Source organism: Microbacterium sp. YJN-G (genome assembly GCF_015040615.1).
Taxonomy (GTDB): Bacteria; Actinomycetota; Actinomycetes; order Actinomycetales; family Microbacteriaceae; genus Microbacterium.
Window position 1 is genome coordinate 1544325 of record NZ_CP060402.1, and the last position, 450934, is coordinate 1995258.

The window sequence follows — 450934 nt, forward strand, 5'->3', positions numbered from 1 at the left end:
TTCACAGGGTTGTAGACGACGGCGGCGTGCCGTCGCCCGGCTGCCGTGTGGTCGTGCGTGCTCACTGCGGGGCTGCGGTGAAGTAGCGGCGCTGCTCGACCAGGGGGCAGGTGAACACGTCGCGCTCCCCGAGCCCGACACGGTTGATGTACCGCACGATGATCGCATAGGACGCCAGCAGCCCGGTCTGCACATAGGGCACATCATGGCTCCGGCAGTAGGCGGCGATGATGGGCGCTGCCTTGCGCAGGTGAGGGCGCGGCATGGACGGAAAGAGGTGATGCTCGATCTGATAATTCAACCCGCCCATCGCGGTGTCGAGCAGACGTCCGCCGCGGACGTTTCGGCTCATCATCGCCTGGCGGCGCAGGAAGTCGAAGCTCGCATCGCTCGGCACGATCGGCATCCCCTTGTGGTTCGGGGCGAACGAGACGCCCATGTAGAACCCGAAGAGCCCGAGCTGCACCGCGAGGAACACGAACGCGATGCCCGGCGACAGCACGAGGAAGACGAGCACCGGGAAACCGACCAGCCGGACCAAGAGGAACCCGATCTCGACCCATCGCCTGCTCAACGAACCGCGCGTGACCACCCGACGCACCCCGGACGCATGCAGCGAGACGCCCTCCAGGAGCAGGATCGGGAAGAAGGAGATCCCCTGATGCGAGCGCAACCACGACAGAACCCGCCCTCTCGGCGCGGCACGCTCCGGAGCCACGACGACCACCGGCAGCTCGATGTCTGGATCAGACCCCAGCTTGTTCGGATTCGCGTGGTGACGGGTGTGCTTGTGCTGCCACCATCCATAGCTCATCCCCACCAGCAGGTCGCCGAGCACGAGACTTGTCCAGTCATTCCACTTGCCCGAAACGAAGATCTGCCGGTGCGCCGAATCATGCCCGAGAAAGGCGATCTGCGTGAACACCACCGCCAGGAACACCGCCGTGAACAACTGCCACCACGTGTCACCGATCCACACGAACACCAACAGCCCGCCGGCGAGCACGAGCGGCAGACCGATCAGCTTCGACCAGTAATACCCATACCGGCGACGCAGCAACCCCCGATCCCGGATCGTCTTCGCCAGGGCCGTGAACTCACTCCCAGCCCTGCCGCTCCGCCGATCCACCGAGCGCGGTGTGGTCGAACGAAACCCACCCATGATGCGCCCCACATCCCACGGCCACGGACGCCATCAACGCCCGTGACCACCCTCGTCAGTCCAGTCGTCGATACGGGCACGATCGTCGGTCGCCGCGACACGCCGATCCGGCTCAGGCACTCGTGTCTCGGAGGTGCGGAACGTCACCGACTCCGCGAGAGCCGCGACAGAGGCCGCTCTGTCATGCTCACCTGCAGCCGCCTCGCGGAACCGGACCGCCGCCGCATCCTGCTTCGCACGGACACCCTCGCTGATCTCCGCCAGGCGGTCAGCGAGCACGCCGCCGAGACCGTCGCGCAACTCCTCAAGATTCGTGTTCGCGATCTCCAAGCGACGATCCGAGATCGTCACCTCGACAGTCGAGTACCCTGCCTTCGCGAGACGTTCGCGCGTCTCGCTCCCCAGGATCTCCGTGATCTCGTCCCGTTCGGGGCGGCGCGTGAACACCGCCTCCACCGTGTAACGATCCGGGGCCTCATCAGTCATCAGCGCCGCAGGCAACGAACCCACCAGCACCGATCCCAGGCCCAGCGTTGCGGTATCTGCACCGCTCGTTCGTGTCTGCGTATCCATAACCCGACGTTACGCCCCCAACATGTACGCCTCACAGGTTCAACCAAACCCGCGCGCGCCGCAGAAAACTCCAGGAAACAACCGACCCCAGCACAGCGGTCGCACTCGCACCGGGGCTCGACACCGTCACATGTCTACGCATGGCACCGTGACCTGCACCACGCGCAGGGGACGAGCCGATGAACCGCCCCTTCAACGCGCGAAGGACAAATCTCCACCTCAGCCCGAGGAAGCCCTGAATGTCACCGTCGTTGGCGTCTTACGATCCTTCCGGATCCGCGCTTAGCACTTTTTCTAGCACTTCCAACACGAATGGCCCCCGACCCGAGAGATAGAATCCCAGGTCAGGGGCCATTTCATTCGTGTGCGCGAGGGGGGACTTGAACCCCCACGCCCTATTCGGGCACTAGCACCTCAAGCTAGCGCGTCTACCTATTCCGCCACCCGCGCAGGTGATGAATGTCGTTGCCGACCGAAGAATGACTCTAGCACGGTCGGAACGGTGTCACGAACCGGGGCGACACCCGGGCGTGGCTCGTGGAGAGAGAGCCCGCACGGGCCTTCGATAGCCTGGGAGCATGTCCGAGTCGTCACTGCCCGAGGTCGTCGCGATCGCGCGGGATCTGATCCGCATCGACACCACGAACTTCGGAGGTGGACGAGCCAACGGCGAACGTGAGGCCGCCGAGTACGTCGGAGCCTTCCTGGAGTCCATCGGACTCGTGCCCGAGTACTACGAGCCCATCCCGCGCCGCACCAACGTGATGGCGCGCGTACCTGGTCGCAACCCCGATCGTTCGGCGCTGGTCGTGCACGGTCATCTCGACGTCGTCCCCGCCATGGCGGAGGACTGGAGCGTCGACCCGTTCGAGGGCCTCATCCGCGACGGGATGCTGTGGGGCCGCGGCGCGGTCGACATGAAGAACATGGATGCGATGATCCTCGCCTCCGTCGCCGAGATGCTACGGGCGGGGGAGCAGCCCGACCGCGACCTGATCCTCGCCTTCTTCGCCGACGAGGAGAACGGCGGCGTCGAGGGCTCCGCGCTGGTCGTGCGCGACCGCCCGGAGTGGTTCTCCGGAGCGACCGAGGCGATCAGCGAGGTCGGCGGGTACTCGATCACGGTCGACGACCGGCGCGCCTATCTGCTGCAGGTGGGGGAGAAGGCCCTGCTGTGGCTGCGACTGGTCGCCAAGGGCCGCGCCGGGCACGGCAGCCGCTTCCACGAGCAGAACGCCGTCACCCGTCTCGCTGAGGCGGTCGCGGCGATCGGGCGCACGCGCTGGCCGATCCGGCTCACCCCGACCACGAAGGCGCTGCTGGAAGGCCTCAGCGACCTCACCGGACGCCCGGTCGACGACCCCGACGCCCTGGCTGCGGCCGCGGGCCCCGCCGAGGCGTTCCTGCGCTCCACATTCCGGACGACGGCGAACCCGACCGTGCTCGAGGCCGGCTACAAGCACAACGTGATCCCCGAGACCGCCACCGCCCTCATCGATGTGCGCGTCATCCCCGGCACCGAGGACGACGTGCTCGCCGAGCTGCAGCGCATCGTGGGCGACGACATCGAGATCCAGACCGTCGTGCGCGACATCGGCATGGAGACGCCGTTCGAAGGCGATCTCGTCGACGCCATGGTCGCCGCCCTCGGCCGCCACGACCCCGGCGTGCCGGTGATCCCGTACCTGCTCGGAGCGGGCACCGACAACAAGTCGCTGGCCTCGATCGGCATCACCGGCTACGGGTTCGCGCCCCTGCGGCTGCCCGCCGATCTCGACTTCACAGGCATGTTCCACGGAGTCGACGAGCGCGTCCCCGTAGAATCGCTTGTCTTCGGTCAGCGGGTGCTGACCGACCTGCTGCGCTCGTGCTGACCGGCATCCGGTCCCGCGACGACGGCGCACGATCCTCAGAAAGCACCGCATGAATCTGCTCGAAGCCCTCTTCCTCGGCGTGCTCCAGGGACTCACCGAGTTCCTCCCGATCTCCTCTAGCGCGCACCTGCGCATCGCCGGCGCGCTGCTGCCGTCCGGCGAGGACCCGGGCGCGGCATTCACCGCGATCACCCAGATCGGCACCGAGGCCGCGGTCGTGGTGTTCTTCTGGCGCGACATCGTCCGGATCATCGGCCAGTGGTTCCGTTCGCTGAGCGGCAAGGTGCCGCGCTCCGACCCGGATGCTCGGATGGGATGGCTGATCATCCTCGGCAGCATCCCGATCGTCGTGCTGGGCCTGCTGTTCCAGGACGACATCGAGACCGTGCTGCGATCGCTCTGGGTCGTCGCGATCATGCTGATCGTCTTCGGCGTGCTGCTCGGCATCGCCGACTACGTGGGTGCGAAGAAGCGGCGCCTGAACGATCTGACCTACCCGCACGGCGTCGCCTACGGGTTCGCCCAGGCGCTTGCCCTCGTCCCCGGCGTATCGCGCTCGGGCGGAACCATCACGATGGGTCTGTTCCTGGGGTACGAGCGTGCGGCCGCGGCGCGGTACGCGTTCCTGCTCGCGATCCCCGCGGTCTTCGGCAGCGGCTTCTACCAGCTGTTCAAGCACGGCGGCGACGCGCAGCAGTACTTCACGCTCGGTGAGACCTTCGCCGCGACGGGCATCGCCTTCGTCGTCGCCCTCGGGGTGATCGCGTTCTTCATGAACTGGATCTCCCGCCGCAGCTTCCTGCCGTTCGTGATCTACCGCGTCCTGCTGGGCGTGGTGATCATCGTGCTGCTCACCACCGGGGTCATCCCGGCGCTCTGACGGCCGATCGCGCCCGCGGTGCGGGGCCGGCAGCCGATCAGCGCTTGTCGGGTCCGTCGCCGCGGCGGCGCAGGTAGCGCTCGAAGGCCTGGGCGATGGCATCCCCCGACGCATCAGGGGAGTCCCAGGTGTCCCGAGTGCGCTCGAGCTGGCGGATGTACTCCGTCATGTCCTCGTCATCCGCCGCAGCCGCATCGATCGACGCCTCCCAGGCGGCCGCCTCGGTGCGCAGATGCTCACGGGCGGGACCCACACCGGTGAGTTCCTCGAGGCGGTCGAGCAGCGCGAGCGTCGCCTTCGGGGAGGGCGCGGCGGATGCCACATAGTGCGGCACGCTCGCCCAGAGGCTCGCCGCCGGGATCTCGGCCCGCTCGGCGAAGTGCTCGAAGACGCTGAGGATGCCGACCGGGCCCTCGTAGGTCGACTTCTCGAGACCGTGCGCCTCTCGCACCCGCTCGTTCTGGCTGGCGGCGAAGACCGAGATCGGCCGCGTGTGCGGCACATCCGAGAGCATCGCCCCGAGGGTGATGAAACCGGTCACATCGTCACGCAGCGCCACGTCGATGAACTCCGTGGCGAACGCCTGCCAGGCGCGTGCAGGCTCGGAGCCCGTGAGCAGCCACAGTTCCGGGCCCGTCACCGGCGCCGCAGGCCGCCACAGCGTCGCCTCCGGCCACTGCAGCTCCCGCCGGCCTGTGAGGTCCATCCGGGTGGAGGGGCGTGTGTATTGGTAGTCGAAGTACAGCTCGGGGTCCACGGAATGCACCCGCTCGTAGTCGACGGCGCCGCGCAGCGCCGCGATGGCACCGCTGGCGGCTTCGCCGGCGTCGTTCCAGCCATCGAAGGCCGCGACGATGATGCGTGAGCCGAGAACGTCCACCGGACCCCTTCCTGTCCACCCCGAGGGGATCCCTCCAGGCTAGTCGTCCTCGGAGGAGACGGGGTGGCGGTCCCGGCTAGCATGGGTTCAGTGAGCAGCAAGCCCAGCGCGGTCCTGTGGGACATGGATGGAACACTCGTCGACACCGAGCCCTACTGGATGGACGCCGAGACGGCGCTCGTCCAGTCGTACGGCGGCACCTGGAGCCATGAGGACGCCCTTCAGCTCGTCGGCAGCGGCCTGATCGACAGCGCGCTGATCCTGCAGCGCTACGGCGTCGACATGGCGCCCGAGGCCATCGTCGACCACCTGACCGACGAGGTGGCCGCGCGGCTGCGTGCGGACGGGGTGCCGTTCCGGCCGGGCGCGCGTGAGCTGCTGGCCGACCTGCGTGAGCAGGGCATCCCCACGGCGCTGGTGACGATGTCCATGAAGCGGATGGCCCTCGACGTCGTCTCCCTCATCGACTTCACCGCGTTCGACCTGGTGCTCGGCGGCGACGAGGTCGCCCGCCCCAAGCCGTTCCCCGAGCCGTATCTGCACGCCGCCGAGCTGCTGGGCGTCGACATCCTCGACGCGGTCGTCATCGAGGACTCGCTGACCGGCGTCCGCGCCGGACGGGCATCCGGTGCCGTCACGCTCGGCGTGCCGCACATCATCTCCCTGGACGGTTCGGACGCGCACGAGCTGTGGCCGACCCTGGACGGCAGGCTCACCGACGACATCCGGGATCTGCACAGCCGCTTCGCGAAGGAGAGCACACGATGAACGCGAAACGACCCAGCGGTCCGTTCCGTGAGGGCGACCGGGTGCAGCTGACCGGCCCGAAGGGCCGCCTGCACACGATCACGCTCCGCGCCGACGGCGAGCTGCACACCCATCACGGCGTGCTCAGGCACAGCGACCTGATCGGCCAGCCCGACGGTTCGGTGGCCACCAACAGCTCCGGGCACGACTACCTCGCCCTGCGTCCCCTGCTGCGGGACTTCGCGATGTCGATGCCGCGCGGCGCGGCGATCGTGTACCCGAAGGACTCGGCTCAGATCGTCATGCAGGCCGACATCTTCCCGGGTGCGGTCGTCGTCGAGGCGGGCGTGGGCTCCGGGGCGCTGTCGCTCGCTTTGCTGCGCGCCATCGGCGCCGAGGGCCGGCTGACCTCGTTCGAGCGCCGTGACGACTTCGCCGAGGTGGCCAGGGCGAACGTCGAGACCTTCTTCGGCGAGTCGCCGGCGACCTGGGAGGTCGTGGTGGGAGACCTCGCCGAGGAGCTTCCCGCGCAGTTCCCGCAGGGCACCGTCGACCGGGTCGTGCTCGACATGCTGGCACCGTGGGAGTGCATCGACGTCGTCGCAGACGCTCTCACGCCCGGCGGCGTGGTGATCTGCTACATCGCCACCGCCACCCAGCTCTCCCGCGTCGCGGAATACATCCGCGGCACCGGGCTGTTCACCGAGCCGGACGCCTCCGAGACGATGGTGCGCGGCTGGCACGTCGAAGGGCTCGCCGTGCGCCCCGACCACCGGATGGTCGCCCACACCGGGTTCCTTCTCACCGCCCGCCGGCTCGCACCCGGCGCGATCCCGCCCGAGGTGCGGCGGCGCGCGTCGAAGTCGAGCTACGGCGACGAGGACGTCGAGCTGTGGACCCCCGGTGCGGTCGGAGACCGCGAGATCACCGACAAGAACCTGCGCAAGCGGGTGCGCGAGGCGCAGAAGGCGGCGGGCGGCGCGCGGGCCGCAGCGGCTTCGCGCGAGGGTGACACGGCTTCGGAATAGACTGGGGCGCGTGCGTAAGACGACCGCAGCCTTCTCGGCTCTCGCCCTGTCCGCCCTCGTTCTGACCGGATGCTCCACCGCATCCGGAACTGCGGAGGCGTGTGAGCGCGCCGACTCCGCCACGCTCGAAGACTCCCTGAAGGTCTCGGGTGAGATCGGCACGCCCGACGTGAGCGTCACCTCTCCGGTGGCCACGGGCAAGGCCGTGTACGACGACCTCGTCGTCGGCGACGGTCCCGTCGTGTCGGATGCCGACCAGAGCCTCATCATGACCCGGGTCGTGCTCAACGGTGCGACCGGCCAGCAGATCGATTCCGCGGTGGGTGTGTGGAGCCCCGAAACCGCCGCCGAGCAGGTACCGGGCAGCCAGGACGCGCTCGAGTGCGCCACCGAGGGCAGCCGCGTCGCCGTGGCGGTCCCGGCGACGGATCTCCCGGAGGGACTGGCCTCGCAGGTCGGTCTCGGCGAGAGGCAGAGCCTCGTCGTGGTCTACGACATCCAGTACGCGGCACTGGCGAAGGCCCAGGGTCGCGACGTCTTCAACGGCGCGAGCGGCCTGCCGAGTGTGGTGCGCGCATCCGACGGCCGGCCCGGCGTCATCATCCCGGACGGCGGCGTGCCCGCCGAGACCGTCGATCAGACCCTCATCGCGGGTGAGGGCCCGAAGGTGGGCGACGGGCGCGCGATGATCCACTACACGGCCGTGAAGTGGAGCGACCGCACGGTGACCAGCACGTCGTGGGACGGACCCGTGGTGTTCCAGGCCGACCCGCTGCCCGAGCCCGTGATGGCCGCGGTCGCCGATGCGACGGTCGGATCGCAGCTTATGGTCGTCGTTCCCGACGACTCCGGCGACGCGACCGCCTACGTCGTCGACGTGCTGGGGATCGTCCCTGCGGAGCTGATCAACGGATGACCCCATCGCAGATCCCCGCTGAGGAGCGCCTGACGAATCTCGTCGTGGCGCTCATGTCCACGGAGATCGGCCTGACCAAGCAGCAGATCCTGGAGAACGTCTCCGGGTACCGTCAGCGCATCGAGGCCGGTGTCAAGGCGGATGCGCTCGAGAAGATGTTCGAGCGTGACAAGGACGAGCTGCGGGCGCTGGGGATGCCCATCGAGACCATCGGCGACCCGACCGACCCGCAGGATCTGCGCGAGGCGCGGTACCGCATCCCGCAGGCCGACTACGACCTGCCCTCCGACATCGAGTTCACGGATGCCGAACTGGCGGTGCTGCGCCTGGCCGGCAGCGTCTGGAGCAGCGAGTCGGTGTCGTCCGACGCGCAGTCCGGGGTGCGCAAGATCCGCGCACTGGGCATCGACGGCGATGAGCCGATCATCGGCTTCGCGCCGCGCATCACCGTGCGCGACGCGGCGTTCCCGTCGCTGCAGGAGGGCATCGACCGCGGCCGTGTCGTCGTCTTCGACTATCTGAAGCCGGGGGAGAAGGAATGCACCCGGCGTCGGGTGCGTCCGCTGGCCCTGGTCGAGTACGAGGCGCGGTGGCACCTGTTCGGCATCGATGTGGATGCCGATGCTGAGCGCACCTTCCTGCTCAGCCGCATCGTCAGCGACGTGAAGGTCACCGGGCAGACGTTCGACGCCGCGCTGCGCGACGGCGCCACCGATCGTGCTCTGGCTGGTCTCGCCGCCGTCGCGCAGGCGCAGACCGCCCTGCTGGAGGTGACGCCCGGCACCGAGGCCGCGCTGCGCCTCGGGCGGCGCGCCACCCCGGCGACGCAGGGCATGCGCGTGCCGTATGTCGACCGGCACATCTTCGCCGACGAGCTCGCCACGTACGGACCTGAGGTGCGCGTCGTCGAGCCCGCGGATCTGCGCGACAGCGTGATCGAACGGCTGCAGGCGATCATCGCCGCGCACTCCGACGCCGGAGGTGCCCGATGACCGCGGCATCCGCTCCGCTCCTGGCCGCCGACCGCGTGCGGCTCTACCTCACCCTCGTGCCGTACCTGCTCGAGCGCGGCCAGGTCACTCTCGACGAAGCGGCTGCCGAGTTCGGGGTGACGCCGCGCCAGATGCGGACGATGGTCGAGAAGCTCACCGTCATCGGCCTGCCCGGTGACTCGGGGTACTGGCAGCTGCCGCAGGAGATGTTCGACATCGACTGGGACCTGCTCGACGAGCACGACATCATCGAGATCACCAACGACGTCGCCCTGCGACGGGTGCCGCGCTTCACCGCCCGCGAGGCGGCGGCGCTGCTCGCGGGGCTGCAGATGGTGCAGGCGGTGCCCGCCGTCGCCGACTCGGGACTGGTCGCCGGCCTGATCGCGAAGCTCTCGCGCGGCTCCGCCGACGCCCCGCCCGACCTCGTGGTCGCCCCGCTCGCCGTCACCGAGGTGCAGGACGTCGTCTCCCGCGCCCTGCACGACCGGGTCGCGGTGGCGTTCCGCTATCAGGCACCGGATGCCGAGCCCACGACACGCACCGTCGACCCCACGCAGATCCTCATCACCAACGGACAGTGGTACCTGCAGGGCTGGTGCCACCTGCGAAAGGCGATGCGCACCTTCCACCTCGACCGGGTCAGTGAGGCGCACCTCACCGACATCCCGATCACCCACGCGGATGCCGCGGTGCCCGCCGAGTTCGGCCAGGATGCCGCCGACGGCCACGTGACGGTCCGGCTGCCCGAACGGCTCATCCCGCTGCTGGGCGCCTTCCCGCACGAGGAGATCTCGCGCGAGGACGGCGAGGTCACGCTGCGGATCGGCATGGCCGACCCTCGCGGGATCAAGCGGATCGCGGGCCGTTTCGGAGGCGCGCTCGAGGTGCTCGACCCGCCGCTGGCGCGCTCCACGACGCGCAGCTGGGCGGCTGCAGGACTCGACCTCTACGACTTCCCCCGGTCCGGTTCGGCCCGGGTAGACTGAACCGAATCCCTCGACTTAGGAGTTCCGAATGTTCGCTGGTCTCAACGGATGGCACCTGGTTATCCTCCTCCTCGTCATCCTGCTGCTGTTCGGCGCGGCGAAGCTGCCTGCGCTGGCGAAGAGCATGGGACAGTCCGCCCGCGTCTTCAAGGGCGAGATGAAGGCCATGCGTGAAGAGGACCAGGCCGACGCTTCGAAGAACACCACTGTGTCCAACGAGGCGGACGGCTCACCCGACACCACCTCCGGTCCCGATCGCACAGTCTGAGTTCCGTGGTGGCGGTAGATTCCAGCGCCGCGAAAGGACGAGAATCTCGGACTGAGCGGCGGATGTCGCTCGGTGAGCACCTCCGGGAGTTTCGCAAGAGGCTGATGATCTCGGCAGCAGGGCTGCTCGCCGGGATGATCGTCGCGTTCATCGTCACCGACCCGATCATCGCGTTCATCACCGAGCCGATCAATCATGTCGCTGAGAACAGCGAGCAGTTGGTGGCGCTCACATTCGACTCGGTGACCTCGCCGTTCGACCTGCGCATGCGCATGGCGTTCTCGATCGGTGTGTTCCTGTCGGCGCCCGTCTGGATGTGGCAGATCTGGGCGTTCATCATGCCGGGGCTCACGCGCAAGGAGATCAAGTACACGCTCGGTTTCCTCGGGGCGGCGCTGCCGCTGTTCTTCGCAGGGTGCTACGTCGGCACGCTGATCGTGCCGCACATCATCGAGCTCATGGCGACGTTCACCCCCGAAGGGGCGACGAATCTCTACACCGCGAAGTATTACTACGACTTCGTATTCAAGATGATGATGGTCATCGGTGTCGCATTCGTCCTCCCGGTGCTGCTGGTCGCATTGAACTTCGCCGGGATCCTCTCCGGACAGGCGATCCTCAGGGGCTGGCGCGTCGCCGTGCTGATAGCGACGACGTTCGCGGCCCTGGCCACTCCGGCGGCTGACGTGGTCAGCATGCTGCTGCTGGCGGGCATGCTGGTCGTCCTCTACTTCGCCGCCGCAGGCCTGTCTCTGCTGCTCGACCGCCGCAAGCGCAAGAAGCAGGTCGCCGCCGGCCTCGATCCCGACCACCCGGTGGCATGAGCACCCCCGCTGAGCGCTACGCCGCAGCGCGCACGGCGGCGCAGCATCCTCAGACCCAGGCGTTCGCGGCACGGCAGAAGTTCGACCTGGATCCGTTCCAGATCGAGGCCTGCCAGTCGCTCGAGGACGGGCGCAGCGTCCTGGTGGCCGCACCGACCGGCGCGGGCAAGACCATCGTCGGCGAGTTCGCCATCCATCTCGCGATGCAGAGCGGCTCGGACAAGGCCTTCTACACGACGCCGATGAAGGCGCTGTCGAACCAGAAGTTCCGAGAACTGGTCGACGTGTACGGCCCGGACCAGGTCGGGCTGCTCACCGGCGACACCAACATCAACGGCAACGCACGCATCGTGGTGATGACCACCGAGGTGCTGCGCAACATGCTCTATGCCGACTCCGATGCTCTGCGGGGCCTGCGCTACGTTGTCATGGACGAGGTGCACTACCTCGCCGACCGCTTCCGCGGCCCGGTGTGGGAAGAGGTCATCCTGCATCTGCCACAGAACGTGCGTCTGATCTCGCTGAGCGCCACCGTGTCGAACGCCGAGGAGTTCGGCGACTGGCTCGACACCGTCCGCGGCGACACCGACGTCATCGTCTCGGAGACCCGCCCTGTGCCGCTGGAGCAGCACGTGCTGGTGCGCGACGACCTGCTGCCGCTGTTCGATGACCGCGCCGGCATCGCCACCGCCCAGGTCAACCAGGAGCTGTTCCGCATCCGCTCCTTCACCGGCTCCCGCTACGACGACAACCGTCGCGCGCAGGAGTACCGCAGTGAGCGGCACGCAGGCAGGCAGGCGCAGCGGCCCCCGCGCGGTGGCCGCCGACCGGTCCGGGCGGCGAACGCCCGCCGGGTCGAGCGGATGGACCGCCCCGACGTCGTGCAGCTGCTCGAACGCTCGAACCTGCTCCCGGCGATCTTCTTCATCTTCAGCCGGGTCGGCTGCGACGCCGCGGTGCAGCAGGTGCGCCGCTCCGGCATCCGCCTCACCTCCCCGCAGGAACGTGACGAGATCCGCGAGATCGTCACCGAGCGCACCCGATCCCTGCAGGACGAGGACCTCGACGTGCTCGGGTTCTGGGAGTGGCGCGACAACCTCGAACGCGGTGTGGCCTCGCACCACGCGGGGCTGTTGCCCGCGTTCAAGGAGGTCGTCGAGGAGCTCTTCCAGCGCAAGCTCGTCAAAGTCGTCTTCGCCACAGAGACCCTCGCCCTCGGCATCAACATGCCGGCCCGCACCGTCGTGCTCGAGAAGATGGAGAAGTTCAACGGCGAGGCACGCGTCGCGATCACCTCGGGCGAGTACACCCAGCTCACCGGGCGCGCCGGCCGGCGCGGCATCGACGTGGAGGGCCACGCCGTGGTGCAGTGGACGGAGGGGATGGATCCGCAGGCGGTAGCCGCACTGGCATCCCGTCGCACCTACCCGCTCAACTCCAGCTTCCGGCCGACCTACAACATGGCGGTGAACCTGCTCGACAGGTTCGGCCGCTCGCAGGCTCGCGAGATCCTCGAATCGTCCTTCGCCCAGTTCCAGGCCGACCGCGCCGTCGTCGGACTCGCCAAGAAGGTCAAGGATGCCGAGGAGTCGCTGGCCGGCTACCTCAAGTCGATGCAGTGCGAACACGGCGACTTCATGGACTACGCGGCGATCCGCCGCGAGCTCAGCGATCTGGAGAAGAAGAACCGGCGGGATGCCGGCGGCCCGCGCGCCGTGCGCGAGAAGCGGCTGCGCAAGATCCAGTCGCTGCGCAACCGCATGCAGCGGCACGGCTGCCACAACTGCCCCGACCGTGAGGCGCACGCGCGCTGGGCGGAGCGGTACTTCCGCCTCAAGCGCGACACCGATCGCCTTCGCAAGCAGATCGAGAACCGCACGGGCACGGTCGCGCGCATCTTCGACCGCGTCATCGACGTGCTGCAGGTCGTGGGCTACATCGAGGGGGAGGGCGACGATCTCGCCCTGACCGAAGCGGGCCGCACCATGCGCCGCATCTACGGTGAGCGCGACCTGCTCGTGGCGGAGTCGCTACGGCAGCACCTGTGGCGCAACCTCGACGCACCCTCGCTCGCAGCCATGGCCAGCTGCCTGGTGTACGAGCCCCGCCGTGACGAGCAGAACGCGGGGGAGCGGGGTCTGCCGCGCGGGGCGTTCCGGATCGCCTACGACGCCACCATCCGCCTGTGGGCCGAGTTGGACGAGATCGAGCACGAGTACTCCCTGCCGCGCACCGAGCCGCTCGCGCCCGGTCTGGCGGCGGCGATGCACTCCTGGGCTCGCGGGGCAGCACTGGATCGCGTGCTGATCGACGCCGACATGGCCGCCGGCGACTTCGTCCGCTGGGCCAAGCAGACGATCGACCTGCTCGATCAGCTCTCCATCGTCTCGGAGGACGACGAACTCGCCCGCACCGCTCGACGCGCACTGGACGGTGTGCGCCGGGGGATCGTCGCATACGCGGGCGTGTGACTGTGGCAGGTGAGATCACACCGGCTCCGGCGCGCCCGCTGGTGCCGCTGTGGATCGCGATCGGTCTGGCCGGCACGGCCGCGCTGTTCATGTACCTCGCCTTCCCCGCAGCGGCGGTGTGGATCCTCGCGCCCGTGGCGGTCGCCCTGCTGCTGGTCGCACTCGACGGACGCCGGCTCGGGTCGGCACTGCTGGTCGGCTCGGTCTACGGCCTGATCTTCTTCGCGCTGCTGGTGGCATGGACCGCCCGCTACCTCGGTCCGATCCCGTGGGCGGCGCTGACCGTGGTCGAGGGTGTGCTGACGGCCGTCGCATTTCTGCCCGTCGCGCTGGCGTACCGCTGGGTGCCCCGCGCGTGGCCGCGGGGCCGGCTGCTGGTGCTGCCCGTCGTCGTGGCGGCGCTGTGGACCGTTCACGAGCTGTTCCTCGGCAACTGGCCCTACGGCGGGTTCCCGTGGGCACGACTCGGCATGACCCAGGCGGAAGGACCGTTCGCACCGGTCGCATCGTGGGTCGGCGTGAGCGGCCTGAGCTTCTTCATGGTGCTCGCGGTCGCCCTGCTCATCGAGATCGTGAGGCTGCGGGCGTGGACCCGTCCGGTCACGCTGGCACCGTTCGCGGCTGTCATGCTCGCACTGCTCTTCGTCCCGCTGTTCCCGACGGCATCCGCCGGCACCATGCGCATCGCCGCGGTGCAGGGCAACGGGCCCACCGGATATTTCGACGAGCGCACCCCGTACGGTGTGATCAAGGCGCAGACGACGGCATCCGAGGCGATCGAGGGACAGGACGTCGACCTGATCGTCTGGCCCGAGGGCGGCGTCGACTACGACCCCTTCCAGGATCAGGCGACGGTGCGCCGGCTCACCCGCGTCGCGGCATCGCTGGACGCGCCGCTGCTCGCCAACACCGCGACTGAGCGCGGCGAGGACATCTTCAACACGTCGTTCCTCTGGACCGAGGACGGCTGGTCAGGGCAGCTGCACGACAAGCGGCATCCGGTGCCGTTCGGTGAGTACGTGCCCGACCGCGCGTTCTTCAACGCGCTGGTACCGGACCTGATCGGCCTGCTGCAGCGCGAGTACACGCCCGGGACGAATCCGCCGGTCGTCGACGTCGACGGCATCGGCGTCGGTCTGGCCATCTGCTTCGACGTGATCTACGACGAGGTGATCCGCGAAGGTGTGCAGGGCGGCGCGCAGGTGCTGGTCTTCCAGACGAACAACGCCGACTTCCGCGGCACCGACGAGAATCTGCAGCAGCTCGCGTTCGCGCGGATGCGGGCGATCGAGACGGGCCGCAGTGTGGTGAACGTGTCGACCGTCGGCACGAGCCAGATCATGCGCCCCGACGGTTCGACGATCTCGTCCCTGGACGCCGATGAGGCCGGGGCGCTGATCGAGGATGTCGAACTGCGCTCCGGCCTCACGGCGGGGGTGGTGCTGGGCCCGTGGGTGCAACTCGCGCTGCTGTTCGGGGGCCCGGCGGTGCTGATCGCCGCCGGCGTGGTCGCGCGGCGGCGGCGCTGATTCAGGCGCCGATGCGCTCGCGGGTGGGGTCGTCGCCTGCCCCGCGGCGCGCGCGGACGTAGGCGAGGCGCTCGGCGAGAAGCTCCTCGAGCTCCTCACGGGTACGACGCTCGAGCAGCATGTCCCAGTGGGTGCGTGCTGCCTTCTCGTCGGTGTTCTCGAGCTGAACCGGTGCACCGTCGACCTGCAGGCGTGCTTCGGCGCCGCAGTTGCGGCACTCCCACGTCTGCGGGGCCTCGGCATCGGCTGCGAACATCAGGGTCGTCTCGTGGCCGCACACGTCGCACGTGTAGCTCGTTGCGCGGCGTTCCATGAACACGACGCCCTCTTCGCTCTGAAGGCTCTGGGCACCCAGTCGGATGCCGCGAAGACTGCGGTCTGCCATTGTGTGGTCCTCTCGTCGCTGTCAGGTATAACGGTCGCGCCTGTGCGCTTCATCCACAGCGGCGAGTTCCCGCAGGAACTCACAGGGGAATCCCAGGGCTCCGTCACCCGCAGCGAGGCGTGCCCGGCGGTCAGACCGTCTTCAGCGCCAGATCGGCGCGATCGGTGACGATGCCGTCCACACCGGCGTCGAGCAGGCGGCGCATGTCGTCGACGTCGTTGATCGTCCAGACGTGCACCTCGACGCCGTGCCGGTGGGCGGCACGGATCAGGGCCGGCGTGACGATCGGGATGCCGGAGTGGCGCTCGGGGATCTGCACAGCGTCGATGGCCCTGAGTGCACGTGCGGGGGAGAGGCGCAGGGCGGACAGCGTGCGCAACGAGAGGATCGTGGAGCGTCCGCCCGATGTGGCGGGCCGGAGCGCCGCCCCGGCGCGCATGACGGACTCGAGTGCGGCCAGGCGGTTGGCGTCGGAGAAGCTGGTGATCAGGACACGGTGGGTGTGTTCGGCGATCAGCGCGCCGATCGGCTCAGCCGCAGTCATGGTCTTGACGTCGATGTTGAACCGCACGTCGGGGAAGGCATCGAGTGCCGCGGCGACCGTGAGCAGGCCGCCGTGATCGGCGAAGATGCTCTCGAGCTCGGCCGTACGCACCTGTGAGATCGCGCGCGGATCTCCGGTGAGGCGCTCCAGGGTGTCGTCGTGGAAGAGCACGACGTCACCGTCTGCCGTCACCTGGCAGTCGGTCTCGATGAACTCCGCGCCCGCTGCCTGCGCTGCCGCGAAGGCCCCTGCGGTGTTCTCCCACAGGGCCGGTTCGCCGGCTGCGGGCACCAGTCCGCGGTGGGCGAGTACGCGCGCATGGCGCGCGCCCTCGAAGTACGGGTGCGTCACGCGTCTCGGTCGGCGGATGCCGAACCCGGGCGGGGCGTGAACGCCGTGCCGATGCCCTTGAGCGCCTCGGTCAGCTCGCTCGGGATGATCCACAGCTTGCTGGACTGGCTCTCGCTGATCTTCGGCAGCATCTGCAGGTACTGGTAGGCGAGCAGCTTGTCATCCGGCTGGCCCTGGTGGATGGCACTGAACACGTTCTGGATGGCCTCGGCCTCACCCTGCGCCCGCAGCACGGCAGCCTGCTTGTCGCCCTCGGCCTTCAGGATGGCCGCCTGCCGCTGCCCCTCGGCCTCGAGGATCTGCGACTGCTTCGACCCCTCTGCCGTCAGGATCGCCGCGCGACGGTCGCGCTCGGCGCGCATCTGCTTCTCCATGGAGTCCTGGATGGACACGGGCGGGTCGATCGCCTTCAGCTCGACGCGCGAGACGCGGATGCCCCACTTGCCGGTCGCCTCGTCGAGGACGACGCGCAGCTGTCCATTGATCTCGTCGCGGCTGGTCAGCGCCTCTTCCAGGTTCAGGCCGCCGACGACGTTGCGGAGGGTGGTCGTGGTGAGCTGCTCGACCGCGCCGAGGTAGTTCGCGATCTCGTAGGTCGCGGCCCTGGCATCCGTCACCTGGAAGTACACCACCGTGTCGATCGAGACGACGAGGTTGTCCTCGGTGATCACGGGCTGCGGCGGGAACGATACGACCTGCTCGCGCATGTCGATCAGCGGGCGGAGCCGGTCGATGAACGGCACCAGGATGTTCAGGCCGGGGGCGAGGGTCTTGTGATACCGGCCCAGGCGCTCGACGATGCCGGCCGTCGCCTGCGGGATGATGCGGATCGAGCGTGCGATCGTGACGAGCACGAAGATGATGACGGCGATCGCCAGGATCCAGGCGATCGCGGTGGGAATGAACGAGGTGTCGTCCATCAGTGCTCCTGTTCGGTGACGGGGCGGACGATGGCGGTGGCGCCGTTGATCGCTGCGACGGCGACGCGGCTGCCCTGGATGATCGGGCTGCCGTCGGCGCTGCGCGCGGTCCAGGTGTCGCCGTTGCTGAGCTTGACCTGACCCGAGATCTGGGTGATGTCCTGCAGCGCGGTTCCGCGCAGGTCGATCAGCGCTTCGACGTTCGACTTCGTGGGATCCTCGCCGCGTCGCAGGCGATGCAGCAGCGGTGGTCGCAGGAAGAAGATGAACACGGTGGCCGCCGCGCCGGCGATGATCACCTGCGCCCACACCGGGAGCCCGAGCAGGTCGGTGACGAGTCCGATGGCACTGCCGAACGAGAGCATCAGGAAGGTGAAGTCGAGGGTGAGCATCTCGATGACGAGGAACACGGCGATCAGCACCAGCCAGCCGATCCACGCCCACTGCTCGACGCCGGTGAGGATTGCCTCGAAACCGTCCATGCGCCCTCCCTGCGGTCAACCTACCACGCGGCTGCGACGGGGGATCGGCGGTGCATGCGTTGTAGGGTTGGGAGGTCGCGTTCCCCGCGATCTTCCGCGCATCACGAGGAGTCAGGAATGACCCAGGTTCTCCCTGCCGGATCCCTCGACGGCAAGGTGGCGCTCGTCACCGGGTCGTCTCGAGGCATCGGCGCCGACACCGTCCGCTACTTCGCCGAGGCCGGCGCGGACGTCGTCATCAACTTCCGCAACAAGGCGCCCCGCGCCGAGAAGCTCGCGAACGAACTGCGCGGGCTGGGCCGCCGTGTGCTCGTCGTCGGTGCGGACCTCACGGACCCCGACTCGCTGGCCGCGATGTTCGACACCGTCCGCACCGAGTTCGGACGCCTCGACGTGCTCGTGCTCAATGCATCCGGCGGCATGGAGTCGGGCATGGAGGAGGACTACGCGCTCACCCTGAACCGCGATGCGCAGGTCGGCGCGCTCAAGGCCGCCGAGCCGCTCCTGGGCGAGGGGGCGCGCGTGGTGTTCGTCACGAGCCACCAGGCGCACTTCATCCGCACGACCCCGACGATGCCCGAGTACGAGCCGGTCGCGAAGTCCAAGCGCGCCGGTGAGGACGCCCTGCGCGAGCTGATCCCGGGCCTTGCGGCCAAGGGCATCGGCTTCACTGTCGTCTCCGGCGACATGATCGAGGGCACCATCACTGCCACGCTTCTCGAGCGCGCGAATCCCGGTGCGATCGCCGGACGTCGCGAGTCGGCCGGCAAGCTCTACAACGTGTCGGAGTTCGCCGCTGAGGTCGCCCAGGCAGCGGTCGACCCGGTGCCGGCCGACAACACCCGCCTGGTCGGCGACACCTCGGACTTCGCCACCGAGTGAGCATGTGAGACGGAAGGGGCGGCTCGTGGATGCCACGAGCCGCCCCTTCCGTCTCACATGACCTCAGTAGGCGTCGGCGGGGATATCGGATGCTGCGGCGACCGCATCCTGGCGCAGCGTGAGCGCGCGAACCAGCTGCAGCGCACCGAGGGCGACGAGCGCCACGCCGGTCAGCCACCAGAAGACGGCGACGTAGAACGGCGAGAACAGCAGCACGATCCCCGCGACGATGCCGAGGACCGCGTACGCCATCGTCCAGATCCTCGACTGCGAGTGCCGCAGCAGCGACAGCGCGACGACCCCCTCGATGATCCAGGTGATCCCGAGCATGATCCCGAAGAACAGCACGAGCGTCGCGGTGAACGCGAAGAGGTTCACGAACGCCAGCAGACCGCCGACGATGTAGACGACGCCCAGCAGCACGTGACCGGTGCGCGACCCTCCACCGCTGCTGCGGGAGAATACGCCCGCGCCGATGTAGGCCAGCCCCTGGATGACGAAGTAGGCGGCGATGATGCCCGCGAACAGCATCGCGGTCTTCGCCGGCCAGAGCAGGATGAATACGCCGAGCAGCAGCATGACCGCGCCCGACACGGCGAGCGTCGTGCGGGCTGCGGCGATGAAGGTCCGCATCGCAGGGGATCGATCGGTCATCGTGGGCTCCTTTCCGAGAGCACCGGGAGTCGTGGGTCAGCGTATCGGCTCCGAGCGCAGGCGGACAGGGTCGGCGCAGCGGTGCAGGGTCCGGCGGTCAGAGCCGCGCGGGGGTGGAGGGGCCGGCGCGGTCGTGCCACGATCGGAAGGTGACCCGTCCCGCCGATCATGAAGACCGACTGCGAGAGCTGACCGCTCTGCGCCGCGTGCGGGATCGCATCGACCGCGAGTACGCGCGACCGCTCGACGTCGAAGACCTGGCGCGCGGTGCTCACATGTCGGCCGGGCACCTGAGCCGCCGATTCCGGCAGGTCTACGGCGAGTCCCCGTACTCATATCTCATGACGCGCCGGATCGAACGCGCCATGGCTCTGCTGCGGCGCGGCGATCAGTCGGTCACCGACGTCTGCTTCGAGGTCGGGTTCTCTTCGCTGGGGACGTTCAGCACGCGCTTCACCGAGCTCGTGGGCGTGCCGCCGAGCCGGTACCGCCGCTCACACGGCCTGGGGCCCGGCATCCCGTCGTGGCTGGAGAAGCAGGCGACCCGACCGATCAGGAATCGAGAAGCGCACGTCGGCGGCGACCGGTAGCGTCGCCGGCATGGACATCACGATCAACGCGAGTTTCCTTCCCCACACCGATGCCGAGGCCTCGCTCGGCTTCTACCGCGACGTGCTCGGCTTCGAGGTCCGAAAGGATGTCGGTCACCAGCAGATGCGCTGGATCACCGTCGGCCCCGCCGGACAGCCCGACACCGCGATCGTGCTCACACCGCCGGCGGTGGATCCCGGCATCAATGACGCCGAGCGCTCGATGATCCTCGAGCTGATGGCGAAGGGCAGCTACGGCGGGATCGTGCTGTCGACGCCGGATGTCGATGCGGCCTTCGCCGAGATCGAGGCGAAGGGCGCCGACGTCGTCCAGGAGCCGATCGACCAGCCGTACGGCATCCGGGACTGCGCGTTCCGTGACCCGGCTGGCAATATGGTGCGTCTGCAGCAGTCCGCGTGAACGAGGGGAGCACGATGGCGCACGTCGCCGACAGCCACGACAGCATCCGGGTCGAGGGCGCCCGCGAGAACAACCTCAAGGACGTCAGCGTCGTGCTTCCCAAACGACGCCTCACGGTGTTCACCGGGGTCTCCGGGTCGGGAAAGAGCTCGCTGGTCTTCGACACGATCGCCGCGGAATCCCGGCGCATGATCGACGAGACCTACAGCGCTTTCGTGCAGGGGTTCATGCCGTCCGTCCCGCGCCCGGACGTCGACGTGCTCGAAGGCTTGACCACGGCGATCATCGTCGACCAGGAGCGTCTGGGCGCCAACCCGCGTTCGACGGTCGGCACGGTCACCGACGCGAACGCGATGCTGCGCATCCTGTTCTCCAAGCTCGGTCAGCCCTACATCGGCGGTCCGACCGCGTTCTCGTTCAACATCCCGACGCAGAAGGCCAGCGGCGTGATGACAGGGCCGGGCGGCGAGAAGAAGATCGTCAAGGATGCCATCTACCTGGGCGGCATGTGCCCGCGGTGCGAGGGCAGGGGAGCAGTGTCGGACATCGATCTCTCCCAGGTGGTCGACGAATCCAAGTCTCTGAACGAGGGCGCCATCATGGTGCCCGGATACACCGCTGACGGATGGATGGTGAAGGGGTTCTCCGCGTCGGGGTTCTATCCCGCCGACAAACCGATCTCGTCGTTCACCGAGAAGCAGCGCCACCTGTTCCTCTACGGCGAGGTGACCAAGGTCAAGATCTCCGGGATCAACATGACCTACGAGGGGCTGATCCCGAAGATCACCAAGTCGATGCTGTCGAAAGACCTCGACGCGCTGCAGCCCCACATCCGCCGGTTCGTCGAGCAGGTCGCGACGTTCGCCACGTGCCCGGAGTGCGACGGCACGCGACTGACGGAGGGCGCCCGCTCGTCGAAGATCGCAGGCATCAGCATCGCGGATGCCTGCCGGATGCAGGTCACCGACCTCGCCGAGTGGGTGCGCGGCCTCGACCTCGCCGGGGCTGGGCCGCTGCTGAAGGCACTCAGCGCCAACCTCGACTCGTTCGTCACCCTCGGCCTCGGGTATCTGAGCCTGGACCGGCCGTCGGGCACGCTGAGCGGGGGAGAGGCGCAGCGGATCAAGCTGCTGCGCCATCTCGGATCGTCGCTGACCGATGTGACGTATGTGTTCGATGAGCCGACGATCGGCCTGCATCCGCACGACATCCAGCGGATGAACGGCCTGCTGCGCGAGCTGCGCGACAAGGGCAACACAGTGCTCGTGGTCGAGCACAAGCCCGAGACCATCGCGATCGCCGATCACGTGGTCGACCTCGGGCCCGCTGCCGGCACCGGCGGCGGCGAGATCTGCTTCGAGGGGACGGTCGAGGGGCTGCGGGCGAGCGGCACGCTCACCGGTCGGCATCTCGACGACCGCGCGTCCCTGAAGCCGGCGGTGCGCACCGGTGAAGGTGAGATCCAGGTGCGGGGTGCGTCGGCGAACAACCTGCAGGATGTGGATGTCGACATCCCCAAGGGCGTGCTGACCGTGGTGACCGGTGTCGCCGGTTCGGGCAAGAGCTCGCTGATCCACGGATCGGTCTCACCGCTGGAAGGCGTCGTCTCGATCGACCAGAGCGCCATCAAGGGTTCCCGCCGCAGCAATCCCGCCACGTACACGGGGCTGCTCGAACCGATCCGCAAGGCGTTCGCGAAGGCCAACGGCGTGAAGCCGGCGCTGTTCAGCGCGAACTCCGAGGGCGCCTGCCCGACGTGCAAGGGCGCGGGCGTCATCATCACAGAGCTCGGTTTCATGGACACCATCGAGACGCCATGCGAGGACTGCGGGGGCAAGCGCTTCCAGGCCGGGGTGCTCGAGTACAAGCTCGGCGGTCTCGACATCACCGAGGTGCTGGATCTTCCCGTGTCGAGGGCGAGGGAGTTCTTCTCGGCGGGGGAGTCGAAGATCCCTGCCGCGGCGGCGATCCTCGGCCGCCTGGAGGATGTCGGATTGGGCTACCTGTCGCTCGGTCAGCCGCTGTCGACGCTGTCGGGTGGTGAGCGTCAGCGCGTCAAGCTCGCGATCCAGATGGGGGAGAAGGGCGACGTGTACGTCCTCGACGAGCCCACCACCGGTCTGCACCTGGCGGATGTGCGACAGATCCTCGGGCTGCTCGACCGCCTGGTCGACTCCGGCAAGACCGTCATCGTCATCGAGCACCACCAGGCCGTCATGGCGCACGCCGACTGGCTCATCGACATCGGCCCGGGAGCGGGCCACGACGGCGGTCGGGTGGTGTTCGAGGGCACCCCTGCCGAACTGGTCGAGCAACGCAAGACGCTCACCGGTCAGCACCTCGCCGAGTATGTGGACGCCTGACTCTTGACGGTCACGTTATCGTCGACGACATGACGGCCAGTCGCCAGCAGCAGATCGACGCGCGCATCCAGGCGTACTACGGCGAGGTGTTCGATGAGCATGTCCGGCTGACGACGCGCTCCGCCCAGGGGCCGCTGGAATTCCGGCGCACGCAGGAGATCATCCGAGCACACGTGCCGGTGGGTCGTGTGCTCGATGTCGGCGGGGGAGCCGGCAACCATGCCCGCGCGCTGATGGATGCCGGCTACGAGGTGGAACTGATCGATCCGGTTCCGCGGCACGTGAAGCAGGCGGGGGAGGCCGGCGTGCCTGCCGCCGTCGGAGATGCGCGTGACCTGCCGTTCGAGGATGACTCTTTCGACGCTGTGATCATGCTCGGCCCGCTGTACCATCTGGCCTCGCGCGACGACCGGTCACAGGCACTGGCAGAAGCACGCCGCGTGCTGCGCATCGGCGGTGTGTTGATCGCTGCGGGCTTATCGCGATATATCGCGTTCGGCAAGGCGTCGCTCGGCAGCCCGGTTCCGTCGCCGATTCCGGGGGACTGGCTCACGCTGATCGCCGACGGAGCCCCCGGCTCGGGAATGCGTTTCCCTGCGGGACATTTCCATACCGCCGAAGAGCTCGAGGCGGAAGTCACGGCGGCCGGGTTGACGGTCCGTGAGGTGCTCGGCGTGGAGGGTCCGGGTGGCCTGTTCCTCGAGACGGGCCCGGATGCTGGCGAGCAGGTCCGCGAAGCGGCGTTGGTGTTGGCTCGCGCAGCATCCGCCGTTCCCGGCATCCGTGACTTCAGCGCGCATCTCGTGGCCGTGGCGCACGTGCCGTGACTACGCTGAGATCGAAGCTGACGTCGACGTTGACGGGAGGATCCGGCCATGCATGATCAGAACGCTCAGGAGCACGCGCATCACGTACCCTCGCCTGGAGAACCCAGCGTTCCGCAGCTCGAGGATGATGAGACGATCGCACCGCGTCCCGAGGAGGATCTCGCCGACCTTCTCCGCGCAGTACCGGATGTGACGGACCACAGTCACCACGCCACGGGGACGACGCCGCGCGACGCCACATAGGCCGTACGGGTGTGCCCCTCTCATAGGTTCCGAGAGAACCGATAATGCACATTATGTCAGAATATTTGGTCGAGCCAGGGCCCACCACTCCCTCGACGCGCGACAGCCGCGGCCGTACGCTTCTGCGCAGGAGGTGAACGATGACGAAGTATCTGATCTCGTTCCCGAGTGGAGCGATGCACGTCTCCGACGCGGAGCTTCCCGCAGTCAGCGAGGCTGCGCACGAGGTTGTCCGCGAGGCGAAGGTGGCCGGTGTCTGGGTCTTCGGCGGCGGCATCGATGAGCGCGTCGCACCAGTGCTGGTGTCGGAGGATGGCACCTTCTCCCCCGGCACGTACCCGCAGACGAATCAGATCGAGGGCGGATACAGCATCCTCGAGCTGCCGACGTACGCGGATGCTGTCGACTGGGCCGCGAAGATCGCCCGGGCGTGTCGGTGCGCGCAGGAGGTGCGGGCGTTCCAGGACGACCCGGAGAGCTGACCCACTCACTCAGCGGTGACAACGGGTCAGGAGACGACAGCCGGTCTGCTGCGGGACCGCATCCTCCCCTGTCGCGCCGGACGCCACGCTCGGCGACGATCCCACCACGCGGGCCCGCGAATCTCGGGAACTCCGTGTCGCATGCGGATCTGCCATTCGGACAGATGCAGGGTGCGGTGATGATGCCAGCAGAGCGCGACGCCGTTGTCGGTGAGTTCCTAATATGACCGTTATGCATAAGCCTCATTCAGCAGCGATCTACGCGCGCATCTCCTCGGATCCGACCGGCCAAGCTCTCGGCGTGCAGCGCCAGCTTGAGGACTGCCGCAAGCTCGCCGCCGACCGAGGGTGGAACGTGGCCGCCGAGTACGTGGATAACGATGTGTCCGCCTACTCGGGAAAGCGTCGCCCCGAGTACGAGCGGATGATGGCGGACGTGCGGGACGGGCTGCGGGACGCGGTAGTCGTGTACAACATGGACCGGCTGACCCGGCGTCCGATCGAGCTCGAGGAGTTCGCGCAGGTTTGTGAAGCCGCGGGTGTGCGTCAGGTCGCCACTGTTACCGCTGATGTGGACTTGGGCAATGACGATGGGTTGTTCATGGCGCGTATCTTCGCCGCGTTTGCAGCCAAGGAGTCGGGGCGGAAGTCGGAGCGGCTGCGCAGGAAGGCCCGCCAGAACGCTGAGCAGGGCAGGCCCGGCGGCGGCGCTAATCGGCCGTTCGGATACGAGGCGGACAAGCTCACGGTCAACCCGGTTGAAGCGGTGATCGTGCGGGAGATGGCGCAGCGATACATCGCCGGAGAATCGGCGCGAGCGATCGCAGCAGACCTCGAGCAGCGCGAAGTACCTACCTCGAGCGGTGCGGCGTGGCGATCGACCACGGTGCGGAACCTGCTGCACAGCGCACGCATCGCCGGGCTGCGCTCCCACAACGGAGAGGTCGTCGGCCCGGCAATGTGGGATGGAATCATCACCCCTGCGGAGCGTGAGCAGATACTCGCCGTGGTCGCGACGAAGACCGCGACAGGTCGGCGCGCCCCGCGCCGGTATCTGCTGTCGGGGATGCTGCGGTGCGGGAAGTGCGGCGGGAAGCTGTTCTCCTCTGCCCGCGGTACCGAACGCCGGTACGTGTGCCTATCGGGTCCCGACCATCGCGGCTGCGGAGGGATCACCGTGACGGCCCCTCCGGTCGAGGAGTGGCTCAGCGCCGCGATCCTCTACCGGTTGGACACCCCGGACATGGAAGCGGTCCTCACCGGTCGATACGCGGACGACGCCCACCACACCGAGCAGATGAGCAAGCGCACCACGCTCGAGGCTCGAGCACGTGAGCTGGCAGAGATGTTCGCCGCGGGTGAGATCTCGCGACGAGAGTGGATACCAGCCCGCGACTCGATCGAGCATCAGCTCACAGCGATCGACAACGAACTTCAACGCCTCACCGGATCAAACACGCTCGAGCAGATCGCCGGACACGGAGCGGCATTACGCGAGGAGTGGCCAGGCATGACCCTAGAGAGGCAAGCGCTGATCGCGCGGGCCGTACTCGACTACGCCACGATCATGCCGGCGACGCGTGCGGGCCGTTTCGATCCCACCCGGATTGTTCCGGTGTGGGTGGTGTGAGCGCCGTCGGCCGGTGCGCGCCCCGCTGGGGCACCGCACCCGGCCGCCCGCCGCTCACCACCGCCCGCACTCGATCCAACACAGATGAGTCCGACACGTACACACCGATCCCCTGCGCTTCGCAAGACGCACGCACCCAGGCCGCCACAGCATCACGATCGAGTGCCATCACGCACCCCACTGCGCCCATACCGTCGGAGGTCCCTGCCACGCATCCGACTCCGACGAATCCCACACAGCCCGCGGACCATGCCCGAGGTGCGCCGACGCGAGGTCCAGCACCTCTCCCCTGCTACGCCCGGTGAAACGCAAACGCTCCGGTTGGAAGCCCTGCGCCACGTCGTAGCGGTGTGCACCCAGCTCACGCGCCCCGGAGTCGGAAAACGACTTCGACACATACTTCGCCAGGTAGGTACCCGCCAAGCGCGCCTCAGACAACGACGTCGACCCAACGGGCAGGTTGCTTAGCAGCTTGATCGACACGAAACCATGCGGCCAAGCCGATTCAATGAGAGCACGCTTGATGAACCGCCCCACCGCGAAGTGCGCGTGCAGTCCATGCCCAGACTTGTGCCGGTGGCGTCCCCTGGGGTGGTGTAGTTTCCGGTGCTGGGTGTCACGTCGTTGACGTGGTGAGCCATCGTGCGATGGTCAGTGAGAACCGACTAAAGCTACTCACAGAAAGACACGACGCACGATGGCTCTTGACCAGTCTGCCCTCCTCGAGCTCCTCGGGGAACTGAAACTCACCGACGTCACCGACCGGATCCGGGTCGCGACCGAAACGCTCTACCAGGAGTTGATCGACGCGGAAGCGGCCGCGTTCATCGGCGCCGCCCCGTTTGAACGCACCCCGGATCGCACCACGCAACGCAACGGCACCCGCCGGCGGACGCTGACCACGACCGCCGGGGAGCTGGATCTGCGGATCCCGAAACTGCGGCAGGGCTCGTTCTTCCCGTCGCTGTTGGAACGGCGCCGCCGGGTCGATCAGGCACTGTTCGCGGTCGTGATGGAGGCCTACGTCCACGGCGTCTCGACCCGGAAGGTCGACGACCTGGTCAAAGCGCTCGGCGCTGACACCGGGATCAGCAAGTCCGAGGTGTCTCGGATCTGCGCGAACCTCGATGAGGACGTCGCTGCGTTCCGCGACCGGCCCCTCGCGGACACCACCTACCCGTATGTGTTCCTCGACGCGACCTACTGCAAAGCACGGGTCGGCCGGCGGGTCGTCTCTCAGGCCGTGGTCGTCGCCGTGGGTATCGCGGCGGACGGGCGGCGGGAAGTGCTCGGGTTCGAGGTCGGGGAGACCGAGTCGCAGCCGTTCTGGACCACGTTCCTGCGGTCGTTGAAGGCCCGCGGGCTGGACGGGGTGAAGCTGGTCATCTCGGACGCGCACACCGGTCTGATCGCCGCGATCGACACCGTCTTCCAAGGCTCCAGTTGGCAGAGATGCCGAGTTCACTTCATGCGCAACGTGCTCACCTCGGTCCCGAAGACCGCGGGGCCGATGGTCGCGTCGATCATCCGCACGATCTTCGCTCAACCCGACACCGAGCACGTGTTCGCGCAGTTCCACGAGGTCGTGCGCATGCTGACACGGTCGCACCCGAAGATCGCGGACATGCTCGAGGACGCGAAGGACGACATCCTCGCGTTCTGCGGGTTCCCGCAGCAGCACTGGCGGCAGATCTGGTCCACGAATCCCCTGGAGCGGGTGAACAAGGAAATCAAACGGCGCACCGACGTCGTCGGCACCTTCCCCAACCCCGCCGCGTTGCTGCGCCTGGCCGGGCACGTCCTCATCGAGCAACACGACGAATGGGACGGCGCCGACCGACGCTACTTCAGCGAGCACTCCATGAAGCTCCTCAACACCACCGAGAAGGAGGTCGCGATCCCCGAACTCGCTGCAGCATAATCACAGAAGCTGATCTCGCACGGTGTTGAGAAACTCCACCACTCAGCGGGACGTCACCCTTGTGCCACTCGGGAACCCACGCATACGGCAACGGCTTCCCTCCCAGGCCATCGCGCAGAGCGCGGAAGAAGTCACCAAGGTGCTCACGGATCAGCGCCGAATCGTGATTACCTGCGCCCGCGTACGTCAACGTACCTAGACGATTGAGCACGTTCGCTGCGCAGTACCTGCGCAACGTCGATCGCGCACGCCGCCCCGCTTCAGCAGCAGCGCGATCTGGATCCGCGGCCTCGCCGCGCGCCACATAATCGGGCACCCGCCGCAACGACGACCGGAACGAACCGCCGCCCTCACCGGCGGCCGGGACAAGCGTGAACGACCAACCAGCATCGGGACGAGCCAAGGGGCGCACAGAAGACGGTGCAGTGACCATCGCAGAACCTCACACAGACAAGACGACAAGAACGCGAACGGTCAGTTCGATGTACTCGCCCCGCTGGTAGGGCTGCGTCTGTCGCGCTTGCTATGTCTGTGTCTGCGTAAAGGTGCGCTCGTGCTTTTGCTTCTGTGTGATTCCAGCTACCGTTCACCAGCAGTTCTAGCAGAGAATCACACTGCTGTCATTCCCAGCCCTGCGGATATCTTCACCGACGCCGCTACGCGGCGCGGCTGCCGCGGAATCGCTCCGCGATTCCTTGCCGCCCCTCGTCGCTGCAGTCCCCCGAGTTATGTTGCAGATTCAAGTCAAGGCGCGGCGCGCTTCGCGAGCCGCGCTAGGCGTTGGGCCAGGCCTGACAGGCCAACCCTGCCAACCTGTCGATACGTCGCTCGATCGCTCCGGCGTTCCATGCGTTTAGTCCGCTGAGCTGGCGCGTCATCGTGAACGCTGATTCTGCGTACACCTCTGACTTTTCAGGCGGAAGCTTCGACCCGAGCCCCTTATTGAGCCTTTTTTCCAGCAGCGTGAGGTTGCCGAGCGTGTCAACCAGCGTCGCCGCAGCCCCCTGGCCCAGCTGCCCAGGCAGCGACTTCGGATGGATGTGCTCAATGGTCACACCGCGCGATGACCAATCGAGAGCGGTCGTATCACGACCAGCTAGTTCGGACTCGACGCGTTCAATCATCCCCAGAATGTACTTGACTCGAGAGCCAGGCATCACGCCATATCGACTGAACGCCGCCCTGAACTGGTCATCGCTGGGGATCAGCTTGTCCAGTTCGGCACGAACATCAATCTGGTTGACTGCGGCGCCCGCCGAGATCGCGGCCGCGGTGCTACCGAAGGTGTCTTCAGCCAACTTCGCGCCAATGTTCCCCGCGAAGAGCGCTCGTACCGACCACATCAAGAGTTTGTTGAGGAGTCGACAGGCGTCATCGAAGTCCCACGTCGCGAATGCCGCGAGCACGACGGGGATGCTGCTCTCGAACTGGAACCTTCTGTACGCGAGCAGTGAATCCCGGACGTCAACTTTCTCGCTTTTCCAGTAGTCACTGTCGGGATCGCGCAGCGCGACGTAAGTATCTTTCGCCTTCACCAGTCGACTGAGGTAGGTATTCGCGCTGATCCCCGACTCCCCAATGTCCTCCTGAATCGCCCGGTAAAGCTTGCTCGTCCGAACCGGGCCCTTGCGTGAGATGAGCTCGAAGCGGATCAGGCGAACAAGGTCGTCCGGCTTCTCGAACGCCGACTCAAGCTGTACCCACTTGTGCTCGACGGTCGAGAGGTAAGCGCCCGAAGCGCTGAATAGGTAGTTCTTCAGAAGATCGGCAGTGGTGAGGTCTGCGCCGCGGTCGTTCAGGGTCTCAAAGATGACGTAGGCCTCTTGGATGCCAGTCGCAACCGCAACCAAGATCTGGACGCGCTTCTCTAGCTGGTTGACGATGTCCATGAGAGCGCTGTAGGAATCCGCGTCCGGCGCGAGTCCCGCAACGTGCTGCCTGCAAACACCGTAGGACGCCACGAGTGGATGGGTGTCTCGATCCGCCGAAGTCTCGCCGTTGAGCAGTCCGAGGTACGCCTCGCTGTCGTGCGGGCCGAGTGCAAGTCGCTCAAATACACCCTCTGCCTGAAGCTCGTAACCTCGCAGATATCTTTCCTCTACGCGCTTGGCCTGCTCGACTTTTCCCAGCTCGATAAGCCGATCCCTAATCGCAACGAGTAGCACAGATGTAGTGGCGAGCCGCTGCTGGCCGTCGACTACACGCCGACGAAAACTGTCTTCCTCTGGGAGCGTCAGCACAACAGTGCCGACGAAATAGTCGCGGTCTTTCGCACGCGCCTCGGCGAGGTCGCTGAGGTACTCGCGCACATTATCGATCGTCCACGCATAACGACGCTGAAAGCGTGGTACTTCGATCAAGTGATCAGCGAGCAAGTGGCCGACTTGGTCGTGGTCAAAGTCTGTTTCGCGAGCCATGATAACTCCCCTAAGTGCCAATGTGGTCAACCTACCAGGAGGTCAACGACGTGGAGCGAACGGTGGTATTGCTAACTTGCGCCGTTGTCGGTGTGGGTCTCACCGCCCAGCGCGTAGTCCCTGACGTGATGGAGTTCGCACCAGGTCGCCGGAATCGTGCAGCCCGGGATGATGCAGCCGCCATCTCGCGCGACGATGGCCCGTCGCTGCAGAGCGTTGAAGACGCGGGCCGACGTTCCGAGACCGACGATGCGGCCGTGCTCATCGAACAGCACGCGCTGGACGCCACCGGCACAGCCGACTTGGGCTGCCACTCGCATCGGCACCGGCACGTCGGTGCCGGAGACATCCGCCCAGCCCTCCCCCGACGCGTAGTCCTCCGCGTCGACCGTGACGACGAGGGTCGGGGCGGCTCCACCCAGATCCGGCAGCTCCCCGCCACGGGCCGCAGCCATGAGGATCGTTGCGAAGGCGTCGTGCTGCTTCTGCAGCCGACTCCGGTCGTCGAGCGGTACGAGCGGGTCCTCTGACGGATCCTGTTGCGAATCGACGAAGTGCACGCCCGGCGGAGCCGCGACCGGCTCCACGCGCGGATTGAGCAGACTGTCCCACATCAGGCTCAACTGTGCGGCGACCTCGGGCAGAAGGTAACCCCGGATCGGCACGCACCCGTCGCGCTTCGCACCCAGTCCCAACCCGCGCGTGCGCGAAGCGAGGTCATCTCGCGGTTCGGCCCCGTCGGGATCGAGATACGCGGCCAGCACATGTGCCAGCTGCCCCAGTTCGTCCGGCGTCGGTGCAGGTGCCCGCTCGCCCTCCGGAACAGGTCTGGCATCGGCGTCCGTCAGTATGCCACGGGCGAACGCGCCCAGCTGCCTGTCCGCGTCGATGCGCTGCTCCAGTACGAGCCGACCGCGGCTTGCCTCGATCGGCTCGACCGCGGCCAGGAATCCGGCCACGCCGATGACACCTTCGTGAAGCGCGCCTCGCAGGCTGTCGTACTGAGCCGGGAGGTACTCCCCCGCACTGATGCCACGGATGCGCGCGGTGAATCCCGCGACCTTGACCAGCCGGTTCGACGCCGTGCGGTCGATGCGCAGCGCCATCCGCAGCAGGTCGGCCGGCCGATCGCATCCATAGCTGCTGGTGAGCCGCTCGGCGCGCAGTCCCTCCGATCGTTCGCGGATGTGTACGGTCGTCTCGACCTGCACAGCCTCGGTGCCCCGCTGGATGCGCCCCGACACCTCCAGCAGTCGCACCTGGTCGGCATCGCTGAGGCCGGCGAACTCGTCGGATGAGAACGCCTCGGCGAGCATCGACGCATACCGCGCCTGCCACTGCTCCAACCGATCGACGATGTTCTCCATGGATTCCATTCAACCGGCGACCACCGACATTCGAACATCCTTACGCCGCAAACCTTAAACCCCAGGTTGAACCGATTTCCGCCACCCCGGCTCGCGCCGCTGATCCTGCGTTCACGGCAGGATGAAGGCATGCTGTCACCGCGGCACTGGACCGCGGCGGCACACCGCGGCCGCGGCCGGATGCCCACCGCCGTGCGGCTGGTCGCGGATTGGATGCTGACGGATCTGGACTTCGAGCGGATCGAGCTGCGGATCGCGCCCGGCAACCACGCCTCGAACCGGGTCGCTGAGAAGGCCGGGTTCCGGTTCGAGGGCGTCGCCCGCAACGCCGGGTTCACCGACGCGGGACGCACCGACCTCGCGGTGCACTCGCTGATCCGCGCGGATCTCGACGCCGGCTGACGACCGCGTCAGCGCCCCCCGCCTCTCAGATCCTCCCCCGCACCGGTGTGCGATCCACGGGGACGCCTCCCTCGGGCATCGCCATCTCGGCCCGCACCCCCAGCAGCCGCACCTCCCGCTCACCATCCAGTCCGGCGCTCAGAGCGAGCGCGGCAGCCACGAACTCCGAGGCGCTGCTGACCGGCGCCGGCAGCTTGTGGCCGAGCGTGCGCGTCTCGAACGGCGCGTACCGCACCTTCAGATGCACTCGCACAACCGGTCTCCCTTCGGCCGCGCAGTCCTCGAAGGCCGCCTGCGCCAGCTCGCGCAGGGCGCCGTCGATCTCGTCGCGCGTCGAGAGGTTCTGCGGGAACGTGGTCTCCCTGCTGTGGCTGCGGGCGACCCACGGCGTGTCGTCGACGACCGCCGGACCGCGGCCGAACCCGAGACCGTGATACCAGACGCCCATCGTCGGCCCGAACTCGGCCACGAGCTCCGCCTCATCGGCATCCGCCAGTTCGCGGACAGAGCGGATGCCGTGATCGGCCAGGCGACTCTGCACCCGAGCGCCGATGCCCCACAGCTCACGCGTCTCCCTCTCCCCCATCACGTCGAACCAATTCGCGTCCGTCAGGCGGAACACGCCCCTCGGCTTGCCGAATCCTGTCGCGATCTTGGCACGCACCTTGTTGTCGCCGATGCCGACCGTGCACTGCAGCGCGGTGGCGTCCAGCACGGCCTGCTGGGCGGCTCGCGCGAGCGACTCGGGGTCGTTGGTCGTCGCGCCGAGAAAGCACTCATCCCAACCGATGATCTCCACCACCACGTCCGGCAGAGTGCGCAGCGCCGCCATGACCTGCGCCGACACCTGCTCGTAGGCGGCATGGTCGACCGGCAGGAACACCGCGTCATCCGGCGCTCTGCGTAGCGCGATCTTCATCGGCATCCCCGATCCGATCCCGTACGCGCGGGCCTCGTACGACGCGGTGGACACCACCGCGCGCTCCCCCGGCGCGCCGGTGCCGCCGACGATCAAAGGACGCCCGGCCAGTTCGGGATGCCGCAGCACCTCCACCGCCGCGATGAACTGGTCCATGTCGACGTGCAGCACCCAGGGCACCGGAGTCATGAGTCGAGTCTGCGCTCCGGCGCAGGATCTGTCACGCCGCATCCGCGTGACGCTCACCGGCGCCGCCGAGCGCTAACCTGGGTCGAGTGACCGCCACTCCCCTCGCCCGCTCCACTCCCGGCTGGCGTGCCTGGCTGATCTGGTCCGTCGCCGTCGCCGCATACGTGCTGGCGATCACCAACCGCAGCTCGCTGAGCGCGGTCGGTGTCGACACGGCCGAACGGTTCCAGGCGGATGCCGCCACGCTCTCGCTCTTCGCTGTCGTGCAGCTCGCCGTCTACGGCGGAATGCAGATCCCGATCGGGGTGCTGCTGGACCGCTACGGCTCGCGTCCGATCATGGTGATCGGGATGCTGCTCATGGCCGCCGGGCAGTTCGTGATGGCGGTCTCCCCCAGCATCGGCGTCGCGATCGTCGCGCGTGTGCTGCTGGGCGCCGGCGATGCCGCCATCTTCCCCGCCGTGCTGCGACTGGTCGCCACGTGGTTCCCCGCACAGCGCGGGCCGCTGATGGTGCAGATGACCGGCATCTCGGGGCAGGCCGGTCAGCTGGTCGCCCTGCTGCCTCTGGCCGCGCTGCTGCACTCCACCAGCTGGACCATCACCTTCGGCAGCATCGCCGGACTCGGGGTGCTCTTCGCGATCCTCGTGTGGGCGATCGTGCGCAACCACCCGCCCGAGACATCCGCCGACGTCACGGTCAACACCGAGACCGGCCTCGTGCGGGTCGTCACCTCCACGGTCGACACCGGGGTCGGCATCCGCGCCGCGTGGGCACACCCGGGCACCCGGCTCGCCTTCTGGTCGCACTTCAGTACGCCGTTCGCCGGCACGGCCTTCCTGCTGCTGTGGGGCATGCCCTACCTCACCACCGGCGAGGGGCTTTCGGGGGCTGCGGCAGCCGGACTGCTCTCACTGAACGTCATCGTGGCGATGGTGCTCGGACCGATCCTCGGTGAGCTGTCACGCCGCATCCCGCTGCGGCGCTCCCTCGCGCTCGTGCTTCCCAGTGTGGGCGTGCAGGTGATCGCCTGGCTCGCGGTCGCGCTGTGGCCGGGACCGGCGCCGATCTGGCTGCTGATCGTGCTCCTCGTGTGCCTGGCGGCGGGCGGCCCCGCATCGATGATCGCGTTCGACCACGCGCGCACGCACAACCCGGTGCACCGCCTGAGCACCGCCACCGGGGTCACCAACTCCGGCGGGTTCCTCGCCGCACTGACGGCGATCTTCCTGATCGGCCTGACCCTGGACCTGCAGGGCGCCGGAACCCCGGACACCTACGCGCTGGAGCCGTTCCGCGTCGCCTTCCTCACCCAGGTGCCCCTCTGGGTGCTCGGAGCCACGATGATCATCATCGAGCGCAAGCGCACCCGCATCCGCATGGGAGTCGACCCTGAGCGCAGGCGACGGTCCTGACCCGTCCGTCGCCCTGAGTCTCAGCGGCAGAGCCTCAGCGCTCAGAGGCGCAGCGCGAGGAACGTCTCGAGGATCAGCTCGACGCTCACCCGGGCGGGCACCTCGCTGTCGCCGTCCTCGAACTCGGCGAGCTCGACGCCGCGCACCTGCTCCGGTGACAGCGCGGCGAAGATCCCTGCGATCCGGTGCGGCAGCAGCCCCTCCCCTACCCGATAGGCGGCCGGGATGTACCCCGGCTCGAGCACGTCCCAGTCGACATGGATCCACACGTCGCGCCCCGCGACGATCTCGGCGACCCGCGCAGGCGTGCTCTCGGCCGGTGCCAGCACCGTGATGCCGTGAAGGTCGAGCAGCTGGTACCCCGACTCAGTGGTCTGCGGAGTGTTGAAGTCGCCGTGCGCATCGATCCAGAGCACGACGGCGTCCGGGAATCGCTCGGCGACGGTCGGGAGCGTCCCGATGCTCGCCCCGCAGGCGTTGGTGGCAAGGACCGGCACGCGGCCGGCATCCAGGGCGTCACGCATCGTCTCGCATAGGGCGACGAGGGTGCCGGATGCCGCCGGCAGGCTCTGCGACCAGTCATCCGTCGCCGCCGCCGATGGCGTTCCGACGATGCGCGGATCGACGGACAGCAGCGATGCCAGCGCCTCACCGGTCCGCCGCGCGCCGGGCAGCGCGCCCGTGGTGCGGTCGCCCACACGTCCCTGCGAGATGATGACGTCGACGTCGCGTGCCATGGGTGTTCTCCTGCTCTGCTGATGTGATCGCGGCCGTGGGCGCGCGTGACTCGGACCGCTGCTCAGCGGCGCGGTGTCCAGCCGAACGGACGTGGTCCCCCGCGTCCGCCGCGTTCGGCATCCGCCCGCGCCGACCATCCCTGGGCGGCGTCGACCGCGTCGAATCCGCCGCGCGCGAGCCGCATCCCGACGTCGTCGTGATGCATCCGGGGTGCGCCGCCGCGGCGCGTGGATGCTCGCACGCTCCACGCCTCGTCGGCGAAGCCACCACCGCGGAAGACGCGGTAGTCGTCGTAGCGTTCGGGGTCGAGGAGGTCCCAGCACCACTCCCACACGTTGCCGAGCATGTCGAACAGTCCGTTGAGGTTCGGCAGGCGACCGCCGACATCCTGCGGCGAGGTGACGCCGTCGGCGGCCGTCCACGCCACCTCGTCGAGCGGGCCGTAGTGCGGCCCCGTGGAACCTGCCCGGCACGCGTGCTCCCCCTCGGCCTCGGTCGGCAGGCGGTAGCCGTCGCTGTCGACGTGCCAGGTGACGTCCTCGCCGTCGTAGCTGTACGCGGGATCCAGTCCCTCCCACTCCGAGGCGGCGTTGCAGAAGCGGATCGCACGCAGCCAGCTGAGGTCGCCTGCGGGGCGCCGCGGATGCTGCGACGGGACGCCCAGCAGCTCGGCGAAGAGCTCTTCGGTGACGGGGAACATGCCGATCTCGAACGACTCGAGCTCGACTGTTCTGTGCTCCTTGCGCCGCGCATCGTGCAGCGTGACCGTGCCGCCGGGGATGCGGCGCATCTCGGTGAGTTCCATCAGCCGCCCACCGGGTCGCCGCACAGCTCGTCGTCGGCCTCCGGCCGCCGATCGGCCGGCCCGTTCACTGATCGCGGCCGAACGCCGGCCTGCGGCGGACGCACCTCGAAGATGCGCATGAAGTACTGGCAGAGCGGGCCGATCAGCAGCGCGAAGGCGACCGTGCCGACACCGACGTTCCCGCCGAGCAGCCACCCGATCGCGACGACCGTGACCTCCAGCGCGGTCCGGACGACCCAGATCGGGAAGCCGAGCACACGATGAAGGCCCGTCATCAGCCCGTCCCGCGGGCCAGGGCCGAAATGGGCACCGATGTACAGGCCGGTGGCCGCTGCGAGCACGGTCAGCCCGACCGCGAAGTAGATGACGCGCAGCCAGAGCAGGTCGGTGATCGGGATGAGCAGGAACCCGGCATCGGCTGCAGGACCCACCAGGAGCGCGTTCAGGATCGTGCCGATACCCGGCTTCTGGCGGATCGGGATCCAGATCAGCAGCACGATGCCGCTGACGATGATCGTGATGGTGCCGAAGCTCAGCGGCACGTGCCGCGAGATGCCCTGGGTCAGCACGTCCCACGGCGCGGCACCGATCATGCCGCGGATGATGAAGGCGATGCCGATGCCGTAGAGGAACAGCCCGACCATCAGCTGCACGATGCGGCGGGGCAGCCGACGTCCCGCGAAGCGGCTCACTGCGGACCGGCTCACTGCGGACCGGCTCACTGCGGAACCCGTTCCGACCAGGCCGCGTACTTCGCGGTGCGTCCGTCGCCGGACGAGGTGCGCGTGACGCGGCGCCGGATCCACGGGCCGACGTGGTCACGGTAGTAGGCCAGCCCGCCGGGCCCGGCGACGGGATGCTCCGCGGGCGCCCACCAGTGCTCAGGCGGCTCGTAGCCGAGCGCGTGCAGCACGCGTGCGGCCACCCGGTGGTGCCCGTTGGCGTTCATGTGCAGCCGGTCATCCGACCAGTACTGCGGGCGCGACAGTTCGGCATCCGGCCAGTTCAGCGCACGGATGACGCCAGGTCGCTTCTCGATGCGCCGCAGCACGGCCGCGGACAGCTCGTCGCCGCGACGCTGCACCATACGCCCCATCGGCAGCCGCCCGCTCGGGTTGGCGCCCGACAGCACGATCAGCTGCACGCCCTCCTCATCGCAGCGCCGCATCACCCGCGAGAACGCGTCGGCGATGTGCTCGATGTCGGCGTTGGGCCGCAGCATGTCGTTGCCGCCGCCGTTGAACGACAGATGCGTGGGTCGCAGGGCGAGCGCAGGCTCGAGCTGCTGCTCGACGATCGGCCAGGCCAGACGCCCCCGGATCGCCAGATTCGCGTACTGGATCGGATGCCCGGCGGCGTCGGCCCAGCCCTGTGCCACGATGTCGGCCCAGCCGCGCACGCGGCCGTCGGGAAGCTCGTCTCCGACCCCCTCGGTGAAGGAGTCGCCGATCGCTGCGAAACGCACTGACACCATGCTCTCAGCCTATGGCCGCGGCGCACCCGCCGGGTTCGCCCGAACGGGCGGCGTCGGTCGTCTCAGCGCTCGTCAGTGCCGTCGCCTCAGCACACGTCGTTGACCGTGGCCTCAGCGCTCGTCGAGCGCCGCGCCCCGCCGGTCGATCAGGCCCCACGCCGCGACGGTCGCGACCGCGAAGAACGCCGAGAACACGACGAAGGCGAGTGGCGCCCCGCCCTGCGCCAGCAGCACGGGCACGAGCAGCGGCGCGATGATCGACGCGATCCGCCCGACACCCGCCGCCCAGCCGGCGCCGGTGGCACGCAGGGATGTCGGATAGATCTCCGGCGTCACTGCGTACAGCGCGCCCCAGGCGCCGAGGTTGAAGAACGACAGCGCCATCCCGGTGCCGATGATCATCCCCTCGCTGCCGGCGATGCCGAACAGGATGGCCGAGACGGCGGATCCGGCCAGGAATACCGAGAGGGTGAGCCGGCGCCCCCACACCTCGATCAGCCAGGCCGCCACCGCGTACCCGGGAAGCTGGGCGAGCGTGATGATGAGGGTGAACCCGAAGGACTTGACCAGGTCGTACCCGGCTTCGAACAGGATGCTCGGGATCCAGATGAACGCGCCGTAGTAGGCGAAGTTCACGCAGAACCACACCGTCCACACGCTCGCCGTGCGCAGCCGGAACTCCGGCGCCCACAGCATCCGTACCCGGCCCGACGACGTGACGGCGAGGCTCTCGCGCACGGGTTCCTTGCGCAACGACGGAGTGCGCTGCAGCGCCGCGTCGACCTCGAACGACGACACGATGCGGTCGGCCTTCGCGATCCGGCCGCGGGACGCGAGCCAGCGCGGCGACTCGGGCAGCCCCCAGCGCACGACCAGTGCGTAGGCGGCGGGGACGGCGCCGAGTGCGAACGCCCATCGCCAGCCGTTCTCGGATGCCGGGATGACGAAGTAGCCGATCAGTGCGGATGCCGTCCACCCGACCGCCCAGAAGGCCTCGAGGATGACGATGAGCCGGCCGCGGATCGCGGCGGGAGCGAACTCGCTCACGTAGGTCGACGCGACGGGCAGCTCGGCGCCGAGGCCGAGTCCGACGAAGAAGCGCAGCACGAGCAGCATGGCCACACCGCCGACGAGGGCGCTGGCACCGGTGGCGACGCCGTAGACGAGCAGCGTGATCGCGAACACCTGACGCCGGCCGAGCCGGTCGGCGAGCAGCCCGCCGACGCTCGCCCCCACGGCCATGCCGATGAAGCCCACCGAGGCGATCCACCCGGTCTCAGCCGGGGTCAGCGACCACTGCTGGGCGAGCACCGCGATGATGAACGAGATGAGCCCCACATCCATCGCGTCGAGGGCCCATCCGACCCCCGAGCCGGTCAGGACGCGCAGGTGCGAGCGCGTGAACGGCAGCGCATCGAGCCGTGCGGCTATCGTCGAGCGACTCGCGATCGAGGGTTCGGACATGTTCTCATCGTAGAACCGCAGCAGTCGCGTCGCCGGTGCGTGTCGCACCGACGACGCGACTGAGCGGCCGAGGGCCGGAAACAGCCGGGAAACCGAATCAGCCGAGGAACTGAATCAGCCGAGGAACACCGTGCGGAGGGTGTCGAGCCCGACGCCGCCGATGTCGAGGGCGCGCTTGTGGAACTCCTTGAACGAGAACGCCTCGCCCTCGCGCTCGCGCACGGCATCCCGCACCTGCTCCCAGATCCGCTGCCCGACCTTGTACGACGGCGCCTGACCGGGCCAGCCCAGGTACCGGTTCACCTCGAACCGGCGGAACTCGTCGGACATGTTCACGTTGCGGCGCATCATCTCCAGCGCGTAGTCGTGGTCCCAGACGCCGGATCCATCCAGGCGCTGCTTGCCCAGGTGCACGCCGATGTCGAGCACCACGCGCAGCGCGCGCAGACGCTGGCCGTCGAGCATGCCGAGGCGGTCGGCGGGGTCGTCGAGGTAGCCGAGCTGCTCCATCAGCCGCTCGGCGTACAGCGCCCACCCCTCGGCGTGACCGGAGGTGCCGGCGAGCACACGGCGCCACGTGTTCAGCTCGGCCCGGTTGTACGTCGCCTGCGCGATCTGCAGGTGGTGGCCGGGAACGCCCTCGTGGTACACCGTGGTCAGCTCGCGCCAGGTGTCGAACTCGGTCACGCCCTCGGGCACCGACCACCACATCCGTCCCGGGCGGGAGAAGTCGTCCGTCGGGCCGGTGTAGTAGATCCCGCCCTCCTGGGTGGGGGCGATCATGCACTCCAGCGCGCGGATCTTCTCCGGGATGTCGAAGTGGGTCGCGCCGAGCTCGGCGATGGCACGGTCGCTGGTCTCCTGCATCCAGCGCTGCAGTTCGTCGGTGCCGTGCAGCTTGCGGGCCGGATCCGCCTCGAGGTGGGCGACGGCCTCTTCGACGCTCGCGCCTGGCAGGATCTCGTTCGCGATAGCCTCCTGCTCCGCGATCATCCGGGCGAGCTCCTCGCGGCCCCAATCGTAGGTCTCGTCGAGGTCGATGGTCGCTCCGAGGAAGCGGCGCGAGTTCAGCGCGTACAGCTCGCGGCCCACGGCATCCTGTTCGGTGGCCGCCGGCGCGAGCTCATCGGTGAGGAACGTCCGCAGCTCGTCGTAGGCGACCCGTGCCGCACCGGAGCGGTCGGCGAGGTCCCGGGCGAGGGAAGCAGGCAGCTGGCCCTCCGCCGGGGCGGCGTTCGCCGCGAAGTCCGCGAAGAATCCGTCGCCGGCGGTGTAGCGGGCGATCTGGACGGCGACCTCGTCGACTTGCCTGCGGGCGGGGACGACACCCTGCTGGATGCCCTCGCGCAGCGTGTCGATGTAGCCCTTCAATGCGGCGGGCACCGCGGCGAGTCGCTCGGACACGACGGACCAGTCGTCGCTCGTCTCGGTCGGCATCAGGTCGAAGGCCTGACGGAACTCCTGCGGAGCGGAGGCGATGACGTTGAGGTCGCGCAGCTGCCACTGCGCCTCGTGCAGCTCGATCTGCAGCCGCAGCTCGGCGGAGAGGTCGGTCTTGGTGACCTCGTCGATCGGGTCGGCGGCCTCGAGTGCGTCCAGCTCGGCCAGCGCGCTGCGCGCGGCCGAGACCGAGCGCTCGTGGCCCTCGGGGCTGACGTCGTCGAGCCGGCCGTTCGCCTCATTGCGTCCGATGTACGTGGCGAGCACGGGTGAGAGCTCAGCCAGGGTGTCGACCCATCGTTCGGCGACCTGGTCGATCGCGGACGGGGTACGGGGTTCAGCAGTCATGCAGACGAGCCTAGCCCCGCGCCCCGGCCTGCCCCGGGAGCGGCGGGCGGACGCGGACCGAGCGTGCGGCCTCGTTGTACTGACCTAGTGCGCGGCCTCGTTCCAGTCGCCGCCGCGGCCGACCTGCACGTCCAGCGGCACGGACAGATCCGCGGCACCGGCCATCCGCTCGCGGACGATCCGCTCCGCGGCGTCCCACTCACCCCCGGCCACCTCGACCACGAGCTCGTCGTGGATCTGCAGCAGCACCCGCGAGCGCATGCCGGCGTCACGCAGGTCGGCGTGGATGCGGAACAGCGCGATCTTCATGATGTCGGCCGCGCTGCCCTGGATCGGTGCGTTGAGCGCTGCGCGCTCGGCATTCTCGCGCAGCACGCGGTTCGGGCTGCTGAGATCGGGGAACGGCCGGCGGCGGCCGAAGATGGTCTCGGTATAACCGTCTTCCTTCGCCCGCAGCACCGATGCGCGCAGGTAGTCGCGCACGGCGCCGAATCGCGCGAAGTACTCCATCATCAGCTGCTTGGCCTCGGACTGCTCGATGCGCAGCTGCTTGGACAGTCCGAAGGCGCTCAGCCCGTAGACGAGGCCGTACGACATGGCCTTGACCTTGGTGCGCATCGCCGGGGTCACGTCCTCGGGCTGCACCCCGAAGACCCGGGCGCCGACGAAGCGGTGCAGGTCCTCACCGGAGTTGAACGCCTCGATGAGGCCCGCATCGCCGGACAGGTGCGCCATGATGCGCATCTCGATCTGCGAGTAGTCGGCGGTGAGCAGGGTCTCGTAGCCCTCCCCCACCTGGAACGCGCTGCGGATGCGACGCGACTCCTCGGTGCGCACCGGGATGTTCTGCAGGTTCGGGTCGGTGCTCGAGAGCCGGCCGGTCTGGCTGCCGGTCTGCACGTAGGTGGTGTGCACGCGGGCGTCAGCGGCGATCGCGGTGTCGAGCGACTCGATGATCTGGCGCAGCTTGGTCGCCTCACGGTGCTGCAGCAGCAGGGCGAGGAAAGGATGCGGGTGGGTCTCCTGCAGATCGGCCAGCACCGCGGCATCCGTCGAGTAGCCGGTCTTGGTCTTGCGCGTCTTCGGCAGCTGCAGATCTTCGAACAGCACCTCCTGAAGCTGCTTGGGCGAGCCGAGGTTGAACTCCCGCCCGACCAGGGCGAACGCCTCGGCCGCGAGAACCTCGGAACGGGCCAGCAGCTCACCGGAGAAGCCCGAGAGCACCTCGTGCGAGACCGCGACGCCCGCGACCTCCATGTCGGCGAGGGCGATCAGGGTGGGCAGCTCGATGTCGACGAGCACGGATGCGACCGACTCGGGCATCGCCTCGCGGATGGCATCCGCGGTCCGCAGTGTGAACCACGCCTCCTGCGACGGCGTGGCGCCGTCGGTCTCGGGCACGAGCTGCGTCGGGTCCGCCTCGGGCAGCTTCTCGTCCAGGTATCGGCCGACCAGGTGACCGAGGGTCTTGTCGGGGAAGCTCGGACGCATCAGCCAGCCGGCCAGCAGCGTGTCGTAGGCGAGCCCGCCCAGGCGGATGCCGTCGGCCAGCAGTGCCTTCAGCTGCGGCTTGGCGTCGTTGAGCACCTTCGGTGCATCGGATTCGAGCCACTCCCGCAGTGCTGCCGCCGCCTCGTCGTCCCAGGCGCCCTCGCGCAGATCCGCGGCGTCGGCGAACCCGACGCGGGAGATCGCCCCGCCGGCGGTGACCAGGCTCACCGCGACCTCGCCGGAACGGGTGCGCAGCCACTCGGCCATGTCGCTCGCCGAGGACTCCACCGGGGTGGGGATCTCGACGGTGGGCGCGTCGTGCGTGGGCTCATCACCCGCTCCGACGGCCTCGAAGACGCGCGGCAGCAGGGTGCGGAACTCCAGCCGCGCGAAGATGTCGCGCACGGCCTGCGCGTCGATGGGGGCGACCGCGAGGTCGTCGGGCCCGACGGGCAGCTCGACGTCGTTCAGGAGCCGGTTCAGCTTGCGGTTGCGGCGCACGTCGTCGATGTGGTCGCGCAGGTTTCCGCCGACGACGCCCTTGATCTCGCCGGAGCGTTCGAGCAGCTCGTCGAGGCTGCCGAACTGCGTCAGCCACTTCACGGCGGTCTTCTCCCCCACCTTGGGCACACCCGGGAGATTGTCGCTGGTCTCGCCGACGAGGGCCGCGATGTCGGGGTACTGCTCGGGGCGCACCCCGTAGCGCTCCTGCACGGCGACCGGGTCGTAGCGCTTGAGCTGCGAGACGCCCTGCACCGACGGGTACAGCAGGGTGACCTCGTCGTTGACGAGCTGGATCGTGTCGCGGTCGCCGGAGACGACGAGGACGTCGTAGCCCTTCTCGGAGCCCTGCTTCGCCAGCGTCGCCAGGATGTCGTCGGCCTCGATGCCCTCCTGAGTGAGGACGCGGATCGACATCGCGGCCAAGCAGTCCTGCAGCAGCGGGATCTGCCCGCGGAACTCCTGCGGCGTCTCGGAGCGGGTCGCCTTGTACTCGGGGTACTCATCGGTGCGGAAGGAGTGCCGCGAGGTGTCGAAGGCGATGGCCATGTGGGTCGGCTTCTCGGCCTTGATGAGGTTCACCAGCATCGACAGGAAGCCGTAGATGGCGTTCGTGTGCTGGTTGTCCCTGGTCGTGAAGTTCTCGACCGGAAGGGCGAAGAACGCCCGGTACGCGAGCGAGTGGCCGTCGACGACCATGAGGGTAGGCTTTGCGGAGTCCGTCACTCTGCAAGCCTAACGAGAGCGACGGACACTCACCGAGGAGGATGCGTGGGACAGACCCGGACGAGCGGCCTGGAGTGGGCGACGGCGCGCGGCATGGGCGCGCTCGCGGAGAAGATGGGGATCGAGTTCACCGAGTTCTCCGTCGAGCGCAGCGTCGCCACGATGCCGGTCGAGGGCAACACGCAGCCGGTCGGGCTGCTGCACGGCGGGGCCTACGTCGTGCTCGGCGAATCGCTCGGCTCGATGTCGGCGAACCTCCACGCGGGTCCGGGACGGCTGGCCGTCGGCGTCGACATCAACGCCACCCACACGCGTGCCGCGACCTCGGGGATCGTGACCGGAGTGTGCACTCCGATCCATCTGGGCCGCAGCGTCACCGTGCACGAGATCGTCGTCACCGACGATCAGGGCCGGCGCTGCTCGACGATCCGCATCACGAACATGATCAAGGACGTGCCCGCCTGAGCGGGACACGTCCTTGATCGATCGGCTCGGGCCGTCAGGACTTCTTGGGAGCCAGCTGCTCGATGATCGCCTTGGCGACATCCTGCATGGTCAGTCGGCGGTCCATCGACGCCTTCTGGATCCAGCGGAACGCCTCGGGCTCGGACAGGCCCATCTTCTCGTTCAGCAGGCCCTTGGCACGGTCGACGAGCTTGCGGGTCTCGAAGCGCTCGACCATGTCGGCGACCTCGGCCTCAAGCGTGATGATCTGCTCGTGGCGGGCCAGGGCGATCTCGATCGCGGGGAGCAGGTCGTTGGGCGTGAACGGCTTGACGACGTACGCCAGGGCGCCGGCCTCGCTGGCGCGCTCGACGAGCTCCTTCTGGCTGAACGCGGTCAGCAGAACCACCGGAGCGATGTTCGCCTTGTGCAGTCGCTCGGCGGCACTGATGCCGTCCAGCTGCGGCATCTTCACGTCCATGACCACCAGGTCGGGACGCAGCTCGGTGGCCAGCTGCACCGCCGTCTCGCCGTCGCCGGCCTCGCCGACGACGTCGAAGCCGTTGTCGCGGAGGATCTCGACGATGTCGAGTCGGATCAGCGATTCGTCCTCGGCGACGACGACGCGTCGCGGTGCGGATGCCGTGGGCTGCTCAGCCGGTTCTGCCTGCTCTTGCTCGGTCACGCAACCAGTCTAGACGAGAGCGGCGCGCGACCCTGTGCAGGAACCCGCCGAACGCGCCGGACGGGGCGCGCTCCTGCGCTAAAGTCGTAGACGCACTACGCGCCGGCGTGGCGGAATGGCAGACGCGGAGCACTCAAAATGCTTTGTCCGTGAGGACGTGTGGGTTCGAGTCCCACCGCCGGCACCGTCTCTCGGCATCCCTCCGCGGTGCTACCGAGGTTTCCCTCCCCAGTGTGATGTCCCCGCGCCGTGGCATCCGTAACGTGCTCCTCGACCGATTGGCAGCACCGAGGAGAGCGACTGCGATGAACATTCCCCAGATCATGAAGCCGGCCCGGACCACGAAGCCGGGCCATACGCTGAAGCGGGGCCGGCCCATGAAGCCGGCCCAGACCCGCCTGGCAGGCCGGCCCCGAGCGCGAGCGGCCGTCCTGGTCGCCGGGTTCGCGATCGTGATGCTCGCGGCGAACTCGACCGCCGCGTCGCTCGAGAACCCGTTCGCGGCGCTGCTGATCGGACCGCTGCTGGCCGTGCTCGTGCTGTGGCTGTACCGTTTCGCGGTGCGGCGCCTCGAACACCGCGAGGTGGGAGAACTGGCTCCCCGCGGCGCGGCGCGCATGACGCTTGCCGGCTTCGGCGGCGGTCTGCTGCTGGCCGCCATCACCATCGCGGTGCTCGCGGCGTTCGGCGGCTATGAGATCACGGGCTGGGGATCGCTCAGTGGCGCGCTGAGCGTGATCGGGATGATGTGCACGATCGCCGTCGCGGAGGAGGTGCTGTTCCGCGGGGTGATCTTCCGGCTCGTGCAGGGGCGATGGGGCAGCTGGATGGCACTGGGCGTGTCGGCGGTGCTCTTCGGACTCGTGCACCTGGTGAACCCCGGTGCGACGGTCTGGGGCGCGATCGCCATCGCGATCGAGGCCGGACTCATGCTCGGCGCCGCCTACGCGGTGACCGGCAGCCTGTGGCTGCCGATCGGCCTGCACCTGGGCTGGAACATCGCCCTGGTCGGGATCTTCGGCACGGTCAGCTCGGGCAGCGAGGCGAGCGGCGCGCTTGTGAACGCGAGCACGTCGGGGCCCGCCTGGCTGAGCGGCGGATCCTTCGGGCCCGAGGCCAGCATCGTCGCCGTGATCGTGTGCTCGATCGCCACCGCAGCACTCCTGGTCATCGCCCGCCGCCGCGGACGCCTCGTCGGCTGCCCCTGAGCGGAACAGCGACACGCGGCCGCGACAGACGCGAAGAGAGGGCGAAGCCGAAGCTTCGCCCTCTCTTCGCGTGAGTCAGACGCCGGACTTGTAGACCGGTGCCGCCCCGCCCACGGCATCCCCGACCTTGTGGACGCGGATGTCGTTGGTGGAGCCGATGATCCCGGGAGGAGATCCGGAGATGACGACGACGCGGTCGCCCTCCTGCGCCAGGCCGGCGCTGAGAAGGTAGTCGTCCACCTGGTGGAACATCGCGTCGGTGTGCTGCACCATGTCGACCAGCGTCGACTGGATGCCCCAGGTCAGCGCCATGCGGCGGCGAATCCCGGGCAGCGGCGTGAACGCCAGCATCGGGATGCGCGAACGCAGCCGCGAGAGCCGGCGGGCGGAGTCACCGGACTGCGTGAACACGCAGAGGAACTTCGCCTCGACGAACTCGGCCACCTCGAGCGCGGCGAGCGTGATCGCCCCGCCCTGCGTGCGCGGCTTGGTGGTCAGCGGGTCGATCCGCTCCAGGCCGTGCTCCTCGGTCGACTCGATGATGCGCGCCATCGTCTCGACGACCACGATCGGGTACTCCCCCACGCTGGTCTCGCCCGAGAGCATCACCGCGTCGGCGCCGTCGAGCACCGCGTTGGCGACGTCCGAGGTCTCGGCGCGGGTCGGGACGGGGCTGGAGATCATCGACTCGAGCATCTGCGTGGCGACGATGACGGGCTTGGCGTTGCGGCGGGCAAGCTCGACGGCACGCTTCTGCACGATCGGCACGGCCTCGAGCGGCAGCTCGACGCCCAGGTCACCGCGGGCGACCATGATGCCGTCGAACGCGTCGACGATCTCCTCGAGGGCGTCGACGGCCTGCGGCTTCTCGATCTTCGCGATGACGGGGATGCGAACCCCCTCCTCGGTCATGATCTCGTGCACGCGGTCGACGTCGCTCGCGTTGCGCACGAACGACAGCGCGATGATGTCGGCGCCGGTGCGCAGACCCCAGCGCAGGTCGTCCTCGTCCTTCTCGCTCAGCGCGGGGACGTTGACGGCGACACCGGGCAGGTTGATGCCCTTGTTGTTCGAGACCGCTCCGGCCACGATGACGCGCGTGGTCACGACGGTGCCGTCGGTGTCGACGACCTCCACGCGCACCTTGCCGTCGTCGATCAGCAGGAAGTCACCGGGCTTGACGTCCTGGGGCAGGCCCTTGAACGTGGTGCCGCAGATCTCGCGGTTGCCGATGATGTCCTCGGTGGTGATCTTGAAGATGTCACCGACGGCCAGCTCGTACGGGCCGTCCTCGAAGCGACCCAGGCGGATCTTCGGACCCTGCAGGTCGACGAGCACTGCCACGGCACGGCCGGCATCCTCGGCGGCGCGGCGCACGTTGGCGTAGTTCGCCTCGTGCACCGAGTAGTCGCCGTGGCTCAGGTTGAGCCGGGCGACGTCGACACCGGCCTCGATCAGAGCACGGACCGTTTCATAGGTCGAGGTTGCAGGCCCGAGCGTGGCCACGATTTTCGCGCGTCTCAACGGCTTCTCCAGGGTAGGAAGGGAAAGGGGGATCTGGCGACGCTGCCGCGCTCAGCCTACGCGGGCTGAACGTTCAGCGCGACATCCGTTGCGGCGACCGGTGCGGGAAGCACCGTTGACCCCATCAGGTCACGGTCGATGGCGGATGCCGCCGCGCGGCCCTCTGCGATGGCCCACACGATCAGCGACTGCCCGCGGCCGGCGTCGCCGGCCACGTACACGCCATTCTCCGACGACACGTAGCGTGCATCGCGCTGGAACACGCCACGTTCGGTCACGGCAGGCACGTCGCGGTCGCCGAGCACCTCGGCTTCGGGGCCGGTGAAGCCCATGGCGATGAGCACGAGGTCGGCGGGGATCTCGCGTTCGGTGCCGCTGCGCGGCACCCGGCGTCCGTCCACGAACTCGGTCTCGGCCACCCGCACGGCGCGCACGGCCCCGGCCTCGTCCGAGAGGAACTCCACGGTCGACGCCAGGTAGGTGCGCTCCCCGCCCTCCTCGTGTGCGGACTGCACCTCGAACAGGGTGGGCATCGTGGGCCACGGCTGGTGCTCGGGGCGCTCGCTGGCGGGCTGACGCCCGATGGCCAGGTTGGTGACGCTCAGCGCGCCCTGGCGGTGCGCGGTGCCGATGCAGTCGGCGCCGGTGTCACCGCCGCCGATGACCACCACGTGCTTGCCCTTGGCGCTGATCTGGTTCGGCACGGCATCGCCCGCGACCGCACGGTTCGACTCGACGAGGTACTCCATCGCGAAATGCACGCCGGGCAGGTCTCGGCCCGGGATCGGCAGATCACGCGGCACCGTCGATCCGGTCGCGATCAGCACGGCGTCGTAGCGGGCGCGCAGGTCGCTCCACGAGATCTGCCTGCCGATCTCGACCCCGGCACGGAACCGGGTGCCCTCCTCCTGCATCTGACGCAGGCGGGCATCGAGGTGGCGCTTCTCCATCTTGAAGTCCGGGATGCCGTAGCGCAGCAGCCCGCCGATGCGGTCATCGCGCTCGTACACGACCACGGTGTGGCCGGCTCGGGTGAGCTGCTGTGCGGCGGCGAGACCCGCGGGTCCCGAGCCGATCACGGCGACGGTCTTGCCGGTCAGGCGCTGCGGCGGGCGGGGCTCCACCCAGCCGTGCGCCATGGCCTCGTCGATGATCGACACCTCGATCTGCTTGATGGTCACCGCGGGCTGGTTGATGCCCAGCACGCAGGCGCTCTCGCAGGGGGCCGGGCACAGCCGACCGGTGAACTCCGGGAAGTTGTTCGTGGAGTGCAGCCGGTCGATCGCCGCGCGGCCCTCGTCGCGCCAGGTGAGGTCGTTCCACTCCGGGATGAGGTTGCCCAGCGGGCAACCGGAGTGGCAGAACGGCACACCGCAGTCCATGCATCGTCCGGCCTGCCGGCGCAGCACGGCACGGTCGCCTGGTTCGTAGACCTCTTTCCAGTCCATGATGCGCACCGGCACCGGGCGGCGGGCCGGCAGCTCACGCTGTGTGGTCTTCAGAAAGCCTTTGGGGTCAGCCACCGGTCACCTCCAGGATCCGGGTCCAGATACTCTCATCGTCGGGGTCGACCCCGGCGATCTCCGCCTCCTGGCGGATCGACTGCACGGCCGCGAAGTCGCGCGGCAGCACCTTGACGAACGACGTGCGCACGGCATCCGCGTCCTGCAGCAGACCGGATGCCAGCGGCGATCCGGTGCGCTCGGCGTGCTCGGCGAGCAGACGCTGCACCACCTCGACGTCCAGGTCGTCGAGACCGCCGAGCGTCAACTCGCCGCCGGCCAGCGCCTCGGCGTTGACCTGCGCCTCGCGCAGGCCGTGCACGTAGGCGACGCCGCCGGACATCCCCGCTCCCAGGTTGCGCCCGGTGGTGCCGAGGATCACCGCCACGCCGCCGGTCATGTACTCCAGGGCGTGGTCGCCCACGCCCTCCACCACGGCGGTGGCGCCGGAGTTGCGGACGAGGAACCTCTCCCCCACCACACCGGAGATGAACATCGTGCCGCCCGTGGCGCCGTAGCCGATGACGTTGCCGGCGATCACGTTGTCCTGCGGGGCGAAGGACGCCTCGCGGGACGGGCGGATGACGATGTCGCCTCCGGACAGCCCCTTGCCGACGTAGTCGTTCGCGTCGCCCTCCAGCCGCAGCGTGATGCCCGAGGGCAGGAACGCGCCCAGCGACTGACCGGCGGTGCCGCGCAGTGTGACGTCGATCGTCTCGCGGGGCAGGCCCGCCGCCCCGTAGCGCGAGGTGACGTGATGGCCGAGCATCGTGCCGACCGCGCGTTCGGTGTTGCGGATGGGCAGGTCGATCCGCACCGGCTCGCCGTTGTCGAGGGCATCCCCCGACAGGGCGATCAGCGTGGTGTCGAAATGCTTGTCGAGCTCATGGTCCTGCGGCCTGGCGCTCTTGCGCGGCTCGCCGGCCGGGAACACCGGTCCCTCCAGGATCGGCGCGAGGTCGAGCCCTTCGGTCTTCCAGTGCCGGACGGCGGCGTCGGTGCGCAGCAGTTCGGTGCGTCCCACGATCTCGTCCAGTGACCGGAAGCCGAGGGCGGCGAGGTGCTCGCGCACCTCCTCGGCGATGAATTCCATGAAGTTCACGACGAACTCCGGCTTGCCGGTGAAGCGCTCGCGCAGCAGCGGGTTCTGCGTGGCCACGCCCACCGGGCACGTGTCGAGGTGGCAGACGCGCATCATGATGCAGCCGCTGACGACCAGCGGCGCGGTGGCGAAGCCGAACTCCTCAGCACCCAGCAGGGCGCCGATGATGACGTCGCGACCGGTCTTGAGCTGACCGTCGACCTGCACCACGACGCGGTCGCGCATCGCGTTGAGCATGAGCGTCTGCTGCGTCTCGGCCAGCCCCAGCTCCCACGGGGTGCCGGCGTGCTTGAGCGAATTCAGCGGGCTCGCGCCGGTGCCGCCGTCGTGACCGGAGACCAGCACGACGTCGCTGAGCGCCTTCGCGACGCCCGCCGCGACCGCGCCGATGCCCGACTGGCTGACCAGCTTCGTGTGGATGCGGGCCCTGGGGTTGGCGCGCTTGAGGTCGAAGATCAGCTGCTTGAGGTCTTCGATCGAGTAGATGTCGTGGTGCGGCGGCGGCGAGATCAGGCCGACGCCGGGCGTCGCGTGACGGGTGCGCGCCACCCACGGGTACACCTTCTGCGGGGGCAGCTGACCGCCCTCGCCGGGCTTGGCGCCCTGCGCGAGCTTGATCTGCAGGTCGTCCGCCTCGGTGAGGTACTGGCTGGTCACGCCGAACCGGCCCGAGGCCACCTGCTTGATGGCGCTGCGGCGTTCGGGGTCGACCAGGCGGTCGGGGTCCTCGCCGCCCTCGCCGGTGTTGGACTTGCCTCCGATGCGGTTCATCGCGATGGCGAGCGTCTCGTGCGCCTCCTTCGAGATGGAGCCGTAGCTCATCGCCCCGGTCGAGAAGCGCTTGACGATCGCGCTGACCGGCTCGACCTCGTCCAGCGGCACGGGCGGCCGCTCGCCGACACGCAACTCGAACAGCCCGCGCAGCGTCTTCAGCTCGCGTGCCTGGTCGTCGACGAGCTTCGTGTACTCGCGGAAGATGTCGTACCGGCGGGTGCGCGTGGAGTGCTGCAGCCGAAACACCGTGTCGGGGTTGAACAGGTGCGGGGAGCCGTCGCGCCGCCACTGGTACTCGCCACCGGTCCACAGGCGCTCGTGGGCGCGGACCGCCTCGTCCTCGGGGTAGGCGAAGTCGTGGCGGGCCTGGTTCTCGGCGAACACGTCCTCGATGCCGATGCCGCCGAGCTTCGTCTCGGTGCCCGTGAAGTAGGCGTCCACGAGTTCCTGACTCAGGCCGATGGCCTCGAACACCTGCGCGCCCGCGTACGACGACACGGTCGAGATGCCCATCTTCGACATGATCTTCAGCACGCCCTTGCCGAGCGCGTAGATCAGGTTGCGCACCGCCTTCTCGGGCGTGATCCCGGTGATGTAGCCGGTGCGCACCAGGTGCTCCACCGTCTCCATGGCCAGGTACGGGTTGACGGCCGAGGCGCCGTAGCCGATGAGCGTGGCGACGTGGTGCACCTCGCGCACGTCACCGGCCTCGACGACCAGGCCGACCTTCATGCGGTTCTCACGCCGGATGAGGTGGTGGTGCACGGCGGCGACCATCAGCAGCGACGGGATCGGAACGAGGTCCTTGTTCGAGTCGCGGTCGGAGAGGATGATCAGCTCGGCGCCGCGCTCGATGGCGGCATCCGCCTCGGCGCACATCTCGGCGAGCCGCTCCTGCAACGTGTGGGGACCGGCGTCGAAGTGATAGAGCCCGCGGATGGTGGCGCTCGATCGGCCGGGCAGGGCCCGGTCGATGTGGCGCAGCTTCGCCAGCTCGTCATTGTCGATGACCGGGAAGTCCAGGCTCACGGTCTGCGCGTGGTCCGCTCCCCAGCTCAGCAGGTTGCGCTCGGGGCCCAGCCCCAGGCGCAGGCTGGTGACGACCTCTTCGCGGATCGCGTCCAGCGGCGGGTTCGTCACCTGCGCGAACTGCTGCACGAAGTAGTCGAAAAGCAGGCGGGGGCGGTCGCTGAGCACCGCGATCGGTGCGTCGCTGCCCATGGCGCCGAGCGGTTCGACCCCGTTCTGCCCCATCGGGGTGAGCAGGATCCGCACCTCCTCCTCGGTGTAGCCGAAGGTCCGCTGCCGGCGGGTGATGGATGCCGCGGGGTGCACGATGTGCTCGCGCTCGGGCAGGTCCTCCAGGCGCACCGCGCCCTGGTCCAGCCATTCCTGCCACGGGTGCAGGGTCGCGAGGTCGTGCTTGATCTCCTCGTCCTCGACGATGCGGCCCTGTGCGGTGTCGACGAGGAACATGCGGCCGGGCTGCAGGCGTCCGCGGCGCTTGATGCGCGCGGGCTCGAACTCCAGCACTCCGGTCTCGCTGCCGATGACGACGAGCCCGTCGGTGGTCTCGGTCCAGCGTCCCGGGCGCAGCCCGTTGCGGTCGAGGGTCGCGCCGACCTGGGTGCCGTCGGTGAAGATCAGCGCGGCCGGGCCGTCCCACGGCTCCATCTGGTTGGAGTGGTACTCGTAGAAGGCGCGCAGCTCCGGGTCGAGGTCGGTCTGCTTCTCCCAGGCCTCGGGCACCATCATCATGATGGCGTGCGGCAGGCTGCGCCCGGTGAGGGTGAGCAGCTCGAGCACCTCGTCGAACGATGCCGAGTCACTGGCACCCTCGGTGCAGATCGGCAGCAGCGGGCGCATGTCGCCCAGCAGCTCGGACTCGAGCTGCGACTGGCGGGCCCGCATCCAGTTGCGGTTGCCGCCGACGGTGTTGATCTCGCCGTTGTGGGCGAGCATCCGCAGCGGCTGCGCGAGCGGCCACGACGGGAAGGTGTTGGTCGAGTAGCGCGAGTGCACGACGGCGAGCTCCGAGGCGAAGCGCTCATCCTGCAGGTCGGGGTAGAACGGCTCGAGCTGCAGGGTGGTGACCATGCCCTTGTACCCGAGCGTGCGGGCGGAGAGCGAGACGAAATAGGCACCGAGTTCGTGGCCGGCGCGCTTGCGCAGCCGGTAGGCGATCCGGTCGAGCGCCAGGCCCGATCCGGCGTCGCGGCCCGAGAGCCCCGGGCGGGAGACGAACAGCTGCTCGAAGGCGGGGCGGGCCTCGTCGGCGAGCTTGCCGAGGTGCTCGTTGGCGGTCGGGACGACGCGCCAGCCGAGGACGACGAGTCCTTCTTCAGCGGCGATGCGCTCGATGCCGGCCTTCTGCTCGCGGCGGGCGCTCGACTCCCGAGGGAGGAACGCGAGGCCTGCGGCGTACTCGCCGACCGGGGGGAGATCGAAATCAGTGACCGAACGGAGGAACGCGTCCGGCATCTGGGTCAGGATGCCGGCGCCATCGCCGGTGCCGGCGTCAGAGCCGATCGCACCGCGGTGTTCCAGGTTGCGCAGCGCTTCGAGCGCCAGCGCGATGATGTCATGGCCGGGTTCCCCGCGGAGCGTTGCGACCATGGCCAGGCCGCAGGCATCCTTCTCGTGGGCGGGGTTGTACATCCCCTGCTTCGGGGGGTAGGCGCCGGAGGCGCCGTAGGGAGGCTGGAAGTACACCAGTCACCGTCCTCAGTGTTGTAGGTGAAACCGGGGACAGCGTTGGCCCGCTCGTTCAGTGTGAAGGATCACACGCCGCGAGATGGACGTCTCGGGTGACGTGCTCGCGCTAGGGAGCGGTGCTTGTGGCGGGGGCTCCTGCGTCGATCGACGCGGCCGGAGGCTCACTCAGGTCCACGTAATCGTTCTGCGATTCTACATCCGCCTCGACGGGTTCACGACCAGAGACGTAAGGCGAGGGTTCGACGCCCGGGTGACGGCGCGTCTGCACGACGAGGATCACGATGCCGATGATGACACCGATGATCGCCGCCCACACGTTGCTGCGCAGGCCGAGCAGCACCTCGCTCGGGTCGATGCGGATCGACTCCCACACGATGCGGCCGGCGCTGTACCAGATCAGGTACGCGGCGAACAGCCGGCCCCACTGGAAGTACACCTTGCGGCCGAGCCACAGCAGCACGAGCACGCCCAGGCCGTTCCAGAGCACCTCGTACAGGAACGTCGGGTGGAAGAGCGTGCCCTCGGGCAGTCCCGCCGGGAACGCGGGGTTGGTCGACTCGATCTCCAGGCCCCAGGGCAGGTCGGTGGGCAGGCCGAACAGCTCGTGGTTGAACCAGTTGCCGAACCGGCCCATCGCCTGGGCGAGCAGCAGACCGGGTGCGATCGCGTCGGCGAAGGTCCAGAACCGGATGCCGGTCCAGCGGCATCCCAGCCAGGCGCCGACGGCGCCGCCGAGCAGGGCGCCGAAGATGGCGATGCCGCCCTCCCAGATCGCCCATACCGAGCCGGGCTCGAAGGGGTTCCAGGTGTTCTTGCCCGGGCCGAAGTAGAAGTCCGGGTGCGTGAGCACGTGGAAGATGCGCGCCCCGATGATCGCGATCGGCACCGCGAGGATCGCGATGTCGATGACGACCCAGTTCTCCGCCCCGCGCCGGGTGAGCCGGCGGTTCGAGATCAGCGTGGCCACGATGATCCCCGCGATGATGCACAGCGCGTAGTAGCGGATGGGCACCGGGCCGATGTTGAAGCCGCTGGACGGCGGGCTCGGGATGCTGGTGAGCACGCTCGTGAAAGTGCTGTGAAGCGCAGGAGACATGAGAGAGATCCTAGTTCGCTGACGTGAATCGCGACGACGGCGTGCCGCCTGCGAGTGCACGGGTGGTTTCCGCGAGACCGTCGAGGCCGCCGTCGCGCAGCGCCTTGACCAGTGCGGTGCCGACGATCGCGCCGTCGGCGTACTCGATGACGCCGGCGATCTGCTCGGCGTTCGAGATGCCGATGCCGACGCACGCCGAGGTCGCGCCCCGGGCGCGCATGCGCTCGACGAGGGTGCGTGCCGCGCGGTCCAGCGCTGCCCTCTCCCCCGTGATGCCCATGGTCGAGACGGTGTACACGAATCCGGTGGATGCCGAGATGACCAGGTCGAGGCGCTCGTCGGTCGAGGTGGGCGCGGCGAGGAAGACCCGGTCGAGCCCGGTGCGGGTGCTCGCGTCGATCCACTCCTGCGCGGACTCGGGCGTGATGTCGGGGGTGATCAATCCTGCTCCCCCGGCGGCGAGCAGGTCGTCGGCGTAGCGGTCGACGCCGTACTGCAGCACCGGGTTCCAGTACGTCATCACGACGACGGGCACGTCGGTCTGCGAGGTGATCGCCCGCAGGGCGGTGAACAGGTCACGGGTGCGGTAGCCGTTTGCCAGCGCCTGCTGGGTCGCCTGCTGGATCACCTCGCCGTCCATCACCGGATCGGAGTAGGGCGGGCCGAGCTCGATGACGTCGACGCCGTTGCGTGCGAGCGTGAGGGCCGCGTCGATGCTGGTCTGCAGGTCGGGGTAGCCGACGGGCAGGTAGCCGACGAAGGCCCCGCGACCTGCTTCGTGGGCGCGGCGGATGGCGTCCTCGACACGGCTCACGACGCGTCCTCCTCGTCGTAGAGGCCGAAGTAGCGGGCGGCCGTGTCCATGTCCTTGTCGCCGCGGCCCGACAGGCACACGGCGATCACGGCATCCGGACCGAGCTCCGCGCCGATCCGCAGCGCGCCGGCCAGCGCGTGCGCCGACTCGATCGCGGGGATGATGCCCTCGGTGCGGCTGAGCAGGCGCAGCGCCTGCATCGCCTCGTCGTCGGTCGCGGGGATGTAGTCCGCGCGACCGATGTCGGCGAGCCAGGCGTGCTCCGGCCCCACTCCGGGATAGTCCAGGCCGGCCGAGATCGAGTGCGACTCGACGGTCTGGCCGTCGTCGTCCTGCAGCAGGTAGGTCCGCGCTCCGTGCAGGATGCCGGGTCGGCCGCGTTCAATGGAGGCGGCGTGCCGCGGCGTGTCGACGCCGTCTCCGGCGGCCTCGACGCCGTACAGCCGCACGCCCTCGTCGTCCAGGAACGCGTCGAACATGCCGATGGCGTTGGAGCCGCCGCCGACGCAGGCGATGACCGCGTCGGGCAGCCGGCCCGCCTCGGCCTGCAGCTGCTCGCGCGCCTCTTCGCCGATGATCTTCTGGAAGTCGCGGACCATGGCCGGGAACGGATGCGGTCCCGCGGCGGTGCCGAAGATGTAGTTGGTGGTCTCGACGCTGGCGACCCAGTCGCGGTACGCGTCGTTGATCGCGTCCTTCAGGGTGCGCGAGCCGGTCTTCACGGCGACGACCTCGGCACCCAGCAGCCGCATGCGCGCGACGTTCAGCGCCTGGCGCTCGGTGTCGACCTCGCCCATGTAGATCGTGCAGTCCAGCCCGAACAGCGCCGCGGCGGTGGCGGTGGCGACGCCGTGCTGCCCGGCGCCGGTCTCCGCGATGACGCGGGTCTTGCCGAGCCGCTTGGTCAGCAGCGCCTGGCCGAGCACGTTGTTGATCTTGTGCGAGCCGGTGTGGTTGAGATCCTCGCGCTTGAGGAAGACCCGCGCTCCGCCGGCGTGCTCGGCGAACCGGGGCACCTCGGTGATCGGCGATGGCCGCCCCGCGTAGGAGTGCAGCAGGGCCGCGAGTTCGGAGCGGAACTCCGGGTCGGCGATGGCCTCTTCGTAGGCGGCGGCGAGCTCGTCGATCGCGGCGATCAGCGACTCCGGCATGTACCGCCCGCCGTACTCGCCGAAGAACGGGCCGTGCTGGTCGCGCAGGCTCACAGGGTCTCCTTCCGGGGACGGATCACCGACGAGCCCGCCTCCAGGAACGCTCCGAGCGTCGCCACGGGGTCACCCGTGACGAGTGCCTCGCCGATGAGCACGACGTCGGCACCGGCCTCGCGGTAGCGGCGCACGTCCTCTGGGGCGAGGACGGCCGACTCGGCGACGCGGATCGCGGTGTCGGGGATGCGGTCCGCAAGCCGCGCGAACAGGTCGCGGTCGAGCTCGAGGGTCTTCAGGTTGCGGGCGTTGATGCCGATCAGCGAGGCACCGAGATCGATGGCGACCTCCAGCTCCTCGGCGGAATGGGTCTCGACGAGCGGGGTCATGCCCAGCTCGAGGATGAGGGCGTGCAGCTGCGTGAGCACCTCGCGCTCGAGACCGGCGACGATGAGCAGGGCGAGATCGGCGCCGGCGGCGCGTGCCTCGAGCACCTGGTAGGGCGTCGCGATGAAGTCCTTGCGCAGCACGGGCAGCGACACGCGGCCGGTGACGGCCTCGAGGTCGGCGAGGCTGCCGCCGAAGCGGCGCTCCTCGGTCAGCACGCTGATCGCGGAGGCACCGCCCTGCTCGTAGAGCGAGGCCTGCAGTGCGGGATCGGGGATCTCGGCGAGGGCGCCGCGCGAGGGGCTCGCGCGCTTGACCTCGGCGATGATCTTCACGCGGTCGGCGGGGGCGAGCACCGCGAGGGCGTCACGAGCGGCGGGTCGTGCCAGGGCGGCGCGCTCGACCTCGGCCAGCGGCCTGGTCTGTGCACGGCGTTCGGCATCCTCGACAGCGCCGGCCGTCAGGTCGGCGAGGACCATCAGTGCGCCTTCGGCGTGTACTTCGGACCCTTCACACCCCAGCCCGCCTTCGCGAGCACCCAGCCGCTGATGGCGCCGAGGACGATGACAGCGACCGAGATCCAGACGCCGACCGCCATCTCGAGGCAGAAGAACACCGTGCCGACGGTGAAGCCGAGCAGCATGATCACAACGGCCGTCCAGGCTGCAGGCGAGTGTCCGTGGCCGGGGTCGGCGATCGGGTTGGTCATGTTCTCCTCCGGGAGGGTCGGCGATGCGGTCAAGTCTATCGGGAAGGGCCCGTCGGGTCGGTTCCATGGGACAGCTCGTCCCAGGAATCGATCGGGTCCAGTGGTCCAGTGGTGTGCTGGTGGGTCTCGTCGGCCTGGCGGTAGCGCCGGCCGCCGGCCTGCCAGGCGTGCGCGGTGGCGAGGATGAAGACGGATGCCGTCAGCAGCAGGATCCAGGCGCACAGGGCTGCGACCGGCCAGCCGGTCGGCTCGATCTCGGCGACGAGTGAGCGGAGCGTCTTCTCCCCCGCCAGGCCCGTCGCCTCGCTCAGCGCCGGTGCCGCGGCCGACAGCGGCGGCGCGATCACGAGCGCCGCCGTGCCGGCGATGAGCACGGCCGCCCCGCCGGCGGCGAGCACCGCGAAGACGTAGCGCAGCGCCCGGCCGGCGATCGACAGCGCTGCACCGAGGGCGAGCACCGCCAGCGAGAGCGGTGCGAGCAGCACGAGCGCATCGGCGCCGGCGATCTGCAGCGGCTCGGCGGCGTCGGTGCGGTGCACCGTGATCCACGTCTGGGTCGAGGAGATGATGCCCACGCCGCCCGGGATGAGGAAGCCGAGCACCGCGAGCATCCGCGCGCGCCGCAGCATGCTCACTCGCCTTCCGGGCTGCCGACGGTCAGCTCGCGTCCGTCGAAGCAGGTGTGCGTGCCCGTGTGGCATGCGGGCCCGTGCTGATCGACGGTGAGCAGGATCGTGTCGCCGTCGCAGTCCACCGACACGCCGTGCACCCGCTGGGTGTTGCCCGAGGTGTCGCCCTTGCGCCAGTACTCCTGCCGCGAGCGGGACCAGTACACGGCGCGGCCGCCGGTGAGCGTGCGGCGCAGCGCCTCGGCGTCCATCCACGCGAGCATGAGTACCTCGCGCGTGTCGTGCTGCTGCACGATCACGGGTGCGAGGCCGTCGGCGTTCCAGGTCACCCGGGCGATGTCGCCCTCGACGCCCGTCTCCTCGGGGGCGGTCATCGGACCACCACCCCGGCCTCGCGCAGCGCGCCCTTGACGTCTCCGACCGTGAGCTGACCGCTGTGGAACACGCTGGCGGCGAGCACGGCATCCGCTCCCGCCTCGATCGCCGGGGCGAAGTGCGAGACGTCGCCGGCGCCGCCGGAGGCGATCACCGGGACGGAGGACACCTCGCGCATGAGTCGCACGAGCTCGAGGTCGAAGCCGTCCTTCGTGCCGTCGGCGTCGATGGAGTTCACCAGCAGCTCACCGGCGCCGCGCTCGATCGCCTCGCGTGCCCAGTCCAGGGCGTCCAGCGTCGTCTCGGTGCGGCCGCCGTGCGTGGTGACGACGAACCCGGAGTGCGTGGCACCCGCGCGCTTGATGTCGAGCGAGAGCACAAGCACCTGGGCGCCGAAGCGGTCGGCGATCTCGTCGATCAGCTCGGGGCGGGCGATCGCGGCGGAGTTCACGCCGACCTTGTCGGCACCCACCGACAGCAGCCGGGCGACGTCGGTGACGCTGCGGACCCCGCCGCCGACGGTCAGCGGCACGAAGACCTGCTCGGCCGTGCGCTGCACCACGTCATGGGTCGTCGACCGGTCGTCCACCGTGGCGGTCACGTCGAGGAAGGTGATCTCATCGGCACCCTGCGCGGCGTAGTGCGCCGCGAGCTCGACGGGATCGCCCATGTCGCGGAGATCCTTGAAGTTCACGCCCTTGACCACGCGCCCGGCTGCGACGTCCAGGCAGGGGATGACGCGCGCTGCGAGGGTCATCAGAGCCTCGCAGCGTGGATCGCGGAGACGAGGATGGCGCGGGCGCCCAGCGCGTAGAGGTCGTCCATCACCTGGTTCATGCCCTTGCGCGGGATCATGACGCGCACGGCCACCCACTCGGGGTCGCGCAGCGGCGAGATCGTCGGGGACTCCCGGCCGCCGGCGATGGCGACGGCCTGGTCGACGAGCTTCGCCGGCAGGTCGTAGTCCAGCAGCACGTACTGCCTGGCGACCATGACGCCGCGCAGCCGGCGAAGCAGCCGGTCGGTACCGGGGACGTCGCCGGGGCGGCTGATGAGCACGGCCTCGGATTCGATGATGACGGGTCCGAAGATCTCCAGCCCTGCCTGCCGCAGGGTGGTCCCGGTCTCGACGACGTCGGCGATCACGTCGGCGACACCCAGCCGCACGGCCGACTCGACGGCGCCGTCCAGCGGCACCAGTTCGGCGCTGACGCCGTGCTGGCGCAGGAAGTCGTCGACCAGTCCCGGGTAGGCGGAGGCGACCCGCACGCCGTCGAGGTCCTTGATCGAGGCGTAGTAGCCGGGAGGCGCCGCGAAGCGGAACGTCGAGCGCGCGAAGCCCAGCTGCTCGATCTCACGGGCGTCCTCCTGGCGCACGTCGCGCAGCAGGTCGCGGCCGGTGATCCCGACGTCGAGCGCGCCGGATGCCACATAGGTGGCGATGTCGCGCGGGCGCAGGTAGAAGAACTCGACGCCGCTGTCGGCGTCGACCACGTGCAGGGTCTTGGGGTCGCGGCGGCCGGTGTATCCGGCCTCGGCGAGCATTTCGGCGGCGGTCTCGGAGAGCGAGCCCTTGTTGGGAACGGCGATGCGCAGCATGGAGGTCTTTCTGTTCGAACGGTCTGGTGGGGACGCGCTCACAGATGTCGGTAGACGTCGTGCAGGGTGATGCCCTTGGCGAGCATCATCACCTGCAGGTGGTACAGCAGCTGCGAGATCTCCTCGGCGGCGTTCTCGTTCGATTCGTACTCGGCCGCCATCCACACCTCGGCGGCCTCCTCGACGATCTTCTTGCCGATGGCGTGCACGCCGCGGTCCAGCTGCGCGACCGTGCCCGAGCCCTCCGGGCGGGTCGCGGCAGTGTTCTGCAGCTCGGCGAACAGTTCGTCGAAAGTCTTCACGATTCCAGGCTAGCCGCTCGTGCGAGGTCCCGGAGCCGGGTGACGGCCGCTTCGACGTCGTCCGCGCCGTACACGGCGGAGCCCGCGACGAACGTGTCGGCACCGGCCTCGGCCGCCTGGGCGATCGTCGAGTCGGAGATGCCGCCGTCCACCTGCAGCCACACGTCGGATCCGCGACGGCGGGCCTCGTCGCGCAGGGCGCGCAGCTTCGGCATGGTCTCGGGAATGAAGCCCTGCCCGCCGAACCCGGGTTCGACGGTCATCACGAGCACCTGGTCGAACTCGTCGAGGATGTCGTACAGCGCCTCCCCCGCGGTGCCCGGCTTGATCGCGACGCCGGCCCGTGCGCCGATGTCGCGCAGGCGCCGTGCCAGGGCGACCGGGTCGGCCGCGGCCTCGAGGTGGAAGGTCACGCTGGCCGCTCCCAGCTCGGCGTAGCCGGGCGCCCAGCGGTCGGGGTCGGTGATCATCAGGTGCACGTCCAGCGGGATGGGGCTGGTCGCCTGGATACGCTGCACCATCTGCGGCCCGAAGGTGAGGTTCGGCACGAAGTGGTTGTCCATGACGTCGACGTGCGCGAAGTCGGCCGAGGCGATGCGGGCGAGTTCCGCCTGCATGTTCGCGAAGTCGGCGGCGAGGATGCTGGGGTTGATGCGGGGTGCTTCGGGGAGGTGCACGGTCATCCTTCCTGGGGGGCGCGCTGCAGCAGCGCGAGGAACATGGCGTCGGTGCCGTGCCGGTGCGGCCACAGCTGTGCATGACGTGGTGAGCCGTCGGCCGCTGCGGCGAGGTCGATCGGAGACTCGGACACCGCGCTGATCACCGCCTGGGCATCGAGTTCGCGGACGTCGGTGCGGCGGCGCAGCACGTCGGAGACGACGCCGGTGGTCTCGGCGAGGTGGGGTGAGCAGGTGACGTAGGCGACGATGCCGCCGGGGGCGAGCGCGTCGATCGCGGCATCCAGCAGTTCGGTCTGCAGCGAGACGAGTTCGGCGACGTCGCCTGGGGCCTTCCGCCAGCGCGCCTCGGGGCGCCGGCGCAGCGCGCCGAGCCCGGTGCAGGGCGCGTCGACGAGGATGCGGTCGAAGGTGTCGGGATGCTGTGCGGCGAACACCCGTCCGTCCGCCTCATGCACGGGGACGTCGATGGGCAGGGGGCGCACGGCGCTGCGGACGAGCCCTGCGCGCACCGGCACCACTTCGTTGGCCTCGATCCGGGCGCCGTCGCGATGCGCGATCGCCGCCAGCAGCGCGGTCTTTCCGCCGGGGCCGGAGCACAGATCGAGCCATCGCTCTCCCGCTCGCACGGGCGCGGCGGCGGCGAGGGCGAGGGCGACCAGCTGGGAGCCCTCATCCTGCACGCGCACGGCTCCCGCGGCATCCGCGATGACCTCACGGGGATCGCCGCCGGGTGAGCCGAACGCGGTCGGGGCGTACGGGCGGGCGGGCTCCCCGCGCTCGGCGAGACCGGGCAGGGCGGCCAGCGTCACCTCGGGTGCGTCGTTGTCGGCCCGCAGCAGCGCGTCCAGTTCGTCCGCGCGTCCTTCGGCGGCCAGGGCGCGGCGCAGCGCGCGGATGACCCACACCGGGTGCGCGGTGCGCAGCGCGAGCCGCTCATCGTCCGAGCGTGCCCCGGCCTCGATGCGTTCCTGCCATGTCTCAGCGGTCTCTCGTCCGATGCGGCGCAGCACGGCGTTCGCGAATCCTGAGGCGCCGCGGCCTGCTTCGGCGGCGACCAGGTTGACGGCTTCGTTGACGGCGGCGTGCGGGGCGACCCGGGTGGCGAGCAGCTGATGTGCGCCCAGGCGCAGGGCGTCGAGCACCACCGGGTCGATGTCGGCGACGGGCCGGCCGGCGGCGTCGGCGATGATCGCGTCGTAGGTGCCGCGGCGCCGCAGCGTGCCGTAGGCGAGCTCGGTCGCGAGCGCCGCGTCCTGCGCGTTCAGGCCCGCCTCGACGATCAGCTTCGGCAGCAGCAGGTTGGCGTACGCGTCGGAGTCCGACACGGCACGCAGCACGTCGTAGGCGACCCAGCGTGCGGGCTGGATGCCGCGCTTGCCCTGTGCACTCCCGATCCGCGCGCTCACGATCCGACCTCGATCGTCGCATCGGTGCGCAGCCCGCGCCACCAGTCGGCGGCGTTCATCGGCCCCTTGCCGGCGGGCTGCAGGCGGGTGACCTCCAGCGCCCCGTCGGCGCAGCCGATGAGCACACCGGATCGGGTTCCCGTGGCCTCGCCCGGTGACGGTGCGGGGGCGTCAACGGCCGGGGCGGCCTCGAGGATCTTCAGGCGCGCACCCTCGACCGTGGTGTGCGCACCGGGTTCGGGGGTCACCCCGCGGTAGCGGGCGTACACCGCGGCCAGCGGCTGGCTCCAGTCGAGCAGTCCGTCCTCGAGGGAGAGCTTCGGGGCGAGGGTGGGCTCGCCGGTCTGCGGCGTCGCGACGGCGGTGCCGTCGGCGATGGCGGCCACGATGTCGCCGGTGAGGTCGGCGCCGTCGGCGGCCAGGATGCCGAGCGCCGTGTCGGCGGTCGCGTCGGCGGGGATGTGCACTGCCCGCATGCCGAAGACGTCGCCGGCGTCGAGGGCGGGCACGAGCTGGAACACGCTCACCCCGATCTCGGGGTCGCCGGCGATGAGGGCGCGCTGCACGGGAGCCGCACCCCGCCAGGCGGGCAGCAGCGAGAAGTGCAGGTTGATCCAGCCGTGGACAGGGGTCGAGAGCAGGGGTTCGCGGACGAGCCCGCCGTAGGCGACGATGACGCCGAGCTCGGCATCCAGATCCCGGATGCGGGCCGTGACCTCGTCGTCCAGGCGGGCCGCCTTGATCACCGGGATGCCGAGCTGCTCCGCGGCCGCGGCCACCGGCGACGGCGTCAGCACGCGCTTGCGTCCGAGCGGCGCGTCGGGCCGCGTGACGACGGCGGCGATCTCGTGCCGTTCGGCGAGGGCGAGCAGGGTCGGCACCGCCGGGGCGGGCGTGCCTGCGAAGACGAGGCGCATGAAGGTTCTCCGGTGGGTAGTCGTCGAGGGACGGTCAGATCTCAGGTTCGAGGATATCGAGGTGCACCGAGAGCGAGACCCGGGGACGCCCGCGCGGTCGCCGGCTCTGCGCAGCATCCGCGACGACGGCCGCGCGCAGCGTGGTGGCCACCTCTGCGCCCGCGCCGTACCCGAACCGCACGAGCGCCCGCACCTTGCCCGCCTCGCCACCTTCGCCCGCGACCGGCAAGGGCCCGAGCACGGCCTCGCCCGAGACGCCGATCTGCGCGAGTGCGTCGAGCGCCGTGCGTACCGAAGCAGACAGGCCTTCGATCTGGGCGACCCGGGCCGTGGGCGGCATGTGCAGGGGACGGCGCGCGTCGAGCTCGGTGCGGGCGTACGCGGCGGGCGACCACGTGGCGAGGGCACGGGCGACCGGGCCGTCGACGCCGACGAGGTGGATCGGCGCGCCTGGTGCGGCGAGGGCGGAAGCATTCATCCACCAGCGCAGGCACGACTCGGCGATCCGCAGCTCGGGCGCCTGCAGCATCCGTGCGCCGTCGAGCAGGATCACCGCTCGGTAGCCGCCCTCCGCCAGCGGTTCCGCACCGCGTGTCGCGACGACCAGTGCGGGGCGCGCGTCGACGTGCTGCACGGGGTGAGCGCCGTCCGAGACGATCACCCGCACGCCCGGGAAGGCGCGCCCCAGCTCATCGGCGGTCCGCTCGGTACCCGAGGATGCCAGGCGCACCTGCTCGGAGGAGCACTCGCCGCACCGCCACGCGTTGGCGGAGCGCCCGCACCAGCCGCAGACCGGCACGGCGCCGCGGCGCCGCGCGCCGAGCGGGCCGCCACAGTGCGTGCAGCGGGCCGGTGCGCGACAGCTCGCGCAGACCAGGGTCGGTGCGAAGCCGGGCCGGGCGACCTGCACGAGCACGGGACCCTCGGCGGTCGCCGCGCGTGCGGTGGCGAAGGCGCTGGAGGGCACCCGCTGGCCGGTCTGCTCCAGCTCCTGCGGGGTGCTCAGCCGCACCTGCGGGATGATCCGCCTGGCCGCGGTGACGTCCTGCAGCCAGCCGTGCGCGACCAGCCGCTCGGTGTCGGTGGTGCGGGTGTGCCCGACGATCAGCAGCGCACTGCCCTCCTCCTCCTGACGGATGAGGGCCGCATCACGGGCGTGCACGTAGGGCGCGAGCGGCTCGGAGAGCAGCGGATCGCCGTCGTCCCAGATCGCGACGAGACCGGCCTGCACGGGCGCATAGACCGCCGACCGGTTGCCGACCACCACGCAAGGCTGGTCGCCGAGGGTGCGCAGGAACGCGCGGTACCGGTCGGGATTGGGCTGCCTGGCGTCGTGGCGCACGACGGCCTCGTCGTCGATCAGCGCCGTCAGCGCCATGAGCAGCAGCTCCTGGTCGCGGTAGTCGGGCACCACGAGCACACTCGATCGTCCCTCGGCCAGCTGCACCGCGGCGGCCGAAGCCAGCAGCAGCGCCCAGCCGGGCAGGTCAGCGCGGCGGACCGGGATCGCCTCGACCGCTGCACGCCCGGATCCGGCGAGGACCTCGCCGAGTCCCTCGTACGCGGCGATCTCGTCCCGGGCGCGCTGCAGCGCGTCATCTCCGGGTGCCGGCGGGGCCGGGGGCTCCTGCCAGGACTTCTCCACCCGCACCTGACGCTTGGGGATGGCCAGGCGCAGGATGTCGGATGCCGACCCGGCGGCCCGGTCAGCGACCCGCCGGGCGAGCCGGTACAGCCTGTCGGGCAGCACGACCGTCGGCGAGACGACGCTTTCGATCTCGGACAGCGTGCGGGACGCATCCGGCTCTTCGCCGATCTCGACCACGTAGCCGTCGATCACCCGGCCCGCGGTGCGCAGCGGCGCCTTGACCCGCACTCCCGGCTCGACCGGGCCGAGTCCCTCAGGGAGTGCGTAGTCGAAGAGCCGATCCAGCTGCGGCAGCGGCGAGTCGATGAGCACGCGCGCGATGCGCCGCCCGGCGGTCATGCCGCCTCAGATGCCGGCGGCGCGACGCAGCTCGTCGGCGCGGTCGGTGCGCTCCCAGGTGAAATCGGGAAGCTCACGGCCGAAGTGGCCGTAGGCGGCCGTCTGCGCGTAGATCGGGCGCAGCAGGTCGAGCTCCTCGATGATCGCCTGCGGGCGCAGGTCGAACACCTGGTCGATGGCGGTGGTGATCGTCTCTTCCGACACCTTGCCGGTGCCGAATGTCTCGACGTACAGGCCCACCGGGCGGGCCACGCCGATCGCGTAGGCGACCTGCACCTCGGCGCGCTCGGCGAGACCTGCCGCGACGACGTTCTTGGCGACCCAGCGCATCGCGTAGGCGCCGGAGCGGTCGACCTTCGACGGGTCCTTGCCGCTGAACGCTCCGCCGCCGTGGCGGGCGGCGCCGCCGTACGTGTCGATGATGATCTTGCGGCCGGTCAGGCCGGCATCCCCCTTCGGGCCACCGGTGACGAACGGGCCGGCTGGGTTGATGTAGTACTTCAGGTCGTCGGCCAGGTCGAGGCCGGTCTGGGCAAGTACCGGGTCGATGACCTTCTCGCGGACGAGTGCCTTGAGCTCGTCCTGCGAGATGTCGGGGTGGTGCTGCGTGGAGAGCACGACCGCGTCGACGGTCTTCGGGGTGAAGCCGTCGTAGCCGAGGGTCACCTGGGTCTTGCCGTCGGGGCGCAGGAACGCCAGCTCGCCCGAGCGGCGCACCTCGGTGAGGCGCTCGGCGATGCGGTGCGCGGTCCAGGCCGCCATCGGCATCAGCTGCGGGGTCTCGTTGGTGGCGAAGCCGAACATGATCCCCTGATCGCCGGCGCCGAGCAGGTCGCGCGGGTCGGTCGAGCCGCCGTCGCGCTGCTCCTGCGCCTGGTCGACGCCGTGCGCGATGTCTCCGGACTGCTCGCCCACCGAGATGCTGACACCGCACGACGAACCGTCGAAGCCGGTGTCGCTGGAGGTGTAGCCGATGCCGTTGACGACGTCGCGCACGATCGTGGGGATGTCGACGTAGCCCGAGGTGCGGATCTCACCGGCCACGTGCACGAGGCCCGTGGTCACGAGCGTCTCGACGGCGACACGCGACTGCCGGTCGACCGTCAGCAGCCCGTCGAGGATGCTGTCGGAGATCTGGTCGCAGATCTTGTCGGGGTGCCCCTCCGTGACGGACTCGGACGTGAACAGGCGCAGCGCGCTCATCGATTCTCCAAAGCGGGAAGTTGGCATCGGACCGCGTTCGGCCCGACGCCGGTCTCAGTGACCGGGGTGTGATCCGCATTGTGCAGTGAGCCGCCGACATCCGGATGCGGACGTCGGCGGCTCACGATGCGGAAGGGGTCACTCAGCGTGACGGATGCGAAGCTTGTCTTCGTTGATCTCGTGCAGAGCGATGGTGAGCGGCTTGTCCTCGACGGACGAGTCGACGAGCGGGCCGACGTTGTCGAAGAGGTTGCCCTCGTGCAGGTCGGAGTAGTAGTCGTTGATCTGACGCGCGCGCTTGGCCGCGTAGATCACGAGCTCGTACTTGGACTCGACGCGCTCGAGCAGGTTGTCGATGGGCGGGTCGATGATGCCCTGGTTGGTTCCGGCCATGGTGGACCTCCTGGTCAGGCGACGATGCGGCGGATGACGACGTGTCGCGAAAGCGGTGGATGCGAGCGCGCGTCCTTCTCCCGTGGGGAGCGGTCAGCGCGCGGAGCCTGAGGACAAGTCTACGACCTCGCGCGCGGCGGTGGCGACGTCGGCGTTCACGATGAGGTAATCGAACTCGTTCTGGGCGGCCAGTTCGGCGCGCGCGGTGCGCAGCCGGCGGGTGCGCTCCTCGGCATCCTCGGTGCCCCGCCCGACGAGCCGATTGACCAGTTCGTCCCAGGACGGCGGCAGCAGGAACACCAGGGTCGCCGAGGGCTCGGCGGCACGCACCTGGCGCGCGCCCTGCAGGTCGATCTCGAGCAGCACGGTCTTCCCGTCCGCGAGTGCATCGTCCACCGGACCACGGGGGGTGCCGTAACGATGCCTGTTGTGCACAACCGCGTACTCGAGCAGCTGGTCCTGGTCGATCAGGCGATCGAACTCGGCGTCGTCGACGAAGTAGTAGTGCACGCCGTCGACCTCACCGGGCCGGGGAGCCCGGGTCGTCGCGGACACCGACAGGTGGATGTCGGGGTGCCGTTCGCGGATGTGCGAAGCGACCGTGCCCTTCCCGACGGCCGTGGGCCCTGCGAGCACCAGCAGCCGGCTACGGCCGGGGCGGGGCGTGTGCACGGGGAAGCGCTCGTCGAGCCACTCCGAGAGCGCGGAGAGCTGGCGCACGCCCAGTCCACCGAGCCGCTTGACCGGCGAGATCCGCAACTCGTCGAGGATGCGGTCGCGCTTGCCCGCGCCGATCGCGGGAAGCGCCATGAGGAAGTCGGTGATCCGCATGGTCGCCGCGTCGGAGTCGGCATCCTCCACCGCCTGACGCAGCACGTCCTGCGGGGCGAGGACGCGCGTGGTCAGGTCGCGCTTGAGAGCGGCCCTGGCACGGCGGCGCTCCAGCGCACGCCGGGATGCGGCCGCCCGGTCGACCTCGGGGACGACTCTGCGTTCAGCCATGGAGTACCTCCTGATAGCGTGCGGCGCGCTCGTCGATGGCGGCCGCGATGCCCTGCGGTCCCGCGCCGAGGATGCTGCGGCTCTCGCTGGCGAGCACCTGCGGCGCCACGGCGCCGAAGCGCGTGAGCAGATCGCCCGGTTCCGCACCCTGCGCGCCGAAACCCGGCGCCAGGATCGGTGCGCCGGCGAGCACCTCGTCGTCCAGTCCCAGCTCGACGCGGTCGACGGTCGCCCCGATCACCAGGCCGACGGGGCCGAGCCCGCCCTCGAACGCCGTGGAGCCGTTGGCCCAGCCCACGTCGCGCGCGACCCGGTGCGCCACGGTCTGGTCCTCCCCCGCCGCCACATCGACGGTGCGGGCGGTCTGCAGCGACGGCGCCTCGGGGTTGCTCGTGGCGGCCAGGACGAACACGCCCTTTCCGCCGCGCACCGCGGTCGTGATGGTCTCCCGCAGCGACTCCGGCCCGAGGTACGGACTGATCGTGACGGCATCCGACTCGAGCGGCGAACCGGCATCCAGCCAGGCCGCGGCGTACCCCGCCATGGTGGACCCGATGTCGCCGCGTTTCGCATCGGCGAGCACGATCAGGCCTGCCTGGCGTGCGGCGGACATGACATCCTCGAGGGCCGCGAAACCGCGCGAGCCGAAGCGCTCGAAGAACGCGATCTGCGGCTTCACGACGCCCACCCGGCCGGCCGCGGCCTCGACCACGGCGAGCCCGAACGAGCGCAGTCCGTCCGCGTCCTGCGGCAGACCCCACTGCTCCAGCAGCGCGGCGTGCGGGTCGATGCCCACACACAGCGGCCCATGGGCATCCATCGCGGCCCGCAGGCGGGTGCCGAAGGAGGTGATGCCGGAGGATGCCGGGCCGGAGGGGGTCGTCACGCCGAGACCCTCCGATCCTGCGCGTACTCCTGCAGGCTGCGCACCGCGAAGCCCTCGTTGGCAGCATCCATGCCGCTGACCGCGGCACCCAGCACGGCGATCGTCGTGAACAGCGCCTTGTCGGCGGCCACCGCGGCCGCACGGATCTCGTATCCGTCGGCGCGGGCGGCGCCGCCGCTCGGGGTGTTCACGATGATGTCGATCTCGCCGTCGTTGATCAGGTCGACGATGTTGCGCTCGCCGCTCTCGGCGGTGTCGCTGTACTTCGCCACCACCGAGACGCCGATGCCGTTGCGGCTGAGGATCTCGGCCGTGCCCTCGGTGGCGACCAGCGAGAACCCGAGCTGCTGCAGCCGGTGCGCGGGCAGGATCACGGCGCGCTTGTCGGCATCCGCCACCGAGATGAACACGGTGCCCGAGGTCGGCATGCCGCCGTAGGCGGCGGCCTGGCTCTTCGCGAACGCGGTCGGGAAGTCCTTGTCGATGCCCATCACCTCACCGGTGGAGCGCATCTCGGGCCCGAGCACCGAGTCGACGACCTTGCCGTCGTGCGTGCGGAACCGCTTGAAGGGCAGCACGGCCTCCTTCACCGCGATGGGCGCGCCCAGCGGAACCTGCGAGCCGTCCTGCGCGGGAAGCAGCCCCTCGGTCACCAGCTCGGCGACCGTGGCGCCGGCCATGATGCGGCTGGCGGCCTTGGCGAGCGGGATGCCGAGCGCCTTCGACACGAACGGCACCGTGCGGCTCGCCCGCGGATTCGCCTCGATGACGTAGAGCACGCCGGCGCTGATCGCGAACTGCACGTTCAGCAGGCCGCGCACACCGACGCCCTGCGCGATCGCGAGGGTCGCCTCGCGCACGCGGTCGACGTCGCTGCGGCCGAGCGAGATGGGCGGCAGGGTGCAGCTCGAGTCGCCGGAGTGGATGCCGGCCTCCTCGAGGTGCTCCATGACCCCGCCGATGTACAGGTCGGTACCGTCGTAGAGGGCGTCCACGTCGAGCTCGATCGCGTCGTCGAGGAAGCGGTCCACCAGCAGCGGCTTGCCCTCCTCGATGATGACCTGACCGGCGGTGCGCACGAAGTAGTCGCGCAGCGCCTCGGTGCTGTAGACGATCTCCATGCCGCGTCCGCCGAGCACGAAGCTGGGGCGTACGAGCACCGGGTAGCCGATCTCCTCGGCGATCCGCACGGCACCCTCGACGTCGATCGCGGTGCCGTTGCGCGGTGCGACCAGGCCGGCGTCATCGAGCAGGCGCGAGAACAGCTCGCGCTCCTCGGCCAGGTCGATCGCGGCGGGGCTGGTGCCGAGCACCGTGTAACCGGCCGCCTCGATGCCCTTCGCCAGACCCAGCGGCGTCTGGCCGCCGAGCTGGCAGACCACGCCCAGGATGCGGCCGCTGCGGGCCTCGGCATCCAGCACCTCGAGGACGTCCTCGAGGGTCAGCGGCTCGAAGTAGAGCCGGTCGGAGGTGTCGTAGTCGGTGGAGACCGTCTCGGGGTTGCAGTTGACCATGATCGTCTCGTAGCCGGCATCCGACAGTGCGAACGAGGCGTGCACGCACGAGTAGTCGAACTCGACGCCCTGGCCGATGCGGTTCGGACCCGAGCCGATGATGACGACCTTGGTGCGCTCGGACGGCGCGACCTCGGTCTCGAGGTCGTAGCTGGAGTAGTGGTACGGCGTCAGGGCCGGGAACTCCCCCGCACAGGTGTCGACGGTCTTGTAGACCGGGCGCACGCCGACGGCGTGCCTGGCGCTGCGCACCTCGACCTCGGAGAGCCCGCGCAGCTGCGCGATCTGCACGTCCGAGAAGCCGTGGTCCTTGGCGTGGCGCAGGGTCGCGGCATCCAGCTGCTCGGCGTTCGCGACGAAGTCCGCGACCTCGTTGATCAGCACGAGCTGGTCGAGGAACCAGGGGTCCATGGCGGTCGCGTCGAACGCCTGCTCGATCGTGGCGCCCTTGCGCAGCGCCTGCTGCAGCACGACGATCCGGCCGTCGGTCGGGGTCTTCGAGATCTCGAGCAGCTCGTCGACCGAACGCTCCTCGTCACCCCAGTGGAACGACGACCCGCGCTGCTCGAGCGAGCGCAGCGCCTTCTGCAGGGCGCTGGTGTAGTTGCGCCCGATCGCCATCGCCTCGCCCACCGACTTCATGGTGGTGGTCAGCGTGGCATCCGCGGCGGGGAACTTCTCGAACGCGAACCGCGGCACCTTCACGACGACGTAGTCCAGCGTCGGCTCGAAGCTGGCCGGGGTGACGCCGGTGATGTCGTTGGGGATCTCGTCGAGGCGGTAGCCGAGGGCGAGCTTGGCGGCGAGCTTCGCGATCGGGAAGCCGGTGGCCTTCGACGCGAGAGCCGACGAGCGCGAGACGCGCGGGTTCATCTCGATGACGATGATGCGCCCGTTCGCCGGGTCGACCGCGAACTGGATGTTGCAGCCGCCGGTGTCAACACCCACGGCGCGGATGATGTCGATCGCGATGTCGCGCATCTTCTGGTACTCGCGGTCGGTGAGGGTCAGCGCCGGGGCGACGGTGATCGAGTCGCCGGTGTGCACGCCGACCGGGTCGACGTTCTCGATCGAGCAGACCACGACCGTGTTGTCGGCCGTGTCGCGCATGAGCTCGAGCTCGTACTCCTTCCACCCGAGGATCGACTCCTCGAGCAGCACCTCGTGGGTGGGCGAGTCGTGCAGACCTGCGCCCGCGATGCGGCGCAGGTCCGCCTCGTCGTAGGCGAAGCCCGAGCCGAGTCCGCCCATCGTGAACGAGGGGCGCACGACCAGCGGGTAGCCGAGCTCGGCGGCGCCGGCGAGCACCTCGTCCATGGTGTGGCAGATGCGGGATGCCGCGACGTCGGCGCCGGCCTCGATCACCAGCTCCTTGAAGATCTGGCGGTCCTCTCCCTTGCGGATGGCGTCGACCTTGGCGCCGATGAGCTCGACGTCGTACTTCTCGAGGATGCCGCGCTCGTGCAGCGCCATGGCGGCGTTCAGCGCGGTCTGGCCGCCGAGGGTGGGCAGGATGGCATCCGGCTTCTCCTTGGCGATGATCGTCTCGATCACCTCGGGGGTGATCGGCTCAATGTAGGTCGCGTCCGCGAAGTCGGGGTCGGTCATGATGGTGGCCGGGTTGGAGTTGACCAGGATGACCCGGACGCCCTCCTCGCGCAGCACGCGGCACGCCTGGGTGCCGGAGTAGTCGAACTCGCAGGCCTGGCCGATGACGATCGGGCCGGACCCGATGACCAGGACGGACTGGATGTCGTCGCGCTTCGGCATTACTTGGAGTCTCCTTCTGCGATGGGTCCCTGAGCCTGCTGAAGGGTGGCGATGACCATCTCTGCGAATCGTGTGAACAGGTAGTGCGCGTCGTGCGGACCGGCGGCCGCCTCGGGGTGGTACTGCACCGAGAAGGCGGGGATGTCGTGGGCGCGCAGACCCTCGACCACCTGGTCGTTCAGCCCGATGTGGCTGACCTCGACCGTGCCGTAGCCGTTCGGGCTCTGGAAGGTGCCCTCCAGGGGCGCCTCGACGGCGAAGCCGTGGTTGTGGGCGGTGATCTCGACGCGGCCGGTGGCCCGGTCGAGCACCGGCTGGTTGATGCCGCGGTGGCCGAAGGTGAGCTTGTAGGTGCCCAGTCCCAGGGCGCGGCCGAAAAGCTGGTTGCCGAAGCAGATGCCGAAGTACGGCAGGCGGGCGTCGAGCACTTCGCGCAGCACCGCGACCTGTGCATCAGATGCCGAGGGGTCGCCGGGGCCGTTCGAGTAGAACACCGCGACGGGCTCGATGGCCTTGATGTCGGCGAAGGACGCCGACTGCGGCAGCACGTGCACGTCGAAGCCGATCGCGGAGAGGTTGTCGAGCGTGGACTGCTTGACGCCGAGGTCGAGCACGGCGAGGTTGCCGATGCGCTCACCTGTGGCGGGGATGACCCGTACCTCGGTGGCCGAGACGGCCGCCGACAGGTTCTGCCCGGCCATCTGCGGGGCTTCGGTGACGCGGCGCAGCTGCTCGTCGGCGTCGAGCGCCGCGGCCTCGCCGGAGAAGATGCCGCCGCGCATGGAACCGGTGTCGCGGATGCGGCGGGTCAGCGCGCGGGTGTCGATGCCGCTGATGCCGACGATGCCGTCGCGGACCAGGGCGTCGTCGAGCGACTCCTCGGCCCGCCAGTTCGACACGCGGCGGGCGGGGTCGCGCACGATGTAGCCGGCGACCCAGATGCGGGAGGACTCCTCGTCCTCGCCGTTCATGCCCGTGTTGCCGATGTGCGGTGCGGTCTGCAGCACGATCTGACCGGCGTAGGACGGGTCGGTGAGCGTCTCCTGGTAGCCGGACATGCCGGTGGCGAAGACGACCTCGCCCAGGGTGGTGCCGACCGCGCCGTAGGCGCGGCCCTCGTAGCGGGTGCCGTCCTCGAGGACGAGCACGGCGGAGTTCAGCGGGGACGCGGTCCCCGGCGCGGAAGTGGTCAAGACTGCTCTCCGTTCTCCGCAGCGGCGGCCAGGCGCTCGAGCTGCGGAAGGATCTGGTGCGGCTCGGCGGATGCGAGGCGCAGGTAGGAATCGACGAGGATGCCGTCGGCGACCCGCCACACGAGGCGGATAAGGCCGTTCGGCTCCACGGCGCGGTCGATGACGACCGACGCCCTGTCGGCGGCGGCGAGCCGCGACGAGGCGATGAACACGGTGGGCGCCCCGTCGAGGGTGAGCGCGAGTCCCCGGTCGGTGAGCACGAGCTCGCCGCGGGCGCGGTACAGCAGCGGCTGCACGGCGATCCGCTCGAGCGGCTCACCGTGCTTGGTGGTCGCGAGGTAGAGGATCTCGTGACGCGAGGTCACCTCGGCGTGCTCGGGAACGCCCAGCGGTGCGGTCAGCCCGGAATCGCGGCGGATGCGGCGGCGCCAGCCGAGGTACATGGCCAGCAGCACCAGCACCGCGACGGCGCCGATGATGAGGCCGGCGAGCTCCCTCGTCATCCGCGGACCTCCTCGGCGAGTGCGCCGTCGTCGACGGTCACCACTCCCCCGTGGATCGTCCACTGCACGCGTCCGGGCAGCTCGCGCCCCAGGTACGGGGAGTTGCTGCTGCGACCGTGCAGGTCGGCCTCGGTGAAGACGCCTGGCACGTTCGGGTCGTACAGCGTCACGTGCGCGGGGCGACCGGCTTCGAGCGAGCCGAAGCCCTCGAGCTGGCCGATGCGGGCTGGCGTGGTGCTGAGCACGCGGGCGACATCGGCCCAGTCGAGCTGGCCCGTGGCGACCATCGACTGGTGCACGACGCGCAGGGCGCTCTCCAGACCCACCATGCCGTTGGCGGCCGCCTGCCATTCGCACGCCTTGTTCTCGGCGGGGTGCGGGGCGTGGTCGGTGGCGACGATGTCGATCGTGCCGTCGGCGAGTCCCTCGCGGACGGCCAGGACGTCCTCCTGGGTGCGCAGCGGCGGGTTGACCTTGTAGCGCGCGTCGTAGTCGCGCACGAGCTCGTCGGTCAGCAGCAGGTGGTGCGGGGTGACTTCGGCGGTGACCCGGATGCCGCGCTTCTTGGCCCACCGGATGATGTCGACCGACCCGGCGGTGGAGAGGTGGCATACGTGCAGGCGGGAGCCGACGTGCTCGGCGAGCAGCACATCGCGGGCGATGATCGACTCCTCGGCGACGGCCGGCCAGCCGGCCAGTCCCAGCTCGGCCGATACCACGCCCTCGTTCATCTGCGCGCCCTCGGTGAGGCGCGGGTCCTGGGCGTGCTGGGCGATGACACCGTCGAACGACTTCACGTACTCCAGGGCACGGCGCATGATCAGCGGGTCCCAGACGCAGAAGCCGTCGTCGCTGAACACCCGCACGCGGGCGCGGGAGGCGGCCATCGCGCCGAGTTCGGCGAGGCGCTCGCCCTTCTGCCCGATCGTGACGGCGCCGATCGGCTGCACGGTGGCGTAGCCGGCGGCCTCGCCGAGGGCGAGTTCCTGCTCGACCACGCCGGCGGTGTCGGCGACGGGCTGCGTGTTGGGCATCGCGAACACGGCGGTGAACCCGCCGGCCGCGGCGGCCCTGGTGCCGCTGAGCACGGTCTCGGATGCTTCGAAGCCGGGTTCGCGCAGGTGCGTGTGCAGGTCGACAAGGCCCGGCAGCGCGACCAGGCCGGCGGCGTCGATCACGCGTGCTCCGGAGCGGCTGAGGCCCGTGCCGATCTCTGCGATGACACCGTCTTCGATCACGATGTCGGCGCTGTCGCGCCCGAGCAGCTGGACTCCTGCGATGACGAGGGTCTGGCTCACTTCACTTCCCCTCGTTCGTCGTTGCGCTCCCCGGCCAGCAGCAGGTAGAGCACGGCCATCCGCACCGAGACCCCGTTCGAGACCTGCTCCAGCACGGTGGAACGCGCGGAGTCTGCGGCTTCGGAGGAGATCTCCAGGCCGCGGTTCATCGGGCCCGGGTGCATCACAATGCTACTCGCGGGCAGCCCGGCCGCCCGCATTGCGTCGAGCCCCCACAGTCGCGAATACTCCCGTTCAGTGGGGAAATACGCGGCGTGCATGCGCTCGGCCTGGATGCGGAGCATCATCACGGCATCCGGTCCGGTGGCCAGGGCGGCGTCGAGGTCGTACATCACCCGCACCGGCCACTGCGACACGTTCTGCGGCACCAGCGTGGGCGGGGTGACGAGGGTGACCTCAGCGCCGAGCACCGACAGCAGCCACACGTTCGATCGGGCGACGCGCGAGTGCAGCACGTCGCCGACGATGACGACGCGCACGCCGGAGAGGTCCTGTCCGCGGCTGTCGCGGCCGAAGCGGCGCTTGCGGATCGTGAAGGCGTCGAGCAGCGCCTGCGTGGGGTGCTCGTGCGTGCCGTCGCCGGCGTTGACGACGCCGGCCGAGATCCAGCCGCTGGTCGCGAGGGTGCGCGGGGCGCCGGATGCCGAATGGCGCACCACCACAGCATCCGCCCCCATCGCCTCGAGCGTCTGGGCGGTGTCCTTCAGGCTCTCGCCCTTCGAGACGCTCGAGCCCTTGGCGGCGAAGTTGATGACGTCGGCCGAGAGGCGCTTCGCTGCGGCCTCGAACGAGATGCGGGTGCGGGTGGAGTCCTCGAAGAAGAGGTTGACGACCGTCTTGCCGAGCAGCGTGGGCAGCTTCTTGATCTCACGCGACTGGGTGTCGGCCATGTCCTCGGCGACGTCGAGGATGCGCAGTGCGTTCTCGCGGTCGAGGGTGCGGGTGTCGAGCAGGTGCCTCATGATTCGATCGTCACCGCGTCGGCGCCGTCGATCTCCTTCAGCCGCACGTTCACGCGTTCGGTCCGGGAGGAGGGGATGTTCTTGCCTACGAAGTCGGGGCGGATCGGCAGCTCGCGGTGTCCGCGGTCGACGAGGATCGCCAGTCGCACGACGGCCGGTCGGCCGATGGACTGGATCGCGTCGAGGGCGGCGCGGATGCTGCGGCCGGAGAAGAGCACGTCGTCGACGAGGATCACGGTCTTGCCGTCGATGCCACCCTCGGGGATCTCGGTGCGCTTGGGCGTGCGGGTGGGATGCTTCGACAGGTCATCGCGGAAGAGTGTGATGTCGAGAGACCCGACCGGGATGGGGATGCCGGCGATCTGCGAGATCACGGGTCCGAGCCGGTCTGCCAGGGTGACGCCCCTGGTCGGGATGCCGAGCAGGACGAGGCCTTCGGCGCCACGGTTGGATTCGAGGATCTCGTGGGCGATGCGCGTCAGAGCGCGCGCGATATCGGCTTCCTGCAGCACGGTGCGTGCAGACAATGGCCACTTCCCTTCTCCGCCTCACAGGACGGGTTTAAAGGATGGGTGATGGCTCGAGTCTATCGATTCGACGCTCCGAAAGGCGGTATACCAATGGGGGCGTGGCGGGCATCCTGTGCCTGACTACTGACGGCCGGACGGGGTTGTCGGCGTGTTGCCCGGCGACGCGCCGACAGGGCGCGTTGTCATCAGTGATCCGGCAAGGGCGCGCCCAGGTGCGACGCGAGCACCACGCGCGGGACAGTGCGCTTCGCGCGTAGCCTCAGATCGTGACTCCGCCGTCAATGCAGCCGCCCCGTCGGCGAATCACGTTCATCCGGCACGCGATGCCACAGGTGGAGCCTGCCATCTCCCCAGGCGCGTGGGCACTCAGCGATTCAGGGATCTCCGCTGCCACCGAGCATCCGCTTCAGATCACGGGCGCGACCGTCGTCTCGAGCCCGGAGCGCAAAGCCGTGCAGACGACCGCGCTCATGAGCGGGCGAGATGAGGATGCCGTCGGCGTGAATCCGCGGTTCCGAGAGGTGGATCGCGTCGAGCGCGTGCATCACGGATTCCGCGTCGCGCGTGCCGCGTGGATCGCGGGGCGGCTCGACGAACGCCACGAGGGCTGGGAGACACCGGATGCCGCCGCACGTCGCTTCCACGAAGGACTGCTCGCCCATCGAGCCGAGCACCTGATCGTCGGCACGCACGGGATGGTGCTCGTGGCCTGGATGGCTGCGCAGGGTCTGATCGTCTCCGGCGACGAGGCGGTGACGTTCTGGGAGGGCCTGCGGTTTCCCGACGTCATCGCGCTCAAGTCCGTGCTCCTGGTGCCTGATCACTGACGGCCGGGCCGGTCTGTCGGTGTGTCGCCGGGCGACACGCCGACAGGGCGCGTGGTCATCAGTGATCCGGCACGCGCGCGCCGATCAGCCGGCGCGCAGCGCGTCCTCGGTGACCGGGCAGCGCTCGGCGCGGATCGGGTGGCCGGCGGTGGTGAGGCACTTGCCGGTCTTCAGATCCCACTTCCAGTCGTGCATGCTGCAGGTGAGGATGCCGTCCTCATCGATCTTCCCGGTGCGGGTGAGGTCCGCGCGCAGGTGCGGGCAGCGGCGCTGCATGACCCAGTCGCCGATCTCGGCCTCTTCGGTCTGGTCGGTCTGCTCCTGGTACCAGTTCTCGACGTACTCGATGCGGTCCACCGAGAGGCACTTGAGGAACGTGGTGAGGAACTCGTTGAACTTGCCGCTGCGGCCCACCGAGAACTGCATCGACAGGAAGATCGAGTTCGACCAGTCGATCTCGTGGTCGCGGATGTTCGTCGAGACGAGGTCGGCGGGGATGGTGTACCAGTAGATGCACTCCTCCCCCGCGTACTCGCGCACCTTAGCCTTCGGGAAGTCGACGACCATGTCGAGCTCGCCGATCCGGAAGCGCACGTTGCCGCCGACACCGAGCCGGATCGTGCGGGACTTCTTCAGCAGCGGCTCCCACCGCTCCTTGATCGCCGCGAGCATCTCGGCGGGCGGGATGATCTCCGCCCGCGTGGCCTCCTCGTCGACGATCTCCTGCTGACGCGTGGCCTTCTGCTCGGCGAGGTACTCCCACTTCTCATCGAAGATGTGGTCGATCTCCTCCTGCGTGTACAGGCTCTGGGTGACGGTCAGCTCGCCGTGGTTCATCTCGACGACGGTGCCGGGCACGAACAGCCGGCCGTCGTACTGCGGCGCCTGCTCCTTCAGGTGCGCCAGGAACTCCTTCTGATCGGTGAAGATCGAGTCGTCGTCCTGTCCTGTGCCGTTGTAGCGGAAGAGCTCTTCGCGCAGGAACATCGGCGGCCCCGCCATCGGGAACACGTGCGGCGCGTCGACCTTCTCGATGTAGTACATCGCGCGCTTGTTCTGCGCCTCGCGCTTGAGGCGGGCGAAGTTCTGCTTGGCGTCCTGCGGCAGGTCGTAGACCATGGGCCACCAGATGGCCCCGGAGACCTGGGTGAAGTACGCCTCGGGCTTGCCGAACGAGAGCAGCGCCTCGAGGTCGAGGGGGTGCGAGTCGTTCTGGTTCAGGATCGACGCGGTGCCGTCGTCGACGCTCAGCGACGAGTCGCCGATCGGCCCGTCGCTCGGTGCGCGCAGCGGCGTGATCATGAGCTTCAGCTCGCCGCGCTCGATGATCTGGCCCGCCGGCGCATAGGTGATGTTCTCGTAGCCGAGCGCGCGGATGTCCTGTTCGAGATCGTCGGTCGGATACTCCGGCAGCAGCACCTCGATGTCCTTGCGGATGTACTTCTCCAGCAGCCTCGGGTCGAAATGGTCGCGATGCCGGTGCGAGATGTACAGGAAGTCGGCCTCACGTCCCAGACGCTCCCAGTCCAGGCCCCGGTTGTCGGGGAACGGGAACCACGATCCGAAGAAGGATGGTCCGAGCACCGGGTCGCAGATGATGTTCCCGCCGGTCGTCTCGATGAACATCCCGGCGTGGCCGAGTCCCGTGATCCGCATGTCTCTCCTCCTGCTTGGACAGCCTCGAGTCTAACGAGCCGACCCTGTGCACCGCTGGGGCGCCCGGGCGCGGCAGACTCAGGTCTCGAGCAGTCCGCGGATGTCGTCGGCGGTGAGCGCCTGCGAGAACAGCGCCTCGTCGTCCATCACCGCGGTGAACAGCCTGGCCTTGCGCTGCTGCAGCGCGAGCACCTTCTCCTCGATCGTGCCCGCGGCGATGAGCCGGTACACGAACACCCGGCTCGTCTGGCCGATGCGGTGCGTGCGGTCGATGGCCTGCGCCTCGGCCGCGGGGTTCCACCACGGGTCGAGCAGGAACACGTAGTCGGCCTCGGTCAGGGTGAGTCCGAAGCCACCCGCCTTCAGGCTGATGAGGAACACGGGCTGATCGCCCTGCCGGAACGACGCGATGACCTGCTCGCGGTCACGCGTCGAGCCGTCCAGATGGACATGCGCGATGCCATCGGCGGTGAGCCGCTCGGCCGCGAGATCGAGGAAGCTCGTGAACTGGCTGAACACCAGCGCGCGGTGCCCCTCCGCCTGCAGCTCGCGGACGTGCTCGAGCAGCACATCGAGTTTGCTGGAGGCGATCGCGGAATCGGCGGCATCGATGAGCCCGGGCGACAGCGCCAGCAGGCGCAGCATGGTCAGCGACCGGAACACCGTGAATCGGTTGCGGTCGAGATCGGTCAGCAGCCCGAGCAGCTTCTGTCGCTCGCGCTGCAGCACGGCGTCGTAGCGGGCGCGGTGCGCGGGTGACAGTTCGACCAGCACCTCCTGCACCTGCTTCTCGGGCAGCTCGGCGGCGACGAGCTCCTTGGTGCGCCGCAGCATGAGCGGACGGATGCGGCGCCGCAGCCGCTCCAGCCGCCGCCGGCGGTAGTCGCCGCCCTCCTCGTTCTCGGGCACTTTGCCCTGCTCGATCGGCTGCACGTACTCCTCGCGGAACCGCCGTGCCGACGGGAACAGCCCGGGAGCGGTGAGCGAGAACAGCGCCCACAGGTCGGTGAGGCTGTTCTCCAGCGGCGTGCCGGTGACGGCGATCTTCACGCGTGCCTTCAGCGCTGCGATGGCGCGGTGCGCCCTGGTCGCCGGGTTCTTCGCGAACTGCGCCTCATCGAGGATGACCCCGGCCCACTCGACATCGGCGTACTCGTCCTCGTCCAGGCGCAGCAAGGTGTACGAGGTGACGATGACGTCGGCATCTGCCACGGCATCCGCGATCCGCCCGTCGCGCCGCGCCGCGGTTCCCTCGATCACCCGCACCCGCAGTCCCGGTGTGAACCGGGCTGCCTCACCGCGCCAGGTGCCGAGCACCGAGGTCGGCGCGACGACGAGGAACGGCCGCGTCTCCCCTGTCTCCCGCGCGTGGGCGATGAGCGAGAGCAGCTGCAGCGTCTTGCCGAGGCCCATGTCATCGGCGAGGATGCCGCCCAGCCCGTGCTGCCAGAGGAACGCGAGCCAGTCGAAGCCGAGCTTCTGGTACGGACGCAGTGTGGCGTGAAGCCCGGTCGGCGCCGCACTCGCGGGCACCTGCTCCACGTCGCGCAGTCCCTCTGCCAGGGCCCGCCACGAGACCGCCGGCTCGGACTGGTCTGCGAGATCCTCGAAGTCTGCCCACAGCGCCGTCTGATGCCGGCTGATCCGTGGTCCCGTCTCCCATTCCGCGAGGTCCGCCGCCTCGTCGAGAAGGTCGCGGAGGGCCTGCAGAGCGGGATGCGCCAGCGAGAAGTAGCTGCCGTCGACGAGCACCATCTTGGTGCGCCGCATGCTCAGCGCCGTGAACAGCGGGGTGAACGGGATGGCGGTGCCGTCGATGGTGACGATGATGCCCAGGTCGAACCAGTCGGGGCTGGTGGACTCCACGGTCGAGACCGAGATCTCGGGCGTGCCGGAGAGCTCCCGGTACTTCTTCCGACGCCCCGTGATCACCACGCGCACGTCGCTGTCCTCGAAGACGGGCAGCACCGTGACAGCCCATTCTGCCGTCGCGACTCCCACCCGCACTCCGCGCGGCTCGAACGGGACATCGGTCGCGGAGGCCCAGAGCCTCTCCAGTTCGCGGCACTCGGCGCGCTCGGCATCCGGATCGCGGAACGGATGCCCCGCAGGCACCGGCGCGCCGTCCGCAAGCGGCACGCTGCCGTGACCGGCGTACTCCCACTCGAACCGGTGCTCGAGCCGGTCGGACGCGCCGAAGGTGACGCGCAGGACGGGTTCCGGCCGCACCGGGGCGGGCAGGCGAAGGCCGGATGCCGCGACAACGGTCGCCTGCCGGGCGATCACCGGATACGCCTCGGCGAGGAAGTCGTCGCGGTCGTCAGCAGGCACATCGATGACCTCGGCGGCCATGAGGGCGGCGCGCACCGGAGCCGGCAGCGTCACCGGAGCCAGCACCACGTCGATCTCGGTGCCGACGAGCTCCCAGCGGTAGATGCCGGTCGATCCGATCGGGCGCACGGATGCCGCGGGCACGGCGACGCCGTCGATGCTGACGTCGGCGCCGATCAGGAGCCCGCCGTCGTCTGCCGGCTCGATCCGCAGTCCTGCCGCGGCTTCCTCCGCCAGCCTCACGCGCGTGTGCTTCTGCGCGGCGACGATCGGGATTCCGGCGCCGGCCAGGGCGCGCAGCTGCCCCCACAGCAGGGGCGATTCGACCCGGTCGAGCGGGATCCACTCGGTCGCGGTTCCCGAGAGCAGGGAGTCACGCGCGATCGCGAGGAAATCGGTGAACCAGCGCACCTGCTCAGCGGCGAACCGCGGGCCGGGACGGCGGACGGCGTCCCAGCTCGCATCCCCCTGGATCCACTTCCCCGTCGAATCGCTGCGTATCAGCGGCCGCACCGCGAGCTGGACCTCACCGTGCGCCGCCGCGAGCTGCCGCGGGGTGACCGTGCGCGCCGGCGCCGCGCCCCAGCGGTCTTCGGCACGGCTGGGACGCACCCGCAGTTCGATGCCCAGGGCGAGGGATGCCGCGGGCCGGACCTGCGGCGCATCGGGGACGAGCCGCCGCCACGCGGCGCGCTGTGCGCTGCGGCGCTGAACGGCCTCGGCCTGCTCGGCCGCATCGCTGTGCGGGGCGATGAGCAGGGCGGCGACGACGTGCTTGCAGGCGCGCTGCATCGGGCAGCTGCATCCCGTGCCGGCGATCTCACGGCCGCGGAAGCGGATGCGGCAGCGGTACGGCGCCTGATCGCTGCCGAACACATCGGCCCTCAGCGTCTCGCTCTCGGCATCCCACGTCGTGCGCAGCACGCGTCCGCGTCGGGCGTAGTCCAGGCCGCGCTGGTAGCCGCCCTCCCCCGCCAGCGTACGCAGCTGCTGCACGCTGGGGCGGGGGATGCTCATTCGTCCATCCTGTCGCGGGCGTCCGACATCCCCTGCCGGCACGAGGCCGGTCAGGGGCGGATGCCGCTCACTTCGCGCGGTCGATGCGGGCGAGGACGCCGTGCACGAAGGCACCGGAGTCCTCGGTCGAGAGCTCCTTGGCGAGCTCGACGGCCTCGTCGATGGCGACTGCGGTCGGGACCTCGTCGTTGAACAGGATCTCCCACGTGCCGATGCGCAGCAGGGCGCGGTCGACGGCGGGCATCCGCTCGATCTTCCAGTCGCGACTGTGGGTCGTGATCTGCTCGTCGATCTCGGAGTTGTGGTCGATGATGCCGTCGACGATGTCGCGGGCGTACAGCCACGAGGCCTGGCGGGAGGGCTCGCTCGCGGCGCGCGCGGCGGCCGCCGCCAGTGCGACGGAGACCTCCTCTCCGCGCACATCGGCGGAGAAGAGGATGTCGAGGGCGCGCTTGCGCGCCTTGGTGCGGGCGCTCAACGGTCAGTCGTTGACGCGGCCGAGGTAGTCGCCCGTCCGGGTGTCGACCTTGACCTTCGTGCCCTGCTCGAGGAACAGCGGCACCTGGATCTCGTAGCCGGTCTCGAGGGTGGCGGGCTTGGTGCCGGCCGAGGAGCGGTCGCCCTGCAGGCCGGGCTCGGTGTAGGTGACCTCGAGCACGACCGAGGCGGGCAGCTCGATGTAGAGCGGGGTGCCGTTGTTCAGCGCGATCTGAACCTGCTGGTTCTCGAGCATGTAGTTCTTGGCGTCGCCCACGACGGTGTCCGACACGGTGAGCTGGTCGTAGTCCTCGACATCCATGAACACGTAGCTGTCACCATCGGTGTACAGGTAGGTGAAGTCGCGGCGGTCGACGTTCTCGATCTCGATCTTGGTTCCCGCGTTGTAGGTCTTGTCGACCGACTTGCCCGTCACGACGTTCTTGAGCTTGGTGCGCACGAACGCGCCACCCTTGCCCGGCTTGACGTGCTGGAACTCCACGACGCTCCAGAGCTGTCCGTCGATCTTGATGACGACGCCGTTCTTGATGTCTGCGGTGGATGCCATGCTGGTGCGGGTCCGTTCGTTTCGAAGGTTCGAGGCCGGGGCGCGGATGCGCGCGGAGAAGTGGCCGAGCATCGATTCTATCGGATGCCCCGGTTCGGCCGATTTCAAGGGTTCGACTGTTGCGGCGTTCGAAGCTTTGTTCTACACTGGACCTATGATCGTCGACGAGGAGACCGGTTCTGTCCTGCAGCCAGACGGCTTCCCGCAGACCGCTCGCCGCGATCTTCCCCTGCTGTGGCAGCGAGCCGAGGACGGCTTCGCGTCCGTGTACAGCGTGGGTGTCGTCGTCAGTGCGGCAGGGCCGCTCGCCTCCCCGGTGGATGCGCCGCAGGAGATCCGGGATGCCGAGGCCAGGGCGCTCGCGCAGCTGGACGAGGCCGCCCACGACTGGGTCCTCACCTGCTCGAGCGCTGTGCTGCGGCAGAAGGCGAAGAAGCTCGTCGACCGCATCACCGGCGACTCCGCGGCGCGCCGCCACACGCGTGCGATGGCAGATCGGAAGGTCGTCTGCTCCCCCGCGGGCGACGGGATGTCCTGGCTCGGCACGCTGATGCCCACGCACGAGGCGGTCGCGGCCATGCGCCGCCTGAGCGCGACGGCCAAGCACACCCCGTTTCGACTCTCTCGGCTCCGCCGATTTCGCTCAACGACCGGTTGCGCTCGCGCGCGGCGCGAGCGCTAAGAGGAGAAGAGCGCACCCGCGACCAGATCCGTGCGGATCTGTTCAGCGCCTGGCTGCGCGGAGTGGGAACCGAGACCGCAGTGCAGACCAAGGTGTTCGTCACCGTCCCTGTGCACCTGCTTGCAGGCGAACCGGTACCCGTCGAACAGGCCTCGATCGTCGGCGGTGACACAATCGACCCGTCTTCAAGCAGTGGCTGAGCGGGCGGCCGAAGCAGTGTGCGGGTCGGAGTCCGGTACCCAGGACGGGTCGAACGCCACGTACGGCAGCGCCTCTCCCCCGTGCGTCCAGTGCGAAGACCAGGATCCGGCATCCGCCCCGGCCCACACCACCGACGACGGTGCGACGGCGATGACCCCATCCACGGCGTATCTGCTGGCCGTGACCAGCACAGCCTCCGCGCCGAATGACGTGCCGAACAGCACGATCCGATCCGCCTCGCGACGCAGCACCTCGATCTGCTCGGCGAAGAGCTCGATCGGAACCTCGTGCGGGGATGGGCGCTGACCCGCACCGCCGAACCAGCGCATGGCGCGCACGCGTGCACCGGTCGTCGCCAGCAGTTCGGCACGCGCACTCTCAATCCGTCCGCTGGATCCGGCCAGCAGCAGTACTGCGGTGCCGTTCGACTCCGACGGTACGACGTCGAAGTGATCCGCCGATTCCGGCGTCGACGTCATCCGTCGAGCAGCGCGACCAGCTCCCGCACGGCATCGGCGTAGCCGTCGATGCCCTTGCCGACCACGCGCACCGCGGCGACGTCGTCGAGGTACGAGAAATGGCGGAACTTCTCGCGCGCGTAGACGTCCGAGATGTGCACCTCGGCGAACGGCATCCCGACACCGGTGAGCGCGTCGCGCAGCGCCACGGAGGTGTGCGTGAGCCCACCCGGGTTGATGATGATCCCGGCGCAGTCCTCTCGGGCGGCGTGCACCGCGTCGATGAGGACGCCCTCGTGGTTGCTCTGCAGCGCCCGCACCTCGTACCCGAGGGCCGCAGCCACCTCGGCGGTCAGCTTCTCGACGTCCGCGAGCGTCGCGGGGCCGTACACCGCCGGCTCCCGCGTACCGAGCAGGTTGAGGTTGGGGCCGTTCACGAGCAGGAGGCGACGAGGTTCAGACACGATTCGCACATTACCAGCGCCGCTCTCGCATGCTCAGCGAGAAGACGCCCGCTCAGCGCGAAGACGCCACCTCGGTGAACACGACGACCCCCGCGGCATCCGCCCCGCAGTACCCGCCGAACGACGCGAAGTACGAGTCGGGGTTCGAGCCACCCGGCAGATCCTCCAGCGCGACCACCGCGCCAGCCCCGCGCAGCGGCGATCCGTCGCCCACCCGCTCGCCACCGTCGAGCATCACCTGGCCGCCGTTCTCACCGTCGAGACTAGCGGATTCCGGCCAGACGATCCACGCGCCATCCGCCTGCTCCCCCGACCAGGTGAAGCAGCCGTTGTCCTGCACGCGCAGCTGCCCGTTCATCGGCTCAGGCGCCACTCCGGCGGATGCGAACACCTCGGCGCTGTCCTCGGCCGACAGCTCACCGAGACCGAACCCGCCCTCCGACGAGTCGAGCGACCCGGCGCACGCGGTCATCGCGAGCAGGGCGATCATCAGACCGCCCGCCGACCAGCCTCGTGCGCGCATGACCGGACCATATCAGTCCGGATCTCAGCCGGCCACCTCCTGATACGCCGCGAACAGCAGCGACTCATCGGGCGCCTGCAGCACCGTGGGCTTGGCGATGTCGTCGAGCACGATGAAGCGCAGCATCCCGCCGCGGGTCTTCTTGTCGCGCTGCATCGTCGCCAGCAGCGTGTTCCACGCCCCGGCGCGGTACGTGGTCGGCAGGCCGAGGCTCTCCAGCACCGTGCGGTGCCGCTCGGCCGCCTCGTCCGAGAGGCGTCCCGCCAGCCGTGACAGTTCGGCCGCGTACATCATCCCGATAGAGATCGCCGCCCCGTGCCGCCACTGGTAGCGCTCGGCATGCTCGATCGCGTGACCCAGCGTGTGACCGTAGTTGAGGATCTCGCGCTGGCCCGCCTCGCGGAAGTCGTCGGAGACGACCCGCGCCTTCATGTCGATCGCGAGCTCCACCGTGCGGCGGAACTCGTCGGTGGACGTGTCGACGGCGCGCTGCGGGTCGGCCTCGATGATGTCGAGGATCTCGGGCGCCCAGATGAAACCGGCCTTCACGACCTCGGCGTAGCCGGCGGTCGCCTCGTTGGCGCTCAGGCTGCCCAGCTCGTCCAGGTCGCCGATCACGGCGCGCGGTGCCCAGAAGGCGCCGACGAGGTTCTTGCCCTCGGCGGTGTTCACGCCGGTCTTCCCGCCGACGGCGGCATCGACCAGCCCCAGCACGGTGGTGGGCACCTGGACGACCTGCACGCCCCGCAGCCACGTGGCCGCGACGAAGCCTGCGACGTCGGTGACCGAACCGCCGCCGTAGCCGATCACGGCATCCGTGCGGGTGAAGTCCGCCTGCCCCATGACCTGCCAGCAGAACGCCGCGACCTCGATGCGCTTGCCCGCCTCGGCATCCGGGATCTCCGCCAGCAGCACCTCGAGACCGTCGCCGGCCATCAGGCGATCGCGCAGCTCGGCCGCGCGGATCGCCATCGTCGGCGGGTGGACGACGAGCACCTTGCGCACCGCCGGGTCGAGCGCCGCCACGACCTGGTCGAGGATGTCGCGCCCGATAGTGATGTCGTATGCGGCCTGTCCGGTGACGCTGATGGTCGTGGTGCTCATTGCTGTTCCTTCCTCCATGCGGCGATCTCCTCCGCCAGTGTCCGCATCGGCCGGCGCGACGTGTCGATCGTCAGATCGGCGACCTCTTCGTACCAGCCGCGGCGCTCGGCGAACAGCGTGCGCCAGCGGTCGATGGGATCGCCCTGACCCTCCAGCAGCGGCCGGCCGGCGCCGCTGATGCGGCGTGCCACGGCGGCTTCGCCGACCGTCAGGAAGACGACCGGATGCTGCGCGAGCAGCGCCCGCGTGCCGGCATCCGTCACCGCACCGCCGCCGAGCGAGACGACCCCGCCCTCGGCGACGGCCGTGGCGACCGCTTCTCGCTCCAGCTCACGGAATCGGGTCTCGCCGTGCTCGGCGAAGATCTGCGGGATCGGGCCATGGGCCGCGACGATCCGCTTGTCGGTGTCGATGAACGGCACCTCGAGCAGCCGCGCCACCTTCCGCCCGACACTGGTCTTGCCGGCGGCCATCGGGCCGACGAGGACGACGGTCAGCGGCCTGTCGGCCCGCTCAGGAGAGCTCATCATGGGCGAGCAGTGCCGCCTCCGAGGCGGGAGCCGTGCGCAGCGCCGCGGGGATCGCCGCCAGGTAGCCCTCGAGGTTGCGGCGGGTCTCGCGGATGCTGTCGCCGCCGAACTTCTCCAGCAGCGAGTTCGCCAGTTCGATGGCGACCATCGCCTCGGCGACCACGCCCGCGGCGGGCACGGCGCACACGTCGGAGCGCTGGTGGTGCGCGGTGGCTGCCTCGCCGGAGGAGACGTCGATCGTGCGCAGCGCACGCGGGACGGTCGCGATCGGCTTCATGCCTGCGCGGACGCGCAGCACGGTACCGGTGGTCATCCCGCCCTCGGTGCCGCCGGCGCGGTCGGACGAGCGGGTGATGCCGTCCCCGGCCGCGAAGAGCTCGTCGTGCGCGGCCGAGCCTCGGCGACGGGTGGTCTCGAAGCCGTCGCCGACCTCGACGCCCTTGATGGCCTGGATGCTCATGAGCGCCTGCGCAAGACGCCCGTCCAGACGCCGGTCCCAGTGCACGTGCGAGCCGACTCCGGGCGGCAGGCCGTAGGCGAGCACCTCGACGATGCCGCCGAGCGTGTCGCCGTCCTTGCGCGCGGAGTCGACCTCGTCGACCATCAGCGCGGAGGTGGCGGCATCGAAGCAGCGCAGCGGATCGGCATCCAGCGCGTCGACATCGTCGGGGGTCGGCAGCGGCGAGCCGTCCGGCACCCGCACAGGTCCGATGGAAAGCGTGTGGCTGACGAGGCGAATGCCGAGCTCGGAGAGGAAAGCGCGGGCGACGGCGCCCAGGGCCACACGTGCTGCCGTCTCACGAGCGCTGGCGCGCTCGAGGATCGGGCGGGCCTCGTCGAAGTCGTACTTCTGCATGCCGACCAGGTCGGCGTGTCCGGGGCGGGGGCGGGTGAGCGCCGCGCCGCGACCGCGCGACTTGTCGGTCAGCTCGGCAGGCGCGGGGTTCATGACCTCGGTCCACTTCGGCCACTCGGTGTTGCCGATGCGCAGGGCGATCGGGCTGCCCATGCTGAGTCCGTGGCGCACGCCGCCCGAGATGGTGAGCTCGTCCTGCTCGAACTTCATCCGGGAGCCGCGCCCATAGCCGAGCTTGCGTCGCTGCAGATCCGCCTGGATGGCCTCGGCGGTGACGGTGACACCGGAGGGAAGGCCCTCCATGACGGCGATGAGTTCGGGGCCGTGCGATTCGCCGGCCGTGAGCACGCGGAGCATTGCTCTAGTCTCCCATGGCCGCCGACCGCATGACGGACACGATGACGTCCTCGCGCGGAAGTGCCTGATCCTGCGAGCCGGTGAGGAAGATGCGCACCTGCCGCACGGCCTGGTGCAGCAGCATCTCGAACCCCGAGATCACGGGGTGCCCCGGCCACCCGGCAGCCAGCGCCGACGGCCACGGCGCGTACGCCGCCTCGAACAGGATGCCGCCGGATGCCGCCAGCGGCACCGCGAGCGCCGGATCGAGCACAGTGCCGGTCGGCAGCGTCGCGATGGTCGCGTCGACACCCGACGTGGGCTCGTCGAAGGCGGTCACCGTGAGCTCGGCACCCAGCTCACCGGCGATGCGCCGCAGGCGCTCCGCCGCCTCGGGGCGCCGGGCGCGCACCTCGACGCGCCGGGCGCCGAGATCGTGCGCGGCGACGAGAGCGGATGCCGCGGTCGCGCCGGCGCCCAGGATGCGGACCGACTCGAGGCGGCTGACGCCGACATCGGTGAACGCGTCGACGATGCCGCCGACGTCGGTGTTGAAGCCGCGCCTCCGATCTCCCAGCAGCAGCGTGTTGACCGCGCCGGTGAGCCGGGCGTGCGCATCGAGCTCGTCGGCGGCCGCGTGGGCGACCTCCTTCAGCGGCATCGTCAGCGACAGCCCACGCCAGCTCTCATCGAGCGTCCCGAGCGCCGTGGCGAACTCCCCCGCGTCGACCCTGCGGCGGTCGTACTGCCAGTCGAGCCCCAGCTCCCGGTACGCGGCCCGGTGCAGTGCAGGCGAGCGGCTGTGCCCGATCGGATCGCCCCAGACGGCCAGGTTCGTGCGGCCGGCCACCTCAGCAGCCCGTGCCGGGGTTCGCCCTGCACCACGCCTGCATCTTCTCGATGCCACGCTGGTGCTCGGCGTAGGTCTCGGAGAACTGCGTCTCGCCCGTGCTCATGTTGATCGTCACGAAGTACAGCCAGGGGCCGTCGGCGGGATGCATCGCAGCCTCGATGGCCGCGTCGCCCGCACTCGCGATCGGGGTGGCAGGGAGGCCGGTGATCACGTACGTGTTCCACGGGTTGTCGTCGTGCTGCGCTTCGGCCGACGTGCTGGCCTTGCCTGCGTGCAGCTCGCCGAAGCCGTACTGCGCGGTCGAGTCCATCTGCAGCATCATGCCGTCGTCCAGACGGTTCTGGATCACCCGCGAGACCTTCGAGAAGTCGGGCGTACGGGCTTCGCGCTCGATGATCGAGGCGATGGTGAGCACGCGCTGCGCCTCGGCATCCGGCACTCCGGCCTTGTCCAGCGACTCGCGGGTGCGCTCGACCATGCGCGTGATGACGTCCTGGGCGGTCGCCCCCGGGTCGAATGTGTAGACGGCCGGGAACAGCCAGCCCTCGAGGCTCTGCGCCTGCACCCCGTACACCGACGGGTCGGCGACGGCCGCCTGCAGGTCCTCCAGCGGGATGCCGACGCCGTCGACGATCCGCGGCAGCGACGATTCGACGGTGCCGCCCTCGGCGATGCGGACGGTGTTCTCCATCCGGTTCTCGGGGTTGTCCAGCGCCTCGAGCGCCGCGGCGGCGGTCATCTTCTTCTGCAGCTTGTACACGCCGGGATAGAACGTCGCGCTCGGGCTCTCCTTGAGCAGGTACTCGTAGAAGACCCGGTCGGTCTTGGTCACACCGGCCTCGAACAGCGCGGTGGAGACGGGCGATCCGGTGTCGCCCTGCTTGATGGTGATCAGGGCCTCGCCGGTCGCCTGGCCGGCCTCGTAGTCCTTCGGCTCACCCCAGCCCATGATCTCGTTGATCTTGTCGCCGTAGGTGTTCATCACCCAGGCGCCTCCGGCGGCGATTCCTCCCGCGACCACCAGGAGGATGATCAGGCCGACCAGGCAGCCGCGGCCGCGCTTCTTCTTCGGCACGTCGCGGTGCTTCTCGGGGGCGAAGAGCGCGTCGAGCGAGCCCGGGTCGTCTGCGGGCGCCTCCGGCGCGTCCTCCGCGGGCGGAGTCGCCGCGGCGGGCGTCACGCCCCTGGCCGGCGGCGCGCCGGCCGCCACGATGGGCGCGATCCGGGTCCGGACGTCCTCGCCGTCGTCGGCACGACCTGCATCGTCGTCGCCTGCGCGGGCGACGTCGCCTGCGCGTGCGACGTCGCCTGTCCGCGCGGAGTCGTCGCCTGCGCGTGCGACGTCGCCTGTCCGTGCGGAGGGATCGTCTGTCCGTGCGGAGACGGGGGCGAAGCCCGTGTCCGTCTCATCGGCGGCCACGGCGTCAGCATCCGCGTCACCGGGCGCCGCGGAACCGGGCACCGCGGAACCGGACTCGGCGGCGGCCCTGGCCTCTCGCATGGCACGCCGGGAGCCCGGCGCGGCCTCGGAGCGCTCCTCGCGCCCCGGCAGCGACGACGACGCCGTGGGGAGGTTGTCGAACAGGTCGCCGAGATCCGGCTGCTGCGGGGAATCGTCAGCGTCAGGCATCTCGGACGGGCTCCTCATCGAGATCGATCAATGCACCGGCAGGGCGCCCGGTGCTCTTCTCGGTGTCGACCGCGTGCTGCAGGAGCACGACCGCCGCCACCTGGTCGACAATGCTACGAGAATTCCTCTGGGATCTGCCCGAGGAGCGCAGCGCGGCATGCGCTGTCACCGTGCTGAGCCGCTCGTCCACCAGGCGCACGGGGATGCGCGTGCGCGCGGCGAGCTCCGCGGCGAAGTCACGCGCGTCGACGGTCGAGGGCGTCTCGTCGCCCCGCATGTTCACCGGCAGACCCACGACGAATTCGATCGGCTCCCACTCCTGCGCGAGCTCGGCGATCCGCTGGATCGACGATTCCGAACGCGGCACCGTCTCGACCGGTACGGCCAGCATCCCGTCGGGGTCGCAACGGGAGACCCCGACGCGCGCCTTGCCGACGTCGATGCCGAGACGGATGCCGCGACGGAAGCCCGTCACGCTGCCGAGAGCTCCGCCACGATGGCCGACAGTGCGGCATCCAGTGCCGAGGCGTCGGTGCCGCCGCCCTGCGCGACGTCGTCCTTGCCACCGCCGCCACCGCCGAGGATGCCGGCCGCGATGCGCACCAGCGCACCGGCCTTCGCTCCCGCGGCGCGCGCGGCGTCGTTGGTGGCCACGACCACGACCGGACGGCCGTTCGCGACGCCGCCGAGCGCGACGACGGCGTCGTCGGATCCGAGACGTTCACGCACGCTCAGCGCGAGTGGGCGGACGTCGTCGGCCGAGCCGATCTCGCCGAGCGAGGTCGCCACGACACGGTGCGAGCCGGCCTGCTGTGCGGCCTCGGCGAGGGCGGGGACCCGGCCCTCGCGCTCCTTGGCCTCGAACTGCGAGATGCGCTTCTCGGCGGCCTTGAGGTTCGCCTGAAGCTCGTCGATGCGGGCGGCGAGCTGATCGCGCGGCGCCTTCAGCGCGGCCGACAGCTGTGAGACGACGGTGCGCTCTGCGGCGAGCTCGCGGAAGGCGTCCTGGCCGACGAGTGCCTCGATGCGGCGGTTGGACGCACCGACGGACGACTCGCCGACGACGCTGACCAGCCCGATCTCGGAGCTGGTGGACACGTGCGTGCCCGCGCAGAGCTCGCGTGACCAGGGTCCGCCGATGTCGACCATGCGCACGACGTCGCCGTACTTCTCGCCGAACAGCGCCATGGCGCCGGCTTCCTTGGCCTCGTCCAGCGAGACGATGCGGGTCGTCACCTCGAGTGCCTCGGTGATGGCGCGGTTGGTGATGTCCTCGATCTCGCTGCGGGTCTCGGCCGACAGCGGCTGCGACCAGCTGAAGTCGAATCGCATGTAGCCGGCGCGGTTCAGCGACCCCGCCTGCGTGGCCGTCTTGCCGAGCGTGTCGCGCAGAGCGGCGTGCACGAGGTGCGTGGCCGAGTGGGCCTGGCGTGCGGCGCGGCGATTCGCGGCATCCACGACGGTGGTGGCACGGTCGTCGACCGACACGCTTCCCGATGCGACGTGCACGGTGTGACTGATGAGTCCGGGCACCGGGCGCTGCACGTCGAGCACGTCGAGCTCGAAGCCGGTGCCGACGATGGTGCCCTTGTCGGCGATCTGTCCGCCCGACTCGGCGTACAGCGTCGTCTCGGCGAGGATCACCTCGGCGACCTGGCCCTCGGATGCCGTCTGCGCCGGCACGCCGTCGACGATGAGGCCGAGCACGCGCGACTCGGTCTGCAGTTCGGTGTAGCCGGCGAAGCCGGTCTCGCCGAGTGCGCGGAACTGGCGGTAGACCGAGACGTCGGCGAGCTGGCGCTTGCGGTTGCGGGCGTCGGCCTTGGCGCGCTCGCGCTGCTGCTGCATCAGCGAGTCGAAGGCGGCGCGGTCGACGTCGAGCCCGGCTTCCTCGGCGACCTCGAGGGTGAGGTCGATCGGGAAGCCGTAGGTGTCGTGCAGCAGGAACGCCTCGGGGCCGCTGAGCGTGGACCCGCCCGACCTCCTGGTCTCATCCAGCGCGAGGTCGAGGATCGTCGATCCCTGTGCGAGCGTGCGGCGGAAGGTCTCCTCCTCCGCGAACGCGGCGGAGGACAACGTGCTCCACTCGGTCTCGAGCTCGGGGTACGACGCCTTCATCGCATCGCGCGAGGCGGCGAACAGCTCGGGGAAGACCGGCTCGTCGACGCCCAGCAGGCGCATGGCGCGCACGCTGCGGCGCATCAGGCGCCGCAGGATGTAGCCGCGGCCCTCGTTGGAGGGACGCACGCCGTCGGAGAGCAGCATGAGCGAGGAACGCACGTGGTCGGCGATCACGCGGAAGCGCACGTCGTCCTCGTGCACGGCGCCGTAGGGCCGGCCGGAGAGCTCGACGGCGCGGTCGAGCACGGGGCGCACCTGGTCGGTCTCGTACATGTTCTCGACGCCCTGCTTGAGGAAGGCGACGCGCTCGAGGCCCATGCCGGTGTCGATGTTCTTCATCGGCAGCTCGCCGATGATGTCGAACTCGGTCTTGCCGCGGATGTTCTCGATGAAGTCCTGCATGAACACGAGGTTCCAGATCTCCAGGAAGCGCGTGTCGTCGACGGCGGGTCCGCCGTCCTTTCCGTAGGCGGGACCGCGGTCGAAGAAGATCTCGGAGTCGGGTCCGCCGGGGCCGGGCTGACCGGTGTTCCAGTAGTTGTCGGCGCGTCCGAGGCGCTGGATGCGCTCGGGCTTGAGGCCGATGACGTCACGCCAGATGGCCTCGGCCTCGTCATCGGTCTCGTAGACCGTGACCCACAGGTCCTTCTCGTCGAAGCCGAGACCGCCGTCGGACTCGGAGGAGGTCAGCAGCTCCCACGCATAGCGGATCGCCCCCTCCTTGAAGTAGTCGCCGAACGACCAGTTGCCGAGCATCTGGAAGAACGTGCCGTGGCGGGCGGTGCGTCCGACCTCTTCGATGTCGTTGGTGCGGATGCACTTCTGCAGGTCGGCGATGCGGGGATGCGGCGCGGGGACCACACCCGTCAGGTACGGGATCATCGGCACCATGCCGGCCACGGTGAACAGCAGTGACGGGTCGTCACTGACCAGCGAGGCGGACGGGACGATGACGTGGTCGTTCTTCTCGAAGTAATCGAGGTAGCGCTGCGCGATCTCCGCAGTTCTCATAGTGCTCGTAGATGTCCTTGCTCAAGGGGCCGACCCCGCGGTCGCGGGGCGGCAGAGGGAGGGAAGTCGGTCAGTCGTCGGCGGGATCCGACAGCCGCGCCTCCTGCTGGCGGTAGGAGTCGCCGAGGATCGCGGTGAACTCGGAGATGCGCGCGTCGATGTCCGCGAGCACCTCCTGGCCGCGAGGGTCCTTGTTCATGAAGTGCGCAGCGACGAACCCGCCGATCACGCCGATCAGGAACCACAGCATGTTCTTCATGTCGTCATCCTCGTCTTTCCGCTGGACGCGGTCTTCCCATCGTATGCGGAAACACCGGGTGAGACGACGAGAGGCGCCGGGTGTTCCCCGACGCCTCCCGCCTTGGGCTCCTGAGAGCCCGGGATGCTGATATCAGCGAGCCGCGTAGTACTCGACGACCAGCTGCACCTCACAGGTCACGGGGACCTCGGCGCGCTTGGGACGACGGACCAGGCGGGCCTGCAGCTTGTCGAGCTCGACCTCGAGGTAGCCCGGGACCGGGGGCAGGACGTCGGCGTGACCGCCGGCGGCTGCGACCTGGAACGGCTCGAGAGCCTCGGACTTGGCCTTGACGTGGATGAGCTGACCCGGCTTCACGCGGAACGACGGGCGGTCGACGAGCTGACCGTCGACGAGGATGTGACGGTGCACGACCAGCTGGCGGGCCTGCGCTGTGGTGCGGGCGAAGCCTGCACGCAGCACGAGGGCGTCGAGACGCATCTCGAGCAGCTCGACGAGGTTCTCACCGGTCAGGCCGTCCTTGCGGCGGGCCTCGTTGAACGCGATGCGCAGCTGCTTCTCGCGGATGCCGTACTGCTCGCGCAGACGCTGCTTCTCGCGCAGACGGACGGCGTAGTCGCTGTCGGCCTTGCGCTTGGTGCGGCCGTGCTCACCCGGGGCGTAGGGACGCTTCTCGAGGTAGCGGGCGGCCTTCGGGGTGAGCGGGATACCCAGCGCGCGGCTGAGACGGACCTTGCGGCGGTCCTGGGACTTCGTGACCACGAAGTGTTCCTTCCATGACGTGGACGCGTCTTTCGCGCCTCACGGACGTATCGCCTCGCATCCGCCTTCCCGCAGCGCACGCCGGGGCGCGTCGGGAAGTGTTCCAGGAGCGGAGGGATGCCCGAAAACTCTGTTTCGAGCCGCTCAATGCTATCAGAGCCGCATGTGCGGAGCCGACGGGTGCTCAGCCCACCCGTGCGATCAGTCCACCGGGGTCAGCGCCGACACCACCTCGACCACGCCCTCGCCGTAGCGCTCATCCATCTCGGCCTGGAGCGCGCCGTCGTCGTGAACCACGTCGAGCACCACCGTCCCGCTCATCCCGTCGTTCACCACGCTCAGCATGCGGATGTCCTCAGTCCGCGGGAGGAGCTCGTCGACGATCCGCTGCAGCTCCGCCTCGGTGCGCTGGGCTGTGGTGACGCACAGCATCCCGCCCCAGATCTCTCGCAGACTCTCCTCCGCCGCGGCGCGGTCGCCGACGACGGTGACGTTGACGATCGTCAGTTCGGGCTGCACCGCCGTCGCCTCCAGCTGTTCTTCCGGCGATGCGCCCGGCCCCGATACCGGCACCCGGGCGCGATCCACCCACGACGCGGCGTAACCGTCCAGCTGTGCGGCGTGCTGGAACGCGCGGTCCATCGCCTCGATGGTGGTGCGTGCGGGGTCGAGCACCCGCCAGCCCCCTTCGGGGGCATCGCACGGGGTCGTGAAGTCCGGCAGCGACGGATCCTCCGGCTGCTGCGCCGTGCTCGCGTCCCACGGCTTCACCGTCGACGGCGTGAATGCGAAGACGGTGGCGTCGTATACGCCTGTGAGTACGAACTCTCCCCAGCGCACCCCGGCCACGTCCTCGTATGCACCGCTCCACTGCGACCAGTCCCAGCCCACCAGCTCGGGTCCTCCGCACTGCGGTGGCAGCGAGGTGGCGATCATCCCCAGGCACAGCTCCGCACCGTCTCCGGCGTCGAGCACGGTCGCCGTTCGGGTGTGCAGGAGCGAGGTGTGCACTGTCATGTCGGGCGTTGTCGCCGTCGGAGGGATGCCGGCACCACCCGGTGCGCCGGCACAGCCGCTCACGGCGGCGATCCCGGCGGCGAGCATCGCCGCCGCAGTCCATGAGCTCCATCGTGTTCCGGACATGCCCTGGCCGCTCCGGCGGCGACGTCGCCGCACCCTCGTTTTCACCGCACCCTCGTATTCAGAGTGTCCGTCACGGCCTGATCGTCTCAGCGCCCGTCGAGGATCCTGCGGATCCGCTCCAGCCGTGCGGACACGTCGCGCTCGGCGCCGAGCTCCTTCGGGTTGTAGTACCGCCTGCCCTCGAGTTCGTCGGGCAGATACTGCTGGGCCAGCACCCCGGCATCGGCATCGTGCGGGTAGCGATAGCCCTTGCCGTGGCCGAGGCGCTTCGCGCCGGCGTAGTGCGCGTCACGCAGATGGATCGGCACCCTCCCGAAGCCGCCGGAGCGCACATCGGCGATGGCCTGATTGATCGCGTTGTAGGCCGCATTCGACTTCGCTGTGGTCGCCAGGTAGATGGTCGCCTCCGCGAGCGGTATGCGCCCCTCGGGCATCCCGATGAAGGCCACCGCATCGGCCGCAGCGGTCGCGATCAGCAGCGCCTGCGGATCGGCGAGGCCGATGTCCTCCGCGGCCGAGATCACTAGGCGGCGGGCGATGAAGCGCGGGTCCTCCCCCGCCTCGATCATCCGCGCCAGGTAGTGCACGGCGGCATCCGGGTCGGAGCCGCGGATCGACTTGATGAACGCGCTGATGACGTCGTAGTGCTCGTCGCCCTGCCTGTCGTACCGCAGCAGTGCGCGGTCGACGGCCTGGGCGACATCCTCGTCCGTGACCTCGGGCGGCGCATCGCCGGGCTCAGCCTCATCGTCGGCGGCCTGCTCCTCGCCGCCCGCAGGGCGTTCGCCCTCCGCACGCGACAGCGCGACGGCGGCCGCGGCCTCCAGACCCGTCAGGGCGCGGCGTCCGTCGCCGGAGGCGAGCCGGATGAGCGCCGCGCGTGCGTCGTCGGCCACCGTCACGGCACCGCCGAGGCCGCGCGCGTCGGCGACGGCACGATCGAGGAGCACGCCGATGTCCTCGTCGGTGAGGGGTTTGAGCGTGAGCAGCAGCGACCGCGACACCAGCGGCGAGATGACCGAGAACGACGGGTTCTCGGTGGTCGCGGCGATGAGGATGACCCAGCCGTTCTCGACACCCGGCAGCAGTGCGTCCTGCTGGGCCTTGGTGAACCGGTGGATCTCGTCGAGGAAGAGGATCGTGGTCTGCCCGTACAGGTCGCGCTGGGTGATCGCCTCCTGCATGACCTCGCGCACGTCCTTCACCCCCGCGGTGATCGCCGAGAGCTCGACGAACCGGCGGCCGGACGACCGGGCGATCGCCTGCGCGAGGGTGGTCTTGCCGGTTCCAGGCGGACCCCACAGGATGATCGACACCGCCCCCGGCGACTTCGCATCCGGGTCCGCCAGCGCGACGATCGGCGACCCCGCGCGCAGCAGGTGCTGCTGCCCGGCCACCTCGTCGAGCGACACCGGCCGCATGCGCACGGCCAGCGGCGTCTGTCCCGAGAGCAGGGCGGCGGCGGAGGTCATCCTCCCAGGCTAGTGCGGACCGCCGACACCCCTCTCACGGACTGCCGCCCCTGCTCCCCCGGCATCGGGACGTCTCTCACAGTGCACCGGCGGCGACGTGAGATGTTCGTTCCACGGATGTAACGGCGCACGCGATCCCCCGAAACGCCGGGCCGCGACGCTGGACCTCAGTGAGCCCGCCGGGCTCCCGTCACTGGAGGTCCCGTGTCCTACGTCAAGCCCGCCGAACTCGTCAGCCGCATGCTCGACGCCGGCGCAAGCAAAATGCAGCTCTCCGCACGCGACACCGTCGTGCGCGCCTTCATGGGCGCCGCCCTGCTCACCATGGGCGCCGCCTTCGCCGTCACCGTCGCGACCCAGACCGGTCAGCCGCTGCTCGGCGCCGTGCTGTTCCCGGTCGGTTTCGTCATCCTCTACCTGTTCGGCTTCGACCTGCTCACCGGGGTGTTCACGCTCGGCCCGCTCGCGGTCATGGCGGGGCGGCCAGGAGCCACCGTCCGCGCCATGTTCCGCAACTGGGGCCTCGTGTTCCTGGGCAACCTGGGCGGGGCGATCCTCGTCGCGGTGCTCATGGCGGTCTACTTCACCTACGGCTTCTCGGCAGAGCCCAGCGCCGTCGGCCAGGCGATCGGTGAGATCGGTCACGGTCGCACGGTCGGCTACGCCGACCACGGCGCCGCGGGGATGCTGACCCTGTTCATCCGCGGGGTGCTGTGCAACTGGCTCGTCTCCACCGGAGTCGTCCTGGCGATGGCGTCCGACAGCATCGTGGGCAAGGTGCTGGCGATGTGGCTGCCCATCATGCTCTTCTTCTACATGGGCTTCGAGCACTCGATCGTCAACATGTTCCTGTTCCCCTCGGGGCTGCTGCTGGGCGCCGACTTCACCCTGTGGGACTACCTGATCTGGAACGAGATCCCCACCGTGGTCGGCAACCTGTTCGGCGGTCTGCTGTTCGTGGGGCTCCCCCTGTATCTCACCCACGGACGCACGAGGACCCAGGCGCCGAAGCCCAATGCAGCGATGATGAGCACCGCATCGGATGCCGTCCGCGTCGAGGCCGAGCGCCATCCGGCCGGCGTCTGACCGGATGCACACGAGAGGGACGCGGCCACCGGCCGCGTCCCTCTTCGCGTTTCAGGCCGCGTGGAACCGCTCGATGATCACCTCGGCGATGCGCGGGTCCGCCCCCAGCGGAGCGGAGACGATGTCGGCCCCCGCGCGATGCACGAGCCCGGCGAAGAAGCCGGGGGCGAGCACGTGGCTCGCGGCGATCACCCGTCCCGCGCCGCTGCGACGGGAACGGGCCACGGCATCCGCCACCCGCGGTTCGGTGGCCGAGGCGTAGCCGACGGCCACCGGGGCCGGGATCAGGGCGCGCAGGTGCTCGGCCGCCGCGCCGATGTCGGCGACCGCAGCCGGGTTGGTCGAACCGGCCGCCGCGAGCACGACCCGGTCGTCGGCGCGCCAGGCCCCCCGCGTCGCCGCACGCAGCCGCGTGGCGAGCACGTGTGCGATCAGCGGGTGCGTGCCCAGCGGTTCCGCCTGACGCGCTGCCTCGTGGGCGGCCACAGCCCGGGCGATGTCGACCGCGGTGTGGTGCCCGGCCGACAGCAGCAGCGGCACAACGACGACGTCATCACGACTGCTCTCCCGCGCCACGACATCCGCGATCGCGGGCCTCTCGACATCGACGAAGGCCTGCACGACCCGCACTCCGGGCAGACGGTCGCGCACCATCGCGACCAGACGCGCGATGGTGGTGCGCCCGGCGGCCGAGTCCGTGCCGTGCGAGCAGGCGATGAGAGTCGTCATGGGGTGTCCTCCACGGTCAGGCGGTAACCGCGCTTGATGACGGTCTTCACGGCATCCGGGTCTCCCAGCGCGTCGCGCAGCCGCGCGACGGCCATCTCGACGGCGTGCGTGCTCTGCCCGCCCCGGGGCAGCACGCGCCCCAGCTCTTCGCGTGACAGCACGCGTCCGCGGGCGTCGAACAGCGCGCCGAGGATGCTCGCCGAGACCGGTGAGAGCGGCACGAACCGCCCCTCCAGCAGCGCTCCCCCGCTGCGCACCTCGATCTCACCCGCCGCCGTCGCGGCATACGGCGATCCGCCGGACGCGAAATGGTCCACCACGCATCGCACCAGTGACCCGAGCCGTCCGCGGGCGGCGATCCGCACCGTCAGCCGGGCATCCTGCAGCGGCACGGCCGTGATCGGGCCGACGGCCGCCAGCAGCAGCCGGCCGCTCTCGGCGCGCTCCCTGAGCGCCGCCAGCGCGCCGTCAGCTTCGGCGACGCGGATCCACTCCGCAGCCCCGGGTGCCGAGGTGAACAGCACGGCGTCGACCGCACCGGCCGCAGCCTGCCGGACTGTGCGCTGCACGAGCGCAGGGTCCGGCGGCGGGCCCCACCGGTAGACGGTCAGGGGCACCACATCGGCGCCGTGACGCTCGAGCAGCCCGTCCAGGCCGTCCGAACCCGCGCCGTGGTGCTGCACGGCGATCCGCCGCCCGGCCACGCCTTCGGCGATCAGATGCTCGGCCACCTCGGCCGAGGTCTCGGACTCCGCCACCCAGTCCGCAGCGAATCCGGCCTGCTGGATCGCGCCGTGCGCCTTGGGCCCGCGGGCGATGAAGCGGGCATCCGAGAGCGCCCCGGCCAGCTGCTCGTGCAGTCCGGCCTCGTCCGCGGCATCCATCCACCCGCGCAGCCCGACGCCGGTGGTGACGACCACCGTGTCGGGCGCCCGCGTGATGAGTTCGCGGGTGCGGGCCAGCAGCTGCTCGTCGTCGACGGCGGGCAGGATGCTCAGGGCGGGCGCGCGGTGCACCGTGGCGCCCCGGCGCTCGAGCGCTGACGCGAGATCACCGGAGCGGCGATCGGCGGCGATGACGATCGTGCATCCGGTGAGGGCGGCGTCGGGCAGGCGCCCGGGCGTCACGCGTGCGCCGCCCCGGTCAGGAGTGGTTCGGCCGATGCGCTCGCCGGAGTTGCCGGCAGCAGCAGCTCCGCCCGTGCGACATCTCCGATCACGATCACCGCCGGGTTGCTCAGCCCGATCGCTCGCGCATCGTCCACAGCGTCTCCGAGGGTGGTGCGGGTGGCCCGCTGACGGGGCAGACTCCCGTTCTCGATGAACGCCATCGGTCGCTCCGGCGGGATGCCGTGGCGAAGGGCCGTATCCACCAGGCCGGGAAGTGCCGCCACGCCCATCAGCACGACGGTGGTGACCGTCGGGTCGGCCAGCGCCGCCAGCGTGGCGGGCTGCAGATCGCCCTGCCCGTTGACGACATGGAAGGCCGCGGCGGTGCCGCGGTGGGTGACCGGGATGCCGGCCGCCTGCGGCACCGCGATGGCGCTGGAGGGAGCGGGGGTCACCTCGACCGGCACGCCGACCTGCAGGCATGCCTGCATCTCCTCCCCTCCCCGGCCGAACACGAACGGGTCGCCTCCCTTCAGCCGCACCACGCGGCGTCCGGCGAGGGCGTGCTCGACGAGGAGGCGGTTGATCTCCTCCTGCGGCACGGGGTGCCGTCCTGGGCTCTTGCCGACATCGATCACCGGCACGTCCGGGTCGAGGTCGCGGACGACCTCCGCGGCCGGGCCGAGCCGGTCGGTCACGATGACGTCGGCCTCCGCGATGAGGCGGCGGGCGCGCACGGTCATGAGATCCGCGGGCCCCGGGCCCCCTCCGACCAGATCCACCCGACCGCTGCGGCCGTGCCGGCGGCGCCGCAGCGGGAGGCTTCCGGTCGCGATGAGGTCGCCGATGGCATCCCGGATCGCCATCGCGCGGCGGGGGTCGGCGCCGTGGGTGCTCGCCACCGCGACGGTGACGTCGCCGGCATCCAGCTGCGCGGTCATCCGGGCAGATCCGTGAGCACCTTCGCCGGCGTCCACGCACAGTACGCGCCGGCGCTCGCAGAGGGCGACGACGCGGCGGTCGGTGCGCGGGTCGCCGGTGGCGACGTGGGCCAACCACATCCCGGCCAGGTCCGCCGGCCGGAACGGGCGCTGCCGCCAGTCGAGACCGTTCTCGGTCACGAGTGCGGCGGTCTCGGGATGCAGCTGCGGTGCCACGATCCGGGCGGTGGCGCCCTCGTCCAGCAGCCGTCGCAGCCGCCGGGCTGTCACCGCGCCGCCGCCGACGAACAGCACCTGGCGTCCGGTCAGCGAGACGCCGAGCATGACCGTCATCGCAACCCCTCGAGGTCGATGTGCACGCCGCCGGAGTGGACGACGACCGGCCACACGCGCAGCGACGCCGGTGGACGGCCCTGCGTGGCGATGCACAGTCCAGTCCGCAGGTCGAACACCTGCTTGTGCATCGGCGAGGCGACCGTGGGCGCCTCGTCGCGCGTGCCCACGATGCCGCGCGACATCACCTGGGCGCCGCTGTACGGGTCGAGGTTCGACACGGCGTGCACCGTGCCGTCGGCCAGCAGGAACAGGGCGATCTGGGTGGTGCCGAGCAGCGCCGCCCTGCCGCGCTCCACCTCCAGATCGGCGACCGAACAGACTCGGAACAGGGTGTCGTTTGCGGCTGCGATGGTCATCTGCGCACCTCCAGGGTGGTTCCGGCGATGAGGACGCTCCCGGCCGACCGCTCATCGGCGGTGGCCGGACGCACCTGTCCGCGGACGGGCACGTAGGCGAGCGAGGGGTCGGGGGTGTCTGCGGCGTTGACGAACGACCCGAACCGCCGCAGCTTCTCGGGGTCGCGCAGCGTGGCGGCCCATTCGTCCTCGTAGCGCTCGACATGGCGGGCCATCGCCTCGTCGAGGTCGGCACAGACGCCGAGGCTGTCATCGAAGATGACGCTCCTGAGTCCGTCGAGGCCTTCCTCGAGGTCCTCGCACCACGACGCGGTGCGCTGCAGACGGTCGGCCGTGCGGATGTAGTACATGAAGAACCTGTCGATCGCGCGGATCAGCCCGTCGTCGTCCAGATCCGAGGCCAGCAGCTGCGCGTGACGGGGCGAGAAGCCGCCGTTGCCGCCGACGTACATGTTCCATCCGGTCTCGGTGGCGATCACCCCGACGTCCTTGCCGCGCGCCTCGGCGCACTCGCGGGCGCAGCCCGAGACGCCGACCTTGAGCTTGTGCGGGGCCCGCAGGCCGCGGTAGCGCAGCTCGAGCCGCACCGCCATGCCCACCGAATCGAGCACGCCGTACCGGCACCAGGTCGAGCCCACGCACGACTTCACGGTGCGCAGCGCCTTGCCGTACGCCTGACCGGACTCGAAGCCGGCGTCGACGAGACGCCCCCAGATCTCGGGCAGCTGCTCGAGGCGTGCACCGAACATGTCGATGCGCTGGCCTCCGGTGACCTTCGTGTACAGCCCGTAGTCGTCGGCGATCCGCCCGATCGCGATCAGCCCCGCCGGAGTGACCTCGCCGCCGGGCATGCGAGGCACGACCGAATAGGTGCCGTCCTTCTGCATGTTCGCCATGACGTGGTCGTTGGTGTCCTGCAGCGCCGCGTTCTCACCGTCCAGCACGTGGTCGCCGACGAGCACGGCCAGGATGCTGGCGAGAGCCGGCTTGCAGATGTCGCAGCCGCGCCCGCGGCCGAAACGGCCGATGATCGCGCTGAAGGTGGTCAGTCCCGAGACGCGGACGGCGTCGAAGAGCTGGCGGCGCGACATCTCGAAGTGCTCGCACAGGGCGGTGGATGCGGTGCGGCCGGTCTTGGCGAGCTCCTTGCCGACGATCTTCGACACCATGAACACGCACGACCCGCAGGTCGCCCCGGCGCGGGTGCAGCTCTTGACCGCGGCGGCATCGGTGCAGCCCTCCTCGTGCACCGCCTGGCGGATGCGGCCGGCGGTGACGTTCGAGCACGAGCAGACCACCGCCTCGTCGGGCAGGTCGCCGGTCGGCAGCTCGGCGCGCTCGGCCGGCATGAGGTACGCGGCGGGGTCGCCGCCCAGCGCGGCGCCGACCAGCGGGCGAAGCGCGCCGTACGCCGAGGCGTCGCCGACGAGGATGCCGCCCAGCAGCGTCTGCGCGTCATCGGAGAGCACCAGCTTCTTGTAGACGCCCGCGACGGGGTCGGCGTACACGACATCCAGCGCACCGGCGCTCTCGGCCATCGCGTCGCCGAAGCTGGCGACGTCGACGCCCGACAGCTTCAGCTTGGTCGAGTCGTCGTAGCCGGGGAAGGATGCCGTACCGCCGAGCAGTCCGGCCGCGGCCACCTCGGCCATGGCGTAACCGGGCGCGACCAGGCCGACCGAGCGGCCGTCGAAGCTCGCCACCTCGCCGATCGCGAGGATGTGCGGGTCGTCGGTGCGGCATCCCTCGTCGATGAGCACGCCGCCGTCGGGATGGATGCCCAGACCCGCCTCGCGGGCGAGCTCATCGCGGGGGCGCACCCCGACGGTGAAGACGACGACGTCGGCGGCCATGCGCCCGCCGTCCTGGAACTCCAGCCCCGCCACGTCACCCGATGCGCCGGCGTGCAGCCGAGACGTCCGGCTGCGGGTGCGCACGGCGATCCCGCGCGACTCGATGAGCCGCTGCAGCATCCGGCCGCCTGCGGTGTCGAGCTGCGCGGACATCAGCCGGTCGGACGACTGCACGACGGTGCAGTCCACATCCAGTCCCTGCAGGGCGCCGGCGGCCTCCAGGCCGAGCAGGCCGCCGCCGATCACGGCCCCGCGCAGCGGCCGGCCGAGCTGGGCGGTGCGGTGCGCGACGTACTCCTTCAGCGCGCTGACGTCGTCGAGCGTGCGGTAGACGAAGCATCCCGGCAGGTCGTTGCCCTCGACCGGGATGCGGGATGCCGTCGATCCCGTCGCCAGCACGAGCGCGTCGTAGCCGTGTTCGCGACCGGAGTGCGTGCGCACGGTGCGCGCGGTGCGATCGATGCCGACGACCCGGTCTCCTCTCAGGAACGTGACGCGCTCGTCACCGAGCACGCTGCCATCGAGCGACAGGTCCGCCGGGGTCGCACCGGCGAAGAACGAGGTGAGCCCCACCCGGTCGTACGGCGCGTACTGCTCTTCGCCGATGACGGTCACGGTGCATCCGTCCTCGGCTGCGCTGAGCAGGCTGTCGACGAACCGGTGCGCCACCATTCCCGCACCCACCACGAGCACGTGCCGTGCTCTCGTCTGCTGAACGGTCATCGCTCCCCCTTCCGATGCACCGAAGCTACGGGCGCCGTGTTTCGGGAACAGACGGCGCTGCGTTACGCGCGTCGAACAATCCGCTCACAAACGCATAACGATGATGTGAGCCGGGCCGACGGTAGGCTCGCAGGGGCGGCAGAGCCGCTCCACCGGTCAGGAAGGAACACGATGGCGGTACGCGGTTCGCGGGGTGCGCAGCGCACCAGGACGGATGCCGAACGCGCCCGGCTCTATGCCGCGCGGACGGCGTGGAATCGCAAGGAGAAGACGCGTCGTCGTCGCGACACGGTCATCGCCGCGGTCGCGGGCAGCCTCATCGTCATCGGTGCCGTCGTCAGCCAGACCGTGCACGCCCAGGTGACAGCGCCGGAGCCCGCGCCGTCGGCCCCTGCGCCGTCGCCGTCCGAGCCGGCGCCGACGCCACTGGTCACGCCGACGACCGGCGAGTCGCCCTCGCCCTCGCCCACGCAGACCCCTGACGAGTGAACTAGGCTGAGCAGAGTCCTTTTCCACTCCCGCGGGACGACCGCGCAAGGAGATCACACCGTGTCCGACGACAACGCACCCAAGCCCACCCCGCCGCTGCCCGCGCCGCCGCGCAAGCCCATGCCGCGCATCACCACGACTCCGGCTGCGGCCGCTCCCGCCCCCGTCGTCTCGGACGCGTCCGAGTGGGGTCGCGTCGCCGAGGACGGCACCGTCGAGGTGCGCGAGGGCGACGACTGGCGCCCGGTCGGTCAGTACCCCGACGGCACCGCCGACGAGGCTCTGGCGTACTACGCCCGCAAGTTCGATGACCTCGCCGTCAAGCTCGGCACGCTCGAGACCCGCGCCCAGGGCGGCGGCAGCTCGGCATCCGATCTCACCAAGCAGGCCACGCACCTGCTGGGCGAGGTGAACGGCGCGGCCGCCGTCGGCGACCTTGCCGGCCTCCGCACCCGCATCGAGACGCTCGTCGCGTCGCTCTCGGAGGCCACCGCGCAGGAGGCTCAGGCCGCGAAGGAGGCGCTGGACGCCGCCATCGCCGAGCGCACCGAGATCGCCGAGAAGGCGGAGGCGATCGCCGCCCGCGATCTCGCCAAGGTGCAGTGGAAGCAGGTCACTGCCGAGATGACCGAGCTGTTCGACGCCTGGCAGGCGCACCAGCAGAACGGTCCCCGCCTGCCCAAGGGCACCGCACAGCAGCTCTGGAAGCGATTCCGTGATGCGCGCTCGACTGTCGACAAGGCGCGACGCGCGTTCTTCTCCGACCTCGATGACACCCATCGCGCCGCGCGTGACGTGAAGTCCCGCCTCGTCGAGCGCGCCGAGGCCCTGGCCCCGCGTGGTGTCGACGGCATCCCGGCGTACCGCAACCTGCTCGACGAGTGGAAGGCCGCCGGCCGCGCCGGTCGCAAGGCGGATGACGCGCTCTGGGCGAAGTTCAAGGCCGCCGGCGACGCCCTCTACGCCGCACGCGCCGAGCAGGCCGCCGCTGAAGAGGCCGACTCGGCTCCGAAGATCGAGGCACGCGAGGCGCTGCTCGACGAGGCCAAGGCCGTCGCCGACGAGGCCGACCTCAAGCGCGCCCGCTCGCTGCTCACGCGCATCCAGCGTCAGTGGGACGAGGTGGGTCGCATCTTCCCGCGTGAGAAGGAGCGTGCGCTCGACGACCGCATGCGTGCGATCGAGCAGGGGCTGAAGTCTCGCGAGGACGTCGACTGGAAGCGCAACAACCCCGAGACCAAGGCGCGGGCGAACGACATGAGCTCGCAGCTGGTCGAGGCCATCGAGCGCCTCGAGGCAGAGCTCGCTGCTGCGGAGAAGTCCGGTGATGCCAGGGCCGTCAAGGAGGCGACCGAGGCTCTCAGCGCCCGTCGCGCCTGGCTCAGCGCCCTCGGCGGCTGATCCGTCCGGTTATCCACAGTGTGAGCCGCGCTCGCCCGTCACCGGGTGGCGCGGCTCACACTGTTAAGCGTGCATCCCGCGTTGTTCTACCGTCCCGGCGAGAGACTGTCCCTCGCCGAGCTCGGCGCCGCCCGGCTGGACGGACTGCTGATCGAGGTCGGCGACGGGTACATGCCCGTCGACACCGTGGAGGGCGCGGATGCCAGGGCCACCGGCGTGGCGCACCTCGTGCCCGCCCGGATGGCGGCGTGCGGTCCGACGGCCGCCTGGATCCATGGAGCGGGTGACGAGCGGCCGCATCTGCATCACGTGCGCCGGCTGAGTGCCACCAGGCAGCGGGTCAGGCTGGCCGAGGGAGTCGTGTACCACGAGCGCGCGGCGGAGCCTCGGGATGTCCAGGTCATCGCCGGGGTCAGCGTCATCGCCCCGCTGCCCACAGCAGTGGAGCTGCTGTTCGCCGCGACGCTGCCCGCACCGGGTGACGAGCGGCGGTGGCTGCAGGCTCTGCTGAGCGCCCGCCGGGAACTGATCCCGCCGTTGCAGGAAGCCCTCACGAGGATGCCACGGCGGCCAGGACGTCGCAGGGCGGAGCACATCCTCCAAGCCGTCATCGCAGCGGTGCCCGGCCAGCCGGGTGGCCGGGCCGATGGCCGGGCGGTTGGCTTGCCGGTCAGGAGGTCGTGACGCGGTACACGTCGTAGACGGCGTCGATGCGGCGCACCGCGTTGAGCACGCGGTCCAGGTGCACGGAGTCGCCCATCTCGAAGACGAAGCGGCTCAGTGCGAGGCGCTCATCCGTCGTCGACACGGTCGCCGAGAGGATGTTCACGTGATGCTCGCTGAGCACGCGGGTGACGTCCGACAGCAGTCCCGCCCGATCGAGGGCCTCCACCTGGATCTGCACGCGGAACACGCTCTTCGTGGTCGGTGCCCATTCCACCTCGACGAAGCGCTCGGAGTCGGTGCCGAGTGCCTTCACGTTCACGCAGTCCTGGCGGTGCACGGACACGCCGCTGCCGCGCGTGACGAAGCCGACAATCGGGTCGCCGGGGACCGGGGTGCAGCAGCGGGCCAGTTTGACGAGGATGTCGGAGGCACCGCGCACGAGGATGCCGGAATCGCCGCCGCGCGACTCACGCGGGGCGACGCGGCCGGGAAGCTGGATGGCGCCCGTGCTCGTGTCCGGTTCGACGGCGACGAGCGCGGTGACCTTCTCGAGCACCGACTGCGTGGAGACGTGCCCCTCGCCGACGGCGGCGTACAGGGCCGAGACGTCCTCGTAGCGCAGCTGACGGGCGACCTCGGCGAACGACTCCTGGCTCATCAGGCGCTGCAGCGGAAGGTTCTGCTTGCGCATCGCCCGGGCGATGGACTCCTTGCCCTGTTCGATGGCCTCTTCGCGGCGCTCCTTCGTGAACCAGCCGCGGATCTTGTTGCGCGCCCGGGTGCTCTTGACGAAGCTGAGCCAGTCCTGGCTGGGGCCGGCATCCGGATTCTTCGAGGTGAACACCTCGACGACGTCGCCGCTCTTCAGCTCCGACTCCAGCGGCACGAGGCGCCCGTTGACCTTGGCGCCCATGGTGCGGTGCCCGATCTCGGTGTGCACGGCGTACGCGAAGTCGACCGGCGTCGCCCCGGCGGGAAGGCCGACGACCCGCCCCTTCGGAGTGAAGACGTACACCTCCTTGGCACCGATCTCGAAGCGCAGCGAATCGAGGAACTCGCTGGGGTCGGCGGTCTCGGCCTGCCAGTCGGAGATGTGCGCGAGCCAGGCCATGTCGGCGTCGGTGCGCCGCGGGTCGACCTTGCCCCCGTTCATCCGCTCCTTGTACATCCAGTGCGCCGCCACACCGAACTCCGCCTGCTGGTGCATCTCGTGCGTGCGGATCTGGATCTCGACCGTGCGGCCGGACGGGCCGATGACGGTCGTGTGCAGCGACTGGTACAGGTTGAACTTCGGGGTCGCGATGTAGTCCTTGAAGCGGCCGGGCAGCGGGGTCCACCGTGCATGGATCGCACCGAGCACGGCATAGCAGTCGCGCACCGAGTTGACCAGGACGCGGATGCCGATCAGGTCGTAGATGTCGTCGAACTCGCGGCCGCGGATGACCATCTTCTGGTACACCGAGTACAGCTGCTTGGGCCGGCCGACGACCTTGCCGCGGATGCGCAGCTCGCGCAGGTCCTCATCGATCGCCTCGATGACCTGCTGCAGGTACTTCTCGCGCTGCGGGGTGCGCTGGGTGATGAGGCTGTTGATCTCGGCGTAGATCTTCGGGTGCAGCACCGCGAAGGAGAGGTCCTCGAGCTCGGACTTGATCGTCTGGATGCCGAGGCGGTTGGCCAGCGGCGCGTAGATCTCGAGGGTCTCCTTGGCCTTGCGCGACGCCTTCTCGGGCGGGACGAAGCCCCAGGTGCGGGCGTTGTGCAGCCGGTCGGCGAGCTTGATGAGCAGCACGCGGATGTCCTTCGACATCGCGACGATCATCTTGCGGACGGTCTCGGCCTGGGCGCTCTCGCCGTACTTGACCTTGTCGAGCTTGGTGACGCCGTCGACGAGCATGGCGACCTCGTCGCCGAACTCCTCGGTCAGCTCGGTGAGCGCGTACCCGGTGTCCTCGACGGTGTCGTGCAGGAGCGCAGCGGCGATGGCGCGAGGGCCGAGGCCGAGCTCGGCGAGGATCTGGGCGACCGCGAGCGGGTGAGTGATGTACGGCTCGCCGCTCTGGCGGGCCTGACCCTCGTGCTTCTCCCTGGCGACGCGGTACGCGCGCTCGATGATCGGGAGGTCACCGCGGGGGTGGTTGGCGCGGACGGTGCGGATGAGGTTGTCGAGGTCGTTGACGCGCGGGGCGCGCGAGAAGATGCGGGGCACCAGCCTGCGCAGGCTGGATCCCTGCGAAGTGACCTGCGATTCCGCCATCCCTGCTCCTGTCGCGCGATGTTGTTCATCCTACGCGGGGACCGGAGGACCCGGTCCTCGCGCAGGGTCAGGCCTTCGCGACAGCGCGCTCGCGCGTCTCGTAGACCTTCGCGTCGTGCGCGGCGAGTGCCGGCTCCTTCTCGCGGAACGCGGCGTACAGCGGGGCGGCGACGAAGAGCGTGGAGTAGGTGGCCACGATGATGCCCACGAAGATCGACAGCGAGATGTCGGTCAGAGTCTCGGCACCGAACCAGAACGCTCCGATGAACAGGATCGCGCCGACCGGAAGTGCCGCCACGACCGAGGTGTTGATGGAGCGCACCAGCGTCTGGTTGACCGCGAGGTTCACCGACTCGCCGAAGGTGCGCGTGGTCTGATTCGCATCCTCAGTGGTGTTCTCACGCACTTTGTCGAACACGACGGTCGTGTCGTACAGCGAATAGGCGAGGATCGTGAGGAACCCGATCACGGCGGCCGGCGAGATCTCGAAGCCCGCCAGTGAGTAGATGCCCACGGTGATCACCAGCACGTCCAGCAGACCGATGATCGCGGCGGCCGACATCTTCCAGGTGCGGAAGTAGATCGCCAGGATGAGGAAGGTCAGGGCGAGGAAGATCGCCAGGCCCCACAGCGACTGCCGGGTGACGTTCTCGCCCCATGCCGGGCCGATGAAGGAATCGGCGACCTCGGTCGGCTCGACGTCGTAGGCGGCGGCCAGCGCGGCCTTGACCTCCTGCGTCTCCTGGGTGCTCATCTGGTCGGCCTGGACGCGGACGTCCTTGCCGTTGACGACGACGACCTTCGTGGCGGCACCGGGGACCACCGAGCGGACGGCCTCGGTGGCCACATCCTGGTCTGTCGACGAGGGGTCGACGATCATGAACTGCGAGCCGCCGGTGAACTCGATCGAGAACTGGATCGGCCGGATGAACGGCACCAGTGCCGAGCCGAGGACCAGCAGCACCGCGATGATGAACCAGAGGCGGCGCTTGCCGACGAACGGGAAGGACGTCTTGCCCGAGTAGAGGTTGTTGCCGAACTCATTCATGGAGAACATCAGGCGTCGGAGTCCTTTCCGGCATCCTTGGATCCCTGAGCGGCGAGAGCCTCCGCGCGCTTGCGCTCGGCAATGGTCTGGCGCTTGGCGGCCTCACCGCGTGCGCCCTGGTTGCGGGCGGCGCGACCGGTGGAGGCAAGCGACACGTCGCGGTACTGGGCCCGGCCGCGATAGACGGCTCCGAGCGACTCCGGATCCAGACCCGAGAGCTTGTGACCGCCGCCGAAGAACCTCGTGCGGGCGAGCAGCTGCATCACCGGGTGCGTGAAGATCACGAAGATGAACACGTCGATCAGGGTCGTGAGACCCAGCGTGAAGGCGAAGCCCTTCACGGTCGCGTCGGCGAGGATGAAGAGCACGACCGCGGCGAGGATGTTGATCGACTTCGAGATATAGATCGTGCGCTTCGCACGGCCCCAGCCGTCCTCGACGGATGCCGTGATCGATTTGCCGTCTCGCAGTTCGTCACGGATGCGTTCGAAGTAGACGATGAACGAGTCCGCGGTGAATCCGATCGAGACGATCAGACCCGCGACACCGGCCAGCGACAGGCGGAAGCCCATCCGCCAGGCGAGGATCGCGATGATGATGTAGGTGAGCACGCCCATCACGGCGATCGAGGCGATGATCACCCAGCCGAGAGCGCGATAGCTCAGCAGCGAGTAGATCGCGACGAGCCCGAGGCCGATCAGGCCGGCGATCAGACCGTACTGCAGCTGCTGCGAGCCGAGCGTGGCCGAGATCGTGTCGGAGCTCTGCACCTCGAAGCTCAGCGGCAGTGCTCCGTACTTGAGCTGGTCGGCAAGCGCCTGGGCGCTGTCCTGCGTGAAGTTGCCCGAGATGCTGGGCTTGCCGTTGAGAATGGCCGCCTGCATGACCGGAGCCGAGATGACGGTGCCGTCGAGCACGAAGGCGAACTGGTCGCGCGGGCTCAGGCCGGCGATGCGGTTGGCGTTCAGGCGCTGGCTGATGTCGCCGAAGACCTGCGTGCCCTTGCCGTTCATGGTCAGGTTCACGGTCCAGGCACCGGACTGCTGGTCGCGACCGGCAGTGGCGTCGGTGATGACGGTGCCGTCGATCTCCATCGGGCCGAGCAGGTACTTCGCGGCGCCGTTCTCCTCGCAGGCGATCAGCGGCTGATCCTCTGGTGCGTTCGAGTCGCGCTCGGCCGAGCAGTCAAAGGCCAGCAGCTCGGCCTGCAGACGCTCGGTGATCCAGTTCGGATCGGAGGCGTCGGTCGGCTTGGCTGTCGGGGTCGCATTCAGCGTCTCGGCCGGCGTCGGGTACGGCGTAGCGTTCCCGTCGTCCCCGACGAACTCGTTCGACGGGGCGGTGGCCAGCAGCACCGGGCGGAACTCGAGCTTCGCGCTCGCCTGGATGCGGTCGCGGGTCTCCTGATCGGCCGGTCCCGGGATCTGGACGACGATGTTGCGGCCGCCCTCGGTGGTGATGTCGGCCTCGGCGACACCGGAGGCGTCAACACGCTGGCGGATGATCGTGGCGGCCTGGTTCAGCTGCTCCTGCGTGGGAGCGGATCCGTCGGGCGTGCTCGCGGCGAGGATGATCTGCGTGCCGCCCTGCAGGTCGAGGGCGAGTTCAGGGGCCCACGAGCTCGCGGGCTCTCCGGCATCCGTCTTGAAGACGTACACGCCGAGGGCGTTGATGCCGAAGAACACCGCCGTGACGATGAGCAGACCGAGGAGGACCCGCCAGGCATGGCGGGTCGGAGAATTGGATGCCACGAGGTTCCGTTTCCGCGAGAGGGTGACGCTGCGCGTCAGTTGTCGTTGTTGCGCTCGAGACGCGCCTTGGTCTCCTCCGGCGTCTCCACCTTGATCGACTCGATGCCGTCCTTCGCGCCGGTGGCCGGTGCGGTGTCGGCGTCACCGGTCTCCACCTCGGCAGCGGGCTCTTCGGCGACGACCTCGTCGTCGCTCTCGTCGTCGATCTCGTCCGTGACGTTCTCGGTGGGCTCGACGATGCGCAGGATCGCCTGGCTGTGCACCTCGATCACCATGCCGGGAGCGAGCTCGATCTGGGCCGGCTTGTCGAGGTCGACCGGGTCGTAGGAGACGACGGTGCCGTACAGGCCGCCCTGCAGCAGGACCTTCGCACCGGGGACCGTCTTGGCGGCCTTCTCCTCCTGCTGCTCCTTCATCTGCTTCTGACGCTTGCGGGTGTTCAGGAACATGAACACGAGCATCACGGCGAGCAGACCGAAGAGGATGATTTCCATAAGTGCGAGAGCCTTTCGAGGTGCACGCCGAACGCGGCAGTGCGTGGGGGAATCCGGACAGCCGGGAAGCCTTCAGCGATTATAGGTCATCGAACAAGGCGGCACCCTCGGGATGCGCGACGCCGAGATGCCGGTAGGCCTCGGGCATGGCGATGCGCCCGCGCGGTGTGCGGCCGAGGAAACCGATGCGCACGAGGTACGGCTCCACGACGCTCTCGACGGTCTCGCCCTCCTCGCCGACGGCCACGGCGAGGGTGCTCAGGCCGACCGGTCCGCCGCGGAATCGCCGCACGAGAGCGTCCAGCACGGCCCGGTCGAGGCGGTCCAGACCGATGGCGTCGACGTCGTAGAGCTCGAGCGCGGCCTGCACGTCGGCGAGCGACGCCTCCGACCCGCCCTGCTTCCCGTGCACGAGTGCGTAGTCGCGCACGCGGCGCAGCAGGCGGTTGGCGATGCGGGGCGTGCCGCGCGAGCGGCGTGCGATCTCGGCGAGCGAGTCGCCGGGCAGCGAGACGCCCAGCACACCGGCCGATCGGGCGATGACCCGCTCGAGGTCGCCCTCGTCGTAGAACTCGAGGTGGCCGGTGAACCCGAACCGGTCGCGCAGCGGGTTGGGCAGCAACCCCGAGCGCGTGGTCGCGCCGACCAGCGTGAACGGCGCGAGGTCGAGCGGGATGCTGGTGGCACCGGCACCCTTGCCGACCATGATGTCGATGCGGAAGTCCTCCATCGCGAGGTAGAGCATCTCCTCGGCCGAGCGCGCCATGCGGTGGATCTCGTCGATGAAGAGCACTTCGCCCGGAGTGAGGCTCGACAGCAGCGCCGCGAGGTCGCCGGCGTGCTGGATGGCGGGGCCGCTGGAGAGCCGCAGCGGCCGCTCGCTCTCATGGGCCACGATCATCGCGAGGGTCGTCTTGCCGAGGCCAGGAGGTCCGGCCAGCAGGATGTGGTCGGCGGGGCGGTCCTGGATGCGCGCCGCCTCGAGCAGCAGCTGCAGCTGGCCGCGCACCTTCGGCTGCCCGACGAACTCGCCGAGGCTCGTGGGGCGCAGCGCGCCCTCGATCGCGAGCTCGGTCTCGTCGATGGCCTCGGCGGCGTCGCGGGTGTTCTCAGCCACGCTTGGCTCCCTGGCCCGCGGTCGGCTGGCTCATGGCGGCGAGGGCGCGGCGCAGCAGCGCCTGCACGGACTCGCGCTCGGCATCCGTGGCATCCTCGGCCGCCTGGCCGGCGGCATCCGCGGCGATCTTCTCCGACCAGCCCAGGCCGACCAGCGCTGCGGTGACCTGCTCGGCCACGCCGCTGACGGCCGCGGCGGCCGGCGTGCTGACCACCCGCGGCTGCACCTTACCGGCCAGCTGCACCACGATGAGCTTCGCCGTCTTGGGGCCGATGCCCGAGACACGCCGGAACGGCGCGTCGTCTTCGGAGGTGACGGCCTCGGCGATCTGATCGACCGTGAGGTGCGAGAGCACGCCGAGCGCGGACTTGGGGCCGACACCGGTGACGCTCAGCAGCTGGCCGAAGATCTCGAGCTCGTCGCGATCGACGAAGCCGTACAGCGTGAGCGCGTCCTCACGGACGATGAGGCTGGTGTGCAGCTGCAGCTGCTCCCCCGTGATGGCGATGTGGGCGACGTCGGCCGGCACGAAGACCGAGAACCCGACGCCGCCGGTCTCGATGACGACGTGGTCGGATGCCGTGTGCAGCACCGTGCCGCGCAGGGAGGAGATCATGGCTCCACCTTATCGAGCAGGTCGTACATTCGTTCGAGCGACACGAGCCGGCCCGCGAGCGGTGCGCTCGGCCTCGGCCCAGGCGCGCTGGGCGGGCGTGAGGGATCCGGATGCCGAGGGCGCCGCCGAACCGCCCCGCCAGGCGTGGCACAGGGCGATCGCCAGGGCATCCGCGGCATCCGCCGGCTGGGGTGGTGCGTCCAGTCGCAGAATGCGTGCGATCATGGACTGCACCTGGCGCTTGTCGGCGGAACCGTACCCGGTGACCGCCGCCTTGACCTCGCTGGGGGTGTGGGTGGCCGCGGGCAGTCCCGCCTCGGCGGCGATCAGCAGCGCGACGCCGGACGCCTGCGCGGTGCCCATCACGGTCTGGACGTTGTGCTGCGCGAACACGCGCTCGACGGCCACGGCATCCGGTCGGTGCAGCTCGATGACCGAGCGGATGCCGGCGGCCACGGCCGCGAGCCGCTCGGGAAGGTCGGCGTCGAGCGGCGTCCGCACGACGCCCACGTGCACGAGCGAGGCGCGCCTGCTGCGGTCGACATCGACGATGCCGACGCCGCACCGGGTCAGGCCGGGATCGATCCCCAGCACGCGCAGTGAACTCACTCCCCCAGGCTACGAGTCGCCCCGGATCCTCCCCCGCAGGCGCGCCCTACCGGTCTGGGTCCCTGAGCCTGTCGAAGGGCCGGTGTGTCGTCAGGCTCAGCAACCCATCGAGCGGGACGCGAGGATCAGTCCTCGTCGTTCTCCAGCTCGGCCTGCACCTCGGCCGACAGGTCGAGGTTGCTGAAGACGTTCTGCACGTCGTCGCTGTCCTCGAGCGCGTCGATGAGGCGGAAGATCTTGCGCGCGGTGTCGGCGTCGATCTCGACCTTGAGGTTCGGCACGAATTCGACGTCGGCGGACTCGTAGTCGATGCCGGCTTCCTGCAGCGCCGAGCGCACGGCGACCAGGTCGGTCGCCTCGGTGATCACCTGGAAGCCGTCGGCGTGCGGCTCGATCTCCTCGGCGCCGGCCTCGAGGGCCGCCATCATGACGTCATCCTCGGTCGTGCCCTCGGAGCCGACGACGATGACGCCCTTGCGGCTGAAGTTGTACGCCACCGAGCCCGGGTCGGCCAGCGTGCCGCCGTTGCGGCTGAGCGCGGTGCGCACCTCGGCCGCCGCGCGGTTCTTGTTGTCGGTCAGACACTCAATCATGAGCGCGACGCCGTTGGGGCCGTAGCCCTCGTACATGATCGAGGCGTATTCGACCGACTCGCCGCCGATGCCGGCACCGCGCTTGACCGCACGGTCGATGTTGTCCTTGGGGACCGACATCTTCTTGGCCTTGAAGACGGCGTCGTAGAGCGTCGGGTTTCCCGCGAGATCGGGGCCGCCGAGCTTGGCTGCGACCTCGATGTTCTTGATGAGCTTCGCCCACGACTTGGCACGGCGCGCGTCGATGACGGCCTTCTTGTGCTTGGTCGTGGCCCATTTGGAATGCCCGGACATATGTCTCCGCTCGTGTGATCCGCCCCGAGGCGGCGCCCAGGGCGTCGTCCATTCTAACCATTCGAGGGCGTCCCGCCCTCTGGAGTGCACGCTGTACGGCCATTGTCCTGCCGATGACCGCGGTTCTACACTGCGAACTGTGCTCGTCTCGGTGGTGTTCGCCCTCCTCGGCGCGGCCTTCCATGTGGCCGCCTTCGCGATGGAGAGCCTGCTGTGGAGCAGGCCGGCCGTCCGCCGTCTGATGGTGGGCCGCGCCGACGTCGATGACGACGTGCGGCTGTGGGCGTTCAACCAGGGTTTCTACAACCTGTTCCTCGCCATCGGCGCCGTGGTCGGCGCCGTCGCGTGGCTGGCGGGAGCCGATGTCGTCGGCCGCACGCTGGTGATCTTCACCTGCACATCGATGGCTGCGGCGGGGCTGGTGCTGTTCGTGAGCGACCGACGCCTGTGGCGCGGTTCCCTCGGGCAGTCCGTGCCGCCGCTGATCGCCCTGGTCGCCGCGCTGGCTTCCTGATCCAGGCCGCCTGATCCTGGCCGCCTGATCTTGTCCGCCTGATCTTGTCCGGCGACCACGCCGGTGGGAGACTTTCGCCATGGATGACAGGGCTCGCGCCCTCGACGCAGCGCAGCGGAGCGCGACGGAGTTCCTGGGGACGCTCGATGCACGGCCGGTCTGGCCCCGTGCGGACCTGGATGAGATGATCGCGGCCTTCGGCGGTCCGGTGCCCGAGACCGGCGCCGATCCGGCGGATGTGATCGAGGAGCTGGCCCGTCTCGCCGATCCGGGCCTGGTCGCGATCCCCGGGGGCCGCTTCTTCGGATTCGTGATCGGCGCCACGCAACCTGCGGCTCTGGCGGCGGACTGGCTCGTCTCGGCCTGGGATCAGAACTCCGGCTCCTCGCTGCTGACCCCGGCGACGGTGGCCATCGAACGCGTCGCGGGGAAGTGGATGCTGGAGCTGCTGGATCTGCCCGCGGACGCGAGCGTCGGCTTCGTCACCGGCGGACAGATCGCCAACTTCTCGTGTCTGGCCGCCGCCCGCACCAAGGTGCTGGCGCGCGCCGGATGGAACCTCGCCGAGAACGGGATGCGCTCCGCTCCCCCGCTGCGGCTGGTGATCGGCGCGGATCGGCATGGTTCCATCGACCGGGCGGCGCGCTATCTCGGGATCGGACGCGCGCAGATGACGGTCGTCGACGCGGACGACCAGGGACGGATGCTGCCCGAGGCCCTCTCCGCCGCCCTCGAGGGTCAGGAGGGGCCGCTGATCGTGTGCCTGCAGGCGGGCGAGGTGCACACCGGCGCGTTCGACGACTTCGAGCGGCTGATCCCGATCGCGCGCAGCCACGGTGCGTGGGTGCACGTCGATGGGGCGTTCGGACTGTGGGCGGCAGCATCCGACGATCTGCGATCGCTGACGGCAGGCATGGCGGATGCCGATTCCTGGGCGACTGACGCGCACAAGACGCTGAACGTGCCCTACGACTGCGGCATGGCGATCGTGCGCGACCCCGCGCATTCGATCGCCGCGTTCCGCACCGGCGGCGACTACCTGATCTACTCGGGCCTGGACCCCTGGGACGTCACGCCCGAGCTGTCGCGACGGGCCCGGGGCGTGCCGGCGTGGGCGGCGATCCGCAGCCTGGGCAGGACCGGCGTCGCCCAGCTCGTGGATCGGCTGCATGCCCACGCGCTCACCATGGCCGAGGGGCTCGCGACGATCCCCGGTGTCGAGGTGCTCAACGATGTGGTCTACACGCAGGTGATGTTCCGCCTGGGCACCGATCAGGCCACCCGCGACCTCGGTGGGGCGATCCTCGCCGAGGGCACTTCTGCGATGACCGGTGCGGAGTGGCGCGGACGCGCCGTGCTGCGCTGCTCGATGTCGTCGTGGGCGACCACCGACGACGACATCGCCCGTGCCGTCGAGGCGATCCGCCGCCTCGTCGCCTGAGCGGTTCGGCTTCAGGCAGCCGGAGACTCGGTGCGCTCTGCGGATCCTCTGCGGGCGACGACGTGCGCGAGGAAGCGCTCGTGGAACCGCGATTCGCCGTCGAGCTCGGGATGGAAGCTGATGCCGATCAGGTTGCCCTGCTCGACCGCGACCACCCGGCCGTCCGCGAGCGAGGCCAGCGTCGTCGCATCCTCGCCGACCCGCTCGACCACGGGCCCGCGGATGAACGTCGCACGCACCGGCTCGGCACCGAGTTCGGGCACATCAAGCGACGCCTCGAACGATTCGACCTGCCGGCCGAAGGCGTTGCGGCGCACGACGACATCCAAGCCGCCGAACGTCTGCTGCCCCTCGATCGCGTCCTCGATGCGGTCGGCGAGCATGATCAGCCCCGCGCAGGTGCCGAGCATCGGCATCCCGTCGCGGATCGCATCCCGGATCGGATCCTGCAGTCCGAACAGCCGGGACAGCTTGTCGATCACGGTCGACTCGCCGCCGGGGATGACCAGTCCGTCGACCAACGCGAACTCCTCGGGACGCCGCACGCGCACGACGTCGGCACCGAGCCGCTCGAGCAGGGCGACGTGCTCGCGCACATCGCCCTGCAGCGCGAGCACGCCCACGCGATCTCGCGTCATGCGCGTGTCACCAGCCCCGCTCTGCCAGACGGTGAGGGGCAGGAAGGTCGGTGACGTTGATGCCGACCATCGCCTCGCCGAGGCCGCGCGAGACCTCGGCGATCACCTTCGCGTCGTCGTAGAACGTGGTGGCCTTCACGATCGCCTTCGCGCGCGCGGCCGGGTCGCCGGACTTGAAGATGCCCGAGCCGACGAACACACCATCGGCTCCGAGCTGCATCATCATCGCGGCGTCCGCGGGGGTTGCGACGCCACCGGCGACGAACAGCACCACGGGCAGCTTGCCGGTCTCGGCGATCTCGGCGACCAGCTCGTACGGCGCCTGCAGCTCCTTGGCCGCGACGTACAGCTCGTCCTTCGACAGCGCGCCGAGGGCGGCGATCTCACCGCGGATCTTGCGGATGTGCTTCATCGCCTCGGACACGTCGCCGGTGCCGGCCTCACCCTTCGAGCGGATCATCGCCGCGCCCTCGGTGATGCGACGCAGCGCCTCACCCAGGTGGGTCGCACCGCACACGAACGGCACCGTGAAGGGCCACTTGTCGATGTGGTTCACGTAGTCGGCGGGCGAGAGCACCTCGGACTCGTCGATGTAGTCGACGCCCAGCTCCTGCAGCACCTGCGCCTCGACGAAGTGGCCGATGCGCGCCTTGGCCATGACGGGGATCGAGACCGACGAGATGATGCTGTCGATCATGTCGGGGTCGCTCATGCGCGAGACGCCGCCCTGCGCACGGATGTCGGCCGGCACGCGCTCGAGCGCCATGACGGCGACAGCGCCGGCATCCTCGGCGATCTTCGCCTGGTCGGCGGTGACGACGTCCATGATGACGCCGCCCTTCAGCATCTCCGCCAGTCCGCGCTTGACGCGCTGCGATCCGGTGGTGGGGTTCTCGGTGGCTGCCATGGTCCGTCCTCCTGGAAATCAGTTGCACACAAAGATTTGTTTGGCCTATGTCAAAACATAGCACTCTAGAATCAAGACGATGAACGTCCAGATCACCGGGACCACCGCGGCCGAGATCGCGGACAGCGTGCGCGCGCTGCGGGAACGCGGGATGCTGCGCCCCGGCGACACCCTCCCGCCCGTACGGGAGCTGGCCGGCGTGCTCGGCGTCAACCGCAACACCGCCGTCGCCGCGTACCGGCAGCTCGCGCAGGCGGGACTCGTCGTCTCCCGCGGGCGCGGCGGCACCCTGATCGCCGGTGGCGAGCACGTCGCCCAGGAGGGGGTCGCCGCCGACACCGTGCTGCACGACATCGGATCGGGCAACCCCGATCCGCGGCTCATCCCCGACCCCACCCCGGCACTCAGCAGGATCGTCGGGCGCCCCGTGCTGTACGGAGAGCCGGTCATCGACCCGGGCCTGGAGGCGTGGGCACGCGAGTGGATCCTCGCCGACCTGCCACGTGACGATCTGCGCATCACCGTCACCAGCGGCGCGGTCGACGCGGTCGAGCGGCTGCTGGCGCAGGCGCTCACCCGCGACGACGCCGTCGCGCTGGAAGACCCGTGCTTCCTGGCCAGCATCCACACCGTCCGTCTCGGCGGCTACCGGGCGGTGCCGGTGCCCGTCGACGACGAGGGCATGACGGTCGAAGGTCTGCAGGCGGCTCTGGATGCCGGTGTCCGGGCCATCATCAGCACCCCGCGCGCCCAGAATCCGACCGGCGTGAGCCTCTCCCCCGCCCGCGCCGAGGCACTGCGCGAGGTGCTGCGCCCGCACCCGTACGTGCTCATCATCGAGGACGATCACTTCTCGATGCTCTCCGCGCATCGCTACGCGTCGCTGATCGGTCCCGAGCACCGCCGCTACGCGCTGCTGCGATCGGTGTCGAAGTTCCTCGGGCCCGACATGTGCCTCGCGCTCGCCGCGACCGACCCGACCACGGCCGAACGTCTGGCGATGCGGCTGAACCCGGGGACGACGTGGGTGAGTCACCTGCTGCAGCGCCTCGCTCATGCGCAGCTCGCCGACCCCGGCATCCGCTCCCGCATCGAAGAGGCGGCTGCACACTACGCCGCGCGCAACGCCGCCTTCACCCGAGCGCTCACCGAGCGCGGCATCGTCACGCACTCCTCCGACGGACTGAGCCTGTGGGTGCGGCTCGATGTTCCCGCCCGGGTCGCCGCCGAGCGCATGATGCGCCGCGGCTGGCTGGTGCGCACGGGCGACGAGTTCCGCATCGACGAGACCTCGCCGGCGTCCGAGCACCTGCGCCTGACGGTGCACGACCTGAGCGACGCCGACACGCAGCGGCTGCTCGATGACATCGAGGCGGCCACGCGCTGATCGGCATCCGGCCGGGTGAGAGGATGGCAGGATGAAGATCCTCTCGATCCAGTCGGCCGTCGCGCACGGCCACGTCGGCAACTCGGCCGCCGTCTTCCCGCTGCAGCGCATCGGCGTCGAGGTGCTGCCGGTCTACACGGTGAACTTCTCGAACCACACCGGCTACGGCGCCTGGCGCGGTCCGATGATCGATCCGAGCGACGTGCGAGAGGTCGTCACCGGCATCGAGGAGCGCGGCGTCTTCCCGCAGATCGACGCGGTGCTCAGCGGCTACCAGGGCGGCGAGGGCATCGCCGACGTCATCATCGACGCCGTCGCGCGGGTGAAGGCCGCCAACCCGGATGCCGTGTACGCGTGCGACCCGGTGATGGGCAACGCCAAGTCCGGATGCTTCGTGGCTCCCGCCATCCCGGTGCTGCTGCGCGACAAGGTCGTGCCCGTGGCCGACATCATCACGCCCAACCAGTTCGAACTCGGCTTCCTCACCGGCACCGAGCCGTCAGATCTCCAGTCCACGCTCGCCTCGGTCGACGCCGCACGCGCGATGGGCCCGTCGACCGTGCTGGTGACCTCCGTCGAGCGTCCCGACTGCGAGGAGGGCACGATCGAGATGCTCGCGGTCGACGACAAGGGCGCCTGGCTCGTGGCGACCCCGCAACTGCCGATGAAGGCGAACGGATCGGGCGATGTGACCGCGGCGCTGTTCACCGCGCACTACGTCTCCACCGGCGATGCGAAGGCGGCGCTCGAGCGCACCGTGTCGAGCGTGTTCGATCTGCTGCAGCGCACCCTGGACTCGGGAGACCGCGAGCTGCAGCTCATCGAGTCGCAGGAGTTCTACGCGCACCCGCGTCTGCAGTTCACGGCACGCCAGGTGCGCTGAACCACCAGGTGCGCTGACCTCGGAGCCCACCGAGGGACGTCAGCCCGGGTAGGCCGTCGTGAAGGCGGCCTGCCAGGCATCCGTGTCGGCCGGGCACAGGTACGACGCGCTGAAGACCGACATCGAGGCGATGTTGCGCTCGTACAGGGCGGCCCGCTCGGGCGACGCGTCCGCGGGGATCAGCTCTGCCGTCAGCGGCGACGACACGATCAGCCGCTTCAGCATGGGGGCATCGATCCTGTGCTGATTGAGGATGCCCGTCTCGCACGTGTCCGATCCCAGCGCGAGCAGGATCGATTCGGTCCGCTCATCCCAGACCTCGCCCTGCTGCTCGGTCCATTCCTTCTGCGCCTGCACCAGAGCCCTCTGAGCGTCGGTCTTCGCGGTGAGGGGCCGGCTGCCCTCGAAGCCCTGTTCGGCGAAGAACGCATCCCGCTCGGCGAAGGCATCCTCCATCTCCGGGTCTTCGAAGGCCGTCCCCGACGTGGGATCGGGTGACGGAGATGATGATGCCGCAGTCGCCGGCGGTGCGGACTCGTCAGCCGTGCCGGCGGTGCACCCCGCCAGGACGGCGATGGCGATCGCCGCCGTCGCGACGACTCCGGCGATCCGGGTGCCCGGTGATGGACGGCAGAATACAGCGACCATGGTTCCCCCCTGAGAATCTGTGCTCTCAGTCTGTCACCGGGAACGCTGCGGATTCAGTTGTCCACAGGCCACGCGTGCGCGACAGCCTGCCGCACCTCGCCGAGCAGCTGCGGCAGCGCCTTGGTCTTCGCGATGATCGGGAAGAAGTTCGCGTCCGACGTCCAACGAGGCACGATGTGCTGGTGCAGGTGCGAGTCCACACCGGCGCCGGCGATCGCTCCCTGGTTCATGCCGAGGTTGAACCCGTCGCACCGCGAGACCTCGCGCAGCACCCGCATCCCGGTCTGGGTGAGGGCGCCGATCTCGGCGACCTCCTCGTCCGTCGCCTGGTCGTAGGTCGCGATGTGGCGGTACGGGCACACCAGGAGATGTCCGGAGTTGTACGGGAACAGGTTCAGCAGCACGAAAGCCGTTTCGCCACGTGCGACGATCAGCCGCTCCGGGTCTGGATGCTTCGGCGCCTCGCAGAACGGGCACTGCTCGCGCAGCACCTCGGGGCCCGCCTGGATGTACGCCATCCGGTGCGGGGTCCACAGCCGCTGGAACTCGTCCGGCACGCCGGCCAGGTGCCCGCCGTCCTCGACGGGCCTCTCGTGCTCATCCATGGGCCGCCTCCCGAGCGGGCGCAGTCAGACGGAGCATCACGCCAGATCCTCGGAGGTCATCACCCGCGCATGGGCGGCGATGGCGGCGCGGATGCGGTCGACCGCGGCGGTGATCGGCACGCCGTTCTCCTGCGAACCGTCGCGGAAGCGGAACGAGACCGTGCCTGCGGCGCGATCCTGCTCCCCCGCGATGAGGATCAGCGGCACCTTGCCGGTGGTGTGGTTGCGGATCTTCTTCTGCATCCGGTCGTCGGAGTGGTCGACGTCGGCGCGGACGCCGGCGGCGCGCAGCTGGCCGATCACGTCGTCGAGATAATCGGCGTACTGGTCTGCCACCGGAACCCCGACGACCTGCACAGGGGCCAGCCACAGCGGGAAGTCGCCCGCGTAGTGCTCGAGCAGGATGGCGAAGAAGCGCTCCACCGAGCCCAGCAGGGCGCGGTGGATCATGACCGGCCGGTGCTTGGCGCCGTCGGAGCCGGTGTACTCCAGCTCGAAGCGCTCGGGCTGGTTGAAGTCGAGCTGGATGGTCGACATCTGCCAGGTGCGGCCGATGGCATCCCGTGCCTGCACCGAGATCTTCGGGCCGTAGAAGGCGGCGCCGCCCGGGTCGGCGACGAGCTCGAGGCCCGATTCGAGGGCGACCTCGCGCAGGGTCTCGATCGCGGTCGACCACTGCTCGGGCTCGCCGAGGAACTTCGGGTTGCCCTCCTCGTTGGTCGACAGCTCGAGGTAGAAGTCGTTCAGCCCGTAGTCGCGCAGCAGCTCGAGCACGAGATTGAGGTTGGTGGCGAGCTCCTCGCGCACCTGGTCCTGCGTGACGTAGATGTGGGCGTCGTCCTGGGTCAGGCCGCGCACGCGGGTGAGGCCCGAGAGGGTGCCGCTCTTCTCGTAGCGGTACACCGTGCCGAACTCGGCCAGACGCAGCGGCAGTTCGCGGTAGCTGCGTCCGCGGGCGCGGTAGATGAGGTTGTGGAACGGGCAGTTCATGGGCTTGAGGTAGTAGTCCTGGCCCTGGCGGGTGACGTTGCCCTCGTCGTCGACGACCTCATCGAGGTGCATCGGGGGGAACATGCCGTCGGCGTAGGTCTGCAGGTGGCCCGAGGTCTGGAACAGGTCCTTCTTGGTGATGTGCGGGCTGTTCACCACGTCGTAGCCGTTGCGCAGCAGATGACGGCGCAGGTTCTCCTCGATCTCGTAGCGGATGATGCCGCCCTTGGGGTGGAACACCGCCAGTCCCGAGCCGATCTCGTCGGGGAACGAGAAGAGGTCCATCTCGACGCCCAGCCTGCGGTGGTCGCGCCGCTCGGCCTCGGCGAGGCGCTCCTGGTAGGCGCGCAGTTCGTCCTTGCTGGGCCACGCGGTGCCGTAGATGCGCTGCAGCTGCGGGTTCTTCTCGCTGCCGCGCCAGTAGGCGGCGGCGACGCGGGTGAGGTCCCAGCCGTTGCCGAGCATGCGGGTGCTGGGCACGTGCGGGCCGCGGCAGAGGTCCTTCCAGGCGACCTCGCCGTCCTTGGTGACGTTGTCGTAGATGGTCAGCTCGCCGGCTCCGACCTCGACGGATGCCCCTTCGGCCGCATCCGCACCGGAACCGGGTCCCCCCGCGAGGTCGATCAGCTCGAGCTTGAACGGCTCGTTCGCGAGCTCGGCACGGGCCTCGTCCTCGGTGACGACGCGGCGGGTGAAGCGCTGGCCGTCGCGGACGATGCGCTGCATCTCCTTCGAGATGGCCTTGAGGTCCTCGGGGGTGAACGGCTCGTCGACGCCGAAGTCGTAGTAGAAGCCGTCGGTGATGAACGGGCCGATGCCGAGGTTCGCACTCGGGCGGATACGCTGCACCGCCTGCGCGAGCACGTGCGCCGTGGAGTGGCGCAGGATGTCGAGGCCGGCAGGGCTGTCGAGGCTGACCGGTTCGACCACGTCGGTCTCGGTGATGGTGGCCGCGAGGTCCTTGAGCACGCCGTTGACGCGCATGGCGATGACGGAACGATCGGTGAACAGGGCGAAGCCATCGCGCTTCTCGACGCGGGGCTGGGCGATGTCTGACACGGGGATTCTCCAGATTGACGATGGAATGAGGCGACTCAGCTGCGGGCGCGGCCGCGCCCTGCCCGCTCAGGCGCCCGTAGTTCGCGTGACGACGCCCGTGACAGAGGTCACGAGAGGGGTCGCCAGGGATTCCATGTCGCAAGTCTACGCCGACGCGCGTTCCCGGCCGCCACGGCCTGCGATGAGGGCCGACGCCGCGTCCCCGCATGCGTCTCCGCGGGGATCACCGATCCCGGCGCGGCGCCTCGCCCAGCCAGCCCCGCCGACGGAACTCGAAGACGGCGATCACATCCAGCACGGCGGTGATCCCGAGGATGACGGCCCAGCCGCCGGGGGTGTGCAGCAGCGGCATGTCCTTGAAGTTCATGCCGTAGATCCCGCCGACCACGGTCGGGATCGCCAGCAGCGCCGCCACGGCCGCGATCGTGCGCATGTCCTGGTTCTGCCGCGAGGACACGTTGCTCTCGTGGCTGGAGACCACGGCATCCAGGGCGAGACGCTGGCTCGCGAGCAGATCGGCGAGGGCGTCCAGGTCGTTGTGCATGTGCTGCAGGTACGGCTGCAGGGCGTCATCCTCGTCGAGCAGGTCGAGTGCCTCGCGCGGCGCGGTGTCGATGGCCTTGGCGAGTGCCGAGACGGCCCGGTCGACACGGCCGATCCTCCGGCGCAGCCGGTAGATGCGCTCATGATCCTCGAGCACGGAGTCGTCGAAGACCTCGGCCTCGACGCCGTCGAGTTCGTCCTCGATGGCGCGGACGGCGTGGACGTAATCGTGCACCACCGCCTCGAGGATGCGGTAGGCGGCACGTAGCGGCGTATCGGTGGGGAGCTCCTCATTGGCGGTGGCACCGCGGATGATCGGGCGCAGCGACCGCACGCGCCCGTCTTCGCTGCGCTGAATCGTCAGGATCCGATGGGCGCCGATGAGCACCACGATCTCGTCGGGGCGGCCCGAGACGCTCTTGGGATCGAGGTCCCAGATGCTGAAGAGCAGATGCCCGCCGAGGGCTTCGATCTTCGGCGGCTGACGGCCCTCCTGCGCGTCTTCGCGCGCTGCGGGGTGGACCCGCAGCGCGCGAAGACGTTCAGCGATCTCCTGCTCGTCGGGAGCGATGTACTCCTCCCACGAGAAGGGTTCGTCGGTCACGTCGTGTTGCGGCCGGTCATGGCCCGGATCAGCCACGCGATCACGGCGAGGGCGAGCAGGACCAGCCCCACCCACAGCAGGAAGTTCAGCGACTGCACGAGGCCACCGGTGATCGCGAGCACGATCGCCACGACGGCGATGATGATGAAGAGGATGTTCACCTCGACTCCTTTCGTCAGGGCGCCACGCGCCTGTTGTGACTGACGTTACGGAGTGGCCGCCTTCGCGTGCAGGGGCTTGACGGCGGGCATCGCAGGTGGCTATGCATCCCCTGGATACGACGTAACCCCCGGAAATCCGGGGTTTCAGCGTGCGAGGAAGCCGGTCAGCGCTGCGTTGACCTCGTCGGCGTGCGTCCAGAGCAGCCCGTGGGGTGCGCCCTCCACCTCGACGTACTCGGCGGCGGGGACGGCCTGGTGGAAGCGGCGTGCGGTCGCATCGATCGGAAGGATGTTGTCCTTCGTGCCGTGCAGGATCAGCGTCGGCTTGCCTGCTTCGCGCACGACCTCGACGTCTGCGCGGAAGTCCTCGATCCAGGCCGGCACGACGGCGTATGCGGCGACCGGGTCGCTCGTGACGGAGAGGTTCCAGTTGGCGTCGACGACCTGCTGGCTGATGCGAGTGCCGCGATTCTCGTCAAGGTTGTAGAAGTCGTCGTAGAACTGCGTGAACCACGCGTAGCGATCACCCTTGGCCGCGGCGGCGATGCCGTCGAAGACGTCCTGCGGCACACCCTCGGGGTTGTCATCGCGCTGTACGAGGAAGGGCTCGAGCGAGGCGACGAAGGCGAGCTTCGCGATGCGCTCGTGACCGTAGAGCGAGACGTAGCGGGCGAGTTCGCCCGTCCCCATCGAGAAGCCGACCAGCACGACGTCGCGCAGGTCGAGCGTCTCGAGCACCGCGTTGAGGTCGGCGGCGAAGGTGTCGTAGTCATATCCCGTGCCGACCTTCGAGGACTGACCGAAACCGCGGCGGTCGTAGGTGATCACGCGGTAGCGCGCGAGAACGCGCGTTCTCGCGGTGTGGGATTCAGTAGAGAACGCGCGTTCTCGTGTCAAGTAGACTGGGCGCACGATCGATGAGAACGCACGCGAGAAGGTGCTCGCCGCCGCCGAGGAGCTGTACTACCGCAAGGGATTCGGCGCTGTCGGGATGGATGAGCTGCGCGCGGCGGCCGGCGTGTCGCTCAAGCGCCTGTACGCCCTGTTCCCCTCGAAGAGCGACATCATCACGGCGGTGCTGCAGCGCAGGCACGAGCAGTGGGATTCGGCGCTGACCGCTGCGGTGGCGGCTGCGGGCACCGATCCCCGCGCGGGACTGCTCGCGGTCTACGGATACCTCGAGCAGTGGTTCTGCGTCGGGGACTTCCGTGGCTGTGCGTTCATCAACGCCTTCGGTGAACTCGGGGGCACGAACCCGGACGTCAGCCGGATCGTTCGTGCGCATAAGGCGTCTTTCCAGGGGTACATGGCCGAGCTCGTCGCCGGGATCGGAGCACCACCGTCGCTCGCCGCGCAGCTCTCGATCCTCGCGGAAGGCGCCCAGAGCACTGCCGCCATCTCCGCGGATCCGCAGGTCGCGGTGCAGGCTCGCGGTGCCGCGGAGGTACTCATCGACGCCGCTATGGCGAACGCCCGGGAACGGTAGCGAGTGGCTCACACGCTCCTACGCGGCGGCACTGCCGGCCACTGGCGCTGAGAACGTCGGATGCCGGCGCGCACGCCTGCGCCCGGGAAATGCAAAAACCCCGGCTGAACCGGGGTTTTCTCGTGTGCGCGATACTGGGATCGAACCAGTGACCTCTTCCGTGTCAGGGAAGCGCGCTACCGCTGCGCCAATCGCGCCTATGAAGGCGTATTCAGTTGTGCTGAGAGGTGGCGACGGGATTCGAACCCGTGTAAACGGCTTTGCAGGCCGGTGCCTAGCCACTCGGCCACGCCACCGTAAGGTGGATTCGAACCCACATGCCGAAACCCCGAAGGGGCTCCTGCATTCGAGCGGATGACGAGACTCGAACTCGCGACCCTCACCTTGGCAAGGTGATGCGCTACCAACTGCGCTACATCCGCATTTCGTTGCCCGGCGTCCCGGGCACTTGAAATACATTAGCCCAGGATCGGCCCATCACCAAACCGCGCCCCGCCGCCGGGCGTGTCACGCCTCTCCGCTCCCCTGACGCCACGCCCGGCCCGCCGTCCGGTGTCAGCGCGGGCCGCCGGATCGGGTATGCTCTTGATCTGTGCCACCGCGCACGACACAACATCACAGGGGCGATTGGCGCAGTTGGTAGCGCGCTTCCTTCACACGGAAGAGGTCATCGGTTCGAGTCCGGTATCGCCCACAGCCGAGAGGCCCGGAGTCACGCGAGAATCGCGGGCTCCGGGCCTCTCTCCGTATCCGGGATCAGGCGAGCGACCCCCTCGCTGCTGCGTCACCGCGGATCGTCTCGGGCGTCGGCTTGGACAGCAGCACGACGAGGATGACTGTGGCACCGACGACGACGTGCGGCAGCCAGACGTTCAGTGCCGCGTCGGCGAAGCCGAACAGCCACGGCGAGAGCGCCAGGAACGCGCTGGCCACGACGTCGAAGACCAGGTGCACCGGCATGGGGATGACACCGAACGGGCCCCATTCGTACTTCGTGAAGAGGCTGTACACGATCAGCCCGACGCCGAGCACGATCGGGATCACGACGGCCGCGCCGCCGACAGCGGCGAAGCCGAACAGCCAGGGCGCCGCGATCAGCGCGATGCCGACCAGGTAGTCGAGAACACCGTGGACCTTGGTGGGGATGAAGCGCATGATTCCTCCTTCAGAACCGCCGCGGATGCGGCGTGAAGGTTGTTCGGAGCACTCTCCCAATCGGATGTGCCGGCTATGCCGCGACGACGAGTGCACGCAGGATGTCGAGCTGGCCGGTGTTCCAGGCCAGCTCACTGAGCACGTGCGTGTACAGGCTGCGCACGGTGCGCTCGCCGCGGCCGTGCACGATCTCGTCGAGGTCGCGCCCCGCCAGGTTCGTCCGGGCGATGTCGCTGATGCGGCGGCACAGCGCGGTGACCGAAGCGATGCTGTCGACCTTGCGGGTCTTCCACGAGTTCGCGGTCGACACCGGCAGCCCCAGTGCGGGCCGGGTGGTTCCGTCGACCGCCTCGGCGAACCACACCCCCTCGACGAAGGCCGTGTGCCGCACGACGCCCAGCAGCGAGGGCCTGCCCGGAACGATCTCGGCCCGGGCCTGCTCCTCGGTGAGGCCGTCGAGGCTGCGCAGGATCAGCTCGCGGTACTGCTCGATCCGCGCCTCCAGATCCTCCCTGGCACCGAGCCCGGCGCCGTGATGATGGCTCATCGCTCCCCCTCCACCCGCATCCGCTCCGCGAAGCCGGCATCCGACGACTTCAGCTCAGGCGCGAGCCCACCCGTAGCGGTGCACCAGCGCATCCGCGATGCGCGCATAGCGACGCTCGTCGAGGATCGCGGCCTCGCGCCGCATCCCCTCGTGGTGCACGCTGTACAGCTGCTCGATGTCGACCCATGACTCGCGGCCCCTGGCATCCCAGGAGCCGGAGCCGATCGGCAGGTAGTCGCGGTCACCGTCCCTGTCGCGGCTGGTCATGCGCACCGCGTAGACGCGATCCGATGTGTGCCTGCCGATGACGAGCACCGGGCGGTCCTTGCCGCGGCCGTCGTTCTCGACGTACGGCACCCAGGTCCAGATGATCTCGCCCGAATCCGGCACGTCGTTGCGCGAGGGCGAGTAGCCGACCTGCACATCGCGGATGCGCTCGGGATCCACCTGCACGGTCTGCGCGCCGGGCATCCGGCCCGCAGCATCCTCCCCGGCCCGCTCCCGGGCCGTGCTGCGTCCCTCGGGACGCAGCTTCGCGTCCGGGCGCCGTGGGCGCACCGGACGCTTCGGGTCGTCCTTGGCCAGCATCCGGGTCAGGATGCCGGCGAGGGTGGACAGGATGCTCCTGTTCGAAGTCACCTGCCCACCCTACCCACGGCTACTCGGCCAGGGCGTAGCCCGCCTCGCCGTGCACGACCAAGTCGACCCCGGCGACCTCGTCCTCGGTGGTGACGCGGAAGCCGATCGTCTTCTCGATCGCGAAGCCGATGACCAGCGCGACCAGGAACGAGTAGATCAGCACCCCGCCGGACGCGATCACCTGCACGACCAGCAGACGCCAGTCGCCCCCGGTGAACAGGCCCTGGCCGGTCGCGAAGAAGCCCAGATAGACCGTGCCGAGCAGGCCGCCCACCAGGTGCAGGCCCACCACGTCCAGCGAGTCATCGAAGCCCCAGCGGTACTTCAGGTCGACGGCGAGGGCGCAGGCGACACCCGCCAGCGCGCCGAGCAGCAGCGCCCAACCGGGAGTGAGGTTCGCGCACGCCGGCGTGATGGCGACCAGACCCGCCACGAGACCCGAGACCGCGCCGACCGAGGTCGGCTTTCCGTCCTTGACGCGCTCGACGAGGATCCAGCCCAGGATGCCGGCCGCCGCCGCGCCCAGGGTGTTGATGGCGATCAGGCCCACGCCGCCCATGTCCTCCGAGAGCCACTCGGCGCCGGCGTTGAAGCCGAACCAGCCGAACCACAGCAGAGCGGCGCCCAGCAGCGTCAGCGGCACGTTGTGCGGCTTCTGGATGCCCTTCTGGAACCCGATGCGCTTGCCCAGCACGAGCGCGAGGGCGAGGGCGGCGGCTCCGGCGTTGATGTGCACGGCGGTGCCGCCGGCGTAGTCGATCACGGCGATGCCGCTGTCGGCACCGAACAGGGTCGTGCCGAGGTTCATGATCCAGCCGCCGCCCCAGACCCACGCGGCGATCGGGAAGTACCCCAGCGTGCCGAACACGCCGACGAAGATCAGCCACGGCCCGAACCGTGCACGGTCGGCGATCGCGCCCGAGATCAGGGCGACGGTGATGATGGCGAACGTGGCACCGTAGGCGACGCTGAGCAGGGCGACATTGGCCCCGTCACCGGCGGAGGTCTCCACGAGCCCGAAGTCCGCGAAGGGGTTGCCTGCGAACTGCGCCGGGTCGGACACGGCACTCATCGAGAAGCCGTACAGCACCCACAGCACGGCGATCAGCCCGATCGCGCCGAAGCTCATCATCATCATGCTGATGACGCTCTTCGCCTTGACCAGGCCGCCGTAGAAGAACGCCACTCCCGGCGTCATCAGCAGCACCAGGGCGGTGGCCGTGATCACCCACGAGATGTTTCCCGCAGCATCCATCTGGAACCTCCTTCAAAGGACTCGAACGAGGCTCAGTCTGCGCGCGCCGTGTTTCCGGCACGCGCGCGGCGTGTTGCGTGCGTGTTACAGCGGACGCGGGTGTGTGAACGTCGCGTTACGCGGCATCCGGAGCGGTGTGCGTGAGCGCGTTCAGACGAGAGATGGCGCGCAGGTACTTCTTGCGGTACCCGCCGCCGAGCATCTCGTCGGCGAAGACGTCGTTGAGCGGGATGCCGGTGGCGACGACCGGCAGCTGCGCGTCGTAGACGCGGTCGACGAAGGCCACGAACCGCAGCGCCTCCGACTGGTCGGTGAGCTCGCGCACGTCGCGCAGGCCGACCACGTCGAGGTCGTCGATGAGGCGGATGTACCGGGAGGGGTGTACCTGGGCGAGATGGCGGATGACGTCGGAGAAGTCATCGTCGGATGCCGTGCCGGCGGCCGCGGCATCCCCCACGCGCTGCGCGTAGGCGCTGTCGTCGAGCGTCACCGCGGTGCCGTCGATCGCGCGCTGCCGGTAGTCGACGCCGTCGATGCGGAGCGTCTCGAAGCTCGCCGACATGGCGTGGATCTCGCGCAGGAAGTCCTGCGCGGCGAATCGCCCTTCGCCGAGGGCGTTGGGCGGCGTGTTCGAGGTGGCGGCGAGCTTGGTGCCCGACGTGACGAGTTCGCCCAGCAGCCGCGTCATCACCATGGTGTCGCCCGGGTCGTCGAGCTCGAACTCGTCGATGCACAGCAGGTCGGCGCCGCGCAGCAGATCCACGGTGTTGCGGTAGCCGAGCGCGCCGACCAGCGCGGTGTACTCGATGAACGATCCGAAGTACTTCCGGCGGGCGGGCAGCGCGCGGTAGACGGATGCCAGCAGGTGGGTCTTGCCGACACCGAACCCGCCGTCCAGGTAGACGCCCGGCTTCATCGGAGCCTCCTTGGGCGCCCGCCGGAACAGTCCTGCCTTCTTCACCGGCTCACTTCGGCCCGCGAAGCGCTGCAGCGTCTGCTTCGCCTCCTCCTGCGAGGGGTAGGCGGGATCGGCGCGGTAGCTGTCGAAGGTGGCGTCGTCGAACTGCGGCGGGGGTACCAGGCTCGCCAGCATCTCGGGTCCGGTGACGACGGGGGTGCGCTGGGTGAGATGCACCACTCCCGTGCTGGTCTGCTGGGTCATCACATTCCTGAGGTCATAGTCTTACGATCCGGATGCGGGCCCGCACGAAGGGATCTATCGTCAAAGGTGACGGCTCAACTTTACGCCGTCGCCTCACCCACCCCGCGTCCTGAACCCAGAGGAGCAACTGTGACTGTCGAGCACGACACCTCATCCGCCAAGTTCGCCGAGTACGCCGCACCCGGCCGCCTCGTCACCACGGAATGGCTGGCGGCGAACCTCGGCACGCCGGGTCTGGTCGTCGTGGAATCCGATGAGGACGTGCTGCTGTACGAGACCGGGCACATCCCCGGCGCGGTGAAGGTCGACTGGCACACCGAGCTCAACGACCCGGTCGTGCGCGACTACGTCGACGGCGAGGGCTTCTCGGAGTTGCTCAGCCGCAAGGGCATCTCGCGCGACGACACCGTCGTCATCTACGGCGACAAGAACAACTGGTGGGCGGCCTACGCCCTGTGGGTCTTCTCGCTGTTCGGGCACGAGGATGTCCGCCTGCTCGACGGCGGCCGCGACCTGTGGATCGCCGAGGGTCGTGAGATCACGACCGAGAAGACCGTGCGCCCCGCCACCGACTACCCCGTCGTCGAGCGTGACGACTCGGTGCTTCGCGCCTACAAGGACGACGTGGTCGCCTTCATCGGCAAGGGCCCGCTGATCGATGTGCGCTCGCCCGAGGAGTACAACGGCGAGCGGACCACCGCGCCGGCCTACCCCGAGGAGGGCAGCCTGCGCGCCGGGCACATCCCCACCGCGCAGAACGTGCCGTGGGGCCGTGCCGTCGCCGAGGATGGCGGCTTCAAGTCGCGCGCCGAGCTCGAGGCGATCTACCGCGACGGCGCCGGCATCGCCGACGGCGACGACATCGTCGCGTACTGCCGCATCGGTGAGCGCTCCAGCCACACCTGGTTCGTCCTCAAGCACCTGCTGGGCTTCGAGAACGTGCGCAACTACGACGGATCCTGGACCGAGTGGGGCAGCGCCGTGCGCGTGCCGATCGTCAGCGGCAGCGAGCCCGGCTCGCTCTGACGGTGGGACAATTGCACGGATGACTGACACGCACGTCCCCGACACGCTCGCCGAGTTCCGCGAGGACTTCCTCTCGCTGCCCGAGGACGATCGCCTCGAGCTGCTGCTGGAGTTCGCGAACGAGCTGCCCCCGGTCTCGGCGGAGGTCGCGAGCCACCCCGAGATGTACGAGCGGGTCGCGGAGTGCCAGTCCCCCGTCTACATCCACGTCGAGGTCGAGGACGGCGTCGTCGCCATGCACGCGACGGCGCCGCCCGAGGCCCCGACCACGCGAGGCTTCGCCAGCATCCTCGTACAGGGCATCACCGGGCTCTCCCCCGAAGAGGTGCTCGCCATCCCCAACGACTATCCGCAGAGCCTGGGCCTCACGCGTCTCGTGTCTCCGCTGCGCATCGGCGGGATGACCGGGATGCTGATGCGCGCGAAGAACCAGATCAGACAGCGGAGCTGAATGCCTGGGTCCGCATCCAGTCGGTGATCGCGGACGTCCAGCCGGCCTGGTCGTAGTTCCACAGCTTGGTGTGCCGCGCGACCGAGAACGGCAGCATCGTCACGATGTCGGGGCGCGCCGCGGCGAGGGCGTGCGATGCGTCCGCCGGGACGAAGCCGTCGTCGTCGCTGTGCAGGATGAGCACCGGCGCCTCCAGCTCGGATGCGCGGGCGACCATGTCGAGCCGGTCGAACGGGATCGCCTCCTCGGCGCCGCCCAGCCGTGCGGTGAGGGTGTTCTCCAGCACGCCCATGGCGAGAGCCGGGATGGGTTCGCGCAACCCCTCCTCCCGGGCCTGGAACCTCAGCACCGTGCGCCAGTCGACGACCGGGGATTCGAGGATCACGCCGGCAATGGCCGAGCGGTGCCCGGACGAGACCGCCGTCTGCAGCACGAGCGCGCCGCCCATGGACCAGCCCATCAGCACGACGCGCCGGGCACCGCGCCGCAGCGCGTGGCCGATCGCCGCGTCCACGTCGCGCCACTCCGAAGCGCCGAGGGCGTACCGACCGCCGCGCGAACGCGGCGCCTCGCCGTCGTTGCGGTACGAGACCACCAGCACGGGCAGCCCCATCGCGTGGAACACCGGCACGGCGCGCAGGCACTCCGAGCGGGTGGCGCCACGGCCGTGCACCTGGATCACCCAGGTGTCGGATTCGGCGGGGAACAGCCAGGCGGGGCAGGGGCCTGCGGGTGAGCCGATCAGGACGGTCTCCCAGGGCAGATGCAGCTCGCCCGGCGTGGTGTAGTACCAGCCGCTGAACGCGGCATCCCGGTCCACCTGGGCGCCCGCGTCGATCTGGGTGAGCAGCTTGCGGCGCACGCTCTTCGAATCCGCGCTGAGCACGGCACCGAGCTTGACGTACCCGTAGGTGCCCGTGGTGAACAGCCCGTAGCGGCCGGGCAGCTCGGTGTCGAGCGTGCGGTTCAGCTCGATGGTCTGCGCGCCGGTGTCGACGGCGAGGATGCGCGTGTCGGCGCGGCGCACGGCCGGCGTGACGACGCGGCGCGCGGTCGTGAGCACCGCGATCGCCGCAGCGGCCGCGAGGGCCACAAGCGCGGGGACGGCGATGGTTACGGCGTGCCTGAGACTCTTCATCGCCTCCTGACTCTAGCCTGTCCTCGTGACCGCACACCCGGATGCCGCCGCGCTCTTCGAAGCGGCTGCGGCAGAGCTGCGTGAGACGCCGTTCCGCGCTGACATCGTCGTGCGTGAGATCCCCTCGCCTGCGGGGCTGGCACCGTATGCCATCGCGCTCGCCGCCGACATCCGGCCCGATGATCATGGGGATTCCGCATACGGCACCGGACGGTTCGTGCTGCTGCACGACCCCGACGAGCCCGCGGCCTGGGGCGGCGCGTGGCGCGTGATCGCGTTCGCGCAGGCGCCTCTGGAGCCCGAGATCGGCACCGATCCCCTGCTGGCGGACGTCGCCTGGTCGTGGCTCGTGGATGCCCTGGATTCCCGCGGGGCCGTGTACCACTCGGCATCCGGCACGTCGACGAAGATGATCTCGAAGGGGTTCGGCGGACTCGCCGACGAGGGCGACGGCGCGCAGATCGAGCTGCGCGCGTCCTGGACCCCCGAAGCCCCGCTGCGGCTGCATGTGGAAGCATGGGCTGAGTTGGTGGGAATGCTGGCGGGTCTGCCGCCGGGTTCCGAGGACGTCGCCGTGTTCGGCGCGAGAAAGGGCGGACGTGGCTGAATACTCCGTGATCGGCGACCGCACGGAGTTCGAGGATGCCTGCCGCATCCTGGCGTCCGCGGACGGCCCCGTCGCGGTCGATGTCGAACGGGCATCCGGCTTCCGCTACTCGCAGCGCGCGTACCTCGTGCAGGTGTTCCGGCGCGACGCCGGCGTCTTCCTCTTCGACCCGCCCGCCCTCGGCGACTTCGCGCCGCTGCAGGATGCCATCGGCGACGCCGAGTGGGTGTTCCATGCCGCCAGCCAGGACCTGCCCTCGCTGCGCGAGCTGTCGCTCGTCCCGCCTGCCATCTTCGACACCGAGCTCGCATCACGGCTGCTGGGCAACGACGGCTTCGGCCTGGCCGCGGTCGTCGAGCACGCGCTCGGCATCAGTCTCGCCAAGGCGCACTCGGCGGCCGACTGGTCCACGCGCCCGCTTCCCGGGCCGTGGCTGGAGTACGCCGCGCTCGACGTGCTGCACCTCATCGACGTGCGCGACGTGCTCGCCGGCGAGCTGACCGAAGCCGACAAGACCGAGATCGCGCGCCAGGAGTTCGAGGCCACCCTCGCCCGGGCGCCCAAGCCGCCGCGCGAGGAGCCCTGGCGCCGGCTGAGCGGACTGCACCGGGTACGCGGCGCGCGTCAGCTCGCGATCGCCCGTGAACTGTGGACGGCCCGCGAGGAGTACGCGCAGCAGATCGACGTCTCGCCGGGGCGGCTCGTCCCCGACCGCTCACTGCTCGCCGCCATCCTCGCCGCGCCGCAGAGCAAGGCCGCACTGGCCGGGCTCAAGGAGTTCAACGGGCGCGCCAGCCGCACTCAGCTGGATCGGTGGTGGGCCGCCATCGAGCGCGGCCGCAGCACGGAGCAGCTGCCCCGCGAGCGCGTGCCCAGCGACGCCCTGCCGCCTCCCCGCGCGTGGGCCGACCGCAACCCCGAGGCCGATCTGCGCCTGAAGGCAGCGCGCCCGGTGGTCGAAGCGACCGCCGAGGACCTGCACATGCCCACCGAGAACCTGTTGACGCCGGAGTACCTGCGCCGCGTCGCCTGGCAGCCGCCGGCACTCACCGCCGACGCGATCGGCGCCTCGCTCGCCGAGCTCGGCGCGCGACCCTGGCAGATTGCGCATACTGCACAGAAGATCGCCACCGCCTTTGAAGAAGGGCCACAAACGGCATCGGATGCCGTGGAAGCGGCTTCGTAGGTTCGATCCAACCGATTCCAGGCGCCTCCACCCCGCTTCTAGGCTGGGCGCATACCAACCAAATGGAGGCAGAGTGGCCGAGATCTCGGACGTCTTCTTCGTCGATGGAGTGCGCACCCCGTTCGGGCGCGCCGGCGAGAAGGGCATGTACTGGAACACCCGCGCGGATGACCTCGCCGTCAAGGCGACCATCGGCCTGATGGAGCGCAACGCATCCGTCCCGGGTGACCGCATCGATGATGTCGCGATCGCCGCGACCTCTCAGACAGGAGACCAGGGCCTCACCCTCGGGCGCTCGGTCGCGATCCTCGCGGGCCTCCCGCAGACCGTGCCGGGCCTGGCCATCGACCGGATGTGCGCCGGCGCGATGACCGCCGTGACCACGATGGCCGGCTCGATCGGCATCGGCATGTACGACCTCGCGATCGCGGGCGGCGTCGAGCACATGGGACACCACCCGATCGGCGGCAACGCCGACCCGAATCCCCGGTTCGTCGCCGAGAAGATGGTCGACCCCGGCGCCCTGAACATGGGCGTCACGGCCGAGCGGATCTTCGACCGCTTCCCGCACCTGACCAAGGAGCGCTCCGACCGGTTCGGCATGCTCAGCCAGCACAAGGTGCAGGCGGCCTACGAGGCGGGCAAGTTCCAGGCCGACCTGGTGCCCGTGGCGATCAAGGGCGCCGACGGCGCCTGGGGTCTTGCCACCGAGGATGAGGGTCGCCGCCCACAGACCACGATGGACGACCTCGCGAGCCTGAAGACGCCGTTCCGGCCGCACGGGCGTGTCACCGCCGGCACCTCCTCGCCGCTCACCGACGGGGCGACCATGTCGCTGCTGGCCGGCGGCGGCGCGGTGAAGGAGCTCGGCCTCACCCCGAAGATGCGCATGGTGTCGTTCGCGTTCGCGGGCGTGCAGCCCGAGATCATGGGCATCGGCCCCATCCCGTCGACCGAGAAGGCGCTCAAGAAGGCGGGTCTGACGATCGATGAGATCGGCCTGTTCGAGCTGAACGAGGCCTTCGCGATCCAGGTGATCTCGCTGCTCGACCACTTCGGCATCGCCGACGACGACCCGCGGGTCAACCAGTGGGGCGGCGCGATCGCCCTCGGCCACCCGCTCGCGGCATCCGGTGTCCGTCTGATGATCCAGCTGGCGGCGCAGTTCGCCGAGCGCCCCGACGTGCGCTACGGCCTCACCGCCATGTGCGTCGGCCTCGGCCAGGGCGGATCGGTCATCTGGGAGAACCCGTTCTACGACGGAAAGAAGAGGAAGTGACCCCGATGGCTGACACGATCCACGAGCAGTACGCGGGCGTCGACTTCTCGCCCATCATGGCCCTCACCGAGGGCGAGGTGGTCACGCACTCCCCCGTGCGCGACATCCGCCTCGCCTCGGGCAGGGTCCTGGCGCTGATCACCCTCGACAACGGCCGCGACCACACCCGGCCGAACACGCTCGGCCCCGCCACGCTCACCGAGCTCGGCGAGACCCTCGAGGGGCTGAAGGCGCGTGCCGCCGCCGGCGAGATCCAGGCGGTCGGCATCACCGGCAAGCAGTACATCCTCGCCGCCGGCGCCGACCTCTCCGACATCAGCCGCGTCGGCTCGAAGGACAACGCGCGCCTGATCGCACAGCTCGGGCACAAGGTGCTCGGCTCGCTGTCCGAACTGGGTGTGCCGTCGTTCGCGTTCGTGAACGGTCTCGCCCTCGGCGGCGGCATGGAGATCGCGCTGAACTCCAGCTACCGCACGGTCGACGCCTCGGCGGCGGCGCTGGCGCTGCCCGAGGTGTTCCTCGGCATCATCCCCGGCTGGGGCGGCGCCTACCTCGTGCCGAACCTGATCGGCATCGAGAACGCCCTCGAGGTCGTCATCTCGAACCCGCTCAAGCAGAACCGGATGCTGACGCCGCAGCAGGCGCACGAGCTGGGACTGATGGACGAGATCTTCCCGGCGGCGAACTTCCTGGAGAACTCGCTCGCCTGGGCCGACGCCGTGCTCGGCGGCAGGAAGGTCGAGCGCAGGAACGCACCGGGCAAGATCGAGCGCACGGTCAAGTGGCCGGTGGCGATCAAGATGGCCCGCGGCATGCTCGAGTCGAAGATCGGCATGGTGCCGCGCTCGCCGTACGCCGCACTCGATCTGCTCGACAGGGCGAAGAGCGGTTCGAAAGCCGAGGGCTTCGCCCGCGAGGACGAGGCGCTGGCAGAACTCGTGACCGGCGACCAGTTCGCCGCGTCGATGTATGCCTTCGACCTGGTGCAGAAGCGCGCCAAGCGCCCGGTCGGCGCGCCCGACAAGGAGCTCGCGAAGAAGGTCACCAAGGTCGGCATCATCGGTGCGGGTCTCATGGCGAGCCAGTTCGCGCTGCTGTTCGTGCGCAGGCTGCAGGTGCCCGTGCTGATCACCGATCTGGATCAGGCCCGCGTCGACAAGGGCGTGGCGTACATCCACGACGAGATCGGCAAGCTCGAGGCGAAGGGCCGTCTCGACGGTGACTCCGCCAACAAGTTGCGCTCGCTGGTGACCGGCACGACCGACAAGAGCCTGTACGCGGACTGCGATTTCGTCATCGAGGCGGTCTTCGAAGAGGTCGGCGTCAAGCAGCAGGTGTTCGGCGAGATCGAGAAGATCATCGCCGAGGACGCCATCCTCGCCACGAACACCTCGTCGCTGTCGGTCGAGGAGATCGGCGCGAAGCTCGCCCACCCCGAGCGGCTGGTCGGCTTCCACTTCTTCAACCCGGTCGCGGTGATGCCGCTGATCGAGATCGTCCGCACCCCGCACACCACGGATGCCGCGCTCTCGACGGCGTTCGTGGTCGCGAAGGGTCTCCGCAAGAACGCCGTGCTCACGGCCGACGCCCCCGGATTCGTCGTGAACCGACTGCTCGCCAAGGTGATGGGCGAGGCGGCCCGCGCCGTGTACGAGGGCACGCCGATCGCCGACGTCGAGAAGGCGTTCGCTCCCCTGGGACTGCCGATGGGTCCGTTCCAGCTCATCGACCTGGTGGGCTGGAAGGTCGCCGCGCACGTGCAGGACACCATGGTGCGCGCCTTCCCCGACCGGTTCTACGCCAACGAGAACTTCCACGCGCTGGCTGAGCTGGACAAGGTCGTCGAGAAGGATAAGGGCGGCCGTGTCACCGGATGGACCAAGGCCGCCGAGAAGACCCTCAAGGGTGCCGTCGGATCGAGCCCGGCGTCGGCCGAGACGATTCTGCAGCGCGTGCAGGACGGCCTCGCGCAGGAGATCCGGATCATGCTCGACGAGGGAGTGGTCCCCGAGGTCGAGGACATCGACCTCTGCCTCATCCTCGGCGCCGGCTGGCCGTTCATCGACGGCGGCGCCTCGCCGTACCTCGACCGCGAGGGGGCATCCGAGCGGGTGTTCGGCGACACGTTCCACCACCCGCCGATCCGCGGCATCGCCGCGGACTGACCGGCGGCACAGCGAGACGGGCGGGAGGGCTGATCCTCCCGCCCGTTCTGCTGGAACGCTGGGGAAACACCGCATGAACTCCGGCTCGCACGCCCCCGTCTCGCGGAAACAGCACCGTCCGAGCAGGCACAGTAGTGACATGGACCTGGTCATGACGATGCTCAGCGGCAAGGGGATGTCGAACCTGCTGAAGTCCGGCACCGCGATCCTCACGGTGCTCCTGGTGGTCCCGGCACTCATGAAGCTCTTCGTCGTCACCGTAGACGAGGGCTGGGCGGCGATCCGCACCCGCAACGGCAAGCCGATCATCCGCAACCGTCCGCCGCGCCGCAAGACCGCCGCAGGCGGAGCGGTCGGCGAGGTCGTGGTGCTGCACCCCGGCTCCCACGGCGCCTTCCCGCTGTTCTACTGGTACCGGCTCGTGGACGCGCGGTGCCGTGCGACCGATCTGCCGGCCCGCGAGATGACCGGGGCGCAGGGGCATCAGCACCGCGTGCACGCGTCGTTCGAATGGCGGCCGATCACGACGGGTCGCGATCTGCGCATCTTCGAGCTCGACGTCGTGAACGTCAAGGAACGCGCATCGAACATCGTCGGCGCCGCTCTGCGGGATCAGATCCGGATGCTCGAGGGCGCCGACCTGCCCCACAACGACGTCATCAACGCGCGGGTGCTCGCCGCGTGCGCGGACGAGGTGCGCAGAGCGTGCGGTGTCGAGGTGGTGCGGGTCATGGTGACCGGCGACGCCCTCACCGACGGCTACCTGCTCTCGACCGCGATGCGCGACGGCGACCGGGCCCCGGATGCCGTGGCCGCCCTGCACGCGCTCAACTGAGCCCGTTCTCGTCCGGCTGCGTCTGCGGCGGCCGCTCGTCCTGCTCACCTCTGCGGGGCCACCCGGCGAACGCCCGCTCGGCGATGGCGGTGATGGTCAGCGAAGGGTTCACCCCCGGGTTCGCCGGCACGGCTGCGCCGTCGACGACGTGCAGCCCCGGATGACCCCACACCCGGTTGAAGCGGTCGACGACGCCCTCCGCCGGTGAGGCGCCGATCACGGCGCCGCCGAGGAAGTGCGCGGTGAGCGGGATGCCGAACACCTCGGGCCACGAACCGCGCGGCTCGGTGCGCACCCCCGTCTCGGCCTGCATCCGGGTCGCGATCGCCGCTGCCGCCCGATGCGCCTGTGGCAGGTGCGACGGGTTGGGCGCACCGTGGCCCTGGCGGCTCGTGAGCACGTCGCGTCCGAACCGGCGGCGCAGCGACAGGGTGAGCGAGTTGTCGGCGGTCTGCATGACCAGGGCGATGATGCCGCGCTCGCTCCAGCGGTGCAGGTTCGCGAGCCGGAACTGGCGGATCGGATGCCGCACGACCTGCCCCAGCAGTGCGCCCAGTCGCCTCGGGAACGACCGGTCTCCCGGCACGAGGACCGTCGCCAGGGCTCCCATCAGGTTCGAGCCGGGGCCGTAGCGCACGTTCTCGACGTGCGTGCGCTCGTCGATGTGGAACGACGTCGTGATGGCGACTCCGTGCGCGTAGCCGGCGGCATCCGTCACCCGGGTCGCGACCGCGCCGTCGAGCGCCTCGGAGTTGGTGCGGGTGAGCCGCCCCAGCGCGGCGGAGACCCTGGGCAGCGCACCGGACGCCCGCATGCGGTGCAGCAGATGCTGCGTGCCCCAGGTTCCCGCCGCGAACACGACCTGCTCGGCACGGATCGTCCGCCGCCGGCGCCGGAACCAGGCTCCCGAGCGCTGCGAGGTCACCAGGTAGCCGCCGCGCGGATCCTCGCGCACCTCGGTCACGGTGCGCAGCTGCTCGACCACGGCGCCGCGGCGTTCGGCGAGGGCCAGGTAGTTCTTCATCAGGGTGTTCTTCGCGCCCACACGGCATCCGACCATGCAGTTGCCGCACAGCGTGCATCCGGTGCGGGCCGGGCCCTCCCCGTCGAAGTACGGGTCGGGCACCGTCACGCCGGGCATGCCGAGGAAGACACCGACGGGCGCCTGCCGGAAGGTGCCCTCGACGCCGAGATCGGCGGCCGCGCCGGCCATGATCCGCTCCACGGGGCCGGTGTGCGGATAGCGGTCGACGACGCCGAGCATCCGCTTCGCCGTGGCGTAGTGCGGCGCCAGTTCCCGCTGCCAGTCGGCGCCGGCCGGCCACTGGCGGTCGGCGAAGAAATCCGCGCCGGGCTCGTAGAGGGTGTTGGCGTAGTTCAGCGAGCCGCCGCCGACACCCGCGCCGGCGAGGATCATCACGTGCGGCAGCCGGTGGATGCGCTGCACGCCGAAGCAGCCCAGCATCGGCGCCCAGAGGTAGCGGCGCACGTCCCACGAGGTCTTCGCGAAATCCTCGTCCTCGAACCGGCGGCCCGCCTCGAGCACCCGCACCCGGTAGCCCTTCTCGACCAGTCGCAGCGCGGCGACCGCCCCTCCGAAGCCCGAACCGACGATCACGACGTCCTCGTCGTACATGCGCTCACCTGCCTCCACTCACCCTGATCATCCTCCTGACGGCGCCATGACAGACAGCGCGCCTGGCCGGATCGTGATGTCGCATTCTCCGCTGCCCACGCGCTCGCCGTCGGCGTAGACGACGAGGTCCGGGGCCGACACCCGCACGCGCGTCGCACGTCGGCGTGTGACTTCGCGTCTGCCGAGGTGCGCGCCGCGCAGCAGCAGCGGGAACAGGCGCAGCAGGCGCAGGCGGCCGAGTGGGGCGACGTGCATGACGTCCAGGATGCCGTCATCCGGCTCGGCCCCCGCACAGATCGGCATCCCGCCGCCGTAGCTCGCGGTGTTGCCGACGGCGAGCAGGGTTCCCGGCATCCCGACCGCGACGCCCTCGTCGATCTTCACCTCGAACGCGGTGGGGCGCAGCCTCAGCACCTCGATGACGATCGCGAGGTAGTAGCGCAGCGGACCGCGGGGATGCCGCAGCCGGTTGGTGCGCTCACTGACCTTCGCGTCGAACCCCAGGGCCGCGACGGTGAGGAACGGCCGGCTCACCCCCTGCGAGGTGATCGATCCGAGATCGATGCGCCGAGGCCGTCCGCGCAGCGCGGCGGCGGCCGCCGCGTGCGGGTCAGCGGTGCGGATGCCCAGGGCGCGGGCCAGGTCGTTTCCGGTACCAGCCGGCACGAGCGTGAGGGGAAGGCCGGCGTCGGCGAGCAGGTCGACGATCCCGGTCAGGGTTCCGTCGCCTCCGACCACCACCACGCCGTCCGGATGCTCGTGCAGCGCCTCGTGCGCGAGTATGCGCGTCTGTGCGGCGGTATCACCCGACAAGACGCGCACCTCGGCGCCGGCCGTGCGCAGCATCCGCACTGCCTCGTCGCCTGCGTGCGCGCCACGGCCCTTGCCCGCTGTCGGGTTGATGATCACCGCGAGACGCGGCGTGCCCTCAGGCATCGCCGCGGCCGTCCGGGATCAGCACGCCGGGGTTCATGACGCCGTGGGGGTCGAGTTCACGCTTGATCGCGCGGAGGATGCGGATCCCGGTCTCGCCGATCTCGTCGCGCAGCCAGGGGGCGTGGTCACGACCCACGGCATGGTGGTGGGTGATCGTGCCGCCCGCCGCCATGATCGCGTCGCCGACGCTGTGCTTGACCGCCTCCCAGGTGCGCAGCTGATCGCCCTTCACGCCCGCGAGTACCGTGAAGTACAGCGAGGCTCCGGTCGGATAGACGTGCGAGACGTGGCACATGATGAAGCTCCTGGCACCGGCGGCCTGGAAGCCCTCGCGCAGGGCATCGGTCACCGCTGCGCGCAGCCCGTGCAGGCCCGACCAGGTGGCCGCCGTCTCGAGCGTCTCGCAGAACACACCCGCATCGAGCAGCGCATCGCGCAGGTAAGGGCCGTCGAACCGGGTGCGTGCCCATTCCTCCGCTGCCGTGCGGCCGGTGCTCGTGCCACCGGCTTCGGCGATCAGTGCGGCGGTGCGTGCACGCCGGTGCTCGGCATCCTCGCCCTCGAACACGGTCACGGCGCTCGCACCCTTCGCCAGCGCCCGGCCGATCCGCCCGACCTGGGCCAGGCTCACGCCCGTCTCGGCCTCGTCGGAGAGCCGGATGACGGTGGGCCCGCCGCCACGCTGGGCGACCGCGCGGAGCGCGTCGGCACCGGTGGCGAAGTCGGGAAAGCTCCAGGATTCGACGATCCGCTCCGCGGGTACCGGATGCACGCGCACCCGCACCTCGGTGATCACCCCGAAGGCGCCCTCGGAGCCGAGCACGAGCCGGGTGAGATCGGGGCCGGCAGCGGACCCCGGGGCGCGTCCGAGATCCAGGTCACCGGTCGGGGTCGCCATCCGGATGCCGGTGACCATGGCGTCGAACCGGCCGTGACCTGCGGAGTTCTGGCCCGAGGAGCGGGAGGCGGCGAAGCCGCCGATGGTCGCGTACCGGAAGCTCTGCGGGTAGTGCCCCAGCTCGAACCCGTGCTCGGCCAGCAGGCGCTCGGCCTCGGGCGCGCGGGTGCCCGCCCTCAGCACCGCCTCGCCGCTCACTGCATCCAGTCGTACGAGTCCGCTGAGGCGGGCGAGGTCCACGGCGATCACGGCGCCGTGCTCTCCGGCATCCGGGTCCACGCCGCCGACGACGCTGGTGCCGCCACCGTAGGGGATGACGGCGATGCCCCGCTCCCCCGCGATGCGCAGCAGCTCGCCGACCTGGTCGTGGTCAGCCGGACGCACGACGGCATCCGGCACACGCTGACGGCGCTGACGGCGGCGCAGCAGATCGGGGGTGGATCGTCCGCCGGCGCGGCGCAGGCGCGTCTCGGCGTCCGTATGGACGTGGTCCCGTCCCACGACGGAGTGCAGCGCCTGCAGATCATCGGGTCCCAGCCGGGAGTCGTCCGTGGTGATCTCATCGATCGACGGCGCCGGCTCGGGGCGGCGCACACGGCCCAGCAGCAGCGGCAGGAGCGCGCGAACCGCACGCGGGAGCTCGGTGGCGAGGGCGGGATCGCCCCACCCGTTCCAGCGCATCTCCGGCGGTTCGACAGCACTGTCGCTCTGCACGTCCATGCGTTACAGTGTGACACATTATGGCAACTCGTCAACCACAGATCGCGGGCTGGGACGGCACCCAGCAGCGCATCCTCGACGCCGCCGAGCGCCTGATCGCGCAGCGCGGCGTGAGCAGCCTGACGATCGCCGAGCTCGCGCGCGAAGGGGGCGTCAGCCGTCCGACGATCTACCGCAGCTGGGCGGGCGCCGACGAGGTGGTGCGGGCCGTGCTGCTGCGCCGGGTGCTCGTGCTGCTCGAGAATGTGCCGGTGTCGGCCGCCAGAGTGCAGATCGTCGACGATGTGCTGCGCTTCTCGGCCGCGTTCCGCGCCGATCCGCTGTATGCGGCCCTGCTGGAACGCGAGCCCGAGGTCTTCACGCGATACACCCTGCAACGGTTCGGGGCGAATCAGCGGGCGATCCTGCAGCGCATGGCCGAGTCGATCGAGGCGGCGCAGGCGGCGGGCTCGGTGCGCACCGGTGAGCCGCAGCACATCGCCGTCATGCTGCTGCTGATCGCGCAGTCGGCGATCCTCTCGCACGGCACAGTGTCGGATCTCATCGACGAGGCGGCGTGGGAGTACGAGCTGCGCGCGGCGCTCGACGGGCTGCTGCGGCCATGACCGGCCGCTCCCCCGACCTCAGCGCGGTCCGGCGGCGCCGCGAGCTGGAGCGCACCGCATCCGAGACGGTCGACGTGCTGGTCGTGGGCGGCGGGATCACGGGTGCGGGCGTGGCGCTGGATGCGGCATCCCGCGGGCTGACCGTCGCCCTCATCGAGGCGGAGGATCTCGCCTTCGGCACCAGCCGGTTCAGCTCCAAGCTCGTGCACGGCGGACTGCGCTACCTCGCCACCGGCGATATCGCCACCGCACGCGAGAGCGCCCGGGAGCGTCATCTGCTGATGACGGCGATCGCTCCGCACCTGATCCGTCCGCTGCCGCAGTTGCTGCCCTTCTCCCCCGGTGTCGCCCTCCGCCAGCGCGCGGCCGGCGTCACCGGGATGACGATGGGTGACCTGCTGCGCATGCAGGCGCGCACGCGGCGCGCGACGCTTCCCGGTCCGCGTGCCGTGTCCGCTCGCGCCGCACGCCGGCTCGTGCCCGCGCTCGATCCTCGCGGACTCCGCGGCGGCATGATCGCTTACGACGGGCAGCTCGTCGACGATGCACGCCTGGTCGTCGCCGTCGCCCGCACGGCGGCGAGTCTCGGGGCGCGCATCCTCACCCGGGTACGGGCGCTGGGGCTGCACGGTGACGGCGCCGCCGCCGAGGATGTGCTCACCGGTGAGAGGCTGGAGATCCGCGCACGCAGCGTGATCAACGCCACCGGCGTGTGGGCGGGGTCGCTCGACAGCGGCCTTTCGGTGCGTCCCAGCCGCGGCACGCACATCGTGCTCGACGGCGCAGATCTGGGGCATCCATCCGCCGCGCTCACCATCCCGCACGAGGGCTCGATCAGCCGGTACGTGTTCGCCCTGCCGCAACTCGGCGGAACGGTGCTGGTCGGGCTGACCGATGAGGACGCGCCGGGGCCGATCCCCGAGGTGGCGCAGCCGACGGAGCCCGAGATCCGCTTCCTGCTCGACAGCATCAACCGTGTGATCGCCGAGCCCATCGCGCGCGAGCAGGTGCGAGGTGCGTTCGCGGGGCTGCGGCCGCTGGTCGATGCCGCCCACGGCAGCACGGCCGACATCTCGCGGCGGCATCTGGTGTCGGCATCCGACTCGGGGTTCGTGAGCGTGCTCGGCGGCAAGCTCACCACCTACCGCCGGATGGCGGAGGATGCCGTCGATGCGGCAGTGCGGCTGCGGGGCCTCGCAGCAGGCCCGTGCCGCACCACGACACTGCGTCTGGTCGATACCGCGCCGGTACCGTCGGAGCCGCTGATCCCGGGCATCGCACTCACCCGCGCGGAGGTGGAGTCGGCGGTGCGCACGGAGCTCGCCCTCACCGCCGACGACGTGCTCGACCGCCGCTCGCGTGTCGGCCTGATCGCCGATGACCGACAGCGCGCGCTGCCTGCGGTCATCGCTCTCGTAGAGCGGGCGCTGTCAGAGCTCGACTGAGGGTTCTCAGCGCTTCTCGTGGATGGGAAGCTCGATCGCGCCGGTCTCGCCCGTCTGACGCGCAACCGGCACGCGGCGTCCCAGCACCTGCGCGACCACGTCCTGCGCGATCCTGGCGGCCGTGAGGCCGGCATCCTCGAGCACCTCCTCGCGGGTGGCGTGGTCGATGAACTCGTCCGGGAGACCCAGCTCGTCGACGGCCGTGTCGATGCCTGCTTCGCGCAGCACCTGGCGCACCCGCGTGCCGACCCCGCCGACGCGGATGCCGTCCTCGAGGGTGATGACGAGACGGTGACGTGCGGCGAGTTCGATGACCGACGGCTGGACGGGGATCGCCCAGCGCGGGTCGATCACGGTCGCACCGATCCCCTGGGCCCGCAGGCGACCTGCGACGTCGAGGGCGAGCGAGGCGAACGGGCCGATGCCGACCAGCAGCACGTCCTCGGTGACGTCGCGGCTGAGCACGTCCACGCCGTCGGGCAGCCGGTCGATGGCCTCGATCTCGTCGGGCACCGAGCCCTTCGGATAGCGGATCACCGTCGGCGCATGCTCGACGGCGACGGCCTCGTTCAGCGCTTCCTGCAGGCGTGCGGCGTCTCGCGGTGCGGCGATGCGGATGCCGGGCACGAGCTGCAGCATGGCGAGGTCCCACACGCCGTGGTGGCTGGGGCCGTCCGGGCCCGTCACACCGGCACGGTCGAGCACGAACGTCACGCCGGCCTTGTGCAGCGCGACGTCCATGAGCACCTGGTCGAATGCCCGGTTCATGAACGTCGCGTAGATCGCGACCACCGGGTGCAGCCCGCCGAAGGCGAGGCCCGCGGCCGAGGTGACGGCGTGCTGCTCGGCGATGCCGACGTCGTACACCCGGTCGGGGAACCGCTCCGCGAACGGTGCGAGACCGGTCGGGCGCAGCATGGCGGCCGTCATGGCGATGATCCGATCGTCACCCGATCCGACCTCGACCAGCGCCTCGGCGAACACGTCGGTCCAGGCCCGGCCGGTCGACGATGCGAGGGAGCCGCCGGTCTTGGGATCTATGCGGCCGACGGCATGGAACTGGTCGGCCTCGTCATCCAGCGCGGGCTGGTAGCCGCGCCCCTTCTCGGTGATGGTGTGCACGATGACCGGCGCGCCGTAGTCCTTGGCGAGCTGCAGCGTCTCCATCAGAGCCGGGATGTCATGACCGTCCACCGGGCCGAGGTACTTGATGTCGAGATTGGAATACAGGGCGACGTTGTTGGTGAAGCGGGACAGGAAGCCCCGGGTTCCGCCGCGCACCCCGCGGAACACCGCGCGACCGAACGGGCCGAACGAGCGGAACAGCCGGTCGGACTTGCGATGCATCTCGCGGTATGCCGCCGCCGTGCGCACCCGGTTCAGGTAGCGCGACATGCCGCCGATCGTCGGCGCGTAGGAGCGGCCGTTGTCGTTGACGACGATGATGAGGTTGCGCTCGTTGTCATCGGAGATGTTGTTCAGCGCCTCCCACGTCATACCGCCCGTGAGAGCTCCGTCGCCGACGACCGCGACGACATGGCGGTCGGCGCGTCCGGTCGCGGTCAGCGCACGCGAGAGGCCGTCGGCCCAGCTGAGCGAGCTCGAGGCGTGCGACGACTCGACGACGTCGTGCGGGCTCTCGGAGCGCTGCGGGTAGCCGGCCAGGCCCCCGCGCGAGCGCAGCAGCGAGAAATCCTGCCGTCCGGTCAGCAGCTTGTGCACGTACGACTGGTGGCCGGTGTCGAAGATGATCGGGTCGTCCGGGGACGAGAACACCCGGTGCAGCGCGATCGTCAGCTCGACGACGCCGAGGTTCGGTCCGAGGTGGCCGCCCGTGCGGGCGACGTTCTCGACGAGGAAGGCCCTGATCTCGGTGGCGAGCTCGGTGAGCTGCTCGGGCGAGAGGCCATCGAGGTCTCGAGGACCGGTGATACTCGGCAGGATCGGCATGGACGCTCCTCCGCGACTCGACGACGTGCGCGGCCGGGAGGTCGCGCGAACGTCACCCAGTCTAACGCCGAGTAGGTGGATGTTCGGTGTGCGGTGCGCCGTCGGCGCACCGGCGGAACTCCTGCCAGGATGTCGCCATGAGCATCCGCCTGCCCGCGATCGCCTCGGCTGCCGCGCTCGCCCTCGCTCTCAGCGCCTGCACCGCGACACCGGTCCCAGAGGTGCTGGAGACGTCAGCCGTGCCGGCGGCGGCATCCGCTCCGGAGACCGGCGAGGCGACCCCGACGCCCGCACCCGACGCCGACTCATGCGACGCGACGGGCTGGACCACGCCGGGAATGGATCAGCGGGCGGCCAGGGAGGTGCGCGATCGTGGATCGCGCCTACTCGCCGAGGGCACCGTCGGGCACGATGCGGAGGGAAGGATCGTCACCTACACGGTCGCCGCCGGTGACGCCCCGGATGCGATCGGCCAGCGACTGTGCATCGGGAACGCGGGGACGCTCGCGGAACTCAACCACACCCGGACCATCCACCCCGACCAGGTGCTGCGGATCTTCCACGATCCGTCCCTGCCAGAGGTGCCGTACTACAACCCGGTCAACGCGCCCGCCGGTTTCCAGCAGATCCCGTACCAGCACACGCTCGAGGCGATGGGCACCGCAGCGGATGCGGATGATGTTGCGGCCGTGCGCAGGATGTGGACCGACACGCTCTCGGGCATGTTCTACGACGAGGGACTCGTCGCCAGGATCCAGCAGCAGATCGACACCAGCGACCCCGAGGTGCTGCGTCAGCTGTTCTCGTAGGTCACGACGCAACGGCAGAGCGCCCCGCCGGGCCACCGGTTCGGAACCGGGGCCGGGCGGGGCGCTCTCGTGTTCGGTGTCAGACGAGCGAACGCAGCACGTACTGCAGGATGCCGCCGTTGCGGTAGTAGTCCGCCTCACCGGGGGTGTCGATGCGCACGACGGCGTCGAAGGTGATGGGCTCGCGGCCCTCGGCCGAGAACTCGCTCGGCGTCGCGGTCACCTTGACCGTCTTGGGCGTGACACCCTCGTTGAGCTGGGTGAGACCCTCGATCGAGACGATCTCGGTGCCGTCCAGGCCCAGCGACGCCCAGGTCTCACCGGCGGGGAACTGCAGCGGCACGACGCCCATGCCGATGAGGTTCGAGCGGTGGATGCGCTCGAAGCTCTCGGTGATGACCGCCTTGACGCCGAGCAGGTTGGTGCCCTTGGCCGCCCAGTCGCGCGACGAGCCCGAGCCGTACTCCTTGCCGCCGAAGATCACCAGCGGGGTGCCCTGGTCCTGGTAGTTCATCGACGCGTCGTAGATGAACGCCTGGGGGCCGCCCTCCTGGGTGAAGTCGCGGGTGAAGCCACCCTCGATCTGCTGACCGTCGTTGACGGCCTTGACCATCTCGTTCTTCAGGCGGATGTTCGCGAACGTGCCGCGGATCATCACCTCGTGGTTGCCGCGGCGCGAGCCGAACGAGTTGAAGTCCTTCTGGCGCACGCCGTGCTCCTCGAGGTACTTCGCCGCCGGGGTGCCGGCCTTGATGTTGCCCGCGGGCGAGATGTGGTCGGTGGTGACCGAGTCGCCGAGGGTCGCCAGCACGCGCGCGCCGGTGATGTCGGTGACGGGCGCCGGGGTGAGCTCCATGCCGTCGAAGTACGGCGCCTTGCGGACGTACGTCGACTTCTCGTCCCACTCGAAGATCGGGCCGGTGGGGGTCGGCAGGCTCGTCCAGCGCTCGTCGCCGTCGAACACGGTGGCGTACTGCTTGATGAACTGGTCGCGCGAGATCGACGAGTCGATGATCTCCTGCACCTCTTCGGGCGCCGGCCAGATGTCCTTCAGGAACACGTCGTTGCCGTCGGCATCCTGACCCAGCGCGTCGGCCTCGAAGTCGAAGTGCATCGAGCCGGCCAGTGCATAGGCGACGACCAGCGGCGGGCTGGCGAGATAGTTCATCTTCACGTCGGGGCTGATGCGACCCTCGAAGTTGCGGTTGCCCGAGAGCACAGCGGTGACGGCCAGATCGTGGTCGTTGATCGCGGCCGAGACCTCGTCGATCAGCGGACCCGAGTTGCCGATGCAGATCGTGCAGCCGTAGCCGACGGTGTAGAAGCCGAGACCCTCGAGGTCCTTGTCGAGGCCGGACTTCTCGTAGTAGTCGGTGACGACCTTCGAGCCCGGGCCGAGCGTGGTCTTGACCCACGGCTTCTGCTTCAGGCCCTTCTCGCGCGCCTTGCGGGCGAGAAGACCGGCGGCGATCATCACCGACGGGTTCGAGGTGTTCGTGCACGAGGTGATGGCGGCGAGGGTGACCGCGCCGTTGTCGAGGATGTAGTCCAGTCCCTCGGGGGTGGTCACCTTGATCGGCTTGGAGGCGTTCGCCGGCGCACCGCTGTTGATGTGCACGGGGCGGGTGGTCGGCTCCTCCTCGCCGGGAACGGCGCCCGGGTCGGATGCCGGGAAGGAGTGCTTCGACTCGAGATCGACGATGTCGTCGCTGGTGGACGCCGTCGCGTAGTTGACGATGTCCTTCTCGAACTGCTCCTTGGCCTCGGAGAGGAGGATGCGGTCCTGCGGGCGCTTCGGGCCTGCGATTGAGGGCACCACGGTCGACAGGTCGAGCTCCATGTACTCGGAGTACGACGGCTCGACGGCCGGGTCGTGCCACAGGCCCTGAGCCTTGGCGTACTGCTCGACCAGGTCGACGGCCTGCTCGTCGCGGCCGGTCAGGCGCAGGTACTCGAGGGTGACGTCGTCGATCGGGAAGATCGCGGCGGTCGAACCGAACTCGGGCGACATGTTGCCGATGGTGGCGCGGTTGGCGAGCGGCACGGAAGCCACACCGGCGCCGTAGAACTCGACGAACTTGCCGACCACGCCGTGCTGGCGCAGCAGGTCGGTGATCGTGAGCACCACGTCGGTCGCGGTGACGCCGGCTGGGATCTCGCCGGTGAGCTTGAAGCCGACCACGCGCGGGATGAGCATCGACACGGGCTGGCCGAGCATCGCGGCCTCGGCCTCGATGCCGCCCACGCCCCAGCCGAGCACGCCCAGGCCGTTGACCATGGTGGTGTGCGAGTCGGTGCCCACGCAGGTGTCGGGGTAGGCGCGCAGCACGCCGTCGACGTTGCGGTCGTAGATGACCTTGGCCAGGTGCTCGATGTTCACCTGGTGCACGATGCCGGTGCCCGGGGGGACGACCTTGAAGTCGTCGAACGCGGTCTGGCCCCAGCGCAGGAACTGGTAGCGCTCGCCGTTGCGCTGGTACTCGATCTCGACGTTCCGCTCGATCGCGTCGGGGCGGCCGAACAGGTCGGCGATGACGGAGTGGTCGATGACCATCTCGGCGGGCGAGAGCGGGTTGATCCTGCTCGGGTCGCCGCCGAGGGCGGTGACGGCCTCGCGCATGGTGGCGAGGTCGACGATGCAGGGCACACCGGTGAAGTCCTGCATCACCACGCGGGCCGGCGTGAACTGGATCTCGGTGTCGGGCTCAGCCGACGGGTCCCAGGAGCCGAGCGCCTCGATCTGCGCCTTGGTCACGTTCGCGCCGTCCTCGGTGCGCAGCAGGTTCTCGAGGAGGACCTTCAGGCTGAAGGGGAGCTTCTCGTAGCCGGCGACCGTGTCGACGCGGAAGATCTCGTAGTCGGTGCTGCCGACCGTCAGGGTGCTCTTCGCACCGAAGCTGTTCACCGTGGACACGTATCCGTCTCCTTCTGAATCTGATGGAAGCGACAGGCGGTTCCATCTTGCTCGCCGATCGAGCGTCGCGGCTAGCAAGGCACGCCTTACCAGTGTGCGCCGCGTCCGCGCTCGGCAAAAGCCCGAAATTTATCTTGATGTCGAGATAAATCTAGCAGAGGGGCCGAAGCACCGGGTCATCCGGCGCGCGGGTACAGCGCGCGGACGACCAGCCAGGTGACGGCGACCATCGGCGCGAACAGGGGCAGGCCCATCACGAGCTTGAGTGTGCCCAGCAGAGTCACCTGATCGGTGAGGTACAGCGGCAGCTGCACGCTCAGACGCAGCAGGAACAGCACACCCCAGGCGATGCCGAGCCAGAAGAACGCACGGCGCTTGCGGCGGTCGGCCCTCCAGGCCGTCCCCTCCCCCATCAGGAAGCCCGCTGCCAGGCCGATCAGCGACCAGCCGATCAGCGCGGCGAGGATCATCGCCGTGCCGTACACGGCGTTGGTGATCAGTCCGGGGACGAAGTTGTCGGCACCGCGGCCGGTCCACAGGGCGAGCATCGCTGCGGCTCCCGCGGCGATGAGTCCGCCCAGCGCAGCCGACGGCGGGGACTTCTGCACGAGCCGGACGATGGTGAACACCGCGGCGAGGCCGACCGAGACGCCGAGCGAGAGCACGAGCGGCTCGGGGAAGAGGGTGAAGAGGATGACGAAGGCGAGGCTGGGAAGAACGGATTCGAGGATGCCGCGCCATCCGCCCATCGCACCCCAGACGACCGTCTGGGTGCTCCTGCCGCTGTCGTCGCTGAACCCTGCACGCCGCGCCGCGCCGCCGAGGGCGGCGCCGATCAGCTCCGAGGGACGGGGCTCGTCGCGACCGTCCTCGGCTGCGGGGTCGTGCGGCTGGGTCACGCGGAGCCCGGCGTGGACGGCATCTTCAGCGGGATGAGGTCGCGCGGGGGCATCGGCGTACCGCCGCGCACCACGACGATGGAGCGGAAGAGATCCTCCACCTGCTCGGCGGCGGCTGGATCGGATGCCGCTTCGCCGCCAATCACGCCGCGCAGGAACCAGCGCGGTCCGTCGACGCCGATGAACCGCGCCAGGCGCATCTCGGATCCCTCGGCGGCCGTCGCGGGCACCTCGGCCAGCAGCTCCTTGCCGAGCGGCCCCTCGCGTTCCTCGACGCGGCCGCCCTGCGAGCGGATCTGATCGCGCAGCTGGAGCCGGGTCTCATCCCACAGTCCGCGCGAGCGGGGTGCCGCGAACGGCTGCACCTGCAGTGAGGACGCCGCGTAGTCCAGCCCGACGGCGACGATGCGCTTGGTCTGCTCCTCGACCTCGAGGCGCAGGTTCAGTCCCTCGCGCGGCAGCACCTTGATGCCGCCCAGATCGATGTACGGGCGCACCGGGTTCGCCTCGGAGTCGTCGAAGGGGCCCGCCGTGGCGCGATCCTCGGGCGCCGACTTCAGCGTGGGCTCGATCTCTTCAGTCATTCGCTCTTTCCCTGGGTATAGCCGGTCGACCCGAAGCCGCCGTCGCCGCGGACGCTCTCGGGAAGCTCCTCGACGGGCTCGAACTGCGCCTGGATCACGGGCATCACGATCAGCTGCGCGATGCGATCGCCGACCGCCACATCGTACGCTTCCCGGCTGTCGGTGTTCAGCAGGGTCACCTTGATCTCACCGCGGTAACCGGCGTCCACAGTGCCGGGCGAGTTGACCACGGTGATGCCGTGCTTGGCGGCCAGACCGCTGCGGGGCACGACGAACGCGGCGTGTCCCTCGGGCAGTGCGATGCGCACGCCCGTGCCGATCAGGGCGCGCTCCCCCGGCTCGAGCCGCACGGCCTCGGTGGAGACGAGATCGGCGCCGGCGTCGCCGGGGTGGGCGTAGAAGGGCACCTGCCCGGCGATAATGGGAACGACGACGGAATGAGTCACCCCATGAGGCTAATGCAGAACACCGAACAGGATGCGCGGGAGATCTACCGCGAGCGGCTGTCCCCCAGCCTGTGGATGATCGTGACGATCGCGCTGGCGGGCCCCATGGTCTCGCTGGTGTTCGCGCCGGTCGCGACGACCTTCGCGGTGATCATCGGCGCGGCGGTGTCGCTGCTGCTGGTCGTGCTCAGCATCGTGCTCTCCCCGGTCGTGCGGGTGCGCGGCGGCGTGCTGCACGCCGGACGCGCGCACATCGATGCACGCTGGCTGGGCGAACCCCAGCCGTTCACCGGTCAGGAGGCCCGCGATCGTCGCACGCGCGACATCGCCCGCGACGGCTGGTATCTGCTGCGGGGCGGCATCGACGGGGTGGTGGTCGTGCCGCTGGGGGATCCCGCCGACCCGGTGCACAGCTGGACGATCTCGACGCGCACCCCCGATCGTCTCAGCGCGGCGATCCGCGCCGCGCGCGAGCAGCGCTGAGCGCACTTCCCGTACAGGACTGGATGCCGGTACCGGAACGCAGAACGCGCCCCGAGCCATGCGGCTGGGGGCGCGAGCGTCGTCCGTGGTGCGTCGTCAGGCGGCGCACTCCCGGCAGATCGGGCCGTCGGGACCCTCGTGGTCGAGCTGAGAACGGTGCTTCACGAGGAAGCAGCTCATACAGGTGAACTCGTCCTGCTGGGCGGGCAGGACGACGATGACGTCCTCCACGTCCGACAGGTCGGCCCCGGGCAGCTCGAAAGCCGTGGGGTTGTCGGAGTCCTCGACGTCGCCGGCGCCGGACTGGTTGTTCGGCACACGCTCCTTCAGTGCTTCGATCGACTCGGAGTCGTCTTCGCTCTTGCGGGGGGCGTCGTAGTCGGTTGCCATGCGGTAAGTCTCCACTTCCGTGGTGCGAGTGGGTTTCGGGGGAACGCTGATCCGGGTGTTCAGCGGCGTTAGTTTGCACGACCGCGCGCCATTTCGCAAATGCCCGCGATCCTGCACAGGGAAACTCGCGGCACGCCCGGCGTATTCCCGGGCACGCACAGCCGGTCGTGACAGCATGAATGCACACCCATCAGAGGGGCATTGGCATGGAAAACGTCACCATCGTCGGAACGGAAGCGGGAGTCCTCGTCCTCGCAACGGAGTCCGGACAGCGCTTCGCGCTGCCCATCGACGACGTGCTGCACCGCGAGGTGCGTCGGGCGACCCGCGACGCGGAACCCGCCGCCGTGCGTCTGGCCGCCAGCCCGCGTGACATCCAGGCGCAGATTCGCGCCGGTCTCTCGGCATCCGAGGTCGCGGCCCTGCTCGGCGTCAGCGAAGCCGACGTCGCCCGCTTCGAGGGTCCGGTCCTCGCCGAGCGCGAGCACATCGTGGGCCAGGCGCTCGCCGTCCCCGTCCTCATCGGCAGCGAGGTCGAACCCGACGCGCAGCCGACCTTCGGCGCCGCCGTGCGCGCCAAGCTCGCCGACCTCGGCGCGACCGACGAGCGCTGGGCTAGCTGGAAGGACGAGTCCGGCTGGACCGTCAAGCTCGAGTTCACCGCCGCCGAGGTCGAGCACGACGCTCGCTGGTCGTTCGATCCCCGGCGCAGCACGCTGTCGCCGGTGAACGCCGACGCCACCCAGCTCTCGCGCCAGGGCTCGCTGCCTGAAGGGCTGATCCCCCGGCTGCGCGCGGTCGAGTCCGAGCGCGTGTCGCCGTACAAGGACGACAGCCGCTTCGACTCCGGCGCCTTCGGTCCTCGCCTGCTGCCGCCGCCCGAGGAGGCGGACGAGACCCCGGCCGCGCCCGAGCACTCCAGCGCGGCGGTGCAGGAGGCCGCCGCGCGCCGTGCCCCCGACGAGAGCCACCCGAGCGCCGAGACCGCCGACCTGCTCGAGGCGCTGCGCCGCCGCCGCGGCCAGCGTGAGTCCGCACCGCTGCTGACCGACGAGGAGCAGGACGAGCCGGCCCCGATCGCCCTGTTCGACGCGCTTCAGGACGAGCCCGAGACGGAGCCTCAGCCCGAGCCCGCAGAGGCACCCTCCGGTCGCCGGAAGCGCCGCAACGCCATGCCCAGCTGGGACGAGATCGTCTTCGGCGCACGCACCGACGAGTGATCGGTCGCGCGGCCCGTCATCGCACCTGCGAGACGATCAGCGTGCGAACGCGCCCATCCGGATGAAGGGCACCCGCCACTCCTCCAGGGTCAGCCCGCCGTGCTGCCCGACCATGTCGCGGCCCCGCTGGTCCTCGGCATCGCCGTCGTAGAGCGCCCTGTTCGAGCGTGCGACGACGAGAATGTCGCCGATCCGCTCGCGGGCGGCATCCGTCACCAGCGGGCCGAACAGGCCCGCATCGACCGCCTCGACGCGTGAGACGACGTCGGCGAGACCGTCGAGGTCGCGACGCCACCGCTCGAGGATGCGCGGCTGATCGGCATCGGGTTCGGTGTAGACGTGCAGCATCCGCGGCTCGCCGCCGATGTGCCGGATGCCGTCGTGCCAGCCGCCCGCGGCATCCAGCACCAGCTGCCGGTGGCGGGGCACGTCGATCATGCCGTGGTCGGCGGTGACGAGCACCCCGACGCCGTCCGGCACCCGGCGCGAGAGCGCCGAGTCGATGTCCTCGAGCGCGGTCACCCACTCGGCCGAGTCGATGCCGTGCTTGTGCCCGGCCTTGTCGGCCTCGGGCAGGTAGCAGTAGACGAGCGCCCCGTCGTGGGCGTCGGCGAGCTCCCAGGCGAGCTCCACCCGCTCGGCCGCGGAGCGGGCCGGCCGGTACTGGGCGCCGCGCAGGATCGCACGGGTGAACCCGGTGCTCGCGAACTTCGGCATGCCGACGGCGAAGACCGGATGCCCCGATGCCGACGCCTGCTCGAACACGGTGGGCGCGGCCTGCCAGGTGAGCGGGTCGACCCCCGCCTGCTCCCAGTCGGTGAGCTGATTGACCAGCGCGTCCGTGGCGCGGTGGAGCACGCGGTACCCGACCATGCCGTGGGCGCCAGGGGCGACGCCGGTGAGCAGGCTCGTCAGCGCGGATGCCGTGGTCGTGGGGAACACGGAGCCGGCGATGTCCTTCTTCGCCATCAGCGAGCTCAGCGTGCGGGCGTGACCCGCGTGCGCGCGCAGCGGGATCGCGCCGAGCCCGTCGACGACCACGAGCACCGCGGATCGCACGGGCGGCAGGTCGGCGGTGCCGTCGCGCAGCGCTGCGAGCAGCTGGTGCGCCACCCCGGCGATGCTCCGCGTCGATTCGGGGCCGGACGGTAGCATGAGAGGCATCCGGGTCAGTCTTTCACAGGCATCCCGACGCGACCCGCCAGAGCGGTCGCGAGCCCGCCCCGAGCGACCAGCAGGAAGTCCATGCCAAAGCCCTCGTCATCCGAGCCCGTACAGGAGCGCATCCAGGACATCGATCTGTCCCAGGAGATGCAGGGTTCGTTCCTCGAGTACGCATACTCGGTGATCTACTCGCGCGCGCTGCCGGATGCCCGCGACGGGCTGAAGCCGGTGCAGCGCCGCATCCTGTACCAGATGGCCGAAATGGGCCTGCGACCCGACCGCGGACACGTGAAGAGCGCCCGCGTCGTCGGCGAGGTGATGGGAAAGCTGCACCCGCACGGCGATTCGGCCATCTACGACGCGCTGGTGCGCCTTGCCCAGGACTTCGCACTGCGCGTGCCGCTGGTCGACGGGCACGGCAACTTCGGCTCCCTCGACGACGGCCCCGCCGCGTCGCGGTACACCGAGGCTCGCCTGGCGGCATCCGCTCTCGCGATGACCGAGAGCCTCGACGAGGACGTCGTCGATTTCGTGCCGAACTACGACGGACAGTTCCAGCAGCCCGCGGTGCTCTCCGCGGCCTTCCCGAACCTGCTGGTCAACGGCGCGAGCGGCATCGCCGTCGGCATGGCCACCAACATGGCCCCGCACAACCTCATCGAGGTCGTCGCGGCCGCGAACCACCTGCTCGAGAACCCGGATGCGACCACGGCCGAGCTCATGGAGTTCGTGCCCGGCCCCGACTTCCCCTCCGGCGGCATCCTGATGGGCCTGGACGGCGTCAAGGACGCCTACGAGAACGGGCGCGGCGCCTTCAGGCTGCGTGCCAAGACGTCGATCGAGCCTCTCGGACCGCGCAAGACCGGCATCGTCGTCACCGAGCTGCCGTACCAGGTCGGCCCCGAGCGGGTGATCGAGAAGCTCAAGGATGCCGTGGGCGCCAAGAAGCTGCAGGGCATCAGCGACGTGCAGGATCTCACCGACCGCAAGAACGGCCTGCGGCTGGTCATCACGGTCAAGACCGGGTTCGACCCGGCGGCGGTCCTCGAGCAGCTGTTCCGCTTCACCCCCCTCGAGGACTCGTTCTCGATCAACAACGTCGCCCTCGTCGACGGCCAGCCCCGCACGCTGGGGCTGAAGGAGCTGCTGCGGGTGTACCTGCAGCACCGCGTCGAGGTCGTCACCCGCCGCAGCCGATACCGCCTGGCGCGCCGCAACGAGCGACTGCACCTGGTGCGCGGCCTGCTGCTGGCGATCCTCGACATCGATGAGGTCATCCAGGTCATCCGCTCCTCCGATGACTCCGAGACCGCCCGGGCGCGCCTGCAGCAGGTGTTCGAGCTCGACGAGGTGCAGGCCGAGTACATCCTCGAGCTGCGCCTGCGGCGCCTGACGAAGTTCTCGCGTCTCGAGCTCGAAGCCGAGCGCGACAAGCTGCTCGCCGAGATCGCCGAGCTCGAGCGGCTGCTGGGCGACGAGGCGCTCGTGCGCGCCCAGGTGGCGCAGGAGCTGGATGCCGTCGCCGAGCAGTTCGGCACGCACCGTCGCACGCTGCTGCTGAACGCCGCTCCCCCGAAGGCCCGCAGCTCGAAGTCGGCGGCCGATCTGCAGATCGCGGATGCACCGACCACACTGCTGCTGTCGACGACCGGCCGCGCGGTTCGCGTCGACCTCGAGCCGGGTGCGGTGCTGGCCACGCCGGCGAGACGCAGCAAGCACGACGCGATCGTGGCGCGGCTCGAGACCACGACGCGCAGCGAGATCGGCGCCGTGACCTCGACCGGGCGCGTGCTGCGCTTCACCCCCGTCGACATCCCCGCGGTGCCGGGCTCGTCCGTGGGGCTGGGCGCGGGCGTGCGGATCGCCGACTACCTGGGCCTGACCGACCGCAACGAGCGCGTCCTGGCTCTGATCCGCTTCGACGACGACACCCCGCTGGCGCTGGGCACCAAGGACGGCGTCGTCAAGCGCATCGTGCCCTCGGCCCTCGCGGTGCGCCCCGAGCTGGAGATCATCGGACTCAAGCCGAAGGATGCCGTGATCGGCGCCGCACCGGCCCCCGATGACACCGAGCTGGTCTTCGTCACCTCGGACGCGCAGCTGCTGCACTTCGCCGCGTCGAACGTGCGCCCTCAGGGCGCGCCGGCAGGTGGCATGGCCGGGGTGAAGCTCGGAGCGTCGGCGGAGGTGATCTCGTTCACGGTCGTGACCTCGGCCGACGAGGCGGTGGTGGTCACCGTCTCGGGTTCCGACGGCATGATCGCCGGAGCGGATGCGGGACGCGCGAAGGTGTCGTCGTTCGCCGAGTTCCCCGGCAAGGGCCGTGCCACAGGGGGCGTGCGCGCGCACGCCTTCCTGAAGGGCGAGGACCGACTGCGCCTGGCGTGGGTCGGCGTCGAACCACGGGCGGTCGGGTCGGACGGCGCCGCGCGCCAGCTGCCGGAGCCGGGCGCGAAGCGCGACGGCTCCGGTCAGCCGCTGGACGCCGTCATCGCCTTCGTCGGCACCGCGATCGGCTGACCCTCCCCTGAGCCCGTCTGGGTCCCTGAGGCTCTCGAAGGGCCCGACCCGTCTGGGTCCCTGAGACTCTCGAAGGGCCCGACCCGTCTCGGTCCCTGAGACTCTCGAAGGGCCCGACCCGTCTGGGTCCCTGAGGCTCTCGAAGGGCCCCAGACAGCGAGGACTGCGCAGGCAAGCCTGTCAGGCGTCGATGGCCTCGCGGCTGAGACGGTCGCTGGAGGTCATGATGAACTCGCGGCGCGGCGCCACCTCGCTGCCCATCAGCAGCTCGAAGGTGCGCACCGCGGCATCCGCCGACTCGGCGTCCTCGATGGTGACCCGGCGCAGCAGCCTGCCCGACTTCTCCATCGTCGTGTTGGCCAGCTGATCGGCATCCATCTCACCGAGGCCCTTGTACCGCTGGATCGGGTCCTGCCAGCGCTTGCCTGCCTTCTGCAGCTTGGCCAGCAGCGCGTGCAGCTCGGCCTCGGAGTACGTGTAGATCGTCTCGTTCGGCTTCGAGCCCGGGTTCATGACGATCACCCGGTGCAGCGGCGGCACGGCCGAGAACACCCGGCCGGCCTCGACCAGCGGACGCATGTAGCGGAAGAACAGCGTGAGCAGCAGCGTGCGGATGTGCGCACCGTCGACGTCGGCGTCGCTCATCAGGATGATCTTGCCGTAGCGCGCCGCACTGAGATCGAACGAGCGGCCGGAACCCGCGCCGATCGTCGTGATGATCGCGGCGCACTCGGCGTTGCCGAGCATGTCGCTGACCGAGGCCTTCTGCACGTTGAGGATCTTTCCCCGGATGGGCAGCAGCGCCTGGAACTCGCTGTTGCGCGCGTGCCTGGCCGTCCCCAGAGCCGAGTCGCCCTCGACGATGAACAGCTCGCTGTGCTCGACGTCGTTCGAGCGGCAGTCGACGAGCTTGGCGGGCAGCGACGACGACTCCAGCGCCGTCTTGCGTCGCTGGGTCTCCTTGTGCGCCCGTGCTGAGACGCGGGCCTTCATCTCCGAGACGATCTTGTCGAGCAGCATCGACGCCTGGTTCTTGTCGTCGCGCTTGGTCGAGGTGAATCGGGCCCCGAGCTCACGGCGCATGACCTGGGCGACGATCGAGCGCACGGCGGGTGTGCCGAGCACCTCCTTCGTCTGGCCCTCGAACTGCGGCTCGGGCACGGTGACCGTGAGCACGGCGGTGAGCCCGGCGAGCACGTCGTCCTTCTCGAGCTTGTCGTTGCCGACCTTCAGCCGGCGCGCGTTCTGCTCCACCTGACCGCGCAGCGTCTTCAGCAGCTCCTGCTCGAAGCCCTGCTGGTGCGTGCCGCCTTTCGGCGTGGCGATGATGTTCACGAACGAGCGGATCGTCGTCTCGTAGCCGGTCCCCCAGCGCAGCGCGATGTCGACCTCGCACTCGCGCAGCACCTCGGTCGGCTTCATGTGGCCGTCGGACTGCAGCACGGGCACGGTCTCGGTGAATGTGCCGGTGCCCTGGATGCGCCAGGTGTCGGTGATCGGGGCGTCGGCGGACAGGTAGTCCGCGAACTCCGAGATGCCGCCCTCGTACAGGTACGAGGTGGTGACCGGCCCGCCGTCGCCCTCCTCGGGCGAGGATGCGGCGGCGGAAGCGCGCTCGTCGCGGACGACGATCTCGAGCCCGGGCACGAGAAACGCGGTCTGACGCGCGCGGTTCTCGAGCTCGGCGAGCTGGAAGGCCGCGTCCTTGGTGAAGATCTGGCGGTCGGCCCAGTAGCGCACCCGCGTGCCCGTGACACCCTTGGCCACCTTGCCGATCACTCGCAGCTCGCTGCGCTGCTCGAACGGTGTGAAGGGCGCGTCAGGCCGCGGCTCACCGTCGTCGTCGAACACACCCGGCTCGCCGCGGTGGAACGACATCGCGTACGTCTTGCCGCCGCGGTCGACCTCGACGTCCAGACGCTCGGAGAGGGCGTTGACGACCGAGGCGCCCACGCCGTGCAGACCGCCGGATGCCGCGTACGATCCACCACCGAACTTTCCGCCTGCGTGCAGCTTGGTGTACACGACCTCGACGCCGGTCAGGCCGGTGCGCGGTTCGACGTCGACGGGGACGCCTCGACCGCGGTCGGAGACCTGGACGCTGCCGTCTGCGTGCAGCACGATGTCGATCTTGGCGCCGTTGCCGGCGACCGCCTCATCGACGGAGTTGTCGATGATCTCCCACAGGCAGTGCATGAGGCCCGGCGATCCGTTGGATCCGATGTACATGCCGGGGCGCTTGCGAACGGCTTCGAGGCCCTCGAGCACCTGGAGATGATGGGCGGAATACTCGGCGGTCACAGTTTTCGATTCTATCTTCGACCCCGCACGCCCCGGCACCGCGACACTCCCCCGTGCGCAAGCGGCCGGGCGCCGCGTACGCGCACAGCGAAACACGCCGAGAACCGGGCATGTGTTCAGCCGGCGCGTGGTTGTATTGAGCACGACCTCGAAACGACCCGACCGCTGAGGAGGCACCGAGATGAACGCTACGACTGAGCGAGAGACCGTCGAGTACCGCCTCACCGCGATGGACCGGTGCGACTCCTGTGGAGCGCAGGCCTACATCGCTGCCGAGGTGAACGGTACCGAGATGCTCTTCTGCGCACACCACGGACGCAAGTACGAAGAGAAGCTGCGCGCCGTCGCGACCAGCTGGCACGACGAGACCGCGCGCCTGATCGAACCCAGCAGCTGATCGAACCCAGCAGCTGATCGAACTCGCGCGTGCTCGTCAGTCGACGAGTACGCGCCTCACCCCGGCAGTCAGCCGCGTGATGATCTCCTCGCCGACCGTGTCGATCCGCTCCGCAAGAGCGGTGGCATCCGACTCCCCGTCCGCGCCGGGACCGAACACGACGACACGATCGCCGACACGAGCACCCGGCCATGCCTCCACCGTGGTGCTGTCGCCGTCGATCGCGATGATCGGGCGCAGACCTCCCGGGGTCGCGACCTCGGCGCCCGTCAGGATCGACGGCAGTCCGTGGAACCCGCCGACGCCGATCCGCACCCGGCCGTCCTCCACGGCATCCACCGTCGCCACCAGTCGCGAGATCAGCGTCACCCCCTCGAGCTCCGGCCCGTCGGCCGAGCGGATGCCGTAGCAGAACGCGCCGATGCGGCTGAGCGAGCCGCGCAGCTCGGGCCGCCACCACGAGGCCGCGGACGCCGTGAGGTGCAGCACCTCGGGGGTGCCGCCGGCATCCGTCAGCTGCTGGGTCGCGGTGCGGAAGACCTCCTGCGAGGCGTCGTCCTCGTCGTCGCTGGCCTCGGAGAGATGACTCCACACGCCCACGATCCGCGCGATGCCCCGCGCTTCGGCATTCCGGGCGACGGCGACCGCCTCCGGCCACTCCTCGGGACGGAAGCCGTTGCGGTGCAGGCCCGTGTCGATCTTCAGGTGCAGCCGCACCGCTGTGCCGACGCTCTCGGCCGCGTCGAGCACGGTGCACAGGTATGCGGCCGTGCCGACGCCGAGGTCGATCCCGGCGCGGATCGCCTGCTCGGCCTCCGCCGCGGATGAGGTGGCCCAGGCGTACACCCGCCGTGCCGTGTGCTCGCGAATGCGCAGTGCTGTCGGGATGTCGTGCCCGCCGAACCACTCCACGCCGGCGCTCGCGGCCTCGCCCACGGCCCAGTCGATGCCGTGCCCGTACGCGTCGTCCTTCATGACGAGCATCAGCTCCGACTCGCCCAGGCGCGCCTGCACGGCGGCAATGTCGGCGCGGAATGCGCTCCGCGAGATCTCCAGCACTGGGCTGCTCATGCGATCCACTCCCGCTCGACATGCCGGCCGGTGACGACGGCCATCTCCAGGGCGGTCAGGCCGGTGGCCTGCGACCAGCGGCCGAGGGCGTCGCGCATCGCGCCGGTACCCCCGAAGTAGACGACGGCGCTGCCGGCATCGGCATCCGCCCCTTCCAGATCGACCACGCACACGTCCATGGCGATGCGCCCGACGATGGGGTGCGTGCGCTCGCCGACCTGCACGCGCACCCGGTTGCCGAGCGCCCTCAGGATCCCCTGGGCGTAGCCGCCGGTGACGAGCGCGACCGTCGTGTCGCGCTCGGCACGATGCGTGTACCCGTACGAGACCGCCTCGCCGGCCAGCAGCGGCTTGGTGGAGAGGACGTGGCCCTCCAGCCGCATCACCGGCTCGGCGGGTGGAATCATCGACGCATCCGGGATGCCGAACAGCCGGTGCGGTCCGGCATCGGCGGCGCCGTCGATCACCACCGGGATGCCGACGGGCGTCAGGCGGTCCGCCATCTCCGGCCCGTCCACGAGGATCCCGGTGGCACCGGCCCGCGCGACGATCGGTGCGACCTCATCGGCTCCGTGCCCGTAGGCGTCATGCCGCAGATCCGCGAGCCCGCCGACGGAGAGCAGCGCGGCGGCATTGCGCTCGAGCGCACTCCGGGAGAGGATCGCGCGTGGCGCGGCGCTGCCTGGCATGTCTCGCCTCCGACTCAGAGCTGGATGGTGTTGAAGCCCTTGCCGTGCACGAGCGACTCGATGGCGGCGCGGGCGCCTGCGGCGTAGGCGTCGAGCGATTCGACGTCGCGGCCGAGGTCGAGCTCGATGCCGCGCCGGTTCGCGACCGCGGTGAGCAGCTCGCGTGAGAGCTCGGGATTCAGCGGCAGCAGCGGGCCCTGCACGTTCGACGCGAAGGCGTTCTGCACACGCACCAGTTCGCCGCGCGCGGATGCCTGCCCCGCTGCGGGAACCGCGAAGCTGCCCTGGCCGAAGGCCACCCGGCCGAAGCCGTGCTCGGGGTTCGCGAGGGTCCACTCGCTGGCGTAGTCCTCGAATCCGATGACCCGGCCGGCGGCGGTCTCGACGACGATGTAGCCGACCTTACGGCGACGGGTGCGCTCGACCTGTGCGTCGAACACGCCAAGGCCGTCGAGCCGCTCGCCGTCCAGCGTCGTGACGCCGCTGCTGAGCAGCTCGGCGCCACCGCCGACGGCCAGCAGAGCGCCACCGTCCGCCACGAAGGAGCGGATGCCGTCACCGCGAGCGGCCAGATCGGCGTGCACGCCGCGCATGGCCGACAGCGGTCCGTTGCCGATGATCAGGATGTCGAGGTCCGCGGGCAGCTCGTCGCCGACGGCCACGGGATGGAACCCGACCGTCACGCCGGCTCGCTCGAGGCGACGCTGCAGGGCGCGGACGTTGCCGCGGTCGCCGGTGACGCCGAGCGTGTCGGGGTAGAGCTGGGCGATGCGCACGGTCGTGGTCATCGGCGGGCCACCTCCTGGTCGCCGTGGCCGAGGATCCTGCGGCCGATCATCATGAGCTCGTAGTTCACGAACCAGGTCTGCCGTCCGGCAGCCGTCGGCGGCAGCTCGCGCATCATCGCGACCGCCTTCTCCATGTCGGGTTCGACGGTTCCGATGCGCACCCCGGCGTGCTCGAGCGCCAGCGCGAGCTGGTACGCCTTCTCGCCGGTGACGACATCCACCGACTCCAGCGCGTCGAAGTCCACGTCGTACAGCCACGACACGTCGGGCGTGCCCTCGTCGATGGCGATCAGCGCGTGCTCGGGCGTGCCGTCCAGCGCATCCAGGTTCATCTGCAGGCTGGGGGCGTTCTTGAACATGACGAACTCGACCTGCTCGCCGGCGGGGTCGCGTCGCAGCGGGATGACCTCGCCGCGCCCGTAGGCGGGCGCCATGCGGGCGAAGCCGTCCGCGGCGCGGTCGACGGAGAACCCCTCGCCGAGCACGCGGGATGCCACCGCCAGCGCCGCCGCGGCGTCGGCCGCGTAGTGCAGGCCGCGCGCGGGAAGCCGCACCGCAGCATCCTGCCCCCCGACCCGCACCGTGACGTCGCGGCCGTCGACGCCGCGCACCTCGGAGTACGCATCGCGCGTCTGGATGCCGGCGTTGCCGCTGCGCGTGTCGGCCGCGTTCGAGAGCCCGTGCGCGGAGGCCGCGACGATCTCGGGCGCGACGCCGAAGAACGACACCGGCGCCCGCATGGCGGACACGTCGATCTTGCTCAGATACGGGTCATCGCGGTTGACCACGACGTGCGAATGCGCGCGCTTCGATGCCTCGAGCATCATGTCGGCGACGCGCTCGGTCTCGTAGAACCGGTACAGCTGGTCGACCTGAACGTTCAGCGACAGGATGACCGCAGGCGAGAGCTGGTCGGCCAGGTCGGCCGCGTAGCCCTCATCGACCTCCAGCACCGCCACATCGGCGCGGATGCGGCCGGTGAGGGTGGCGTCCGCGAGCAGTGCGCTGGTGACGCCCTGCGGCAGGTTCGCGCCCGTCGGGTTCGTGAACACCTTCAGCCCGTGCGCCCGCAGGATCTCGCTGACCATATGGGTCGTCGTCGTCTTGCCGTTCGAGCCCAGCACGAACACCACGCCGTACCGGAACTGGTCGGCGAGGGTCGGCAGCAGCGAGGGTGCCAGACGGTTGGTGAGGTAACCAGGGAACGCCGAGCCTCCCCCGCGCAGGCGGGTCGCGAAACGCGCGACCTTGCCCGCCAACACGGGGAAGACGTACCGCAGACCGGCTGACCTGGCCTGGGGCGCCGCCGACATCATTCGAGGTAGTCCCGCAGCGACTGCGACCGGCTCGGGTGACGCAGCTTCGCCATCGTCTTCGACTCGATCTGGCGGATGCGCTCACGCGTCACGCCGAAGGTGTCTCCGATCTGGTCGAGCGTCTTGGGCTGGCCGTCGCCGAGGCCGAAGCGCATCCGGATGACACCGGCCTCGCGCTCGGACAGCGAGTCGAGCAGCTGCTCGAGCTGGCGCTGAAGCATGGTGAAGCCCACCGCGTCCGCGGGGACCACGGCCTCGGTGTCCTCGATCAGGTCACCGAACTCGCTGTCGCCGTCCTCGCCGAGCGGGGTGTGCAGCGAGATCGGCTCGCGGCCGTACTTCTGCACCTCGATGACCTTCTCGGGGGTCATGTCGAGTTCGCGGGACAGCTCCTCGGGCGTGGGTTCGCGGCCCAGGTCCTGCAGCATCTGGCGTTGCACGCGGGCGAGCTTGTTGATGACCTCGACCATGTGCACCGGGATGCGGATGGTGCGGGCCTGGTCTGCCATGGCGCGGGTGATGGCCTGACGGATCCACCAGGTGGCGTAGGTCGAGAACTTGAAGCCCTTGGTGTAGTCGAACTTCTCGACGGCACGGATCAGACCCAGGTTGCCCTCCTGGATGAGATCCAGGAACTGCATGCCGCGGCCGGTGTAGCGCTTGGCGAGCGAGACGACGAGTCGCAGGTTCGCGCCGAGCAGGTGGCTCTTCGCGCGCTGGCCGTCACGGGCCACCCACTGCAGGTCGAGTCCGAGCTGGTTGGACTTCTCGGCCGCCGACATCGTCGACAGCTTCTCCTCGGCGAACAGACCGGCCTCGATGCGCATCGCGAGCTCGACCTCTTCGGCCGCGTTCAGCAGCGCGACCTTTCCGATCTGCTTCAGGTAGTCCTTGACCGGGTCGGCGGTCGCGCCGGTGATCTGCGTGGAGTAGACAGGGACGTCATCCTCGTCGCTCGAGGAGATGACGATCGCACCCGTCGGCAGCGGCTCGGTGAAGACGGGCTTCTTGTCGCCCTCCTCCTCTTCCGCGTCGGCGGTCTCGGCGGCCTCGTCGTCGGTGTCGACGTGCTCGTCCTTCTTCGCGGCGCGCTTGCCGGCAGGCTTCTTCGCGGCCGTCTTCTTCGCCGGCTTCTTCTCGGCGGCCTCCACCGCCTCCGCCGCGGCGTCGACCTCAGGGGTCTCCACGTCTGCGGCGGCGGTCTTCTTCGTGGTCGTCCGGGTCTTCTTGGTCGTGGCAGGAGTCACGTTTCGCCTTTCATGGAGCGGTGCACGCGCTCCGGGCCTTTTCGGACACTAGTAAGACCCTTGTCAAGCCCGGCCGGGGTGGGCGCGATGGTTGACAACGGGTCGGACATCCATTATCGCACACCCCGGAGCATCCGGCATCCTCGCGGGACCCGCGCGTCGGGTCAGCCGAGCTTGTCCTCGTCACCGGGCCGGCGATTGGCCAGGTAGCGCTCCAGTTCGGCGGCGAGTTCGTCGGCGCTGGGCAGGTCGCGCTCGTCGAAAGCATCCTCGCCGTCGCCGTCCTCATCGCGTCCGGCCATGTACGCGTCGTGGCGCCGCTCGAGCGTGTGGAGCATCTGGGTGAGCTCCTCGTTGCCGTGCACCTGCTCCTCCACACGCGTGAGGAACTCCTCGCGGCGCTGCTGCACCTCGTCCATGCGCAGCACGAGCCCGGTGGAGATCATGAGCTTGTCCGCGGCGGCGAGCACCGTGTCGGGGTACTCGGTGTCGGCCAGGTAGTGCGGCACGAGCAGCACGAATCCCGCGACCCGCACATCGTGCTCGATGAGCCGGTACTCCAGAAGGTGCCCGGCCGTGGCAGGTACCTGGGTGCGGGGACGCCAGACCGAATGGGCGGCGATGAGGTCGCGCCGGTTGCCGCTGACGGTGGTGCCCAGCGGCCGGGTGTGCGGCACGGGCATCGCGATGGAGTGCACCCAGCTCACCGCCGACACCTGGAAGGCGTCGACGAAGCTGACGATCGCGGCGGTGAACGCGTTCCAGGCGAAGTCGGGCTCGTAGCCCGCGAGCAGCAGGAACTTCTGACCGAGCGCGTCGTGCGCGAGGGAGAGCTCCAGACGGGCGGGGCGGAACTCCGTCAGGTGGTCCTGGTCGAAGACGATCACCGGGCGCCGCGCGCGGTAGTCCAGCAGCACGTCGTTGTCGAATACGACCAGCGGCTGGGGGTCGGCCGTCTCGTTCAGGTGGTCGATCAGGCCCGACACCGCGCTCCCGGCGTCGGTGAATCCGGTGAGCAGGATGACCAGCGGCAGGCCGGTCGGCACGTCCGGGGCGCCGGGGATCGAGTCGAACAGCTCTGCGGAGAAGGGCATGACTCAATGCTACGAGCAGGGAGGTCGGCGCGGCGGGCGGCACTCATGCTGACAGCGAACACGGAGCCGGCCGTGTCCGCGAGAGCCTGCGGCCGCTCCCTAGGATGGAGACATGACGCTTCCCGTGATCTCGCACACGACCGATCCGTTCCCTGGAAGTCCTGCAGACGCCGCAGTGCTCGTCATCCCCGAACCCGAGAGCTCGGCAGAGACCCTGTCCGGCTACGAGGGGCTCACCGAGACGCTCGCCGCCGTCGGCTACAAGGGCACCGCCTCCGCGTTCGCGCGGATGCACCTTCCCGCCGTGACGGCCCTGCCCCTCGCAGTGGTCAGCGCCGGTCCGGCGCCGACGGCGCCGAGTGTTCGGGATGCCGTCGCCACGGCGGTACGCAGCCTGACCGGCTTCGACACCGTGGCGATCGGCTTCGCTCCGGGACTCGAGCAGTTCGCGGATGCCGCGACCGAGGGCGCCCTGCTGGGCGGATACCGCTTCGACGACTACCGCTCGCAGAAGAAGCCGGCACCGGCGAAGACGCTCGTGCTGCACGCCCCGGAGCTCGCCGACGAGGCGCTCGAGAGCGCACGCGCGGTGGCCGAGGCGGTCGCCCTCGTGAAGGACCTCGTGTCGGTGCCCGCCGAGTGGCAGAGCCCGGCGCAGCTCGCGCAGACCGCCGCCGACTCGGTCGAGGCGCTGCCGATCGAGGTGGAGATCCTCGACGAGACCCAGCTCGAGGAGCAGGGCTTCGGCGGCATCCTCGGCGTGGGCCGCGGCTCGGACCGTCCGCCGCGCCTGGTGCGCCTGAGCTACTCCCCCGCCGGCGCCGTGCGGCACATCGCGCTGGTCGGCAAGGGCATCACCTTCGACACCGGCGGTCTCTCGCTCAAGCCCGCCACCGGCATGCTCGGCATGAAGTTCGACATGGCGGGAGCGGCGACCGTGCTGGCCGCGGTGCGCGCGATCGCCGCGCTGCGCCTGCCGGTGCGCGTGACCGCCTGGATGTGCATCGCCGACAACATGCCCTCGGGCCGCGCCACCCGCCCCGGTGACGTGCTGCGGATACTCGACGGCCAGACGGTCGAGGTGACGAACACCGACGCCGAGGGCCGCCTGGTGATGGCCGACGGCCTGGTCGCCGCGAGCCGCGAGAACCCCGATGTGATCATCGACGTGGCCACGCTCACCGGCGCGATCATCGTCGCGCTCGGCATGCGGCACACCGGCGTCATGGGCGATGACGCCGCCGTCGCCGAGTACCTCGCCGCGGCCGGGCAGGTCGGCGAGCTCGCCTGGGCCCTGCCGCTGCCGGATTACATGGAGGAGTCGCTCGACTCGCAGATCGCCGACATGGTGAACGCGAACATGGGCGACCGCTCCGGCGGATCGATGTTCGCCGGGCTGTTCCTTCAGCGCTTCATCGGCCGCGTCTCGGATGCCGACGACGCACCGCGCATCCCCTGGGTGCACCTCGACATCGCCGGTTCGTCGGAGCACAAGGGCTCCCCGTACGGCTTCACCGAGAAGGGCCCCACCGGCGTGGCGGTCCGCTCTCTCATCGCGTTCGCACGCGCATCAGTCAAGGAGGCCTGATGGCAGTTCACGAGTACGACCTCGTCATCCTCGGCGGCGGCAGCGGCGGCTACGCCGCGGCGCTCCGGGCAGCCGAGCTCGGCAAGAAAGTCGCCCTGATCGAGAAGGACAAGGTCGGGGGCACCTGCCTGCACCGCGGCTGCATCCCGACCAAGGCTCTGCTGCACGCCGCAGAGGTCGCCGATCACGTCCGCACCGCGGCATCCGTCGGCGTCACCGCCACGTTCGACTCCGTCGACGCAGCGGGCGTGCGCACCTACCGCGAGGGCATCGTCGCCAAGAAGTTCAAGGGCCTGGAGGGCCTCATCAAGGCGCGCGGCATCACCGTCATCCCCGGTGAGGGCCGGCTCGAGGCCGACCGCACCGTGAGCGTGGGCGATGACCGCTACACCGGCGCCGACGTCGTGCTCGCGACCGGGTCGTACAGCCGCACGCTGCCCGGCCTGGAGATCGGCGGACGCATCCTCACCAGCGAGCAGGCGCTCGAGCTGGACGAGGTGCCGAAGAAGGTCATCGTGCTCGGCGGCGGCGTCATCGGCGTCGAGTTCGCCAGCGTCTGGCACTCCTTCGGGGCCGAGGTCACGATCGTCGAGGCGCTGCCGCACCTCGTGCCCAATGAGGACATCGCTCTCAGCAAGGGCCTGGAGCGTGCCTTCCGCCGCAAGGGCATCGCCTACAACCTCGGCACCCGCTTCCAGAAGGCCGAGCAGGACGAGAGCCAGGTCACCGTCACCCTCGAGGACGGCAAGGCCTTCAGCGCCGACTACCTGCTCGTCGCCGTCGGGCGGGGACCGGCGACCGCTGGTCTGGGCTTCGAAGAGGCCGGCATCACCCTCGATCGCGGCTTCGTGACCGTCGACGAGCAGCTGCGCACCGGCGTGCCGGGCGTGTGGGCCGTCGGCGACATCGTGCCCGGCCTGCAACTCGCGCACCGCGGCTTCCTGCAGGGCATCGCCGTGGCCGAGCGCATCGCGGGCATGGACGTGGCCGCCCTGCCCGAGACCCAGATCCCCCGTGTCACCTACTGCAGCCCGGAGGTGGCGTCGGTCGGCGTCACCGAGGAGGCCGCCGTGGCGGCGCACGGTGCGGATGCCGTGGTCGCGTACGAGTACAACCTGGCCGGCAACGGCAAGAGCGAGATCATCGGCACCGGTGGGACTGTGAAGGTCGTGCGCCAGAAGGACGGCCCGGTCCTCGGCGTGCACCTGCTCGGCGACCGTGTCGGCGAGCTCATCACCGAGGGACAGCTCGCTGTCTCCTGGGAGGCGCACCCCGAGGACATCGCGCCCCTCATCCACGCGCACCCGACGCAGAGCGAGGCACTCGGCGAAGCCTTCCTCGCTCTCGCCGGAAAACCGCTCCACGCACTCTGAAGCGCACCAACCCGGCGCCCGGGTCACTAAGCTTGTGGCGTCACAGATTTCTGAAGGAGACTCCGTCATGAGCACACCCGTGGTCCTTCCCGCACTCGGGGAGAGCGTCACCGAGGGTACGGTCACTCGCTGGCTGAAGCAGGTCGGCGACACGGTGCAGGCGGATGAGGGCCTGCTCGAGATCTCGACCGACAAGGTCGACACCGAGATCCCCTCACCGGTCAGCGGCGTCATCGAGGAGATCCTCGTGGCCGAGGACGAGACCGTCGAGGTCGGCGCGCTGCTCGCGCGCATCGGCGACGGCAGCGGTGCGGGTTCGAGCGATGCCGCCCCCGCGGCCTCCGCCCCCGCTGCTGAGGCCGCACCGGCCGAGGCAGCACCCGCGCAGGCCGCGCCCGCCGCTGAGGCACCCGCTGCTCCCGCCGCCGAGGCCGCTGCCCCCGCGGCTCCCGCCGAGCCCGCCCCGGCCGCCGCCTCCGGCGACGCCACGGACGTCGTCCTGCCCGAGCTCGGCGAGAGCGTCACCGAGGGCACCGTCACCCGCTGGCTGAAGGCCATCGGAGACGAGGTCGCCGTCGACGAGGCGCTGCTCGAGATCTCCACCGACAAGGTCGACACCGAGATCCCCTCGCCGGTCGCAGGCACGCTGCAGGAGATCCTCGCCGGCGAGGACGAGACCGTCGCCGTCGGCGCCGTGCTCGCCCGCATCGGCTCGGGCGCCGCCGCTCCGGCAGCAGCGCCCGCCGCCCCGGCCCCCGAGGCTGCTCCGGCACCCGCCGCCCCGGCACCTGCTGCGCCCGCCGCGCCGGCTCCTGCGGCCGCGGCTCCTGCTGCACCGGCTCCCGCTCAGCCCGCCGCCCCGGCGCCCCAGTCCGCTCCGGCTCCGGCCGCTCCGGCTCCCGCCGCGCCGGCTCCCGCCTCCGCAGCTCCCGCGCAGGCCGCTCCTGCCGAGCCCGCCGCCTCGGATGACACGCTTTACGTCACCCCGCTCGTGCGCCGCCTGGCGAGCCAGCAGGGCATCGACCTCGCGACCGTCACCGGCACCGGTGTCGGCGGACGCATCCGCAAGGAGGACGTGCTGAAGGCCGCCGAGACCAAGGCGCAGGCTCCCGCCGCCGCTGCACCGGCTGCTCCGGCGCCGGCTCCGCTCGAGGTCTCGCCGCTGCGCGGCACGACCCAGCCGATGTCGCGCCTGCGCAAGGTCGTCTCCGAGCGTGCCGTGGCCTCGATGCAGCAGACCGCCCAGCTGACCACGTTCATCGAGGTGGACGTGACCAAGCTCGCCGCGTACCGCGTCGCGAAGAAGGACGAGTTCCAGCAGAAGACCGGCGACAAGCTGTCGTTCCTGCCATTCTTCACCCTCGCGGCCGCCGAGGCGCTGCAGGCGTTCCCGATCATCAACTCGACGGTCGACGCCGACAACAACATCGTCTACCCGGCCACCGAGAACATCTCGATCGCCGTCGACACCGAGCGCGGTCTGCTCACCCCCGTGGTGCGCGACGCGGCGTCGAAGAACATCGCGCAGCTCGCCCACGAGATCGCGGACCTCGCCGCCCGCACGCGTGACAACAAGCTGAAGCCCGACGAGCTGGCCGGTGGCACGTTCACCGTGACCAACACCGGTTCGCGCGGTGCGCTGTTCGACACGCCGCTGGTGTTCCTGCCGCAGTCGGCGATCCTCGGCACGGGTGTCGTCTTCAAGCGCCCCGGTGTGGTCACGGTCGACGGCGTCGACGCGATCGCCGTGCGCTCGTACGTGTACCTGGCGATCTCGTACGACCACCGCACGATCGACGGTGCGGACGCCGCCCGCTTCCTCGGTGCGATCAAGAACCGCCTGGAGGCCGCGGACTTCGCCGCAACGCTGGGTATCTGAATCAGCGCAGGCAGCTGAGACCGCTCAGCCCTTCCCGGATGGCTGGTCGGCGACGTCATACACGTCGCGGACCAGCCATCCGTCGTTCTGGCGCACGATCACGAGCATCTGCTCGCTGTGGCCGTCATCCGGAGCGAGGCGGATGACGGCGATGTCGCCGTAGTCCTCGATGAGCGTGACCGCTCGCCGCGCGCTGTCAGGGCCGAGCCGTTCACGCGCGGCGGCCCCGCTCCCGGCGACCACGGCGTCGGCGCATTCGGCATCCTCCTCGGCCCTGCAGGCGTCGATCCTCTTCAGCAGGAGCGTGGCGCTGTGCTCGGGCGTTCCGGCGGCCGGCTCATCGGCATGCGTCTCGCCACCGGCATCCGGTTCCGGCTGCTCACTGACCGCCTCTCCGGTCGCGGGGGCGGCCGTCGCCCCGGCCGCCGCCGGGGTCTCTTCCGGCGCGTTCGTCTCGATGCCGGCCGGGACGCGCTCCGTCGCCGACGAGTCGTCGCCACCGGGCCAGAGCAGCCCGCCGACGAGCACGGCTCCGGCGGCGGCGGCGCCCACCAGCAGCATCCGGCCCCTCGGTGGCCGTGCGCCACTCTCGCTGTCCTCCCACACGTGTCCGGGGCGGCGGGGAGTCCGGTCCCGCCACCGCTCGCGCAGTGCCAGCACACTCGCGGCCACGCGCATCCTCAACCCGGCGACCCGCTCACGGAGCGCCGGCCGCTCTCCGGCATCCTGCGGCTCCCGCATCCGCTCACGATGGAGCGGAATGGCGCGCACCCGCTCCGGGGCGTGCACATCGCGGTTCAGCGGACGCGGTGCGGCGAGCTCCGTGAGCGTCCGCTCCCATTCGTCCAGATGGCGCGCGACCAGGCGGTGGTCGCCCGCCTGAGCCGCGATCTGCTCCAGCACCCGATCGAGGGCTCGGTCGGCGCGGTCCTGCCGGAGACGATCGATGATCCCGGCCGCGGCCGGCGCGCACGCCGCGCCCTCGCCGGGCACGAAGACCGGGCGCGCGGCGTCGTCCAGCCACCATCGGCCGCGCAGGTCACGGTCGGCGACCTCGACGATGCCGCGCAGCATGCTGCCGACCAGGGTGACGACCTCCCCCGCGGTCAGCGGATCCTCCGCGCTCGCGCGACGGGCGAGCAGCACGTCGACCGCATCCGCGCACCACGGCAGCAGCGCATCGTGGCCGTCCCGCGCCCGCACGACATCGCGCACCCCCGCCACGTGCTCGGCCCCGGCGAACTCCCACAGCACCGGATCCACGGCAGACGCAGGTGCACGCACCCGCTGCCGGTCCCCGTCGCTGACGAGATCACCGGCGAACGCGCTGTCCTCCGCATCCAGGCGCCGGATGACCCGATGCGCGCCGGGCACCAGCGCCGGGGCGCCCTCTTCGACGTCGTCCATCCCACCATGACAGTCCACCCGGGCATCCGGCGGGCCGGCATTCCCGGTGGCTGTGGATGAATGCCGCAGATCCGTCAGATGTGCAGGGCGAACCGCACAGCCATGACTCGGTAGGCTGTTACCCATGGCAAAGCGTGCTCCCGACGTCGAGAAGCGACCCGGCTTCTTCTCCCAGATCCGTTCCCTCTTCCGGTTCACCCGCGAGGTATACGGCTGGCTTCCGTGGGCGCAGATCGCCATCCTCATCGCCGGAGTGCTCATCGGCCTGATCCTGGGCTACCTGCTCGGCGGCGGCACCGTGCTCTCGCTCGTCCTCTGGGGCATCACCGGCCTCATGCTCGGCGTGCTCGGGGCGATGTTCCTCATGACCCGTCTGTCGACCAAGGCGATGTACGCCAAGATCGACGGGATGCCGGGCGCCAGCGGTCACGTGCTCAGCACCAGCCTCGGGCGTCGCTGGCAGGCCTCCGACACCCCGGTGGGCATCAACCCGAAGACGCAGGAGGCGGTCTACCGGGCCATCGGCCGCGGCGGCATCGTGGTCGTCGGCGAGGGAACCCGCGGTCGTCTGACACGTCTCGTCAACGAAGAGCGCCAGAAGGCGCAGCGCGTCGCGCACGGCGTGCCCGTGACGGTGCTGTACGTCGGCCACGGCGACGACGAGGTGGCGATCGCCGACCTCTCCAAGACCATCAAGAAGCTTCCCAAGGCGATCGACAAGGCCACCATGGCCGCGGTCATCCGCCGCATCGAGTCGGTGTCGCAGTCGCTGTCGTCGCTGCCGATCCCGAAGGGCATCGACCCGACGAAGGTGCGCGCGCAGCGTCCGCGCTGATCACGCCCCCTGAGCACGAAGAAGCGGCGCCCCTCTCCTGCGAGAGAGGGGCCGCTTCTTCGTGCTGTCACTCGGCCAGCGGCTCCTTGGGCAGCCGCCGCACCCGCGGGCGCCTGCGGCGCTTCTCGGGGATCATCGAGCGCATCTCCTCGAGCTTGCCGAAGCACAGCAGCCGATCCTCGGCTTCGAGCACGACGTGCTTGCGCGGATTCGGGATGACGCTGACACCGCGATGCAGCGTGAGCACGGTGACGTCGCGGTCCCACAGCCCCAGTTCGCCGAGCTTCATGCCCACCTGCTCGGCGCCGGAGTGGATCAGCAGCTCGGCGACCCCGTAGCCGGTCGAGACGCTCAGTCGCTGGCGGATGTCGATGTCGGGGAACGCGACTTGGTTCGCGATGTAGTCGATGATGGCACCGGCCACGTCGAGCTTGGTGGCCGCCTCGATGCCCTGCAGCCCCGGCGAGGAGTTGACCTCCATCACCAGCGGGCCCCCGTCGCTCTCGAGCATGTCGACACCGGCGACCCGCAGGCCCATGATCTGCGCCGAGCGCACCGCGGTCTGCTCGTACACCGGGTCGAGCGTGACGGGCTCGACCCGCCCGCCGCGGTGCACGTTCGAGCGGAACTCGTCGCCGTCGGCGACGCGTCGCATCGCGGCGACCACCCGGTCGCCCACGACCAGGGCGCGGATGTCGCGTCCGCGGCTCTCGGCGATGAACTTCTGGATGAGCACGTTCTGCTTCGTGGAGTGCAGCGTCTCGATGATCGCTTCGGCGACCTTCACCTGCGGGGCGAGGATGACGCCGATCCCCTGCGTCCCCTCGAGCAGCTTGATGACGACAGGCGCACCGCCGACCCGCTCGATGGCGGGGCGCACGTCCGCCCGGTTGCGCACGAACGCCGTCGGGGGCATGGCGATGTTGTGGCGGGAGAGGATCTGGTTGGCGCGCAGCTTGTCGCGCGCGCTGGAGATGCCGTTGGCGGTGTTGGGTGTGTACACGTCCATCTGCTCGAACTGGCGCACCACCGCCGTGCCGAAGTACGTGATCGAGTTGCCGATGCGGGGAAGGACCGCGTCATAGTCGCTGAGCTGGCGGCCGCGGAAGAACAGATCGGGCGCATCGGCGGTGAGATCGATCGCGAACCGCAAGGTGTTGAGGACCTTCACATTGTGGCCCCGCTGCTGCGCGGCGGCCCGGAGGCGCTGCGTGGAGTACGACTGCGGTGCCCGCGAGAGAACGGCGATCTTCACAGATGTTTCCTGCCAGGATGTAGGGGTGAATCGGTCTTCTCATTCAAACACGTCCACGGGCTGGCGCGAGTGGGTGAGCCTGCCCGATCTCGGCGTGGACTGGATCAAGGCGAAGATCGACACCGGCGCCCGTACGTCGTCGCTGCATGCGTTCGACGTGACCGAGTTCACCCGCGACGGCGAGGACTGGGTGCGCTTCGAGGTGCACCCCTGGCAGGAGAGCCGCGAGGATGCCGTGGTGTACGAATGCCGCGTGCACGACCGGCGCGCCGTGCGCAGCTCGTCCGGTCACGCCGAGACCCGGGTGGTGGTCACGATGCGGATGCGGCTGGTCGGCCACGACGTCTCGGGCGAGGTCACATTGACCAATCGCGATGAGATGGGCTTCCGGATGCTGATCGGCCGCCAGCTGCTGCGGCAGGGCTACGTCGTCGACCCGGCGAAGTCGTTCCTCGGCGGGCGGGCGCCGCGCGAGGCACGTCGGCGCAATCGCGGGCACGCCTGATCAGGCGCGGATGAGCAGGGTACCTGCGGCCTTGTCGTGCAGGCCGCGCTGATCGGCATCCCAGATGACGGCGGGGATGACCAGCACGAGCAGCAGGGTGCGCAGGATGGGTCGCCACAGGCCCACCCAGCCGCCGCCGTACCGCACGACGCGCATGCCGAGGATGCGGTGGCCCGGGCTGCCGCCGAGGGTGGGGATGAACACGATCTGCAGCACCGCGAACACCATCATCGGCGCGAACTGCCGCCAGCCGGCCTCACCGGGCAGCGCGAACTGGTCGTAGCCGAGGAACCCGGTCGCGATGATCGTCGCCGCAAGGTAATCGATGGCCAGCGCCCCGATCCGGCGCCCGATCCTGGCGATGCTGCGGGGTCCGGTGGAGGGCAGTCCGAGGCGTTCGCCGGGGTAGTCGTTCACCTCTACAGCCTACCGAGCACGCGTAACATGCCCGAAACACAGCGGACACGGCCGGGAAACGCCGCCGACATAACCTGCGTAAGGTTGCTTAGAGCCGAAACCCCGATCAGGAGTGCTACATGTTCACAGAACCCGCCGAGGTCCTTCGCTACATCGAGCAGAACGACGTCAAGTTCCTCGATATCCGCTTCACCGATCTTCCGGGGGTGCAGCAGCACTTCAACATCCCGGCGTCGACGGTCGACGAGGACTTCTTCCGTGACGGTCAGCTCTTCGACGGCTCCTCGATCCGCGGCTTCGCCAGCATCCACGAGTCCGACATGCAGCTGATCCCCGATGTGACCACCGCGTACATCGACCCGTTCCGCGAGGCGAAGACGCTGGTCATGGTCTTCGACATCTACAACCCGCGCACCGGCGAGATCTACAGCAAGGACCCGCGCCAGGTCGCCAAGAAGGCCGAGAAGTACCTCGCCTCCACCGGCATCGCCGACACCGCGTACTTCGCCCCCGAGGCGGAGTTCTACATCTTCGACGAGGTGCGCTACTCGGTCACCGCCGGCGAGAGCTTCTACAAGGTCGACTCCGAAGAGGCCGCCTGGAACTCGGGCCGCGAGGAGGACGGCGGCAACCTGGGCAACAAGACGCCGTTCAAGGGCGGCTACTTCCCCGTCGCCCCGGTCGACAAGACCGCCGACCTGCGCGATGACATGACCCTGCGCCTGATCGACTCGGGCTTCCACCTGGAGCGCTCGCACCACGAGGTCGGCACCGCCGGTCAGCAGGAGATCAACTACCGCTTCGACACGATGGTCAGCGCGGCGGATGACATCCTGAAGTTCAAGTACATCATCAAGAACACGGCCGAGGAGTGGGGCAAGACGGTCACGTTCATGCCGAAGCCGCTGTTCGGCGACAATGGCTCGGGCATGCACACCCACCAGTCGCTGTGGCTCGACGGCAAGCCGCTGTTCTTCGACGAGGCCGGCTACGGCCAGCTCAGCGACGTCGCCCGCTGGTACATCGGCGGTCTGCTCAAGCACGCGCACGCCGTGCTGGCCTTCACCAACCCGACGCTGAACAGCTACCACCGTCTGGTGAAGCACTTCGAGGCTCCGGTCAACCTGGCGTACTCGGCCGGAAACCGCTCGGCCGCGATCCGCATCCCGCTGACCGGTTCGAACCCGAAGGCCAAGCGCATCGAGTTCCGCGTTCCGGACGCCTCGGGCAACCCGTACCTCGCCTTCGCCGCGCAGCTGATGGCGGGCCTGGACGGCATCAAGAACCGCATCGAGCCGATGGAGCCGATCGACAAGGACCTGTACGAGCTTCCCCCGGAGGAAGCCAAGAACATCCCGCAGGTGCCGAACTCGCTGCTCGACTCGCTCGAGGCGCTCCGCAACGACCACGAGTTCCTGCTCGAGGGCGGCGTGTTCACCCAGGAGCTCATCGACACCTGGATCGAGTACAAGTACAACAACGAGATCCTGCCCATGGCGCAGCGTCCGCACCCGTACGAGTTCGAGCTCTACTACGGCGTCTGATCGCCCACTGCGCTGAGAAACCACTTCCCGCGCGAGAAACCCGGTGTGCACCGGTTTCCCGTGCGGGAAGTGGTTTTTCGCGTCCGTCATGATGGAACCACCCACAGAAGGAGAACGAGATGCGCGCAGTGATCATGCATGCGCCGGGCGACGTCCGCGTCGAGGACGTACCGGAGCCCGAGATCGTCGAAGCCACGGATGCGGTGATCCGCATCACGGCGACCTGCATCTGCGGCTCGGACCTGTGGCCGTACCGCGGACACGAGCGACTGCGCCGGCCCACGCGGATGGGACACGAGTACATCGGCGTCGTCGAGCGGATCGGTGACGCGGTGACCGGACTCGCGATCGGGGACCACGTGGTCGGATCGTTCGTCGCCTCCGACAACACCTGTGAGATCTGCCAGGCCGGCTACCAGTCGCGGTGCGCGCACCAGGTGATGATGGGCTCGATCGGCACGCAGGCCGACTACGCGCGCATCCCGCTCGCCGACGGCACCCTCGTGAAGATCCCCGGCACCCCTACCGATGCCCAGGCGCGCAGCCTGCTCGCCGCCTCCGACGTGCTGGGCACCGGCTGGTTCGCGGCCGTCGCGGCGGAGGCGGGCCCGGGCAGGACGGTCGCGGTCGTCGGCGACGGCGCGGTGGGCCTGCTCGGCATCCTCGCCGCCCAGCGTCTCGGCGCGGAGCGGATCATCGCGATGTCACGGCATCCGCAGCGCCAGGCTCTCGCCCGCGCGTTCGGCGCCACCGACATCGTCGAGGAGCGCGGTGCGGACGGCGTCGCACGCATCAAGGAGCCCACCGGCGGGTACGGTGCGCACTCGACCATCGAGGCGGTCGGCACCCAGGAGGCGATGGATCAGGCGATCCGGGCCACCCGCCCCGGCGGGCACGTCGGATTCGTCGGCGTGTCGCACGACGTCTCCGTCGACGGGCTCGAACTGTTCCTCTCCAGCGTGCATCTGCACGGCGGCCCTGCCCCCGTGCGCCGGTTCCTGCCCGAGCTGATCGACCTCATCATGACCGACCAGATCGATCCGGGGGTCGTCTTCGACCTGACCCTGCCCATCGAGCAGGCGGCCGAGGGCTACCGGGCGATGGACGAGCGCCGCGCCACGAAGGTGCTGCTGACCCTCTGAGCGTCGGAATCTCTGAGCCTCTGACCCCGCGACAGCCTGGCGTCAGCGCACCCGGACGGCGCCGGGCTGCACGCGCACCGTGAACGACGAGGCCTCCCCCGCCTCCTCGCCGTCGATCTCGAAGGGCTGCGGCTCGCGCAGCACGACCCGGATGCGCTCGGCGGACGCGTGGGTCGCCGAGTCGGTGCTCACCGCATCTTCGGCGCCGCTGATCAGCCGCCGCAGCCCGTTGTCCCAGAGCACCGAGCGCGCCGTGTCGACCCACCCGGCGAAGCCCTCGGCGCTCACCAGCAGCACGTCCAGCCGCCCGTCGTCCGGCACGGCGTCGGGCAGCAGGGTGATCCCGGCCTGGATGGTGCCGCAGTTGCCGATGAGCATGGTGTGCACGCGCACCTCCTCGGGCTCCTCGTCATCCAGCGCGATGGCGGTGTCGACGAGCTCGGTCGCAGCCGCGGCACGCCCGAGAGCCTGCACGTAGGCGAGCCAGCCGGCCTTCGCCTTCAGCTCCTCGTCGGTCTCGGCGAGCATCTGCGCGTCCAGACCGAAGCCGATCATCACCGTGAACGCCTGCTCGACGGCATCCGCTTCGTCACCGAGGGCGACCCAGCCGAGGTCGAGGCGCTGCTCCTCCTCCCGGTCGCGGATCCGCTCCAGGGCGGCGGTGAGGTCACCGAGCGGGATGCCGAGGTTGCGGGCCAGCAGGTTGCCGGTGCCACGCGGGACGATTCCCAGCGCGGTGTCGGTGCCGGCCACGGCCTCCGCGACCACGCGCACCGTCCCGTCGCCGCCGACCGCGATGAGCACGTCGCACCCACCCGTCACGGCCTCGCCGGCGACGATGCGTCCCGGATCCTCCCGGGTGGTCGCCCACCACAGCACTTCGAAGTCGGCGGGGAACACGGCGGTCACCGCATCCCGCAGCTCGTCCTCGTCGACCTTGATCGGATTCCACACGATCCCGATGCGCTCGCCCATCCATCCGCCCTCGCTTCCCCTCAGCCGTAGAACTGTCTCTCGAACACGCGCCGCGCTCGGCGCGTGACACGCAGGTAGTCCTCCTCGAGCATGACCGCCCCGCGGTCGGGGTAGCCGAGCAGCCGGCCCACCCCGTCGAGCTCACGGTGCTCGGCCGGCAGTGCATCGCGGGTCTGACCGGTCAGCAGCGTCATCGCCGAGCGCAGCCTGCTGGCGAGCACCCAGGCCTCGCGCAGCTGCTCGGCATCCGCCGCGGGCAGCAGTTCGGCCAGCACCGCGGCATCCAGCGCCTGCAGCGTCGAGGTGGTGCGCAGATCCGGCACGCGGTGGCCGTGCTGCAGCTGCAGCACCTGCACCATCCACTCCACGTCGCTGAGCGTGCCCGGTCCGAGTTTCAGGTGCCGGCGGGGGTCGACCCCCTGCGGTAGCCGCTCCCCCTCGACCCGCGCCTTGATGCGCTTGATCTCGCGCACGTCCTGCACGGCGATCTGCTCGGGGAAGCGGATGCCGTCGGCCAGCTCGGTGAACTTCGCGATGAGCTTCATGCTGCCGGCGATCCCGCGCGCCCGCAGCAGTGCCTGCGCCTCCCACGACAGCGACCAGCGGCGGTAGTACTGCGTGTATGCCTCGAGGGTGCGCACGATCGGGCCGTTGCGGCCCTCGGGCCGCAGATCGGCGTCGAGGTCGAGCGGCAGGCGGTGGTCGGCCAGGTGCTCGCGCAGGCCCGCCACGATCCGCGCGGCGAGCTGCTGTGCGCGCTGCGACTCGACGCCGTTCGGGTCGTACACGAACAGCACATCGGCATCCGACCCGAAGCCCAGCTCCGCACCGCCGAAGCGGCCCATCGCGATGATCGAGAAGTCCAGCGCGTCGTCCTCGGCGGGGACGACCTCGCGTCGCACCGCGCGCAGCGCCGCCTGGATCGTCGCCTCGGTGATCTCGGTGATGGCGCGGGCCATCTCGTCCACGCCGATGTGGTCGAGCACCGCACCGATCGCGGTGCGCAGCAGCTCGCGCCGGCGCAGGGCCCGCACGGCCCCGAGCGCCGCCTGGATCGTGGCATGCCGGGTCTGGATCGCCCTGGCCTCCTCGTCGAGCGCCGCCCACCCGCGTGGTCGCAGCGCGCCCGGACTGTCGAGCCAGGCCACGGATTCGGGGATCCACTCCATCAGCTCGCCGATGTACCGAGAGCTGGACAGCACGCGCGTGAGCCGCTCGGCCGCGCCGGACGAGTCGCGCAGCATCCGCAGGAACCAGTGCGTGTCGCCGAGCCGCTCGCTGATGCGGCGGAACGCGATGAGCCCGTAGTCGGGGTCGGTGCCGTCGGCGAACCAGCGCAGCATGACCGGCATGAGATGCCGCTGGATGGTCGCCTTGCGGCTGATCCCCGAGGTGAGGGCGCCGATGTGACGCAGCGCCCCCGCCGGGTCGCGGAAGCCGATCGCCGCCAGACGATCGGCCGCCTGCCCGGTGGTCAGCGAACGCTCCTCGGCGGGCAGCGACGCCACCGCCGCGAGCAGGGGACGGTAGAACAGCCGCACGTGCTGCTCGCGCACCTCGCGGCGCAGCCCCTCCCACACGGTCTGCAGGCCGGATGCCGAATCGGCCAGTCCGGTGGCACGGGCCAGGCGCCGCATCCCCGACTCATCGCGCGGCATGAGGTGCGTGCGGGTGAGCTCGTGCAGCTGCAGGCGGTGCTCGAGCAGGCGCAGCGTGCAGTACTGCTGCGCGAAGGCCGCGGCCTCGGCGCGCCCGATGTACCCCTCCGCCGCCAGCGCCTCCAGCGACTCCAGCGTGCCTCGGGTGTGCAGCGTGGGGTCGCTCACACCGTGCACGAGCTGCAGCAGCTGCACCGTGAACTCGATGTCGCGCAGCCCGCCCGGACCGAGCTTGAGCTGGTAGGGCACATCCTCGGACGGGATGTTGTCGGTGACGAGCTCGCGCATGCGCTGCACGCTCTCGACGAAGTCCGATCTCTCGGCGCTGGACCAGACCTTCGGCTGCACGGCGGCGATGTACTCGGCTCCGAGCCCGGCGTCGCCGGCGAGCGGACGCGCCTTCAGAAGCGCCTGGAACTCCCAGCTCTTCGCCCAGCGGTCGTAGTACGCCACGTGCGATGCCAGCGAGCGCACCAGCGCACCCTGCTTGCCCTCGGGGCGCAGCGCGGCGTCCACCTCCCACAGCGACGGCTCCGTGTCGAACTCGCTCAGGGCCCGCATGGTCTCGCGGGCGAGCCGGGTGGCCACATCGATCGCCCGTGCCTCGCTGACGGCATCCTCGTCGGCGGTGCCGGCGACGTAGATGACGTCCACGTCGCTGAGGTAGTTCAGCTCTCTCGCGCCCGCCTTGCCCATGCCGATGATCGCCAGCCGGGTCGCCGCCACCTCGGCTCTGGCCGTGGCGTCGCCCGAGGAGGCGACCGCGGTGCGGGCGACCGCGAGTGCCGCTTCGAGAGCCGCTGCGGCGGCATCGGCCAGCGCGTTCGACACGCCGTCGATCGCCGCCACTGCATCCGGCGCGGCGAGATCCGCCGCCGCGATCTCGGCCAGGCACCGCCGGTACTCGATGCGCAGCGCTTCCACCGCGCTCTCGGCGGTCGCGAAACCGTCCTCCGCGCCCACAGCGGCGAGCAGGCGCGCGCGGAGCTCGTCGGACCCGGGCAGGTCGGTGCGCAGCAGCACGTCCGGGGCGAACTGCGCCGGCCGGCGGGCGAAGAAGGCGCCCAGGCCCGTCGAGACGCCCAGCAGCCGCCAGGCGGCGGCCCGTGCATCGGCATCCGTCAGCACCGCGGTCGCCCGCCCGGCATCCCGCCGGGCGATCTGCAGCATCGCCGCGATCGCAGCATCCGGGTCGGCGGCGGTCATGCCGTCGGCGAGGATGCTGCGATCGAGGCCCGTCAGCTCCGCCAGCTCGGTGAGGGCCGTCGACGCGGCGGTGAGCTCGACGAAGCCCAGCCGTGCCAGTGCCGAGAGCGAGACGGACGCGTCAGGACGTACCATCGCTGCGACTCAGAGCAGCCCGAGGTTGTTCTGCAGCTCGAACGGGGTCACCTGACCGCGGTAGGCCTCCCATTCCTTGCGCTTGTTCAGCAGCACGTAGTTGAAGACCTGCTCGCCCAGTGTCTCGGCGACCAGCTCGGACTCCTGCATGTACTCCAGCGCGTGATCCAGGCTCGCCGGCAGCGGCGCGTAGCCCAGCGCACGGCGCTCGGAGTCGCTCAGCGACCACACGTTGTCCTCGGCCTCGGGAGGCAGCTCGTACTCCTCCTCGATGCCCTTCAGCCCTGCGGCGAGCATGAGGGCGTACGCGAGGTACGGGTTGGCCGCCGAGTCCAGGGCGCGGTATTCGACCCGCGTGGACTGGCCCTTGTTCGGCTTGTACATCGGCACGCGCACGAGCGCCGAGCGGTTCGCGTGACCCCAGGTGACGAAGCTGGGCGCCTCATCGCCGCCCCACAGGCGCTTGTAGGAGTTCACGAACTGGTTGGTGACGGCGGCGATCTCGTTCGCGTGCCGCAGCAGGCCCGCGATGAACCGGCGGCCGGTGATCGAGAGCTGGTACTCGGCACCCGCCTCGTAGAAGGCGTTCATGTCGCCCTCGAACAGCGACAGGTGCGTGTGCATGCCGCTGCCGGGGTGGTTGTTCAGCGGCTTCGGCATGAACGTGGCGTACACGCCCTGCTCGATCGCGACCTCCTTCACCACCGTGCGGAAGGTCATGATGTTGTCGGCCGTGGTCAACGCGTCCGCGTAGCGCAGATCGATCTCGTTCTGACCGGGTCCGCCCTCGTGATGGCTGTACTCGACGGAGATGCCCAGGTCCTCCAGCATCCGCACCGCGCTGCGGCGGAAGTCGTGCGCCGTGCCACCAGGCACGTTGTCGAAGTACCCGGCCGAGTCGGCCGGCACCGGTCCCTGCGGGCCGACCTCAGACGACTTGAGCAGGTAGAACTCGATCTCGGGGTGCGTGTAGAACGTGAACCCGGCATCCGCGGCCTTCGCCAGTGCGCGGCGCAGCACGTGCCGGGGGTCCGAGACCGCAGGGCGCCCGTCGGGGGTGGTCAGGTCGCAGAACATGCGCGCGGTCGGGTCGACATCTCCCCGCCACGGCAGGATCTGGAACGTCGACGGGTCGGGCTGCGCCAGCAGGTCGGACTCGAACGTGCGGGTGAGTCCCTCGATGGCCGAGCCGTCGAAGCCGATGCCCTCGGCGAAGGCACCCTCGACCTCGGCGGGGGCGATCGCCACCGACTTCAGGGTGCCGATGACGTCGGTGAACCACAGCCGGATGAACTTGACCCCGCGCTCCTCGATCGTGCGCAGGACGAAATCACGCTGCTTGTCGCCGCTCACGCCTCACCGTCCGCTTCCTCGGTGCCGCGCGCACCCCAGGAATCGGCGGCCGCTTCCTCCTCGGCCCAGGCACGCGAGCGTTCGCGAAGCACCTCGGGGGCGTTCGCCGCCTCCTCCGCCGTATCGAACGGCCCGACGCGGTCGACGGCCGCGGACAGCATGCCGAACTCGACCTCGCCGGTGTTCATGTTGTACCAGTACTTCTCGTCGCCGTCGGCCATGGCTGCTCCTTCGTCGGGATCAGTCACGATCCTAATCGCCCGCGCGGTCGTCGCTAGGCTATTCGCCATGGCACAGGCAATCGGCGTCGACATCGGCGGCACGGGCATCAAGGCAGGCATCGTCAACCTCGAGCACGGCACGCTCGACTCCGAACGGATCCGGGTCCCCACCCCCGAGGGCGCTCGCCCGGCCGACGTGCTCGACACCGTCCGCGAGGTGCTCGACACCCTCGGCGTGACGGGCTCGGACCTGCCGCTCGGCGTCGCCTTCCCCGCCATCGTCAAGTACGGCCGCACGCTGTCGGCGGCGAACATCTCCAAGGACTGGGTCGACTTCGAGGCCGAGAAGTTCTTCGAGGACGGCCTGGGCCGTCACATCGCCTTCGTCAACGACGCGGATGCCGCCGGCGTCGCCGAAGTGCGCCACGGAGCGGCCCGCGATGCGCGCGGACTCACGATCATGACCACGCTCGGCACCGGCATCGGATCGGCGTTCCTGTACAACGGCGTGCTCATCCCGAACACCGAGCTCGGCCACATGCGTCACGACGGCGAGTCGATCGAGCGCTGGGCGGCCTATTCGGCGATGGAGCGCGAGAGCCTGTCGTGGGAGGCCTGGTCGACACGCCTGCAGGAGTTCTACAGCCTGGTCGAGTTCCTCTTCAGCCCCGACCTGTTCGTGGTCGGCGGCGGCGTGTCGAAGCACCCCGAGATGTTCCTGCCGCTGCTGGAGCTGAAGACCCCGATCGTCTCGGCGATCCACCGCAACGCCTCCGGCATCATCGGCGCCGCGTCGCTGGCCGCCGACTGATCCCTGCGGCCACTCGGGGCTGCCACCCGTTCGATCAAACGCAGAAGGACCCGGCTTCGAGCCGGGTCCTTCTGCGTTTCGGGGCGAGCGGGCCGGCCTGTACGCCGGGTTCTGTTCAGGAGCTGATGCTCCCTTGACGGCCATCTCTCTCGGCGACACGTTGCCGTGCCGCTCCAGCAACCTACCCGAGGACTCGGCGAGCCGCGTCAACGTCCTCTGTCTGGTCTTGCTCCGGGCGAGGTTTACCTGGCGGAGCGTGTCACCACGCCCCCCGGTGGTCTCTTACACCACCCTTTCACCCTTACCGCCCACCCGAGGGTGGACGGCGGTCTTCTCTCTGTGGCACTGTCTCGCGGATCACTCCGGGTGGGTGTTACCCACCGCCCTGCCCTGCGGAGCCCGGACGTTCCTCGGTGCGCTCTCGCGCCACGCGACCGTCCGGCCGACCCGCTCGCCCTACGATTCTACGGTCACTTGCCCGCGTGATCGCTGATGCGCAGGTCCAGCGGCACGTCGATCTCGAACCCCGGGAACAGCCGCTCGGTCGCCGCCACGGCGGCGCCGCGCACGGCATCCGCGACAGCATCCGCCTGCTCGCGCGGGCAGTGCACGATCACCTCGTCGTGCAGGAAGAACGCCAGGTGCGCGCGCGTGGAGAACACCGGCCCGGATGCCGCGGCGGGGACGGATGCCGGCGGCAGAGCCGACAGCCTGTGCCTGATCTCTGCGAGCCACAGCAGCGCCCACTCGGCCGCCGTGCCCTGCACGATGAAGTTGCGGGTGAACCGGCCGCGCTCGCGTGCCCGGCTGCGTGCGCGTGACTCCTCGGCACCGGCGGCGCCGGGGTCGCTGGCCTGCGACTGCGTCCGTCGCCACAGATCGTCGGGGCGGGGTGAGCCGCGTCCCAGCAGCGTGCTCACCACGCCGCCCTGCTCGCCGGTGCGCGCGGCGGCGTCGACCAGGCCCATCGCCCGGGGGAAGACCTTGCGCAGGCGCGGCACCAGCCGTCCGCTCTCCCCCGTCGTCGCCCCGTACATGGCGCCGAGCACGGCGTACTTCGCCTCGTCGCGCGAGCCGACCGCGCCCGAGCGCACCACGCCCTCGTAGAGGTCGGCGCCGCGCGCGGCATCCGCCATCGCCGCATCGCGCGACATGGCCGCGAGCACCCGCGGCTCGAGCTGGGCGACATCGGCGGCCACCAGAGTCCAGCCGGGATCGGCGCGCACGGCGGCACGCAGCTGCCGTGGGATCTGCAGCGCTCCCCCGCCCGACGACGCCCACCGGCCCGTCACCACCCCGCCGGTGAGGTACACCGGGCGGAACCGGTCGTCCTTCACCCACTCGTCCAGCCAGGTCCACCCGTTCGCAGAGAACAGCCTGGCGAGCTTCTTGTACTCCAGCAGCGGCTGCACGACCGGATGGTCCACCTGCGCCAGCTCCCAGCGCGACGTCGACTCGACGAACACCCCCGCGCGGTGCAGCGCGCGCAGCAGCCGGGGCGGGCTGTCGGGGTTCATGCCCGGATCGCCGAGCTCCTGGCCGATCCGGGCGGCCAGCTCGACCATCCTGGCCGGGCGCGCGCCCCGCATCGGCCGCGGGCCCAGCGCCTGCTCGAGGATCTGCTCGTGCACGGCCCTGCTCCATGGCAGTCCGGCGGCGGTCATCTCCTCGGCGACGAGGGCACCGGTGGACTCGGCGGCGCACAGCAGCGCCAGCCTCGCGTCGGGCGCCTGCTGCAGCGCTGAGGACTGCGCGCGCCACTGCGCCAGCACGGCCTCGAAGTCGTCACCATGCGGCAGCGCAGCCGCATCCACGTCGAAGAGGCCGGGCTGGGCGGCGACCTCCGCCACGCCGTCGTGGCGCAGCCACAGTGCCGAGGCGGGCAGCGGACGCGCGAGGGCTTCGGTGTCGCGGAGAATGGCGTGGCACAGCAGCAGATCGTGCGACCGGCGCAGGCGGATGCCGTCGGCGAGCAGCGGCGGATAGAACGTGCGCAGGCTGCGCACCGTCCAGCGCGGCGCCTGCTGCTCCTCGAGCTCACGCACCCGGCTGGCCAGAGCCGCGTCGGGCACCTGCTCGGTGACAGGTTCCGCGTCGGGGCCGTCGAGCACGGCGATGCGCCAGTCCCGCCCGCCCGGGCCCCGCCCGACGAGGGCGTGCACCGGCTGCATGGTCGCGGTCAGGCCCGTGCGTCCGCGTGCGCCCGCACCGCGGCGGGGCGGGTCACAGCCCGGATTCCTCGGTGCGCACCAGGATCGCGCCGCACTCCGGGCACGAGACGACCTCGTCCGGGGCGGCACGGCGGATCTCGTTGATGTCGGTGCCCGAGAGCACCATGCGGCATCCCTCGCACACACCGCGACGCAGCAGCCCCACGCCGATGCCGCCGCGCGACGCGCGGCGCTCGAACTCGGCCAGCAGATCGGCGGCCACGGTGCCGGCCAGTGCCGCGCGGTCGCGGGCCAGGTGCTCACCCTCGGTGGTCGCCGCGGCCATGTCGGCCTTCGCGGCCGCGGTCAGCTGCGCGCCCTCGGCCTGCGTCTGGTCGATCAGCGCCTGCTGCGCGTCGACCGCGGCCTGCGCCTCCTCCACGCGCCCCATGACCTCGAGCTCGGTGTCCTCGAGCATCGAGATGCGCCGGCCGAGGCTGTCGATCTCGTTCTCGAGTGCCTGCGCCTGCTTCGGATCGGTGGCAGCGGCGAGGCGCTCCGCGTCGCGGTCACGGCGCTGCGCGGCCAGCGACACATCTGACTCCAGCCGCGTCAGCTCGGCGCGGGCGTCGTCGAGGGCGCCGGTGAGCGCGGTGAGCTCGCCGAGCTGCTGCTTGCGGACCGCTGCGAGCTCGTTGATGCGTGCGCCCTGGGCGGGCTGGGTACGGGCCCGCTCGGCCTGCTGGATCCGCCGGTCCAGCTCGGCGATCTCGAGCAGGGTGCGCTGGTTCTCGGGGGTCGCTTTCACCCCTCAAACCTACCGGCTGGCGATGTCGCCGTCGACGTAGAACCAGGTGCGGTCCTCGCGCACGAACCGGCTCCGCTCCCGCAGCGAGCCGCGGCCGGCAGGTCCCCGGTGGAAGGCCTCGAACTCCACGACGCCATCGGCGTCGAACGGTCCGCCGCGCTCGGTGCCGATGATGTCGAGCCGCACCCAGGTCACGTCGTCGTCCAGGTCGAGCCCGGCCGGCCGGGTGGACGGATGCCAGGTGCGCAGCAGATGCGCGGCGTCGCCGATCGCGAACGCCGTGAAGCGCGAGCGCATCAGGCGCAGTGCGGTGGGGGCGATGCCGGATGCGATGACGGGCCCGCAGCACGACCCGAACACGTCTCCGCTGGTGCACGGGCAGCGCTGGTCATCCGCGGGCTGGTCGGGGTTCGGCATCCCTCCATCGTGACAGGTCGCCGTCATCGTGACGTGCGGCACGATGCGAGTCCGCCGCGCCCGCGTAGGCTGACGGGACACCGCACCGGAGGACATCATGACGCTGCCCCAGTTCACCGCCCACAACGGGTTCGCCCTTCCCGCCGTCGGGCTCGGCACCTATCGCCTCAACGGCGCAGCGGGCGCCGAGGCGATCTCGGCGGGGATCGGCCTCGGCTACCGCCTCATCGACTCGGCGTTCAACTACGAGAACGAGGGGGCCGTCGGCGCCGGCGTCGCCGGCTCGGGCGTGGACCGGTCCGAGCTCATCGTGACGACCAAGCTGCCCGGCCGGCACCACGCATCGGCGAAGGCGCGCACGAGCATCGAGGAGAGCCGCTTCCGCCTCGGGCTGGATGCCACCGATCTGCACCTGATCCACTGGCCGAACCCGAGCGTCGGACTGTACGGCGAGGCATGGCAGGCGCTGGTGGATGCGCAGCAGCGCGGCACGGTGCGCCAGGTCGGCGTGTCGAACTTCCTCACCGAGCACCTGGACCGCATCGAGTCCGAGACCGGTGTCCGTCCTGTCGCCAACCAGATCGAGGTGCACCCGTACTTCCCGCAGGAAGAGGCGCTCGCGCTGCATGCGGAGCGCGGAATCCTCACGGTGGCGTGGAGCCCGCTGGGCCGCGCCAAGGAGCTGCTGCAGGAGCCGGTGATCGTCGAGGTCGCCGGGGCGCACGGCATCACGCCGGCGCAGGTCGTGATCGCCTGGCACGTCGCCCGCGGGACCGTGTCGATCCCGAAGGCGTCGTCGGCCGAGCATCAGCGGGCGAACCTCGAGGCCGCCTCGGTTGTGCTCGAGGATGCCGAGGTCGAGGCGATCACGGCACTGGGGCGCCCGGACGGACGCCTCTTCGACGCCGATCCGGCCACGCACGAGGAGATGTGAGCCTCACCGCCGGGCTCGACGCCCGCTGGGGGCGCGGCTACTTCGCCGTGCAGTCCGGGGCGGGCGCGGCCTGGTGGATCGGGGTGGCCCTGGTCCCCGGCATCCGCCACCTCACCCTCGGTGATCTGCCCGCCGGACTCGTCGCCGTCCTGGACGTGCCGCTGTTCGTGATCGCGTCGGCGCTGGCGGCGCTCGGCATTCCCGGCACAGCGTGGATCGCCGCGGGGTGGACGGTCGTCGTCAGCCTCGCGATGGCGGTCTACGCGACGGTGACCGGCCAGGCCGGCTGGGGTGCGCTGCTCATGATCGCGGCCGCCGTCGGGTCCATCGGCGCCCTGCTGCTGGTCCGCCTGGGGCGTGTGCCGTCGGAGTGGCTGATCGTGGGGCCGTTCGCGGCCCGTGAGGCGGCATCCGCCCCGGCGCGGACGTATCTGCTGCGCACCGGCGGGCAGATCGCCGTCTTCTGGGGCGTGTGCCTGGTCGTCATCCCCGTGGTCATCGCTCTGGTCGAGAGCCGCTGGGGTCTGCGGATGCCGTTCCCGGCGGCGGTGACGATCGGCGGCGGCATCCTGCTCGCCGCGGCGACCGCACTCGGGCTGTGGTCGGCCGTCGCCATGGCGGGCCGGGGCGACGGCACCCCGCTGCCGATGGCCACCGCGCGGCGGCTGGTGGTGTCGGGCCCGTACCGCATCGTGCGCAACCCGATGGCCGTCGCGGGCATCGCGCAGGGCGTCGCCGTCGGGCTGCTGTGCGGGTCATGGCTGGTGGTGGTCTACGCGCTGTGCGGGTCGCTGGTGTGGAACGACCTGATCCGGCCGTGGGAGGAGAAGGATCTCGAGGCGAGGTTCGGTGCCGCCTACCGGGCGTACCGCGACCGCGTGTCGTGCTGGATCCCGCAGAAGCCGCGCCGCCGCGCCTCGGGTTCCGCGCACGAGCCCCTCGTATACTGACCCGGATGTCCGAGCACACCGAATCCGCGCCCTCGCCGGCCCCCGCCACCCGCGCCGACGTCCGCCGTCGCGCGGCCGATCGCGGTGCCGGTCAGGCTTCCGACCGCGGTGCCGATCGCGGTGCCGACATCAGCCGGGCCCTGGACCGCCACGACCGGCGGATCGGATGGATGGACCTGCTGCGCGGACTGTCGATCCTGCTGGTGATCCTGCACCACAGCACGCAGATCGTCGTCTACCGCATCGGCGAGGTGCCGGGGTTCTTCGACTTCCTCAGCGCCTTCTTCGCGCCCTACCGCATGCCGATGCTGATGTTCCTGTCCGGGCTGCTGGTGGCCGGATCCCTGCACGCCCCCACCGGCAAGTACGTGTGGGGCAAGGTTCGGCGGATCGTCTGGCCGATCATCGTGTGGACCCTGGTGTACGCGGCGTCCGAGCGGATCGTCGGCCAGGGCGACTACATGCCCTGGGAGCTCGGCTTCTGGAACACCTACCTGTGGTTCATGCAGTTCATCTTCGCGTACTACATCATCGCCCTGCTGGTGCGGTGGATCCCGGCATGGGTGCTCGTGGTCGTGCCCTTCGCGGTGATGTTCCTGATCCCCGCCGAGATCGAGCTGCTGCAGCGCTTCTTCTACCTCATGCCGTTCTTCTTCCTCGGCGCGTTCATCGAGAAGCACTGGGATCAGTACGCGAAGCGGCTGAGCGTGCCTCTGGCTGCGGTGCTGTCTGTCATCCCGATCGGGGTGGCGCTGTACTCGGGCTTCGTCGACGCGCTCTGGTACGAGCCGCTGTCCGCACTACCCGCGATGCTCGGCATCCTCATCCTGGTGCGGCTCACCGCTGTCGCCCCGGACGCCCGCTGGCTGGCCCCGGTGCGGTTCGTCGGCCAGTACTCGCTGATCTACTACGTGTCGCACTACCCCGTCTTCGCGGCCCTGGGGTGGCTGGCGATGAAGGCGGGGATCGATCACTCCGGGATCGGTCTCGTGGTGATCTTCGCGGCGACCGTCGCCGTGTCGACGGGGTTCGCGCTGCTCGGGCGCCGGATGCCGTTCAGCCTGCTGTTCGAGCTGCCGCGCCGGCTGTGGCCGGCACGTCGCGGTCGCGCCGCTACCGCGACGGGGTGACGCGGGTCAAGTCCCTGCCGCGACGGGGTGCGGCCGGTGAGAGTGGGAGCATCCAGCCACGGGAGCAACCATGTACGACGCCGCATTTGACGCGCACCATCACACCGCACCGCATCCTTCGTCCGAGACGCGGGCCTCGTCCGATGCGCACCCTTCCATCGACCGACGCACCGTCCCGTTCTCGGCACGAGGACCTCTCAGCGAGGCCGTGCTCTCGCGGCTGACGACACCCGCGCTCCCCGAGCTCTGCGGTCTCGCCGAGACCGCACTGGATCGGTGCGACGACATCCTCGCCGACGACGACGTGCAGCTGTCGCTGTTCCTTCTGCACGCCTCCGCATACGGGTCGCTCGACGGCCTCGACCCCGACCGGGAATGGGATGCCGAGCTGGTCGCGGTGCGCCGCACGCTCGAGACGGCCTTCGAGGCGGCGCTGCGCGCTCAGGTCGAACCGACCGAGGCCCCTGAACCGAAAGCGGATGCCGTGGCCAGGACCCTGTTCGCGCTGGTCGAGGCCGACAACTCGCCGAGCCTGGCCCGGTACGTGGCCAGGAAGGCGACTGCGGAGCAGGTGCGCGAGACGCTCATCCAGCGCTCGATCTACACGTTGCGCGAGGCGGATCCGCACTCCTGGGCGATCCCCAGACTGACCGGGGCACCCAAGGCGGCACTGGTCGAGATCCAGGCCGATGAGTACGGCGGCGGCCGCCCCGATCGCGTCCATGCCGAGATCTTCGCCCGCGCGCTGCGCGCCGCGGGTCTCGATGACACCTACGGCGCCTATGTCGACCGGGTCCCCGCGATCACGCTGGCATCGCTCAACATGATGTCGATGTTCGGCCTGAACCGCCGTCTGGTCGGTGCGATCGTCGGCCACCTGGCCGCCTACGAGATGACCTCGTCGATCCCGTGCCGCATGTACGCCGAGGGGCTGCGGCGCCTGGGATTCGGCGATGAGATCGCCGAGTACTTCGACGAGCATGTCGAGGCGGATGCCGTGCACGAGCAGATCGCCGCCCGCGACCTCGCAGGAGGCCTCGCCCAACAGCATCCTGAACTGCTGCCCGACATCCTGTTCGGTGCGGCGGCGTGCCTGGCGGTCGACGGCCGGTCCGGCGCGCACGTCCTCGACGCCTGGCAGCGCGGCGAATCCTCGCTGCGTGCGGAGGTGCGGTCATGAGCGCGCACCGCGAGGCGACCATCACGCCCTATCCAGACGGCCCGCTGATCGTGCGCGGCGATGTGGAGCTGCGGGATGCCGACGGCGAGCCCATCACCCGCCACCGCAGCACCGTCGCGCTGTGCCGGTGCGGACTGTCGTCGATCAAGCCGTTCTGCGACGGCACGCACAAGGCGGCGGGTTTCCGAACGGACGACTGAGGTGGTGGGCCCTGCCGGGATCGAACCGACGACATCCACGGTGAAGTCACAGCACTTCGAGCGCCCGATCGTGTCATTGGCCGACGAGCGTGAACGGCGCCTCAAGCAGACGGCGGTGACCGCATGAACCTCGGGAAGCAGTGCGCCTCCCGTGCGGTGATCTTCATCGACGGCGAGAAGGCCAAGGTCCGCTGCCAACACTACGTCGACTACCACCACGACCAGGCGATCGAGGATGAACTCGTGCCCCTCCCGCACTCTGTGCGGTTCGCTGACGGCGTCCGGGTGACGTGGGAGCGCGACGGCCAAATCGTCTACGTGTAGGCAACGCACCCGCTCCGGTCAGGCACGTTTCCGCCGACCTTCCGCCGACAATTCTGGGGATGTCGGTCGTCGCGGCGACCCCACCGTGATCCATACCGTCGGATACAACGGCGCAGGGCCCCTCCCCTGAACGACGCGCCCATTGCATCACCAGGAGAGACACCCACATGCACGACATCAACACCGACCTGCTCGCCATGTTCGACGACTACCAGCGGGCGCAGGACCTCGCCGAGACAACCATCCGGAACCGCCGCTCCACCCTCCGCACCCTCGCCGCCGGACTCCCGGGGACGCTGCTCGACGCCGACGTGTTCTCGCTGCGCCGGTTCATGGGGCAGGAAGGTGTCACGTCGGCCACGAAACGCACCTACCGGGTCGCCCTCCGCGCGTTCTACGCCTTCCTGTGCACTGAAGGACTGCGGGAGGACGACCCGTCGCTGAAGCTCCCGATGATCCGCGTGCCGCGCACCGAGGCCCGTCCGTTCACCCCCACCCAGGTCGACGCGATGCTCACCTCCGGCGCCTACAAGCGCACCCGGGCGATGATCCTCGTCGGCTACCGGCAGGGCTTCCGTGTCTCCCAGATCGCCCGCGTGCACGGCGACGACATCGACCGATCCAGCATGACCATCACCACCGTCGGGAAGGGCCGGAAGGAACGCCGCCTCCCCCTGCATCCGACGATCGCCGAACTGTCGCTGACCATGCCCCTGCACTCGTGGTGGTTCCCCGCCCGGAAGAACCCGTCCGAGCACATGCGCCCCGCATCGGTGACGGAGCTCATCACGAAGGCGAAGCTCCGCGCCGGGATCACCGACCCCCACCTCACCCCGCACTCACTCCGCCACAGCTTCGGGACCGAACTCGTCGAGCACGGCGTCGACATCCGGATCGTGCAGGAACTGCTCACCCACGAGGACCTCTCCACCACGCAGATCTACACCCGAGTCTCCGACCGCATGAAGGCCGCCGGGATCATCGCACTTCCCGTGCGGCCGATCCCTGAGAAGTCCGGGCGCCGGCGCGCGGAGGCGGCGTAGTAGGCTCGCGGGTGGCCGATTAGCGCAGCGGTAGCGCAATTCCTTTACACGGAAGAGGTCGCCGGTTCGATCCCGGCATCGGCCACTACTCCCAGTTGCTGTCGAGCATGCTCTCGTCGGCATCCCAGAGGAACAGCTCGTAATCCGATTGGATGACGCCGAGCCCCGGCTGCTTGTCGAGATACTCCCCGGTCGGCACGTACGACGAGACCATCAGCAAACCCCGGATTCAGGATCACACCGTCCGGTAGGGCTGCCGTCTCCGCCGCCACGCCCAACGGCCCGTCGTCGGCGAGCTCGCCGGGATCGTAATCAATGCACGCTGGCGGGATCTCAGCGACTGCTACCACGGGCGAGCTCGACGGTTGAGGCGCGGTGGCTGACGGTGTTGTGCTCGGCGGCGCGCTCGTCGGTGATGCCTCTGGTGCTGGCGAGCACGACGTCAATGCGAAGACTGCCAGTGTGGCCGCGACGATGCTGATGGAACGCATGACGCAAGGCTACCGCTCGGCCATAAGCTGTGCGGATGGATGATCTCGCGGCGGCCGCCAATCCGCATTGCCCGGAGTGCGGCATCGTCATGCGCGAGACGTCGCACGCGTTCGAGTGCCCCCACTGCGGGCACCTACAGCTGCTCGACGAGGTCGAGATGCCGGCCGAATTCGACGGGCCGAGCATCCACGGCGGATAGCGTCTCGTGACCTCTAGACGTGCTTCGACCCGCGAGCGCGCAGCATGCTTAGGGGCCTGTGCGCACTCGCGGGTCTGGACCCGTTGGGGACCGGGCCCTGCAGTCAGCTACTCGTCTTCGAGCCGCTCTGAAGAGGGGATTCTGAGCGCGGACGAACCAGCGTCTGCGAGGCCCATCATAGGCCGCTGTTCGCGCTCATGGGAGGCGAGATGCGGGAACGCCCACCTGACTGCACTGGCCCCTCGCCAATCAGATGAGCGATCCCGACTGAGCGGACCACGGTTGCCCCAGCTGCGTGCCGGCGCTCAGCCATACGCACACGGTACGCGCACACCGTCCGATGCGGAAGAGTTCGAACGCAGAAACGCCCCCGCCCATCACCGCGTCATGCGGGAGGGCGGGGGCGTTTGGCTAGTTCGGAACGTTCGGGTCGGTGACGACCAGCTGCCACAGGCCGAAGAGGCCGACGACGATCGTGGATGCCGCGCCGAGCTCGGCGGACACGTCGAACGCGCCAATGGCCTGATCTACGATGCCGACCGCGAGCAGGGCGAGGGCCGACCATCCGAAGATGCGACCGACCACCCTACGAACCTTCGGGTTCTTCACGCGTGCATTCGCGGTGATGCTGTTCAGATCACTCATGTCATCCTCCAAAGAGTGCCGACCACCGGTCGGCGATAGTCAGTACGGTCAGGATCAGGCCCGCGACACCCAGCAGCCCCGTCCACAGTTGCCCGGGGGAGACGGTGCGGCGTTCCTCGAGTTTCGACAGCCGCTTGTCGGTTTCCTCATCGGGGACAGGTTTCGCTTCGATCGTGCGAATACGGCCCTCATGGTCGGCGTCGGTGGCTTTCAACGCGGCAGTCTCCGCAAGGGCAAGGTCAAGTTTCCCGTCCAGCCTTGCGATCGCCACCAGTACCTCCGAGTTGTCGGCGACGGTCATCCGACCGGCGCCCCGATCCGGGCGAGGATCTCCCGCGACCGCGACCACGTGCCGTTGGCCTCGTGCTTGCCGCTCTGCGGGTTCAGGACGCGGCCCTGCGCGTCGAGGACACCCCGGGGGATGCCGAGCCCGTCGAGCAGGGAAGCCCAGTTCTTGCCCGCCTCGGTGGTGTGATCGCCGTCGCCGAGGTCGTGCAGCTCGTCGGTCGCGGATGTGATCTGCCGGGTGATCGTGGCCTGGCGTGCGTCACCGTAGTGGGTGATGAACTCGCGGGCGAGGCCGTAGATGTTCTTGTTGATCTTGACGCTGTACACGGTGTCGTCCTCCTCCTGCATGCGGATGGGTACTGGTTTCGGGTTCGTGTGGGTGCTGGCCGGCGCGCCCGCACCGACGACGCGGCTGGCGTCGAGGACGGCCATCATCGAGGCGTAGGTGCCGTGCCCGATGCGTTCCATGTGCAGGTGCGGGCCGGTCGATCGCCGCCCGAGGGAGCCGACGTAGCCGATCACGGTTCCCTCACGAACCCGCTCGCCGACCTTCACGACCGTCACGGGGTTGTCCTGGTGTGCGTAGCCGACCGTCACCCCGTTGTCGTACAGGATCGTCGTCCAGTAGCCGCCCGCGTCGGTTTTCGGCAGGCGCAGCACACGCCCCGGCCCGGATGCCCGAATCGGCGTCCCCCGGTTCTGCGGGAAGTCGACCCCGGAATGCCCCGGGTAGGTGCGCGGGTTGTCGAACGGCATGGGAAGTCTCATGGGTGCTCCCTTCCGGGCATGGGTGAGGCCCGCACGATGGCGGGGCTCACATCGGGTTTGGTCAGGCCGTGATAGAGCAGGCCGTGACAGCGCGGGCGGTCGAGTTCCACCCCGTAATGGCCCCCGACGCGGGGACACCAGTCGTCAGCGACGACACCTCGGCGACAGATCGCGTCCAACGCAACGCCTCATCGTTGATCAGACGCAGCTGGGCGGTCGTGTTGTCCACCCACACGACAAGCGCATACTCGCCGGCTGTGAGAAGCGTGCTACCCGCGTCGATGACACCCATGCCCGTCGTGCACGCGATCACACCCGAGTCCATGACACGGGTGTAGTTCAGCCCGTCCATCCGCACGATCGCGGCTTGGATGTTCCCCGACCCGAGGGCGACGTTCACGCCGATGTACCGGTACGTTCCGGCGTGCTTGATGTGGAACCGGTGGAACTGTGCCCGGTTCGCCTGCGGCCATGCCGTCGCAGGCCCCAACCCCATCTTGCATGCGTCAGGAGTCTCGATCAGAGGCACGGTAGACGGGCGCGGCCAAAGCACTGTCGGACGGCAGTTCTCCCCCAGCGTGCCCGGGTTGCCGACAAACGACGGGGATGCGTAATAGCTGCCCTCCGCCTGGTTGATGCCAGCGAAGTCGATCTTGTTGTGCGCGGAACCGGCATCCTCACGGAAGATCGCACCCTTGTTGACCCGATCGACGGGCTGCGTGTGAGACGTCCCCGTGAATGTGATCGCCCGCGACGAGTACAGGTCAATGTCGGGGTATCCGCCGTCCTGCTTGTTGCCACGGTAGAACCCGACCGATGAGAACGTCATCCCGGAACAGCCGGTGAGCATGATCGCCGACCGTCCGTGATGGTAGAAGTGCGTACCGGACATGTGCAGTGCCGAGGAGTCCACGCCGATGAGCCCGTACCCGGAGTTGTACGACGAGTACCCGCCGTCAAGGTATCCGCCGACGATCGACGTCTGCTTCGACCCTTCCACCCGGTAGGCGCACCCTGCGTCAAGGGTTGCGGCGACATCGTTGCCGGTGAAGCTCCACCCGTTCGCGAAGTACAGGTCCACGGTTGCCCGGGCGCCCGTCTCGGCACCCCAAATCCAGCAGTCCGACACGTGCCCGTCTGTGACCTGATCGACGACGAGAAGACCGTTCCTGATCCAGCAGGATGTGATCTGCGGCATGAAGGCGTTCTCACCCGCGATGACACCGTTGTTCTTGAACTTGATTCCACCCGCGGTTCGAGTTTCGTTCGGGTTATCAACCTCAATCGAGTCGAGGCGTGGTTTCGTCGGGTTACCGATCTCGATATTGAACGACAGGCGCGAACCCGTAAACGTCGTACGCAGACGCATGTTACGAATCGTCTGCGCCGCACCACCGTTCACAATGATGTGGGGAACGTCGAACTTCCCAACCAGCGACGAGGCGCGGTTTCCGACACCCCGGAACTCGGCCAAGTTCGTCACATCAAGGGTTCCGAAAAGCCCATAGTCGCCCGCGAACTCAACCGTCCCGAACGGGCCTGCCGCGTCGATGCACGCCTGGAACGCCGCCGTGTTGTCCACGGTGATGTCCGCCACGGCCCCAAAATCCCGCGGGTCGAGGGCACGCTTACGCCCGAACAGTGACACCAACGCATCCCACGTCTCAGACAGCTCAGACAGGATATACCCAGCGGTCGCAGTGTCATTCGCCACCGCATTCACACCCGGCAGCCCCTGAGGGCCCTGAGGGCCCGGGACCGTCGAGCGAAGATCAACCTTACGCACCCAAGCCATGCTGTTACTCCCACTCCATCAGCCAGCCGTAATCGGCTGAGTTCTCGTCCGTCGTCATCCACCACATCCCGGGAGACGGGGTAGGTGCCTCCGCCCCGACCCACACCATCGCCGGGTTACCGGACAGGTCGAGAAGATCCGCGATCGGCCCGCCCGTCGTCGGCACCCGCAGCTCCCATTCGGGGAAGTCGATGAACGTGAAGTTGCTGGCACTGTCGAGCGACACAATCCGGATTCGGTAGAACGTCCCCGGCCTGGTCGTCTCGGTCGGGGAAAGGTTCGCCGTGAACGCGCCCGTACCGCCCTCGATCGGCACGTGCACATCCCGGCCCGACAGCACGTACCGGTCCCCGGTGACGGCAGGGCCCGAGGGAATGAACACGATCTCCGCCCCGTACATTGGTACTGACGTCAGACCAAAAGTTGCGACATTCCCGGTCACTGCAACCATCGATATCCTCCAAACACGAAACGCCTCAAGCGGGCGCAAACTCTTGACACGTCTTTACGTGCGTCTTTACAATGTGGGCATGGGGAAAGAACCGCTCGTCGTCCGGAACATCCGGGTAGCCCGCACCCTCTGGGATGAGACGAAAACGGCAGCCGACCGCAACGGCGAAACAGTGAGCGACGTCATCCGCCGTGCACTTCAGCAGTACGTGAAGGAGAACCGTTTATGAAGCGTTCTACGATCGCCGCCATCGCGACCGCCGCCGTTCTCGTCATCGGTGGTGGAACCGCCTACGCGCTCACCAGCAACGGAGACGAGCCCGCCCCCGTCGAAACGGTGACCAGCACGACGGCCCCGACCGATACGACCACGCCCGAAGCCACAGCGGAGAGCGAACCGATCGTTGCCGAGTCGCCCGCACCGCCCGTCGCCGCTAACGACCCCGAAGCGGCATACCTCATCGAGGTGCACGCCCGCCTCGCACGGATTCAGACGCAGATCCCGAACGTCACCGACGAACAACTGCTCGCGGCGGCTTACGAGGCGTGCGAGATCCTGGCACCCAACCAGACGGGCGAAGATCTGTCGCTCATCGAAGGTGAAGAGCGTAGCCCTCACGGCTACTACCAGGACAGCAGCGCGATCATCGTTTCGGCACGAATCACTATCTGCCCAATCCCGCGCTAACCTGTCACGACGCGGAAGAGTTGGCCGCTGGTGTCCGACCAGATGGTTCCTACCGGAGCAGCGTTCGCAAGGCTGCTCGGCGTGGTCGGCAGTCCATCCATTCGCTGCCCGCTCGCGCTCAGCGCTATCGTGCGACTCCCGTACTGCATCGAAACCAGGCCCGAGCCGACATAGACCCGGTTCAATCCCTGGATCATGCGGATGCCGCCGCCCGGGTCGGCCTGCACGACTGCGCCGCCGGGAAAGGTCACAGATCCGCCGCCAGTCGGGTCGATGATCATGTCACCGACCTGGATCTTGCCACCAGGGAGGATCTTGATGTTCCCGGTCACGTCGACGTCGCCGGTGATCTGACCGTTGCCGACGAACTTCCACGGTCCATTCACCGTCATCTGTCCGGTGAACGTCGTGGGGCCTGTGATCGTCTGCGCGCCCTGCAGGTTCATCGGGCCCGTCCAGTCGAACGTGCCCGACCCGGTGAGCGTGCCCGACACCTTCGCGGACCCGATCACGATCAGACCCTCCGGTGACCGGATCTCCAACGCTCCCTCGGTGACCGATGACCACCCGAGCGGGGATGCCGATTCCAAAACCCGGATACGGCGCATCAGATCCCGGATCTCTTGCTTCAGATCCCCCAGGTTGTCGACCACTACTGCACCTCCGGCTTCAACGTCCTCGTCATATCCCCGCTCACACCGACCAGCCGCATCGTGCGCACCCCGTCCGTGATGTACTCGTCACCACTGGACAGCATCCGCATCGTCGCCCCAGGGATCAGCCCTGCCACGTCCAGCAGCTCGTTGCCGTCCTTGTCGACGTCAGCGACGAGTGAGAAGTCCCACTGCTCGGTCGGTGACCGGTGCGCGAGCAGGTCAGCCATCGCCATCTCATTCAGACGGGCGACGTCCGCAACGTCCTTCATCGACCTGACCGCGTCCCGGACAGGAATCATCGGGCCGGCCTGATTACCGGCACCACCCTTGACCATCTTGTCCTCCGTGCCCTTCCCGAGCACGAAAACACCCGTGAGCTGCTTGGACCCGTCGCGTGTCACCGTCAGGTCCGTGACCGGCGTCCGCTCAGCCGTCACCGTGAACTCCAGCAGCCCGGCGGTGATCGTCGGCGCGACGACCGTCTGATACCGCAGTACCCCAGACGATGTGATGTAGGGGCGGAAGTCGATCTCGTACCCCAGCTTCTCCACCTGCCCGAGCAGGTCATCGATCATGTGGAAATCCCATCGCCGCCACGTGAAACTCACAGGTCCCGCACCGTCAGCGGGGATATCGATCGGCAACTCCGAGATACCACCCTTACCCAGCCATCGGCGCAGGATCGCACCGACAGTCGCGGGAGCCGACCGGGCTGACACGATCAGATCCCCGCCGGCATACCCCGGGCCGATGCCCGTTGTCGCATCGACACCAAACGTCGTACGGTTCCGCAGAATCTCCCGGATGCCCTCGTTGTGACCGATCGTCAGCGCACCCGAAGACCGGTCGTACTTCGCGTTGATCACCGCGCCCGCGTACAGGCACGTGTCGTCCCAGCACACAGCGATGGATGCGGCGTTCGGCTCCGACAGTTGCCGTGCGACATCCGGGGGCACCTCGTCGCCCTTAGCGCGAAGCTGCAGCGTGTGACTCCCAGAGCCGCCGCCGCCGAGAACGCGTCTCCATGACCCGTCAGACGGTTGCACGTCCAGCAGTCTCGCCCCGGAGATCGTGTTGTGGATCGAGAATCCCCACATGTACACCCCCTGTCAGACGAACGTGTCCGTCGCTTCCGTCGTCAACGTCCCCGCGCTGATGGTGTGCACCACGCCGGGAAGGCCTGGCCCGACCGTCCACAGGTCACCCTGGGACACGATTCCCAGCATGAGCACACCGTTGCGGTACACGCGCCCGGTCGCCATGTCGATCCGATCCGTCCCCGAACCAGGCCCGGACGTGACGGTGAACTTCTTCCCGGAAGGGCCGTTGATCGTGTACCCGCCCGCCGTGCCCGTGACCCGGTGAGTCGGTGTCGCAGGGAAATTCCCGTAGTGCACCGCGGTCTCGCCAGCCGCGAACTCTCTCGTCTCCCCGTACTTGCGGGCGTCCGGTGAACGGAACGCGATCGACCAGTCGGCATATCGACTCCGACCACGCTTGCGGAACCGCGGGTCGCCATAGATGCGCACATCGGCCCACTGGGTGACACCGAACTCATCGACGATGATCCGGCCGAGCTGGCCATCTGCGAGCAGCCCGGTCAGCTGGGAGCGGAAGTGCCCCATCCGCTCCGGGCTGCTCGCGCGACACCAGCCAGACATCGTGACCAGTCGCGGCCCGCGGGTCACCGGCAGGTCGAAGTCGCCGTGCGCGTCAGGACGCGGGACCTTCTCCCCCCGAGCGGACGGCGCATCGTTCCACCCCTCGAACTCCACGAACACGAATCCCTCGACGGGAGCCGCGGCCGGGTCCGAACCGTGGAACGTAACGCCGCCCACCCTCACGTAGGTACCTCGCATCACGCCCCCCTAAACATCTGCGCGAGCTCGAACATCGCCGCCCGCACGACCTCCGCCTCCTGCAGACCAGGAGGCATCACGAACGTCGCCTCCACCGGCCGAACCGGCGACGCTGCCGCCGCGCTGCCAGCCCCGAGAATCCCGCCGTCAGCCATCTGCATCAAACCGAACGACCGCATAGCCTCGAGCAGCACCGACATCGACCGCGCCGACCCATCGTCCGGGATGTAGAACTCGCGGTCCTTCATCCGGTCGCCGACGATCCGCCACGTGTTCGGCGGGACCGCCTGCGCGATCGGCGCCATCGGTGTCAGAGCGCCGCCGGCGGCCATCGGGATGACGACCCCGCCGTCGTGCTGAGTGATGCCACCCTGCCCGCCGGGCCCGGTCGCGATGTGCAGGCTCTTGTTCCCCGTCACCTGCCGAAGCAGGGACTGCAGGTTCATCAACCGCTCATACGCGTCGCCGGTGTCCGCCGTCACAGTGAACGACCCGTCAGGGATGGACACGATCTTGTTGCCAAGATCGACGACCTTCCCCTTCTCCGCATCCGCGTTCGACGTGAACTCCGTCGACATCTCCTCCGGCGTCTGCAACACGGTGTCGATCAGCGTCTGAGCCTGCTCCTGCGTCAGCCCCATCGCGACCATCTGGTCGACGAGAGCCTGCCGGGTCGAGTTGTACCGGTCGGTGAGGTTCTCCTGCGACTCCCCCGCATCACGGGCGAGATCGATCTGCTCCTCAAACGCGGCGGCCGCGTCGTCGAGCTGCTGCTTCAGCTTCCGCCCCGACTCCGACCCGCGCAGGTTCGCGGTATCGAGAGCGAAAATCGACAGCGTCGCACCGTCCGCCGCGATCCCCACCTGCGACACCGAGTCAGCCGTCCGCAGGGTCGCGTCGTGCAGGTAGCCGAGCTTGACCTGCTCTTCCGCGAAGCCGTTGAACTTCTTCCGCGCCGCTTCCAGGCCATCGGCGACCTTGTCGGTCTCTGACTCGAAGCCACGCATCCCGTCGATGAACTCGTCGAGGTCCGACGTGTCCGTCCAAGGCATCGTGAACTTGATGATCTGCTTCAGACCGTCGATAGCGGTCGCCAGCGGACCGGACACGAACGCACCGAATGACTCCGACGCGGTGATGCCGAAGTCGATCGCCCCGTTGACCAGGTCGACGAAGAACTGCAGCAGCGGGCCCCGATTCTGCGACACCCACTCAGCGAAGTCACCCAGCGGCTCCGAGAACGCGCCCGCGAGCGCACCCTTGATGCCCTCGGCGGCAACCTCGATATTCCGCTGCGCGGTCGCGACCTTCGACGCGTCGTTGTCGGCAAGCGTGTCGAACATGCGCTGCGCGGACCCGGTCACGCCGTCGAGCTGCTCGACCGCGGTCGAGAGGTCCATCGCGAACAGCGCCGCGCCCAGATCCTCCGCCTGCGTGCCGAACAGCGCCACGGCGGCCGCGTTCCGCTTCACCGGGTCCTCAGTCTCGCGCAGCTTGTCGAGCACCACGGCGAGCCCGTCGCGGGCGTCCTTACCGCCCCGCGCGATCTTCGCCGTCATCTCCTCGGCGTCGAGGCCGAGCGCCTTGAACCCTTCCGCGGAGGTCTCCGACGCGTCGGTCGCGCGGATCTGGAACTCCTTCAGAGCATCAGCCGCGAGATCCGAGTTGCGGGCGCCGGCGCGCATGCCCTGGTTGATGAGGCCGAGCGCCTCGTCACCCTTGAGCCCGAGCCGCTGGAACAGGGCCGGGTACTCGGTGAGCGTGTCGAGCAGGTCCTCGCTGCGGTTGATCCCGTTCCGCGCGCCCGCGGCGATGATGTCGTACGCCTCCTGCGCGTTCTTCGCCATGCCCGTGCTGAGCATCTGCGTGACCGCCTGCGCGATCGGCCGCACATCCTCGCCGAGCACGTCAGCGATGCCGGTGAGGCCCTGCACGACGAGCTGCGCGTCGCGGGTCGTCGACTTCGGGTCGAGAATGCGGAACTGCAGCGCGAGACGCGTCGCGTCCATGTTCGATTCGATCGACTCGCCGAAGTTGTTCGCGTACGCCTCACCGGCGGCGCGGCCGAGGCGGAGCGCGGCGGACTCGTTGATGCCGGTGAGCGCCTGCAGGCGGTCCTGCCGCGCCTCCACCTGCAGCCCGTCATTGAACGCCCCGATGAGCGCCTTACCGGCCGCGACACCGAGACCGACCACGGCTCCCGCGATCGGGATCGACGCGAGCGCCGCGATGATGTTCTTCCCGAAGTCGTCGCCAGAGTCCTCGCCTGCCTTCCCGGCGGCACGGCGGACACGGCCGAGCGCCTGCTCCGACGGCTCCGTGTTCGCGTCGACGACGATCATCTGCTTCGCATCGGTCAACGCCTTCAGCTGCCGCTCCGTCTTCTGCAGCTGCGTCTGCGCGCGCTTCACATCGGCGGTCACGTCCAGGCCGCCGAGCGCACGCACCTGCAGGTCTTCCAGACGCTGCTTCGTCCGCTCGAGGCTCTTCTCGGCCCGGGTGATGTCCGCGTCGAGCTTCAGCGCCGTGTCGGCCGACACGAGCTTCTTCGCCGCCTTCTCGACCCGGTCCATGCTCGACAGCGCCGGCTTCGGGTCGGCGTTGATCATCAGCTCGCCCTTGGTCGCGAGCGCGAGATCACGGGCCGCGTCCTCGGCGACCCCGTAGGACTTGACCAGGACGCGCTCGATCTCGTCCGCGGACTTCTTCGCAGCACGATCGCTTTCGAGGAAGTCTCGGACGAGCTCCTTGGACATCTTCTTCGACGACGCCTCAGCGCGCGCCATCGACTGCTCGAACGGTGACGCGTCAGCCGACACCTTGATCGGGTTCGACTCGACCTTCTTGCCGATCGCGACGATCTGCTTGTCGGCCTTCTCCACCTGTCCGACGTTTGCCGAGAACAGGACCTCCAAGTCGGCGACGGTCACCTTGGCCACAGATCACCTCCGGGTGAGTGCCTCCCGCAGCCGCGTAGGCGATTCGAGAAGCGAGAAGATCAACGTGCGGACACCCGGCCACGGCCGGACGCGCACCGCCGGGTCGTACAGGTCGACGCCGCGCTCCATGAGCTCGGCGACGACGATCCGCCAGTGCAGGACGATCGCCAGCCAGGATGTGTCGATCTGCGGCTTATCCGTCGGCGCGACGGGACCGTCGTGGAGTGGCTTGAGGTTCGTGGGGACCGGCCGATAGTCCGGGTACCACCCGTCAGCGTCGGGTTCACCGATGCCGTACGGGGCCCAGTCCTCGGCGGTCACGAGCCTTTTGGGGCCGCCTCCGCCTCGCTCTCCTCGCCGAGCTCGCGCGGCGACCAGAGGACGGCCGCGAGCGTGTCGGCGTACTCCTTGCCGCGGGTCCAGAAAAACACGGCATAGTACGCCATCCGGTCGATGGTGGTCGGGTGCACGCCGTCCGCGACCATCTGCTCGTACGCGTCCCCGAGCGCGGGGTGCTCATCGGGGCCGATGGTATCGAGGATCGCCTGCACCTCGTCCGGGATCGGCCCGTCGACGATGCCGAGGTTCACCTCGCCGAGCACAGCGCACGCGAGCAGCTTCCCCATGGCGCCCACGCTGGGCGGGCGGACCGTGTAGGTCCGTCCGCCCAGCGGGATGACGAGGTCGGGGACCGCCCAGGCTGCGAAGTCAGGTGCGGTCGCCACGGCTTACGCGCCTCGGTTGTACGTGTACGCCGTCGACGCGCCACCCGGGGTGGTGACGACGACGGGCACGGCACCGGCGGTGTCGGTCGGCAGGATCGCGACGATCGTCGCCGCGTCGATGATCTGGAAGTCGGGCGACTCCAGGGTGTCGAACGTGACCGACGTCGCACCGAGGAACCCGGTGCCATTGATCGTCACCAGCTCGCCGGAAAGCTCACCCTCCGGGGTCACGCTGGTGATCACCGGCGCGGTCACCTCCCAGCCCGCGAATGGGTTCGCGATCGACTCGAACTCGCCCTTGCCGGTCAGGGTGACCGACTTCACCTCGACACCGGTGTTGTCGGTGTTCGATCGGGTGATCTCGACCGTCACGAACGCGCGGCCGGCGTCGTTCGGGTTCGGGGTTCCCAGCTCGGGCTTGTGGTACCAGCGCACGTCGAGAACGGCGCCGTCGCCCTTGCCCTTCGCGGCGGCCATGATCGCTTCGAGCTCGGGCAGGTACAGGCCGGTCGAGAGGGACCGGTTTCCCTGCACCGTGAACGATGCGGCGAAGCTGCGGCCGGTGACGTCCTCGTTGGGCGAGCCGAGGTCGTCGTAGGTGGCGACGTCGGTGGTCGTGCCCGGGTAGGACGGCTGCCAGGCGGACAGGCGGCGCACGGACTGCCACTGCGGCGCCGCGTAGGTGCCGAGGTTGACGTCGAGCCCGTACTCGTAGGACTTCCCCAGCGTGGTGCCGGCGGGAAGCGTGACCTTGTTGGCCATGATGTTGCCTCCAGAGTTTCAGAGTGATGAGGGTGATTCCCGGCGTGCACGGCGCACACCGGGACGCGATCCCTCATCAGGTGAGGGCGCGAATGTGGGGCTGGTGTCAGAGCGCCGCTTCGACGTTGTCCAGCACGACGAGATAGTTTTCTGTGCGTTCTTCCCGGCCGTTGCCGTCCGCACCGAGCGGGACGGCTGAGGTGCGGCGGATGCTCACGATTCCGTCACCGCGTGCACGCTCGTGGAACACCGAGAACAGGACGCCGGCGATCCGGTCCGCGCCGAACGGCAGACCGCGGCCGCCGCGGACGTGCAGCTGCACCCGGCGGGACAGTAGGTCGGGTTCGTCGATCGGGCTGTACACGCGGATGCCGACAGCCCGGTCGGGCGCGTCCGGGATGGTGCCGTAGAAGACACCGATCTCGGATGCCGTGTAGACGGGACCATTCGGCCGCCAGGCGAATATCGGGAGCGCGCCGACGATCTCGCACAGCCGCACGGTCAGGTCAGAGTCATCCACCGCCCAGCGCCTCCCTCACGGCATCCGCGACAGCTTCGGCGAGGTCGATCTCGTCGGATGCCCGCTCAAGGAACTTCGCCCCGCCGTCGTCGTGCGTGTAGTCGATCCGCTCATGCTGGAACACCGCGTGCGGGGCGGTGTACCGCACCGACACCGAGAGGTCATCGATGACGACCTTCCCAGACTTGATCAGGTCGCCGTCATCGCGGGGCGCGAGTTCGTTCGACCGTTTCAGCAGAGCCCGGCCCGCCTTGCGCATCGCGTCCTGCGCGGCCTTCTCAACAGGAGACAGGATCGGCTTGTAGTTGGCCACGGCGGACCTCCCTACTTCAGCCAGAGGATCAGGTGCGATGGCAGCGGCGGCGGGTTCTCGTCCCGGCCGACGCGCAGCACCTCCGCCTCTCGCTCGGCTCCGGGGATGCCCGCCCACACGGTCACCAGTGACCCGAGGACGACGTTCGCCGTAATCGGCACGGTCACGCGGGTCGAGGAAACGACCTCCTCGCCGGCGGTGTTGCGGATGAGCTCCTGCACGTCGATGACCTCGGCGGCCAGCGTGCGGGGCGCGCCGTAGGTGCCACCCATCCCGCCGCCCCCGGTGTAGTCGCGGACGCTCACCGTGTTCGGGAAGAAGAACGACTCCGGCCAGCTCATGTGTAGTCGCCTTCCGGCCAGACGTTCGCGAACGGCCGCGCCTTCGGGAAGCTCCCCTTCGGCATCCCACCCGACACTGCAGATCCGCACAGCGACCGCAGCGCCTGCCGCGAGTCAGAGTCGAACGCCGACTCGACATCGGCGAAGCTCATCGATGTGCCGTTACGGCTGACGGATCGGGTGCGGCGCGACCCTGCAGCGGGCTGCTCAGCGAGCACGCCCTTCAGGATCGCGACCGCATCCTTCTTCGCCTCGCTGTTGTCCGTGAAGGAGTCGATACAGGGGGCGATGGACCGCGCCAGGACGAGAAGCCGCCGCGCGATATCCTCGTCGCCGCCGAGGTCGGTCGGTGTGATCGGCATGTCCATCGCCCCCTGTTTGACTACTTCGAGTCGTCCGCGATCAGTGCGGCGACGATCTGCGGACGGTTGCCCGGCTCAGCGGGGACGATCTTCGCGTCGTCCCCGCGGCCTTCGTTCCGCTTCTCGATCTCGGCCTTCAGGTCGGCGACGCTGGTGCCCTTGTAGGCGCCCTCGTCGACGTCCGATCCCTCGTCCTTGACCTTCTCGACGAGCCCGCGAGCGACCAGGCTCTTGAGCTGCGCTTCGACGACACCCTCGGGGAGCAGCTCGCCCTGTCGAGCGATGTGCGCCACGCGATGTCCGACGGCGCCGCCGAGGGAGACCTTGACGGCCTTGCTCTTCACTCGGTACACCATGATCAGACCACCGTTCCGGTCACGTGGAAGCCCGCGAGCGGGTTCGTCACGACGGGCACATGCGGGTTGCGTGCCTGCAGACGGGTCTTGTCCGCCTTCGGCTCACGGATCGAGGTGACCTCGACGCCGGTGTCGCCACCGACCGCGCGGTACTCGGGCGAGACGATCTGCTCGCGGGCGATGCCGCCGAGGCGACGACGGTCGACGAACAGCGGATCGGCGATGTCGCCGCCGTCGTCCGACACCCAGGTGATGCCGGCGATCGTCGGGAAAGCGCCAGTCAGTGCGGTCCGGTCGTCCTTCGGCAGGACGTCGATCAGCTCCGGCATGATCGTCGCGTACTGCTCGCCCGGCAGCACGACGGTGTCGATCGAGTAGCCGAGCTTCAGCGCACGGGCCGCTGCCTGCACGCGAAGAGCGTCCTTCAGGATCGCCTTGCCGGTCGTCCAGCCGCCTGCGGTGGCCGCGATCGTCTGCGTCACCGCCGAGTCGATGGTGCCCAGCGCGAGGTCGTTCGCGTCGAACACGAGCTCGGTCTGCAGCAGCGTGAGCGCATCATCGATGGGCTGGCGCAGGCTACGGGTGATCTCCTCGTCGGTGACCTCCGTCGCGATGCCTTCCTTCAGCGCGGTGTAGATCTCGTACTGCTCGGCGCTCAGCGGCGTCAGCTTGTACTCGGCTCCCGCGTTGGTGTGCTCCGCGCCGCGGTCGGTGCGGATCTTCTCGTTCGTGGGAACGGCGATCGCACCTCCCTGCAGGCGGTAGCGGCCCTGCAGCAGGAACAGTCCAATGAACTGCTGAGCCTGGAGGATCTCGCCGAGGCGACGAGCCACCATCGTGGGCGACTTGATGAACGCCAGCAGGTCGGTGGCGGATGCCGTCGACAGCTGGCTCGGGGTCAGGGGGTACGTCTGCATGATGCTTCCCTCTTTCTCAGAGCTGGAGCGCCTCGACGGTGCCACCGTCGGCCGCGGAGGTCAGGGCGAGGTACAGGGCCTCGCCGGTGGACACGGTGCGCACGGCACCGCCGCCTGCGGCCTCGAGGCGGGTGCCGCGGGTGACGGCGCCCGAGGCGGTCAGGATGTGGATCGGCTTGCCGACCTCGACGGTGACCTTGTCGCCGATCGCCGCATCGTGGCCGGCGACGCCGACCACCTTCGCGGAGAGCGCGGCTGCAGGGGCGACCGACCGGTCCGCCGTGCCGACCTCAACGGGCTGACCGCCGGTGATCGCCGTAGTCACGGCGAAGGTCACGGTGTCGCCAGGACGGAACAGGGGCAGGTACTGAGCCATGATCAGGCCTCCTTCTCGGTCGTGCCGTACACGGCGCGGTACGCGGCCTCATCAGCTGCGACCTCACCATCGGCGTGCCCGATCTCTGCGACCGGGACGGTGTTCGGTGCCATCGCGGCGAGCACCTTGGAGGTGCCCTCCTCGTCGGCGTCGAGCAGCGCGCGGAAGCTGTCCTTGGACGCCGCGGTGATGCGGCCGTCCTTCAGCGCTGCGGTGATGATCCCGTCACGGCGGTCGCGGATCTGCTGCTCACGTGCCTGGCGGCCAGCGGCGGCATCCGCGCGCAGCTGGTCGAGAACACCGTTCTCGACGACCTGCGTGCCCTCGGGGATGGTGGCGACCGGGGCCGCCTCGGTGTCGGCCTGCTCTGCGAGCGCCTCGTCGAGAGCGGCCAGAACCGTCTCGTCGGTGGCGTCGGCGTCGGTCATGCCGAGCCGCTCGCGGATGCCAGCCTTGAAGTCGTCGTAAGCCACGACGTTCTCCTTTCGGATAGCGGACCCCGGCTCGGTCGAGACGGGGGGTTCGTGGGCGGCCGATGCCGCCATGGTGGTGGGTCGGTACGCGAAGCGGATGACTCGCGCTGCGGCCGTGTCCTCGGGCTCTTCCTCGTCAGGGACGACGACGAGCACGTCGTCCTCACCGACGGTCTCGGCCTCGCCCGCATCCGGGATGACGGCGACCCGATCTGCGAGGCCTTCGGTGACCGCGTCGGCGGCGGTCATCCAGGTCTCGTCCTCGAGCAGAGTGGCCCAGTCCTTCTCGCCGGCCTTCGTGGTGTAGATCTCCGCGAGCGACCGGTCGAGGCCTTCGAGCACGGCCGCTTCCTTGCGCATGTCCGCCGCGTTGCCCCAGACGATCGTCGAGGTGCAGTGGATCATCATCTGCGTGCCTGGCGACATCACAGTCTCGTCGGCACCGACAGCGATCACCGAGGCCGCGGAGGCGGCCAGCCCGTCGACGACGGCGGTCACCTTCGCCCGGTGCGCGCGCAGCAGGTTCATGATCGAGATGCCCTCGAAGACGTGCCCGCCCGGCGAGTTGATGCGCAGGATGATCTGCGACACCGACTCGGGGAGCGCGTCGAGCACGCCGCCGACGTCCTTCGCCGAGATGCCCCAGAACCCGCCCCACGAGTCGATCGGCCCGTACAGTCGGATCGTCGCGATCTCGGGGTCGTCGCCGGTGGGCGGTGGGGCGACGACCGCGTCGAAGAACTCGCGCTTCGTCTTCGGTACTTCGCGGCTGCCCCAGAACCGGTTTGGCCACGTCTCCGTGCGGGTCATGCGTCCTCCTTGGTGTCGATGCCGGCAGGCTGTCCGACCGTGCGCGCCGTGCTCTCGTCACGAGCGGGCAACCCGTACCGCGCCCGCAGATACTTCTCGAGCTCGTCGTCAGCCGTGAACGCCCCGCAGTCGATCAGCGCGCGGATGCCTTCCGCGGTGAGCGGAGCATCCTTGCCGAGCTGTGGCGGCACCAGCCGAGGGGCCGTCTCATCTGGTCCCCAGTTCATGTCGACGAGGTCCTCGACGACGTGCTGCTGGGTGACGTCCCCGAAGTGCTTCGAGATCGCGTTCAGCGCGCCGGTGAAGAAGTCGACGAACGTGTCGCCGAGCGCGTACGAACCAGTCGAGTCGTCGCCGCCGAGGGTGAGGAAGTTCGCGAGCACGGCGCGCGCGATCTGCTCATCGTGCCGACGGATCGGGGTGTTCAGGTCGGGCAGCTTCCCGTTGACGCCGACCAGTGAGAACTTCGCCCCGCTGGGGATATACACCCCGGACGCTTCGCCGGCGCGGAAGTCCTTCGCCAGCTGCAGACCTTCGGCCTGCTGATCGGCGAGCCACTGCTCCGCCTTCACCGTGTCCTTCGCAATTGCGTCGGGCAGCGGCGCACCCTCGTACACGGGGACGCCGAGCCCGTTGCGCTCTGCGACCATCGCCTCGATTCGCAGCAGCTTGTCTTTCAGAAGCCACGGCTTGTACGCCTGCCGGAGCAGGGACTGCCCGATCCAGTTGGCGCCCTCACGGTCGTTGACGAACACAACCAGACGGTCGACCGGGATCCGGACTGTGTTCTGTCCAAAGACGCCGTGCTGCTCGATCGCGATCAGCCCGCCGTCCTTCGCGACATCGAACTTCGAGATCGTGCGCGGCGGCCGCCACGCGAGCTTGCCGAGCCGGGCCCGGCCCTCGATGATGCGGTACACCTGCTCGAACACCGAATGCCCGAACACCAGCTCGAGCAGGGCGAGGCGCAGGAACTCATCCCACGAGAACTTCCCCCGCTCACGGCGCGGCCGTGGCGCCTGCTCCTGCCCCTTGACGGGCAGCCCGAGATCCTCAGCGATCAGCTGCACGACCTCATCCCGCGCGCCCGCAGGGTCGAGCTCCCACCGCGCCGACCGAATCGGCATCGTCACCGCACGCATCACCGACCCGACCTGAGCGTCCTCACGGCGCATCTGGTCGTACTTCTCCAGCGACTGCGGCCACTGCAGATCCGGGTTCTTCTCGTGCGCTTCCTCGGCAAGGTCGCCCCAGCCTGGCAGGGAGCCCTTCACATACCCGATCTCATCTGCCACGGGTGGGCCTCCTCTCAGAACTGCACGGATGCGACGTTCACCTCGGACGGCGACACCGCGGTGCGCGGCACTGCGGCCGCCGGTGGCGGCTTGACCGGCTCCGGTTCGGGCTCGGGTGCGAGCACCTCGAGTGCGTAGAGCGCCAGGGTCATCGCGCAGACACCAGCGATATCCACCGGCATCGACTTCTCGCGCGACCAGCCGATGTTCTCGGCGTAGGAGCGCACGACGGCTCCCTCTATCGCCCGGTCCACGTCGGGCTGCTCGATGAGCACAATCTCGCCGTCACGCACACGGTCGCTGATCCGGCCCGTCGCCAGCGCGAACGCCGACCACTCGACCTGATGCACGATGAACTTCTCCATGCGGCCGTCGACCTCGAACTCGGCATCCAGCAGCGGCTTGATGAAGTCCATCGCCGGGACGCCCTTCGACTGCAGCGCCACCTCACGGTGCCCAGACTGCTCGGCGAGCTCGATCAGGAATGGGATCACCCACGCCCATCCGGGCCGCTTGACCCGGATCGTGACGAACGGCTTCCCGTCGTCGGTGAACACGGCCGCCGCGAGCCAGTTCCGCTGCCGGTCGTGGCTCGTGTCGATCGCCCAGACTGTGCGGGCGCCCTTCGGGATCATCGCGAGCACATCCGCCGGCGTGACATGCCTGGACTTCCACGTCGCCGTGTCGATGTAGTTGTCCACGGTCGCGGTCACCCACTGACCGAGCACCTCGATACGCTCGACATTCTTCTCCGGCGCCTCGGCCGCAGCGCGCATCAGCCCCGCGATCGTCATGCCCGGCAGATACCCGGCGGACGGGTTCGCCTGCGCGAACGCCCTCGGGTCGTCGAGCGGCGCATCCTGCTCCGCCGACCACTCCGCGACGAACCACTGCGTCTCAGGATCGTCGACTCCCGCGTGCGCGGTCTCACGCACGCCCTTCAGCACCTTCGACCGCTTCGTGCCCGCGTTCGAGAACGCGACCAGCAGCGAGTCGTACATCGCGTTCGCCGACTTCTCGATCGACGACCAGCCCTCGTAGTCGTACTGCTCGCGCAGCTCGTCGAGGATCAGACGAGCCGAGGATTGTCCGCGAGCACCATCGAAGGTGCGCGGCAGGTACGCGGCGCCCGCGTGGGTGCGCAGCTCCGTCTCGCCGTTCGTCGTGCGTGGCGGGTAGGTGATCTCCTGCAGATCCGGGACGCGGTCGATCGCGATGCCGACCTTCAGGTCATCAGGGGCACCCCAGCGGCGCACCTGCTTCCACGGCTTCATCGCGATATCGAGCTTCTGCGCGGCGCCGACCACGATGAAGTTCTGCTCCGGCAACTGATTCGGCCAGCGGCCCGCGTCGACGTACAGCCAGTACGCGGCGAGCACCGCGGCGATCAGCGTCTTGCCGTTCTGCCGGCCAACAATCACCAGGGCCTTACGGAACCGGAGCAACCCGAACGAGTCGAGCTCGAGCATCCGGATCAGCAGCGCACGCTGCCACGGGAACAGCACGACGTTCAGCACGTCATGCGCGAAATCGATGACCTCGAACCCGCGCGAGGTCTCCGGAGTCAGCTCGCACAGCGGCTTCGTGACGACACGAGGCTCGGTGAAGCCGTACTGCGGCACACCGTCCGTCGGCATCTCCGCGCCGACAGCCGCCCGATAGTCCGGACCCAGGAGAGACTTCGCTCGCGCCATGCCTCACCCCTCCGAGCTACCCCGACGCGGCCTTCCTCCGGAAGGCAAGGACCTTGTTCGACGGCGCGGCGGGGACCGCGCTCGGACCAGCAGGAGCGGGTTTCGTCGACGGGCGCCCCGTCCGCGCGGCCGGCGTCTCCTCGTCCGGCGTCAGACCCAGCGCATCGAGGTACTTCAGGAAGCTCGCGATCGAGACGTTGTCATTCGCCGGGACCTGCGGCCGACCCTTGCCCTGCGCAGCGTCGTCGAGTGCCCACTCGACGATCACATCCCACGCGTCGATCTTGCGCGCCAGGGCCCGTGCAGCAGCAACCGCCGGCGCGTGACGCGCCCTCAAGTGCTTCGCATTCCGGATGCCACGCTCGAGCGCTTCCGACACCGACTCGGTCACGAACTTCGTCACCTCGGACACCCCCTACTCGCGTGCGCGCGTGCGCGACCCCCTATGAGGGAGTTACCGGGGAGAGAGGAACACCCTTCCCGGTGGTGTGCCGGTTTCCGCCCCGATGCTGGATTTTCAGCGGGGGTGGGGGTCTTCTTGCTTCTGCCCTGGCAGGTACTCATCGATGGCTGACTGGCGGCGGGCGTTGCATCCGCGGTGCGCGAGTCGCAGGTTGTCGGGATCATCACTGCCGCCGCGAGACCTCGGCACGATGTGGTCGAGGGTCGGGGCGGATGGATCGGTGGTCTCCGCGACCATGTCGACGGGCCCACCGCACAGTTGACAGCGCCACCCATCACGGTCGTAGATGAACAGGCGCCATCCGCGGCTGATGTACCAGTCGTGTTCAGGCGCCGTGCCCACGCCGTTGCGGTAGCACTCGCGTGAGCAGAAGGACCGGCTTCTGCTCGACTTGAACGCGCGACCACAAGCAAGGCACGTGCACTCGACGTTGCCCGGGTCCGAGTATCCGCCTGCCGCTCTGTGCCGGGCGTAGCGCTCGCGTGATCGTCGGTTCTCCGCCTCACGGCATTGGTCACACCGACAGCCCTTCTTGTACCCGTTGCGCGTGCCATGTCGCGCCAGCGGAAGAGTCGTCATGTCGATCCCTTCCGAAGGGGTGGGGCGTGGACGGCAGCGGACCGCGGCACTGGGGATGCCACCGGGCTCGACGCTGCCGCCCACGCTGGTCAGGATGGTCGGGCGAGGATGCGTGCCATGATCTCCGGCCCTGTGATCCATCCGAGGCCGCGCGGTTCGCCCCACACGCGTGTCGGATGCTTCGGTGTCTTCGTGAACGGGATGCCGGCGCGCTTGCGGGCCTTGCGTGCTGCGGTGCTCATCGCGGCATCCCTGCATAGAGGCGAGGGTCGTCGCGCCACGGGTGTGCTGCGCACGGGCCATCGTGTCCGCCATCGCGCGAGCACCACCACCCAGGCGGCGGCACCTCGCAGGTGATCGGCTGCACCTCGTCTGCGGTGACGTACACGTGTCGGCGGCCAGGGAACAGTGAGCGGACCGCGAACGGGATGATGTCGCGCACCGGGAAGCCGGACACGTAGCCGAACGCGAGATCGAAGGCCGCGCGGCGGATGCCGAACGCGCCCTTGCGTCGAGGGATGCCCATGCCCAGCTCGACCAGCTCGCCCCGGTACTCGCCCATGGTGCCGTCGGCGCGCCGCCACGTCATGTCAGCATCGGATGCCCGCGGGCCCTTGACCTTCATGCGCGAATGATCTCCCCGTTCGGATGCGTGACCGCGTACAGGTCACGCCATGCATCGGTCATCTCGCGGTCGGCGTTGTCGTCGAGGTAGACGACGTTAGCGGACATGCCGCGCATGCTGGACCGTGCGGAGTGGAATCGGATGCTGCCGCCTGAGGGGAAGTCGATGCGCTCGGCGCCGTTGGCTCGGCGGACCCTGAAGCTATCCGGGTCGACGCCGTCGAGCGATCGGATGATCTCGTCCATCGCGCTCCGGATCATGCCCATGATCGGCGTGACCACGATGATGCGCTTCCCCGCGCTCGCGTCTATCGAGATGCCTGCTGCTGCGTAGCGGTTCATCAGAGTCCTTTCTCCGATACGCTGTCCGCACCGACGAGCAAAGGAGCAGTCATGGGAGCACAGCGAATCTTGGTTGAGCGCACCGACGGCAAGTGGGGCTGGCGGCTGATCGGTGACAACGGATCCGACATCATCGCTACCGATGGTGGCCAGGGATACAGCAGCGAGGACTTCGCGCGAAAGATGGCCGACAAGATCATCGGCGGCCACTACGCAGACGCCGAGAAGAAGATCAGCCGGCGCAAGTAGTCACCACCAGGCGGGCATCTCCTCGCCGAGACCGTTCTCGATCTCGCCCTTACCACGCGAGCTGTTGCAGTTGAAGTGAGCGTGCCGGAAGTTCTCCGGATCGTTCTGCAACTCCGGGTAGTCGTCAACCGGGAAGTAGTGGTCGAGCGTGTGCGAGTCCGGCGTCGTGCCCGGCTTCGCCTCGTAGTCGATGCGGGTGCGGCACAGGTGACAGTCCGCGAGGTGACGTGTCTCCGGGTCGGCGTCGAGCAGCACGCCCTCTTCGTAGAACTCGGTCCGCAGACGCTGATCCTCACGAGTGTGGGTGCGCTTGCTCACTGCGCCGCCTTGCACCGCTGGCAGCGACGCACGACGCCACGGCAGGTCACACCGTGCGATGAGAGCGAGTAGACCCGCACCTGCCAGACATCAGCCCACCCGCATGCGGTGCAGTCGACGTCCAGCCGTTCGGGTGTGCCCGGAGTCATCACGACGGTCGCATGCTCCGCAGATGCCATGGTTCAGCCTCCGTTCGTGCTGTCGAAGACGAGCACACCGTGCTGCCAGCGTCGGAAGCGTGGACGGCAGTCGGGGTGTGTGGCGGGTGGGATGCGGGTGAAGAGCCATCCGAGCCACGGCCAGCCGATGATGTGCCAGACGATCATGGCGGTGATGCCGAGCGCGAATCCGGCGAGCAGCTTCACAGCAACGCCAGACAGGCGAGGTTGAAGTGCTCGTTACCTTCGAGCTCGGGATGCTGCTTCGACAGTTCCAGCAGCGCGTCGAGCGCGTTGTCCCGCTCCGTCTGCAGGCGGCTGATCTCATCGAGTGCCGCGTCGAGCGTCGCCGCCCACGTCGTCCCCAGCATGATCAGTCATCCGGGCCGGGCGCCGCAGGGTCACAGCACATCGACGCGGCGATCGCATACCGGTAGCTGGTGCCGCAGTCGGCGCACACGAACGGCAGAGCTGCGCCGGCGTGCTCGCTGATGTCAGACGACATGGCCGCCTCCACTCCGAGGAACCCCAGACACGACGAAAGCCCCGCGAATCGCGAGGCTTTCAGTCACTTCTTGTGCAAGCACAGCTTAACAGAAAATGGTGGCCACGTTTCCCTGATCAGCTCGGCGAGTCGCGCGCCGCCGCGTCGGCCATTCAGCGCTTCGAACCCGGAAGGCCCCCCGACACGGTTATGCCGGGCGCGGGTCGATCTCCGACGATACTGGTGGACCGGCGCTCCGTAGCTGGCGCCGCCGAGAGGCTGCGCCTCAGCAGCGCTCGCGCCTCGACAGACTCAGCATCGTGATACCTGTCGTACGGGATGGCCGCGAGCCCGTCCGGAAACCAGCCGATCGCTAGTAGCGACGCAGCGCAGCGCTGGGCGTCTGCGGCGTCGTGGATCGGGATGCGGAACCGCTCGTTCACCTTCACGCGCTTGCGACATGACGGGCACGGGAACTTCTCCAGCATCCGCACGATCTCAGCCACCAGCGTGCGCCGCTTCTTGGCGAGAGCGAGTCGCATCTTGTGCTCCGCTGCAGCGCGTTGCCGAAGCTCCGGATTCATGTCGACAGCATAGGTCAGCGCCCCTGCAGATGGGGCCGACCTCCGCGACATCACGTGCCGATCCAGGCCACCACGAGCGCAGCCCCTGACACCAACACCGTGGCTGCCGTCAGTATTACTGAGACCCAGGCCATCCGGCGAGAGAATTGGTCGGAACGCTTGGATTGCTCTTGCTGTTGCTGCGACAGGGCCAAGCTGTTGATGGTCAGCTCGACCAATTGGCTGATCGCGGTGTTCTGTTGCCCGATGAGTTCTGCTGTGCGTTCGGTGTTTTCGGCAATTACGGATGGTCTGGTATCCGGCTCGATGATCGGAATCTCCTCTGCCTCGGACCAGATCGACGGCACCGCCCTGGCCTTCTTGGTCAGGGCTTCCAGGCGATCGGCCACGACCCGGCGAGAGTGGTCCATACCCGCTACTCGCCTGAATCCCTCGCCGAGCTTCTTGAGCTCTTCGGGTCCAAGCCCGCCCTTACCTAGTCTCCGTGACAAATCACCGTATGCCTTCCCGAGGTCCGGAGTCGGCTGCTGCTGGTTAGAGCTCTCCTCAGCTGGGGCGTCGTTCGATTCGGCCATATCCAACCTCACTGTTGTGTCGCGGCGATACGCCCCATCATGACACCTCCGAACTCCCACCCTCGCGGTTGGTGCGCGCGTCGTAATCGCGCATCCAGCACCCCGCGCACGTCGGATCGCCAGCGCCGCCACACGAGTGCTCCGGCGTCCACGAGCCGATGTACTCGTCGTCCTCCGGCGCGCTCTCCTGCGGGTCGATCTCACGCGCCATGAGCAGCACTATTTCTCGGGCTGTGTGTCGGCTCATCGCTCTGCGCTCCCGTTCTCGCGGTCTGTAGGCCGGTCGAACTCATCGAGCGCAAGGTTTTCCAGGCACTCCATCCAGGTCACCACGCCGCCCTCGTACTTCTCCCAGCTCTCCCGAGAGCACTCCTGGCAGATGTCCATGCGTTCGGTTGGGCACTCGTCGTGCGAGCAGTCCTTGAACGTGCAGTCGTACTCTAAGTAGACCTCTTCGTTCACCTTCGTGTGCGTGCTCATGACTGCTCCTCTCGTGCACGGTTCTCGCGGTCTGTGCATGTACAGGGGTGCTCCGGGCACGTCCGCCCTTCGCGGGCGTCGTGCTGGCTCAGGTGCTCGCACGGCTGAGGGCAGACCTCGCGGTCTGTGCTCGCTTCCCGAAGCGCCGTCGCGGCGTCGTGCAGCAGCTTGATGACGGTCGACGTGACGTTGTAGCCACCGACCGCATAGCCGCCCGCGATGTTCCGCGCGGCGTGATCGAGGTAGTCGGCATCCGCCAGCATCTCGGGCACGCCGTGCGGGCCGTACGGAACGTGCGGCCTCGGTATCTGGATGCTGTCGCTCATCGTTCGCTCCCCTCATCCCGAGCGGCGCTCGGTCGACCCACCTTGGCCTGCATCTGATCCCGCACCCGCACGACGTCGCTACGGCGGAACATCCGTGTGACCACCCCCGCGATCACCACCGTCCCCTCATGCGACAGCAGGTCCCTGGCCACCCACCGGCGCAACGTCCGCGCCGACCCGGCGATCTTCTCCGCCTGCAGCTTCGTGATCCACGACCCCTCGCCCCACTCCTGCACCGGGAACGTCGCGAGCTCACGGTCATCCTCCGGCTCCCACGGCTTCTCACCCTTCGTGCGACGCTCCACCCCCCACTTATCGACCGCGTCCTGCACCGACCAGAACCCCCGCACGCCGTCGACCAGCGGGTTCCGGTCCAGGAACCCGATACCGAGGACGCGGACGTGCTCGACGTCGTTCACGAGATCCGGGAGCGCATGCTCGAGCGACTGCGGGTCCACCATCCGGTCCCAGTCGTGCAGCGTGTGGTAAACGTCGTTCAACGCGTCCAGCAGGTCGGCGTCCACCGGTGCCGGCGGCTCCACCTGCTGCGACCGACCACCCGGCGCCTTATCCGTCGGCGTCGCCTTCATCGGATCCGCCAGCGACTGCAACCGGCCCATCAGGTCATCGGCATCCCGCACCAGCGTCCGGAGCCGGTAGAAGCATCCGTCACATATCAGCGCGTGATCACGGGCCGGCTTCTCAGCGCACCCCGTGCACCGCGGCGTGTACGCGACACCCGGGAGACCGAGCGCACGGGCCCGCTCATACGCCTCCTGCATCCCGTAGTCAGGGCACGTCGCATAGTGCACGCCCCGCTGCTTGCACCCACGGATGCACACCCGATCAGCCATCCTCGCCCCCGTCCATCCGGCTCGTCTCGCACGCCGGGCACCCGTCAGCGAGCAGCGTCGCGTCCTCCACCCCGACGTCGTAGATGCGGTGCCGCTCCGGATACCCGCACGTCGGGCAGGTGGCTGCCGGACCATCTGTGACGATTTGCCAGTGCGCGCTGCTGTTCAGGAACCGGGCCACCAGAACCTCATCCGACGTAGTGCCGTTCGGCAGCGTGATGCCCGTGTGCTTCCGGTGACAGCTGCACATGCAGTCCGTCACCTCGTCGGCGGTCTCGTCGAGCGCGCGCCCGTCGCACGCATCATGCTTCCCCGCCCGGCAGTCGGGTCCGATCGGCTCGATGATGTCGGTGCACACGCAGTCCGCGATCTCGTCGGGATCCTTCGACACGGACACGAACCCGGCCCCGTTGCAGTACGTGCAGTCCGGTCGCGGGTCAGAACGGCGTATCGTCACCGAACCCACCTCCCCACTCCTCCGCCGGCGGCTGCGCGGTCACCCACTGCTCTGCGGCCGGGGCGGATGCCGCCGGGCGCTGGCCGTCGGGACGCGCCGCCCTCGTCACCTGTGCCGTCGCGTACCGCAGCGACGGGCCGATCTCATCGACCTCCATCTCGATCGCGGTGCGGTTGTTGCCGTCGCGGTCCTGGTAGGAGCGCTGACGCAGACGGCCCTGCGCGATCACGCGCATGCCCTTCGACAGCGACCCGGCGACGTGCTCGGCGAACTCCCGCCACACACTGCATCGCATGAACAGTGCGTCGCCGTCCTTCCACTCCCCCGACGCCTTGTCCAACGTGCGCGGCGTCGACGCGATCGTGAAGTTCGTCACCGGCAGACCGTTCTGCGTGTACCGCAACTCCGGATCCGCGGTCAGGTTCCCCACGACGGTGATGATCGTCTCCCCAGCCATCAGCTCTGCCCCTCGAGAACCGCGCGTGCGAGATCCATCGTCGCGCGCGACCGGGACGGATTGGGGCCGTGGAGCGCGTCGCTCAGCACATCGCGCATGCTGCTGAACAGGTGCTGGAACCAGCTCGCCTGCGTCTTCGCCGCCTCGGTGGGTGCTTCCATGATCGCGAACGATGCACCGATCACCATTTCGTTCGCCCGCGTGATCGCATCCGTGAGGATCTCGTCGTCGGTCTTGGTCTGCGTGCTCATGGTCAGTTCTCCTCGTTCGCGTCGGCAGCCTCAACCTCGATCGGGTGAGGGGTGGTCATGGACTCCGGGACGACGACGATCGCCTCCGGGCGCAGCGGCAGGAACGCCGCCTTCGGGATCTCGACCGTGAGCTTCACCTCGACGGTCCCGGCGCGCGGCGCGGACGAGCGCTTCTGCGTCGATCCGACTACCTTGGCGCCGTTGATGCCTCTCGGGTCGTCGCGCGGGTAGTAGCGACTGATCTCGGGCGCCACCTGCAGGTACACGGTCGCGCGGACGCTCTCGTTGCTCATGCTCGTTTCCTCTCGCTGGTGTTGGCGGGCAGACCGACGGAGCGCCGAGCCTGCTTGATGAAGTCGCGGGCCTCGCCCGTCAGCTCGGCGATCACCCGATCGGAGTGGCCGAGCATGGTGAGGCCGATGACCACCGCCTGTCGATGGCTGCGAAGCCGGACGCTGTTGATCGCGCCGACGAGCACGTCCTCGACCTTCACTCCTCGGTGATCCGCCTCGGATGCCACCTGGCCCCAAACGTGAAGCGGAATGGTGATCGTCTTCGTCTCAGAACGGTTCGTCATCCCACACCTCCTCGGTCTCGTCCTGCTGCTCCGTCCAGTCGGCGAGACGGTCCTCGTACACCCGGCGCTGCAACCACTCGTCGCGGAGCAACCGCCTGTCCCTGCAAGGACCGCACTTCTTCTGGCCGGCGCCGTGCGGCATGTGCTCGTCGCAGAACATCGGCGGGGCATCCAGCACGGCAGGGCGCTCCGGGCGCTCCACCGGCTCCGCCCGATCGCGCTGCACCGCGTCCCACGCATCGGCTCGCGCGGCATCCTCCGCCCGCACCTGCGCCCTGGCCCGCTCCCGCGCGCTCGCGCTCGCCCGCCCCCGCGCTCCCCCACCCATAGCCACGGAGACTCCATGGAGACCGTGCGGCGGTTCCGGCGTCGCGATCCGCGTACCCCGCAGGTCGATCTTCAGCGGGTGCAGCAGCAGGATCCACTCCACCGACTCCCGCGTCCCCGGCCGAGGTGCGACGAACGTCGTCAGGAACCCGGCCTCCGTCAGCAGCACCAGGTGCTCGAACACCTCGTCGGGCGTCAGGTCGAGCGTCGGGTACATCGCCGCCGACAGTTCGCGCGGGTCCATCTGCCCCCGGCCCAACGGGTCGAGGTTCAGCCACAGCCACATCGCCGTCGGCTTCGCGACGTCCGGCACGTGCGCCAGCGTCTCGAGGTCGGCGGGGCTGATCATGCGTTGCTTGGTAGACATCGGTTCCTCTCGCGAAGCCCCGGATGCACGCGGCCAGGGCAGAATTCAGGTCTTCGGGCTCGACAGTGAGGCACTCGGTGTAGCCCTTCCCGCCGGGGCCGAGCACGTCCTCGGCGTCCCGCCAGGAGGTGAACGCGGCCGGGAAGATGCGGCGCAGCACCTTCAGCGCCTCGCGCTCCCAGGTGGCGTCGGTGCCGCGCTGGCAGACGATCGGGTACCAGCCGCGATCCAGCCACCGCTGTACCCGCGACCACGCCCACGCCCGGCCGACCTTGAGCGTCATCGACTCCGGGTGCCAGACGACATAGGTCATCGCGTACGTCGGCATGCTCATGCGATCGCCGCCTCGATACGCGCCACGGTCTCGACGTCGAGCGTCCGGAGACCGAGCGCTCCCCGATACGGGATCGGCTCGGCTAGTGCGCGCGGGCTCGCGAGCACTAGGTGGTGCACGTCCGGCTCTGCCCAGTCGGAGCAGTGTCCGGGGTTCTCCGACTTCCACGGCTTCCGCCAGCAGTGCTCTGCCGGGTGCACGTCGACGAGGTCGACGACGCCGATGATCGCGCCCCGGTCTGCGTGCCACGGTCCGCTCTTCAGCACGTCGGTGTTCGACTCGTTGAACGCGGTAGCGGCGGCGGTGAGCGCGGCCGACTGCCCCGAGAACGCGGTGAGATCCACCTGCTGCGCGACATGTATGGCGACCGGCCCGCGGTAGCCGCCTGCGATGTTCCGCACCCGGTTCTCGACGTCCTTGCCGCCGTGGATGATCGCCCACGCCCACGGCTGACGCACCGTCAGGATCCTCATCGTGTTCCCCTTCCGTCGGCACCGAACATCCGTTGCGCCTGCCACTTCAACCAGTCGTCGCCGTACACCGAGCAGCCCATCTCCATCGCGACCGCCGACGAGATCCGCACCCGGCGCGTCCCCTCGAGGCGGAACCATGCGAGCTCGCCCGGGTAGAACATCGGCACCCGCTCCGGAGACTTCACCCACCGGCGCACCTTCCAGCCGTGCGCGAGCGCCTCATCCTGCAGCTCCGCCTCACAGGCCGCGTTGCAGGTCGAGCACTGCGTCACCCCGTCCACGGGTGGCGGGAGGATCTTCGACCCACCCATCCCCACCGCGCGGCGGTGACCGAACTCAAGCGGCGACGTCGCCCCGCACATCACACACCGGTAGCCGTCACGCAGGTAGACGTCCTGGCGGGTCTGCTTCGTCGGGGCGCTCATGCCGCCACCGCCAGCAGGAACTCAGCGACCGCGTGCCCGAGGTCGCGCGCGGCCGGCGGCGTGACCGCGTTGCCCGCCTGCTTCACCTTGTCGCGCTTCGTGCCGAGCAGGTTGTAGTCCGGCGCGAACGCCATGCCGAGCATGATCTCGTGCGGTTCGAGCATCCGGAATCCGGCGTCGTCGACGTCGAGACTGATCGGCATCGGCGGGTCGATGAGCGACTGGTGACCGCCCGTCGTCAGCGTGCGGATCGGCTCGGTGACCGGCGTGGACATCTCCGCGCCGCCCTCGTTGTTGCGCATGACGAGCGCGTGGTGATTGCCTTCGGCGCTGACCGTGTCGATCGGCATGCTGGTCGGCTTCGCGACGCCGTTGTTGCGCAGCGGGACCACGAGTCCCGTCTCGTTTCGGGTCGACTGCGTGCGCATCGGGTCCGCGACGGATGCCGCCTGCTTGCCCTCACGGCCCTCCACCGGGACCAGCAGCGAGGCGTGCGTGCCACCGGCGACAATCGACGGCAGCTCACGAGTGATCGGCTCCGATCGGGACGCGTCCGCGCCGCTCACGTTGTTCACGATCAGCGGCGGGATCGCGAGCCCGTGCTCGGCCGTTCCCGTCTGGATAGGCATCGGCTCGTCCGTCGGCGCGATGCGGAGGTAGTTCGATCCGGTCGTCACGCCGTCGTACGTGTTCCCGGCCGCCTTCGCGATGATCGGCGCCCAGTGACGTTCGATGCCGCGGCGGATGCGCTCGCGGGTCTTCTCGGCGAGCGGCTTCTCGCGGTCGCCGATGCGCTGTGCGGGGATCGACCAGTCGATGATCGACGCGGCGGGCAGCCAGCCCGGCTCGATCACGACGTAGCACTCCGGGCACCGGTAGAGGTACTGCGCCCGGTACCGGCCCCACTGCTCGGCCTTCTTGAACGCCTGCACCGCCTGCACCTGACCGTGCTCGGGGCAGAACGCCATCGGCCGGGTCCACTTCCCCACGTTCGGCGCAGGGTGCTGCTTCGTCGACAGGTCCGCACGCCACATCACGATGTACATGCGGTCCCGCGACTGCGGGGCCGGCAGCCCGCCGATCTGCGCGTGCATGCTGTTCAGCCACACGAACCGCAGCCGGTAGCCGAGCGACTCCATCGCCATCTGCCACGCCGGGAACTGATCCCACCGGTACGCGTCGACGACGTTCTCGAGGATGATCGCCATGTACCGGTGGTGCTCAGCGAACCGCGGGATGTCCCACATCGTCGCGCGGGACCGGTTCGCGGCCTCGTCGGGCAGCGGGCGGGTGCCATCGAGCTCGAACAACGCCTGATCCTGCATCCGCTGCCGCTTGATGCCCTTCGCGATCGAGTGGTTCGTGCACTCCGGCGACCCCCAGAGCACGTGCGTGCGCGGGAAGTACGCGGGGTTCACCTGGCTGATGTCGGCCTGTGAGTGGTCGGTGTCCGGGTGGTTCACCTGGTGCGACTTGATCGCCAGCTCCCAGTGGTTCGCCGCGATCACGACCTTGTATCCCGCCTCGACCAGGCCGCTGCTCGACCCGCCCGCACCGCAGAACAGATCGGTGACGGTGAGGCCGTTCCATTCGACCTCGGGGTGCCGATAGCCGATCCGATCAGTCATCGAGAGTCGCCTCCATCCCACACGCGTTGCACCTTGCGATGGCCGGGCCGTTCAGGCTGACCGCCGCGTAGGGCTCCCCGGATATCCACGTCACGTCGTCGTGCGCGCATTCGGTCTGCGAACTGCTCATGCCGCGCTCCCCTCTTCGATGTCGAGCAGATCGAACAGCGACGGGGTCGACTGCTCGGCGTCAAGCTCCCGCTGATACATGACCGCGTCGCGGAACGACGTCGGGTTGAGTTCGGATGCGCGGCCGTCGCGGCCGAGCTTCCGGGCGCGCAGCGGTACCGTGCCGAGCCCGCCGAACGGGTCGAACACCAGATCGCCCTTGTTCGAGTACCGCTCGATCAGCCGGTCGACGATGTCGAACTGCAGCGGGCAGATGTGGAACTCGAGCGCGCGGCGTGACTGTTCACCGTTGAGGGTGAGCATCCGGTTCACGTCGTCCCAGACGTCGTGCCGCCACGAGCCCGGGTCGAGGCTCTTGAACGTCGAGGGCAGCGCGTTCTTCGCGGCGAGTGCTTCGCCGGTGCGAACGTGCGCGTCGAAGTCGTACACGTTCGCGCGGGTCTGCTGCTTGAACAGTCGCGAGCGGTGCTTCGGCTCGATCGCCGCCAGTTCCTCCGGCGTCAGCAGCCGGTCGCCCGACGAGCGCCAGTCGGCGGCCGCGTCGATCTGCCAGCGCGCGAGTGAGTAGTCCGCGACGTCCTTCACGACCCGGTCGTCGGCGTACCCCTTCGACCTGTCCGTCTGCGGCTTGTGGAACAGCAGGATGTACTCCGGCGAGCCGACGCCCATCTTCGTGCCGTCCTTCCGCATCTCGGTGTAGCCGAGGCGGTAGGTCTGGTTGTTCTCCCGGACGACGTCGGTCGTGACGGTGATCATCCCCATGTAGTCGAAGCCGTGCTTCAACCCGTGCGCGAGTGCTTCGGCGTGGAACGGTGACACAGTCGGGATGCCGGCGCCGGTGACGTTGCCGAACTGGATGCGGTCCTTCACGTGGCAGGCGTAGATCCGGCCCGGCTTGAGCACGCGCAGCAGCTCGGGCGTGAGGTAGTCCATCTGCTGCCAGAAGTGCAGGTTGTCGTCGGTGTGCCCGAAGTCGTTGTAGCTCGGCGTGTACTCGTAGTGGTTCGAGAATGGGATGCTCGTCACGATCAGGTCGACCGTGTTCGCGTCCATGTGGTCGCGCGTCTCGATCACGCAGTCGTTCAGCGCGAGAGTCCAGCCGGGCCCGGATGCCTCGACCCTCTCGACGCCCATCGCGCGAGTGAGCGCGGCGGAGATCGCGGCCGGGTTGAGGCCGAACTCGCGGATCACATCGCTCATCGTCTCGGTGAGGCGGTCGTGCTCTTCCCACTTCGCGAGCAGGCTGTCGCGGATCTCCGACTCCGTCTCGGCGTAGATCAGATGCACCGTGCAGGGTCGGGTCTGCCCGAACCGCTGGATGCGGTGCACTGCCTGGATGGTGTCGTTGAACTTGTGCGTGACGCCGACGAAGATCGCCGTGTTCGAGCGCTGCAGGTTCATGCCCTGGCCGAGCTGCACCGGCTTGCCGACGAGCTCGGCGGTGCGGCCGTCGCGCCAGGCGTCGAGGCGTGCCTCGGCCTCGTCGTCGCTGAGCGCACCGTAGACGCTGCTGAACGGCAGGCCCTCGGCGCGGAGCGCCTTCTCGATCGCGTCCTGCTCGTCGTTCAGGTCGCACCAGATGATCACCGGGTCATCGGCGCCGTGCTCGGCGACATGCGCTCGCACGAGGCCGATTGCGTGCGCGACGCGCTCGGGCAGCGTCTCGCGCTTCTCTTTCGCGGCGGCCTGTAGCGACTTCGCGCCGGTGCGTACGAGCACGCCCTGCCCGTCGCGGTCGATCTCGTCGGAGAGGACCCCGACCTCGACCTGATGCCACTGCACGTCGAGGTCCGGCAGGTCGTACCCCTCATCGGAGTGACCGAGGTCGGACGGACGCTGCACGAAGCATGCCCACGTGTTCAGCCACAGCCAGAACTCGCGCTCCTTGTGCGGGTACAGCCGCAGGTTGCCCGCCTTCGAGCTGTCGCGCTGGAAGAACCGGGTGAGCGCCTGGCCGGTGTCCATGATGCCGAGGAACCCGGCGTAGTGGATCAGCTCCTTGTGCCGGTTCGGCGACGGGGTGGCCGTGGCGACGAATCGGAACGGGATGCTGTCGAACAGACCGAGGAACTCTTGATACGTCTTCGAGCCGAACGAGCGCAGCACGGATGCCTCGTCGAGCGAGACGGCGTCGAAGCGGTCGACCTCGAGGCGGCCGTCGCGCACGGACTCGTAGTTCGTCACGTAGATGCCCGACCACGCCGGATCGACCTCTTCGGTGCGGCGGATGAACCGCACCTCCATGTCGAGCAGATTGCGGCCGTCACGGATGAACTCGCCGCGGACGCCGAGCGGCGCGACGATCAGCGCGCGGCCGCCGACGACCGGCGACGCCGGGTGCGCGAGGATCTGCCGCAGCGTCTCCATCTGCATGATCGACTTGCCGAGCCCGAACTTCGCGAAGATCGCACGGCGGCCGCCAGCGACCGCCCAGCGCACGATGTCCCGCTGATGCGGGAGAAGGACGGGCGCGAGGTCGCTCTCGTGCACGGGGAATCCGAAGCTACGATCGAACGCGACCTTCTCCCGCAGGAACTCGTCATGCGTGATCGCCGGCAGTTCGAGGAACGCGGGATCGGTGAGCGTGCTCATCGGTGTTCTCCTTGACTTGCGGCCCGGTATCGGGCCTGACGCTCGCGGTGGCAGGTGCGGCAGACGCGCTTGCCGTCGCTCAGCAGCGTGTTCTCTGCGGTGTACGGGTGGCCGTTGTCGCAGGCCGTGCGGTTCGCCCAGCGGTGATTGCCGTGGCGGATCGTGTCGTTCTGGTTCTGCGAGCTCGTCCCCCAGTAGAGGTTCGTCGCGGCGTTGTTCGTCTGGTCACCGTCGCGGTGGCAGACCTCGAGGCCTTCTGCCGGGTTCGGGTCGATGAAGGCCAGCGCGACGATGCGGTGGACGCTCACGAGGTTGTACTCGCCGGACCGGTAGAGCCCGACCTTCACGTATCCGTGGGCATTCCGATGCTGAGACGGCTCCCAGCCGGCCGCGTGGAGATGCGTGCTCGTGATGCGCCGGACTCGGCCGGACGCGGTCACCTCGTAGAGCCCCTCGTAGCCAACGACGGGCCGCCATTCCTCAGCCACGGAACTCACCCCGCATGTTCGCGTTCAGGCTCCGCAGGATGTCGATGTCCCGGCCAATGGCACGGTCGTAGTCGCGGGCGTACTCGAGCAGTAGCCATGCGGTGTCGCGGGCTTCTTGCGCCTCGCTGACCCGCTTGTCGGTGGCACGGGCGATGTCGCGGCGCTCGCTCATCGGAAGGCGCGGGTACTCGGCGAGCAGGTCGCGGGCGCCGATCGCGACGGCGATCGTCAGTTCCCGCTCACGCTCTGCGAGCGCGGTCCGCAACTCGTTGAGCGCCTTCGGTGCGCGCGCGGCGACCTGCCGTGCGTACTGCAGGGCGCCGGCGCACTGCACCGGGGTCGGGAGCAGCGCGACGAGCTCGTCCTCGGAGAGCGCCGCGAGGTTCAGCGGCACCATGTCCATGCCGGCGGCCGCGGCCTCGTCCTCGGTGACCTCGCCGGTCGTGAAGTTGACGCTCACAGCGATCCCTCCATCCCGGGGAGCGGCACGAACCCCGCAGGCACGTGCATCTGCTTCTCGGTGCCCCGAACTGTCACGTCGGTGTCGTTCCACCACATGACGTCGACGACTGTCAGCTCGCCTTCCTCCCCGATGCGCTCGCGCGCGTACTCGTCGATCAGTTCCGGGTCGAGCGCCTCGCCGTCGTCGTCGATCCCGGCCCACTCACGGACCTCAGCGTCGGTGAACGAAAGCTCGCCCTCGACCTTCGCCTCGACGCGCGCGACGATGCCGACCTGGTATCGGGTGACGGGGTGCACAGGTGCGTTCATCGCTTCCCGCCCTTCTTGCGGGCGGCCTTGCGGCGCGCGGCACGGTTCGCCGGTGGCAGGTGGTCCTGCGGGGTCCGGCGGGCCTGTGCGGCCGCGTCCGTGACCGTGAGCAGCTTCTCGTCGGTCACGCTCACCGCGGCGCCGGGCACCTCGACGGATGTCGCGATCGCCGGTGCGAACCAGGGGTCGATGGCCTCGGCCTCGATCTCGCGGCGGCGCGCGCGCAGCTGCCGGTGCAGGGCCGTGCCCTCCGCGTCAGGGGTGAAGATGCGCAGGGCGCGTCCCTCACGCTCGATCGCGTCGAGCAGCTCGCGGGACTTCGCCTCGGCGATCTCCTTCGCCCAGTCGCGCGCCGGAAGATCCGGTGCGGCATCCGCGGTGGCGCGCTCGTCGCCCTCATCCTCGATCACGATGTCGCCGAGCAGATCGCGGAACGTCTGCCGGTAGCAGACCATGCGGGCCGTGCGCCCGAAGTGGCGCATCGGCGCTCCCACCCACTTCGCCGCCCAGAACTCATCCGCGCGGGGCACCTGCTCGTCCCACCGGATCGTCACCTTCGTCGGGATGCGCACGTCCTTGCGGTAGACCTCGACGCGCGCGAACTCGGGCAGCGGGTGCTCCGTCGACGGCGCCCAGGTCTCCGACCAGGTCTCACCGTCGTTCGAGAACTCGACAGGGCCGGTGCCGTCCCACATGCCGGAGCCGTGGACGATGCGCTCGACCTCACCGATCGTCTTCTTCTCGACCAGCTCAGACATCCTGCACCTCGATCTCCTGGAAGCGCAGCGACGATGAGCGGCTGAGCTTCGGGTAGGTCTTCTTCGCGGCCGACTCGAGAGTCGCGAGGTCGGCGCGCAGCTTCACGACGGCGGCGTGCACGTCGGGGGCGTCGGCCTCCCACTCGGCCTCGTCGATCCCGATCCGTTCGGACACAACGGACTGGAACCCGCCGGATGCGCCCATGCCGACCGCGCCGAAGCGGGCGGCGTGAGGCAGCTTGGCGATCGCCTTCTTGAGTGCGGCGGCTGCGGTCTTCTCCGCGGCCACCGCGGCGTCGAGCGAGCGCTTCAGCGGCGCCCACTCGTCGAGCGCCGCACGGACCTCGTCGGGGAGGTCGTCGATCTCCGGGCATCCGGCGTCCCGCCAGGCGATGAAGCGGTCGGCGCGCCAGATGAGGAACTCGATCATCTCGTCGTCGCGCGGGACCGGGATCCACGTCGCGCCGTCGACCGGCGGCATGTCGTCCTCGTCGCGGACCTCGAACCCGTACAGGGCGTAGTCGGCGCCGAGCACGTGCATCTGCCACTGCATCTGCGCCACGTGCTCGGCCGGGATGTCGTCGCGCTCCCACTTGTGATCGTGCGACTTCACCTCGACGACCACGAGGCGGCCGTCCGGGTCGATCGCGATCGCGTCCGGTGTCGCGCGGTGCAGGTCGTTGTCGACCGCGGCCCACAGCGCCGCGTTCGGGGTGAGGGTCGCCATGCGCTCGGCGGCCTCGTCGAGCAGCGCGGCCTCGCGGGCGTGGCCGGCGCTCGTGGCCTTGTTGCCGTGGAAGCGGGACCCGTTGAGCTTGGCTTCGAGGATCCTGCGCCACGTCTTCAGCGCGCCGCGGGCAATCTCCCACGCCTCCGAAGCGGTCACGCCCTCGCCGCGCTCCATCATCCAGACGGTGCGCGGCGCGTCCTCCGGGACGACCACGCGCGCCGCAGTGATCTGCGGGGTCACAGTCCCAGCCCCTCTCGGATGTGCACGCTCAGCACGTTCGCGCGAGCGCCCAGGTCGGTCGCCGTGTCGTCGGTGCGCCCCTGCGCGACGCGGCGAAGCTCGGCGCGCTCGGCCTGCATGTTCGCGAGGCGCTGCTGCTCGACGAGCGCGAGCGTCGCGTGCACCTGAGCGGCGAGCATCGATACGATCGCACCCGCATCCTCGCCATAGTGGCCGTAAGAGAGCGTCTGGCTCATCGTCTTTCGCGCCTCGGCGGCGTAGTCGATGCGGGCGCTCATGACGCCAGCCCCAGCATGTCCTCGAGCTGCATGCGCTCGGCCGGGTCGGTGACTCGGCGCGCGACCATCCGGCGGGCAGCCTCGCGGGCCTCCTCGGGGACCGGCTTGGTCGTCTTCATGACGTAGGCACGGCTCATGATGCGAACTCCTTCAGCGGGATCAGGTCGTAGTCGGTGGGGTCGTCCTTCATCAGGACGCGGTACCGGCCCTTCTCAAGCGGTTCCCCTCCGGCGATGTGCGCGTGGATCTCGCAGTCGAAGAGACCGCCGGTGAGGCGCTCCGTGAGCGGGTGCTGCAGGGTGAACGTGTCGCCGTCGGCCTGCACGATGTGGTGGTGGCCGCCAGTCATGTCGATCAGCACGGCCAGCGCGACCGCGGCGGCGTCGTCGGCGATCGCCGAACGCTCCGCCGGGGCGAGGTACTTCCGGTTCGGGGTCATCTGCTTGCGGATGCCCTCGGCGACGAGCGCCTCGATCACGTCGAGCTGGCTCACGATGCGTCGTCCCCACCGTTCACGGTGAACGTGATGCCCTCGTCGCGCATCCGCTGCATCGTGTCGGCGAACGGGTCGCCGACCCCGAAGTCGAACTCGAGGGTGCCGTCGCCGGTGCGCTCGGCGCGCACGCGCGCCATGATCTCGGTGACGACCTCGACGTCGTCGGCGTCGCGGATCGGCTCGATGAACAGGACGCCGGCGACCGGAGTCACCTCGCCGCCCGCGGTGTAGTCGATCTGCTTCTTCGCCGTGTCGATCACCATCACGACGAGGTGGCGACGCTCCGGATGCTGGACGAGCTGCGCGTGCAGCCGCTCCATTCCATTCGCGTCGAACTCCTTCGGCAGCGCGGCCGACAGCTTCACGGTCATGATCAGTCCCTCCCAGAGGTGGTGAATGCGGCGATGAAGATCGCCAGAGCGATGAGGACGCCGAGGTCGGCGCCGTTGAAGACGGGATTCGCGGCGGGGACCGCGACGAGCGCGGCGACGATGATCGCGGTCGCGACGAGCACGAACCGCCACGGGGCGAGCGGCGCGCGGCGGACTCGGGTCGGACGGGCGCTCATCACGACACCCGGTTCCGGACCGCGTGCAGGCCAGCCTGCGACGACGGCGGGTAGTCGATCGTCTCGGGGACCGCGGTGATCAGGTCCTCGTCGGTGAGGCGTACGTGCTGCACCGCAGGGAGGGGCACGAACGGTGCCGCCTCCACCAGCTCGAGCGCGAAGACCTGCCCGTCGATCTCGTCCGCGACCTCGGCCGCCTCGTCGAAGTCGTCGAGCAGGCGTCTCTTGCCCGCGAGCGTCGCGCGCCCATCGCGCGTCTCGACAACCAGGGCCGTAGGATTCTCAGTGATGGCCATTGTGGTTGGCCTTTCTCTTGGTGGGGCGTCCGGTGCAACGGGCGCCCTGCTTTCGTATGCGGGTTCAGAGGGTGGCCAGCTCGAGCGAACCGAGCCGGATGCGGAGACGTTCGAGCCCCCGAACGGTGACCCGCACCTGCGGCGGGTCGAGCACAAGCTCCCCGGTGCGGGGGTGGTGGTGCGACTGCGGCTTCTCCGTGAGGTGGCCGCGGGCGACGATCTCGGCGTACGCTCGCCATTTGCCGTCGCGCCCACGGAATGTCCACGCGATGTCGGCGAGCTGCTGGAACAGCCGCTGCGGACCGGTTTCGACGCCGGCGCGAGCGAGGATCTTCGCGGCATCCGCAACCGAGTAGTCGCCCTCGGCCGACGCGAGTTCGTCCCACGCCTCAGCGCGCGGAGTCAGCGCCTCGATCTGCTGGTGCGCCTCGCTGATCGCCGCGTTCGCCTCGATGACCGCACGGGCGAGCAGCTGCTCCCGCGACTCCGGCACCTGGTAGCCACCCGTGCGGCGGATGCTCGGCAGTACCTCGCTGGTGATCCAGCGACGGAACTTCAGCGCGTCGGGCTTATCTGACCGGATGGCGACCTCGTAGAGGCCGGACTCGTTCACGATCCGCGCGACCTGCGGGCGGCCGATCGCGTCGATGACCTCAGCCTGGCTTAGGGCATCCGGGTCGACGCGCGCCGCCGTGACCGACGGGTTGCTCAGTCCGAGCGCGGCGCACACGTCGGCGAGCACGAACCACGGCTCGCCGTCGACGAGCACCGTGCGCACGGCATGCCCGTCGAAGCGGAACACTTCGAGCGCGCTCACGACGCATCCCCGATCTGTCGGCTCCCGGCACCGTCGAGCCGGTCAAGCCGGGACAGTGCGTTCGGGTGCGTCTCGTCGATCAGCTGCGCCCAGCGACCGCGACGGGTCTGCGCGTCGGCACCGACCTCGGGCACGTTCACGCGCTCGGTGGTCATGACGTCACCGCCTCGCGGTCGATGACCTCCACCGCACAGCCGGGCAGCGTAGCCCGATGCGGTGGTCGGATCGTTGGTTCGGATGACGTGCTCGCCGGCGGCCGACGTTACGACGTAACGCTCGGTCATGATGCGGCCGCCAGCGTCTCGATCTCCGCGAAGCTGATCGACACGCGCATCCCGCATGCCGTCGCGATTGCGTCGAGGTCGGCGAGAGTGAGCGGCGTATCACCGGACAGCCGTCGCCCCACGGCAGACTGAGACATGCCGACCTTGGCGGCCAGCTTCTCCTGAGACATCCCGGCTTCGCGGGCGCTGAACCGCAGGACGCTGGTTACCCGCTGGATGGGTAGATCGGTGAACATGACCACCACTGTACCCACGGAGCGGGTAACTGCAAGTCTTGATCAAGCGCCCGGCGTGTCGCTCACCCGGTTTGCGCACCGTTTACCCGCTCAGTGCTTGACGCACCCGGGATTAGCGGATAGATTTCTGTGTCATGAGCACAACAGCCATTGCAGAAGACCCCATGGACGACCGACTCCGCGTCGCCAGCGCGGTCCGCGCACACTTCGGGGCGGCGGGACTCAGCGCCTCCGCCGTCGCGCGTGAGATTGGCATCACACAGTCGAAGATGAGCCGACGCACCACCGGTGCCGAGCCCTTCGACATCGACGAGCTCAGTGCGATCGCGCGCGTGCTCCACGTCGAGCTCGTCGACTTGATCACGGGGACGAACCTCCCGGCGCGACCGCTCCGTGTCGGGGCCGGCGCAGGGGCTCGACGCCACCTGTACCTGGTGGATGGCGATCCTGAAGCGCCTGCATCAGCGGTGTAAACGTGGCGCTCTACCAGCTGAGCTAAAGGCCCTCGATGTGCAATTCTAACGGGCGCCGATTGCGTCATCCGTCACCGGAACGGATATAGGCTGAGCACAGCACGTGCTGTGCTGAGTCGACAAGACTCCCCACGCTGCATCCCGTTTCCTTGGCAAGACCTGCCAGCTTGACGAAAGGTTCTCCCGTGACGGTGCACGATCAGGATCCGTACTCCCAGGGCCCCCTCGACAGCGATCCGGAGGAGACCGGCGAGTGGCAGCAGTCGCTCGATGAGCTGGTGGACGCGAAGGGCCACGGCCGTGGCCGGGAGATCATGCTCAGCCTGCTGAAGCGCTCGAAGGAGCTGCATCTCGGCGTGCCGATGGTCCCCACCACCGACTACATCAACACCATCGCCCCGGAGAACGAGCCCGAGTTCCCCGGCGACGAGGAGGTCGAGCGCCGTTACCGTCACTGGATCCGCTGGAACGCGGCGATCACAGTGCACCGCGGGCAGCGCCCCGGTATCGGCGTCGGCGGTCACATCTCCACCTACGCGGGCGCGGCCTCGCTGTACGAGGTCGGCTTCAACCACTTCTTCCGCGGCCAGGACCACCCCGGCGGCGGCGACCAGATCTTCATCCAGGGCCACGCCTCCCCCGGCATCTACGCCCGCTCGTTCCTCGAGGGGCGCCTGAGCGAGGCCGACATGGACGGCTTCCGCCAGGAGAAGTCGCACCTGGGCAACGCGCTGCCGTCGTACCCACACCCGCGCTCGATGCCCGACTACTGGCAGTTCCCGACGGTGTCGATGGGCCTCGGCCCGATCAACGCGATCTACCAGGCGCAGGCCAACAAGTACCTCACCAACCGCGGCATCAAGGACACCAGCGACCAGCACGTCTGGGCGTTCCTCGGCGACGGCGAGATGGACGAGGTCGAGAGCCGCGGCCAGCTTCAGGTCGCCGCGAACGACGGTCTCGACAACCTCACCTTCGTGATCAACTGCAACCTGCAGCGCCTCGACGGCCCTGTGCGAGGCAACGGCAAGATCATCCAGGAGCTGGAGTCGTTCTTCCGCGGCGCCGGCTGGAACGTCATCAAGGTCGTCTGGGGCCGCGAGTGGGACGACCTGCTCGCCCGCGACACCGAGGGCGCGCTGCTGAACATCATGAACGTCACCCCCGACGGTGACTACCAGACGTACAAGGCCGAGTCCGGCGCGTACGTCCGCGAGAACTTCTTCGGCCGCGACGAGCGCGCGCTCGAGCTGGTGAAGGACTACACCGACGAGCAGATCTGGCAGCTGCGCCGCGGCGGCCACGACTACCGCAAGGTGTACGCCGCCTTCAAGTCGGCCATGGAGCACAAGGGCCAGCCCACCGTCATCCTCGCCAAGACCGTCAAGGGCTACGGCCTGGGTCCGCACTTCGAGGGCCGCAACGCGACCCACCAGATGAAGAAGATGACGCTGGAGAACCTCAAGACCTTCCGCGACACCATGCAGATTCCGATCACGGACGCCCAGCTCGAGGAGAACCCGTACCTGCCGCCGTACTACCACCCGGGCGAGCAGGACGAGACGATCCAGTACATGCTCGAGCGCCGCCGCGCGCTGGGCGGCATGATCCCCGAGCGCCGCACGAAGCACACGCCGATCACCCTGCCCGGCGACGCGACCTACGCGCTGCCGAAGAAGGGCTCGGGCACGCAGGAGATCGCCACGACCATGGCGTTCGTCCGACTGCTGAAGGATCTGCTGCGCTCGAAGGACTTCGGCCACCGCATCGTGCCGATCATCCCCGACGAGGCCCGCACCTTCGGCATCGACGCGTACTTCCCGACCGCGAAGATCTACAACCCGAACGGTCAGCAGTACACCTCGGTCGACCGTGAGCTGCTCCTGGCCTACAAGGAGAGCCCGCAGGGCCAGATCGTCCACGTCGGCATCAACGAGGCGGGCGCCGTCGCGGCCTTCACCGCGGCCGGCACGTCGTACTCGACTCAGGGCGAGCCGCTCATCCCGATCTACATCTTCTACTCGATGTTCGGCTACCAGCGCACCGGCGACGCCCTGTGGGCGGCCGGTGACCAGATGGCCCGCGGCTTCGTGATCGGCGCCACCGCCGGCCGCACCACGCTGACCGGTGAGGGACTGCAGCACGCGGACGGCCACTCGCCGCTGCTGGCCTCGACCAACCCCGCCACCGTCTCGTACGACCCGGCCTACGGCTACGAGATCGCCCACATCGTCCGCTCGGGTCTCGAGCGCATGTACGGCGGCTCGCACCCCGACCCGGACGTCATGTACTACATCACGGTCTACAACGAGCCGCTGGTGATGCCCGCCGAGCCCGAGGATGTCGACGTCGACGGCATCATCCGCGGCCTGCACCGTGTCTCGGTGGACTCCGGCGAGGGCCTGAAGGCCCAGCTGTTCGCCTCGGGTGTCGGCGTGCCGTGGGCCCTGGAGGCCCAGGAGCTGCTGCGCAACGACTGGTGCATCAGCGCTGACGTGTGGTCGGTCACCTCGTGGGGCGAGCTGCGCACCGACGGCCTGGCCGCCGACGAGCACAACTTCCTGCACCCCGAGGAGGAGCCGCGCACGGCCTACCTCACCCAGAAGCTACAGGGCGCCGAGGGCCCGGTCATCGCGGTGAGCGACTTCATGCACGCCGTGCAGGATCAGATCCGCCAGTGGGTGCCGAACCCGTACTACACGCTGGGCGCCGACGGCTTCGGCTTCTCGGACACCCGTGCCGCCGCACGTCGCTTCTTCAAGATCGACGGTCCGTCGATGGTGGTGCGCACGCTTCAGGCCCTGGCCGACGAGGGCAAGGTCGACCGCGCCCTCGTGTCGCAGGCGATCGAGAAGTACCGACTGCACGATGTCAACGCAGGCACCAGCGGGAACGCAGGCGGCGAGAGCTGACCCTGTGACCGGTTCCCCGAAGCCGGCCCCGGACAAGGCCGCGACCCTCGCCTGGCTGCGCCGGATCTCCGGTGACATCGCCACGGTGACGATCAAACGGCTCGAGGACACCCTTCCGTGGTACGCCGACATGCCACCGGCCCGGCGCTCCGCCGTCGGGCTGGTGGCCCAGGCCGGCATCACCTCGTTCATCCAGTGGTACGAGGATCCGACTTCGACGCCGTGGATCGCCGCCGACATCTTCGCCGCAGCCCCTCGTGAGCTGCTGCGCAGCGTCAGCCTGCAGCAGACGCTGCAGCTCATCCGGGTCACCGTCGAGGTGACGGAGGAGCGGGTCGCCGGCCGGGGCGACGACCTGCGTGAGGCGATCCTGCTGTACTCCCGCGATGTGGCCTTCGCCTCGGCCGACGTGTACGCGCGCGCCGCGGAGGCGCGCGGACTGTGGGATGCCCGGCTCGAGGCGCTCGTCGTCGACTCCATCCTCACCGGTGAGGCCGATGAGGAGCTGCCCAGCCGCATCGCGGCTCTGGGCTGGCACGGTCACGGCGAGGTGTGCGTGGTCGTCGGCACCACCCCGCCGCAGTTCGACGTCGACCAGGTGCGCCGCACCGCACGCCGACTGTCGGTCGACATCCTCGTCGGCGTGCAGGGGTCGCGTCTCGTGCTCGTCATCGGCCGCGCGCGCGTGCCCGGGCGGGAGCCGGAGAGCGATGATCTGCCGTTCGCCGAGATCGCGCAGCGCCTGGAGCCCTCGTTCGGCCCCGGCTACGTCGTGCTCGGCCCGCCCGTCGCCGCACTCGTCGACGCCGGGCAGAGCGCACGGGCGGCGCTGGCGGGCTTCGCCGTCGCGCGGGCCTGGCGCGGGGCGCCCCGCCCCGTCGAAGCCGACGACCTGCTCCCAGAGCGGGCCCTGGCCGGCGACACGCTGGCCAAGCACACACTCATCGAGCGGATCTTCCGCCCCCTGCAGGCGCACTCTCCCGACCTGGTGACGACGCTGTGGAGTTACCTCGACAACGGCCGCTCCCTGGAGGCCACCGCGCGCGAGCTGTTCGTGCACCCCAACACCGTGCGCTACCGCCTCAAGCGTGTCAGCGAGGTCATCGGCTGGGATGCCACCGGGCCGCGAGAGGCCCTCATCCTGCAGACCGCCCTCATCCTCGGCTCGATCGGCAGCGCCGAGCCCTCGCGACGCCGGCCCCCGGCGCGTCGCCGCTGAGCCCCGCCGCCGCTGAGCGGCAGCCTCGGACTGTGCGCCACGCACAAGCGAATCGGCGATTCTTGTGATGGTTCATCCACCGCGATCGGCCAAACGTTGGCAAAATGGATGGGTGATCGTCGTCGCCTGCCCTGGACAGGGCTCACAGACCCCCGGATTCCTGGCCCCCTGGCTCGAACTGGACGGAGTCGCCGAACAGCTCGCCGCCTTCTCGGAGGCCGCTGAGGTCGACCTGATCGCCCACGGCACCGAATCGGATGCCGACACGATCCGCGACACCCGCATCGCGCAGCCCCTCATCGTGGCAGCCTCGATCGTCGCCTCCCAGGAGCTGGTCCGCCTCGCCGGGCGCCGCGCCGACGGTGCGGCAGGGCACTCGGTGGGTGAGCTGGCCGCCCTGGCGGGCGCCGACGTCATCGGCACCGATGACGCGATGCGCCTGGTCGGGATCCGCGGACGGGCGATGGCGGATGCCGCCGCCCAGGCGCCCACAGGCATGAGCGCGGTGCTCGGCGGCGACGCCGACGAGGTCGTGGCACGCCTGACCGAGCTGGATCTCACCCCCGCCAACTACAACGTCGCCGGCCAGATCGTGGCCGCCGGCTCGCTGGAGAACCTGGCGCGCCTCGCCGAGGATCCGGTGAAGGGCAGCCGCGTGCGCGCCCTCGAGGTCGCCGGCGCCTTCCACACCTCGTACATGGCACCCGCCGTCGAGGCCCTACGCACCGCCGTCGCAGAGGTGCCGGTTCACGACCCCGAGCTCACGCTCTGGTCGAACCGCGACGGCGCCGTCGTCACCGACGGCGCGGACGCCCTCGACCGCATCGTCACGCAGGTGTCCTCCCCCGTCCGCTGGGACCTGTGCATGGAGTCGTTCGCCTCGGCGGGAATCACCGGCTTCATCGAGGTCGCCCCTGCCGGCGCCCTCGTGGGCCTCGCCAAGCGCGGCCTTCGCGGCGTGCCCAACGTGGCAGTCAAGACCCCGGAAGATCTCGATGCGGCCGTCGCGCTGCTGAACGGAGAAGAGTCGAAGTGACCACGCTGAAGCAGGCCACCGGTCCCGCGTACACCCGGATCTACTCCGTCGGCGCCGCCCGCGGCGAGAACGCGGTGCCCAACGACGACCTGGTCGGCCCGATCGACTCGAGCGACGAGTGGATCCGCCAGCGCACCGGCATCATCACGCGCGCCCGCGCGGTCGCCGGGACCAGCGCGATCGACCTGTCCGCCGATGCCGCCGCCGAGGCCGTGCAGAAGTCGGGCGTGGACCCGTCCGACATCGACCTCGTCATCGTCGCGACCATCAGCAACCCCAAGCAGACCCCGTCGGTCGCCGCGATCGTCGCGGACCGCATCGGGGCGAACCCCGCCGCCGCGTACGACATGAACGCCGCGTGCGCCGGCTACGCCTACGCGATGGCCCAGGCGGATGCGCTGATCCGCGCCGGAGCCGCCCACTACGCCGTCGTGATCGGCGCCGAGAAGCTCTCCGACGTCGTCGACCCGACCGACCGCAGCATCTCGTTCCTGCTCGGTGACGGCGCCGGCGCCGTGGTCGTGGGGCCCAGTGACACGCCGGGCATCTCGGCGACTGTGTGGGGGTCTGACGGCTCGAAGGCCGACCTGGTCGGCATGAACCACACCCTGACCGAGTTCCGCGACGGGGCCGCTCCGTGGCCCACGCTGCGCCAGGAGGGCCCGCGGGTCTTCCGCTGGGCGGTGTGGGAGATGGCGAAGGTCGCCCGCGAGGCGCTCGAGACCGCAGGCATCGAGGCATCCGATCTGGCGGCCTTCATCCCGCACCAGGCGAACCTGCGCATCGTCGAGGAGTTCGCCAAGCAGCTGAAGCTGCCCGAGACCTGCGTGATCGCACGCGACATCGAGACCACCGGGAACACCTCGGCGGCCTCGATCCCCCTCGCCACCCATCGCCTGCTCGAAGAGCACCCCGAGCTCAGCGGTGGTCTGGCGCTGCAGATCGGCTTCGGCGCGGGGCTCGTGTTCGGCGCGCAGGTGGTCGTGCTCCCCTGATCGGGGCGCGCGCTTCCCTAGACTGTTCAGCGGTTCAGACAATCATCCCCAGAAAGAGGAGAAAACATGGCTCTCACCACCGACGAGGTCCTCGCAGGCCTTGCTGAGCTGGTCACCGACGAGACCGGCATCGACGCATCCGAGGTCGCGATGGAGAAGTCGTTCACCGACGACCTCGACATCGACTCGATCTCGATGATGACGATCGTCGTCAACGCCGAGGAGAAGTTCGGCGTGACGATCCCCGACGACGAGGTCAAGAACCTCAAGACCGTCGCCGACGCCGTCAACTTCATCGTCGCCGGCCAGGAGTGACACCTCGGATGCCACCCCCGTCGGTCCCTGAGCCCCGTCGAAGGGCGCGGGGTGTGGCATCCTCCTTCCCTGAACCACCTCCCCACGAAGGACCTTCATGACCAAGCGCATCGTCGTCACCGGTATCGGCGCCACGTCCGCTCTGGGCGGCACGGCCCCCGAGAACTGGGCGAACCTGCTCGCCGGTGTCTCGGGCACCCGCACCCTGCCGCACGAGTGGATCGAGCAGTACCAGATCCCCGTGACGTTCGCCGCCGAGGCCGTCGTCCGGCCGGAGGAGGTTCTGCCGCGCCACGAGGCGAAGCGCCTGGACCCCTCGACGCAGTTCGCGCTGATCGCCGCGCGTGAGGCGTGGGAGGACGCCGGGGCCCCCGAGATCGCCCCCGAGCGGCTCGGCATCGACTGGGCGACCGGCATCGGCGGCGTGTGGACGCTGCTGGACGCGTGGGACACGCTACGCGAGAAGGGACCGCGACGCGTCATGCCGCTGACGGTCCCGATGCTGATGCCCAACGCCGGCGCAGGCAACCTGTCGCTGCACTTCAACGCCAAGGCCTTCGCCCGCACCGTGGTCAGCGCCTGCGCCTCGAGCACGGAGTCGATCGCGAACGCGTACGAGCACCTGCAGGACGGTCTGGCGGATGTCGTGATCGCCGGTGGCGCGGAGTCCGCGATCCACCCGATCACGATGGCCTCCTTCGCGTCGGCGCAGGCGCTGTCGCGCCGCAACGACGACCCCGCCACGGCATCCCGTCCCGGCGCCATCGACCGTGACGGCTTCGTCATGGGCGAGGGCGGTGCGGCACTGGTCCTCGAGACCGAGGAGCACGCCAAGGCTCGCGGCGCGAAGATCTACGCCTACCTCGTGGGGGGCGGCGTCACCGCCGATTCGTACCACATCACCGGCAACGACCCGGAGGGTGCCGGCGCCGCGCGCGCCGTCGAGGCGGCGCTGGCCCAGGCCGGTGCGACCCCCGACGAGGTGGCGCACATCAACGCGCACGCGACCTCCACCCCGGTGGGCGACCCGAACGAGTACGAGGCGCTCAAGCGCGTCTTCGGCGACCGCATCGACGACATCCCGGTCTCGGCCACCAAGGCCTCCACCGGCCACCTGCTCGGCGGCACCGGCGCACTCGAGGCGGTCTACACGATCCTCGCGCTGCGCGACCGCGTCGCCCCGCCGACCATCAACATGACCGAGCCCGACCCGGCCGTCCCGTTCAAGCTGTCCGGGGAACCGCAACCCCTGGGCGACGGCGATCTGCTCGCGATCAGCAACTCCTTCGGCTTCGGCGGCCACAACGCCGTCGTCGCGTTCCGCTCCTACCAGGGGGACTGACCAGCCGCATGGCGAAGGCCCCGTCCCCGGATCTGATCCGGGGCGGGGCCTTCATCGTCCGGGGCGGGATTCGTCTTCTCAGAGTCCGGGTGTGATCACCGGCATCCGATACTCACGCCTCCCGATCCCGGGGTCTGTGCGGGGTCGGCCGCTCAGCCGACCTTGTGGAGCCAGACGACGCGCGCGTCGTCGCCGGCGTGCCGGAAGGGCTCGAGCTCCTCATCCCAGGCGGCACCCAGCGCGACGTCCAGCTCGCGCTGCAGCTCGGCCGGGTTCCCGGCCGCGATCTCGATCGCGTAGCGGACGCGATCCTCGCCGATGACGATGTTGCCGGCGCTGTCGGTCTGCGCATAGTGGATGCCGAGATCCGGTGTGTGCAGCCAGCGTCCGCCGTCATTGCCCGGCGAGGGGTCCTCCGAGACCTCGAAGCGCAGGTGCTCCCAGCCGCGGATGGCCGTCGCGAGAGCGGAACCCGTGCCGACCGGGCCGTCCCAGTAGAACTCGGCGCGTCTGGTGCCCTGCTGCACGGGCTGGTCGCTCCAGTCGAAGCTGACGGCACGACCGATGGCGCGTCCTACCGCCCATTCCAGGTGCGGGCAGAGCGCGCGTGGCGCGGAGTGGATGTACACCACTCCGCGTGCGTATCCCGTCGCCATGATCTCTCCGTTTCGTCAGGTACGTCTTCCCCTACGACCTGACCCGAAGAACTCTGCTCCCTGAGGAGCTCGGCGGACTATGCGGTTGTACGGCGATTATCGCCCAGATCGCGGGGAATGACAAGCGTGTGATTCCCCGCGAGATGGCGGACTGGCGGGCATCCGCCGCACCGGCCCGTCATCCGGCGGCTCAGCTGTGCGGCGTCACCACCGCACGACCCGACAGCTTTCCGTCGTGCAGGTCGTGGTAGGCCTGCAGCGCGTCGTCCATGCTGTACCGCTTGACGCTCGGCGTGATCTGACCGTTGCGGTACAGGGCGGCGACCTCGTGCAGCTCCTCGATGGTGCCCCAGTAGGTGTTGGTGAGCTCGGCCTCATAGGGGTTGGAGTAGAAGTCCCACTGGGTCGGTCCGCCCGCGACGCCGACCACCGTGATGCGCCCCTGACGACGCACGACCTGCTGCGCCGTCTTGATGGTCGGGGTGATGCCGACGAAGTCGAACACGGCGTCGACGCCCTGGCCGCCCGTCAGCTCGCGGATGCGCTCGACCTGGTCGTCCCCGCCCGGCACCGTGACCGCACCCGCCCGCTCGGCCTCGGCCATCGCCTCTGGCTTCATGTCGGTCGCGATGACGGTCGCACCGGTGAGTGCCCGCAGGATCTGCACGGCGACCTGCCCGAGGCCACCGAGTCCGATGACCAGCGCCGTCCTGCCGCCGCCCGCCAGCTTCGGCAGCGCGAGCTTGATGGCGTGGTACGGGGTCAGGCCCGCGTCGGCGAGCGGCGCGGCATCGATCGGATCGGCGTCGCCCAGCGGCACGAGGTTGCGCGCCGGCACCGTCATGTACTCGGCCATCCCGCCGTCGCGGCCGAGACCCGTGGCCAGGTAGGGCTGGGTAGCGGCGTTGTAGCAGTAGGTGTCCTGTCCGCGGGAGCATGCCGGGCACCGGCCGCATCCGATGGGCCCGTACACGAGGTACGCGTCGCCCTTCTTGAATCCGGTCACGCCCTCGCCGAGCTCTTCGATCCATCCCGCGTTCTCGTGCCCGAGCGTGTAGGTCGGCGCCAGCTGATCGCCCATGCTCTCATCGAACTGCTCGAAGATCGCCACATCCGAGTGACAGGCACCGGCACCGGCGATCTTCAGCAGCACCTCGCCCGGCCCGGGCGTGGGTCGATCGACCTCTTCGATGGTGGGGAAGGTCTTCCACGCGGTGAAGCGCACGGCTCTCATGACGTCCTCCTGGCCCGCAGCGCCGTCGCGCGTGCATTGCGCTGGGAAACGGCGTCGCACTCACCCCGATCGTACTGAGGCGGAACGCGGAATGGCAGGGCGGCCGCCATGACAAAGGCGGCCCCGATCCGAGGATCGGGGCCGCCTTTCTGACGTTGGAGGATCAGGCCTCGCTCATGGCGAGCTTGGCCTGCTGGCCCTTGGCCGCGTAGTAGGCGGCGCGAGCGGCATCCTTGCGGGCCTGCTCGGCGTAGCCGTGCTCGAGCACGTCCTGCGGCACCTCGAACTGAGTGTGCTTGTCGGTGCCGTTGTACTTCGAGATGTACGCGTCCAGCTCAGGACCCGAGGTCCACGACGTGATCAGGTTGTACCGCGGCTCGGTGCCGTTGTGGGTGGTGGCGTGCCACAGGCGCTGCGTGTCGATGATCAGCTGCGCGCCGGCGGGCAGCGCGATGCGCACCTCGCCCTGGGGGTCGGTGCGGTTCTCACGCAGGACGAAGAAGCTGTCCTTGTCGTCGGTCAGGTTGAAGAACCCGCGCACGACCCAGCCGGTGCCGTCCGGGTTCAGGCGGTTGTTGTCGTCCTGGTGCAGGTTGTAGAGGCAGTCGCCGTAGGGCGTGGGCTGCAGCTCGATGACGCGGCAGCGGCCGACGTTGGCACCGGGCTCCTGGGCGCGACGGGTCAGGATGGGGGCCTTCTCGACCTGCGAGTCGATCCAGACGCCGTCCTTGTCGGTGCGCGGCGGCTTGTGGTTCCAGAAGCCGTTGCACTCGATGTCGCCCTTGGCGCTGGCGAGCGGAGCGAACCGGGTGTCACCCGAGGACTTCCAGTCGACGTACTCGATGTCCAGCCATTCCTTGGGGTCGAGCTCCTGGGCGTAGCTGTCGAGGATGACGAATCCCTTTTCCTCGAGGGCTTCGGACTTGATGTATCCCATGATCCGAGTCATGTCCTTTCGTAGCGGGCCAGCACGTTTTAACAGGCCCTACTAAGGCAAGCCTACATCGGGGCCCTGGACACGCCCCGGAGCCGGGCGGGATGAAATCGCCGCGGGCTAGACTCGATCGGGCGGCGCTCCGCTGGCCGCCAATCGGAGGATTCACGCAGTGATGGCAACGGCGACCAATGTCGAAGCGACCGCAACCGGCACCATCGAATGGCTCGCCGCCCCCACGACCAACATCGTCGTCCCCGTCTACCAGCGGCAGTACCGCTGGGACATCGGCGCCTGCGAGAAGCTGCTCTCGGACGTGCGCGCGGTCGCCGGTGAGGACGATGCGCACCGGCATTTCATCGGCTCGATCCTCTCCGCCGAGGATGCCACCGGTGGTGATCTGATCCTCATCGACGGGCAGCAGCGCATCACGACGGTGATGCTGCTGATCGCCGCCCTCCACCACGCGGTCCGTGACACCGACCCGGCCCTCGCGGCCGAGCTCGAGCGCGTCGTGGTGCGTGCCGACGATGCGGACCGCACCAAGCTGCGCCCGCATGACGCGTGGGCCGAGCTGTACGAGACGGTCGTGCTCGATCGCCGCGACGACGCCGACCGCGAGTCGCGCTTCGACGACAACTACGCGTTCTTCCGCAGCCAGGTGCACGCCGACGAGGTTCCGCTGATCTGGCGCGGTCTGCGCCGGCTCGAGCACGTGTCGATCACGCTCGGCGCCTCGGCGAACGCTCAGCAGATCTTCGAGAGCCTGAACTCCACCGGGCAGCCGCTGCGCGATCACGAGCTGATCCACAACTACATCCTGATGGGACTCTCGCACGCCGAGCAGCTGGCGGTCGAGGAGGAGTACTGGCTGCCGATCGAGCATCACACCGGCGAGACCATCGGCGCCTTCTGGCGGCACTACCTGGTCATGACGACCGGACGCGAGATCGATGCGGCCGGTGAGCACGGCGTCTACGCCGCGTTCCGCGCCTCGTTCCCGCGCCTGGACGTCGAGCACCTGCGGGCGAACGCCGCGGTCTGGCGGGAGCACGCCGAGATCTACGGCATCCTGCTCGATCCGCGGGGCGAGCCGGATGCCGGCATCCGCGCACATCTCGAGCACGTGAACACCTTCGGACGCGCCACGTACCCGCTGGTCATGAGCGCCTACGGCGACCACCGTCGCGGCGCGATCGCACGCGATGAGCTGATCGAGGTGCTCGAATGGGTGCAGGCCATGTTCCTGCGCCGCGCCATCGTGGGCCTGCCCACCGACCGGCTCATCGCGCGGCTGTGCCGCGCCCGGCAGGACGGCCGTGACACCCTCATGCGCGCGATCGCCCGGATCACCCCCTCGGATGAGCGGGTCAGCGCCGTGCTCAAGTACGGCGAGCTGCCGCACCCCGCGTACGTCCTGGGGCGCATCGCCGGTGTCACCGACACCTCGGGGTTCGACGTCGAGAGCATCGCTCCGGCCGTTCCCGCAGACGGCTGGAGCGGGGACGGCACGCGTCCGTGGAGCGAGTACAGCGAGGACGAGCAGAACAGCCACCGTGCGCTGGCCCCGACCCTGGGGAATCTGACGCTGCTCGAGCAGCCGCTCACCGAGCGCGTGTTCGGTGCGTCCTTCCCGGTCAAGCGTGACGACGCCTACGCCCGCAGCGCGGTCGACGCCACCCGCGCTCTCACGGGCCTGGACCGGTGGGGCACCGCCGAGATCACCGCGCGCACCCTGCGGCTGACCGGTGAGCTGGTGCGCATCTGGGCGCGTCCTGCGCTGCCCGAGATCGACGACGACGGGCTCACGCCCGTGCTGGATGCCGTGCGCCGGCGCGGCTGGCCGGCCGGATGGGATCGCGAGTTCGACTACTGCGAGTACCGCGGCGAGCACTGGGAGGTCAAGGACGTCAGGGCGCTGTTCAACCGCGTCTTCCGCCGGGCCTGGACCGACGACCGCGCATCCGCGCTGGCCTACAGCGCCCGCCACGGCGGGCCGCTGTACGACGAGATGGCCTGGAAGGGCCACTGGGACACCCTCGCCGAGGGCTGCCACCTCTACATGGGATGGGATTCGAACTACATGATGACCGCGCTGCAGGGCGTGCTGGAGGAATCCGGCATCGCCGCCGAGGTGTTCGTGAAGTACTCCTACATCGGGAACGTGATGTGATGAGGGCGACGACGAGCATCCGCCGCATGCAAGGCCTCACCGTCGAGGAGCACACCCTCACCGTCCCGCTGGTGTGGGGCGACCCGGCCGACGCGCGCACGATCGACGTGTTCGCCGCCGTGGTCAGCCGCGAGGGCGGCGAGGACCTGCCCTACCTGCTGTTCCTGCAGGGCGGCCCTGGTCATGAGGCCCCGCGCGCCTTCCAGTCGTCCTCCGCGCCGGCCTGGCTGGAGGCGGCGCTGCGCGAGCACCGTCTCGTGCTGCTCGATCAGCGCGGCACCGGCCGCTCGACGCCGGTCGGCGATCGCGACCTCGAGCGCGGGGCGGGTGCCGTCGCCGAGCACCTCACGCATCTGCGCGCCGATGCGATCGTGCGGGATGCCGAGGCGCTGCGCGAGCACCTGGGTGCGGAGAAGTGGAATGTGCTGGGCCAGTCGTTCGGCGGGTTCACCACGCTGGCGTACCTCTCGACGGATGCCTCGTCGCTCGACCGCGTGTACATCACCGGTGGGCTGAGCACGCTCGACCGCTCCCCCGACGAGGTCTACGCACTCTGCTACGACAAGATGCGCGACGCCTCGGAGCGCTACTACCGTCGCTTCCCGGAGCACAGGGACCGGATGCGCCGACTGGCCGACCTCGCGACGCAGGGACGGCTCACGCTGCCCGACGGCGAGGTCGTGTCCCTCTCACGCCTGCGCTCGGCCGGTTCCGCGCTGGGCACGAACGACGGCTGGCAGACGCTGTGGTCGCTGCTGGAGCTCGATCCCGAGTCGAACGCGTTCCGATACGACCTCGCCCACGCGATGCCGTTCAGCGGGCGCAATCCGCTGTACTTCGCGTTCCACGAGTCCAGCTACGCCTCCGGTCACGCCACCCGCTGGGCGGCGGAGCGGGTGGAACCGGCCGACTTCGCCGAGGATCCGACGCTGTTCACCGGTGAGCACATCCGCCGGGAGTGGACCGAGACCGTGCCGGCCTTCCGCCCGTGGCGCGATGTGGCCATCTCACTCGCCGAGCACGAGTGGCCGGTGATCTACGACGCCGCCGCCATCCGCGACTCGGATGCGCGCGGTGCCGCCGCCGTGTACGTCAACGACGTGTACGTGCCGCTGGAGTACTCGCTCGAGACCGCCCGGCTGATGCCCGGCGTCAAGCTCTGGGTCACCAGCGAGCACGAGCACAACGGCCTGCGCTCGGGCCCCGTGCTGGAGCACCTGGTCGACCTCGCGCACGACCGCCGCGTGCGCTGAGACGCACGACGCGGCGCGTCACCGCGACGCGTCGTCATCCTCGTCGTCGGGCACCTCGATGGCCTGCTCGGCGACATCGGCGGGATTCGCCTCCACGCCGTCCGGTCGAGGGCGGCGCGTGGTGCGCTCCGGATCGTGCGGGTCGTCCCTGAGCTCGCGATCCTGCTCCAGACGATCGCCCTCGGCGGCCTGGTCGACGGTCTCCTCACCCGGGTCGACGGTCTCCTCACCCGGGTAGGCGCTGTCCTGTCCGGTCATGTCATCCCGCTCGGTCATGTCATCACTCCTCGTCCGGCTGCCCTCTCTGAAGGCTGCGGACAGCATCCCGCGACGCGTCGTCCACCGGAAGGGGGTTGCGTCGCCACCGCGGCGTCGTCAACCCCCGCGCGGCCACCAGCCGGGCGCCGTACCGTGGCCGGATGCCGATGAGCCGGAAGAACGAGCCGGAGCCGGCCGGGCGCATCCGGGTCGGCACGTCGGGCTGGCGCTATCGTTCCTGGCGAGGGGACTTCTACCCGCGCGGTCTCGTGCAGCGGCGGGAGCTGGAGTACATCGGCGAGAGCTTCTCGACCGTCGAGATCAACGGCAGCTTCTACTCCCTACAGCGTCCGGACAGCTACCGGCGCTGGCGCGACAGCGTTCCCGACGGGTTCGTCTTCGCGGTGAAGGGGTCGCGGTACATCACGCACATGCGGCGCCTGCGCGACGTCGGGATGCCACTGGCCAACTTCTTCGCATCCGGCGTCCTCGCACTCGGTGATCGCCTCGGACCGGTCCTGTGGCAGCTGCCCGCGCGACAGCGGTTCGAACACGACGTCATGGCCGGCTTCCTCGCACAGCTGCCGCAGACGACAGGACAGGCACGCGAACTCGCCCGGCGGCACGACGAGCGCGTCCAGGGCCGCACATGGCTCGACATCGACGAGGATCGTCCGATCCGGCACGCGATCGAGCCGCGTGCCGAGAGCTTCGACGATCCCGCCTTCCACGAGCTGCTGCGCGCCCACGGCGTGGCCCTGGCGATCGCCGACACCGCAGGGCGGTGGCCCCGGTTCGAGGCCGCCACCGCCGACTTCGCGTACGTCCGGCTGCACGGCAGCACCGAGCTCTATCACAGCGGTTACACGCCGGAAGAACTGCGGTCCTGGGCAGACCTGTGCCGGCGGCTGTCGGTCTCGCCGGAGGGCGAGCCCCGCGACGTGCTGGTGTACTTCGACAACGACGCACGCGGGCATGCCCCGCACGACGCCAGGGCGCTCGCCGAGCTGGTCGGCGACGGCCCCCGGCCGCTGTGAGGCTTCCACGGATGCCGCTGCACCGGATGCCGCGGACCGGGCGGGGTTCAGCGCCGCGAGCGGCGCAGCCGGCGCGCGTCGCGCTCGTCGCGCAGGTCGTTCTCGGCATTGCGCTCGAGGCGCTCCGTGTCGCGCAGCTCGACCTGCAGGTCGCGCTCGGCCGGGATCCCCTCGCGCAGCTCGTGCACGCGCTCGAGCTCGGCATCCAGCAGCGCTCCGAGCAGCAGGGCCATGTTGCCGATCCACAGCCAGAGCAGGAAGATCACGATGCCGGCGAAGGAACCGTAGATGCGGTCGTAGTCGGCGAGGTTCGAGACGTAGAACCCGAAGCCGAACGAGGCGATCGCGAACAGCAGCAGGGCGGCGACCGCCCCCACGCTGATGAACCGGAACCGGGGCTGCCGCACATTGGGCGCGAAGTAGTAGAGCACCGCGACGATAAGCGCCACGATCAGGACCAGCGCCGGCCAGCGGCCGATCCGCCAGATCGTGAGCGCCACCTCGCCCGCGCCCAGCATCCCCCCGATCGATTCCGCCACCGGCCTGCTGAGGGCCGCCAGCACGCAGGCGATCGTGACGAGCACGAACACGAGCAGGGTGACCAGCAGGTGGATCGGCTTGGCCTTCCAGTACACCCGCCCCTCCGGCACGCCGTAGATGCGGTTGATCGCCCGGCCGAGGGCCGTCACGTAACGCGCCACGGACCACAGCGCCACCGCCAGTGCCGGCAGCAGCACCCAGATTCCGCCCGCGGTGGAGGCGACCTCCTCGATGGGTTCGGCGATCGCGTCGACCACGTCCGTTGCGAGCACATCGCGCGCGACATCCAGCACGGCGTCGACCGCGGTCCTCTTCTCACCGATCACGCCGATCAGCGAGAACGCGGCGATGAGTGCCGGGAACAGGGCGAGGACGGCGTAGAACGTCAGCCCGGCCGCGGCATCCGCCGACCAGGTGCGGAAGAACCCGCGCGCGACGCGGCGCACGACCAGCTTGCCCTGGTCGCGACGACCGGCGGCGTCGCGATCCGTCTCGGCGCTCGCGCCGGCATCCGTCCCCATGCTCCTCAGTGTGGCCTGTGCCGGCCGCACCTGCCACCGGCCTTGCCGCGGTGCGGACCCGGTGCTAAGCGGCTCCTGTCAAGCCCCTGGGGACGCGAGGCGCCGCACGGGAGGATTCAGGCATGAGCGATCCGACTTCAACGCTGGCCACCGGCGGCGACGACGAGAAGGCCGCCGAATCGACCGGCGCGCAGGCTGCGAGCGAGCAGCCGACGACCGAGCAGCTTCAGGAGCCGAGCACCGAGAAGGAGCCCGGTGAGGAGCCGAAGGCTGAGAAGCCGCACGATCCCGAGCCCAGCCATCAGGCGGTCGGGATCGGTGTGGTCGGCGGACCCCAGTCCCTCCCCGAGGATGAGGTCCAGGAGGAGGCCGAGGCCGAAGAGGATGGTGGGGCGGGTGGGACTTGAACCCACGATCGTCGGGTTATGAGCCCGCTGCCTTGACCAGCTTGGCCACCGCCCCGTCACACCAGCCTAGCGGTGCACTCAGAGCGCCTCGGACGCGGAATGCGTCTCGATGTGGCGCAGATACGTCGCGGCGTTGTCCCTCAGCCCCTGCCGCTCGTCATCGGTGAGCGCGCGACGCACCTTCGCCGGCACGCCCGCCACGAGCGACCCGTCGGGCACCTCGGTGCCGCCGAGCACGACGGCTCCCGCTGCGACCAGGCATCCGCGGCCGATGACGGCTCCGCTGAGCACCACGGCACCCATGCCGATCAGCGAGCCCTCGCCGATCGTGCAGCCGTGCACGACGGCGTTGTGCCCGATCGAGACCCGCTCGCCGATGTCGACGCCGTGACCGCTGTCGACGTGCACCGATACGTTGTCCTGCACGTTCGCGTCGGCCCCGACCCGGATGGGCGCCGAGTCCGCCCGCAGCACCGCGTTGTACCAGATGCTGGCCCGCGGGCCGAGCGTGACGGCCCCCACCACCCGGGCACCGGGTGCGAGGAAGGCGTCTTCGGCGACGTCGGGACGCCGATCGGGAAGGGCGATCACGGATGCTTCGGCGGCGATGCTCATGTAGGTGAGACTACCCTCAGAACCGCGGAATCACGCGGCAGAACCCCCACGGTAAGCGTTGCCTAGGCTTGCTTGCGGAATGCCCTGAGCTGAGTAGCGTTGTCTTCATCAAGCCCGCTTGAGCACATTCCGGAGGATTTTCATGAGCAAGGCGCAGACCGTCCCCACCACCGCCGTCGACCCGACCGTGGCTGCGGCAGCGGCCCAGTTCCTCTCCCCCGTCGTCCTCGGGCTCGAGGCTCTGACCGTCAACGGCAAGCAGGCGCACTGGCACGTCCGCGGAGCCAACTTCGTCGGCGTCCACGAGCTGCTCGACACGATCGTCGCCCACGCCGGCGAGTTCGCCGACACGGCCGCAGAGCGCATCGTCGCCCTCGGCCTGCCGATCGACTCGCGCATCGGCACGGTCGCCGAGAAGGCCGGCAGCACCGCCGTTCCCGCCGGGTTCGCCCAGTCGGACGAGCTGGTCCGGGCGATCATCACCGACATCGACGCGATCATCGCCGACGTGAAGGCCGCCGTCGACGGGCTCGACGAGGTCGACCTCACCAGCCAGGACGTGGCGATCGAGATCCAGCGCGGACTCGAGAAGGACCGCTGGTTCCTCGTCTCGCACATCGCCGCCTGACTTACAGACGCTGAACGCCCGCTCCCGCCTCGACGGCGGGGCGGGCGTTCTGCATGTCAAGAGCCCTTCGTGTGTCAGGCGCGGTGGGTGATCCGCCCGCCGAGAATCGTGGCGAGCACCGGCATCGTGCTCAGGGTCTGGCGGTCAGCGGTGCGCGGATCCGCTCCGCACAGCGCCAGATCGGCCACGGCACCCAGCTCGACGGTCGCCTCTCCGTGACGGCTGCTGGAGCGCAGCGCCGTATCGATGCCGACCCGTTCCTGCGGCTGCCAGGGTTCGCGCTCATCGCCCGTGCGGTGCACGGCCGCCGCGATGGTCATCCACGGGTCCAGCGGAGCGACCGGGGCATCCGATCCGAACCGCAGCGGGATGCCGGCGGCGGCCAGTGTCGCCATCGGGTACCCGATCGCCTGCTGCTCGCGCCACAGCTCGTCTGCGAGGTCGCGGTCATCGACCGCGTGCGTGGGCTGCACGCTGGCGGCCACGCCCAGCCGCGCAAAGCGCGCCAGGTCGGCGTGCCGCACGAGCTGCGCGTGCTCGAGCGTTCCCCGCGCCTGGGTGTAGGTGAACGCGTCGAGCGCCGAGGCCACCGCGCGGTCTCCGATCGCGTGCACCGCCACCTCGATGCCGGATGCCGTCGCGCGCATGAGAAGCTCGCGCACCTCGTCCGGGCTGATCGTCAGCACGCCGAAGTTGTCGGGATCATGCGCATAGGAGTGCGAGCAGGCGGCCGTGCGGGTGCCCAGCGAGCCGTCGGTGATGAGCTTGAGCGGTCCGACCCGCACCAGGCCGCCGGTGCCCTCGAGCACCTCCCCCGTGCGCAGACCCTCCCCGATGGCGCGTTCGAGCCCCTCGCGGTAGAACGCGAACTCCACCCGGTGCGCGTCGAACCCCGCGGCGGCCCGCCGCTGCCACGCCTGCGCATTCCAGGCCATGTCGAAGTCGACGATGCCGGTGACCCCGCGAGCCGCGGCCCGGGTCGCGGCGGCCCGCACCGCGGCATCCGCTGTCGCATCGTCGGCGGCGTTGAGCCGCCGCGAGATCTCGAAGGCGTCGTCCTCGCGCAGGATGCCGTCGTCGTCGACGCCGTCGAAGCCCTCACGGCGCAGCGCTGCCGTGTTCAGCCAGACCCCGTGCACGTCGGCGCTGATGAGGTACGCGGGGCGCTCCCCTGTCACGGCATCCAGCGCCGCCCGGCTGGGACGATCGCGCCAGAGCCCGTCACGGAACCCCGAGCCGACGATCCGTCCGTCGGCGAGGGGCGCGGCATCCGCCACCATCCGGGCCGCCTCGCCGGCGCCGTTCGCCGCGCCGAGCGCGATCCTCTGCGCATCCAGCGCCCACTGCACGGTGTGCACGTGATGGTCCCAGAGACCCGGGATCACCCAGGCGCCCTCGCCGTCCAGGCTTTCGACCGCGACGCGCAGGTTGCCGGCGGGAGCGATGTCGGCGATCGCCCCGCCGCGGATGAGGATGTCGATCGGCTCGCCGGTGGGCAGCAGCTCACGGCCGGGGCCGGCCACCCGCACCGAGCGCAGCAGCAGATCGCCGGTCATCCGCGGTGCGCCAGCCGTGCTTCGTGCGCGCGGCGCATCTCGGCGGCCAGGGCCGGGTTCGCGTACTCACCGCTACCGTCGAGTTCGGCGATCACGCTCTCGACGATGCTGTCGGGCTTGTTCTGGCTGAGCTTGCGCTTGGCCGAGACGCGCGTCGGGGTGAGGCGGAACCCGACGGTGCCCGCCTCCAGCGCGGCGACGAACTCCTCGGTGTTCGGCGGCTGCCACATCATCCGCGGCTGCGGCAGCATCCGCTCGAAATGGGTGACGAGATCGTCGAGCACCTTCAGGTTGGCCTGCGTGTCGACGATCTCGGGCACGCCCGCCAGGTGCACGGCGGTGTAGTTCCACGTGGGCACGGCGCGCACATCGCCGTACCAGCTCGGCGAGATGTAGCCGTTGGGGCCCTGGAAGATGAGCAGCAGCTCACGCTCCCCCAGGTGCAGCACCTGGTCGTCGGGCTTTCCGACGTGCCCGACGACGGTGAGGTCGTCGCGGTCGGGATCCAGCAGCACCGGATAGTGCGAGGCCACCAGGCCGTCGTCGCCGGCCGCGATCGCGGTCGCCCACGGGTTCTGCGCGATCACCCGCCTCAGCTCGGCGACGTCGGTCATGGCGAAGCTGGGGTTCTGACGCATGAGACCACATTACGGCCGCGGCGGCGGCGCCGGGCGCACGCCCGGGACGCTGCCGCCGCGCCGTTCTGCTACCGCTTGCCGACGACCGGGATCGCCTGCGTCTTCCAGTCCTCGAAGGCCTTGTCGCCCGCCATGAACGCGTTGACCTCATCGGTTGTCGCGGTGAGCTTGGGGTCGTTGTCGAGGTACTTCTTCGTCTCACGTGCCACGAGGCCCGACAGTACGAGCAGCCCGATCAGGTTCGGCAGCGCCATGAGTCCGTTCATCACGTCGGAGAACGCCCACACGACGCCCAGCTGCACGGTGCAGCCGACGAACACGACGAGCGAGAACAGGATGCGGAACGGCATGACCGCGCGCCGGCCGATGAGTCGCTCGATGCTGCGCTCGCCGTAGTAGGACCAGCCCAGGATCGTCGAGCCGGCGAACAGCACGAGGCCGATGGTGACGATGTAGTGGCCCCACTCGCCCGGCAGGCCGTGCGAGAAGGCCTCGCCGGTCATCAGCGCTGCGCTGATCTGCTCACCGGTCTCGGGATCGGTCATCTTCCACGCACCGGTGGTGATGATCACGAGCCCCGTGCAGGTGACGACGATGATCGTGTCGATGAACGTCTGCGTCATCGAGACCAGGCCCTGGCGCACCGGGTGGCTCGTCTTGGCGGCAGCAGCGGCGATGGCGGCCGAGCCCATGCCGGACTCGTTCGAGAAGATTCCGCGTGCCACGCCGTACTGCACCGCGATGATGATCGCCGAACCCGCGAACCCGCCGACCGCGCTGGTCCCGGTGAACGCGTCGGTGAAGATCTCGGCGAATGCCGCCGGAACACCGCCGATGTTGGCGATGAGGATGTAGATGGCGCCGAGCACGTAGAAGATGATCATCACCGGGACGAGCCCGGCGGTGACGCGCCCGATCGACTTGATCCCGCCGACGAGCACGAGCAGTGCGAACACGGTGAGCACGATGCCGGTCACCCAGGTCGGCACGTTGAAGCTGCTCTCGAGGTTGGCCGAGATCGAGTTGCCCTGGGTCATGTTGCCGATGCCGAAGCAGGCGATGACGGCCGCGATCGCGAAGAAGATCGCGAGGAACTTCCCGAACCGGTTCGGGATGCCGCGCTCGAGGTAGTACTGCGGGCCGCCGTTCTTCTCACCTGCCGAGTCGGTGGTGCGGAAGCGCACGCCGAGGAAGGCCTCGGAGTACTTGGATGCCATGCCGAGCAGGCCCGTGACCCACATCCAGAACAGCGCACCGGGGCCGCCGATGCCGATGGCGGTGGCCACACCGACGATGTTGCCCGTGCCGACGGTGGCGGCCAGGGCCGTGGTCAGCGCCTGGAACTGCGAGATGTCGCCGTCGGAGCCCGGGTCACGACGGGTGAAGAGGCCCAGCCGCAGCGCCGCGCCGAGCTTGAGGAACTGCAGTCCGCCGAGGCGGATCGTCAGATACAGCCCCGTTCCCAGCAGCAGCGGGATCAGGAACCACGGTCCCCAGATGATCCCGCTCAGCCAGCCCAGGAAGCCCTCGATTGCCTTCACGTCCATGCGTTCTCCTGCCGCGTCGTTGCGATTGACTCCGCCATCCTATTCACCGTCGGCTCTCGGGCCGTGAGCGAATCGGCAGCAGCCTCAGGACGAGACCGCCTCGGCGTCAGGATGCGGGCGGTCTCAGCGCTGGCAGGACGGGCACCAGTACAGCTTGCGCGCCCCGATCTCCTCGAGTGCGATCTCGGTGCCGCACACCCGGCACGGCAGTCCCGCACGGTGGTACACCCAGTGCCTGTCGTCGCGGCTCGCCATGGCCGCCCGGTACTGCTCGGTGGTGAGGTCGTCCATCGTCATCATCTGACCGGTCTCGACGCCGATCGCCAGCAGCCGCACCCAGTCGTGCCACAGCTCGCGCACGACGTCCTCGGGGACGTCGCGGCCGGGAGTGTGCGGGTTCAGGCGGGCGCGGAAGAGCATCTCGGCGCGGTAAACGTTGCCGATGCCGCTGACGACCGCCTGATCCATGAGCAGCAGCGCGATGGCCGTGGGCTTGCGCCGCACGATCCGCACGAACCGCTCCTCGCCCTCGGCGGGGTCGCCGACCAGCGGATCGGGTCCGAGCTTGGCGACCGTCGCGAGCATCTCGTCCGGGGTCTGCAGCGCGCACGCGGTCGGACCGCGCAGGTCGGCGCAGGTGACGTCCGTGAGCAGGCGCAGGCGCACCTGGCCGACCACAGGCGGCGGCCACTCCGCGCCGTCGTCGGCCAGACCCGTCGTCTGCTCGGACATCCGCACGTGCCCGCGGGTGCGCCGCGGTGCGCCGATCGAGGTCAGCGAGTTCTCGCCCGCGTCGTCGAAGATCGCATCCGCGCTGCCGGTGCCGTCGTGGTCGCCGGCATCGAGGTCGGTGCCGCGCTGGTTGGTCTGGCCCATCCGCCCGTTCGCCGAGGCGATCGTCGGGTCGACGAGGATCTCGCCGGCGAAGTCCCACGCCCCGTAGAGCCCGAGGTGCACGCGCAGCCAGGTGTCACCCTCGAACTCCAGGAACATCTGCTTGCCGACCGCCCTGGCCTGCAGCATCTCGCGCCCGTCGAGCACGCTCGCGCCCTCGGCGAACCGGCCCTGCGGGCTGGAGGCGCGCACCGGGCGCTCGACGAAGTTGCGGGCGAACTGCCGCGCGATGCGGTGGACGGAGTGACCCTCGGGCATGTCAGTCGCGCCCTTCGGCTGAGCCGTTCCCTCCCCCGCGAGGGTCGGGCAGCAGCGAGCCGTCGCGCTCGTAGTCGGCGATCTGGCCGATGCGGCGCACGTGCCGCTCGTCACCGGGGAACGGCGTGGCGATGAAGGTCTCGATGAACGAGATGACCTCTTCGAAGCTGTGCTGACGCGCGCCGATCGAGATCACGTTCGCGTCGTTGTGCTCGCGTGCCAGCTCGGCGGTGGAGGTGTTCCACACCAGTGCGGCACGGATCCCGTCGACCTTGTTCGCGGCGATCTGCTCGCCGTTGCCCGACCCGCCGAAGACCACGCCGAGTGCCTCGACGCCGGCGGTCTGGTCGGCGACGACTGCCTGCGCGGCGCGGATGCAGAACGCCGGGTAGTCGTCCAGCGCGTCGTACTCCACGGGTCCGTGGTCGACGACCTCGTGCCCGGCGGAGCGCAGGTGATCCTGCAGACGGGTCGAGAAGTCGAGGCCGGCGTGGTCGGTGGCGATGTGGATGCGCATGGCACTCATCCTATTCGGCGTGGTCGCGCCGCGAATCGGCCTTACGGGGCGATGCCGGCCGCGGCGGGCTTGAACCCGGCGCGCACGTTCTCGCAGCATCCGGGACGGCAGATGTCGAACGAGCCGCCCACCGAGGTGACGTGCGCACGGTCGGCCGCCGGCCTCCCCTCGAGCCGCTCCTGGATGAGGTCGACGATGCCCGCGACGAAGGCGGGCGACACGCCCGGGGTGGGCGTGCGGACGAAACGGAGCCCGGCCTGCTCGGCGGCATCCTTCGCCTCGGTGTCGAGATCCCAGAGCACCTCCATGTGGTCGCTCATGAAACCGACCGGTACGACGATGACGGCCTGCCGTCCTCGATCCTGGAGTTCGCCGATGACGTCGCAGACGTCGGGCTCGAGCCAGGGCTGCGAGGGCGGGCCGGAGCGGGACTGGTAGACGAGTTCCCAGGCGACGGATGCCGCCGACGGCAGCAGCTGAGTGACCCGGTCCATGACCCAGGCGGCGACCGCCTCGTGCTGCGCCGCGTATGCGCCGCCCTCGCCCCACTCCACGTCGCGCGGGCCGGAGCGGTCCGCGTCGGCGGTGGGGATGCTGTGGGTGGAGAACAGCACGTGCACGGACTCGGGGGCGAGGCCGTCGGCGAGGAACCCGGCGACCGCGTCGTGCACGCCCTCGACGAAGGTCTGCACGAAGCCGGGGTGGTCGTAGAACGGGCGGATCTTGTCGATCGTCACGACGCCGTCGTACGGCGAGCCGTCGAGCACGCGGGAGAAGTCCTCGCGGTACTGCCGGCAGCTCGAGAACGAGCTGTAGGCGCTGGTGGCGAAGGCGAGCAGGGTGGTGTCGCCGTTGCCCGCGGCCTCGGCGACGGCATCCTCGAGCAGCGGCGCCCAGTTGCGGTTGCCCCAGTACACCGGCAGGTCGATGGACCGCGCCGCGAGCTCGGCCTCGAGAGCCGCCTTCAGCGCACGGTTCTGCCCGTTGATCGGGCTGACGCCCCCGAAGTGGCGGTAGTGATGCGCCACCTCCTCGAGCCGCTCGTCGGGGATGCCGCGCCCCCGCGTCACATTGCGCAGGAACGGGATGACATCGTCCTGACCCTCGGGTCCGCCGAAGCCGGCGAGCAGGATGGCGTCGTAGGCGACGGGCTGCTCGATGAACGCATCACCCCCGGCCGCTGCAGGAGAGGCGTGCGGGACGGCATCCGGGTCAGTGCTCTTCACATCTGCAATCCTCCTACCGCAGGCTATGAGCCAGCACGGAGTACTGCGGCGACCCGCGGGCATTCGCTACCGGGGGCGCCTGGCGTAGGCTGTCATGGTTGTCGTCGGCGCCAGCCGCGCCGACGCGGGACGACATCCCCTCACCACTGGGAGAAACAGCTGTGCCTGGAGAAAACCTCACCCGTAATGAAGCGCAGGAACGCCGCGCGGTCATCGACACGCAGTCCTACGAGGTCTCGCTCGACCTGACCAAGGGCGCCGAGATCTTCGGCTCGCGCAGCGTCGTGCGATTCACCGCGATGCCAGGGAGCTTCACGTTCATCGACCTGATCGCACGCGATGTGCGTGAGATCTCGCTCAACGGCGAGCAGATAGATCCGACGTCGGCTTTCAGCGATTCGCGGATCGCGCTCAGCGATCTGCAGGCCGAGAACGTGCTCATCGTCGACGCGGACTGCCTGTACACGAACACCGGCGAGGGGCTGCACCGCTTCGTCGACCCGGTCGACGGCGAGGTCTACCTGTACTCGCAGTTCGAGGTGCCCGACTCGCGCCGCGTCTTCGCGGTGTTCGAGCAGCCCGACCTGAAGGCGACGTTCCAGTTCACCGTCACCGCCCCCGCGGCGTGGAAGGTCGTCTCGAACTCGCCCACCCCCGAGCCGATCGTGCACGACTCGTCCACCGACTCGGGCGCCCAGCAGACCGCGACGTGGGGCTTCGAGCCGACCCCGCGGATCTCCTCGTACATCACGGCGCTCATCGCAGGCCCCTACGAGTCGACGTTCTCGGAGCTCACCAGCGCCGACGGCCGCGTCATCCCGCTCGGCGTCTACGGTCGCAAGAGCCTGTGGCAGCACCTGGATGCCGACTACATCTTCGACAAGACGCGCGAGGGCTTCGCCTACTTCGAGTCGAAGTTCGGCGTGCCGTACCCGTTCGCCAAGTACGACCAGCTCTTCGTGCCGGAGTTCAACGCCGGCGCCATGGAGAACGCCGGTGCGGTCACGTTCACCGAGACCTACGTCTTCCGCAGCAAGGTGACCGACGCGGTCAAGGAGCGCCGCGTCGTCACGATCCTGCACGAGCTGGCCCACATGTGGTTCGGCGACCTGGTCACCATGAAGTGGTGGAACGACCTGTGGCTGAACGAGTCGTTCGCCGAGTGGGCGTCGACGATCGCCACCGCCGAGGCGACCGAGTGGACCGAGGCGTGGACCACGTTCAACGCCATGGAGAAGACCTGGGCGTACCGCCAGGACCAGCTGCCCTCCACGCATCCGATCGTCGCCGAGATCAACGACCTGCAGGACGTGCTGGTCAACTTCGACGGCATCACCTACGCCAAGGGCGGGTCGGTGCTCAAGCAGCTCGCCGCCTGGGTGGGCATCGAGGCCTTCTTCGCCGGTGTGTCGCAGTACTTCCAGAAGCACGCCTGGGGCAACACCGAGCTGAGCGACCTGCTCACCGAGCTCGAGACCACCAGCGGCCGCGAGCTGACCAGCTGGGCGAAGAAGTGGCTCGAGACCGCCGGTGTCAACACGCTCGCGCCGGTGATCGCCGAGGACTCGTCGGGCACGATCAGCCGCTTCGCGGTGACCCAGACCGCACCCGCCGACTACCCCACGATCCGTCCCCACCGCCTCGGCATCGGGTTCTACGAGCTCGAGGGCGACGCGCTGGTGCGCACGCACTACGTCGAGGTCGACATCGACGGCGACCGCACCGAGATCCCCGAGCTGCAGGGCCTGAAGCGCCCCGACATGGTGCTGCTGAACGACAAGGACCTCGCCTACGCGAAGATCCGCCTCGACGAGCGCTCGCTGGCGACCGCGATCGCCCACCTGTCCGACATCAGCGACCCGCTCGCCCGCTCGCTGGTGTGGGGCGCGGCCTGGGATCAGACGCGCGACGCCGAGACCGCGGCATCCGACTACATCGATCTCGTGCTCGGCAACATCGGCCGCGAGACCGAGTCGACCACGGTGCGCACCACACTCGCCCAGCTGCAGCTCGCCGCGTCGTCGTACGTGGCGCCCGAGAACCGGGCGGCCGCGCGCGAGAAGGTCGCCGACGGATTGTGGGCCCTCGCGCAGCACGCCGAGAGCGGCAGCGACAGCCAGTTGCAGCTGGTCACTGCGTTCGCGAACACGCTCGTCACCCCCGAGCACGCCGGCATCATCGGGCGCCTGCGCTCGGGTGAGGAGACGCTGCCCGGTCTCGAGATCGACGCCGACCTGTCGTGGCAGCTGCTGATCGGCCTCGCCGCAGCCGGCGCCACGGACGCCGCGACGATCGACGCCGCCCTCGCCGCCGACAACACGTCGAAGGGCGCCGAGTTCGCCGCACAGGCCCGCGCGGCGATGCCGACCGCCGAGGCGAAGCAGGCCGCCTGGTCGTCGCTGATCGACTCCGATGACCAGCCGAACACGATCGTGCGCTCGACGGCGCTCGGATTCGTGCACCCCTCGGGTGTCGCGGTGCTCGGCGACTTCATCCCGAAGTACTTCGACATGCTGGTGCCGATCTGGCACGAGCGCACCTACCAGATCGCGGACTACCTGATCGTCGGCCTGTTCCCGCGCTCGCTCGCGAGCGTCGAACTGCGCGATGCGACCCGCGCCTGGCTGTCGTCGAACCAGGATGCCGCGCCTGCGCTGCGTCGTCTGGTGCACGAGAACCTCGCCGATGTCGAGCGCGCACTGGCCGCGCAGGCCCGCGACGCGGACGACTGATCCGGCACGAGGCCCGTCTGACCGAGGCCCGTCTGACCCAGGCCGAGGCGCGCCGGGCGGACGGGCCTCGGCGCATCCAGGGCCGGCAGAGCCATGCTCGGTAACATCGAAGTGATGAACATGCTGCCCCTGACGACCGAGACGCCGGCTCCCGACGCACCCGATACGGGCTGGTGGACGGGTGCTCTCGACACGCTGCTGTTCATCGGCGGCAAGGCCCTGACGGTGGCACTGATCATCGCCTCGTGCGTGGTCATCGCCTTCGTGCTGCGCCTGGTCATCCGCCGGGTCGTCCAGCGCATCGTCAACAGCGCCAAGTCCAAGGCCAAGGTCGATGACACGCAGGCGCTGGAGCGCTCACCGCTGGCCGACATGCGTCTGGTGCAGCGCACCCGCACGCTCGGCTCGATCCTGCAGAACATCGTCAACGTGATGCTCGTGGTGATCGCGCTCGTGCTCATCGTCAACGCCCTCACCCCCACCCTGCTCGGCTCTCTCACCCTGCTGACGGCCGCGATCGGCGCCGGCCTCGGCTTCGGCGCGCAGAACATCGTCAAGGACGTGCTCAACGGCATCTTCCTCGTCGCCGAGGATCAGATCGGCATCGGCGATGTGGTCGACCTCGGTCTGGCCTCGGGCGTGGTCGAGTACGTCAGCGTGCGCGTCACGCAGGTGCGCGATGTGAACGGCACGCTCTGGTACGTGCGCAACGGCGAGGTCACGCGCATCGGCAACATGTCTCAGGGCTGGGCCCGTGCAATCGTCGACCTCGGCGTGCAGCCGGATGCCGACCTCGACCTCGTCGAGGCGACCATGCTCGAGACGGCCCAGGGCCTCGCGAAGGACCCGAAGTGGCGCACCCGCATCATCGAGCGCCCGGAAGTCTGGGGGCTGGAGTCGATCGACGGCGACGCCCTCGTGGTGCGCGTCGTGATGAAGACCCGTGCCAACGCGATGGACGACGTCGCGCAGGAGCTGCGGCGCAGGCTCCGCGCGGCGCTGGCGGAGAAGGACGTGATCGTCCCGCGCATGACATCCGTCACCCTCTCGGGCCTCGACGGGGCGCGGCGGGTGCGCGGCGCCAACCCGCCGAAGACCCGGCCGAACCCGGTCACCGGCGTGCCGCCCGTGGCGGAGCGCGGAATCTGGCGGCGGAAGAAACCGGGCGAGAAGCCCGGGGATCAGGAAGGGGGCGTGAAGTGACGTTCTACGACGAGATCGGCGGCTACGACACGTTCAAGCGCATCGTCGACGTGTTCTACCGCGAGGTCGCCCTCGACCCGGTGCTCAAGCCGATGTACCCCGAGGAGGACCTGGGGCCGGCCGCCGAGCGGCTCACCCTGTTCCTCATCCAGTACTGGGGCGGGCCCACGACCTACAGTGAACGACGCGGACATCCTCGCCTGCGCATGCGGCACGTGCCCTTCCATGTGGACCCCGATGCCCGCGACCGGTGGCTGGCGCACATGCGCACCGCCCTCGACGAGGCGCAGCTCTCCCCCCTGCACGACGCCACGTTCTGGGACTACCTGCAGCGTGCCGCGCACTCGCTCGTGAACACCTTCGAGCCCAGTCCCGGCGTCGGACCGGCGCAGCAGCAGCGGCCCGATCTCGGACTCACCTCCTGAACCTGACCGCCTGAACCTCAGCACCTCGACCTCAGCACCTCGCATCGTCGACGAAGGAGTCGCCATGGCATCCCGCACCCACGACACGGACGTGCTGGTGATCGGATGGGGCCTGTCCGGCCTCGTCGCGGCCGCCGAGGCGCTGCACGCCGGGCGGCGCGTGACGATCATCGACCAGGAGCCGCGGGTCAATCTCGGCGGACAGGCCTGGTGGTCGTTCGGCGGGCTGTTCCTCGTCGACTCCCCCGAGCAGCGGCGGATGGGCATCCGTGACTCTCTCGAGCTGGCCACGCAGGACTGGTTCGGCAACGCGGGCTTCGATCGCCCTGAGGATGCCTGGCCGCGCCGCTGGGCGGAGGCGTACCTCGACTTCGCCGCGGGTGAGAAGCGCAGCTGGCTGCGCGAGCTCGGCGTGGGGCTCTTCCCCGTCGTCGGCTGGGCCGAACGAGGCGGCGGCGGGGCGATCGGTCCGGGCAACTCGGTGCCCCGCTTCCACATCGTGTGGGGCACGGGGCCCGGCATCGTGGCGCCGTTCGCCGCGACGGTGCAGGACGGCGAGGCGCAGGGCCGGGTGACGATCCTCCCCCGGCATCGCGTCACCGAGCTCATCGCCGGATCCGGAGCGGTCACCGGCGCCCGCGGAGAGGTGCTGGCCGCCAGCGATTCCGCCCGCGGCGCGGTGTCGTCGCGGGAGCGCGTCGGCGAGTTCGAGATCCGGGCGGGTGCGACGATCATCGCCTCGGGTGGAATCGGCGGCAATCACGACCTCGTGCGGGCCGCCTGGCCGAAGCGCCTGGGCACGCCGCCCGGGCACATGCTCTCCGGCGTTCCCGCATACGTCGACGGCTCGATGCACGCCGTCTCGGCATCCGCCGGTGCCGGCCTGATCAACGGCGACCGGATGTGGCACTACGTCGAGGGGATCACCGGCTGGGATCCGGTGTGGCCCGCGCACGGCATCCGCATCCTCCCCGGCCCGTCGTCGCTGTGGCTGGATGCCACCGGCCGCCGCCTGCCCGTGCCGCTGTACCCCGGGTTCGACACGCTCGGCACCCTCTCGCACCTGCGCGCGACGGGCCACGATCACTCGTGGTTCGTCACCTCACTGAAGATCGTCGAGAAGGAGTTCGCGCTCTCGGGCAGTGAGCAGAACCCCGACCTCACCGATCGCGATCTGAAGCTGCTCGTGAGGTCACGGCTCGCCAAGGGGCCCACCGGTCCGGTTCAGGCCTTCCTCGACGAGGGTGAGGACTTCGTCGTCGAGGACGATCTCGAGACGCTCCTGGCCGGGATGCGGCGGATGCCGGGCGGTGAGCTGCTCGACCCGCAGCGGGTGCGCGACGAGGTCGTCGCCCGTGACCGCGAGGTCGGCAACGAGTTCACCAAGGACGCGCAGCTCGCGATGCTGCGCTCGATGCGCGCCTACCGGGGCGACCGGCTGATCCGCACCGCCTCGCCGCACCGGCTGCAGGATCCGGCAGCCGGCCCGATGATCGCCGTGAAGCTGCACGTGCTCACCCGCAAATCGCTCGGCGGGATCCACACCGACCTCGATGCGCGGGTGCTGGATGCCGCAGGCGACGTGATCCCCGGCCTGTATGCGGCAGGCGAGGCCAGCGGCTTCGGAGGCGGCGGGGTGCACGGGTACCGGGCACTGGAGGGCACGTTCCTGGGTGGCTGCCTGTTCTCGGGTCGTCGCGCGGGCCGGGCGGCTGCACGCTGAACCCGCGTTGATCGCTCAGTCCTGATCGGGGGACGCCGGCCCCGTCGACCGCACGGCGGTGAGACCGACCACGGCAGGACCGCGGCTGAGCACATGGCCGCGCTGGAAGGCCAGCCGTGTCCAGCGCCCGGATGCGGTGACCCGCACCTGCTCGGCACCGGCGATGAACCCGAACGCGTGCGCGGCGAAGGCGACGCCGCGCGGCAGGCCGAGCAGGTCTTCGTCGGGCTCGCCCCAGATCCTGGCACGCAGGGCCCGCACGGCCTCCTCGCCGGCGCCGTCCGGGCTGCCGTGGGCGACCGCCGAGATGCCCCACTGGGCGCGCTCCGCGATCAGCTGGGCGGTGAGGTCGCCGGCGTGCTGCCAGCCGCCACGAGGCGGGGCGATGCCGGCCCACGCCGGGGAGAGCGCCGTATCGGGCAGGCTCAGCTGCGCGGGTTCGTCGGTCTCGCCCAGACGCTCGACCACGAGGTCGCAGCTCAGTTCGGGATCGGTGCGGACGATCCGCATGGCGAGGATCGTCGGCGTCTGATCGAACAGCCCCTGCGGGGCGAGCGCGGCGGCCGAGAGGGCGAGCACGCCGTCGGCGGCCTGCAGTCGCACTCCGTCGGCCCCGGCGGTGGCGGCGCGTCCGGCGAAGGTCAGCACATCGCGCGCAGTGGGCGCGTCGGCGAGAACAAGAGGTCTGGTCACTCCTTCTAAACTAGCCTGATGATCACCGAGGAGACTGCCCGTCGATCCGTCGCCAGCCTTCTCGGCGTCCTCGATCTCGACGCGCCGGGGGCCCGCACCACCGAGGACATCTTCACCGGCGCCTCGCATCCGATGCCCACCGGCCGCGTCTACGGCGGCCAGGTGCTCGCGCAGTCGCTGATCGCCGCCGAGCGCACCCTGCCCGAGGACCGCGTCGTCCACTCGATGCACGGCTACTTCCTGCGGCCGGGTGACGCCGCACAGGACATCACCTTCGCCGTCGAGCGCATCCACGACGGCCGCTCGTTCTCCACCCGCCGCTCCCAGGCCTACCAGGGCGGGGTTCCGATCTTCTCGATGATCGCGTCGTATCAGGACGAGGATCCCGGCGTCGACCACGCGGCGCCGATGCCCGACGGCATCCCGGATCCCGAGGACGTCCCCTCGGACGACGACCTGATCGGTGTGGTGCATCCGATCACCGGCCGGATGCTCTCCGAGCGCCCGGTGGACATCCGGCACGTGTCGGGTCCCCTCTTCCTGGAAGTCGACGGCGAGCAGGTCGCCCAGCAGGCCGTCTGGATGCGCATGCGCGCGCCGATGCCGGACGACCCGCGTCTGCATCGTGCCGCGCTGGCGTACCTGAGCGACATGACGATCCAGGAATCGATCCTGCGTCGTCACGGGATCACCTGGCAGACACCGGGGCTGAAGGTCGCGAGCCTCGACCATGCGATGTGGTGGCACCGCTTCGGCCGCGTCGACGAGTGGCTGCTGTACGCGCAGGAGTCGCCGACCGCGCGCGGCGGACGCGGGCTCGCCCAGGGACGCATCTTCACGCGCGACGGCGCGCTGATCGCGACCGTCGCCCAGGAGATCATGGTGCGCGTCCCGCAGCAGTGAGCCGCGCTGAGAACCGCCCCGGGTGCTCCTGTCGGTGCGCCCGTCAGTGGCGCCGGTAGGTCAGCGGCTCACCGAGAAGGGGCTCCCACGCCTCGCGCATCTCCGGTGTGAGGCGCACGGGGCGCCCGGATGCCGCATCCACGAGCACGATCACGGTCGTGGCGCGCGCGTAGAGGGTGCGGTGCCCGCTGGCGGGATCGCTGCACACCTCATAGCAGACGTCGATGCTCGAGCCGCCGAGCTTGCCGAACCACATCTGGATGTCGAGCGGATGCCGCTGGTACGGCACCGGTGCGAGGTACTCGATCTCCTGCCGCGCGATGAGCGTGAGCATCCCGTGCGAGAGGCCGGAGTCGAGGATCGCCGTCTCAGGCCCCTGCTCCCCCGGTGCCGGCCGCCAGAACGCCCGCACGCGCGCCTCTTCGAGAAGCTTGAGCATGGCGGTGTTGTTGACGTGGTTGAACGCGTCGAGATCGCCCCAGCGCAGCTGGATCGGGATGTGCAGGCGGCCGTCGTCCAGCACGCGCTCCAGCGAAGATGCCGACATCGTCATGGCCTCCTGTGAAGAGGGGCGCCCCGCTCCTGACCGCGCGAAGCGACGTCCGGAGCGGGGCGCGGGATCAGTCGCGCGTGAGCTTGCGGTGGGTGGTGCGGTGCGGGCGAGCCGCCTCCGGGCCCATGCGCTCGATCTTGTTCTTCTCGTAGGACTCGAAGTTGCCCTCGAACCAGTGCCACTGCGAGGGGTTCTCGTCGGTGCCCTCGTAGGCGAGGATGTGCGTGGCGATGCGGTCGAGGAACCACCGGTCGTGGGTGATGACCACGGCGCAGCCGGGGAACTCGAGCAGCGCGTTCTCGAGCGAGCTGAGCGTCTCGATGTCGAGGTCGTTGGTGGGCTCGTCGAGCAGCAGCAGGTTGCCGCCCTCCTTGAGGGTGAGGGCGAGGTTCAGCCGGTTGCGCTCACCACCGGAGAGCACGCCGGCCTTCTTCTGCTGGTCGGGTCCCTTGAAGCCGAACTTCGACACGTAGGCGCGCGAGGGGATCTCGGTCTTGCCCACCGTGATGAAGTCGAGTCCGTCCGAGACGACCTCCCAGAGGTTCTTGTCGGGGTCGATGTTCGCGCGCGACTGGTCGACGTAGCTGATCTTGACGGTCTCGCCGATCTTCAGCTCGCCGCCGTCGAGCGGCTCCAGGCCGACGATCGTCTTGAACAGCGTGGTCTTGCCGACGCCGTTGGGTCCGATGATGCCGACGATGCCGTTGGGCGGCAGGTTGAAGCTCAGCCCGTCGATGAGCACCCTGTCGCCGAAGCCCTTCTTGAGGTTCTTCGCGTCGATGACCACGTTGCCCAGTCGGGGTCCTGCGGGGATCTGGATCTCCTCGAAGTCGAGCTTCCTGGTGCGCTCGGCCTCGGCAGCCATCTCCTCGTAGCGGGCCAGACGGGCCTTCGACTTGGTCTGGCGGCCCTTGGCGCTGGAGCGAACCCACTCGAGCTCGTCCTTCAGTCGCTTGGCGAGCTTGGCGTCCTTCTTGCCCTGGATGTCGAGGCGCTCGGCCTTCTTCTCCAGGTAGGTGGAGTAGTTGCCCTCGTAGCCGATCAGGCGGCCGCGGTCGACCTCGGCGATCCACTCGGCAACGTTGTCGAGGAAGTACCGGTCGTGGGTGATCGCGATCACCGCGCCCTTGTACGCCTGCAGGTGCTGCTCGAGCCAGAGCACGCTCTCGGCGTCGAGGTGGTTGGTGGGCTCGTCGAGCAGCAGCAGGTCGGGCTTCTGCAGCAGCAGCTTCGCGAGCGCGACACGACGCTTCTCACCACCGGAGAGCGGGGCGATCTCGGCGTCGGCCGGCGGGGTGCGCAGCGCGTCCATGGCCTGATCGAGCTGCGAGTCGAGATCCCAGCCGTCTGCGGCGTCGATCTCCTCCTGCAGCACGCCCATCTCGGCCAGCAGCGAGTCGAAGTCGGCGTCGGGTTCGGCCATCAGCGCCGAGATCTCGTTGAAGCGGTCGAGCTTGGGCTTGATCGCGACGCCGTCCTGGATGTTCTCCAGCACGGTCTTGGTCTCGTCGAGCTCGGGCTCCTGCATGAGGATGCCGACGGAGAAGCCGGGGGTCAGCTTCGCCTCGCCGTTGGACGGCGTGTCCAGGCCCGCCATGATCTTGAGGATCGTCGACTTTCCGGCGCCGTTGGGGCCGACCATGCCGATCTTCGCTCCGGGCAGGAACGCCATGGTGACGTCGTCCAGGATGAGCTTGTCGCCCACCGCCTTGCGGGCTCGCACCATGGAATAGATGTACTCGGCCACGAAGCAGCTCTCCTTCTGTCAGCAGGCGGGCGGAACGGCTCCGGGGAGCCGACACACCAGCCTACCCGTCTTCGCGAGCGCGCTCGGCCCCGCCCGCACGCGGCCGGTTCACCAGTCGATAGGGCGGGTCTGGCCGATCAGGCATCGTCCCCCGGCGAGCTGCGGCATGACCTCGGTCACCGGTTCTCCGGTGGACGGCCCGACCTGGCCGATCAGGCACTCCGCGTCACTCCAGGCGAGGGAGAACTGCAGGCTCTCGACCGGGTTGCCGACGGTGGTGCGGTCGGCGGTGACCTGCATCCGCTGCTTGTCGAACCCCGCGGCGACCAGTGCGTCGATGTACGCACGACCCTCGGCCCTTGCCTCCGACTCCCAGACCTCGGCGGTCACCGCGGCGAACAGCGGCAGATTGTCGGATGCCGTGCCGCCCGGCACCAGCTCGGGCGGGCCCGCGGCTGCCCCTGACGATGCCGGCGAGCCCCTGACTGCGCCTGTGGCGGCGGCATCCGCTCCGGCATCCGCTCCCGTGCACGCGGCGAGAAGCCCCGTCAGCGCTGCCGATACGGCGATCGCCGCGACGATACGACCGCGCAGGCGGCCGGAGACGGATGACCCACGGAGCACGCTCAGCAGTCTAGGCGCAGCGCCACCGGCATCCGTCCCGGCGCCCGGCCGGGCTTCCCGCGAACCGTCACGCGTCGGCGAACTCCTCCCGGTTCGCGGTCGTCTCGAACTCGTCGTCCGCCGCAGGCACCTCGGGGTCGTGCAGGCCGGCGGCATCCCATGCCGTGCGGTGATCCTCGGGCACCTCGTCGCCGGCGGTGTCCTCGACCTGCGAAGGCGCGGTGGCTCCCCCGGGCCGCGCGCGGCGGACGAAGGCGCTGGTGCCACGGTTCAGGTCGTGCCCGATCGTGTCCGCGACGATGTCGGCGCTGACGCCCTTCTTGCCGTTCGCCTCCCACTCGCGGATCTTCAGCCGGCCGATGATCACGATCGGGTCGCCGCGGCGCAGCGACCCGTGCGCGTGCTCGGCGAGGTTGCCGTAGGCCGCGACCGCGTACCAGCTCGTGTCGCCGTCGACCCAGGCGCCGGTGCGCCGGTCGAAGTACCCCGACGACACCCCGACCCGGAAGTTCAGCACCGGTGTCCCACTGGTGGTGCGGCTTCGCGTCGGGTCGTTGCCGATGTTGCCGGTGACGGTCACGGTGTTCTGGTTGATGCTCATCCGTACTCCTCTGCTGGCCGGGACGTGCCCGGGTCCGTACAGAGTGCACGGCGGCATCCGACGCCGTGACGCGGATTCACGCGATCGGTGGAGAACTCCCGCTGATTGCGCGGCGGTGCAGGGGGAATGCCTAGGAGAGGTACTCGGTGAAGCGCGCGCGCACCTTGTTCACCTTCGGCACGGCCACCGCCAGGCAGTACCCCTGCGTCGGGTTCTTCGCGAAGAAGTCCTGGTGGTAGTCCTCGGCCGGGTGGAACTCGCCGAGCGGCTCCATGGTCGTCACCGGTTCGCCGTCCCAGAACGTCGCCGCCCGGGAGCGCGCCGTCTCGAACAGCTCGCGCTGCGCGTCGTCGGCCGGGAACATGGCGCTGCGGTACTGGGTGCCGATGTCGTTGCCCTGACGGTTCAGCTGCCGCGGGTCGTGCATGGTGAAGTACGCGTCGAGGATGACATCGGCGGGGATCACCTCAGGGTCGAACGTCACCGCCACCGCCTCGGCGTGGCCCGTCGTGCCCGTGCACACCTGCTCGTACGAGGGGTTCGGTGCCGTGCCGCCCGTATAACCCGAGACGACCGAGCTGACACCGCGAAGCGGACGATAGGCGGCATCCAGGCACCAGAAGCAGCCGCCGGCGAGCACGAAGGTTTCCATGCCTCCACGCTACGCCTCCCGGAGAGGACCCGGCTCGCAGCGAACGGCTTTCCGGGCACGCGCAGCTCGGCGTTCGAATAGCTCAGTGCACGAACAGCAGCAGCGCGGCCACGGCGATGAACAGGATGCCGAAGACGGTGTTCAGCACGCGCTGGCCGCGCACGTCGCGGGTGAAGCGGCGGAAAGGCTTGGCCGCGGCGGCGAAGAAGAACCACATGACCAGCACATCGACCACGATCACCGTGCCGATGAGGATGAGGTACTGCGGCAGCGGATCACGGTCGAGCCGCACGAACTGCGGGACGAAGGCGAGGAAGAACACGATCGCCTTCGGGTTGAGGATGTTGACCCAGAACCCGCGGCGGAAGATCGACCAGGCGTGCTCACGCGAGCGGGATCCCTCGATCGCGGCGTCGGGCTGCGGTCGGGCGAGGATCAGCCGCACCCCGAGATACACCAGGTAGGCGGCGCCCGCGTATCTGATGATCTCGAACAGCACCGGGGACTGCGCAACGAACAGGCCGACCCCGGCGGCGACGATGACGACGTGCACGATCAGTGCCGCCTGCTGGCCCAGCACGCCCCACAGCGAACGGCGCCAGCCCTGGCTGAGCGCATTGCTCATCGTGTTGATCGCCCCGGCTCCGGGAGTGAAGCTGATCACCACGCATGCCACGAGCAGCGAGAGCCATACCGTCCAGGTCACCAGCACAGTGTAGGGGCTTCCCGGCGGGCCCCCCGACCGGACGTCGGCGGCCCGTTCTACGGTGTGGTCATGACCACCCCAGCGCAGCTTCCGGACTGGCTCACCCGCGTCGGCGTCTTCGACCTGGAGACCACCGGAGTCGACGTCACGAGCGATCGCATCGTGACCGCCCATGTGGGCGTGCTCGACCGTCACGGACGCGAGATCGCCGCCAGGGACTGGCTCGCCGACCCCGGCATCGCGATCCCCGACGGCGCCACCGCGGTGCACGGTGTCACCACCGAGCACGCCCGCGCGCGCGGCCGGCCCGCCCACGAGGTCGTGGCAGAGGTCAGCTCGGCACTGCGGATGCTGTTCGCCCAGGGTATGCCGATCGTGGCATACAACGCCTCCTACGACTTCTCGCTGCTCGCGCACGAGGCCGCGCGGCACGGCATCCCGGTGCTCTCCGCACCGCAGCCGATCATCGATCCGCTGGTGATCGACAAGGCGTACGACCGGTACCGGCGCGGAAAGCGCACGCTGAGCGTCGTCGCCGAGCACTACGCCGTCCCGCTCGACGCCGCGCATGAGGCGTCGGCGGATGCCGTGGCCGCCGGCCGCGTCGCCCTGGCGCTCGCCAGGGCGTACCCGCTGCCCGGCACCGCCACCGAGCTGCACACGCAGCAGATCGGCTGGGCGCGCGATCAGGCCGCGAGCCTGACGGAGTACTTCATCAGCGTGGGGCGGCTCGACCCGCAGGAGACGCTCGACGGCAGCTGGCCGATCCGCACCTGATGGGGCCGGATGGCATCCGAATACGACGAAGGCCCCGCCGGAGCGGGGCCTTCGTGAGACGGCTTACTTGGAGCCGAAGTTCTTGAAGCGCTGGTTGAACTTCTCGACGCGACCGGCCGAGTCCATGATGCGCTGCTTGCCCGTGTAGAAGGGGTGCGAAGCCGAGGAGATCTCGACGTCGACGACGGGGTACTCCACACCGTCCAGCTCGATGGTCTTGTCGCTGGTGACGGTCGAACGGGTGAGGAACGTCTCGCCCGAGCCGAGGTCACGGAACACGACGGCCTGGTAGTCGGGGTGGATGTCAGTCTTCATGGGATTCCTTAAGTGGTGCCCTGGATTCTGCCAGGGGCGAGGGAAGTCTGCGGTGCGATTGCACCAAGGATCCAGTTTAGCACCTCTTGGTCGAGGCCCCGATCCGGCGTCCGATCAGGCGCCGGCCGCGCGCGCCGCGTAGCGGCCGCCGTCCGCCGTGAGCACGATCGGCATTCCGAACGCCTCGGTGAGCGCCTCGGCCGTGAGCGTCTCGGCGATCGGGCCCTGCGCGACAGCGCGGCCCTCGCGCAGCAGCAGCACATGGGTGAAGCCGACGGGGATCTCCTCGACGTGGTGGGTGACCATGACCATGGCCGGGGTCGAGGGCGAGGCGGCGTACCCGCTGAGCAGGTGCAGCAGCTCCTCGCGCGATCCGAGGTCGAGGCTCGCAGTCGGCTCGTCCAGCAGCAGCAGCTCGGGGTCGGTCATGACGGCGCGGGCGATCTGCACGCGCTTCTGCTCACCATCGCTGAGCGTGCCGAACAGCCGCTCGGCGAGGTGCTCGAGCTTCCAGTCGGCCAGCACCCGGCGCGCACGGCGCTCGTCGATGCCCTCGTAATCCTCGTTCCAGCGGCCCAGCACCGAGTACGCCGCGGTCATCACGGTGTTCAGCACCGTCTCATCGCGCGGGATGCGGCGGGCCATGGCCGAGGAGGCGAAGCCGATCCGCGGACGGATCTCGAACACGTCGGTGCGGCCCAGCTGCTCCCCCAGCACCGTGACGGTGCCCGAGGTCGGATGCATGAGCGTGTCAGCCATCTGCAGGAGCGTGGTCTTGCCCGCGCCGTTGGGGCCGAGCACGACCCAGCGCTGCTCTTCGGTGACCTGCCAGGTCACGTGATCGACGATGTTGCGCCCCTCACGGCGCACGACGACATCGGTGAGTTCCAGAGCGCTCGACATGCTGCCCAGCCTATCGGCTCAGGAGGTCAGCTCCTCGTACAGCGCGCGCGTGGTGTCGGCGATCGCATCCCAGCTGAAGTGCGACCGCGCACGCTCCCTCCCCGCGGCGCCGTACTCGGCGGCCCGCGCCGGGTCCCCTGTCACCTCGGCGAGCGTCCCGGCAAGATCCGAGACGAACCGCTCGGGGTCCACCGGGGTCCCGGTGCCGTCCTGCAGCTGCTCGATCGGCACGATCCGTCCGGTCACGCCGTCCTCGACGACCTCCGGGATGCCGCCGGTGCCGGTGCCGACCACCGCGGCGCCGCACGCCATGGCCTCGAGGTTGACGATGCCGAGCGGCTCGTACACCGACGGGCAGACGAAGGTGGTCGCCGCGGCGAGGATCGCCGAGAGCTCGTCGCGCGGCAGCATCCGTTCGATCCAGATGACCCCCTGCCTGGTCTGCTGCAGCAGCCGCACGAGCTCCTGCACCTCGGCCATGATCTCCGGAGTGTCCGGGGCACCTGCGCAGAGCACGAGCTGCACCTCGGGCGGCAGCTGCTGCGCGGCGCGCAGCAGGTACGGCAGGCCCTTCTGCCGGGTGATCCGGCCGACGAAGACCACCGAGGGCCGAGCCGGGTCCATCCCGATGCTGCGCAGGAGCTCCGGGTTCTCGACGGGGCGCCACCGCTCGACGTCGATGCCGTTGTGGATCACGCGCACCCGGGCGGGATCCACCTGCGGGTAGCTGCGCAGGATGTCGGCACGCATCCCTGCGCTGACGGCCACGATCGCGGCGGCGTTCTCGTAGGCGAGCTTCTCGATGCCGCTCGAGACGGCGTAGCCGCCGCCGAGCTGCTCGGCCTTCCAGGGACGCAGCGGCTCGAGACTGTGCGCGGTCAGCACGTGCGGGATGCCGTGCAGCTGAGCCGCGAGATGCCCGGCGAAATTGGCGTACCAGGTGTGACTGTGCACGACGTCGGCGCCTGCGACATCACCCACCATCGCGAGATCCGTGCCGAGCGTCTGCACGGCGGGATTGGCGCCGGTCAGCTCATCCGGAGTCCGGTACGCGTGCGTGCCCGGTTCGCCCCGCTCACCGCCGAAAGCACGCACCTGCACGTCGATGCTCCGCCGCAGCGCCGAGACGAGCTCCGCGACGTGCACTCCGGCACCGCCGTAGATCTCGGGCGGGTACTCCTTCGTGATGATGTCGACTCGCATGTCTGCACGGTAGTACATCCCGGTGGTGCGCTCTATTGTGGAGCCATGTCGGCACCTAAGAAGGTTTTCGGGATCATCCTCGCCGGCGGCGAGGGCAAGCGGCTGATGCCCCTGACAGCGGACAGGGCGAAACCCGCGGTTCCGTTCGGCGGACAGTACCGGCTGATCGATTTCGCGATCTCCAACCTCATCAACTCGGGGCTGCGCCAGGTGGTGGTGCTGACCCAGTACAAGTCGCACAGCCTCGACCGGCACATCTCGCAGAACTGGCGGATGTCCGCACTGCTCGACTCGTACGTGGCATCCGTCCCGGCCCAGCAGCGGCTCGGCAAGCGCTGGTTCTCGGGGTCGGCGGATGCCATCCTGCAGAGCCTGAACCTCATCAACGACGAGAAGCCCGACATCGTCGTGGTCATCGGCGCCGACCACGTGTACCGGATGAACTTCAAGCAGATGGTCAATGCGCACGTCGAGTCCGGCGCGGCGGCCACCGTCGCCGGCATCCGTCAGCCGCTGGCGCTGGCTTCGCAGTTCGGCGTCATCGACGCCGACCCCGAGTCCGGCCGCATCCGCGACTTCCTCGAGAAGCCCAGCGACCCGACGGGGCTCGCCGACTCCCCCAACGAGGTGCTCGTCTCGATGGGCAACTACGTCTTCGACACGGATGCCCTCATCGCCGCGGTCGAGGCCGACGGCGAATCCGCGAGCTCGGGCCACGACATGGGCGGCGACATCATCCCGTACTTCGTCGAACGCGGCGAAGCCGGCTACTACGACATGAAGCAGAACGACGTGCCTGGTTCGTCACCGCGCGACCGGTCGTACTGGCGCGATGTCGGAACGATCGACTCGTACTACGACGCGCACATGGATCTGATCTCGACGCTGCCGATCTTCAACCTGTACAACACGATGTGGCCGATCCGCACGCAGAGCGTGAACACGCCTCCGGCGAAGTTCGTGCGCGACGCCGTGGGACGCATCGGCAACGCGATCGATTCGATCGTCTCGGTCGGGTCGGTGCTCTCGGGCACGCACCTGGAGCGCAGCGTGGTCAGCGTCGGCACCATGGCGGCGGGTGGGTCGACGATCACCGACTCCGTGCTGCTGGATCAGGTGCAGGTGGGCCTGGGTGCGCGCGTGCACCGCGCGGTGCTCGACAAGAACGTCATCCTCGAGGACGGCGCGACTGTCGGCGTCGACCGTGAACGCGATCTGGAGCGGGGCTTCACGGTCACCGACTCCGGGATCACCGTCGTCGGCAAGGGCATCCGCATCGAACGCTGACCGTCACCGCGCTCCCCGTCGTCACACGGTGGCCGCTCGCACGAGCCGGCCGGCCGCGCCCGCTACGCTCGTCGGGTGACCTCTGCGCGTTTCCTCGTCGTCCTCGATGCCGATTCCACCCTCATCCGCAACGAGGTGATCGAGCTTCTCGCCGATGAGGCAGGTCGGCGCGCCGAGGTGCAGGCGGCGACCGAGGCGGCCATGCGCGGCGAGGTCGACTTCGCCGCGAGCCTGCGTTCGCGCGTGCAGGCGCTGAAGGGCGTTCCCACCGAGGCGTTCGAGCGGGTGCGGGCACGCATCGAGCCGACGCCCGGCGTGCACGAGCTGGTCGACGCCGTGCACGAGCGCGGCGGGATCGTGGGCGTCGTCTCGGGCGGGTTCCACGAGATCCTCGACCACATCGCTCCTCAGCTCGGCGTCGACCGCTGGCGGGCGAACAGGCTGACCGTCGTCGACGGCGCGCTCGACGGCACGGTCGACGGCGACATCGTCGACGCCCAGGTCAAGGCCGATTCCCTGCAGGAGTGGGCAGCGGAGCTCGGCGTCGCCCCGCACACCACGATCGCGATCGGTGACGGCGCGAACGACCTCATCATGATGAAGACCGCAGGCCTCGGGCTCGCGTTCAACGCCAAGCCGGCGGTGCGCGCGGCGGCCTCGCTCGTGGTCGGCCCGCAGGATCTCTCGGCGGTCATCCCGCTGCTGCCGTGACCCTCGCGGATGTCCGACGCCCTCGTTAGTGTCGGCGGCATGGACATCATCCTCGTTCCCGGTCTCTGGCTCGACGCATCCTCATGGGACGAGGTGACGCCCGCGCTCACTGCGGCGGGCCACCGCGTCCATCCGCTCACGCTCCCCGGGCTCGGCGAGCCGGCGTCCGACCTCGGCATGGACGACTGGGTCGCCGCGGTGGTCGAGCGCATCGACGCGCTCGAGGCGCCGGTGGTGCTGGTGGGGCACTCCGGCGGCGGGAACGTCGTCTGGGGAGCGGCCGACGCACGCCCGGACCGCGTCGCACGCGTGGTCTTCGTCGACACGGTCCCGCCGGCGCCGGGCAACGGCATCAGCGAGTTCGAGGTCGTCGACGGCGTCGTGCCCTTCCCCGGCTGGGATCACTTCCCCGACGAGGATGTGTACGACCTCGACGATGCGACACGCGCCCGCACCGCACCGCTCACCCGGAGCGTGCCGGCGCGGGTGCCCACCGACCCGATCGCGCTCACCGATCCGCGCCGGCACGACGTGCCGGTGACTCTGCTCATGGGTGGGGTGGATCGCGACGCGCTGGAGGGGATGCTCGGCGAGTGGCCCGCCTATCGCGACGAGTTCGCGGCGATCGGCGATGCGAAGGTCGTCACGCTCGGCTCAGGTCACTGGCCGCAGTTCTCGATGCCGGCGCGGCTGGCAGAGCAGATCGTCGAGGCGGTCGACCGCGGTCAGTGACCCATTCCCAGGCCGCCGTCGACGGGGATGACGGCGCCGGAGATGTAGCCGGCGTCCTCGCCCGCGAGCCACACGACGGCGCCGGCGACCTCGGCGGCCGTGGCAAAGCGGCCGGCGGGGATGCTGGCCTTGTACTGCTTCTGGGTCTCTTCCGGCAGCTCGGCCGTCATGTCGGTCTCGATGAAGCCGGGCGCCACGACGTTCGCGGTGATGCCGCGGCCGCCCAGCTCGCGCGTGAGCGAGCGGGCGAAGCCGACCAGGGCGCTCTTCGAGGCGGCGTAGTTCACCTGACCGGCCGAGCCGTACAGCCCCACGACGCTGGAGATGAGGATCACGCGGCCGAAGCGCGCGCGCAGCATCCCCTTCGACGCGCGCTTGACGACCCGGAACGAGCCGCCGAGGTTCGTGGCGACCACACTGTCGAAGTCGTCCTCGCTCATGCGCATGAGCAGCGTGTCCTTGGTGATGCCCGCGTTCGCCACGACGATCTCGACCGGCCCGAGCTTCTGCTCGACCTCGGTGAACGCCGCGTCGACGGCGGCGGCATCCGTGACATCCGCACGCACCGTGAGCGTTCCCTCGGGGCCCTCGCCGCTGCGGGCCGTGACGGCCACGCGGTAGCCGTCGCGCACGAAGCGCTCAGCGATGGCACGGCCGATGCCGCGGTTTCCACCGGTGACGAGGACGACGCGATCAGTGCTCATGGGGGCTCCTGCCTGAGGGGACGGACGCAGGACATCCTATCGATCGTGCGAGCGGCTCCCTGCCGCAGCCGCCTCGAGCACCGCCCGGATTGACACGACAACGAGCGACTGGGAGCCTGGGCGGTGACGAGGGGGAATCATGAGCGATCAGTTCGCACCGCAGCAGCATCCGACCCCGGCTCAGCCGGCCCACCCGGCCCAGCCCGGTCAGTACGCACCGCCCGCCGCCGGGTACGTCCCGGTGCCGCCCGCCGCCGGGAACGGCTACGCTGCCGCGCCTCCGACGAACGGTCTCGCGCTGGCGTCAATGATCTGCGGTCTGGCCGGCCTGCTTGGCAACGTGTTCGTCGTGTTCCTCGTGATGCCGTTCTTCGTGTCGCTGGCCGCCGTCCTTCTCGGACACGTCGCCCTGTCGCAGCTGAAGAAGCGTCCTGGCACGGGCGGCCGGGGCATGGCGATCACGGGACTGGTGACCGGGTACGTCGCGGTAGGCGTCGCCGCGATCGCCGTGATCGTGGGACTGGTGGCGCTGCTGAGCTTCGGCGCATTCGCCACCCCGTTCCTGTTCAGCTGAGCCCTGCGATCGCGCGCCCGGCTTCGGCCTTGGCACGACGCGCGGCGGCGTAGGCTGGAAGCACCGTGAGACACACCCGACACGCCCCCGCTGTCACCTCGCTTCCGCAGTCGCCGCAGGACGAGGCGACCCATCGTGTGCGCCGCTACGCGCTGACGATGGGCATCCGCACCGTCTGCTTCCTGCTGATGGCGCTCGTGCCGATGGGGTGGTGGACGTGGGTGTTCGCGGCCGGCGCGATCTTCCTGCCGTACATCGCCGTCGTCTACGCGAACGCGGGCAGCGACAGCACGCCGTCGACGATCGAGTCGCCGACGCTGCAGCTGGGGTCCGGGGCGGACGCACCGGCGCCGCAGACGGAGGAACCCGCGGTCTACACGGTCCACGAGCGACGTGACGTTGCGGGTGACGACGCGGGTGAAGACGCCGCGCCCGTCCCGGAGCCCGCGGACGCCGATGCGGGTGAGGATCCGGATGCCGAGCAGGACGGGTCGTCCAGCACGGGCCCTGCCTCGGACGCCCGCGGCCATGACTCGGACGATGCCGCGTGAGCGGCCGGGTCGAGTGCGCCCGCGCCGCCTGCCGCGCCGAGGCCACCCATCACATCATCTGGCGCAATCCCCGCATCCACGCTGAGGACCGCCGCAAGATCTGGCCCGCGTGCGATGAGCACGTCGGGTTCCTCAGCGAATACCTGCGAGCCCGGGACTTCCCCGTCGAGGTGAAGGAGGGGTTGCCCGAATGAGACAGCGACTGATCCGCTGGAGCGGCTATCTGGCCGTCGCGATCGCCTTCGCGATCGCCTGCGTCTTCCTGAGCCAGTGGCAGTTCGACCGCAACGAGCAGCGTGCCACGCAGCTCGCCCTGGTCGAGCGCAACTACGACGCCGATCCGGTTCCGGTGGATGAGCTGATCGGCGAGGACGGCGCGCTGCCGGCGGATGCCGAATGGCATCCAGTCCGCCTGCACGGCGAGTACCTCGCCGACGAGCAGCTGCTGGTGCGCAACCGCCCGCACGGCGGCACGAGTGCGTTCGAGGTGCTGGTGCCCTTCCGCGACGACAGCGGACGTGTGCTCATCGTCGACCGCGGCTGGGTGCGCCCCGCCGAGGATTCGTCGCCGTCAGCCGTGCCGGCACCGCCGCAGGGCGAGGCCACCGTGATCGTGCGGCTGCGTCCGGGCGAGCGTCTGCCGTCGTCGGGTCGCAGCGCGCCGGAGGGCCAGGTGCCGACGATCCACCTCCCCACGGTCGACGAACGCGTGGACGCCGACATCATCACCGGCGCGTACGGACAGCTGGCATCCGAGGATCCCGCACCGGGCACCGCCCCTGGCGGCTTCGACTCCCCCACCGAAGACCCCGGCCCGCACCTGTCGTACGCGATCCAGTGGATCCTGTTCGCGATCATGGGCTTCGCCTTCATCGGCTACATGATCCGCACCGAGATCGTGAAGGCCCGTGAGGACGCCGGCGAGCAGCCCCGGCGCGAACGGCGCCGCCGCGATGCGGATGCCGACGACGAGGACGCCCTGCTCGACGCGGTCCACCGCTGACCGCCACCCCTGCCCGCCTCCTCGCCTCCGTCGCCTCGGCAGGGATTCGCAGTTCTGCAGGATCTCGCAGAGATCTGCCCGAGTTCCTGCGAGATCGTGCGGATCTGCGAAGTTCTGCTCAGCGCGCCAGGTGCAGACCCTGCGCCACCGCCCGCAGGATCTGGTCCTGAACCAGGTGCCACTGCTCCATCACCTGCCAGTAACCGACGCGGATGACCCGGTAGCCCATCAGCATCAGCTCGGCGTCATGCCGGATGTCGGCGTCGCGTTGCTCACCGGTGTGCGTGGCGCCATCGATCTGCAGCACGAGGCGATCGCCGATCAGCAGATCGACGCAGTGGCCGGCGATCCACACCTGGAACGTCAGGTGCAAGCGGAGCCAGCGCAGGCGCTCGCGCAGGTAGGTCTCCAGACCCGAGTCGGCGAACGGCACCGCGTCGCGGAGCAGGGCACGCGTGCGGGTCTTCAGCGGCAGTCGCTCGAGTGCATCACGCGTGACCAGACGCTGGTTCAGCGCCGACTCCCAGGTGGCCAGCGCCTGCTCGCGCGGCTCGCAGTCGGCCACCAGCGCGAGAACGTTCTCGATCGGATCCTCCAGAGCATCCGGATGCCGCGGGACGAGCGGTCTCGCCCAGTGCACCTGGACGTGCGCGGGCTTGCCACCCGCACTTCCCGGCGTCACGCCCCAATGCAGCCGCGGTTCAGGGTCATGTGCCCACAGCCCCAGCCGCTTCGCCTGCGTGACACAGGTGATCACCGCGCCGTGGCGCGCAGCATCCACCAGCATCCGATCCGCCGTGGGCTCGGCGACCCATCCGTTCCTGACCCTGGCCAGCAGTCCAGCGTGGATCGCGAGGTCGATGTCATGTCGGCTCACATGCTGGCCGTGCAGTGTGCGCACGCGCGCGACACCGCCGAGAGCGCGCACGACGAGGGCCGCGCGCTGGATGCGTTCCCGCTGATTCATGCCCTGAGTCTGGCCAGGAGACCAGCTCACACGGGCGCCGCCCCCGGTGATTGTGGAGAACCCAGCGCAGTATCCCGATTGTGGAGCGAAGTGGGATTCGCAGTTCTGCAGGATCTCGCAGAGATCCTCGCGATTCGCCGCGAGATCGTGCAGATCTGCGAGATTCTGCGGCGCGGCGGCGGCGGCATCCACAGCCACAGCCACAGCCACAGCCACAGCCCAGCCGCAGCAGGCTCAGGCGAGTTCGATGAGCTCCTGGTACTCGCGGCTCCAGATGTCTTCGACGCCGTCGGGAAGGATCAGCACGCGCTCGGGATTCAGCGACTCCACGGCCCCCGGGTCGTGCGAGACGAGCACGACAGCGCCCTCGTAGTGCGCCAGGGCGCCGAGGATCTCCTCGCGCGAGGCGGGGTCGAGGTTGTTGGTCGGCTCGTCCAGCAGCAGCATGTTCGCCGACGACACCACCAGGGTCGCCAGCGACAGGCGCGTCTTCTCACCGCCGGAGAGCACTCCTGCGGGCTTGAGCACGTCGTCGCCGGTGAACAGGAACGAGCCCAGCACCTTGCGCGCCTCGGTCTCGGTGATGTCGGGCGCCGCCGACATCATGTTCTGCAGCACCGAGCGGTCGACGTCGAGGTTCTCGTGCTCCTGCGCGTAGTAGCCGACCTTCAGGCCGTGGCCCGGTTCGAGCTGCCCGGTGTCGGGCTTGTCGACGCCGGCGAGGATGCGCAGCAGCGTGGTCTTTCCTGCACCGTTGAGCCCCAGCACGACGACCTTCGATCCGCGGTCGATCGCAAGATCCACGTCGGTGAAGATCTCCAGCGATCCGTACGACTTCGACAGGCCGGATGCCATCAGCGGGGTCTTGCCGCACGGGGCGGGCTTCGGGAAGCGCAGCTTGGCGACCCGGTCGACCTGGCGCACGTCCTCCAGTCCCGACAGCAGCTTCTCGGCGCGTGCCACCATCTGGTGGGCGGCGGCAGCCTTCGACGCCTTGGCGCCGAAGCGGGCCGCCTGCAGCTGCAGCTGGGTGGCCTTCTTCTCGGCGTTCGCGCGCTCCTTCTTGCGGCGCTCCTCATCGGCCACGCGCTGGCGCAGATAGTGCTTCCAGCCCATGTTGTAGATGTCGATGACCTGCCGGTTCGCGTCGAGGTAGAAGACGCGGTTCACGGTCTCGCCGACGAGCTCGACGTCGTGGCTGATCACGATCAGCCCGCCCTTGTATCCCTTGAGGAACTCGCGCAGCCACACGACGCTGTCGGCGTCGAGGTGGTTGGTGGGCTCGTCGAGGATCATGGTGCCGGCGTCGGAGAACAGGATCCGTGCCAGTTCGATGCGTCGCCGCTGACCACCCGAGAGCGTCTTCAGCGGCTGGTCGAGGATGCGGTCGGGCAGCGACAGGTTGTGGGCGATGGATGCCGCCTCGGCCTCGGCGGCGTAGCCGCCGAGCGACTCGAAGCGCTCGGTCGCGTTCGCGAACTTCCGCATCGCGCGCTCGGCGATCTTCGGGTCGTCGGATGCCATGTCCTGCGACGCCTGTGCCATGGTCAGCTGGATGGAGCCGAGCCCGCGGGCGTCGAGGATGCGGGTGCGCGCGAGCATCTCGGGGTCACCCGTGCGCGGATCCTGCGGCAGATACCCGAGTTCGCCGGAGCTGGTGACCTTGCCCTCCGAGGGCAGCACGTCACCGGCGAGCACCTTCGTCAGTGTGGTCTTTCCCGCTCCGTTGCGCCCGACGAGCCCGATCTTGTCGCCGTCGGCGACGCGGAACGACACGTCGGACATGAGCACGCGTGCGCCCACGCGGATCTCGAGGTCATGCACGGCGAGCACAGCAGATTCCGTTTCGTCGGGGAGGGATCGGCCGAACGGCCAGCCTCTCAGTATAGTTCGCCGCCGCCTGAAGACCCCTCCACGGTATGACCCGGACGATACTCCGGGCTGATGTGCGGCCCGGTGCCTTGTTCGTACCGTCGTCAGGTGGACATCGTCAACGACCTCATCCTTCAGGCGGTCGCCTCGCCGTGGATCCCCGTGATCCTCTTCGCGGTCGCCGGGATCGACGGCTTCTTCCCGCCGATCCCGAGTGAGACGGTGCTGGTGGCCGCGGCCGCCGTGGCCGGGGCGGGCGGCGACGTGAACATGGTGCTGCTGTGCGCGGCGGGCGCACTGGGAGCGATGGTCGGTGACAACATCGCCTACAGCATCGGCCGGGGTATCGGCCGGGGTGTGGGCAGCGGGCGCTTCCGCTGGATGCGGCGCCCGCGGGTGGCCTCCGCCTTCGCCGACGCCGGCCGGGCGCTGGACCGCGGCGGAGCGGGTCTCATCCTCGGCGCCCGCTACATCCCGGTCGGTCGCGTGGCCGTCAACATGTCCGCCGGGGCGCTGCGCTACCCCTGGCGGCGCTTCCTGCCGCTGTCGTTCCTCGGCGGCGTCACATGGGCGGTCTACAGCGCCGCCATCGGGATGCTCGCCGGGCACTGGCTGCAGGGACAGCCTCTGCTCAGCGCGGTCATCGGCGTCGTGTTCGCTGTGCTCATCGGCCTGGTCATCGACCGGTTCGCCTCGCACCGGCGCCGCGCACGCGCGGTCGCCGCGGCCACCAGCGCCGCCGGCACGGACGCCGCCGAGCAGCTGGCGTCAGTGAGAGGATGACAGACATGAGCGCCACCGCGAGCACCCAACGGCCGCGGCTGGGCGTCACCTTCTGGCTCCTCGCCGTCGCACTGGTCGCGCTGTACGCGATCCTCGTCCCGATCCTCGCCGCGCTGTACGGGGTCTCGGTGCCGGTGGCCTTCCTGCTCGGCGCCGGCATGTGCGCCGCACCTCTGCTCGCCCTCTGGTACCCGCGCTCGAGCGTCGCCGTGTTCACGGTCGCCGCGTTCGTGCTGCCGCTCACTGTCTCCCCCGACCGGGATCCGGTCTGGCCGTGGCCGTGGTCGGTGCCTGCACTGATCCTGTTCGCGCTGTTCGTGCTCACCCTCACGATGCAGCACGGCTGGCGTCTCGGTTCACTCGCGTTGCTGCTGGGGCTGATGGGCTCGCTGGCAGCGCCACTGCTGCTTCCCGACGCGGCATCCGCCGGCGCGGCAGGGGCCGACCTCATCGTCACCGCATCGATCGCGACGGTCGCCTTCGTCGTCGGTGTCCTGCTCGCCGGACGGATCCGCCTGGGCGCCGAACTGACCCGCGAGCGCGAGCATGCGGAGTTCGAGCGTTCGCGCCGCGAACTCGTCGAGGAGCGCACGCGCATCGCCCGCGAGCTGCACGACGTCGTCGCGCACAGCATGTCGCTCATCCAGGTGCAGGCCTCCACCGCGCGGTTCCGCGCACCGGGCCTGCCCGACGAGGCGATCGCCGAGTTCGACTCGATCGCCGCGACCGCTCGGTCCTCGCTCACCGAGATGCGCCGCATCCTGGGCGTGCTGCGCACCGAGGACCACACCGCCGAACTCGCTCCGCAGCGCGGCATCGACGACATCCCCGCCCTCGTCGATTCCACCCGCAGGGCCGGGGCGCCCGTGGATCTCACCCACGAGGTCGAGGGCGAGATCTCGGCTGCCGTTCAGATCGCCGTCTACCGCATCGTGCAGGAGTCGCTCAGCAACGCGGTCAGGCACGCCCCCGGCTCATCGATCGGCGTCTCCGTGACCACGGCCGGCGATGACGTGCAGGTCGTCGTCCGCAACACCCCCGTTCCGCCCAGCGACCCGGGCACCCCCGGGCACGGCCTGCGCGGCATGACCGAACGCGCGACGCTGCTGGGCGGCGAGATCCACGCGGATCGCGACGGCGATGGCTGGACCGTCTCCGCCCGCATCCCCCGGCAGCCCGCCGCGACCGAAGTCTCGGCCACCGCATCGACATCGACATCGACCACGACTACGACTACGACTACGACTACGGAAGGATCCGCGTGACCATCGAGGTGCTCATCGCCGACGATCAGGCCATGGTGCGAGCGGGCTTCGCCGCACTGCTGGATGCGCACGACGGCATCCGCGTCACCGGGCAGGCCGCCGACGGGCGCGAAGCGGTCGCACTGTCTGCCCGGCTGGACCCGGACGTGATCCTGATGGATGTGCGCATGCCCGAGCTCGACGGCATCGAGGCGACCCGTCGCATCCTGGGGCCGTCGTACCCGGCGGCCAAGGTGCCGCGGATCCTCATGCTCACCACCTTCGACATCGACGACTACGTGTACGACGCGCTGCAGGCCGGCGCGAGCGGGTTCCTGCTCAAGGACGCCCTGCCCGATGAGCTCGTACACGCGGTGCGCGTGATCGCCGCCGGTGACGCCCTGCTCGCACCGCGCGTGACGCGCCGGATGATCGAGCATTTCGCGGCGCGCCGCCCTGCCGCCCCGCAGGCGCGCGCCGATCTGGGTGATCTCACCGAGCGGGAGCTCGAAGTGCTCACCCTCATCGGCCGGGGACGCTCGAACAGCGAGATCGGCGGCGAGCTGTTCATCGCCGAGCAGACCGTCAAGACGCACGTCGGCAAGATCTTCGCCAAGCTCGCCCTGCGCGACCGTGTGCACGCGGTGATCCTCGCCTACGACGCCGGTCTCGTCGAGCCTGCAGCCTGACACCCGCAGGCCGACACCCGCGGGCCGACCGCCCGCCGCACCTCACCCCACGGTATGAGAGATCACACCTCCACGGGTTGATGTCCGCCGCGGCACCGTCTCCATAGCCTCCTGGCAACGACCTGGAGGCATCACATGACCGCACTCTCCCCGCACCGCGACGGCGCGATCGATCTCGTCCGCGCGCTGTGCATCATCGGCGTCGTCACCCTGCACGCACTCATGGTCGGCGTGACCGTGTCACCTGCCGGTCCGGTGTTCGAGAACGCCGGCGAGACCGGCGTCTGGCTCATCCCGGTGAGCTGGATGCTGCAGGTCATGCCGCTGTTCTTCGTCATCGGCGGCTTCTCCGGTGCGACCGCGCTGCGCGCACGGCTGCTGCGCGGCGACTCCCCCACCGCGTTCGTCGCGGCGCGAGTGCGCCGCCTGCTCGTACCCGCCGTCGCCGCGGTCGGCACGGCCGGCGTGCTGCTCGCGCTGCTGCGGGATGCCGGGGTGAGCACGGAGCTCGTCGGCATCGCCGGCTACCGGTTCGGGCAGCCGCTGTGGTTCCTCGGCGTCTTCCTGCTCTGCCAGGCGCTGCTTCCGGTGATGCTGCGTCTGCACGCTCTCGCGCCGCTGCGGTCGCTCGCGGCCCTCGCCGGCGCCGCGCTGGCGGTCGACATCGTGCGCGCCGCCACCGGCGTCGACGCCGTCGGCTTCGTGAACCTCGCCTTCGTGTGGCTCGCCCTGCAGCAGGGCGGCTTCCTGCTCGCCGACGGCCGGATCGACGCACTCTCGGCGCGTACCCGGGTGCGCATCGGGCTGACGGCCCTCGCCCTGCTGGTGGTCTCGTTCGCGCTCGGCCTGCACTCCCCTGATCTGATCGCGAACATCAACCCGCCGACGACCGCGCTGCTGCTGGTCGGTGTCGTCCACACGATGGCCTTCTCGCTGCTGCGCCCGCAGCTGGCGCGCATCGCCGAGCGCCGTGATGCGACGGCGGTCGTGAGATTCGTCTCGGCACGCGCGATGACGATCTACCTGTGGCACATGCCCGTGCTGCTGACCCTCGCCGGGCTCACTGCGCTGACCCCGATCGTCGCGAACGCGCCGCTTCCGGCTCCCGCCTCGGCGGAGTGGTGGCTGAGCCGCCCGCTGTGGCTCGCGAGTGCCTTCACCCTCACGGCGCTGCTCGCGGTGCCGCTGTCACGTCTGGAGACCTCACGCCCTGTCCCGGTGTCGACGTCTGCCGCACGCGCGGTGGCGGCGACGGCGCTCGGCGTGGCCGGTGTGGTGCTGCTGCTGGTGGTGGGCACGTCGCCGCTGACGGCATCCGTCGCCATCGGATGCTGGCTGGCGGCGCTGCGTCTGGCCGGTGCGGGCGCGGCATCCCGCGCCGTCATCTCTGCGGTGCCCGCCGCAGCGCCGCGGTCGAGCGCGGCCGTGGCCGGTCAGGCGAAGTACAGCTCGTGATGCAGCGCGCAGCGCGGGTTGAACGCCGCACCGCAGGCGGGGCAGGCGACGCTCTCGCGGTAGAGGGCGATCGACATGGTCTGCGCGCAGGCACCGCACAGGCCCGCCTGTACCTCGGCGTCGTCGGCGGGCCAGACCGTGCGCTCGTGCGCGACGGCCTCGTCGTGGCAGCGCACGCAGGGGTACCAGTCGCCGCAGCAGTGGAAGCGCATCGCGACGATGTCGGCCTCGCTGCGGTAGTGGACGCACCGGGTCTGCGCGTCGATGGCGGCACCGTGCACGATCTGCGCACCGAGACGGATCATCGTCCGATCCCCCGGGCGACGAGCGCGTCGCCGACGTCGTCGGCGTGGCGCATGGTCATCACAAGCAGCGGCAGGGCCGCACGCGGGCCGAGCCGCACGCCGCGGGCACGCTGCGCGTCGCGCACCTGGCCGGCGAATGACGCGATGACGGGGATCATCGCGATCGTCAGCGACAGGGTCAGCGCCACCACCTCGGGATCCACGCCGACGCGGCGCAGCGGTGCGAGCACCCGGCGCAGCACATCGAGCAGATCGCCCATCCGCGTCGTGCGCGTGACGAGATCCGCCAGCAGCAGCAGGGCGATCACGCGTCCGGTGTTCACGACCGCGTCGTGCGCCGAGGTGAACACCCACAGTGCGCCGCCGAGCACGAGGATCAGCCAGCGCAGCCGCCACCAGGCCTCGCCGAGCTCGCGCAGCGGCAGGCCCGCGACCGGATACAGCGCCGAGACGCACGCGAGCACCGCGAGGGTGCCCGGAACGCCGATCGGCAGCAGCGACAGGGCCAGAGCGCAGGCAGCGAGCAGCGTCAGCTTGGCCCCTGCCGGCATCCGGTGCAGGATGCCGTCGCCCGGCCGGTACAGCGAGATCATGCGGACATCCGGTGGTACTCGGCGATCACTTCGGCGGGCTCGCCTGCGGCGTGCACCCGGCCGTCCTCGAACAGCACCACCTCGTCGCAGCGCGCGGCGAGCTCGAGGTCGTGCGTGACGAGGACGAGCGGCACGTCGAGCGCCATGAGCAGGTCGCCGATCCGCCGCGCGTTGCGCAGATCCAGCAGCGTGGTCGGCTCGTCGGCGACGAGCAGCGCGGGTTCGGTGGCGAGGACCGAGGCGATCGCGAGCAGCTGACGCTGCCCTCCCGAGAGGGCGGATGCCGGCACGTCGGCGCGGTCGCCGAGCCCGTGACGCTCGAGGATGCGGGCGATCTGCGCCGCCCGTTCGGGCTTCGGCAGCTCGCGCAGCGACAGCGCAAGATCCTCGGCCGCCGTGGGCATGAGGATCTGCGCCTCAGGGTTGGTGAACACGAACCCGACCCGTCGCCGAAGGCGGGCGGCATCCTTCACCGGGTCGAGGCCGTGCACCCGGATGCGTCCGGAGGTCGGCGTGCGCAGACCGTTCAGCAGCCGGGCGAAGGTCGACTTCCCCGAACCGTTGGCGCCGATGACGGCAGTGCGGGCCGCGGTGAGCCGCAGGCTGACATCCTGCAGCAGCACCGCCCCGGCCACCTCGACGCCGACCCGGTCGCATTCGATCACCGTGCCGGTCGCGACCGGCTCAGCCCGCATGCGCGACGCGCGCTCCTGCCGGGAACGCACGGGGATACGCGCGGCGCAGCGCGACGGCGAGCAGCACCGCGACGCCGGCCTTCAGCAGGTCGCCGGGAAGGAACACCAGGCTCGAGAGCACGGTCGGCCCGAGCGGAACGCCGGTGACCAGCGCCTGCACCGGGATGCCGAAGAGGTACACGACGAGGATGCCGCCGACGACCACGGCGATCGCCGCGCGCCACCAGGTGAACCGGCCACGGTGGGCGATGAGCCCGATCACGATCGCACCGGCGATCCATCCGACCAGGTAGCCGGCGGTCGGTCCCATGAACACTCCGAGTCCGCCGCGTCCGCCGGCGAGGACGGGCAGTCCGACAGCGGCGAGGACGAGCACGACGAGGATCGCCAGCGGTGCGCGACGAGCGCCGAGCACGAGGCCAGCCAGCATGACGCCGAGGGTCTGCGCGGTGATGGGCACGCCGCCCGGGACGGGGATGGTCACCGTGCCGAGGACGATGATGAGGGCGGCGAAGACGGCGATCCGGGCGAGATCGGCTCCGACGGGGCGGGCTTCGGACATCGAGGGGCTCCTTCCGGATGCTCCGCCGGGTGCGGACATCCTGAACGCTGTTCACCTGAACGACGTTCACTATACTGGTCGGCATGCCTCCCGCACGACACGACCGTTCCAGCGTCGTCGACCGCGCACTGAGCCTGCTCGACGACGTGGGCCTGCCCGACCTGTCGATGCGCCGCCTCGCCGCCGACCTCGAAGTACAGCCGAGCGCCCTGTACTGGCACTTCCCGAGCAAGCAGGAACTGCTCGCAGCGGTCGCCGACCGCATCCTGAGCACCGTTCCCGAGCCCGACGGGCGGATGCCGGTGGCCGAGACCGCCGTGACCATCCGCGACGCCCTGCTGGCCTACCGCGACGGCGCAGAAGTGGTCATGAGCACCTATGCGCTGCGGCTGGGCGCACGTCGTGCGCAGGACGCGATCCTGGCCTCCCTGCCGGCGGACGTGCGCGACGAGGCGGCCGCCGACGCCGTGTTCGAGTTCATCCTCGGGCACGCGACGCTGCTGCAGCAGCGCATGCACGCGCAGAGCATCGGCGCCGTAGACCCGGATGCCACCGATCCCACCGCGCAGTCCGCCGAGGTGTTCGCCGCCGGTCTCCGTGCCTTCGAGGCGCTCAGCGCCGCCCGTCACCCATCCTGAGGCCAGGCAGCAGCGCGATCAGCAGCAGCGCGATCGCGAACAGGTAGACGGTGACGTACCCCGACCCGGCGATGGGCAGCAGCACGAATCCGAGACCGGCGAGGGCGATCATGACCGCCGAGCCCGTGGCGTCGGAGATCGACAGCGCGGCGGAATTGAATCCCTCGTTCGCCGTGGTCGAGTACGCGAGGGTGAGCACGGTCAGCCGGGGATACAGCAGCCCCATCCCCGCACCGGCGAAGGCCCACCCCGCCACGATCACCCACGGCGATGTCTCGGCGATGCTCACGGCGAGCACCGCCCCGATGCCGATGAGCAGCAGCACGGTCGAGATGAGCACGATCCGGGTGCTGCCCAGCCGGTCACCCCACCGGCCCTGGGCCGCTGATGCCGCCGACCAGCCGAACGCCGAGAGGGTGAGGGCGAGGCCGGCGATCGTCGGTGAGAAGTCGAAACGGTCGATGAGCAGGCGCGGCACATAGGCCTCGGCGGCGAAGAACGCCCCGGCCGCGAACCCGCGCACCAGCACGACGCTCGGCAGGCCCCAGTCGCTGCGCAGCGTGCCCTTCGGCAGCAGCGGGAGCAGGGCGAACGCGATCACAGCGACGGCTGCCGCGGCGACGAGGGCACCGCCGGTGCCGGGCGGAGCGTCGGCGGCGAAGCCGACGACGACGGCTCCGGTGGCGACGACGAACGCCAGCAGCAGACGCAGGACGATGCCTCCCCGCCGTCGCACGGCATCCGTCGTCGGCGCGGCGACGGGATCATCGCCTCCGGCATCCGCCTCGAGCGAGACGCCGCGCAGCCGCGCCGCGACCAGCGCGAACGCGGCCACCGTCAGCACCGCGACGCCGAGGAACGCCCAGCGCCAGTGCAGGAACTCGGTCACCGCACCGGCCAGGAACGGGCCGATCATCGACGGGACCACCCAGGCGGCGGCGTAGGCCGCGAAGATGCGGCCATGCAGCTGCGGCGGATAGATGCGTGCGACGACCACGTACAGTGCGACGGTCTGGCCGCCCGCGCCGAGACCCTGGATGAGCCGGCCGACGATGAACGTGTACATGTCCAGCGCTGCGCCCGAGACCAGCAGGCCGATCGCGAACAGCGCGACCGCGGTGTACAGCGGCGCACGAGGGCCGGAGCGGTCGCTCCACGCGCCGACGGCGACCATCCCGATCACCGCGGTGGCCAGGGTGGCCGAGAATGCGACGGCGAACAGCGCCTCACCGTCGAGGTCGACGGCGACCACGGGCATGACCGTGGTGACGGCGAGTGCCTCGATCGCCGTGAGGAAGATGAGCACCACCGTGCCGACGGTGATGCCCAGGCGGGTGCGGTCCCAGATGGTCGCGGCGTCTGCCGTGGTCACCTCTGCGCCGCGTCGATCGTGGCACGGGCGCGGGCGATGCGCTCGATCGCCTGGGTGAGGATCTCGGGGCTGGTGCCGAAGTTGATCCGGACATGCCCCGCGCCCTCGGCGCCGAAGGCCGGCCCGAAGTGGAGCGCGACCTTCGCCTGCCGCAGGATCTGCTTCGCAGGGTTCGGCCCCCAGCCGAGATCGGTCAGATCGACCCAGGCGAGGTAGCCGGCATCCGGTATCCGGTAGCGGGCCTCGGGCAGATGCCGGGCGAGCAGGTCGGCCACCAGGCGCCGGTTCTCGTCGAGCGTCGCCAGCAGCCCGTCGAGCCATTCATCGCTCTCCGGCGACAAGGCGGCGACGGCCGCGAGCATCCCGAACTGTCCGGTGCGCCACTCCACCTCGACAGGCAGGCCCCGCACGACGGCGGTCGTCGGGTCGGATGCCGTGACCATCAGTGCGCATTTCAGCCCGGCGAGGTTGAACGCCTTGCTCGCGCTGGTCACCGCGTACCCGATGCGGCGCGCGGCGTCACCGCTGGCCAGGAACGGCGTGTACCCGGTGCCCGGCTGCACGAGCGGCGCGTGGATCTCGTCCGAGATGACGGTCGCGCCGTGCTCCTCGGCCAGGCGTGCCAGTGCATCGAGGCTGTGCGCGGAGGGGACCGCGCCGGTCGGATTGTGCGGGTTGCACAGCAGCACCGCGCGGGCGCCGTCGGCGAGTGCCTCCCCGATCGCGTCGAGGTCGAGCTCCCAGCCGGATCCGGTGTCGCGCAACGGCACGCGCTCGACGACGCCGCCCGCCTCATCGACCAGATCGAAGAACGGCGGGTAGATCGGTGGGTTGACGACCACCCGCTCCCCCGGCTGGATCACGCGACGCAGGATCTCGACGATCCCCATGCTCACATCGGCCGTGCTGCGCATCCGGGTGGGATCGGGAGACCAGCCGAAGCGACGCTGCGCGAATCCCGCGTAAGCCGCGGCCAGTGGGGTGCGCGAGGCGACGTAGCCCGTGTCGCCCCGGCGCACCGCATCCTCGAGCGCCGCGGTGACGGCCGGGGCGAGCGGGAAGTCCGTCTCCGCCACGAACAGCGGCAGCACGTCCTCCGGGTACTCGCGCCACTTCTCGCTGCTGCGCTCGCGCAACTGCGCGAGGGAAAGCGCCTCGACCTTCACAGCGCCTCCTTCGGGGGCGTACTCCGAATCGATGTCCTGGTGTCAGTGCGTCAAATCGCGAAGCCGAGCGCGCGCATCATGTCGCGCCCGTCGTCGGTGATCCGCTCGGGACCCCACGGCGGCATCCACACCCAGTTGATGCGGAAGCGGTCGACGACGCTGTCCAGTGCCTGAGCCGTCTGCTCCTCGAGCACGTCGGTGAGCGGGCAGCCGGCGCTGGTGAGCGTCATGTGGATCACGAGGGCGTCGTTCTCGTCGTCCCAGGCGAGGTCGTAGATGAGGCCGAGGTCGACGACGTTGATCCCGAGCTCGGGGTCCATGACGTCCTTGAGAGCCTCGGTGACCTCGTCGTACTTCTCCTCGGTCAGTGTCGCGGTCATGCGCTCAGCCTACGCTTCGATGGGGGCTGCGGGGTCGATGAACCGGTCGTAGCCCTCTTCCTCGAGGCGGTCGGCGAGCTCGGGGCCGCCCTCCTCGACGATCTTGCCGGCGACGACCACGTGCACGAACTGCGGCCGGATGTAGCGCAGGATGCGGGTGTAGTGGGTGATGAGCAGCACGCCGAGGTTGGTGGCCTCCTTGGCGCGGTTCACACCCTCCGAGACGATCTTCAGAGCGTCGACGTCCAGGCCGGAGTCGGTCTCGTCGAGCACGGCGAACTTCGGCTTGAGCACCTCGAGCTGCAGGATCTCGTGACGCTTCTTCTCACCGCCCGAGAAGCCCTCGTTGACGCTGCGCTGAGCGAACTTCGGGTCCATGCGCAGGTTCGCCATCGACGTCTTGACGTCCTTGGTCCACTGGCGGATCGAGGGGGCTTCGCCGTCGAGCGCGGTCTTCGCGGTGCGAAGGAAGTTCGTCACCGTGACGCCGGGGATCTCGACGGGGTACTGCATGGCGAGGAACAGGCCGGCGCGGGCGCGCTCGTCCACGCTCATCGCCAGCACGTCCTCACCGTCGAAGGTGATGGTGCCCTGTGTGACGGTGTACTTCGGGTGGCCGGCGATCGTGTAGGCCAGGGTGGACTTGCCCGAGCCGTTGGGGCCCATGATGGCGTGGGTCTCGCCGGTGTTGATCGTGAGGTCGATGCCGTTGAGGATCGGCGTCGTGCCCTCATCGGTCTCGACCGTCACGTGCAGGTCGCGGATCTCGAGAACAGACATTCAGACTTCCTTAATGACAGTGGGGTCGATGAGCACGTCGTCGCCGTCGATCTCGACGACGTAGACCGGGACGGGCTCGTAAGCGGGGAGGTTCTGGGGAACGCCGGTCTCGAGCGAGAACTGCGAGCCGTGGGCCCAGCATTCCAGCGTCTTGCCTTCGACGAACCCCTCGGACAGCGAGACGTCACCATGCGTGCAGCGGTCGCCGATGGCATGGATGATGCCGTCGGCGTCCTTCACGATGGCGATCGCCACGCCGTCGAGCTCGACGCGCAGGGGTGTGTCCTGCTCGAGCTCGGACGCGCTGCAGGCGCGATGCGCGCTCACGCGCTGACTCCGGCGAGCTCGGCGTCGATCGCGGCCAGCAGCTCCTGCTGGAGGGACGGGATGCGGATGCGCTGCACGACCTCGGTGAGGAAGCCGAGCACCACCAGGCGACGGGCCTCCTCCTCGGTGATGCCGCGCGCCTGCAGGTAGAACAGCTGCTCGTCGTCGAAGCGTCCGGTGGCGCTCGCGTGGCCGGCCCCGGCGATGTCGCCGGTCTCGATCTCGAGGTTCGGGATCGAGTCGGCGCGGGCGCCCTCGGTGAGGACGAGGTTGCGGTTCGCCTCGTAGGAGTCGGTGCCGACGGCATCCGGGCCGATGAGCACGTCGCCGATCCACACGCTGTGCGCGCTGGCGCCCTTCAGGGCGCCCTTGTACAGCACGTCTCCCGTGGTGTGCGCGCCCTTGTGGTGCAGGTACACCTGACTCTCGAGGTGCTGTCCGGCGTCGGCGAACGACAGTCCGTACAGGTAGCCGTGCGAGCCGGTGCCGGCGAGCTCGACGTTCGGGTTCACGCGCACGATGCCGCCGCCGAAGCTGACGACGAAGTGCGTGAACTCGGCGTCGCGGTCGACGCGCGCCTGGTGCGCGGCGGCGTGGATGGCGTCATCCTGCCACTCCTGCACGCTCACGAGGGTGAGCTTGGCGCCGTCGCGGACGATGATCTCGAGGTTCTGCGCGTACTGCGCGGTGCCCGAGTGCCGCAGCACGACGGTGGCGACGCTGTGGCGTCCCGCCTCGATGACGAGGTGGTCGTCGGCGCGTCCTCCGACGCCGTCGATCTGGACGACGATCGGGTCGGCGACCTCTTCATCGGCCGGGATGCTGAGGTGCTTGGCCTCGGCTGAACCCTGCCACGCCACGGCCGAGACGACGTCCTCGGGGACGAAGAACTCGCCGCGCGGTGCGGTGCCGAAGGGCAGGCCCGAGGTGAAGTACTGCTCGTGGCTGACCGTGTAGGTCACGCCCTGACCGGAGGCGGTCTCGAACAGCGGCTTCAGCTGGGCCACCGGGGTGTGCTTCCAGTTGACCTCGCGCCCGGTGGGGGCGCCGAAGTCCTCGGGGTCGTACGACCGGGGCCGCTCGGAGCGGGTCTGCACCGGCACGAAGCCGGCGTTCGCGACCTGGGCGGCGGGGTCGATGTGCGCGTTCGTGTGCGGCGCCTCTGCGGGCGCCTGAGTGGGGGCCGTCATCTCAGCCGACACTGCCTTCCATGCCCATCTCGATGAGCTTGTTCAGTTCCATCGCGTACTCCATCGGCAGCTCGCGCGCGATGGGCTCGATGAAGCCGCGCACGATCATCGCCATGGCCTCGGTCTCCTCGATGCCGCGCGACTGCAGGTAGAAGAGCTGCTCGGCGCTGACCTTCGAGACCGTGGCCTCGTGACCCAGCTGCACGTCGTCGACGCGGATGTCGATGGACGGGTACGTGTCCGAGCGCGACTGGGTGTCGACCAGCAGCGCGTCGCAGACGACGGAGTTCGCCGAGTGGTGGGCGTTGGGGTCGACGCGGACCTCGCCGCGGTAGCCCGAGCGTCCGCCGCCGCGGGCGATCGACTTCGAGACGATCGACGACTGCGTGTACGGCGCCATGTGCACCATCTTCGCGCCGGCGTCCTGGTGCTGACCGGGGCCGGCGAAGGCCACCGACAGGGTCTCGCCCTTGGCGTGCTCGCCCATCAGGTAGATCGACGGGTACTTCATCGTCACCTTGGAGCCGATGTTGCCGTCGACCCACTCCATGGTCGCGCCCTCGTGCGCGACGGCGCGCTTGGTGACGAGGTTGTAGACGTTGTTCGACCAGTTCTGGATCGTTGTGTAGCGCACGCGGGCGTTCTTCTTCACGATGATCTCGACCACGGCCGAGTGCAGCGAGTCCGACTTGTAGATCGGGGCGGTGCAGCCCTCGATGTAGTGGACGTAGCTGTCCTCGTCGGCGATGATCAGGGTCCGCTCGAACTGGCCCATGTTCTCGGTGTTGATGCGGAAGTACGCCTGCAGCGGGATCTCGACGTGCACGCCCTTGGGGACGTACACGAACGAGCCGCCCGACCAGACGGCGGTGTTCAGAGCGGCGAACTTGTTGTCGCCGGCGGGGATCACCGTGCCGAAGTACTCCTCGAAGAACTCGGGGTGCTCGCGCAGAGCCGTGTCGGTGTCCATGAAGATGACACCCTGCTGCTCGAGGTCCTCGCGGATCTGGTGGTAGACGACCTCGGACTCGTACTGGGCGGCGACACCGGCGACCAGGCGCTGGCGCTCGGCCTCGGGGATGCCGAGTCGCTCGTAGGTCTCGCGGATGTCGGCGGGCAGGTCCTCCCAGGACTGTGCCTGCTTCTCGGTCGACCGCACGAAGTACTTGATGTTGTCGAAGTCGATCTCGCTGAGGTCGGCGCCCCAGGTCGGCATCGGCTTGCGACCGAACAGCTGCAGGCCCTTCAGACGGGTCTTCAGCATCCATTCCGGTTCGCTCTTGAGCGCCGAGATGTCGCGCACGACGGCCTCACTGAGGCCGCGCTTCGCGCTCGCTCCGGCGGCGTCAGGATCGTGCCAGCCGAATTCGTACACCCCCAGACTGTCCAGCTCCGGGCGGTCGATCAGCACATCCGACATCACACACTCTCCTCAAACGGGCCGCAACGGTATCAGCCGCCCCGACACACCTGACCCCCGTCGAGTCTGCGGGGATCGGATGCCGCTGGTGGGCCCCATCATCGGCGCTCGCGTCGCGCCTAAACTGTCAGTGGTGGACGCCGCACTCCGCGAGCCCATCACAGCAATCCGATTCTACAGGCTCCGCCGGTCGACCGGGCGTAACCCGCTCGCGCCTCGGCGGACCGGAGGCCACATGACCGACACCGTCACGCCCGCGCCGATCGCATCCGAGCCCGGTTCGAACCGGGGTGTGTTCGGCTGGCTGCCGTCGCAGATCGACCGTCGGGTGCGCGTGTTCGCGTGGCTGTCGTTCGTCGCCGAGGTCATCATCATCGGCACCGGCGGTGCCGTGCGGCTCACCGGTTCGGGCCTCGGCTGCACCGAATGGCCGCTGTGCACCCCGGAGTCGCTGGTGCCGGTGTACGAGCTGCAGGGCATCCACGGCGCGATCGAGTTCGGCAACCGGCTGATGACGGGCCTGGTCGGCCTGCTCGCCCTGGCCGTGGTCATGCTCACCCTGCACGCGCTCAGCGGACGCCGCCTCGTCATCCGGGCGGTGTGGTTCGCACTCGGCGGGATCGTGCTGGCGATCGGCGTCTACGCCGCGGCATCCGCCCTGGATCTTCCCGCCGCGGCGCTGATGTCGACCGCGCTGCTGCTCGCGGTGATCGCCGGGATGATCGACTCCCTGCGTCAGACCACCGAGCGACGCGACCTGGCCGTCCTGGCCTGGATCGTGCTGGTGGGCGTCATGGCGCAGGCCGTGGTCGGCGGCTTCGCCGTGATCTCGGATCTGAACCCGCTCATCGTCGGCTTCCACTACACCGCGTCACTGCTGCTGGTGTGCGTCACGGCCGCCTACCTCGTGCGGATGGATGCCGTCGGCGGTCCGCGCGAGCGGGCGGTACCCGCCTGGTTCGGCGTACTCACCCACGTCACCGGGCTGGCTCTGGCCGCGACGATCCTGTTCGGCGTACTCACCACCGGGTCGGGCCCGCATTCCGGCGATGCGGCGATCGTCCGCGCCGGGTTCGATGCGACGTTCCTCGCGCACGTGCACTCGTGGCCTGGCTACATCCTCGGCGGGCTGCTCGCCGTGCTGGCAGGCGCCGCGTGGGCGCTGCGCCTGCCAGTGCGCCGCTGGCTGCTGGTGCTGATCCTCGCGGTGGCCGTGCAGATCGCCGTGGGCGTCTGGCAGGCACGCGAGGGGCTGCCGCCGGTGCTGGTCGGCATCCACATGGTGCTCGCCTCGCTCTCCGCGGCGGCGTACACCGTCGTGGTGCTGCGGCTCAAGCGCCCCGTCGCGGCCTGAGACCTGTCAGCGGTCCGCACCTGATCGAACTGCAGGATTCGTGTCCCAGCAGATGCGGGTCGACGCCATGCCGACCCGCAGCAACTGAGACACCCCCGATCCGCATGTCCCAGTACATGCGGGTAGACGAACGGCACACCCGCAGCAACTGAGACACACCCCATCCGCGTGTCCCAGTAGATGCAGGCCGGAGCGTTGCGCACCCGCAAGTTCTGGGACACGCCACAGCGGCATGTCCCAGGACATGCGAGTCAGAGCGCGGCACACCCGCAACAACTGGGACACGCCCTGTTCGGTCGTCCCAGTACACGCGGGTCTGCGCACGGCGCACCCGCATGTTCTGAGACATGCGGGTTCGCGGTTCGCGACTGTCGCCCCGCACAGACGGATCAGTCCAGGGTCAGAACGGGAGCAGCGGGTCGACCGCGACGGCGAGGAAGATCAGAGTCAGGTATGTGATCGACGCGTGGAACACGCGCATCGGCCGCGCCTCGCTGCCGTGCACGGCGCGGTTGTACAGGCGGTGCGACTCGTAGATGAACCAGCCGCCGAACACCAGAGCGGATGCCGTGTACACCAGCCCCATCTGCGCCACGGGCACGAGCAGCAGCGAGCAGGCCACGGTCGCCCAGGCGTAGAGGATGACCTGCAGGCCGACCTGCGAGGCCGACCGGGTGACGCCGAGCATCGGCACGTCGACGTCGTCGTAGTCGTCCTTGTACTTCATCGACAGCGGCCAGTAGTGCGGCGGGGTCCACAGGAACACCAGCACGAACAGCACCAGCGGGGGCCAGTCCAGCGATCCGGTGACGGCGGTCCAGCCGATCAGCACCGGGAAGCAGCCGGCGATGCCGCCCCAGATGATGTTCTGCTCGGTGCGGCGCTTGAGGATCATCGTGTAGATGACCACGTAGAAGAAGATCGCCCCGGCCGACAGCGACGCGGCCAGCCAGTTCGTGGTCGCCAGCAGCCAGATCGTCGAGACGACGGCGAGCACCCAGGAGAAGACGAGTGCGCCGCGGGGCGACACCTCCCCCGTCACCAGCGGACGGTTCTCGGTGCGCTTCATGTGCACGTCGATGTCACGGTCGAGGTACATGTTGAACGACGCCGCAGAGGCCGCGCTCATCGCACCGCCGAGCACGGTCGCGAACACCAGCCACAGATCGGGCAGCCCACCCTCGGCGAGGAACATCACCGGCACGGTGGAGACGAGCAGCAGCTCCATGACGCGCGGCTTCGTCAGGGCGACGTAGCCACGGATCTTCTGACCGAACGAGTACGTCGTCCCCCCGGTCTGCGATGTCGTAGAGATCGCCATCCCCTCCTTCTGCGCGCACGGCGGCGCCCAGGCAAGTCTATTGCACCGGGCGTGTCGACCAGGTCTCGCGCGACACGACTGGGATAGCGTTTTCCCATTCGCGGCAACATCGTGAAATCCACCCCCGGCAGGGGATGCGCCACGAGTATGCTGTTACCACTCGCGCGCCCGGGCGCTGTGCACCTCTCTTCCGTGACGACGCGGACCGCGCAGGAATACGGGCGCCTCCGTAAGTGTCAGAAGGAGAATGGCCGTGTCAGAACTTCAGTGGGAAGCGATCGACCGACGGGCGGTCGACACCGCCCGTGTACTGGCGGCGGATGCCGTGCAGAAGGTCGGCAACGGTCACCCGGGTACGGCGATGAGCCTGGCCCCCGTGGCCTACCTGCTGTACCAGCGTGTGATGCGCCACGACCCCGCCGACACCGACTGGCTCGGCCGCGACCGCTTCATCCTCTCGGTGGGCCACTCGTCGCTGACCCAGTACGTGCAGCTGTACCTGGGCGGTTTCGGCCTGGAGCTGTCCGACCTCGAGGCGCTGCGCACCTGGGGCTCGCTGACTCCCGGCCACCCCGAGTACCACCACACCAAGGGCGTCGAGATCACCACCGGCCCGCTCGGCCAGGGCCTCGCCTCGGCCGTCGGCTTCGCCTACGCCGCGCGTTACGAGCGAGGGCTGTTCGACCCGGATGCCGCAGCCGGCACCAGCCCGTTCGACCACTACGTCTACGTGATCGCAGGTGACGGCGACCTGCAGGAGGGCGTGACCAGCGAGGCGTCGTCGCTCGCCGGCCACCAGCAGCTCGGTAACCTCATCGCGATCTACGACTCGAACCAGATCTCCATCGAGGGCGACACCGACGTGGCGTTCACCGAGGACGTCCGCAAGCGCTACGAGTCCTACGGCTGGCAGGTGCTCGAGGTCGACTGGCGTCGCACCGGCGAGTACGTCGAGGACGTGCAGGAGCTCGACGACGCGATCTCGCAGGCGAAGGCCGAGACCGCCAAGCCCACGATGATCATCCTCAAGACGATCATCGGATGGCCGGCGCCGAACAAGTCGGGCACCGAGTCGGTGCACGGCAACGCGCTCGGCGCCGACGAGGTCGCGGCGACCAAGGAGGTGCTCGGCTTCGACGCCGACAAGCACTTCGTCGTCGAGAACGACGTCATCGAGCACACCCGTGGCCTGGGCGCCCGTGCCGCGGAGGCACGCGCCGCCTGGCAGGAGACGTTCGACGCCTGGGCCGCCGCCAACCCCGAGCGCAAGCAGCTGCTGGACCGTCTCGAGGCGCAGGCACTGCCCGAGGGCATCGAGAACGCCCTCCCCGTGTTCGAGGGCGGCACCGAGGTGTCGACCCGCGCCGCGTCGGGCAAGGTCATCAACGCGCTGGCCCCCGAGCTGCCCGAGCTGTGGGGCGGCTCGGCCGACCTGGCCGGCTCGAACAACACCACGATCGAGGGTGCACCGTCGTTCATCCCCGCCGAGTGGTCGACGCACGACTGGAAGGGCAGCCCGTACGGACGCGTGCTGCACTTCGGCATCCGCGAGCACGCCATGGGATCGATCCTCAACGGCATCACCCTGCACGGCCCGACCCGCGCGTTCGGCGGCACGTTCCTGATCTTCAGCGACTACATGCGCCCGGCCGTGCGCCTGGCCGCGCTGATGGACATCCCGAGCATCTTCGTCTGGACGCACGACTCCGTCGCCCTGGGCGAGGACGGCCCGACGCACCAGCCGATCGAGCAGCTGGCCTCGCTGCGCGCTATCCCGAACTTCACGGTGGTGCGCCCGGCCGATGCCAACGAGACCGCCGCCGCGTGGCTGGAGATCCTGAGCCGCCACGGCGGACCGACCGGCATCGCGCTGACCCGCCAGAACATCCCGGTGTTCACCCGCGGCGAGGGCGAGGCCGCTGGCGACGTGCTCGCCTCGGCGGCCGGCACCGCGAAGGGCGCCTACGTCCTCGCGGAGGCCCCGAACGGCACGCCCGACGTGATCCTCATCGCCACGGGCTCTGAGGTGCAGCTCGCTGTCGCCGCCCGCGAGGCGCTGGCAGCCGACGGCGTGAACGCCCGCGTGGTGTCGGCTCCGTCGCTGGAGTGGTTCGCCGAGCAGGACGAGGCGTACCGCGAGTCGGTGCTCCCCAAGGCCGTCACCGCCCGCGTGTCGGTCGAGGCCGGTTCCGTGCTCAGCTGGCGCGGCATCGTCGGCGACCGCGGCCGCTCGATCGGCATCGACCACTTCGGCGCCTCCGCCGACTACAAGACCCTGTTCCAGAAGTTCGGCATCACCGCCGAGGCCGTCATCGAGGCGGCACGCGAGTCCATCAAGGAGAACGCATGAGCACCCCCACCGCAGACCTCGCCGCCGCAGGCGTGAGCATCTGGCTCGACGACCTGTCGCGCACCCGCATCAACTCCGGCAACCTGCAGCAGCTCATCGAGACGCGCAACGTCACCGGCGTCACCACGAACCCGACGATCTTCGCCAACGCGATCACCGACGCGAACGACACGTCCTACGACGCGCAGGTGCACGAGCTCGCGGCATCCGGCGCCTCCGCCGTCGACGCCGTGTTCGCCGCGACCACGCAGGACGTCGGCGCCGCCCTGGACGTCTTCCGCCCGGTGTGGGAGGCCAGCGGTCACGTCGACGGCCGCGTCTCGATCGAGGTCTCCCCCGACCTTGCGCACGACACCGAGGGCACCGTGGCGCAGGCCAAGGACCTGTGGGCGCGCATCGACCGCCCCAACCTGCTGGTGAAGATCCCCGCGACCAAGGCCGGTCTGCCGGCGATCGCCGAGGCGATCGGCGCCGGCATCAGCGTCAACGTCACGCTGATCTTCAGCCTGGAGCGCTACGCCGAGGTCATCGAGGCGTACCTGACCGGTCTCGAGACCGCCAAGGCCGCGGGCCTGGACCTGTCGAGCATCCACTCGGTCGCCTCGTTCTTCGTCTCGCGCGTCGACACCGAGACCGACAAGCGCCTCGCGGCGATCGGCACCGACGAGGCTGAGGCGCTCAGGAGCAAGGCGGGCCTGGCCAACGCACGCCTGGCGTACGAGCTGTTCGAGAAGACCTTCGCGGGCGACCGCGCCAAGGCCCTGCTCGACGCCGGAGCCAACCTGCAGCGTCCGCTGTGGGCCTCCACCGGCGTCAAGGACCCGAACCTGCCCGACACCCTCTACGTCACCGAGCTCGTCGCCCCCGGCGTGGTCAACACCATGCCCGAGAAGACCCTCGAGGCGACGTTCGACCACGGCGTCATCACCGGCGACACCGTCACCTCGACCTACGAGGAGTCGCACGAGGTCTTCACCCGCCTCAAGGCGGTGGGCATCGACTTCGACGACGTGACCCAGGTGCTCGAGGACGAGGGCGTCGCCAAGTTCATCGATTCCTGGCACGGTCTGCTCGCCCAGGTCACCGAAGGGCTGGAAGCAGCGCGATGAGCCTCTCGGTGCACGTGTCGCAGGCCGCCAAGGCGGCCGTGGACTCGCTCGTCCCCGGTCTCGTGGCCGACCTCGTGGCGTCACGTGTCACCGCTGCCGACTCGTCCCTGTGGGGTGCGGATGCCGAGGCTGAAGCATCCGTGCGCCTGGGATGGGTCGAGGCCGTCTCCGTGTCGCGCCCCCTCGTCGCCGAGATCGTCGCCCTGCGCGGCGATCTCGCGGCGAGGGGCGTCGACCGGGTCGTGCTCGCCGGAATGGGCGGATCGTCTCTCGCCCCCGAGGTGATCGCGAACACCGCCGGTGTACCCCTGACCGTGCTGGACTCGACCTCGCCCGCCCAGGTGCTGGCCGCCCTGGACGGCGATCTGGCCCGCACCGTCCTGGTCGTGTCGTCGAAGTCGGGCACGACCGTCGAGACCGATGCGCAGCGCCGGGCGTTCGAGGCCGCGTTCAGCGACCTCGGCATCGACCCCGCCGAACACATCGTCGTCGTGACCGACCCCGGCTCCGCCCTCGACACCCTGGCCACCGACGCGGGCTACCGCGTCTTCCACGCCGACCCGAACGTCGGCGGACGCTACTCGGCGCTCACCGCCTTCGGCCTGGTGCCGGCGGGCCTGGCCGGTGCCGACATCGCCGAACTGCTCGACGAGGCCGAGGCCTCGCTGCTTCAGCTCGCCGTCGACTCCGCCGAGAACCCGGCCCTGCGGCTGGCCGCCGCGATCACCGGCGTCGAGCCGCGGCGCGACAAGCTCGGCCTGATCACCGACGGCACCCACATCGAGGGGCTGCCGGACTGGATCGAGCAGCTGGTCGCCGAGTCCACGGGCAAGAACGGCACCGGCATCCTGCCCGTCGTGCTGCTGCCCGTCTCTCCCGAGCTCGATTCGCAACCCGCCGACCTGCAGATCGTGCGCCTCGTCGAGGATGCCGACCAGTTCCACATGCGTGAGCGCCACCCCGGTGAGATCCTCGTCAGCGGCAGCCTCGGCGCGATGTTCCTGCTCTGGGAGCACGCCGTCGCGATCGCCGGGCACCTGCTCGCCATCAACCCATTCGACCAGCCCGACGTCGATTCCGCCAAAGCCGCCGCCCGCGGACTGCTCGAGGAGCGTCCTGCCCGCACCGAACCCGCGTTCGTGCAGGACGGCGTCGAGGTGCGCGTGAGCGACTCCGCCCTGGCAGCCTCCGGCACCGTCGAAGGGGTGCTGGATGCACTGTGGGCGACGCTCCCCGACGACGGGTACGTGTCCGTTCAGGCGTACGTGAACCGGCTCGAGCTCGGCCAGCTGCAGGGCATCCGTGAGATGGTCGCCGCCGACTCCGGTCGCCCGGCGACGTTCGGCTGGGGGCCCCGCTTCCTGCACTCCACCGGCCAGTACCACAAGGGCGGCCCCGCGCAGGGCGTGTTCCTGCAGATCCTCGAGCGCACCGACGTCGACCTCGAGATCCCGGGCCTGCCGTTCACCTTCGGTCAGCTGATCGAGGCCCAGGCGGCGGGCGACGCCGCCGTCCTCTCCGCCCACGGACGTCCGGTCGTCTCGCTGACGATCACGGATGCCGTGGACGACGTGCTCACTCTCTTCACCGCTGCTCAGTAATCCGCAATCCGTCCGGACGACCTGGAGATATCCCCCACCGATGACTGCCCCCATCTCTCGCGGACGCAATCCGCTCCGCGATCCCGACGACCGCCGGCTCCACCGCATCGCCGGCCCCAGCGCTCTGGTGATCTTCGGCGTGACCGGCGACCTGTCGCGCAAGAAGCTCATGCCGGCCGTGTACGACCTCGCCAACCGTGGCCTGCTGCCTCCCGGGTTCGCCCTGGTCGGCTTCGCCCGTCGCGACTGGGAGGACCAGGACTTCGCCGAGGTCGTCTACGAAGCGGTGAAGAAGTACGCCCGCACCGAGTTCCGTGAGGAGACGTGGCAGCAGTTGCTGCAGGGCATCCGGTTCGTTCAGGGCACCTTCGACGACCCCGAGGCGTTCGCGCGCCTGCGGGAGACGGTCGAGAAGCTCGACGTCGAACGCGGCACCATGGGCAACCACGCCTACTACCTGTCCATCCCGCCGAAGGCGTTCGCCGAGGTCGCCAGGCAGCTGCGCGAGTCCGGTCTCGTCGGGCCGGAGAACGACGACGGCTCGTGCTGGCGTCGCGTGGTCATCGAGAAGCCGTTCGGCCACGATCTGGAGTCGGCCCGCGCGCTGAACGAGGTGATCGAGGAGACCTTCCCGACCGACTCGATCTTCCGCATCGACCACTACCTCGGCAAGGAGACGGTGCAGAACATCCTCGCGCTGCGCTTCGCCAACGAGCTGTACGAGCCGCTGTGGAACCGAAACTACGTCGACCACGTGCAGATCACGATGGCCGAGGACATCGGCGTCGGCGGCCGCGCCGGATACTACGACGGCGTCGGGGCGGCGCGCGACGTCTTCCAGAACCACCTGCTGCAGCTGCTCGCGCTCACCGCGATGGAGGAGCCGATCAGCATGTCGGCCGACCACCTGCGCGCCGAGAAGGAGAAGGTGCTCGAGGCCGTGCGGCTGCCCGATGACCTCTCGCTCGCGACCGCACGGGGCCAGTACGCCGGCGGATGGCAGGGCGGCGAGCGGGTCAACGGCTTCCTCGAAGAGGACGGCATGGACCCGCAGTCGTCCACCGAGACCTACGCGGCCGTGAAGCTGCAGATCGACACCCGCCGCTGGGCGGGAGTGCCGTTCTACCTGCGCACCGGCAAGCGTCTGGGCCGTCGTGTCACCGAGATCGCCGTCGTCTTCAAGCGCGCACCCGAGCACCTGTTCGGCCGTTCGCAGACCTCTGAGCTGGGTCAGAACGCTCTGGTCATCCGCGTGCAGCCCGACGAGGGCGTCACGATCCGCTTCGGGTCGAAGGTTCCTGGCAGCGGCGCGAACGTGCGCGACGTGACCATGGACTTCGGCTACGGCCACGCCTTCACCGAGGCGAGCCCCGAGGCCTATGAGCGCCTGATCCTCGACGTGCTGCTGGGCGACCCGCCGCTGTTCCCCCGCCACGAAGAGGTCGAGCTCTCGTGGAAGATCCTCGACCCGGTGGAGCAGTACTGGGCGTCGCTGCACACGCCGCTTGAGCAGTACGCCCCCGGTTCCTGGGGTCCGGCCTCCGCCGACGCCCTTCTTGCCCGCGACGGACGAGTCTGGAGACGCCCGTGATCATCGACCTTCCCGACACGACCGTCAGCCAGGTCGCCAAGCAGCTGGTGAAGGTGCGCGAAGAGGGTGGCGCTGTCGCCCTCGGACGCGTGCTGACCCTGCTCATCATCGCCCGCAACGGTGTCGCCGAGGCGGCCATCGATGCCGCCAACGACGCCTCGCGCGAGCACCCGATGCGGGTGATCGTGCTCGTCACCGGTGAGGGCCAGGCCCACCTCGACGCCCAGATCCGGGTCGGCGGGGACGCCGGTGCGAGCGAGGTCGTCGTGCTGCACGCGTTCGGCGACGCCGCGGGCAACGCCGAGAGCCTCGTCACCGGTCTGCTGCTCCCCGACGCCCCGGTCGTCGCGTGGTGGCCTGATGAGGCGCCCACGGATGCCGCGGCATCGCCGCTGGGCCGCATCGCGCAGCGTCGCATCACCGACGCCGCCACCTCCCCCGACGTGCGCGACCGGCTCGCGCTGCTCGGCCGCACCCACGCGCCGGGCGACACCGATCTGGCCTGGACGCGCCTGACGCACTGGCGTGAGCAGCTCGCGGCCGTGCTCGACCAGCCGCCGTACGAGCGCGTCACGGCGGTCGAGGTGCGCGGTGCTGCGGCATCCCCCTCGACCGCCCTGCTCGCCGCCTGGCTGCGGATGGCCCTCGACGTGCCTGTCAGCTGGTCGTACGAGGACCCCGAGCACTGGCAGGAGGGTATCAAGTCGGTGCGCCTCACCCGCGCCAGCGGCGACATCCTGCTCGAGCGTCCGAGCCCCGGCGTCGCCATCCTCACCCAGCCCGGGCAGCCCGACCACGAACTGCACCTGCCGCGCCGCACTCTGCGCGAATGCCTCGCGGAGGAGCTGCGCCGCCTCGACGCCGATCTGCTGTACGGTCGGGTCATCACCGAGGGCTGGGAACGCCTCGGACCGGCGGAAAAGGGAGCGTGAGCGCATGACGGTGCAGGGATCGATCAAGACCGTGGTCGTCGAGCCGACCCCGGCCGCACTCGCGGCACGGGTCGCGAATCGATTCCTCACCCGGGTCATCGCGCGCACCCGCAACGGCCGCCTCGCCCACATCTGCCTGACCGGCGGATCGATGGGCGGGGCCGTGCTGGCAGCGGCGGCCGACGACCCGCGGGTCGAGCAGATCGACTGGTCGCTGGTGCACTTCTGGTGGGGTGACGAGCGGTTCGTCGAGCGCGATGCCGACGACCGCAATTCCCTGCAGTCGCGTCGTGCACTGCTGGATCGCATCCCGGTGCCCGCAGAGAACGTGCACGAGGTCGCCGCGCCGTCGGACGGCCTGACGCTCGACGAGGCCGCCGCCGCCTACGCGGCCGACCTGGCCCGGTTCGCGCGCAGCGATGAGGAGCCGTGGCCATCGTTCGCGGTGTGCTTCCTCGGCGTGGGCCCGGACGGGCACATCGCCTCGCTGTTCCCGGATCGTCCCGAGGTGACGGTGACGGATGCCGCGGCGCTGCCGGTGCGCAACTCGCCCAAGCCTCCCGCCGAGCGTGTGACGCTGACGCGCCCCGTGCTGAACGCCGCCAAGCGGGTGTGGCTCGTGCTCACCGGTGCCGACAAGGCATCCGCCCTGGGCCTGGCCCTGGCCGGTGCGAGCTACGCGAGCGTGCCCGCGGCCGGGGCGAAGGGCCGCCGCCGCACGGTGTTCTTCGTCGACGAGGCCGCCGCATCGGGCGTCTCTCCCGATCTCATCGACCGCGACTACTGATCGCGATACGGGTCGTCGTCGTCCTGGGTCCCTGAGGCTCTCGAAGGGCCTGTCGACGGCTGGGTCCCTGAGCCTGTCGAAGGGCCGCCCTGGGCCCCTGTTGCCTGGCCTGATCCTGTCGAAAGGCCCCCGCCGCTTCCGCGACGGATGCCGAGCTCCTGGCTCTCGCTGAGCACCTGCGGGTGGTACCGCGCGAGCCCGAAGACGCCGAACACGGCGATCACCCCGGCGACGCCGAACATGATCAGCACCGGGACCGGTGCGGCATCCGCTTCTCCGAGCACGAGGGCGCCGATGAGCACCGCGACGATGGGATCGATCACGGTGAGTCCGGCGATGACGAGGTCGGGCGGGCCCGAGCTGTATGCGGTCTGCACGAAGTAGGCGCCGACGGCGGCGGCCGCGATGAGCGCGATCAGGCAGACGACGGTGAGCCACTCGAAATCGCCGGCCTGGATGCGGCTGATCACGGCCTTCGCGAGCGTGGCGACGAAGCCGTAGAGGATGCCGGCACCGCTGACGTAGAACAGGGCGCGCATGCGGTGGCGCAGGATCAGCCAGAACGCGCCGAGCACGATGATCACGACCAGCAGCACGGTGAGGATGATGAACAGGTCCTCGTTGCTGATCGGGCGCTCCGTGGCGTACAGGGCCGCCAGCGTGACGAACAGGAAGATGCCGCCCAGGCACAGTCCGATCGCGATCAGCGAGTGACGCGTGGGCGTGTGGCCCGAGACGCGCGCGTTCAGCAGCGTCGTGACGACCAGGGCGACCGCACCGAGCGGCTGGACGACGATGAGCGGCGCGATGGCCATGGCGCTGAGCTGGCACAGGATCGCGAAGCCCAGCATGAGCGTGCCGATGATCCACGACGGACGCGTGAGCAGCCCCTTGAGCTGCGAGCTGCTCAGGCCCGTGGTGCCTTCGACGCCGGTGAGCTTCTCGACCTTCTCGACACCGCGGTGCTGGTACTGCGCGCCGAGCGACATGAAGACGGCGCCGGCCAGCGCGAGCGGGATGCCGAGCAGCAGCGCGGGGTTCTGGAAGACGCCGATCAGCTGGTCGCTCACGCCCATCGCCAGATCCGCCCCATGCTGCACCGTTTCACCCTACCTGCCGTCGGGCGCCCAGTAGTGTTGTGGCGTGGCTGTTCTTCCGATCCGCATCATGGGCGACCCCGTTCTGCACTCCCCCGCATCCGAGGTGACCGAGATCACCGACGAGGTGCGCACGCTGGTGGCCGACATGTACGAGACGATGGATCTCGCCCCCGGCGTCGGCCTGGCGGCCCCTCAGGTGGGCGTGCCGCAGCGCATCTACGTGTACTCGTACGTGGATGACGACGACCGCCCATGGCGCGGAGAGATCATCAACCCCGAACTGTGGATGACCCCGCCCGAGCCCGGCTCCCCCGACCCGGACGAGGAGTCCGAGGGCTGCCTGTCGTTCCCCGGCGAGCGATTCCCGCTGCGCCGCTCCGACCGCGTGCTGGTGACCGGCGTCGACCTGTCCGGCGAGCCGGTCCGCATCGAGGTCGACGGCTGGCGTGCGCGCATCATGCAGCACGAGTTCGATCACCTCGACGGCATCCTGTACGTCGACCGTCTGTCGGACGGCGACTGGAAGACCGTGCAGAAGATCGCCCGCAAGCGCGGCTGGACCCGCGGCGGCGCGAGCTGGACGCCCGGCGTGGACGACCTCGAGGGGTGATGGCATGAGCATCCGGATCGGCATCGTCGGCTACGGCAATCTCGGACGCGGCGTGGAGCAGGCGATCGCACTCAATCCCGACCTGCGGCTCGTCGGCGTCTTCTCGCGCCGCGACCCGGCGTCGGTGACGACACTGCGCGCCGACACGGCCGTGCACCGTATGGACGACCTCGCGGGCATGCGGGACGAGACCGATGTGCTGGTGCTGTGCGGCGGGTCGAAGAGCGACCTGCCCGAGCAGACGCCGCAGCTGGCGTCGATGTTCAGCGTGGTCGACAGCTTCGACACGCACGCCCGCATCCCCGAGCACTTCGCCGCCGTGGATGCGGCGGCGCGAGCGGCCGGCACGACCGCGATCATCTCCACCGGGTGGGACCCGGGCCTGTTCTCGCTGCAGCGCCTGTACGGCGAGGCGATCCTGCCGCAGGGCGAGACCTACACGTTCTGGGGCCGCGGGCTCAGCCAGGGGCATTCGGATGCCATCCGCCGCGTGCCGGGCGTCGCGGCCGGCGTGCAGTACACGATCCCCTCCGACGACGCGATCACGCAGGTGCGCGCGGGCGAGCGCCCGCAGCTGAGCACCCGCGAGAAGCACACCCGCGAATGCTTCGTCGTGCTCGAGGACGGTGCGGACGCGGATGCCGTGCGCGAGGCGATCGTGACGATGCCGGACTACTTCGAGCCGTACGACACGACCGTCGAGTTCATCACCGCCGAGGAGCTCGCGCGTGACCACGCCGGCGTCCCGCACGGCGGGTTCGTGATCCGCAGCGGCACGACGTCGGCGGGCACGGATCAGACGCTGGAGTTCCGGCTCGCGCTGGACTCGAACCCGGAGTTCACCGCCAGCGTCCTGGTCGCCTACGCGCGCGCGGCCGCCCGTCTGGCCGCCGCCGGCGGCCACGGTGCGAAGACGCCGTTCGACGTGGCCCCCGGTCTGCTCTCCCCCAAGACCCCCGAGCAGCTCCGCGCCGAGCTCCTCTGACGGTCGACCCGCCTGTCGGTTCCGGGGCGGGAACGACGAAACCCCGCCACGAGGACGGGGTTTCGAGGGGAGTGGCTCCCCGGCTTGGACTCGAACCAAGAACCTGCCGGTTAACAGCCGGCTGCTCTGCCAATTGAGCTACCGAGGATCATGTTCCCCGCGGGCGGGCAACTCACCCAGCTTAGCAAACTCCGCGGCCGCTCCCGAACACGACGGGCACCCCGGGCGTGGCGCGTTCAGCCCGCGGCATCCGCCTCGGCATTCGGCGACCAGACGAGGTTCTTCCCGATCCCCCGCGCCACCACATGGCCGCTGCGCAGCAGCAGCGCCTCGGCGTCGAGCTCGCGGATGAACGCCGCGTCGTTGGTGACCAGCAGGGCCGCCATAGACTGCTCGGTGCGGCGGCGGGTGATGGCCTCGAACACGACCGGACGCACCTCCAGGTCGAGGTTGGCGAGCGGCTCGTCGGCGATCAGCACGCGCGGCTCGAGCATGAAGGCGCGGGCGATGGCGACGCGCTGGCGCATCCCGGCACTGAGCTCGTACGGGAACTTCGATGCGGCCCCGAGCGGCAGGTGCAGTTCGTCGAGCAGCGACGCCACGCGGATCGCGAGCGCCTTGGTGTTGACCTTCCGCTCGCGCGAGGTGACCGGTTCGGAGATGACCTCGCCGACCGTGAGCCGCGGCGGCAGGTTCGCACCGGCGCCCTGCCCGACGTAGCCGCTCAGCGCGGTCAGCATCCGGCGCCTGCGACCGGGCTTGCGGATGTCGATGCCGCAGACCTCCGCACGTCCGCCTGCCACCCTCAGCGACTCGTCGCCGACGCCCGCCAGCGCGGCCACGAGGGTCGACTTGCCCGATCCGGTCGCACCGCCGACGCACATGAGCTCACCGGCGTGCAGCGTGAACGTGACGCCGTCGACGGCGCGGGTCACGCCGCCGTGCCCGATCCTGTCGATGACGAGGTCGGAACACTCTATGGCGATGTCACTGGCGGCGGGCATGACCCTATCCTGCCCGGTGAATCCGCCGGCGAGCTCACGACTCGGCGAACCGCAGCCGCTCCGCGTCGAGGTCGCGCAGTCGCATCCGCAGCGCCCGCCCGCCGTCGGAGTCGGCGGCCACGCGCTGCACGGCACCCAGCAGCTCGTTCTTCTCCCGGTCGATCGCACGCACGATGAGGCGCCGGCACAGGTCGGCGGCCGAGGCCACCGCGCCCTCCTCGTCGCGGGCGGGGAACGGCATCATCAGCAGTTCGCCCGCGAGGCTGCGATACGGCTCGCGCACGGCATCCGCCGCCGTCGTGGCCCAGCCGACCCGGGTGCGGTCGCCGACCGCGGCGACCGACTCGCGTACGGCCTCAAGGGCCGGATGCCGGAACGGCTCGGACAGCGCCCTGGCGAGCATGTCCTGGTCGATGCGGTGACCGTACTGCAGCGCCCCCATGAGCGCGTCGCGTTCGATCGCGACGTCGGCTGTGCGAGGCAGATCGGCGAGCCGCACGCGGGTCGCGGTCTGGCCGTCGCCGGCATCCGCGGCGGGATGCTGCGCACGCTGCGGCTCGCGCGCATCGCGAGCGGAGTCGGATGCTCCGCGCGCGGCGCGCTGCACCTGCTGATGCACGGCGGTGGGGTCCATGCCCAGACGCCGCGCGAGGACGCGCTCGTAGCCCGGCCGCAGCAGCTCGTCGCGGATCTCGGCCACGATGGGCGCGGCGGCGCGCAGCGCGCCCACCTGCCCTTCGACGGTCGACAGGTCGTAGCCTGCGAGCTTGCGGTCGATCGCGAACTCGAACATCGGCACCTTGGCGTCCATCAGCCCGCGCACGGCCGCATCACCGCGTGTGAGGCGCAGGTCGCAGGGGTCGAGGCCGTCCGGGGCCACCGCGACGAAGGTCTGTGCGGTGAACCGCGAGTCCTCGGAGAACGCTCGCAGCGCCGCCTTCTGCCCCGCCTCGTCGCCGTCGAAGGTGAAGACCACCTCGCCGGCCGCCGAGTCGTCGCCCATCACGCGGCGCAGCACCTTGATGTGCTCGGCGGCGAACGCCGTGCCGCAGGTCGCGATCGCCGTGGTCACCCCGGCCAGGTGGCAGGCCATCACATCCGTGTACCCCTCGACGACGACGACCCGCCGCGGGTCGCCGCGGGCGATGTCGCGCTTGGCGAGGTCGAGCCCGTAGAGCACCTGCGTCTTCTTGTACAGCGGCGTCTCGGGGGTGTTCAGGTACTTCGGCCCCTGATCGTCGTCGTAGAGCTTGCGTGCCCCGAAGCCGATGGTCTGCCCGGTGACATCGCGGATCGGCCAGATCAGGCGTCCGCGGAAGCGGTCGTACACCCCGCGCTGTCCCGTCGAGACGAGGCCCGCCGTGCTGAGCTCGTCGCGCGTGAAGCCCTGTGCGTTCAGCGCCTTGAGCATGTTGTCCCAGCCGCGCGGCGCGTAGCCGACGCCGAAGTGCGCAGCGGCTCCCGCGTCGAAGCCCCGCTCGCCGAGGAAGCGCCGCGCCGTCTCGGCCTCAGGGCTGAGCAGCTGCCCGCGGAAGTACTCGGCCGCCGCGGTGTTCGCCGCGTACAGGCGGCTGCGGCCGCTCGTCTCGGGGGCGGCGCCGCCGTCCTCGTAGTGCAGCGCGTAGCCGATGCGGCCCGCGAGGCGCTCGACGGCCTCGGTGAAGCTGACATGGTCGAGCTCACGCAGGAACGAGTAGACGTCGCCGGAGGCACCGCATCCGAAGCAGTGGTAGAAGCCCACCTGCGGGCGGACGTGGAAGCTCGGGCTCTTCTCGTCGTGGAAGGGGCACAGCCCCTTCATCGACCCGACGCCGGCGGACTTCAGCGCCACGCGCTCGCCGACGATGTCGGCGATGTTCGTGCGGGATTTGACCTCTTCGACGTCGGACTGCCGGATGCGGGGCATCAGACGGCCCCTTCGACGGGCACGCGGGTCGCCGGGCGACGGTGTGCGCCGGGGCGCACGTGGCGGGGCGTCCAGATGCCGACCTCAGCGGGGTCGATCTCGCCCACCAGGCGGTTGTGCCAGTCGACGGCGGTCTGGTCGGTGAGGCTGGCGACCTGGTCGACGACCACGCGGGCGCGTTCGGCATCCGTCGTCGCGGCGACGAAGTCGGCGGCGAATGCGGGCTCGAGCACGTCGGCGCCGGCCGACCACAGCGCGTCCGTCGACCACAGGGCGTCCGCGAGCCGGGTGAGCACGCGGCGCTGCTCCTTGTAGACGCCCTTGCGGGCGTCGATGGTCACGATGGCCTGCCCCATGATGCCCTTGAGCACGGCGATCTCGGACTCGACCACGCGGGGCACGACGACGTGGCCGTGATAGCGGGCGAGGGACGGCCCCGGGTACGCCTCCCGGGTCGCTGCGACCGAGGCGCGGGCGAAGCGGCCGATGAGGTCGCTGGTGAGGTTCTTCAGGCGTGCCAGGTCGCGGCGCGAACGGTCGAAGGTGTTCAGCCACATCGGCTGCCGGGTGAGCCGGTACAGCGCGTCGGCGAGTTCCTCGCGGGTGAAGTCGTAGCCCACCCACTGCTGGATGCGGCTGACCAGGGCGTCGTGCTCGGCGGGGTCGGAGAGGTGGGCGATGTCGAGGTAGCCGTTGACGATGGCGTCCTCGAAGTCGTGCACCGAGTATCCGATGTCGTCGGAGAGGTCCATGATCTCGGCCTCGATGCAGCGCAGCCGGCCGGGTGCGCCGTCGCGCATCCACCGGAAGACCGGCTCGTCGTCGGGGTACACGCCGAACTTCAGCCGTCCACCCGGGTCGGGCAGCGGGCTGTCGACGGTCCACGGGTACTTGCAGGTCGCATCCAGGCTCGCCCTGGTGAGGTTCAGCCCGACGGAGTGGTCGCTGTCGTCGAGCACCTTCGCCTCGAGGCGCGTGAGGATGCGCAGCGACTGCGCGTTGCCCTCGAACCCGCCGATGTCGGCGGCCCAGTCGTTCAGCGCCCGCTCGCCGTTGTGCCCGAACGGCGGATGGCCGAGGTCGTGGCTGAGGCAGGCGGTGTCGACGACATCGGCCGAGACACCGAGGGCGCTCGCGAGCTCGCGGCCGACCTGCGCGACCTCGAGAGAATGCGTGAGCCGGTTGCGGGCGAAGTCGGCGGTACTGGCGGGGCTGAGCACCTGGGTCTTCGCAGCGAGGCGCCGCAGCGCGGCCGAATGCAGCACGCGGGCGCGGTCGCGCGAGAAGTCGTCGCGCTCGGAGCGGTGGGTCTCTGAGAAGAAGCGTTCCGCGTCGTGCTGGTCGTATCCCGCCGGCACGCGGGCGGAAGGCTCAGCCACCACTGTTCTCGATCTCCGCTCCGCGCATCATCGCGCCGACGCCCTCGCCGATCTCGCGGGAGTCGAGCCACCCCTCGGGCAGGGCGGTGCGCTTGGGCGAGCCCGCGCGTCCGCGCTGTCCCTCGGCGCCGACACCGGGGTAGGGCGCGTCGCCCAGGGTGCCGAGCAGGTCGTCGATCTCCTGCAGCGTCGAGGCGCGGGCCAGTGCCGCGCGCAGCTCGCCGCCGACCGGATAGCCCTTGAAGTACCAGGCGACGTGCTTGCGGATGTCCTTGCATCCGCGGTCCTCGTCCTCGAAGAACTCCACCAGCAGCTCGGCGTGGCGACGGAACGCCTGCGCGACGAACTGCAGGGTCGCGTCGACCTTCGGGCCGGCCGGCGCCTCGCCCGGGCCGAGGGCGTCGGCGAGCTCGCCGAACAGCCAGGGGCGCCCCAGGCATCCGCGGCCGACGACGACGCCGTCGCAGCCGGTCTCGTCCATCATCCGCACCGCGTCGTCGGCCGACCAGATGTCGCCGTTCCCGAGCACGGGGATGCTGGTGACCGCCTGCTTCAGCTCGCCGATCGCGCTCCAGTCGGCGTGGCCCGAGTAGTACTCGGATGCCGTGCGCGCGTGCAGCGCGACCGCTGCCGCACCCGCGTCCTCGGCGGCGCGGCCGGCGTCGAGGAAGGTGAGGTGGTCGCGGTTGATGCCCTTGCGCATCTTGACCGTCAGCGGCACATCGCCCGCAGCCTTGACCGCACGGTCGACGATGTCGGCGAACAGGCCGATCTTCCACGGAAGAGCCGCTCCCCCGCCCTTGCGGGTGACCTTGGGCACGGGGCATCCGAAGTTCAGGTCGATGTGGTCGGCGCGGTCCTCGGCGACGATGATGCGCACCGCCTCGGCGATGGTCGCCGGGTCGACTCCGTACAGCTGGATCGAGCGCGGGGTCTCGCTCTCGTGGTGCTGGATGAGCCGCATCGTGATCGCGTTGCGCTCGACCAGTGCGCGCGAGGTGATCATCTCGCTGACGTACAGGCCGGCGCCGTACTCGCGGCACAGGCGGCGGAAGGCGGTGTTGGTGATGCCCGCCATGGGAGCGAGCACGACGGGCACGTCGAGGTCGATCGGTCCGATGCGCAGCGCGGGCGCGGATGCAGTGGCGAGAGTCATGTCCCCTCCATTCTCCCAGACGACGGCCGAGCGGGGGCTCAGCGACCTAGGCTGTGGATATGACCGACTCGACGATCCGTCAGATCCCGTTCTCAGACGCCTCCGGCGCGCAGAAGACCCTCGACGACTACGGCTCCGGAGCGGTGCTCATCGTCAACGTCGCCTCGCGCTGCGGCAACACCCCGCAGTACGAGCAGCTCGAGCAGCTGCAGCGCGCCTACGGCGAGCGGGGCCTGACGGTGCTGGGCTTCCCGTGCAACCAGTTCATGGGCCAGGAGCCGGGGACGATGGCCGAGATCCTCGAGTTCTGCTCGACGACGTACGGGGTGACCTTCCCGGTGAACGACAAGGTCAAGGTCAACGGCCGCAACGCCCACGAGCTGTTCAAGGCGCTCAAGCAGACGCCGGATGCCCAGGGCAAGGCCGGCCGCGTGGAGTGGAACTTCGAAAAGTTCCTCGTCGGCCCCGACGGTTCGGTGCAGCGCTTCCGTCCCAAGCAGCTTCCCGACGCTCCCGAGGTCGTCTCGGCGATCGAGGATGCACTGACCGCATCCGGCCGCTGAACGGCATCCGGATCCGTTTGCGCGCCAACCGGCGCGTGTCGTTCATCCATGCGTCGATCGCACGCCACCTCGGCTTCCTAGGGTCACCGCCGGCGGACTTCCAGCCACCGCCGTACAGGAGAACCAGGATGCCTGACCGTATGCCCATGAGCCGACGTGCCGTGATCACCGCCGGCGCGCTCGGCGCCGTCGCAGCCGCACTGCCGCTCGGCGCCCACGCCGCAGCCGCGAGCGACGCCTCCCTGTCCACCCCCGTCTCGGGGCGTCCGGGACCGCAGGCGCCGCGTCTGCGCTTCCGCTCCGACGGGACCTTCAAGGTCGTGCAGTTCAACGACACACAGGATGACGAGCGCACCGACCGGCGCACCGTCGAGCTGATGGAGAAGGTGCTCGACCAGGAGAAGCCCGATTTCGTCGTCATCAACGGCGATGTCATCACGGGCGGCTGCGAGACCCGTCTCGCGGTCAAGCAGGCGATCAACAACGTGGTCTGGCCGATGGAGTCGCGCGGCATCCCGTGGGCGGTCACCTACGGCAACCACGACGAGGACTCCCTGCCGCAGTCCGGCGTCGATGAGGCCGGGATGCTCGAGATCTACCGGTCGTACGAGTACAACGTGAACGCCGAGAGCACGCGCGGTCTGACCGGAACCGGCAACACGATCGTGCCGATCGCGTCGGCGCAGACCAAGCGCGACGCGTTCGAGCTGTGGCTGATCGACTCGGGGCGCTACGCTCCCGGCGCGATCAACGGGCAGAACTTCGACGGCTACCCGACCTGGGACTGGCTGCGGATGGACCAGGTCGCCTGGTACCGCGAGCAGTCGCAGCGCCTCGAGAAGCAGCAGGGACGCAAGGTTCCCGGACTGATGTTCATCCACATCGCCCTCTGGGAGCACCGCTTCATGTGGTGGGGCGGGGTGGACACCCGCACGGCGGCCGACGCCGCTCGGGGCAAGGCCCGGCACGGCATCGTCGGTGAGCGCAACGAGGACGAGTGCCCCGGCCCGATCAACTCGGGAATGTTCAACGCGATCCTCGAGCGCGGTGATGTGAAGGGCGTCTTCGTCGGCCACGATCACATCAACGACTACGTGGGCGACTACTACGGCGTCAAGCTCGGCTACGCCCCTGGCACCGGATTCGGCGCCTACGGCCTTTCGGGTGCGGAGCGCAACCGCATGCGCGGTGGCCGGGTGTTCGAGCTCACCGAGGCGGGCGACGACGTCGCCATCGCGACCCGCGTCGTGTACGCGCGTGACCTCGGAATCGACCTGACGGCGAACGACCAGCCGATGGAGCCGCTGCCGCTGGCACCGCAGCAGCAGGAGCTCTGAGCGGAGCACGCTCCGATATACGGACGCGGCAGGATCGGTGGACGATCCTGCCGCGTCTGTGATTGCGCGTCTGTGATTGCGCTGTCCTGCTCAGGCCTCGGCGGGCTGCTGCTTCTTCGCCCAGACGTCGCGGATGACGTTCTCGAACGCCTCCGGCGGCTGGGCGCCGCTGACGCCGTACTGTCCATCGATGACGAAGAACGGCACGCCGTTGATGCCGTAGGCGCGTGCCTGCGCCTGGTCGGCGCGCACGGCCTCGAGGTACTGGGCGGATTCGAGAGCCGAGCGGGTCTCGTCGGGCTCGAGGCCGATCTCGGCGGCGAGGGCGACGAGGTCGTCGATACGGCCGACGTGCTTGCCCTCGGTGAAGTAGGCGGACATGAGCCGCTCCTCCATCTCGTGCTGCAGGCCCTTGGCCTTCGCGAAGTGCAGCAGCTCGTGCGCCTTGACCGTGTTGGTGTGCTGCAGCAGGTCGAAGCGGTACTCCAGCCCTGCACCGGCGGCGACGTTCGTGACGTGGGCGAGCATCTGCTCGACCTGCTCGCGCGGCATCCGCTTGTGACCGGCGAGGAAGTCGACCTCGTCGCCGTCGAAGTCCACCGGGGTGTCGGGAGACAGCTCGAACGAGTGGAAGGTGATGTCGACCTGCGGTGCGTCGGCGTCAGTGGCGAGTGCCGAGAGACCGGCTTCGAGGTTGCGCTTGCCGATGTAGCACCAGGGGCAGGCGATGTCGGACCAGATGTCGATCGAGATGGGTTGGCTCACACTCTGTGCCAACCGACGCGATCGCGGATGTATTCCGCTGTTAGCATCTTCGGGTGCTCACCGCCGACGATCCCCTGCCGCACCGGCCGGAGCGGATCCTGATCGCGGGGGTGACCGGAGCGGGCAAGACCACGCTGGCTGTGCGACTCGCCGAGCGCTGGGATCTGGCGCACCACGAGCTGGACGCGCTGCATCACGGGCCAGGATGGACGCCGCGCCCGCAGTTCCTCGATGACGTGCGCGCCTTCGCCGCCACCGACCGCTGGGTGACCGAGTGGCAGTACACGAGCAAGGGCACGAACGACGTCCTGCCCGGACGGGCCGACCTGCTGGTGTGGCTCGACTATCCGTATCCGCTGGTGCGACGCCGGCTGCTGCGCCGTACCTGGCGGCGCCGCATCCTGCGCACGAAGCTGTGGAACGGCAACGTCGAGCCGACGCTCTGGCAGGCGCTGACGGTGCGCGGCGACGAGAACATCCTCGACTGGCAGAGGCGCACCCGTCACAAGTGGACGGAGCGGATGCCGTCGATCGAGACCGGCTTCCCCGGTCTGACGATCGTGCGCCTGCGGCATCCGCGCGAGACCGAGCGCTGGCTGAGGGCATCCGTCACATGACCGGGCGGATGCTGGGGGCCGACGACCCGGTGCCCTTCCGGCCCGCGCGCGTGCTGATCGCCGGTGTCACCCGCTCGGGCAAGACCACGCTCGCTCGGCGCCTCGCGGAACTGTGGGATCTGGATGCGCACGAGCTGGATGCACTGCACCATGGCCCCGGCTGGCAGCCGCGGCCGGAGTTCCTCGAGGAGGTGCGCGCCTTCGCCGCTGCGGATCGCTGGGTGACCGAATGGCAGTACACCAGCAAGGGCACCGACGACATCCTCACGCCCCGCGCGCAGCTCGCCGTCTGGCTGGACTATCCGTGGCCGGTGGTGCGGCGCCGGCTGCTGGCGCGCACGCTGCGCCGCAGCATCCTGCGCACCCGGATGTACAACGGCAACGTCGAAAAGCCGCTGTGGCGGCTGCTGGCCACGCGAGATCCCTACGAGAACATCCTCGCGTGGCAGAGTCGCACGCGCGGCTTCTGGACCGAGCGGATGCCGCAGAAGCTCGACCTCTTCCCCCACCTCGTCGTCGTGCGCCTGCGCCACCCCCGCGAGCTCGACCGCTGGCTCCGCCGGGTCCGCTGACGCACTTGGCTCTCTGAGGCTCTCGAAGGGCCAGCACACGCCCGCCCGCTGGGTCCCTGAGCCTGTCGAAGGGCTGCCCCCTCCCGCTGGGTCCCGGAGCCTGTCGAAGGGCCGAGCTGCGCCCCGGAAGTTTCCCGAACTTCTTCTCCCGAACTCCTACCCTAATTCGAACATCTGTACTACACTGGAGTCATGTCCACCGCCCCTCTCCCTCGCCACGTCGAGAAGGAAGCCCTGCTCGACGAGTGGCTCGAAGCGCGCCGTCAGGTCGCGGCGTGGGAGGCGAAAGCAGCCGCGGTCCTGGCGCGGCGGGCGGAGCTGGCTGATGCCGATGCGGCCGACGCCCCGATGCACCGCGAGACGATCCGCCGCAGCATGGTGGCGGAGTTCTCCTCGGCGGGCCGCGTCGCGAAAGGCACCGTGGAGCAGGCGTTCGGCGACGCCCGGACCCTGCATGACGAGTTCCCAACGCTGCGTGCCGCGTTCGAGGCCGGAACCGTTTCGGCGGCGCACGTCCGGGAGATCCTGCGCGCCGCCCGCCCGCTGACCCAGGCGATCCACGCCGGCACTCTCGATGACGGTGTGCGGGCGCTGTTCGAAGCGGCGGCGCTGGAGTTCGCGACCGCCGAGGCACCCGCCCGCACTCGCGCCCACGTCAGGGAGCTGGCTGCGGCCCTGGCGCCCCAGACCATCACCGACCGGCACGAGGAGGCGCTGGATGATCAGTACATCACCGTCCGCCCCTACGATGACGAGCTGTCATTCCTGAGCGCACTGCTGCCCACCCACATCGCCGTGGCGATCATGGACCGTCTCACCCAGAAGGCCACCCATCTGCGCGAGCACCCCGAAGACCGCACTCCCGTCCTCCCTGTCGACGAACCCGACCTTCTCCCTGACGGAACCCCCGCCGACTCGGTGATCTTCGGCGTCGCCGACACCTTCACCAGGGACCCATTCACCCCCGGCGAACCGGGCGTCGTCGGGAGCTGGATCCCCGAACCGGGGCCGCTGGAAGACCCTGAGGCGGCTGCAGCATACGACGCCGCGGTCGACCGGATCATCGCCGCCGGACCTCAGCCGATCCAGATCCCCGCCGACACCCGCTCCCTCGACCGGATTCGCGCCGAACTGTTCACCGACCTGCTCCTGGCTGCCTCCCCGTCCGAGGTGTTCGGCGACGGACTGCACAACATCACCGCCCACATCCAGGTCACCATCGACGCGAGCACCCTCACGGGCGTCGACGACCGTCCTGCACAGCTGGATGGACACGGGGCCCTCCACCCCGCCGTCGCCCGCAGCCTCGGCGGCACCGCGACCAGCTGGACGCGCCTTTTCCTGGATCCCGAAGGATTCGTCACCCAGACCGACACCTACACCCCCACCGCCGCCATGCGCCGGCACCTCCGCGCCCGGGACCAGCACTGCCGCTTCCCCGGATGCCGCATGCCCGTCCACCGCTGCGAACTCGACCACACCCTGGACTGGGCCAAGGGCGGCAAGACCTCGCTGGACAACCTCGCCTACCTCTGCAAGACGCACCATGCGCTCAAGCACCCCGACATCCCGGACGAGCACCGCTGGAGCGCCCGTCAGCTTCCCGACTGGTCCATCCAATGGACCAGTCCGACCGGACGCACGCACACTGACACCCCGCCCCGTCGCGTGATGTTCGTCCCGACCGGACCGCCCGGCCGTGATCCCGGCCCCTCCTCTGGAGCCGGCATCGACTGGACGCCGTCATCTGAACACACCCCGTTCTGACGGGGCCGACTACCTGTGGATAAGTCCTGCGCGCACAGGGTGGTTCGGGCTACCGTGGCCGGGTGACCCACGCCGCATCGTCCGTCCGCGCCCTCGGTGCTCTGTCCGCCGGCCTGCTCAGCCTCGGGATGCTCGCCGCGTGCACACCGGCCTCCGAGCCTGAGCCGGAACCGACAGAGACCGCACTGTTCTCGTCCGACGAGGAAGCATTCGCTGCGGCAGAAGAGACGTACAGGGAGTATCTTGCCGTTTACAACGCCATCGACCTCGCGGACGGATCGGCGCTCGATGCCACGCGTGACTATGTCACCGGTCGATATGCGGCATCGGAGCGCGAATCGATTTCGCGACTGCAGGCAGAGGAGTTGTCCCGCCACGGGGCATCGAAGCTGGTCAGTTTCGAAGGGCAGTCTTACGAGCGCCCCGACCGGATAAATGCACGCATCTGCAGCGATGTGAGCGAAACGGACATCGTCGACGTCAACGGGAAGTCCGTCGTCTCGCCGACCCGCCCGGATCGCTACGCGCTCGACGTGACCTTCATCATCGATGGCGAAGCAATCCTGCTTGCCGAATCGCAGGCAGTAGAGGACGAGTCATGCGCATCAGCAGAGTCGTAACCGGGCTGATCTGCGCTGTCGCAGTCGTGGCGATGGGAGCACCGGCCACCGCCAGTGACTCCAAGCCGTGCTCTTTGCTGGAGCAGGAACTCGGAGAGTGCACGGTCAAGAAGACCGACGAATCAGTAGAGGCATCGGGAACCTGGAAGAAACCTGGTTCGTCCAACGAGCCCCGAGAGTCGAGCTCCGACGATGCCGAGCCGGACAACAGCACGGACGACGCGACTCCCGTGGTCAACATCCAGCCCCGACCCGACCCATTCACGCAGTGCGACGATGACTGGAATCTCATGATGCGGTGTGTGGACGCACTGAACCGCGTCGACCCCGAAGACGACGAACCGGCCCCTTCGATCCCGCCGATCACGATCACCGACCTCGCATCCTTCGCCCCAGACCCGAGCTCCCTTGCGGGTGAGCCCGACAATCTCGGCGTGGCTGGACTGCCCACCAACTTCGTCACGGCCGCCACCACTCACACTCAGACGGGCGAGCTGTTCGGTTACCCGATCACCGTGCGCTTCACCCCGGCGTCCTTCACCTTCCACTACGGCGACGGCCAGACGACACGGACCACCACCGGCGGACAGAGCTGGGAAGCGCTCCGCCTTCCGCAGTTCTCTCCCACCGACACCAGCCACACCTACACCGAACGCGGCACCTACACAGCTCGCGTCGACGTCGCCTACACCGCAGAGATCGACCTCGGCGGTGGCTGGTTCTCCATCACCGGTGAACTCACCACGACCGGCGCCGGCCAGGACATCCGCATCTACGAAGCGCACACTGCGCTCGTCGCGCACACCTGCACGGAAGATCCCGACGGACCCGGCTGCTGAACGTTAGGGCTTGGGGCCCTTCGACAGGCTCAGGGACCCAAGCGGCACAGCGACCCAGCCTGAGCACACGACGAGGGCGGAGTGAGGTCTCCCGGAGTGAGCATCGGGAGGGGCCCGCGCAGCGGGAAGGAGCCCGCTCTGCGAACGAAGGGAGACCTCACGCAGCCCGGGCACTCACCAGAAACCAGCGGCCCTTCGACAGGCTCAGGGACCCAGCGGAAGACATGCCCCTGCGACAGGGGTCAGACGGACGCGTCGGGCGCGTCGATCGCACCGCCGAAGCGGCGGTCGCGGGAGAGGTAGATCCCGATCGCGCGCCACAGCTCCTCGCGGGAGAAGTCCGGCCAGAGCGTGTCGAGGAAGACCATCTCGGCGTAGGCCGACTGCCACAGCAGGAAGTTCGAGGTGCGCTGCTCCCCCGAGCTGCGCAGGAACAGGTCCACATCCGGCATGTCCGGCACGTACAGGTTCCGGCGGATCTGCTTCTCGGTGATCGCGCTCGGCTTCATCCGGCCGGCCTTCACCTCTTCGGCGAGGGCGCGCACCGCGTCGACGAGCTCCACCCGTCCGCCGTAGTTCACGCACATCGTCAGCGTCAGCACATCGTTGTCGCGGGTGAGCTGCTCGGCGAACTGCAGTTCCTTGATCACCGAACCCCACAGCCGCGGCTTGCGCCCGGCCCACCGCACCCGCACGCCCCACTCGTTCAGCTGATCGCGCCGGCGGTGCAGCACATCGCGGTTGTAACCCATGAGGAAGCGCACCTCCTCGGGAGAGCGCGCCCAGTTCTCGGTCGAGAACGCGTACACCGACAGGTGCTTCACCCCCGCCTGGATCGCCCCGGCGACGACGTCGAGCAGCACCTCCTCGCCCGCCTTGTGCCCCTCGATGCGGTTCAGGCCCCGGCGGTTCGCCCACCGTCCGTTACCGTCCATGACGATCGCGACATGATTGGGCACCGCCGGGAACGCCGGCGGCGTCTTGCCCGTCCAGTCGAGCGGGCGGAACGGCACCGCATCCTTGTGGGTGTAGGGCTTCGGGGTCACCGTGCTCCTTGTCGTCCGGGGGCGGCCACGTGCTCGAGCGAGCGGATGCCGCGCTCCAGATGCCATTGCGCGTACGCGGCGACGGTACCCGACGCCGCAGCGAGGTCGGCGGGCGGCGCAGCATCCACCACATCCCAGTCGCCGCCGATCAGCGCCCGCAGCAGCGCGAGCGTCGATGCCGAGATGCGCGGGCTTCCGGCCGGAGCGCACTCGGTGCACACCGTGCCGCCGAGCTGCGCACCGAAATGCGTGTGCGGCCCCGCCGCACCGCACCGGGCGCAGTCATTGAGCGCCGGCGCCCATCCCGACAGCGACATGACCCGCAGCAGATAAGAATCCAGGATGCTGCGCGCGGCATGCTCGCCGCGCGAGAGCGAACGCAGCCCTCCGACCAGCAGCAGATACTGCTCGGGCGTCGCCTCGGCCTCGTTCAGCCTGTCAGCGGTCTCGACCATCGCGTTCGCGGCCGTGAACCGCTCGTAGTCGACGGCGATGTCCGCGCCGTACGCGCCCAGCGACTCCGCCTGCTGCACGATGTCGAGCGAGCGGCCCTGATACAGCTGCACATCGGCGACCATGAACGGCTCGAGCCGCGACCCGAACTTCGACGAGGTGCGTCGCACGCCCTTGGCGACCGCCCGGATCTTGCCGTTGCGCCTCGAGAGCATGGTGACGATGCGATCCGCCTCACCCAGCTTGTGGGTGCGCAGGATCACTGCTTCGTCTCGATACGTGGGCACGCATCGATTATCCCCCGCGCGCGTGACAATGGATGGGTGACCGAACCGCTCTTCACCATCCCGCTGTGGGCCGATCTGCTCGGCGTCGCTCTGGGCGGCATCCAGGGTGCCATGTTCGCCTCAGGATTCCAGGGCCAGCGCCGCCTGGACTGGCTGGGCGTCGCCATCATCGGCGTCATGATCGGAATGGGCGGCGGACTCATCCGCGACCTGCTCATCGGACAGCCACCAGCCACCCTGCAGAGCGACTGGTATCTGGTCACCGCCGCCGGTGCGGCGCTGTTCGGGATGCTGCTCGCCGGGGTGTTCAACCGGATCAACACGTTCATCGTCGTGCTCGACGCCGTCGTGATCGGCATGTTCGGTGCCTTCGGCGTCAGCAAGGCCATCGCCTTCGGCATCCCGCCCGTTCCCGCCGTGTTCATCGGTGTCTGCGCGGCCGTCGGCGGCGGCATGCTGCGTGACGTGCTGCTGGGGCTGCCCGTCGCCATCATGCACGTCGGCTCGCTCTACGCGGTCGCTGCGGGGGTCGGCTGCACCTTCATCGTCGTCGCCCACGCCTTCGGCATGGGGATCACCGCTGCCGCGGTCATCGGGATCGTCGTGACCGCGATCATCCGGGTGCTCGCGGTGGTCTTCGACGTCTCGCTGCCCGAGCAGCGGCGCCTGCACCGCCGGAAGGTGGCGGCGGAGACCGGGATCATCCCGATCATCAAGCCCTGACGTGTTCCGGCCTGGGGCCCTTCAAAAGCCTCAGGGGCCCAGACCGGAAGTCAGTCCCAGCGAAACGATCAGACGGCGGCGAGCTCGCCTGCGGTCTCCCGCGTGCGGATCGAGCGGTTGACGCACGAGACGATCGCCTTCAGGCTCGCCGTCGAGATGTCGCCGTCGATGCCCACGCCCCACAGCCGCTGGTCGTCCACCTGCAGTTCGACGTAGGCGGCCGCCTGCGCGTCGCCGCCGGTCGAGAGCGTGTGCTCGACGTAGTCGTACAGCGAGATGTCGAAGCCGCGCTCGCGCAGGATCTCGATGAACGCGGCGATCGGGCCGTTCCCCTGCCCGGCGGTCTCGACGCGCTGTTCGCCGTCGCGCAGCACCACATCGAGCGACACCTCGCCGGACATGTCGCTGCGGGTCTGCGTTCCCAGCAGCTCGAAACGGCCCCACTTGGCCGCGGCGTCATCGGCGGGCAGGTACTCGTCGGTGAAGATCGACCAGATCTGGTCGCTGGTCACCTCGCCGCCCTCGGCATCCGTCTTCGCCTGCACCACACCCGAGAACTCGATCTGCAGCTTGCGCGGCAGGTCGAGGGCGTGGTCGGTCTTCAGCAGGTAGGCCACGCCGCCCTTGCCGGACTGCGAGTTGACGCGGATGACGGCCTCGTACGAGCGCCCCAGGTCCTTCGGGTCGACGGGCAGGTACGGCACTGCCCATTCGATCTCGTCGACGGTGACGCCCTCGGCCTCGGCCTTCGCGGCCATCGCCTCGAAGCCCTTCTTGATCGCATCCTGGTGCGAGCCGCTGAACGCGGTGAAGACGAGGTCGCCCGCCCAGGGGCTGCGCTCGGGCACGGGCAGCTGGTTGCAGTACTCGACGGTGCGCTTGACCTGGTCGATGTCGCTGAAGTCGATCTGCGGGTCGATGCCCTGCGTGAACAGGTTCACGCCCAGCGCGACCAGGTCGACATTGCCGGTGCGCTCGCCGTTGCCGAACAGGCAGCCCTCGATGCGGTCGGCGCCGGCCATGTAGCCCAGCTCGGCGGCGGCGACGGCAGTGCCGCGGTCGTTGTGCGGATGCAGTGACAGGATGACGTTCTCACGCTGCGCCAGGTGCCGGTTCATCCACTCGATCGAGTCGGCGTAGACGTTGGGGCTGGCCATCTCGACGGTCGCGGGCAGGTTGATGATGATCTTGCGGTCGGGCGTGGGCTCGATCACCTCGATGACGGCGTTGCACACCTCGACGGCGTACTCCAGCTCGGTGCCGGTGTAGCTCTCGGGCGAGTACTCGTAGTACACCTCGGTGTCGGGGATGGTCTTCTCGTACTTCCGGCACAGCCGGGCACCCTCCAGCGCGATCTGCTTGACGCCCTCACGGTCGGAGCGGAACACGACCTCGCGCTGCAGCACGCTGGTGGAGTTGTAGAAGTGCACGATCGCCTGCTTGGCACCGGTGATCGCCTCGTAGGTGCGCTCGATCAGGTGCTCGCGGCACTGGGTCAGCACCTGGATCGTGACGTCGTCGGGAATGAGGTTCTCTTCGATCAGCTGGCGCACGAAGTCGAAGTCGGTCTGGCTCGCCGACGGGAACCCGACCTCGATCTCCTTGTAGCCCATGCTGACCAGCAGCTCGAACATGACCCGCTTGCGCTCGGGCGACATCGGATCGATGAGCGCCTGGTTGCCGTCCCGCAGGTCGACGGCGCACCAGCGCGGCGCCTCGGTGATCCGCTTCGAGGGCCAGGTGCGGTCCGGCAGATCGAACCGGATCTGCTCGTGGTACGGCCGGTACTTGTGGACCGGCATCGCGGAGGGCTTCTGGGTGTTCTTCATGGTGGGGCTGCTTCTCTTCGTCAGGAAATGTGTTCAGGCCAACACAAGCGCCGCGACGAGGAAGGCCCGAAGATCAGGACTCGTCGCGGCAGCTAAGAAGAAGCAGTCCGCCCAGAGGCATACTTCGATGCTAACAGCTTCCGAAGACCCGCTGCGCACATCGTGAGACGATCGACCTGTTCACGACACTGTCGAAGTATGAGCACATCGCGCAGTCTCGTTCCCGCCTGCATCATCGGTCTTGTCGGACTGCTCAGTCTGGGTGCCTGCGCCGCCGACCCCGGCGGCCGCGCCCCGGCGAGCTCGGATACCCCGGTCGGCCAGTCCCTGGGGTCTCTGATGCCCGCCCCTCCGGCCGGTGAGGTGACCGGCCAGGGCACGGTCATGGGTGCCGGCGGCGAGGTCGAGTTCTGCCTCGGCCCGGTCGCCGAGTCCTATCCCCCGCAGTGCTCCGGCGTGCCGCTGGAGGACTGGACGTGGGAAGGGATGGACGGCTCGGAGATTGTGGAAGGCGGGACCAGCGGGGACGTGCGCTGGGGCACCTACGCCGTGACCGGCACGTACGACGGCGCGAGCCTCACCGTGACCCGGCCGCCCGTGCCGCTCGCACTGTACGACCCGATGCCGTTCGACGACCCGAGCGACGGAAGCACGGGCGACGCCACCGAGGCGAGGCTGATGGCGATCCAGAGTCAGCTGCCCGAACTGCTGGGCACCGACGGCACCGTCTATCTCGACTCGTACCCGGCACGCGGATACCTCTGGGTCGACGTCGTCTGGGACGACGGCACCCTGCAGAGGGCCGCCGACGAGGACTTCGGCGAGGGCGTCGTCTTCATCCGCTCGGTACTGCGCGGCGTCGAGGGCTGAGTCAGAGGCGAGGGCCGGCTCAGGGGATCAGCGCGATCTTCCCGCCCGGATGCCCTCCGGCCAGCATCGCGTGCGCCTGCGGCGCCTGATCGAGCGGGAACTCGAGCGCCATCGGGACGACGAGCAGGCCGCGTTCGGCGAGGTCCACGAGATCGATCCGCGCAGCGTCACGGAACGCGGCGCTGGCGGGCTGGGATCCGGCGATCGCCCGGAACCCGTGTTCGGCCGCAGCACCGGATGCCGCGATCGTGACGATCCGCGCCCGGTCGGCGACCAGGGCGAGCGACGTGTCGACCGCCTCGGCCGTCCCGACGGCATCCAGGGCCGCGTCGATCCGGTCGGCGCCGAGGGCAGCCAGCGCCTCGTCGACGCGCGTCGAGAGCCCCGGTCCGTACGCCACCGGGATGCCGCCGTACCGGCGCACCTCTTCGAAGCGGGCCGGGCTCGCGGTGCCGATCACGCGGATGCCGCGTAGCGCGGCCTGCTGCAGCAGGCTCAGACCGACGGCGCCGGACGCGCCGTGCAGCAGCAGCGTCTGGCCGGCCTCGGCTCCGACGACGTGGAGCATCTCGGCGGCGGTGGTCCCGGCCAGCAGCAGGTTGGCGGCTTCGGGATGTGTCAGCGGCGCGGGCTTGCGCAGCACCTTCTGCGCGGGGACGGTCAGCGCGGTGGCGTACCCGCCGCGGACGCGGAACGCGATCACCTCATCGCCGACAGCGGCGGCGCCCGTGACGATCCCGGTGTCCGGTCCGATCGCCGTGACCACCCCCGACACCTCGTACCCGATCGGCACCGGCGGCTCGACCCCGGGCCTGGGCGCGGCCACGTGCTTGGCATCCGCCGGATTCACGCCGGCGGCGTGCACGCGGATCGTCACCTCGCCCGGACCGGGCGCGGGCGGCTCGTAGTCCTCGAATCGCCACTCCGCCGGCGCGCCCCAGGAAGGGGCGACCCAGCGCATCGCCATGTCAGAAGCCCAGCCGGCCGAGCTGCTTCGGGTCGCGCTGCCACTCCTTCGCCACGCGCACGTGCAGCTTGAGGAACACCCGCGTTCCCAGCAGCTCCTCGATGCCCGCACGCGCGGCCGCGCCGACATCGCGCAGGCGTGCGCCCTTGCGGCCGATGATGATCGCCTTCTGGCTGTCTCGCTCGACGACGATCGATGCGTACACATCGGTCAGGTCGCTGTCCTCGCGCGGCTCGACGTCGTCGACGACCACGGCAATCGAGTGCGGCAGCTCGTCGCGCACGCCCTCCAGCGCCGCCTCGCGGATGATCTCGGCGATGCGGTCCTCGGTCGACTCGTCGGTGACGATGCCGTCCTCGTACAGCCGGGGCCCTTCGGGCATGAGCTGCAGCATCTCGTCGGCCAGCACGTCCAGCTGCTCGCGGGTGAGCGCCGAGAGCGGGATGACCGCCGCCCAGTCCTCGCGCAGCGAATCCACCTCCATGAGCCGCTCGACGATCTCGTCCTTGTCCGCAGCATCCGTCTTCGTGACGATGGCGACCTTCTTCGCGCGCGGGTAGCCGTCCAGCGAGGCGGCGATCCGCCGGTCTCCCGGACCGACCTTCTCGGTCGCCGGCACGCAGAACCCGATCACGTCGACGTCGCCGAGCACCTGCTCGACGAGGTCGTTGAGCCGCTCGCCGAGCAGCGTGCGGGGCTTGTGGATGCCGGGGGTGTCGACGATCACGAGCTGCCCGTCCGGGCGGTTCAGGATGCCGCGGATCGCCCGTCTGGTCGTCTGCGGCTTCTCGCTCGTGATCGCGATCTTCTCGCCGACCAGCGCGTTGGTCAGCGTCGACTTGCCGACATTCGGCCGGCCCACGAACGTCACGAATCCGCTGCGCGTCTGCCCAGCCCTCCCAGTGTCGTCAGTCATCCCGGTGTCGTCAGTCATCCCGCTGTCCTCCGTCATCGTCCCTCTTCTGCCCATCCTCGTCCGGCGCGCGCTCGACGAACACCGTCGCGATGCCCCTGCCGCGTCCGCGCGATGCGCCGCCGGTGAGCACCAGCCCGTCGACGGTCGCCATCGCACCGGGCTGCGGGATCTGCCCGAGCGCCTTGCCCAGCAGCCCGCCGATCGAGTCGACGTCCTCGTCCTCGAGCTGCAGCCCGAACAGATCGCCGACATCCTCCAGCGGCAGACGCGAGTTGACCCGGTACCGTCCGGCCCCCAGTTCGACGACCTCGGCAGGGTTGCGGTCGTACTCGTCCGCGATCTCGCCGACGAGCTCCTCGATGAGGTCCTCGAGGGTGACCAGGCCCGAGATCCCGCCGTGCTCGTCGACGACGATGCACACGTGCACGGCATCCCGCTTCATCTGCTGCAGCAGCGTCTCGGCGCGCATCGACTCGGGGACGAACACCGCCGGCCGCGCGATCGGCCGCACCGGCGCACCGCGCCAGGAGCTCTCGTCGCGGTACGCGAACTGCACGAGGTCCTTCAGGTACAGCACTCCCACGACGTCGTCGGCCTCGTCGTCGACGACCGGCATCCGCGAGACTCCGCTGCGCAGGAACAGATCCATCGCCTCGGTCGTGGTCGCCGTCGCATCGACCGCGAGCATCTCGGTGCGGGGCACCATGACGGCGCGCACGAACTGGTCGGTGAAGTCGAACACCGAGTGGATGAGGTCGCGGTCGTCCTCCTCGATGAGGTCGTTCGACGCCGCCTCGTCGACCATGCTCAGCAGCTGCTCCTCCGAGGCGAAGCTGCTGCGTCCGGTGCCGGGCGTCACCCGGCGTCCGGCGCTGACCAGTGCCTGGGCGAGCGGGCCGAGCAGAATTCGCACGCCGCGCACGGTGGGCGACCACGCCTGCAGCATCGTCGCCGCGTGCAGCCGGCCGAACGAGCGCGGGCTCGCCCCGACCAGCACGAAGGTGATGGCCGTCATCAGCAGCGCGGCGGCCAGCATGGCCCACCAGATGCTCGGCAGCAGCGAGTCGAGTGCGACCGTGACGAGCACCGCCGCGGTGGTCTCGGACAGCACGCGCATGAACGCCACGGCGTTGACGTGCGGGTCGGGGTCCGCCGCGATCGTGCGCAGCGCCTTGGCGTTGCGTCCCTCGGCGGCCAGCTCTTCGATACCCGAGCGCGAGGTCACCGAGAACGCCGCGTCCACGGCGGCCATGAGGCCGCCGAAGGCGACCAGCAGCACGGCCGCCGCGAGGAGTATCGCCGGTGTCATCGACGGCGCTCGGCCTGTGCGAACGCCTCGATCAGCGACTTCTGCAGTCCGAACATCTCGCGCTCGTCCTCGGGCTCGGCGTGGTCGAAGCCCAGCAGGTGCAGCAGTCCGTGGGTGGTCAGCAGGATGAGCTCGTCCATCAGCGTGTGCCCGGCAGTCTGCGCCTGGGCCTCGGCCACCTGCGGGCACAGCACGATGTCACCGAGCAGGCCGGGGGCCGTCGGGCGATCGGGGGTGCCGGGGCGCAGCTCGTCCATCGGGAAGCTCAGCACGTCGGTGGGGCCGGGCTCGTCCATCCACTGCACGTGCAGCGACTCCATCGCACCCTCGTCGACGAGCACGATCGCGACCTCGGCATCCGGGCTGACATGCAGCTGCGCGAGGTTGAAGTCGGTCAGCCGCTGCAGCACCGTCTCGTCGACGTCGACCGCCGACTCGTTGTTGATCTCGATCATTCCAGGCCCCGTCTCGGCTTGCGGTCTCTCAGATTGGGGCGCATGCCCGCGCGCCGGTCGGCGCGGTTGGCGAACTCGTGCGCCTGCTCGCGCTCCACACGGGCTGCGGTGCGCTTCTCGTCGTACTCGCTGTAGGCGTCGACGATGCGCCCGACGAGCGAGTGGCGCACGACATCGTCGCTGGTCAGGCGCGAGAAGTGGATGTCGTCGATGTCGCCGAGCACCCGGGTGACCAGTCGCAGGCCCGAGGCGCCGGTGGGCAGGTCGACCTGGGTGATGTCGCCGGTGACCACCATCTTCGTGCCGAAGCCGAGCCGGGTCAGGAACATCTTCATCTGCTCGGGCGTGGTGTTCTGCGCCTCGTCGAGCACGACGAACGAGTCGTTCAGGGTGCGTCCGCGCATGTACGCGAGCGGGGCGACCTCGATGGTGCCCGTCGCCATCAGGCGGGGCACGACCTCGGGGTCCATCATCTCGTTGAGCGCGTCGTACAGCGGGCGCAGGTACGGGTCGATCTTGTCGGTGAGCGAGCCGGGCAGGAAGCCGAGCCGCTCCCCCGCCTCGACAGCCGGCCGGGTCAGGATGATGCGCTGCACCTCTTTGCGCTGCAGCGCCTGCACGGCCTTGGCCATCGCGAGATAGGTCTTGCCTGTTCCCGCAGGGCCGATACCGAAGACGATCGTGTTCTGCTCGATCGCGTCGACGTACTCCTTCTGCCCGAGGGTCTTGGGGCGGATGACGCGGCCGCGGGTGGAGAGGATCGCCTCGCCGAGCACCTCGCTGGGGCGGGGCCCGTCGTCGCGGCGCAGCATCTTCGCCGAGTGCTCGACATCGCTGGGCAGCAGGTCGTGGCCCGAGCGGGTCATCTCGAGCAGCTCTTCGACGAGCTTCATGGCCGCCTCGACGTCGGCATCCGAACCGCCGAGGTTGATCTCGTTGCCGCGGACCAGCACCTGCACCCGGGGGTGCTGCTTCTCGAGCATGCGCAGCAGCCGGTCCTGCGGGCCGAGCAGCTGCACCATGGCGACCCCGTCGGCGTAGATGCGCTCGGTGCGTTCAGGCTGAGCGGGGAACTGCGGGGCGGGTGCGTCAGAAGCCAACGAGCTTGCCCTCCTCGATGTCGGCGAGCACGTGCGCGTGCACGTGGAAGACGGACTGTCCGGCGCTGGGGCCGTTGTTGAAGATCAGACGATACTCCCCGTTGGAGTGCTCGGCGGCGATCTCCTTGGCCATCGCGACCATCTCGGCCATCAGGCCCGGGTCACCGGCGGCGAGCTCGGTGACGTCGCGGTACTGCTCGGTGACCGGGATGATCAGCACGTGCACGGGTGCCTGCGGGTTGATGTCGCGGATGGCGAAGACCCGCTCGGTCCGGGCGACGAAGTCGCCCGGGATCTCGCCGTTCAGGATCCGGGTGAAGATCGAGGGTTCGGTCATGCGTTCAGTCTACTGAGCGGATGCCGCGCCCGGCCGGGCACGGTCTTCCATCGTCCGGGTACGGCTCACCAGCGCCCGATGGCTCCGGACAGCACGGCGATCGCCGCGGGACCGGCGGTCGAGGTGCGCAGCACGGTGTCGCCCAGGCGCACGCGCTCGGCTCCGGCCTCCTCGAGCCTCTCCAGCTCCTCGGAGGCGATGCCGCCCTCGGGTCCGACGACCAGCACGATGTCACGTCCGTCGGAGCGGATGCCGGTCAGTCGGGTCTCGGTCCACGGGTCGAGCACGAGCATCCTGGCATCCTCGGCCCGCTTCGCGAGCTGGGCGGTGGACTCCACCGGCGCGACGGAGGGCACCCACGCGCGGTGCGCCTGCTTGGCGGCCTCGCGGACGATGCTCGCCCACCGCTCGCGCCCCTTGGCGGCCTTGGGGCCGTCCCAGCGCGAGACGCTGCGCGCCGCCTGCCAGGGGACGATCTCGTCGGCGCCCAGTTCGCAGGCCGCCTGGATGGCGAGCTCGTCGCGGTCACCCTTCGCGAGGGCCTGCACGAGCACGATCCGCGAGGACGGACGCTCCTGCACGCTGCGGGCGCCGATGCGCACGGTCACCCGCGACGCCGACACATCCTCGACGGCGCCCTCCAGCCAGGTGCCGGTGCCGTCGCCGAGGGTGATGGTCTCTCCCAGCCGCACCCGCCTGACGGTCGAGGCGTGCTTGGCCTCGGTGCCGGTGAGGGCGATGACGTCGCCGACCGCGGCATCCGTGCAGTCGGGGACGATGAAGTGCAGCGCCATGTCGGATCCGATCGTCGAGAGGGCGGTCAGTGGCTGCGGAACCGGTCGCGCAGCTTCGAGAACAGCCCCTGCTGGAACTGCGCGAGCTGCGGCGCCGGAGCCTTCGCCTTCTTGGCGAATTCCTCGATGAGCTTGCGCTGCGCCGAGTCGAGGCGGGTGGGGGTGACCACCTGCACGCCCACGCGCAGATCCCCACGCTGGCTGCCGCGCAGCGGCGTCACGCCGCGACCGGCGATGGTGAGCACGTCGCCGGACTGCACGCCGGCGCGCAGCTCGAGGTCGACCGTGCCGTCGAGCCCGTCGATGGTGGTGGTCGCGCCGAGGATGGCATCCGTCATCGACACCTCCAGCGTCGCGAGCAGATCGTCGCCCTCACGGCTGAACACCGGGTGGGGCGCGACCGTGACCTCGACGTAGAGGTCGCCGTTCGGGCCGCCCGCGCGGCCGACGGCGCCGGAGCCGGGCAGCTGCAGGCGCAGGCCGGTCTCGACGCCCGCGGGGATGTCGAGCGACACCGTGCGCCGGGTGCGCACGCGACCCTGGCCGGCGCATCCGCCGCAGGGGTAGGCGATGGTCGTGCCGAAGCCCTCGCACGAGCCGCACGGCTGGGTGGTGATGACGTTGCCGAGAAGGCTGCGCACCTGACGCTGCACGTGGCCGGTGCCGCCGCAGACGTCGCACGTCACCGGCGAAGTGCCCGGCTGGCAGCAGCTGCCCTGACAGGTCTCGCAGAGCACGGCCGTGTCGACCTCGATGTCGCGGTGCACGCCGAAGACGACGTCGCCGAGCTCGAGGCCGACCCGCACGAGGGCATCCTCGCCGCGCTCCCGCCGCGACCGCGGGCGCGCCGTCCGCCCTCCGCCGCCCGCACCGAAGAAGGTCTCGAAGATGTCGCCGAAGCCCCCGAAGCCGCCGAAGCCGCCGTTCTCGTCGCCGCCCATGTCGTAGCGGCGCCGCGAGTCCTCGTCGCTGAGCACGTCGTATGCGTGCGTCACCAGCTTGAACCGCTCGGCGGCATCCTCCCCCGGGTTCACATCGGGGTGCAGCTGCCGCGCGAGCTTGCGGTAGGCCTTCTTGATCTCGTCCTGGGAGGCGTCGCGGGACACCCCGAGGACCTCATAATGATCCGCCACGTTCACCTTTCTGCGTGTGTGTGCGTGCGTCTTCGACGGAGCGCGTCAGTGGGCGCTGCCGTCCTCCTCGAGCATCCGCGACAGGTAGCGGGCCACGGCGCGGGCCGCGGCGAGGTTGCTCGGATAGTCCATGCGCGTGGGACCCATCACGCCCACGCGCGCCATGCCGCCGGGGGCGGCGTAGTTGCTGGCCACGATCGACGCCTCGCCGAGGCCGAACGGGGCGTTCTCGGTGCCGATGCTCGTCGCGAGGCCGTGCTCGTCGGTGACCATCTCACTCATCAGCCGCAGCAGCGTGACCTGCTCCTCGATGGCCTCCAGCAGCGGATGGATGCTGCCGCGGAAGTCGTGCTCGCGACGCGCGAGCGTCGCCGCTCCCGCCATCACCAGCCGCTCCTGGCGGAACTCGGCGAGTTCCTCGGAGATCACGGCGGCGAGGGTGTCCAGCGCCGGCTGCAGGCGCATCGCTGCGGCATCCGCACCGCCCAGGGTGAGGATGCGCTCGGTCGCCTCGCTCACCGCGCGGCCGGTGATCAGCGCCGAGATCCGTGCGCGCATGACCGCCACGTCGGCCTCGTCGATGTCCAGCGGCAGCGGTGCGATGCGCTGCGACACACCACCCGCGTCGGTCACCATCACCACCAGCACGCGGTTCGGGGAGAGCGCGACCAGTTCGATGTGGGTGATGCTGGCGCGCGCGAACGACGGGTACTGTGCCAGGGCCACCTGCCCGGTGAGCTGCGTGAGCACGCGCACGGTGCGGGCCATGAGGTCGTCGAGATCGGAGGGATCGGCGAGGAACGATTCGATCGCACTGCGCTGCGGACCCGACAGCGGCCGCAGCTGGGCGAGATGGTTCACGAACACCCGGTAGCCCTTGTCCGTGGGCACGCGACCGGATGAGGTGTGCGGCGCGGCGATCAGCTCTTCGTCCTCGAGCTGCGCCATGTCGTTGCGGATGGTCGCCGCCGACACCCCGAAGGCGTGCCGCTCGACGATCGACTTGCTGCCGACGGGCTCGTGGGTGGCGACATAGTCCTGCACGATCGCACGGAGAACCTCGAGTCCTCGTTCCGTGACCATGTCGCTCCCTTCTGGCACTCCCCCGGTCTGAGTGCCAATTCTACCCCGGGACCCAGGTCAGTCGGTGAGGGCGCGGACGACCGCGTCGGCGAGCAGCCGGCCGCGCAGGGTGAGGCGCACCCGGCGGTCGCGCAGCGCGGATGCCGCATCGACGAGCCCGTCCGAGATGAGCTCGGCGACGCGATCACGACGGGTCGGCTCGATGTCGGCGATCGGCAGTCCCTCGGCAAGACGACTCTGCAGCAGCACCCGCTCGAGGGTGCGCGCCTGAGCATCCGGGCGCTCGCGGCCCGCGGCCGGCGACTCCCCCGACGCCAGGCGCTGCGCGTACGCGGCGGGATGCTTCACGTTCCACCACCGCAGGCCCGCGACATGACTGTGCGCACCGGGACCGAACCCCCACCAGTCCGAACCGCGCCAGTACGCCAGGTTGTGCCGTGAGCGGTTGCGGTCCTCGCGCGCCCAGTTGCTCACCTCGTACCAGGCGAACCCGGCCTCGGCCAGCCGCCGGTCGGCGGTCTCGTACATGTCGGCCTGCAGGTCGTCGTCCGGGGTCGGAACCTCGCCGCGGCGGATCTGCCTGGCCAGCTTCGTGCCGTCCTCGATGATGAGCGCGTAGGCCGAGATGTGGTCGGGCTGCAGCCCGATCGCCTCGTCCAGCGATCGCTCCCAGTCCGCCGGCGACTCGCCCGGCGCGCCGTAGATGAGGTCGACGCTGACGTCGAGCCCGGCCTCCCGCGCCGCGCGGACGGCCGTGGCGACGTTCTCGGGGCGGTGCGTGCGATCCAGCGCCGCCAGCACGTGCGGCACGGCCGACTGCATCCCGATCGAGAGGCGGGTCACCCCCGCCTCCCTCAGCGTGTCGACAACCGCCGGCGTCACGGTGTCGGGGTTCGCCTCGACGGTCACCTCGGCGCCGTCACGGATGCCGAAGGCGTCGGATGCCGCGTGCAGCATCCGCGCCAGGTCACCAGGCGGCAGCAGCGTCGGCGTGCCGCCGCCGAAGAAGACCGTGTCGAGCGGGCGCACGGCATCCGCCTCGCCGAGCACCTCACGGGCCAGGGCGATCTCTCGGATCAGCGTGTCGGCGTACTCGTCCTGCCGCGCGCCGCGCAGCTCACTGGACGTATAGGTGTTGAAGTCGCAGTACCCGCACCGCACCCGGCAGAACGGCACGTGCAGATACGCCGACAGCGGCATCGACGCATCGACATCGAGATCCTGGGGCAGCCGGCCGTCGGGCGGCGCCGGATCCCCCACGGGAAGCGGTCCTGCCATCAGATGGGCGTGGTGTACAGCGGCGAGATCGCCCGCAGGTAGCGCGCGAACAGCTCACGGCGACGGCGACGCACCATGCCGGGCAGGCGGTAGAGCAGCGAGACGGGTGCGTCGAAGGCACGCACGGTGAACCAGACCTCGTCGGTGTCGTCACGCCAGTCGATGTCGAACGACTCCTCGCCGCTGACCACCGATCCGCGGACGGTGCCCAGCACGAAGCCGATCCGGCGGCGCTCCTCGGTGACCGAGATGACGCGCAGCTCGGCATCCGCGCGCATCCCGTTGACGCGCCCGCGCAGCTTCAGGGTCATCCCCGGCGCGACGTACGGCGTGCCCTCGGAGTCGAAGCGCTGCTCGACCTGGCTGCGGTTCGGGGCGATGGGAGCGCCCTCGGCGTCGAAGCTGACACCCGTGTACGCGGTGCCAGATTCGGGCCGCACGTCCGAGAGCTCGAGCCCGGCGGCGCGCTGCGCCGTCCACGACAGCAGTGCCTCGCCGGCGGAGCGGAACCGCTCCTCGCCGCTGCCGATGCGCCAGGTCTCCTCGGCCGGGATGCTGTGCTCCGGCGGATACTGCATGAGATCCGGGGCGTGCGTCGCCCCGACCGCGGCATAGTCGACCGTGCCTTCTCGGAATGTCCCGCGACGCATGTGCACAACCCTACGTGACGCGCCTGGACGGCGCCCTGATGCCCTCCGCCGTTTCGCGAAAGGGCCCGACCGGTCCTGCGGACCGCCTACTTCTTGGTCTCGACGTCACCCGACAGGGCGGCGATGAACGCCTCCTGGGGCACCTCGACGCGGCCGACCATCTTCATCCGCTTCTTGCCCTCCTTCTGCTTCTCGAGCAGCTTGCGCTTGCGGCTGATGTCACCGCCGTAGCACTTGGCGAGCACGTCCTTGCGGATCGCGCGGATGGTCTCGCGGGCGATGATGCGCGCGCCGATGGCGGCCTGGATGGGCACCTCGAACTGCTGGCGAGGGATGAGCTTGCGCAGCCGCTCGGCCATCATCGTGCCGTAGGCGTAGGCCTTCTCGCGGTGCACGATCGAGCTGAACGCGTCGACCTTGTCGCCCTGCAGCAGGATGTCGACCTTCACCAGGTCGGCCTCCTGCTGACCCGAGGGCTCGTAGTCCAGCGAGGCGTAGCCCTGGGTCTTGGACTTGAGCTGGTCGAAGAAGTCGAAGACGATCTCGCCGAGCGGCATGTTGTAGCGCAGTTCGACGCGCTCCTCGGAGAAGTACTCCATGCCCAGCAGCGAGCCGCGCCGCGACTGGCACAGCTCCATCACGGTGCCGACGTAGTCCTTCGGCAGCAGGATGGCGGCCTTGACCATGGGCTCGGACACCGAGGCGACGCGGCCGTCGGGATACTCGCTGGGGTTGGTGACGATGACCTTCTCGCCGTTGTCGGTGGTGACCTCGTAGATCACGCTGGGAGCCGTGGTGATGAGGTCGAGACCGAACTCGCGCGACAGGCGCTCGGTGATGATCTCGAGGTGCAGCAGACCGAGGAAGCCGCAGCGGAAGCCGAAGCCGAGCGCCACCGAGGTCTCGGGCTCGTACTGCAGCGAGGCGTCGGAGAGCTTGAGCTTGTCGAGTGCCTCGCGCAGCTCGGCGTAGTCGCTGCCGTCGATCGGGTAGATGCCCGAGAAGACCATCGGCTTCGGATCGGTGTAGCCGGGAAGGGCCTCGGATGCCGAACCACGGGCGGTGGTGACCGTGTCGCCGACCTTCGACTGGCGCACATCCTTCACACCGGTGATGAGGTAGCCCACCTCGCCGACGCCGAGACCCTTGGTGGGGATCGGCTCGGGGCTGGAGACGCCGATCTCGAGCAGGTCGTGCGTCGCCTTGGTCGACATCATCTGGATGCGCTCGCGCGGCTCGAGCTTGCCGTCGACCATGCGCACATAGGTGACCACGCCGCGGTACGCGTCGTAAACCGAGTCGAAGATCATGGCGCGGGCGGGCGCCTCGGGGTCGCCGACGGGCGCGGGGATCTCCTGCACGATGCGGTCGAGCAGGTCCTCGACGCCCAGGCCGGTCTTGCCCGAGACACGCAGCACGTCCTCTGGACGGCCGCCGATCAGGTCGGCGAGCTCCTTGGCGAACTTGTCGGGGTCGGCCGCCGGCAGGTCGATCTTGTTGAGCACCGGGATGATCGTCAGATCGTTCTCGAGCGCGAGATAGAGGTTCGCGAGCGTCTGGGCCTCGATGCCCTGGGCGGCGTCGACGAGCAGGATGGCGCCCTCGCAGGCGGCCAGGGAGCGCGACACCTCATACGTGAAGTCGACGTGCCCCGGGGTGTCGATCATGTTCAGGGCGAACACTTCTTCATTGGGTCCCTGAGCCTGTCGAAGGGCCCACGGCATCCGGACCGCCTGGCTCTTGATGGTGATGCCGCGCTCGCGCTCGATGTCCATGCGGTCGAGGTACTGCGCGCGCATGTCGCGGTCCGCCACGACGCCGGTGATCTGCAGCATCCGGTCGGCGAGAGTCGACTTGCCGTGATCGATGTGGGCGATGATGCAGAAGTTGCGGATCTGCGTGGCGGGAGTCGCCGAGGGCGACAGCGGAGTGAGAGCGCGGGGTGACATGGGGTCCTTGGTGGGGCCGGAAGCGTTCTGACGATTCTACGTTCAGCGGCCCGGAATCCCCATTCCGGAGAACCGATGATAGTCTCGCGAAGTTGCCCTCGAGCGTCTGACACCGGATGCCATGGAGCACAGGACTCCGTCACAGCCGCCCACGCTGTCGATGTGCGCCGCGGCGTGGATGATGCTTGAATGACTTCCCGACCCAGCGCTGCGTCGGCAGATCCCGCGCGCGCTGTAGAAGAGAAAGAATCACCACCTTGATCAAGTATCTCGTGCGCCGGACGATCGGCTGGCTGCTCATGATCGTGGTCGCGACCAACATCACCTATTTCCTGGCCTGGTCCTTCCTCGATCCGCGCAGCAACTACGTGGCCCGACGTCCCCCGCTCAGCCCGGAGCAGATCGAGAATCTGCTCGGACCGCGCAATCTCAGTGAGAGCACTCCGCTGATCGAGAGGTGGTGGACCTGGTTCTCCGGAATCCTGTTCCGCTGGGACTGGGGGGTGAGCCCCACCGGGGGCTCGGTGAACGAGCAGATCGGCTTCCGCATGTGGGTCAGCGCCGAGCTGGTGCTCGGTGCGACGATCATCATGACGGTGCTCGGCATCTGGATCGGCGTCTACACCGCCTCGCGCCAGTACAAGCTCGGTGACCGCATCTGGCAGGCCGTGTCGATCGTCACGATGAACATCAACATCATCGTCGCGGGCCTGGCCGTGGTGATCCTCGCGATCAACTTCAACAACTGGGTCGGCGAGCGGGTGTTCTTCGTCACCGGTTCCTCGAGTGAGGGAGTGACCGGCTTCTTCCCCGTGATCATCGATGCGCTGCAGCATCTGATCCTGCCGACGGTCGCCCTCGTGATCACCGGGTACGCGGCGACGCACTTCCTGCAGCGCTCGCTGCTGCTCGACAACATCAAGGCCGACTACGTGCGCACCGCGCGGGCGAAGGGCCTCACCAAGCAGCAGGCGATCCGCCGTCACGCGCTGCGCACCGCCCTCATCCCCGTCTCGACCCAGGTCGCCTTCGCGATCCCCGGCATCTTCACCGGCGCGATCCTGACCGAGACGATCTTCGCCTGGCAGGGCATGGGCCGCTACTTCCTGACCACCATCAACGGCAACGACGTGCACGGCGTCGTGGCCGTCGCGGCGTTCGGCGCCGTGCTGACCGCGATCGGCGCCCTGCTCGCCGACATCGCCGTCGTGGTCCTCGACCCGCGAGTGAGGGTGAGCTGAACATGAGCACCGAGATGATCGACCCCACGGTGCAGCCCGCAGTGGGCCCCGAGACCACCGCAGAGCGCATTCCCGCGAAGCAGCTGAGCAAGTGGACGCTGTACCGCCGCCGCTTCATGCGCAACAAGCCCGCCGTCGCCGGCATCGTGATCTTCGGGCTGATGGTGGTGTACTCCATCGTCGTGCCGCTCACCTCGCCGTACACGATCGAGGACATGGACTTCCTGGCCCTCAGCGCCGGTCCGTCGGCCGAGCACTGGTTCGGCACGAACGCCTCCGGCAACGACACGTGGACCCAGACCGCGGTGGGCCTGCAGCGCTCGCTGATGATCGCCGTCACCGTGTCTGTCGGCGTCACGATCCTCTCCGCCGTCGTCGGCGCAGCCGCCGCGTACTTCCGCGGCCGCATCGAGAAGGTCACGCTGCTGGTCATCCACTTCCTGATGGTCGTGCCGACGTTCCTCATCCTCGCGCTGGTCTCCAACGACGCCGGCGGCGACTGGCGGGTGATCTCGCTCGCGATGATCTTCGTCAGCTGGTTCTTCCCCGCCCGCGTGATCTGGACGATGGCGCTCTCGCTGCGCGAGCGCGAGTACGTCGACGCGGCGCGCTACATGGGCGTGAGCGGCATGCGCATCGTGCTGCGTCACCTGGTGCCCAACATCGGGTCGCTGCTGGTGATCAACTTCACCCTCGGCGTCGTCACCGCGGTGATGACCGAGACCGGCCTGTCGTTCATCGGCTTCGGCGTGAAGATCCCCGACGTGTCGCTGGGCTCGCTGATCGGCATCGGCGCGGCGAGCGTGACCAGCGCCCCGTGGCTGTTCTACTTCCCCGCCCTGGCACTCACCCTGCTCACCGTCTCGATGGCGCTGGTCGCCGACGGTCTGCGCGACGCCCTCGATCCCACCTCGGCGGCAGGAGGCCGCGCATGAGCACTCCGACCTCGAAGACCATCCTGTCCGTCCGCGACCTGAAGGTCAGCTTCCCCTCCGAGGCTGGCCGTGTCGATGCCGTGCGCGGTGTCTCGTTCGACCTCGAGGCGGGCCGCACCCTCGGCATCGTCGGCGAGTCGGGCTCGGGCAAGTCGGTGACGTCGCTGGCGATCATGGGCCTGCTCGATGAGAGCGCCAAGGTCACCGGTTCGGTGCAGTTCGACGGCCAGGAGCTGCTCGGCAAGACCGACAAGCAGATGTCGATGATCCGCGGCAACGGGATCGCCATGATCTTCCAGGATCCGCTGACCTCGCTCACCCCGGTGTTCACGATCGGCGATCAGCTCGTCGAGGCGCTCACCGTGCATCGCAGCCTTTCCAAGCAGGCCGCGTGGGAGCGTGCGCTCGAACTGCTCACGCTGGTCGGCATCACCGATCCCGAGAAGCGGATGAAGTCGTTCCCGCACGAGTTCTCGGGCGGCATGCGCCAGCGCGTGGTGATCGCCATCGCCATGGCGAACAACCCGAAGCTGATCATCTGCGATGAGCCCACCACGGCCCTCGACGTAACCATCCAGGCGCAGATCCTCGATCTGATCGAGAAGGCGCAGCAGGAGACCGGCGCGGCGGTGATCATGATCACCCACGACATGGGCGTGGTCGCCCGCACCGCTGACGATGTCATGGTGATGTACGCGGGCAAGCCCGTCGAGCACGCCCCGGCGCACGAGCTGTTCCACAACACCCGGATGCCGTACTCCATCGGCCTGCTCGGGGCGATCCCCCGTGTCGACAAGGTGAAGAAGGAGCCCCTGATCCCGATCAAGGGCAACCCGCCGCTGCTGATCAACCTGCCCGACGCCTGCCCGTTCGCGGCGCGCTGCCCGATCGCGATCGACGCCTGCGTCAAGCGCGAGCCCGATCTGCTCCCCGTCGAGGCACAGTCCGGTGACAGCCACCTGGCTGCCTGCATCCGTGCGGACGAGATCGACTCCGATGGGCTCATCGGGGGTCTGCCCGTCTATCCGGCCATCCAGGTGCCCGAGAGCGACCTGACCCGCACTCCCCGCGAGGAGCGCCCGGTCACCCTCGAGGTGCGGAACATGGTCAAGACGTTCCCGCTGCTGAAGGGCGCCTTGTTCAAGCGCAAGGTCGGCGAGGTGCACGCGGTCAAGGGCATCAGCTTCGACGTGCGCGAGGGCGAGACGATGGCGATCGTCGGCGAGTCCGGTTCGGGCAAGACGACGACCCTGCTGCAGATCATGGACTTCGAGAAGCAGGAGGACGGCGACATCGTCATCGCCGGCACGAGCGTCAACGAGCTGCACGACCGCAAGCTCGAGCGCCGGCTCCGCCGCGACATCCAGATCGTGTTCCAGGACCCGATGGGCGCGCTCGACCCGCGCATGACGGTGGCCGACATCATCGCCGAGCCGCTGTTCGCCATCGGCACGCCCAAGACCGAGGCGTTCGCCAGAGTCGAGGAGCTGATGGACCTGGTCGGCCTGAACCCCGCGCACCGCGACCGGTTCCCCGGCGCGTTCTCGGGCGGTCAGCGCCAGCGCATCGGCATCGCCCGCGCCCTGTCGACGAACCCGAAGATCGTCGTGCTCGACGAGCCGGTCTCGGCGCTGGACGTGTCGATCCAGGCCGGCGTGATCAACCTGCTCGACGAGCTGAAGGTCAAGCTCGGACTGTCGTACCTGTTCGTGGCGCACGATCTGTCGGTGATCCGGCACATCGCCGACCGCGTGGCCGTCATGTACCTCGGCGAGTTCGTCGAGCACGGTGACGTCGACGAGGTCTTCGACAACCCGCAGCATCCGTACACGCAGGCGCTGCTGTCGGCCATCCCGGTTCCCGACCCCGACATCGAGCGCACCCGTCAGCGGGTGGTGTTCGACGCCGAGACGATGTCGACCCGTCCGGCGACGGTCTGACCATAACCTTCTTGTCACTGTCCGATAACGGTTAGTCACGATTCACTGCGCCCGTCGGCGCCTGGGTCGCGCCGACAACTAATCTCCCCTTATGACACGCCGAAAGGCGAAAGGAGCACCATGAAGCAGCACAAGCTGATGGGAGCGCTGGCACTCACCGGCGCTTTCGCACTCGTTCTCAGCGGGTGCGCGTCCAACACCGGCAACAACGGTGATGGAGGCGACAACGGCGACGGCGAAGCAGCTGGCGTCGAGGCGGCGGACTACAACCCGCAGCCCCGCGAGAACCTGAAGGAGGGTGGCGTCGCCAACTTCCCGATCAACGAGATCCCGGAGCAGCTGAACGCGTTCCACGGAGACGGCAGCGCCGACACCGCACGCGTGGCAGCGTGGTACATGCCCCAGATCCTGCTGCAGAAGCCGGACGGCACGCCGTACAAGCACGACGCGTACCTCGACGAGTGGAAGATCGACACGGTCGACGGCAAGACCCAGATCACCTTCACCTTCACGGAGGAGGCGACCTGGAACGACGGCACCCCGATGGACTGGACCGCCATCGACGCCACCTGGAAGGCCAACCGCTCGAACGACGAGGGCTTCGTCCCGAACGCGATCGACGGCTACAAGGAGATCGAGTCGGTCGAGCAGGGCGACAGCCCCAAGACCGCGATCGTCACCTTCAAGAGCGAGTTCGCCTGGCCGCAGATGCCGTTCCTGACGGGCGTCATCCACCCGGCTCTCGCCGACCCCGAGACGTTCAACACGGCGTTCATCGACAACCCGCACCCCGAGTGGGGCGCCGGTCCGTACACGATCGACTCGTTCGACGCGAACACCGACTTCGTCTCGTTCAAGCCGAACGACAAGTGGTGGGGCGACAAGCCGCTGCTCGAGAAGGTCACCTTCACGGGCATGGACTCGCAGGCCTCGATCAACGCGTTCAAGAACGGCGAGATCGACACCGTCGGCGTCGGCACCAAGGACCGCCTCGCGCAGGTCGCCGACATGGAGGACATCGAGATCTACCGTGCGATGCAGACGGCGAACACGCTGCTCGAGGTGGACGCCGAGAAGCCGCAGTTCGCCGACGTCGAGGTGCGCAAGGCCTTCTTCATGGGCATCAACATCGACCAGCAGAAGAAGATCGCCTGGAACGGCCTGGACTACACCGAGGAGCCCGCCGGTTCCTTCACGCTGTTCTCGTTCCAGCCGGGCTACAGCAACTCGCTTGAGAAGGCGGGCTGGAAGTACGACCCCGAGGCCGCGAACAAGATCCTCGACGACGCCGGCTGGGAGGCCGGTGCCGACGGCATCCGCGAGAAGGACGGCGTGAAGCTGTCGGTCACCTACCCGATCTTCAACGACGACCCGACGCAGGCGGCACTCGCCCAGTCGATCCAGGCGTCGCTGAAGGAGATCGGCTTCGAGGTGAAGGTGGACGTGCGTCCGCCGAACAAGTTCGCCGAGGACTACAACAACAAGAACTGGGACATCATGAGCCTCCGGTTCACCTCGTCCGACCCGTTCGGTGCGGCGTGGTTCTTCCAGCTGTACGGCCAGGACCAGGGCCTGAACCTGTCCGGCGTGCAGAACGCCGAGACCGACCAGCGGATCCACGACGAGGTCGAGTCGATCAAGGACCCGGTCAAGCAGACCGAGGCTGCGATGGAGCTCGAGGCTGAGATCTTCCAGGAGTGGGGCCTCATCCCGCTCTACAACGGACCGTCGATCTCGGCTGCCAAGAAGGGTCTGGCCAACCTGACCCCCGAGCCCTACGTGGGTCTCGACCTCTTCGGCGTGCAGCCGGTGGAGAACGTGGGCTGGGAGAAGTAATCCCAGGTGATCCGCTGCGCTCCGGCGCGACGATCTGAGCGGGGCCGGTGGTTCATCCACCGGCCCCGCTTTCCTATGCTGGAGGCATGACCCCCCAGGTGGTGCTCGTGCACGGCATCCGCACCTCCGCCACCATGTGGCGCTCCCAGGTCGAGCACCTGACCTCGCGCGGCATCGCGGTGACCGCGGTGAATCTTCCGGGGCACGGCACGCGCATGGCCGAGCCGTTCACGCTCGAGGAGGCCTTCCGCACGGTCGACACGGCCGTGCGCGAGGCTGCCGAACGCGGACCGGTGCTGCTGGCGGGGCACTCCATGGGCGGGCTGCTGTCGCTGGAGTACGTCGGCTCGGAGGATCCACCTCCGGTCGCCGCTCTCATCGCGGCATCCTGCACGTCACTCCCCCGCGGCGCCGCGCTGCTGACGTACCGGGCTCTCGCGGGCGCGTTCGATCGCCTCCCCGATCGGGGGCGATGGCTCACCGAGCGGGTGCTCGCGGCGACCATCCCGATCGAGAACCGGGCCGACTTCGCCGCAGGCGGTTACGCCCTCGACGCGCAGTCGGTCGTGCTGCGGAGCCTGTCGACGCTCGACCTGATGGCGGCGGTGCGCCGCATCCAGGCCCCGCTGTGGTTCGTGAACGGCCAGTTCGACCAGCTGCGTGCGCATGAGACGCTGTTCCGCCGGCTCGCCCCTCATGCCGAGCTGATCGTGGTGCCCCGCACCTCGCATCTGGTGACGGCGATGCGACCGAGGGTGTTCAACGCGGTGCTGGATCTCGCCCTGGCGACCCTCGACGCGCGCGAGGCGTGAGAGCGGCGCGTTCCGCGTGACGGCCCGATGCTGGTAACATTGACTCTTGGCTTGCGTGTGGGTTCGTCCCTCACGACCGCTGTCGACGCCCCTCTCCCGTCTGCAGCATCCGATCACCATCCAGACAGAAAGCGTCCACACGTGGCAAACATCAAGTCGCAGATCAAGCGCAACAAGACCAACCTGAAGGCGCAGGAGCGCAACAAGGCCGTCAAGAGCGAGCTGAAGACGTTCGTCCGCAAGACCCGCGAGGCCGTCGTCGCCGGTGACAAGGAGGCCGCTGAGGCCGCCCTCAAGGTCGCCTCCGTCAAGCTCGACAAGGCCGTCAGCAAGGGCGTCGTGCACAAGAACCAGGCGAAGAACCGCAAGTCGGCCATCGCCAAGCAGGTCGCCGCTCTCTGAGTCCTTCGACAGGCTCAGGAACCCAGGTCCTGACAGAAGGCCGTCCCGTTCGCGGGGCGGCCTTCTGCTGTGTCAGGCGCCGAAGGCGTCGCGGGTGGCGACGACGGTGACCATCCGCTCGAGCGCGAAGATCGGGTCGCGGGCGGCGCCCTTGACCTCGGCATCCGCGCGGGCGGTGGCCTGGATCGCCATGCCCAGGGAGCGCTCGTTCCAGCCGGAGAGGTCGCGCCGTGCCCGGTCGACCTGCCAGTCCTTCATGCCGAGCCGCTGCGCGAGCTGACGGCTGGGCTCACGGTTGCCGGCGACGCGCGCCATGGTGCGCAGCTTCATCGCGAAGGCGGCGACCATGGGCACCGGGTCGGCACCGGATGCGAGCGCGTGCCGCAGGGCGATCAGCGCCTCGCCGTACTTGCCGGCGATGGCCGTGTCGGCGACGACGAAGGCCGACACCTCGACCCGCCCGCCGTAGTACTTGCTGATGGTGTCGTCGGTGATGTCGCCCTCGACGTCGGCGATCAGCTGCTGGCAGGCGGCGGCGAGCTCGGTGAGGTCGTCGGCGAAGGCCGAGACGAGAGCACGCAGCGCGGTGGGGGCGATGCGCTTCTTCGCCGCCTTGAACTCCCCGGCCGCGAAGTCGACGCGGTCGCCGTCGCGCTTGACGGCCGCGCAGGGGATCTCGATGCCGTTGCCCGTGCCGGCGCGCACGGCATCCAGCAGCTTCTTGCCCCGCACGCTGGCACCGGTGTGCCGCAGGATGACGGTGGCGCCCTCCTGCGGGTTCTCGACGTACTTGACGGCCTCGAGCAGGAAGGCGTCCGAGCACTTCTCGACCCCCGCGACGCGGACCAGCCGCGGCTCGCCGAACAGCGACGGCGAGGTCACCGCCAGCAGGGTGCCTGCCGCGTAGTCGTCGGCCCGGATGTCGGTGACCTCCAGCGCCGGGTCCTCGGCGCGCAGGTAGTCGCGGACGCCGGCGATCGCGCGCTCGGCCAGCACCTCCTCGGGCCCCGAGACGAGCACGATCGGCGCCGGCCGCGGCTCGCGCCAGGCGACCTGCGGGATCTTGACGCCCTTCGCCGCGGCGCCGCCTGCGCGGGAGTTGGATCGGGGGGCAGCCATCACCCCAGCCTACCGGCGGCCACCGACGGACTCACCGCGCAGCTGCCGGTGTGCGGTCCGACCAGACCAGCAGCTTCCGGTCCTGCATCCCGAGCAGGATGAGTCCGCGCAGGTCGGTGCGCAGCACGCGCGACCCGGCCGCCTCCAGCATGCTGAGCGCCTCCTCCCTGGGGTGCCCGTAGTCGTTGTCCTCCCCCACCCCGATCAGCGCGACCGGGGCGCGCACGGCGTCGTACAGGGCCGGCTCCTGGTCGCGGCTGCCGTGGTGGGCGACCTTGACGACCGCGTACCCGCCGCGCACCCGTCCGGAGGCGAGCAGGCGCCGCTGCGGCGCCGCGGACAGATCGCCCAGCAGCAGGGTGCGCGGGATGCCGCCCCCGGCGATCTCGAGCACGACGCTGGCGTCGTTGCCGGCCGGGAAGACCACCGAGTCGGGTTCGGGCCAGAGCACCGCCCACTGCGCCTCGCCCAGCGTGCCGCGCATCCCGGTGTGCGCCTGGACGAGGCGTGCCCCGGCATCTGCCAGCCGGGCGAGGATGCGGCGGTCCGCCTCCTCCTCCGCCGGCCCGTGCAGCACCGTTCCCACTCGGCCCCGCACGGCGGACCAGCCGCCGACGTGATCGAGGTCGAAGTGCGTCAGCACGAGCAGGTCGACTCGGCCTGTCGCGGTCTGCGCCAGGCACTCGGCCAGCGCGTCCGGATCCGGTCCCGCGTCGACCAGCGCGGTGCGGCCGGCCGATCTCAGCAGCACTGCATCCCCCTGGCCCACATCGCATGCGGCGACCGACCAGCGCTCGGGGACGGTCAGGGGTGCGAGCGGCCCGCTGAGCAGCATCCGCCCGCCCGTGACGGCCAGCGCGATGACGATCACCGCCGCCGAGGCGGACCGCAGCCACGCGTTCTGCGGGCGCGCCAGCACCACCGTCACCGCGATGCTGAGGATGCCGACGACGAGGGCGGTGACGGGGCCGGCGACCACCTCGATCGTCGCCCCGGGCAGGGATGCCGTCACCGTCGCGGTCGTGTCGATCCAGGCGGCCGGCAGCCAGGCCGCGGCGGCGAGCAGGTCTGCGGCCGGTGGCACGGGAGCGGCCAGGCAGGCGAGCAGCCCGATCACCGTCGCGACGGGCGCCGCCGGGGCGGCGACGAGGTTCGCGACGACCCCGACGACGGACTGCTGGTCGGAGAACAGCGCGATGATCGGGCCGCACACGACCTGCGCCGCCAGGGGCACCGACAGCGCGAGCGCGAGCGGCTGCGGCATCCACCGTCCGAGACCGCGCAGCAGCGGACGCGACAGCACCAGCAGGGCGGCCGTCGCGGCCGCCGACAGCGTGAATCCCGGGGATGCCGCGAACCAGGGATCCGAGATCAGCAGTCCGCACACCGCCAGCGACAGCATGGCAAGGCCCGCGCTCGGCCGCCCGATCAGCACGCTCAGCATCGCCAACGACGCCATCACCGAGGCGCGCACCACGCTCGGCTCGGGCGTGACCAGCACAACGAACGCGGCCAGGGCCAGCAGAGACAGGATCACCCGCAGCCGGCGTCCTCCGCCCGCGAGAGCGACGAGGCCGAACACCGCAGCGACCACGATCATGCAGTTCGCGCCGGACACCGCGGTGAGGTGGCTGAGCCCCGACGCCAGCATCGCCTGGTTCAGCTCGTCGGAGACGGCACGCGTGTCGCCCACGGCGAGGCCGGGCAGCAGGCCGGCGCCGGGTTCGGGCAGCTTCGTCGCGCGGGCGACGAAGTCGGCCCTGGTCGCGGCGGCGATCGCGAACACACCCTCCGCGGGCCGCTCGACCTGCGCCCTGGTGCCGAAGATCACGAGCCCGGCGCGCTCGGCTGGGCCGGTCGCCTTCGCCTGACCCGCGACCCGCAGCCGCGCCCCGAGATCCACCCCGGCGATCGGTTCGATGCCGACGCGCACGGGCGCCGAGAGCGGATCGAGTGCACCCGGAGCGCCGATCGCGACGGTCTGCGCGTCGAACCAGAGTCTGCCGTCGGCTCCGGAGGATGCCGATGAGCTGACCACGACGACGGCCTCCACGGCCCGCCCGTCGGATGCCGCGAGCAGCGCGCGCTGCGGCTGCGCCGCAGCCACCGTCACCCCCACGGCGGCGCAGCTCAGCAGCACGAGGACGGCCAGTCCGCCACCGGTTCTCCCCGGCATCCACCGGATCAGGATGGCGAGCACGGCAGCCGCGGATGCTCCGGCGAGCGGGACGGCGACGACGGGCAGCGCGATGCACACCAGCGCCGCAGCCCACAGGATGCCGGCCAGCAGGCTCGTGCGCAGATCCTTCACACCCGCACCTTCTCGCGCACGCCGGCGAGCAGCTTCTCGCCGATCCCCGGCACCGCCATCAGGTCGTCGACCGACCGGAACCGGCCGTTCTCCTCCCGCCACTCCAGGATCCGCTGCGCCAGCGCGGGACCGATCCGCGGCAGGGTCTCCAGATCCTCCTGGGTCGCCGCATTCAGGTCGATCACACCGTCGGGGCCGACAGCCGAGGGCCCGCCGCCCTCGGGCGACGACGCCTCCCCCTGCACGGGGACGATGATCTGCTCGCCGTCGCTGAGCGCACGGGCGAGGTTCACGGCCCGCAGATCGGCGGTGTCGAGCGTGCCGCCCGCAGCGGCCAGAGCATCGACCAGGCGCGCGTCGGGCTCGAGGATGTACAGCCCGGGATGGGCGACCTCGCCGAGCACGTGCACGTACAGTCCCTCGGCGCCCTGCGGACCCGTGACCTCCGTCGCCGGCGCGTCGAGCGCGACACTGTCCATCGGGGTCGCCTGCCCGCGCAGGATCCCCCAGCCGACTGCGGCCGACAGCACGATCAGGCCCAGGGTGACCGCTGCGCCGATGCCGAGCTTCAGGCGCGGACGCGCTGCGGCATCCTGACCTGGCGAATCCGAAGCGGGCACTCCGCCACGCTAGGCATCCGGCGCACCGTGCGGACCGTCGCACCCCGGCGGATGTGGAGAACTCCCGCACGCCGGACGGATGTGCAGGAGCACTTCGACAGGCTCAGTGACCCAGGCCTCCGGCGGCGTCAGCCCCCGAGTGACCCAGGCCTGCGGCGGCGTCAGCCCTTGACGGCGAAGTTCACGATCTTCGGCGCCCGGACGATCACGCGGATGATCTCCTTGCCCTCCAGGGCACGTTGCACGCGCTCGTCGGAGCGTGCCAAGGCCTCCAGCTCGGCCTCGGAGATCTTCGCGGGCACCTCGAGGGTGGCGCGCACCTTGCCGCCGATCTGCACGGCGGTGGTCACGGTGTCCTCCACCAGCAGCGCGGGATCGGCCGGCTGCCACTGCACCAGTCCGACCGACGGCTCGTGGCCCAGCAGCTCCCACATCTCCTCCGCGGTGTGCGGGGCGATCAGGTCGAGCATGACCGCGACGGTCTCGGTCGCCTCGCGGACTGCCGGGTCGCCGGCGCCCGCGCCGGAGTCGATGGTCTTGCGGATGGCGTTGACGAGCTCCATCAGACGCGCGACGAGCACGTTGAACTTCGTCTGCTCGACCAGGCCGGGCGCCTCGGCGAGCAGGTGGTGGGTGGCGCGGCGCAGCACGGCATCCCCGCCGTCGAAGCCGATGCCCGCCTCGCTGGTGACCTCACCGGCGATGCGCATCGCACGGGAGAGGAACTTCTGCGCGCCGGTGGTCGACACGTCGGCCCAGTCCTTGTCATCCTCAACCGGGCCGGCGAAGGCCAGGCCCACGCGCAGCGCGTCGGCGCCGTGCGCGTCGAGCTCCTCCTGGAAGAGCACGAGGTTGCCCTTGGACTTCGACATCTTCGCGCCGTCGAGGATCACCATGCCCTGGTTGATCAGGCTCGAGAACGGCTCGGTGAAGTCGACCAGGCCCATGTCGAACAGCACCTTGGTGATGAACCGCGCGTACAGCAGGTGCAGGATCGCGTGCTCGACGCCGCCGATGTACGAGTCGATCGGCGCCCAGCGCTTGGCCTCGTCCTCGTCGAAGGCGAACTCCGAGCTGTTCGGCGAGAGGAAGCGCAGGTAGTACCAGGAGCTGTCTACGAACGTGTCCATGGTGTCGGGGTCGCGCAGCGCCGGCTCACCGGTGGAGGGGACGACCGTGCGCACCCACGACTCGGCCGCGCCCAGCGGCGAGGTGCCCTTGGGCGAGAGGTCGAGACCCTCGATACTCGGCAGCGTGACCGGCAGCTGCTCCTCGGCGACGGGCACGATGCCGCCGTCCTCGGTGTGCAGCATCGGGATGGGCGTGCCCCAGAAGCGCTGGCGCGAGATCAGCCAGTCGCGCAGGCGGTAGTTCTTGGCAGCGCGGCCCAGGCCGTCCTTCTCGAGCTTCTCGATCTGGCGGGCGATGGCGTTGCGCTTGGACAGCCCGTCCAGGTCGCCGGAGTTGATCATCCGGCCCTCGCCGGTCAGCGCGATGCCGGTCCTGGCCGGATGCTGGTCATCCAGCGTCTCGGTGACGATGGGCACGCCGTCCTCGTCGGTGGGGATCACCGGCACCGCACCGGTCAGCGGCGCGGTCGTGTCGACGACGACCTTGACGGGCAGGTCGAAGGCGCGGGCGAAGTCGAGGTCGCGCTGGTCGTGGGCTGGCACCGCCATGACGGCGCCGTGACCGTAGTCGGCAAGCACGTAGTCGGCGGCCCAGATCGGCAGGCGCTCGCCGTTGACCGGGTTGATCGCGTAGCGCTCCAGGAACACACCGGTCTTCGGGCGGTCGGTGGACTGCCGCTCGATGTCGGTCTCCTTCTGCGTCTTCTCCAGGTACTCCTGGAAGCGCATCCGCACCTCGTCCGGCGCATCCGCAGCCAGCTCGGCTGCGAGGTCGGCGTCGGGGGCGACGACGAAGAAGGTCGCACCGTGCAGGGTGTCGGGGCGGGTGGAGAACACCGTGACCGGCTCGTCGCGGCCCTCGATGCGGAAGTCGACGTCGGCGCCGATGGAGCGGCCGATCCAGTTGCGCTGCATCTGCAGCACCTTGTGCGGCCAGAAGCCTTCGAGCTGGTTCAGGTCATCCAGCAGGCGGTCGGCGTACTCGGTGATCCGGAAGTACCACTGGGTGAGCTTCTTCTTGACGACCTCGGCGCCGCAGCGCTCGCAGCGGCCGTCGACGACCTGCTCGTTGGCCAGCACCGTCTGGTCGTTGGGGCACCAGTTGACCGGGCTCTTCTTGCGGTAGGCCAGGCCCCGCTCGTACATCTTCAGGAACAGCCACTGGTTCCAGCGGTAGTACTCGGGGTCGGAGGTGTGCAGCACGCGCGACCAGTCGAACGAGACGCCGTAGGCACGGAACCCGGCCTTCTGCTGCTCGATGTTCTTGTAGGTCCACTCGCGCGGGTCGGCGCCGCGGCGGATTGCGGCGTTCTCGGCGGGCAGGCCGAACGAGTCCCAGCCGATCGGGTTGAGAACGTTGTGGCCGCGGTGGCGCCAGAACCGCGCGACGATGTCGCTGTAGAGGTAGTTCTCGGCGTGCCCCATGTGCAGATCGCCCGAGGGGTACGGGAACATCGCCAGCACGTACTTGCGGGGCCGGTTGTCGTCCGCACCGCCCGCGAGGAACGTGTCGTTCTCAGCCCAGTACTGCTGCCACTTGCTCTGGATGTCGTGCGCGGACATCGCTTCCGTGGTCTCGGCGTTGGATGCTGACGAGTGCTCGGACAAGGAACGACCAATCTGAAGATGCGGGACGACCCGGAAATCGGGCCCCTCCAGGGTATCGCTAGTCGACGACGGCCGCCCACTCGGCGGGCACCGTCGCGCCCAGCGCCGCCAGCGGCGCCCGCGCCTTCGTCGCGACCTCGGCGGCCTCGGCCACGGGGCGCGAGAGCCAGGTGATCCCGCCGCCGGCCCCGACGTACGTCGCGTCGTCGTCGACCATGATCGAGCGGATGACCATGGCGAGATCCACCCGCCCGTCGAGCCCGACATGCCCGAAGCACCCGGAGTAGACGCCCCTGGGCGCCCCTTCCAAGGCGTGCAGGATGGTCATCGCGGACAGCTTGGGGGCGCCGGTCATGCTGCCTGCGGGGAACGCGGCATCCATCAGGTCGCCGGCCGTGACACCCTCGCGCAGCCGCACGCTGACCGTGCTGACCAGCTGGTGCACGGCCGGATAGGTCTCCACCTGCCACAGCCGCTCGACGCGGACGCTTCCCGGCACGCCGACGTGCGAGAGGTCGTTGCGCATGAGGTCGACGATCATGACGTTCTCGGCGCGCTCCTTGACATCCGTGCGCAGCTCCTCGGCCAACCGGGCGTCCTCGTCCGCCGAAGCCCCGCGCGGCCGGGTGCCCTTGATCGGGCTGGTCGAGGCGATGCCGCCCGCGGCGGCGAGGAACTGCTCGGGGCTCGCGCTGAGCAGATGCCGCCTGCCGACGCGGATGCAGCCGCCGTGGTGGGCGGGGGTCGCTCGTCGCAGCCGGCGGTAGACGGCCAGCGGGTCGTCGGGGCGGGGCACGGTGAACCGGGTGGTCAGGCACAGCTGGTAGGCGTCGCCGCGCTCGATGGCGGCCCGGCACTGCTCGACGAGGTCGATGTAGCCGGTGACGGTGTGCCGTGCGGCCGCGGCTCCGGCGTCCACGGCAGGGACCGGCGCCGGCAGCGGTGCGGCAGCCGCGAGCGCCGCGTCCACCTCGTCCCGCCAGCGTGAGGCGCCGGATGCTTCGGCGAGGGCATACGCCTGCCCCGCGGCGTGGTCGACGGCGATCGCGCGGGTCACGCCGATCCAGGCACCGTCCGCGACCGCGGCATGCGGTGCGCCCATGGCCGCAGCGCCCTGCTCGTAGCCGGCCCAGCCCACCCAGCCGCCGTGGAACGGCGGGCCGTCCACGGCATCCGTGGCCGTGCCGGTCAGCGTGACGGCGCGGACGGCATCCGCATCTCGCTCGATGGCACCCGTGCCCAGCAGGCTCCATCCTGCGGCGGCATCCGCACCGGCATCCAGCCAGAACGCGGCCTCCTCACCGGCGAACAGCAGCAGGAAGGCGTTCTCGGGATCGACGCGGCCGGGCAGCGGCAGCGCGACGAGCGGACGGGGGGCGGACACGTTCACAGCGTATGGCCCCGGCGCAGGCTTTACGCTCATGGGGTGAACGACTTCGTGCTCTGGGCGATCGAGATGGTGCAGTCCGTCGATCCCGTCCTGCGCACGGTGCTGGCCGGCATCGCGATCATGCTCGAGACCAGCATCCTCATCGGGCTGATCATGCCGGGCGACACGATCGTGCTGGTGGCGGCGATCGGCGTCACCTCGTGGCCGCAGGGCCTCGCGCTCGGAGCCACGGTGGTCGTCGGCGCCCTGCTGGGCGAGTCGTTCGGCTTCTGGCTGGGCCGGTGGGCGGGTCCGCACATCCGCACCTCATGGCTGGGCCGGCGCATCGGCGAACGCAACTGGGTGCGCTCGGAGCGGTACCTGCGCCGCCGCGGAGGCATCGCGATCTTCCTCTCGCGGTTCCTGCCCGTGCTGCACTCGCTGGTGCCGCTCACGGTCGGGATGAGCGGCTACGCCTACCGCCGCTTCATCGCCTGGACGCTGCCGGCCTGCGTGCTGTGGGCCGCGATCTACGTCAGCCTCGCCGCCGGCGCGGCCGGCAGCTACATGCAGCTCTCGCAGCGCGTGCACTACGCCGGCTACTTCTTCGTCGGCGGCATCCTGGTGCTGCTCATCGCGCTGGCCGTGGGGAAGAAGGTCATCGCCAAGCGCGAGGAACGCCACATGGCGGACGAGACCGACACGGAAGCGTGAAAGACTGGAGACGATGTCCCCAGCCTCAGCGGCCAAGATCCACTGGTTCGCTCGACTCGAGCACCGATTCCACGTCTGGCGCGAGCGCCGCGCCCGCCGACGGGGGCGTTCGGCGACCGTCGTCCCGTTCCCCGGCTACGGCGGCACCGGCTGGGTGCGCGTCGTCGGTCGAGCGCTCATCGTCCCCCCGCCGCTGAAGCGCTCCCGCGGTGAGGGCACCGGCGTGCGCGGCTGGCGCGCGTTCGTCAGCATCCCGGTCAGTTTCGCCGCCGTGCAGGTGCACGTCGGCGGGCGCACCCACGACGTCGTCGCCGACCGCGGCGGTGTCATCGACACGGTCATCGAGGCCGAGCTGGAGCCCGGCTGGCAGACGCTCACCATGTCCGTCGAGGGCCAGGATCCCGTGGAGGCGACCGTGTTCATCGTCGCCGACGACGTGCGCTTCGGCGTGATCTGCGACGTCGACGACACCGTCATGGTCACCGCCCTCCCCCGGCCGTTCATCGCCGCCTGGAACTCCTTCGTGCTCGACGAGCACGCCCGCACCCCTGTTCCCGGCATGGCCGTGCTGCTCGAGCAGCTGCGGCGCGAGTACCCCAGCGCGCCGATGATCTACCTGTCGACAGGGGCCTGGAACGTCGCACCCACACTGCGCCGGTTCCTCAGCCGCAATCTGTTCCCCGCCGGGGCCATGCTGCTCACCGACTGGGGCCCCACGCACGACCGCTGGTTCCGCAGCGGCCGCGAGCACAAGACCACCAACCTGCGGCGCCTGGCCCGTGAGTTCCCCGAGGTGCGCTGGCTGCTGATCGGCGATGACGGGCAGCACGACGAGGCGATCTACTCGCAGTTCCTCGACGAACATCCCGGCTCGGTGGCCGGCGTCGCGATCCGCCGCCTGCTGCCCGCCGAGGCGGTGCTGGCCGGTGGACGCGCCTCGGCCGAGCACGACCCCGCCAAGGCGCCGTGGGTCAGTGCCGAGGACGGCGCGGGCCTGCGCGACCGGCTCAGCGACGTCGGCCTGATCGACCCGCGCTGAACCGGCTGTCGACCCGCGCTGAGCTCAGCGCGAGACGGTCGTCGGCGGTACGGTCAGCGTGCCGTAGCGCTGCATGCGATGCCAGCGCAGGCGCGTGCCCGACAGGGCGGTGAACACCGACTGGATCACCACGAGGTACATGAGCTGACGGTAGACGACCTGCTGCAGCGGCAGGGTCCACAGCGGCCGCAGCCTCTCGCCGTCCATCCGGAACGCGTACACCGCCATCCCCAGCTGCAGGCCGAGGAACGCCAGCCACAGCGCGATGATCCGCAGCGGGTCCAGGAACAACAGCCCGTACACGGCGAACACGTCCACGACAGGGGCGAACAGCGGCAGCAGCACCTGCAGCACCAGCAGGTAGCCGAGGCCCCGGCGGCCGAGCTTGCCGGCCGCACCGCCCTGCACGACCGCACCGCGGTGCTTCCACATCGCTTGCAGCGTGCCGTAGCACCAGCGGTAGCGCTGCCGCCACAGCGCGCCGAGGCTGGCGGGCGCCTCGGTCCACGCCAGCGCGTCCTCCCGGTACACGACCCGCCAGCCGTCCCGGCAGATCGCCATGGTGAGATCGGTGTCCTCTGCGAGCGTGTCGTCGCTGATCCCGCCGACACGGCGCAGGGTCTCGGCGCGGAACGCGCCGATGGCTCCGGGCACGGTGGGCATGCACTCGGCGACGTCGAAGAGCCGGCGGTCGAGGTTGAACCCGACCACGTACTCGATGTGCTGCCAGGCGCCCAGCACGCCGCCGCGGTTGGCGACCTTCGTGTTGCCCGAGACCGCACCGACGGCCGGGTCGGCGAACGGCTGGATCAGGCGCGAGACGGTGTCCTCCTCGAAGACGGTGTCGCCGTCGACCATGACGATGATCTCGCCGCGGGCGGCGGCGATCCCGGTGTTCAGGGCTGAGGGCTTGCCGCCGTTCTCCTGGCGGATGACCGTGACCTGCTCGAGCGCGAGACTCTCGACGATGTCGGCCGTGCCGTCGGTGGAGCCGTCGTCGACGACGATGATCTCGACCGGCAGCCGTGAGGCCGCGATCGACCGCACCGCCGCCTCGATGCCCGCGGCCTCGTTGTGGGCGGGCACGATGACCGAGACGGTGCCGTCATGGATCCAGGTGCGACGGCGCGCGGCCTCCTTCGCCTGACGCCGGTGCCGTGAGGCGGCTGCCAGCACGAGCACGGCGCGGGCGAGCATGATGATGCCGCTGAGCACGAGGGCGATGCTGATCGCCGCGACGATGACCCGGCTGCCCCACAGGGTCGCGACCAGGGCGATGCCGCTGGCGTGCTCGGCGGTCATCCCAGTCAGGCATCCCGCGTATCCTCGTCTGGTGTCCGCCGTCATCCTCCCCCGCGCCGAATGGGCGCAGCGTGCCGCCGCGCACGAGCGACGTGCGGATGAGCTGACGGCGGCGCATCGCGAGCGGGCGGCCCGGGGTGAGAAGCATCCGGTGTGGGACTTCCTGTTCACCTACTACGCGTACAAGCCGGCGCTGCTGCGTCGCTGGCATCCCGGTGCCGGGGTCGTGCTCGAGGACGCACCGGAGCGCGCGGGGTGGCGCTGGTACTCCCGCGGCGAGCGCGCCGGAGAGGTCGTGCCCGACGCGACGCTGTTCCGCGCAGAGAAGCCGGCGCTGGCCGATCTCGTGGAGCGGATGCTGCGCCGCACGGCCTCGCGTCCGGGCCAGTTCGGCTGCTTCGGGCTGCACGAGTGGGCGATGGTGTACCGCGAGGATGAGCATCGTCATCCGGTGCCGCTGCGGCTCGGGCAGGAGGGTACGGATGCCGTCGTCGAGGCGCACGAGCTGCGCTGCACGCACTTCGATGCGTTCCGGTTCTTCACCGAAGATGCCGTCCCGCGCAACCGCCTGCAGCTCGCCCGTGACTCGCAGCCCGACCTCGAGCAGCCCGGCTGCCTGCATGCCGGGATGGATCTGTACAAGTGGGCGGTCAAGCTGGGGCCGCTCATCCCCGGTGAGCTGCTGCTGGACTGCTTCGAGCTCGCCCGTGACATCCGGCTGCTCGACATGGAGGCCGCCCCGTACGATCTGGCGGCCTGGGATGTGCAGCCGGTGCGCATCGAGACGGCCGACGGCAAGGCCGTGTACGTGCGCCGGCAGCGCGGCTTCGCCGAGCGCGGTGCCGTGCTGCGCGAGCGGATGCTGAGCGCCTGGATGCCGCACAGCGCGGCGTCGCACACCGTCTGAGGTCTGATGCCGTCTGACGCCTACGGCGTCGTCTGCTCTGCGACCTTCATGCGGAGCGTCATGACGTGCACGGCGGCGTCCTCGAGGCGTTCGGCGGGCAGGGTGCCGTCGGTGACGGCCTGCGCGATGCCCGCGGCCATGGCCGGTGCGGTCGCGGGCGTGGATCCGGCGATCATGAGCACCATGTCGCTGCCGGCGGTGACCGCCGCGACGGCGTTCGCGACGGGATCGCGGTACGCGGTGATGCCGGAGGAGCCGAGCATCCCCAGGTCGTCGGTGATCAGCACGCCGTCGAAGCCGAGGTCATCGCGGGCGATCCGGTGCCAGCGCGGTGAGAGCGAGGCGGGAGCGGCGTCGACGGCGGTGTAGGCGAGGTGGCCGAGCATGAGCAGCTCGGCTCCGGCGGCGATGCCGGCTTCGAACGGCTTCGCGTCGGTGGCACGCCACTGCTGCAGGCTCATCGGCGTGGAGGGGATGCCGTGATGCGAGTCGCCCGGGGCCGCGCCGTGACCGGGGAAGTGCTTGAGCGTCGAGAGTACGACGCCCTGCTCGCCCTGCACGGCTGCCGAGACACGGTCGGCCGCAGCGTCCGGATCGGCGCCCAGGGCACGCGAGGAGATGAACGATCCCGCATCCGCCGGCACGTCGGCCACGATGCCGAAGTTGACGTTCACGCCGGTCTGGGCGACGAGCCCGGCACGGTCGGCGAACACGTCGCGCACCCGGGCTGCGTCATCCGCCTGCAGCCGGCGTCCCCCGGGGAGGGCATCCCAGGGCAGACGGGAGACGACCCCGCCCTCCTGGTCGACCGCGATCAGCGGAGGCAGCTCGGGATCCAGGGTGAGCGCGGAGGTCACGGCGCGCACCTGGGCCGCATCGCCGCCGATGTTCGAGCCCATCAGGATGAACCCGCCCAGCGGCGCTCCCTCGGGCCCCGAGGCCATGTAGGTCTTCAGAGCGGCGGCATCCGTCGTCGGCACGTGCCCCATGACGACGCTGGCCGCCTGCTCGGCCGTGCTCATCTGCCGCACCGCGGCGACCGCCGGATCCACGGTCGGCGTGGGTGAGGGCGAAGGTGCGGGGGTCGAGGTCGCCGGGCGCGGTGCGGCGGACGGGGCGGGCGCGCAGCCGCCCGCGATCGTGACGATCAGCGCGGCGACCAGAGTTGCTCGCAGTGCTCGGCGCATTCCTGCAAGGCTACGCGACGGCGACGGGCTCCTCGCTGAGAGCGAGCTGACGCCTCACGCCCTGCGCGGCGGTGCGGCCGGCGCGGTTGGCGCCGATCGTGCTCGCCGACGGCCCGTACCCGGCCATCTGGATACGCGGGTCGGCGATGGCCGTCGTGCCTCGTCCCTCACGGTCGAGCCGGATGCCGCCCTGCGGGCTGCGCAGGTGCAGCGGGGCCAGGTGGTTGATGGCGGGACGGAAGCCGGTCGCCCAGAGGATGACGTCGACCGGTTCGAAGGTGCCGTCGGCCCAGCGCACCCCGTCGGGTTCGATGCGCTCGAACATCGGGCGGCGCGCCGCGTAGGCGCCGAGCCGCTCGGCCTCGCGCTCCTGCGGGCGCACGACGAGGCCGGTGACGCTCACGACGCTCTCGGGCGGCAGCCCCTGGGCGACGCGCTGCTCGACGAGGGCCACCGCGGCGGTGCCGGCCTCGGGGGTGAAGTCGTCGTCGCGCCACACCGGCGGACGCCGGGTCGCCCAGAGCGTCTCGGTGATCGGGGCGAGGGCGCCGAGGAACTGCACGGCGGATGCTCCGCCGCCGACGACGAGCACCCGCTTGTCGCGGAAGTGCTCGGGCCCCGGGTAGTCGACGGTGTGCAGCTGCTCACCGAGGAAGGTCTCCATGCCGGGGTAGTGCGGCAGGAACGGCGAGGTCCACGTGCCGGTGGCGTTCACCAGCGTGCGGGTGCGCCACTCCCCCGTGTCGGTGTGCACGACCAGGATGCCGTCGTCGTCGCTTACCTGCCGCACGGTCACCGGGCGGATGACGGGCAGGTCGAACCGCTGCTCGTAGTCGGCGAAGTAGCCGGGCACCACGACGTTCGCGCGGCGTGAGCTGTGCGCGGGCGGAACGTCACCGGGCAGTTCGGCGACGTTGTGCACGTCGTGCATGGTCAGGGCGTCCCAGCGGTGCTGCCACGCCCCGCCCGGGCGTTCGTTCGCGTCGAGGACGACATGATCGATGCCCAGTCGCTTCAGGTGGTACGACGCCGACAAGCCGGCCTGGCCCGCTCCGATCACGACGCTCTGCAGAATGCTCACATCCGGGATGAACGCTCCCGCCCGCCGGGTTGTTCCGCCCGGTCGGTTAGGCTGGCGGCAAGCGACCGGCGGGACGACCCGGCGGAGAGACCACACGCGGGGACGGCCCTGCAGAATCGGCATCCGTCCGTGCGTCGCTCCACCCCCCGCCTTCCTGCCCTCGTCTCCTCCGGCCTGATTCGTTCCGTGCTCACCCCGGTGGCGATCGTCCGCCTGCTGCTCGGCTGGGGAGCGTTCCTGCTGCTCCAGGCACTCGGCCCTGTCCTCGCGACTCCCCTGCCGACGTGGCTGCTCTGGGCGCTGCTCGGCGGAATCGTCGTCGTGATCACCGCCTGCGCCTTCGGCGTGGTGACCGAGGCCGAGCATCTCGCCCGCCGGCTCGGCGACCCGTACGGCACGCTGGTGCTCACCCTGTCGATCGCCGGCATCGAGGTCATCCTCATCGCCGCGGTGATGCTCGGCCCGGGTGAGCACGCCACCATCGCACGCGATTCGGTGATGGCCGTGTCGATGATCATCCTCAATCTCGTCATCGGGGCGGCCCTCGTGGCGGGAGGGCTGCGGCACCGGCGGCTGCGCGCGAACCGCACCGGCGTCTCGCTGTACCTCGGGATGCTGATCGCCCTGCTCACCGTGGCGTTCGCCCTTCCCGGGCTCATCGGCGACGCCGGCTCGTACACGCCGGGGCAGGCGGTGGTCATGATCACGCTCACGGCGGGTCTGTACGTGTTCTTCCTCGTGCGCCAGCTGGGCGCGCAGCGCGCGGACTTCCAGGAGGTGCAGGATGCCGCGCCATCGGCATCCGCTCTGTCCGAGTCCGGGCTGTCGGCATCCGCTCTGTCGGCGTCAGGTGCGGCGCACCCGTCTGTCGCAGCCGTGCTGCGACGGCACCGTGCGGAGCTCGTCGCCCGCGTGATCCTGCTGCTCGCCCTCGTGCTGCCGATCGTGCTGCTCTCGCAGCACATGGCGGCCATGCTCGATGCCGGACTCGGCGCGATCGGTGCACCGGTGGCGCTGTCGGGCATCCTCATCGCGATGATCGTCTTCCTGCCCGAGACGATCACCACGATCCGTGCGGCGCTTGCCGGTGAGATGCAGCGGGTCAGCAACCTCTGCCACGGCGCCCTGGTCTCCACCGCCGGGATCACCATCCCCGCCGTCCTGACGATCGGGCTGCTGACCGGGCAGCCGGTGCTGCTCGCCGAGACGCCGGTGAACCTGCTGCTGCTCGCCATCACCCTGCTGCTCACGCTCACCACGTTCACGAGCCGGCGCCTGACCGCCCTGCACGGCGCCGCGCACCTGTTCCTGTTCGTGATCTACGGGCTGAGCGTGTTCTCCTGATCCCGACGGGCCGGCAAGCTCGTCAGGGACGCGCGCGCAGCACGCCGTCGTGCAGGTCGAGCACGCGATCGGCGCGCGCGATCATGGCCGGGTCGTGCGTCGCGACGACCGCTGCCGTGCCGCGGTGATGCACCAGCCGTGCGACCAGGTCCATGATCTGCGCGCCCGTCTCGCTGTCGAGCTGCGCGGTCGGCTCGTCCGCGAGCAGGATGCCCGGGTCCATCACGAGCGCCCGGGCGATGCCCACCCGCTGCTGCTGTCCGCCCGACAACTCGCCCGGCCGCTGCCGGGCGTGCGCCTCCAGGCCCACGTCGCGCAGCGCCGTGGCGACCCGCTGATCGCGCTCGCGTGGATCGACACGGCGGATGCGCAGCGGCACCTCGACGTTCTCGGCCGCGGAGAGCACGGGCAGCAGCCCCGCGGTCTGGAAGATCGACGCGATGCGGGTGCCCCGCAGCCCCGCCACGTCCGTGGCGGGATCGGCGAGATCGGCGTCGTCGACGAGCACGCGCCCCGAGGTGGGGCGATCGAGCCCGCCGAGCATCGTCAGCAGCGTGGTCTTGCCCGCCCCCGACCGGCCGGCGACCACGACCAGCTCACCGGCGTGGACGGTCAGCCCGGCATCCCGCACGGCGACGACGTCACCGCCGGGACTCGGGAAGACCCTCGTGAGGGATTCGGCCCGCAGCACCGCGCTCATGATCCGTCCCCTGCCTGCTCACCGGACTCGTCGTCGGCATCCGCCGGTCTGTAGTGTCCGGGGGCGACGCGCACGTGGTCGGGCTCCAGGCTCAGCCGCACGCGTTCGCGCAGCTCGAGGGCTGCGACGAAGTCGGCGGGCAGCTGCATGCGGCCGGCCTTGTCGAGTACGGCGTACTCACGGGCCGTGCGCACCGCCCGCCCCTCGTCGTCGGTGCCGGTACGGCGCAGCGTCTCGGTCGCGGTGCGTCCGTCGCGGATGCGGACGGTGCGCTCGACGTGCTCGGTGACACCGGCGTCATGGGTGACGATCAGGGTCGTCACCCCGCGCTCGCGGTTGGCCGCCTCCATGGCGGCGAGCACCTCGGCGCTGGTGTGCTCGTCGAGTTCGCCGGTCGGCTCGTCGGCCAGCAGCACCCGCGGGCGGTTCGCGAGCGCCACGGCGAGCGCGACACGCTGCCGCTGACCGCCGGACATCTCGCCGGGCCGCTTGCCGGCGACCTCCGCCGCACCCAGCTGCTCGAGCAGCTCGTCGGCCGTGGCGGTGCGCTCGGAGCGTGGCACGACCCCGGCGACCTCATGCACCATCGCGATGTTCTCGCGCGCCGACAGGTAGGGCAGCAGGTTCCGCGCCGACTGCTGCCACACGAATCCCACGCTGCGACGGCGGAACTCCCGGCGCTCCGCGCCCTTCATGGTGATCAGGTCGTGCCCGGCGACGCGCGCCGAACCGGCGGTGGGCCGGTCGAGTCCGGCGAGGATCCCCAGCAGCGTGCTCTTGCCCGACCCGGATGCACCGACCACGGCGACCATCTCGCCCGTGCCCACCCGCAGCTCCAGCCCCTGCAGTGCCTGCACCTCGACGCCCTGTGCGGTGAAGATCCGCACGAGCCCCTCGCAGACGATCGCCCCGTCAGCCATGTCTCCCATCCTCTCCCGTTCCCCCGTCACGGCGTGTGCTCGTCATCCGTGCGCACGGCGACCGACGCATCCAGCCGAGATGCGATCGTCGAGGCCACCACGACCGCCACCGCGGCGGCGACCGCGAAGCCTGCGATCGCCACGAGCAGCGGCAGCGCCTCCAGCACCACGGGCGGCTGCACCTGGGCACCCACGAATCCGCGCAGATCCAGCTGATACCGCGGTCGCGTAGGTGCGAGCGGATCGCGCGAGACGAGTGCGCCTTGTCACCGCGAACGGAGACGGGTGTCGGGCGCGAGGTCGACAGACAGGACGGGTCACACGGAACTGATCCAGCGGGGCAGCAGTATCGGCGAGTCACCGGCCTGACCGGGCGTGATCACCGTGTCAAGCGGCAGCCCGTTCCCGTCGACGAGCTGTTGGACCTTCGTCGACAGGCCGCCTCGTGAGCGACCGGTTCGCGGCGTAGTAAGTGGTGGGGACCCAGCGACCGACTGAAACCGGTCGAGGCCGGTACTGCTAGGCGCGGATCTGGGCGATGACTTCGCCGTATTCCGTCTCGCCGATCGGTTCGAAACCAACGCGGCGGAAGAATGCTTCGGGGCCGCTCTCGCCGGGTTCGTAGATGACGTTGACGTGGTCGAAACCGCGGCGGCGTGCTTCTTCCCGTAGATGCTCTACTGCGAAACGTCCGATTCCGCGGTCTTGGTCGATCCCTTCCACATTGATGCGCCAGAGGACGGAGCGGAACTCTTCTCGCGGCGCTTCGGGGTCGAAGTTCGCGCTGATGAACGCGACGACTCTGTCATCGTCACGCACGACGCGCTGCCACGAGGTCTTCGGGTCCACCACTGCGGTGGCCAGACCGTAGCTCACCGGAGCAAGGAACTCTTCTTGCCCGGGCTTCAAGGACATCGTGTTGACCTCGACGATCGTCGAGGCGGAAAGCTCTTCCAATTTGAGCACGAGCTTATCTCCTCTCTCGTTGTGCCCGTAGGAGGGTGTTCTCGTCCTGTAGCGAGATCACCATGGCGATGCCGGCGAGGTTGAGCCCGGCATCGAGCAGGTCGCCGATGCGGCGCAGCCGATCCAGGTCGTCTTCGCTGTACCGACGGGTGCCGCCCTCGGTCCGTTCAGGTTCCAACAGGCCGCGCGCTTCGTACGCGCGCAGGTTCTGCACCCCGGTACCGACCAGTTCCGCGGCCACCGAGATGCCGTACACCGCCCGCGCTCGGTCCGGCCTCCCACCCGTCACTCCATCCACACCCTTCCTCAGACAACTTCCAGACGATTCCCTCTTGCACTAGCTTCACACGTGTGCTACAAAAAATCTATAGCGCAAGCCATAGATCCAAAGTAAATCCGTGGCTCAGACACCGGAGCATCCGAGAGAACAGGAGTGATGGAGGTGGAGACGATGCTGATGCGCACCGACCCGTTCCGTGAATTGGACCGGCTCACCCAACAGATGCTGGGTACCAGCGGCACCTTGGCCCGCCCCTCGGCCATGCCGATGGACGCCTGGCGTGACGGGGATACCTTCCGTGTCGAGTTCGACCTTCCGGGGATCGACCCGGACTCGATCGATCTGGACGTCGAACGCAATGTGGTCACCGTCAAGGCGGAGCGCCCGCCGCGGGCAGAGGACACCGAGATGCTCGCTGCCGAACGACCCCGCGGGGTCTTCAGCAGGCAACTGGTCCTGGGCGACAACCTAGACACCGAGAAGATCAGCGCCAGTTACGAGGCGGGTGTGCTGACGCTGCTGATCCCCGTCGCCGAGCAGGCCAAGCCCCGCAAGATCGCCATCGCCAGCAAGGGCGAGGACCGGCAGGCTATCAACGCCTGACCGCGACGTGAGGCAAGCGATCATGTCCACGACACCGCTGAGCGACGGCACCACGGCGTCGACACTCGACGAGCAGTTCCTCGACCTCGTCTACAGCGACCCGCAACTGCTGGCCGCCGAATTCGAGGAAATCATCGCCGCCGAATGGAGCCAGCCGCCAGCTGATCGGCCTGGGCTTCCTAGTTTCCTTGTGCCGTCGCCAGGTCGCGCCGCCGGGCGCACACCCGTGCGGTCTCGCGTCCCGACCGATCCCCGGCCAGGGTGCCTAGGGGCGTGTGGATGGTCGCGGCAGCGCTCACCCCCGCAGGCCCCGATGCCCTCATCCAGGTGATGACCCGTTCCCGAGATGACTGCTCACCCCGCCCGCAACATTTTCCTTCTCAGGCGTCCGCCGCAGAACGCGAGACGCCACCGCCCGAACGGCGCTCAAGATCCGGCGGGCCGGGCGGCAGCCGTTCTCCTGCCGTGGCCCCGGCTGCCGGGGCCACGGCGAACCCACCACATCCAAGCCGTTCCCACCATGACTATTCAGCAGCCCGACTTCTACACCATCTTGAAAGTGCCATCGACAGCGACGCACACAGAGATCAGCCGCGCGTACCGGGCACTGCTGCGCCGCCACCACCCGGACACTCGCAACGACCCCCAGTCGCCGCCCGATCGATCCGACCCGGTGCTGCAGCACCTGTTCACCGCCTACGCAGTCCTCGGTGACCCGGTGCGCCGAGCCGACTACGACCAGCGGAGAACCCCACCCGCGGCCGGTCCCGCACGTCCAGCACCACAGCCATCACCGGCCACCTCGTCCTCCTGCAGGAAGAGTCCCATCATCGCGGGGCCCGTTCGCTGGCGCCCGAGCCCGGACAGGACCGGATCAGGGCAACGAACAGCGGCCGGATAGCGCCTTGACCGAACTCAGCATAAATCAGCTACTGGCTTCAAGCTGCTGCACGCGCACTGCCCCGGACGTCAGCCGATCACGCCATCGGTAGAGAAGTCCGCGACGCTTCACCTCCGGCCGAATATCGCGCGGTGCCCGGAGCGCCTGAAGAGCCTGAGCACCGGCCTTCTCGTGAATCGCGGCGACTGCGGCCTGGTGATCAGCTTGGGACTGAAGCTCCGCCTCGGTCCAGTCGCCTTCGGGATCGAGACCGAGGTGCTCGGCCCAGGCTCGACGCGCTCGCCGCTCCTCTAGCGCTGCCTGAAGATCCGTCCCGGTTCGCACCATCCCGGGATCTAGACCGATTGCTTCCGCGAATGCCATAACCTGCCGCCGCTCCTCCTCTGCTTCAGCTTCCCTAGCCCACACGTCAAAGTTGGCCTGTTCCTTCGCCTTCCTTGCGGCCTTCTGCTCAGCGGTAAGCGTCATGGCGTCGATCTGTTGTTGGCGACGCCACGCTCGCGCCTGGTCTTGGGCACCTGGCTGTACTCGTTCCTCAAGTGCTTCCGATTTCATCGCCCGCGCCAGGCGTAGGTCACCGCCGCATCGCTCCCGTTGTTCTGCCGCCGGTAGTGCCCACCACTCGGTCCACGCGAGCCCGCCGAGTGCGGCCTTCGCCTTCGCAGGCCACGCATCGATCAGCGCAACCTCGTCAAGTGCTCGCTGGGCAGAAGTGTCGGGCACGCGGCGCGCCACCTGAATTCGGTTGAGATTCGTCGACGATGTTGTTTCGTGCACTTGCGCGATCATGCGATTACGTCCTTTCGTTGTTGCGCGCTACGCAGCGCCTCCAGCAGCATGCCTTCTGGCACGAGCCGGATCTGTCGACGGCTGAGGTTGATACCGGCCTCTGCGAGCGCCGCCTTGACCCGACGAGACCCGGATTGTCCGGCGCGAATGTCGGAGGTTGCGAGGCGCAGCAATGCGTTCACGCGGCCACCTCCGTACGCTCATCCAGCCACGCGAGCAGGTCGCGTTCGCGGATGCGGATCGCGCTACCAATTCGGACGACAGGGAGGCCGGCGTTGTAGATCGCGCGATAGGTGGACTGCACCGACATTCCGAGTTGGGCAGCGGCATCTTTGACGGTGAAGGTTCGAAGATCGGGCGAAGAGTCAGACATGGAGTCCTCCAGACATGGTCGTACTTGTCTGCGGCTCCAGGGCGTTGAACGGTCCGGCCCCAGTCGTTCCCTGTGATGCTTCACTGCTTTACCCGAGTAGTGCCCCTTAAGGTGGTGTAGCCCGCGGTGGCCGGCTCGTCGCTCGCGACGTAAGCGCGGTCACCGTGTGATCCTTCGAGAAGTCTCTTACCTCCACTCGAAAGGCATCATCACGATGACCGCACTTCATATTGTCGACCCTGCGAGCGTGCTCGCTGAAGCCCTGACCGACGCGTCGCCGGATCTGATGCGCAGCCTGCTGCAAACTACGATCAATGCGCTGCTGTCCGCTGACGCGGACGCCGTCGTCGGCGCGGAGTGGGGTAAGCCCTCCCCGGACCGCGTCGCGCAGCGCAACGGCTACCGGCACCGCGACCTGGACACCCGCGTCGGCACCATCGACGTCGCGATCCCGAAGCTGCGGGCGGGCACCTACTTCCCGGAATGGCTTCTCGAGCGCCGCAAACGAGCAGAGACAGCACTGATCACCGTGATCGCGGACTGCTACCTCGCCGGCGTCTCCACGAGGCGGATGGACAAGCTGGTGAAGACCCTCGGGATCCACTCGTTGTCGAAGCCGCAGGTCTCGCGGATGGCGGCCGAGCTCGACGAGCACGTCGACCAGTTCCGCCACCGGCCGCTCGGCGATGCGGGTCCGTTCACGTTCGTCGCGGCCGACGCTCTGACGATGAAGGTCCGCGAAGGAGGGCGCGTGATCAACGCGGTGGTGCTGGTCGCGACCGGCGTCAACGCCGACGGACGCCGCGAAGTCCTCGGGCTTCGGGTCGCGACCTCAGAGACCACAGCGGCTTGGAACTCGTTCTTCGCCGACCTCGTCGCCCGCGGTCTGAGCGGCGTGCGGCTGGTCACCAGCGACGCCCACGCCGGGCTGGTGGAAGCCATCGCCGCGAACCTGCCGGGCGCGGTCTGGCAGAGATGTCGTACCCATTACGCGGCGAATCTGATGTCCGTGACGCCGAAGGCCATGTGGCCGGCTGTGAAAGCGATGCTGCACTCCGTCTACGACCAACCCGACGCCGACAGCGTTCACGCACAGTTCGACCGGCTCCTAGACTACGTCGACGACAAGCTCCCCGACGCGCACGAGCACCTCGATGCTGCCCGGGCGGACATCCTCGCCTTCACCGGGTTCCCCGAAGGGCTCTGGCAGCAGATCTGGTCCAACAACCCCAACGAGAGACTCAACCGCGAGATCCGCCGCCGCACCGACAGCGTCGGCATCTTCCCCAACCGCGACGCGATTATCCGCCTCGTCGGCGCCGTCCTCGCCGAGCAGACAGACGAATGGGCCGAAGGGCGCCGCTACCTCGGCCTCGACATCCTCGCCAAGTCCCGCCTCACCCTCGTCACCGACACCGGACCCGAGGAGGTGAGCGACAACATCCTCGAACTCAGCGCCTGACCCAGCATCGAAGGATCACGAAACGGCTACACCACTACCGGGGACTTGACCTTTACCCGGCGGGCAAAGCGCCTACACGTCGTGGTGGTTCGCTACTTCTTCCCCATCAACGACGTCCGGCAGGCCTCAGGGGTGCATTACTACGCTAGGTGTGATTACGCAGCTTGTCACTGAGCCTCGGCATCCACTCCGAACGCCACGCTCAGGCGGTCAGCGATCTTCCTGTCAGTCTCATCGTAGGAATGCGCGTAGATCGCCGCAGCGCGCATCGTCGTGTGGCCGAGTCGCTTCTGCACGTCAGGCACCGATGCACCGACCGAGTAAGCCAGCGACGCGCCTGTATGCCGCAGATCGTGCCAACGCAGCGCAGGAAGCCCTACCTGCTCGCGCGCTCGCCGGAACATGTCGCCGAGCCAATGCCGCGTCAGGATCGCGCCTGAAGCCGTACCGAACATGAGTTCTTCAGCACCCTGATCGACGTACTGATCGAGGTGCTTCTTCAGCACGTCGATGACGAACCCCGGCAGCGCCACTGTCCTACGGGAGCCCGCCGTCTTGGTTGGGCCGAACACGGGAGTCTTGCCATCGACTTCGACGACAGCCCGCTCCACTCGCACAGTGCCGTTCTCGAGATCGATGTGCCGACGTGCCAGCGCTCGCAGCTCGCCTGACCGCAGACCTGACCATGCAGCCAGCGTCACGGCAGCCGCATAACGGTCAGGCATGGCCTCCGCGAGTGCCCGCACTTGTTCGGCTGTCGCGGGCTTCCGGTCTATCACCGGCGAAGCGCTCGCGTTGCGCAATCGGCAGGGATTCTTGGCGATGATGTCATCGCGTTCAGCCGTCGCCAGGATCGTCTTCAGCGCCCGATATGAGGCCGCTACGGCTGCTGAGCCGTCGCCGCGATCTGAGCGCGCCTGAGAGCCTGGGAGCGGCGATCCTGCCGCCTCCCATGCGTCACGCACCGACCGAGGAATACGCCCAGTGACGGCAACCTGGATGCCGTTGGCGAGTGCCCATCCTCGAACAGGGTTCTCCTTCGGCGGCTCCGGCTCTGCGTGCCGCTCAGCCGCCTCTCTGAGGCATTCTGCGCGCCAGGCATTTACCTTCACCGGGGTGAGCGCCGAAAGTGCGAGCGCACCGAGCTTGGGGATGATGTACCGATCGAGCGCACCACGGTAGAACTCGACGGTTCTCGGCGCCAGGTCGGTCCTGGACCTGAGCCAGTCTTCGGCGTATCCGCCGACTGTCTCCGCGCCGAGACGAGGGTCGATCCAGACCCCGCCGCGTAGTGAGTTCTCTTGGTCTGCGAGCCATGCCCGTGCCGCCGGTCTGGAGTCGAACGTCTGCGGCGCCCGGAAGGTCTTCCCCTTGAGGCGATAGAAAGCTCTGAAGCGCTCGCCGCGTACCTCGACCGTGCCGAACTCGGCGGGATTCCGCCGAGTAAGCCCGGTCTTCCGCCTGGTCACGCCGAGACCCCGAGGCCAGCGCGAGCGGCTGCGCGCAGGAAGTCGTCGGCGTCGACAGTGAACCAGGTGCTCGACATGACGACGCTGAGCTGCTCGCCATGCCTGTCGATGTGCATGACGCGCCCGCCATCGAACTCCGGAACGCGAACCACTTCCTCGCCAGCCGCGATCTGCCGGAGCGCTGCGAGGAAGTCGCCTACCTCGAACGCGTAGCAGGTGCCCTGCTTGCCGCTGTCGACGCAGACAAGGCCCGGCACCACCTGAATCTCGACGCGACGAACAGTGCCGCTCACGGTCACCCGCGCGGCTGACATCCGCTCCGGGCGGATCGACTCGACCTCGAGCATCGTTGACAGATCGGCCAGCAGGGCGTCGACCGCTTCAGGGGTGATGTCATCGTTGAACATGAGAAAGACCTCCGCGAATCCGCGAGTCCCAAGGGTGGGACTCGGTATGGTTCCGCTGGAGGTCTCAACTCATCCAGTCGTGCGAGAAATCAGCCCTCAACAGGTGATTACTCAGTGGACCTGAGGGGACTCGAACCCCTGACCCCCTGCATGCCATGCAGGTGCGCTACCAGCTGCGCCACAGGCCCATCTGCTCCAGGGCTTGCCCCGGCAACCTGTTCAGCATACTACGGAGATCGAACCGATCGCCAATCGCGCCGCCGGGCCGGGTGTGTCGCGGCTGCGCACAGCATCCGGCCCCTCCGCTAGCGACGTTCGGCACGCCCGTCAACCCGCTCCGCACCACCCCTCGCACGGGATAGCGTCAGCGGCAATCCGATCCGAGAGGAGCTGGCCATGAGCAATCCGACCCCCAACTACATCCCCGAAGACCCGGATGCGACCGACGAGGAGGCGCTCGTCACCCGCGAGGTCGACGGCGAGACCGTGCTCGACCCTGACGCCGACCCGGCGCTGGTCAACAGCGCGGAGGCCGACCGGCTGGCAGCCGGCGTCGATGACGACGTCGACGTCGAGAACGTGCCCGCCGGTGGCGTGGGCGCCGACAGCGGAGCGGCAGACACCGTGCAGGTGGATCCGGACAGCGAGGCGGAGGTGCCAGGCGTTTCGGACGACAACGACATCCCGGGCGTCGGAACGCGACGTCCGGACTGAGGGACTACTCCCCCGCAGCTGCCTCGGTGAGCTCGATCGGGATCACCGGGCAGTCCTTCCAGAGGCGCTCGAGCCCGTAGTAGACGCGCTCTTCGGTGTGGAAGACGTGCACGATGAGGTCGCCGAAGTCCAGCAGCACCCAGCGGGCCTCGGCGCGGCCCTCACGGCGCACGCGCTTGTGTCCGGCTTCGTAGAGCTTGTCCTCGATCTCGTCGGCGATCGCGGCGACGTTGCGCTCGCTGTTACCGGTGACGAGCAGGAAGATGTCGACCAGCGGCAACGGCTCGGAGACGTTGAGCGCGACGAGGTCCTCGCCGCCCTTCGACGATGCCGCGTCGGCGGCGACCTGAAGCATCTGGACAGCGTTCTCAGGGGACTGCATCAACCAAGGACTCCTGTGGTGAAGGCGATGATCAGGGCGGCTGCCAGCGCGAGCGCGAGACCGCCGGCGACGATCGCCAGAGTGAGCATGAGCTTGTTGCCGGTGTCGGGTGCGGGAGGACGGATGACCTCACCTGCCGGCTTGGACGTGCTGACCGCGGAACTCGCCGCGATCGGGGTCGGCGACGAGGCGGGCGCGAGCTCGCCGTCCAGCAGCACGGCGTCGACATCCTTGCCGTCTGCGGCACCGCGCGCGTGCCCCTGCGAGCCGAGGCCCGCGGGCAGCGTGTAAGTACCCGTGATGAGCAGCTCGCCGGTGGAGGCGATCGGCCCCGACAGCGACGCCGCTCCGACGGGAGGGGTGAAGATCAGTGCGGTGGATGCTCCGTGCTGCGAGCCCGAGGTGCCCTCGAGCAGGTCGTCGAAGAGTCCTCCGGCTGCCGCCTTCTCATCGGACTTGACGCCGATGCCGAACGCCGCGCCGACCATCGGCCGCTCCTGGGGCGCCGGCTTCTCGGGCGAATGCGGGACCGGCTTCTCGGAGGTATTCTCGGGCGCCTTCTCAACCGGAGCGCCGGGACGGCGCTCTTCGGCTCCCGGCGCCGCGAAGCGCGGCACATCGGCGGATGTCTGCTTCGAGGAGAACGAGGGCAGGCCCGATACCAGACCACCTGCGGCGGGCGCCGGTGCGGGTGCTGTTTCCGGCTTCGACTCGGCCGGCGGCTTGGATTCAGCAACCGGCTTCGACTCAGCAACCGGCTTGGATTCAGCAACCGGCTTCGGCTCTTCCGCCTTCGGCTCATCCTCGTCGGCGTGGCCATCCTGCTCGGCGCGGAGGTGCTCGAGGGCACGCATCTGCCGGCGCGTGAGCGGAGCATCCGACTCACTGACCTCGATGCTCGGCGCGGGCGCCACCTCTACGGGCTCCGCCGCGCGCGGCAGCACCGGCGCGGGCTGGGCGGCAGCGGCCGCCTGCTCGTCGGTGATGACGGGCGTCGAACCGGTCAGGCGGATCTCACGCAGCTGCTTGCGTGTGAGCTTCGCCTCCCCGTCGTGCTCCGGTGTGCTCATGCGTTGCTCCGATACAGATGATGCTTTGCGATGTACTGGACCACTCCATCCGGTACCAGATACCAGACGGGCTGCCCGTCCTCGACGCGTTCCCGGCACGCCGTCGACGAGATCGACAGCGCCGGCACCTCCAGCTGGCTCACCTTCTCAGTAGGCAGTCCGTCCGTGCTCAGCACATGGCCGGGGCGGGAGACGGCGACGAAATGGGCGAGATCCCACAGTTCATCATGGTCCCTCCAACTGAGAATCTGCGCTACGGCATCCGCTCCGGTGATGAAGAACAGCTCGGCATCAGGGCGCTGCGTCTTGAGATCGCGCAGCGTGTCGATCGTGTAGGTCGGCCCCGCCCGGTCGACGTCCACCCGGCTCACGGTGAAGCGGGGGTTGGATGCCGTGGCGATGACCGTCATCAGGTACCGGTGCTCGCTGAGCGAGACGTTCTGCTTCTGCCAGGGCTGACCGGTGGGCACGAAGACGACCTCATCGAGGTCGAAGGAGTGTGCGACCTCGCTCGCCGCGACCAGGTGGCCGTGGTGGATGGGATCGAAGGTGCCACCCATCACCCCGATGCGAGGTGCCCGTGATTGCTGCATGCGCGCCTAGTGGCCGTGGCCACCCGTGCCGTGCTTCTCGGCGTACGCCTCGGCCTTCGCGGAGTGACGGTTGGCCACGTTGCGGTACGAGAGGGTGACCAGACCCAGCGCAGCGAAGACGACGGCCGCGATGATGCCGTAGATCAGCGTCTCGGCGGCCACGTTCCCGTGGCCCTCCGTCTCCGCTGCGGCCATCGCGATCTGAGCGACGAGGTTCATTCTGGCTCCGTTTCTGGGCGGTCGGGCAAGCGCCTGACCAGTCTAGTCCTCAACCCCGGGTCTGACCCGAACCGCGCGCCAGCCATTTCGTGCTGGTCAGCTCGGATACTCCCATCGGGCCACGGGTGTGCAGCTTCTGCGTCGAGATGCCGACCTCGGCGCCGAAGCCGAACTCCGCGCCGTCGGTGAAACGGGTCGAGGCGTTGGCCATCACGACCGCGGAGTCGACCTCGGCGAGGAAGCGCTCGGCGTTGCGCGAGTCGGTCGTGATGATCGACTCGGTGTGGCCGGTGCTGTACCGGCGGATGTGGGCGAGCGCGTCGTCGAGCGTGTCGACGACCTTGATGGCGATGTCGAGGCTGAGGTACTCGGTCGACCAGTCCTCCTCGGTGGCGGGGATGACGTTCGAGACGAGCCCGGCGACCATGTCGTCGCCGTGGATGGCGACGCCCTCGCTCTGCAGCGCACTGGCCACAACCGGCACCAGCAGCGGCGCCGCCTGGCGCAGCACCAGCACCGTCTCCACCGCGTTGCACACGCTCGGCCGCTGCACCTTGGCGTTGACGACGATGTCGCGGGCCCAGTCCACCGGCGCCGACTCGTCGAGCACGATGTGCACGACCCCGGCCCCGGTCTCGATGACGGGCACGGTCGATTCGGTCACGACGGTCTCGATGAGCGAGGCGCTGCCCCGGGGCACGAGCACGTCGATGAATCCGCGGCCGTGCATGAGCGCCTTGGCGCCCTCGCGCCCGAAGTCGTCGACGGTCTGGATCGCCTCGGGGTCGATGCCGACGGACCTCAGCGCGTCGCGCATGACCTCCACGAGCACCGTGTTCGATTCGCGGGCGGCGCTGCCGCCGCGCAGCACCACCGCGTTGCCCGCGCGCAGCGCGAGAGCGGCGATGTCGACGGTGACGTTCGGGCGCGCCTCGTAGATGGCGCCCACGACCCCGAACGGCACCCGCACCTGCTCGAGCGCGACGCCGTTCGGCATCCGATGCCCGCCGATGACCTGACCGATCGGGTCGGGCAGCGAGGCGACGTCGCGCACGGCGGATGCCAGTGCGGCGACCCGCAGCTCGTCCAGTCGCAGGCGGTCGATCAGCGCGTCGCCGATCCCCTCCTCGCGGCCGCGGGTGATGTCCAGGCCGTTGGCCGTGACGATCCGGTCGACGTTCGCCTCGATCGCCTGGGCGATGGCCTCCAGCGCGGCTTCCTTCTCGCTGCTGGTGAGGCGCGCGACCGACCGCGATGCGTCCTTGGCACGCGCGAGGCGGTCCTGTGCGGTCTCGGCGGAGGCGTCCGCGACGGTGGGAGTGCTCATCCGGTCAGTGTATCGGCGCGGCCACCGGCCGAAGGCCGTGTGACCGGCTCAGCCTGCTACGGCCGGCTCGAACCACGTGCCGATCGCAGCGCCCTCGAGCGCCTTGCCGACGAGGTCGGCGCTGGTGACGAGCACGCCGATACCGGATGCCGCCGCCATCCGCGCCGCGGATGCCTTCGTCGCCGCTCCCCCGGTGCCCACGCTGTTGACCACCGAGGCGCCGAACTCGACGCCGGCGAGCTCAGCATCCGCCGCGACCACGTCGATCGGCTCGGCCGCGGGATCGCTCGGCGGCTTGGTGTAGAGCGCGTCGACGTCGCTGAGTAGCACGAGCGCGTCGGCGCCCAGCAGCTGCGCCACGAGGGCTGCGAGCCGGTCGTTGTCGCCGAAGCGGATCTCCTGCGTGGCGACAGTGTCGTTCTCGTTGACGATCGGCAGCACGCCCAGCGCCAGCATCCGATCCATCGCCCGGCGCGCGTTGCTGCGCGAGGTGGGGTTCTCGAGGTCGCCGGTGGTGAGCAGCACCTGACCGGCGACGATGCGGAAGGGGCGCAGCGCCTCCTGGTACCGGAACACGAGCAGGTTCTGGCCGACCGCGGCGGCGGCCTGCTGGGTCGCCAGGTCGGTCGGGCGCGAATCCAGCGCGAGCACCGGGATGCCGGTGGCGATCGCCCCCGACGAGACGAGGATGATCTCCGCACCGCGACGGTGCGCGGACGAGAGCGCCTGCACGATCATCGGGATGCGCCAGGAGGCCTCACCGCTGATCGAGGACGAGCCGACCTTCACGACGATGCGCGACGCGGACGCGAGTTCCGCGCGGGAGCGCGCCGTCATTCCTCGTCCTCGCGGGATGCGCGGCGCTGCTCCTCGAGTTCGGCGCGGGCGGCGGCCTTCGCATCCATCCGCTCGTGGTAGTGTTCACGGCGCTCGGACGTGGTGCGGCGGCTGCTGCCGCCGATGCGGACGTCGGTGCCGCGGGGCGAGGTCATCAGCTCAGCAGTCGAGGCGATCGAGGGCTCCCAGTCGAACACGACGCTGTTGTCGCCGGTGCCGATCATCACGGTCGCCCCGGGGACGGCCCCGGCCTTCAGCAGCGCATCCTCGACGCCGAGCCGCTCGAGGCGGTCGCCGAGGTAGCCCACGGCCTCTTCGTTCTGGAAGTCGGTCTGCTGCACCCAGCGCACCGGCTTCTCGCCGAGCACGCGGTACACGTTGCCGTAGGTGCCGCCCTCGACGCGGATGGTGAACTGCGCCTCCGCGCCCTTGGGCCGGATGACCACTCGTTCGCGCGGCATCTCGACGGCCGAGGCGGCACGGTGCTCGTCGACCAGCTCGGCCAGCGCGAAGCTCAGCGCGCGCAGACCCTCACGGGACACCGTGGAGATCTCGAACACGCGGAAGCCGCGGGCCTCGATGTCGGGGCGCACCAGCTCGGCAAGATCACGCGCCTCGGGCACGTCGACCTTGTTCAGGGCGACGAGCTGCGGGCGCTCGAGCAGCGGCGGCTGCCCCTCGGGCACCTCGTACGCGGCCAGCTCGGCGAGGATGACGTCGAGGTCGGACAGCGGGTCGCGGCCGGGCTCGAGCGTGGCGCAGTCGAGCACGTGCAGCAGGGCGCTGCAGCGTTCGACGTGACGCAGGAACTCCAGGCCCAGCCCCTTGCCCTCGCTGGCGCCCTCGATGAGGCCGGGCACGTCGGCGACGGTGTAGCGGCTGTCACCGGCCTGCACGACGCCGAGGTTGGGGTGCAGCGTCGTGAACGGGTAGTCGGCGATCTTCGGCCGTGCGGCCGACATCGCCGCGATCAGGCTCGACTTGCCGGCGGACGGGTATCCGACCAGGGCGACATCGGCGACGGTCTTCAGCTCGAGCTGCACCGCGCCTTCGTATCCGGGTGTGCCGAGCAGCGCGAATCCGGGCGCCTTGCGCTTGGGCGAGGCGAGGGCCGCGTTGCCGAGGCCTCCGCGGCCGCCCTCGGCGACGACGTAGCGCTCCCCCGGCGTGAGCATGTCATGCAGCACCTCGCCGTCGGCGGACTTGACCACGGTGCCCAGCGGAACAGGCAGTTCGAGGGTCTCGCCGTCGGCACCGGAGCGGTGGTCGCCCATGCCGAACCCGCCGTTGCCGCTGCTGCGGTGCGGCGAGTGGTGGTACGACAGCAGCGTCGTGACCTGCGGATCGGCGACGAGCACGATGTCGCCGCCGTCGCCGCCCTTGCCGCCGTCCGGGCCGCCGAGCGGCTTGAACTTCTCACGGCGGACCGAGACGCAGCCGTTGCCGCCCTTGCCGGCACGCAGGTGCAGCGTGACGTTGTCGACGAACGTGACCATTGCCTGCTCCTCTGTGGAATACGCAGACGGGGCGAGCCGAAGCCCGCCCCGTCCGTGTGGTGCTGCTGCGCTTACTGCGCGGCAGCGACGATGTTGACGACCTTGCGGCCGCCCTTCTTGCCGAACTCGACAGCGCCCGCCTCGAGGGCGAACAGCGTGTCGTCGCCGCCACGGCCGACGCCTGCGCCGGGGTGGAAGTGCGTGCCGCGCTGACGGACGAGGATCTCGCCGGCGTTGACGGTCTGACCGCCGAAGCGCTTCACGCCGAGTCGCTGTGCGTTGGAGTCACGACCGTTGCGGGTCGAGCTCGCGCCCTTCTTGTGTGCCATGTCCTGAGCCTCTTCCGTGCTTACTTGATGCCGGTGATCTTGACGCGCGTGAGCTCCTGGCGGTGGCCCTGGCGCTTCTTGTAGCCGGTCTTGTTCTTGTACTTCTGGATGATGATCTTCGGGCCGCGCAGGTCGCCGAGGACCTCAGCGGTGACCTTGACCTTCGCCAGCTTGTCGGCGTCGGTGGTCACCGTGGCACCGTCGACGAGAAGCACGGCGGGAAGCTCGATCTTCTCGCCCTGGGCAGCCTGAACACGGTCGAGCTGAACGATCGTGCCGACCTCGACCTTCTCCTGCCGACCACCGGCGCGCACTACTGCGTAAACCACTTCATACCTGTTTCGTTGGGGAGCGGATCGCTCCGGGAATCTCACGGGAAGACTGTTGCTTGCGTACGCCGCCCGAGCGACGGGTGCGGACGCAAGACTTCTCCTGCGACCGGGGCAGCCGGCAGGGGTCTCGCACCAAAGGACAACTTTACCGGATGCGGGGCGATGCCGCAAAGCGAGCCGGGGAGCGTGTCATCGTCCTAGGATCACGGCATGACCGTTCTCGTCGACGACCCCATCTGGCCGGCGCACGGACGGCTGTGGGCGCATATGGTCAGCGACGAGAGCCTCGCCGAGCTGCATGCCTTCGCCGCAGCCCAGAATCTGCCGCCGCGAGCGTTCGACCGCGACCACTACGACGTCCCGGAGGACGCCCTGCCGCGGCTCCTCGCCGCCGGCGCGCAGCGCGTGGGCGGCAAGGAGCTCACGAGACGGCTGATCGCCTCAGGACTGCGCGTCCCCGCCCGTGATCGGCGTTGAGGTCGTTCCGGCGGATCCGGCGGTCAGCATCGCGGTGGTCACCCTGCGCCGGTTGCGTCCCTGACCCGGGGCCTTCGGCTCGGGCAGCGCATCGAGCACCGAGTCGAGCAGCTGCTCGGCCTCGGTCTTCGGACCGCGCCTGTCGCCACCGCGCTTCTTGCGGCTCTTCTTCGGGCGGTCCGAGGCCGGCGCCTCCGCCGGCTCGGCGTCGGCGACGGCGACCGGCGTCTCACCGGTCACCGGGGCGATGGTGGATGCCGCGATCGCGGCCAGCGCCGACTTGGCGCCCTCCGTGATGCTGTGCGTGCCGTTGGACGGTGCAGGGGCCTGCTGCGAAGGTGCGGGGGCCTGCTGGGAGGACGACGAGGACGAGGAAGACCCGCGCGAGCGACGCCCCCCCTGGTTCGAGCTCGGACCGCCGCGGTGCTTCACGACCGGGTCGTGGTGCACGATGATGCCGCGACCGGCGCACACCTCGCAGGGCTCGCTGAAGGTCTCGAGCAGGCCGAGTCCCAGCTTCTTGCGCGTCATCTGCACGAGTCCGAGCGAGGTCACCTCGGCGACCTGGTGCTTCGTGCGGTCACGACTCAGGCACTCGACGAGGCGGCGCAGCACGAGGTCGCGGTTGGACTCGAGCACCATGTCGATGAAGTCGACGACGATGATGCCGCCGATGTCGCGCAGGCGCAGCTGCCGGACGATCTCCTCGGCCGCCTCGAGGTTGTTCTTGGTGACCGTCTCTTCGAGGTTGCCGCCCGAGCCGACGAACTTGCCGGTGTTGACGTCGACGACGGTCATCGCCTCGGTGCGGTCGATGACCAGCGAGCCACCCGAGGGCAGCCAGACCTTGCGGTCGAGCGCCTTCTCGATCTGCTCGGTGATCCGGTACGCGTCGAACGGGTCGGTCTCGTCGGTGTACGTCTCGACGCGCTCGAGCAGGTCGGGGGCGACGCTCTCGAGGTAGCCGCTGATGGTGCGGTGCGCGTCCTCACCCTGGATCAGCATCCGGGTGAAGTCCTCGTTGAAGACGTCGCGGACGATCTTGACGAGCAGGTCGGGCTCGGCGTGCAGCAGAGCCGGGGCCTGCTGGGTCTGCACGAGCTTCTGAATGTGCTCCCACTGCGAGGTCAGGCGCTGCACGTCACGGGTGAGCTGCTCCTCAGTGGCCCCCTCGGCCGCGGTGCGGACGATGACACCGGATGACTCGGGCAGCACCTCCTTGAGGATGCGCTTGAGCCGCGCGCGCTCGTTGTCGGGCAGCTTGCGCGAGATGCCGTTCATCGAGCCGCCTGGCACGTACACGAGGTAGCGGCCGGGCAGCGAGATCTGGCTGGTGAGGCGGGCGCCCTTGTGCCCGACCGGGTCCTTGGTGACCTGCACGAGCACGCGGTCGCCGGGCTTGAGGGCCAGCTCGATGCGGCGGGGCTGGTTGCCGGTCTCGACGCCGTCCCAGTCGACCTCGCCCGAGTACAGCACGGCGTTGCGGCCGCGGCCGATGTCGACGAAGGCTGCTTCCATGCTCGGCAGCACGTTCTGCACGCGGCCGAGGTACACGTTGCCGATCAGCGATGCGTCCTGGTTGCGGGCGACGTAGTGCTCGACGAGCACGTTGTCCTCGAGCACGCCGATCTGGGTGCGGCCGTTCTTGGCGCGCACGACCATCATGCGGTCGACGGCCTCACGGCGGGCGAGGAACTCGGCCTCGGTGACCACGGGGCGGCGGCGGCCGGCATCGCGGCCGTCGCGGCGGCGCTGCTTCTTCGCCTCCAGTCGGGTGGAGCCCTTGATCGCCTTCGGCTCGGTGATGTACTCGACGGTGCGCTGACGCTGACGCGGCTCTTCGCGATCGTCGCTCTCGGAACCGCGGCGACGGCGGCCGCGGCGGGCCGAGGACGACCCGCGGTCGTCCTCATCGTCGTCGTCATGGGATGCCGCGGGCAGCGGCACGACCTCGGGCGCATAGAAGTGCAGCTGGGTCGACACCCGCGAGACGAACACCTCGGGCAGCAGACCGAGGCTGACCGCGGTCAGCGCCTGCGGCTCCTCCGGCTCGGATGCTGCCGGCTCGGGGGCCGGCTCGGACGCGGGCTCTGGGCCCGAGTCCTCGGCATCCGTGGCCGCGACCTGGGTCCCTGAGCCTGTCGAAGGGCCCTCCGCCGGAGTCTCGGCATCCGTCGTCACCGGCTCGGCCGGGGCCTGCTCCGGCGCGGTCTCGGCCGGCGCGGTCTCAGCCGGCGCGGCGTCCGTCTCCTCGGTCGCAGGAGCCTCGGCTACCGGCTGCGCCGGGGTCGCGTCGAGGGTAGGGGTCGTGTTGTCATCGTTCTCATCGGCCATCTCTGGCTTACTCCCTGCGCGGGCACTGGGTGCGCCGCGGAAACTCGTGCGGCGAAACAGCAGCCGCGAACTCATTCGGCATGCGATCCGCTCGAAGGCTGAACCGCGTGGGGCGTACGGCCCCGAAGTCTTGACGATGCGATCGCGAAGGCTCGCGATGACATCTCCTGCCATTATCGCACCTCACCGGCCCCGCCGCGGCATCCGCTCATCCGGCGCGCCAGTCGCTCATACCGCGCCCATAGCCGGCGCTGGGATAATCACGCCATGACCGCGCAGCGCACTCGTCACATCGGATACGGGATCTGGCTCATCGTCGCGAGCCTGGTGGGCTGGTGGGCCGCCTTCCAGCTGACGGTCGAGAAGTTCTTCCTGCTCGAGAACCCCGACGGGCAGAGCAGCTGCTACGTCAGCGTGATGCTGCAGTGCGACAAGAATCTCGGCTCGTGGCAGGGCGAGGCGTTCGGCTTCCCGAACCCGCTCATCGGCCTGACCGGCTGGATGGCCGTGCTCGTGATGGGTGTCGCGGTGCTGGCCGGGGTGCGCTTCGCGCGCTGGTTCTGGGCGCTGTTCGGCCTCGGGATCCTCGGCGCGTTCGCCTTCATCTGCTGGCTGATCGGCCAGAGCATCTTCGTGCTGTTCGTGCTGTGCCCGTGGTGCATGGTGACCTGGGCCGTGACCATCCCGACCTTCATCGCCACTGCCGTGCACCTGGTGCGCAACGGCACGCTCACGAAGTCGCCGAAGGCCCGTCAGCGGGCGGACCGGCTGATGGCCTGGGTGCCGCTCATGTCGATCCTCGCCTACGCGATCGTGATCGCGATGGCACAGCTGGCCGGGCTCGACTTCCTCGGCGAGATGGCCGGGCTGCTGTTTTGAGAATCACCCCGCGTGAATGACAGAGGGGACGTCCCGCAGGACGTCCCCTCACTCATGTGCTGAGGCTGATCAGCCGAACCAGATGCCGAGCTCGCGCGCGGCCGACTCGGGGCTGTCCGAGCCATGCACGAGGTTCTGCTGCACGGCCAGGCCCCAGTCGCGGCCGAAGTCGCCGCGGATGGTGCCGGGGGCGGCCGTGGTCGGGTCGGTGGTGCCGGCCAGCGAGCGGAAGCCCTCGATGACGCGGTTGCCTGCGAGGCGGATCGCCACCGACGGGCCCGACATCATGAACTCGAGCAGCGGCTCGTAGAACGGCTTGCCCTCGTGCTCGGCGTAGTGGGCGGCGAGCACCTCGCGGTCGGGCTCGACCAGCCGGATGTCGACGAGCGCGTAGCCCTTCGCTTCGATGCGGGCGAGGATCGTGCCGGTCAGACCCCGGGCGACGCCGTCGGGCTTGACCAGGACGAGGGTCTCTTCAGTGGCCATGTCATTCGCTCTCTGTGTGAGTGTCAGCGGAAGTGTGGCGGTCGTGGGAGGCCGTGTTGCGGCCCCCGCGGTCGACGCGGGCCCCCACGATCGTCGCATACGCCCACATGCCGCCGAAAATCAGCGCGACGAACGCGATGGCGGGAACGAGCACGGCGGCGGCGAGCACGAGCACCTGCAGCACCCAGCCGGCGGCGATGGCGCCCGGCCGGGCGATCGCCCCGGCGAGGACGATCATGGCGACGGCGAGCACGGCACCGCCCACCACGCCCCACCACGGCGGGATGCCGGCCGGCAGCGCCTTGAGCCCGTAGACGGTGAGCCCGGCGAGGAACACGATGATCGACTCGAAGCCCAGCACGATGGCGCCGAGCTTCTGGGTCAGCGTGCGCGGGGCACTCATGCCCGCCACCCGCTCTTCCAGTCCTCGTCCTCGGAGAGCAGGATGGCCTCCCCCGCGAGCACGATCGATCCGGCGATCACCACGGCCCGGCGCTCGGACGACGCGGCCCACTCGCGGGCGGCGTCCGCCGCCTCGGCAAGGGTGGGATGCACGCTCGCACGACGACCCCTGGCCTCGACGAGGTCGGCGATCTGATCGGCATCCGCGGCCCTGTCGGAATCCGGCGAGGTCGCGAACACCTCGGTCACCGCGGGCAGCAGGCGATCCACGATGCCGGCGGTGTCCTTGTCGGCGAACGCGCCGAGCACGAGACCCCACTCGTCGAAGTCGAAGCTGTCGCCGAGCGCCTGCGCCAGCGCCTGCGCGCCGTGCGGGTTGTGCGCGGCGTCGACAACCACGGTCGGCGCGATGCCGACCAGCTGCAACCGGCCGGGCGAGGTCGCGTTCTGCAGGCCGTCGGCGATGATGTCGCCGGCGATCGCCTGCGTGGCCCCGCCGATGAGCGACTCGACCGCGGCCACGGCCAGGGCGGCGTTGTGGCCCTGGTGCGCGCCGTACAGCGGCAGGTACTCGTCGGAGTACTCGGCGGCGAGGCCGCGCACGGTGATCAGCTGGCCGCCGACCGCGAGGGTCTGCGCGCTCAGCCCGAACTGGTCGCCCTCGAAGGCGATCGTCGCGCCCTTCTCGGCGGCGACACGGCGCAGCACGGACTCGGCCGCGGGGGCCTGCTGGGCCGAGACGACGGCGGCACCGTCCTTGATGATGCCGGCCTTGACCTCGGAGATCTCCTCGATCGTCGATCCCAGCCGGTCGGCATGGTCGAGGTCGATCGGGGCGAACACCGCCACGTCGCCGTCAGCGGTGTTGGTCGAGTCCCACGATCCGCCCATGCCGACCTCGAGCACGAGCACGTCGACCGGTGCATCGGCCGCCGCGACGAAGCCGAGTACGGTGAGCAGCTCGAAGAAGGTCAGCGGGGCGTCGCCCTCGGCCTCGAGCTCGGCGTCGACGATGTCGATGAACGGCTCGATCTCATCCCAGGCGTCAGCGACCGCGGCATCCGCGATCGGCTCGCCGTCGATCATGATCCGCTCGGTGAACCGCTTGAGGTGCGGGCTGGTGAACAGCCCGGTGCGCAACCCGTGGGCGCGCAGCAGGCTCTCGATCATCCGCGCCGTGGACGTCTTGCCGTTCGTGCCGGTGATGTGCACGACCCGGTAGGTGCGCTGCGGGTCATCGAGCAGCTCGAGGATGCGCGCGGTGCGCTCCTTGCGGGGCTGCACCCAGCGCTCCCCCGCCCGGTCGAGCAGCTTCTCGTAGACGGCGTCGGCGCGTGCGGCGTCAGACATCCGATTCCCCCTCGACGTTCGAGTCGATCGTGACGATGATCGGTGCCTTCTGCGATCCGATCGCCGTGACGCCGCTGCGGAAGACCCCGTCGCCGGGGCTGGTGACGTTCTTCACCAGCTCGTCCATCTCGTCGGTCGGCTGCACGGCGAACCCGACGGCCAGGGTCTCCCCCGCGATCAGAGCACTGTGCGCCTGCAGCGCCCCGGCGAGCTCCGGCGACACGTTGAGCGCGAGCACGATGCGGTCGCTGACATCGAGTCCCGCGTTCTTGCGGGCCTCCTGCACGACCCGGATGGCGTCGCGGGCCATGCCCTCGGCCTCGAGCTCGGGCGTGGTCTGCGTGTCCAGCAGCAGGAACCCGCCTCCCGGGACGAGGGCGAGAGCCTCCCCCTCGGGACGGCCGGTGGTCTCGAGCACCAGCTCGTACTCGCTGGGCTCGAGGACGATGCCGTCGGCGGTCACGACCCCGTCCTGCTCGGTCCAGAATCCCTCCTTGGCGGCGCGGATGACCTTCTGCACCTCCTTGCCCAGGCGCGGGCCGGCGGCGCGGGCGTTCACGCTCAGCCGGTGGCTGATGCCGTAGTCGGCGGCTGTGCTCTCGCCGAGCTGCACGAGCTCGACGGTCTTCACGTTCAGCTCCTCGCGCACGATGCCCTCGAACTGCGCCAGGTCGCCGGCGAGCGGCGAGACGACCGTGAGACGGGCCAGCGGCAGGCGCACCCGCCGCTTCTCCTTCTTGCGCAGCGCGTTGCCGACGCTGGAGAGCTCGCGCACGGCATCCATCGCGTCGCGCACGTCGTCGGCGGCGGGGAACGCCGCGGCGTCCGGCCAGTCGGTCAGGTGCACGCTGCGCCCGCCGGTCAGGCCCTGCCAGATGCGCTCGCTGATGAGCGGCACCAGCGGGGCCGCCACCCGGGTGAGGGTCTCGAGCACGGTGTAGAGCGTGTCGAACGCCTCACGGCTCTTCGGGTCGTCGGTCACGCCCGTCCAGAACCGGTCGCGCGAGCGGCGGATGTACCAGTTGGTCAGCACCTCGACGAAATCACGCAGACGAGCGGATGCCGTGGTCGAATCCAGCCCCTCCAGGTCGTCGCGCACCTCGCGGACGAGGTCGCCCAGGCGGGCCAGGATGTACCGGTCGAGCACATCGGTGGAGTCGGTGCGCCAGGTCGCCTCGTAGCCGTCGCCGGACGCATTCGCGTACGTGGCGAAGAAGTACCACGAGTTCCACAGCGGCAGCAGGAACTCGCGCACGCCGGCACGGATGCCCTCCTCGGTGACGGCGAGGTTGCCGCCGCGCAGCACCGAGCTCGACATCAGGAACCAGCGCATGGCATCCGAGCCGTCCCGGTCGAGCACCTCGCTGACGTCGGGATAGTTGCGCAGCGACTTCGACATCTTGTAGCCGTCGCTGCCGAGCACGATGCCGTGGCAGCTCACGCCGGTGAACGCCGGACGGTCGAACAGCGCGGTCGAAAGCACGTGCATGACGTAGAACCAGCCGCGCGTCTGCCCGATGTACTCGACGATGAAGTCCGCCGGCGAGTGCGAGTCGAACCACTCCTGGTTCTCGAACGGGTAGTGCACCTGCGCGTAGGGCATCGAACCCGAGTCGAACCACACGTCGAAGACGTCCTCGATGCGGCGCATCGTGGACTTGCCGGTCGGGTCGTCGGGGTTCGGACGCGTGAGGTCGTCGATGTACGGACGGTGCAGGTCGACCTCGCCCTCGGGGTTGCGCGGCAGGGTGCCGAAGTCGCGCTCGAGCTCCTCCAGCGAGCCGTACGCGTCGACGCGCGGGTACTCGGGGTCGTCGCTCTTCCAGATCGGGATCGGCGAGCCCCAGTACCGGTTGCGGCTGATCGACCAATCGCGGGCGCCTTCGAGCCACTTGCCGAACTGGCCGTGCTTGACGTTCTCCGGCACCCAGGTGATCTGCTCGTTGTTCGCGAGAAGGCGGTCCTTGATGTCGGTCACGCGGATGAACCAGCTCGACACGGCCTTGTAGATCAGGGGGTTCCGGCAGCGCCAGCAGTGCGGGTAGGAGTGCACGTAGCTCTGCTCGCGCAGCATCCGTCCCGCGGCCCGCAGCAGGCGGATCAGCGGTGTGTTGGCGTCCATCCACAGCTCGCCGGCCACGTCCGTGACGCTCGGCAGGAACCGGCCGCCGTCGTCGAGCGAGATGATCGTCGGGATGCCGGCGGCGTTGGTCACGCGCTGGTCGTCCTCGCCGTAGGCCGGCGCCTGGTGGACGATGCCGGTGCCGTCGGTGGTGGTCACGTAGTCGTCGACGAGGATGCGCCAGGCGTTCTCGGTGCCCCAGGTCTCGGCATCCGCGTAGTAGTCGAAGAGGTGGTCGTAGGCGACGTCCTCGAGCTCCTTGCCGAGGACGGACTGCTCGACCGCGGCGAGCGCCTCGTCGGCCGACTCGTAGCCGAGATCCTTGGCGTAGCCGCCGAGCAGGTCGCGGGCCAGCAGGTAGCGGTGCGCGTCGCTCTCGGCCGGGTCGTCACCGGGCACGATGTCGGCGGCGCCGTTCGGGCCGCCGGGAAGCACGACATACTCGATCTCGGGGCCGACGACGAGCGCAAGGTTGGTGGGCAGGGTCCAGGGCGTGGTCGTCCAGGCGAGGGCCCGCACGGCCGTGAGGCCGAGGGTCTCGGCCTTGACCCCGACCAGCGGGAAGGTGACGGTGACCGAGGGGTCCTGACGGTCCTTGTAGACGTCGTCGTCCATGCGCAGCTCGTGGGCGCTCAGCGGTGTCTCATCGCGCCAGCAGTACGGCAGCACGCGGTAGCCCTCGTAGGCGAGGCCCTTGTCGTAGAGCGTCTTGAACGCCCAGAGCACGCTCTCCATGTAGCCGAGGTCGAGGGTCTTGTACCCGCGCTCGAAGTCGACCCAGCGGGCCTGGCGGGTGACGTAGTCCTGCCATTCGCGGGTGTAGGTGAGCACCGAGTCGCGCGCCTTCGTGTTGAAGACGTCGATGCCCATGGCCTCGATCTCGCTCTTCTCGGTGATGCCGAGCTGCTTCATCGCCTCGAGCTCGGCGGGAAGTCCGTGGGTGTCCCAGCCGAAGACGCGGTCGACCTTCTTGCCGAGCATGGTCTGGAACCGCGGGAAGACGTCCTTGGCGTACCCGGTGAGGAGGTGCCCGTAGTGCGGCAGGCCGTTGGCGAACGGAGGGCCGTCGTAGAAGACCCACTCGTCTGCACCCTCACGCTGCGCGATCGAGGCCCGGAAGGTGTCATCCGTCTTCCAGAAGTCGAGCACCTCGGTCTCGATCTCGGGAAAGCGCGGGCTCGGGGTGACGGCGGCCGGGCCGAATGCGGACTGGGTCCCTGTTGCCTGCCCTGAGCTTGTCGAAGGGCTTGTCGAAGGGCGCGGGTAGGTCATCGTCTCTCGCAGTGTCTGTGCTGGTGGCTGGCGGATGCTGCTGCAAGGACGACCCGTGCTCTCGCGCGGACCGCGGTACCACCCTGCTTATCGTTGGGTTCCTGAGCCTGTCGAAGGACTCAACGATCACTCTCACTGCGGCGATGACGGGCCTGCCCCGCTCGGTTCTACTTGCCTCCCCTCAACAACCCGTGGGTCGCTGAGCTTTTCGAAGCGTTCTTCCGAGAGCTCCCCGGTGATGGCCGGATCACAGCTGATGCGCCCATTCTACGTCTTCGCGCGCTGCGCAGCATCCGCTCGGAACACCCACGCTCCCAGCCACCTCAGCGCTTCGCGCGGGATTCTGCACCAGCCGCGGACGGATTCCGGGAATTCGTCCGCGCGAAGCGCTGTTCTCCGCGCGAAGCGCACGCGTTCAGGCCGCGAGGTGCAGTCCCTGCGCGACGGCGCGCATGATCAGGTCCTGAACGAGCGGCCAGTCGAACATCATCTGGGCGTAGGACACCCGGATGACGTGATACCCGAGGAGCTTCAGCTCGGCATCGTGCCGGATGTCCTCCGAGCGCTGCGCGCCGACATGATGCCTGCCGTCGATCTGCAGCACCAACCGCGCGCCGATCAGCGCATCCACGCGGTGGCCATGTATCCAGGTCTGGATCCGCAGCGGCAGACTCAGCCAGCGCAACCTCGGCCGCAGGTACGTCTCGAGTCCGGCATCCGCGAACGGCGTCGCCTCCGCCAGCACCCGGCGTGCGGCAGGACGCAACGACAGCCGCGACATGGCCGCCATCTCGACCAGCCCCTTGTTGAACGCCGAGTCCCAGGTGGCGAGTGCCTGTTCGAAAGGCTCGCACTCGGCGATGTAGGAGAGCACGTTCTCGATCGGGTCGATGACGGAATCAGGGTCCCTGGGGATCAGCGGGATTCCCCAGTGCACCTTGGCAGCGACGCCGACGTTACCCGTGCGAGTCGGCGGCACCGCGACGTGCGGCGGTCCGGAGGCATCATGCAGCCAAAGATCGTAGTGCTGGGCGGCGGTCCGGCAGGTGATCACGACGCCGAACTTCGCGGCGTCGTGAACGCCATGAGCGCATTGATGTCCGGAGTCATTCCGGTAGCCTGCGCGATCGCGGGCGGCTCGGAAGCCGCCCTGGCCACAATCTGTGGAGAACGATTCGGATCCGGCGAATGTGCAGGACGAATGGCACACGACCATCCCGCGCGCTTCGCGCGGGATTCTGCACCAGCCGCGGACAGATTCCGGGAATTCGTCCGCGCGAAGCGCAGTTCTCCGCGCGAAGCGCCGGTCAGTCTGAGCGCCAGCGATCTAGGATGCCGAGGCGGCCTCCACAAGACCCGCCAGCGATCCCAGCGCCTGCACCCCGGTCAGCTCCCCCGGCATGAGCGGGATCTCGATCACCGGTACTGGGACCTCGGCCCGCACTCGCTGCAGGTGCACATCCTCACCGCCGCGCCGCTCTCGCAGCAGCTCACCGGCGCCGTCCGGGGAGCGGCGGTTGGCGATCAGCGCCGCGACATCGACATGCATGCCGTTCAGGGTCTCAACGACCTCGAAGGTCTCGGCCACCGGCAGCGCCTCGGCGGTGAACACCACGACGAAACCGGTGCGCTGCGGGTCGGCGATCGCCTGCTGGAGCGCGTCGAAGCGATCGCGGCGGCTCTGCAGCGCGCGCCGCAGGTCGCCCTGCGCCTCGGCCTGCCGATCCGAGCCGCCGGTGAGTCCACGCATCGCCGCCGAGAAGCGCTCGGAGCGGTCGCGGTTGCGCAGCAGGGTCTCGGTCCAGCCGGCCAGCTGACCGGGCAGTGCCAGAAGGCGCAGAGTGTGCCCGGAGGGAGCGGTGTCGAAGATCACCGCGTCATAGTCCCGCCGGCCGATCTCGGCCAGCTCGGCGATGCGCTCGAGCACGGCGGATTCGTGACTCCCCGGCGCATGCCGGGCCCGCTCCAGATGCGCGCGCGCCGGCGCATGCTGGCGCTCGGGCAGCATCCGGATCATCGTCCTCTCCACCGCGGCGAGGTGACGGGCGATCGTGGCGAGCGGGTCGATCTCGACGCCGTCGACGAACCCGCCGCCGATGCCGTCGCCGAAGTCGGCGAGCCGCTGCGGCGCGTCACCCACCTCGGTCCGCCAGAGGTGGCCCAGATTGTGGGCGGGGTCGGTCGAGACGACCAGCACCCGCTCGCCGGCGCGGGCGCGCGAGACGGCGAGCGCCGAGGCCAGCGAGGTCTTGCCCACCCCGCCCTTGCCGCCGACGAAGAGCATCGGCCGGCGCAGTGCTTCTAGCAGCATGTGACGTGATCCAGGGGTGAACGGGGCATACCCATACGGCGATGCCAGTCGTGGAAGTCGGCGGCGAGCATCGGCATGAACTCGGCGCTGTAGTACGCGGCAGGGTCCGGCACGCCCAGCGCCTCGCCGAGCACGATGAGCGCGAACAGGTCGTCCTCATCGCGACGTTCGCGGGCCAGGGTCTGCCGGTAGGGGCCCGCGTAGTACTCCGCGAGCCCCTGCCGGATGGCGGCCCAGCGTCGTCGCAGACGCTGGGCCGGCCGGATGTCGGACATAGGTCAGACCTCTTCGCGCACCGCCTCGAGCTGCGCGTCCTCATCCTCGTGCTCGGGCGGATCGGTCGCGGCCTTGCGCATCGCGATCGCGGCCTCGACCGCCACCCAGATGCTCGAGGCGATGATCACCACGTCGAGGGCGAACAGCAGCCAGTCGGCCTTCGCGGGATCGGCGAACGAGGCCAGCTGCTCGATGGCGGCCCAGAACGAGAGCACGAACACCAGTACGAGCGGGATGAGTGCAGGCAGCGGGTTGCGCCGCTTGCGGATGAGCATCACCGCCACGATCGACAGCGTCAGCGAGGCCAGCAGCTGGTTCGTGGTGCCGAACAGCGGCCAGATGCGCAGACCGCCGCCGCCGTCGAGACCCTGCGAGAAGGTCAGGCCGAGCCCCACCACCACGACCACGATCGTCGCGGGGAACTTCGTGATCTTCAGCCGCATCGAGTCGCCGATCTCCTGCACCACGAAGCGCAGCAGTCGCATGCCGGTGTCCATCGTGGTGGCGGCGAACAGCACGGCCATGGTCGCCAGCACCGTGGCGCTCAGCGATGCCGGCAGCCCGATTCCCGCCTGCATGAGCGCCCCGCCACCGGTGACGAAGGCACCGACACCGCCGGCGCCGAAGGCGCTGTAGACCTCATCCCACTCGGCGACCGTACGGAAGCCGGCGATCACGGCGAGGATTGTGCCCAGCGAGAGCAGTCCCTCGCCGACGGCACCGAAGTAGCCGACGAAGCGGGCGTCGGTCTCCTTGTCGAGCTGCTTCGAGCTGGTGCCGGAGGACACCATGCCGTGGAAGCCCGAGATGGCACCGCAGGCGATCGTCACGAACAGCAGCGGCACCATGCTCGGCGTGCCCTCCGGCACGGCGGTGTTGATCGCCGGCGCGACGATCTCGGGAGCCGCGCCCGAGAACAGCGTGGCGGTGAGCACCGAGCCGAACAGCAGGATGAGCCCCACGAACAGCTGCACGCCGTTGATGTAGTCACGCGGCTGCAGCAGCACCCAGACCGGGAGCAGCGAGGCGATCGCGCCGTAGATGAACAGCGTGAGGATCCAGAAGGTCGCCGGCCCCATGCCCAGGAAGTCATCCGGCAGCACCACGGGGACCTGGTCTCCGAGCACGATCAGCGAGTACAGCGCCACGACGCCCACGACGGTGACCGGCAGCAGCGGCCAGCGCAGCCGGTACACGGCGACACCCACGAGCAGCGCCACCACGATCGCACCCCAGGTGGGGATGACCGCGCTGGGGGTGCTGATCAGCAGGTTCTTGATGACGACCGCGAACGCGGCGATCACCATCAGCAGCAGCAGGAAGATGACGACCAGGAACAGGCTCGCCCCGCGCTTGCCGATGTAGCGGGCGGAGAGGGCTCCGATCGAACGGCCCTTGTTGCGGGTCGACGCCCACAGCGCGCCCAGGTCGTGCATGCCGGCGAAGAACACCGTGCCGATCGTGACCCAGAGGAACGCGGGGACCCAGCCCCAGATCACCGCGATCGCGGGACCGACGATCGGCGCAGCACCGGCGACGGAGGTGAAGTGGTGACCCCAGAGGATGAACTTGTTCGTCGGCACGTAGTCGATGCCGTCGTTGAGTTCATGCGCGGGGGTCTTGAACGCCGGGTCGAGTCTGTAGACCCGGTTCGCGAGATAGCGGGAGTAGAAGATGTATCCGGCCGCGAAGATGGCCAAGCCGATGAACATCAGCAGAACGGGAGACATTCGTGTGACTTCCTTTCGGCAGCGACGTCGTCGTCACTGTTCCTGCCACCCTAGCGAACCTGATATTCCGCTGTGAGTCCCGACACTCGCTGACGGGGATCAGAACCACGGGATCACGGGATACCGACGCCCGGTAGACTCGCAGGACAACCCACACTCAGGCACGCTCACACAGTGCCGCACACATCGCTCAAGGAGACCTCCATGTCAGCCATTCCCGACAAGCCCGCGCTCGAAGGTCTCGAAGCGAAGTGGGGTGAGCGCTGGTCCGAGCAGGGGACGTTCCTGTTCGACCGCGCCGGCGCCGCAGCATCCGGTCGTGACGGCGTCTACTCGATCGACACGCCTCCGCCGACGGCATCCGGCAGCCTGCACATCGGTCACGTGTTCTCGTATACGCACACCGACATCAAGGCCCGCTACGAGCGCATGCGCGGCAAGAAGGTCTTCTACCCGATGGGCTGGGACGACAACGGCCTGCCCACCGAGCGCCGCGTGCAGAACTACTACGGCGTGCGCTGCGACCCCTCCCTCCCCTACGACGCCGACTTCACCCCGCCGTTCGAGGGCGGCGACAACAAGTCGTCTCGTGCCGCGGACCAGATCCCGATCAGCCGCCGCAACTTCATCGAGCTGTGCGAGAAGCTGACCGTCGAGGACGAGAAGCAGTTCGAGGCGCTGTTCCGTCAGCTCGGGCTGAGCGTGGACTGGACCCAGACCTACCGCACCATCTCGGACGACACGATCCGGCAGAGCCAGCTCGCCTTCCTGCGCGGGCTCGACCGCGGCGAGGCCTACCAGTCGCTCGCGCCGACCCTGTGGGACATCGACTTCCGCTCGGCGATCGCCCAGGCAGAGCTCGAGGACCGCGAGCAGCAGGCATCCTTCCACCGCGTCGCCTTCCACAAGACCGACAGTTCGGGCGACATCCACATCGAGACCACCCGCCCCGAGCTGCTGCCCGCCTGCGTGGCCCTGGTGGCCCACCCCGACGACGAGCGCTACCAGCCGTACTTCGGCTCGACGGTGCGCACGCCGCTGTTCGACGTCGAGGTGCCGGTGCTGGCGCACCACCTCGCCCAGCCCGACAAGGGCTCGGGCATCGCGATGATCTGCACCTTCGGCGACGTCACCGATATCATCTGGTGGCGCGAGCTCGACCTGCCCAACCGCACCATCCTCGGCAAGGACGGCCGCGTGCTGACCGACGCCCCCGAGGCGATCACGACGGATGCCGGAAAGGCGGCGTACGCCGAACTCGCGGGCAAGACCGTGTTCAGCGCCCGCAAGGCCATCGTCGACCTGCTCGGCGAGTCGGGCGACCTGCTCGAGGTGTCGAAGCCCTTCAGCCACGCCGTGAAGTTCTTCGAGAAGGGCGACCGCCCGCTCGAGATCGTCTCCACGCGCCAGTGGTACATCCGCAACGGCGCCCGGGATGCCGAGCTGCGCGACGAGCTGCTCGAGCACGGCCGCGAGCTGGCCTGGCACCCCGACTTCATGCGCGTGCGCTACGAGAACTGGGTCGGCGGGCTCACCGGCGACTGGCTGATCTCGCGTCAGCGCTTCTTCGGCGTGCCGATCCCCGTCTGGTACGCGCTCGACGAGAACGGCGAGCGCGACTACGGCCGCGTGCTGACGCCTTCGCTCGAGAGCCTGCCGATCGACCCCACCACCGACGTGCCCGACGGCTACACCGAGGACCAGCGCGGCGTGCCGGGCGGCTTCGACGCCGAACAGGACATCTTCGACACCTGGGCGACTTCGTCGCTGACCCCGCAGCTGGCCGGCGGCTGGCAGCGTGATGAGCAGCTGTGGGACCTGGTGTCGCCGTTCGATCTGCGCCCGCAGGGTCAGGACATCATCCGCACCTGGCTGTTCTCGACGATGCTGCGCTCGACGCTCGAGGATCACCGCTCGCCGTGGCGCAACGCGGCGATCTCGGGCTTCATCGTCGACCCCGACCGCAAGAAGATGTCGAAGTCGAAGGGCAACGTCGTCACGCCCGCCGACATCCTCGACAAGCACGGCTCGGACGCGGTGCGCTACTGGTCGGCATCCAGCCGTCTGGGTATGGATGCCGCATTCGACCCGCAGAACCCCACGCAGGTGAAGATCGGCCGCCGCCTGGCGATCAAGATCCTCAACGCGGCGAAGTTCGTGCTGTCGTTCCCGGTGCCTGAGGGCGCCGAGATCACGCACGCGCTGGACGCCTCGATGCTCACCTCGCTCGACGGCGTGGTGCGCGAGGCCACCCGCGCGTACGAGAACTACGACCAGGCCAAGGCGCTCGAGGTGACCGAGGCGTTCTTCTGGACGTTCTGCGATGACTACCTCGAGCTCGTCAAGGAGCGCGCCTACGACCAGACCGACGTGGGGCAGGCATCCGCTGCCCTCGCGCTGCGACTGGCCCTTTCGACCCTGCTGCGGCTGCTCGCCCCGATCGTGTCGTTCGCGACCGAGGAGGCGTGGTCGTGGTTCGAGGAGGGCTCCGTCCACACCGCCGCCTGGCCCGAGCCTGCAGGCATCCAGGGCGACACCGCCGTGCTCGCGACCGCGAGTGAGGCGCTGATCGGCATCCGCCGTGCCAAGACCGAGGCCAAGGCCTCGCAGAAGACGCCGGTGTCGACCGCGACGATCGCCGCCCCCGCCGAGAAGATCGAGGCGCTGCGCGCCGCCGCAGACGATCTGCGCGCCGTGGGACGCATCGCGGAGCTCAACTTCGCGGAGGCCGACGAACTCGCCGTGACCGCGATCGAACTCGCACCCGTGGAGGCCTGATCATGCAGCTGGGCACCCGCTGGGCCACAGGCGCCGAGCCGCCGGCATCCGTTCCCGCAGAGCTTCGCCCCGCGATCGCGGAGGTCGAGGCCCGGCTCGCTGAGTCCCTGCGCCTGTCGAAGGGCGGCCACTGGACGCTGACCTGGCTCGAGGGCCGGCCGCTCGCCGAGCTCGACGCCGGGTGGGAGGTCCTGCTCACGGCATCCGGCGAGGTCGTCGCCCGTCCCTTCCAGGACTGACGCGCCCATCTCGCCGGCCTGACGCACCCAACAGGCGCCGAAACCCCTCGTGAGCGTCGAGACCCCTCGTGATTCGCGTGAATCACGAGGGGTCTCGGCACTGGTGAGGGGTTTCGGCGGGCGGGGGCAGGCGGGCTCGCGTGTCAGGGGCGGGGGCGGGAGCCCAGCGTGAGCAGGGCCATGTCGAGCGCACGGGGGTCGTGCCGCCGTGCGTGCTGCTCGCGCAGCATGTCGAGCGCGATCTCGCGGCGCTCGGCCCGCACGGCGATGCGGTGGTCGACGTACCTGGTCAGGGATTCGGCGAGACGCCGCAGGCCGCGTTCCAGCGCGGTGGGGCTCGCAAGACGGATGGTGGCACTGGTCATGATCGCTCCTGGTCCCCCTCCGCGCGGCCGACGGCCACGGGGAGGTCGAAGATCTCGGTGCGCAGCGTCACACGGCGGGTTCCCGGCGTGTCCTGCTGCCCTTCATAGCGTTTGAGGATGCCGTCGATGACGGAGGTGAGCTCGGCGGTCACCTCGGCCAGCTGCTCGGCCGTGAGGTCGAGCATCGAGGTCGTCACGAGTCCGGCATCCTTCCAGCCGTCCTCCCGCTCGGACGCCGGACGGTTGATGTACTCCATGAGCGTCTGGTGACGAAGCCGGAAGAACTCGGCGGTCACGATCTGCGCCGCGGCGCGTCCGGACGGCGACGCCTGATCGGCGGGCCCGGGCAGGTTCACGCGCCCCTTCGGGCGTTCCCACCAGCGCTCCCTGGCCGTGCCGCGGTCGGGCACCTCGCGGATCAGGTCATGCGCGGCGAGAGCGCGCAGGTGGTAGCTGGTCGCACCGGAGGTCTCCCCGATCAGCGCGGCGAGCGTGCTCGCCGTCTGCGGGCCACGCTCGCTGAGCAGATCGTAGATCCGCACACGCAGCGGGTGCGCGAGCGCCTTGAGTGCCCCGGCGTCGAGTGTGCGGCCCTGTTCGTTCTCCATGCATGCAAAGATACCTTTGCAACATTCTCTTTGCAAGCGACTCTTTGCAAAGAGTTCTCTGCACCACTCGGAGACGTCACCCCACCGCGGCGCGTGCCCCGACGAACGCGGCCACGCAGCGTTCGATCTGCTCGGGCGTGTGCGCTGCCGAGAGCTGCACGCGGATGCGCGCCAGCCCGCGCGGCACCACGGGGAAGCTGAAGGCCGTCACGTAGACGCCCCGCTCCTGCATGGCGCGCGCTATCCGGGCCGTGAGGGCGGCGTCGCCGAACATCACCGGCACGATCGGATGCTCCCCCGGCAGCAGGTCGAAGCCCTCGGCGGCCATCCGCCGGCGGAACAGCGCCGCATTCTCACGCAGCCGGGCGCGCAGGTCGGCGGATCCCTCGACGAGGTCGAGCGCGGTGAGGGTCCCGGCCACGATCGACGGCGCCAGGGTGTTCGAGAACAGGTAGGGGCGGGAGCGCTGCCGCAGCAGCGCGACGATCTCGCGGTGCGAGGCGACATACCCGCCGGATGCTCCGCCGAGCGCCTTGCCGAAGGTGCCGGTGTAGATGTCGACCCGGCCCTCGACGCCGCACAGTTCGGGGGTGCCTCGTCCGTGGTCGCCGATGAAGCCCACCGCGTGCGAGTCGTCCACGAACACGAGTGCGTCGTAGCGCTCGGCGAGGTCGCAGATCTCCTGCAGCGGCGCGATGTAGCCGTCCATCGAGAACACGCCGTCGGTGACGATCACGCGGAAGCGCGCGTCGGCGGCATCCTGCAGCTGCTGCTCGAGGTCGGCCATGTCGCGGTTGCGGTAGCGCAGGCGGCGGGCCTTCGACAGCCGGATGCCGTCGATGATCGAGGCGTGGTTGAGCTCATCCGAGATGATGGCGTCCTCCGCCGAGAACAGCGTCTCGAAGACGCCGCCGTTCGCATCGAAGCACGACGAGTACAGGATCGCGTCCTCGGTGCCGAGGAAGGCCGAGAGTCGGCGCTCGAGAAGGAGGTGCTGCTCCTGCGTGCCGCAGATGAATCGCACGCTGGCCAGCCCGTAGCCCCATTCGTCCAGCGCCGCCCTGGCGGCATCCAGGATGCGGGGGTCGTCGGCGAGGCCGAGGTAGTTGTTGGCGCAGAAGTTCAGCACCTCCGCACCGTCGGCGGTGATCTGCGCGCCCTGCGGCCCCCGGATCCCCCGTTCGTGCTTGGTCAGCCCTGCGCTCTCGATCCCGGTGAGTTCGGCCGCCACATGGTCCTTGAACGCGGTGTACATCGGAACTCCGTTTCCTACAGCTCGGTCGTTTCCTACAGCTCGGTCGTTTCCTACAGGCTCGTCCAGTCGAGGATGATCTTGCCGGTGACCGCCGATTCGGCGGCGGCGAAGCCGCGCTCCCACTCGCGGGCGGGCAGCACATCCGCCACGACACGGCTGATCGAGTCACGCAGCACGGCGCTGGTCTGCAGCATCGCGCCCATCGCGTTCCACGTCTCGAACATCTCGCGGCCGTAGATGCCCTTGATGGTGAGCATGTGGGTGACCAGCTTGCCCCAGTCGATCTCGAACCCGGCGGCCGGCAGGCCGAGCATGGCGATCCGCCCGCCGTGGTTCATGTTGTCGATCATGGCGGGAAGGGCCCGCGGTGATCCGCTCATCTCGAAGCCGATGTCGAAGCCCTCGCGCATGCCGAGCGCGATCTGCGCCTCACGGATGTCGTGCTGCGACACGTCGATCACCTGATCGGCGCCCATGGTCGTCGCCATCTCCAGCCGCGGGATGCTGATGTCGGTCGCCGTGATGAACCGGGCGCCCGCGTGCCTGGCGACCGCGATGGCCATCAGTCCGATGGGCCCGCAGCCGGTCACAAGCACGTCCTCGCCGACCAGCGAGTACGTCAGGGCGGTGTGCACCGCGTTGCCCAGCGGATCGAAGATCGCTCCCAGCTCGGGTGTCACGTCGTCGTGATGCCCCCAGACGTTGGTCGCCGGCAGCGAGACGTACTCGGCGAAAGCGCCGTCGCGCTGCACGCCCAGGCCGATGGTGCGGATGCACATGTGCCGGCGCCCCGCCCGGCAGTTGCGGCAGGTGCCGCAGACGATGTGCCCCTCCCCCGAGACGCGATCGCCGACCCCGATGTCGTGCACGAGCGGGCCCACCTCGACGACCTCGCCGTAGAACTCGTGGCCAGGGATCAGCGGGGCCTTCACCGCGGATGCCGCCCAGTCGTCCCAGCGCCGGATGTGCAGGTCGGTTCCGCAGATGCCGGTGCGCAGCACCCGGATGACGACCTCATCCGCCGCGGCGACCGGCTCCGGGCGATCCGCGAATTCCAGCCCCGCGCCGGGCTGAGGCTTGAACAGCGCCTTCATGCTTCGATCAGACCGCATCCGACGTTGTAGAGCAATCGTCACTTGCTGCACGGTTCATTGAGTCGGCGCTTAAACGTAGGATCGCAGGGTGGAACTCCATCAGCTGCAGATCCTGCGCGAACTGGGCGCGCTGGGCAGCGTGACCGCCGTCGCCGAGGCGATGCGCGTGACTCCCTCGGCCATCTCGCAGCAGCTCGCCGCGCTGCAACGCGGCTTCCGCACACCGCTCACGCGCAAGCAGGGCCGCACGCTCGCACTGACCGCAGCCGGTGAGGTGCTCGCCGCGGCCGGCGCCGAGGCGATCGATGCGGTCGCCGCCGCCCGCAACGCGCTGGACGACTTCGAGCACGACGTCACCGGCGCCGTCGCGATCAGCGGATTCCACAGCGTCGGCCAGGCGCTGTTCGGGCTGCTGCTGCGCGAGCTCACCGACTCCGGTCCGGCACCCGCCGTGCACCTCACCGACGAGGACGTCGCGCAGAGCGAGTTCCCCGCGCTGACCGCGCGCTACGACCTCGTGCTCGCGCATCGGATGGCGCATTCCGCGCAGTGGCCCGCCAACGGCATCCGCAGTCTGACGCTCGTGCGCGAGCCGCTCGACGTCGCCGTGGCGGCGACGCATCCGCTGGCCTCGCGCCGCTCGCTCTCCCCCGCCGACGTCGCAGGCGAGCGCTGGGTCACCAGCCGCATCGGGTACTCCCCGGACGACGTGCTGCGCGCGGTCGCCGCTGTCGCGAACCGCCCGGTGCAGGTGCAGCACCGCATCAACGACTACGGTGCGGTCGCGGCGGTCGTCGCCACCGGAGACGCGATCGGGATGCTGCCGCGGTACACCTCTCGCAGCGTCGACGACCGCGACATCGTGCGCCTGCCGCTGCACGGGGTGAACACGCTGCGTTCGATCGATGTGCTCGCACGGCCCGAGAATCTGCGGCGCAGCTCGGTGCGCCGGGTGATCGAGGCGCTGCAGCGAGCGATGGCGCGCCTGAGCGGCTGATCCGTCCTCGACCCGATCCGTCCTGGGTACACCCCCATTAGGCTCGGGGGATGACCGCGACGACGAATCCGCTGCTCCAGCCCTCCTCGCTCCCCTACGGCCTGCCGGACTTCGCCGCCATCCGTCCGGAGCACTACCTGCCCGCATTCCGGGCGGCTTTCGAGGCGCACCTGGAGGAGATCCGCGCGATCACCGGGGCGTCCGCGATGCCGACGTTCGAGAACACGATCGAGGCGCTCGAGCGCAGCGGTGAACCACTCGACCGGGTCGCCCACACGTTCTACACGGTGAACTCGGCCGATGCCACCGCTGAGATCCAGGCGGTCGACGAGCAGCTGGCGCCGCTGATGGCCGCACACGATGACGCGATCCGGCTGGACTCGGCGCTCTACGAGCGGGTCTCGCAGGTGCACTCGCAGCTGGCGGATCTCGAGCTCGACGACGAGCAGCGCTACCTCGTGCAGCGGCACTTCCGTGAGATGACGCACGCCGGCGCCGCGCTCGACGACGAGTCGAAGGCGCGCCTGACCGAGCTGAACAAGCGCCTGTCGACGCTGAGCACGGCGTTCGAGAAGAACCTGCTGAACGACACGAACGAGCTGGCGGTGCTGTTCGACGACGCGGCCGAGCTGGACGGGCTCACCGCAGGCGAGCTCAGCGCCACGGCTCGCGCGGCCGCCGACCGTGGGCTGGACGGATATCTGGTGAGCCTGCCGCTGTTCAGCGGGCACCCGTACCTGGCATCGTTGACCGTCCGCGAGAGCCGCCGGCGTCTGCTCGATGCATCCCTGTCGCGCGCGTCCCGCGGCAACGAGCATGACAACCGGGTCGTGCTGACCGAGATCGTGCGTCTGCGCGCGGAGCGCGCGACGCTGCTCGGCTACGACTCGCACGCCGCGTACGTCACGGCCGATGAGACCGCCGGATCGCCGGATGCCGTGGAGCGGATGCTGCGCCGCCTGGCCGCCCCCGCGGCGCGCAACGCCGAGCGCGAGCGCGAGGCTCTGCAGCAGATCATCGACGACACCGAAGCCGAGCCCTTCACACTCGAGGCGCACGACTGGGCGTTCTACACCGAGAAGGTGCGCCAGGCGCGGTACGACATCGACACGGCCGCCCTGCGCCCGTACTTCGAGGCCGAGCGGGTGCTGCAGGACGGCGTGTTCTTCGCCGCATCCCGGCTCTACGGGGTCACGTTCACCGAGCGCACCGACCTCGCCGCCTACCACCCGGGGGCGCGGGTGTTCGAGGTGCACGACGACGACGGCTCCCCCGTCGGCCTGTACGTGCTCGACCTGTACACCCGTGACTCCAAGCGCGGCGGCGCGTGGATGAACCCGATCGTCAGCGAGTCGTCGCTGCGCGGCACCCTGCCTGTCGTCGCCAACAACCTCAACGTGTCACGGCCCGGCGATGGCCAGCCGACCCTGCTCACGCTCGACGAGGTCACGACGCTGTTCCACGAGTTCGGGCACGCGCTGCACGGCTTGTTCGCGCGCGTGACCTACCCGCACTTCTCGGGCACGAATGTGTTCCGCGACTTCGTGGAGTTCCCCAGCCAGGTCAACGAGATGTGGATCCTGTGGAGCGAGGTGCTCGACAACTACGCCCGGCACCACGAGACCGATGAGCCGCTGGATGCCGCGATCGTCGAGCGGCTGCACGCCACCGAGACCTTCGATCAGGGTCATGCCACGAGCGAGTACCTGGCGGCGGCCTGGCTCGATCAGGCCTGGCACCTGCTCGGCGCCGATGCCGTGGTCGGCGATGTCGCCGCGTTCGAGAAGGACGCGCTCAACGACATCGGGCTGCTGAACCCGGTGGTGCCGACCCGCTACTCGTCGACGTACTTCGCGCACGTCTTCTCGGGCGGGTACAGCGCCGGGTACTACTCGTACATCTGGAGCGAGGTGCTCGACGCCGACACCGTCGAGTGGTTCCGGTCGAACGGCGGGCTCACGCGCGAGAACGGCGACCGGTTCCGGCAGCGACTGCTGGGTGTCGGCGGCTCGAAGGATCCGCTCGACGCCTACCGCGACTTCCGCGACCGGGATGCCGAGATCGCCCCGTTGCTCAAGCGCCGCGGCCTGGATGGCTGAGGGGCGGGTCTATCGCCCGCGCCGCAGAATCTCGCAGTTCTGCAGAATCTCGCAGGGTTTCGGCTGATTCCCTGCGGAATCCTGCATTTCTGCGAATTTCTGTGGCGCGAAGAGGCCGAGCCAGGCCGAGCTGAGCTGAGCTGAGCTGAGCGGGAAGTCAGCCGGCGCAGGCGACGCGACCGGTCCATGACGACGCGCCAGGGCGCGGGCCGGTGGTCTGTCACGCCGGTCAGGCGCTCTTGCGCTTGCGGGACATGACGACGGTGGGCGGGGCGCCCTCGTCGACGGCCGCCTTGGTCACGACGACCTTGGTGACGTCCTCTGCGGAGGGGATCTCGAACATGATCGGGCCGAGCACGTCCTCGAGGATCGCCCGCAGTCCGCGAGCACCGGTCTTGCGCTCGACGGCGAGGTCGGCGATCGAGCGCAGCGCGTCCCCCTCGAACTCCAGCTGCACCCCGTCGATCTCGAACATGCGCTGGTACTGCTTGACCAGCGCGTTGCGGGGGCCGGTGAGGATGTCGATCAGCGCTTCCTGGTCGAGCGGCGAGACCGAGGTGACGACGGGCAGGCGGCCGATGAACTCGGGGATCAGGCCGAACTTGTGCAGGTCCTCGGGGAGCACCTCGCTGAACAGGTCGAGGTCCTTGCCCTTGTCGTGCAGCGGGGCGCCGAAGCCGACGCCGTGCTTGCCCACGCGGGCCGAGATGATGTCCTCGAGACCGGCGAAGGCGCCGGCGACGATGAACAGCACGTTCGTGGTGTCGATCTGCAGGAACTCCTGGTGCGGGTGCTTGCGTCCGCCCTGCGGGGGTACGGAGGCCACGGTGCCCTCGAGGATCTTCAGCAGCGCCTGTTGCACGCCCTCACCCGAGACGTCGCGGGTGATCGACGGGTTCTCGGCCTTGCGCGCGATCTTGTCGATCTCGTCGATGTAGATGATGCCGGTCTCGGCGCGCTTGGTGTCGTAGTCGGCGGCCTGCAGCAGCTTCAGCAGGATGTTCTCGACGTCTTCACCGACGTAACCCGCCTCCGTCAGCGCGGTCGCGTCGGCGACGGCGAACGGCACGTTCAGGCGCTTGGCGAGAGTCTGGGCGAGGTAGGTCTTGCCGCAGCCGGTCGGGCCGAGCATGAGGATGTTGCTCTTGGCCACCTCGACCTCTTCGGCCTTCTGCTCGGCCGACTGGATCGTGCCGCGGGCGCGGACGCGCTTGTAGTGGTTGTAGACGGCGACGGCCAGCGAGCGCTTCGCGGCATCCTGGCCGACCACGTACTCCTCGAGGAAGGAGAAGATCTCGCGCGGCTTGGGCAGCTCGAAGTCCGCGATCGGACCGCTGCCGGCCTCGGCCATGCGCTCTTCGATGATCTCGTTGCAGAGCTCGACGCACTCATCGCAGATGTACACGCCGGGACCGGCGATGAGCTGCTGCACCTGCTTCTGGCTCTTCCCGCAGAATGAGCACTTGAACAGATCAGCGCTTTCACCGATGCGTGCCATGCGCGTCCTCCTCGCTGCAGCGGCCAGGCCCGATCCTGGCGCCGTCCTTCGAGCCTAACCGCCACCGACGACACCGGGCCGCATTGGCACGCACTCCCCGAGTCCGGATCCGCCGTCAGCGGAACCGGACTCGGGGGCGCAGTCGGTCAGACCATCGACACGGTCAGACCATCGACACGGTCAGACCATCGACACGGTCAGACCATCGACACGGTCAGACCATCGACTTGGTGTGCCAGACCGTCTTCGTCTCGGTGAACGCGGTGATGCGGTCGAGGCTCAGCTCGATGGAGCCGTTCTGCCCGGACTCGGGGCGCAGCACGCGCTTGAGCGAGTCGGCTGCGGCGATCTCGAGGTCGACCCAGTCCAGGTCTCCGGCGCCGGCGAGATCCAGCGCGTTGACGTCGGCGTGGGAGGCCAGCCACGGGGCGATCTCGGCGGGCGAGCCGGTCAGCACGTTGACCACTCCCCCCGGCACATCGCTGGTGGCGAGCACCTCCGCCAGGCTGATGGCCGACAGCGGGAACCGCTCGCTGGCCACCGCGATCACCGTGTTGCCGGTCACCAGCGCCGGCGCGATCGCCGAAACCAGGCCGAGCAGCGCCGAGTCCTGCGGCGCCACGACGGCGACGACACCCGTCGGCTCGGGCACCGAGATGTTGAAGTACGGGCCGGCGACCGGGTTGGCGTTGCCGCCGACCTGGGCGTACTTGTCGCTCCAGCCGGCGTACCAGACCCACGCGTCGATGGCGGCATCCACCTGGGCACCGGCCACCGCGGCGCTCACGCCCTCCTGGTCGACGATCTCGTCGATGAACTGGGCGCGACGACCCTCGAGGATCTCGGCCACGCGATACAGCACCTGGCCGCGGTTGTACGCGGTGGCGCCCGACCAGCCCTTGACCGCGCCGCGCGCGGCGACCACGGCATCCCTGGCATCCTTGCGCGACGCCTTGGCGGCGTTGGCGAGGAAGGCGCCCTTGGCGGAGAGCACCTCGTAGGTGCGCCCCGACTCGCTGCGCGGGAAGGCCCCGCCGATGGCGAGCTTGTACGTCTTCGGAACACTGAGTCGTTGGTTGACAGACGGCCGCTTGCTCATGCCGATGCTCCCTTGAGGTATGCGGTCAGGCCGTGGCGGCCGCCCTCCCGGCCGTAGCCGGATTCCTTGTAGCCGCCGAACGGGCTCGACGGATCGAAGCGGTTGAAGGTGTTCGCCCACACCACGCCGGCGCGCAGCCGGTCGGCGACGGCGAGGATGCGGGATCCCTTGTCGCTCCAGATGCCGGCGGACAGCCCGTAGGGGGTGTTGTTCGCCTTGGCGATCGCCTCGGCCGGCGTGCGGAAGGTCAGCACCGACAGCACGGGGCCGAACACCTCGTCGCGCGCGATGCGGTGCGAGGCCTCGACGCCGGTGAAGATCGTCGGGGCGAACCAGAAGCCCTTCTCGGGGATGGCGCAGTCGGCCGTCCAGCGCTCGGCGCCCTCGGCCTCACCGATGTCGCTGAGCTCGCGGATGCGGTCCAGCTGGGCCGCCGAGTTGATCGCACCGATGTCGGTGTTCTTGTCGAGCGGGTCGCCCAGGCGAAGGGTCGACAGGCGGTGCTTGAGCCGGTCGATGACCTCGTCGTGGATCGACTCCTGCACGAGCAGCCGGCTGCCCGCGCAGCACACGTGCCCCTGGTTGAAGAAGATGCCGTTGACGATGCCCTCGACGGCCTGATCGATGGGAGCGTCGTCGAACACGATGTTCGCGGCCTTGCCGCCGAGCTCGAGCGTGACACGCTTGTCGGTGCCGGCGATCGCCTTCGCGATGTCGCGGCCGACGCCGGTGGATCCGGTGAAGGCGACCTTGTCGACGTCGGGGTGGCGCACCAGCGTCGCACCGGTGGCCCCGGCGCCGGTGATGATGTTCACCACGCCGGCGGGCAGGTCGGCCTGCTGCAGGATCTCGGCGAAGATCAGCGCGGTCAGCGGGGTGGTCTCGGCGGGCTTGAGCACCACCGTGTTGCCGGCGGCGAGAGCCGGGGCGATCTTCCACGCCAGCATAAGCAGCGGGAAGTTCCACGGGATGATCTGCCCGGCCACGCCCAGCGCGCGCGGGTTCGCGCCGAGTCCGGCGTAGTCGAGCTTGTCGGCCCAGCCCGCGTAGTAGAAGAACCACGCGGCCACCAGCGGCACGTCGACGTCGCGGCTCTCCTTGATGGGCTTGCCGTTGTCGAGGCTCTCGGCCACGGCCAGCTCTCGCGCGCGCTCCTGCACGAGGCGCGCGATGCGGAACAGGTACTTGCCGCGGTCGCGTCCGCTCATCTTCGACCACACCTTGTCGTAGGCGCGGCGGGCGGCGGCGACGGCGCGGTCGACGTCCTCATCTGATGCCGAGGCGACCTCGGCGATGCGGCTTTCGTCGGCGGGCGAGATGGTGTGGAAGGCGGATCCTCCTCCTTCGACGAACTCGCCGTCGATGAACAGGCCGTAGCTGTCCTTGAGGTTGAGGATCGCCTTCGATTCGGGGGCGGGAGCGTACTCCAGGAAAGACATCTGCATGCTCCTAGTCGATGGTCACGTAGTCGGGACCGGAGTAGTGGCCGGTCGTGATCTTCTGGCGCTGAAGCAGCACGTCGTTGAGCAGGCTCGACGCGCCGAAGCGGAACAGGTGCGGCTGGAGCCACTCCTCCCCGGCCGTCTCGGCGACGGTGACGAGGTATTTGATGGCGTCCTTCGACGAGCGGATGCCGCCGGCGGGCTTCACGCCGATCTTCTCGCCCGTGGCGCCGTGCCAGTCGCGCACCGTCTCGAGCATGAGAAGCGTGGTGGGCAGGGTGGCTGCGGGCTGCACCTTGCCGGTGGACGTCTTGATGAAGTCGCCGCCGGCGAGAATCGACAGCCACGAGGCGCGCTTGATGTTGTCGTACGTGTTCAGCTCGCCGGTCTCCATGATGACCTTCAGCGAGGCGTAGCTGCCGTCCTCGCGACGGCAGGCCTGCTTGACCCGGGCGATCTGGTCGAAGACGAAGCCGTAGCGACCCTCGAGGAACGCACCGCGGTCGATGACCATGTCGATCTCGTCGGCACCCGCGGCGACCGCCTCGGCCGTGTCGGCGAGCTTGATGTCGATCGAGGAGCGGCCCGACGGGAAGGCGGTCGCGACGGCGGCGACGGAGATCCGGCCCTCATCGGGGTCTCCGTGCAGGGCACCGAGCGCCTCCACGGCGTGGCCGACCATGTCGCCGTATACGCAGACGGCGGCGACGAGCGGGGTGCTCGGGTCGGAGGCATCCGGGGTCTTCGCCTTGGCGACGAGCGAACGCACCTTGCCGGCCGTGTCGGCACCTTCGAGGGTGGTGAGGTCGATCAGCGAGATGATCTTGTCGAGCGCCCACGCCTTCGAGCTGGTCTTGATCGAGCGGGTGCCCAGGCCTGCGGCACGCTGCTCGAGCCCGACCGCGTCGACGCCGGGAAGGCCGTGCAGGAATCGGCGCAGGGTCGCGTCGTCGGGCTCACCGCCCAGCACGTCGACGGCCGTGCGGCGGCCCGCGCCTCGACGGCTCAGTTCTGTGGTGGTCACGTCTCCTCCAAGAGTGCTTGTGCTGTGGTCTCGTCGGTCACCAGGACGCTGCACAGGCCGGTGCTGACGACTGTACGCGCGATGTCGTGCTTGGCGGCCCCCGCGGTGACGAAGATGGATCGGTCCGCCGAACGGAGTCGTTCGAGGTCGATGCCGACGGTGCGGGCGTCGAGTTCGGGGTCGACGATGTTGCCCTCCGCGTCGATGTACCGCCCGAGCACGTCACCCACGGCGCCACGGCGCGCGAGCTCGATGACGTCCTCGGCCTCGAGGTAGCCGTTCTCGACATGCGCCGAGGTCGGGTCGCAGGGTCCGGCGGTGAACAGGAACGTGCCGGCGTGGGCCGCCTGGTCGAGGATGGCCGCCACGGTGCGGTCGGCCTCGATGGCGAGCTTGGTCTCGACGCGCTCGAGGATCGCGGGGCTCGGCAGCAGCACCGCCTGGCCGGCACCGCGCTGGGCGATGGTCACGGCGACGGATGCCGCACCTCCCGAGCGGCGGTTCAGGCTCACTCCGCCGTTGGCCTGCACCACGGTGACGCCGTGCGCCCAGCCGTCCGGCAGGACCTCGGCGATCGCCGTGAGTGTGCGCCCCCAGCTGACCGCGAGGGTACGGGGCACGGGGCGGAGAGCTGCGAGCAGGTCGGCGGCGGCGCGGGTGACGCGCTCGAGTACGGCACCGGGCTCATCCGGCGCGGGCACGACGACGGCATCCTTCAGGCCGAAGCGCTCGACGAGGGCGCGCTCGACGGCGAGCCGGCGGGCACGCGGGTGCACGATCTCGATGCGCACGATCCCGCGCTCGCGTGCGTGGACGAGCAGCCGCCCGACCTTCCAGCGTGAGATGCCCAGGAGTGCGCCGATCTCGTCCTGCGTCTTGTTCTCGTCATAGGAGAGCTCGGCTACGCGCACCATCAGCAGTTCGTCATCCACGGCATCCTCCTTCCGTGTCCAGGATACGTCGCAACCGACGTACGCGCACTCGCTTGCGCATATGAGCAGCCGGATGCTGCGCCGTCGCGCATTCGTTGCTCGCGCGGGTTCTCCCCGGCCCCGGGAACGCCGAAGAGCGGCCCGGTGGAACCGGACCGCTCTTCGTGGAGGCGACGCTCAGCCGCGCTTGCGCGAGGTGAGCACCTGGTCGACGATGCCGTACTCGAGTGCCTCGTTGGCCGAGAGGATCTTGTCGCGGTCGATGTCGCGGTTGACCTGCTCGACGGGCTTTCCGGTGTGCTTGGCCATGGTCTCCTCAAGCCAGGTGCGCATGCGAAGGATCTCCGCCGCCTGGATCTCGATGTCGGATGCCTGGCCGTGCCCGGCCTCACCCATCGCCGGCTGGTGCATGAGCACGCGGGCGTTGGGCAGGGCGAGACGCTTGCCGGGTGCACCGGCGGCCAGCAGCACGGATGCCGCCGACGCGGCCTGCCCGAGCACGACGGTCTGGATCTGCGGCGCCACGTACTGCATGGTGTCGTAGATCGCCGTCATCGCGGTGAACGAGCCGCCGGGCGAGTTGATGTACATCGTGATGTCGCGCTCGGAGTCCTGGCTCTCGAGCACGAGCAGCTGTGCCATCACATCGTCGGCAGAGGCGTCGTCGACCTGCACGCCGAGGAAGATCACGCGGTCTTCGAACAGCTTGTTGTACGGGTCCTGGCGCTTGAAGCCGTAGGCGGTGCGCTCCTCGAACTGCGGGAGGATGTAGCGGCTGGAGGGCATCTGCTGGCCGGCCAGCAGGTTGCCGGCGGCGCGGAAGGTGGGGGTGTACATGTGTGTGCTTTCCTGCCTTACTTGTCCGCGCCGGTGCCGCCGCCGCCGTGCACGTCACTGGCATGCTCGCGGATGTGGTCGACGAATCCGTACTCGAGAGCCTCGTCGGCGGTGAACCAGCGGTCGCGGTCACCATCGGCGTTGATCTGCTCGACGCTCTTGCCGGTCTGCCCCGCGGTGATCTCGGCGAGACGCTTCTTCATCGAGAGGATCAGCTGCGCCTGCGTCTGGATGTCGCTGGAGGTACCGCCGAAGCCGCCGTGCGGCTGGTGCAGCAGCACGCGGGCGTTCGGCGTGATGTAGCGCTTGCCCTTGGTGCCGCTGGTCAGCAGCAGCTGGCCCATCGACGCGGCCATGCCGATGCCGACCGTGACGATGTCGTTCGGGACGAACTGCATGGTGTCGTAGATGGCCATGCCCGCGGTGATCGAGCCGCCGGGCGAGTTGATGTAGAGGTAGATGTCCTTATCGGGATCCTCGGCGGCGAGAAGGAGGATCTTCGCGCAGATCTCATTCGCGTTCTCATCGCGCACCTCAGAGCCCAGCCAGATGATGCGATCCTTCAGCAGCCTGTCGAAGACGCTCGTCGCCATCAGGGGTTCAGCCATGTCAGCTCCTGTTTCCGTGTTTCGGTGATTCGAATCTACCGGCGGGCGGATGACTCATCTCCCGTGTTCGCCGTCGGCATATCAGCGTGGCGGGTGCAGCTCCCTCGCGTAGGCCGAGACCGCCCGCGTGTAGCGGGGCAGGTGCGGAGCAAGCGCCTGCAGCGCGATCGACGTCGCTGCGAGCGGGTCACCAGCGGAGGCGAGCGAGAGCGCCTGGAAGGCGGCGACGGCATCGTCGAGAGCACCGCCGCGCTCGCGCTCGGCTCGCAGCAGATCGAGACTCTCGGCGACGCGGCCGAGGTTGCGCAGGGTGCTGGCGAGCTGGATGACGGCCTGAGCGCGCAGCTGCTCGGGCAGACCGAGCTCCAGCGCACGCCGGTACAGCGGCTCGGCCTCGGTCTCGAGGCCCGCGGAGTCCCTCGCACCGGCGCGCTCGAATACCGCCCGCGCCTCGTCGTCGCACGCGGCGGCGAGCTCGTCGATCCGCGCGATGCGCTCGTGGTCGCTGAGCGACGCGTCGCTCCAGACCGCCTCGAAACGGTCACCTGGGTCAGTCATGGATCTCCTCTGCAGACGAAGGAGGGCGGATGCCGCAGCATCCGCCCTCCTCTCAGCGATCCGGATCACTCGGCCTTCTCGGCCTCGTCCTTCTTCGCGGCGGCCTTCTTGGCCGGAGCCTTCTTGGCCGGCTTCTTCTCCGCCTCGGCGTCGTCAGTCTTCTCGGCGTCGTCTTTCTTCGCCGGAGCCTTCTTCTTGGCCGGAGCCTTCTTGGCGGGCTTCTCCTCGGCGGGAGCCTCCTCGGCCTCCGCCTCGTCGTCGGCGTCGCCGATGAACTCGGACAGGTCGACCGGCTTGCCGTTGCTGTCGACGATCTTGACCTTGCCGAGCACCGAGGCGAGCGCCTTGTTGCGGGCGACCTCGCCGACGAGAGCGGGCAGCTGGCCGGCGCCCTGCAGGGCCTCGACGAACTCCTGCGGAGCCATGCCGTACTGCGCGGCCGACTGGATCAGGTACTGGCTGAGCTCCTCCTGCGAGACCTGTACGTTCGCACCCTCGGCGATCGTGTCGAGCAGCACCTGCGTGCGGAACTGCTTCTCGCTGGCCTCGGCCACCTCGGCGCGGTGCTCGTCGTCCTCGAGACGGTTCTCGGACTCGAGGTGGTTGTGCACCTCGTCCTCGATGAGCTGAGCCGGGACCGGGATCTCGACCTTCTCGAGGAGCGTCTCGATGAGCTGGTCGCGAGCGGCGGCGCCCTGCGTGAAGACGCCCTGCTGGCCGACGCGCTCGGCGAGGCTGGCGCGCAGCTCGGCGACGGTGTCGAACTCCGAGGCCATCTGCGCGAAGTCGTCGTCGGCCTCGGGCAGCTCGCGCTCCTTGACGGCCTTGACCGTGACGGAGACCTCGGCCTCCTCGCCGGCGTGGTCGCCGCCGACGAGCTTCGAGCGGAAGGTGGTCTGCTCACCGGCGGTGAGCGAGTCGATGGCCTCGTCGATGCCCTCGAGCAGCTCGCCCGAGCCGACCTCGTACGAGACGCCGTCTGCGCGGTCGATCTCGGCGCCGTCGATCGTGGCGACGAGGTCGAGCTCGACGAAGTCGCCCTTCGCGGCCGGACGGTCGACGGGGATCAGCGTGCCGAAGCGGGCGCGCAGACCGTCGAGCTCGGCGTCGATGGCGGCGTCGTCGGTCTCGACGGCGTCGACGGTGATGGTGATGTCGTCGAACGAGGGCAGCTCGATCTCGGGACGGACGTCGACCTCCACGTCGACGAGCAGGTCACCGGAGAAGTCCTTCTCGTTCGGCCACTGGGTGATGTCGGCAGCGGGACGACCGACCATGCGGATGCCGTGCTCGGCGGCCGCCTCGCGGAAGAACTTGTCGAGCCCCTCGTTGACCGCGTGCTCGATGACCGCACCGCGGCCGATGCGCTGATCGATGATCGGCGCGGGGACCTTGCCCTTGCGGAAGCCGGGGATCTGCACGTCCTGAGCGATGTGCTCGTAAGCGTGCTCGATGCTGGGCTTGAGGTCCTCAGGGGTGACCGTGATGCTGAGCTTCACCCGAGTCGGGGACAGCTTCTCGACGGTGCTGTTGGCCATGCTGGTGTGTTCTCCTTGTGATTTCCGCGTGGACGACGCGGTCGTGAAGTCTTGAGACCGTGGTCGGGGCGACAGGATTTGAACCTGCGACCTCCCGCTCCCAAAGCGGGCGCTCTACCAAGCTGAGCTACGCCCCGGCTTGAACCCGCGCGCACGGGAACGGCCCCCACGAGTCTAACGGACGGGAACGCCCTCGCCGTCCGCTATGCTTTATGAGGCGCACCGCTCAGCGGCCCGCCATGCGGGGATGTAGCTTAATGGTAAAGCCTTAGTCTTCCAAACTAATGACGCGGGTTCGATTCCCGTCATCCCCTCTGAGACAGATGGCCCTCACCGGACGGTGGGGGCCATCTCTCGTTTCTCACCGGATGCCGCATCACGCCGCTGCGTGTCGCCCGGGTACGACGGAACCCCCGGGGCCGAGGCCCCGAGGGTTCCGGATGCGTGTGTCAGGCCTGACCGCGACGCTCGCGCAGCTGCGTGAGGGCGTCCTCGAGCAGCTGCTCGGCCTCCTCGTCCGTACGACGCTCCTTCACGTAGGCGAGGTGCGTCTTGTACGGCTCGGCCTTGGCGAGGGCCGGCGGGTTCTCCCTGTCACGACCGGCCGGAAGGCCGGAGTGCGGGTGATCGATCGTGTCGGGGATCTCCTCCTCAGGCAGGCCGGCGGCGAAGTGTCGCACCGTCTCGTTGCCGAGGCCGTCCCAGTAGGACACCGCGATGCGGTCGGCGTGGTAGCCGTGGTCCTGCTCCCCCATGGGGCCCGATCCGACCCGCGTGCCGCGGATCGCGTTTCCTCCCGTGGCCATCAGATCACCTGGAACTTCGTGATCAGACCGAGCGCGACGATCACCACGAACCACACCAGGGCGAGGATCACCGTGAAGCGGTTGAGGTTGCGCTCGGCGAGGCCCGACGAGCCGACGGTCGCGGACATGCCGCCGCCGAACATGTCGGACAGGCCGCCACCGCGGCCCTTGTGCAGAAGGATGAGGAGTGTCAGCAGGACGCTGCTGACACCCAGCACCACCTGAAGGACGAACTCGAGAACCACCACGGGATAGAAGCCTTTCGCCAGGGCCGGAAGGCCCGCCTAGCAGTCGATTATAGGACGAGGCGCCGGAGGCGCCCCGTCCGACTCACACGCCGACGTGCTTCTCGAAGCGGACGATCGCGGCGAACTCGTCGACGACGAGGCTCGCGCCGCCGACCAGCGCGCCGTCCACGTCGGGCTCCCGCAGGAAGCTGGCGATGTTGCCCGACTTCACCGATCCGCCGTAGAGCACGCGCGTGCGTGCCGCCGCGCCGTCGTCGAGCACGCGCCCGATCACCTTGCGCAGCTCGGCGCAGACCTCCTGCGCCTGGGCGGGCGTCGCGGCCTGACCGGACCCGATGGCCCAGACCGGCTCGTACGCCACGACGATGTCGGCGGATGCCGGAACCCCGTCGAGAGCCTTCTCGAGCTGACCCGCGGGCACGGCGCTCGCGCCGAACTCCTCGAGGTCCGCGGCGGTCTCGCCGACGCAGATCACCGGAACCAGTCCGTGCTTGAGGGCGGCCTTGACCTTCGCGGCGACGATGTCATCCGACTCGCTGTGGTACTCGCGCCGCTCGGAGTGACCGATGATGACGTACTGCACGCCCAGCTTGGACAGGAACGCCCCGGACACCTCGCCGGTGTAGGCGCCCGAGTCGTGCGCGGACAGGTCCTGCGCGCCGAGTGCGAAGGGGATCTTGTCGGCGTCGATGAGCGTCTGCACCGAGCGGATGTCGGTGAACGGCGGGAACACGGCCACCTCGACCGAATCGCCCTCGTGCCCGGCATCCTTCAGCGTCCAGTGCAGCTTCTGCACCGTTGCGACCGCCTGAAGGTGGTCGAGATTCATCTTCCAATTCCCCGCGATCAGCGGGGTGCGCTTGTTCTGGGTCGCAGCGTTCACTGCCATCCGAGGACCTCCAGTCCGGGTAGCTTCTTGCCTTCGAGGAACTCCAGGCTCGCGCCGCCGCCCGTCGAGATGTGACCGAACCGGTCGTCGGGGAATCCGAGCTGCCGCACCGCGGCGGCGGAGTCGCCGCCGCCGACGACGCCGAGGCCGTCGACCTTGGTCAGCGCCTGAGCGACGGCCTTGGTGCCCGCCGCGAACGCCGGGAACTCGAACACGCCCATCGGGCCGTTCCAGAACACCGTCTTCGAGTCGCGGATGGCGTCGGCGAAGCGCGCCGCCGTCTCCGGGCCGATGTCGAGTCCGATGCCGGAGGCGCCGAACGAGGTCTGCTCGATGGCATCCGCGGCGACCGTCTCGTGCTCGGCATCCGCGGCGAACGCGGAGGCGACGACCACGTCGGTGGGCAGGATGAGCTCCACGCCCCGCTCCTCGGCCTCGGCGATGTAGCCGCGCACCGTGTCGAGCTGGTCCTGCTCGAGCAGGCTCGACGCCACGGCGTGGCCCTTCGCGGCGAGGAACGTGAACAGCATGCCGCCGCCGACCAGCAGGCGATCCACGCGCGGCAGCAGGTGTGAGATCACGCCGAGCTTGTCGCTGACCTTCGAACCCCCCAGGACCACCGTGTACGGTCGCTCGGGCTTCTCGGTGAGACGGTCGAGCACGTCGAGCTCGGTGGCGATCAGGCGTCCGGCGGCCGAGGGCAGGATCTGCGCCAGGTCGTAGACGCTCGCCTGCTTGCGATGCACCACGCCGAAGCCGTCGGAGACCAGTGCGTCGCCGAGGGCCGCCAGCTCCTGGGCGAACTCCTGGCGCGTCGTGTCGTCCTTGGCCGTCTCACCCGCGTTGAAGCGCAGGTTCTCGAGCACGACGACGCCGCCGTCCTCGAGGCCGGCGACGGCGTCACGCGCGGACTGGCCGACGGTGTCGCGCGCGAACGCGACGGGCTTGCCGAGCAGCTCGGACAGTCGCTGCGCGACCGGCTCGAGGCTGTACTGCGGGTCGGGCGCCCCGTCGGGGCGGCCCAGGTGCGAGCACACGATCACACGTGCGCCTGCGTTGATCAGGGCGTTCAGGGTCGGCAGCGAGGCTCGGACACGACCATCGTCCGTTATGACCCCGTCCCGCAGGGGGACGTTCAGGTCACAACGGACGATGACGCGCTTGCCCTCGAGTGAACCCAGCGAGTCCAGGGTGCGCAGAGTCATGTGTACGAGCTTAGAGGCGCTCGGCCACGTACTCGGTGAGGTCGACGAGACGGTTGGAGTAGCCCCACTCGTTGTCGTACCAGCTCGAGACCTTGACCAGGTTGCCGCTGACGTTGGTCAGCTCGGCGTCGAAGATCGACGAGTGCGCGTTGAGCTGGATGTCGCTGGAGACGATCGGGTCCTCGGTGTACTGCAGGATGCCGTTCAGGCGTCCCTCGGCGGCGGCAGCGCGGTAGGCCGCGTTGATCTCGTCGACGGTGAGGTCGTCGCGCTCGGAGATGATCGTGAGGTCGACGATCGAGCCGGTGGGGACCGGCACGCGGTACGAGGAGCCGCTCAGCTTGCCGTTGAGCTCGGGCAGGACCAGGCCGATGGCCTTGGCGGCACCGGTCGAGGCGGGAACGATGTTGATGGCTGCGGCGCGGGCGCGGCGCAGGTCGCTGTGCGGGCCGTCCTGCAGGTTCTGGTCGGCGGTGTACGCGTGCGCGGTCATCATGAAGCCGCGCTCGATGCCGAAGGTGTCGTTGAAGACCTTGGCCAGCGGCGCGAGGCAGTTCGTGGTGCACGACGCGTTCGAGATGACGTTCATGGTGGCCGAGTCGTAGGTGTCCTCGTTCACGCCCATGACGAAGGTGCCGTCGACGTCGGTGCCGGGGGCCGAGATGATGACCTTCTTGGCGCCGCCGGCGATGTGCTTGGAGGCGTCGGCCGCCTTGGTGAAGCGTCCGGTCGACTCGATGACGATGTCCACGCCGAGCTCGCCCCAGGGCAGGGCGGCGGGGTCGCGCTCCTCGAAGACCTTGATGGCCTTGCCGTCGACGGTGATGACATCACCCTCGTGCGAGACCTCCACGCCGAGGGGGCCGCCCACGGAGTCGTACTTCAGGAGGTGCGCGAGCGCGGCATTGTCGGTGAGGTCGTTGACCGCGACGATCTCGAGGTCTGCGTTCTGCGCGAGAGCCGCGCGGAGGAAATTACGCCCGATACGACCGAAGCCGTTGATACCGATCTTGACAGACACGAAAGTCTCCAGGTTCTTAAGGGAGGAAAAGCGGATATTCGTGGACAACGGCGTCCTGATGGGCAAAACGCCCATCAGGACGCCCATCTTTTACGACAGTACCAGCAGACCGGAGGTCTTCTCGCGTGCTGTTTCAAATCGCTGGGCGACGTTCTCCCAGTTGGCGATGTTCCATGCGGCCTTGATGTAGTCGGCCTTGACGTTCAGGTAGTCGAGGTAGAAGGCGTGCTCCCACATGTCGAGCTGGAACAGCGGGATGGTACCCTGCGCGGTGTTGCCCTGCTGGTCGAACAGCTGCTGGATGATCAGTCGGGCACCGATCGGGTCCCAGCTGAGCACGGCCCAGCCCGAGCCCTGGATGCCGGCCGCAGCGGCGGCGAAGTGGGCCTGGAACTTCTCGAACGATCCGAAGAACTCGTCGATGGCGGCCTTGAGCTCGCCCTCGGGCTGTCCGCCGCCGTTCGGGGAGAGGTTCGTCCAGAAGATGGAGTGGTTGACGTGGCCGCCGAGGTTGAAGGCCAGGTCCTTCTCGAGCTTGTTCACGTTCGCGAGGTTGCCGCTCTCGCGGGCCTCGGCGAGGGCGTCGAGCGCGGCGTTGGCGCCGGCGACGTAGGCCGCGTGGTGCTTGTCATGGTGCAGTTCCATGATCTTGCCGCTGATGTGTGGCTCGAGTGCCGCGAAGTCGTAGGGGAGGTCGGGGAGCGTGTAAGTCGCCATGTCGATTTCATCCAATCCGCGCCGCGCCGCGGCGCTTGCCGATCTCTGCGGCGCCGTGTGCACCGTAGAGCAGACGTTTCACATCCTACTGATGCCAACGGACGGGGCGGAGGGAACCTTCCCCGCATGACGACGCCACCCGGCCCGGGCGTGTCGGGGCGGATGGCGTCGGTGCAGTGACTGAGGAAGCGATCGGGCCTAGTCGTCCAGACCGGCGGGGACGGCCGCTTCGGTGCCGGGGATCCCCTCCTGCTGCGCGCGCTTGTCCGCCATGGCGAGCAGGCGGCGAATCCGGCCGGCGACGGCATCCTTGGTGAGGGGCGGCTCGGCATGGTGCCCGAGCTCGTCCAGGCTCGCGTCGCGGTGCGCGAGGCGCAGGTTGCCTGCGGTGCGCAGGTGGTCGGGCACGTCGTCGCCGAGGATCTCCAGCGCGCGCTCCACGCGGGCGCAGGCGGCCACGGCGGCCTGCGCCGAGCGGCGCAGGTTCGCGTCGTCGAAGTTCACCAGGCGGTTGACGCCGGCGCGCACCTCGCGGCGCTGACGCATCTCCTCCCACGCCGCGGCGGTGCGTCGTGCACCGATCGCGGTGAGGATCGCGCGGATGGCCTCGCCCTCGCGGATGACCACACGCGGCAGACCGCGCACCTCGCGGGCCTTCGCTGCGACGCCCAGGCGGTGTGCGGCGCCGACGAGCGCCATCGCGGCCTCACCGGACGGGCAGGAGACCTCGAGCATGGCCGAGCGGCCGGGCTCGCTGAGCGTGCCTGCGGCGAGGAAGGCGCCGCGCCAGATGCCGGCGAGCTCCTCGGGCGACCCGGTGGTCAGCCGGTTGGGAAGACCGCGCACCGGACGGCGACGGGCATCGAGCAGACCGGTCTGACGGGCGAGGGTCTCCCCCGCGCCGATCACGCGCACGGCCCAGCGGGCGCCATCGTTGATGCCTCCGGCCTGGGCGGTGCTCGCCTTGACCTGCGCGATCTCGGGGCGCACGCCGTAGATCTCCGCGAGATCGCGGCTGACCCGGCGCGCCAGGGTCTCGGCGTCGACCTCCGCCTCGACGGCGACGCGGCCCGCGATGGAGTGCAGCCCACCGGCGAAGCGAAGAATGGTCGTCACCTCCGCGACACGCACCGTCGGGGGTGCGTTGCGGATGCTGACGAGCTCAGCCTTGACGTCGGTGGTTAGTGCCACGGGACTCCTTCACGATCCTCGCGTCGGATCGCGACGCAAGGGATCAGCCTACTAGGCCGAGAGGGCTCCCACCGACTCGGCCGGGTGCTCATTCGCGTCCGAGGTCGCGGTGGCGCACGTTCACGGCGACACCGGGAGCATCCGCCAGTCGTGCCGCGAGCTCCTCCGCCATCGCGACCGACCGGTGCTTGCCGCCGGTGCACCCGATGGCGACCGTGGAGTGGCTCTTGTTCTCGCGCTGGTAGCCCTCCAGCACGGGGCGCAGCATCTGCGCGTAGGCGTCGAGGAATTCGGCGGCGCCTGGACGCGACAGCACGTACTCGCGCACGTCGGCATCCTGACCGGTGTGGTCGCGCAGCTCTTCCTTCCAGAACGGATTGGGCAGGAAGCGCATGTCGGCGACGTGATCCACGTCGGTGGGCAGCCCGTATTTGAAGCCGAAGCTGAGCAGGGTCAGGCGGTGGCGTGCCGCACCCTCTTCGGCGAACATGTCGGCGACCTGCATGGCGAGCTGGTGGATGTTCAGCGCCGAGGTGTCGATGAGCAGGTCGGCGGCCTCGCGGATCGGCGCGAGGCGGGAGCGCTCGGTGCGGATGCCGTCCAGCAGCGTGCCGTCGCCCTGCAGCGGATGCGGCCGGCGGACGGATTCGAAACGGCGCACGAGGACGTCGTCGGATGCGTCGAGGAAGAGCACCTTCACGCCGCCGCGAGAGCGCAGCGCGCGGGCGACGCCGGGGAAGTCGTCGAACAGGTTGCGGCCGCGCACGTCGACGACCGCGGCGATCTTGGGCAGGCTGCCCCCGCCCATATCGGTCAGATCGAGCAGTGGACGCAGGATCTGCGGCGGCAGGTTGTCGACGACGTACCAGCCGAGATCCTCGAGTGCATTCGCGGCCGTCGTGCGCCCTGCGCCCGACATTCCGGTGACGATGAGGAACTCGCCCTCTTCCGACGTCGACATCCTCTGCTCCCTTCCCGGAACAAGCCTATCGACTCGGAGCGGCCCGTCCGCCAGCCAGATGGGCGTGGATGCCTGCGGCCAGGCCCGGTCCGATGCCGCTGACCTCGCTGATCTGCTCGGGGGTCGCTGCGCGCAGTGCGGTCACCGAGCCGAAGTGCTTGAGCAGTGCCTTGATCCGGGCCTCGCCGAGACCGGGGATCTCGCTGAGGACGGTGCCGATGTCGCGACGGCGACGGCGGCGCTGATGCGTGATGGCGAACCGGTGCGCCTCGTCGCGCAGTCGCTGCACGAGATACAGCGCCTCGCTGGTGCGCGGCAGGATCACCGGGAAGTCGTCATCCGGAACCCAGATCTCCTCGAGCCGCTTCGCGATCCCGCACAGCGCGATGTCGGTGCGGCCGCTGTCGCGCAGCGCCCGGGCCGCGGCCTGCACCTGCGGCTGCCCGCCGTCGACGATCAGCAGCTGCGGCTTGTAGGCGAAGCGCGGCCGGCGTCGCGCCCCGTTCTCCTCCTCAGGCTCGTCCTCGTCGCGGGGTGCGTCGACCCGGGCGAGGCGGCGCATCAGCACCTGGTACATCGAGTCGGTGTCGTCCGTGGTCTCGGCGATGTTGAAGGAACGGTACTGGTCCTTGCGAGGCAGGCCGTCCTCGAACACGACCATCGAGGCGACCACGTTCGTGCCGCCGAGGTGGGAGATGTCGAAGCACTCGATGCGCAGCGGCGCCTCGTCCATGCCCAGCGCCTCCTGCAGATCGGTCAGTGCCTGCGTCCTGGCGACGTAGTCGCTGGTGCGCCGCGTCTTGTGACGCAGCAGCGCCTGCTGGGCGTTGAGCGTGGCGGTGCGCATCAGCTCGGCACGCTGCCCGCGCTGGGCGACCGCGATCTCGACCCGCCTGCCCCGGCGCTCCCGCAGCCACTGCTCGAGTTCGGCGGCGTCGTCGGGCAGCACGGGCACGAGCACCCGGCGCGGGACGTCAGCGCCGTCACCGTACACGCGCTGCAGGATCTGGTCGACGAGCTCGGCTCCCGAGATGTCGAGCTCCTTGTCGAGGGTGAGCGAGCGCACACCGCGCACGCGCCCGCCGCGGATGACGAAGTGGTGCACGGCGGCGGACAGCTCGTCCTCGGCGATGCCGAACAGGTCCGCATCCTCGTCGGCCGGCAGCACGAGGGCGCTCTTGCCGAGGACCGCCTCGATGGCGGACAGCTTGTCGCGGTACCGTGCGGCCGATTCGTAGTCCATCGCCGCCGAGGCCGCCATCATCCGCTTGGTGAGGTCGCGGGTGAAGCGCTCGTCGCCACCGGCCATGAAGGCGATGAAGTCATCGACCATCGCCCGGTGCTCCTCGATGGTCACGGTCATCGAGCAGGGTCCGCCGCACTTGCCGATCTGACCGGGGAAGCATGGCCGCCCGGTCTGCATGGCCCGCTTGTAGCTGGCGTCGCTGCAGGTGCGGATCGGGAACGCCTTGACCATCAGATCGATGGTCTCGTGCACCGCCCACACCTTCGGATAGGGGCCGAAGTAGCGGGCCCCGGGGATCCTCCTGTTGCGGGTGACGATCACACGGGGTGCCTCATCGGCGAGCGTGATCGCCATGAACGGGTAGGACTTGTCGTCCTTGTAGCGCACGTTGAAGGGCGGATCGAACTCCTTGATCCACATGTACTCCAGCTGCAGGGAGTCGACGTCGGTGGCGACGACGGTCCATTCCACCGACGCCGCGGTGGTCACCATGCGACGCGTGCGCTCGTGGAGCGTGCGCAGCGGTGCGAAGTAGTTCGACAGCCGCTGGCGCAGGTTCTTCGCCTTGCCGACGTAGAGCACCCGGCCGTCGGCATCCCGGAACCGGTACACCCCCGGGTCGGTGGGGATCTCTCCGGTGCGCGGTCTGTAGGGAAGGACGTCGGCCATCAGCCGGCCTTGCGCGCCGTCCGACCGGTCGACGTCTCGAGGATCTCGGCGAGGAAGCGCCCGGTGTGGCTCTCCTCCACGTCGGCGATCTGCTCGGGCGTGCCGGTCGCGAGCACCTCGCCACCACCGGATCCGCCCTCGGGGCCGAGGTCGATCACCCAGTCGGAGGACTTGATCACGTCGAGGTTGTGCTCGATGACGATCACCGTGTTGCCCTTGTCGACAAGTCCGTTCAGCACCTCGAGCAGCTTGCGCACGTCCTCGAAGTGCAGACCGGTGGTCGGCTCGTCGAGCACGTAGATGCTGCGCCCGTTGCTGCGGCGCTGAAGCTCGGTGGCGAGCTTGACGCGCTGCGCCTCACCGCCCGACAGCGTGGTGGCCGACTGGCCGAGCCGCACGTAGCCGAGTCCGACGTCCACGAGGGTCTTCATGTAGCGGTGGATGGCCTGGATCGGCTCGAAGAACTCCGCGGCCTCGGCGATCGGCATCTCGAGCACCTCGGCGATGTTCTTGCCCTTGTAGTGCACGGCCAGGGTGTCGCGGTTGTAGCGCTTGCCGTGGCAGACCTCGCAGTCGACGTAGACGTCGGGCAGGAAGTTCATCTCGATCTTGATCGTGCCGTCACCCGAGCAGGCGTCGCAGCGGCCGCCCTTGACGTTGAAGCTGAAGCGGCCGGGCTGGTACCCGCGCACCTTCGCCTCGGGCGTCTCGGCGAACAGCGCACGGATGCGGTCGAACACGCCGGTGTAGGTGGCGGGGTTCGAGCGGGGCGTGCGGCCGATGGGCGCCTGATCGACGTGCACGACCTTGTCGAGGTTGTCGAGACCGGTGACCCGGGTGTGCTTGCCCGGGACCGTGCGGGCGCCGTTGAGCCGCGCCGCGAGCACCTGATAGAGGATGTCGTTGACCAGCGACGACTTGCCCGAGCCGCTCACGCCGGTGACCGAGGTGAGCACGCCCAGCGGGAAGTCGACCGTGACGTTCTTGAGGTTGTTGGCGCGGGCACCCACGACGCTCAGCATCCGCTTGCGGTCGATCCGGCGGCGCTTCTGCGGCGTGGCGATCTCGCGGCGTCCGGCGAGGTAGTCGCCGGTGAGCGACTCGGTCTCGCCGAGCAGCGCGGAGTACGGGCCGGAGTGCACGACCATTCCCCCGCCGACGCCGGCGCCTGGTCCGATGTCGACGACCCAGTCGGCGGCCTCGATGGTCTCCTCGTCGTGCTCGACGACGATGAGGGTGTTGCCGAGGTCGCGCAGCCGGATGAGCGTCTCGATCAGCCGGCGGTTGTCGCGCTGGTGCAGACCGATGGACGGCTCGTCGAGCACGTACAGCACGCCGGTCAGGCCGGAGCCGATCTGCGTCGCCAGACGGATGCGCTGCGCCTCGCCGCCCGAGAGCGAACCGGCGGAACGGCCGAGGTTGAGGTAGGCGAGGCCGACCTGCAGCAGGAACTCCAGGCGCAGCCGGATCTCACGCAGCACCTGCGCGGCGATCTTCGCCTCGCGCTCGGTCAGCTCGAGCTCGTGCATGAACCGGCTGGCATCGGCCAGACTCAGGTTCGACACCTCGGCGATCGAGTGCCCGTGCACCTTGACTGCGAGCACTTCGGGCTTGAGTCGTGCGCCGTCGCAGACGGGACACGGCACCTCGCGCAGGTACTCGCCCCAGCGAGAGCGCTGCGTGTCGGACTCGGCCTGCAGGTACTGCCGCTCGATGTACGGCACCACGCCCTCGAAGCCGGAGGTGTAGCGCATCTCGCGTCCGTAGCGGTTCTTCCACTTGACGCTGACCTTGTAGTTGTCGCCGCGCAGCACGGCGTCGCGGACGTCGGCGTGCAGTTCGTTCCATGGTGTGTCGAGCGAGAAGTCCAGGTCGCGGGCGAGCCCCTCGAGCAGGCGCTCGTAGTACTGGAAGAGGCCCTTGCCCTGCGTGGTCCACGGCAGGATGGCGCCGTCGCGGATGGAGAGGTCCTCATCCCCGAGCAGCAGGTCGACGTCCACCGACATGCGGGTGCCCAGCCCCGCACAGGCGGGGCAGGCGCCGAAGGGCGCGTTGAACGAGAAGGTGCGCGGCTCGATCTCGGTGAGGGTGATCGGATGCCCGTTGGGGCACGCGAGCTTCTCGGAGAAGGACTGCCAGGCGTCGTCGCCCTCCTCATCGACGAAGTTCACCTGCATGATGCCGCCGGCGAGCCCCAGCGCCGTCTCGACCGAGTCGGTGACGCGGCCGAGGATGTCGGGGGCCGCCACCAGGCGGTCGACCACCACGGCGATGTCGTGCTTGTAGCTCTTCTTCAGCGTCGGCGGCTCGGCGAGCTGGATCAGCTCACCGTCGACGATGGCGCGCGAGTACCCCTTCGCGCCGAGTTCGCGGAACAGGTCGACGAACTCGCCCTTCTTCTGGGTGACGACGGGCGCGACGATCTGGTAGCGGGTGCGCTCGGTGAGCTCCATGAGCTGGTCGGCGATCTGCTGCACGGTCTGACGCTGGATCTTCTCACCGCATTCCGGACAGTGCGGGATGCCGATGCGCGCCCAGAGCAGACGCATGTAGTCGTGGATCTCGGTGATCGTGCCGACCGTCGAGCGGGGGTTGCGGTTCGTGGACTTCTGGTCGATCGAGACCGCGGGACTGAGCCCCTCGATGAAGTCGACGTCGGGGCGGTCAACCTGCCCGAGGAACTGACGCGCATACGCGCTCAGCGACTCGACGTAGCGGCGCTGACCCTCGGCGAAGATCGTGTCGAACGCCAGACTCGACTTCCCGGACCCCGACAGACCCGTGAACACGACGAGCGAGTCGCGCGGGATGTCGATGTCGACGTTCTTGAGATTGTGTACGCGGGCACCGCGGACACTGAGTTTTCCGGAGGAGGCGACGGGAACGATGGGCACCCGTCAAGTCTAGGAGGGGTCACCGACACTGGGGCTGGGACGGGATCCAGGGAACGCGTGCCGGCGCTGCCTGCGCAGCATCCGCCTGCCGGCCAGGGCGACCACGAGCACGGCCGCCGCCGCGGCGAGCACCGCGATCGGGTGCGACCGCGACTGCGGCAGCAGGGACGCGAGCAGCCCCGCTGCCTGTCCCGCCGCCTGCACGACGACGAAGCGCACGGCGGTGGGCCGCAGCGCAGGAAGGGCGATGCGGGTGCGCAGCGGGACGACCAGCGACAGCGAGCCGAGCACGTGCAGCAGGTGCACGGCCGCGATCACGAGCGCGGTGCGCGCCGGATGCGGTTCGCCTGCCAGCAGCATCCCGGTCACGACGGCTGCCGCGATCCACGGGCCGCCGATCGTCGGGGCGAACGCGCCGACCGCGATCGCGCCGCCGGCGACGGCGAGCCACAGCGGCGGCGCGCCCAGGAGGGCTGCGGCCGCGAGCGCCACGGCGACGGCGGCGGCCGGCAGCACCGGGCCCGGCACCGCCGAGCCGATCTCGAGACGGTCGTCGCGCATCATCGCCGCATTCCCCGTGCGGCCTGCGGTCCGCCCGTCCGCGCCAGCGCGGTCAGGCCGGCGTCACCGTCGTCCGACCATCGCACGGTGTCGACGCCCGCCTCGCGCAGCTGGTGCAGCATGTCGTGCCGCTCGGCCTGGAGCACCTGCAGCGCCAGGTCGCGCTCGGTCGACAGGCGCACGGTGTCCAGGGCCGGCAGCACGTCGACCGCCACGACGCGATGCCCGGAGGCGCGCCAGCGCATCGCGATCTCGGCCGCCGCACCGTCGAAGAACGTCGAGAGCACATAGATGATCGATCCGTGCGGCACCGGCGGAGTGCGGCGGAACCGGGTGTCGTCGCCGGCGCGGCCGCTCGCCGAGATCTCGGCGACGAGCCGGGCGAGGTGACGCCGTCCCGAGCCGCTGCGCACCGAGCGACCGCCGTGCGCGAGGGTGTGGAAGGCGACGCGGTCGCCCTGGCCGATGGTCGCCTCGGCGAGGGATCGTGCGGCGCTGCGCGCGTGGTCGAGCGAGGTGACGCCGCTGCGGCTGAGGTCGCCGCTCCCCCATGTCGCCACCACTTCGCCGAGATCGTCAGCCGTGTCCATCACGATCACCGCCGAGGCGTCGCTGAGGTTGTTCGTGCGGCGGATCAGCAGCTCACCGGGACGACGCGCGGCACGCGCGGTCGCCTTCCAGTCCACCCGTCGCAGCTCGTCACCCGGCGCGAACGGGTGGATGTCGCGGAAGTCGCCGCCCTGACCGGGCCGGCTGCCCTCGTGAGCGCCGTGCAGGCCGGTCAGGCGCGGCGCCAGCGGCAGCCGTGGCAGACGGCGGGCAACTGGTCGAACCGCGCGGATCGCGATGACCGGCGCCTGCGGCGCGCCGAGGACGGCGGCATCCGTGTCGATCGTGCGCACCGCGGCCTCGACGGTGGTCATCGGTCCCGAGTGCTGTGGCCGGGTGACAGCACGCAGCCGCGTCGTCCCCGGCACGAAGGCGCGGCGGCGGGTGCGCTCGGCCTGGATGACGGCGACTTCGACCATCTCGGCATCCGACCGGATGAGGATGTCGTCTACCAGCCGGCCCTCGTCCTCGACGGTCGTGCTCCGCACCTGAACCGTCACGTCGTCTCCGTCCGTGCGCGAGGTCGTCGCGAGCACCGCCCACAACGCGAGGGGCAGTCCGACGGCGACGACGTCGGGCCGGGAGAACAGGATTCCGGTGATCATCGCGGCCGGTGCCCCGATGACGGCCAGCAGCACCGCCGGGCTCGCGCGACGCCGGGGAGCAATGCCGGAAGCGGACAAGATCAGCGCTGCCCGACTGCGACGCTGGGAGGCACGGCGACCGTCGCGACCAGGCTCGACACCAGCGCCGCCGGATCGATGCCCTGTGCCCATGCCTGCGGTGTCAGCGTCAGGCGATGCGCGAGCACGGGCACCGCGATCCGCTTGATGTCGTCCGGGCGCACGTAGTCGCGTCCGTCGAGCGCTGCCAGTGCACGCCCGAGCAGTACGAGCGCCTGCGAGCCGCGCGGCGACGCGCCCACCGCGACGTGCTGGGCGGTGCGCGTGGCGGATGCGAGGGCGACGGCGTAGGCGGCGACGTCGGCGTCGACGTGGATCGCCTCGACGGCCTGCTGCACCGCCTCGAGCTCGCCCGGCCGCAGCACCGGGTCGACGTGCGTGGCCTCCTGCCGGCGACGGAGCCGGCCGAGCACGATCTCGGTCTCACCGTGATGATCCAGGTAGCCCACCGACAGGCGCACCATGAAACGGTCCAGCTGGGCCTCGGGCAGCGCGTAGGTGCCCTCGTACTCGATCGGGTTGGCCGTCGCGATCACATGGAACGGAGGCTGCAGGGCGAAGCTGTTCCCCTCGACGGTCACCTGCCGCTCGGCCATCGCCTCGAGCATCGCCGACTGGGTCTTCGGCGTGGTGCGGTTGATCTCGTCGGCGAGCAGCATCCCCGTGAAGATCGGCCCGGGACGGAAGACGAACTCGCCGGTGTCGGGGGCGTAGACGTACGAGCCCGTGACGTCGCCCGGAAGCATGTCGGGCGTGCACTGCAGGCGCCGGAAGGGCAGTCCGAGGGCGGCGGCGAGGCTGCGGGCGGCAACGGTCTTGCCGAGACCCGGCACGTCTTCGAACAGCACGTGCCCGCCGGCGAGGATCGTCGCGAGGGCGATCTCGAGTGCGTCGTCCATCCCGACCACCACAGTCGCGACTGCGGCACGGATGCGGTGGCCGAGACCGGCGATCTCATCGATGTTCATGCGGGATCCTTCGTGTGTGAGGGCGTGAGGGGCGAGGTCGTGAGGGGCGGGCTCGTGGCCGGCACCAGCCGTTCCATGGCGGCCAGTGCGTCCCGCAGATCGTCGGTGGTCGTGCGCCTGCCGTTCAGCCGCTGCCAGAGGCCGGGGCCGAGCAGCCACTCGACCTCTGATCCGTGACGCTCGTCGTCGAGATCGACCCCGTGCCGCTGCAGCCGCCGTCGCAGCGTGGCACGCACGCGCCGCGTGACGGCCTCGTTGACGGTGCCGGTCTGCAGGTTGATCGCCCAGGCGAGCCGCGAGACATCCGATCCGACGTGCTCGCGGTGCAGGGCGCGACCCGGCGCATCGGCACGCGCATCATCCGGCAGCTGCATCCCGATGAACAGGGCGGCCGCCGCGGCGAGCACCGCCCAGCCCCAGGCGAACACCGACGGCACCCCGAGCGCGCTGAGCACCGCCCCCGCGAGCAGGCAGGTCGTGGCCGGCGCGATCAGCGACTTCACGGCGCTGATGGTCTTCCGCCGCCTCATCGCCAGCCGTCCTCGATCAACGACAGCGACCGCACCGCGGCGAGGCGATCCTGCTCGGTGGCGTACCGGCCGCCGAAGCGCACCCCTTCGTAGAGGCGCAGCAGCGCGTGGGAGGGCTCGTCGATGCCTGGTCGTCGCAGCAGGATCCGCAGCGTGAACTCCGCCGGGGTCTCGCTGCGCCCGCGCCCGACACCCGAGTCGGTCGCCGTCTCCTCCAGCCCCACCCAGGCGGCGATGATCGCGTCTGTCGGATCGGCATGGCTGCGTGCGGCGGTGAGCGCTGCGGCGACACCGCGGCGGATGACCGGCGCGTCTGGCGCCGAGTCGGCCGGAGCCTCGGCCGCGCCGGCACCGATCTCGACGAGCGCGGCATCGCGCGCGCGCAGGGGTCGCGTATTCCAGGCCCCGATGAGCGCCCGCGCGAGGAAGAAGAGCAGCAGCATGGCCAGTGCGACCACGAGCAGACCGAGGACGACCAGGACGACCCAGCCGCTGAGATCGCCGGACGGCGGTGTCGTCGCGCCGGGCGACGGCGTCAGGGTCGCCGCCGGCATCACAGGCATCGTCACCGGCTCGGGTTCGGAGCGCTCGAAGACCGGGTGCCCCGTCACGGATGCGGCGAGCACCGCGATGGCGAACAGCACCGCGGCGCCGGTGATCAGCATCCACCTGCGTGCCGTCGGCGCGACGTCACGGGGCGGCCGTGTGTCGTCGTCGGCCCGCAGCGTCATGGATCCCACCCTAGGGGGACGGGGACGACGGTCGCGGTGGCCTGTGGATAACCTCGCAGGCCGAGCGGCTCAGCGCGCTGCGGCTCCTGCCGCGAACGGCTTGAGCGCCTCACGCAGCGCGGCCACCGCTTCGAGGTCGACTCCCGCGCTGGCCATCACGGCGCGGGGCACGTCCACGGCCCGGGCACGCAGCGCGCGCCCCTTCTCGGTGAGCCCGATGTCCAGCCGGCGTTCGTCCTCGGTGCTGCGGGTGCGCCGCACGAGCCCCTCGCTCTCGAGTCTCTTGACGAGCGGCGATGCGCTGGCGGGTTCGAGCGCGAGCTCGTGGGCGAGCTCGTTGAGTGCCCGCGGCGCACGCTCCCAGAGGGCGAGCATCACCAGGTACTGCGGGTGCGTGAGGCCGAGCGGGGCGAGGATGGGCCGGTAGATCGCGACGACGTTCCGCGCGGCGGTCACCATCGAGAAGCAGAGCTGGTTCTCCAGCCGCAGCAGATCATCGTTCGCCATGCACCGATCATATGCACACGCTGATAGTTAGTACACTAATCATCATGGTGAACGACTCCGAGCACGTCCCGCTGCGCACCCGCATCCGCGAGGCCGGCGGTCTGTACACGTGGTTCAACTCGTGGCTCATCCGCTTCGCCGGACCGGCGTCGGTCGGACCCTACGAGACCACGCCTCCGCCGAGCGCCGAACGGCGGGCGGAGCGCGCCTGCCCGCTGTGCGGCAAGCCGATGAACCTGCACGTGTTCGATCGCAGCGGCCCCAAGCCGCTCATGCACTGCCCCTGATCTCGCGCGCTGACAGCTCGCACCCGAGGCCTCAGGCGTGCCCGGCGCGCTCCATGGCGCGCAGCTCCTTCTTGAGGTCCTGCACCTCGTCGCGCAGCCGCGCGGCGAGCTCGAACTTCAGCTCCCCTGCCGCCGCCAGCATCTGATCCGACAGGTCGGCGATGGTCTCCTCCAGCTGCATCGCGCCCTCGGCGGCGATGCCGGTGCGGCGCAGGTTCGGCGTGGGCGACTTGCCCTTGCCGGACTTTCCCGCCCTGTTCCGGCCGGCGCGCATGTCGGCCGTGTCGGCCGCCTCGCGCGCGAGCACCTCGGTGATGTCGGCGATCCGCTTGCGCAGCGGCTGCGGATCGATGCCGTTGGCGGTGTTGTAGGCGATCTGCTTCTCGCGGCGCCGCTCGGTCTCCTCGATCGCCTTGGTCATCGAGTCGGTCATGTTGTCGGCGTACATGTGCACCTCGCCCGACACGTTCCGCGCCGCGCGACCGATCGTCTGGATGAGCGAGGTGCCCGAGCGCAGGAACCCCTCCTTGTCGGCATCGAGGATGGCCACGAGCGAGACCTCGGGCAGGTCGAGGCCCTCGCGGAGCAGGTTGATGCCGACCAGCACGTCGTACACGCCGGCGCGCAGCTCGGTGAGCAGCTCCACGCGGCGCAGCGTGTCGACATCCGAGTGCAGGTACCGCACGCGCACGCCGTGCTCGCCGAGGAAGTCGGTGAGCTCCTCGGCCATCTTCTTGGTGAGCGTGGTGACCAGCACGCGCTCGTCGCGCTCGACGCGCACGCGGATCTCCTCGAGCAGGTCGTCGATCTGCCCCTTGGACGGCTTGACGATGATCTCGGGGTCGACGAGCCCCGTCGGGCGGATGATCTGCTCGACGACGCCGTCGGCGATCCCCATCTCGTACTTGCCGGGGGTCGCGGAGAGGTAGACGCTCTGGCCGATCCTGTTCTTGAACTCGTCCCAGCGCAGCGGGCGGTTGTCCATGGCGCTGGGCAGGCGGAACCCGTGCTCGACGAGTGTGCGCTTGCGGGACGCATCGCCCTCGTACATGGCGCCGATCTGCGGCACCGTGACATGCGACTCGTCGATGACGAGCAGGAAATCGTCGGGGAAGAAGTCCAGCAGCGTGTGCGGCGGCTCACCCGCGGCGCGCCCGTCGAGATGCCGCGAGTAGTTCTCGATGCCCGAGCAGAAGCCCAGCTGCTGCAGCATCTCGAGGTCGAAGGTGGTGCGCATGCGCAGTCGCTGGGCCTCGAGGAGCTTGCCCTGGCGCTCGAACTCGGTCAGCCGCTCCGCCAGCTCGGTCTCGATCGTGCCGATCGCACGCTGGATGACGTCGGTGCCGGCGACGTAGTGCGAAGCCGGGAAGATCGGCACCGCGTCGAGCTTCTCGATGACGTCGCCGGTGAGCGGGTGCAGCGAGTACAGCGCCTCGATCTCGTCGCCGAAGAGCTCGATGCGGATCGCGTGCTCCTCGTACACCGGGATGATCTCGATCGTGTCGCCCCGCACGCGGAAGTTGCCGCGCGAGAAGTCGACGTCGTTGCGGTTGTACTGCATGGCGATGAACTGGCGGATGAGGGCGTCGCGGTCGTACCGCTCCCCCACCTGCAGCGCCACCATGGCACGCAGGTACTCCTCGGGCGCGCCCAGACCGTAGATGCACGACACCGTCGAGACGACGACCACGTCGCGGCGGCTGAGCAGCGAGTTGGTGGTGGAGTGCCGCAGACGCTCGACCTCGGCGTTGATCGACGAGTCCTTCTCGATGAAGGTGTCCGTCTGCGGGACGTACGCCTCTGGCTGGTAGTAGTCGTAGTACGAGACGAAGTACTCCACCGCGTTGTGAGGCATGAGCTCACGGAACTCGTTGGCCAGCTGCGCGGCGAGCGTCTTGTTGTGGGCCATCACCAGCGTCGGGCGCTGCACCTGCTCGATGAGCCAGGCCGTCGTCGCCGACTTTCCCGTTCCGGTCGCGCCCAGCAGCACGACATCGGTCTCGCCGGCGTTGATGCGCGCGGCGAGCTCGGCGATGGCCTGCGGCTGGTCACCCGCGGGCATGTACTCGCTGACGACCTCGAAGGGACGGACGCTGCGGGTGGTCTGCATGCATCCAGCGTAGATCGCACCACCGACACCGGGGCCGGGCGTCCGCCTAGAGTGGTGCCGTGATCGAGTTCCTGATCGGGTCGAGCCTGGCGGCATCCGCCGGCCTGAACGCCTGGATGCCGCTGTTCCTGCTGGGTCTGGCCGACCGGTTCATCCCCGCTGTGGAGCTGCCGTCGGGCTGGGCGTGGCTGTCGGGAGACGTGACGCTGTGGATCCTCGGCGGGCTGCTCGTGCTCGAGATCGTCGCCGACAAGATCCCCGCCGTCGACTCGGTCAACGACGTCGTGCAGAGCCTGCTGCGGCCGGCCTCGGGCGGCATCGCCTTCGGTGCAGGCGCCTCGGCGCAGACGATCGCCGTCGACGATCCGTCGTCGTTCTTCGCCGACAACGCCTGGGTGCCGATCGTCGCAGGCATCGTCATCGCGCTCGTCGTGCACATCGTGAAGGCCTCAGGCCGGGTGGCGGCCAACACCATGACCGGCGGGCTCGCCGCCCCGGTGCTGAGCACCGCGGAGGATGGCGCGTCGTTCGCCCTGGCAGCTGCGGCGATCATCGTGCCGGTCCTGGCCGTCGTGCTGCTGGCCGGCCTCATCGTCGCCGCGGTGCTGCTGGTGCGGCGCCGTCGTGCCCGCCGGCAGGTGCCTCACGATCCAGACCTCACGACCCGGTGAGACGCTCCCAGAGCTCGTCGACCTGCTCGCGGGTGCGCTCGATCGTGCCGGACGTGTCGATGATGACATCGGCGATCGCGCGGCGCGCGGCATCCGTCACCTGCGAGGCGATGCGCGCACGCGCCTCGCCCGCCTCCATTCCGCGCAGCTCGATCAGCCGGTGCTCGCGCAATTCGGCCGGCGCGTCGGCCACGACGATGAGGTCCCACGGGTCATCGACCCGCGCCTCGACCAGCAGCGGCACGTCGTAGACGACGACCGCCGCGGGGTCGTCGGCGAAGGCCTCGTCGAACCGGCGCTGGGATTCGGTGCGCACAGCCGGATGCACGATCGCGTTCAACCGGGCGAGCGCCTCCGGATCGCCGAACACTCGCCCGCCCAGCGCGGCACGATCCAGCGCCCCATCAGCGGTGATCATGTCCGTGCCGAACGCCGAGGCGATCTCATCGAGCACCGCGCCGCCGGGCTGCTGTACCTCGCGGACGATCGCATCGGCATCCACCACGGTCGCACCACGCTCCGCGAGGCGCGAGGCGATGGTCGACTTGCCCGAGGCGATGCCTCCGGTGAGGGCGATGAGCGGCATCCCCCCATCCTGGCATCCTTCGTCTGGTCGCTGCGCTCCTCGCTCAGGAGCCGACTCGGATGCTGCCGGGGACGCGGAACGGGCCGCCACCAGAGGTGACGGCCCGTTCCTGACGTGATCCGGGATCAGCTGTTGCCGCCCGAGAGCTTCTCGCGCAGAGCGGCGAGAGCCTCGTCGTCGGCAAGGGTTCCGGCACCGGCGGAGTCGCTCAAGAACGACTGTGCTGCACCGAAGTCGTCGCCCGCGGCAGCCTCGGCCTCGGCGGCCTTGAGGACCTGAGCCTTGTGCGCCTCCCAGCGGGACTGGGCCGCGGCGTACTCCTGCTCCCAAGCCTCGCGCTGGGCGTCGAAGCCTTCCTTCCACGCACCGGTCTCGGCGTCGAAGCCCTCCGGGTACTTGTACTCGCCGTTCTCGTCGTACTCGGCGAGCATGCCGTACAGGGCCGGGTCGAACTCGGTGCCGTGCGGGTCGACGGACTCGTTGGCCTGCTTCAGCGACAGCGAGATGCGGCGACGCTCGAGGTCGATGTCGATGACCTTGACGAAGACCTCTTCGCCCACCGACACGACCTGCTCAGCCAGCTCGACGTGCTTGCTGGAGAGCTCGGAGATGTGCACGAGGCCCTCGATGCCGTCCGCGACGCGGACGAACGCACCGAACGGAACGAGCTTGGTGACCTTGCCCGGTGCGATCTGGCCGATCGCGTGGGTGCGGGCGAAGACCTGCCACGGGTCCTCCTGGGTCGCCTTCAGCGACAGCGAGACGCGCTCGCGGTCCAGGTCGACCTCGAGGATCTCGACGGTGACCTCCTGGCCGACCTCGACGACCTCGGAGGCGTGCTCGATGTGCTTCCAGGACAGCTCGGAGACGTGCACGAGGCCGTCCACGCCACCCAGGTCGACGAACGCACCGAAGTTGACGATCGACGAGACGACACCCTTGCGGACCTGACCCTTGTGCAGGTTGTTCAGGAAGGTGGTGCGCGACTCGGACTGCGTCTGCTCCAGCAGGGCACGACGGCTCAGGACCACGTTGTTGCGGTTCTTGTCGAGCTCGAGGATCTTCGCCTCGAGCTCCTGGCCGAGGTACGGGGTGAGGTCGCGGACGCGACGCAGCTCGATGAGCGAGGCGGGCAGGAAGCCGCGCAGGCCGATGTCGACGATGAGGCCGCCCTTGACGACCTCGATGACGGTGCCGGTGACGACGCCGTCGTTCTCCTTGATCTTCTCGACGTCGCCCCAGGCGCGCTCGTACTGCGCACGCTTCTTGGAGAGGATCAGACGGCCTTCCTTGTCCTCCTTCTGGAGGACGAGGGCCTCGACCTGGTCGCCGACGGCGACGACCTCGTTGGGGTCGACGTCGTGCTTGATGGAGAGCTCACGCGAGGGGATGACACCCTCGGTCTTGTAGCCGACGTCGAGCAGAACCTCATCGCGGTCGATCTTGACGATCGTGCCCTCGATGATGTCGCCGTCGTTGAAGAACTTCAGGGTCTTCTCGACCGCGGCCAGGAAGTCCTCGGCAGATCCGATGTCGTTGATCGCGACCTGCTTGGTGGCCGGGGCGGTCGTTGCGCTAGTCATGTAGTGGGTTGTCCTTGTGAGTGGAGTGTCAGGCCTCGGTCGCCGGCGTGCCAGGATGATGCCGAGGCGGATGGATTGTGGTTTGCGATGTCACGCGGGCAGGCGGATGCTCGCCACGAGTGACACTTCAGATTATCAGACGAAGCACAGGTCCCGCGCCCCGGGTTTCGCACGACCCGCCCCAGCTCTGTCGCCGGCCGCTCGTATGCTGATGCGGTGACCGAACGCCTGATGCTGCTCGACACCGCCAGCCTCTACTTCCGCGCCTTCTACGGCGTGCCCGACAAGGTGAAGGCGCCCGACGGATCGTCGGTGAACGCCGTGCGCGGGCTGCTCGACATCGTCGCGAAGCTCGTGACGCTGTACCGCCCCACGCAGATCATCGCCTGCTGGGACGACGACTGGCGTCCGCAGTGGCGGGTCGACCTGATCCCCAGCTACAAGGCGCACCGCGTCGTCGAGGTGGTGCCGTCAGGCCCCGACGTCGAGGAGGTACCCGATCCGCTCGAGCAGCAGGTGCCCCTGATCCGCGAGGCGCTCGGCGCCATCGGCATCCCGATCATCGGCGTCGCCGAGCACGAGGCCGATGACGTCATCGGCACGCTCGCGACGCACGCGACGGTGCCGGTCGACATCGTCACCGGCGACCGCGACCTGTTCCAGCTCGTCGACGACGAGCGCGACGTGCGCGTCATCTACACGGCACGGGGAATGAGCAACCTCGAGATCGTGACGGACGCCGTGGTCGTCGCGAAGTACGGGGTGCTGCCCTCGCAGTACGCCGACTTCGCCACGCTGCGCGGCGATGCCTCCGACGGACTGCCGGGCGTGAAGGGCGTGGGCGAGAAGTCCGCCATGACGCTGCTGCAGACGCACGGCGATCTGCAGGGCATCCGCGAGGCCGCGGCATCCGGGATGCTGAGCGCCGCGGCATCCGCCCGCTTCACGGCGGCATCCGATTATCTCGACGTCGCCCCGACCGTCGTGCGCGTGGCGACCGATCTCGACATCGCCGCACCGGGCCCCCCGGTGCGTGCGCTCGATCCGTCCGAGGCGGATGCCGCGCAGGCGCTGGCCGAGGCCTGGAACCTCGGGTCGTCGATGACGAGGGCGCTGGCGGCGCTCGCGCTGGACGACTGACAGTCCGGCTGGAGTCGTCGGTCCGGAGCCGTCAGTCCCTCGCCCATGCCCGGAGCCTGTCCAGCCCCCAGGTGGTGACGATCCGCTCGGCCGGCACGCCGGCGGCCTCGGCGCGCGCGGCGCCATGGTCGAGCAGCGACAGCTGGCCGGGCGCGTGCGCGTCGGAGTCGATGGAGAACAGGCACCCCTCGGCCAGGGCGATGCCGATCAGCTCGTCCGGTGGATCCTGGCGCTCGGGACGTGAGTTGATCTCCACCGCGACCCCGTTCGCCGCGCAGGCGGCGAAGACGGCGCGGGGGTCGAACTCGGATGCCGGGCGCGTGCCGCGCGAGCCCTCCACGAGACGTCCGGTGCAGTGGCCGAGCACGTTCACGCGCGGATGGGAGACGGCCGCGATCATCCGACGGGTCATGGGGGCGGCATCCATCCGCAGTTTGGAGTGCACCGAGGCGACGACGATGTCGAGTTCGTCGAGCAGTGCGGGCTCCTGGTCGAGCGCGCCGTCCTCGAGGATGTCGACCTCGATGCCGGCCAGCACCGTCAGGCCGTTACCCGACCGCGCGCGCACCAGCGGGATCTGCTCGCGCAACCGCTCGGGCGACAGTCCCCTCGCCACGCGCAGTCGCGGGGAGTGATCGGTGACGGCCAGGTACTCATGGCCCAGCGCCCGGGCGGCCTCGACCATGGTCTCGATGGGTGTCGTGCCGTCGGACCAGTCGGTGTGGCTGTGCAGGTCACCGCGCAGCCGCGCACACAGCTGCGAGGTGCGCTCGGGCTCGACGACACCGCGCAGCTCGGTCAGATAGTCGGGTACGCGCCCCTGCTGCGCCTGCCGGATGACCTCGAAGGTCGACGCTCCGATCCCCTTCTGCTCGCGCAGCCGGCCCGGGTCGCTGATGACGTCGTCGGGTAGCGATCGCAGCACGGATGCCGCCTGCCGGAACGCCTTCGCCCGGTATCGCGATGCGCGCTCGCGTTCGAGCAGCGTGGCGATCTCGAGCAGCGCGTCGACGGCATCCATGGCTGCGGGTCCGGTCTCAGCCTGCGGTCGCGTCCTGCGTCGCGCGGATCCAGTCGTCGAGCTTCGCGGCCGCCCGGCCGTCGTCGACGGCCGCCGCGGCGCGCCCGTGCGCGTCGCGCAGACGCTCCACGATCGGCTGCTGGGTGAGGGAGGCGTCGTGGGAGAGCTCGTACGCGACGATTCCGGCCGCGGCGTTCAGCAGCACGATGTCGCGCACGGCACCGGTGTTCCCCTCGAGGGTCTCGCGCAGGATGCGGGCGTTGTGCTCCGGGGAGCCGCCGATCAGGTCGTCGAGCTCGGCGAGCGGGATGCCCAGGTCGCGCGGGTCGAGGTCGTGCTCGTGGATGTCACCGCGGGCGACCTCCCAGATTCGGCTGTGCCCCGTGGTGGTGAGCTCGTCGAGCCCGTCGTCGCCTCGGAACACCAGCGCGGTCGCACCACGCGTGCGGAAGACGCCCGTGATCAGCGGCACGCGGTCCAGGCGGGCGACGCCGACCGCGTTCGCCTCGGCGCGCGCGGGGTTGCACAGCGGGCCGAGCACGTTGAAGACGGTGGGCACGGCGAGCTCGGAGCGCGCCACGCCGGCGTGCTTGAAGCCGGGGTGGAAGGCCGACGCCCACGCGAAGGTGATACCGGTGCGATCCAGCACGGATGCCACGTGCTCGGGATCGAGTGAGATGTTCAGGCCGAGCGCGGCGAGCACATCGGAGGATCCGGAGGATGAGCTGGCGGCACGGTTGCCGTGCTTGACGACCGGGATGCCGGTCGCGCCGATGATGACCGCCGCGGTCGTGGACACGTTGACTGTGCCGACCCTGTCGCCGCCGGTGCCGACGATGTCGAGCACGTCCGAGGAGACCGGGAGCGGTACGGCCGCCTCGAGCACGGCGTCGCGGAAGCCGACGACCTCGTCGACCGTCTCGCCCTTGGCGCGCAGTGCCACGAGGAAGCCGGCGAGCTGAGCCGGGCTCACCTTGCCCTGCATCACCTGGCGCATCGCCCACGTGGACTCCCAGACGCTGAGATCCTGCCTGTCGAGCAGGGACGTGATCAGGTCGGGCCAGGTGAGGGTGTCTGCCATGACAGTGATCCTAAACCGGCGCGGAACGATGCCGATCCGAGATGACGCGCCGCATGTACTGGGCACCCGTGCCGATCTGCGGCGTCACGCGCGTTCCTGGCATATTCGCAGTCCATTCTTAGGTTCCCCTAAGTGTCCGAACAGCGAAACGGCCCACGGCGGTGCAAGAATCGCCGGGCGGAATCGGCCATAATGGTCAGGTGACCACCTCAGCGACGTATGCCCCGGCGGCAAGAACCATCAAGCGCCCCAACCCGGTCGCTGTCGGCACCATCGTGTGGCTCGGCAGCGAGGTGATGTTCTTCGCGGGACTCTTCGCGATCTACTTCACCCTCCGCAGCACCTCCCCGGAGCTCTGGGCCGACCGCACCGAAATGCTGAACGTGCCCTATGCGCTCGTGAACACGATCATCCTCGTGGCCTCGTCGTTCACGTGCCAGATGGGTGTCTTCGCGGCGGAGGACCTCCAGCCCTACCGGGTCGCCCGCGGCGTCCTGAACAGCGCCGGTCGTCGCCGCCTGTTCGGCTGGGGCATGGTCGAGTGGTTCTGGCTGACCTTCATCCTCGGCGCGATCTTCGTCAGCGGCCAGGTCTGGGAGTACGCCCAGCTCGTCATGGAGGGCCTGCCGATCACGGCTGACTCCTACGCCTCGGCGTTCTACATCACGACGGGCTTCCACGCCCTGCACGTCACCGGTGGTCTCATCGCCTTCGTGCTCGTGATCGGCCGCGCCTACGCCGTCCGCAACTTCGGCCACAAGGAGGCCACCTCCTCGATCGTGGTCTCGTACTACTGGCACTTCGTCGATGTCGTGTGGGTGGTCCTGTTCCTCGTCATCTACTTCCTGAAATAAGAGCGGAGCGATTTTTCGAAATGGCACGAGAGAAGAAGCACCGCTCGCGCGGTCGTCGCAGCCCCTTCGCCGCAGCCGCCCTGATCGGTGCCGGCCTGCTGCTGACCGGCGGCGCCTACGCCGGAGCATCCGCTGCGATGGCGTCGACGACCGACGCCCAGACCAGCGTCGCCACTGAGCTCACGGTGGAGGACGGCCAGAAGCTGTTCACCGCGAACTGCGCCACCTGCCACGGCGTCGACCTGCAGGGCACCGCCGAGGGCCCCAGCCTCATCGGCGTCGGTGAGCTCTCGGTCGAGTTCCAGCTCGCGACCGGCCGCATGCCACTGCAGATGCAGGGCCCGCAGGCTCCGCAGAAGGACCCCCAGTTCACCGAGGCGCAGATCCGCGCGATGGCCGCCTACGTGCAGTCCGTCGCCCCCGGCCCGACCTACCCGGACAACTGGGTGCTCGAGGGCGAGGTCAACCCCGACGACGCCTCCGACGAGGTCAGCGTCACCAAGGGTGCCGAGCTGTTCCGCATCAACTGCGCGATGTGCCACAACGTCGCCGCGGCCGGTGGAGCGCTCACCGAGGGCAAGTACGCCCCGGCACTGACCTCGACCAGCGCACTGCACATCTACGCCGCGATGGTCACCGGTCCGCAGAACATGCCCGTGTTCGGCGACATGAACCTCAGCACCGAGGACAAGCGCGACATCATCGCCGCCCTCGTGTACCAGCAGGAGGCGGTCCAGGTCGGCGGCTTCACGCTCGGCTCGCTGGGTCCGGTCTCCGAGGGCCTGTTCATCTGGATCTTCGGCATCGGCGCGCTCGTCGCCCTCACCGTGTGGATCACGGCGAAGTCCAACTGACGCACTTTCATCGAAGAGTTACGTACGAGGAGCACCATGGCACACGACGACGACACGCAGGCTCTTGACAGGGCCTACCAGCCCTCACCGGGGCTGGGCGTCGCAGTCAGCGATCCCGCAGTGAACCCGGGACTGCCGCCACACCGTGAGCGGATGACGGACAAGGACCCGAAGGCCGAGAAGGCCGCGGCGCGGACCGTCTACACGCTCTTCTACCTGTCCCTGGCGGGCAGCATCTGGGCAGTTGCGGCATACATGCTGTTCCCGATCGAGTCCGGATCGCTCATCGATGTGCGCTACAACAACCTGTTCATCGGCCTGGGGATCGGCCTGGCGCTGCTGAGCATCGGCCTGGGAGCGATCCACTGGTCGAAGGCGCTCATGAGCGACAAGGAGTTCATCGAGCACCGCCACCCCACCCGCGGTCGCGACACCACCCGCGAGGCGGCTGTGCAGGCCTTCGCCGACGCGAACGAGGAGTCCGGCTTCGGACGCCGCACGATGATCCGCAACTCGCTGATCGCCGCGGTCATCGCATCCGTGGTACCCGGCATCACCCTCTTCCGCGGGCTGGCGCCGTTCTCGACCCCGGAGGACCCGCAGGCCGGTGACCCCGTCGCGCTGCTGAAGCACACGATGTGGGACGAGGGCACGCGTCTGGTGCGCGACCCCGACGGCACCCCGATCCGCGCCGCGGACGTCACGCTCGGCTCCGCCGTGCACGTCATTCCCGAGGGACTCAAGGAACTCGGCCACGACGGCGGCCTGCTCGAGGAGAAGGCCAAGGCGATCGTGCTGCTCATGCGCCTGCGCCCCGAGCAGCTCATCGAATCCGAGGAGCGCAAGGACTGGTCGTACGACGGCATCGTCGCGTACTCCAAGGTCTGCACCCACGTCGGATGCCCCGTGGCCCTGTACGAGCAGCAGACGCACCACCTGCTGTGCCCGTGCCACCAGTCGCAGTTCGACGTCACCGACCACGCCAAGGTCATCTTCGGCCCGGCGGCGCGCCCGCTGCCCCAGCTGCCGATCGCCGTCGACGATGAGGGATACCTCATCGCGCAGAGCGACTTCAAGGAACCCGTCGGCCCGAGCTTCTGGGAGCGTCATTGAGCACTGCAACTCTTCACGAGGACACCAAGCCCGCGGACACGAGGGAGAAGCCGCTCGGTGGCCGCTTCATCGGCGCCACCGCCAACTACATCGATGAGCGCACCAGCCTGTCGGGCTTCGTCAAGGAACTCGGCCGCAAGATCTTCCCGGATCACTGGTCGTTCATGCTCGGCGAGATCGCGCTGTGGAGCTTCGTCGTCGTCTTCCTCTCGGGGACGTTCCTGACCTTCTTCTTCCAGGCCTCGATGGTGCCCACGCACTACACCGGCGCCTACGAGCCGATGCGCGGCATCGAGATGTCGGCGGCTCTCGAGTCGACGCTGCACATCTCCTTCGACCTGCGCGGCGGCCTGCTGGTCCGCCAGATCCACCACTGGGCGGCGCTGGTGTTCGTCGCCGGCATCGGCATCCATATGCTGCGCATCTTCTTCACGGGTGCGTTCCGCAAGCCGCGTGAGCTGAACTGGGTGATCGGCTTCGTGCTGTTCATCCTCGCGATGGCAGAGGGCTTCACCGGCTACTCGCTTCCCGACGACCTGCTCTCGGGCAACGGCCTGCGCATCATCGACGGCATGATCAAGGGCTTCCCCCTGATCGGCACCTGGACCTCGTTCCTGCTCTTCGGCGGCGAGTTCCCGGGCTCCGACATCGTCGGCCGCCTGTACACGCTGCACATCCTGCTGCTGCCGCTCCTGGTGATCGGCCTGATCGTCGTGCACCTGATGCTGATGGTCATCAACAAGCACACGCAGTTCGCCGGCCCCGGTCGCACGAACGACAACGTCGTGGGCTACCCGATGATGCCGGTCTACATGTCGAAGATGGGCGGCTTCCTGTTCATCGTGTTCGGCACGATCGTGCTGATCGCGACGTTCTTCCAGATCAACCCGGTGTGGAACTACGGCCCGTACGACCCGTCCCCGGTCTCCGCCGGAACCCAGCCCGACTGGTACATCGGCTTCGCCGACGGCGCCCTGCGTCTGGCACCCCCGCACCTGGACGTGCCCCTGGGCGACTTCACCCTGTCGCTCGGCATCCTGATCCCCGTCGCGGTCCTGGGTCTGTTCATCGTCGTCGTGGCGCTCTACCCCTTCATCGAGGCGTGGATCACCGGCGACAAGCGCGAGCACCACATCGCCGAGCGTCCCCGCAACGCCGCCACCCGCACCGCGATCGGCGTCGCCGGCGTGATCTTCTACGCCGTGCTGTGGGCGGCAGCCTCGTCCGACCTCATGGCGACGCACTTCATGCTGACGATGGAGGGCGTGATCCACACCCTTCAGGCGCTGCTGTTCGTCGGCCCGGTCCTCGGTTACTTCATCACCAAGCGCATCTGCATCGCGCTGCAGAAGAAGGACCGCGAGATCGTCCTGCACGGCTACGAGTCGGGTCGCATCGTCCGCCTCCCCGGTGGCGAGTACATCGAGGTGCACCAGCCCGTCGACGCGTACGACCGCTGGAAGCTGATCGACTACTCGACCTACGAGCCGCTGGTGGTGCGTCCGAACGCCAAGGGACGCATCCCGTGGCACGAGAACCTGCGCTCGTCGCTGTCGCGCTGGTTCTTCGAGGACCGCCTGCAGCCGCTCACCCAGGCGCAGATCGCCGAGGCCGACGCGCACCAGCAGCACACGCTGACGCACGACGCCGAGATCGAGGCCGCTGAGATCGCCGGGGCGCACGCACGTGCCGGCGTCACGTCGGAGGACCAGGTCGCTCCCGCAGACGGGCACATCGGCGAGACCCCGAACACTCCGAGCTCGGTGATCGCACAGCCCCCGGCTGACAAGCCCGGCCGCAAGAAGTCGAAGGACGGCGAGTAACACCGCCTCCTCCCCCGCTGAGGGCCCCGTCCACCCGGACGGGGCCCTCAGCTCTTTCGTGACATGTCCCCCGTCACATCGGCCGGCTGCGGCCTGGACGCGACCCACCGCGGAGTAGCCTGGTGCCATGATCGATCGCCAGGAGTTCTTCGCCGCCAAGCTCGCCTACGAGACCGACGCCAGCGACCTGTACGCCGCCCAGAAGGCCGGAGAGCAGGTCGTGGTCGTCGATGTCCGATCGGATGAGGCGTGGGCGCAGGGGCGCATTCCTGGTGCGGTCCACATGCACTACCGGGAGATCGCGCAGCGTGCGCCCCAGGAGATCCCCGAGGGCACCGAGGTGGTCGTGTACTGCTGGAGCCCCGGATGCAACGCCGGCGCGAAGGGCGCCCTCGAGTTCGCGAAGCTCGGTTACTCCGTGCGTGAGATGATCGGCGGCTTCGAGTACTGGGCACGCGAGGGATACCCCGTCGAAGACCACGACGGTGTCCACCGTCGCCCCATCGACCCGCTCACCGGCGTTCCCCGGATCCGCACCCGCGCCTGATACCTAGGGTTATCCACAGGCCGCGATCGCAGAGCCACCGGATCGTCCTATCGTCGGGGCGTGAAGAACAGACAGCACGCACTCGTACGACCTGGCCTGACTCTCGCCTGTGCCGGGCTCTCTCGTCGGGGGAGGGAGCGCTGGGGCCGCAGCCGGAGAGGCCGGCGATCATGGCGAGGAGCTGTGGCGTCGCGCGACTCTCCCGGGGACGACCGCAAGGGGTGTCAAGCACCGCGTTGCCGCGCTTGAGGTCGACGACCTATGGCGGGTGTCGGTGCTGACGCCACGCTACGAGAACGCGCCGATCGATGAGTGGTCGTCGGTCGCGATCCTCAGTTCTGCGTCACAGGCGTGCTCGAGCGCGATACGGACTGGGAGACGGATCGCATGCACCGCTACTCCAGCGACGCGGCCGGGTTCTCGCTGGTCGATGACTACGGCTATTTCGACGGCGGGGTGCAGTTCAACGAGCGCCTCTCGGTCAGCGGCGACGGTGAACTGCGATTCGGCGTGGACGGTGAGCTCTCCTGGAGCCGGCCCTATACGGAGGTCTTCGGTGCGGGCGCCGACACGGGCGAGGGCTGGAACTGGCATGACCCTGTCTCCGAAGGCGGGCCACTGGTGCTCACCGGCTTCTCCGCGGCAGCAGAGGACATCGACTTGGACAAGCCCCAGGTGATCGAGCAGGAACTCGCCAGGGGCACAACCGTGAGTCTCGCACGCGCCTCGGGTGAGACCGAATGGACGATCGAGGCCCAGCCGTGCCTGAGTACCGAGTACGAGCTGCGGGTGACCGATGACGTGGTCGCGCTCTGTCAGTTCCAGAGCGGCTCGCTACGTGCCGAATGGGACGGCACCACGGTGACGGAGATCGACTACCTCGAAGTCGACGTCGACCTGGTGGGCGTGGACAAGCAGTCGGGTGAGCTGCGCTGGCGGGAGTCGCTGGGTGATCCGCGGTGGGGAGCGGGTTCCGATGGCACCCAGCAGTATCGAGCCGCCAGCGATCACATCGTGGCGATGGCCGACGACGGCGTGAGAGTGATCGACGTCGCCTCAGGTGCAGCACGCCTGCTGAAGCCGGGCCAGTCGCTGTTGTGCGCGAGCGACGCGGGAGAGGTCGTGCTGGATTCCGTCTGGAGCAACGGCACCTACCCGCTGGCCGACGCCTACGGGCTGTGCGACGAGAAGGGCCCTCGGCTGGACGATGCTCTGCCGGCACCGCCGCGCTCGTGATCGCAGGCTTCGATCCGCGCGAGCCTGCGGCGCTCGGCACACCAGCCGGCCTCGTCGTCTACGAGCCGTCGCAGAAACCCGCATCCCGCTGAAGACCGCAGATGCCCCCTGGTCCGAGACCAGGGGGCATCTGAGGGCGCGAGACGTGAGCTCAGCGGGCGAAGTGCCCGCGGTAGTACTCGTACACCCAGCCGACGATCGCGACGACGAAGACCGCCACACCGATCGGCAGCAGGAAGTGTCCGACGGCGAGGCCGAGCAGGAAGATCATCGCAGAGCCCGCGAGGACCAGCGGCCACCACGACCACGGGCTGAACTCGCCGAGCTCCGGGTCACCGTCATCGATGTCGGCCGTGAGGACGTCCTCGGGCAGCTCGCCGCCCTGCGCCTTGTAGGTCTTACGCAGGTAAACCGCGATCATGGCGCCCATGAAGGCGACGAACAGCAGCGCCACGGTGCCGACCCACTCCACCTGACGGTGGTTCGGGTCGAGGAGGCTCCAGACGGTGTAGATCACCGACGTCACGAGGAAGAAGGCGGTGATGATCCACCAGACGACGATATTGCTGCGCATGGGTTACTTCGCCTCTCCAGCTGCGGCGCCGACCGGCGCGTCCACGGGACGCTCAGCGGCCTCGGGGTGGTTCAGGTCGAACGCGGGACGCTCGCTGCGGATCCGCGGGATCGACGTGAAGTTGTGACGCGGCGGCGGGCAGGAGGTCGCCCACTCCAGCGAAGCGCCGTAGCCCCACGGGTCGTCGACGGTGACCTTCGGTGCCTTGCGCGCGGTGATCCAGACGTTTAGGAAGAACGGCAGCATCGAGGCGCCGAGCAGGATCGCACCCACGGTCGAGACCTGGTTGCCCCACTCCCAGTTGTCGTAGGTGGCGTAGTCCGCGTAGCGACGAGGCATGCCGTCGACACCCAGCCAGTGCTGGACGAGGAAGGTCATGTGGAAGCCGATGAACAGCATCCAGAAGTGGATGTAGCCGAGACGCTCGTTCAGCATGCGTCCGGTCCACTTCGGCCACCAGAAGTAGAAGCCGGCGAACATCGCGAACACGACCGTGCCGAAGACCACGTAGTGGAAGTGCGCCACGACGAAGTACGTGTCGCTGATGTGGAAGTCCAGCGGTGGCGATGCGAGGATCACGCCGGTCAGCCCACCGAACACGAACGAGACCAGGAAGCCGAGCGAGAACACCATCGGCGTCTCGAACGTGATCGATCCTCGCCACATCGTGCCGATCCAGTTGAAGATCTTCACACCTGTCGGCACCGCGATGAGCATGGTCATCAGCGAGAAGAACGGCAGCAGCACCGAGCCGGTGACGTACATGTGGTGCGCCCACACGGCCACGGACAGCGAGGCGATGGCGATCGTCGCGTACACGAGCGTCTTGTATCCGAAGATCGGCTTGCGGCTGAACACCGGGAAGATCTCCGAGACGATGCCGAAGAACGGCAGCGCGATGATGTACACCTCAGGGTGCCCGAAGAACCAGAACAGGTGCTGCCAGAGCAGCACTCCGCCGTTGGCGACGTCATAGACGTGCGAGCCGAGGACGCGGTCGGATGCGGCGGCGAGCATGGCTGCTGCGAGCACCGGGAAGGCCATCAGGATCAGCAGGCTCGTGATCAGCGTGTTCCACGAGAAGATCGGCATGCGCCACATCGTCATGCCGGGCGCGCGCATCGTGATGATCGTGGTGATGAAGTTCACCGCACCCAGGATCGTGCCGAAGCCGGACATGCCGAGGCCGAGCATCCAGAGGTTTCCACCCGCACCGGGCGAGAATGAGGCGTTCGCCAGCGGCTGGTAGGCGAACCACCCGAACGAGGCGGCGCCCTGCGGGGTGAGGAAGCCGGCCACGGCCATGATCGACCCGAAGGTGAACAGCCAGAACGCGAAGGCGTTCAGACGCGGGAAGGCGACGTCGGGCGCACCGATCTGCAGCGGCAGGATCGCGTTGGCGAAGCCGGCGAACAGCGGCGTCGCGAACATCAGCAGCATGATCGTGCCGTGCATCGTGAACAGCTGGTTGTACTGCTCCTTGGTCGGCACGATCTGCATGCCGGGCGCGAACAGCTCCGCGCGGATCACCAGCGCCATCACGCCGCCGAGCAGGAAGAACAGCACCGACGCGATCAGGTACATGTACCCGATCGTCTTGTGGTCGGTGGAGGTCATCCACTTGACGATGATGTTGCCCTTCTGCTCCACTCGGGAGGAGGTGAGCAGCGCTGCCTGACGCGGCGGCATCGTGGTCGGGCGAGTGCCCGGCGCCGTGGTGGGATCAGCTGTGGTCGTCATGGCTTACTCCTCTTCCTCGGAGTCGGTGCTTGCACCGGTGCCGGGGAGATTGCTGAGGCGGTCGTAGGCGTCGTTGATGTCGCCCGTGTTGCCCTCCTCGCGGAGGGACTGGATGTAGTCGTCGTACTCTGCCTGCTCGACGACCTTGACGTTGAAGAGCATCATCGAGTGGTACTCGCCGCAGAGCTCGGCGCACTTACCGTCGTACTCGCCGACGCGGGTGGGCGTGAACGACCAGGTGTTGTCCTTGCCGAGGAACATGTCCTTCTTGTAGAGGAAGTCGATGATCCAGAACGAGTGGATGACATCACGCGACTGCAGGTTGATGGTGACCTTCTGGTCGACCGGCAGCACCAGCGTCGGGAGCTTCTCCCGGTCGATGTCGCCCTTCTCGTCGGCCTGGGCCTGAACGCCCATGGTCCACACGGCGTCGGAGTTGTCCTCTTCTTCGCCGTCGTACTGGAAGTCCCACGCCCACTGCTTGGCGATGGCCGTGATCTCGACATCGGGCTCGGGCCACTGCGTCTCGATCTTGGCCTGGTCGCGCGCCGTGAAGAAAAACATGCCCAGCACGAGGATCAGCGGGATCACCGTGTAGAGGATCTCGATGGGCATGTTGTAGCGCAGCTGCACCGGCAGGCCGGTCTGCCCCGCACGACGGCGGTACATGACGACGGCCCAGCCCATCAGACCCCACGTGATGAGGCCGACGATGAGCAGGATCACCCAGGACGTCACCCAGAGCCCGGCAACGCGGTCGGTCTGGTTGGTGGCCGAGGGAGCGCCCTCCACGAAGCCGGGAAGGAAGCCGTGGAGCTCAGTGGCAGAGCATCCCGCCAGAACCACAGCTGCCGCGACTCCCAACGGGAGTGCGGCCCAACGAAGACGGCGTTTCGAGGGCACGGTGCACCTTTCAGATCTCGGACAGGAGCAACCCCAAGTCTAGGGCAACCTCACACCTGATTCATGCCAACCACGCAGGTTGGCGGGTCTCAGTGGAAGCTGTCGCCGCAGGCGCAGCTGCCCGCCGCGTTGGGGTTGTCGATGGTGAACCCCTGCTCCGAGATGGTGTCCTTGAAGTCGATCGAGGCGCCGTCGAGGTACGGAACACTCATGTTGTCGACGATGACCTCGACGCCGCCGAAGTCGACCGTCTCGTCGCCCTCGAGGAAGCGCTCGTCGAAGTAGAGCTGGTAGATGAGGCCCGAGCATCCGCCGGGCTGGACGGCGACGCGCAGACGCAGGTCGTCGCGGCCCTCCTGCTCCAGGAGGCTCTTGACCTTCTGGGCGGCGGCGTCGGTCAGCGAGACGCTGTGTGCGCCGGTGGCCTCTTCGGTCAGTGTGGTGTCGCTCATGGTCACTCCTAACAAACCTGCAGCACGGGCTGCTGCTCACGCCTGAGTCTACCGCCGCGGAAGCGCGCGGGGTTGAGACGCGCGCGTCCGCGACGGACGATCAGGATGCCGAGGAGCGCTCGTTCATGCGCGCCAGGAGAAGCGCTTCGGTGCGCACCGCGTTGCGGAACGTCTCGAGGTGCAGCGACTCGTTCGGGCTGTGGGCGCGCGAGTGCGGGTCCTCGACGCCGGTGACGAGGATCTGCGCGCCGGGGAACTCGCGGACCAGATCGGCGATGAAGGGGATGGATCCGCCGACGCCGAGGTCGACCGGATCGACGC

The 450934-nt window shown here is 69.4% G+C and carries 458 protein-coding genes, 12 tRNA genes, 1 other RNA gene and 2 pseudogenes (2 of these 473 only partly in view); 149 read left to right on the forward strand and 324 right to left on the reverse strand.

The genetic code is table 11. The features are described from left to right. The 4 genes from H7694_RS07260 to H7694_RS07275 form a co-directional block, all read right to left on the reverse strand. Positions 1-65: the start of a diacylglycerol/lipid kinase family protein gene (locus H7694_RS07260; protein WP_193598842.1), read on the reverse strand. It extends 973 nt beyond the left edge of the window; 65 of the gene's 1038 nt are visible here — the first part of the coding sequence; its start codon is at positions 63-65; the stop codon falls past the left edge of the window. Further along, a complete protein-coding gene (locus tag H7694_RS07265) occupies positions 62-1162 on the reverse strand; it encodes a fatty acid desaturase family protein (protein WP_193598843.1) in 1101 nt (366 codons plus the stop codon). The genes H7694_RS07260 and H7694_RS07265 overlap by 4 nt, the downstream gene beginning before the upstream one ends. Positions 1163-1195: 33 nt before the next feature. Next, on the reverse strand, positions 1196-1648 hold the full coding sequence (locus tag H7694_RS07270) for a hypothetical protein (protein ID WP_227468335.1): 453 nt from the start codon (positions 1646-1648) through the stop codon (positions 1196-1198). A 452-nt stretch (positions 1649-2100) separates the two neighbouring features. Then, positions 2101-2185: transfer RNA gene (locus H7694_RS07275), tRNA-Leu, on the reverse strand. 128 nt (positions 2186-2313) lie between these two features. Between H7694_RS07275 and H7694_RS07280 the strand changes: the two genes are divergently transcribed. Together H7694_RS07280 and H7694_RS07285 are read left to right on the forward strand one after the other, a co-directional pair. After that, the gene (locus tag H7694_RS07280) at positions 2314-3609 is read left to right on the forward strand and encodes a M20/M25/M40 family metallo-hydrolase (protein ID WP_193598845.1); all 1296 of its coding nucleotides are present in this window, start codon (positions 2314-2316) and stop codon (positions 3607-3609) included. A 49-nt stretch (positions 3610-3658) separates the two neighbouring features. After that, positions 3659-4489, forward strand: a complete 831-nt coding sequence (locus H7694_RS07285) for an undecaprenyl-diphosphate phosphatase (protein ID WP_193598846.1) — start codon at positions 3659-3661, stop codon at positions 4487-4489. Between the two features lie 37 nt (positions 4490-4526). Here the strand turns inward: H7694_RS07285 and H7694_RS07290 are convergent, their stop codons facing one another. Then, entirely contained in the window at positions 4527-5369 is an 843-nt protein-coding gene (locus H7694_RS07290) for a PAC2 family protein (protein WP_193598847.1), read from the reverse strand. A gap of 81 nt (positions 5370-5450) precedes the next feature. Between H7694_RS07290 and H7694_RS07295 the strand changes: the two genes are divergently transcribed. From H7694_RS07295 to lnt, 9 genes are all read left to right on the forward strand, one after another. Further along, entirely contained in the window at positions 5451-6137 is a 687-nt protein-coding gene (locus H7694_RS07295; protein ID WP_227468379.1) for an HAD family hydrolase, read from the forward strand. Then, positions 6134-7144 carry a tRNA (adenine-N1)-methyltransferase gene (locus H7694_RS07300; protein WP_193598848.1) on the forward strand — a complete coding sequence of 337 codons (1011 nt, stop codon included), beginning with the start codon at positions 6134-6136 and terminating at the stop codon, positions 7142-7144. The genes H7694_RS07295 and H7694_RS07300 overlap by 4 nt, the downstream gene beginning before the upstream one ends. 10 nt (positions 7145-7154) lie before the next feature. Then, entirely contained in the window at positions 7155-8060 is a 906-nt protein-coding gene (locus H7694_RS07305) for a hypothetical protein (protein ID WP_193598849.1), read from the forward strand. Beyond that, on the forward strand, positions 8057-9052 hold the full coding sequence (locus tag H7694_RS07310; protein WP_193598850.1) for a helix-turn-helix transcriptional regulator: 996 nt from the start codon (positions 8057-8059) through the stop codon (positions 9050-9052). The genes H7694_RS07305 and H7694_RS07310 overlap by 4 nt, the downstream gene beginning before the upstream one ends. Next, positions 9049-10041 (forward strand): helix-turn-helix transcriptional regulator, encoded by a 993-nt coding sequence (locus tag H7694_RS07315; RefSeq protein WP_193598851.1) that lies wholly within the window; start codon positions 9049-9051, stop codon positions 10039-10041. The genes H7694_RS07310 and H7694_RS07315 overlap by 4 nt, the downstream gene beginning before the upstream one ends. Before the next feature lie 28 nt (positions 10042-10069). Beyond that, positions 10070-10309: a Sec-independent protein translocase subunit TatA gene (gene tatA, locus H7694_RS07320; protein ID WP_193598852.1), complete on the forward strand. Its 240-nt coding sequence runs from the start codon at positions 10070-10072 to the stop codon at positions 10307-10309. Positions 10310-10371: 62 nt separating this feature from the next. After that, positions 10372-11133 carry a twin-arginine translocase subunit TatC gene (gene tatC / locus H7694_RS07325; RefSeq protein WP_193598853.1) on the forward strand — a complete coding sequence of 254 codons (762 nt, stop codon included), beginning with the start codon at positions 10372-10374 and terminating at the stop codon, positions 11131-11133. Continuing rightward, positions 11130-13604, forward strand: coding sequence for a DEAD/DEAH box helicase (locus H7694_RS07330; protein WP_193598854.1), 2475 nt, complete (start codon positions 11130-11132; stop codon positions 13602-13604). The genes tatC and H7694_RS07330 overlap by 4 nt, the downstream gene beginning before the upstream one ends. Before the next feature lie 89 nt (positions 13605-13693). Further along, positions 13694-15133, forward strand: coding sequence for an apolipoprotein N-acyltransferase (gene lnt, locus H7694_RS07335; protein WP_193599119.1), 1440 nt, complete (start codon positions 13694-13696; stop codon positions 15131-15133). Between the two features lies 1 nt (position 15134). On the opposite strand, the gene H7694_RS07340 is transcribed toward lnt, so the two are convergent. The 4 genes from H7694_RS07340 to H7694_RS07355 form a co-directional block, all read right to left on the reverse strand. Continuing rightward, on the reverse strand, positions 15135-15518 hold the full coding sequence (locus tag H7694_RS07340) for an RNA polymerase-binding protein RbpA (RefSeq protein WP_193598855.1): 384 nt from the start codon (positions 15516-15518) through the stop codon (positions 15135-15137). Between the two features lie 130 nt (positions 15519-15648). Then, the gene (locus H7694_RS07345; RefSeq protein WP_193598856.1) at positions 15649-16413 is read right to left on the reverse strand and encodes a glycerophosphodiester phosphodiesterase family protein; all 765 of its coding nucleotides are present in this window, start codon (positions 16411-16413) and stop codon (positions 15649-15651) included. After that, positions 16410-17333, reverse strand: a complete 924-nt coding sequence (locus H7694_RS07350) for an SPFH domain-containing protein (RefSeq protein ID WP_193598857.1) — start codon at positions 17331-17333, stop codon at positions 16410-16412. The genes H7694_RS07345 and H7694_RS07350 overlap by 4 nt, the downstream gene beginning before the upstream one ends. Beyond that, the gene (locus H7694_RS07355; protein WP_193598858.1) at positions 17333-17815 is read right to left on the reverse strand and encodes an NfeD family protein; all 483 of its coding nucleotides are present in this window, start codon (positions 17813-17815) and stop codon (positions 17333-17335) included. The genes H7694_RS07350 and H7694_RS07355 overlap by 1 nt, the downstream gene beginning before the upstream one ends. 117 nt (positions 17816-17932) lie before the next feature. Here H7694_RS07355 and H7694_RS07360 point away from each other — a divergent pair, with 117 nt between their 5' ends. Continuing rightward, a complete protein-coding gene (locus H7694_RS07360; protein ID WP_193598859.1) occupies positions 17933-18697 on the forward strand; it encodes an SDR family oxidoreductase in 765 nt (254 codons plus the stop codon). A 63-nt stretch (positions 18698-18760) separates the two neighbouring features. On the opposite strand, the gene H7694_RS07365 is transcribed toward H7694_RS07360, so the two are convergent. Then, positions 18761-19351, reverse strand: coding sequence for an HdeD family acid-resistance protein (locus H7694_RS07365; protein ID WP_193598860.1), 591 nt, complete (start codon positions 19349-19351; stop codon positions 18761-18763). 149 nt (positions 19352-19500) lie between these two features. Here H7694_RS07365 and H7694_RS07370 point away from each other — a divergent pair, with 149 nt between their 5' ends. From H7694_RS07370 to H7694_RS07405, 7 genes are all read left to right on the forward strand, one after another. After that, a complete protein-coding gene (locus H7694_RS07370; protein WP_193598861.1) occupies positions 19501-19941 on the forward strand; it encodes a helix-turn-helix transcriptional regulator in 441 nt (146 codons plus the stop codon). 10 nt (positions 19942-19951) lie between these two features. Continuing rightward, a complete protein-coding gene (locus tag H7694_RS07375; RefSeq protein ID WP_193598862.1) occupies positions 19952-20362 on the forward strand; it encodes a VOC family protein in 411 nt (136 codons plus the stop codon). Between the two features lie 14 nt (positions 20363-20376). Next, entirely contained in the window at positions 20377-22725 is a 2349-nt protein-coding gene (locus H7694_RS07380) for an ATP-binding cassette domain-containing protein (protein ID WP_193598863.1), read from the forward strand. Positions 22726-22754: 29 nt separating this feature from the next. Beyond that, the gene (locus tag H7694_RS07385) at positions 22755-23552 is read left to right on the forward strand and encodes a class I SAM-dependent methyltransferase (RefSeq protein WP_193598864.1); all 798 of its coding nucleotides are present in this window, start codon (positions 22755-22757) and stop codon (positions 23550-23552) included. 383 nt (positions 23553-23935) lie between these two features. Then, positions 23936-24277 carry a YciI family protein gene (locus H7694_RS07395; RefSeq protein ID WP_193598866.1) on the forward strand — a complete coding sequence of 114 codons (342 nt, stop codon included), beginning with the start codon at positions 23936-23938 and terminating at the stop codon, positions 24275-24277. 232 nt (positions 24278-24509) lie between these two features. After that, complete coding sequence (locus tag H7694_RS07400) at positions 24510-25907, forward strand: recombinase family protein (protein WP_227468337.1); 1398 nt, start codon at positions 24510-24512, stop codon at positions 25905-25907. Between the two features lie 697 nt (positions 25908-26604). Beyond that, a complete protein-coding gene (locus H7694_RS07405) occupies positions 26605-27828 on the forward strand; it encodes an IS256 family transposase (RefSeq protein WP_193596582.1) in 1224 nt (407 codons plus the stop codon). A 773-nt stretch (positions 27829-28601) separates the two neighbouring features. Here H7694_RS07405 and H7694_RS07410 read toward each other — a convergent pair. Together H7694_RS07410 and H7694_RS07415 are read right to left on the reverse strand one after the other, a co-directional pair. Continuing rightward, entirely contained in the window at positions 28602-30245 is a 1644-nt protein-coding gene (locus H7694_RS07410) for a DUF262 domain-containing protein (RefSeq protein ID WP_193598868.1), read from the reverse strand. Between the two features lie 71 nt (positions 30246-30316). After that, entirely contained in the window at positions 30317-31612 is a 1296-nt protein-coding gene (locus H7694_RS07415; RefSeq protein WP_193598869.1) for an HNH endonuclease signature motif containing protein, read from the reverse strand. 129 nt (positions 31613-31741) lie between these two features. Here H7694_RS07415 and H7694_RS07420 point away from each other — a divergent pair, with 129 nt between their 5' ends. Then, the gene (locus H7694_RS07420; RefSeq protein ID WP_193598870.1) at positions 31742-32014 is read left to right on the forward strand and encodes a GNAT family N-acetyltransferase; all 273 of its coding nucleotides are present in this window, start codon (positions 31742-31744) and stop codon (positions 32012-32014) included. A 25-nt stretch (positions 32015-32039) separates the two neighbouring features. On the opposite strand, the gene H7694_RS07425 is transcribed toward H7694_RS07420, so the two are convergent. Beyond that, complete coding sequence (locus tag H7694_RS07425; protein ID WP_193598871.1) at positions 32040-33122, reverse strand: DNA polymerase IV; 1083 nt, start codon at positions 33120-33122, stop codon at positions 32040-32042. 86 nt (positions 33123-33208) lie between these two features. Here H7694_RS07425 and H7694_RS07430 point away from each other — a divergent pair, with 86 nt between their 5' ends. Beyond that, the gene (locus H7694_RS07430; protein WP_413782929.1) at positions 33209-34537 is read left to right on the forward strand and encodes an MFS transporter; all 1329 of its coding nucleotides are present in this window, start codon (positions 33209-33211) and stop codon (positions 34535-34537) included. A gap of 41 nt (positions 34538-34578) precedes the next feature. Here the strand turns inward: H7694_RS07430 and H7694_RS07435 are convergent, their stop codons facing one another. The 7 genes from H7694_RS07435 to polA form a co-directional block, all read right to left on the reverse strand. Beyond that, the gene (locus H7694_RS07435; protein ID WP_193598872.1) at positions 34579-35274 is read right to left on the reverse strand and encodes an arginase family protein; all 696 of its coding nucleotides are present in this window, start codon (positions 35272-35274) and stop codon (positions 34579-34581) included. Between the two features lie 62 nt (positions 35275-35336). Continuing rightward, positions 35337-36080: a formylglycine-generating enzyme family protein gene (locus H7694_RS07440; protein WP_193598873.1), complete on the reverse strand. Its 744-nt coding sequence runs from the start codon at positions 36078-36080 to the stop codon at positions 35337-35339. Next, positions 36080-36787 carry a YczE/YyaS/YitT family protein gene (locus tag H7694_RS07445; protein ID WP_227468338.1) on the reverse strand — a complete coding sequence of 236 codons (708 nt, stop codon included), beginning with the start codon at positions 36785-36787 and terminating at the stop codon, positions 36080-36082. Before H7694_RS07445 ends, H7694_RS07440 begins: the two co-directional genes overlap by 1 nt. 11 nt (positions 36788-36798) lie before the next feature. Then, complete coding sequence (locus tag H7694_RS07450; RefSeq protein ID WP_193598874.1) at positions 36799-37554, reverse strand: SGNH/GDSL hydrolase family protein; 756 nt, start codon at positions 37552-37554, stop codon at positions 36799-36801. A gap of 111 nt (positions 37555-37665) precedes the next feature. Next, entirely contained in the window at positions 37666-39018 is a 1353-nt protein-coding gene (locus H7694_RS07455) for an MFS transporter (RefSeq protein WP_193598875.1), read from the reverse strand. A gap of 114 nt (positions 39019-39132) precedes the next feature. Beyond that, positions 39133-40806 carry a DUF885 domain-containing protein gene (locus tag H7694_RS07460; RefSeq protein WP_193598876.1) on the reverse strand — a complete coding sequence of 558 codons (1674 nt, stop codon included), beginning with the start codon at positions 40804-40806 and terminating at the stop codon, positions 39133-39135. 84 nt (positions 40807-40890) lie between these two features. Next, positions 40891-43524 (reverse strand): DNA polymerase I, encoded by a 2634-nt coding sequence (polA, locus tag H7694_RS07465; RefSeq protein WP_193598877.1) that lies wholly within the window; start codon positions 43522-43524, stop codon positions 40891-40893. Positions 43525-43617: 93 nt separating this feature from the next. On the opposite strand from polA, the gene H7694_RS07470 reads away from it, so the two are divergent. Continuing rightward, on the forward strand, positions 43618-43989 hold the full coding sequence (locus H7694_RS07470) for a hotdog fold thioesterase (RefSeq protein WP_193599121.1): 372 nt from the start codon (positions 43618-43620) through the stop codon (positions 43987-43989). 34 nt (positions 43990-44023) lie between these two features. Here H7694_RS07470 and H7694_RS07475 read toward each other — a convergent pair whose 3' ends face one another. After that, on the reverse strand, positions 44024-44653 hold the full coding sequence (locus H7694_RS07475) for an ANTAR domain-containing response regulator (protein ID WP_193598878.1): 630 nt from the start codon (positions 44651-44653) through the stop codon (positions 44024-44026). 101 nt (positions 44654-44754) lie between these two features. On the opposite strand from H7694_RS07475, the gene H7694_RS07480 reads away from it, so the two are divergent. Together H7694_RS07480 and H7694_RS07485 are read left to right on the forward strand one after the other, a co-directional pair. Continuing rightward, positions 44755-44837: transfer RNA gene (locus H7694_RS07480), tRNA-Leu, on the forward strand. 121 nt (positions 44838-44958) lie between these two features. Then, on the forward strand, positions 44959-45861 hold the full coding sequence (locus H7694_RS07485) for a CPBP family intramembrane glutamic endopeptidase (protein ID WP_227468339.1): 903 nt from the start codon (positions 44959-44961) through the stop codon (positions 45859-45861). Positions 45862-45936: 75 nt separating this feature from the next. Here H7694_RS07485 and pyk read toward each other — a convergent pair whose 3' ends face one another. From pyk to pyrR, 27 genes are all read right to left on the reverse strand, one after another. Continuing rightward, entirely contained in the window at positions 45937-47385 is a 1449-nt protein-coding gene (pyk, locus tag H7694_RS07490; RefSeq protein WP_193598879.1) for a pyruvate kinase, read from the reverse strand. Between the two features lie 56 nt (positions 47386-47441). Next, positions 47442-48908 carry a glutamate synthase subunit beta gene (locus H7694_RS07495; protein ID WP_193598880.1) on the reverse strand — a complete coding sequence of 489 codons (1467 nt, stop codon included), beginning with the start codon at positions 48906-48908 and terminating at the stop codon, positions 47442-47444. Further along, positions 48901-53421: a glutamate synthase large subunit gene (gene gltB / locus H7694_RS07500; RefSeq protein WP_193599123.1), complete on the reverse strand. Its 4521-nt coding sequence runs from the start codon at positions 53419-53421 to the stop codon at positions 48901-48903. The genes H7694_RS07495 and gltB overlap by 8 nt, the downstream gene beginning before the upstream one ends. 163 nt (positions 53422-53584) lie before the next feature. After that, positions 53585-54574: a prolipoprotein diacylglyceryl transferase gene (lgt, locus tag H7694_RS07505; RefSeq protein ID WP_193598881.1), complete on the reverse strand. Its 990-nt coding sequence runs from the start codon at positions 54572-54574 to the stop codon at positions 53585-53587. A 10-nt stretch (positions 54575-54584) separates the two neighbouring features. Continuing rightward, on the reverse strand, positions 54585-55388 hold the full coding sequence (gene trpA / locus H7694_RS07510) for a tryptophan synthase subunit alpha (RefSeq protein ID WP_193598882.1): 804 nt from the start codon (positions 55386-55388) through the stop codon (positions 54585-54587). Then, entirely contained in the window at positions 55385-56593 is a 1209-nt protein-coding gene (gene trpB / locus H7694_RS07515; protein WP_193598883.1) for a tryptophan synthase subunit beta, read from the reverse strand. Before trpB ends, trpA begins: the two co-directional genes overlap by 4 nt. Further along, complete coding sequence (gene trpC / locus H7694_RS07520) at positions 56590-57399, reverse strand: indole-3-glycerol phosphate synthase TrpC (protein ID WP_193598884.1); 810 nt, start codon at positions 57397-57399, stop codon at positions 56590-56592. The genes trpB and trpC overlap by 4 nt, the downstream gene beginning before the upstream one ends. Further along, the gene (locus tag H7694_RS07525; RefSeq protein WP_193598885.1) at positions 57399-57629 is read right to left on the reverse strand and encodes an HGxxPAAW family protein; all 231 of its coding nucleotides are present in this window, start codon (positions 57627-57629) and stop codon (positions 57399-57401) included. Before H7694_RS07525 ends, trpC begins: the two co-directional genes overlap by 1 nt. 35 nt (positions 57630-57664) lie before the next feature. Further along, on the reverse strand, positions 57665-58258 hold the full coding sequence (locus H7694_RS07530; RefSeq protein WP_227468381.1) for a Trp biosynthesis-associated membrane protein: 594 nt from the start codon (positions 58256-58258) through the stop codon (positions 57665-57667). A gap of 2 nt (positions 58259-58260) precedes the next feature. Continuing rightward, positions 58261-58632, reverse strand: coding sequence for a phosphoribosyl-AMP cyclohydrolase (gene hisI, locus H7694_RS07535; protein WP_193598887.1), 372 nt, complete (start codon positions 58630-58632; stop codon positions 58261-58263). After that, positions 58629-59390 carry an imidazole glycerol phosphate synthase subunit HisF gene (gene hisF / locus H7694_RS07540; RefSeq protein ID WP_193598888.1) on the reverse strand — a complete coding sequence of 254 codons (762 nt, stop codon included), beginning with the start codon at positions 59388-59390 and terminating at the stop codon, positions 58629-58631. Before hisF ends, hisI begins: the two co-directional genes overlap by 4 nt. Beyond that, positions 59390-60232, reverse strand: coding sequence for an ATP phosphoribosyltransferase (hisG, locus tag H7694_RS07545; RefSeq protein ID WP_193598889.1), 843 nt, complete (start codon positions 60230-60232; stop codon positions 59390-59392). The genes hisF and hisG overlap by 1 nt, the downstream gene beginning before the upstream one ends. Before the next feature lie 38 nt (positions 60233-60270). After that, complete coding sequence (locus H7694_RS07550) at positions 60271-60534, reverse strand: phosphoribosyl-ATP diphosphatase (protein WP_193598890.1); 264 nt, start codon at positions 60532-60534, stop codon at positions 60271-60273. After that, positions 60531-61217, reverse strand: a complete 687-nt coding sequence (gene rpe / locus H7694_RS07555; protein WP_193598891.1) for a ribulose-phosphate 3-epimerase — start codon at positions 61215-61217, stop codon at positions 60531-60533. The genes H7694_RS07550 and rpe overlap by 4 nt, the downstream gene beginning before the upstream one ends. Continuing rightward, entirely contained in the window at positions 61214-62623 is a 1410-nt protein-coding gene (locus H7694_RS07560) for an RsmB/NOP family class I SAM-dependent RNA methyltransferase (RefSeq protein ID WP_413782938.1), read from the reverse strand. The genes rpe and H7694_RS07560 overlap by 4 nt, the downstream gene beginning before the upstream one ends. Then, positions 62617-63537 carry a methionyl-tRNA formyltransferase gene (gene fmt, locus H7694_RS07565; protein WP_193598892.1) on the reverse strand — a complete coding sequence of 307 codons (921 nt, stop codon included), beginning with the start codon at positions 63535-63537 and terminating at the stop codon, positions 62617-62619. Before fmt ends, H7694_RS07560 begins: the two co-directional genes overlap by 7 nt. Positions 63538-63571: 34 nt before the next feature. Beyond that, positions 63572-65524, reverse strand: a complete 1953-nt coding sequence (locus tag H7694_RS07570; protein WP_193598893.1) for a primosomal protein N' — start codon at positions 65522-65524, stop codon at positions 63572-63574. 6 nt (positions 65525-65530) lie between these two features. Beyond that, complete coding sequence (gene metK / locus H7694_RS07575) at positions 65531-66727, reverse strand: methionine adenosyltransferase (RefSeq protein WP_193598894.1); 1197 nt, start codon at positions 66725-66727, stop codon at positions 65531-65533. A gap of 138 nt (positions 66728-66865) precedes the next feature. Then, a complete protein-coding gene (gene rpoZ, locus H7694_RS07580) occupies positions 66866-67120 on the reverse strand; it encodes a DNA-directed RNA polymerase subunit omega (protein WP_193598895.1) in 255 nt (84 codons plus the stop codon). 93 nt (positions 67121-67213) lie between these two features. Then, positions 67214-68122, reverse strand: a complete 909-nt coding sequence (gene gmk, locus H7694_RS07585) for a guanylate kinase (protein WP_193598896.1) — start codon at positions 68120-68122, stop codon at positions 67214-67216. Further along, positions 68115-69008, reverse strand: a complete 894-nt coding sequence (gene pyrF / locus H7694_RS07590) for an orotidine-5'-phosphate decarboxylase (protein ID WP_264674914.1) — start codon at positions 69006-69008, stop codon at positions 68115-68117. Before pyrF ends, gmk begins: the two co-directional genes overlap by 8 nt. Then, positions 69005-72292, reverse strand: coding sequence for a carbamoyl-phosphate synthase large subunit (carB, locus tag H7694_RS07595; protein ID WP_193598897.1), 3288 nt, complete (start codon positions 72290-72292; stop codon positions 69005-69007). The genes pyrF and carB overlap by 4 nt, the downstream gene beginning before the upstream one ends. Then, the gene (gene carA, locus H7694_RS07600; protein WP_227468341.1) at positions 72292-73485 is read right to left on the reverse strand and encodes a glutamine-hydrolyzing carbamoyl-phosphate synthase small subunit; all 1194 of its coding nucleotides are present in this window, start codon (positions 73483-73485) and stop codon (positions 72292-72294) included. Before carA ends, carB begins: the two co-directional genes overlap by 1 nt. Further along, entirely contained in the window at positions 73482-73988 is a 507-nt protein-coding gene (locus H7694_RS07605) for a hypothetical protein (protein WP_193598898.1), read from the reverse strand. Before H7694_RS07605 ends, carA begins: the two co-directional genes overlap by 4 nt. Then, the gene (locus tag H7694_RS07610) at positions 73985-75268 is read right to left on the reverse strand and encodes a dihydroorotase (protein ID WP_413782939.1); all 1284 of its coding nucleotides are present in this window, start codon (positions 75266-75268) and stop codon (positions 73985-73987) included. Before H7694_RS07610 ends, H7694_RS07605 begins: the two co-directional genes overlap by 4 nt. Positions 75269-75282: 14 nt before the next feature. Then, positions 75283-76248, reverse strand: coding sequence for an aspartate carbamoyltransferase catalytic subunit (locus H7694_RS07615; RefSeq protein WP_193598900.1), 966 nt, complete (start codon positions 76246-76248; stop codon positions 75283-75285). Beyond that, the gene (gene pyrR, locus H7694_RS07620) at positions 76245-76775 is read right to left on the reverse strand and encodes a bifunctional pyr operon transcriptional regulator/uracil phosphoribosyltransferase PyrR (RefSeq protein WP_193598901.1); all 531 of its coding nucleotides are present in this window, start codon (positions 76773-76775) and stop codon (positions 76245-76247) included. Before pyrR ends, H7694_RS07615 begins: the two co-directional genes overlap by 4 nt. A gap of 269 nt (positions 76776-77044) precedes the next feature. Here pyrR and H7694_RS07625 point away from each other — a divergent pair, with 269 nt between their 5' ends. Further along, on the forward strand, positions 77045-77605 hold the full coding sequence (locus tag H7694_RS07625; RefSeq protein WP_193598902.1) for a histidine phosphatase family protein: 561 nt from the start codon (positions 77045-77047) through the stop codon (positions 77603-77605). An 84-nt stretch (positions 77606-77689) separates the two neighbouring features. Here H7694_RS07625 and H7694_RS07630 read toward each other — a convergent pair whose 3' ends face one another. The 4 genes from H7694_RS07630 to efp all read right to left on the reverse strand — a co-directional run bounded on the left by H7694_RS07630 (position 77690) and on the right by efp (position 83654). Further along, the gene (locus H7694_RS07630) at positions 77690-79261 is read right to left on the reverse strand and encodes a Rieske 2Fe-2S domain-containing protein (protein ID WP_193598903.1); all 1572 of its coding nucleotides are present in this window, start codon (positions 79259-79261) and stop codon (positions 77690-77692) included. A gap of 78 nt (positions 79262-79339) precedes the next feature. Then, entirely contained in the window at positions 79340-82609 is a 3270-nt protein-coding gene (locus H7694_RS07635; RefSeq protein WP_193598904.1) for a DEAD/DEAH box helicase, read from the reverse strand. Positions 82610-82676: 67 nt separating this feature from the next. After that, positions 82677-83087, reverse strand: a complete 411-nt coding sequence (nusB, locus tag H7694_RS07640) for a transcription antitermination factor NusB (RefSeq protein ID WP_193598905.1) — start codon at positions 83085-83087, stop codon at positions 82677-82679. Positions 83088-83090: 3 nt separating this feature from the next. After that, positions 83091-83654, reverse strand: coding sequence for an elongation factor P (gene efp, locus H7694_RS07645; RefSeq protein WP_193598906.1), 564 nt, complete (start codon positions 83652-83654; stop codon positions 83091-83093). On the opposite strand from efp, the gene H7694_RS07650 reads away from it, so the two are divergent. After that, a complete protein-coding gene (locus H7694_RS07650) occupies positions 83653-84336 on the forward strand; it encodes a hypothetical protein (protein ID WP_413782940.1) in 684 nt (227 codons plus the stop codon). The two genes, efp and H7694_RS07650, sit on opposite strands and share 2 nt — an antisense overlap. 185 nt (positions 84337-84521) lie before the next feature. Here the strand turns inward: H7694_RS07650 and H7694_RS07655 are convergent, their stop codons facing one another. From H7694_RS07655 to H7694_RS07720, 14 genes are all read right to left on the reverse strand, one after another. Continuing rightward, positions 84522-85016, reverse strand: coding sequence for a hypothetical protein (locus H7694_RS07655; RefSeq protein ID WP_193598908.1), 495 nt, complete (start codon positions 85014-85016; stop codon positions 84522-84524). Continuing rightward, positions 85013-85459, reverse strand: coding sequence for a type II 3-dehydroquinate dehydratase (locus H7694_RS07660; protein WP_193598909.1), 447 nt, complete (start codon positions 85457-85459; stop codon positions 85013-85015). The genes H7694_RS07655 and H7694_RS07660 overlap by 4 nt, the downstream gene beginning before the upstream one ends. 52 nt (positions 85460-85511) lie before the next feature. Further along, on the reverse strand, positions 85512-85982 hold the full coding sequence (locus H7694_RS07665; protein WP_193598910.1) for a hypothetical protein: 471 nt from the start codon (positions 85980-85982) through the stop codon (positions 85512-85514). A 24-nt stretch (positions 85983-86006) separates the two neighbouring features. Continuing rightward, positions 86007-87086, reverse strand: a complete 1080-nt coding sequence (aroB, locus tag H7694_RS07670) for a 3-dehydroquinate synthase (protein WP_193598911.1) — start codon at positions 87084-87086, stop codon at positions 86007-86009. Further along, complete coding sequence (locus tag H7694_RS07675) at positions 87083-87613, reverse strand: shikimate kinase (protein WP_193599127.1); 531 nt, start codon at positions 87611-87613, stop codon at positions 87083-87085. Before H7694_RS07675 ends, aroB begins: the two co-directional genes overlap by 4 nt. Next, positions 87600-88829, reverse strand: coding sequence for a chorismate synthase (gene aroC, locus H7694_RS07680; protein ID WP_193598912.1), 1230 nt, complete (start codon positions 88827-88829; stop codon positions 87600-87602). Before aroC ends, H7694_RS07675 begins: the two co-directional genes overlap by 14 nt. 4 nt (positions 88830-88833) lie before the next feature. Then, the gene (locus H7694_RS07685) at positions 88834-89658 is read right to left on the reverse strand and encodes a shikimate dehydrogenase family protein (protein WP_193598913.1); all 825 of its coding nucleotides are present in this window, start codon (positions 89656-89658) and stop codon (positions 88834-88836) included. Position 89659: 1 nt separating this feature from the next. Next, complete coding sequence (mltG, locus tag H7694_RS07690) at positions 89660-91291, reverse strand: endolytic transglycosylase MltG (protein ID WP_227468342.1); 1632 nt, start codon at positions 91289-91291, stop codon at positions 89660-89662. Then, entirely contained in the window at positions 91284-91766 is a 483-nt protein-coding gene (gene ruvX, locus H7694_RS07695) for a Holliday junction resolvase RuvX (protein WP_193598914.1), read from the reverse strand. The genes mltG and ruvX overlap by 8 nt, the downstream gene beginning before the upstream one ends. Beyond that, positions 91763-94423, reverse strand: a complete 2661-nt coding sequence (alaS, locus tag H7694_RS07700) for an alanine--tRNA ligase (RefSeq protein ID WP_193598915.1) — start codon at positions 94421-94423, stop codon at positions 91763-91765. Before alaS ends, ruvX begins: the two co-directional genes overlap by 4 nt. A gap of 70 nt (positions 94424-94493) precedes the next feature. Next, on the reverse strand, positions 94494-94682 hold the full coding sequence (locus H7694_RS07705) for a hypothetical protein (protein WP_193598916.1): 189 nt from the start codon (positions 94680-94682) through the stop codon (positions 94494-94496). Between the two features lie 132 nt (positions 94683-94814). Beyond that, entirely contained in the window at positions 94815-95444 is a 630-nt protein-coding gene (gene rpsD / locus H7694_RS07710) for a 30S ribosomal protein S4 (protein ID WP_193598917.1), read from the reverse strand. A 201-nt stretch (positions 95445-95645) separates the two neighbouring features. Then, entirely contained in the window at positions 95646-96461 is an 816-nt protein-coding gene (locus H7694_RS07715) for a hypothetical protein (RefSeq protein WP_193598918.1), read from the reverse strand. A gap of 212 nt (positions 96462-96673) precedes the next feature. Continuing rightward, entirely contained in the window at positions 96674-98059 is a 1386-nt protein-coding gene (locus H7694_RS07720) for a replication-associated recombination protein A (RefSeq protein WP_193598919.1), read from the reverse strand. A 204-nt stretch (positions 98060-98263) separates the two neighbouring features. Here H7694_RS07720 and H7694_RS07725 point away from each other — a divergent pair, with 204 nt between their 5' ends. Next, positions 98264-99145, forward strand: coding sequence for a formate/nitrite transporter family protein (locus H7694_RS07725; RefSeq protein WP_193598920.1), 882 nt, complete (start codon positions 98264-98266; stop codon positions 99143-99145). Positions 99146-99196: 51 nt separating this feature from the next. Here the strand turns inward: H7694_RS07725 and H7694_RS07730 are convergent, their stop codons facing one another. Genes H7694_RS07730 through nirB form a run of 5 tightly spaced genes read right to left on the reverse strand, consistent with a single transcriptional unit; the run spans position 99197 to position 105192 of the window. After that, positions 99197-99874, reverse strand: coding sequence for a sirohydrochlorin chelatase (locus tag H7694_RS07730; RefSeq protein ID WP_193598921.1), 678 nt, complete (start codon positions 99872-99874; stop codon positions 99197-99199). After that, on the reverse strand, positions 99871-101001 hold the full coding sequence (locus H7694_RS07735) for a uroporphyrinogen-III synthase (protein ID WP_227468343.1): 1131 nt from the start codon (positions 100999-101001) through the stop codon (positions 99871-99873). Before H7694_RS07735 ends, H7694_RS07730 begins: the two co-directional genes overlap by 4 nt. Continuing rightward, positions 100998-102257, reverse strand: a complete 1260-nt coding sequence (cobA, locus tag H7694_RS07740; RefSeq protein WP_193598922.1) for a uroporphyrinogen-III C-methyltransferase — start codon at positions 102255-102257, stop codon at positions 100998-101000. The genes H7694_RS07735 and cobA overlap by 4 nt, the downstream gene beginning before the upstream one ends. After that, positions 102254-102616, reverse strand: coding sequence for a nitrite reductase small subunit NirD (gene nirD / locus H7694_RS07745; RefSeq protein ID WP_193598923.1), 363 nt, complete (start codon positions 102614-102616; stop codon positions 102254-102256). Before nirD ends, cobA begins: the two co-directional genes overlap by 4 nt. Beyond that, a complete protein-coding gene (gene nirB, locus H7694_RS07750) occupies positions 102613-105192 on the reverse strand; it encodes a nitrite reductase large subunit NirB (RefSeq protein WP_193598924.1) in 2580 nt (859 codons plus the stop codon). The genes nirD and nirB overlap by 4 nt, the downstream gene beginning before the upstream one ends. A 171-nt stretch (positions 105193-105363) precedes the next feature. Between nirB and H7694_RS07755 the strand changes: the two genes are divergently transcribed. The 3 genes from H7694_RS07755 to H7694_RS07765 all read left to right on the forward strand — a co-directional run bounded on the left by H7694_RS07755 (position 105364) and on the right by H7694_RS07765 (position 107766). Then, positions 105364-105681, forward strand: a complete 318-nt coding sequence (locus H7694_RS07755) for a hypothetical protein (protein WP_193598925.1) — start codon at positions 105364-105366, stop codon at positions 105679-105681. A gap of 120 nt (positions 105682-105801) precedes the next feature. Continuing rightward, a complete protein-coding gene (locus tag H7694_RS07760; RefSeq protein WP_193599130.1) occupies positions 105802-107082 on the forward strand; it encodes a DUF349 domain-containing protein in 1281 nt (426 codons plus the stop codon). A gap of 69 nt (positions 107083-107151) precedes the next feature. After that, on the forward strand, positions 107152-107766 hold the full coding sequence (locus tag H7694_RS07765; RefSeq protein ID WP_193598926.1) for an SAM-dependent methyltransferase: 615 nt from the start codon (positions 107152-107154) through the stop codon (positions 107764-107766). Here H7694_RS07765 and H7694_RS07770 read toward each other — a convergent pair. From H7694_RS07770 to H7694_RS07805, 8 genes are all read right to left on the reverse strand, one after another. Beyond that, positions 107753-110005 (reverse strand): RelA/SpoT family protein, encoded by a 2253-nt coding sequence (locus H7694_RS07770; RefSeq protein WP_193598927.1) that lies wholly within the window; start codon positions 110003-110005, stop codon positions 107753-107755. The genes H7694_RS07765 and H7694_RS07770 overlap by 14 nt on opposite strands. A gap of 67 nt (positions 110006-110072) precedes the next feature. Next, a complete protein-coding gene (secF, locus tag H7694_RS07775; RefSeq protein WP_193598928.1) occupies positions 110073-111062 on the reverse strand; it encodes a protein translocase subunit SecF in 990 nt (329 codons plus the stop codon). Then, entirely contained in the window at positions 111062-112804 is a 1743-nt protein-coding gene (gene secD, locus H7694_RS07780) for a protein translocase subunit SecD (protein ID WP_193598929.1), read from the reverse strand. Before secD ends, secF begins: the two co-directional genes overlap by 1 nt. Before the next feature lie 35 nt (positions 112805-112839). Next, entirely contained in the window at positions 112840-113298 is a 459-nt protein-coding gene (locus H7694_RS07785; RefSeq protein ID WP_193598930.1) for a preprotein translocase subunit YajC, read from the reverse strand. A gap of 79 nt (positions 113299-113377) precedes the next feature. Then, a complete protein-coding gene (gene ruvB, locus H7694_RS07790) occupies positions 113378-114415 on the reverse strand; it encodes a Holliday junction branch migration DNA helicase RuvB (RefSeq protein ID WP_193598931.1) in 1038 nt (345 codons plus the stop codon). After that, positions 114408-115031 (reverse strand): Holliday junction branch migration protein RuvA, encoded by a 624-nt coding sequence (gene ruvA, locus H7694_RS07795; RefSeq protein ID WP_193598932.1) that lies wholly within the window; start codon positions 115029-115031, stop codon positions 114408-114410. The genes ruvB and ruvA overlap by 8 nt, the downstream gene beginning before the upstream one ends. Before the next feature lie 9 nt (positions 115032-115040). Further along, positions 115041-115640, reverse strand: a complete 600-nt coding sequence (gene ruvC / locus H7694_RS07800) for a crossover junction endodeoxyribonuclease RuvC (RefSeq protein ID WP_227468344.1) — start codon at positions 115638-115640, stop codon at positions 115041-115043. 125 nt (positions 115641-115765) lie between these two features. Beyond that, the gene (locus H7694_RS07805; RefSeq protein ID WP_193598933.1) at positions 115766-116527 is read right to left on the reverse strand and encodes a YebC/PmpR family DNA-binding transcriptional regulator; all 762 of its coding nucleotides are present in this window, start codon (positions 116525-116527) and stop codon (positions 115766-115768) included. A gap of 139 nt (positions 116528-116666) precedes the next feature. Between H7694_RS07805 and H7694_RS07810 the strand changes: the two genes are divergently transcribed. Continuing rightward, on the forward strand, positions 116667-117041 hold the full coding sequence (locus tag H7694_RS07810; protein WP_227468345.1) for a DUF1304 domain-containing protein: 375 nt from the start codon (positions 116667-116669) through the stop codon (positions 117039-117041). Positions 117042-117120: 79 nt separating this feature from the next. Beyond that, entirely contained in the window at positions 117121-118482 is a 1362-nt protein-coding gene (locus H7694_RS07815) for a pyridoxal phosphate-dependent decarboxylase family protein (protein WP_193598935.1), read from the forward strand. A gap of 11 nt (positions 118483-118493) precedes the next feature. On the opposite strand, the gene pdxT is transcribed toward H7694_RS07815, so the two are convergent. Both pdxT and pdxS read right to left on the reverse strand, forming a co-directional pair. Beyond that, positions 118494-119120 (reverse strand): pyridoxal 5'-phosphate synthase glutaminase subunit PdxT, encoded by a 627-nt coding sequence (gene pdxT, locus H7694_RS07820; protein WP_193598936.1) that lies wholly within the window; start codon positions 119118-119120, stop codon positions 118494-118496. A 7-nt stretch (positions 119121-119127) separates the two neighbouring features. Continuing rightward, a complete protein-coding gene (pdxS, locus tag H7694_RS07825; protein WP_193598937.1) occupies positions 119128-120027 on the reverse strand; it encodes a pyridoxal 5'-phosphate synthase lyase subunit PdxS in 900 nt (299 codons plus the stop codon). A 79-nt stretch (positions 120028-120106) separates the two neighbouring features. On the opposite strand from pdxS, the gene H7694_RS07830 reads away from it, so the two are divergent. Continuing rightward, positions 120107-121414 (forward strand): aminotransferase class I/II-fold pyridoxal phosphate-dependent enzyme, encoded by a 1308-nt coding sequence (locus tag H7694_RS07830; RefSeq protein WP_193598938.1) that lies wholly within the window; start codon positions 120107-120109, stop codon positions 121412-121414. 31 nt (positions 121415-121445) lie between these two features. Then, the gene (gene pdxY / locus H7694_RS07835; RefSeq protein WP_193598939.1) at positions 121446-122297 is read left to right on the forward strand and encodes a pyridoxal kinase PdxY; all 852 of its coding nucleotides are present in this window, start codon (positions 121446-121448) and stop codon (positions 122295-122297) included. Between the two features lie 39 nt (positions 122298-122336). On the opposite strand, the gene H7694_RS07840 is transcribed toward pdxY, so the two are convergent. The 6 genes and pseudogenes from H7694_RS07840 to H7694_RS07865 form a co-directional block, all read right to left on the reverse strand. Next, a complete protein-coding gene (locus H7694_RS07840; RefSeq protein ID WP_193598940.1) occupies positions 122337-122945 on the reverse strand; it encodes a hypothetical protein in 609 nt (202 codons plus the stop codon). 53 nt (positions 122946-122998) lie between these two features. Beyond that, positions 122999-123550, reverse strand: coding sequence for an HIT family protein (locus H7694_RS07845; RefSeq protein WP_193598941.1), 552 nt, complete (start codon positions 123548-123550; stop codon positions 122999-123001). Between the two features lie 36 nt (positions 123551-123586). Next, positions 123587-125524, reverse strand: a complete 1938-nt coding sequence (gene thrS / locus H7694_RS07850) for a threonine--tRNA ligase (protein ID WP_227468382.1) — start codon at positions 125522-125524, stop codon at positions 123587-123589. Positions 125525-125822: 298 nt separating this feature from the next. Further along, on the reverse strand, positions 125823-126746 hold the full coding sequence (locus H7694_RS07855) for a CorA family divalent cation transporter (protein ID WP_193598943.1): 924 nt from the start codon (positions 126744-126746) through the stop codon (positions 125823-125825). Next, positions 126743-126907, reverse strand: coding sequence for a hypothetical protein (locus H7694_RS07860; RefSeq protein ID WP_193598944.1), 165 nt, complete (start codon positions 126905-126907; stop codon positions 126743-126745). The genes H7694_RS07855 and H7694_RS07860 overlap by 4 nt, the downstream gene beginning before the upstream one ends. Before the next feature lie 144 nt (positions 126908-127051). After that, positions 127052-127747 (reverse strand): annotated as a pseudogene (locus H7694_RS07865) (alpha/beta fold hydrolase); the annotation flags it as partial. A 97-nt stretch (positions 127748-127844) separates the two neighbouring features. On the opposite strand from H7694_RS07865, the gene H7694_RS07870 reads away from it, so the two are divergent. Further along, entirely contained in the window at positions 127845-128393 is a 549-nt protein-coding gene (locus H7694_RS07870) for a TetR/AcrR family transcriptional regulator (RefSeq protein WP_227468346.1), read from the forward strand. 125 nt (positions 128394-128518) lie between these two features. On the opposite strand, the gene H7694_RS07875 is transcribed toward H7694_RS07870, so the two are convergent. From H7694_RS07875 to H7694_RS07885, 3 genes are all read right to left on the reverse strand, one after another. Further along, positions 128519-128590, reverse strand: a tRNA-Val gene (locus tag H7694_RS07875). Between the two features lie 28 nt (positions 128591-128618). Next, a tRNA-Cys gene (locus H7694_RS07880) sits at positions 128619-128689 on the reverse strand. A 53-nt stretch (positions 128690-128742) separates the two neighbouring features. Continuing rightward, positions 128743-128815: transfer RNA gene (locus tag H7694_RS07885), tRNA-Gly, on the reverse strand. Between the two features lie 199 nt (positions 128816-129014). On the opposite strand from H7694_RS07885, the gene H7694_RS07890 reads away from it, so the two are divergent. Beyond that, positions 129015-129087: transfer RNA gene (locus H7694_RS07890), tRNA-Val, on the forward strand. Between the two features lie 62 nt (positions 129088-129149). Here H7694_RS07890 and H7694_RS07895 read toward each other — a convergent pair. The 5 genes from H7694_RS07895 to zapE all read right to left on the reverse strand — a co-directional run bounded on the left by H7694_RS07895 (position 129150) and on the right by zapE (position 133151). Continuing rightward, a complete protein-coding gene (locus H7694_RS07895) occupies positions 129150-129548 on the reverse strand; it encodes an SPW repeat protein (protein WP_193598945.1) in 399 nt (132 codons plus the stop codon). Between the two features lie 73 nt (positions 129549-129621). After that, positions 129622-130095 (reverse strand): DUF664 domain-containing protein, encoded by a 474-nt coding sequence (locus tag H7694_RS07900; protein WP_193598946.1) that lies wholly within the window; start codon positions 130093-130095, stop codon positions 129622-129624. A 54-nt stretch (positions 130096-130149) separates the two neighbouring features. Continuing rightward, positions 130150-130734 carry a type II toxin-antitoxin system PemK/MazF family toxin gene (locus H7694_RS07905; protein WP_227468347.1) on the reverse strand — a complete coding sequence of 195 codons (585 nt, stop codon included), beginning with the start codon at positions 130732-130734 and terminating at the stop codon, positions 130150-130152. Between the two features lie 19 nt (positions 130735-130753). Further along, complete coding sequence (locus H7694_RS07910; protein ID WP_193598947.1) at positions 130754-131989, reverse strand: ammonium transporter; 1236 nt, start codon at positions 131987-131989, stop codon at positions 130754-130756. Positions 131990-132104: 115 nt separating this feature from the next. Further along, positions 132105-133151: a cell division protein ZapE gene (gene zapE / locus H7694_RS07915; RefSeq protein ID WP_193598948.1), complete on the reverse strand. Its 1047-nt coding sequence runs from the start codon at positions 133149-133151 to the stop codon at positions 132105-132107. Positions 133152-133280: 129 nt separating this feature from the next. On the opposite strand from zapE, the gene H7694_RS07920 reads away from it, so the two are divergent. Together H7694_RS07920 and H7694_RS07925 are read left to right on the forward strand one after the other, a co-directional pair. After that, positions 133281-134177: a sulfurtransferase gene (locus tag H7694_RS07920; protein WP_193598949.1), complete on the forward strand. Its 897-nt coding sequence runs from the start codon at positions 133281-133283 to the stop codon at positions 134175-134177. Between the two features lie 19 nt (positions 134178-134196). Continuing rightward, on the forward strand, positions 134197-134628 hold the full coding sequence (locus H7694_RS07925) for a SufE family protein (RefSeq protein ID WP_193598950.1): 432 nt from the start codon (positions 134197-134199) through the stop codon (positions 134626-134628). Here the strand turns inward: H7694_RS07925 and H7694_RS07930 are convergent. Further along, positions 134612-135766 (reverse strand): alpha/beta hydrolase family protein, encoded by a 1155-nt coding sequence (locus tag H7694_RS07930; RefSeq protein WP_193598951.1) that lies wholly within the window; start codon positions 135764-135766, stop codon positions 134612-134614. The genes H7694_RS07925 and H7694_RS07930 overlap by 17 nt on opposite strands. A gap of 25 nt (positions 135767-135791) precedes the next feature. Between H7694_RS07930 and H7694_RS07935 the strand changes: the two genes are divergently transcribed. The 5 genes from H7694_RS07935 (at position 135792) to H7694_RS07955 (ending at position 141838) form a co-directional block, all read left to right on the forward strand. Next, a complete protein-coding gene (locus H7694_RS07935; RefSeq protein ID WP_193598952.1) occupies positions 135792-136373 on the forward strand; it encodes a DUF3000 domain-containing protein in 582 nt (193 codons plus the stop codon). Continuing rightward, positions 136366-137559 carry a ribonuclease D gene (locus H7694_RS07940; protein WP_227468348.1) on the forward strand — a complete coding sequence of 398 codons (1194 nt, stop codon included), beginning with the start codon at positions 136366-136368 and terminating at the stop codon, positions 137557-137559. The genes H7694_RS07935 and H7694_RS07940 overlap by 8 nt, the downstream gene beginning before the upstream one ends. A 73-nt stretch (positions 137560-137632) precedes the next feature. Continuing rightward, complete coding sequence (locus tag H7694_RS07945) at positions 137633-138838, forward strand: thiolase family protein (protein ID WP_193598954.1); 1206 nt, start codon at positions 137633-137635, stop codon at positions 138836-138838. A gap of 5 nt (positions 138839-138843) precedes the next feature. Continuing rightward, positions 138844-141003, forward strand: a complete 2160-nt coding sequence (locus H7694_RS07950) for a 3-hydroxyacyl-CoA dehydrogenase NAD-binding domain-containing protein (RefSeq protein WP_193598955.1) — start codon at positions 138844-138846, stop codon at positions 141001-141003. Between the two features lie 139 nt (positions 141004-141142). Beyond that, positions 141143-141838 (forward strand): SPFH domain-containing protein, encoded by a 696-nt coding sequence (locus H7694_RS07955; RefSeq protein WP_193598956.1) that lies wholly within the window; start codon positions 141143-141145, stop codon positions 141836-141838. Here H7694_RS07955 and H7694_RS07960 read toward each other — a convergent pair. Genes H7694_RS07960 through H7694_RS07970 form a run of 3 tightly spaced genes read right to left on the reverse strand, consistent with a single transcriptional unit; the run spans position 141831 to position 146028 of the window. Next, positions 141831-143474: a GMC oxidoreductase gene (locus tag H7694_RS07960; RefSeq protein ID WP_193598957.1), complete on the reverse strand. Its 1644-nt coding sequence runs from the start codon at positions 143472-143474 to the stop codon at positions 141831-141833. The genes H7694_RS07955 and H7694_RS07960 overlap by 8 nt on opposite strands. Before the next feature lie 27 nt (positions 143475-143501). After that, on the reverse strand, positions 143502-144410 hold the full coding sequence (locus tag H7694_RS07965) for a YegS/Rv2252/BmrU family lipid kinase (RefSeq protein WP_193598958.1): 909 nt from the start codon (positions 144408-144410) through the stop codon (positions 143502-143504). After that, positions 144403-146028, reverse strand: a complete 1626-nt coding sequence (locus H7694_RS07970) for an FAD-binding oxidoreductase (RefSeq protein WP_227468349.1) — start codon at positions 146026-146028, stop codon at positions 144403-144405. Before H7694_RS07970 ends, H7694_RS07965 begins: the two co-directional genes overlap by 8 nt. 20 nt (positions 146029-146048) lie before the next feature. On the opposite strand from H7694_RS07970, the gene H7694_RS07975 reads away from it, so the two are divergent. Together H7694_RS07975 and H7694_RS07980 are read left to right on the forward strand one after the other, a co-directional pair. After that, positions 146049-146633 carry a TetR/AcrR family transcriptional regulator gene (locus H7694_RS07975; RefSeq protein WP_193598959.1) on the forward strand — a complete coding sequence of 195 codons (585 nt, stop codon included), beginning with the start codon at positions 146049-146051 and terminating at the stop codon, positions 146631-146633. Further along, positions 146630-148078: a glycerol-3-phosphate dehydrogenase/oxidase gene (locus H7694_RS07980; RefSeq protein WP_193598960.1), complete on the forward strand. Its 1449-nt coding sequence runs from the start codon at positions 146630-146632 to the stop codon at positions 148076-148078. Before H7694_RS07975 ends, H7694_RS07980 begins: the two co-directional genes overlap by 4 nt. Positions 148079-148084: 6 nt before the next feature. On the opposite strand, the gene dxs is transcribed toward H7694_RS07980, so the two are convergent. Next, on the reverse strand, positions 148085-150028 hold the full coding sequence (gene dxs / locus H7694_RS07985) for a 1-deoxy-D-xylulose-5-phosphate synthase (protein ID WP_193598961.1): 1944 nt from the start codon (positions 150026-150028) through the stop codon (positions 148085-148087). Positions 150029-150165: 137 nt separating this feature from the next. Between dxs and H7694_RS07990 the strand changes: the two genes are divergently transcribed. Next, a complete protein-coding gene (locus H7694_RS07990) occupies positions 150166-150837 on the forward strand; it encodes a hypothetical protein (RefSeq protein ID WP_193598962.1) in 672 nt (223 codons plus the stop codon). A 79-nt stretch (positions 150838-150916) separates the two neighbouring features. Here H7694_RS07990 and H7694_RS07995 read toward each other — a convergent pair whose 3' ends face one another. The 4 genes from H7694_RS07995 to dut all read right to left on the reverse strand — a co-directional run bounded on the left by H7694_RS07995 (position 150917) and on the right by dut (position 155680). Beyond that, complete coding sequence (locus tag H7694_RS07995; RefSeq protein WP_193598963.1) at positions 150917-153751, reverse strand: aconitate hydratase; 2835 nt, start codon at positions 153749-153751, stop codon at positions 150917-150919. 176 nt (positions 153752-153927) lie between these two features. Next, the gene (locus H7694_RS08000; RefSeq protein WP_193598964.1) at positions 153928-154650 is read right to left on the reverse strand and encodes a DUF3159 domain-containing protein; all 723 of its coding nucleotides are present in this window, start codon (positions 154648-154650) and stop codon (positions 153928-153930) included. Beyond that, complete coding sequence (locus tag H7694_RS08005) at positions 154647-155234, reverse strand: DUF3710 domain-containing protein (protein WP_193598965.1); 588 nt, start codon at positions 155232-155234, stop codon at positions 154647-154649. Before H7694_RS08005 ends, H7694_RS08000 begins: the two co-directional genes overlap by 4 nt. Continuing rightward, positions 155231-155680 (reverse strand): dUTP diphosphatase, encoded by a 450-nt coding sequence (gene dut / locus H7694_RS08010; protein WP_193598966.1) that lies wholly within the window; start codon positions 155678-155680, stop codon positions 155231-155233. Before dut ends, H7694_RS08005 begins: the two co-directional genes overlap by 4 nt. Positions 155681-155683: 3 nt before the next feature. Here dut and H7694_RS08015 point away from each other — a divergent pair, with 3 nt between their 5' ends. After that, on the forward strand, positions 155684-156163 hold the full coding sequence (locus tag H7694_RS08015) for a DUF3093 family protein (RefSeq protein WP_227468350.1): 480 nt from the start codon (positions 155684-155686) through the stop codon (positions 156161-156163). 96 nt (positions 156164-156259) lie between these two features. Here H7694_RS08015 and H7694_RS08020 read toward each other — a convergent pair whose 3' ends face one another. Further along, a complete protein-coding gene (locus H7694_RS08020) occupies positions 156260-156553 on the reverse strand; it encodes a DUF4193 domain-containing protein (protein ID WP_193598967.1) in 294 nt (97 codons plus the stop codon). Between the two features lie 206 nt (positions 156554-156759). Between H7694_RS08020 and sepH the strand changes: the two genes are divergently transcribed. After that, positions 156760-157773 carry a septation protein SepH gene (gene sepH / locus H7694_RS08025; RefSeq protein ID WP_193598968.1) on the forward strand — a complete coding sequence of 338 codons (1014 nt, stop codon included), beginning with the start codon at positions 156760-156762 and terminating at the stop codon, positions 157771-157773. A 36-nt stretch (positions 157774-157809) separates the two neighbouring features. Here the strand turns inward: sepH and H7694_RS08030 are convergent, their stop codons facing one another. After that, positions 157810-158937 (reverse strand): alkaline phosphatase family protein, encoded by a 1128-nt coding sequence (locus H7694_RS08030; protein WP_227468351.1) that lies wholly within the window; start codon positions 158935-158937, stop codon positions 157810-157812. Positions 158938-159018: 81 nt separating this feature from the next. Here H7694_RS08030 and H7694_RS08035 point away from each other — a divergent pair, with 81 nt between their 5' ends. Further along, on the forward strand, positions 159019-161457 hold the full coding sequence (locus tag H7694_RS08035; protein WP_193598969.1) for a DNA topoisomerase (ATP-hydrolyzing) subunit A: 2439 nt from the start codon (positions 159019-159021) through the stop codon (positions 161455-161457). A 180-nt stretch (positions 161458-161637) separates the two neighbouring features. On the opposite strand, the gene H7694_RS08040 is transcribed toward H7694_RS08035, so the two are convergent. After that, entirely contained in the window at positions 161638-163758 is a 2121-nt protein-coding gene (locus H7694_RS08040) for a DNA gyrase/topoisomerase IV subunit B (protein ID WP_193598970.1), read from the reverse strand. Between the two features lie 181 nt (positions 163759-163939). Between H7694_RS08040 and H7694_RS08045 the strand changes: the two genes are divergently transcribed. After that, positions 163940-164155, forward strand: coding sequence for a hypothetical protein (locus H7694_RS08045; RefSeq protein ID WP_193598971.1), 216 nt, complete (start codon positions 163940-163942; stop codon positions 164153-164155). A 36-nt stretch (positions 164156-164191) separates the two neighbouring features. Here the strand turns inward: H7694_RS08045 and H7694_RS08050 are convergent, their stop codons facing one another. The 6 genes from H7694_RS08050 to H7694_RS08075 all read right to left on the reverse strand — a co-directional run bounded on the left by H7694_RS08050 (position 164192) and on the right by H7694_RS08075 (position 170360). After that, positions 164192-165226 (reverse strand): alanine racemase, encoded by a 1035-nt coding sequence (locus tag H7694_RS08050; RefSeq protein WP_193598972.1) that lies wholly within the window; start codon positions 165224-165226, stop codon positions 164192-164194. Beyond that, positions 165223-165915, reverse strand: coding sequence for an alanine racemase C-terminal domain-containing protein (locus tag H7694_RS08055; RefSeq protein ID WP_193598973.1), 693 nt, complete (start codon positions 165913-165915; stop codon positions 165223-165225). Before H7694_RS08055 ends, H7694_RS08050 begins: the two co-directional genes overlap by 4 nt. Before the next feature lie 14 nt (positions 165916-165929). After that, entirely contained in the window at positions 165930-166703 is a 774-nt protein-coding gene (locus H7694_RS08060) for a hypothetical protein (RefSeq protein WP_193598974.1), read from the reverse strand. Continuing rightward, on the reverse strand, positions 166700-168019 hold the full coding sequence (locus tag H7694_RS08065) for a MurT ligase domain-containing protein (RefSeq protein ID WP_193598975.1): 1320 nt from the start codon (positions 168017-168019) through the stop codon (positions 166700-166702). The genes H7694_RS08060 and H7694_RS08065 overlap by 4 nt, the downstream gene beginning before the upstream one ends. Further along, complete coding sequence (locus tag H7694_RS08070) at positions 168016-169266, reverse strand: RNA polymerase sigma factor (RefSeq protein WP_193598976.1); 1251 nt, start codon at positions 169264-169266, stop codon at positions 168016-168018. The genes H7694_RS08065 and H7694_RS08070 overlap by 4 nt, the downstream gene beginning before the upstream one ends. 164 nt (positions 169267-169430) lie before the next feature. Then, positions 169431-170360: a proteasome assembly chaperone family protein gene (locus tag H7694_RS08075; RefSeq protein WP_193598977.1), complete on the reverse strand. Its 930-nt coding sequence runs from the start codon at positions 170358-170360 to the stop codon at positions 169431-169433. A gap of 112 nt (positions 170361-170472) precedes the next feature. On the opposite strand from H7694_RS08075, the gene H7694_RS08080 reads away from it, so the two are divergent. From H7694_RS08080 to sucB, 3 genes are all read left to right on the forward strand, one after another. Continuing rightward, positions 170473-171948 (forward strand): leucyl aminopeptidase, encoded by a 1476-nt coding sequence (locus H7694_RS08080; RefSeq protein ID WP_193598978.1) that lies wholly within the window; start codon positions 170473-170475, stop codon positions 171946-171948. After that, complete coding sequence (gene lpdA, locus H7694_RS08085) at positions 171948-173321, forward strand: dihydrolipoyl dehydrogenase (RefSeq protein ID WP_193598979.1); 1374 nt, start codon at positions 171948-171950, stop codon at positions 173319-173321. Before H7694_RS08080 ends, lpdA begins: the two co-directional genes overlap by 1 nt. A gap of 67 nt (positions 173322-173388) precedes the next feature. Next, the gene (gene sucB, locus H7694_RS08090; protein WP_193598980.1) at positions 173389-175200 is read left to right on the forward strand and encodes a 2-oxoglutarate dehydrogenase, E2 component, dihydrolipoamide succinyltransferase; all 1812 of its coding nucleotides are present in this window, start codon (positions 173389-173391) and stop codon (positions 175198-175200) included. Positions 175201-175224: 24 nt separating this feature from the next. Here the strand turns inward: sucB and H7694_RS08095 are convergent, their stop codons facing one another. Continuing rightward, positions 175225-176607 carry a hypothetical protein gene (locus H7694_RS08095; RefSeq protein WP_193598981.1) on the reverse strand — a complete coding sequence of 461 codons (1383 nt, stop codon included), beginning with the start codon at positions 176605-176607 and terminating at the stop codon, positions 175225-175227. Between the two features lie 124 nt (positions 176608-176731). Between H7694_RS08095 and H7694_RS08100 the strand changes: the two genes are divergently transcribed. Beyond that, complete coding sequence (locus tag H7694_RS08100) at positions 176732-177442, forward strand: DUF4191 domain-containing protein (protein WP_193598982.1); 711 nt, start codon at positions 176732-176734, stop codon at positions 177440-177442. 67 nt (positions 177443-177509) lie between these two features. On the opposite strand, the gene H7694_RS08105 is transcribed toward H7694_RS08100, so the two are convergent. Further along, positions 177510-178697, reverse strand: coding sequence for a RimK family alpha-L-glutamate ligase (locus H7694_RS08105; protein ID WP_193598983.1), 1188 nt, complete (start codon positions 178695-178697; stop codon positions 177510-177512). Between the two features lie 25 nt (positions 178698-178722). Between H7694_RS08105 and H7694_RS08110 the strand changes: the two genes are divergently transcribed. Then, positions 178723-179202 (forward strand): ATP-dependent zinc protease, encoded by a 480-nt coding sequence (locus tag H7694_RS08110; protein ID WP_193598984.1) that lies wholly within the window; start codon positions 178723-178725, stop codon positions 179200-179202. Here H7694_RS08110 and H7694_RS08115 read toward each other — a convergent pair whose 3' ends face one another. Further along, complete coding sequence (locus tag H7694_RS08115; protein WP_193598985.1) at positions 179203-179619, reverse strand: RDD family protein; 417 nt, start codon at positions 179617-179619, stop codon at positions 179203-179205. 119 nt (positions 179620-179738) lie between these two features. Between H7694_RS08115 and glnA the strand changes: the two genes are divergently transcribed. Next, positions 179739-181163, forward strand: coding sequence for a type I glutamate--ammonia ligase (gene glnA / locus H7694_RS08120; RefSeq protein WP_193598986.1), 1425 nt, complete (start codon positions 179739-179741; stop codon positions 181161-181163). Between the two features lie 119 nt (positions 181164-181282). Next, a complete protein-coding gene (locus H7694_RS08125; RefSeq protein WP_193598987.1) occupies positions 181283-182305 on the forward strand; it encodes a zinc-dependent alcohol dehydrogenase family protein in 1023 nt (340 codons plus the stop codon). 42 nt (positions 182306-182347) lie between these two features. On the opposite strand, the gene H7694_RS08130 is transcribed toward H7694_RS08125, so the two are convergent. From H7694_RS08130 to H7694_RS08145, 4 genes are read right to left on the reverse strand one after another with little or no spacing between them, the layout of a single operon-like run. After that, complete coding sequence (locus H7694_RS08130) at positions 182348-183280, reverse strand: diacylglycerol/lipid kinase family protein (protein ID WP_193598988.1); 933 nt, start codon at positions 183278-183280, stop codon at positions 182348-182350. A gap of 20 nt (positions 183281-183300) precedes the next feature. Beyond that, a complete protein-coding gene (locus H7694_RS08135; protein WP_193598989.1) occupies positions 183301-186279 on the reverse strand; it encodes a bifunctional [glutamine synthetase] adenylyltransferase/[glutamine synthetase]-adenylyl-L-tyrosine phosphorylase in 2979 nt (992 codons plus the stop codon). A gap of 9 nt (positions 186280-186288) precedes the next feature. Beyond that, positions 186289-187632 (reverse strand): glutamine synthetase family protein, encoded by a 1344-nt coding sequence (locus tag H7694_RS08140; RefSeq protein WP_193598990.1) that lies wholly within the window; start codon positions 187630-187632, stop codon positions 186289-186291. Further along, positions 187629-187853: an SPOR domain-containing protein gene (locus H7694_RS08145; RefSeq protein ID WP_193599138.1), complete on the reverse strand. Its 225-nt coding sequence runs from the start codon at positions 187851-187853 to the stop codon at positions 187629-187631. Before H7694_RS08145 ends, H7694_RS08140 begins: the two co-directional genes overlap by 4 nt. A 67-nt stretch (positions 187854-187920) precedes the next feature. On the opposite strand from H7694_RS08145, the gene ppgK reads away from it, so the two are divergent. After that, positions 187921-188664 carry a polyphosphate--glucose phosphotransferase gene (ppgK, locus tag H7694_RS08150; protein WP_193598991.1) on the forward strand — a complete coding sequence of 248 codons (744 nt, stop codon included), beginning with the start codon at positions 187921-187923 and terminating at the stop codon, positions 188662-188664. A gap of 84 nt (positions 188665-188748) precedes the next feature. Here the strand turns inward: ppgK and rnpB are convergent. From rnpB to H7694_RS08170, 4 genes are all read right to left on the reverse strand, one after another. Then, positions 188749-189114: RNase P RNA component class A (rnpB, locus tag H7694_RS08155), an RNA gene on the reverse strand. Positions 189115-189134: 20 nt separating this feature from the next. Further along, entirely contained in the window at positions 189135-190835 is a 1701-nt protein-coding gene (locus tag H7694_RS08160) for a bifunctional 3'-5' exonuclease/DNA polymerase (RefSeq protein ID WP_193598992.1), read from the reverse strand. Positions 190836-190887: 52 nt separating this feature from the next. After that, positions 190888-191622: a zinc ribbon domain-containing protein gene (locus H7694_RS08165; protein ID WP_193598993.1), complete on the reverse strand. Its 735-nt coding sequence runs from the start codon at positions 191620-191622 to the stop codon at positions 190888-190890. Between the two features lie 9 nt (positions 191623-191631). Then, positions 191632-192039 carry a YchJ family protein gene (locus tag H7694_RS08170; RefSeq protein ID WP_193598994.1) on the reverse strand — a complete coding sequence of 136 codons (408 nt, stop codon included), beginning with the start codon at positions 192037-192039 and terminating at the stop codon, positions 191632-191634. Positions 192040-192136: 97 nt separating this feature from the next. Here H7694_RS08170 and H7694_RS08175 point away from each other — a divergent pair, with 97 nt between their 5' ends. The 8 genes from H7694_RS08175 to H7694_RS08210 all read left to right on the forward strand — a co-directional run bounded on the left by H7694_RS08175 (position 192137) and on the right by H7694_RS08210 (position 197885). Then, entirely contained in the window at positions 192137-192973 is an 837-nt protein-coding gene (locus H7694_RS08175) for an aldo/keto reductase (protein ID WP_193598995.1), read from the forward strand. Beyond that, a complete protein-coding gene (locus tag H7694_RS08180) occupies positions 192970-193923 on the forward strand; it encodes a methyltransferase family protein (protein ID WP_227468352.1) in 954 nt (317 codons plus the stop codon). Before H7694_RS08175 ends, H7694_RS08180 begins: the two co-directional genes overlap by 4 nt. A 5-nt stretch (positions 193924-193928) precedes the next feature. After that, a complete protein-coding gene (locus H7694_RS08185) occupies positions 193929-195053 on the forward strand; it encodes an acyltransferase family protein (RefSeq protein ID WP_193596053.1) in 1125 nt (374 codons plus the stop codon). A 70-nt stretch (positions 195054-195123) separates the two neighbouring features. After that, positions 195124-196233 (forward strand): iron-containing redox enzyme family protein, encoded by a 1110-nt coding sequence (locus H7694_RS08190; RefSeq protein WP_193596054.1) that lies wholly within the window; start codon positions 195124-195126, stop codon positions 196231-196233. Then, positions 196230-196433, forward strand: a complete 204-nt coding sequence (locus tag H7694_RS08195; protein WP_193596055.1) for a CDGSH iron-sulfur domain-containing protein — start codon at positions 196230-196232, stop codon at positions 196431-196433. Before H7694_RS08190 ends, H7694_RS08195 begins: the two co-directional genes overlap by 4 nt. A gap of 123 nt (positions 196434-196556) precedes the next feature. Beyond that, entirely contained in the window at positions 196557-196757 is a 201-nt protein-coding gene (locus tag H7694_RS08200) for a hypothetical protein (RefSeq protein ID WP_193596056.1), read from the forward strand. Between the two features lie 167 nt (positions 196758-196924). Continuing rightward, positions 196925-197800 carry a tyrosine-type recombinase/integrase gene (locus H7694_RS08205; RefSeq protein WP_193596057.1) on the forward strand — a complete coding sequence of 292 codons (876 nt, stop codon included), beginning with the start codon at positions 196925-196927 and terminating at the stop codon, positions 197798-197800. Between the two features lie 13 nt (positions 197801-197813). Then, positions 197814-197885: transfer RNA gene (locus H7694_RS08210), tRNA-Val, on the forward strand. Here H7694_RS08210 and H7694_RS17785 read toward each other — a convergent pair. Next, the gene (locus tag H7694_RS17785; protein WP_264674897.1) at positions 197886-198014 is read right to left on the reverse strand and encodes a hypothetical protein; all 129 of its coding nucleotides are present in this window, start codon (positions 198012-198014) and stop codon (positions 197886-197888) included. It lies immediately after the preceding tRNA gene. Positions 198015-198175: 161 nt separating this feature from the next. Between H7694_RS17785 and H7694_RS08215 the strand changes: the two genes are divergently transcribed. Continuing rightward, complete coding sequence (locus tag H7694_RS08215) at positions 198176-198334, forward strand: hypothetical protein (protein WP_193596058.1); 159 nt, start codon at positions 198176-198178, stop codon at positions 198332-198334. Next, positions 198327-198491, forward strand: a complete 165-nt coding sequence (locus tag H7694_RS08220) for a hypothetical protein (protein ID WP_193596059.1) — start codon at positions 198327-198329, stop codon at positions 198489-198491. The genes H7694_RS08215 and H7694_RS08220 overlap by 8 nt, the downstream gene beginning before the upstream one ends. A gap of 411 nt (positions 198492-198902) precedes the next feature. On the opposite strand, the gene H7694_RS08225 is transcribed toward H7694_RS08220, so the two are convergent. The 5 genes from H7694_RS08225 to H7694_RS08245 form a co-directional block, all read right to left on the reverse strand. Beyond that, positions 198903-199136, reverse strand: coding sequence for a hypothetical protein (locus H7694_RS08225; protein ID WP_193596060.1), 234 nt, complete (start codon positions 199134-199136; stop codon positions 198903-198905). Position 199137: 1 nt separating this feature from the next. Next, positions 199138-199437: a hypothetical protein gene (locus tag H7694_RS08230; RefSeq protein ID WP_193596061.1), complete on the reverse strand. Its 300-nt coding sequence runs from the start codon at positions 199435-199437 to the stop codon at positions 199138-199140. After that, entirely contained in the window at positions 199434-200192 is a 759-nt protein-coding gene (locus H7694_RS08235; RefSeq protein WP_193596062.1) for a M23 family metallopeptidase, read from the reverse strand. The genes H7694_RS08230 and H7694_RS08235 overlap by 4 nt, the downstream gene beginning before the upstream one ends. A 61-nt stretch (positions 200193-200253) precedes the next feature. Next, on the reverse strand, positions 200254-201789 hold the full coding sequence (locus H7694_RS08240; protein WP_193596063.1) for a hypothetical protein: 1536 nt from the start codon (positions 201787-201789) through the stop codon (positions 200254-200256). A gap of 202 nt (positions 201790-201991) precedes the next feature. After that, positions 201992-202438, reverse strand: a complete 447-nt coding sequence (locus H7694_RS08245) for a hypothetical protein (protein WP_193596064.1) — start codon at positions 202436-202438, stop codon at positions 201992-201994. A 79-nt stretch (positions 202439-202517) separates the two neighbouring features. Here H7694_RS08245 and H7694_RS08250 point away from each other — a divergent pair, with 79 nt between their 5' ends. After that, complete coding sequence (locus H7694_RS08250) at positions 202518-202667, forward strand: hypothetical protein (protein ID WP_193596065.1); 150 nt, start codon at positions 202518-202520, stop codon at positions 202665-202667. Next, positions 202664-203125: a hypothetical protein gene (locus tag H7694_RS08255; protein ID WP_193596066.1), complete on the forward strand. Its 462-nt coding sequence runs from the start codon at positions 202664-202666 to the stop codon at positions 203123-203125. The genes H7694_RS08250 and H7694_RS08255 overlap by 4 nt, the downstream gene beginning before the upstream one ends. Here H7694_RS08255 and H7694_RS08260 read toward each other — a convergent pair. The 22 genes from H7694_RS08260 to H7694_RS08365 form a co-directional block, all read right to left on the reverse strand. Further along, positions 203122-203778, reverse strand: coding sequence for a hypothetical protein (locus H7694_RS08260; protein ID WP_193596067.1), 657 nt, complete (start codon positions 203776-203778; stop codon positions 203122-203124). The two genes, H7694_RS08255 and H7694_RS08260, sit on opposite strands and share 4 nt — an antisense overlap. Next, positions 203778-204878: a hypothetical protein gene (locus tag H7694_RS08265; protein WP_193596068.1), complete on the reverse strand. Its 1101-nt coding sequence runs from the start codon at positions 204876-204878 to the stop codon at positions 203778-203780. The genes H7694_RS08260 and H7694_RS08265 overlap by 1 nt, the downstream gene beginning before the upstream one ends. Before the next feature lie 12 nt (positions 204879-204890). Beyond that, the gene (locus H7694_RS08270; RefSeq protein ID WP_193596069.1) at positions 204891-205640 is read right to left on the reverse strand and encodes a hypothetical protein; all 750 of its coding nucleotides are present in this window, start codon (positions 205638-205640) and stop codon (positions 204891-204893) included. Next, positions 205640-208579: a phage tail tape measure protein gene (locus tag H7694_RS08275; RefSeq protein WP_227468025.1), complete on the reverse strand. Its 2940-nt coding sequence runs from the start codon at positions 208577-208579 to the stop codon at positions 205640-205642. The genes H7694_RS08270 and H7694_RS08275 overlap by 1 nt, the downstream gene beginning before the upstream one ends. Positions 208580-208582: 3 nt before the next feature. After that, complete coding sequence (locus H7694_RS08280) at positions 208583-208900, reverse strand: hypothetical protein (protein WP_193596070.1); 318 nt, start codon at positions 208898-208900, stop codon at positions 208583-208585. Beyond that, entirely contained in the window at positions 208897-209304 is a 408-nt protein-coding gene (locus H7694_RS08285; RefSeq protein ID WP_193596071.1) for a hypothetical protein, read from the reverse strand. The genes H7694_RS08280 and H7694_RS08285 overlap by 4 nt, the downstream gene beginning before the upstream one ends. Before the next feature lie 3 nt (positions 209305-209307). Next, on the reverse strand, positions 209308-210066 hold the full coding sequence (locus tag H7694_RS08290) for a phage tail tube protein (RefSeq protein WP_193596072.1): 759 nt from the start codon (positions 210064-210066) through the stop codon (positions 209308-209310). Between the two features lie 106 nt (positions 210067-210172). Beyond that, positions 210173-210586, reverse strand: a complete 414-nt coding sequence (locus tag H7694_RS08295; protein WP_193596073.1) for a minor capsid protein — start codon at positions 210584-210586, stop codon at positions 210173-210175. Next, positions 210579-210899, reverse strand: a complete 321-nt coding sequence (locus H7694_RS08300; protein ID WP_193596074.1) for an HK97 gp10 family phage protein — start codon at positions 210897-210899, stop codon at positions 210579-210581. Before H7694_RS08300 ends, H7694_RS08295 begins: the two co-directional genes overlap by 8 nt. 11 nt (positions 210900-210910) lie before the next feature. Continuing rightward, a complete protein-coding gene (locus tag H7694_RS08305; protein ID WP_193596075.1) occupies positions 210911-211240 on the reverse strand; it encodes a hypothetical protein in 330 nt (109 codons plus the stop codon). Next, entirely contained in the window at positions 211237-211608 is a 372-nt protein-coding gene (locus H7694_RS08310) for a hypothetical protein (RefSeq protein WP_227468026.1), read from the reverse strand. The genes H7694_RS08305 and H7694_RS08310 overlap by 4 nt, the downstream gene beginning before the upstream one ends. Before the next feature lie 14 nt (positions 211609-211622). Beyond that, positions 211623-211946: a hypothetical protein gene (locus tag H7694_RS08315; protein WP_193596077.1), complete on the reverse strand. Its 324-nt coding sequence runs from the start codon at positions 211944-211946 to the stop codon at positions 211623-211625. A gap of 14 nt (positions 211947-211960) precedes the next feature. After that, positions 211961-212875: a hypothetical protein gene (locus H7694_RS08320; protein WP_193596078.1), complete on the reverse strand. Its 915-nt coding sequence runs from the start codon at positions 212873-212875 to the stop codon at positions 211961-211963. A gap of 16 nt (positions 212876-212891) precedes the next feature. Continuing rightward, complete coding sequence (locus tag H7694_RS08325) at positions 212892-213251, reverse strand: capsid cement protein (protein ID WP_193596079.1); 360 nt, start codon at positions 213249-213251, stop codon at positions 212892-212894. A gap of 2 nt (positions 213252-213253) precedes the next feature. After that, positions 213254-214534: a head maturation protease, ClpP-related gene (locus H7694_RS08330; RefSeq protein ID WP_193596080.1), complete on the reverse strand. Its 1281-nt coding sequence runs from the start codon at positions 214532-214534 to the stop codon at positions 213254-213256. Continuing rightward, the gene (locus H7694_RS08335) at positions 214531-215829 is read right to left on the reverse strand and encodes a hypothetical protein (RefSeq protein ID WP_193596081.1); all 1299 of its coding nucleotides are present in this window, start codon (positions 215827-215829) and stop codon (positions 214531-214533) included. Before H7694_RS08335 ends, H7694_RS08330 begins: the two co-directional genes overlap by 4 nt. Before the next feature lie 14 nt (positions 215830-215843). Next, complete coding sequence (locus H7694_RS08340) at positions 215844-217523, reverse strand: terminase large subunit (RefSeq protein ID WP_227468027.1); 1680 nt, start codon at positions 217521-217523, stop codon at positions 215844-215846. Positions 217524-217539: 16 nt separating this feature from the next. Next, entirely contained in the window at positions 217540-217926 is a 387-nt protein-coding gene (locus H7694_RS08345) for a hypothetical protein (protein ID WP_227468028.1), read from the reverse strand. A 114-nt stretch (positions 217927-218040) separates the two neighbouring features. Then, positions 218041-218706, reverse strand: a complete 666-nt coding sequence (locus tag H7694_RS08350; protein WP_319805247.1) for an HNH endonuclease — start codon at positions 218704-218706, stop codon at positions 218041-218043. Beyond that, positions 218655-218807 carry a hypothetical protein gene (locus H7694_RS08355; RefSeq protein ID WP_193596084.1) on the reverse strand — a complete coding sequence of 51 codons (153 nt, stop codon included), beginning with the start codon at positions 218805-218807 and terminating at the stop codon, positions 218655-218657. Before H7694_RS08355 ends, H7694_RS08350 begins: the two co-directional genes overlap by 52 nt. Next, a complete protein-coding gene (locus tag H7694_RS08360; RefSeq protein ID WP_193596085.1) occupies positions 218804-219190 on the reverse strand; it encodes a hypothetical protein in 387 nt (128 codons plus the stop codon). Before H7694_RS08360 ends, H7694_RS08355 begins: the two co-directional genes overlap by 4 nt. Beyond that, complete coding sequence (locus H7694_RS08365) at positions 219187-219531, reverse strand: hypothetical protein (protein WP_193596086.1); 345 nt, start codon at positions 219529-219531, stop codon at positions 219187-219189. Before H7694_RS08365 ends, H7694_RS08360 begins: the two co-directional genes overlap by 4 nt. 51 nt (positions 219532-219582) lie before the next feature. Here H7694_RS08365 and H7694_RS08370 point away from each other — a divergent pair, with 51 nt between their 5' ends. After that, the gene (locus H7694_RS08370; RefSeq protein ID WP_193596087.1) at positions 219583-219780 is read left to right on the forward strand and encodes a DUF1508 domain-containing protein; all 198 of its coding nucleotides are present in this window, start codon (positions 219583-219585) and stop codon (positions 219778-219780) included. Here the strand turns inward: H7694_RS08370 and H7694_RS08375 are convergent, their stop codons facing one another. From H7694_RS08375 to H7694_RS08540, 34 genes are all read right to left on the reverse strand, one after another. Beyond that, a complete protein-coding gene (locus H7694_RS08375) occupies positions 219781-220098 on the reverse strand; it encodes an HNH endonuclease (protein ID WP_193596088.1) in 318 nt (105 codons plus the stop codon). It abuts the gene before it with no gap. Positions 220099-220280: 182 nt separating this feature from the next. After that, entirely contained in the window at positions 220281-220463 is a 183-nt protein-coding gene (locus H7694_RS08385; protein WP_193596090.1) for a hypothetical protein, read from the reverse strand. Next, positions 220460-220627, reverse strand: coding sequence for a hypothetical protein (locus tag H7694_RS08390; RefSeq protein ID WP_193596091.1), 168 nt, complete (start codon positions 220625-220627; stop codon positions 220460-220462). Before H7694_RS08390 ends, H7694_RS08385 begins: the two co-directional genes overlap by 4 nt. Before the next feature lie 2 nt (positions 220628-220629). Beyond that, on the reverse strand, positions 220630-220761 hold the full coding sequence (locus H7694_RS17790) for a hypothetical protein (protein ID WP_264674898.1): 132 nt from the start codon (positions 220759-220761) through the stop codon (positions 220630-220632). A gap of 152 nt (positions 220762-220913) precedes the next feature. Further along, the gene (locus H7694_RS08395) at positions 220914-221324 is read right to left on the reverse strand and encodes a hypothetical protein (protein WP_193596092.1); all 411 of its coding nucleotides are present in this window, start codon (positions 221322-221324) and stop codon (positions 220914-220916) included. A gap of 50 nt (positions 221325-221374) precedes the next feature. Then, positions 221375-221899, reverse strand: coding sequence for a hypothetical protein (locus H7694_RS08400; protein WP_193596093.1), 525 nt, complete (start codon positions 221897-221899; stop codon positions 221375-221377). Positions 221900-221936: 37 nt separating this feature from the next. Then, the gene (locus tag H7694_RS08405) at positions 221937-222110 is read right to left on the reverse strand and encodes a hypothetical protein (protein ID WP_227468029.1); all 174 of its coding nucleotides are present in this window, start codon (positions 222108-222110) and stop codon (positions 221937-221939) included. A gap of 32 nt (positions 222111-222142) precedes the next feature. Further along, a complete protein-coding gene (locus tag H7694_RS08410) occupies positions 222143-222379 on the reverse strand; it encodes a hypothetical protein (RefSeq protein ID WP_193596095.1) in 237 nt (78 codons plus the stop codon). Continuing rightward, positions 222376-222705, reverse strand: a complete 330-nt coding sequence (locus tag H7694_RS08415; RefSeq protein ID WP_193596096.1) for a hypothetical protein — start codon at positions 222703-222705, stop codon at positions 222376-222378. Before H7694_RS08415 ends, H7694_RS08410 begins: the two co-directional genes overlap by 4 nt. Continuing rightward, a complete protein-coding gene (locus H7694_RS08420) occupies positions 222702-223517 on the reverse strand; it encodes a hypothetical protein (protein ID WP_193596097.1) in 816 nt (271 codons plus the stop codon). Before H7694_RS08420 ends, H7694_RS08415 begins: the two co-directional genes overlap by 4 nt. Positions 223518-223551: 34 nt before the next feature. Next, on the reverse strand, positions 223552-223950 hold the full coding sequence (locus H7694_RS08425; protein WP_193596098.1) for a hypothetical protein: 399 nt from the start codon (positions 223948-223950) through the stop codon (positions 223552-223554). A 46-nt stretch (positions 223951-223996) separates the two neighbouring features. After that, positions 223997-224473, reverse strand: a complete 477-nt coding sequence (locus tag H7694_RS08430) for a single-stranded DNA-binding protein (protein WP_193596099.1) — start codon at positions 224471-224473, stop codon at positions 223997-223999. Continuing rightward, positions 224473-224724: a hypothetical protein gene (locus H7694_RS08435; protein WP_193596100.1), complete on the reverse strand. Its 252-nt coding sequence runs from the start codon at positions 224722-224724 to the stop codon at positions 224473-224475. The genes H7694_RS08430 and H7694_RS08435 overlap by 1 nt, the downstream gene beginning before the upstream one ends. Before the next feature lie 2 nt (positions 224725-224726). Beyond that, positions 224727-225017 carry a hypothetical protein gene (locus H7694_RS08440; protein WP_193596101.1) on the reverse strand — a complete coding sequence of 97 codons (291 nt, stop codon included), beginning with the start codon at positions 225015-225017 and terminating at the stop codon, positions 224727-224729. Then, positions 225014-225301 carry a hypothetical protein gene (locus H7694_RS08445; protein ID WP_193596102.1) on the reverse strand — a complete coding sequence of 96 codons (288 nt, stop codon included), beginning with the start codon at positions 225299-225301 and terminating at the stop codon, positions 225014-225016. The genes H7694_RS08440 and H7694_RS08445 overlap by 4 nt, the downstream gene beginning before the upstream one ends. Beyond that, positions 225285-225977, reverse strand: coding sequence for a hypothetical protein (locus tag H7694_RS08450; RefSeq protein WP_193596103.1), 693 nt, complete (start codon positions 225975-225977; stop codon positions 225285-225287). The genes H7694_RS08445 and H7694_RS08450 overlap by 17 nt, the downstream gene beginning before the upstream one ends. Before the next feature lie 348 nt (positions 225978-226325). Continuing rightward, entirely contained in the window at positions 226326-226802 is a 477-nt protein-coding gene (locus tag H7694_RS08455; protein WP_193596104.1) for a hypothetical protein, read from the reverse strand. Next, positions 226799-227227: a hypothetical protein gene (locus H7694_RS08460; RefSeq protein ID WP_193596105.1), complete on the reverse strand. Its 429-nt coding sequence runs from the start codon at positions 227225-227227 to the stop codon at positions 226799-226801. The genes H7694_RS08455 and H7694_RS08460 overlap by 4 nt, the downstream gene beginning before the upstream one ends. Next, positions 227224-228855 carry a DNA cytosine methyltransferase gene (locus H7694_RS08465; RefSeq protein WP_193596106.1) on the reverse strand — a complete coding sequence of 544 codons (1632 nt, stop codon included), beginning with the start codon at positions 228853-228855 and terminating at the stop codon, positions 227224-227226. The genes H7694_RS08460 and H7694_RS08465 overlap by 4 nt, the downstream gene beginning before the upstream one ends. 126 nt (positions 228856-228981) lie before the next feature. After that, a complete protein-coding gene (locus H7694_RS08470; RefSeq protein WP_193596107.1) occupies positions 228982-231576 on the reverse strand; it encodes a DNA methyltransferase in 2595 nt (864 codons plus the stop codon). Then, positions 231573-232064 carry an NUMOD4 domain-containing protein gene (locus H7694_RS08475; protein WP_193596108.1) on the reverse strand — a complete coding sequence of 164 codons (492 nt, stop codon included), beginning with the start codon at positions 232062-232064 and terminating at the stop codon, positions 231573-231575. Before H7694_RS08475 ends, H7694_RS08470 begins: the two co-directional genes overlap by 4 nt. Continuing rightward, positions 232057-232524, reverse strand: a complete 468-nt coding sequence (locus tag H7694_RS08480; RefSeq protein ID WP_193596109.1) for a hypothetical protein — start codon at positions 232522-232524, stop codon at positions 232057-232059. The genes H7694_RS08475 and H7694_RS08480 overlap by 8 nt, the downstream gene beginning before the upstream one ends. Further along, the gene (locus H7694_RS08485; RefSeq protein WP_193596110.1) at positions 232521-232835 is read right to left on the reverse strand and encodes a hypothetical protein; all 315 of its coding nucleotides are present in this window, start codon (positions 232833-232835) and stop codon (positions 232521-232523) included. Before H7694_RS08485 ends, H7694_RS08480 begins: the two co-directional genes overlap by 4 nt. Beyond that, positions 232832-233593 (reverse strand): hypothetical protein, encoded by a 762-nt coding sequence (locus tag H7694_RS08490; protein ID WP_193596111.1) that lies wholly within the window; start codon positions 233591-233593, stop codon positions 232832-232834. The genes H7694_RS08485 and H7694_RS08490 overlap by 4 nt, the downstream gene beginning before the upstream one ends. Beyond that, positions 233586-234563, reverse strand: coding sequence for a YqaJ viral recombinase family protein (locus tag H7694_RS08495; RefSeq protein ID WP_193596112.1), 978 nt, complete (start codon positions 234561-234563; stop codon positions 233586-233588). Before H7694_RS08495 ends, H7694_RS08490 begins: the two co-directional genes overlap by 8 nt. Then, on the reverse strand, positions 234560-234841 hold the full coding sequence (locus tag H7694_RS08500) for a hypothetical protein (protein WP_193596113.1): 282 nt from the start codon (positions 234839-234841) through the stop codon (positions 234560-234562). The genes H7694_RS08495 and H7694_RS08500 overlap by 4 nt, the downstream gene beginning before the upstream one ends. Then, positions 234838-234978 (reverse strand): hypothetical protein, encoded by a 141-nt coding sequence (locus H7694_RS08505; protein WP_193596114.1) that lies wholly within the window; start codon positions 234976-234978, stop codon positions 234838-234840. The genes H7694_RS08500 and H7694_RS08505 overlap by 4 nt, the downstream gene beginning before the upstream one ends. Beyond that, positions 234975-235334: a DUF6085 family protein gene (locus tag H7694_RS08510; protein WP_193596115.1), complete on the reverse strand. Its 360-nt coding sequence runs from the start codon at positions 235332-235334 to the stop codon at positions 234975-234977. Before H7694_RS08510 ends, H7694_RS08505 begins: the two co-directional genes overlap by 4 nt. Continuing rightward, complete coding sequence (locus H7694_RS08515) at positions 235331-235708, reverse strand: hypothetical protein (RefSeq protein ID WP_193596116.1); 378 nt, start codon at positions 235706-235708, stop codon at positions 235331-235333. The genes H7694_RS08510 and H7694_RS08515 overlap by 4 nt, the downstream gene beginning before the upstream one ends. A gap of 2 nt (positions 235709-235710) precedes the next feature. Further along, on the reverse strand, positions 235711-235905 hold the full coding sequence (locus tag H7694_RS08520) for a hypothetical protein (protein WP_193596117.1): 195 nt from the start codon (positions 235903-235905) through the stop codon (positions 235711-235713). Then, a complete protein-coding gene (locus H7694_RS08525; protein WP_193596118.1) occupies positions 235905-236201 on the reverse strand; it encodes a hypothetical protein in 297 nt (98 codons plus the stop codon). The genes H7694_RS08520 and H7694_RS08525 overlap by 1 nt, the downstream gene beginning before the upstream one ends. 64 nt (positions 236202-236265) lie before the next feature. Then, positions 236266-237018 (reverse strand): phage antirepressor KilAC domain-containing protein, encoded by a 753-nt coding sequence (locus H7694_RS08530; RefSeq protein ID WP_193596119.1) that lies wholly within the window; start codon positions 237016-237018, stop codon positions 236266-236268. After that, positions 237015-237173: a hypothetical protein gene (locus H7694_RS08535; protein WP_193596120.1), complete on the reverse strand. Its 159-nt coding sequence runs from the start codon at positions 237171-237173 to the stop codon at positions 237015-237017. The genes H7694_RS08530 and H7694_RS08535 overlap by 4 nt, the downstream gene beginning before the upstream one ends. Positions 237174-237298: 125 nt before the next feature. Then, positions 237299-237538 (reverse strand): helix-turn-helix domain-containing protein, encoded by a 240-nt coding sequence (locus H7694_RS08540; RefSeq protein ID WP_227468384.1) that lies wholly within the window; start codon positions 237536-237538, stop codon positions 237299-237301. A 164-nt stretch (positions 237539-237702) separates the two neighbouring features. Here H7694_RS08540 and H7694_RS08545 point away from each other — a divergent pair, with 164 nt between their 5' ends. From H7694_RS08545 to H7694_RS08575, 7 genes are all read left to right on the forward strand, one after another. Beyond that, positions 237703-238011: a helix-turn-helix domain-containing protein gene (locus H7694_RS08545; protein WP_193596122.1), complete on the forward strand. Its 309-nt coding sequence runs from the start codon at positions 237703-237705 to the stop codon at positions 238009-238011. A 185-nt stretch (positions 238012-238196) separates the two neighbouring features. Further along, positions 238197-240923, forward strand: coding sequence for a pyruvate dehydrogenase (acetyl-transferring), homodimeric type (aceE, locus tag H7694_RS08550; protein WP_193596123.1), 2727 nt, complete (start codon positions 238197-238199; stop codon positions 240921-240923). Positions 240924-240927: 4 nt separating this feature from the next. After that, positions 240928-242142: a PucR family transcriptional regulator gene (locus H7694_RS08555; protein WP_193596124.1), complete on the forward strand. Its 1215-nt coding sequence runs from the start codon at positions 240928-240930 to the stop codon at positions 242140-242142. Positions 242143-242254: 112 nt separating this feature from the next. Beyond that, complete coding sequence (locus H7694_RS08560; RefSeq protein ID WP_193596125.1) at positions 242255-243178, forward strand: ACP S-malonyltransferase; 924 nt, start codon at positions 242255-242257, stop codon at positions 243176-243178. Next, positions 243175-244173 (forward strand): beta-ketoacyl-ACP synthase III, encoded by a 999-nt coding sequence (locus H7694_RS08565; protein WP_193596126.1) that lies wholly within the window; start codon positions 243175-243177, stop codon positions 244171-244173. Before H7694_RS08560 ends, H7694_RS08565 begins: the two co-directional genes overlap by 4 nt. A 66-nt stretch (positions 244174-244239) precedes the next feature. Next, positions 244240-244488 (forward strand): acyl carrier protein, encoded by a 249-nt coding sequence (locus tag H7694_RS08570; RefSeq protein WP_193596127.1) that lies wholly within the window; start codon positions 244240-244242, stop codon positions 244486-244488. Positions 244489-244585: 97 nt separating this feature from the next. Continuing rightward, on the forward strand, positions 244586-245830 hold the full coding sequence (locus H7694_RS08575; protein ID WP_193596128.1) for a beta-ketoacyl-[acyl-carrier-protein] synthase family protein: 1245 nt from the start codon (positions 244586-244588) through the stop codon (positions 245828-245830). A gap of 152 nt (positions 245831-245982) precedes the next feature. On the opposite strand, the gene H7694_RS08580 is transcribed toward H7694_RS08575, so the two are convergent. From H7694_RS08580 to H7694_RS08590, 3 genes are all read right to left on the reverse strand, one after another. Further along, positions 245983-246486, reverse strand: coding sequence for a DUF3145 domain-containing protein (locus tag H7694_RS08580; protein WP_193596129.1), 504 nt, complete (start codon positions 246484-246486; stop codon positions 245983-245985). 190 nt (positions 246487-246676) lie between these two features. Then, complete coding sequence (locus H7694_RS08585; protein WP_193596130.1) at positions 246677-247720, reverse strand: NAD(P)-dependent alcohol dehydrogenase; 1044 nt, start codon at positions 247718-247720, stop codon at positions 246677-246679. 163 nt (positions 247721-247883) lie between these two features. Further along, complete coding sequence (locus H7694_RS08590; protein ID WP_193599141.1) at positions 247884-248657, reverse strand: hypothetical protein; 774 nt, start codon at positions 248655-248657, stop codon at positions 247884-247886. A gap of 172 nt (positions 248658-248829) precedes the next feature. Between H7694_RS08590 and H7694_RS08595 the strand changes: the two genes are divergently transcribed. Both H7694_RS08595 and H7694_RS08600 read left to right on the forward strand, forming a co-directional pair. Beyond that, complete coding sequence (locus H7694_RS08595) at positions 248830-250827, forward strand: DUF262 domain-containing protein (RefSeq protein WP_193596131.1); 1998 nt, start codon at positions 248830-248832, stop codon at positions 250825-250827. Then, positions 250827-252080, forward strand: coding sequence for an alpha/beta fold hydrolase (locus H7694_RS08600; RefSeq protein ID WP_193596132.1), 1254 nt, complete (start codon positions 250827-250829; stop codon positions 252078-252080). Before H7694_RS08595 ends, H7694_RS08600 begins: the two co-directional genes overlap by 1 nt. 18 nt (positions 252081-252098) lie before the next feature. Here H7694_RS08600 and H7694_RS08605 read toward each other — a convergent pair whose 3' ends face one another. Continuing rightward, entirely contained in the window at positions 252099-252356 is a 258-nt protein-coding gene (locus H7694_RS08605) for a hypothetical protein (RefSeq protein ID WP_193599287.1), read from the reverse strand. Between the two features lie 149 nt (positions 252357-252505). On the opposite strand from H7694_RS08605, the gene H7694_RS08610 reads away from it, so the two are divergent. After that, a complete protein-coding gene (locus H7694_RS08610; RefSeq protein ID WP_193599142.1) occupies positions 252506-253375 on the forward strand; it encodes a DUF72 domain-containing protein in 870 nt (289 codons plus the stop codon). A 47-nt stretch (positions 253376-253422) separates the two neighbouring features. Here H7694_RS08610 and H7694_RS08615 read toward each other — a convergent pair whose 3' ends face one another. Beyond that, entirely contained in the window at positions 253423-254436 is a 1014-nt protein-coding gene (locus tag H7694_RS08615) for a YihY/virulence factor BrkB family protein (protein WP_193596133.1), read from the reverse strand. 122 nt (positions 254437-254558) lie between these two features. Between H7694_RS08615 and H7694_RS17670 the strand changes: the two genes are divergently transcribed. Continuing rightward, entirely contained in the window at positions 254559-254843 is a 285-nt protein-coding gene (locus tag H7694_RS17670; protein WP_227468031.1) for a hypothetical protein, read from the forward strand. On the opposite strand, the gene H7694_RS08625 is transcribed toward H7694_RS17670, so the two are convergent. After that, positions 254822-254898: transfer RNA gene (locus H7694_RS08625), tRNA-Ile, on the reverse strand. The two genes, H7694_RS17670 and H7694_RS08625, sit on opposite strands and share 22 nt — an antisense overlap. Before the next feature lie 23 nt (positions 254899-254921). Further along, positions 254922-255458 carry a gamma carbonic anhydrase family protein gene (locus H7694_RS08630; RefSeq protein WP_193596134.1) on the reverse strand — a complete coding sequence of 179 codons (537 nt, stop codon included), beginning with the start codon at positions 255456-255458 and terminating at the stop codon, positions 254922-254924. Between the two features lie 142 nt (positions 255459-255600). Here H7694_RS08630 and H7694_RS08635 point away from each other — a divergent pair, with 142 nt between their 5' ends. Then, positions 255601-256086, forward strand: coding sequence for a Dps family protein (locus tag H7694_RS08635; RefSeq protein ID WP_193596135.1), 486 nt, complete (start codon positions 255601-255603; stop codon positions 256084-256086). A gap of 74 nt (positions 256087-256160) precedes the next feature. On the opposite strand, the gene H7694_RS08640 is transcribed toward H7694_RS08635, so the two are convergent. The 6 genes from H7694_RS08640 to H7694_RS08665 form a co-directional block, all read right to left on the reverse strand. Next, a complete protein-coding gene (locus H7694_RS08640) occupies positions 256161-257642 on the reverse strand; it encodes an amidohydrolase (RefSeq protein ID WP_193596136.1) in 1482 nt (493 codons plus the stop codon). After that, positions 257639-258280, reverse strand: coding sequence for an FMN-binding negative transcriptional regulator (locus tag H7694_RS08645; protein WP_193596137.1), 642 nt, complete (start codon positions 258278-258280; stop codon positions 257639-257641). The genes H7694_RS08640 and H7694_RS08645 overlap by 4 nt, the downstream gene beginning before the upstream one ends. 68 nt (positions 258281-258348) lie before the next feature. Next, positions 258349-259827 carry an alanine/glycine:cation symporter family protein gene (locus H7694_RS08650; protein ID WP_193596138.1) on the reverse strand — a complete coding sequence of 493 codons (1479 nt, stop codon included), beginning with the start codon at positions 259825-259827 and terminating at the stop codon, positions 258349-258351. A gap of 123 nt (positions 259828-259950) precedes the next feature. Further along, a complete protein-coding gene (locus H7694_RS08655) occupies positions 259951-260979 on the reverse strand; it encodes an Fpg/Nei family DNA glycosylase (RefSeq protein WP_193596139.1) in 1029 nt (342 codons plus the stop codon). A 1-nt stretch (position 260980) separates the two neighbouring features. Beyond that, positions 260981-261496 (reverse strand): ribose-5-phosphate isomerase, encoded by a 516-nt coding sequence (locus tag H7694_RS08660; protein ID WP_193596140.1) that lies wholly within the window; start codon positions 261494-261496, stop codon positions 260981-260983. Positions 261497-261537: 41 nt separating this feature from the next. Continuing rightward, a complete protein-coding gene (locus tag H7694_RS08665; RefSeq protein WP_413782941.1) occupies positions 261538-262731 on the reverse strand; it encodes a ferrochelatase in 1194 nt (397 codons plus the stop codon). A 152-nt stretch (positions 262732-262883) separates the two neighbouring features. Between H7694_RS08665 and pepN the strand changes: the two genes are divergently transcribed. The 4 genes from pepN (at position 262884) to H7694_RS08685 (ending at position 268805) form a co-directional block, all read left to right on the forward strand. Then, complete coding sequence (gene pepN / locus H7694_RS08670; protein ID WP_193596142.1) at positions 262884-265454, forward strand: aminopeptidase N; 2571 nt, start codon at positions 262884-262886, stop codon at positions 265452-265454. A 114-nt stretch (positions 265455-265568) separates the two neighbouring features. Beyond that, the gene (locus tag H7694_RS08675) at positions 265569-266657 is read left to right on the forward strand and encodes a mechanosensitive ion channel family protein (protein WP_227468033.1); all 1089 of its coding nucleotides are present in this window, start codon (positions 265569-265571) and stop codon (positions 266655-266657) included. After that, complete coding sequence (locus H7694_RS08680; RefSeq protein WP_193596143.1) at positions 266654-267082, forward strand: globin; 429 nt, start codon at positions 266654-266656, stop codon at positions 267080-267082. Before H7694_RS08675 ends, H7694_RS08680 begins: the two co-directional genes overlap by 4 nt. A 64-nt stretch (positions 267083-267146) precedes the next feature. Further along, positions 267147-268805 (forward strand): FAD-binding dehydrogenase, encoded by a 1659-nt coding sequence (locus H7694_RS08685; RefSeq protein WP_193596144.1) that lies wholly within the window; start codon positions 267147-267149, stop codon positions 268803-268805. Positions 268806-268820: 15 nt separating this feature from the next. On the opposite strand, the gene H7694_RS08690 is transcribed toward H7694_RS08685, so the two are convergent. Continuing rightward, the gene (locus H7694_RS08690; protein WP_193596145.1) at positions 268821-269498 is read right to left on the reverse strand and encodes a hypothetical protein; all 678 of its coding nucleotides are present in this window, start codon (positions 269496-269498) and stop codon (positions 268821-268823) included. An 18-nt stretch (positions 269499-269516) separates the two neighbouring features. Between H7694_RS08690 and H7694_RS08695 the strand changes: the two genes are divergently transcribed. Continuing rightward, a complete protein-coding gene (locus tag H7694_RS08695) occupies positions 269517-270401 on the forward strand; it encodes an acyl-CoA thioesterase (RefSeq protein ID WP_193596146.1) in 885 nt (294 codons plus the stop codon). Positions 270402-270444: 43 nt separating this feature from the next. Here the strand turns inward: H7694_RS08695 and H7694_RS08700 are convergent, their stop codons facing one another. From H7694_RS08700 to H7694_RS08725, 6 genes are all read right to left on the reverse strand, one after another. Beyond that, positions 270445-270948, reverse strand: coding sequence for an acyl-CoA thioesterase (locus H7694_RS08700; RefSeq protein ID WP_193596147.1), 504 nt, complete (start codon positions 270946-270948; stop codon positions 270445-270447). A gap of 73 nt (positions 270949-271021) precedes the next feature. Further along, positions 271022-272701 (reverse strand): energy-dependent translational throttle protein EttA, encoded by a 1680-nt coding sequence (ettA, locus tag H7694_RS08705; RefSeq protein ID WP_193596148.1) that lies wholly within the window; start codon positions 272699-272701, stop codon positions 271022-271024. Between the two features lie 108 nt (positions 272702-272809). Beyond that, on the reverse strand, positions 272810-273325 hold the full coding sequence (locus tag H7694_RS08710) for a DUF6993 domain-containing protein (protein WP_193596149.1): 516 nt from the start codon (positions 273323-273325) through the stop codon (positions 272810-272812). A 67-nt stretch (positions 273326-273392) separates the two neighbouring features. After that, entirely contained in the window at positions 273393-273926 is a 534-nt protein-coding gene (locus H7694_RS08715; protein ID WP_193596150.1) for a single-stranded DNA-binding protein, read from the reverse strand. A 130-nt stretch (positions 273927-274056) separates the two neighbouring features. Beyond that, positions 274057-274578 carry a peptide-methionine (S)-S-oxide reductase MsrA gene (msrA, locus tag H7694_RS08720; RefSeq protein ID WP_193596151.1) on the reverse strand — a complete coding sequence of 174 codons (522 nt, stop codon included), beginning with the start codon at positions 274576-274578 and terminating at the stop codon, positions 274057-274059. 82 nt (positions 274579-274660) lie between these two features. After that, entirely contained in the window at positions 274661-275284 is a 624-nt protein-coding gene (locus H7694_RS08725) for a LysE family translocator (protein WP_193596152.1), read from the reverse strand. Positions 275285-275353: 69 nt separating this feature from the next. Between H7694_RS08725 and H7694_RS08730 the strand changes: the two genes are divergently transcribed. Then, positions 275354-276061: an exonuclease domain-containing protein gene (locus H7694_RS08730; RefSeq protein ID WP_193596153.1), complete on the forward strand. Its 708-nt coding sequence runs from the start codon at positions 275354-275356 to the stop codon at positions 276059-276061. A 63-nt stretch (positions 276062-276124) separates the two neighbouring features. On the opposite strand, the gene H7694_RS08735 is transcribed toward H7694_RS08730, so the two are convergent. The 3 genes from H7694_RS08735 to glgA all read right to left on the reverse strand — a co-directional run bounded on the left by H7694_RS08735 (position 276125) and on the right by glgA (position 278482). After that, the gene (locus tag H7694_RS08735; protein ID WP_193596154.1) at positions 276125-276376 is read right to left on the reverse strand and encodes a type B 50S ribosomal protein L31; all 252 of its coding nucleotides are present in this window, start codon (positions 276374-276376) and stop codon (positions 276125-276127) included. Positions 276377-276490: 114 nt separating this feature from the next. Further along, positions 276491-277279 carry an ABC transporter ATP-binding protein gene (locus H7694_RS08740; RefSeq protein WP_193596155.1) on the reverse strand — a complete coding sequence of 263 codons (789 nt, stop codon included), beginning with the start codon at positions 277277-277279 and terminating at the stop codon, positions 276491-276493. A gap of 18 nt (positions 277280-277297) precedes the next feature. After that, a complete protein-coding gene (gene glgA / locus H7694_RS08745) occupies positions 277298-278482 on the reverse strand; it encodes a glycogen synthase (protein WP_193596156.1) in 1185 nt (394 codons plus the stop codon). Positions 278483-278527: 45 nt separating this feature from the next. Between glgA and glgC the strand changes: the two genes are divergently transcribed. From glgC to H7694_RS08760, 3 genes are all read left to right on the forward strand, one after another. Beyond that, a complete protein-coding gene (gene glgC / locus H7694_RS08750) occupies positions 278528-279769 on the forward strand; it encodes a glucose-1-phosphate adenylyltransferase (RefSeq protein ID WP_193596157.1) in 1242 nt (413 codons plus the stop codon). A gap of 75 nt (positions 279770-279844) precedes the next feature. Then, entirely contained in the window at positions 279845-280480 is a 636-nt protein-coding gene (gene serB / locus H7694_RS08755) for a phosphoserine phosphatase SerB (RefSeq protein WP_193596158.1), read from the forward strand. A gap of 39 nt (positions 280481-280519) precedes the next feature. Further along, positions 280520-281212, forward strand: a complete 693-nt coding sequence (locus H7694_RS08760; RefSeq protein WP_193596159.1) for an alpha/beta fold hydrolase — start codon at positions 280520-280522, stop codon at positions 281210-281212. On the opposite strand, the gene fabG is transcribed toward H7694_RS08760, so the two are convergent. Further along, positions 281206-281916: a 3-oxoacyl-ACP reductase FabG gene (gene fabG, locus H7694_RS08765; RefSeq protein ID WP_193596160.1), complete on the reverse strand. Its 711-nt coding sequence runs from the start codon at positions 281914-281916 to the stop codon at positions 281206-281208. The two genes, H7694_RS08760 and fabG, sit on opposite strands and share 7 nt — an antisense overlap. Positions 281917-282055: 139 nt before the next feature. On the opposite strand from fabG, the gene H7694_RS08770 reads away from it, so the two are divergent. The 4 genes from H7694_RS08770 (at position 282056) to H7694_RS08785 (ending at position 284044) form a co-directional block, all read left to right on the forward strand. Beyond that, positions 282056-282490, forward strand: coding sequence for a DUF4190 domain-containing protein (locus H7694_RS08770; protein WP_193596161.1), 435 nt, complete (start codon positions 282056-282058; stop codon positions 282488-282490). Positions 282491-282555: 65 nt separating this feature from the next. Next, positions 282556-283041, forward strand: coding sequence for a DUF3099 domain-containing protein (locus tag H7694_RS08775; RefSeq protein ID WP_193596162.1), 486 nt, complete (start codon positions 282556-282558; stop codon positions 283039-283041). After that, positions 283038-283235 (forward strand): hypothetical protein, encoded by a 198-nt coding sequence (locus tag H7694_RS08780; protein WP_193596163.1) that lies wholly within the window; start codon positions 283038-283040, stop codon positions 283233-283235. Before H7694_RS08775 ends, H7694_RS08780 begins: the two co-directional genes overlap by 4 nt. Further along, positions 283232-284044 carry an SURF1 family protein gene (locus tag H7694_RS08785; RefSeq protein ID WP_193596164.1) on the forward strand — a complete coding sequence of 271 codons (813 nt, stop codon included), beginning with the start codon at positions 283232-283234 and terminating at the stop codon, positions 284042-284044. Before H7694_RS08780 ends, H7694_RS08785 begins: the two co-directional genes overlap by 4 nt. A gap of 118 nt (positions 284045-284162) precedes the next feature. On the opposite strand, the gene H7694_RS08790 is transcribed toward H7694_RS08785, so the two are convergent. Beyond that, positions 284163-285011 carry an endonuclease domain-containing protein gene (locus H7694_RS08790; protein ID WP_193596165.1) on the reverse strand — a complete coding sequence of 283 codons (849 nt, stop codon included), beginning with the start codon at positions 285009-285011 and terminating at the stop codon, positions 284163-284165. A 234-nt stretch (positions 285012-285245) separates the two neighbouring features. Continuing rightward, on the reverse strand, positions 285246-286844 hold the full coding sequence (locus tag H7694_RS08795) for an ABC-F family ATP-binding cassette domain-containing protein (RefSeq protein ID WP_193596166.1): 1599 nt from the start codon (positions 286842-286844) through the stop codon (positions 285246-285248). Between the two features lie 147 nt (positions 286845-286991). Between H7694_RS08795 and H7694_RS08800 the strand changes: the two genes are divergently transcribed. The 4 genes from H7694_RS08800 (at position 286992) to H7694_RS08815 (ending at position 291054) form a co-directional block, all read left to right on the forward strand. Continuing rightward, entirely contained in the window at positions 286992-287666 is a 675-nt protein-coding gene (locus tag H7694_RS08800) for a DedA family protein (RefSeq protein ID WP_193596167.1), read from the forward strand. A 5-nt stretch (positions 287667-287671) separates the two neighbouring features. Further along, positions 287672-288931 (forward strand): sensor histidine kinase, encoded by a 1260-nt coding sequence (locus H7694_RS08805; protein ID WP_227468034.1) that lies wholly within the window; start codon positions 287672-287674, stop codon positions 288929-288931. Next, entirely contained in the window at positions 288928-289599 is a 672-nt protein-coding gene (locus H7694_RS08810; protein ID WP_193596169.1) for a response regulator, read from the forward strand. The genes H7694_RS08805 and H7694_RS08810 overlap by 4 nt, the downstream gene beginning before the upstream one ends. A 135-nt stretch (positions 289600-289734) precedes the next feature. Next, positions 289735-291054 (forward strand): acyltransferase family protein, encoded by a 1320-nt coding sequence (locus tag H7694_RS08815; protein WP_193596170.1) that lies wholly within the window; start codon positions 289735-289737, stop codon positions 291052-291054. On the opposite strand, the gene H7694_RS08820 is transcribed toward H7694_RS08815, so the two are convergent. Genes H7694_RS08820 through H7694_RS08835 form a run of 4 tightly spaced genes read right to left on the reverse strand, consistent with a single transcriptional unit; the run spans position 291033 to position 293209 of the window. Beyond that, a complete protein-coding gene (locus tag H7694_RS08820) occupies positions 291033-291359 on the reverse strand; it encodes a CHY zinc finger protein (RefSeq protein ID WP_193596171.1) in 327 nt (108 codons plus the stop codon). The two genes, H7694_RS08815 and H7694_RS08820, sit on opposite strands and share 22 nt — an antisense overlap. Continuing rightward, positions 291356-291952, reverse strand: coding sequence for an energy-coupling factor transporter transmembrane component T family protein (locus H7694_RS08825; RefSeq protein ID WP_193596172.1), 597 nt, complete (start codon positions 291950-291952; stop codon positions 291356-291358). Before H7694_RS08825 ends, H7694_RS08820 begins: the two co-directional genes overlap by 4 nt. Further along, the gene (locus H7694_RS08830) at positions 291949-292647 is read right to left on the reverse strand and encodes an energy-coupling factor ABC transporter ATP-binding protein (protein ID WP_193596173.1); all 699 of its coding nucleotides are present in this window, start codon (positions 292645-292647) and stop codon (positions 291949-291951) included. Before H7694_RS08830 ends, H7694_RS08825 begins: the two co-directional genes overlap by 4 nt. Further along, positions 292637-293209, reverse strand: a complete 573-nt coding sequence (locus tag H7694_RS08835) for a biotin transporter BioY (protein ID WP_193596174.1) — start codon at positions 293207-293209, stop codon at positions 292637-292639. The genes H7694_RS08830 and H7694_RS08835 overlap by 11 nt, the downstream gene beginning before the upstream one ends. 83 nt (positions 293210-293292) lie before the next feature. On the opposite strand from H7694_RS08835, the gene H7694_RS08840 reads away from it, so the two are divergent. Then, positions 293293-293847, forward strand: coding sequence for a TetR family transcriptional regulator (locus H7694_RS08840; protein WP_193596175.1), 555 nt, complete (start codon positions 293293-293295; stop codon positions 293845-293847). Here the strand turns inward: H7694_RS08840 and H7694_RS08845 are convergent. From H7694_RS08845 to sufB, 7 genes are read right to left on the reverse strand one after another with little or no spacing between them, the layout of a single operon-like run. Beyond that, the gene (locus H7694_RS08845; RefSeq protein WP_227468035.1) at positions 293822-295219 is read right to left on the reverse strand and encodes an MFS transporter; all 1398 of its coding nucleotides are present in this window, start codon (positions 295217-295219) and stop codon (positions 293822-293824) included. The two genes, H7694_RS08840 and H7694_RS08845, sit on opposite strands and share 26 nt — an antisense overlap. Further along, on the reverse strand, positions 295216-296385 hold the full coding sequence (locus H7694_RS17675) for a MalY/PatB family protein (RefSeq protein ID WP_227468036.1): 1170 nt from the start codon (positions 296383-296385) through the stop codon (positions 295216-295218). The genes H7694_RS08845 and H7694_RS17675 overlap by 4 nt, the downstream gene beginning before the upstream one ends. 50 nt (positions 296386-296435) lie before the next feature. After that, complete coding sequence (locus H7694_RS08850; RefSeq protein ID WP_193596177.1) at positions 296436-296765, reverse strand: metal-sulfur cluster assembly factor; 330 nt, start codon at positions 296763-296765, stop codon at positions 296436-296438. A 9-nt stretch (positions 296766-296774) separates the two neighbouring features. Next, positions 296775-297545 carry a Fe-S cluster assembly ATPase SufC gene (sufC, locus tag H7694_RS08855; RefSeq protein ID WP_193596178.1) on the reverse strand — a complete coding sequence of 257 codons (771 nt, stop codon included), beginning with the start codon at positions 297543-297545 and terminating at the stop codon, positions 296775-296777. After that, positions 297546-297872 (reverse strand): non-heme iron oxygenase ferredoxin subunit, encoded by a 327-nt coding sequence (locus H7694_RS08860; RefSeq protein ID WP_193596179.1) that lies wholly within the window; start codon positions 297870-297872, stop codon positions 297546-297548. Further along, complete coding sequence (gene sufD / locus H7694_RS08865; protein WP_193596180.1) at positions 297869-299062, reverse strand: Fe-S cluster assembly protein SufD; 1194 nt, start codon at positions 299060-299062, stop codon at positions 297869-297871. The genes H7694_RS08860 and sufD overlap by 4 nt, the downstream gene beginning before the upstream one ends. A gap of 1 nt (position 299063) precedes the next feature. After that, the gene (gene sufB, locus H7694_RS08870) at positions 299064-300482 is read right to left on the reverse strand and encodes a Fe-S cluster assembly protein SufB (RefSeq protein WP_193596181.1); all 1419 of its coding nucleotides are present in this window, start codon (positions 300480-300482) and stop codon (positions 299064-299066) included. A 235-nt stretch (positions 300483-300717) separates the two neighbouring features. Between sufB and H7694_RS08875 the strand changes: the two genes are divergently transcribed. Beyond that, positions 300718-301836 (forward strand): COX15/CtaA family protein, encoded by a 1119-nt coding sequence (locus H7694_RS08875; protein WP_193596182.1) that lies wholly within the window; start codon positions 300718-300720, stop codon positions 301834-301836. Positions 301837-302236: 400 nt separating this feature from the next. Here H7694_RS08875 and H7694_RS08880 read toward each other — a convergent pair whose 3' ends face one another. Continuing rightward, on the reverse strand, positions 302237-303157 hold the full coding sequence (locus H7694_RS08880) for a heme o synthase (RefSeq protein WP_193596183.1): 921 nt from the start codon (positions 303155-303157) through the stop codon (positions 302237-302239). Between the two features lie 253 nt (positions 303158-303410). Here H7694_RS08880 and tkt point away from each other — a divergent pair, with 253 nt between their 5' ends. Genes tkt through pgl form a run of 6 tightly spaced genes read left to right on the forward strand, consistent with a single transcriptional unit; the run spans position 303411 to position 311527 of the window. Further along, entirely contained in the window at positions 303411-305507 is a 2097-nt protein-coding gene (tkt, locus tag H7694_RS08885) for a transketolase (protein WP_193596184.1), read from the forward strand. Continuing rightward, a complete protein-coding gene (gene tal / locus H7694_RS08890) occupies positions 305504-306616 on the forward strand; it encodes a transaldolase (protein WP_193596185.1) in 1113 nt (370 codons plus the stop codon). The genes tkt and tal overlap by 4 nt, the downstream gene beginning before the upstream one ends. Then, complete coding sequence (locus tag H7694_RS08895) at positions 306613-308217, forward strand: glucose-6-phosphate isomerase (protein WP_193596186.1); 1605 nt, start codon at positions 306613-306615, stop codon at positions 308215-308217. Before tal ends, H7694_RS08895 begins: the two co-directional genes overlap by 4 nt. Before the next feature lie 40 nt (positions 308218-308257). Continuing rightward, complete coding sequence (gene zwf / locus H7694_RS08900; RefSeq protein ID WP_193596187.1) at positions 308258-309808, forward strand: glucose-6-phosphate dehydrogenase; 1551 nt, start codon at positions 308258-308260, stop codon at positions 309806-309808. After that, complete coding sequence (locus tag H7694_RS08905) at positions 309805-310740, forward strand: glucose-6-phosphate dehydrogenase assembly protein OpcA (protein WP_193596188.1); 936 nt, start codon at positions 309805-309807, stop codon at positions 310738-310740. The genes zwf and H7694_RS08905 overlap by 4 nt, the downstream gene beginning before the upstream one ends. Before the next feature lie 4 nt (positions 310741-310744). Next, the gene (pgl, locus tag H7694_RS08910) at positions 310745-311527 is read left to right on the forward strand and encodes a 6-phosphogluconolactonase (RefSeq protein WP_193596189.1); all 783 of its coding nucleotides are present in this window, start codon (positions 310745-310747) and stop codon (positions 311525-311527) included. Here pgl and H7694_RS08915 read toward each other — a convergent pair. Further along, on the reverse strand, positions 311521-312603 hold the full coding sequence (locus H7694_RS08915) for a DMT family transporter (protein ID WP_193599144.1): 1083 nt from the start codon (positions 312601-312603) through the stop codon (positions 311521-311523). The genes pgl and H7694_RS08915 overlap by 7 nt on opposite strands. Positions 312604-312670: 67 nt before the next feature. Between H7694_RS08915 and def the strand changes: the two genes are divergently transcribed. Then, entirely contained in the window at positions 312671-313237 is a 567-nt protein-coding gene (gene def, locus H7694_RS08920) for a peptide deformylase (RefSeq protein WP_193596190.1), read from the forward strand. Between the two features lie 4 nt (positions 313238-313241). Then, on the forward strand, positions 313242-314222 hold the full coding sequence (locus tag H7694_RS08925; RefSeq protein ID WP_193596191.1) for a diaminopimelate dehydrogenase: 981 nt from the start codon (positions 313242-313244) through the stop codon (positions 314220-314222). Positions 314223-314294: 72 nt separating this feature from the next. Here H7694_RS08925 and H7694_RS08930 read toward each other — a convergent pair. The 5 genes from H7694_RS08930 to dusB all read right to left on the reverse strand — a co-directional run bounded on the left by H7694_RS08930 (position 314295) and on the right by dusB (position 319667). Beyond that, positions 314295-314370 (reverse strand) — tRNA-Asn (locus H7694_RS08930). 88 nt (positions 314371-314458) lie between these two features. Continuing rightward, positions 314459-315226 (reverse strand): ATP-binding cassette domain-containing protein, encoded by a 768-nt coding sequence (locus H7694_RS08935; protein WP_193596192.1) that lies wholly within the window; start codon positions 315224-315226, stop codon positions 314459-314461. 34 nt (positions 315227-315260) lie between these two features. After that, positions 315261-317132: a DNA primase gene (gene dnaG / locus H7694_RS08940; RefSeq protein ID WP_193596193.1), complete on the reverse strand. Its 1872-nt coding sequence runs from the start codon at positions 317130-317132 to the stop codon at positions 315261-315263. Next, positions 317132-318514, reverse strand: a complete 1383-nt coding sequence (locus H7694_RS08945; RefSeq protein ID WP_193596194.1) for a deoxyguanosinetriphosphate triphosphohydrolase — start codon at positions 318512-318514, stop codon at positions 317132-317134. The genes dnaG and H7694_RS08945 overlap by 1 nt, the downstream gene beginning before the upstream one ends. After that, positions 318504-319667 (reverse strand): tRNA dihydrouridine synthase DusB, encoded by a 1164-nt coding sequence (gene dusB / locus H7694_RS08950; RefSeq protein ID WP_193596195.1) that lies wholly within the window; start codon positions 319665-319667, stop codon positions 318504-318506. Before dusB ends, H7694_RS08945 begins: the two co-directional genes overlap by 11 nt. A gap of 59 nt (positions 319668-319726) precedes the next feature. Here dusB and H7694_RS08955 point away from each other — a divergent pair, with 59 nt between their 5' ends. Further along, positions 319727-320230 (forward strand): glutathione peroxidase, encoded by a 504-nt coding sequence (locus tag H7694_RS08955; protein WP_193596196.1) that lies wholly within the window; start codon positions 319727-319729, stop codon positions 320228-320230. Between the two features lie 146 nt (positions 320231-320376). Beyond that, positions 320377-321567, forward strand: coding sequence for a metallophosphoesterase family protein (locus H7694_RS08960; RefSeq protein WP_227468037.1), 1191 nt, complete (start codon positions 320377-320379; stop codon positions 321565-321567). Positions 321568-321657: 90 nt separating this feature from the next. On the opposite strand, the gene H7694_RS08965 is transcribed toward H7694_RS08960, so the two are convergent. Further along, on the reverse strand, positions 321658-322332 hold the full coding sequence (locus H7694_RS08965) for a DsbA family protein (RefSeq protein WP_193596198.1): 675 nt from the start codon (positions 322330-322332) through the stop codon (positions 321658-321660). A gap of 53 nt (positions 322333-322385) precedes the next feature. On the opposite strand from H7694_RS08965, the gene H7694_RS08970 reads away from it, so the two are divergent. From H7694_RS08970 to H7694_RS08990, 5 genes are all read left to right on the forward strand, one after another. After that, a complete protein-coding gene (locus H7694_RS08970; RefSeq protein ID WP_193596199.1) occupies positions 322386-322949 on the forward strand; it encodes an AAA family ATPase in 564 nt (187 codons plus the stop codon). Continuing rightward, positions 322946-323521 (forward strand): AAA family ATPase, encoded by a 576-nt coding sequence (locus H7694_RS08975; RefSeq protein WP_227468038.1) that lies wholly within the window; start codon positions 322946-322948, stop codon positions 323519-323521. The genes H7694_RS08970 and H7694_RS08975 overlap by 4 nt, the downstream gene beginning before the upstream one ends. 192 nt (positions 323522-323713) lie before the next feature. Next, positions 323714-325288 (forward strand): HNH endonuclease signature motif containing protein, encoded by a 1575-nt coding sequence (locus H7694_RS08980; RefSeq protein ID WP_193596200.1) that lies wholly within the window; start codon positions 323714-323716, stop codon positions 325286-325288. Positions 325289-325350: 62 nt separating this feature from the next. Further along, entirely contained in the window at positions 325351-325908 is a 558-nt protein-coding gene (locus tag H7694_RS08985) for a hypothetical protein (protein ID WP_193596201.1), read from the forward strand. Further along, the gene (locus H7694_RS08990) at positions 325887-326747 is read left to right on the forward strand and encodes a hypothetical protein (RefSeq protein ID WP_227468039.1); all 861 of its coding nucleotides are present in this window, start codon (positions 325887-325889) and stop codon (positions 326745-326747) included. The genes H7694_RS08985 and H7694_RS08990 overlap by 22 nt, the downstream gene beginning before the upstream one ends. 242 nt (positions 326748-326989) lie before the next feature. Here H7694_RS08990 and H7694_RS08995 read toward each other — a convergent pair whose 3' ends face one another. Together H7694_RS08995 and recO are read right to left on the reverse strand one after the other, a co-directional pair. Further along, positions 326990-327793 carry an isoprenyl transferase gene (locus tag H7694_RS08995; RefSeq protein WP_193596202.1) on the reverse strand — a complete coding sequence of 268 codons (804 nt, stop codon included), beginning with the start codon at positions 327791-327793 and terminating at the stop codon, positions 326990-326992. Continuing rightward, positions 327790-328533, reverse strand: a complete 744-nt coding sequence (gene recO, locus H7694_RS09000; RefSeq protein ID WP_193596203.1) for a DNA repair protein RecO — start codon at positions 328531-328533, stop codon at positions 327790-327792. The genes H7694_RS08995 and recO overlap by 4 nt, the downstream gene beginning before the upstream one ends. Positions 328534-328569: 36 nt before the next feature. On the opposite strand from recO, the gene H7694_RS09005 reads away from it, so the two are divergent. Then, complete coding sequence (locus tag H7694_RS09005) at positions 328570-329256, forward strand: trimeric intracellular cation channel family protein (protein WP_193596204.1); 687 nt, start codon at positions 328570-328572, stop codon at positions 329254-329256. Between the two features lie 68 nt (positions 329257-329324). Here the strand turns inward: H7694_RS09005 and leuA are convergent, their stop codons facing one another. After that, positions 329325-331085 carry a 2-isopropylmalate synthase gene (leuA, locus tag H7694_RS09010; RefSeq protein ID WP_193596205.1) on the reverse strand — a complete coding sequence of 587 codons (1761 nt, stop codon included), beginning with the start codon at positions 331083-331085 and terminating at the stop codon, positions 329325-329327. A gap of 198 nt (positions 331086-331283) precedes the next feature. Between leuA and H7694_RS09015 the strand changes: the two genes are divergently transcribed. Then, entirely contained in the window at positions 331284-331955 is a 672-nt protein-coding gene (locus H7694_RS09015) for a hypothetical protein (RefSeq protein WP_193596206.1), read from the forward strand. 19 nt (positions 331956-331974) lie between these two features. Here the strand turns inward: H7694_RS09015 and H7694_RS09020 are convergent, their stop codons facing one another. The 12 genes from H7694_RS09020 to lepA all read right to left on the reverse strand — a co-directional run bounded on the left by H7694_RS09020 (position 331975) and on the right by lepA (position 343926). Beyond that, positions 331975-332922 (reverse strand): NADP-dependent oxidoreductase, encoded by a 948-nt coding sequence (locus tag H7694_RS09020; protein ID WP_193596207.1) that lies wholly within the window; start codon positions 332920-332922, stop codon positions 331975-331977. A 1-nt stretch (position 332923) separates the two neighbouring features. Next, positions 332924-333838, reverse strand: a complete 915-nt coding sequence (gene era / locus H7694_RS09025) for a GTPase Era (RefSeq protein WP_193599147.1) — start codon at positions 333836-333838, stop codon at positions 332924-332926. 10 nt (positions 333839-333848) lie between these two features. Then, positions 333849-335147, reverse strand: a complete 1299-nt coding sequence (locus H7694_RS09030) for a hemolysin family protein (protein ID WP_193596208.1) — start codon at positions 335145-335147, stop codon at positions 333849-333851. Further along, entirely contained in the window at positions 335144-335602 is a 459-nt protein-coding gene (gene ybeY / locus H7694_RS09035) for an rRNA maturation RNase YbeY (protein WP_193596209.1), read from the reverse strand. Before ybeY ends, H7694_RS09030 begins: the two co-directional genes overlap by 4 nt. Beyond that, positions 335599-336624, reverse strand: coding sequence for a PhoH family protein (locus H7694_RS09040; protein ID WP_193599148.1), 1026 nt, complete (start codon positions 336622-336624; stop codon positions 335599-335601). The genes ybeY and H7694_RS09040 overlap by 4 nt, the downstream gene beginning before the upstream one ends. Before the next feature lie 67 nt (positions 336625-336691). After that, on the reverse strand, positions 336692-337039 hold the full coding sequence (locus tag H7694_RS09045; RefSeq protein ID WP_193596210.1) for an HIT domain-containing protein: 348 nt from the start codon (positions 337037-337039) through the stop codon (positions 336692-336694). Between the two features lie 65 nt (positions 337040-337104). Further along, entirely contained in the window at positions 337105-337833 is a 729-nt protein-coding gene (locus H7694_RS09050) for a 16S rRNA (uracil(1498)-N(3))-methyltransferase (RefSeq protein WP_193596211.1), read from the reverse strand. Between the two features lie 26 nt (positions 337834-337859). Beyond that, positions 337860-338966: a molecular chaperone DnaJ gene (dnaJ, locus tag H7694_RS09055; RefSeq protein WP_193596212.1), complete on the reverse strand. Its 1107-nt coding sequence runs from the start codon at positions 338964-338966 to the stop codon at positions 337860-337862. Positions 338967-339011: 45 nt separating this feature from the next. After that, positions 339012-340049, reverse strand: a complete 1038-nt coding sequence (gene hrcA / locus H7694_RS09060) for a heat-inducible transcriptional repressor HrcA (protein WP_193596213.1) — start codon at positions 340047-340049, stop codon at positions 339012-339014. 57 nt (positions 340050-340106) lie between these two features. Then, positions 340107-341327, reverse strand: coding sequence for a radical SAM family heme chaperone HemW (gene hemW / locus H7694_RS09065; protein ID WP_193596214.1), 1221 nt, complete (start codon positions 341325-341327; stop codon positions 340107-340109). Continuing rightward, on the reverse strand, positions 341327-341977 hold the full coding sequence (locus H7694_RS09070; protein ID WP_193596215.1) for a DUF1990 family protein: 651 nt from the start codon (positions 341975-341977) through the stop codon (positions 341327-341329). The genes hemW and H7694_RS09070 overlap by 1 nt, the downstream gene beginning before the upstream one ends. Before the next feature lie 86 nt (positions 341978-342063). Continuing rightward, positions 342064-343926, reverse strand: coding sequence for a translation elongation factor 4 (gene lepA / locus H7694_RS09075; RefSeq protein WP_193596216.1), 1863 nt, complete (start codon positions 343924-343926; stop codon positions 342064-342066). Between the two features lie 257 nt (positions 343927-344183). Here lepA and H7694_RS09080 point away from each other — a divergent pair, with 257 nt between their 5' ends. The 6 genes from H7694_RS09080 to rpsT all read left to right on the forward strand — a co-directional run bounded on the left by H7694_RS09080 (position 344184) and on the right by rpsT (position 351092). Beyond that, complete coding sequence (locus H7694_RS09080; protein WP_193596217.1) at positions 344184-345167, forward strand: ABC transporter permease; 984 nt, start codon at positions 344184-344186, stop codon at positions 345165-345167. A gap of 2 nt (positions 345168-345169) precedes the next feature. Further along, entirely contained in the window at positions 345170-346102 is a 933-nt protein-coding gene (locus tag H7694_RS09085) for an ABC transporter permease (protein WP_227468041.1), read from the forward strand. After that, the gene (locus H7694_RS09090) at positions 346099-348042 is read left to right on the forward strand and encodes an ABC transporter ATP-binding protein (RefSeq protein WP_193596218.1); all 1944 of its coding nucleotides are present in this window, start codon (positions 346099-346101) and stop codon (positions 348040-348042) included. Before H7694_RS09085 ends, H7694_RS09090 begins: the two co-directional genes overlap by 4 nt. Positions 348043-348162: 120 nt before the next feature. After that, the gene (locus H7694_RS09095; RefSeq protein WP_193596219.1) at positions 348163-349878 is read left to right on the forward strand and encodes an ABC transporter family substrate-binding protein; all 1716 of its coding nucleotides are present in this window, start codon (positions 348163-348165) and stop codon (positions 349876-349878) included. An 86-nt stretch (positions 349879-349964) separates the two neighbouring features. Beyond that, positions 349965-350690 (forward strand): alpha/beta fold hydrolase, encoded by a 726-nt coding sequence (locus tag H7694_RS09100; RefSeq protein WP_193596220.1) that lies wholly within the window; start codon positions 349965-349967, stop codon positions 350688-350690. Between the two features lie 141 nt (positions 350691-350831). Continuing rightward, the gene (gene rpsT, locus H7694_RS09105; RefSeq protein ID WP_193596221.1) at positions 350832-351092 is read left to right on the forward strand and encodes a 30S ribosomal protein S20; all 261 of its coding nucleotides are present in this window, start codon (positions 350832-350834) and stop codon (positions 351090-351092) included. Positions 351093-351164: 72 nt separating this feature from the next. Here the strand turns inward: rpsT and holA are convergent, their stop codons facing one another. From holA to H7694_RS09130, 5 genes are all read right to left on the reverse strand, one after another. Continuing rightward, positions 351165-352211 (reverse strand): DNA polymerase III subunit delta, encoded by a 1047-nt coding sequence (gene holA, locus H7694_RS09110; RefSeq protein WP_193596222.1) that lies wholly within the window; start codon positions 352209-352211, stop codon positions 351165-351167. A 31-nt stretch (positions 352212-352242) separates the two neighbouring features. Next, a complete protein-coding gene (locus H7694_RS09115; protein ID WP_193596223.1) occupies positions 352243-354522 on the reverse strand; it encodes a ComEC/Rec2 family competence protein in 2280 nt (759 codons plus the stop codon). After that, the gene (locus H7694_RS09120; protein WP_227468042.1) at positions 354519-355142 is read right to left on the reverse strand and encodes a helix-hairpin-helix domain-containing protein; all 624 of its coding nucleotides are present in this window, start codon (positions 355140-355142) and stop codon (positions 354519-354521) included. Before H7694_RS09120 ends, H7694_RS09115 begins: the two co-directional genes overlap by 4 nt. Positions 355143-355303: 161 nt before the next feature. After that, positions 355304-357835 (reverse strand): leucine--tRNA ligase, encoded by a 2532-nt coding sequence (gene leuS / locus H7694_RS09125; protein ID WP_193599151.1) that lies wholly within the window; start codon positions 357833-357835, stop codon positions 355304-355306. Positions 357836-357938: 103 nt separating this feature from the next. Beyond that, the gene (locus tag H7694_RS09130; RefSeq protein ID WP_227468043.1) at positions 357939-359264 is read right to left on the reverse strand and encodes an anthranilate synthase component I family protein; all 1326 of its coding nucleotides are present in this window, start codon (positions 359262-359264) and stop codon (positions 357939-357941) included. A 42-nt stretch (positions 359265-359306) separates the two neighbouring features. On the opposite strand from H7694_RS09130, the gene H7694_RS09135 reads away from it, so the two are divergent. Together H7694_RS09135 and H7694_RS09140 are read left to right on the forward strand one after the other, a co-directional pair. Further along, a complete protein-coding gene (locus H7694_RS09135; protein WP_193596225.1) occupies positions 359307-359963 on the forward strand; it encodes a DedA family protein in 657 nt (218 codons plus the stop codon). Positions 359964-359976: 13 nt separating this feature from the next. Continuing rightward, positions 359977-361002, forward strand: a complete 1026-nt coding sequence (locus H7694_RS09140) for an App1 family protein (protein ID WP_193596226.1) — start codon at positions 359977-359979, stop codon at positions 361000-361002. 24 nt (positions 361003-361026) lie between these two features. Here H7694_RS09140 and H7694_RS09145 read toward each other — a convergent pair whose 3' ends face one another. Further along, positions 361027-362304, reverse strand: a complete 1278-nt coding sequence (locus H7694_RS09145) for a glycosyltransferase (RefSeq protein ID WP_227468044.1) — start codon at positions 362302-362304, stop codon at positions 361027-361029. Between the two features lie 31 nt (positions 362305-362335). Here H7694_RS09145 and H7694_RS09150 point away from each other — a divergent pair, with 31 nt between their 5' ends. Further along, a complete protein-coding gene (locus tag H7694_RS09150) occupies positions 362336-363211 on the forward strand; it encodes a 3-methyladenine DNA glycosylase (RefSeq protein WP_227468045.1) in 876 nt (291 codons plus the stop codon). A gap of 20 nt (positions 363212-363231) precedes the next feature. Here H7694_RS09150 and H7694_RS09155 read toward each other — a convergent pair whose 3' ends face one another. Beyond that, on the reverse strand, positions 363232-364398 hold the full coding sequence (locus H7694_RS09155) for a glycoside hydrolase family 3 N-terminal domain-containing protein (RefSeq protein ID WP_193596228.1): 1167 nt from the start codon (positions 364396-364398) through the stop codon (positions 363232-363234). A gap of 10 nt (positions 364399-364408) precedes the next feature. Continuing rightward, on the reverse strand, positions 364409-365479 hold the full coding sequence (locus H7694_RS09160) for an NAD(P)-binding domain-containing protein (protein WP_193596229.1): 1071 nt from the start codon (positions 365477-365479) through the stop codon (positions 364409-364411). Between the two features lie 129 nt (positions 365480-365608). Here H7694_RS09160 and H7694_RS09165 point away from each other — a divergent pair, with 129 nt between their 5' ends. After that, entirely contained in the window at positions 365609-366823 is a 1215-nt protein-coding gene (locus H7694_RS09165; RefSeq protein ID WP_227468046.1) for a calcium:proton antiporter, read from the forward strand. Between the two features lie 22 nt (positions 366824-366845). On the opposite strand, the gene H7694_RS09170 is transcribed toward H7694_RS09165, so the two are convergent. The 6 genes and pseudogenes from H7694_RS09170 to H7694_RS09195 form a co-directional block, all read right to left on the reverse strand. Beyond that, positions 366846-367523 (reverse strand): ABC transporter ATP-binding protein, encoded by a 678-nt coding sequence (locus tag H7694_RS09170; RefSeq protein ID WP_193596231.1) that lies wholly within the window; start codon positions 367521-367523, stop codon positions 366846-366848. Next, on the reverse strand, positions 367520-368443 hold the full coding sequence (locus H7694_RS09175) for an ABC transporter ATP-binding protein (RefSeq protein WP_227468047.1): 924 nt from the start codon (positions 368441-368443) through the stop codon (positions 367520-367522). The genes H7694_RS09170 and H7694_RS09175 overlap by 4 nt, the downstream gene beginning before the upstream one ends. Positions 368444-368469: 26 nt before the next feature. Continuing rightward, entirely contained in the window at positions 368470-368625 is a 156-nt protein-coding gene (locus H7694_RS09180) for a hypothetical protein (RefSeq protein ID WP_227468048.1), read from the reverse strand. Between the two features lie 32 nt (positions 368626-368657). Continuing rightward, a pseudogene (locus H7694_RS17860) lies at positions 368658-368898 on the reverse strand (transposase); the annotation flags it as partial. A gap of 64 nt (positions 368899-368962) precedes the next feature. Next, complete coding sequence (locus H7694_RS09190; RefSeq protein WP_193599154.1) at positions 368963-369358, reverse strand: GNAT family N-acetyltransferase; 396 nt, start codon at positions 369356-369358, stop codon at positions 368963-368965. 55 nt (positions 369359-369413) lie between these two features. Next, the gene (locus H7694_RS09195) at positions 369414-369665 is read right to left on the reverse strand and encodes a MerR family transcriptional regulator (RefSeq protein WP_227468049.1); all 252 of its coding nucleotides are present in this window, start codon (positions 369663-369665) and stop codon (positions 369414-369416) included. A 195-nt stretch (positions 369666-369860) separates the two neighbouring features. Between H7694_RS09195 and H7694_RS09200 the strand changes: the two genes are divergently transcribed. Together H7694_RS09200 and H7694_RS17865 are read left to right on the forward strand one after the other, a co-directional pair. After that, entirely contained in the window at positions 369861-370292 is a 432-nt protein-coding gene (locus H7694_RS09200; protein ID WP_193596233.1) for an Hsp20/alpha crystallin family protein, read from the forward strand. 520 nt (positions 370293-370812) lie between these two features. Then, on the forward strand, positions 370813-371193 hold the full coding sequence (locus H7694_RS17865; protein ID WP_193596234.1) for a J domain-containing protein: 381 nt from the start codon (positions 370813-370815) through the stop codon (positions 371191-371193). 24 nt (positions 371194-371217) lie between these two features. Here H7694_RS17865 and H7694_RS09210 read toward each other — a convergent pair whose 3' ends face one another. The 3 genes from H7694_RS09210 to H7694_RS09220 are packed head-to-tail and all read right to left on the reverse strand — an operon-like array spanning position 371218 to position 372355. Continuing rightward, positions 371218-371982 (reverse strand): hypothetical protein, encoded by a 765-nt coding sequence (locus H7694_RS09210; RefSeq protein WP_193596235.1) that lies wholly within the window; start codon positions 371980-371982, stop codon positions 371218-371220. Then, positions 371979-372164: a hypothetical protein gene (locus H7694_RS09215; RefSeq protein WP_193596236.1), complete on the reverse strand. Its 186-nt coding sequence runs from the start codon at positions 372162-372164 to the stop codon at positions 371979-371981. Before H7694_RS09215 ends, H7694_RS09210 begins: the two co-directional genes overlap by 4 nt. Continuing rightward, positions 372161-372355, reverse strand: coding sequence for a helix-turn-helix domain-containing protein (locus H7694_RS09220; protein ID WP_193596237.1), 195 nt, complete (start codon positions 372353-372355; stop codon positions 372161-372163). The genes H7694_RS09215 and H7694_RS09220 overlap by 4 nt, the downstream gene beginning before the upstream one ends. A gap of 214 nt (positions 372356-372569) precedes the next feature. On the opposite strand from H7694_RS09220, the gene H7694_RS09225 reads away from it, so the two are divergent. Then, the gene (locus tag H7694_RS09225) at positions 372570-373817 is read left to right on the forward strand and encodes an IS256 family transposase (RefSeq protein WP_193596238.1); all 1248 of its coding nucleotides are present in this window, start codon (positions 372570-372572) and stop codon (positions 373815-373817) included. A 167-nt stretch (positions 373818-373984) separates the two neighbouring features. Here H7694_RS09225 and H7694_RS09230 read toward each other — a convergent pair whose 3' ends face one another. The 3 genes from H7694_RS09230 to H7694_RS09240 all read right to left on the reverse strand — a co-directional run bounded on the left by H7694_RS09230 (position 373985) and on the right by H7694_RS09240 (position 375881). Continuing rightward, positions 373985-375286, reverse strand: coding sequence for a tyrosine-type recombinase/integrase (locus H7694_RS09230; RefSeq protein WP_193596239.1), 1302 nt, complete (start codon positions 375284-375286; stop codon positions 373985-373987). Beyond that, positions 375283-375693, reverse strand: a complete 411-nt coding sequence (locus H7694_RS09235; RefSeq protein WP_193596240.1) for a hypothetical protein — start codon at positions 375691-375693, stop codon at positions 375283-375285. The genes H7694_RS09230 and H7694_RS09235 overlap by 4 nt, the downstream gene beginning before the upstream one ends. A gap of 115 nt (positions 375694-375808) precedes the next feature. Further along, positions 375809-375881, reverse strand: a tRNA-Ala gene (locus H7694_RS09240). 208 nt (positions 375882-376089) lie between these two features. Between H7694_RS09240 and H7694_RS09245 the strand changes: the two genes are divergently transcribed. Continuing rightward, a complete protein-coding gene (locus H7694_RS09245; RefSeq protein WP_193596241.1) occupies positions 376090-376407 on the forward strand; it encodes a hypothetical protein in 318 nt (105 codons plus the stop codon). A 4-nt stretch (positions 376408-376411) separates the two neighbouring features. Here the strand turns inward: H7694_RS09245 and rsfS are convergent, their stop codons facing one another. The 9 genes from rsfS to rplU all read right to left on the reverse strand — a co-directional run bounded on the left by rsfS (position 376412) and on the right by rplU (position 382989). Next, entirely contained in the window at positions 376412-376789 is a 378-nt protein-coding gene (gene rsfS, locus H7694_RS09250; protein ID WP_193599155.1) for a ribosome silencing factor, read from the reverse strand. Continuing rightward, positions 376789-377859: a hypothetical protein gene (locus H7694_RS09255; RefSeq protein ID WP_193596242.1), complete on the reverse strand. Its 1071-nt coding sequence runs from the start codon at positions 377857-377859 to the stop codon at positions 376789-376791. The genes rsfS and H7694_RS09255 overlap by 1 nt, the downstream gene beginning before the upstream one ends. Next, positions 377856-378452, reverse strand: coding sequence for a nicotinate-nucleotide adenylyltransferase (nadD, locus tag H7694_RS09260; protein ID WP_193596243.1), 597 nt, complete (start codon positions 378450-378452; stop codon positions 377856-377858). The genes H7694_RS09255 and nadD overlap by 4 nt, the downstream gene beginning before the upstream one ends. Before the next feature lie 6 nt (positions 378453-378458). Then, the gene (locus H7694_RS09265) at positions 378459-378671 is read right to left on the reverse strand and encodes a hypothetical protein (RefSeq protein WP_193596244.1); all 213 of its coding nucleotides are present in this window, start codon (positions 378669-378671) and stop codon (positions 378459-378461) included. A gap of 49 nt (positions 378672-378720) precedes the next feature. After that, positions 378721-379998, reverse strand: a complete 1278-nt coding sequence (locus H7694_RS09270; RefSeq protein WP_193596245.1) for a glutamate-5-semialdehyde dehydrogenase — start codon at positions 379996-379998, stop codon at positions 378721-378723. Positions 379999-380046: 48 nt separating this feature from the next. Further along, a complete protein-coding gene (proB, locus tag H7694_RS09275; RefSeq protein WP_193596246.1) occupies positions 380047-380835 on the reverse strand; it encodes a glutamate 5-kinase in 789 nt (262 codons plus the stop codon). Then, positions 380832-382331: a GTPase ObgE gene (obgE, locus tag H7694_RS09280; RefSeq protein WP_193596247.1), complete on the reverse strand. Its 1500-nt coding sequence runs from the start codon at positions 382329-382331 to the stop codon at positions 380832-380834. The genes proB and obgE overlap by 4 nt, the downstream gene beginning before the upstream one ends. 71 nt (positions 382332-382402) lie before the next feature. Next, positions 382403-382660, reverse strand: a complete 258-nt coding sequence (gene rpmA, locus H7694_RS09285) for a 50S ribosomal protein L27 (RefSeq protein ID WP_193596248.1) — start codon at positions 382658-382660, stop codon at positions 382403-382405. 20 nt (positions 382661-382680) lie between these two features. After that, positions 382681-382989: a 50S ribosomal protein L21 gene (gene rplU / locus H7694_RS09290; protein ID WP_193596249.1), complete on the reverse strand. Its 309-nt coding sequence runs from the start codon at positions 382987-382989 to the stop codon at positions 382681-382683. A 213-nt stretch (positions 382990-383202) separates the two neighbouring features. On the opposite strand from rplU, the gene H7694_RS09295 reads away from it, so the two are divergent. Continuing rightward, the gene (locus H7694_RS09295; protein ID WP_193596250.1) at positions 383203-383469 is read left to right on the forward strand and encodes a DUF4031 domain-containing protein; all 267 of its coding nucleotides are present in this window, start codon (positions 383203-383205) and stop codon (positions 383467-383469) included. Here the strand turns inward: H7694_RS09295 and H7694_RS09300 are convergent. Next, on the reverse strand, positions 383434-385803 hold the full coding sequence (locus H7694_RS09300; protein WP_193596251.1) for an Rne/Rng family ribonuclease: 2370 nt from the start codon (positions 385801-385803) through the stop codon (positions 383434-383436). The two genes, H7694_RS09295 and H7694_RS09300, sit on opposite strands and share 36 nt — an antisense overlap. A 267-nt stretch (positions 385804-386070) precedes the next feature. Here H7694_RS09300 and H7694_RS09305 point away from each other — a divergent pair, with 267 nt between their 5' ends. Continuing rightward, positions 386071-386682 (forward strand): vitamin K epoxide reductase family protein, encoded by a 612-nt coding sequence (locus tag H7694_RS09305; protein ID WP_193596252.1) that lies wholly within the window; start codon positions 386071-386073, stop codon positions 386680-386682. 69 nt (positions 386683-386751) lie between these two features. Here H7694_RS09305 and ndk read toward each other — a convergent pair whose 3' ends face one another. The 8 genes from ndk to H7694_RS09345 form a co-directional block, all read right to left on the reverse strand. After that, the gene (gene ndk / locus H7694_RS09310) at positions 386752-387168 is read right to left on the reverse strand and encodes a nucleoside-diphosphate kinase (protein WP_193596253.1); all 417 of its coding nucleotides are present in this window, start codon (positions 387166-387168) and stop codon (positions 386752-386754) included. Position 387169: 1 nt separating this feature from the next. Continuing rightward, positions 387170-387571, reverse strand: coding sequence for a DUF4233 domain-containing protein (locus H7694_RS09315; protein ID WP_193596254.1), 402 nt, complete (start codon positions 387569-387571; stop codon positions 387170-387172). Further along, the gene (locus H7694_RS09320; RefSeq protein WP_193596255.1) at positions 387568-388920 is read right to left on the reverse strand and encodes a bifunctional folylpolyglutamate synthase/dihydrofolate synthase; all 1353 of its coding nucleotides are present in this window, start codon (positions 388918-388920) and stop codon (positions 387568-387570) included. The genes H7694_RS09315 and H7694_RS09320 overlap by 4 nt, the downstream gene beginning before the upstream one ends. After that, a complete protein-coding gene (gene ileS, locus H7694_RS09325) occupies positions 388913-392314 on the reverse strand; it encodes an isoleucine--tRNA ligase (RefSeq protein WP_193596256.1) in 3402 nt (1133 codons plus the stop codon). Before ileS ends, H7694_RS09320 begins: the two co-directional genes overlap by 8 nt. Positions 392315-392729: 415 nt before the next feature. Continuing rightward, positions 392730-393530: an endonuclease domain-containing protein gene (locus H7694_RS09330; RefSeq protein ID WP_193596257.1), complete on the reverse strand. Its 801-nt coding sequence runs from the start codon at positions 393528-393530 to the stop codon at positions 392730-392732. Between the two features lie 111 nt (positions 393531-393641). Then, positions 393642-394625, reverse strand: a complete 984-nt coding sequence (locus H7694_RS09335; protein WP_193596258.1) for an ArsA family ATPase — start codon at positions 394623-394625, stop codon at positions 393642-393644. Next, the gene (locus H7694_RS09340) at positions 394616-394900 is read right to left on the reverse strand and encodes a cory-CC-star protein (protein ID WP_193596259.1); all 285 of its coding nucleotides are present in this window, start codon (positions 394898-394900) and stop codon (positions 394616-394618) included. The genes H7694_RS09335 and H7694_RS09340 overlap by 10 nt, the downstream gene beginning before the upstream one ends. Before the next feature lie 3 nt (positions 394901-394903). Further along, positions 394904-396631 (reverse strand): carbon starvation protein A, encoded by a 1728-nt coding sequence (locus tag H7694_RS09345; RefSeq protein WP_193596260.1) that lies wholly within the window; start codon positions 396629-396631, stop codon positions 394904-394906. A 204-nt stretch (positions 396632-396835) separates the two neighbouring features. On the opposite strand from H7694_RS09345, the gene valS reads away from it, so the two are divergent. Together valS and H7694_RS09355 are read left to right on the forward strand one after the other, a co-directional pair. Beyond that, complete coding sequence (valS, locus tag H7694_RS09350; protein WP_193596261.1) at positions 396836-399409, forward strand: valine--tRNA ligase; 2574 nt, start codon at positions 396836-396838, stop codon at positions 399407-399409. A gap of 2 nt (positions 399410-399411) precedes the next feature. After that, on the forward strand, positions 399412-399648 hold the full coding sequence (locus H7694_RS09355) for a hypothetical protein (RefSeq protein WP_193596262.1): 237 nt from the start codon (positions 399412-399414) through the stop codon (positions 399646-399648). 143 nt (positions 399649-399791) lie between these two features. On the opposite strand, the gene H7694_RS09360 is transcribed toward H7694_RS09355, so the two are convergent. The 4 genes from H7694_RS09360 to tdh form a co-directional block, all read right to left on the reverse strand. Next, positions 399792-400013, reverse strand: coding sequence for a hypothetical protein (locus H7694_RS09360; RefSeq protein ID WP_193596263.1), 222 nt, complete (start codon positions 400011-400013; stop codon positions 399792-399794). Continuing rightward, entirely contained in the window at positions 400010-400621 is a 612-nt protein-coding gene (locus tag H7694_RS09365) for an ArsR/SmtB family transcription factor (RefSeq protein WP_193596264.1), read from the reverse strand. The genes H7694_RS09360 and H7694_RS09365 overlap by 4 nt, the downstream gene beginning before the upstream one ends. A gap of 76 nt (positions 400622-400697) precedes the next feature. Next, complete coding sequence (locus H7694_RS09370; RefSeq protein WP_193596265.1) at positions 400698-401876, reverse strand: glycine C-acetyltransferase; 1179 nt, start codon at positions 401874-401876, stop codon at positions 400698-400700. A gap of 50 nt (positions 401877-401926) precedes the next feature. After that, positions 401927-402970 (reverse strand): L-threonine 3-dehydrogenase, encoded by a 1044-nt coding sequence (gene tdh / locus H7694_RS09375; RefSeq protein WP_193599156.1) that lies wholly within the window; start codon positions 402968-402970, stop codon positions 401927-401929. An 88-nt stretch (positions 402971-403058) separates the two neighbouring features. Between tdh and H7694_RS09380 the strand changes: the two genes are divergently transcribed. Both H7694_RS09380 and H7694_RS09385 read left to right on the forward strand, forming a co-directional pair. Further along, positions 403059-403967: a LysR family transcriptional regulator gene (locus H7694_RS09380; RefSeq protein WP_193596266.1), complete on the forward strand. Its 909-nt coding sequence runs from the start codon at positions 403059-403061 to the stop codon at positions 403965-403967. A gap of 50 nt (positions 403968-404017) precedes the next feature. Further along, positions 404018-406066: a M3 family metallopeptidase gene (locus H7694_RS09385; RefSeq protein ID WP_193596267.1), complete on the forward strand. Its 2049-nt coding sequence runs from the start codon at positions 404018-404020 to the stop codon at positions 406064-406066. 229 nt (positions 406067-406295) lie between these two features. On the opposite strand, the gene clpX is transcribed toward H7694_RS09385, so the two are convergent. The 10 genes from clpX to H7694_RS09435 all read right to left on the reverse strand — a co-directional run bounded on the left by clpX (position 406296) and on the right by H7694_RS09435 (position 415739). Then, positions 406296-407564 (reverse strand): ATP-dependent Clp protease ATP-binding subunit ClpX, encoded by a 1269-nt coding sequence (gene clpX, locus H7694_RS09390; protein WP_193596268.1) that lies wholly within the window; start codon positions 407562-407564, stop codon positions 406296-406298. Between the two features lie 214 nt (positions 407565-407778). Then, positions 407779-408663 carry an aldehyde dehydrogenase family protein gene (locus H7694_RS09395; RefSeq protein ID WP_193596269.1) on the reverse strand — a complete coding sequence of 295 codons (885 nt, stop codon included), beginning with the start codon at positions 408661-408663 and terminating at the stop codon, positions 407779-407781. After that, positions 408660-410102, reverse strand: a complete 1443-nt coding sequence (locus H7694_RS09400) for an aldehyde dehydrogenase family protein (RefSeq protein WP_193599157.1) — start codon at positions 410100-410102, stop codon at positions 408660-408662. Before H7694_RS09400 ends, H7694_RS09395 begins: the two co-directional genes overlap by 4 nt. A 10-nt stretch (positions 410103-410112) precedes the next feature. After that, on the reverse strand, positions 410113-411129 hold the full coding sequence (deoC, locus tag H7694_RS09405) for a deoxyribose-phosphate aldolase (RefSeq protein ID WP_193596270.1): 1017 nt from the start codon (positions 411127-411129) through the stop codon (positions 410113-410115). Then, the gene (locus H7694_RS09410) at positions 411126-412061 is read right to left on the reverse strand and encodes a sugar-binding transcriptional regulator (protein WP_193596271.1); all 936 of its coding nucleotides are present in this window, start codon (positions 412059-412061) and stop codon (positions 411126-411128) included. The genes deoC and H7694_RS09410 overlap by 4 nt, the downstream gene beginning before the upstream one ends. A 177-nt stretch (positions 412062-412238) precedes the next feature. Continuing rightward, entirely contained in the window at positions 412239-412898 is a 660-nt protein-coding gene (locus H7694_RS09415) for an ATP-dependent Clp protease proteolytic subunit (protein WP_227468050.1), read from the reverse strand. A gap of 17 nt (positions 412899-412915) precedes the next feature. Further along, complete coding sequence (locus H7694_RS09420; protein WP_193596272.1) at positions 412916-413506, reverse strand: ATP-dependent Clp protease proteolytic subunit; 591 nt, start codon at positions 413504-413506, stop codon at positions 412916-412918. Positions 413507-413587: 81 nt separating this feature from the next. Continuing rightward, positions 413588-414064 carry a tetratricopeptide repeat protein gene (locus tag H7694_RS09425; RefSeq protein ID WP_193596273.1) on the reverse strand — a complete coding sequence of 159 codons (477 nt, stop codon included), beginning with the start codon at positions 414062-414064 and terminating at the stop codon, positions 413588-413590. Positions 414065-414129: 65 nt separating this feature from the next. After that, the gene (tig, locus tag H7694_RS09430) at positions 414130-415602 is read right to left on the reverse strand and encodes a trigger factor (RefSeq protein ID WP_193596274.1); all 1473 of its coding nucleotides are present in this window, start codon (positions 415600-415602) and stop codon (positions 414130-414132) included. A gap of 60 nt (positions 415603-415662) precedes the next feature. Further along, positions 415663-415739: transfer RNA gene (locus H7694_RS09435), tRNA-Pro, on the reverse strand. A gap of 106 nt (positions 415740-415845) precedes the next feature. Between H7694_RS09435 and H7694_RS09440 the strand changes: the two genes are divergently transcribed. Beyond that, positions 415846-415916, forward strand: a tRNA-Gly gene (locus tag H7694_RS09440). A gap of 135 nt (positions 415917-416051) precedes the next feature. Here H7694_RS09440 and H7694_RS09445 read toward each other — a convergent pair. The 16 genes from H7694_RS09445 to H7694_RS09520 form a co-directional block, all read right to left on the reverse strand. Beyond that, on the reverse strand, positions 416052-416408 hold the full coding sequence (locus tag H7694_RS09445; protein ID WP_193596275.1) for an RNA polymerase-binding protein RbpA: 357 nt from the start codon (positions 416406-416408) through the stop codon (positions 416052-416054). Then, positions 416408-416656 (reverse strand): preprotein translocase subunit SecG, encoded by a 249-nt coding sequence (gene secG / locus H7694_RS09450; protein ID WP_193596276.1) that lies wholly within the window; start codon positions 416654-416656, stop codon positions 416408-416410. Before secG ends, H7694_RS09445 begins: the two co-directional genes overlap by 1 nt. An 82-nt stretch (positions 416657-416738) precedes the next feature. After that, positions 416739-417545, reverse strand: coding sequence for a triose-phosphate isomerase (gene tpiA / locus H7694_RS09455; RefSeq protein ID WP_193596277.1), 807 nt, complete (start codon positions 417543-417545; stop codon positions 416739-416741). Then, positions 417536-418750: a phosphoglycerate kinase gene (locus H7694_RS09460; protein WP_193596278.1), complete on the reverse strand. Its 1215-nt coding sequence runs from the start codon at positions 418748-418750 to the stop codon at positions 417536-417538. Before H7694_RS09460 ends, tpiA begins: the two co-directional genes overlap by 10 nt. A 10-nt stretch (positions 418751-418760) precedes the next feature. Next, positions 418761-419771 (reverse strand): type I glyceraldehyde-3-phosphate dehydrogenase, encoded by a 1011-nt coding sequence (gene gap, locus H7694_RS09465; protein WP_193596279.1) that lies wholly within the window; start codon positions 419769-419771, stop codon positions 418761-418763. Positions 419772-419861: 90 nt separating this feature from the next. Then, entirely contained in the window at positions 419862-420488 is a 627-nt protein-coding gene (locus tag H7694_RS09470) for a superoxide dismutase (protein WP_193596280.1), read from the reverse strand. A 198-nt stretch (positions 420489-420686) separates the two neighbouring features. Beyond that, positions 420687-421679, reverse strand: coding sequence for a DNA-binding protein WhiA (gene whiA / locus H7694_RS09475; protein WP_193596281.1), 993 nt, complete (start codon positions 421677-421679; stop codon positions 420687-420689). Positions 421680-421767: 88 nt separating this feature from the next. Next, positions 421768-422640 carry an RNase adapter RapZ gene (gene rapZ, locus H7694_RS09480; protein WP_193596282.1) on the reverse strand — a complete coding sequence of 291 codons (873 nt, stop codon included), beginning with the start codon at positions 422638-422640 and terminating at the stop codon, positions 421768-421770. 25 nt (positions 422641-422665) lie between these two features. Next, entirely contained in the window at positions 422666-424555 is a 1890-nt protein-coding gene (gene uvrC / locus H7694_RS09485) for an excinuclease ABC subunit UvrC (protein ID WP_193596283.1), read from the reverse strand. Further along, entirely contained in the window at positions 424555-427449 is a 2895-nt protein-coding gene (uvrA, locus tag H7694_RS09490) for an excinuclease ABC subunit UvrA (RefSeq protein WP_193596284.1), read from the reverse strand. Before uvrA ends, uvrC begins: the two co-directional genes overlap by 1 nt. Positions 427450-427458: 9 nt before the next feature. Beyond that, entirely contained in the window at positions 427459-428013 is a 555-nt protein-coding gene (locus H7694_RS09495) for a hypothetical protein (RefSeq protein ID WP_193596285.1), read from the reverse strand. Further along, positions 428010-429302 (reverse strand): DUF58 domain-containing protein, encoded by a 1293-nt coding sequence (locus H7694_RS09500; protein WP_227468051.1) that lies wholly within the window; start codon positions 429300-429302, stop codon positions 428010-428012. Before H7694_RS09500 ends, H7694_RS09495 begins: the two co-directional genes overlap by 4 nt. A gap of 2 nt (positions 429303-429304) precedes the next feature. After that, entirely contained in the window at positions 429305-430270 is a 966-nt protein-coding gene (locus H7694_RS09505) for an AAA family ATPase (RefSeq protein WP_193596287.1), read from the reverse strand. After that, positions 430267-430800, reverse strand: a complete 534-nt coding sequence (locus H7694_RS09510) for a hypothetical protein (protein WP_193596288.1) — start codon at positions 430798-430800, stop codon at positions 430267-430269. Before H7694_RS09510 ends, H7694_RS09505 begins: the two co-directional genes overlap by 4 nt. Next, on the reverse strand, positions 430797-431531 hold the full coding sequence (locus H7694_RS09515; protein WP_193596289.1) for a DUF4129 domain-containing protein: 735 nt from the start codon (positions 431529-431531) through the stop codon (positions 430797-430799). The genes H7694_RS09510 and H7694_RS09515 overlap by 4 nt, the downstream gene beginning before the upstream one ends. A 69-nt stretch (positions 431532-431600) precedes the next feature. Continuing rightward, positions 431601-432038: a MarR family winged helix-turn-helix transcriptional regulator gene (locus H7694_RS09520; RefSeq protein WP_193596290.1), complete on the reverse strand. Its 438-nt coding sequence runs from the start codon at positions 432036-432038 to the stop codon at positions 431601-431603. A gap of 44 nt (positions 432039-432082) precedes the next feature. Between H7694_RS09520 and H7694_RS09525 the strand changes: the two genes are divergently transcribed. After that, entirely contained in the window at positions 432083-432325 is a 243-nt protein-coding gene (locus H7694_RS09525; protein WP_193596291.1) for a hypothetical protein, read from the forward strand. A 31-nt stretch (positions 432326-432356) separates the two neighbouring features. Here H7694_RS09525 and uvrB read toward each other — a convergent pair whose 3' ends face one another. Then, the gene (gene uvrB / locus H7694_RS09530) at positions 432357-434435 is read right to left on the reverse strand and encodes an excinuclease ABC subunit UvrB (RefSeq protein WP_193596292.1); all 2079 of its coding nucleotides are present in this window, start codon (positions 434433-434435) and stop codon (positions 432357-432359) included. Between the two features lie 59 nt (positions 434436-434494). Between uvrB and H7694_RS09535 the strand changes: the two genes are divergently transcribed. Further along, complete coding sequence (locus H7694_RS09535; RefSeq protein WP_193596293.1) at positions 434495-435106, forward strand: DUF4126 domain-containing protein; 612 nt, start codon at positions 434495-434497, stop codon at positions 435104-435106. On the opposite strand, the gene coaE is transcribed toward H7694_RS09535, so the two are convergent. Continuing rightward, positions 435093-435692 (reverse strand): dephospho-CoA kinase, encoded by a 600-nt coding sequence (gene coaE / locus H7694_RS09540; RefSeq protein ID WP_193596294.1) that lies wholly within the window; start codon positions 435690-435692, stop codon positions 435093-435095. The genes H7694_RS09535 and coaE overlap by 14 nt on opposite strands. Positions 435693-435817: 125 nt before the next feature. Beyond that, positions 435818-437275: a 30S ribosomal protein S1 gene (gene rpsA / locus H7694_RS09545; protein ID WP_193596295.1), complete on the reverse strand. Its 1458-nt coding sequence runs from the start codon at positions 437273-437275 to the stop codon at positions 435818-435820. Between the two features lie 216 nt (positions 437276-437491). Here rpsA and H7694_RS09550 point away from each other — a divergent pair, with 216 nt between their 5' ends. Next, positions 437492-438415 (forward strand): 5'-3' exonuclease, encoded by a 924-nt coding sequence (locus tag H7694_RS09550; RefSeq protein ID WP_227468052.1) that lies wholly within the window; start codon positions 437492-437494, stop codon positions 438413-438415. A 31-nt stretch (positions 438416-438446) separates the two neighbouring features. Here H7694_RS09550 and H7694_RS09555 read toward each other — a convergent pair whose 3' ends face one another. Together H7694_RS09555 and trpD are read right to left on the reverse strand one after the other, a co-directional pair. Next, positions 438447-439436 (reverse strand): PHP domain-containing protein, encoded by a 990-nt coding sequence (locus H7694_RS09555; RefSeq protein WP_193596296.1) that lies wholly within the window; start codon positions 439434-439436, stop codon positions 438447-438449. A 16-nt stretch (positions 439437-439452) separates the two neighbouring features. After that, positions 439453-440517, reverse strand: a complete 1065-nt coding sequence (gene trpD, locus H7694_RS09560; protein WP_193596297.1) for an anthranilate phosphoribosyltransferase — start codon at positions 440515-440517, stop codon at positions 439453-439455. Positions 440518-440813: 296 nt separating this feature from the next. On the opposite strand from trpD, the gene H7694_RS09565 reads away from it, so the two are divergent. The 6 genes from H7694_RS09565 to H7694_RS09590 all read left to right on the forward strand — a co-directional run bounded on the left by H7694_RS09565 (position 440814) and on the right by H7694_RS09590 (position 446944). After that, on the forward strand, positions 440814-441371 hold the full coding sequence (locus tag H7694_RS09565) for a heme-copper oxidase subunit III (RefSeq protein WP_227468385.1): 558 nt from the start codon (positions 440814-440816) through the stop codon (positions 441369-441371). A 20-nt stretch (positions 441372-441391) separates the two neighbouring features. Beyond that, positions 441392-442225 (forward strand): c-type cytochrome, encoded by an 834-nt coding sequence (locus H7694_RS09570; protein ID WP_193596299.1) that lies wholly within the window; start codon positions 441392-441394, stop codon positions 442223-442225. Positions 442226-442261: 36 nt separating this feature from the next. After that, entirely contained in the window at positions 442262-443338 is a 1077-nt protein-coding gene (locus tag H7694_RS09575; protein ID WP_193596300.1) for a ubiquinol-cytochrome c reductase iron-sulfur subunit, read from the forward strand. Next, the gene (locus H7694_RS09580) at positions 443335-445161 is read left to right on the forward strand and encodes a cytochrome b (RefSeq protein ID WP_193596301.1); all 1827 of its coding nucleotides are present in this window, start codon (positions 443335-443337) and stop codon (positions 445159-445161) included. Before H7694_RS09575 ends, H7694_RS09580 begins: the two co-directional genes overlap by 4 nt. A gap of 127 nt (positions 445162-445288) precedes the next feature. Further along, positions 445289-445708, forward strand: a complete 420-nt coding sequence (locus H7694_RS09585) for a rhodanese-like domain-containing protein (RefSeq protein ID WP_193596302.1) — start codon at positions 445289-445291, stop codon at positions 445706-445708. A 351-nt stretch (positions 445709-446059) separates the two neighbouring features. After that, entirely contained in the window at positions 446060-446944 is an 885-nt protein-coding gene (locus tag H7694_RS09590; RefSeq protein WP_227468053.1) for a hypothetical protein, read from the forward strand. Positions 446945-447095: 151 nt separating this feature from the next. Here the strand turns inward: H7694_RS09590 and H7694_RS09595 are convergent, their stop codons facing one another. The 5 genes from H7694_RS09595 to H7694_RS09615 all read right to left on the reverse strand — a co-directional run. After that, a complete protein-coding gene (locus H7694_RS09595) occupies positions 447096-447518 on the reverse strand; it encodes a cytochrome c oxidase subunit 4 (protein WP_193596304.1) in 423 nt (140 codons plus the stop codon). Positions 447519-447521: 3 nt separating this feature from the next. After that, the gene (gene ctaD / locus H7694_RS09600) at positions 447522-449258 is read right to left on the reverse strand and encodes a cytochrome c oxidase subunit I (RefSeq protein WP_193596305.1); all 1737 of its coding nucleotides are present in this window, start codon (positions 449256-449258) and stop codon (positions 447522-447524) included. 3 nt (positions 449259-449261) lie between these two features. Further along, positions 449262-450161, reverse strand: a complete 900-nt coding sequence (gene coxB / locus H7694_RS09605; protein ID WP_193596306.1) for a cytochrome c oxidase subunit II — start codon at positions 450159-450161, stop codon at positions 449262-449264. 89 nt (positions 450162-450250) lie between these two features. After that, the gene (erpA, locus tag H7694_RS09610) at positions 450251-450613 is read right to left on the reverse strand and encodes an iron-sulfur cluster insertion protein ErpA (RefSeq protein WP_193596307.1); all 363 of its coding nucleotides are present in this window, start codon (positions 450611-450613) and stop codon (positions 450251-450253) included. 100 nt (positions 450614-450713) lie between these two features. Continuing rightward, positions 450714-450934, reverse strand: partial view of a dipeptidase gene (locus H7694_RS09615; RefSeq protein ID WP_193596308.1) — the 3' portion only. It continues 1195 nt past the right edge of the window; only the last 221 of its 1416 coding nucleotides appear in the window; its start codon lies off the right edge, out of view — the gene reads right to left on this strand; its stop codon occupies positions 450714-450716.

Bases quoted from the DNA above. Each gene is read 5' to 3' on its own strand.
- H7694_RS07450 (WP_193598874.1), bottom strand. From the start codon at position 37,554: ATGGTGTCAGTGCGTTTCGCAGCGATCGGCGACTCCTTCACCGAGGGG.
- tatA (WP_193598852.1), top strand. From the start codon at position 10,070: ATGTTCGCTGGTCTCAACGGATGGCACCTGGTTATCCTCCTCCTCGTC.
- H7694_RS07395 (WP_193598866.1), top strand. From the start codon at position 23,936: ATGACGAAGTATCTGATCTCGTTCCCGAGTGGAGCGATGCACGTCTCC.
- msrA (WP_193596151.1), bottom strand. From the start codon at position 274,578: ATGGAAACCTTCGTGCTCGCCGGCGGCTGCTTCTGGTGCCTGGATGCC.
- glgA (WP_193596156.1), bottom strand. From the start codon at position 278,482: ATGCGAGTCGACATCATCACGAAGGAGTACCCGCCCGAGATCTACGGC.
- H7694_RS08415 (WP_193596096.1), bottom strand. From the start codon at position 222,705: ATGAGCGACAGCATCCAGATACCGAGGCCGCACGTTCCGTACGGCCCG.
- H7694_RS08770 (WP_193596161.1), top strand. From the start codon at position 282,056: ATGAGCGATCAGTTCGCACCGCAGCAGCATCCGACCCCGGCTCAGCCG.
- H7694_RS09320 (WP_193596255.1), bottom strand. From the start codon at position 388,920: ATGTCTGACGCCGCACGCGCCGACGCCGTCTACGAGAAGCTGCTCGAC.
- H7694_RS09300 (WP_193596251.1), bottom strand. From the start codon at position 385,803: ATGGCCGATGAGAACGATGACAACACGACCCCTACCCTCGACGCGACC.
- H7694_RS07650 (WP_413782940.1), top strand. From the start codon at position 83,653: ATGCTGGTGCGGGTCCGTTCGTTTCGAAGGTTCGAGGCCGGGGCGCGG.
- H7694_RS09555 (WP_193596296.1), bottom strand. From the start codon at position 439,436: ATGGATGCCGTCGACGCGCTGCTCGAGATCGCCACGCTGCTCGAACGC.
- H7694_RS08075 (WP_193598977.1), bottom strand. From the start codon at position 170,360: ATGCCCTTCTCCGCAGAGCTGTTCGACTCGATCCCCGGCGCCCCGGAC.
- H7694_RS08875 (WP_193596182.1), top strand. From the start codon at position 300,718: ATGACCGACACCGTCACGCCCGCGCCGATCGCATCCGAGCCCGGTTCG.
- H7694_RS07955 (WP_193598956.1), top strand. From the start codon at position 141,143: ATGGACCTGGTCATGACGATGCTCAGCGGCAAGGGGATGTCGAACCTG.
- H7694_RS08490 (WP_193596111.1), bottom strand. From the start codon at position 233,593: ATGTCTGAGCTGGTCGAGAAGAAGACGATCGGTGAGGTCGAGCGCATC.
- rpmA (WP_193596248.1), bottom strand. From the start codon at position 382,660: ATGGCACACAAGAAGGGCGCGAGCTCGACCCGCAACGGTCGTGACTCC.
- H7694_RS08245 (WP_193596064.1), bottom strand. From the start codon at position 202,438: ATGGTTGCAGTGACCGGGAATGTCGCAACTTTTGGTCTGACGTCAGTA.
- H7694_RS07420 (WP_193598870.1), top strand. From the start codon at position 31,742: ATGCTGTCACCGCGGCACTGGACCGCGGCGGCACACCGCGGCCGCGGC.
- H7694_RS07300 (WP_193598848.1), top strand. From the start codon at position 6,134: ATGAACGCGAAACGACCCAGCGGTCCGTTCCGTGAGGGCGACCGGGTG.
- H7694_RS07705 (WP_193598916.1), bottom strand. From the start codon at position 94,682: ATGAAGAACATGCTGTGGTTCCTGATCGGCGTGATCGGCGGGTTCGTC.
- H7694_RS07470 (WP_193599121.1), top strand. From the start codon at position 43,618: ATGGGCGCGCTCGCGGAGAAGATGGGGATCGAGTTCACCGAGTTCTCC.
- H7694_RS09575 (WP_193596300.1), top strand. From the start codon at position 442,262: ATGGCACACGACGACGACACGCAGGCTCTTGACAGGGCCTACCAGCCC.
- H7694_RS07895 (WP_193598945.1), bottom strand. From the start codon at position 129,548: ATGCGCTTCATCCCCACCAAGGTCCACGGTGTTCTCGACTACCTGGTC.
- H7694_RS17790 (WP_264674898.1), bottom strand. From the start codon at position 220,761: ATGTCGTCTGACATCAGCGAGCACGCCGGCGCAGCTCTGCCGTTCGTG.
- H7694_RS07340 (WP_193598855.1), bottom strand. From the start codon at position 15,518: ATGGCAGACCGCAGTCTTCGCGGCATCCGACTGGGTGCCCAGAGCCTT.
- sufD (WP_193596180.1), bottom strand. From the start codon at position 299,062: ATGACGGCCCCCACTCAGGCGCCCGCAGAGGCGCCGCACACGAACGCG.
- H7694_RS09510 (WP_193596288.1), bottom strand. From the start codon at position 430,800: ATGAGGCGGCGGAAGACCATCAGCGCCGTGAAGTCGCTGATCGCGCCG.
- ndk (WP_193596253.1), bottom strand. From the start codon at position 387,168: ATGGCCACTGAAGAGACCCTCGTCCTGGTCAAGCCCGACGGCGTCGCC.
- H7694_RS09265 (WP_193596244.1), bottom strand. From the start codon at position 378,671: ATGAACCTCGTCGCTCAGATCGCGATGGCCGCAGCGGAGACGGAGGGC.
- H7694_RS08760 (WP_193596159.1), top strand. From the start codon at position 280,520: ATGGACATCATCCTCGTTCCCGGTCTCTGGCTCGACGCATCCTCATGG.
- ppgK (WP_193598991.1), top strand. From the start codon at position 187,921: ATGGCACAGGCAATCGGCGTCGACATCGGCGGCACGGGCATCAAGGCA.
- H7694_RS08590 (WP_193599141.1), bottom strand. From the start codon at position 248,657: ATGGGATACATCAAGTCCGAAGCCCTCGAGGAAAAGGGATTCGTCATC.
- H7694_RS08205 (WP_193596057.1), top strand. From the start codon at position 196,925: ATGCACGACATCAACACCGACCTGCTCGCCATGTTCGACGACTACCAG.
- H7694_RS09255 (WP_193596242.1), bottom strand. From the start codon at position 377,859: ATGAGCACACCGGAGCACGACGGGGAGGCGAAGCTCACACGCAAGCAG.
- H7694_RS09295 (WP_193596250.1), top strand. From the start codon at position 383,203: ATGACCGTTCTCGTCGACGACCCCATCTGGCCGGCGCACGGACGGCTG.
- H7694_RS08610 (WP_193599142.1), top strand. From the start codon at position 252,506: ATGAGCCGGAAGAACGAGCCGGAGCCGGCCGGGCGCATCCGGGTCGGC.
- H7694_RS08600 (WP_193596132.1), top strand. From the start codon at position 250,827: ATGAGGGCGACGACGAGCATCCGCCGCATGCAAGGCCTCACCGTCGAG.
- H7694_RS07715 (WP_193598918.1), bottom strand. From the start codon at position 96,461: ATGACAGTGCACACCTCGCTCCTGCACACCCGAACGGCGACCGTGCTC.
- H7694_RS08825 (WP_193596172.1), bottom strand. From the start codon at position 291,952: ATGATCTCGCTGTACCGGCCGGGCGACGGCATCCTGCACCGGATGCCG.
- H7694_RS08520 (WP_193596117.1), bottom strand. From the start codon at position 235,905: ATGAGCGCCCGTCCGACCCGAGTCCGCCGCGCGCCGCTCGCCCCGTGG.
- metK (WP_193598894.1), bottom strand. From the start codon at position 66,727: ATGAGCGCGCTGCGCCTGTTCACGTCCGAGTCCGTCACGGAGGGGCAC.
- H7694_RS08095 (WP_193598981.1), bottom strand. From the start codon at position 176,607: ATGGACGACGTCGAAGAGGGCGCCCCGGCGCTGGTGCCCGGCGCGCAT.
- coaE (WP_193596294.1), bottom strand. From the start codon at position 435,692: ATGCCGCTCATCGCCCTCACCGGAGGCATCGCCTCGGGCAAGTCGACC.
- H7694_RS09225 (WP_193596238.1), top strand. From the start codon at position 372,570: ATGACCGCACTTCATATTGTCGACCCTGCGAGCGTGCTCGCTGAAGCC.
- H7694_RS08815 (WP_193596170.1), top strand. From the start codon at position 289,735: ATGACCGCACTCTCCCCGCACCGCGACGGCGCGATCGATCTCGTCCGC.
- H7694_RS08405 (WP_227468029.1), bottom strand. From the start codon at position 222,110: ATGGCGCGTGAGATCGACCCGCAGGAGAGCGCGCCGGAGGACGACGAG.
- hemW (WP_193596214.1), bottom strand. From the start codon at position 341,327: ATGGCAGGACCGCTTCCCGTGGGGGATCCGGCGCCGCCCGACGGCCGG.
- H7694_RS09235 (WP_193596240.1), bottom strand. From the start codon at position 375,693: ATGTTCAACGATGACATCACCCCTGAAGCGGTCGACGCCCTGCTGGCC.
- erpA (WP_193596307.1), bottom strand. From the start codon at position 450,613: ATGAGCGACACCACACTGACCGAAGAGGCCACCGGCGCACACAGCGTC.
- zwf (WP_193596187.1), top strand. From the start codon at position 308,258: ATGACTGCCCCCATCTCTCGCGGACGCAATCCGCTCCGCGATCCCGAC.
- H7694_RS08740 (WP_193596155.1), bottom strand. From the start codon at position 277,279: ATGTCGAGCGCTCTGGAACTCACCGATGTCGTCGTGCGCCGTGAGGGG.
- H7694_RS09415 (WP_227468050.1), bottom strand. From the start codon at position 412,898: ATGTACACCCCCACCTTCCGCGCCGCCGGCAACCTGCTGGCCGGCCAG.
- nadD (WP_193596243.1), bottom strand. From the start codon at position 378,452: ATGCAGCAATCACGGGCACCTCGCATCGGGGTGATGGGTGGCACCTTC.
- H7694_RS09425 (WP_193596273.1), bottom strand. From the start codon at position 414,064: ATGACTGACCCAGGTGACCGTTTCGAGGCGGTCTGGAGCGACGCGTCG.
- H7694_RS07930 (WP_193598951.1), bottom strand. From the start codon at position 135,766: ATGAAGAGTCTCAGGCACGCCGTAACCATCGCCGTCCCCGCGCTTGTG.
- H7694_RS08365 (WP_193596086.1), bottom strand. From the start codon at position 219,531: ATGAACCGCTACGCAGCAGCAGGCATCTCGATAGACGCGAGCGCGGGG.
- H7694_RS07400 (WP_227468337.1), top strand. From the start codon at position 24,510: ATGCATAAGCCTCATTCAGCAGCGATCTACGCGCGCATCTCCTCGGAT.
- H7694_RS07375 (WP_193598862.1), top strand. From the start codon at position 19,952: ATGGACATCACGATCAACGCGAGTTTCCTTCCCCACACCGATGCCGAG.
- H7694_RS09090 (WP_193596218.1), top strand. From the start codon at position 346,099: ATGAGCACTCCGACCTCGAAGACCATCCTGTCCGTCCGCGACCTGAAG.
- H7694_RS09315 (WP_193596254.1), bottom strand. From the start codon at position 387,571: ATGAGTGCCCCGCGCACGCTGACCCAGAAGCTCGGCGCCATCGTGCTG.
- H7694_RS08535 (WP_193596120.1), bottom strand. From the start codon at position 237,173: ATGACCACCGAGCGCGTGAACGTGCCCGAGGTCGGTGCCGACGCGCAG.
- H7694_RS07635 (WP_193598904.1), bottom strand. From the start codon at position 82,609: ATGAGCATCCCCCGCCCCAGCGTGCAGCAGCTGCGTACGCTGGCGGGG.
- sepH (WP_193598968.1), top strand. From the start codon at position 156,760: ATGGAAAACGTCACCATCGTCGGAACGGAAGCGGGAGTCCTCGTCCTC.
- H7694_RS08100 (WP_193598982.1), top strand. From the start codon at position 176,732: ATGGCAAAGCGTGCTCCCGACGTCGAGAAGCGACCCGGCTTCTTCTCC.
- H7694_RS07950 (WP_193598955.1), top strand. From the start codon at position 138,844: ATGGCTGACACGATCCACGAGCAGTACGCGGGCGTCGACTTCTCGCCC.
- H7694_RS07665 (WP_193598910.1), bottom strand. From the start codon at position 85,982: ATGCGCGCACGAGGCTGGTCGGCGGGCGGTCTGATGATCGCCCTGCTC.
- H7694_RS08305 (WP_193596075.1), bottom strand. From the start codon at position 211,240: ATGAGCTGGCCGGAGTCGTTCTTCTTCCCGAACACGGTGAGCGTCCGC.
- rsfS (WP_193599155.1), bottom strand. From the start codon at position 376,789: ATGCAGTCCCCTGAGAACGCTGTCCAGATGCTTCAGGTCGCCGCCGAC.
- uvrB (WP_193596292.1), bottom strand. From the start codon at position 434,435: ATGCAGACCACCCGCAGCGTCCGTCCCTTCGAGGTCGTCAGCGAGTAC.
- H7694_RS07785 (WP_193598930.1), bottom strand. From the start codon at position 113,298: ATGGAAATCATCCTCTTCGGTCTGCTCGCCGTGATGCTCGTGTTCATG.
- proB (WP_193596246.1), bottom strand. From the start codon at position 380,835: ATGACGGCGCGCTCCCGCGCGGAACTCGCGTCCGCGTCGCGCATCGTC.
- H7694_RS08015 (WP_227468350.1), top strand. From the start codon at position 155,684: ATGAGGCTAATGCAGAACACCGAACAGGATGCGCGGGAGATCTACCGC.
- H7694_RS09045 (WP_193596210.1), bottom strand. From the start codon at position 337,039: ATGACCGAACCCTCGATCTTCACCCGGATCCTGAACGGCGAGATCCCG.
- hrcA (WP_193596213.1), bottom strand. From the start codon at position 340,049: ATGGTCACGGAACGAGGACTCGAGGTTCTCCGTGCGATCGTGCAGGAC.
- H7694_RS08575 (WP_193596128.1), top strand. From the start codon at position 244,586: ATGACCAAGCGCATCGTCGTCACCGGTATCGGCGCCACGTCCGCTCTG.
- H7694_RS08980 (WP_193596200.1), top strand. From the start codon at position 323,714: ATGTCCACCGCCCCTCTCCCTCGCCACGTCGAGAAGGAAGCCCTGCTC.
- H7694_RS08410 (WP_193596095.1), bottom strand. From the start codon at position 222,379: ATGAGCACGCACACGAAGGTGAACGAAGAGGTCTACTTAGAGTACGAC.
- H7694_RS08200 (WP_193596056.1), top strand. From the start codon at position 196,557: ATGAACCTCGGGAAGCAGTGCGCCTCCCGTGCGGTGATCTTCATCGAC.
- H7694_RS07605 (WP_193598898.1), bottom strand. From the start codon at position 73,988: ATGACGAGGGAGCTCGCCGGCCTCATCATCGGCGCCGTCGCGGTGCTG.
- H7694_RS08445 (WP_193596102.1), bottom strand. From the start codon at position 225,301: ATGACGAACCGTTCTGAGACGAAGACGATCACCATTCCGCTTCACGTT.
- H7694_RS09170 (WP_193596231.1), bottom strand. From the start codon at position 367,523: ATGAGCGCGGTGCTGCGGGCCGAATCCCTCACGAGGGTCTTCCCGAGT.
- H7694_RS08340 (WP_227468027.1), bottom strand. From the start codon at position 217,523: ATGGCGCGAGCGAAGTCTCTCCTGGGTCCGGACTATCGGGCGGCTGTC.
- H7694_RS08585 (WP_193596130.1), bottom strand. From the start codon at position 247,720: ATGAGAGCCGTGCGCTTCACCGCGTGGAAGACCTTCCCCACCATCGAA.
- H7694_RS08695 (WP_193596146.1), top strand. From the start codon at position 269,517: ATGATCACCGAGGAGACTGCCCGTCGATCCGTCGCCAGCCTTCTCGGC.
- H7694_RS08460 (WP_193596105.1), bottom strand. From the start codon at position 227,227: ATGAGCGCCCCGACGAAGCAGACCCGCCAGGACGTCTACCTGCGTGAC.
- leuA (WP_193596205.1), bottom strand. From the start codon at position 331,085: ATGAAGAACACCCAGAAGCCCTCCGCGATGCCGGTCCACAAGTACCGG.
- H7694_RS09445 (WP_193596275.1), bottom strand. From the start codon at position 416,408: ATGGCCACGGGAGGAAACGCGATCCGCGGCACGCGGGTCGGATCGGGC.
- H7694_RS09345 (WP_193596260.1), bottom strand. From the start codon at position 396,631: ATGTCTCCCGTTCTGCTGATGTTCATCGGCTTGGCCATCTTCGCGGCC.
- H7694_RS08640 (WP_193596136.1), bottom strand. From the start codon at position 257,642: ATGACCGGCGATCTGCTGCTGCGCTCGGTGCGGGTGGCCGGCCCCGGC.
- H7694_RS09460 (WP_193596278.1), bottom strand. From the start codon at position 418,750: ATGACTCTGCGCACCCTGGACTCGCTGGGTTCACTCGAGGGCAAGCGC.
- hisG (WP_193598889.1), bottom strand. From the start codon at position 60,232: ATGCTGCGCATCGCCGTTCCCAACAAGGGCTCGCTCTCCGAGACCGCC.
- H7694_RS08730 (WP_193596153.1), top strand. From the start codon at position 275,354: ATGACCACCCCAGCGCAGCTTCCGGACTGGCTCACCCGCGTCGGCGTC.
- H7694_RS08595 (WP_193596131.1), top strand. From the start codon at position 248,830: ATGGCAACGGCGACCAATGTCGAAGCGACCGCAACCGGCACCATCGAA.
- H7694_RS08035 (WP_193598969.1), top strand. From the start codon at position 159,019: ATGCCAAAGCCCTCGTCATCCGAGCCCGTACAGGAGCGCATCCAGGAC.
- H7694_RS08435 (WP_193596100.1), bottom strand. From the start codon at position 224,724: ATGAGCACGCAGACCAAGACCGACGACGAGATCCTCACGGATGCGATC.
- lgt (WP_193598881.1), bottom strand. From the start codon at position 54,574: ATGTCTCCTGCGCTTCACAGCACTTTCACGAGCGTGCTCACCAGCATC.
- H7694_RS09520 (WP_193596290.1), bottom strand. From the start codon at position 432,038: ATGGCGAACGATGATCTGCTGCGGCTGGAGAACCAGCTCTGCTTCTCG.
- mltG (WP_227468342.1), bottom strand. From the start codon at position 91,291: ATGCCTGACGCTGACGATTCCCCGCAGCAGCCGGATCTCGGCGACCTG.
- H7694_RS08230 (WP_193596061.1), bottom strand. From the start codon at position 199,437: ATGACCGTCGCCGACAACTCGGAGGTACTGGTGGCGATCGCAAGGCTG.
- era (WP_193599147.1), bottom strand. From the start codon at position 333,838: ATGACTGACGACACTGGGAGGGCTGGGCAGACGCGCAGCGGATTCGTG.
- tal (WP_193596185.1), top strand. From the start codon at position 305,504: ATGAGCACCCCCACCGCAGACCTCGCCGCCGCAGGCGTGAGCATCTGG.
- H7694_RS08050 (WP_193598972.1), bottom strand. From the start codon at position 165,226: ATGAGCAGCCCAGTGCTGGAGATCTCGCGGAGCGCATTCCGCGCCGAC.
- H7694_RS07405 (WP_193596582.1), top strand. From the start codon at position 26,605: ATGGCTCTTGACCAGTCTGCCCTCCTCGAGCTCCTCGGGGAACTGAAA.
- H7694_RS08160 (WP_193598992.1), bottom strand. From the start codon at position 190,835: ATGCAGCCGGTGCACGCCCTCGTCGGGCGGGGCCCGGGCGGGCGGGAC.
- H7694_RS09360 (WP_193596263.1), bottom strand. From the start codon at position 400,013: ATGACCAGTGCCACCATCCGTCTTGCGAGCCCCACCGCGCTGGAACGC.
- H7694_RS07410 (WP_193598868.1), bottom strand. From the start codon at position 30,245: ATGGCTCGCGAAACAGACTTTGACCACGACCAAGTCGGCCACTTGCTC.
- H7694_RS08310 (WP_227468026.1), bottom strand. From the start codon at position 211,608: ATGGACATGCCGATCACACCGACCGACCTCGGCGGCGACGAGGATATC.
- H7694_RS07310 (WP_193598850.1), top strand. From the start codon at position 8,057: ATGACCCCATCGCAGATCCCCGCTGAGGAGCGCCTGACGAATCTCGTC.
- H7694_RS08080 (WP_193598978.1), top strand. From the start codon at position 170,473: ATGACGCTTCCCGTGATCTCGCACACGACCGATCCGTTCCCTGGAAGT.
- H7694_RS08835 (WP_193596174.1), bottom strand. From the start codon at position 293,209: ATGTCCGAAGCCCGCCCCGTCGGAGCCGATCTCGCCCGGATCGCCGTC.
- zapE (WP_193598948.1), bottom strand. From the start codon at position 133,151: ATGACCCAGCAGACCAGCACGGGAGTGGTGCATCTCACCCAGCGCACC.
- H7694_RS08570 (WP_193596127.1), top strand. From the start codon at position 244,240: ATGGCTCTCACCACCGACGAGGTCCTCGCAGGCCTTGCTGAGCTGGTC.
- H7694_RS07960 (WP_193598957.1), bottom strand. From the start codon at position 143,474: ATGTACGACGAGGACGTCGTGATCGTCGGTTCGGGCTTCGGAGGGGCG.
- H7694_RS07730 (WP_193598921.1), bottom strand. From the start codon at position 99,874: ATGACGACTCTCATCGCCTGCTCGCACGGCACGGACTCGGCCGCCGGG.
- holA (WP_193596222.1), bottom strand. From the start codon at position 352,211: ATGGCTGCCCCCCGATCCAACTCCCGCGCAGGCGGCGCCGCGGCGAAG.
- H7694_RS07630 (WP_193598903.1), bottom strand. From the start codon at position 79,261: ATGCGGATCACGGGACTCGGCCACGCCGGGATGTTCATCGAGACGACC.
- tatC (WP_193598853.1), top strand. From the start codon at position 10,372: ATGTCGCTCGGTGAGCACCTCCGGGAGTTTCGCAAGAGGCTGATGATC.
- H7694_RS08645 (WP_193596137.1), bottom strand. From the start codon at position 258,280: ATGCGTCAGAACCCCAGCTTCGCCATGACCGACGTCGCCGAGCTGAGG.
- H7694_RS08370 (WP_193596087.1), top strand. From the start codon at position 219,583: ATGGGAGCACAGCGAATCTTGGTTGAGCGCACCGACGGCAAGTGGGGC.
- obgE (WP_193596247.1), bottom strand. From the start codon at position 382,331: ATGGTCACGTTCGTCGACAACGTCACGCTGCACCTGCGTGCCGGCAAG.
- H7694_RS09355 (WP_193596262.1), top strand. From the start codon at position 399,412: ATGCAGCTGGGCACCCGCTGGGCCACAGGCGCCGAGCCGCCGGCATCC.
- H7694_RS08615 (WP_193596133.1), bottom strand. From the start codon at position 254,436: ATGGGGACGGATGCCGGCGCGAGCGCCGAGACGGATCGCGACGCCGCC.
- H7694_RS08255 (WP_193596066.1), top strand. From the start codon at position 202,664: ATGAAGCGTTCTACGATCGCCGCCATCGCGACCGCCGCCGTTCTCGTC.
- hisF (WP_193598888.1), bottom strand. From the start codon at position 59,390: ATGACCCTCGCAGCGCGCGTCATCCCCTGCCTGGACGTCGCAGCCGGG.
- pdxS (WP_193598937.1), bottom strand. From the start codon at position 120,027: ATGGCAGCCACCGAGAACCCCACCACCGGATCGCAGCGCGTCAAGCGC.
- H7694_RS07805 (WP_193598933.1), bottom strand. From the start codon at position 116,527: ATGTCCGGGCATTCCAAATGGGCCACGACCAAGCACAAGAAGGCCGTC.
- H7694_RS07315 (WP_193598851.1), top strand. From the start codon at position 9,049: ATGACCGCGGCATCCGCTCCGCTCCTGGCCGCCGACCGCGTGCGGCTC.
- lpdA (WP_193598979.1), top strand. From the start codon at position 171,948: ATGGCAGTTCACGAGTACGACCTCGTCATCCTCGGCGGCGGCAGCGGC.
- H7694_RS09140 (WP_193596226.1), top strand. From the start codon at position 359,977: ATGTCCCCAGCCTCAGCGGCCAAGATCCACTGGTTCGCTCGACTCGAG.
- H7694_RS08655 (WP_193596139.1), bottom strand. From the start codon at position 260,979: ATGCCCGAGGGTCACTCCGTCCACCGCATCGCGCGGCAGTTCGCCCGC.
- rpe (WP_193598891.1), bottom strand. From the start codon at position 61,217: ATGACCGTGCACCTCCCCGAAGCACCCCGCATCAACCCCAGCATCCTC.
- H7694_RS08270 (WP_193596069.1), bottom strand. From the start codon at position 205,640: ATGCGAGGTACCTACGTGAGGGTGGGCGGCGTTACGTTCCACGGTTCG.
- H7694_RS08850 (WP_193596177.1), bottom strand. From the start codon at position 296,765: ATGACCGCGACACTGACCGAGGAGAAGTACGACGAGGTCACCGAGGCT.
- H7694_RS08735 (WP_193596154.1), bottom strand. From the start codon at position 276,376: ATGAAGACTGACATCCACCCCGACTACCAGGCCGTCGTGTTCCGTGAC.
- H7694_RS08065 (WP_193598975.1), bottom strand. From the start codon at position 168,019: ATGATGTCGGCGGCGCCCCAGGCCAGGTCAGCCGGTCTGCGGTACGTC.
- nirB (WP_193598924.1), bottom strand. From the start codon at position 105,192: ATGACCGTTCAGCAGACGAGAGCACGGCACGTGCTCGTGGTGGGTGCG.
- H7694_RS07965 (WP_193598958.1), bottom strand. From the start codon at position 144,410: ATGCCTGAGGGCACGCCGCGTCTCGCGGTGATCATCAACCCGACAGCG.
- gmk (WP_193598896.1), bottom strand. From the start codon at position 68,122: ATGGCTGAACGCAGAGTCGTCCCCGAGGTCGACCGGGCGGCCGCATCC.
- tpiA (WP_193596277.1), bottom strand. From the start codon at position 417,545: ATGGCAGTGAACGCTGCGACCCAGAACAAGCGCACCCCGCTGATCGCG.
- H7694_RS08630 (WP_193596134.1), bottom strand. From the start codon at position 255,458: ATGAGCATCGCCGCCGAAGCATCCGTGATCGCCCTTCCCGATCGGCGT.
- H7694_RS07380 (WP_193598863.1), top strand. From the start codon at position 20,377: ATGGCGCACGTCGCCGACAGCCACGACAGCATCCGGGTCGAGGGCGCC.
- H7694_RS08060 (WP_193598974.1), bottom strand. From the start codon at position 166,703: ATGACCACGACCGTGCGCATCGCCCAGCTCTACCCCGACACGCTCGGC.
- H7694_RS09200 (WP_193596233.1), top strand. From the start codon at position 369,861: ATGCTGATGCGCACCGACCCGTTCCGTGAATTGGACCGGCTCACCCAA.
- H7694_RS08505 (WP_193596114.1), bottom strand. From the start codon at position 234,978: ATGAGCCGTGCCTACGTCATGAAGACGACCAAGCCGGTCCCCGAGGAG.
- H7694_RS09245 (WP_193596241.1), top strand. From the start codon at position 376,090: ATGAGCAATCCGACCCCCAACTACATCCCCGAAGACCCGGATGCGACC.
- H7694_RS09270 (WP_193596245.1), bottom strand. From the start codon at position 379,998: ATGAGCACTCCCACCGTCGCGGACGCCTCCGCCGAGACCGCACAGGAC.
- pdxY (WP_193598939.1), top strand. From the start codon at position 121,446: ATGAAGATCCTCTCGATCCAGTCGGCCGTCGCGCACGGCCACGTCGGC.
- H7694_RS08470 (WP_193596107.1), bottom strand. From the start codon at position 231,576: ATGAGCACGCTCACCGATCCCGCGTTCCTCGAACTGCCGGCGATCACG.
- H7694_RS07970 (WP_227468349.1), bottom strand. From the start codon at position 146,028: ATGGACGTGCAGAGCGACAGTGCTGTCGAACCGCCGGAGATGCGCTGG.
- H7694_RS09100 (WP_193596220.1), top strand. From the start codon at position 349,965: ATGACCCCCCAGGTGGTGCTCGTGCACGGCATCCGCACCTCCGCCACC.
- H7694_RS08290 (WP_193596072.1), bottom strand. From the start codon at position 210,066: ATGGCCAACAAGGTCACGCTTCCCGCCGGCACCACGCTGGGGAAGTCC.
- H7694_RS08135 (WP_193598989.1), bottom strand. From the start codon at position 186,279: ATGGTACGTCCTGACGCGTCCGTCTCGCTCTCGGCACTGGCACGGCTG.
- H7694_RS08055 (WP_193598973.1), bottom strand. From the start codon at position 165,915: ATGCCAGGCAGCGCCGCGCCACGCGCGATCCTCTCCCGGAGTGCGCTC.
- H7694_RS07485 (WP_227468339.1), top strand. From the start codon at position 44,959: ATGAACATTCCCCAGATCATGAAGCCGGCCCGGACCACGAAGCCGGGC.
- H7694_RS08895 (WP_193596186.1), top strand. From the start codon at position 306,613: ATGAGCCTCTCGGTGCACGTGTCGCAGGCCGCCAAGGCGGCCGTGGAC.
- H7694_RS07615 (WP_193598900.1), bottom strand. From the start codon at position 76,248: ATGAGGCACCTGCTCGACACCCGCACCCTCGACCGCGAGAACGCACTG.
- H7694_RS08195 (WP_193596055.1), top strand. From the start codon at position 196,230: ATGAGCGCGCACCGCGAGGCGACCATCACGCCCTATCCAGACGGCCCG.
- H7694_RS09395 (WP_193596269.1), bottom strand. From the start codon at position 408,663: ATGAGCAAGCGGCCGTCTGTCAACCAACGACTCAGTGTTCCGAAGACG.
- H7694_RS07760 (WP_193599130.1), top strand. From the start codon at position 105,802: ATGCCGCGCATCACCACGACTCCGGCTGCGGCCGCTCCCGCCCCCGTC.
- H7694_RS07530 (WP_227468381.1), bottom strand. From the start codon at position 58,258: ATGCTGCGGCGCGCGCGGATGCTCGCGGTGCTCGGCTTCCTCATCCCG.
- ctaD (WP_193596305.1), bottom strand. From the start codon at position 449,258: ATGACGACCACAGCTGATCCCACCACGGCGCCGGGCACTCGCCCGACC.
- H7694_RS08925 (WP_193596191.1), top strand. From the start codon at position 313,242: ATGAGCATCCGGATCGGCATCGTCGGCTACGGCAATCTCGGACGCGGC.
- H7694_RS08360 (WP_193596085.1), bottom strand. From the start codon at position 219,190: ATGAAGGTCAAGGGCCCGCGGGCATCCGATGCTGACATGACGTGGCGG.
- H7694_RS08045 (WP_193598971.1), top strand. From the start codon at position 163,940: ATGAACGCTACGACTGAGCGAGAGACCGTCGAGTACCGCCTCACCGCG.
- H7694_RS09070 (WP_193596215.1), bottom strand. From the start codon at position 341,977: ATGCGTCGCGGGACATTCCGAGAAGGCACGGTCGACTATGCCGCGGTC.
- leuS (WP_193599151.1), bottom strand. From the start codon at position 357,835: ATGTCCGCGCACGACATCCAGAGCAAGTGGCAGCAGTACTGGGCTGAG.
- fabG (WP_193596160.1), bottom strand. From the start codon at position 281,916: ATGAGCACTGATCGCGTCGTCCTCGTCACCGGTGGAAACCGCGGCATC.
- H7694_RS09585 (WP_193596302.1), top strand. From the start codon at position 445,289: ATGATCGATCGCCAGGAGTTCTTCGCCGCCAAGCTCGCCTACGAGACC.
- sufB (WP_193596181.1), bottom strand. From the start codon at position 300,482: ATGTCGGATGTGCTGATCGACCGCCCGGAGCTGGACAGTCTGGGGGTG.
- H7694_RS08030 (WP_227468351.1), bottom strand. From the start codon at position 158,937: ATGCCTCTCATGCTACCGTCCGGCCCCGAATCGACGCGGAGCATCGCC.
- H7694_RS08145 (WP_193599138.1), bottom strand. From the start codon at position 187,853: ATGGCCGACGGCGACGAGAAGTACTGGTACAACATGAACACCGGCGAG.
- H7694_RS08955 (WP_193596196.1), top strand. From the start codon at position 319,727: ATGACCGACTCGACGATCCGTCAGATCCCGTTCTCAGACGCCTCCGGC.
- H7694_RS08500 (WP_193596113.1), bottom strand. From the start codon at position 234,841: ATGAGCGCCCGCATCGACTACGCCGCCGAGGCGCGAAAGACGATGAGC.
- H7694_RS07770 (WP_193598927.1), bottom strand. From the start codon at position 110,005: ATGGCGGAATCGCAGGTCACTTCGCAGGGATCCAGCCTGCGCAGGCTG.
- H7694_RS09020 (WP_193596207.1), bottom strand. From the start codon at position 332,922: ATGGCGATGCGCTGGGTCGCCCCTTCCTGGGGCGCGCCGGCGGAGTGG.
- H7694_RS08820 (WP_193596171.1), bottom strand. From the start codon at position 291,359: ATGATCCGTCTCGGTGCGCAGATCGTGCACGGTGCCGCCATCGACGCG.
- H7694_RS08125 (WP_193598987.1), top strand. From the start codon at position 181,283: ATGCGCGCAGTGATCATGCATGCGCCGGGCGACGTCCGCGTCGAGGAC.
- H7694_RS08650 (WP_193596138.1), bottom strand. From the start codon at position 259,827: ATGGACGTGAAGGCAATCGAGGGCTTCCTGGGCTGGCTGAGCGGGATC.
- nirD (WP_193598923.1), bottom strand. From the start codon at position 102,616: ATGACCATCGCAGCCGCAAACGACACCCTGTTCCGAGTCTGTTCGGTC.
- H7694_RS08685 (WP_193596144.1), top strand. From the start codon at position 267,147: ATGGCATCCCGCACCCACGACACGGACGTGCTGGTGATCGGATGGGGC.
- H7694_RS07990 (WP_193598962.1), top strand. From the start codon at position 150,166: ATGAGCATCCGCCTGCCCGCGATCGCCTCGGCTGCCGCGCTCGCCCTC.
- fmt (WP_193598892.1), bottom strand. From the start codon at position 63,537: ATGCGCCTCGTCTTCGCAGGCACGCCCGCCCCGGCGGTGCCGACCCTG.
- dxs (WP_193598961.1), bottom strand. From the start codon at position 150,028: ATGCCGATCCTGCCGAGTATCACCGGTCCTCGAGACCTCGATGGCCTC.
- carB (WP_193598897.1), bottom strand. From the start codon at position 72,292: ATGCCGAAGCGCGACGACATCCAGTCCGTCCTGGTCATCGGGTCCGGC.
- H7694_RS08395 (WP_193596092.1), bottom strand. From the start codon at position 221,324: ATGAATCCGGAGCTTCGGCAACGCGCTGCAGCGGAGCACAAGATGCGA.
- H7694_RS09335 (WP_193596258.1), bottom strand. From the start codon at position 394,625: ATGCTGCTAGAAGCACTGCGCCGGCCGATGCTCTTCGTCGGCGGCAAG.
- H7694_RS07840 (WP_193598940.1), bottom strand. From the start codon at position 122,945: ATGGTCGCTGTATTCTGCCGTCCATCACCGGGCACCCGGATCGCCGGA.
- aroC (WP_193598912.1), bottom strand. From the start codon at position 88,829: ATGCTCCGCGTGCTCACGGCCGGCGAATCGCACGGCCCCGAACTCATC.
- clpX (WP_193596268.1), bottom strand. From the start codon at position 407,564: ATGGCACGCATCGGTGAAAGCGCTGATCTGTTCAAGTGCTCATTCTGC.
- H7694_RS09470 (WP_193596280.1), bottom strand. From the start codon at position 420,488: ATGGCGACTTACACGCTCCCCGACCTCCCCTACGACTTCGCGGCACTC.
- H7694_RS08235 (WP_193596062.1), bottom strand. From the start codon at position 200,192: ATGAGACTTCCCATGCCGTTCGACAACCCGCGCACCTACCCGGGGCAT.
- H7694_RS08660 (WP_193596140.1), bottom strand. From the start codon at position 261,496: ATGCGCATCCACATCGCCACCGACCACGCCGGCCTCGACTTCTCGACC.
- H7694_RS08700 (WP_193596147.1), bottom strand. From the start codon at position 270,948: ATGTCGGCATCTTCGCTGGAGCGCGTGCTGGACGACGGCCGCCTGCAC.
- H7694_RS07980 (WP_193598960.1), top strand. From the start codon at position 146,630: ATGACCGGCCGCTCCCCCGACCTCAGCGCGGTCCGGCGGCGCCGCGAG.
- H7694_RS07285 (WP_193598846.1), top strand. From the start codon at position 3,659: ATGAATCTGCTCGAAGCCCTCTTCCTCGGCGTGCTCCAGGGACTCACC.
- H7694_RS07830 (WP_193598938.1), top strand. From the start codon at position 120,107: ATGAACGTCCAGATCACCGGGACCACCGCGGCCGAGATCGCGGACAGC.
- H7694_RS07460 (WP_193598876.1), bottom strand. From the start codon at position 40,806: ATGACTGCTGAACCCCGTACCCCGTCCGCGATCGACCAGGTCGCCGAA.
- aroB (WP_193598911.1), bottom strand. From the start codon at position 87,086: ATGAGCACCACGACCATCAGCGTCACCGGACAGGCCGCATACGACATC.
- rapZ (WP_193596282.1), bottom strand. From the start codon at position 422,640: ATGTCGACGTCGGAAGAGGGCGAGTTCCTCATCGTCACCGGAATGTCG.
- sucB (WP_193598980.1), top strand. From the start codon at position 173,389: ATGAGCACACCCGTGGTCCTTCCCGCACTCGGGGAGAGCGTCACCGAG.
- H7694_RS08170 (WP_193598994.1), bottom strand. From the start codon at position 192,039: ATGCCGAACCCCGACCAGCCCGCGGATGACCAGCGCTGCCCGTGCACC.
- dusB (WP_193596195.1), bottom strand. From the start codon at position 319,667: ATGACTCTCGCCACTGCATCCGCGCCCGCGCTGCGCATCGGACCGATC.
- H7694_RS08190 (WP_193596054.1), top strand. From the start codon at position 195,124: ATGTACGACGCCGCATTTGACGCGCACCATCACACCGCACCGCATCCT.
- H7694_RS08515 (WP_193596116.1), bottom strand. From the start codon at position 235,708: ATGACCGTGAAGCTGTCGGCCGCGCTGCCGAAGGAGTTCGACGCGAAT.
- H7694_RS09095 (WP_193596219.1), top strand. From the start codon at position 348,163: ATGAAGCAGCACAAGCTGATGGGAGCGCTGGCACTCACCGGCGCTTTC.
- H7694_RS08715 (WP_193596150.1), bottom strand. From the start codon at position 273,926: ATGAGCATCAACCAGAACACCGTGACCGTCACCGGCAACATCGGCAAC.
- rpoZ (WP_193598895.1), bottom strand. From the start codon at position 67,120: ATGGCCGGAACCAACCAGGGCATCATCGACCCGCCCATCGACAACCTG.
- H7694_RS07455 (WP_193598875.1), bottom strand. From the start codon at position 39,018: ATGTCCGAACCCTCGATCGCGAGTCGCTCGACGATAGCCGCACGGCTC.
- H7694_RS08455 (WP_193596104.1), bottom strand. From the start codon at position 226,802: ATGAGGATCCTGACGGTGCGTCAGCCGTGGGCGTGGGCGATCATCCAC.
- H7694_RS07755 (WP_193598925.1), top strand. From the start codon at position 105,364: ATGGCGGTACGCGGTTCGCGGGGTGCGCAGCGCACCAGGACGGATGCC.
- tig (WP_193596274.1), bottom strand. From the start codon at position 415,602: ATGGCCAACAGCACCGTCGAGAAGCTGTCCCCGACTCGGGTGAAGCTC.
- H7694_RS08175 (WP_193598995.1), top strand. From the start codon at position 192,137: ATGACGCTGCCCCAGTTCACCGCCCACAACGGGTTCGCCCTTCCCGCC.
- H7694_RS08450 (WP_193596103.1), bottom strand. From the start codon at position 225,977: ATGATCAGCCCCGCCGACCTCGAGACGCTGGCGCACGTGCCGGACGTC.
- H7694_RS08430 (WP_193596099.1), bottom strand. From the start codon at position 224,473: ATGGCTGGGGAGACGATCATCACCGTCGTGGGGAACCTGACCGCGGAT.
- H7694_RS08390 (WP_193596091.1), bottom strand. From the start codon at position 220,627: ATGCTGGGGACGACGTGGGCGGCGACGCTCGACGCGGCACTCGATGAG.
- H7694_RS07570 (WP_193598893.1), bottom strand. From the start codon at position 65,524: ATGACCGCCGGGCGGCGCATCGCGCGCGTGCTCATCGACTCGCCGCTG.
- H7694_RS08580 (WP_193596129.1), bottom strand. From the start codon at position 246,486: ATGGCGACGGGATACGCACGCGGAGTGGTGTACATCCACTCCGCGCCA.
- H7694_RS09385 (WP_193596267.1), top strand. From the start codon at position 404,018: ATGACCGCGACGACGAATCCGCTGCTCCAGCCCTCCTCGCTCCCCTAC.
- H7694_RS07365 (WP_193598860.1), bottom strand. From the start codon at position 19,351: ATGACCGATCGATCCCCTGCGATGCGGACCTTCATCGCCGCAGCCCGC.
- H7694_RS08400 (WP_193596093.1), bottom strand. From the start codon at position 221,899: ATGGCCGAATCGAACGACGCCCCAGCTGAGGAGAGCTCTAACCAGCAG.
- H7694_RS07525 (WP_193598885.1), bottom strand. From the start codon at position 57,629: ATGACCAACCCGATCGCCGACCCCGGCCACGGACACTCGCCTGCAGCC.
- H7694_RS08185 (WP_193596053.1), top strand. From the start codon at position 193,929: ATGTCCGAGCACACCGAATCCGCGCCCTCGCCGGCCCCCGCCACCCGC.
- H7694_RS09175 (WP_227468047.1), bottom strand. From the start codon at position 368,443: ATGGCTGACGGGGCGATCGTCTGCGAGGGGCTCGTGCGGATCTTCACC.
- H7694_RS09505 (WP_193596287.1), bottom strand. From the start codon at position 430,270: ATGAACATCGATGAGATCGCCGGTCTCGGCCACCGCATCCGTGCCGCA.
- H7694_RS07270 (WP_227468335.1), bottom strand. From the start codon at position 1,648: ATGACTGATGAGGCCCCGGATCGTTACACGGTGGAGGCGGTGTTCACG.
- H7694_RS07295 (WP_227468379.1), top strand. From the start codon at position 5,451: ATGGGTTCAGTGAGCAGCAAGCCCAGCGCGGTCCTGTGGGACATGGAT.
- H7694_RS07360 (WP_193598859.1), top strand. From the start codon at position 17,933: ATGACCCAGGTTCTCCCTGCCGGATCCCTCGACGGCAAGGTGGCGCTC.
- rpsA (WP_193596295.1), bottom strand. From the start codon at position 437,275: ATGACTAGCGCAACGACCGCCCCGGCCACCAAGCAGGTCGCGATCAAC.
- tdh (WP_193599156.1), bottom strand. From the start codon at position 402,970: ATGAAGGCGCTGTTCAAGCCTCAGCCCGGCGCGGGGCTGGAATTCGCG.
- H7694_RS08805 (WP_227468034.1), top strand. From the start codon at position 287,672: ATGAGCGCCACCGCGAGCACCCAACGGCCGCGGCTGGGCGTCACCTTC.
- H7694_RS07675 (WP_193599127.1), bottom strand. From the start codon at position 87,613: ATGAGCTCTCCTGAGCGGGCCGACAGGCCGCTGACCGTCGTCCTCGTC.
- H7694_RS09365 (WP_193596264.1), bottom strand. From the start codon at position 400,621: ATGGAGAACGAACAGGGCCGCACACTCGACGCCGGGGCACTCAAGGCG.
- H7694_RS17785 (WP_264674897.1), bottom strand. From the start codon at position 198,014: ATGGTCTCGTCGTACGTGCCGACCGGGGAGTATCTCGACAAGCAGCCG.
- H7694_RS07655 (WP_193598908.1), bottom strand. From the start codon at position 85,016: ATGACGTCGACGCCGGAATCGGCGGATCACTTCGACGTCGTACCGTCG.
- H7694_RS08540 (WP_227468384.1), bottom strand. From the start codon at position 237,538: ATGTTCACCGATCTACCCATCCAGCGGGTAACCAGCGTCCTGCGGTTC.
- H7694_RS09595 (WP_193596304.1), bottom strand. From the start codon at position 447,518: ATGCGCAGCAATATCGTCGTCTGGTGGATCATCACCGCCTTCTTCCTC.
- ruvA (WP_193598932.1), bottom strand. From the start codon at position 115,031: ATGATCTCCTCCCTGCGCGGCACGGTGCTGCACACGGCATCCGACCAC.
- H7694_RS07330 (WP_193598854.1), top strand. From the start codon at position 11,130: ATGAGCACCCCCGCTGAGCGCTACGCCGCAGCGCGCACGGCGGCGCAG.
- H7694_RS07355 (WP_193598858.1), bottom strand. From the start codon at position 17,815: ATGGACGGTTTCGAGGCAATCCTCACCGGCGTCGAGCAGTGGGCGTGG.
- H7694_RS08960 (WP_227468037.1), top strand. From the start codon at position 320,377: ATGAGCCGACGTGCCGTGATCACCGCCGGCGCGCTCGGCGCCGTCGCA.
- H7694_RS09330 (WP_193596257.1), bottom strand. From the start codon at position 393,530: ATGGTCGTGTGCCATTCGTCCTGCACATTCGCCGGATCCGAATCGTTC.
- H7694_RS08220 (WP_193596059.1), top strand. From the start codon at position 198,327: ATGGATGATCTCGCGGCGGCCGCCAATCCGCATTGCCCGGAGTGCGGC.
- H7694_RS08020 (WP_193598967.1), bottom strand. From the start codon at position 156,553: ATGGCAACCGACTACGACGCCCCCCGCAAGAGCGAAGACGACTCCGAG.
- valS (WP_193596261.1), top strand. From the start codon at position 396,836: ATGTCAGCCATTCCCGACAAGCCCGCGCTCGAAGGTCTCGAAGCGAAG.
- H7694_RS08225 (WP_193596060.1), bottom strand. From the start codon at position 199,136: ATGAGTGATCTGAACAGCATCACCGCGAATGCACGCGTGAAGAACCCG.
- H7694_RS08350 (WP_319805247.1), bottom strand. From the start codon at position 218,706: ATGGATCACAGGGCCGGAGATCATGGCACGCATCCTCGCCCGACCATC.
- H7694_RS09145 (WP_227468044.1), bottom strand. From the start codon at position 362,304: ATGACCGCCGAGCACGCCAGCGGCATCGCCCTGGTCGCGACCCTGTGG.
- H7694_RS09515 (WP_193596289.1), bottom strand. From the start codon at position 431,531: ATGACGCTGCGGGCCGACGACGACACACGGCCGCCCCGTGACGTCGCG.
- H7694_RS17865 (WP_193596234.1), top strand. From the start codon at position 370,813: ATGACTATTCAGCAGCCCGACTTCTACACCATCTTGAAAGTGCCATCG.
- H7694_RS07280 (WP_193598845.1), top strand. From the start codon at position 2,314: ATGTCCGAGTCGTCACTGCCCGAGGTCGTCGCGATCGCGCGGGATCTG.
- H7694_RS09525 (WP_193596291.1), top strand. From the start codon at position 432,083: ATGGTGAACGACTCCGAGCACGTCCCGCTGCGCACCCGCATCCGCGAG.
- H7694_RS08525 (WP_193596118.1), bottom strand. From the start codon at position 236,201: ATGGCCATCACTGAGAATCCTACGGCCCTGGTTGTCGAGACGCGCGAT.
- H7694_RS08790 (WP_193596165.1), bottom strand. From the start codon at position 285,011: ATGAATCAGCGGGAACGCATCCAGCGCGCGGCCCTCGTCGTGCGCGCT.
- H7694_RS09210 (WP_193596235.1), bottom strand. From the start codon at position 371,982: ATGATCGCGCAAGTGCACGAAACAACATCGTCGACGAATCTCAACCGA.
- H7694_RS09565 (WP_227468385.1), top strand. From the start codon at position 440,814: ATGTTCTTCGCGGGACTCTTCGCGATCTACTTCACCCTCCGCAGCACC.
- H7694_RS07350 (WP_193598857.1), bottom strand. From the start codon at position 17,333: ATGGACGACACCTCGTTCATTCCCACCGCGATCGCCTGGATCCTGGCG.
- pgl (WP_193596189.1), top strand. From the start codon at position 310,745: ATGACGGTGCAGGGATCGATCAAGACCGTGGTCGTCGAGCCGACCCCG.
- H7694_RS08330 (WP_193596080.1), bottom strand. From the start codon at position 214,534: ATGACCCGCACGGAGACGTGGCCAAACCGGTTCTGGGGCAGCCGCGAA.
- H7694_RS09495 (WP_193596285.1), bottom strand. From the start codon at position 428,013: ATGATGCGCGACGACCGTCTCGAGATCGGCTCGGCGGTGCCGGGCCCG.
- H7694_RS08440 (WP_193596101.1), bottom strand. From the start codon at position 225,017: ATGAGCAACGAGAGCGTCCGCGCGACCGTGTACCTGCAGGTGGCGCCC.
- dnaG (WP_193596193.1), bottom strand. From the start codon at position 317,132: ATGCCCCGCATCCGGCAGTCCGACGTCGAAGAGGTCAAATCCCGCACG.
- glgC (WP_193596157.1), top strand. From the start codon at position 278,528: ATGTCGGCACCTAAGAAGGTTTTCGGGATCATCCTCGCCGGCGGCGAG.
- ileS (WP_193596256.1), bottom strand. From the start codon at position 392,314: ATGACCTACCCGCGCCCTTCGACAAGCCCTTCGACAAGCTCAGGGCAG.
- H7694_RS07975 (WP_193598959.1), top strand. From the start codon at position 146,049: ATGGCAACTCGTCAACCACAGATCGCGGGCTGGGACGGCACCCAGCAG.
- efp (WP_193598906.1), bottom strand. From the start codon at position 83,654: ATGGCATCCACCGCAGACATCAAGAACGGCGTCGTCATCAAGATCGAC.
- uvrC (WP_193596283.1), bottom strand. From the start codon at position 424,555: ATGGCCGACGTCCTTCCCTACAGACCGCGCACCGGAGAGATCCCCACC.
- H7694_RS08840 (WP_193596175.1), top strand. From the start codon at position 293,293: ATGCCTCCCGCACGACACGACCGTTCCAGCGTCGTCGACCGCGCACTG.
- H7694_RS07910 (WP_193598947.1), bottom strand. From the start codon at position 131,989: ATGGATGCTGCGGGAAACATCTCGTGGGTGATCACGGCCACCGCCCTG.
- pdxT (WP_193598936.1), bottom strand. From the start codon at position 119,120: ATGACGCGAGATCGCGTGGGCGTGCTCGCGCTGCAGGGCGATGTGCGC.
- H7694_RS08545 (WP_193596122.1), top strand. From the start codon at position 237,703: ATGGACGACCGACTCCGCGTCGCCAGCGCGGTCCGCGCACACTTCGGG.
- H7694_RS07385 (WP_193598864.1), top strand. From the start codon at position 22,755: ATGACGGCCAGTCGCCAGCAGCAGATCGACGCGCGCATCCAGGCGTAC.
- hisI (WP_193598887.1), bottom strand. From the start codon at position 58,632: ATGACCGCCCCCGAGGAGACGGGCGTCGAGGGCGACATCGCCCGGGTG.
- H7694_RS09400 (WP_193599157.1), bottom strand. From the start codon at position 410,102: ATGTCTTTCCTGGAGTACGCTCCCGCCCCCGAATCGAAGGCGATCCTC.
- H7694_RS07900 (WP_193598946.1), bottom strand. From the start codon at position 130,095: ATGAGCCATCATCACGGCGCCGGGCTCGGTGCCAGGGAGGATCTGGAG.
- H7694_RS09040 (WP_193599148.1), bottom strand. From the start codon at position 336,624: ATGGTGCAGCTGCTCGGCCCGCAGGACCGGCTGCTGCGCATGCTCGAG.
- H7694_RS08785 (WP_193596164.1), top strand. From the start codon at position 283,232: ATGAGACAGCGACTGATCCGCTGGAGCGGCTATCTGGCCGTCGCGATC.
- thrS (WP_227468382.1), bottom strand. From the start codon at position 125,524: ATGCGCGTCAACGGCGTGCTCAAGGACCTCGCGGCCACCATCACCGAG.
- H7694_RS07425 (WP_193598871.1), bottom strand. From the start codon at position 33,122: ATGACTCCGGTGCCCTGGGTGCTGCACGTCGACATGGACCAGTTCATC.
- H7694_RS07720 (WP_193598919.1), bottom strand. From the start codon at position 98,059: ATGACCTCCGCCGCCGCCCTGCTCTCGGGACAGACGCCGCTGGCCGTG.
- H7694_RS08250 (WP_193596065.1), top strand. From the start codon at position 202,518: ATGGGGAAAGAACCGCTCGTCGTCCGGAACATCCGGGTAGCCCGCACC.
- H7694_RS09085 (WP_227468041.1), top strand. From the start codon at position 345,170: ATGAGCACCGAGATGATCGACCCCACGGTGCAGCCCGCAGTGGGCCCC.
- H7694_RS08975 (WP_227468038.1), top strand. From the start codon at position 322,946: ATGACCGGGCGGATGCTGGGGGCCGACGACCCGGTGCCCTTCCGGCCC.
- H7694_RS09155 (WP_193596228.1), bottom strand. From the start codon at position 364,398: ATGCGCCGAGCACTGCGAGCAACTCTGGTCGCCGCGCTGATCGTCACG.
- secF (WP_193598928.1), bottom strand. From the start codon at position 111,062: ATGTTCTCCATGAATGAGTTCGGCAACAACCTCTACTCGGGCAAGACG.
- H7694_RS07265 (WP_193598843.1), bottom strand. From the start codon at position 1,162: ATGGGTGGGTTTCGTTCGACCACACCGCGCTCGGTGGATCGGCGGAGC.
- H7694_RS07925 (WP_193598950.1), top strand. From the start codon at position 134,197: ATGACTGACACGCACGTCCCCGACACGCTCGCCGAGTTCCGCGAGGAC.
- H7694_RS08130 (WP_193598988.1), bottom strand. From the start codon at position 183,280: ATGGGCGAGCGCATCGGGATCGTGTGGAATCCGATCAAGGTCGACGAG.
- H7694_RS09015 (WP_193596206.1), top strand. From the start codon at position 331,284: ATGAGCACATCGCGCAGTCTCGTTCCCGCCTGCATCATCGGTCTTGTC.
- ybeY (WP_193596209.1), bottom strand. From the start codon at position 335,602: ATGATCGAGATCAACAACGAGTCGGCGGTCGACGTCGACGAGACGGTG.
- cobA (WP_193598922.1), bottom strand. From the start codon at position 102,257: ATGACGGTCATGCTCGGCGTCTCGCTGACCGGACGCCAGGTGCTGTTC.
- H7694_RS08915 (WP_193599144.1), bottom strand. From the start codon at position 312,603: ATGGGCGTGAGCGACCAGCTGATCGGCGTCTTCCAGAACCCCGCGCTG.
- H7694_RS08830 (WP_193596173.1), bottom strand. From the start codon at position 292,647: ATGCGGGCTGAGCCGGTCGCGACCGGCACGGTGATCGAATGCGACCGG.
- H7694_RS09220 (WP_193596237.1), bottom strand. From the start codon at position 372,355: ATGTCTGACTCTTCGCCCGATCTTCGAACCTTCACCGTCAAAGATGCC.
- H7694_RS09030 (WP_193596208.1), bottom strand. From the start codon at position 335,147: ATGACACCGGCGATACTCCTCGCGGCGGCCGTGCTGCTGGTCGCCTTC.
- H7694_RS07845 (WP_193598941.1), bottom strand. From the start codon at position 123,550: ATGGATGAGCACGAGAGGCCCGTCGAGGACGGCGGGCACCTGGCCGGC.
- sufC (WP_193596178.1), bottom strand. From the start codon at position 297,545: ATGTCTGTTCTCGAGATCCGCGACCTGCACGTGACGGTCGAGACCGAT.
- trpC (WP_193598884.1), bottom strand. From the start codon at position 57,399: ATGGTCCTCGCCGACCTGACGGCCGGCGCTGTCGAGGATGCCGAACGC.
- lnt (WP_193599119.1), top strand. From the start codon at position 13,694: ATGTACCTCGCCTTCCCCGCAGCGGCGGTGTGGATCCTCGCGCCCGTG.
- H7694_RS08005 (WP_193598965.1), bottom strand. From the start codon at position 155,234: ATGACTGAAGAGATCGAGCCCACGCTGAAGTCGGCGCCCGAGGATCGC.
- alaS (WP_193598915.1), bottom strand. From the start codon at position 94,423: ATGAGAACTGCGGAGATCGCGCAGCGCTACCTCGATTACTTCGAGAAG.
- H7694_RS08325 (WP_193596079.1), bottom strand. From the start codon at position 213,251: ATGGCTCAGTACCTGCCCCTGTTCCGTCCTGGCGACACCGTGACCTTC.
- H7694_RS08465 (WP_193596106.1), bottom strand. From the start codon at position 228,855: ATGACTGATCGGATCGGCTATCGGCACCCCGAGGTCGAATGGAACGGC.
- H7694_RS07435 (WP_193598872.1), bottom strand. From the start codon at position 35,274: ATGGCACGCGACGTCGACGTCATCATCTCGCAGGGACGTGTGGGCGAC.
- H7694_RS08990 (WP_227468039.1), top strand. From the start codon at position 325,887: ATGCGCATCAGCAGAGTCGTAACCGGGCTGATCTGCGCTGTCGCAGTC.
- H7694_RS07440 (WP_193598873.1), bottom strand. From the start codon at position 36,080: ATGGAACTCACCGAGATGCGCCGCATCCCCGGCGGCACGGTCACGCTG.
- H7694_RS07815 (WP_193598935.1), top strand. From the start codon at position 117,121: ATGGATGACAGGGCTCGCGCCCTCGACGCAGCGCAGCGGAGCGCGACG.
- H7694_RS09050 (WP_193596211.1), bottom strand. From the start codon at position 337,833: ATGGCGCTGCACTTCATCGTCCCCGACTGCACGGATGCCGCGGTCGGC.
- H7694_RS08675 (WP_227468033.1), top strand. From the start codon at position 265,569: ATGAACATGCTGCCCCTGACGACCGAGACGCCGGCTCCCGACGCACCC.
- glnA (WP_193598986.1), top strand. From the start codon at position 179,739: ATGTTCACAGAACCCGCCGAGGTCCTTCGCTACATCGAGCAGAACGAC.
- H7694_RS09570 (WP_193596299.1), top strand. From the start codon at position 441,392: ATGGCACGAGAGAAGAAGCACCGCTCGCGCGGTCGTCGCAGCCCCTTC.
- lepA (WP_193596216.1), bottom strand. From the start codon at position 343,926: ATGTCACCCCGCGCTCTCACTCCGCTGTCGCCCTCGGCGACTCCCGCC.
- H7694_RS08635 (WP_193596135.1), top strand. From the start codon at position 255,601: ATGAGCAAGGCGCAGACCGTCCCCACCACCGCCGTCGACCCGACCGTG.
- H7694_RS08485 (WP_193596110.1), bottom strand. From the start codon at position 232,835: ATGAACGCACCTGTGCACCCCGTCACCCGATACCAGGTCGGCATCGTC.
- H7694_RS08355 (WP_193596084.1), bottom strand. From the start codon at position 218,807: ATGAGCACCGCAGCACGCAAGGCCCGCAAGCGCGCCGGCATCCCGTTC.
- H7694_RS09420 (WP_193596272.1), bottom strand. From the start codon at position 413,506: ATGGCTGAACCCCTGATGGCGACGAGCGTCTTCGACAGGCTGCTGAAG.
- H7694_RS09305 (WP_193596252.1), top strand. From the start codon at position 386,071: ATGACCGCGCAGCGCACTCGTCACATCGGATACGGGATCTGGCTCATC.
- H7694_RS09340 (WP_193596259.1), bottom strand. From the start codon at position 394,900: ATGTCCGACATCCGGCCGGCCCAGCGTCTGCGACGACGCTGGGCCGCC.
- H7694_RS09370 (WP_193596265.1), bottom strand. From the start codon at position 401,876: ATGTACACCGCGTTCAAGGACCATGTGGCGGCCGAACTCACCGGGATC.
- H7694_RS08265 (WP_193596068.1), bottom strand. From the start codon at position 204,878: ATGTGGGGATTCTCGATCCACAACACGATCTCCGGGGCGAGACTGCTG.
- gltB (WP_193599123.1), bottom strand. From the start codon at position 53,421: ATGTACAACCCCGCCCACGAGAAGGATGCCTGCGGCCTGGCCATGGTC.
- H7694_RS07415 (WP_193598869.1), bottom strand. From the start codon at position 31,612: ATGGAGAACATCGTCGATCGGTTGGAGCAGTGGCAGGCGCGGTATGCG.
- H7694_RS08320 (WP_193596078.1), bottom strand. From the start codon at position 212,875: ATGCAGACGTACCCCCTGACCCCGAGCCAGCTGTCGACGGCATCCGCC.
- H7694_RS08935 (WP_193596192.1), bottom strand. From the start codon at position 315,226: ATGCCCGCCGCCAGTGACATCGCCATAGAGTGTTCCGACCTCGTCATC.
- H7694_RS08605 (WP_193599287.1), bottom strand. From the start codon at position 252,356: ATGACCGAGCGGGATGACATGACCGGACAGGACAGCGCCTACCCGGGT.
- H7694_RS09190 (WP_193599154.1), bottom strand. From the start codon at position 369,358: ATGTCCTTGAAGCCCGGGCAAGAAGAGTTCCTTGCTCCGGTGAGCTAC.
- trpD (WP_193596297.1), bottom strand. From the start codon at position 440,517: ATGGCAGACACCCTCACCTGGCCCGACCTGATCACGTCCCTGCTCGAC.
- H7694_RS17670 (WP_227468031.1), top strand. From the start codon at position 254,559: ATGAGCGATCCGACTTCAACGCTGGCCACCGGCGGCGACGACGAGAAG.
- H7694_RS08880 (WP_193596183.1), bottom strand. From the start codon at position 303,157: ATGGCGATCTCTACGACATCGCAGACCGGGGGGACGACGTACTCGTTC.